This window comes from Paenirhizobium cremeum, from assembly GCF_047553425.1.
Classification (GTDB): domain Bacteria; phylum Pseudomonadota; class Alphaproteobacteria; order Rhizobiales; family Rhizobiaceae; genus Allorhizobium; species Allorhizobium cremeum.
The window spans coordinates 225,748-676,719 of sequence record NZ_CP180217.1; the positions used below are offsets into that span (position 1 = coordinate 225,748).

At 61.8% G+C, this 450,972-nt stretch carries 419 protein-coding genes, 2 tRNA genes and 1 riboswitch (2 of these 422 cut by a window edge); of the genes, 243 read left to right on the forward strand and 178 right to left on the reverse strand.

The window, feature by feature from the left end; all coding sequences use genetic code 11:
* The 7 genes from ACLBKR_RS01100 to ACLBKR_RS01130 form a co-directional block, all read left to right on the forward strand.
* On the forward strand, positions 1-103 hold the final stretch of the coding sequence (locus ACLBKR_RS01100) for an Asp/Glu racemase (RefSeq protein ID WP_113448277.1). Its footprint begins 599 nt before the window's first position; only the last 103 of its 702 coding nucleotides appear in the window; its start codon lies off the left edge, out of view; the stop codon is at positions 101-103.
* 10 nt (positions 104-113) lie between these two features.
* Positions 114-911, forward strand: a complete 798-nt coding sequence (locus tag ACLBKR_RS01105; protein ID WP_113448208.1) for an alpha/beta fold hydrolase — start codon at positions 114-116, stop codon at positions 909-911.
* 13 nt (positions 912-924) lie between these two features.
* Positions 925-1,956 (forward strand): leucyl aminopeptidase, encoded by a 1,032-nt coding sequence (locus tag ACLBKR_RS01110; RefSeq protein ID WP_112831248.1) that lies wholly within the window; start codon positions 925-927, stop codon positions 1,954-1,956.
* 30 nt (positions 1,957-1,986) lie between these two features.
* Positions 1,987-2,622: an isochorismatase family protein gene (locus ACLBKR_RS01115; RefSeq protein WP_113443864.1), complete on the forward strand. Its 636-nt coding sequence runs from the start codon at positions 1,987-1,989 to the stop codon at positions 2,620-2,622.
* A 123-nt stretch (positions 2,623-2,745) separates the two neighbouring features.
* Positions 2,746-2,928: a hypothetical protein gene (locus ACLBKR_RS01120; RefSeq protein WP_112831246.1), complete on the forward strand. Its 183-nt coding sequence runs from the start codon at positions 2,746-2,748 to the stop codon at positions 2,926-2,928.
* Positions 2,925-4,421: a sodium:solute symporter family protein gene (locus ACLBKR_RS01125; RefSeq protein WP_113438828.1), complete on the forward strand. Its 1,497-nt coding sequence runs from the start codon at positions 2,925-2,927 to the stop codon at positions 4,419-4,421. Before ACLBKR_RS01120 ends, ACLBKR_RS01125 begins: the two co-directional genes overlap by 4 nt.
* Before the next feature lie 211 nt (positions 4,422-4,632).
* Positions 4,633-4,953 carry a PAS domain-containing protein gene (locus ACLBKR_RS01130; RefSeq protein WP_414900319.1) on the forward strand — a complete coding sequence of 107 codons (321 nt, stop codon included), beginning with the start codon at positions 4,633-4,635 and terminating at the stop codon, positions 4,951-4,953.
* 193 nt (positions 4,954-5,146) lie between these two features.
* Here the strand turns inward: ACLBKR_RS01130 and ACLBKR_RS01135 are convergent, their stop codons facing one another.
* Positions 5,147-5,611 (reverse strand): Lrp/AsnC family transcriptional regulator, encoded by a 465-nt coding sequence (locus ACLBKR_RS01135; protein ID WP_112831243.1) that lies wholly within the window; start codon positions 5,609-5,611, stop codon positions 5,147-5,149.
* A gap of 159 nt (positions 5,612-5,770) precedes the next feature.
* Between ACLBKR_RS01135 and ACLBKR_RS01140 the strand changes: the two genes are divergently transcribed.
* Positions 5,771-6,784 carry a 1-aminocyclopropane-1-carboxylate deaminase gene (locus ACLBKR_RS01140; RefSeq protein ID WP_112831242.1) on the forward strand — a complete coding sequence of 338 codons (1,014 nt, stop codon included), beginning with the start codon at positions 5,771-5,773 and terminating at the stop codon, positions 6,782-6,784.
* A gap of 200 nt (positions 6,785-6,984) precedes the next feature.
* On the forward strand, positions 6,985-9,303 hold the full coding sequence (locus ACLBKR_RS01145) for a transketolase-like TK C-terminal-containing protein (RefSeq protein ID WP_414901691.1): 2,319 nt from the start codon (positions 6,985-6,987) through the stop codon (positions 9,301-9,303).
* A 38-nt stretch (positions 9,304-9,341) separates the two neighbouring features.
* Here ACLBKR_RS01145 and ACLBKR_RS01150 read toward each other — a convergent pair whose 3' ends face one another.
* Positions 9,342-10,034, reverse strand: coding sequence for a GntR family transcriptional regulator (locus ACLBKR_RS01150; RefSeq protein ID WP_244713061.1), 693 nt, complete (start codon positions 10,032-10,034; stop codon positions 9,342-9,344).
* A gap of 174 nt (positions 10,035-10,208) precedes the next feature.
* On the opposite strand from ACLBKR_RS01150, the gene ACLBKR_RS01155 reads away from it, so the two are divergent.
* The 11 genes from ACLBKR_RS01155 (at position 10,209) to ACLBKR_RS01205 (ending at position 24,382) form a co-directional block, all read left to right on the forward strand.
* The gene (locus tag ACLBKR_RS01155) at positions 10,209-11,726 is read left to right on the forward strand and encodes an ABC transporter substrate-binding protein (RefSeq protein WP_113448206.1); all 1,518 of its coding nucleotides are present in this window, start codon (positions 10,209-10,211) and stop codon (positions 11,724-11,726) included.
* A gap of 118 nt (positions 11,727-11,844) precedes the next feature.
* Complete coding sequence (locus ACLBKR_RS01160) at positions 11,845-12,762, forward strand: ABC transporter permease (protein ID WP_414900323.1); 918 nt, start codon at positions 11,845-11,847, stop codon at positions 12,760-12,762.
* A 1-nt stretch (position 12,763) separates the two neighbouring features.
* Complete coding sequence (locus ACLBKR_RS01165) at positions 12,764-13,666, forward strand: ABC transporter permease (protein ID WP_414900325.1); 903 nt, start codon at positions 12,764-12,766, stop codon at positions 13,664-13,666.
* Positions 13,666-15,321: an ABC transporter ATP-binding protein gene (locus ACLBKR_RS01170; protein ID WP_113438823.1), complete on the forward strand. Its 1,656-nt coding sequence runs from the start codon at positions 13,666-13,668 to the stop codon at positions 15,319-15,321. The genes ACLBKR_RS01165 and ACLBKR_RS01170 overlap by 1 nt, the downstream gene beginning before the upstream one ends.
* A gap of 7 nt (positions 15,322-15,328) precedes the next feature.
* Positions 15,329-16,711 (forward strand): M20 family metallopeptidase, encoded by a 1,383-nt coding sequence (locus tag ACLBKR_RS01175; RefSeq protein ID WP_113486108.1) that lies wholly within the window; start codon positions 15,329-15,331, stop codon positions 16,709-16,711.
* Positions 16,712-16,714: 3 nt separating this feature from the next.
* Entirely contained in the window at positions 16,715-17,536 is an 822-nt protein-coding gene (locus tag ACLBKR_RS01180; RefSeq protein WP_113457207.1) for a sulfite exporter TauE/SafE family protein, read from the forward strand.
* Positions 17,537-17,549: 13 nt separating this feature from the next.
* Complete coding sequence (locus tag ACLBKR_RS01185) at positions 17,550-19,046, forward strand: amidase family protein (protein WP_113486073.1); 1,497 nt, start codon at positions 17,550-17,552, stop codon at positions 19,044-19,046.
* 111 nt (positions 19,047-19,157) lie between these two features.
* Complete coding sequence (locus ACLBKR_RS01190) at positions 19,158-20,420, forward strand: hypothetical protein (protein WP_113448201.1); 1,263 nt, start codon at positions 19,158-19,160, stop codon at positions 20,418-20,420.
* Between the two features lie 64 nt (positions 20,421-20,484).
* Positions 20,485-21,537, forward strand: a complete 1,053-nt coding sequence (locus ACLBKR_RS01195) for an acyltransferase family protein (RefSeq protein WP_113448200.1) — start codon at positions 20,485-20,487, stop codon at positions 21,535-21,537.
* Positions 21,538-21,559: 22 nt separating this feature from the next.
* Positions 21,560-22,627, forward strand: a complete 1,068-nt coding sequence (locus tag ACLBKR_RS01200; protein ID WP_414900329.1) for a glycoside hydrolase family 5 protein — start codon at positions 21,560-21,562, stop codon at positions 22,625-22,627.
* Positions 22,628-22,780: 153 nt separating this feature from the next.
* Positions 22,781-24,382: a GumC family protein gene (locus tag ACLBKR_RS01205; protein ID WP_162757775.1), complete on the forward strand. Its 1,602-nt coding sequence runs from the start codon at positions 22,781-22,783 to the stop codon at positions 24,380-24,382.
* Positions 24,383-24,390: 8 nt separating this feature from the next.
* On the opposite strand, the gene ACLBKR_RS01210 is transcribed toward ACLBKR_RS01205, so the two are convergent.
* Positions 24,391-25,344, reverse strand: a complete 954-nt coding sequence (locus ACLBKR_RS01210; RefSeq protein ID WP_113448198.1) for a glycosyltransferase family 2 protein — start codon at positions 25,342-25,344, stop codon at positions 24,391-24,393.
* Between the two features lie 237 nt (positions 25,345-25,581).
* On the opposite strand from ACLBKR_RS01210, the gene ACLBKR_RS01215 reads away from it, so the two are divergent.
* Together ACLBKR_RS01215 and ACLBKR_RS01220 are read left to right on the forward strand one after the other, a co-directional pair.
* Positions 25,582-26,694, forward strand: coding sequence for a polysaccharide deacetylase family protein (locus ACLBKR_RS01215; RefSeq protein WP_113448197.1), 1,113 nt, complete (start codon positions 25,582-25,584; stop codon positions 26,692-26,694).
* A gap of 100 nt (positions 26,695-26,794) precedes the next feature.
* On the forward strand, positions 26,795-27,043 hold the full coding sequence (locus ACLBKR_RS01220; protein WP_113448196.1) for a hypothetical protein: 249 nt from the start codon (positions 26,795-26,797) through the stop codon (positions 27,041-27,043).
* 10 nt (positions 27,044-27,053) lie between these two features.
* Here ACLBKR_RS01220 and ACLBKR_RS01225 read toward each other — a convergent pair whose 3' ends face one another.
* Positions 27,054-27,335: a BON domain-containing protein gene (locus ACLBKR_RS01225; protein ID WP_113425349.1), complete on the reverse strand. Its 282-nt coding sequence runs from the start codon at positions 27,333-27,335 to the stop codon at positions 27,054-27,056.
* Positions 27,336-27,600: 265 nt separating this feature from the next.
* On the opposite strand from ACLBKR_RS01225, the gene ACLBKR_RS01230 reads away from it, so the two are divergent.
* Positions 27,601-29,292: a sensor histidine kinase gene (locus tag ACLBKR_RS01230; protein ID WP_113448195.1), complete on the forward strand. Its 1,692-nt coding sequence runs from the start codon at positions 27,601-27,603 to the stop codon at positions 29,290-29,292.
* On the opposite strand, the gene ACLBKR_RS01235 is transcribed toward ACLBKR_RS01230, so the two are convergent.
* From ACLBKR_RS01235 to ACLBKR_RS01270, 8 genes are all read right to left on the reverse strand, one after another.
* On the reverse strand, positions 29,287-29,577 hold the full coding sequence (locus ACLBKR_RS01235; protein WP_112831225.1) for a hypothetical protein: 291 nt from the start codon (positions 29,575-29,577) through the stop codon (positions 29,287-29,289). The genes ACLBKR_RS01230 and ACLBKR_RS01235 overlap by 6 nt on opposite strands.
* A 156-nt stretch (positions 29,578-29,733) precedes the next feature.
* Positions 29,734-30,438 carry an ABC transporter ATP-binding protein gene (locus tag ACLBKR_RS01240; protein ID WP_113340471.1) on the reverse strand — a complete coding sequence of 235 codons (705 nt, stop codon included), beginning with the start codon at positions 30,436-30,438 and terminating at the stop codon, positions 29,734-29,736.
* Positions 30,435-31,592: an ABC transporter permease gene (locus ACLBKR_RS01245; RefSeq protein ID WP_113448194.1), complete on the reverse strand. Its 1,158-nt coding sequence runs from the start codon at positions 31,590-31,592 to the stop codon at positions 30,435-30,437. The genes ACLBKR_RS01240 and ACLBKR_RS01245 overlap by 4 nt, the downstream gene beginning before the upstream one ends.
* Positions 31,589-32,698: an efflux RND transporter periplasmic adaptor subunit gene (locus ACLBKR_RS01250; RefSeq protein WP_162757774.1), complete on the reverse strand. Its 1,110-nt coding sequence runs from the start codon at positions 32,696-32,698 to the stop codon at positions 31,589-31,591. Before ACLBKR_RS01250 ends, ACLBKR_RS01245 begins: the two co-directional genes overlap by 4 nt.
* Positions 32,699-32,883: 185 nt before the next feature.
* On the reverse strand, positions 32,884-33,159 hold the full coding sequence (locus tag ACLBKR_RS01255; protein WP_113448192.1) for a cysteine rich repeat-containing protein: 276 nt from the start codon (positions 33,157-33,159) through the stop codon (positions 32,884-32,886).
* Positions 33,160-33,189: 30 nt separating this feature from the next.
* Complete coding sequence (locus ACLBKR_RS01260) at positions 33,190-33,690, reverse strand: SH3 domain-containing protein (RefSeq protein ID WP_112831220.1); 501 nt, start codon at positions 33,688-33,690, stop codon at positions 33,190-33,192.
* A gap of 1 nt (position 33,691) precedes the next feature.
* On the reverse strand, positions 33,692-34,588 hold the full coding sequence (locus ACLBKR_RS01265; protein WP_113448191.1) for a sterol desaturase family protein: 897 nt from the start codon (positions 34,586-34,588) through the stop codon (positions 33,692-33,694).
* A 95-nt stretch (positions 34,589-34,683) separates the two neighbouring features.
* Positions 34,684-34,992, reverse strand: a complete 309-nt coding sequence (locus ACLBKR_RS01270; protein WP_414900337.1) for a hypothetical protein — start codon at positions 34,990-34,992, stop codon at positions 34,684-34,686.
* Between the two features lie 213 nt (positions 34,993-35,205).
* On the opposite strand from ACLBKR_RS01270, the gene ACLBKR_RS01275 reads away from it, so the two are divergent.
* The 16 genes from ACLBKR_RS01275 to visR all read left to right on the forward strand — a co-directional run bounded on the left by ACLBKR_RS01275 (position 35,206) and on the right by visR (position 50,804).
* Positions 35,206-35,910: a response regulator gene (locus ACLBKR_RS01275; RefSeq protein WP_112831217.1), complete on the forward strand. Its 705-nt coding sequence runs from the start codon at positions 35,206-35,208 to the stop codon at positions 35,908-35,910.
* Positions 35,910-37,289, forward strand: coding sequence for a sensor histidine kinase (locus ACLBKR_RS01280; protein WP_414900339.1), 1,380 nt, complete (start codon positions 35,910-35,912; stop codon positions 37,287-37,289). Before ACLBKR_RS01275 ends, ACLBKR_RS01280 begins: the two co-directional genes overlap by 1 nt.
* A gap of 137 nt (positions 37,290-37,426) precedes the next feature.
* Positions 37,427-38,236 (forward strand): inositol monophosphatase family protein, encoded by an 810-nt coding sequence (locus tag ACLBKR_RS01285; protein WP_113448189.1) that lies wholly within the window; start codon positions 37,427-37,429, stop codon positions 38,234-38,236.
* 358 nt (positions 38,237-38,594) lie between these two features.
* Entirely contained in the window at positions 38,595-40,244 is a 1,650-nt protein-coding gene (locus ACLBKR_RS01290) for a globin-coupled sensor protein (RefSeq protein WP_414900342.1), read from the forward strand.
* Between the two features lie 136 nt (positions 40,245-40,380).
* Complete coding sequence (locus ACLBKR_RS01295; protein ID WP_112831214.1) at positions 40,381-40,677, forward strand: STAS domain-containing protein; 297 nt, start codon at positions 40,381-40,383, stop codon at positions 40,675-40,677.
* Positions 40,677-41,042: a chemotaxis response regulator CheY1 gene (gene cheY1, locus ACLBKR_RS01300; RefSeq protein WP_099056616.1), complete on the forward strand. Its 366-nt coding sequence runs from the start codon at positions 40,677-40,679 to the stop codon at positions 41,040-41,042. Before ACLBKR_RS01295 ends, cheY1 begins: the two co-directional genes overlap by 1 nt.
* 16 nt (positions 41,043-41,058) lie before the next feature.
* Entirely contained in the window at positions 41,059-43,356 is a 2,298-nt protein-coding gene (locus tag ACLBKR_RS01305) for a chemotaxis protein CheA (protein WP_414900345.1), read from the forward strand.
* 31 nt (positions 43,357-43,387) lie between these two features.
* Entirely contained in the window at positions 43,388-43,855 is a 468-nt protein-coding gene (locus ACLBKR_RS01310) for a chemotaxis protein CheW (protein ID WP_112831212.1), read from the forward strand.
* Positions 43,852-44,757: a protein-glutamate O-methyltransferase CheR gene (gene cheR, locus ACLBKR_RS01315; protein ID WP_112831211.1), complete on the forward strand. Its 906-nt coding sequence runs from the start codon at positions 43,852-43,854 to the stop codon at positions 44,755-44,757. Before ACLBKR_RS01310 ends, cheR begins: the two co-directional genes overlap by 4 nt.
* Complete coding sequence (cheB, locus tag ACLBKR_RS01320) at positions 44,757-45,806, forward strand: protein-glutamate O-methylesterase CheB (protein ID WP_113486086.1); 1,050 nt, start codon at positions 44,757-44,759, stop codon at positions 45,804-45,806. The genes cheR and cheB overlap by 1 nt, the downstream gene beginning before the upstream one ends.
* Positions 45,806-46,195: a response regulator gene (locus ACLBKR_RS01325; protein WP_099056621.1), complete on the forward strand. Its 390-nt coding sequence runs from the start codon at positions 45,806-45,808 to the stop codon at positions 46,193-46,195. Before cheB ends, ACLBKR_RS01325 begins: the two co-directional genes overlap by 1 nt.
* Positions 46,192-46,746, forward strand: coding sequence for a chemoreceptor glutamine deamidase CheD (cheD, locus tag ACLBKR_RS01330; protein WP_112831209.1), 555 nt, complete (start codon positions 46,192-46,194; stop codon positions 46,744-46,746). The genes ACLBKR_RS01325 and cheD overlap by 4 nt, the downstream gene beginning before the upstream one ends.
* 14 nt (positions 46,747-46,760) lie before the next feature.
* Positions 46,761-47,147 carry a chemotaxis protein CheT gene (cheT, locus tag ACLBKR_RS01335; protein WP_112831208.1) on the forward strand — a complete coding sequence of 129 codons (387 nt, stop codon included), beginning with the start codon at positions 46,761-46,763 and terminating at the stop codon, positions 47,145-47,147.
* A 154-nt stretch (positions 47,148-47,301) separates the two neighbouring features.
* On the forward strand, positions 47,302-48,987 hold the full coding sequence (fliF, locus tag ACLBKR_RS01340; RefSeq protein ID WP_162708365.1) for a flagellar basal-body MS-ring/collar protein FliF: 1,686 nt from the start codon (positions 47,302-47,304) through the stop codon (positions 48,985-48,987).
* A gap of 306 nt (positions 48,988-49,293) precedes the next feature.
* Entirely contained in the window at positions 49,294-50,040 is a 747-nt protein-coding gene (gene visN, locus ACLBKR_RS01345; RefSeq protein ID WP_113340480.1) for a transcriptional regulator VisN, read from the forward strand.
* Positions 50,041-50,054: 14 nt separating this feature from the next.
* Positions 50,055-50,804: a transcriptional regulator VisR gene (gene visR / locus ACLBKR_RS01350; RefSeq protein WP_113340481.1), complete on the forward strand. Its 750-nt coding sequence runs from the start codon at positions 50,055-50,057 to the stop codon at positions 50,802-50,804.
* 50 nt (positions 50,805-50,854) lie between these two features.
* On the opposite strand, the gene flhB is transcribed toward visR, so the two are convergent.
* The 8 genes from flhB to flgF form a co-directional block, all read right to left on the reverse strand.
* Positions 50,855-51,934 carry a flagellar biosynthesis protein FlhB gene (flhB, locus tag ACLBKR_RS01355; RefSeq protein WP_112831293.1) on the reverse strand — a complete coding sequence of 360 codons (1,080 nt, stop codon included), beginning with the start codon at positions 51,932-51,934 and terminating at the stop codon, positions 50,855-50,857.
* A gap of 141 nt (positions 51,935-52,075) precedes the next feature.
* Positions 52,076-53,113: a flagellar motor switch protein FliG gene (gene fliG / locus ACLBKR_RS01360; protein WP_112831204.1), complete on the reverse strand. Its 1,038-nt coding sequence runs from the start codon at positions 53,111-53,113 to the stop codon at positions 52,076-52,078.
* 29 nt (positions 53,114-53,142) lie between these two features.
* Positions 53,143-53,727: a flagellar motor switch protein FliN gene (gene fliN, locus ACLBKR_RS01365; protein ID WP_113340482.1), complete on the reverse strand. Its 585-nt coding sequence runs from the start codon at positions 53,725-53,727 to the stop codon at positions 53,143-53,145.
* A 65-nt stretch (positions 53,728-53,792) separates the two neighbouring features.
* Positions 53,793-54,746: a FliM/FliN family flagellar motor switch protein gene (locus tag ACLBKR_RS01370; protein ID WP_244713015.1), complete on the reverse strand. Its 954-nt coding sequence runs from the start codon at positions 54,744-54,746 to the stop codon at positions 53,793-53,795.
* Positions 54,743-55,615, reverse strand: coding sequence for a flagellar motor stator protein MotA (gene motA / locus ACLBKR_RS01375; protein WP_113340483.1), 873 nt, complete (start codon positions 55,613-55,615; stop codon positions 54,743-54,745). Before motA ends, ACLBKR_RS01370 begins: the two co-directional genes overlap by 4 nt.
* 211 nt (positions 55,616-55,826) lie before the next feature.
* Positions 55,827-56,393 carry a flagellar protein gene (locus tag ACLBKR_RS01380; RefSeq protein ID WP_112831201.1) on the reverse strand — a complete coding sequence of 189 codons (567 nt, stop codon included), beginning with the start codon at positions 56,391-56,393 and terminating at the stop codon, positions 55,827-55,829.
* A complete protein-coding gene (fliI, locus tag ACLBKR_RS01385; protein ID WP_162748354.1) occupies positions 56,393-57,793 on the reverse strand; it encodes a flagellar protein export ATPase FliI in 1,401 nt (466 codons plus the stop codon). Before fliI ends, ACLBKR_RS01380 begins: the two co-directional genes overlap by 1 nt.
* 18 nt (positions 57,794-57,811) lie before the next feature.
* Positions 57,812-58,546, reverse strand: a complete 735-nt coding sequence (flgF, locus tag ACLBKR_RS01390; protein WP_113340485.1) for a flagellar basal-body rod protein FlgF — start codon at positions 58,544-58,546, stop codon at positions 57,812-57,814.
* Positions 58,547-59,008: 462 nt separating this feature from the next.
* Here flgF and flgB point away from each other — a divergent pair, with 462 nt between their 5' ends.
* The 10 genes from flgB to fliP are packed head-to-tail and all read left to right on the forward strand — an operon-like array spanning position 59,009 to position 65,182.
* Entirely contained in the window at positions 59,009-59,404 is a 396-nt protein-coding gene (flgB, locus tag ACLBKR_RS01395) for a flagellar basal body rod protein FlgB (RefSeq protein WP_112831199.1), read from the forward strand.
* 1 nt (position 59,405) lies between these two features.
* Positions 59,406-59,819 carry a flagellar basal body rod protein FlgC gene (gene flgC, locus ACLBKR_RS01400; RefSeq protein ID WP_112831198.1) on the forward strand — a complete coding sequence of 138 codons (414 nt, stop codon included), beginning with the start codon at positions 59,406-59,408 and terminating at the stop codon, positions 59,817-59,819.
* 2 nt (positions 59,820-59,821) lie between these two features.
* The gene (locus ACLBKR_RS01405; protein ID WP_112831290.1) at positions 59,822-60,169 is read left to right on the forward strand and encodes a flagellar hook-basal body complex protein FliE; all 348 of its coding nucleotides are present in this window, start codon (positions 59,822-59,824) and stop codon (positions 60,167-60,169) included.
* 20 nt (positions 60,170-60,189) lie between these two features.
* On the forward strand, positions 60,190-60,978 hold the full coding sequence (flgG, locus tag ACLBKR_RS01410; RefSeq protein WP_112831197.1) for a flagellar basal-body rod protein FlgG: 789 nt from the start codon (positions 60,190-60,192) through the stop codon (positions 60,976-60,978).
* A 21-nt stretch (positions 60,979-60,999) separates the two neighbouring features.
* Entirely contained in the window at positions 61,000-61,485 is a 486-nt protein-coding gene (flgA, locus tag ACLBKR_RS01415) for a flagellar basal body P-ring formation chaperone FlgA (protein WP_112831196.1), read from the forward strand.
* 23 nt (positions 61,486-61,508) lie between these two features.
* Positions 61,509-62,603, forward strand: coding sequence for a flagellar basal body P-ring protein FlgI (locus ACLBKR_RS01420; RefSeq protein ID WP_244713102.1), 1,095 nt, complete (start codon positions 61,509-61,511; stop codon positions 62,601-62,603).
* Positions 62,600-63,148, forward strand: a complete 549-nt coding sequence (locus tag ACLBKR_RS01425) for a MotE family protein (protein ID WP_414901853.1) — start codon at positions 62,600-62,602, stop codon at positions 63,146-63,148. The genes ACLBKR_RS01420 and ACLBKR_RS01425 overlap by 4 nt, the downstream gene beginning before the upstream one ends.
* Complete coding sequence (gene flgH / locus ACLBKR_RS01430; RefSeq protein WP_112831193.1) at positions 63,145-63,870, forward strand: flagellar basal body L-ring protein FlgH; 726 nt, start codon at positions 63,145-63,147, stop codon at positions 63,868-63,870. Before ACLBKR_RS01425 ends, flgH begins: the two co-directional genes overlap by 4 nt.
* A 35-nt stretch (positions 63,871-63,905) precedes the next feature.
* The gene (locus ACLBKR_RS01435) at positions 63,906-64,439 is read left to right on the forward strand and encodes a flagellar basal body-associated FliL family protein (protein WP_112831192.1); all 534 of its coding nucleotides are present in this window, start codon (positions 63,906-63,908) and stop codon (positions 64,437-64,439) included.
* Positions 64,436-65,182 (forward strand): flagellar type III secretion system pore protein FliP, encoded by a 747-nt coding sequence (gene fliP / locus ACLBKR_RS01440; protein ID WP_112831191.1) that lies wholly within the window; start codon positions 64,436-64,438, stop codon positions 65,180-65,182. The genes ACLBKR_RS01435 and fliP overlap by 4 nt, the downstream gene beginning before the upstream one ends.
* Positions 65,183-65,609: 427 nt before the next feature.
* Here the strand turns inward: fliP and ACLBKR_RS01445 are convergent, their stop codons facing one another.
* A complete protein-coding gene (locus tag ACLBKR_RS01445; RefSeq protein ID WP_112831190.1) occupies positions 65,610-66,053 on the reverse strand; it encodes a hypothetical protein in 444 nt (147 codons plus the stop codon).
* 539 nt (positions 66,054-66,592) lie between these two features.
* On the reverse strand, positions 66,593-68,512 hold the full coding sequence (locus ACLBKR_RS01450) for a glycosyl transferase (protein ID WP_113438818.1): 1,920 nt from the start codon (positions 68,510-68,512) through the stop codon (positions 66,593-66,595).
* A gap of 389 nt (positions 68,513-68,901) precedes the next feature.
* On the opposite strand from ACLBKR_RS01450, the gene ACLBKR_RS01455 reads away from it, so the two are divergent.
* From ACLBKR_RS01455 to rem (ACLBKR_RS01500), 10 genes are all read left to right on the forward strand, one after another.
* Positions 68,902-69,780 carry a flagellin gene (locus ACLBKR_RS01455; protein ID WP_113437159.1) on the forward strand — a complete coding sequence of 293 codons (879 nt, stop codon included), beginning with the start codon at positions 68,902-68,904 and terminating at the stop codon, positions 69,778-69,780.
* Positions 69,781-70,300: 520 nt separating this feature from the next.
* Entirely contained in the window at positions 70,301-71,179 is an 879-nt protein-coding gene (locus ACLBKR_RS01460) for a flagellin (RefSeq protein ID WP_112831187.1), read from the forward strand.
* Positions 71,180-71,498: 319 nt separating this feature from the next.
* Positions 71,499-72,380: a flagellin gene (locus ACLBKR_RS01465; protein WP_112831186.1), complete on the forward strand. Its 882-nt coding sequence runs from the start codon at positions 71,499-71,501 to the stop codon at positions 72,378-72,380.
* A gap of 294 nt (positions 72,381-72,674) precedes the next feature.
* A complete protein-coding gene (locus tag ACLBKR_RS01470) occupies positions 72,675-73,643 on the forward strand; it encodes a flagellin (protein WP_113425363.1) in 969 nt (322 codons plus the stop codon).
* 199 nt (positions 73,644-73,842) lie between these two features.
* Positions 73,843-74,484 (forward strand): hypothetical protein, encoded by a 642-nt coding sequence (locus ACLBKR_RS01475; protein ID WP_113425364.1) that lies wholly within the window; start codon positions 73,843-73,845, stop codon positions 74,482-74,484.
* The gene (locus ACLBKR_RS01480; protein WP_113446801.1) at positions 74,477-75,766 is read left to right on the forward strand and encodes a MotB family protein; all 1,290 of its coding nucleotides are present in this window, start codon (positions 74,477-74,479) and stop codon (positions 75,764-75,766) included. Before ACLBKR_RS01475 ends, ACLBKR_RS01480 begins: the two co-directional genes overlap by 8 nt.
* Before the next feature lie 63 nt (positions 75,767-75,829).
* The gene (locus ACLBKR_RS01485; protein WP_414900359.1) at positions 75,830-77,116 is read left to right on the forward strand and encodes a chemotaxis protein; all 1,287 of its coding nucleotides are present in this window, start codon (positions 75,830-75,832) and stop codon (positions 77,114-77,116) included.
* Positions 77,113-78,612, forward strand: a complete 1,500-nt coding sequence (locus ACLBKR_RS01490; RefSeq protein ID WP_113446803.1) for a flagellar hook-length control protein FliK — start codon at positions 77,113-77,115, stop codon at positions 78,610-78,612. Before ACLBKR_RS01485 ends, ACLBKR_RS01490 begins: the two co-directional genes overlap by 4 nt.
* Positions 78,542-79,129 (forward strand): lytic transglycosylase domain-containing protein, encoded by a 588-nt coding sequence (locus ACLBKR_RS01495; protein WP_414900362.1) that lies wholly within the window; start codon positions 78,542-78,544, stop codon positions 79,127-79,129. The genes ACLBKR_RS01490 and ACLBKR_RS01495 overlap by 71 nt, the downstream gene beginning before the upstream one ends.
* Positions 79,130-79,400: 271 nt before the next feature.
* Complete coding sequence (gene rem / locus ACLBKR_RS01500) at positions 79,401-80,072, forward strand: transcriptional activator Rem (protein ID WP_112831947.1); 672 nt, start codon at positions 79,401-79,403, stop codon at positions 80,070-80,072.
* A 173-nt stretch (positions 80,073-80,245) separates the two neighbouring features.
* Here the strand turns inward: rem (ACLBKR_RS01500) and ACLBKR_RS01505 are convergent, their stop codons facing one another.
* Positions 80,246-82,405: a DUF1217 domain-containing protein gene (locus ACLBKR_RS01505; protein WP_113448906.1), complete on the reverse strand. Its 2,160-nt coding sequence runs from the start codon at positions 82,403-82,405 to the stop codon at positions 80,246-80,248.
* Between the two features lie 364 nt (positions 82,406-82,769).
* On the opposite strand from ACLBKR_RS01505, the gene flhA reads away from it, so the two are divergent.
* From flhA to ACLBKR_RS01545, 8 genes are all read left to right on the forward strand, one after another.
* Entirely contained in the window at positions 82,770-84,860 is a 2,091-nt protein-coding gene (gene flhA, locus ACLBKR_RS01510; protein ID WP_112830925.1) for a flagellar biosynthesis protein FlhA, read from the forward strand.
* Positions 84,857-85,609, forward strand: a complete 753-nt coding sequence (gene fliR, locus ACLBKR_RS01515; protein ID WP_112830924.1) for a flagellar biosynthetic protein FliR — start codon at positions 84,857-84,859, stop codon at positions 85,607-85,609. The genes flhA and fliR overlap by 4 nt, the downstream gene beginning before the upstream one ends.
* 9 nt (positions 85,610-85,618) lie before the next feature.
* Positions 85,619-86,029: a hypothetical protein gene (locus tag ACLBKR_RS01520; RefSeq protein ID WP_113426794.1), complete on the forward strand. Its 411-nt coding sequence runs from the start codon at positions 85,619-85,621 to the stop codon at positions 86,027-86,029.
* 188 nt (positions 86,030-86,217) lie between these two features.
* Positions 86,218-86,790 (forward strand): rod-binding protein, encoded by a 573-nt coding sequence (locus ACLBKR_RS01525; RefSeq protein ID WP_414900365.1) that lies wholly within the window; start codon positions 86,218-86,220, stop codon positions 86,788-86,790.
* Between the two features lie 27 nt (positions 86,791-86,817).
* Positions 86,818-87,186, forward strand: coding sequence for a hypothetical protein (locus tag ACLBKR_RS01530; RefSeq protein WP_112830921.1), 369 nt, complete (start codon positions 86,818-86,820; stop codon positions 87,184-87,186).
* Positions 87,183-87,716, forward strand: coding sequence for a hypothetical protein (locus tag ACLBKR_RS01535; RefSeq protein WP_112830920.1), 534 nt, complete (start codon positions 87,183-87,185; stop codon positions 87,714-87,716). Before ACLBKR_RS01530 ends, ACLBKR_RS01535 begins: the two co-directional genes overlap by 4 nt.
* Positions 87,717-87,883: 167 nt before the next feature.
* On the forward strand, positions 87,884-89,341 hold the full coding sequence (locus tag ACLBKR_RS01540; RefSeq protein ID WP_414900368.1) for a glycosyltransferase family 2 protein: 1,458 nt from the start codon (positions 87,884-87,886) through the stop codon (positions 89,339-89,341).
* A gap of 36 nt (positions 89,342-89,377) precedes the next feature.
* A complete protein-coding gene (locus ACLBKR_RS01545) occupies positions 89,378-91,195 on the forward strand; it encodes an FkbM family methyltransferase (protein WP_414900370.1) in 1,818 nt (605 codons plus the stop codon).
* Positions 91,196-91,328: 133 nt separating this feature from the next.
* On the opposite strand, the gene fliQ is transcribed toward ACLBKR_RS01545, so the two are convergent.
* The 8 genes from fliQ to rem (ACLBKR_RS01585) form a co-directional block, all read right to left on the reverse strand.
* Positions 91,329-91,595, reverse strand: a complete 267-nt coding sequence (gene fliQ, locus ACLBKR_RS01550) for a flagellar biosynthesis protein FliQ (RefSeq protein WP_112830917.1) — start codon at positions 91,593-91,595, stop codon at positions 91,329-91,331.
* A 93-nt stretch (positions 91,596-91,688) separates the two neighbouring features.
* Entirely contained in the window at positions 91,689-92,117 is a 429-nt protein-coding gene (flgD, locus tag ACLBKR_RS01555; protein WP_112830916.1) for a flagellar hook assembly protein FlgD, read from the reverse strand.
* Positions 92,111-92,557, reverse strand: a complete 447-nt coding sequence (gene flbT / locus ACLBKR_RS01560) for a flagellar biosynthesis repressor FlbT (protein ID WP_112830915.1) — start codon at positions 92,555-92,557, stop codon at positions 92,111-92,113. The genes flgD and flbT overlap by 7 nt, the downstream gene beginning before the upstream one ends.
* Positions 92,554-92,901 (reverse strand): flagellar biosynthesis regulator FlaF, encoded by a 348-nt coding sequence (gene flaF, locus ACLBKR_RS01565; RefSeq protein ID WP_112830914.1) that lies wholly within the window; start codon positions 92,899-92,901, stop codon positions 92,554-92,556. The genes flbT and flaF overlap by 4 nt, the downstream gene beginning before the upstream one ends.
* Positions 92,902-92,953: 52 nt before the next feature.
* Positions 92,954-93,982 (reverse strand): flagellar hook-associated family protein, encoded by a 1,029-nt coding sequence (locus tag ACLBKR_RS01570; protein WP_414900373.1) that lies wholly within the window; start codon positions 93,980-93,982, stop codon positions 92,954-92,956.
* Between the two features lie 2 nt (positions 93,983-93,984).
* A complete protein-coding gene (flgK, locus tag ACLBKR_RS01575; protein ID WP_113341135.1) occupies positions 93,985-95,427 on the reverse strand; it encodes a flagellar hook-associated protein FlgK in 1,443 nt (480 codons plus the stop codon).
* 19 nt (positions 95,428-95,446) lie between these two features.
* Positions 95,447-96,715 carry a flagellar hook protein FlgE gene (locus ACLBKR_RS01580; RefSeq protein ID WP_112830911.1) on the reverse strand — a complete coding sequence of 423 codons (1,269 nt, stop codon included), beginning with the start codon at positions 96,713-96,715 and terminating at the stop codon, positions 95,447-95,449.
* A 240-nt stretch (positions 96,716-96,955) separates the two neighbouring features.
* Positions 96,956-97,627, reverse strand: a complete 672-nt coding sequence (rem, locus tag ACLBKR_RS01585) for a transcriptional activator Rem (RefSeq protein ID WP_112831947.1) — start codon at positions 97,625-97,627, stop codon at positions 96,956-96,958.
* Between the two features lie 595 nt (positions 97,628-98,222).
* Between rem (ACLBKR_RS01585) and ACLBKR_RS01590 the strand changes: the two genes are divergently transcribed.
* The gene (locus ACLBKR_RS01590) at positions 98,223-99,044 is read left to right on the forward strand and encodes a WecB/TagA/CpsF family glycosyltransferase (protein WP_113425863.1); all 822 of its coding nucleotides are present in this window, start codon (positions 98,223-98,225) and stop codon (positions 99,042-99,044) included.
* A 135-nt stretch (positions 99,045-99,179) separates the two neighbouring features.
* Entirely contained in the window at positions 99,180-100,079 is a 900-nt protein-coding gene (gene folD, locus ACLBKR_RS01595; protein WP_112828421.1) for a bifunctional methylenetetrahydrofolate dehydrogenase/methenyltetrahydrofolate cyclohydrolase FolD, read from the forward strand.
* A gap of 54 nt (positions 100,080-100,133) precedes the next feature.
* On the opposite strand, the gene ACLBKR_RS01600 is transcribed toward folD, so the two are convergent.
* Positions 100,134-101,159 carry a substrate-binding domain-containing protein gene (locus ACLBKR_RS01600; RefSeq protein WP_113339680.1) on the reverse strand — a complete coding sequence of 342 codons (1,026 nt, stop codon included), beginning with the start codon at positions 101,157-101,159 and terminating at the stop codon, positions 100,134-100,136.
* A 296-nt stretch (positions 101,160-101,455) separates the two neighbouring features.
* Between ACLBKR_RS01600 and ACLBKR_RS01605 the strand changes: the two genes are divergently transcribed.
* The 8 genes from ACLBKR_RS01605 to ACLBKR_RS01640 all read left to right on the forward strand — a co-directional run bounded on the left by ACLBKR_RS01605 (position 101,456) and on the right by ACLBKR_RS01640 (position 110,824).
* Positions 101,456-102,814 (forward strand): ABC transporter substrate-binding protein, encoded by a 1,359-nt coding sequence (locus ACLBKR_RS01605; RefSeq protein ID WP_113425864.1) that lies wholly within the window; start codon positions 101,456-101,458, stop codon positions 102,812-102,814.
* Positions 102,815-102,888: 74 nt separating this feature from the next.
* Positions 102,889-103,899, forward strand: a complete 1,011-nt coding sequence (locus ACLBKR_RS01610; protein ID WP_162708200.1) for a carbohydrate ABC transporter permease — start codon at positions 102,889-102,891, stop codon at positions 103,897-103,899.
* Position 103,900: 1 nt separating this feature from the next.
* Entirely contained in the window at positions 103,901-105,049 is a 1,149-nt protein-coding gene (locus ACLBKR_RS01615) for a carbohydrate ABC transporter permease (protein ID WP_113425866.1), read from the forward strand.
* 49 nt (positions 105,050-105,098) lie between these two features.
* Positions 105,099-106,754, forward strand: a complete 1,656-nt coding sequence (locus ACLBKR_RS01620) for an alpha-glucosidase family protein (protein WP_113425867.1) — start codon at positions 105,099-105,101, stop codon at positions 106,752-106,754.
* Between the two features lie 15 nt (positions 106,755-106,769).
* Positions 106,770-107,858 carry a sn-glycerol-3-phosphate ABC transporter ATP-binding protein UgpC gene (locus ACLBKR_RS01625; RefSeq protein ID WP_113425868.1) on the forward strand — a complete coding sequence of 363 codons (1,089 nt, stop codon included), beginning with the start codon at positions 106,770-106,772 and terminating at the stop codon, positions 107,856-107,858.
* A 143-nt stretch (positions 107,859-108,001) separates the two neighbouring features.
* A complete protein-coding gene (locus tag ACLBKR_RS01630) occupies positions 108,002-108,394 on the forward strand; it encodes a hypothetical protein (protein ID WP_112828414.1) in 393 nt (130 codons plus the stop codon).
* Positions 108,395-108,541: 147 nt separating this feature from the next.
* On the forward strand, positions 108,542-109,243 hold the full coding sequence (locus ACLBKR_RS01635) for an SDR family oxidoreductase (protein WP_113425869.1): 702 nt from the start codon (positions 108,542-108,544) through the stop codon (positions 109,241-109,243).
* Between the two features lie 297 nt (positions 109,244-109,540).
* Positions 109,541-110,824 carry a DUF2778 domain-containing protein gene (locus ACLBKR_RS01640; RefSeq protein ID WP_414900381.1) on the forward strand — a complete coding sequence of 428 codons (1,284 nt, stop codon included), beginning with the start codon at positions 109,541-109,543 and terminating at the stop codon, positions 110,822-110,824.
* 69 nt (positions 110,825-110,893) lie between these two features.
* On the opposite strand, the gene ACLBKR_RS01645 is transcribed toward ACLBKR_RS01640, so the two are convergent.
* From ACLBKR_RS01645 to ACLBKR_RS01655, 3 genes are all read right to left on the reverse strand, one after another.
* Positions 110,894-111,397 carry a Holotricin-3 precursor gene (locus tag ACLBKR_RS01645; protein WP_162757796.1) on the reverse strand — a complete coding sequence of 168 codons (504 nt, stop codon included), beginning with the start codon at positions 111,395-111,397 and terminating at the stop codon, positions 110,894-110,896.
* A 595-nt stretch (positions 111,398-111,992) separates the two neighbouring features.
* Entirely contained in the window at positions 111,993-113,780 is a 1,788-nt protein-coding gene (locus ACLBKR_RS01650; protein ID WP_113447367.1) for a methyl-accepting chemotaxis protein, read from the reverse strand.
* 216 nt (positions 113,781-113,996) lie between these two features.
* Positions 113,997-114,998, reverse strand: coding sequence for an AraC family transcriptional regulator (locus ACLBKR_RS01655; RefSeq protein WP_113447371.1), 1,002 nt, complete (start codon positions 114,996-114,998; stop codon positions 113,997-113,999).
* A gap of 186 nt (positions 114,999-115,184) precedes the next feature.
* Here ACLBKR_RS01655 and ACLBKR_RS01660 point away from each other — a divergent pair, with 186 nt between their 5' ends.
* Together ACLBKR_RS01660 and ACLBKR_RS01665 are read left to right on the forward strand one after the other, a co-directional pair.
* Complete coding sequence (locus ACLBKR_RS01660; RefSeq protein WP_414900384.1) at positions 115,185-116,384, forward strand: MFS transporter; 1,200 nt, start codon at positions 115,185-115,187, stop codon at positions 116,382-116,384.
* Positions 116,385-116,530: 146 nt separating this feature from the next.
* Positions 116,531-116,926, forward strand: coding sequence for a DoxX family protein (locus tag ACLBKR_RS01665; protein ID WP_244713223.1), 396 nt, complete (start codon positions 116,531-116,533; stop codon positions 116,924-116,926).
* A 75-nt stretch (positions 116,927-117,001) separates the two neighbouring features.
* On the opposite strand, the gene ACLBKR_RS01670 is transcribed toward ACLBKR_RS01665, so the two are convergent.
* On the reverse strand, positions 117,002-117,481 hold the full coding sequence (locus tag ACLBKR_RS01670; protein WP_112828434.1) for an NUDIX hydrolase: 480 nt from the start codon (positions 117,479-117,481) through the stop codon (positions 117,002-117,004).
* Positions 117,482-117,659: 178 nt separating this feature from the next.
* Here ACLBKR_RS01670 and ACLBKR_RS01675 point away from each other — a divergent pair, with 178 nt between their 5' ends.
* Positions 117,660-118,304 (forward strand): DUF47 domain-containing protein, encoded by a 645-nt coding sequence (locus tag ACLBKR_RS01675; protein WP_113447365.1) that lies wholly within the window; start codon positions 117,660-117,662, stop codon positions 118,302-118,304.
* Positions 118,304-119,308: an inorganic phosphate transporter gene (locus ACLBKR_RS01680; RefSeq protein WP_113447364.1), complete on the forward strand. Its 1,005-nt coding sequence runs from the start codon at positions 118,304-118,306 to the stop codon at positions 119,306-119,308. The genes ACLBKR_RS01675 and ACLBKR_RS01680 overlap by 1 nt, the downstream gene beginning before the upstream one ends.
* Positions 119,309-119,443: 135 nt before the next feature.
* On the opposite strand, the gene edd is transcribed toward ACLBKR_RS01680, so the two are convergent.
* The 5 genes from edd to ACLBKR_RS01705 form a co-directional block, all read right to left on the reverse strand.
* A complete protein-coding gene (gene edd, locus ACLBKR_RS01685; protein WP_113447363.1) occupies positions 119,444-121,261 on the reverse strand; it encodes a phosphogluconate dehydratase in 1,818 nt (605 codons plus the stop codon).
* A gap of 123 nt (positions 121,262-121,384) precedes the next feature.
* Entirely contained in the window at positions 121,385-122,083 is a 699-nt protein-coding gene (gene pgl / locus ACLBKR_RS01690) for a 6-phosphogluconolactonase (RefSeq protein WP_414900388.1), read from the reverse strand.
* 10 nt (positions 122,084-122,093) lie between these two features.
* Complete coding sequence (gene zwf, locus ACLBKR_RS01695) at positions 122,094-123,566, reverse strand: glucose-6-phosphate dehydrogenase (RefSeq protein WP_112828403.1); 1,473 nt, start codon at positions 123,564-123,566, stop codon at positions 122,094-122,096.
* Between the two features lie 100 nt (positions 123,567-123,666).
* Complete coding sequence (locus ACLBKR_RS01700) at positions 123,667-124,953, reverse strand: NAD(P)/FAD-dependent oxidoreductase (RefSeq protein WP_414900390.1); 1,287 nt, start codon at positions 124,951-124,953, stop codon at positions 123,667-123,669.
* A gap of 18 nt (positions 124,954-124,971) precedes the next feature.
* On the reverse strand, positions 124,972-126,408 hold the full coding sequence (locus ACLBKR_RS01705) for a glutamine synthetase family protein (RefSeq protein ID WP_112828401.1): 1,437 nt from the start codon (positions 126,406-126,408) through the stop codon (positions 124,972-124,974).
* A 175-nt stretch (positions 126,409-126,583) separates the two neighbouring features.
* Between ACLBKR_RS01705 and ACLBKR_RS01710 the strand changes: the two genes are divergently transcribed.
* Positions 126,584-127,717, forward strand: coding sequence for an NAD(P)/FAD-dependent oxidoreductase (locus tag ACLBKR_RS01710; RefSeq protein ID WP_414901695.1), 1,134 nt, complete (start codon positions 126,584-126,586; stop codon positions 127,715-127,717).
* A 237-nt stretch (positions 127,718-127,954) separates the two neighbouring features.
* Entirely contained in the window at positions 127,955-128,101 is a 147-nt protein-coding gene (locus ACLBKR_RS01715) for a hypothetical protein (protein WP_162748311.1), read from the forward strand.
* Positions 128,102-128,105: 4 nt separating this feature from the next.
* On the opposite strand, the gene ACLBKR_RS01720 is transcribed toward ACLBKR_RS01715, so the two are convergent.
* Positions 128,106-128,399 carry a hypothetical protein gene (locus ACLBKR_RS01720; RefSeq protein WP_162757919.1) on the reverse strand — a complete coding sequence of 98 codons (294 nt, stop codon included), beginning with the start codon at positions 128,397-128,399 and terminating at the stop codon, positions 128,106-128,108.
* Positions 128,400-128,492: 93 nt separating this feature from the next.
* Here ACLBKR_RS01720 and ACLBKR_RS01725 point away from each other — a divergent pair, with 93 nt between their 5' ends.
* Positions 128,493-129,365, forward strand: coding sequence for a LysR family transcriptional regulator (locus ACLBKR_RS01725; RefSeq protein WP_113439294.1), 873 nt, complete (start codon positions 128,493-128,495; stop codon positions 129,363-129,365).
* Between the two features lie 192 nt (positions 129,366-129,557).
* Here ACLBKR_RS01725 and ACLBKR_RS01730 read toward each other — a convergent pair whose 3' ends face one another.
* The 4 genes from ACLBKR_RS01730 to aceA all read right to left on the reverse strand — a co-directional run bounded on the left by ACLBKR_RS01730 (position 129,558) and on the right by aceA (position 132,846).
* Positions 129,558-129,890, reverse strand: coding sequence for a hypothetical protein (locus tag ACLBKR_RS01730; RefSeq protein ID WP_113447361.1), 333 nt, complete (start codon positions 129,888-129,890; stop codon positions 129,558-129,560).
* Positions 129,891-129,904: 14 nt separating this feature from the next.
* A complete protein-coding gene (locus ACLBKR_RS01735) occupies positions 129,905-130,948 on the reverse strand; it encodes a hypothetical protein (RefSeq protein ID WP_113447360.1) in 1,044 nt (347 codons plus the stop codon).
* A gap of 218 nt (positions 130,949-131,166) precedes the next feature.
* Positions 131,167-131,412: a hypothetical protein gene (locus ACLBKR_RS01740; RefSeq protein ID WP_112828396.1), complete on the reverse strand. Its 246-nt coding sequence runs from the start codon at positions 131,410-131,412 to the stop codon at positions 131,167-131,169.
* 144 nt (positions 131,413-131,556) lie between these two features.
* The gene (gene aceA / locus ACLBKR_RS01745; RefSeq protein ID WP_112828395.1) at positions 131,557-132,846 is read right to left on the reverse strand and encodes an isocitrate lyase; all 1,290 of its coding nucleotides are present in this window, start codon (positions 132,844-132,846) and stop codon (positions 131,557-131,559) included.
* A 237-nt stretch (positions 132,847-133,083) separates the two neighbouring features.
* Here aceA and ACLBKR_RS01750 point away from each other — a divergent pair, with 237 nt between their 5' ends.
* The 5 genes from ACLBKR_RS01750 to ACLBKR_RS01770 all read left to right on the forward strand — a co-directional run bounded on the left by ACLBKR_RS01750 (position 133,084) and on the right by ACLBKR_RS01770 (position 138,720).
* The gene (locus ACLBKR_RS01750) at positions 133,084-134,505 is read left to right on the forward strand and encodes a helix-turn-helix domain-containing protein (RefSeq protein WP_112828394.1); all 1,422 of its coding nucleotides are present in this window, start codon (positions 133,084-133,086) and stop codon (positions 134,503-134,505) included.
* A 127-nt stretch (positions 134,506-134,632) separates the two neighbouring features.
* Positions 134,633-135,730, forward strand: coding sequence for a polyamine ABC transporter substrate-binding protein (locus tag ACLBKR_RS01755; RefSeq protein ID WP_113339702.1), 1,098 nt, complete (start codon positions 134,633-134,635; stop codon positions 135,728-135,730).
* 82 nt (positions 135,731-135,812) lie between these two features.
* A complete protein-coding gene (locus ACLBKR_RS01760) occupies positions 135,813-136,973 on the forward strand; it encodes an ABC transporter ATP-binding protein (protein ID WP_113339703.1) in 1,161 nt (386 codons plus the stop codon).
* A 10-nt stretch (positions 136,974-136,983) separates the two neighbouring features.
* Positions 136,984-137,895: an ABC transporter permease subunit gene (locus ACLBKR_RS01765; protein WP_113442098.1), complete on the forward strand. Its 912-nt coding sequence runs from the start codon at positions 136,984-136,986 to the stop codon at positions 137,893-137,895.
* Positions 137,896-137,904: 9 nt separating this feature from the next.
* Positions 137,905-138,720, forward strand: coding sequence for an ABC transporter permease (locus ACLBKR_RS01770; RefSeq protein ID WP_112828390.1), 816 nt, complete (start codon positions 137,905-137,907; stop codon positions 138,718-138,720).
* A gap of 2 nt (positions 138,721-138,722) precedes the next feature.
* On the opposite strand, the gene ACLBKR_RS01775 is transcribed toward ACLBKR_RS01770, so the two are convergent.
* A complete protein-coding gene (locus ACLBKR_RS01775; protein ID WP_113447359.1) occupies positions 138,723-140,642 on the reverse strand; it encodes an AsmA-like C-terminal region-containing protein in 1,920 nt (639 codons plus the stop codon).
* Between the two features lie 148 nt (positions 140,643-140,790).
* Here ACLBKR_RS01775 and ACLBKR_RS01780 point away from each other — a divergent pair, with 148 nt between their 5' ends.
* A complete protein-coding gene (locus tag ACLBKR_RS01780; protein ID WP_113339705.1) occupies positions 140,791-142,743 on the forward strand; it encodes an acetoacetate--CoA ligase in 1,953 nt (650 codons plus the stop codon).
* A 254-nt stretch (positions 142,744-142,997) separates the two neighbouring features.
* On the opposite strand, the gene ACLBKR_RS01785 is transcribed toward ACLBKR_RS01780, so the two are convergent.
* Positions 142,998-144,572 (reverse strand): ABC transporter permease, encoded by a 1,575-nt coding sequence (locus ACLBKR_RS01785; RefSeq protein WP_414901697.1) that lies wholly within the window; start codon positions 144,570-144,572, stop codon positions 142,998-143,000.
* 344 nt (positions 144,573-144,916) lie between these two features.
* Between ACLBKR_RS01785 and ACLBKR_RS01790 the strand changes: the two genes are divergently transcribed.
* The 3 genes from ACLBKR_RS01790 to ACLBKR_RS01800 all read left to right on the forward strand — a co-directional run bounded on the left by ACLBKR_RS01790 (position 144,917) and on the right by ACLBKR_RS01800 (position 148,907).
* On the forward strand, positions 144,917-145,888 hold the full coding sequence (locus ACLBKR_RS01790) for a helix-turn-helix domain-containing protein (RefSeq protein ID WP_113447357.1): 972 nt from the start codon (positions 144,917-144,919) through the stop codon (positions 145,886-145,888).
* Between the two features lie 274 nt (positions 145,889-146,162).
* Complete coding sequence (locus ACLBKR_RS01795; RefSeq protein ID WP_162757797.1) at positions 146,163-148,295, forward strand: autotransporter domain-containing protein; 2,133 nt, start codon at positions 146,163-146,165, stop codon at positions 148,293-148,295.
* Between the two features lie 180 nt (positions 148,296-148,475).
* On the forward strand, positions 148,476-148,907 hold the full coding sequence (locus tag ACLBKR_RS01800; protein WP_113339709.1) for a hypothetical protein: 432 nt from the start codon (positions 148,476-148,478) through the stop codon (positions 148,905-148,907).
* Positions 148,908-149,147: 240 nt separating this feature from the next.
* Here the strand turns inward: ACLBKR_RS01800 and ACLBKR_RS01805 are convergent, their stop codons facing one another.
* Complete coding sequence (locus ACLBKR_RS01805; RefSeq protein WP_113487683.1) at positions 149,148-152,876, reverse strand: ATP-binding protein; 3,729 nt, start codon at positions 152,874-152,876, stop codon at positions 149,148-149,150.
* Positions 152,877-153,115: 239 nt separating this feature from the next.
* Between ACLBKR_RS01805 and ACLBKR_RS01810 the strand changes: the two genes are divergently transcribed.
* The 4 genes from ACLBKR_RS01810 to ACLBKR_RS01825 all read left to right on the forward strand — a co-directional run bounded on the left by ACLBKR_RS01810 (position 153,116) and on the right by ACLBKR_RS01825 (position 157,634).
* Complete coding sequence (locus tag ACLBKR_RS01810) at positions 153,116-153,565, forward strand: phasin (RefSeq protein WP_112828382.1); 450 nt, start codon at positions 153,116-153,118, stop codon at positions 153,563-153,565.
* 136 nt (positions 153,566-153,701) lie between these two features.
* A tRNA-His gene (locus tag ACLBKR_RS01815) sits at positions 153,702-153,778 on the forward strand.
* A gap of 180 nt (positions 153,779-153,958) precedes the next feature.
* The gene (locus ACLBKR_RS01820) at positions 153,959-156,286 is read left to right on the forward strand and encodes a heavy metal translocating P-type ATPase (protein WP_414901699.1); all 2,328 of its coding nucleotides are present in this window, start codon (positions 153,959-153,961) and stop codon (positions 156,284-156,286) included.
* A gap of 352 nt (positions 156,287-156,638) precedes the next feature.
* The gene (locus ACLBKR_RS01825; protein ID WP_414901701.1) at positions 156,639-157,634 is read left to right on the forward strand and encodes a hypothetical protein; all 996 of its coding nucleotides are present in this window, start codon (positions 156,639-156,641) and stop codon (positions 157,632-157,634) included.
* A 15-nt stretch (positions 157,635-157,649) separates the two neighbouring features.
* On the opposite strand, the gene ACLBKR_RS01830 is transcribed toward ACLBKR_RS01825, so the two are convergent.
* Positions 157,650-158,579: a LysR family transcriptional regulator gene (locus tag ACLBKR_RS01830; protein ID WP_112828380.1), complete on the reverse strand. Its 930-nt coding sequence runs from the start codon at positions 158,577-158,579 to the stop codon at positions 157,650-157,652.
* Positions 158,580-158,685: 106 nt separating this feature from the next.
* Between ACLBKR_RS01830 and ACLBKR_RS01835 the strand changes: the two genes are divergently transcribed.
* Genes ACLBKR_RS01835 through ACLBKR_RS01845 form a run of 3 tightly spaced genes read left to right on the forward strand, consistent with a single transcriptional unit; the run spans position 158,686 to position 162,807 of the window.
* The gene (locus tag ACLBKR_RS01835; RefSeq protein WP_414900400.1) at positions 158,686-160,086 is read left to right on the forward strand and encodes a VOC family protein; all 1,401 of its coding nucleotides are present in this window, start codon (positions 158,686-158,688) and stop codon (positions 160,084-160,086) included.
* Positions 160,087-160,096: 10 nt separating this feature from the next.
* Entirely contained in the window at positions 160,097-161,518 is a 1,422-nt protein-coding gene (locus ACLBKR_RS01840) for an FAD-binding oxidoreductase (RefSeq protein WP_113447984.1), read from the forward strand.
* A gap of 56 nt (positions 161,519-161,574) precedes the next feature.
* Positions 161,575-162,807 carry a pyridoxal phosphate-dependent aminotransferase gene (locus ACLBKR_RS01845; RefSeq protein WP_113447983.1) on the forward strand — a complete coding sequence of 411 codons (1,233 nt, stop codon included), beginning with the start codon at positions 161,575-161,577 and terminating at the stop codon, positions 162,805-162,807.
* A 290-nt stretch (positions 162,808-163,097) separates the two neighbouring features.
* On the opposite strand, the gene ACLBKR_RS01850 is transcribed toward ACLBKR_RS01845, so the two are convergent.
* Positions 163,098-163,781 carry a HupE/UreJ family protein gene (locus tag ACLBKR_RS01850; RefSeq protein ID WP_113447981.1) on the reverse strand — a complete coding sequence of 228 codons (684 nt, stop codon included), beginning with the start codon at positions 163,779-163,781 and terminating at the stop codon, positions 163,098-163,100.
* 241 nt (positions 163,782-164,022) lie between these two features.
* On the opposite strand from ACLBKR_RS01850, the gene ACLBKR_RS01855 reads away from it, so the two are divergent.
* The 3 genes from ACLBKR_RS01855 (at position 164,023) to ACLBKR_RS01865 (ending at position 165,978) form a co-directional block, all read left to right on the forward strand.
* On the forward strand, positions 164,023-164,628 hold the full coding sequence (locus tag ACLBKR_RS01855; protein ID WP_244713274.1) for a HupE/UreJ family protein: 606 nt from the start codon (positions 164,023-164,025) through the stop codon (positions 164,626-164,628).
* Positions 164,629-164,716: 88 nt separating this feature from the next.
* Positions 164,717-165,379 (forward strand): hypothetical protein, encoded by a 663-nt coding sequence (locus ACLBKR_RS01860; RefSeq protein ID WP_162759161.1) that lies wholly within the window; start codon positions 164,717-164,719, stop codon positions 165,377-165,379.
* Positions 165,376-165,978: a DUF1007 family protein gene (locus tag ACLBKR_RS01865; RefSeq protein WP_162759162.1), complete on the forward strand. Its 603-nt coding sequence runs from the start codon at positions 165,376-165,378 to the stop codon at positions 165,976-165,978. The genes ACLBKR_RS01860 and ACLBKR_RS01865 overlap by 4 nt, the downstream gene beginning before the upstream one ends.
* Positions 165,979-165,980: 2 nt before the next feature.
* Here ACLBKR_RS01865 and ACLBKR_RS01870 read toward each other — a convergent pair whose 3' ends face one another.
* The gene (locus ACLBKR_RS01870) at positions 165,981-166,862 is read right to left on the reverse strand and encodes a LysR family transcriptional regulator (protein WP_113485865.1); all 882 of its coding nucleotides are present in this window, start codon (positions 166,860-166,862) and stop codon (positions 165,981-165,983) included.
* A 115-nt stretch (positions 166,863-166,977) separates the two neighbouring features.
* Here ACLBKR_RS01870 and ACLBKR_RS01875 point away from each other — a divergent pair, with 115 nt between their 5' ends.
* The 3 genes from ACLBKR_RS01875 (at position 166,978) to ACLBKR_RS01885 (ending at position 170,904) form a co-directional block, all read left to right on the forward strand.
* Positions 166,978-168,474, forward strand: coding sequence for a CoA-acylating methylmalonate-semialdehyde dehydrogenase (locus tag ACLBKR_RS01875; protein WP_112828373.1), 1,497 nt, complete (start codon positions 166,978-166,980; stop codon positions 168,472-168,474).
* 293 nt (positions 168,475-168,767) lie between these two features.
* Entirely contained in the window at positions 168,768-169,841 is a 1,074-nt protein-coding gene (locus tag ACLBKR_RS01880; protein WP_113485867.1) for a DUF898 family protein, read from the forward strand.
* A complete protein-coding gene (locus ACLBKR_RS01885; RefSeq protein WP_113485869.1) occupies positions 169,831-170,904 on the forward strand; it encodes a M48 family metallopeptidase in 1,074 nt (357 codons plus the stop codon). Before ACLBKR_RS01880 ends, ACLBKR_RS01885 begins: the two co-directional genes overlap by 11 nt.
* Before the next feature lie 50 nt (positions 170,905-170,954).
* Here ACLBKR_RS01885 and ACLBKR_RS01890 read toward each other — a convergent pair whose 3' ends face one another.
* Complete coding sequence (locus ACLBKR_RS01890) at positions 170,955-171,980, reverse strand: Fe(3+) ABC transporter substrate-binding protein (protein ID WP_414901703.1); 1,026 nt, start codon at positions 171,978-171,980, stop codon at positions 170,955-170,957.
* 203 nt (positions 171,981-172,183) lie between these two features.
* On the opposite strand from ACLBKR_RS01890, the gene rirA reads away from it, so the two are divergent.
* The 3 genes from rirA to ACLBKR_RS01905 all read left to right on the forward strand — a co-directional run bounded on the left by rirA (position 172,184) and on the right by ACLBKR_RS01905 (position 175,110).
* A complete protein-coding gene (gene rirA, locus ACLBKR_RS01895; RefSeq protein WP_112828369.1) occupies positions 172,184-172,660 on the forward strand; it encodes an iron-responsive transcriptional regulator RirA in 477 nt (158 codons plus the stop codon).
* Positions 172,661-172,892: 232 nt separating this feature from the next.
* On the forward strand, positions 172,893-174,491 hold the full coding sequence (locus tag ACLBKR_RS01900; protein WP_113447978.1) for a GMC family oxidoreductase N-terminal domain-containing protein: 1,599 nt from the start codon (positions 172,893-172,895) through the stop codon (positions 174,489-174,491).
* An 88-nt stretch (positions 174,492-174,579) separates the two neighbouring features.
* Positions 174,580-175,110, forward strand: coding sequence for a gluconokinase (locus ACLBKR_RS01905; RefSeq protein WP_414900406.1), 531 nt, complete (start codon positions 174,580-174,582; stop codon positions 175,108-175,110).
* A 112-nt stretch (positions 175,111-175,222) separates the two neighbouring features.
* Here ACLBKR_RS01905 and aguB read toward each other — a convergent pair whose 3' ends face one another.
* The 4 genes from aguB to ACLBKR_RS01925 all read right to left on the reverse strand — a co-directional run bounded on the left by aguB (position 175,223) and on the right by ACLBKR_RS01925 (position 180,342).
* Positions 175,223-176,095 carry an N-carbamoylputrescine amidase gene (gene aguB, locus ACLBKR_RS01910; protein WP_113447976.1) on the reverse strand — a complete coding sequence of 291 codons (873 nt, stop codon included), beginning with the start codon at positions 176,093-176,095 and terminating at the stop codon, positions 175,223-175,225.
* A gap of 11 nt (positions 176,096-176,106) precedes the next feature.
* Positions 176,107-177,414, reverse strand: coding sequence for an NAD(P)/FAD-dependent oxidoreductase (locus ACLBKR_RS01915; RefSeq protein WP_414900409.1), 1,308 nt, complete (start codon positions 177,412-177,414; stop codon positions 176,107-176,109).
* 3 nt (positions 177,415-177,417) lie between these two features.
* Positions 177,418-178,776 (reverse strand): glutamine synthetase family protein, encoded by a 1,359-nt coding sequence (locus tag ACLBKR_RS01920; protein WP_113339724.1) that lies wholly within the window; start codon positions 178,774-178,776, stop codon positions 177,418-177,420.
* A 312-nt stretch (positions 178,777-179,088) separates the two neighbouring features.
* On the reverse strand, positions 179,089-180,342 hold the full coding sequence (locus ACLBKR_RS01925) for an NAD(P)/FAD-dependent oxidoreductase (RefSeq protein WP_113485873.1): 1,254 nt from the start codon (positions 180,340-180,342) through the stop codon (positions 179,089-179,091).
* Positions 180,343-180,381: 39 nt separating this feature from the next.
* On the opposite strand from ACLBKR_RS01925, the gene ACLBKR_RS01930 reads away from it, so the two are divergent.
* Positions 180,382-180,648, forward strand: coding sequence for a hypothetical protein (locus tag ACLBKR_RS01930; RefSeq protein ID WP_162708192.1), 267 nt, complete (start codon positions 180,382-180,384; stop codon positions 180,646-180,648).
* A gap of 129 nt (positions 180,649-180,777) precedes the next feature.
* Complete coding sequence (locus tag ACLBKR_RS01935) at positions 180,778-181,140, forward strand: YbaN family protein (RefSeq protein WP_112828362.1); 363 nt, start codon at positions 180,778-180,780, stop codon at positions 181,138-181,140.
* 18 nt (positions 181,141-181,158) lie between these two features.
* Here the strand turns inward: ACLBKR_RS01935 and ACLBKR_RS01940 are convergent, their stop codons facing one another.
* The 7 genes from ACLBKR_RS01940 to ACLBKR_RS01970 all read right to left on the reverse strand — a co-directional run bounded on the left by ACLBKR_RS01940 (position 181,159) and on the right by ACLBKR_RS01970 (position 192,242).
* On the reverse strand, positions 181,159-182,748 hold the full coding sequence (locus ACLBKR_RS01940; RefSeq protein ID WP_112828361.1) for an MBL fold metallo-hydrolase: 1,590 nt from the start codon (positions 182,746-182,748) through the stop codon (positions 181,159-181,161).
* Positions 182,749-182,914: 166 nt separating this feature from the next.
* On the reverse strand, positions 182,915-184,540 hold the full coding sequence (locus ACLBKR_RS01945; protein WP_162708191.1) for a GNAT family N-acetyltransferase: 1,626 nt from the start codon (positions 184,538-184,540) through the stop codon (positions 182,915-182,917).
* A 26-nt stretch (positions 184,541-184,566) separates the two neighbouring features.
* Positions 184,567-185,058: a hypothetical protein gene (locus ACLBKR_RS01950; protein ID WP_112828360.1), complete on the reverse strand. Its 492-nt coding sequence runs from the start codon at positions 185,056-185,058 to the stop codon at positions 184,567-184,569.
* Between the two features lie 39 nt (positions 185,059-185,097).
* Positions 185,098-186,447 carry an HlyD family type I secretion periplasmic adaptor subunit gene (locus ACLBKR_RS01955; RefSeq protein ID WP_113425952.1) on the reverse strand — a complete coding sequence of 450 codons (1,350 nt, stop codon included), beginning with the start codon at positions 186,445-186,447 and terminating at the stop codon, positions 185,098-185,100.
* Between the two features lie 5 nt (positions 186,448-186,452).
* Entirely contained in the window at positions 186,453-189,041 is a 2,589-nt protein-coding gene (locus ACLBKR_RS01960; protein ID WP_414900414.1) for a type I secretion system permease/ATPase, read from the reverse strand.
* Positions 189,042-189,063: 22 nt separating this feature from the next.
* Entirely contained in the window at positions 189,064-191,112 is a 2,049-nt protein-coding gene (locus ACLBKR_RS01965) for a hypothetical protein (RefSeq protein ID WP_414900416.1), read from the reverse strand.
* A gap of 140 nt (positions 191,113-191,252) precedes the next feature.
* Positions 191,253-192,242 carry a fibrinogen-binding protein gene (locus ACLBKR_RS01970; protein WP_414900418.1) on the reverse strand — a complete coding sequence of 330 codons (990 nt, stop codon included), beginning with the start codon at positions 192,240-192,242 and terminating at the stop codon, positions 191,253-191,255.
* A 702-nt stretch (positions 192,243-192,944) separates the two neighbouring features.
* Between ACLBKR_RS01970 and ACLBKR_RS01975 the strand changes: the two genes are divergently transcribed.
* Positions 192,945-193,715, forward strand: coding sequence for a helix-turn-helix transcriptional regulator (locus ACLBKR_RS01975; RefSeq protein WP_113339729.1), 771 nt, complete (start codon positions 192,945-192,947; stop codon positions 193,713-193,715).
* Between the two features lie 14 nt (positions 193,716-193,729).
* Here ACLBKR_RS01975 and ACLBKR_RS01980 read toward each other — a convergent pair whose 3' ends face one another.
* Positions 193,730-193,921: a hypothetical protein gene (locus tag ACLBKR_RS01980; RefSeq protein ID WP_113457820.1), complete on the reverse strand. Its 192-nt coding sequence runs from the start codon at positions 193,919-193,921 to the stop codon at positions 193,730-193,732.
* A 568-nt stretch (positions 193,922-194,489) separates the two neighbouring features.
* Here ACLBKR_RS01980 and ACLBKR_RS01985 point away from each other — a divergent pair.
* The 6 genes from ACLBKR_RS01985 (at position 194,490) to ACLBKR_RS02010 (ending at position 200,447) form a co-directional block, all read left to right on the forward strand.
* A complete protein-coding gene (locus ACLBKR_RS01985; protein WP_244713322.1) occupies positions 194,490-195,482 on the forward strand; it encodes a UDP-glucuronic acid decarboxylase family protein in 993 nt (330 codons plus the stop codon).
* 1 nt (position 195,483) lies between these two features.
* Positions 195,484-196,467 (forward strand): UDP-glucose 4-epimerase GalE, encoded by a 984-nt coding sequence (gene galE, locus ACLBKR_RS01990; RefSeq protein WP_113485879.1) that lies wholly within the window; start codon positions 195,484-195,486, stop codon positions 196,465-196,467.
* On the forward strand, positions 196,464-198,341 hold the full coding sequence (locus tag ACLBKR_RS01995) for a glycosyltransferase family 2 protein (protein ID WP_113485881.1): 1,878 nt from the start codon (positions 196,464-196,466) through the stop codon (positions 198,339-198,341). Before galE ends, ACLBKR_RS01995 begins: the two co-directional genes overlap by 4 nt.
* A 46-nt stretch (positions 198,342-198,387) precedes the next feature.
* Positions 198,388-198,891, forward strand: coding sequence for a DUF995 domain-containing protein (locus tag ACLBKR_RS02000; RefSeq protein ID WP_112828353.1), 504 nt, complete (start codon positions 198,388-198,390; stop codon positions 198,889-198,891).
* A gap of 18 nt (positions 198,892-198,909) precedes the next feature.
* Positions 198,910-199,869: a glycoside hydrolase family 26 protein gene (locus tag ACLBKR_RS02005; RefSeq protein WP_414900422.1), complete on the forward strand. Its 960-nt coding sequence runs from the start codon at positions 198,910-198,912 to the stop codon at positions 199,867-199,869.
* A gap of 428 nt (positions 199,870-200,297) precedes the next feature.
* Complete coding sequence (locus ACLBKR_RS02010) at positions 200,298-200,447, forward strand: hypothetical protein (protein WP_162759034.1); 150 nt, start codon at positions 200,298-200,300, stop codon at positions 200,445-200,447.
* 118 nt (positions 200,448-200,565) lie between these two features.
* Here ACLBKR_RS02010 and ACLBKR_RS02015 read toward each other — a convergent pair whose 3' ends face one another.
* Together ACLBKR_RS02015 and ACLBKR_RS02020 are read right to left on the reverse strand one after the other, a co-directional pair.
* Positions 200,566-201,927 (reverse strand): hypothetical protein, encoded by a 1,362-nt coding sequence (locus ACLBKR_RS02015; RefSeq protein WP_414900424.1) that lies wholly within the window; start codon positions 201,925-201,927, stop codon positions 200,566-200,568.
* A gap of 45 nt (positions 201,928-201,972) precedes the next feature.
* Complete coding sequence (locus tag ACLBKR_RS02020; RefSeq protein WP_414900426.1) at positions 201,973-203,586, reverse strand: AAA family ATPase; 1,614 nt, start codon at positions 203,584-203,586, stop codon at positions 201,973-201,975.
* A 214-nt stretch (positions 203,587-203,800) separates the two neighbouring features.
* Here ACLBKR_RS02020 and ACLBKR_RS02025 point away from each other — a divergent pair, with 214 nt between their 5' ends.
* The 9 genes from ACLBKR_RS02025 (at position 203,801) to ACLBKR_RS02065 (ending at position 210,165) form a co-directional block, all read left to right on the forward strand.
* Positions 203,801-205,546 (forward strand): hypothetical protein, encoded by a 1,746-nt coding sequence (locus ACLBKR_RS02025; RefSeq protein ID WP_414900428.1) that lies wholly within the window; start codon positions 203,801-203,803, stop codon positions 205,544-205,546.
* 214 nt (positions 205,547-205,760) lie between these two features.
* Positions 205,761-206,006, forward strand: coding sequence for a hypothetical protein (locus ACLBKR_RS02030; RefSeq protein ID WP_414900430.1), 246 nt, complete (start codon positions 205,761-205,763; stop codon positions 206,004-206,006).
* On the forward strand, positions 206,006-207,295 hold the full coding sequence (locus ACLBKR_RS02035) for a hypothetical protein (protein WP_414900432.1): 1,290 nt from the start codon (positions 206,006-206,008) through the stop codon (positions 207,293-207,295). The genes ACLBKR_RS02030 and ACLBKR_RS02035 overlap by 1 nt, the downstream gene beginning before the upstream one ends.
* A gap of 102 nt (positions 207,296-207,397) precedes the next feature.
* Entirely contained in the window at positions 207,398-207,964 is a 567-nt protein-coding gene (locus ACLBKR_RS02040) for a helix-turn-helix domain-containing protein (protein ID WP_414900434.1), read from the forward strand.
* Between the two features lie 281 nt (positions 207,965-208,245).
* On the forward strand, positions 208,246-208,458 hold the full coding sequence (locus ACLBKR_RS02045) for a hypothetical protein (protein ID WP_414900436.1): 213 nt from the start codon (positions 208,246-208,248) through the stop codon (positions 208,456-208,458).
* Positions 208,451-209,053 (forward strand): hypothetical protein, encoded by a 603-nt coding sequence (locus tag ACLBKR_RS02050; protein WP_414900438.1) that lies wholly within the window; start codon positions 208,451-208,453, stop codon positions 209,051-209,053. The genes ACLBKR_RS02045 and ACLBKR_RS02050 overlap by 8 nt, the downstream gene beginning before the upstream one ends.
* Positions 209,050-209,319: a hypothetical protein gene (locus tag ACLBKR_RS02055; RefSeq protein ID WP_414900439.1), complete on the forward strand. Its 270-nt coding sequence runs from the start codon at positions 209,050-209,052 to the stop codon at positions 209,317-209,319. Before ACLBKR_RS02050 ends, ACLBKR_RS02055 begins: the two co-directional genes overlap by 4 nt.
* On the forward strand, positions 209,312-209,746 hold the full coding sequence (locus tag ACLBKR_RS02060) for a hypothetical protein (protein ID WP_414900441.1): 435 nt from the start codon (positions 209,312-209,314) through the stop codon (positions 209,744-209,746). The genes ACLBKR_RS02055 and ACLBKR_RS02060 overlap by 8 nt, the downstream gene beginning before the upstream one ends.
* Positions 209,743-210,165 (forward strand): Ig domain-containing protein, encoded by a 423-nt coding sequence (locus tag ACLBKR_RS02065; protein WP_414900443.1) that lies wholly within the window; start codon positions 209,743-209,745, stop codon positions 210,163-210,165. Before ACLBKR_RS02060 ends, ACLBKR_RS02065 begins: the two co-directional genes overlap by 4 nt.
* A gap of 91 nt (positions 210,166-210,256) precedes the next feature.
* On the opposite strand, the gene ACLBKR_RS02070 is transcribed toward ACLBKR_RS02065, so the two are convergent.
* From ACLBKR_RS02070 to ACLBKR_RS02145, 16 genes are all read right to left on the reverse strand, one after another.
* Positions 210,257-210,505 (reverse strand): hypothetical protein, encoded by a 249-nt coding sequence (locus ACLBKR_RS02070; protein ID WP_414900445.1) that lies wholly within the window; start codon positions 210,503-210,505, stop codon positions 210,257-210,259.
* A complete protein-coding gene (locus tag ACLBKR_RS02075; protein ID WP_414900447.1) occupies positions 210,502-210,744 on the reverse strand; it encodes a hypothetical protein in 243 nt (80 codons plus the stop codon). The genes ACLBKR_RS02070 and ACLBKR_RS02075 overlap by 4 nt, the downstream gene beginning before the upstream one ends.
* Positions 210,745-210,762: 18 nt before the next feature.
* Positions 210,763-211,002, reverse strand: coding sequence for a hypothetical protein (locus ACLBKR_RS02080; RefSeq protein WP_414900449.1), 240 nt, complete (start codon positions 211,000-211,002; stop codon positions 210,763-210,765).
* A 9-nt stretch (positions 211,003-211,011) separates the two neighbouring features.
* Positions 211,012-211,263, reverse strand: coding sequence for a hypothetical protein (locus ACLBKR_RS02085; protein WP_414900451.1), 252 nt, complete (start codon positions 211,261-211,263; stop codon positions 211,012-211,014).
* Positions 211,264-211,520: 257 nt separating this feature from the next.
* The gene (locus ACLBKR_RS02090; protein ID WP_414900453.1) at positions 211,521-211,757 is read right to left on the reverse strand and encodes a hypothetical protein; all 237 of its coding nucleotides are present in this window, start codon (positions 211,755-211,757) and stop codon (positions 211,521-211,523) included.
* A 538-nt stretch (positions 211,758-212,295) separates the two neighbouring features.
* Positions 212,296-214,032, reverse strand: a complete 1,737-nt coding sequence (locus ACLBKR_RS02095; RefSeq protein ID WP_414900455.1) for a DUF6538 domain-containing protein — start codon at positions 214,030-214,032, stop codon at positions 212,296-212,298.
* Between the two features lie 399 nt (positions 214,033-214,431).
* The gene (locus ACLBKR_RS02100; protein ID WP_414900457.1) at positions 214,432-214,575 is read right to left on the reverse strand and encodes a hypothetical protein; all 144 of its coding nucleotides are present in this window, start codon (positions 214,573-214,575) and stop codon (positions 214,432-214,434) included.
* 11 nt (positions 214,576-214,586) lie between these two features.
* Positions 214,587-215,246, reverse strand: coding sequence for a hypothetical protein (locus ACLBKR_RS02105; protein WP_414900459.1), 660 nt, complete (start codon positions 215,244-215,246; stop codon positions 214,587-214,589).
* A gap of 3 nt (positions 215,247-215,249) precedes the next feature.
* Positions 215,250-217,553, reverse strand: coding sequence for an AAA family ATPase (locus ACLBKR_RS02110; protein WP_414900461.1), 2,304 nt, complete (start codon positions 217,551-217,553; stop codon positions 215,250-215,252).
* Positions 217,554-217,865: 312 nt separating this feature from the next.
* Complete coding sequence (brxL, locus tag ACLBKR_RS02115) at positions 217,866-219,968, reverse strand: BREX system Lon protease-like protein BrxL (RefSeq protein WP_414900463.1); 2,103 nt, start codon at positions 219,966-219,968, stop codon at positions 217,866-217,868.
* Positions 219,969-219,978: 10 nt separating this feature from the next.
* On the reverse strand, positions 219,979-222,480 hold the full coding sequence (gene pglZ, locus ACLBKR_RS02120; RefSeq protein WP_414900465.1) for a BREX-1 system phosphatase PglZ type A: 2,502 nt from the start codon (positions 222,478-222,480) through the stop codon (positions 219,979-219,981).
* Positions 222,473-225,946, reverse strand: coding sequence for a BREX-1 system adenine-specific DNA-methyltransferase PglX (gene pglX / locus ACLBKR_RS02125; RefSeq protein ID WP_414900467.1), 3,474 nt, complete (start codon positions 225,944-225,946; stop codon positions 222,473-222,475). The genes pglZ and pglX overlap by 8 nt, the downstream gene beginning before the upstream one ends.
* Entirely contained in the window at positions 225,946-229,473 is a 3,528-nt protein-coding gene (brxC, locus tag ACLBKR_RS02130) for a BREX system P-loop protein BrxC (RefSeq protein ID WP_414900469.1), read from the reverse strand. The genes pglX and brxC overlap by 1 nt, the downstream gene beginning before the upstream one ends.
* A gap of 3 nt (positions 229,474-229,476) precedes the next feature.
* A complete protein-coding gene (locus tag ACLBKR_RS02135) occupies positions 229,477-230,079 on the reverse strand; it encodes a DUF1788 domain-containing protein (protein ID WP_414900471.1) in 603 nt (200 codons plus the stop codon).
* Entirely contained in the window at positions 230,076-230,714 is a 639-nt protein-coding gene (locus ACLBKR_RS02140) for a DUF1819 family protein (protein WP_414900473.1), read from the reverse strand. Before ACLBKR_RS02140 ends, ACLBKR_RS02135 begins: the two co-directional genes overlap by 4 nt.
* Before the next feature lie 45 nt (positions 230,715-230,759).
* Entirely contained in the window at positions 230,760-231,746 is a 987-nt protein-coding gene (locus tag ACLBKR_RS02145) for a restriction endonuclease (protein ID WP_414900475.1), read from the reverse strand.
* Between the two features lie 452 nt (positions 231,747-232,198).
* On the opposite strand from ACLBKR_RS02145, the gene ACLBKR_RS02150 reads away from it, so the two are divergent.
* The 6 genes from ACLBKR_RS02150 (at position 232,199) to ACLBKR_RS02175 (ending at position 238,972) form a co-directional block, all read left to right on the forward strand.
* Entirely contained in the window at positions 232,199-233,398 is a 1,200-nt protein-coding gene (locus ACLBKR_RS02150; protein WP_414900477.1) for a hypothetical protein, read from the forward strand.
* Between the two features lie 349 nt (positions 233,399-233,747).
* Positions 233,748-234,854 (forward strand): hypothetical protein, encoded by a 1,107-nt coding sequence (locus ACLBKR_RS02155; protein WP_414900479.1) that lies wholly within the window; start codon positions 233,748-233,750, stop codon positions 234,852-234,854.
* Positions 234,855-235,039: 185 nt separating this feature from the next.
* Positions 235,040-235,546, forward strand: coding sequence for a hypothetical protein (locus ACLBKR_RS02160; RefSeq protein ID WP_414900481.1), 507 nt, complete (start codon positions 235,040-235,042; stop codon positions 235,544-235,546).
* Positions 235,539-237,503: an ATP-binding protein gene (locus ACLBKR_RS02165; RefSeq protein WP_414900483.1), complete on the forward strand. Its 1,965-nt coding sequence runs from the start codon at positions 235,539-235,541 to the stop codon at positions 237,501-237,503. Before ACLBKR_RS02160 ends, ACLBKR_RS02165 begins: the two co-directional genes overlap by 8 nt.
* Positions 237,500-238,282, forward strand: a complete 783-nt coding sequence (locus ACLBKR_RS02170; protein ID WP_414900485.1) for an ATP-dependent Zn protease — start codon at positions 237,500-237,502, stop codon at positions 238,280-238,282. The genes ACLBKR_RS02165 and ACLBKR_RS02170 overlap by 4 nt, the downstream gene beginning before the upstream one ends.
* Before the next feature lie 375 nt (positions 238,283-238,657).
* A complete protein-coding gene (locus tag ACLBKR_RS02175; protein WP_414900487.1) occupies positions 238,658-238,972 on the forward strand; it encodes a hypothetical protein in 315 nt (104 codons plus the stop codon).
* A 211-nt stretch (positions 238,973-239,183) separates the two neighbouring features.
* Here ACLBKR_RS02175 and ACLBKR_RS02180 read toward each other — a convergent pair whose 3' ends face one another.
* Together ACLBKR_RS02180 and ACLBKR_RS02185 are read right to left on the reverse strand one after the other, a co-directional pair.
* Entirely contained in the window at positions 239,184-241,313 is a 2,130-nt protein-coding gene (locus ACLBKR_RS02180) for a DUF6538 domain-containing protein (RefSeq protein ID WP_414900489.1), read from the reverse strand.
* 123 nt (positions 241,314-241,436) lie between these two features.
* Positions 241,437-241,510: transfer RNA gene (locus ACLBKR_RS02185), tRNA-Gln, on the reverse strand.
* 265 nt (positions 241,511-241,775) lie between these two features.
* Here ACLBKR_RS02185 and ACLBKR_RS02190 point away from each other — a divergent pair.
* Genes ACLBKR_RS02190 through ACLBKR_RS02200 form a run of 3 tightly spaced genes read left to right on the forward strand, consistent with a single transcriptional unit; the run spans position 241,776 to position 244,508 of the window.
* The gene (locus ACLBKR_RS02190) at positions 241,776-243,368 is read left to right on the forward strand and encodes a Ppx/GppA phosphatase family protein (RefSeq protein ID WP_113447971.1); all 1,593 of its coding nucleotides are present in this window, start codon (positions 241,776-241,778) and stop codon (positions 243,366-243,368) included.
* Positions 243,369-243,372: 4 nt separating this feature from the next.
* Entirely contained in the window at positions 243,373-244,116 is a 744-nt protein-coding gene (locus ACLBKR_RS02195; protein WP_112828349.1) for an RlmE family RNA methyltransferase, read from the forward strand.
* Positions 244,117-244,124: 8 nt separating this feature from the next.
* The gene (locus ACLBKR_RS02200; protein WP_113339772.1) at positions 244,125-244,508 is read left to right on the forward strand and encodes a VOC family protein; all 384 of its coding nucleotides are present in this window, start codon (positions 244,125-244,127) and stop codon (positions 244,506-244,508) included.
* A gap of 14 nt (positions 244,509-244,522) precedes the next feature.
* Here ACLBKR_RS02200 and ACLBKR_RS02205 read toward each other — a convergent pair whose 3' ends face one another.
* Positions 244,523-245,932 carry a DHA2 family efflux MFS transporter permease subunit gene (locus ACLBKR_RS02205; RefSeq protein WP_113447970.1) on the reverse strand — a complete coding sequence of 470 codons (1,410 nt, stop codon included), beginning with the start codon at positions 245,930-245,932 and terminating at the stop codon, positions 244,523-244,525.
* A gap of 203 nt (positions 245,933-246,135) precedes the next feature.
* Between ACLBKR_RS02205 and ACLBKR_RS02210 the strand changes: the two genes are divergently transcribed.
* Positions 246,136-247,113 carry an MBL fold metallo-hydrolase gene (locus ACLBKR_RS02210; protein WP_113339773.1) on the forward strand — a complete coding sequence of 326 codons (978 nt, stop codon included), beginning with the start codon at positions 246,136-246,138 and terminating at the stop codon, positions 247,111-247,113.
* Positions 247,114-247,176: 63 nt separating this feature from the next.
* Here ACLBKR_RS02210 and ACLBKR_RS02215 read toward each other — a convergent pair whose 3' ends face one another.
* Positions 247,177-247,488, reverse strand: a complete 312-nt coding sequence (locus ACLBKR_RS02215) for a DUF1476 domain-containing protein (protein WP_112828348.1) — start codon at positions 247,486-247,488, stop codon at positions 247,177-247,179.
* A 297-nt stretch (positions 247,489-247,785) separates the two neighbouring features.
* Between ACLBKR_RS02215 and guaB the strand changes: the two genes are divergently transcribed.
* The 6 genes from guaB (at position 247,786) to ACLBKR_RS02245 (ending at position 254,094) form a co-directional block, all read left to right on the forward strand.
* Positions 247,786-249,276 (forward strand): IMP dehydrogenase, encoded by a 1,491-nt coding sequence (gene guaB / locus ACLBKR_RS02220; protein WP_112828347.1) that lies wholly within the window; start codon positions 247,786-247,788, stop codon positions 249,274-249,276.
* Between the two features lie 90 nt (positions 249,277-249,366).
* Positions 249,367-249,783 (forward strand): MAPEG family protein, encoded by a 417-nt coding sequence (locus ACLBKR_RS02225; protein WP_113339737.1) that lies wholly within the window; start codon positions 249,367-249,369, stop codon positions 249,781-249,783.
* A 110-nt stretch (positions 249,784-249,893) separates the two neighbouring features.
* Complete coding sequence (locus tag ACLBKR_RS02230) at positions 249,894-250,769, forward strand: dienelactone hydrolase family protein (protein ID WP_113447969.1); 876 nt, start codon at positions 249,894-249,896, stop codon at positions 250,767-250,769.
* A 198-nt stretch (positions 250,770-250,967) separates the two neighbouring features.
* Positions 250,968-251,993 (forward strand): alcohol dehydrogenase AdhP, encoded by a 1,026-nt coding sequence (gene adhP / locus ACLBKR_RS02235; RefSeq protein WP_113339739.1) that lies wholly within the window; start codon positions 250,968-250,970, stop codon positions 251,991-251,993.
* A gap of 120 nt (positions 251,994-252,113) precedes the next feature.
* Positions 252,114-253,235, forward strand: a complete 1,122-nt coding sequence (locus ACLBKR_RS02240) for a DUF3734 domain-containing protein (protein ID WP_414900494.1) — start codon at positions 252,114-252,116, stop codon at positions 253,233-253,235.
* A gap of 76 nt (positions 253,236-253,311) precedes the next feature.
* Positions 253,312-254,094 carry a 3-hydroxybutyrate dehydrogenase gene (locus tag ACLBKR_RS02245; RefSeq protein WP_414900496.1) on the forward strand — a complete coding sequence of 261 codons (783 nt, stop codon included), beginning with the start codon at positions 253,312-253,314 and terminating at the stop codon, positions 254,092-254,094.
* Here the strand turns inward: ACLBKR_RS02245 and ACLBKR_RS02250 are convergent.
* Entirely contained in the window at positions 254,059-255,033 is a 975-nt protein-coding gene (locus ACLBKR_RS02250) for a hydrogen peroxide-inducible genes activator (RefSeq protein ID WP_112828341.1), read from the reverse strand. The two genes, ACLBKR_RS02245 and ACLBKR_RS02250, sit on opposite strands and share 36 nt — an antisense overlap.
* A gap of 104 nt (positions 255,034-255,137) precedes the next feature.
* On the opposite strand from ACLBKR_RS02250, the gene katG reads away from it, so the two are divergent.
* The gene (katG, locus tag ACLBKR_RS02255) at positions 255,138-257,312 is read left to right on the forward strand and encodes a catalase/peroxidase HPI (protein ID WP_414900498.1); all 2,175 of its coding nucleotides are present in this window, start codon (positions 255,138-255,140) and stop codon (positions 257,310-257,312) included.
* Positions 257,313-257,593: 281 nt separating this feature from the next.
* Complete coding sequence (locus tag ACLBKR_RS02260) at positions 257,594-258,226, forward strand: TetR family transcriptional regulator (RefSeq protein ID WP_414900500.1); 633 nt, start codon at positions 257,594-257,596, stop codon at positions 258,224-258,226.
* A gap of 42 nt (positions 258,227-258,268) precedes the next feature.
* Here ACLBKR_RS02260 and ACLBKR_RS02265 read toward each other — a convergent pair whose 3' ends face one another.
* Positions 258,269-259,222 (reverse strand): LysR substrate-binding domain-containing protein, encoded by a 954-nt coding sequence (locus ACLBKR_RS02265; protein WP_112828338.1) that lies wholly within the window; start codon positions 259,220-259,222, stop codon positions 258,269-258,271.
* Between the two features lie 198 nt (positions 259,223-259,420).
* Between ACLBKR_RS02265 and ACLBKR_RS02270 the strand changes: the two genes are divergently transcribed.
* The 3 genes from ACLBKR_RS02270 to ACLBKR_RS02280 all read left to right on the forward strand — a co-directional run bounded on the left by ACLBKR_RS02270 (position 259,421) and on the right by ACLBKR_RS02280 (position 263,535).
* Positions 259,421-259,720 (forward strand): DUF1127 domain-containing protein, encoded by a 300-nt coding sequence (locus ACLBKR_RS02270; protein ID WP_112828337.1) that lies wholly within the window; start codon positions 259,421-259,423, stop codon positions 259,718-259,720.
* Between the two features lie 234 nt (positions 259,721-259,954).
* Positions 259,955-262,423: a methyl-accepting chemotaxis protein gene (locus ACLBKR_RS02275; RefSeq protein WP_113437365.1), complete on the forward strand. Its 2,469-nt coding sequence runs from the start codon at positions 259,955-259,957 to the stop codon at positions 262,421-262,423.
* Positions 262,424-262,674: 251 nt separating this feature from the next.
* Positions 262,675-263,535, forward strand: a complete 861-nt coding sequence (locus ACLBKR_RS02280) for a GNAT family N-acetyltransferase (RefSeq protein ID WP_113447966.1) — start codon at positions 262,675-262,677, stop codon at positions 263,533-263,535.
* A gap of 8 nt (positions 263,536-263,543) precedes the next feature.
* Here ACLBKR_RS02280 and ACLBKR_RS02285 read toward each other — a convergent pair whose 3' ends face one another.
* The 8 genes from ACLBKR_RS02285 to ACLBKR_RS02320 form a co-directional block, all read right to left on the reverse strand.
* Positions 263,544-264,455 carry a DUF937 domain-containing protein gene (locus ACLBKR_RS02285; RefSeq protein ID WP_113437367.1) on the reverse strand — a complete coding sequence of 304 codons (912 nt, stop codon included), beginning with the start codon at positions 264,453-264,455 and terminating at the stop codon, positions 263,544-263,546.
* Positions 264,456-264,620: 165 nt separating this feature from the next.
* Positions 264,621-265,994 (reverse strand): glutamate--cysteine ligase, encoded by a 1,374-nt coding sequence (locus tag ACLBKR_RS02290; RefSeq protein ID WP_113485885.1) that lies wholly within the window; start codon positions 265,992-265,994, stop codon positions 264,621-264,623.
* A gap of 159 nt (positions 265,995-266,153) precedes the next feature.
* On the reverse strand, positions 266,154-266,891 hold the full coding sequence (locus ACLBKR_RS02295) for a 16S rRNA (uracil(1498)-N(3))-methyltransferase (protein WP_113439286.1): 738 nt from the start codon (positions 266,889-266,891) through the stop codon (positions 266,154-266,156).
* A 15-nt stretch (positions 266,892-266,906) separates the two neighbouring features.
* Positions 266,907-268,412 carry an inorganic phosphate transporter gene (locus tag ACLBKR_RS02300; protein ID WP_113485887.1) on the reverse strand — a complete coding sequence of 502 codons (1,506 nt, stop codon included), beginning with the start codon at positions 268,410-268,412 and terminating at the stop codon, positions 266,907-266,909.
* A gap of 182 nt (positions 268,413-268,594) precedes the next feature.
* The gene (locus ACLBKR_RS02305; protein ID WP_162708201.1) at positions 268,595-269,062 is read right to left on the reverse strand and encodes an NUDIX hydrolase; all 468 of its coding nucleotides are present in this window, start codon (positions 269,060-269,062) and stop codon (positions 268,595-268,597) included.
* 195 nt (positions 269,063-269,257) lie between these two features.
* Positions 269,258-270,046 carry an HAD-IIB family hydrolase gene (locus ACLBKR_RS02310; protein WP_113485889.1) on the reverse strand — a complete coding sequence of 263 codons (789 nt, stop codon included), beginning with the start codon at positions 270,044-270,046 and terminating at the stop codon, positions 269,258-269,260.
* 1 nt (position 270,047) lies between these two features.
* On the reverse strand, positions 270,048-271,379 hold the full coding sequence (locus ACLBKR_RS02315; RefSeq protein WP_112828328.1) for a glycosyltransferase: 1,332 nt from the start codon (positions 271,377-271,379) through the stop codon (positions 270,048-270,050).
* A 145-nt stretch (positions 271,380-271,524) separates the two neighbouring features.
* Positions 271,525-272,796, reverse strand: a complete 1,272-nt coding sequence (locus ACLBKR_RS02320) for a DUF3422 family protein (RefSeq protein ID WP_112828327.1) — start codon at positions 272,794-272,796, stop codon at positions 271,525-271,527.
* 183 nt (positions 272,797-272,979) lie between these two features.
* On the opposite strand from ACLBKR_RS02320, the gene ACLBKR_RS02325 reads away from it, so the two are divergent.
* From ACLBKR_RS02325 to ACLBKR_RS02340, 4 genes are read left to right on the forward strand one after another with little or no spacing between them, the layout of a single operon-like run.
* Entirely contained in the window at positions 272,980-273,834 is an 855-nt protein-coding gene (locus tag ACLBKR_RS02325; RefSeq protein WP_113425908.1) for a FadR/GntR family transcriptional regulator, read from the forward strand.
* A complete protein-coding gene (locus ACLBKR_RS02330; RefSeq protein ID WP_113339754.1) occupies positions 273,831-274,610 on the forward strand; it encodes a (Fe-S)-binding protein in 780 nt (259 codons plus the stop codon). The genes ACLBKR_RS02325 and ACLBKR_RS02330 overlap by 4 nt, the downstream gene beginning before the upstream one ends.
* A 13-nt stretch (positions 274,611-274,623) precedes the next feature.
* Positions 274,624-276,054 (forward strand): LutB/LldF family L-lactate oxidation iron-sulfur protein, encoded by a 1,431-nt coding sequence (locus tag ACLBKR_RS02335; RefSeq protein ID WP_113447960.1) that lies wholly within the window; start codon positions 274,624-274,626, stop codon positions 276,052-276,054.
* 2 nt (positions 276,055-276,056) lie between these two features.
* Positions 276,057-276,740, forward strand: a complete 684-nt coding sequence (locus ACLBKR_RS02340) for a lactate utilization protein (protein WP_113447959.1) — start codon at positions 276,057-276,059, stop codon at positions 276,738-276,740.
* A 6-nt stretch (positions 276,741-276,746) separates the two neighbouring features.
* Here the strand turns inward: ACLBKR_RS02340 and ACLBKR_RS02345 are convergent, their stop codons facing one another.
* Complete coding sequence (locus ACLBKR_RS02345) at positions 276,747-277,643, reverse strand: LysR family transcriptional regulator (RefSeq protein WP_113447958.1); 897 nt, start codon at positions 277,641-277,643, stop codon at positions 276,747-276,749.
* 139 nt (positions 277,644-277,782) lie between these two features.
* Here ACLBKR_RS02345 and ACLBKR_RS02350 point away from each other — a divergent pair, with 139 nt between their 5' ends.
* The 5 genes from ACLBKR_RS02350 (at position 277,783) to ACLBKR_RS02370 (ending at position 282,926) form a co-directional block, all read left to right on the forward strand.
* Positions 277,783-279,216 (forward strand): FAD-linked oxidase C-terminal domain-containing protein, encoded by a 1,434-nt coding sequence (locus tag ACLBKR_RS02350; protein ID WP_112828321.1) that lies wholly within the window; start codon positions 277,783-277,785, stop codon positions 279,214-279,216.
* A gap of 151 nt (positions 279,217-279,367) precedes the next feature.
* Positions 279,368-280,576 (forward strand): glycolate oxidase subunit GlcE, encoded by a 1,209-nt coding sequence (gene glcE, locus ACLBKR_RS02355; RefSeq protein WP_113447957.1) that lies wholly within the window; start codon positions 279,368-279,370, stop codon positions 280,574-280,576.
* Positions 280,573-280,953 (forward strand): DUF4870 domain-containing protein, encoded by a 381-nt coding sequence (locus ACLBKR_RS02360; RefSeq protein ID WP_113437376.1) that lies wholly within the window; start codon positions 280,573-280,575, stop codon positions 280,951-280,953. The genes glcE and ACLBKR_RS02360 overlap by 4 nt, the downstream gene beginning before the upstream one ends.
* Before the next feature lie 63 nt (positions 280,954-281,016).
* Positions 281,017-282,315: a glycolate oxidase subunit GlcF gene (glcF, locus tag ACLBKR_RS02365; RefSeq protein ID WP_113447997.1), complete on the forward strand. Its 1,299-nt coding sequence runs from the start codon at positions 281,017-281,019 to the stop codon at positions 282,313-282,315.
* Between the two features lie 149 nt (positions 282,316-282,464).
* Complete coding sequence (locus ACLBKR_RS02370) at positions 282,465-282,926, forward strand: hypothetical protein (RefSeq protein WP_113339759.1); 462 nt, start codon at positions 282,465-282,467, stop codon at positions 282,924-282,926.
* Positions 282,927-282,961: 35 nt separating this feature from the next.
* Here ACLBKR_RS02370 and ACLBKR_RS02375 read toward each other — a convergent pair whose 3' ends face one another.
* From ACLBKR_RS02375 to ACLBKR_RS02385, 3 genes are all read right to left on the reverse strand, one after another.
* Complete coding sequence (locus ACLBKR_RS02375; protein WP_112828317.1) at positions 282,962-283,624, reverse strand: outer membrane protein; 663 nt, start codon at positions 283,622-283,624, stop codon at positions 282,962-282,964.
* A gap of 238 nt (positions 283,625-283,862) precedes the next feature.
* Positions 283,863-284,549: a L,D-transpeptidase gene (locus ACLBKR_RS02380; RefSeq protein WP_112828424.1), complete on the reverse strand. Its 687-nt coding sequence runs from the start codon at positions 284,547-284,549 to the stop codon at positions 283,863-283,865.
* 132 nt (positions 284,550-284,681) lie between these two features.
* On the reverse strand, positions 284,682-285,455 hold the full coding sequence (locus tag ACLBKR_RS02385) for a L,D-transpeptidase (RefSeq protein ID WP_113447956.1): 774 nt from the start codon (positions 285,453-285,455) through the stop codon (positions 284,682-284,684).
* Between the two features lie 203 nt (positions 285,456-285,658).
* Here ACLBKR_RS02385 and ACLBKR_RS02390 point away from each other — a divergent pair, with 203 nt between their 5' ends.
* A complete protein-coding gene (locus tag ACLBKR_RS02390; RefSeq protein ID WP_113339762.1) occupies positions 285,659-286,291 on the forward strand; it encodes a DNA-3-methyladenine glycosylase I in 633 nt (210 codons plus the stop codon).
* 45 nt (positions 286,292-286,336) lie between these two features.
* Here the strand turns inward: ACLBKR_RS02390 and ACLBKR_RS02395 are convergent, their stop codons facing one another.
* From ACLBKR_RS02395 to ACLBKR_RS02405, 3 genes are all read right to left on the reverse strand, one after another.
* Positions 286,337-287,005, reverse strand: a complete 669-nt coding sequence (locus ACLBKR_RS02395; RefSeq protein ID WP_113447955.1) for a DNA-3-methyladenine glycosylase I — start codon at positions 287,003-287,005, stop codon at positions 286,337-286,339.
* Positions 287,006-287,021: 16 nt separating this feature from the next.
* The gene (locus tag ACLBKR_RS02400; protein ID WP_112828313.1) at positions 287,022-287,726 is read right to left on the reverse strand and encodes an HAD family hydrolase; all 705 of its coding nucleotides are present in this window, start codon (positions 287,724-287,726) and stop codon (positions 287,022-287,024) included.
* Between the two features lie 139 nt (positions 287,727-287,865).
* Positions 287,866-288,873, reverse strand: a complete 1,008-nt coding sequence (locus ACLBKR_RS02405) for a YeiH family protein (protein ID WP_414900512.1) — start codon at positions 288,871-288,873, stop codon at positions 287,866-287,868.
* Positions 288,874-288,974: 101 nt separating this feature from the next.
* On the opposite strand from ACLBKR_RS02405, the gene ACLBKR_RS02410 reads away from it, so the two are divergent.
* Positions 288,975-289,865, forward strand: coding sequence for a LysR family transcriptional regulator (locus ACLBKR_RS02410; protein WP_113447954.1), 891 nt, complete (start codon positions 288,975-288,977; stop codon positions 289,863-289,865).
* A gap of 29 nt (positions 289,866-289,894) precedes the next feature.
* Here ACLBKR_RS02410 and ACLBKR_RS02415 read toward each other — a convergent pair whose 3' ends face one another.
* The 4 genes from ACLBKR_RS02415 to ACLBKR_RS02430 form a co-directional block, all read right to left on the reverse strand.
* Entirely contained in the window at positions 289,895-290,281 is a 387-nt protein-coding gene (locus tag ACLBKR_RS02415; RefSeq protein ID WP_113447953.1) for a DUF305 domain-containing protein, read from the reverse strand.
* 74 nt (positions 290,282-290,355) lie between these two features.
* Entirely contained in the window at positions 290,356-290,745 is a 390-nt protein-coding gene (locus ACLBKR_RS02420; protein ID WP_113447952.1) for a hypothetical protein, read from the reverse strand.
* An 82-nt stretch (positions 290,746-290,827) separates the two neighbouring features.
* Positions 290,828-291,580, reverse strand: coding sequence for a hypothetical protein (locus ACLBKR_RS02425; protein WP_113447951.1), 753 nt, complete (start codon positions 291,578-291,580; stop codon positions 290,828-290,830).
* 26 nt (positions 291,581-291,606) lie between these two features.
* A complete protein-coding gene (locus tag ACLBKR_RS02430; protein WP_113447950.1) occupies positions 291,607-292,050 on the reverse strand; it encodes an effector binding domain-containing protein in 444 nt (147 codons plus the stop codon).
* Between the two features lie 179 nt (positions 292,051-292,229).
* On the opposite strand from ACLBKR_RS02430, the gene hisS reads away from it, so the two are divergent.
* From hisS to ACLBKR_RS02450, 4 genes are all read left to right on the forward strand, one after another.
* A complete protein-coding gene (gene hisS / locus ACLBKR_RS02435) occupies positions 292,230-293,756 on the forward strand; it encodes a histidine--tRNA ligase (protein WP_113485895.1) in 1,527 nt (508 codons plus the stop codon).
* A gap of 243 nt (positions 293,757-293,999) precedes the next feature.
* A complete protein-coding gene (locus ACLBKR_RS02440) occupies positions 294,000-295,121 on the forward strand; it encodes an ATP phosphoribosyltransferase regulatory subunit (protein WP_113447948.1) in 1,122 nt (373 codons plus the stop codon).
* Positions 295,118-295,813, forward strand: coding sequence for an ATP phosphoribosyltransferase (gene hisG, locus ACLBKR_RS02445; RefSeq protein WP_113447947.1), 696 nt, complete (start codon positions 295,118-295,120; stop codon positions 295,811-295,813). Before ACLBKR_RS02440 ends, hisG begins: the two co-directional genes overlap by 4 nt.
* Before the next feature lie 7 nt (positions 295,814-295,820).
* Entirely contained in the window at positions 295,821-296,420 is a 600-nt protein-coding gene (locus ACLBKR_RS02450) for a class I SAM-dependent DNA methyltransferase (RefSeq protein WP_414900518.1), read from the forward strand.
* A 77-nt stretch (positions 296,421-296,497) separates the two neighbouring features.
* On the opposite strand, the gene ACLBKR_RS02455 is transcribed toward ACLBKR_RS02450, so the two are convergent.
* On the reverse strand, positions 296,498-296,941 hold the full coding sequence (locus ACLBKR_RS02455) for a DoxX family protein (RefSeq protein WP_112828302.1): 444 nt from the start codon (positions 296,939-296,941) through the stop codon (positions 296,498-296,500).
* A gap of 168 nt (positions 296,942-297,109) precedes the next feature.
* On the opposite strand from ACLBKR_RS02455, the gene ACLBKR_RS02460 reads away from it, so the two are divergent.
* Positions 297,110-297,817, forward strand: coding sequence for a glutathione binding-like protein (locus ACLBKR_RS02460; protein WP_113425924.1), 708 nt, complete (start codon positions 297,110-297,112; stop codon positions 297,815-297,817).
* 70 nt (positions 297,818-297,887) lie between these two features.
* Here the strand turns inward: ACLBKR_RS02460 and ACLBKR_RS02465 are convergent, their stop codons facing one another.
* The 3 genes from ACLBKR_RS02465 to groES form a co-directional block, all read right to left on the reverse strand.
* Positions 297,888-298,334: a hypothetical protein gene (locus ACLBKR_RS02465; protein WP_112828423.1), complete on the reverse strand. Its 447-nt coding sequence runs from the start codon at positions 298,332-298,334 to the stop codon at positions 297,888-297,890.
* A 1,024-nt stretch (positions 298,335-299,358) separates the two neighbouring features.
* Positions 299,359-300,996 (reverse strand): chaperonin GroEL, encoded by a 1,638-nt coding sequence (groL, locus tag ACLBKR_RS02470; protein WP_113425925.1) that lies wholly within the window; start codon positions 300,994-300,996, stop codon positions 299,359-299,361.
* A gap of 63 nt (positions 300,997-301,059) precedes the next feature.
* Positions 301,060-301,356 (reverse strand): co-chaperone GroES, encoded by a 297-nt coding sequence (gene groES / locus ACLBKR_RS02475; protein WP_112830927.1) that lies wholly within the window; start codon positions 301,354-301,356, stop codon positions 301,060-301,062.
* Positions 301,357-301,708: 352 nt separating this feature from the next.
* Between groES and ACLBKR_RS02480 the strand changes: the two genes are divergently transcribed.
* From ACLBKR_RS02480 to ACLBKR_RS02505, 6 genes are all read left to right on the forward strand, one after another.
* On the forward strand, positions 301,709-302,560 hold the full coding sequence (locus ACLBKR_RS02480; RefSeq protein ID WP_113339449.1) for a TIGR01459 family HAD-type hydrolase: 852 nt from the start codon (positions 301,709-301,711) through the stop codon (positions 302,558-302,560).
* Between the two features lie 14 nt (positions 302,561-302,574).
* Entirely contained in the window at positions 302,575-303,555 is a 981-nt protein-coding gene (locus ACLBKR_RS02485; protein ID WP_113437379.1) for a bifunctional riboflavin kinase/FAD synthetase, read from the forward strand.
* 299 nt (positions 303,556-303,854) lie between these two features.
* Positions 303,855-306,803, forward strand: a complete 2,949-nt coding sequence (gene ileS, locus ACLBKR_RS02490) for an isoleucine--tRNA ligase (protein ID WP_414900523.1) — start codon at positions 303,855-303,857, stop codon at positions 306,801-306,803.
* Positions 306,804-306,937: 134 nt separating this feature from the next.
* The gene (locus ACLBKR_RS02495) at positions 306,938-307,564 is read left to right on the forward strand and encodes a hypothetical protein (RefSeq protein ID WP_112830931.1); all 627 of its coding nucleotides are present in this window, start codon (positions 306,938-306,940) and stop codon (positions 307,562-307,564) included.
* A gap of 88 nt (positions 307,565-307,652) precedes the next feature.
* Positions 307,653-308,132 (forward strand): GNAT family N-acetyltransferase, encoded by a 480-nt coding sequence (locus tag ACLBKR_RS02500; protein ID WP_113447943.1) that lies wholly within the window; start codon positions 307,653-307,655, stop codon positions 308,130-308,132.
* Between the two features lie 113 nt (positions 308,133-308,245).
* Positions 308,246-309,091 (forward strand): GGDEF domain-containing protein, encoded by an 846-nt coding sequence (locus ACLBKR_RS02505; protein ID WP_414900525.1) that lies wholly within the window; start codon positions 308,246-308,248, stop codon positions 309,089-309,091.
* 97 nt (positions 309,092-309,188) lie between these two features.
* Here the strand turns inward: ACLBKR_RS02505 and ACLBKR_RS02510 are convergent, their stop codons facing one another.
* On the reverse strand, positions 309,189-309,647 hold the full coding sequence (locus tag ACLBKR_RS02510) for a nucleoside deaminase (protein WP_113447941.1): 459 nt from the start codon (positions 309,645-309,647) through the stop codon (positions 309,189-309,191).
* Between the two features lie 69 nt (positions 309,648-309,716).
* Between ACLBKR_RS02510 and ACLBKR_RS02515 the strand changes: the two genes are divergently transcribed.
* The 3 genes from ACLBKR_RS02515 to ACLBKR_RS02525 are packed head-to-tail and all read left to right on the forward strand — an operon-like array spanning position 309,717 to position 313,118.
* Positions 309,717-311,639, forward strand: coding sequence for a pseudouridine synthase (locus ACLBKR_RS02515; protein ID WP_113447940.1), 1,923 nt, complete (start codon positions 309,717-309,719; stop codon positions 311,637-311,639).
* 6 nt (positions 311,640-311,645) lie between these two features.
* The gene (gene rsmD / locus ACLBKR_RS02520; protein WP_112830936.1) at positions 311,646-312,206 is read left to right on the forward strand and encodes a 16S rRNA (guanine(966)-N(2))-methyltransferase RsmD; all 561 of its coding nucleotides are present in this window, start codon (positions 311,646-311,648) and stop codon (positions 312,204-312,206) included.
* A gap of 27 nt (positions 312,207-312,233) precedes the next feature.
* Positions 312,234-313,118 (forward strand): patatin-like phospholipase family protein, encoded by an 885-nt coding sequence (locus ACLBKR_RS02525; RefSeq protein WP_113447939.1) that lies wholly within the window; start codon positions 312,234-312,236, stop codon positions 313,116-313,118.
* Between the two features lie 3 nt (positions 313,119-313,121).
* Here the strand turns inward: ACLBKR_RS02525 and ACLBKR_RS02530 are convergent, their stop codons facing one another.
* Positions 313,122-314,951: a monovalent cation:proton antiporter-2 (CPA2) family protein gene (locus tag ACLBKR_RS02530; RefSeq protein ID WP_113339455.1), complete on the reverse strand. Its 1,830-nt coding sequence runs from the start codon at positions 314,949-314,951 to the stop codon at positions 313,122-313,124.
* Between the two features lie 107 nt (positions 314,952-315,058).
* Here ACLBKR_RS02530 and ACLBKR_RS02535 point away from each other — a divergent pair, with 107 nt between their 5' ends.
* The 6 genes from ACLBKR_RS02535 (at position 315,059) to lpxK (ending at position 320,943) form a co-directional block, all read left to right on the forward strand.
* Positions 315,059-316,405: a TldD/PmbA family protein gene (locus ACLBKR_RS02535; protein ID WP_113425955.1), complete on the forward strand. Its 1,347-nt coding sequence runs from the start codon at positions 315,059-315,061 to the stop codon at positions 316,403-316,405.
* Positions 316,406-316,437: 32 nt separating this feature from the next.
* Complete coding sequence (locus ACLBKR_RS02540; RefSeq protein ID WP_113425931.1) at positions 316,438-317,259, forward strand: 3'(2'),5'-bisphosphate nucleotidase CysQ; 822 nt, start codon at positions 316,438-316,440, stop codon at positions 317,257-317,259.
* Between the two features lie 62 nt (positions 317,260-317,321).
* Entirely contained in the window at positions 317,322-317,573 is a 252-nt protein-coding gene (locus ACLBKR_RS02545) for a DUF4170 domain-containing protein (RefSeq protein ID WP_112830940.1), read from the forward strand.
* 163 nt (positions 317,574-317,736) lie between these two features.
* Entirely contained in the window at positions 317,737-319,056 is a 1,320-nt protein-coding gene (gene waaA / locus ACLBKR_RS02550) for a lipid IV(A) 3-deoxy-D-manno-octulosonic acid transferase (RefSeq protein WP_112830976.1), read from the forward strand.
* A gap of 23 nt (positions 319,057-319,079) precedes the next feature.
* The gene (locus tag ACLBKR_RS02555) at positions 319,080-319,787 is read left to right on the forward strand and encodes an HAD family hydrolase (protein WP_414900531.1); all 708 of its coding nucleotides are present in this window, start codon (positions 319,080-319,082) and stop codon (positions 319,785-319,787) included.
* A 115-nt stretch (positions 319,788-319,902) separates the two neighbouring features.
* The gene (gene lpxK / locus ACLBKR_RS02560) at positions 319,903-320,943 is read left to right on the forward strand and encodes a tetraacyldisaccharide 4'-kinase (protein ID WP_113457922.1); all 1,041 of its coding nucleotides are present in this window, start codon (positions 319,903-319,905) and stop codon (positions 320,941-320,943) included.
* 13 nt (positions 320,944-320,956) lie between these two features.
* Here the strand turns inward: lpxK and ACLBKR_RS02565 are convergent, their stop codons facing one another.
* Both ACLBKR_RS02565 and mutL read right to left on the reverse strand, forming a co-directional pair.
* On the reverse strand, positions 320,957-321,187 hold the full coding sequence (locus ACLBKR_RS02565) for a DUF2093 domain-containing protein (RefSeq protein ID WP_112830943.1): 231 nt from the start codon (positions 321,185-321,187) through the stop codon (positions 320,957-320,959).
* A gap of 98 nt (positions 321,188-321,285) precedes the next feature.
* Complete coding sequence (gene mutL, locus ACLBKR_RS02570) at positions 321,286-323,121, reverse strand: DNA mismatch repair endonuclease MutL (protein WP_113485901.1); 1,836 nt, start codon at positions 323,119-323,121, stop codon at positions 321,286-321,288.
* A 467-nt stretch (positions 323,122-323,588) separates the two neighbouring features.
* Between mutL and ACLBKR_RS02575 the strand changes: the two genes are divergently transcribed.
* Together ACLBKR_RS02575 and ACLBKR_RS02580 are read left to right on the forward strand one after the other, a co-directional pair.
* Complete coding sequence (locus ACLBKR_RS02575) at positions 323,589-325,265, forward strand: response regulator (RefSeq protein WP_113485903.1); 1,677 nt, start codon at positions 323,589-323,591, stop codon at positions 325,263-325,265.
* 126 nt (positions 325,266-325,391) lie between these two features.
* Positions 325,392-326,753, forward strand: a complete 1,362-nt coding sequence (locus ACLBKR_RS02580; protein ID WP_113437386.1) for an EAL domain-containing protein — start codon at positions 325,392-325,394, stop codon at positions 326,751-326,753.
* 136 nt (positions 326,754-326,889) lie between these two features.
* Here ACLBKR_RS02580 and ACLBKR_RS02585 read toward each other — a convergent pair whose 3' ends face one another.
* Positions 326,890-327,813: a LysR substrate-binding domain-containing protein gene (locus ACLBKR_RS02585; protein WP_414900535.1), complete on the reverse strand. Its 924-nt coding sequence runs from the start codon at positions 327,811-327,813 to the stop codon at positions 326,890-326,892.
* A 90-nt stretch (positions 327,814-327,903) separates the two neighbouring features.
* Between ACLBKR_RS02585 and ACLBKR_RS02590 the strand changes: the two genes are divergently transcribed.
* Positions 327,904-329,457: a trimethylamine methyltransferase family protein gene (locus ACLBKR_RS02590; RefSeq protein WP_113447934.1), complete on the forward strand. Its 1,554-nt coding sequence runs from the start codon at positions 327,904-327,906 to the stop codon at positions 329,455-329,457.
* 11 nt (positions 329,458-329,468) lie between these two features.
* Here ACLBKR_RS02590 and ACLBKR_RS02595 read toward each other — a convergent pair whose 3' ends face one another.
* Entirely contained in the window at positions 329,469-331,199 is a 1,731-nt protein-coding gene (locus tag ACLBKR_RS02595) for a phospholipase D-like domain-containing protein (RefSeq protein ID WP_414900537.1), read from the reverse strand.
* Positions 331,200-331,430: 231 nt separating this feature from the next.
* Between ACLBKR_RS02595 and ACLBKR_RS02600 the strand changes: the two genes are divergently transcribed.
* Entirely contained in the window at positions 331,431-332,486 is a 1,056-nt protein-coding gene (locus ACLBKR_RS02600) for a serine hydrolase domain-containing protein (protein WP_113485909.1), read from the forward strand.
* Between the two features lie 78 nt (positions 332,487-332,564).
* On the opposite strand, the gene ACLBKR_RS02605 is transcribed toward ACLBKR_RS02600, so the two are convergent.
* Positions 332,565-333,089, reverse strand: a complete 525-nt coding sequence (locus ACLBKR_RS02605; RefSeq protein ID WP_113442156.1) for a PRC-barrel domain-containing protein — start codon at positions 333,087-333,089, stop codon at positions 332,565-332,567.
* Positions 333,090-333,282: 193 nt separating this feature from the next.
* Positions 333,283-334,170: an SMP-30/gluconolactonase/LRE family protein gene (locus ACLBKR_RS02610; RefSeq protein ID WP_112830952.1), complete on the reverse strand. Its 888-nt coding sequence runs from the start codon at positions 334,168-334,170 to the stop codon at positions 333,283-333,285.
* 410 nt (positions 334,171-334,580) lie between these two features.
* On the opposite strand from ACLBKR_RS02610, the gene ACLBKR_RS02615 reads away from it, so the two are divergent.
* The 3 genes from ACLBKR_RS02615 (at position 334,581) to apbC (ending at position 338,249) form a co-directional block, all read left to right on the forward strand.
* Positions 334,581-335,318: a helix-turn-helix transcriptional regulator gene (locus ACLBKR_RS02615; protein WP_112830953.1), complete on the forward strand. Its 738-nt coding sequence runs from the start codon at positions 334,581-334,583 to the stop codon at positions 335,316-335,318.
* 161 nt (positions 335,319-335,479) lie between these two features.
* Complete coding sequence (locus tag ACLBKR_RS02620) at positions 335,480-336,706, forward strand: CmpA/NrtA family ABC transporter substrate-binding protein (protein WP_113437391.1); 1,227 nt, start codon at positions 335,480-335,482, stop codon at positions 336,704-336,706.
* Positions 336,707-337,094: 388 nt separating this feature from the next.
* Entirely contained in the window at positions 337,095-338,249 is a 1,155-nt protein-coding gene (gene apbC, locus ACLBKR_RS02625) for an iron-sulfur cluster carrier protein ApbC (protein WP_113437392.1), read from the forward strand.
* A gap of 97 nt (positions 338,250-338,346) precedes the next feature.
* Here apbC and ACLBKR_RS02630 read toward each other — a convergent pair whose 3' ends face one another.
* Positions 338,347-338,817 carry an Hsp20/alpha crystallin family protein gene (locus tag ACLBKR_RS02630; RefSeq protein ID WP_162708350.1) on the reverse strand — a complete coding sequence of 157 codons (471 nt, stop codon included), beginning with the start codon at positions 338,815-338,817 and terminating at the stop codon, positions 338,347-338,349.
* Between the two features lie 236 nt (positions 338,818-339,053).
* On the opposite strand from ACLBKR_RS02630, the gene ACLBKR_RS02635 reads away from it, so the two are divergent.
* From ACLBKR_RS02635 to ACLBKR_RS02670, 8 genes are all read left to right on the forward strand, one after another.
* The gene (locus ACLBKR_RS02635) at positions 339,054-340,031 is read left to right on the forward strand and encodes a magnesium transporter CorA family protein (RefSeq protein WP_414900542.1); all 978 of its coding nucleotides are present in this window, start codon (positions 339,054-339,056) and stop codon (positions 340,029-340,031) included.
* A gap of 16 nt (positions 340,032-340,047) precedes the next feature.
* Positions 340,048-341,949: a potassium transporter Kup gene (locus tag ACLBKR_RS02640; RefSeq protein ID WP_112830957.1), complete on the forward strand. Its 1,902-nt coding sequence runs from the start codon at positions 340,048-340,050 to the stop codon at positions 341,947-341,949.
* 177 nt (positions 341,950-342,126) lie between these two features.
* A complete protein-coding gene (locus ACLBKR_RS02645; protein WP_414901706.1) occupies positions 342,127-343,275 on the forward strand; it encodes a cell wall hydrolase in 1,149 nt (382 codons plus the stop codon).
* Between the two features lie 289 nt (positions 343,276-343,564).
* Positions 343,565-343,927 (forward strand): AtpZ/AtpI family protein, encoded by a 363-nt coding sequence (locus ACLBKR_RS02650; protein ID WP_112830959.1) that lies wholly within the window; start codon positions 343,565-343,567, stop codon positions 343,925-343,927.
* Positions 343,928-343,992: 65 nt separating this feature from the next.
* Complete coding sequence (locus tag ACLBKR_RS02655; RefSeq protein ID WP_113447929.1) at positions 343,993-344,745, forward strand: F0F1 ATP synthase subunit A; 753 nt, start codon at positions 343,993-343,995, stop codon at positions 344,743-344,745.
* A 69-nt stretch (positions 344,746-344,814) separates the two neighbouring features.
* Positions 344,815-345,042: a F0F1 ATP synthase subunit C gene (locus ACLBKR_RS02660; protein WP_046796018.1), complete on the forward strand. Its 228-nt coding sequence runs from the start codon at positions 344,815-344,817 to the stop codon at positions 345,040-345,042.
* 81 nt (positions 345,043-345,123) lie between these two features.
* Positions 345,124-345,714, forward strand: coding sequence for a F0F1 ATP synthase subunit B (locus ACLBKR_RS02665; RefSeq protein WP_112830961.1), 591 nt, complete (start codon positions 345,124-345,126; stop codon positions 345,712-345,714).
* Between the two features lie 2 nt (positions 345,715-345,716).
* The gene (locus ACLBKR_RS02670) at positions 345,717-346,202 is read left to right on the forward strand and encodes a F0F1 ATP synthase subunit B (protein ID WP_112830978.1); all 486 of its coding nucleotides are present in this window, start codon (positions 345,717-345,719) and stop codon (positions 346,200-346,202) included.
* A gap of 147 nt (positions 346,203-346,349) precedes the next feature.
* Here the strand turns inward: ACLBKR_RS02670 and ACLBKR_RS02675 are convergent, their stop codons facing one another.
* Both ACLBKR_RS02675 and ACLBKR_RS02680 read right to left on the reverse strand, forming a co-directional pair.
* Positions 346,350-347,024: a ribonuclease HII gene (locus ACLBKR_RS02675; RefSeq protein WP_414901708.1), complete on the reverse strand. Its 675-nt coding sequence runs from the start codon at positions 347,022-347,024 to the stop codon at positions 346,350-346,352.
* A gap of 181 nt (positions 347,025-347,205) precedes the next feature.
* Positions 347,206-348,363 (reverse strand): PA0069 family radical SAM protein, encoded by a 1,158-nt coding sequence (locus ACLBKR_RS02680; RefSeq protein ID WP_113447928.1) that lies wholly within the window; start codon positions 348,361-348,363, stop codon positions 347,206-347,208.
* A gap of 131 nt (positions 348,364-348,494) precedes the next feature.
* On the opposite strand from ACLBKR_RS02680, the gene ACLBKR_RS02685 reads away from it, so the two are divergent.
* Entirely contained in the window at positions 348,495-349,016 is a 522-nt protein-coding gene (locus ACLBKR_RS02685; protein ID WP_113339472.1) for a glycosyl transferase, read from the forward strand.
* Positions 349,017-349,033: 17 nt separating this feature from the next.
* On the opposite strand, the gene moaB is transcribed toward ACLBKR_RS02685, so the two are convergent.
* The 4 genes from moaB to ACLBKR_RS02705 all read right to left on the reverse strand — a co-directional run bounded on the left by moaB (position 349,034) and on the right by ACLBKR_RS02705 (position 353,533).
* Complete coding sequence (gene moaB / locus ACLBKR_RS02690) at positions 349,034-349,579, reverse strand: molybdenum cofactor biosynthesis protein B (protein WP_112830965.1); 546 nt, start codon at positions 349,577-349,579, stop codon at positions 349,034-349,036.
* Between the two features lie 70 nt (positions 349,580-349,649).
* Entirely contained in the window at positions 349,650-350,555 is a 906-nt protein-coding gene (locus tag ACLBKR_RS02695; RefSeq protein ID WP_414900548.1) for a 4-(cytidine 5'-diphospho)-2-C-methyl-D-erythritol kinase, read from the reverse strand.
* A gap of 4 nt (positions 350,556-350,559) precedes the next feature.
* Positions 350,560-352,380, reverse strand: coding sequence for a tetratricopeptide repeat protein (locus ACLBKR_RS02700; RefSeq protein ID WP_112830967.1), 1,821 nt, complete (start codon positions 352,378-352,380; stop codon positions 350,560-350,562).
* Between the two features lie 136 nt (positions 352,381-352,516).
* Complete coding sequence (locus ACLBKR_RS02705; RefSeq protein WP_112830979.1) at positions 352,517-353,533, reverse strand: polyprenyl synthetase family protein; 1,017 nt, start codon at positions 353,531-353,533, stop codon at positions 352,517-352,519.
* Positions 353,534-353,640: 107 nt separating this feature from the next.
* On the opposite strand from ACLBKR_RS02705, the gene ACLBKR_RS02710 reads away from it, so the two are divergent.
* The 13 genes from ACLBKR_RS02710 (at position 353,641) to glyS (ending at position 365,333) form a co-directional block, all read left to right on the forward strand.
* Positions 353,641-353,871 (forward strand): DUF2007 domain-containing protein, encoded by a 231-nt coding sequence (locus tag ACLBKR_RS02710; RefSeq protein ID WP_113439513.1) that lies wholly within the window; start codon positions 353,641-353,643, stop codon positions 353,869-353,871.
* Positions 353,872-353,873: 2 nt separating this feature from the next.
* Positions 353,874-354,653, forward strand: a complete 780-nt coding sequence (locus ACLBKR_RS02715) for a methyltransferase (RefSeq protein ID WP_113447926.1) — start codon at positions 353,874-353,876, stop codon at positions 354,651-354,653.
* A 190-nt stretch (positions 354,654-354,843) separates the two neighbouring features.
* On the forward strand, positions 354,844-355,710 hold the full coding sequence (locus ACLBKR_RS02720; protein WP_113447925.1) for a S49 family peptidase: 867 nt from the start codon (positions 354,844-354,846) through the stop codon (positions 355,708-355,710).
* A 15-nt stretch (positions 355,711-355,725) separates the two neighbouring features.
* Positions 355,726-355,917, forward strand: a complete 192-nt coding sequence (locus ACLBKR_RS02725) for a hypothetical protein (RefSeq protein WP_112830970.1) — start codon at positions 355,726-355,728, stop codon at positions 355,915-355,917.
* 109 nt (positions 355,918-356,026) lie between these two features.
* Complete coding sequence (locus tag ACLBKR_RS02730) at positions 356,027-356,269, forward strand: AbrB/MazE/SpoVT family DNA-binding domain-containing protein (protein ID WP_113447924.1); 243 nt, start codon at positions 356,027-356,029, stop codon at positions 356,267-356,269.
* Entirely contained in the window at positions 356,269-356,604 is a 336-nt protein-coding gene (gene mazF / locus ACLBKR_RS02735) for an endoribonuclease MazF (RefSeq protein ID WP_113447923.1), read from the forward strand. Before ACLBKR_RS02730 ends, mazF begins: the two co-directional genes overlap by 1 nt.
* A gap of 122 nt (positions 356,605-356,726) precedes the next feature.
* Entirely contained in the window at positions 356,727-357,659 is a 933-nt protein-coding gene (locus ACLBKR_RS02740; protein WP_113339485.1) for a glycine--tRNA ligase subunit alpha, read from the forward strand.
* A gap of 216 nt (positions 357,660-357,875) precedes the next feature.
* The gene (locus ACLBKR_RS02745; protein WP_162757945.1) at positions 357,876-359,600 is read left to right on the forward strand and encodes a DUF2207 family protein; all 1,725 of its coding nucleotides are present in this window, start codon (positions 357,876-357,878) and stop codon (positions 359,598-359,600) included.
* A gap of 128 nt (positions 359,601-359,728) precedes the next feature.
* Entirely contained in the window at positions 359,729-360,280 is a 552-nt protein-coding gene (locus ACLBKR_RS02750; protein ID WP_112830974.1) for a LemA family protein, read from the forward strand.
* 21 nt (positions 360,281-360,301) lie between these two features.
* Entirely contained in the window at positions 360,302-362,233 is a 1,932-nt protein-coding gene (locus ACLBKR_RS02755; RefSeq protein ID WP_113339479.1) for a DUF2207 domain-containing protein, read from the forward strand.
* Positions 362,234-362,308: 75 nt separating this feature from the next.
* Positions 362,309-362,590 carry a type II toxin-antitoxin system RelE/ParE family toxin gene (locus ACLBKR_RS02760; RefSeq protein WP_112828979.1) on the forward strand — a complete coding sequence of 94 codons (282 nt, stop codon included), beginning with the start codon at positions 362,309-362,311 and terminating at the stop codon, positions 362,588-362,590.
* 19 nt (positions 362,591-362,609) lie between these two features.
* On the forward strand, positions 362,610-362,906 hold the full coding sequence (locus tag ACLBKR_RS02765) for a HigA family addiction module antitoxin (protein WP_112828980.1): 297 nt from the start codon (positions 362,610-362,612) through the stop codon (positions 362,904-362,906).
* Between the two features lie 117 nt (positions 362,907-363,023).
* On the forward strand, positions 363,024-365,333 hold the full coding sequence (gene glyS, locus ACLBKR_RS02770) for a glycine--tRNA ligase subunit beta (protein ID WP_113466816.1): 2,310 nt from the start codon (positions 363,024-363,026) through the stop codon (positions 365,331-365,333).
* 478 nt (positions 365,334-365,811) lie between these two features.
* Here the strand turns inward: glyS and ACLBKR_RS02775 are convergent, their stop codons facing one another.
* Positions 365,812-366,270 (reverse strand): SRPBCC family protein, encoded by a 459-nt coding sequence (locus ACLBKR_RS02775; protein WP_113439507.1) that lies wholly within the window; start codon positions 366,268-366,270, stop codon positions 365,812-365,814.
* 48 nt (positions 366,271-366,318) lie between these two features.
* Complete coding sequence (locus ACLBKR_RS02780) at positions 366,319-366,585, reverse strand: hypothetical protein (RefSeq protein WP_244714295.1); 267 nt, start codon at positions 366,583-366,585, stop codon at positions 366,319-366,321.
* A gap of 108 nt (positions 366,586-366,693) precedes the next feature.
* On the opposite strand from ACLBKR_RS02780, the gene ACLBKR_RS02785 reads away from it, so the two are divergent.
* Positions 366,694-367,182 carry a DUF523 domain-containing protein gene (locus tag ACLBKR_RS02785; RefSeq protein ID WP_113466817.1) on the forward strand — a complete coding sequence of 163 codons (489 nt, stop codon included), beginning with the start codon at positions 366,694-366,696 and terminating at the stop codon, positions 367,180-367,182.
* Between the two features lie 182 nt (positions 367,183-367,364).
* On the opposite strand, the gene ACLBKR_RS02790 is transcribed toward ACLBKR_RS02785, so the two are convergent.
* The 4 genes from ACLBKR_RS02790 to purD all read right to left on the reverse strand — a co-directional run bounded on the left by ACLBKR_RS02790 (position 367,365) and on the right by purD (position 373,567).
* Positions 367,365-369,200: a methyl-accepting chemotaxis protein gene (locus tag ACLBKR_RS02790; protein ID WP_112828984.1), complete on the reverse strand. Its 1,836-nt coding sequence runs from the start codon at positions 369,198-369,200 to the stop codon at positions 367,365-367,367.
* 251 nt (positions 369,201-369,451) lie between these two features.
* Positions 369,452-371,284, reverse strand: a complete 1,833-nt coding sequence (locus ACLBKR_RS02795; protein WP_113439505.1) for a methyl-accepting chemotaxis protein — start codon at positions 371,282-371,284, stop codon at positions 369,452-369,454.
* A 425-nt stretch (positions 371,285-371,709) separates the two neighbouring features.
* Positions 371,710-372,180: a plant virulence effector HPE1-like domain-containing protein gene (locus ACLBKR_RS02800; RefSeq protein ID WP_113486471.1), complete on the reverse strand. Its 471-nt coding sequence runs from the start codon at positions 372,178-372,180 to the stop codon at positions 371,710-371,712.
* A 115-nt stretch (positions 372,181-372,295) separates the two neighbouring features.
* Positions 372,296-373,567 (reverse strand): phosphoribosylamine--glycine ligase, encoded by a 1,272-nt coding sequence (gene purD, locus ACLBKR_RS02805; protein ID WP_113447917.1) that lies wholly within the window; start codon positions 373,565-373,567, stop codon positions 372,296-372,298.
* A 177-nt stretch (positions 373,568-373,744) separates the two neighbouring features.
* Here purD and ACLBKR_RS02810 point away from each other — a divergent pair, with 177 nt between their 5' ends.
* From ACLBKR_RS02810 to ACLBKR_RS02820, 3 genes are all read left to right on the forward strand, one after another.
* A complete protein-coding gene (locus ACLBKR_RS02810; RefSeq protein ID WP_113447916.1) occupies positions 373,745-376,060 on the forward strand; it encodes a Tex family protein in 2,316 nt (771 codons plus the stop codon).
* Between the two features lie 165 nt (positions 376,061-376,225).
* On the forward strand, positions 376,226-377,482 hold the full coding sequence (locus ACLBKR_RS02815) for an SAM-dependent methyltransferase (RefSeq protein WP_113443619.1): 1,257 nt from the start codon (positions 376,226-376,228) through the stop codon (positions 377,480-377,482).
* Between the two features lie 239 nt (positions 377,483-377,721).
* On the forward strand, positions 377,722-378,525 hold the full coding sequence (locus ACLBKR_RS02820) for a MipA/OmpV family protein (protein WP_113443620.1): 804 nt from the start codon (positions 377,722-377,724) through the stop codon (positions 378,523-378,525).
* An 11-nt stretch (positions 378,526-378,536) separates the two neighbouring features.
* Here the strand turns inward: ACLBKR_RS02820 and ACLBKR_RS02825 are convergent, their stop codons facing one another.
* The gene (locus ACLBKR_RS02825) at positions 378,537-379,286 is read right to left on the reverse strand and encodes a hypothetical protein (RefSeq protein ID WP_113443621.1); all 750 of its coding nucleotides are present in this window, start codon (positions 379,284-379,286) and stop codon (positions 378,537-378,539) included.
* Positions 379,287-379,463: 177 nt separating this feature from the next.
* Between ACLBKR_RS02825 and ubiA the strand changes: the two genes are divergently transcribed.
* The 3 genes from ubiA to dmeF all read left to right on the forward strand — a co-directional run bounded on the left by ubiA (position 379,464) and on the right by dmeF (position 381,833).
* Positions 379,464-380,417 carry a 4-hydroxybenzoate octaprenyltransferase gene (ubiA, locus tag ACLBKR_RS02830; RefSeq protein WP_113443633.1) on the forward strand — a complete coding sequence of 318 codons (954 nt, stop codon included), beginning with the start codon at positions 379,464-379,466 and terminating at the stop codon, positions 380,415-380,417.
* A gap of 94 nt (positions 380,418-380,511) precedes the next feature.
* Positions 380,512-380,790 (forward strand): metal/formaldehyde-sensitive transcriptional repressor, encoded by a 279-nt coding sequence (locus ACLBKR_RS02835; RefSeq protein WP_112828992.1) that lies wholly within the window; start codon positions 380,512-380,514, stop codon positions 380,788-380,790.
* A gap of 101 nt (positions 380,791-380,891) precedes the next feature.
* Complete coding sequence (gene dmeF, locus ACLBKR_RS02840) at positions 380,892-381,833, forward strand: CDF family Co(II)/Ni(II) efflux transporter DmeF (RefSeq protein WP_414901711.1); 942 nt, start codon at positions 380,892-380,894, stop codon at positions 381,831-381,833.
* Positions 381,834-381,909: 76 nt separating this feature from the next.
* On the opposite strand, the gene ACLBKR_RS02845 is transcribed toward dmeF, so the two are convergent.
* Complete coding sequence (locus ACLBKR_RS02845; protein WP_112829144.1) at positions 381,910-382,476, reverse strand: DUF6101 family protein; 567 nt, start codon at positions 382,474-382,476, stop codon at positions 381,910-381,912.
* Positions 382,477-382,871: 395 nt separating this feature from the next.
* Here ACLBKR_RS02845 and modA point away from each other — a divergent pair, with 395 nt between their 5' ends.
* The 3 genes from modA (at position 382,872) to modC (ending at position 385,498) form a co-directional block, all read left to right on the forward strand.
* On the forward strand, positions 382,872-383,672 hold the full coding sequence (modA, locus tag ACLBKR_RS02850) for a molybdate ABC transporter substrate-binding protein (RefSeq protein WP_113443623.1): 801 nt from the start codon (positions 382,872-382,874) through the stop codon (positions 383,670-383,672).
* A 78-nt stretch (positions 383,673-383,750) separates the two neighbouring features.
* Positions 383,751-384,413, forward strand: coding sequence for a molybdate ABC transporter permease subunit (gene modB, locus ACLBKR_RS02855; RefSeq protein WP_244712160.1), 663 nt, complete (start codon positions 383,751-383,753; stop codon positions 384,411-384,413).
* On the forward strand, positions 384,413-385,498 hold the full coding sequence (gene modC / locus ACLBKR_RS02860) for a molybdenum ABC transporter ATP-binding protein (protein ID WP_414900562.1): 1,086 nt from the start codon (positions 384,413-384,415) through the stop codon (positions 385,496-385,498). The genes modB and modC overlap by 1 nt, the downstream gene beginning before the upstream one ends.
* 246 nt (positions 385,499-385,744) lie before the next feature.
* Here the strand turns inward: modC and ACLBKR_RS02865 are convergent, their stop codons facing one another.
* Genes ACLBKR_RS02865 through ACLBKR_RS02875 form a run of 3 tightly spaced genes read right to left on the reverse strand, consistent with a single transcriptional unit; the run spans position 385,745 to position 388,557 of the window.
* The gene (locus tag ACLBKR_RS02865; protein WP_113340303.1) at positions 385,745-386,140 is read right to left on the reverse strand and encodes a LysR family transcriptional regulator; all 396 of its coding nucleotides are present in this window, start codon (positions 386,138-386,140) and stop codon (positions 385,745-385,747) included.
* A complete protein-coding gene (locus ACLBKR_RS02870; RefSeq protein WP_113439330.1) occupies positions 386,137-387,567 on the reverse strand; it encodes an FAD-binding oxidoreductase in 1,431 nt (476 codons plus the stop codon). Before ACLBKR_RS02870 ends, ACLBKR_RS02865 begins: the two co-directional genes overlap by 4 nt.
* 9 nt (positions 387,568-387,576) lie before the next feature.
* Entirely contained in the window at positions 387,577-388,557 is a 981-nt protein-coding gene (locus tag ACLBKR_RS02875; RefSeq protein WP_113439331.1) for an L-threonylcarbamoyladenylate synthase, read from the reverse strand.
* Between the two features lie 235 nt (positions 388,558-388,792).
* On the opposite strand from ACLBKR_RS02875, the gene ACLBKR_RS02880 reads away from it, so the two are divergent.
* The gene (locus ACLBKR_RS02880) at positions 388,793-389,866 is read left to right on the forward strand and encodes a GGDEF domain-containing protein (RefSeq protein ID WP_112829000.1); all 1,074 of its coding nucleotides are present in this window, start codon (positions 388,793-388,795) and stop codon (positions 389,864-389,866) included.
* Between the two features lie 94 nt (positions 389,867-389,960).
* On the opposite strand, the gene ACLBKR_RS02885 is transcribed toward ACLBKR_RS02880, so the two are convergent.
* On the reverse strand, positions 389,961-390,566 hold the full coding sequence (locus tag ACLBKR_RS02885) for a DUF6656 family protein (RefSeq protein WP_113439332.1): 606 nt from the start codon (positions 390,564-390,566) through the stop codon (positions 389,961-389,963).
* 308 nt (positions 390,567-390,874) lie between these two features.
* Positions 390,875-391,084: riboswitch (cobalamin riboswitch) on the forward strand.
* A 105-nt stretch (positions 391,085-391,189) separates the two neighbouring features.
* Between ACLBKR_RS02885 and ACLBKR_RS02890 the strand changes: the two genes are divergently transcribed.
* From ACLBKR_RS02890 to ACLBKR_RS02900, 3 genes are all read left to right on the forward strand, one after another.
* The gene (locus ACLBKR_RS02890; protein ID WP_113447908.1) at positions 391,190-392,434 is read left to right on the forward strand and encodes an aromatic ring-hydroxylating oxygenase subunit alpha; all 1,245 of its coding nucleotides are present in this window, start codon (positions 391,190-391,192) and stop codon (positions 392,432-392,434) included.
* A gap of 1 nt (position 392,435) precedes the next feature.
* The gene (locus ACLBKR_RS02895) at positions 392,436-393,518 is read left to right on the forward strand and encodes a 2Fe-2S iron-sulfur cluster-binding protein (protein WP_414900566.1); all 1,083 of its coding nucleotides are present in this window, start codon (positions 392,436-392,438) and stop codon (positions 393,516-393,518) included.
* A gap of 331 nt (positions 393,519-393,849) precedes the next feature.
* Positions 393,850-394,287, forward strand: coding sequence for a BA14K family protein (locus ACLBKR_RS02900; protein WP_414900568.1), 438 nt, complete (start codon positions 393,850-393,852; stop codon positions 394,285-394,287).
* Between the two features lie 54 nt (positions 394,288-394,341).
* Here ACLBKR_RS02900 and ACLBKR_RS02905 read toward each other — a convergent pair whose 3' ends face one another.
* The 3 genes from ACLBKR_RS02905 to ACLBKR_RS02915 form a co-directional block, all read right to left on the reverse strand.
* A complete protein-coding gene (locus tag ACLBKR_RS02905) occupies positions 394,342-395,340 on the reverse strand; it encodes a transporter (RefSeq protein WP_113439333.1) in 999 nt (332 codons plus the stop codon).
* A 71-nt stretch (positions 395,341-395,411) separates the two neighbouring features.
* On the reverse strand, positions 395,412-396,494 hold the full coding sequence (locus ACLBKR_RS02910) for a neurotransmitter-gated ion-channel ligand-binding protein (protein ID WP_414900570.1): 1,083 nt from the start codon (positions 396,492-396,494) through the stop codon (positions 395,412-395,414).
* Positions 396,491-397,624: a cache domain-containing protein gene (locus ACLBKR_RS02915; RefSeq protein WP_414900572.1), complete on the reverse strand. Its 1,134-nt coding sequence runs from the start codon at positions 397,622-397,624 to the stop codon at positions 396,491-396,493. The genes ACLBKR_RS02910 and ACLBKR_RS02915 overlap by 4 nt, the downstream gene beginning before the upstream one ends.
* Positions 397,625-397,880: 256 nt before the next feature.
* On the opposite strand from ACLBKR_RS02915, the gene ACLBKR_RS02920 reads away from it, so the two are divergent.
* The 3 genes from ACLBKR_RS02920 to ACLBKR_RS02930 all read left to right on the forward strand — a co-directional run bounded on the left by ACLBKR_RS02920 (position 397,881) and on the right by ACLBKR_RS02930 (position 401,024).
* The gene (locus tag ACLBKR_RS02920; RefSeq protein WP_414900574.1) at positions 397,881-399,659 is read left to right on the forward strand and encodes an acyl-CoA dehydrogenase; all 1,779 of its coding nucleotides are present in this window, start codon (positions 397,881-397,883) and stop codon (positions 399,657-399,659) included.
* A gap of 194 nt (positions 399,660-399,853) precedes the next feature.
* Positions 399,854-400,615 (forward strand): crotonase/enoyl-CoA hydratase family protein, encoded by a 762-nt coding sequence (locus tag ACLBKR_RS02925; protein WP_414900576.1) that lies wholly within the window; start codon positions 399,854-399,856, stop codon positions 400,613-400,615.
* A 112-nt stretch (positions 400,616-400,727) separates the two neighbouring features.
* Entirely contained in the window at positions 400,728-401,024 is a 297-nt protein-coding gene (locus ACLBKR_RS02930) for a hypothetical protein (RefSeq protein WP_113486481.1), read from the forward strand.
* Positions 401,025-401,041: 17 nt separating this feature from the next.
* On the opposite strand, the gene ACLBKR_RS02935 is transcribed toward ACLBKR_RS02930, so the two are convergent.
* Complete coding sequence (locus ACLBKR_RS02935) at positions 401,042-402,295, reverse strand: class I SAM-dependent RNA methyltransferase (protein WP_414900578.1); 1,254 nt, start codon at positions 402,293-402,295, stop codon at positions 401,042-401,044.
* The gene (locus ACLBKR_RS02940; protein WP_414900580.1) at positions 402,292-403,056 is read right to left on the reverse strand and encodes a TlyA family RNA methyltransferase; all 765 of its coding nucleotides are present in this window, start codon (positions 403,054-403,056) and stop codon (positions 402,292-402,294) included. The genes ACLBKR_RS02935 and ACLBKR_RS02940 overlap by 4 nt, the downstream gene beginning before the upstream one ends.
* A gap of 310 nt (positions 403,057-403,366) precedes the next feature.
* Here ACLBKR_RS02940 and ACLBKR_RS02945 point away from each other — a divergent pair, with 310 nt between their 5' ends.
* Both ACLBKR_RS02945 and ACLBKR_RS02950 read left to right on the forward strand, forming a co-directional pair.
* The gene (locus ACLBKR_RS02945; protein ID WP_113486483.1) at positions 403,367-404,365 is read left to right on the forward strand and encodes a DUF4424 domain-containing protein; all 999 of its coding nucleotides are present in this window, start codon (positions 403,367-403,369) and stop codon (positions 404,363-404,365) included.
* Positions 404,366-404,663: 298 nt separating this feature from the next.
* The gene (locus ACLBKR_RS02950) at positions 404,664-406,589 is read left to right on the forward strand and encodes a methyl-accepting chemotaxis protein (RefSeq protein ID WP_113437406.1); all 1,926 of its coding nucleotides are present in this window, start codon (positions 404,664-404,666) and stop codon (positions 406,587-406,589) included.
* A 79-nt stretch (positions 406,590-406,668) separates the two neighbouring features.
* On the opposite strand, the gene ACLBKR_RS02955 is transcribed toward ACLBKR_RS02950, so the two are convergent.
* The 3 genes from ACLBKR_RS02955 to ACLBKR_RS02965 form a co-directional block, all read right to left on the reverse strand.
* Positions 406,669-407,007, reverse strand: coding sequence for a hypothetical protein (locus ACLBKR_RS02955; RefSeq protein WP_112829014.1), 339 nt, complete (start codon positions 407,005-407,007; stop codon positions 406,669-406,671).
* Positions 407,008-407,132: 125 nt separating this feature from the next.
* The gene (locus ACLBKR_RS02960; RefSeq protein WP_113426190.1) at positions 407,133-407,414 is read right to left on the reverse strand and encodes an NIPSNAP family protein; all 282 of its coding nucleotides are present in this window, start codon (positions 407,412-407,414) and stop codon (positions 407,133-407,135) included.
* Between the two features lie 11 nt (positions 407,415-407,425).
* Complete coding sequence (locus ACLBKR_RS02965; RefSeq protein WP_414900584.1) at positions 407,426-407,728, reverse strand: monooxygenase; 303 nt, start codon at positions 407,726-407,728, stop codon at positions 407,426-407,428.
* 116 nt (positions 407,729-407,844) lie between these two features.
* Between ACLBKR_RS02965 and ACLBKR_RS02970 the strand changes: the two genes are divergently transcribed.
* Positions 407,845-408,762, forward strand: coding sequence for a LysR family transcriptional regulator (locus ACLBKR_RS02970; RefSeq protein WP_113466839.1), 918 nt, complete (start codon positions 407,845-407,847; stop codon positions 408,760-408,762).
* Positions 408,763-408,828: 66 nt separating this feature from the next.
* Here ACLBKR_RS02970 and ACLBKR_RS02975 read toward each other — a convergent pair whose 3' ends face one another.
* Positions 408,829-409,431, reverse strand: a complete 603-nt coding sequence (locus ACLBKR_RS02975; RefSeq protein ID WP_113426187.1) for a superoxide dismutase — start codon at positions 409,429-409,431, stop codon at positions 408,829-408,831.
* 197 nt (positions 409,432-409,628) lie between these two features.
* On the opposite strand from ACLBKR_RS02975, the gene ACLBKR_RS02980 reads away from it, so the two are divergent.
* Complete coding sequence (locus ACLBKR_RS02980; protein WP_113466840.1) at positions 409,629-409,958, forward strand: hypothetical protein; 330 nt, start codon at positions 409,629-409,631, stop codon at positions 409,956-409,958.
* 21 nt (positions 409,959-409,979) lie between these two features.
* On the opposite strand, the gene ACLBKR_RS02985 is transcribed toward ACLBKR_RS02980, so the two are convergent.
* From ACLBKR_RS02985 to ACLBKR_RS03015, 7 genes are all read right to left on the reverse strand, one after another.
* Complete coding sequence (locus ACLBKR_RS02985; RefSeq protein WP_113426185.1) at positions 409,980-410,321, reverse strand: YkgJ family cysteine cluster protein; 342 nt, start codon at positions 410,319-410,321, stop codon at positions 409,980-409,982.
* A 3-nt stretch (positions 410,322-410,324) separates the two neighbouring features.
* On the reverse strand, positions 410,325-411,503 hold the full coding sequence (locus tag ACLBKR_RS02990; RefSeq protein ID WP_162748342.1) for an MFS transporter: 1,179 nt from the start codon (positions 411,501-411,503) through the stop codon (positions 410,325-410,327).
* Between the two features lie 141 nt (positions 411,504-411,644).
* The gene (locus tag ACLBKR_RS02995; RefSeq protein WP_113466841.1) at positions 411,645-411,893 is read right to left on the reverse strand and encodes a hypothetical protein; all 249 of its coding nucleotides are present in this window, start codon (positions 411,891-411,893) and stop codon (positions 411,645-411,647) included.
* Between the two features lie 29 nt (positions 411,894-411,922).
* Positions 411,923-413,842: a 1-deoxy-D-xylulose-5-phosphate synthase gene (dxs, locus tag ACLBKR_RS03000; RefSeq protein ID WP_113439345.1), complete on the reverse strand. Its 1,920-nt coding sequence runs from the start codon at positions 413,840-413,842 to the stop codon at positions 411,923-411,925.
* Positions 413,843-413,959: 117 nt separating this feature from the next.
* Entirely contained in the window at positions 413,960-414,886 is a 927-nt protein-coding gene (locus ACLBKR_RS03005; RefSeq protein ID WP_112829024.1) for a pirin family protein, read from the reverse strand.
* A gap of 154 nt (positions 414,887-415,040) precedes the next feature.
* Positions 415,041-415,295, reverse strand: a complete 255-nt coding sequence (locus tag ACLBKR_RS03010) for an exodeoxyribonuclease VII small subunit (protein ID WP_112829025.1) — start codon at positions 415,293-415,295, stop codon at positions 415,041-415,043.
* Positions 415,296-415,297: 2 nt separating this feature from the next.
* A complete protein-coding gene (locus ACLBKR_RS03015; RefSeq protein WP_113426180.1) occupies positions 415,298-416,233 on the reverse strand; it encodes a histone deacetylase family protein in 936 nt (311 codons plus the stop codon).
* 133 nt (positions 416,234-416,366) lie between these two features.
* Between ACLBKR_RS03015 and ACLBKR_RS03020 the strand changes: the two genes are divergently transcribed.
* Both ACLBKR_RS03020 and ACLBKR_RS03025 read left to right on the forward strand, forming a co-directional pair.
* Positions 416,367-416,786 (forward strand): DUF4440 domain-containing protein, encoded by a 420-nt coding sequence (locus tag ACLBKR_RS03020; protein WP_414900590.1) that lies wholly within the window; start codon positions 416,367-416,369, stop codon positions 416,784-416,786.
* 173 nt (positions 416,787-416,959) lie between these two features.
* Positions 416,960-417,361: an acyl-CoA thioesterase gene (locus ACLBKR_RS03025; protein WP_113439349.1), complete on the forward strand. Its 402-nt coding sequence runs from the start codon at positions 416,960-416,962 to the stop codon at positions 417,359-417,361.
* Between the two features lie 213 nt (positions 417,362-417,574).
* Here ACLBKR_RS03025 and ACLBKR_RS03030 read toward each other — a convergent pair whose 3' ends face one another.
* Positions 417,575-419,158: a helicase HerA-like C-terminal domain-containing protein gene (locus ACLBKR_RS03030; protein ID WP_112829029.1), complete on the reverse strand. Its 1,584-nt coding sequence runs from the start codon at positions 419,156-419,158 to the stop codon at positions 417,575-417,577.
* 225 nt (positions 419,159-419,383) lie between these two features.
* Here ACLBKR_RS03030 and ACLBKR_RS03035 point away from each other — a divergent pair, with 225 nt between their 5' ends.
* Positions 419,384-419,773, forward strand: a complete 390-nt coding sequence (locus ACLBKR_RS03035; protein WP_112829030.1) for a hypothetical protein — start codon at positions 419,384-419,386, stop codon at positions 419,771-419,773.
* Between the two features lie 315 nt (positions 419,774-420,088).
* Here ACLBKR_RS03035 and secD read toward each other — a convergent pair whose 3' ends face one another.
* From secD to ACLBKR_RS03055, 4 genes are all read right to left on the reverse strand, one after another.
* Positions 420,089-422,605 carry a protein translocase subunit SecD gene (gene secD, locus ACLBKR_RS03040; protein ID WP_414900593.1) on the reverse strand — a complete coding sequence of 839 codons (2,517 nt, stop codon included), beginning with the start codon at positions 422,603-422,605 and terminating at the stop codon, positions 420,089-420,091.
* Between the two features lie 87 nt (positions 422,606-422,692).
* On the reverse strand, positions 422,693-423,181 hold the full coding sequence (locus ACLBKR_RS03045; protein WP_112829086.1) for a hypothetical protein: 489 nt from the start codon (positions 423,179-423,181) through the stop codon (positions 422,693-422,695).
* 27 nt (positions 423,182-423,208) lie between these two features.
* Positions 423,209-424,561: a GAF domain-containing protein gene (locus ACLBKR_RS03050; protein ID WP_113486497.1), complete on the reverse strand. Its 1,353-nt coding sequence runs from the start codon at positions 424,559-424,561 to the stop codon at positions 423,209-423,211.
* Positions 424,558-425,040 carry a hypothetical protein gene (locus tag ACLBKR_RS03055; RefSeq protein WP_414900596.1) on the reverse strand — a complete coding sequence of 161 codons (483 nt, stop codon included), beginning with the start codon at positions 425,038-425,040 and terminating at the stop codon, positions 424,558-424,560. The genes ACLBKR_RS03050 and ACLBKR_RS03055 overlap by 4 nt, the downstream gene beginning before the upstream one ends.
* 168 nt (positions 425,041-425,208) lie before the next feature.
* Between ACLBKR_RS03055 and ACLBKR_RS03060 the strand changes: the two genes are divergently transcribed.
* On the forward strand, positions 425,209-425,928 hold the full coding sequence (locus tag ACLBKR_RS03060; RefSeq protein WP_112829089.1) for a hemerythrin domain-containing protein: 720 nt from the start codon (positions 425,209-425,211) through the stop codon (positions 425,926-425,928).
* A gap of 49 nt (positions 425,929-425,977) precedes the next feature.
* Here ACLBKR_RS03060 and ACLBKR_RS03065 read toward each other — a convergent pair whose 3' ends face one another.
* A complete protein-coding gene (locus tag ACLBKR_RS03065) occupies positions 425,978-426,829 on the reverse strand; it encodes a LysR family transcriptional regulator (RefSeq protein WP_113437418.1) in 852 nt (283 codons plus the stop codon).
* A gap of 101 nt (positions 426,830-426,930) precedes the next feature.
* On the opposite strand from ACLBKR_RS03065, the gene ACLBKR_RS03070 reads away from it, so the two are divergent.
* Positions 426,931-427,233 (forward strand): antibiotic biosynthesis monooxygenase, encoded by a 303-nt coding sequence (locus ACLBKR_RS03070; RefSeq protein ID WP_113447893.1) that lies wholly within the window; start codon positions 426,931-426,933, stop codon positions 427,231-427,233.
* A complete protein-coding gene (locus ACLBKR_RS03075) occupies positions 427,230-427,556 on the forward strand; it encodes a DUF2798 domain-containing protein (RefSeq protein ID WP_113447892.1) in 327 nt (108 codons plus the stop codon). Before ACLBKR_RS03070 ends, ACLBKR_RS03075 begins: the two co-directional genes overlap by 4 nt.
* A 59-nt stretch (positions 427,557-427,615) precedes the next feature.
* Here ACLBKR_RS03075 and ACLBKR_RS03080 read toward each other — a convergent pair whose 3' ends face one another.
* The 6 genes from ACLBKR_RS03080 to ACLBKR_RS03105 form a co-directional block, all read right to left on the reverse strand.
* Positions 427,616-429,763: a HAMP domain-containing methyl-accepting chemotaxis protein gene (locus tag ACLBKR_RS03080; protein WP_113340331.1), complete on the reverse strand. Its 2,148-nt coding sequence runs from the start codon at positions 429,761-429,763 to the stop codon at positions 427,616-427,618.
* 20 nt (positions 429,764-429,783) lie between these two features.
* The gene (locus tag ACLBKR_RS03085; RefSeq protein WP_112829094.1) at positions 429,784-430,713 is read right to left on the reverse strand and encodes a substrate-binding domain-containing protein; all 930 of its coding nucleotides are present in this window, start codon (positions 430,711-430,713) and stop codon (positions 429,784-429,786) included.
* A gap of 228 nt (positions 430,714-430,941) precedes the next feature.
* Entirely contained in the window at positions 430,942-431,697 is a 756-nt protein-coding gene (locus tag ACLBKR_RS03090; protein ID WP_113457029.1) for an ABC transporter ATP-binding protein, read from the reverse strand.
* Positions 431,691-432,758: a FecCD family ABC transporter permease gene (locus ACLBKR_RS03095; RefSeq protein WP_112829096.1), complete on the reverse strand. Its 1,068-nt coding sequence runs from the start codon at positions 432,756-432,758 to the stop codon at positions 431,691-431,693. Before ACLBKR_RS03095 ends, ACLBKR_RS03090 begins: the two co-directional genes overlap by 7 nt.
* The gene (locus ACLBKR_RS03100; protein ID WP_414900601.1) at positions 432,758-433,891 is read right to left on the reverse strand and encodes an ABC transporter substrate-binding protein; all 1,134 of its coding nucleotides are present in this window, start codon (positions 433,889-433,891) and stop codon (positions 432,758-432,760) included. Before ACLBKR_RS03100 ends, ACLBKR_RS03095 begins: the two co-directional genes overlap by 1 nt.
* A gap of 59 nt (positions 433,892-433,950) precedes the next feature.
* A complete protein-coding gene (locus tag ACLBKR_RS03105) occupies positions 433,951-435,090 on the reverse strand; it encodes an ABC transporter substrate-binding protein (RefSeq protein WP_113340334.1) in 1,140 nt (379 codons plus the stop codon).
* Positions 435,091-435,207: 117 nt separating this feature from the next.
* On the opposite strand from ACLBKR_RS03105, the gene ACLBKR_RS03110 reads away from it, so the two are divergent.
* Positions 435,208-436,014 carry a class I SAM-dependent methyltransferase gene (locus ACLBKR_RS03110; protein WP_113437425.1) on the forward strand — a complete coding sequence of 269 codons (807 nt, stop codon included), beginning with the start codon at positions 435,208-435,210 and terminating at the stop codon, positions 436,012-436,014.
* A 45-nt stretch (positions 436,015-436,059) separates the two neighbouring features.
* Here the strand turns inward: ACLBKR_RS03110 and ACLBKR_RS03115 are convergent, their stop codons facing one another.
* From ACLBKR_RS03115 to ACLBKR_RS03125, 3 genes are all read right to left on the reverse strand, one after another.
* Positions 436,060-436,305: a DUF982 domain-containing protein gene (locus tag ACLBKR_RS03115; protein WP_113340336.1), complete on the reverse strand. Its 246-nt coding sequence runs from the start codon at positions 436,303-436,305 to the stop codon at positions 436,060-436,062.
* Positions 436,306-436,373: 68 nt separating this feature from the next.
* The gene (gene tam / locus ACLBKR_RS03120) at positions 436,374-437,144 is read right to left on the reverse strand and encodes a trans-aconitate 2-methyltransferase (RefSeq protein WP_113439437.1); all 771 of its coding nucleotides are present in this window, start codon (positions 437,142-437,144) and stop codon (positions 436,374-436,376) included.
* Between the two features lie 53 nt (positions 437,145-437,197).
* Entirely contained in the window at positions 437,198-437,851 is a 654-nt protein-coding gene (locus tag ACLBKR_RS03125) for a haloacid dehalogenase type II (protein WP_113439438.1), read from the reverse strand.
* A 266-nt stretch (positions 437,852-438,117) separates the two neighbouring features.
* Between ACLBKR_RS03125 and ACLBKR_RS03130 the strand changes: the two genes are divergently transcribed.
* Positions 438,118-439,005: a branched-chain amino acid aminotransferase gene (locus ACLBKR_RS03130; protein ID WP_112829103.1), complete on the forward strand. Its 888-nt coding sequence runs from the start codon at positions 438,118-438,120 to the stop codon at positions 439,003-439,005.
* Between the two features lie 31 nt (positions 439,006-439,036).
* Here ACLBKR_RS03130 and ACLBKR_RS03135 read toward each other — a convergent pair whose 3' ends face one another.
* The 5 genes from ACLBKR_RS03135 to cyoA are packed head-to-tail and all read right to left on the reverse strand — an operon-like array spanning position 439,037 to position 444,053.
* A complete protein-coding gene (locus tag ACLBKR_RS03135; protein ID WP_113447891.1) occupies positions 439,037-439,819 on the reverse strand; it encodes an SURF1 family protein in 783 nt (260 codons plus the stop codon).
* Between the two features lie 56 nt (positions 439,820-439,875).
* Entirely contained in the window at positions 439,876-440,346 is a 471-nt protein-coding gene (gene cyoD / locus ACLBKR_RS03140) for a cytochrome o ubiquinol oxidase subunit IV (RefSeq protein ID WP_113447890.1), read from the reverse strand.
* Positions 440,343-440,963, reverse strand: coding sequence for a cytochrome o ubiquinol oxidase subunit III (cyoC, locus tag ACLBKR_RS03145; RefSeq protein ID WP_113486506.1), 621 nt, complete (start codon positions 440,961-440,963; stop codon positions 440,343-440,345). Before cyoC ends, cyoD begins: the two co-directional genes overlap by 4 nt.
* Positions 440,960-442,945, reverse strand: coding sequence for a cytochrome o ubiquinol oxidase subunit I (gene cyoB / locus ACLBKR_RS03150; protein WP_113486508.1), 1,986 nt, complete (start codon positions 442,943-442,945; stop codon positions 440,960-440,962). The genes cyoC and cyoB overlap by 4 nt, the downstream gene beginning before the upstream one ends.
* The gene (gene cyoA, locus ACLBKR_RS03155; RefSeq protein WP_414900607.1) at positions 442,935-444,053 is read right to left on the reverse strand and encodes a ubiquinol oxidase subunit II; all 1,119 of its coding nucleotides are present in this window, start codon (positions 444,051-444,053) and stop codon (positions 442,935-442,937) included. Before cyoA ends, cyoB begins: the two co-directional genes overlap by 11 nt.
* A 480-nt stretch (positions 444,054-444,533) precedes the next feature.
* Here cyoA and ACLBKR_RS03160 point away from each other — a divergent pair, with 480 nt between their 5' ends.
* From ACLBKR_RS03160 to ACLBKR_RS03175, 4 genes are all read left to right on the forward strand, one after another.
* On the forward strand, positions 444,534-446,642 hold the full coding sequence (locus ACLBKR_RS03160) for a S9 family peptidase (RefSeq protein ID WP_112829150.1): 2,109 nt from the start codon (positions 444,534-444,536) through the stop codon (positions 446,640-446,642).
* Between the two features lie 169 nt (positions 446,643-446,811).
* Positions 446,812-447,309, forward strand: coding sequence for a hypothetical protein (locus ACLBKR_RS03165; RefSeq protein ID WP_162708244.1), 498 nt, complete (start codon positions 446,812-446,814; stop codon positions 447,307-447,309).
* A gap of 125 nt (positions 447,310-447,434) precedes the next feature.
* Positions 447,435-447,848, forward strand: coding sequence for a MerR family transcriptional regulator (locus ACLBKR_RS03170; protein WP_112829109.1), 414 nt, complete (start codon positions 447,435-447,437; stop codon positions 447,846-447,848).
* 10 nt (positions 447,849-447,858) lie between these two features.
* Positions 447,859-448,317, forward strand: coding sequence for a cupin domain-containing protein (locus ACLBKR_RS03175; RefSeq protein ID WP_112829110.1), 459 nt, complete (start codon positions 447,859-447,861; stop codon positions 448,315-448,317).
* A 10-nt stretch (positions 448,318-448,327) separates the two neighbouring features.
* On the opposite strand, the gene ACLBKR_RS03180 is transcribed toward ACLBKR_RS03175, so the two are convergent.
* Positions 448,328-449,251 carry an alpha/beta hydrolase family protein gene (locus ACLBKR_RS03180; RefSeq protein ID WP_112829111.1) on the reverse strand — a complete coding sequence of 308 codons (924 nt, stop codon included), beginning with the start codon at positions 449,249-449,251 and terminating at the stop codon, positions 448,328-448,330.
* A gap of 230 nt (positions 449,252-449,481) precedes the next feature.
* Between ACLBKR_RS03180 and ACLBKR_RS03185 the strand changes: the two genes are divergently transcribed.
* Together ACLBKR_RS03185 and ACLBKR_RS03190 are read left to right on the forward strand one after the other, a co-directional pair.
* The gene (locus tag ACLBKR_RS03185; RefSeq protein WP_244712028.1) at positions 449,482-450,051 is read left to right on the forward strand and encodes a GNAT family N-acetyltransferase; all 570 of its coding nucleotides are present in this window, start codon (positions 449,482-449,484) and stop codon (positions 450,049-450,051) included.
* A gap of 42 nt (positions 450,052-450,093) precedes the next feature.
* Positions 450,094-450,660, forward strand: a complete 567-nt coding sequence (locus tag ACLBKR_RS03190) for a DJ-1/PfpI family protein (protein ID WP_414900610.1) — start codon at positions 450,094-450,096, stop codon at positions 450,658-450,660.
* Here the strand turns inward: ACLBKR_RS03190 and ACLBKR_RS03195 are convergent.
* Positions 450,632-450,955 carry a hypothetical protein gene (locus ACLBKR_RS03195; RefSeq protein WP_113439446.1) on the reverse strand — a complete coding sequence of 108 codons (324 nt, stop codon included), beginning with the start codon at positions 450,953-450,955 and terminating at the stop codon, positions 450,632-450,634. The two genes, ACLBKR_RS03190 and ACLBKR_RS03195, sit on opposite strands and share 29 nt — an antisense overlap.
* A 6-nt stretch (positions 450,956-450,961) precedes the next feature.
* Positions 450,962-450,972: the 3' portion of a CbtA family protein gene (locus ACLBKR_RS03200; RefSeq protein WP_113457024.1), read on the reverse strand. The gene runs 736 nt beyond the window's last position; 11 of the gene's 747 nt are visible here — the last part of the coding sequence; its start codon lies beyond the right edge, outside the window; the stop codon is at positions 450,962-450,964.

Genomic DNA, 450,972 nt, shown 5'->3' on the forward strand with positions numbered 1-450,972 from the left:
CGTCGTGACCGCAGCGATCGCAACCACCTGGCAGATGCTGAAGGCGCTGAAGCTCGACACCCGCGTTCCAGGCGGCGGCACGCTGCTCTCTGGCGCCTATTGAGGAGACCCCCATGGTCCGTGGATACAATATCCAAGCTAACGGCATCCGCCATCACCTGTTGCATTTTGCCGGCGATGGTCCGGCCATGCTGCTGGTGCCGGGCATCACGTCGCCGGCAATCACCTGGGGTTTCGTCGCCGAACGGCTGGCGCGGTCCTATGACGTGCATGTGCTGGATGTACGTGGCCGTGGCCTGAGCCAGGCCGGCGACCTCGATTACTCGCTTGACGCCATGGCGGCGGATGTCATCGCTCTGGTCACGGCTGCGGGTCTTGGAGCACCGGTCGTCCTCGGCCACTCCATGGGTGCACGCACCGCTATCCGTGCCGCACGCATGGCGCCCGAAAGCTTCTCCGGGCTGATACTCGTCGATCCTCCGGTGTCGGGACCCGGGCGGCGGCCTTATCCCGCCGCGTGGGCCTGGTACGAAGATTCCATCCTCATGGCACAGAAAGGCTGTTCAGGTGCAGACATGCGCCGCTTCTGTCCGACCTGGACCGATGAGCAGAACGACTTGCGCGCAGAGTGGTTGCATACCTGCCAGATGGATGCGATCCGCACCGCCTTTGACGGTTTTCACGTCGACGACATCCATGCCGATATCGCCCAGGTTACGACGCCGGCGCGCCTCGTCGTCGCGGGTGGCGCGACGGTGATTGGCGTATCCGACATCGATGAAATCCGCCGACTGAAGCCAGACATCGAGGTGCGGATTGTCGAAAAAGCTGGCCACATGATCCCCTGGGACGACCTTGAGGGGTTCCTCTCCGCTACCCTCGATTTCCATCCCATCCGCCCGACGAACTGAAAGGCACCGAGCCATGGACCACGCGAGCTTTACCGAAATCTGCCTGCACCAGCTGAAGATGTCTGGTGTTCGCGAAGGCGAGAAACTGATTGTACTCACCCAGGGCAATGATCGCCTGGACTATGCCGACGCCTTCATGGCGGCGGGCCAGCGTCTCGGCGCCAGCATGTATCACATGCGTCTGCCTGCGCCGCTTCCGGTCGGCGGCTGGAACGTCGGCGTTACCGGTCTTGCTGCCATGCCGGACGCGGTCGAGGCCCTGAAGGCCTGCGACATGCTGATCGACTGCATATTCCTTCTCTTCTCGCCGGAGCAGATGGCGATCCAGGCGGCCGGAACCCGCATCCTGACCGCCGTCGAGCCGCCGGAACTGCTCGCGCGCATGTTGCCGACGAAGGAGATCCGGGAGAAGGTCGAGATTGCCGGCGAGATGCTCGCCAAGGCCAAGGTCATGCGCATCACCTCGCCGCATGGAACCGATGTCACCTACAAGCTCAACACCTATCCGACCGTGACCGAATATGCCTGCACGGACGAGCCGGGCCGATGGGACCATTGGCCCTCCGGCTTCGTCTTCACCGGCGGTGACGACGACGGCGTTGACGGCCAGATCGTCGTCGCGACCGGTGACATCCTCCTGCCGCAGAACATCTATGTCCGCGAACCGATCATCTACACTATCGAGAAGGGCTGGGTGACCGACATCCGCGGCGGCCTCGATGCGGAGCTGGTGAAGTCCTACATGGCGGCCTTCAACGATCCGCGCGGCATGGGCATGAGCCATGTCGGCTGGGGCATGAATCCGAACGCGAAGTGGCACAATCTGGTACCCGGTGCCTTCCCCGGCGGCATGGGCATGGAACCGCGCAGCTTCTACGGCAATGTCATGTTCTCCACCGGCCCGAACAACGAACTCGGTGGGCCAAACGACACCGCCTGCCATCTCGACATCCCAATGCGCGGCTGCTCGCTCTTCCTTGACGACGAGGCGGTGGTGATCGATGGCGACATCGTCGTGAAGGACATCCAGATGGCAAGGGCCTGACCGGCAGAGCCTTAAACGCGGGAGAAAACCATGTCGCAGCAAGAAACCTACCAGGCCGCAGGCTTCGGCCAGCCCGTCCCCCGCGGTCAACGGCCGGCCATTGTCGTGGTCGACTTCTCCTATGGCTTCACCGACACGATCTATCCGACGGCGGCCGACATGACGACGGCCATTGCCGCGACCCGTCGGCTGACGGATCTGGCCCGCGCAAAGGGCTATCCGGTTATCTACACCACGATTGCCTATCATCCTGGCGAGATTGCCCTGCTGCCATGGTTGCGCAAGGCAACGGGCATGGCTGCGCTTCTGGAAGGCAGCCGACTGGTGGAGATTGATGCGGCAACAGGCATTCAGCCGCAGGACCCGGTGATCACCAAGAAGGGCGCCTCCGCCTTCCATGGCACGGGACTTGCCGGCCTGCTGACTGGGGCGGGTGTGGATACGCTAGTCGTCACCGGCGCCACTACATCGGGCTGCGTGCGCGCCTCCGTGGTGGATGCGGTGCAGTGCGGCTTCAACGTGCTGGTTCCGGCGGATTGCTGCGCTGACCGTGCTCGCGCCCCGCATGATGCCAATCTCTATGACATGGACCAGAAATATGCCGATGTGACGGATGCGGCAGATATCGAGCGCTGGCTCACCGGTCTTCAACCTTCCGGGCGCTGAGCCTGTCACTGATGCTCTCCGGCGGACGGCCGGAGAACTCTGGGCTCCGCGCAACTCCCGTTCAAACCGCTGGATAAAAGGCGGACAGAAACAACCGATCAATCTCTAGAGGGAAGTCACAACATGTCGAAAGCTGCTCTATATCTGATAGGCGTGGTCGTCCTCGCCTGCTACGCCATACCCTATACGCTGCTCACCAACGTGGCGGAATGGTATGGCTCCTTTCTGTTCTGGTGTGCGGCAGGTGTGGCCGTTATCGTCCTCAACATTCTGGCGACCGCCAGCTTCGAGGAGGACGAGGCATGAGTGTTTCCCTTGTCGTCTGTGGACTGGTGATCTACGTCCTCGCCTCCTTCGCCGTGGCCTATATCTCGCGCTCGGGCGAGTCGGCCAGCATGTCCGAGTATTTCATCGGCGGGCGCTCCATGGGCGGCGTGCTGTCGGCCCTGAGCTATTCGGCCACGACCTATTCGGCCTTCATGATGATCGGCCTCGCCGGTCTCACCTTCAAGGGCGGCGTCGGCGCGCTCGGCTTCGAGATCGTCTATTTCGCCGGGGTGTCGCTGGTCGCCATCTTCGGCCCGCGCTTCTGGGCCGTGGGCAAGAAATATGGCTTCGTGACGCCGTATGAAATGCTGGGCACGCGCTATGGCAGCCGGTGGGTGGCCGTTGCTGCCGGTCTCGTCAGCCTCGTCTTCCTCATCCCCTATTCGGCCGTTCAGCTTTCGGGCGTGGGATACCTGTTGTCGGGCATGACCGGCGGCGGCATTCCCTTCCTGTGGGGTGTGGTCATTTCCACCGTGCTGGCCATCATCTTCTCCTATGTGGCCGGTATACGCTCGGTGGTGTGGACGGACAGCCTGCAGGCGCTGATGATGATCATTGCCTCGGTGCTGGTCTGCGGTCTGGTGCTGATAGAGTTGGGCGGCTTCTCCGGCCTCTTCAGTGCGATCAAGGCGACCAAGCCGGAGCTGCTGCAGGTGCCCGGACCCGGCATCTTCAGCTTCACCACCTTCCTCGGGCTGACAATTCCGTGGTTCTTCTTCGCCATCTCCAACCCGCAGGTGAGCCAGCGCCTCTACATGCCGGCCTCGCTGAAGGCGCTGCGCCGCATGCTGGTGATCTTCCTGTGCTTCGGTTTCGTCTACACGGTCGTGTCGGTGCTCTGGGGCTTCTCCGCCTTCGTCGCCTTCCCGCAACTGGAAAAGGGTGACCTTGCTACCTCCACCCTGCTGGCCTCGAACTTCGTGCCGCCTGTTCTGGGCGTGATGGTCATGGTTGGCATTCTGGCTGCTGCCGTTTCCACCATCGACTCGATCCTCCTTACCCTGTCGTCGGTCTTTGCCCGCGATGTGTGGAGTAACGTGACGGGTGGGGCGAGTGACGAGCGCCAACTCTTCATCGGCAAGCTTATCATCCCGGTCATCTCCATCGTCTCGCTGGTCTTTGCCGCGATGGAATTCTCGATGATCGCCATCCTGTCGGTGGCAGCCTCCGTTGGTCTGCTGGTCACGGTTCCGGCCATCATCGGTGCTTTCTTCTGGCGCCGTGGTACGGCAGCCGGTGCGCTGGTCTCTATCCTCGGCGGCGTTGCCTTCGTGGTGTGGATGTACCTGACCGGCAACAAGCTGTTCGGCCTCAACGCTGGCGTGCTGGCGCTGCCGGTCTCGGCGTTGTTATTCATCGCCGTCAGTCTCGTCACCAAGTCGAACATGAAGGCTGCCGACGAGTTCGTAGAGGTGTCTGTCTCCTACAAAAAGGGCAAGCTGCCCAATGCAATGCCTACTCCGGCAGAGTAACCGGTCAGAGTGAACACGTAGCGTGCCTGCGAAGATAAGGCGGCTCCGGGGTCCGGGGCCGCCATTCGTGGTTTCAGAAGCGGGCATAGCGCTCTCCCGGCGCCTGTCGCAAAGTCAGGCTTGGCTCGCAGTTTGTGTCTGAATGTATGTTCCGGCGTGCGGAATTGGCTCCGACGCATATTTGGAACACCCCGGTTGGCAAGGATTTTTGGTGCAACTTTCCATCGGACGGCGCAGTCATAGGTCCAGCCTATCAGCGCGGTCATCGACCGCTGGCCAGTTCGAAACCGATACCACCGAAGCTCATCGCGGAAATGCAGCATTTGAAGCAAAGCTGGCAGCGGTATCCCGGGTGCACGGCGCTATCGAATTTAAGCCGACCGGTGAGATCATCGACGCAAATGAAAACCTCCTCTCATTGCTGGGATACCGCCTCGACGAGATAAACGGCAAGCATCACCGGGTGCTCGTCGATAAAGAACCGGAACAGTCCGATGTATCGCGCGTTATGGCAAAGGCGGAGTTCCGGTGACGATATCGCGGAAGAATTTTCGGCGCTTCATTCTCCGTCTCCTTCTCCGGAGAACGAACTAACCTCAAACCACGGAAGTTCCAGGGCGGCTGGTCAGGGCGCGCGATAGCAGGCAACCTTGCTCTATTGCGGACGCCGCTATGTGACGATTGGTTCGGTTGGTGAGCGAAAACCGCGATGCTGGACGTACCTGTCAAAAGTTCAGGGGGGCATTGTCGACCACTTCCTTCATCACGAAGAAGGTACGGGTCTGGCGGACGCCTGGCAGGGCGATCAGCTGTGTGCCATGGATGCGGTTGAAGTCGGCCATGTCGCGGACGCGGATCTTCAGGAAGTAATCGAAATCGCCGGCGACCAGATTGCAGTCTAGCACGAAATTCAGCTTGGCGACCGCCTTTTCAAAGGTGCCGAAGCTTTCCGGTGTCGAACGATCCAGTACCACGCCGACCATCACCAACGCCCCGCGGTCGACCTTCTGTGGCTCGACCATGGCCCTGACTGACTTGATGTAACCCTCTTCGAAAAGCCGCTGGGTGCGGCGATGGCATGTCGCGGCGCTCACATCAACCAACTGGGCCAATTCGGCGTTGCTAAGCCGGCCGTTGTTCTGCAACAGCCGGAGCATTTTCAGGTCGATGCGGTCCAGTTCCGATGTCATGAATGAATCTTCCGAAAAATATGACCAGTATGAAAGATTTACCACCTTAATTGGATTTTTGAATGGCTTTCATGAAATATTGCGCTCAACTTAGAGAGCACCTTTCATTCGAGCGATGGTAGCGTTTCCTCTGTGTCGTAACAAGCAAAAGGGAACCCCATGCTGGAGAAATTCGAGCGTTATCCGCTCACATTCGGACAAACCCACATCGAGAAATTGGAAAGGCTCTCCGAGCATCTGGGTGGCAAGGTCGAGCTTTATGCCAAGCGCGAGGACTGCAATTCAGGCCTGGCCTTCGGGGGCAACAAGCTTCGCAAGCTCGAATATATCATTCCGGATGCGATCGCCTCCAATGCCGACACACTGGTGTCGATCGGCGGCGTGCAGTCCAACCATACCCGCATGATCGCTGCAGTCGCTGCTAAGATTGGCTTCAAGTGCCGGCTGGTCCAGGAAAGCTGGGTGCCGCACGAAGATGCCGTTTACGACCGGGTCGGTAATATTCTGCTGAGCCGGATCATGGGTGCGGATGTGCAGATGGTCGACGAGGGCTTCGATATCGGTATCCGCCAGAGCTGGGAGGAGGCCATCGAGGACGTCAAGGCCAAGGGCGGCAAGCCCTACGCTATCCCGGCCGGGGCTTCGGTGCACAAATACGGCGGTCTCGGCTATGTCGGCTTCGCCGAGGAAGTGCGTGCTCAGGAGGCCGAACTCGGCTTCAAGTTCGACTATATCGTCGTCTGCACCGTGACAGGCTCCACCCATGCCGGCATGACGGTCGGCTTTGCCAAGGATGGCCGCGAGCGCAATGTCATTGGGATTGATGCTTCCTTCACGCCGGCCCAGACCAAGGCTCAGGTATTGGAGATCGCCCGGCGCACCGCCGAACTGGTCGAGCTTGGCCGGGAGCTGACGTCGGACGACATCATCCTGATCGAGGATTACGCCTATCCGGTCTACGGCGTGCCGTCCGACGAGACCAAGGAAGCCATTCGGCTCTGCGCCCGTCTCGAAGGCATGATCACCGACCCAGTCTATGAGGGTAAGTCGATGCAGGGCATGATCGACCTGGTCAAGAAGGGTTACTTCCCGGAAGGTTCCAAGGTGCTTTATGCCCATCTCGGCGGTGCCCCGGCGATCAATGGCTATGCCTACACCTTCCGCAACGGCTGACGCCTTGCCAAACCATCCGGCGGGACGGTCGTCCCGCCGGATGTCTTAGAGATGGGAACGAGATCCGAGAAGAGCGGGGCGAAAAGCCGCCGGAGGATACTCATCAGGCGTGAACGCGTGACTGGGAGACGGTCGTGACAAGCACCGATATCGAAATTCTGAAATCCATCGAGAAGCAGCTGCTGTGGCTTGCCTGCTGGATGATCCACAATGCCAATCACCTGCGCGATAAGGGCGAGGTCAAGGTCGGCGGGCATCAGGCGTCTTCGGCCTCGATGGTCTCGATCCTGACGGCGCTCTATTGCCATGTGTTACGCCCGGAAGATCGCGTTGCGGTCAAGCCGCATGCCTCGCCGGTGTTTCATGCCATCCAATATCTGATGGGCAACCAGACGCGTGAGAAGCTCGAGAATTTCCGTGGCTTTGGCGGTGCGCAGTCCTATCCGAGCCGCACCAAGGATATCGACGATGTCGATTTCTCCACCGGTTCGGTCGGCTTGGGCGTCGCCGTCACTGCCTTTGCCTCGCTGGTGCAGGACTACATTGCAGCCAGACCCTGGGCACAGAAGCGGCCGCTCGGGCGGATGATTGCTCTGGTCGGCGATGCGGAACTGGATGAAGGCAATGTCTACGAGTGCTTGCAGGAAGGCTGGAAACATGACTTACGCAATACCTGGTGGGTCATCGACTACAATCGTCAGAGCCTTGACGGCGTGGTCCGCGAAGGTTTGTGGCAGCGTATCGAGGCCATTTTCAAGGCCTTCGGCTGGGATGTCGTCATCGTCAAATACGGCGCGCTGCAGAAGGTCGCGTTCGCCGAGCCGGGTGGAGCGCGCCTGAAGGACTGGATCGACGCCTGCCCCAACCAGCTCTATGCAGCATTGACCTTCCAGGGCGGGGCCGCCTGGAGGCGTCGGCTGCTGGACGAGATCGGCGACCAGGGCGACGTGGCAGCGCTGATCGAGCGTCGATCCGATGCCGAATTGGCTGAACTCATGAGCAATCTCGGCGGCCATTGCCTGGAGGCGCTGACCGACGTGTTCGACAGCATCGATCATGATCGGCCGACGGTTTTCCTCGCCTACACGATCAAGGGTTGGGGCACGCCGCTTGCCGGCCACAAGGACAACCATGCCGGTCTGATGACCGCAAGCCAAATGGCCGAGTTCCAGGCGGCAATGCAGGTCGCGCCCGGAACGGAATGGGACCCGTTCTCGACCATGGCCGACAGCCGAGATGCAAGGGCGTTCCTTGCTCGCGTGCCGTTCTTCGAGCCAGGGCCGCGACGCTTCAAGGCGGAACGCATTGCCACAGAGGGGCCAGTCTTGCTGGAGGACCGGGTTATGTCGACGCAGGCCGGTTTCGGCAAGATCCTCGATGCATTGGCCAAGACCGACACGGCGCTTGCCGACCGCATCGTGACCATCGCCCCCGATGTCACGGTTTCGACCAATCTCGGTCCCTGGGTCAACCGGCGAGGCCTGTTCGCGCGCGATGCGCGGGCCGATACGTTTCGCGACGAAAGGGTGCCGTCCGCGCAGAAATGGCATTTTTCGCCGGAAGGCCAGCATGTCGAGCTCGGTATTGCCGAAATGAACCTTTTCCTGCTGCTGGCCGCTGCCGGTCTCTCCCATTCGTTGTACGGCGAGCGACTGCTGCCGATCGGCACGGTTTATGATCCCTTCATCAGCCGCGGTCTCGATGCACTGAATTATGCCTGTTACCAGGATGCCCGTTTCATGATCGTCGGGACGCCGTCAGGCATCACGCTGGCGCCGGAGGGCGGCGCGCACCAGTCCATCGCCACACCGTTGATCGGCATCAGCCAGGATGGGTTGGCGAGCTTCGAGCCGGCATTCCTTGATGAACTCGCCATCATCATGGACTGGTCATTCGACTATATGCAGCGCGATGGCGATGGTCAGCCGGACGAGCGTACCTGGTTGCGCGACGAGACCGGTGGTTCCGTTTATCTGCGGCTTACAACGCGCCCGCTCGAGCAGCCCGCGCCGCGCCGCGATCCGCGATTCCGCCAAGGGGTGATTGATGGTGGCTACTGGCTGAAGCCGCCCGGTCCGAATGCCGATGTCGTATTGGTCTACCAAGGCTGCATTGCGCCGGAAGTGATTGCGGCGGCGGGCCTGCTCGGCGAGAGTCGACGGGATATCGGCGTGCTGGCGGTGACCTCCGCAGATCGCCTGAACGCCGGCTGGACAGCAGCCCAGCGGGCGCGGCGCCGCGGCGTCAGCCAGGCATCCGGTCATGTCGAGACCTTGCTTGCCGGCCTTCCGCCCCATTGCACCCTTGTCACCGTCACCGACGGACATCCCGCGGGACTTGCCTGGCTTGGTGCCGTCCACGGTCACCGGACGATCCCGCTCGGGGTCGAGCATTTCGGCCAGACCGGCACGGTGCAGGATCTCTATCGGCACTATGGCATCGACAAAGCGGGTATCGTCAGGACCGTGTCCGGGTTGACGCGAGGGGCTGCGGTTTCCGAGCTTCTGCTATTCCCATGAGGTTCGGCGACGGGGCTGCCCGCAGTCGGCGGCAGGTCTCACGAGGCTTGCCGGCCGGCGGCCTCGCGCTCTCCGCTTATCGATTGGCGGTATTCTTCGTAGATGCTGCCCTGCACGCGGATATGATCGCGCATAACGGCATCGGCGCGCGCCGCATCGCCCGCTTCAAGGGCCAACAGGATTTCGCGATGTTCCATCATCGATTGGGACAGGCGGTCGCCGAAGGAAAGCTGCGCCTGCCGGAAGGGCTTGAGGCGCCTGTGCAGGTTGCTGGCTTCTTCGGCCAGGAACCCGTTGCCGGACGCTTCGTAGATCATGGTGTGAAAGGTAGCGTTTTCAACATAGTAGCGCTTGTAGTCCTGCGCTTGAAGAGCGGCTTCGCAGGCAGACGCGGCTTTGCGCAGAAGCAGCAGTTGTGCCTTGGTGATGCGACCGGCTGCCAGCCGCGCGCACCAGGCTTCGACCTCAGCCATCACTTCGAACATCTCCACAAGACGGGTGAAGTCGGGTTGGCGCACAAAGGCGCCGCGATTGGGAATAAGCTCGACCAGTCCCGTCGCCGACAGAAGACGCAACGCCTCGCGCAAAGGTGTGCGCGATACGCCGAAATCCCGCGCAAGGCGCATCTCGTCGAGGCGCTCGCCATCCTTGAACTTTCCTTCGGCAATCATCGTCTCGATACGTTCATAGAGCACGTCGGCGGTCGGGGTTTTTGATGCAGGCAGGTTCATGGCGGTCCTCCACGAGCATTGTCGTGCGATCTGGGGAATTTGGCAAGTTGGCGTATGCAATTATCCAAAAATGAACGCAATAAGAAAATATTGTATACAAAACACAAAATTCGAGTACGATAAAGACAGTAAATGCAAAAGCCTATAAAATAGGCAAAAATAAAGGGAACGAGAATGAAACTGACAAAGACCACGGCTGCCGCCGTTCTTCTGCCCGCATTCCTGTTTGCGAGTACCGCCTGGGCCGGAAAAGCGGACGACACGGTTTCCATCGCCTTTGCGAAGGAACTCGAGCATGTCGATCCCTATTTCAACACGGCGCGCGAGGGCATCCTGCTTGGAAACGCCGCCTGGGATGGCCTTCTCTATCGCGACCCGGCGACCGGGGAGTATGTTGGCAACCTGGCGACCAGTTGGACCTGGGTGGATTCCACCACGCTTGAGTTCACGCTGCGCGAAGGGGTCAAATTCCACAACGGCGAAGCCTTTGATGCCGACGACGTCGTCTATACGCTGAATTTTGCCATCGATCCCAAGAACGGCGCAAAGAACAAGGTGGCCACGGGATGGATCAAGAAGGCTGAAAAAATCGACCAGTTCAAGGTACGCATTATCACCGATGGGCCATTCCCGGCCGCGCTCGAATATCTGGCCGGTCCGGTCATCATTCATCCCGATGAATATTACAAGGCCGTCGGCCCGGCTGGCGTTGCCACCAAGCCGATCGGCACGGGTCCCTACAAATTCGAGACCGTCGAACCCGGCAAGCATTTCGTGCTGAAGCGCAACGAGGAGTATTTCGCCGCTGCCAAGCCGAAAGCCAAGGTCGGCACCATCGACATCCGCACCATCCCGGACATCAACACGCAGATGGCCGAGCTTTTTAACGGCACGATCGATCTGGTCTGGCAGGTGCCCTCCGACCAGGCCGACAAGATGGCCGGCCGGGATGGCTTCCAGGTGATCAATGCCCCGACCATGCGCGTCGGCTATCTGTCGCTCGATGCGGCCGGTCGCTCGGGCGATAAGAACCCGATGACGAACGTCAAGGTCCGGCAGGCGATCTATCATGCGATCAACCGCGACGGTATCGTCGAGGCGCTGATGAAGGGCACGACTGAAGTGATAAACAGCGCCTGCTCGCCCAGTCAGTTCGGCTGCGACAAGGGCGTTGCGACCTATGCCTACGATCCGGCAAAGGCCAAGGCGCTGCTGGCCGAAGCCGGCTATCCCGACGGTTTCGATATAGAATTCTATGCCTATCGCGACCGGCCCCTGGCCGAGGCGATGATCGGCATGTTGGCCGAAATCGGCGTCAAGGCGAACCTCAACTACATGCAATACGCGGCACTGCGGGAAAAGCGCATCAAGGAAGGTGTGCCGATCTCCTTCTTGACCTGGGGATCCAACTCGATTGCCGACGTCTCTGCCATCACCAGCGAATTCTTCACCATGGGCGGTGAAGATGACGCTCGCGACAAGAGCCTGTCCGATCTGCTGGAAAAAGCGGATTCCTCCATCGACCCAGCCGAGCGAAAGACGTTCTATACCCAGGCTCTCTCGGTCATCGCCGACAAGGCCTATTGGGTGCCGCTGTGGAACTATTCCACCAATTACGTCATGAGCAGCGACATTTCCTTCACGCCAACCCCGGACGAACTGGTTCGGTTCTACGAAATCGGCTGGAAGTGACATCTGCATCCTCGGGCCGGGACGCCGCTTGCCCGCGGCCCGGCCTGGATTTGAGCTGCTTGTTCTAGAGGCATGCCGAGATCGCAACGCCGCGAGATCGCCTGCTTGAGGGTTTCAGATGTTGAAATTTGTCCTGACCAAGATCGGCATGGCGGCGCTGGTTGCGCTGACGGTGTCCTTCATCAGTTTCATTCTATTGTTCATGGCCGGCGATCCGGCGATCGCCATTGCCGGCGAGGGGGCTTCGGGAGAGGTCATCGCGGCAATCCAGAGCCAATACGGTTTCGACCGGCCGTTGCTTGTACAGTATGCCGACTGGCTGATGCGCGCGCTCTCCGGCGATTTCGGCATGAGTTACTATTTCAGGACCCCGGTCTCGGGCATGATCGCCGAACGGCTGCCGGTCACCATGACCATCGGGTTTCTCGGCATGAGTTTCGCACTGCTGCTCGCTGTTCCCATGGGTGTTCTGGCCGCCGCCTTTCCCAACACCATGATCGACCGGCTGGCGCTTGCCATCGCCGTCGTCGGGCAGGCGATCCCGAGCTTCTGGTTCGGCCTTATCCTGATCGTTGTGTTCTCGGTCAATCTCGGATGGGTCCCTGCCTCGGGAACGCGGCAATGGACCGGCTATATCCTGCCGATGATCGTGCTGGGCTACTATGCGACGCCGGCAATCATGCGGCTGACGCGGGCGGGCATGCTGGAAGTACTCTCCGCCGATTACATCCGCACGGCGAGAGCCAAGGGTATCAAGCCGCGGCGGGTTCTTTTCAAGCATGCCCTGCGCAATGCCATCATTCCGGTCGTCAGCCTGGCGGCGGTGCAGCTCGGCTTCATGTTCGGCGGTTCGGTCGTGGTGGAAACCATCTTCGCGCTGCATGGTGCCGGTTACCTTGCATGGGAATCGATCTCCCGCAACGATCTGCCGACAATGCAGGCGCTCATCCTGATCTTCGCGATGTTCTACATCGCCTTCACTTTCCTGGCCGATGTCTTGAACGCATGGCTCGATCCCCGCTTGAGGACTGCCTGACATGAGCAACACGTCCCTAACCGTCAGCCCCGGGCTTCCCGCGGTGTCACCAGCGCCATCCCGTCTGCTGGTTCGCAAGGCCCTGAAACATCGCGGTTTCATGGTTGGCTTCCTGCTCCTGCTGTTTGTTGGCGTTGTCGCGTTGTTCGCGCCGCTGATTGCCCCCTACGATCCGAACAAGCAGGACCTGCTGGCGCGGCTTGCCCCGCCGGTCTTTATGGGCGGCGACTGGAAACATCTGCTCGGCACCGATGCGCTGGGCCGGGACTACCTGTCGCGGCTGATCTATGGGGCTCGCGTCTCTCTGCTGATCGGCTTTACCGCGGCCCTCATCTCTGCCGTGATCGGTACGGTGCTCGGTGTTCTCGGCGGCTATTTCGGCGGAAAGGTCGACGCGGTGGTGATGTTCATCGTTTCGGTACGGCTAGCCTTGCCAGCGACGCTGGTGGCGCTGGCCGTGGTGGCGCTGTTCGGAGGATCGTTGACCGTTGTCGTGTCCGTGCTCGGACTGCTGCTCTGGGACCGTTTCGCGGTGGTGCTGCGCAGCGCCACCATGCAGGTGCGGCAGATGGACTATATCGCCGCCGCCGAAGTCCTAGGCGCCAGCCTGCCGCGTATCCTCTTCAAGGATGTTCTGCCGAATGTGATGAACCACCTGATCGTCATCGTCACGCTCGAAATGGCTCATGCCATCATCCTGGAGGCGGCACTGTCCTTTCTCGGGCTCGGCGTTCAGCCGCCAACACCGTCCTGGGGGCTGATGATCTCCGAAGGTAAGGAAATGCTGCTGTTTGAAAGCTGGCTGATCACCATTCCGGGCATCGCGCTGTTCATCCTGGTCTTTTCCATCAACATGCTGGGCGATGGCATTCGCGACGTGACCGCGCCGGAGGGCAGAAACTGATGACACACGCCGCCAACCCCGTTCTGTCGATCCGCAATCTGACCATAGACCTGCCGAAGGGCGGAGATCGCCAACATGCGGTCAGCAATCTGTCTCTCGACATCCACGAGAAGGAAATCCTCTGCATCGTCGGGGAATCCGGTTCCGGAAAGTCGATCACATCCTTCGCTGCCATGGGGCTCCTGCCGAAAATCCTGAAGCCGTCGGCGGGCGAAATCCTCTTTGAAGGCCGCGACGTGCTGAAGCTCTCCGAGGCCGAGCATGCCGCGCTGCGCGGCAGCCGTATGGGCATGATCTTCCAAGAGCCGATGAGCGCGCTCAACCCGTGCTACACCGTCGGCAACCAGATCGAGGAAGTCTTCGAGGCGCATGCGCAAATGTCCAAAGCCGAGCGCCGGGCCAGGACATTGGCACTGCTTAAGGAGGTGCGTCTTCCCGACCCCGAACGTCTATATCATGCCTATCCCCATCAATTGTCGGGTGGCCAGCGCCAGCGCATCGTCATCGCCATCGCGCTCGCCATGGGGCCGCGGCTGCTGATTGCGGACGAACCCACGACAGCGCTCGATGTGACGACGCAGGCGCAGATTCTCGACATGTTCAAGGAGCTGAAGGAAAGCCGCAAGGCCGGTATCCTGTTCGTCACCCATGATTTCGACGTGGTGGCGGAACTCGCCGATCGCGTCCTGGTCATGCAGAAGGGCGTGGTCGTCGAGCAGGGCACCGCCGAGCAGGTGCTCAACAGTCCAAGCCATCCTTATACGCGCATGCTGATCGATGCGGTGCCGAAGCGCCATGGGGTCAAGGGCAATCCCGATATGTCCCGGCCGATCGCACTTAGGGTCGCCGGTATTGAAAAGACCTATTCATCCGCCCGGACGATATTCAAGCCCGCTCGCAAGGTGCATGCGGTCAAGCCGACGGATTTTACCGTGCTGGAAGGCCAGACGCTGGGCATCGTCGGGGAATCCGGCTCCGGCAAGACGACGCTGGTGCGGTGCCTGATGGGACTGGTGGAGCCTGACGAAGGGTCCGTCTGGATCGGCAATTCGCGGCTGGAAACGACCACGGCCGCCGGACGCCGCGACTTCCGGAAACATATTCAGATCGTCTTTCAGGATCCTTATGGATCGCTCAATCCGCGCCGTAGGATTGGCGACCTGCTGGTCGAAGGGCCGGTCAATTTCGGCGTGCCGCGCAGCCAAGCCATGGAAAAGGCCAGGGCGCTTCTGAAGATCGTCCGACTGGAGGAGGATGCGCTCGATCGATATCCCGCGCAGTTTTCCGGCGGTCAGCGCCAGCGCATCTCGATTGCCCGCGCCCTGATGGTCGAGCCGAAAATCCTGATTGCCGATGAAGCCGTGTCGGCGCTCGACGTATCTGTGCAGAAGGACGTGCTGAAGCTGCTCGACGACATCCGCAAGGCCGTTGGCCTGACGGTGATTTTCATCACCCACGATCTGCGGGTGGCGGCCGAAATTTCCGACCATATCCTCGTCATGTCGAAGGGCGAGGTTGTGGAGTACGGCACGGTCGATGACGTTTTCGGCAATCCGCAACATTCCTATACGCGCCAACTGCTCGCCGCCATGCCAGGCCGCGGCTGGGAAGCGCCAGATATGGCAGCGCTTGGGCCTGCCGACGCAGCGAGGTAATTATTCCATGGACAGAGCACAGCTGATCGAAGCCGTCACCCACTATGTCGACGGCGGAGGGTTGGTCGCGGATCTGGCTACCCTCGTGGCGCGCCGCTCCGTCAGTCAGTCGGAAGGGCGGCGGGAGGATCTCTACGCCTATTTGCAGGAGGACATGCAGCCACTGTTGTCGGCGATGGGCTTTGCCGTCGAGATTTTCGACAATCCGCGCGAGGGCGGCGCGCCCCTGCTGATCGCCAGCCGCATCGAGGACGAAAGCCTGCCGACGGTTCTGGTCTACGGTCATGGCGATGTCTGCAATGGAGAAGCCCATCGCTGGCGGGAGGGTCTTGAGCCCTTCACCCTGGTAAGAGAAGGCGACAAGCTCTATGGCCGTGGCACCGCCGACAACAAGATCCAGCATCTGATCAATATCAAGGCTCTGGAACTGCTGATCCGTGAAAGGGGTAGGCTAGGTTTCAATGCCAGGATCATTCTCGAAATGGCCGAGGAGACCGGCTCCTTCGGGTTGCGCGAATTCTTTATCGCCAACCGGGAGCGGCTGGCGGCCGATGTGCTGATCGCCTCGGACGGTCCGCGTCTGGCGATCGACACGCCGACCATGTTCATGGGATCGCGTGGCGGCATGTCGATCGACCTGATGGTCAATCTGCGGGACGGCGATCACCATTCCGGCAATTTCGGCGGATTGCTGGCCGATCCCGCCATCATCCTGGCCCAGGCAATCTCGACGATCACCGATGCGCGTGGCCAGATCCTTGTCCCTGAATGGCGCCCGACCAGCCTGACGCCCGATATCCGCGCCACGCTCCGCGATCTGCCGCCGCGCCGTCACGACGCCGAATGGGGCGAGAGGGATCTGACGCCGAGCGAGCGCGTCTTCGGCTGGAATTCCTTTGCTGTTCTCGCCATGTCGTCCGGCAATATCGATGCGCCGCAGAACGCAATCGCAGGTTCGGCGCGGGCTACCTGCCAGTTGCGCTTCGTCGTCGGCACCGACATCAACGACATCATCCCCGCCCTGCGTCGTCATCTCGATTCCCATGGGTTTCCCATGGTCGAGATAAGCCCCGCTCGCGGCGAAGCCTTCCGGGCCACCCGCTTTTCGCCGGATCATCCGTGGGTACGTTTTGTCGAAAACTCGCTGACGCGGACGGCGGGAGGGCGGCCGCATGTATTGCCCAATTTGGCCGGTTCTCTCCCTAACGATGCCTTTACCGACATTCTCGGGCTGCCGACGATCTGGATTCCGCACTCCCATGCCGAATGCGGCCAGCACGGCCCCAACGAGCATGCGCTGGTGCCCATTGCCCGTGAAGGCATGCAGATCATGACGGCGCTGTTCCTCGATATCGCCGAGAATGCCAAAAGCTTGAAGCAGATTGCCTGATCGATGGATTTCGTCCTGCTTTTTGTGTTCCTGGCCGCAACGGGCGCCGTGTCCGGTCTGATCGCCGGCCTGCTCGGGATCGGCGGTGGTGTCGTCCTGGTGCCGGCGCTCTACTACGTCTTCGAGTTCCTCGGCTATGAGAGCGACCGCCTGATGCAGGTCTGCGTCGCCACCTCCGGCGGCACCATTATCTTCAATTCGGCACGTTCGGTTCTGATGCATCATCGACGCGGCGCGGTCGACTGGTCCGTTCTGAAGCACTGGGGACCAGCCATTTCTCTGGGTGCGCTGGCCGGTGTGGTCGGTGCCGCTTCGCTGCGCTCGGCCAGTCTCTCGGTGATCTTCGGGGTGATCGGCATGGGGCTCGGGTTCTACATGCTGATTAGCCGGCCGCACTGGAAACTGTCGGACACTTTACCGGGCCGGGCTCTGGCCAGCGTCTACGGTCTGGTCATCGGCTTCTTCTCGGCGATGATGGGCATCGGCGGCGGCTCCTTCGGCGTGCCGGCCATGACGCTCTATGGCATGCCGGTGCAGAAGGCGGTTGCTACGTCGTCGGGCTTCGGGCTGCTGATCTCCGTGCCGTCCTTTGTCGGATTTCTGATTGCCGGCTGGGGTCTTCCCGGTCTCCCGCCCTACACCATCGGCTTCGTCAACCTGCCGGCCCTGGTCGTTATCGTCGCCATCTCGATGACGACGGTTTCGCTTGGGGTTCGGCTGGCGCACTACCTGCCGGCCGCCGTACTCAAGCGAATTTTTGCCGTGTTCATCTCGCTGATGGCCCTCAACATGCTCATCAAGGGCCTCGGCGCTCTCTCGATGTAAAAAAGGTATCGTCATGAGCAAGACCCATCCCGCCGATCTCGATGCGATGGACGCACGCCGGCTGATCGGGCAGCGTCGCCTGTCGCCGGTCGAACTGGCCGAGGCCTGTATCGAGCGCGTCACACAGCTCAATCCTGCGATCAATGCCGTGGTGGCACAGGACTTCGACCGCGTCTTTGCCGAGGCACGTCACGCCGAGCAACGCGTGATGGGCCATGCGACGCTCGGTCCGCTGCATGGCCTGCCGTTCGGGGTCAAGGACATGATCGATGTCCAGGGACTGCCGACCACGTTCGGCTCGGAAATCTTTCGCGACAATATTGCCGTGAAGGACGACGCCATCGTTGCCGCGATGCGCCGGGCCGGCGGCATTCCCCTCGGCAAGACCAACAATCCGGACTGGAGCGCCGGCGGCAATACCCGCAATGCCGTCTATGGCGTCACGGCCAATCCTCACGACACGACAAAAAGTGCGGCCGGCTCGTCGGGCGGTTCGGCAGCCCTTCTGGCGGCGCGCATGGCACCTTTGGCCACGGGTTCGGATACGGGCGGCAGCCTGCGCAACCCGGCAGCCTTCTGCGGTGTCGTCGGTTTCCGCCCGTCGCCAGGTGTCGTTCCCGGCGATACCCGCGCCATGGCGCTGATGCATCTGTCGACCAGCGGGCCGATGGGGCGCAGCGTTGCCGATGTGGCGCTGATGCTATCGGTCATGGCTCGACCCGATCGGCTCGACCCCTATACGGTGGTCATCGACGGGCAGACGCCGTGGCAGGCCGATCGCTTTGGCCAAGGTCGACGCCCGGATCTGGCGGCCCTGCGGATCGCCGTGACCGAGGATTTCGGTTTCGCGCCGACATCCAGGGTGATCCGCGAGGCTTTTGGCCGGCTGATAGCGCGGCTTTCCGACCATCTCGGCAGGGTCGAGGAGGCCCATCCCGATTGCACCGACGCCGATGGCATATTTTCCGTTCTTCGCGGCGTCATGTTTCTCGGCTTGCACCACACGCTGCTGCAGACACACCCGGACAAGATCGGCCCGAATGTCCGCGCCAATGTCGAGGAAGGGCTAAGCTACGGCCCGCTCGATATCGCCGATGCGCTGGTGAAACAGGGCCGGTTCTATCGCGACTGGCAGAGGTTTTTCGAAGACCATGACTATGTGCTTTGCCCGGCCGTGACCATCAGCCCGCGCGACTGGCACGAGCTTTATCCGACCGAGATCGATGGCCAACCGACGAAAAACTACTATCACTGGCTTGCCATGGCCTATGCTTCGACACTGGCCGGCCATCCCTCGATCACCATACCCGTCGGCCGGGATGCGCTCGGCATGCCCTTCGGCCTGCAGATCGTCGGTCGCCGGCATGATGACGCCGGCGTCCTGCAGGTGGCCGCTGTGATCGAGGAAATCTTTGCGGGCGACGCGGTTTACGGGGTTCCCGTTGTCGATGTGGAAACGTTGAAGACGGCTCCAAAACTCGCAGACTGCGAGGGGTTCATGGGATTCTAAAACGCATCCTTTCAGCACCGCCGGGTGGCGCCGCCACCTGAGATGACTCCACGACGGCCACCAACCCAGCCTTTCCTTCCTAATTCTGCGCGAGTCGGCTAATTCTCGTGCATGGATCTCGGCGCGCTTCATAATTCGCAAGCATCGCTCCCGGCCGGTATTGTCCGGGCAGACGGGCGGCTGGTGCGTGTCGTGGTGCCGCTTGCGGTCATGTATAATGGCCTTCTTGCCCTTATCAACGCGCATGTCATGCCGCTTGGCTTTGCCCATGTGGCGCTGGTCGAGATCGGGCTTCTGTTCGTCTCGCTGATGTATCTGCTCTATCGCGGGCTTTCGCAGGAATCCCTGCCCATCGTCGCGCTGGTCGGCTTCTTTGCGATCGTGATGGCCTATACCTCGGCGGCGAACGGTATGCTGTTCGTCGATTTCTTCCGCAATGTGCTGATTATTGCAGTCTTCTGCCAGCTCGGCGCGACGACGGATGGCCGAACCATCGAATTCGTCTTCCGGATCTGCTGTATCTGCGTGCTTTCTGTGCTGCTGGTGGAGATCTTCTTCACCAGGGTCTACGAGGATCTTCTCTATCCGGCGCTCTATTTCACCAACACCCGCGGTCTCGAGCAGATTTCCTTCGGCGGCTCTAAGATCTTCCAGAACGCCATCAACATTCCCGGGCGGTTTTCCTTTGGCCTCAGCGACCACCGCACGGCCTCGCTCTTTCTCGAACAGGTGTCGCTGGCCAATTTCTCCGGCGTGCTGGATGTCTATCTGGTCAGCCGTTTCAGCCGGATCAAGAGGTTCGACCGTTACCTCATGCTGTCGACCGTCATCCTCATCCTGCTGACCAACGATTCCCGCAGCATGTTGGCCTTTTCCTTCATCTGCCTGGGCGGCTATTTCGTCTTCCCCAGGGTCGGCAATATGGTTCGCCCACTCATCATGCCGATCGTCATCTGCGCGGGCGCGCTGGTTTTCCTGATGCGGCCGGATGCCAGCGGCGACACCCTTGACGGCCGCATCGTTCTTACGATGAAAGGCTTCTTCAATCTCGATTTCGTCGAACTGCTGGCGCTGAACGTCCGCGAGATCGGCAATTTCGCCGACAGCGGCTACATCTATGTCATCAATGCCGGAACGGTCTTCGGCCTTCTCGCCTTCTGGCTCTTCGTCGCCTTCTATCCCGGCGGACAGACAGCCGACCAGAAACGCTGCGCCTTCGCGCTCGGAATCTTCATCTTCCTCAACATGATGATCGGCGGCACCGCGATCTTCTCGATCAAGGTCGGTGCCCTCATATGGCTTCTTGTCGGCCATATGAAATTCTGGGAGGGTGATGGGAAATTAACTTCGTTGCCGGATCATCAAGGACAATAGCTGTAGCATTGGGCTATAGCTCCCCTGACGTATTGCGTTTCCAGGCAACGAACAGACAGCTCCCATGTGTGTACAACTGCAATATATAAGAGCGATTGCGGCTCTTCTTGTCGTTTACTTTCACGCAATCCTGCAACTGCAGAAACTCAACCCGGATGCCTGGCTGAGCCCTTATCTGTTCGGCAAGAGCGGGGTTGACCTGTTCTTTGTCCTCAGCGGTTTCGTCATGTGGATCACCACCTGCGACAAGCCGCTCACCGTTGCCGACTTCTGGTGGAAGCGCATCCGCCGCATCGTGCCGCTCTATTGGGCGGTCACCATCCTCGCTGCCGCGGTCTCCCTCATCATCCCGCAGATGCTGAAATCCACCCAGTTCGACCTGCCGCATATCCTGGCGTCGCTGGCCTTCCTGCCCTGGATCAATCCGTCCGATCCGGATCATTACATGATCGCGCCGCTGATCGTTCCCGGCTGGACTTTGAACTACGAGATGTATTTCTACCTGCTGTTCGGCCTCTGTCTCATGGTGCCGGTGCGCCACCGGATCGCCGTCCTTGTGGGGCTGATCGGCAGCATCTTCCTGCTCTGCAATCTTGCTCCGGTAAACACCGCCACCCGGTTCTACGGAGATTCGGTCATCTTCGAATTCGTCGCAGGCGTCGTCCTGGGGCAGATATACCGGAGAGGCGTCTCCATCCAGGCGCCGGTCGTCGCGGCCATGGTTGCGGTCGGCTTCGCGGCGCTGATGTTCAACGATTATCTCGAACTCGATGTCCCGCGCGTGTTCACCATCGGTATTCCGGCGGTCGTCATTATCTTCTTCGCGACGGCGATCCGTATCCCGGACATGAGGGCCTGGCGATGGCTGCGGATCCTGGGCGACGCCTCCTATTCGATCTACCTGACCCACATCTTCACGCTGGCCGGCGCGCGCATGATCTATCCGCACGCAATCGCCGTTCTCCATAGCGACACGCTCTTTGTGGTGCTGATGATGGCGATTTCGACCCTTGCCGGCCTTGCCAGCTACTACGTCTTCGAGGTTCCCGTCGGCAAGATGCTGTCTTCGGTAAACCTGCCCCGGGATAGCCGGGCCGTGCCTGCCCAGAATGCGTGAGGTCGAGGCCGGGATGAAGCCGATGATGAAGCGCGGAGCAGGCCGGCGTTGCGTGGTTGCCGGTCTGCTGCTGGCGATTACCGGTGGGGCCGCCGAGGCCGGCAATGCCGATCTGTGCTTTCGCGGCGTGAACCTCTCGGGCGCGGAATATGGCGAAGCGGACGGCAAGGAAGGCATCAACTTCACCTATCCCTCTCAGACGACGGTGAACTATTTCGCCGACAAGGGCTTTGACGCCGTGCGCCTGCCATTCAAGTGGGAGCGTCTGCAGCGCTCTCTCGGTGCACCTCTCGATCCGGTGGAGCTCGAGCGGTTGAAAGAAAGTGTCGCCGGCCTTCGGGCGAAAGGGTTCACCGTCATCCTGGACCCGCATAATTTCGGCTATTATTCCGGCGGCAAGATCGGCTCGGCAGAGGTACCGGCGCGGGGGTTTGCGCAATTGTGGATACGGCTCGCTGCCGAGTTCGCCAACCAGGACGGCATTGTCTTCGGCCTGATGAACGAACCTTACGACATCGATCCGAAGGACTGGCTGGAAGCCGCCAATCAGGCGATTGCCGGCATAAGGGCGGTCAAGGCCCGCAATCTCATTCTCGTGCCGGGCACATATTGGAGCGGCGTCAGCAGCTGGGAAACCGATTTCGGCAAGGGCGCGAACGGAACCGTCATGCGCGGCGTTCGAGATCCGATCGACAATTACGGTTTTGAAGTTCACCAGTACATGGACGAGGATCTTTCGGGCACCCATGAGGCCTGCGTGAACGCCGACATCGCCGTCAATGCCATTGCAAGACTTTCCGATTGGTTGCGCGCAAACGGAAAGCGCGCATTCCTCGGAGAGTTCGGCGGGTCGCAGGAACCGGCCTGCCTTGCCGGCTTGAAGCGGATGACCGCCGAGATGGCGGATGATTCCGATGTCTGGCTCGGTTGGACCTATTGGGCGGGCGGCGATTGGTGGCCGGAGGAGGAAGGCAACAATATCAAGCCGACTGCAAAGGGTGATCGCAAACAGCTTTCCGCGCTTGTTCCCGCCCTTTCGCCGGTAGCTTCGAAACCCGGCTGGTGTGCGATCATTCCGCCCTCGGGATAAGATTAAATTAACCATAAAGTTTCATGATTTATCGAGAAACGGACGTCTCGTGGGGGCAGCCTGCAGGACGTGTTCCCGCGCGACTGAACGCAACCAGTTCGATGAAGAGTGTGACCTGAGAGTATGGCCGGCCCCAGAACCGAATATCGGCACATGATCGATCGTTCCGCGCATTCGGATGGCGGGGTGAATGTCAGCCTGCGCCGTTATCTGGCTACACCAGGAGAAAAGGCGCAGTCCGCTGAAACCAGGCCCGATACGCGCCGGAGCGCGGAAAGCAGCGGTCGGATTGCGAAGGAGCGCGCCGGTTTCCAGGCGCAGGATGACGCCGCTGCGCGCAAAGCGCCGAAGGCGCTTGCAAAGGCACATGGACCGCGAATGGCCGCCGGGTTCGTGGAGCCTGAGACCGCAGCCGAAACCGGTCCGCTCGTCGTCGACCTCCAATTTGTCCTTGCCGCAGCCTGGAAGCGGCGCAATGCCATTCTCGCCGGTGCGGTGGTCTGCGGCCTTGTCGGCGCCGCCATGACAACCCTGATTTCGAAGAACTACAGTGCTGCGGTCACCCTTTATTTCGATCCGCAGAAACTCGCCATCGAACTCGTGGACGGCGAGAAGTCGACGTCGCCGGAAGTGCTGAATGCCACCATCGACAGCCAGACGCGCATCATCACCTCCTCGACAGTGCTGGAAAATGTCGCGAAAAATCTGAAACTTGCGACGGATCCGGAATTCGTGGGCAGGCCCTCCGGAGATGCGGCGGCAGACATGAATACGGTCGTCGCCAACCTGCAGAAGCATGTTGAGGTCTCCCGTCAGGAAGGCACCTACATCTTCCAGATCAAGGTGAAGACCAATGCGCCCGGCAAATCGGCGGAAATCGCCAATGCCCTGGTCGCAGCTTATCTTAACGACACCCGGCTGAACGCCGAAAACAGCTATGGCAGCGTCAATGCCGGGCTTGTCAGCCGTCTGACGGATCTCCGGCAAGCCGTCATAGCTGCGGAGGCCGAGGTTCGGGACTATACATCGAAGAACGATCTCTATGCTGTCGGTGGCGATCTGATTGCGGACAAGCGTCTCCAGTCTCTCGACGATCTGCTGGTTTCGGCGCAGCATAAGAGCATCACCGCGAAGGCCCAGCTCGATACGGTATCGAAGCTCGATATCAACAACGTCCTGATCGGCGATACCGGAAGCGAAACCGGCAGTTCGAGGACGCTCGCAGACCTCAGGAACCAGTATGCGAGCCTCTCCGCCAATGTCAGCAGCCTGACGGAACGATTGGGGCCGCGGCATCCGCAATTGCAGGCGGCCAAGGCATCGCTCGAAGATGTTAAGCGGCAGATCCGTTCCGAACTGGAGCGCATGGTCGTCGCAGCGCGCAACGCTTATCAATCCGCCCAGAAGGAGGAGGCGGACCTCGTCAAGGAGATGAACGTCCAGAAAGCTTCCCAGGCCACCAATTCGAGTGCCCTCATCGAACTCAGCGAACTGGAACGAAAGGCGAAGGCGGCGCGTGACATCTACGAGGCGGTGCTGAAGCGCAGCGAGGAGACTTCCGCCCAAAAGAGCCTTTACGAAAGCAATGTGCGCATCGTCGCCCAGGCCGTCCCGCCGCAGGCGCCGGATGGCCCGAGCCGCAAGGCACTGCTCATTGCCGGCGTGTTCGGCGGCGGTGTTCTAGGCTTCGGGCTGGGTGTCATGGCGGCGGTGGCATACGCCCTCTATGTCCGGATCAGGCGCCGTTCGGTCTGATCGTCGCGTCAGCCTTTCGAGCGCAGGGCCTGCGGCAGCAGGTTCTGGCCGATCCGCTCGAAGATCCGCTTGCGGACGAGCGGCTCGTTGGCGAAGAGCTTGGCCATCTTGGCAAATTCCCGCTTGACCCTGGCCCTGTGAAAAGCAGCGATGGCCGCTTCGCGTTGCAGCACGGCGATGCGTTTGGCAAAGCCGCTGTTTTCTTCCGGCGAAAGCTCTTTCCTGATCCGTTGCCAGAGTTCCGCAAGCGCGTGGATCAGGGGTTCGGTATCGGCGGTGCTGCGCGAATAGGGGGAGGCTGCTCGGCTGACGAGACCGACGGGTGTGGCATAGACATAGAGTGCTTCGTCGATGAACATCGCCCGGCCGCCATGGGCCATGAATTCCAGGTTGAGGATCAGGTCCTCGCCGACGCGAACGTTTTCGCGGTAGCATAGGCCGTGGTCGACGAGGAACTGCCTGCGGATCAGCGGTTGCAGATATCCGAAATCATGGGTGTCGGGTGCGCTCGGCAGAACGAAGTCGATGAGATGCAGACGGCGATCCTCGATCTTTTCATAGATCGGACCGGTCTCGATGCCGGCGGCGACGTCGTAGCCCATGATGTTGTCGGCAATGAAATCGGCCTCGCCCGCATGGGCAAGCAGGCGTTCCAGACGGTTGGGTTTCCACCAGTCGTCGGAATCGAGCAATCCGATCCATGCGCCGCGCGCCGCCTTGAACCCGATATTGCGCGCTGCTGATGGGCCGCCGTTCTTCTCGCAACGGATCACCCGCACGCGCTCATCCTGACCGTAGGCTTCGCACACGAAGTCGGCCGTACCGTCGGATGAAGCGTCGTCGACCACCACGACCTCCACCGGCACGCCCTGTTGCCGGAGCGCGCTATCGATCGCCGTGCGGACGCAATCCCGCGTATTGTAGGTAGGAATGACGACGGAAACCGTCGGATGGTCGGTCATGGAGAGCGTTCCGCCTGATTCCTTTCTGCTCTGTCCCACTAATGCAGCCGTGTATATTTCGATTTTATGAATGATATGTTCGACTTCTTGCAAGGTCGCAACAAAGCTTCTCCACGAATGCCGCCGCTCGCAGTGCAGCAAAGGAAAAGTTCAGGCTTTCCTCACGAAATTTCAACATTGCTTCGGCTAGTGTCCTGACCTGTCGAATTCTTGCAGCTCTGTTCGAAGGCCGAGCGAATGTCCTATTTTGTCCGAAACCTGCGCCGCTTCGCCGGCGAGCTTCTGGAAGACCCCGCTCGTGTTCCGGCCAAGGTTTCCACGGCTTTGAAGGTGAAGTTGAAGTCCGGCCTCGAGGAAGCGCTCGGCGCCTCGGCAGTCGGAGACCGCCTGGCCGCGCGTTACCGCGGACGCGGCCTCGTGCTGATGTTTCATGAAATCCACGACGATGTCGAAGGCAATTTGCGCATGGGGTGCAGCCCGGAACAACTCCGGAGAGTTCTTGCGGCGTTGAAATCGGAAGGCCGGGATATCGTCACGCCGGACGAAGCTTTGGCGCGTCTTGCCGATCCGCAGGCGAAGGAATTCGCGGTCCTGACCTTTGACGATGGTTATCGCGACAATCGCATCCGGGCGCTGCCCATCCTGGAAGAATTCGGCGCGCCGATGACCATGTTCGTGCCCACCGGCATGGTGACGCGCGAGGTCTATGCCTGGTGGCTCGGGCTGCGCGCGCTTTTGCAGCGCCATGACGAGGTGGAGATAGAGCCGATGGCGCGCCGCTTTCGCCTCGCCGACGCCCCGTCCAGGAATGCGGCTCTGCGCCAGATCACGCTGTGGATCGGCACCGATCGCATCCGGGCGGAGGCCCTGAAGCCGACCTTCGATCGTCACGGGCTGTCGCTTCCCGAACTGGTCGCCGAAGTTGCCATGGATGAACGCGAGTTGAAGGACTTCGCCACCCATCCGCTTGTCACCATCGGCGGGCACACCACCTCACACACATTTCTTGCCGGCCTGGACGATGCTGCGGCCTATAAGGACATAGCCGACAACAAGGTCTATCTGGAAAGTCTTCTGGGGGGGGAGGTCCGCCATTTCGCCTATCCTTACGGAACGGAAGGCGCCTGTGGCGAACGGGAAGCCGCCTATGTCCTGGCTGCGGGGTTCGCGACCGGATTTACCACGCGTTCCGGCCAGCTTTTTCCCGCTCATCTTGCCACATCTTCTCTGCTGCCGCGCGAGGACGCGGGGTTCGCCTACATGACGCCGGCCCAGATGGGGAGCCGATTGAACGGCATGCGCCGGGCGCTGGTCACGCATTTTGCCGATCCGGTGGCGGGTTTGCGCTAGGCGCGCAATCTCCTTCGGGATGGCCCCGGCGATCGAAAAAAACCATCGAAAGGGGAACCTTTGGCTCTCTCCCGCGTTTGGGCGACCGGGAGGAAACCAAATGTCCGAAATATTCTGCGATATCGTTCCCCATCAGGCGGGATGGGTCTTCGTGAGCAAAGGTGCGCAATCCCCCGCTTATCCCTGCTATCACATGGCCGTCGAGGCAGCGCTTCAACAGGCGGCCGACGCGGCTTCGGGAAGCCGCGATTTCGTCCTGCGCCGACAGGATCTAAAGGGGCGGATGCACCGGATCGCCGATGAAAACGAGGCCGATCCGCGGCTGGAAGAAGTCGGTATTGCCCATTGAAGCCCGAGTCTCATCGCGTGATGCTCTCTGCAACATTTAAATCGACGTGAACCTTTTCTACGCCTGGGACAGCCATTGCTATTTCGACCGCGCGGTCCACTTCGGCCGGCCAGAGAACGTTGCCGCTGAGGGAGACCTGGCCGCCCTTTGCGGTCACGCTGACATCGCTTGCGTCAATGCCGTAGGCCGTGGCGAGCGCATTCGCGACAGCGCTTTCCAATCGCTCGTGATTCGGGTTCTCGCTTTCGATTTCCGGCTCTTGCTCGTGGAATTTCGGGGGTTTGAATACCATGTCTGCCTCCCTTTCGCCCTGTCGGCTCCGGCAAGCCTCCGGATGAATTTCGCGGTCTTTTCCGATGTTTGGTCAGGGCTTTTGCATTTTTCGAAAGGTCCAACGCCCGAGGCGGAGGCTTTGTTCCTGCCCCATATTTGTGGCGGTTGGCAGCACGGGGAACGTGCGTTATCACTGCATGGTTGGCGTCAGTGGCGGGAGGCGTTATGATGTGCGTTAAGCGGCGTGGTCTGTACCGCGGTTTCAGCATGGCTTTGCCGAAACGATGAACAGGCTTTCCAGGCTTTTTCCCACAGCTTCGCTGAGTGTTTATCTGGTTGCCATGGCCGTGTTGTCCACGGTGCCGCTGCTGGCATTTGTGGTTTTCCTGCTGACCGAACTGGAGCGCAACGAATACAACGCGCTGAAGCGCGAAGTCGCCCTCGATGCGCAGACCATCGCCGGCAATTTCGAGCGCAAGCTCGAGGACATGGCGACCACCCTTCGGCTGCTCTCAAGAGCGTCTGAACTGAAGGCGGGAGATCTGGCCGCATTTCATGCCCGCACTTCCGACAGCCTGGGCGTGGGATCGCTCTACGTCCTGCTCGTCAATGCCGATGGTGCTCAGAAGCTCAATACCCGGGTGCCCTACGGTACTCCGCTGGCCAAGACTTCGAATGTCGAGGCGGTCCGCTCGGCTATCGCCGCCGGTCACCCGCTGGTTTCCGGCATTTTCTTTGGCGCCACGGCCAAACAGTGGGTCTTCAACGTCACCATGCCGCTGCCGGCCGAGCTCTCGGCAATCGCCGATGTGATCGTTCTGACGCAGAATGCCGGCGATCTCGCCAGCATGACAGCGACGGACGGCCTGCCGAACGGCTGGTCCGCCGCCTTGCTGGATGCGGACGGCAAGGTGATCGTCTCCAGCGGGCCGGACAACATTCCTTCGGCACAGCCATTCCCGGAACCGATGTTGAGGCTGATGACCGGGAGCAATTCGAGCGCCGTCCTCAGGGAAGGCGAAGCAAGGACGATGCTGGGCTATGCGCGTGTCGGTGAATGGTCGTGGCGGGTGGCCGTCTGGGGCCCGGTTTCGGCGGCGCAGACTTCCATCGTCAGTACATGGCGCCAGCTCATCATGGGCAGCGTCGTACTCCTGGGGATCAGTCTCGGCATCGTGCTGATTGCCGGCCAGCAGCTTCGCCGCTCCATCCGCCAGATCGCCCGCATGGCGGAACGCATCGGTCATGGCGAGATTGTCTCGCCGGAGATCACCAAGGTGAAGGAGGCGAACCAGGTTTCGATCGCCCTCTCCAATGCTTCTTTCGATCGGGCGCAGGCCGAGGAGCGTGTTCACTTCATCCTGCAGGAACTGGTTCACCGGACGAAGAACATCCTCTCGCTTGTTCAGGCGATGATGCGCCAACTCGCCCGCAACACCGATAACGTCGAGGAATTCCAGAAGGCGGTAAGCAGCCGGCTGGCCGGCCTCGCCCAGTCGATCGAGGCGTTGGCGAAGCAGGAATGGGGCGGTATCCCCATCGCAACGGTCATCAAGCTGCAGCTGGCCACGGTAACGGGCGACAGCGCACGGATAGAATTGCGCGGCGAGGACTTCCTGGCCAACGCCAACGCGGTCCAGAATCTCGGTCTGGTCTTTCACGAGCTTGCCACCAACTCGGTAAAATATGGTGCACTCTCCGTCCCCGAAGGACATATCGTCGTTCAATGGGAACGATTTGCGGATGAAAACGAAGAGGTCGGCTTGCGGTTCCGATGGAGTGAAAGCGGCGGTCCGCCAGTCGTCCGCCCATCGCGTCGCGGTTTCGGCACGACGGTCATCGAGCGTCATGCGGCATCGGCCTTCGGCGGCAAGGTGACGATCGATTTCGATGAGAAGGGATTGCGGTGGACGCTGACGGCGCCGTTTGCTGCCTTTCAAAGCAAGCGCGGCCTGTCCGACCATTCGGGATCATGACGGGCCGCTCTGGGCCCTCATCCGCGCCAGCGCTGCGGCCCGTTCCCGGGCTGTGATAAGGATCTCGCGGATTTCCTCGCTCTTTTCCGCGCCTGACGCATAACCGGCCGATGGAGTGAGGCCGGGGTCCTCGGCGCCATCGCGCGTCAGCACCTCCTGCTCCAGTGAGCGGACCATTTCCGTCAGCGCCTCGGGCGCCATCATCGCTGCCGCCAATAGCGACACCAGAATTTCCCGGTGGGCGTTCAATCTGCCTTCGATTGCCTGATGTACCAGTTCTGCCATCGTTCCATCTCCATTCCCGTTGCCGCCCGCAATGAAGGCCGAAGGGCAACGGGCGGAGGCGCCAAAAGTTTCAAGTCGGAATCGGGCCGGTGACAAGAGTGCTCCTTTCCGGAGCAGGACTCCAGTCGGTCGGAAAGGGAGATCGGGTCGGAAGTTCTATCGCGCCGGTCGGCACTCCTCGCCGACGATCCGGCCGTCGGCAAGTTCCACTGTCCGGTCGAACAGGTCGAGCGAACGGGGATCATGGGTCACGACCGCCACGCCGGCGCCCCGTTCGTCTGCGATGCGGCGGAAAAGCGAGATCACCTGTCGCCCGCGCACGCTGTCGAGGGCAGCGGTCGGTTCGTCGGCAAGAAGCAGTGCCGGTTCGTTGGCGATTGCCCGGGCAATCGCCACACGCTGTTGCTCGCCGCCCGAAAGTCGGGACGGGAGGTTATCGACGCGGTGACCGAGATCGAGCGCGGCAAGCAGTCGGGTCGAATGAAGATGGGCTGCCCGTGCCGGAACGTCGTCGATTTCGAGCGCCAGCGCGACGTTCTCCACAGCCGACAGAAAGGGAATGAGATTGGCTTTCTGGAAGACAAAGCCGATGTTGCCGCGGCGAAAATTGCGCAACTGGTCGAGTTGTGCATCCGGATGCGAAACGAGTGCGCCGTTGATCCGAACCTCGCCCTGGCTCGGCGGCTCCAGAAGGCCGGCAATGAGCAGCAGCGTGCTCTTGCCGGAGCCGCTCGGGCCGAGAATGCCGACCACCTCGCCTGGCGCGATATCGAGTGACACGCCGTCCAGTGCCCTAACCTCCGTGTCGCCGCTCTGGTAGATGCGGGTCGCATTCCTGACGCTCAGGACCGGCGGTGTCACGAGAGCACCTCCTGCGCACGGACTTTCATGGCCCGGGAAATGCCGAAAAGGCCCGCCGAACCGCAGATCACCGCCACGGCGGCAAAGAGCAGCGCCAGATCGGCCGGGGCCATGACCACGGTCCGGGGAAAGGCGGGAAAGATCACATGCGCCATGCCAAGTCCGAAGGCGAAGCCGCCGATACCGATGGCGAAGGCCTGGTCGGCGATCATCGATACGATTACCCGGTTGCGGGCGCCGATCAGCTTCAGCATGGCGATCTGATGCAGTTTCTCGATCGTCAGCGTGTAGATAATCATCGAGATCACCAGCGCCATGACGACCAGCAGGACCGCGGTGAAGGCGAGGATCTGCACCCGAAGCCGCCAGAGCCGCTGGTTGAGCAGCAGGTCCCGCTGCTCCGCCCGGCTCAGCACATTGACGTCGCCCCAGCCGAGGATGGCCTTGCGCACGGCCTCGATGTCGGCGTTCGGCTGCAAGCTCGCCATCACGGCTGCGATCTTGCCGTCCTTGCGCAACGGGTCGTCGGCCGTTGTGACCGCTCCGGTATTCGCTGCACGGGAAAGCAGGATTTCCTCGCTCGTTCTTTCCGCCGCGATATCCATGGCGTCGGCGACGGTGACGAAAAGCAGGCCGTCGCCGCTCGCATCCACCATGCCGTGGGTCAGGCCGACGACGCGGTAATCGTCCCTGCCCAGCCGGACCGTCTGGCCCAGCAAGAGCCCGGTACTTTCGTCCGCCACGATTTCATAGTGAGCCGACGACAATGGCCGTCCCGCCGAGTAACGCAGCCAGTCGCCCTTGTCATCGGGGAAGTCCAGGCCGGTGACGGCTGCCCGAAGGGCTTTGCCGTTTGCGGAGAATTGCTGGCTGTATTGGACAAAGCGGCGGACGGAACCGATGCCCGCGACGCCGGCCACGCGGCGGTCCATGGTCGATGAGACGCTCGACGCTTCTGCGAACGGGCCGTCCCGCCCGCCCTGTACGATCCAGAGGTCTGCGCCGATCCCGTCGATCACCAGCAGGGCGTCGGCAACGATGCCCCGGTAAAGGCCGATCATGCCGATCGAGGCGGTGACCAGGAAGCCGACGCCGAAGATTGTCATCAGGAAGCGCAGCAGGTTGAAACGGATATCTTTGAGGGCGAGGTTCATGAAAAACCCTTCGGACTGATGCGCATGCCGCGATAGACCCCGTGAGGGGCGCTGATGACCTCGTCTCCGGCCGCGAGCCCGGAGAGAATTTCGATGCGGTCTTCCGAGGCGCCGCCGAGCGTCACGCGGGCGAATTTCGCCCTGCCGCTCTCGATGTGCCAGACGCCGGGAAAGCCCGCGTCCCAGACGATGGCGGACAGGGGCAGCGAGATGACGTCGGAAAGCACGCCGGTTGTCACCACCGCTGTCCCCCGCCGACCGATCGCCCAGGCATCCGGCAGGCTCTCCGGCTTGATGTCCACGGTGAATTCACGCGTTTCCTCGTCGACTTCGCGAGACAGGCGATAGACCGTCGCCGGCAGCGCCGGTTCCGTTCCGGTGGAAAAGCCGATCCGTGCCTTCTGGCCCGGCTTCACCAACTGGATGGCATTCTCGTCGAAACGAGCGGTGACCACGATAGTCCCGGGATCGACGAGTGTGACGATCGGCGCCCCCGGCGTAGTCATGTCGCCGGCATTTTGCTGGCGAACGGTGACGATGCCGTCGAACGGGGCGATGATCCGCGTTTCCGCAAGCTTGGCCTGGTTCAGGCGGACATTGGCCTCGGCTGCCCGCAAGTCCGCTTCCGCTTGGGCGATCACGGCATTGGCGCGTGTGACATCGGCCTGCGCCTGCCGGAAGGTGGCAAGGGCGCCGTCATAGCTCGCCTGCGTCGTCGTCCCCGCCCGGATCAGCGCTTCCTGGCGGTCGAACGATTTGCGGGCATTCTGCAGTGCTGTTTCCGACTGGCTGAGTTGCGACCGGGAAACCTCGATTGCGCGGCGCGCGGCATCGACCGAGGCCTCTGCCGAGGCAAGCTGGCTTTCCAGATCATCGGACGCGATATCGGCGATCAACTCGCCTTTGTGCACCATGTCGTTGCGATCGACATGGACGGCGACCAGCAGACCCTGGATGCGGCTGCTCACATTGACGCTGTCGAGGGCGGAAAACGTGCCGGGACCTTTCAGCGTCAGTTCGAGCGGTCCGGATGCCGCTGTCACGATCTCCATGGAATGCGTCACGCCATAGCGATAGGAGAGAAAGACACCGCCAAGCAGTATCATCGCCAGTCCGGCGAACAGCAGCCTCCGCCCCGGCCGGGAGGGCCGGGACGGAGGGCGGCGTGGGGTGAGCGAGGTCGGTGCTGGGGAGCCGGCTGGCGGCGCCTCTCCCCTTGTCGCGTGCTCGGGCCTTCCGGGCACGGGCTCAACCTCGCTTCGCCGCAGCTTTATGTCGGGAATGCTGGCCATTACTGCATGCTGACTTCGGTGAGGGCCGTTCGGCATGAGTCGCTGAGAGAGGTTTCATGCTCCTTCAGGCACATGGCGATCCTGCCGCCGCCATATTCGATACCCTTGCAGTATTGCTGGATGTCCGGCTTGCAGACGCGGGCGACCTTGTACGCCTTGGCGCGCATTTCAGGCGTCACCTGTGTCTGGGCCGACGCTCCGAAAGCCAGGAGGACGCCGCCGAGAAAAACGCCCGCGGAGGCGACTTGCAGAATGCGGTGGAAGGGAAGGGTCATGTCTTTTCCTTTCGTTGCTGCAAATGGTGGTTATGGATTGAAGATGATGCTGCCGGAGCGGGTGTTGCCGCGCGGTCCGGTGACGGATCGGTTTACCGAGCAGCCGTCCCAGCATGGGCCGCGTGGCCGAACGACGGGAGGGCGATAGTAGGCGGGTCCGCGGCGATACCAGGGATAGGCGTGATAATGCGTGTGCCAGTAGACCTCCGAATAGGTGATGACGGGGATGGCGACGCGAGGCGCTATGACCGGCGTCACGACCACTTTGGTTCCGCCATAGGTCACGGTGATGTAGCTGGCCGAGACCCAGCCGCGTGCGCCGGCATAGCCAATGTCACACCATGTGTAACCGGCAAGGCAGCCGAATGTCGCGACGGGGCTGCCTGCGGGTACAACGCGAACGACCGGATAGGCCGTGCCGGGACCTGCGCGCAGGTTGACGTTGGCGGTGGCAACCGACGCCGTTGCTGCATGGGCCGCGGCCGCCAGCGGGATGAAGGCAAGGGATAAGAAAAAAGCCTTGAGTTTCATGTCATTCTCCTGGTGACTGCATAGGAACGGAAGCGGACGATTTCGGTGGGACCGGCGACGGAGGCGCGGCGCGCACTGGGCCGAACAGGACCTTCAGCTTGCCGGCGATGGTCGGGGCTGCCAGCGCGTCCTCGATCAGCGAAAGCCATTCTGTGAAGGCGATGACCAGCGGATTGTGGGAGGTCTCGCGACCGCGCAGCCCGTAGTGCAGGATTTCATCCGGCCGTGCGGCGGCGAAGGTGCCGAACAGCCGATCGAAGACGATGAGCATTCCGCCGAAATTTTTGTCGAGGCAGGATTCGTTCGAGGCGTGATGCACACGATGATGGGCGGGCGTGTTCAGCATCCATTCCAGCGGTCCAAGTGTCGGTACCAGTTCGGTATGAATGAAGAACTGGTAGAACAGGTTGGCAGCCAGCATGCCGGCGATCGCCAACGGATGAAAGCCGACGAGCGCGAGCGGCAGGAAGAACAGGAAATTGCCCGAGATCGATCCCGTCCAGCCGATGCGAATGGAGGAGGTGAGGTTCATGCGCCGTGCGGAATGGTGGACGGCATGGGTCGCCCAGAGCCAGCGGATATGATGCGCGGCGCGATGCTGCCAGTAGTAGAGAAACTCGGTTCCGATGAAGAGCGCGGCAAAGCCAAGCGGCTTGCGGGCATCGATGTCGAAGAGACGGTACTGGTATAGCAGCGCAAAGGGAACGGCGACGAAACCCGCTTCCATCCCGCGGATCAGCCCATGGCCGATCGCCACGCCGAATGAAGCGGCGGTGTCGGCGGCATCGTGGCTGTCATGATGCGCCAGACGGCCGAGCAGGTATTCCATGAGCATGAAACTGCAGGCGAGCAGGGCGATCATGCCGCGCGGCGCCATGTCGGTCAGGGCGGAAAACATCTAAACGACCTCGGTCGGTGAAATGGAACCCGGCGGCAGGCGCAGGGGGCTGGAGAATAGACCCGCCGCCGGGCATCGCGGGCGTCAGTGAGGAGTCACCACGTCACCTGGCCGCTGCGATTGATGGTGCCGCCATACGGGCCTGTCGTGGTGCGTGAACCGGTGCAGGATTGGCTGGCGGGGTCACAGGCAACAGAGCCGCTGCGCGTGGCCGTATTGCCGTAGGGGCCGGTGCGCGTTACGGAACGGGAGCAGGAATTGTTGGCGCAGCTGCCGCTGGCGCTGAGCGAAGAGGTTCCGCGCCAGGTCGTGGTCGTGCGGTTACGGGTCCAGGCGTTGGCCTCTGAAACCGCAGCGATCGTCACTATTGCTGCCATCAGGGCGGTCGTGACTTGCTTCATCATGGGCTGTCCTCGTGTCGAGATGTGGTTTGCTTTCATCATTCTGTGATGACGATGCCGATCCTGAAGCCGTCGTGTATCCGCTGTATTGTCTCCGTGTTTCGAGTTGTTTCGCTTTGTCGCCGCTTTGTTGCAATTTGTATCGGCCGCCTCGAAGCGCTTGATTGCAAACGGTCTTCGCCTCATGTTTGGAGCGTTTTCCAGGGACATGACGACATGCAGACCATCCTTATCGTCGACGACGACACCGACATCCGCCGCCTGGTGGGAGACATTCTGCGCCGCGAAGGCTATGAGACCGAGCAGGCGGAAGATGCGAAGGAACTCGATCTCGTGATGCGCCGGACGCCGGTCGATCTCATCGTGCTCGATCTGATGCTTCCGGGGGAGGACGGGCTCAGCATCTGCCGTCGCATCCGGGCGCAGGAAAACACGCCGATCCTGATGCTGACCGCCAAGGGTGACGAGACCGACCGGGTGGTGGGGCTCGAGATCGGTGCTGACGACTATCTCGCCAAGCCCTTCGGCCCGCGTGAATTGGTGGCCCGGGTGCGTGCCCTTCTGCGCCGCGCAAGCCAGCAGCCGCGTGTCGCGCCATCCCGCCGCTTCGCCTTCGACCGCTTTCTCGTCGACCTCGATGCCCGTATTCTTGCAAACGACGACGGGGAAGTGGTGGCGCTGACCAGCAGCGAGTTCGATTTGCTCGCTTGTTTCGTGTCGCGACCGCGCCGCGTGCTGTCGCGTGACCAGATCCTCGACTGGACCCATGGCCGCACTGCCGATCCCTTCGACAGGACGGTGGACATCCTTGTATCGCGCCTGCGCAAGAAGCTGGAGGCCGTAAGCCCGGCATCGGGCCTCATCACCACCGTTCGCAACAACGGCTACCTGCTGACGGCGCAGGTCCGGCAGGTGCCGTGATGTTGCGCATCGGTCTTTCCGTCCGCCTCGTCGCCATTGCCGGAATAGCCCTGCTGCTGATGTGGCTGGCGCTTCTGTCGTCCTTCTACCTGTCCAATGGTTTGAAATCGGCAGCAAGTCTTCCTTCTGCCAGCCAGATCTCCGCCATTGCCCGCATGGTTCGGGGGGCCGGACCCGAAGAGTTGCCTCTCGTTCTGCAGGCATTGAATTCCGCCATACTGACCGTTCATGTCGAGCCGGATCTCGCGGGTTCGCAGGCGGGGCTTGAAGACGGCGTTTTGTCCGAACCTCGGTTTGCGCCCTACAGGCAGGCACTCGGCGAGGATCTTCTAGCCATAACGCGCCTGTCTCGAAGCGGCGAACGCTCGCCTTTACCGCGGTTTTTTGGCGGGCCGGGCAATCCGGTGGAGTTTGCCATCGCCCTGAAGGGGTCGGAAGTCCTTGTCATCCAGACGCGGACGCCTTTCCTTGTTGCTGTCTTCGGCCTGCCGGCAGGCCTGGGAGCCGGTCTGGTCGGAACCCTCGTTGCGTTGGCAGCCTTCGTCCTGCTTAATCACGAGCTGCGCCCCCTGCGTCGACTGGCTGCTGCCGTGGATCGCATCGATCCGGCATCCGAACCGGTGCCGATTCCGGATGTCCGCTTTGTTGCACCCGAGACCCGTTCGCTCATTCACGCCTTCGAGCGGTTGCAGACGCGCCTGCATGCGATGATCCGGGCACGCTTCGCGCTGATCGGCGGCGTGCAGCACGACGTGCGCAGTTTCGCTACCCGCCTGCGGCTGAGGGCGGAGCAAATACCCGACGATGCCGAGCGCGAACGGGCCATAGCCGATATCGCCGACATGATCGCGCTGCTCGACAATGCGCTTCTGGCCGGCCGCGCCGGAGCCGGCGGTCTTGATGAAGAACTGCTCGAATTCGCGTCGATCGTCGAGGCGGAAGTGCAGGATGGCGCCGGAACCGCGCCCCGCGGCAGCTTGCGAATTTCCCCTGCAGCTCGTGATGCACTCGTCCTCGGAGACAGGCTCGCCTTGCGCCGCATCGTGTCCAATCTCGTCGACAATGCCGTGAAATATGGGGGCCTCGCCCGTGTCTCCCTCGATGTCGATGGCGCCTTCGTTTCTCTGATCGTGGACGATAACGGTCCGGGCATTCCCGCTGCCGAACGGGAAGTTTTGTTTGAACCTTTCGTCCGGCTGGAACCATCCCGAGCCCGCAAGACGGGCGGAGCAGGGCTTGGCCTTGCCGTCGTGCGTACGCTTGTGGAAGCCCAGGGCGGGCAGATCGGCGTCGGCGAAGCCGAAGGCGGAGGGGCGCGCTTCACGGTTCGCCTGCCGCTCTTTAGTGCGGGGGATTCACGTTCGTTTTTCCGCAGTTAGGCGTGGCTTGACACGGCGGGCTGTCGTTTTCCCCGTTGGTTATCATTCAGTCGTCAAGAAGGCGTCCTATTCAGCCCGGGAAAGAAAGATGGTTCCAGGCGTTACGCCATGAAACCGCAACGAGAAGGCTGATCCCGATGCACACGACCGAAGACGATGCACGCTACGACTTTGCCCATGCCTTGACGCTGGAGGCGGGAGAACTGGCGCTCGCCCATTTCCGCAATCTGGAAGCGCTGCAGGTCGAGGAGAAGAAGAGCGGCCAGGACGTCGTCAGCATTGCCGACCGCGAGGTCGAGGACCTGATCCGCAGTCGTATAGCCGCCGCTTTTCCCGATGACGGATTTCTCGGCGAGGAAACCGGCCTGACCGACGGCAAAAGCGGCTATCGCTGGGTGGTCGACCCCATCGACGGTACGAGTTGTTTCCTGCATGGTTACCGGGAATGGTGCGTTTCCGTGGCGTTGATGAAAGGTGACGAGACCGTTGCCGGTTTCGTCTGCCAGCCGACGGTCGATGAGTTCTTTACCGCCCGAAAGGGAGCGGGCGCCTTCCTCAACGGCAAGCCGATCAAGGTCGATGCGAGGGCGACGATCGCCAACGCATTGCTTGGTCTCGGCGCGAATGTCCGCATCCCCGCCCGCTCCGTCAGCTGTTTTGTCGAAGTGTTGCTGGAGGCCGGTGGCATGTTTATCCGCAGCGGCTCGGGCGCATTGATGTTGACTCATGTCGCCTGCGGTCGCCTTGCCGGTTACTACGAACCGCATATCAATGCATGGGACTGCCTTGCCGCGCTTTGTCTGATCCGCGAGGCAGGCGGCTGGACGGCGGATTTCCCCGGATCGAACGACCTGATGGCAGGTGCGAAGGTGGTCGCTTCCGCTCCACAGATGCGCGGTGAACTGGAGGCCTTGATCGAGTTTGCCGCAAGTCGCGCATCCCTCTGAGATGACGTGCGGCACGTGCCAGGCGCTTCCAACGCCTTTTGCAGTGCAAAAAAGATTAGAAATGACGCTGCGTTAAGGGATTTATTAACCTTCGGGCAAGGAATTAACCATAAAGATTGAAGGACACGTCGGAGAGGGACTCCCGCCAGGGGCGTTTCCGTCGGGCATGACGCCATCCCGTCGTACCGGTTTCGGTCCGGTATGAAAAGCATTGAGACACGTCCGGGGTAAGCCTTCGCTGAAAGCGATACCGTCTGCCGCATCTTCCGATGCCGCTGTAACGCGTATCAGCACATTCGATGACAGACCCGGAAATGAACTGGCCGGCCCTTGCGGGCGGCCCGCAACGGGGATGGCAGTGGGGCAGGTTTCGCCGTCAGATCGGCCGGCAGGTACACAGGCAGGCAGCCTGCGCGACCGGCTGCGTTTTGCCGGCCTCGACGACAGTCTCTGCGATCTTCTCCGCCAGCACCGCCATGTGCTCGAACCCAGCCTCAAGATGGGGCTTCGCGATCTTTTCCAGCGTCTTCAGACCTTTCCTGATGCGGCTCGCAACTTCGCCAGCGAGCGGCAGTTCGAGCGGCTGCACGACCTGCTTGCCTCCCACTGGGAGGTACTCACCGACTCCCGCTTCGATGCCCTTTATGCCGAACGGGTCAAGGTGCTTTCCGATACCGAAAGCCGCATGGGTCTTGATCCGCGCTGGCATGTCGCCGGCCACGGCGTCGTGCTGGAGCATCTGCTCGGCGCGGTTATGCAGGATCTCGCCGGACGCAGCCTTTTACCCGCCGGCCGCAAGAAGGCCCGTGACATTGCAGATCTGGTCGGCGCCATCGTCCGCCTGGTGATGGTCGATGTCGAGATTGCCGTTTCGCTGCGCTTCAACGAACTGCGCGTCAGGCATCATCGGGAACTTGCCGCCCAGCGCGAGAAGGATCGTGCAGCCTTCGAGGAAGTCTTTGCACCCGTCATCGACGCCCTTGCCGAGCGGGACCTGACCGTTCGTATTCCCGAGGGTTTTCCGGAAGCCCAGGCGGGCCTCGCCGGCCGGATGAACGCCGCGCTCGACCAGTTGCAACAGGCCTTTCTGGTCTCCGAGGAAAAGGCGCGTCTGGCCGAGATGTCGGCGTCCGAATTCGCCTCGTCAGCCGAGGATTTTTCCGGCCGGGCCGGCAATCAGTCGGAAAGACTGGCGGATACCGCCCGTGTTCTGGATGCGCTGACGGCTGGTGTTCGCGAAAATGCCGATAAGACGAAGGCCGCGGAAGAGAGCGTCGCGCTTACCCGCAACTCGGTTGAGGCGAGCGGCAATGTTGCCGGTCAGGCGATTTCGGCCATGTCCGACATCGAGGCTTCGGCGGAACAGATCGGCCATATCATCGGCGCCATCGACGACATCGCGTTCCAGACCAATCTTCTCGCGCTCAATGCCGGGATCGAGGCTGCGCGCGCCGGTGACAGCGGACGTGGCTTTGCTGTCGTCGCACAGGAAGTTCGTGCTCTTGCTCAGCGCTCGGCGGATGCCGCGCGCGAGATCAAGACCCTTGTCGCCACCACCAAGGCCCAGGTCGAAGCCGGTGTCGACATGGTTGCGCGTACCCAGGAGGCGATCGGCGCCATCGTCAGCCAGGTTGGCGGCATCAGCGGCGTCGTATCGGATATCGCCCGCGAAACCGCGAGCCAAGCGACGGGTCTGGAGACGGTCGCCGGCGCCGTTTCCGCCCTTGGCACGGAAGCTGCCGAAAATGCCGAGCGCGCGCGCCGCTCCTGTGAGGGCACGGATCGGCTGCACACCGTCATCCTCGAACTCGGCCGCACGATCCGCGAATTCCATATCGAGCGACAGGGCAGGGCGCCGAAGGCCGCCCGCCCCGAGATCCAGATCGCCGGGTCGGCAACATCCGCCAAGACTGCGGAAACGCAGCGGCCGCTTGCCGCCGTTCCGGAGGAACTGACGTTCGACGACGGTTTTGATTTCCCGATCGGGATCGCAGGGCTTGGAGGTTGAGGGGATTGTTTACCACCTTCGGGTACACAGGAAATATCGGGCGGGCTATGCGACCTGCGGAGCGACGGAAGAACGCATCGTCGCGCGGCAGGCAATCCCATGATGTCCGGCGGCTCGTAAGACAAGGAAAGAACTGATGGCAAGCAAGAAAGGCGAACAGAAGAGTCTGAAACTGTCCGCGGTGCTGGATCTGAACGAAGCCTCCGGCCTTCGGGATAACCTGATGTCCCTGCGTGGCGGTGCGCTGGCGATCGATGCTTCGGGCGTCGAGCGTGTCGGTGCGCAGTGCGTGCAGATCCTCATGGCCGGTGCAAAGGCATGGGAGGCCGACAAGCAGCCCTTCTCGTTCGTGAAGGTCTCCGACGCCTTCACCAAGACACTTCAACTGATTGGCGTGAACATTGATCATCTGCTCGCTAAGGAGAGCCGGTAATGAAGAAAAAAGTACTCACCGTGGATGACTCCAGAACCATCCGAAACATGCTGCTGGTGACCCTCAACAATGCAGGCTTTGAAACCATCCAGGCAGAAGACGGCGTGGAAGGCCTCGAGGTTCTCGAGGAAGCCAATCCCGACGTGATCGTCACCGATATCAACATGCCGCGCCTCGATGGCTTCGGCTTTATCGAAGGCGTTCGCCGCAACGAGAAATACCGTGCCGTTCCGATTCTGGTTCTCACCACGGAAAGCGACGCGGAAAAGAAGAACCGCGCTCGTCAGGCGGGCGCGACCGGCTGGATCGTCAAGCCTTTCGATCCGACCAAACTGATCGATGCCATCGAGCGTGTAACCGCCTAAGCCGGGATTTTCTCCTATGGATATGAACGAAATCAAAGAGATCTTTTTCCAGGAATGCGAGGAGCAACTCGCGGAACTGGAATCCGGTCTTCTGAAAATGAATGACGGGGATCGCGACCCGGAGACGGTAAACGCCGTTTTCCGTGCCGTTCACTCGATCAAGGGCGGTGCGGGCGCATTCGGTCTGGACGACCTCGTGTCCTTCGCGCACGTCTTTGAAACGACTCTTGATTGCGTTCGTTCCAACAAGCTGGAGCCCGGCCCGGAAGTCATGAAGGTCATGCTCAAGTCGGCCGACGTCCTGGCCGACCTGGTCAGCGCCTCCCGCGACGGCGGCAGCGTCGATGCCGCCCGTTCGAGCGGCCTCGTCAAGGAACTGGAAGCCCTGGCGAACGGCGAAGTACCGGTCGCCTCCGCTCCGGCGGCTGCAGCCCCCAAGCCCGCGGCGAAAGCCGCCCCCAAGGCTGCTGCTGCGCCGGCCGCCCCCGCTGCCGCTCCCACGGACGACAGCGGCTTCCAGCCGATCCCCTTCACCTTCGACGGCTTCGGCGAAGAGGAAGAGCCCGCGATCGTGGCTTCCACCTTCGATGTCACCTTCAAGCCGCGTCGCGAACTCTATTCCAAGGGCAACGAAGCTGCACTGCTGCTGCGCGATCTCTCCCGCATCGGGGAGATGAGCATCCATTGCGCGATGGACGACTTGCCGTCCCTCGACGATATGGATCCGGAAGCCGCGTACTTCTCCTGGAAAATCCAGATCAAGACGGACAAGGGCGAGGAGGGCATCCGCCAGGTCTTCGAATTCGCCGAATGGGATTGCGATCTCGAGGTCAAGCTGCATGAGGCCGACACGGGCGCTGCCACCGGAGAAGAACTGCCGATGGTTCCGGTCCCGTTCGATCTCTCCATCCTCGACGATGCCGCCGAGGCGCGCGAGAGCGCGGAAGAACAACAGGCCGACGCCGGTGCCGTGGTCTCGGCTGCCGTCGAGGCGGCCGAAACGGCAAGCAACGTGATGAAGCTTGCCGCCGGCGGGGCCAAGGCCGAAAAGAAGGAAACGCCTGCTGCCGCTGCGGCCGCAGCCGCCGCGCAGAACGCCCAGAACAATGCCGCAGGACAGACGATCCGCGTCGACCTCGACCGCGTCGATCGCCTTATCAACCTTGTCGGCGAGCTCGTCATCAACCAGGCGATGCTGTCTCAGAGCGTTATTGAGAACGACAACAACGGCGCCTCCTCGATCAACATGGGCCTCGAAGAGCTGCAGCAGCTCACCCGCGAGATCCAGGACTCGGTCATGGCGATCCGCGCGCAGCCGGTGAAGCCCGTCTTCCAGCGCATGTCGCGTATCGTTCGCGAAGTCGCCGACATGGTCGGCAAGTCGATCCGCCTCGTTACCGAGGGTGAAAACACCGAAGTGGACAAGACGGTCATCGACAAGCTCGCCGAGCCGCTGACCCACATGATCCGCAACGCCGTCGACCATGGTATCGAAACGCCCGAAAAGCGTGTCGCCGCCGGCAAGAACCCCGAAGGTACGGTCAAGCTGACGGCCAAGCATCGTTCGGGCCGCATCGTCATCGAGCTGGTTGACGACGGTGCAGGCATCAACCGCGAACGCGTTCGCCAGAAGGCCATTGACAACGACCTGATCGCCGCCGATGCGAACCTGACCGACGAGGAAATCGACAACCTGATCTTCATGCCGGGCTTCTCCACGGCGGACAAGATCTCCGACATCTCCGGCCGCGGCGTGGGCATGGACGTGGTCAAGCGTTCGATCCAGGCGCTCGGTGGCCGCATCTCGATCAGCTCGAAGCCCGGCCACGGTTCGACCTTCACGATGAGTCTGCCGCTCACTCTCGCCGTCCTCGACGGCATGGTGGTGACCGTCGCCGGCCAGACGCTGGTGGTGCCGCTCACCGCAATCGTCGAGACGTTGCAGCCGGAAGCTCAAAACATCCATTCCTTCGGCGCCAACCAGCGGCTCATTTCGATCCGCAATTCGTTCTGCCCGCTCGTCGATGTCGGCCGCATCCTGAATTTCCGCGCAACCCAGGCCAATCCGATCGATGGCGTGGCTCTGCTGGTCGAATCCGAAGGCGGCGGCCAGCGGGCCCTCATGGTCGATGCGATCCAGGGGCAGCGCCAGGTGGTTATCAAGAGCCTCGAGGCAAACTACACCCACGTGCCGGGCATCGCGGCGGCGACCATCCTCGGTGACGGCCGTGTCGCGCTCATTCTCGACGTCGATGCGGTGGTGGCTGCCTCGCGCGGCCAGTCGCTGAAGCAGGAAATGTCGTTGGCGGTCTAAGGACGATTGAAGGGGGTATCGGGGTAGCGTCATGTCGTATGCGGCAAAGAACTTGATCCAGGGAAGCCGGGAGCTCATCGCCTTCCGCATCGGCGATCAGGAATTCTGCGTGAACATCATGTCGGTGCGTGAGATTCGCGGCTGGACGCCCGCGACGCCGCTACCCCATACCCCGTCCTATATCATGGGCGTGATTAACCTGCGTGGCGCGGTCCTGCCCATCATGGATCTGTCCAGCAGGCTTGGCATGAAGCCGGCCGAGCCGACGGCTCGCCATGTCATCATCGTTGCCCAGGTGCACTCGAAGATCGTCGGCCTGCTGGTCGATGCCGTTTCCGACATTCTGACCGTCACCGACGAGCAGATCCAGCCGACGCCGGAAGTCTCTTCCGACCTCGAAAAGCAGTATGCCCGTGGCATCCTGGCGATCGACAGGCGCATGATCTGTCTGGTCGAACTCGGTGCCCTCATCGTTGACACTGAAAGTGAGGCCGCATGACGGTTGCCGTCGGTTCTTCCGCCCGTCTCTCGGATGACGAGGTACTCGCAAGCGGCGAGTATCCGCTGACCCGGCGTGATCTGAACGAGATTGCCGCTATGATCTATTCGGATGCGGGGATTTCGCTCAACGATTCCAAGGCGTCGCTCGTCTATTCGCGGCTGTCGAAGCATATCCGCAATCTCGGCCTTTCCGGCTTCCGAGCCTACTGCAATCTCGTGGCATCGCCGGAAGGCGCCGCCGAGCGCCGCGAGATGCTGTCGCATCTGACGACGAACTTCACCCGGTTCTTCCGCGAGAACCACCACTTCGACCATCTGCGCACCGACGTGCTGCCGGATCTCGTCAACCGTGCCAGAGCTGGTGGCAGGGTTCGTATCTGGTCGGCGGCCTGTTCGGACGGGCAGGAGCCTTATTCGATCGCGCTGACCGTGCTGTCGCTGCTGCCCAATGCGGCGGATTACGATTTCAAGATCCTGGCGACCGACATCGACCCCAAGATCCTGGCGCTCGCCAAGGCCGGCTGTTACGACGAAACCGCATTGGAGACGGTCAGCCCGGCCATGCGCAAGCAGTGGTTCCGCGAGGTCGATATCAACGGTCGTCGCAAGTTCCAGATCGATGACCGGGTCAAGCGCCTGATTACCTTCAACGAGCTGAATCTCATGTCGCAGTGGCCGTTCAAGGGCCAGTTCGACGTCATCTTCTGCCGCAACGTGGTCATCTATTTCGACGAGCCGACCCAGATGCGCATCTGGTCGCGCTTCGCCGGTCTGCTGCCGGAAGGCGGCCATCTCTATATCGGTCATTCCGAGCGCGTGTCGGGCGAGGCGAAGAACAGCTTCGACAACATCGGTATCACCACCTATCGCTACACGGGCAAGGCAGGAGGGCGCAAATAATGGGCAATCCGGCAAGAGTCCTCGTCGTCGATGACAGCCCGACCATGCGTGGTCTGATTACCGCCGTACTGAATTCTGATCCGGAAGTGAGCGTCGTCGGTCAGGCTGGCGATGCCCTGGAGGCGCGCGCCGCCATCAAGCAGCTCAATCCCGATGTCGTTACTCTCGACATCGAGATGCCGAACATGAACGGCCTCGAATTCCTCGACAAGATCATGAAGCTGCGACCCATGCCGGTCATCATGGTCTCGACGATGACGCATCGCGGCGCGGAGGCGACCCTGGCCGCGCTTGAGATCGGTGCCTTCGATTGCGTCGGAAAGCCCGGACCGGGAGAGGCCCGTCCCTTCGGCGATCTGGCCGACAAGGTGAAGGCAGCCGCCCGTTCCGGACTGCGCTATGCCCGGGGAACGACGGCGCCGGCATCGGTCGCTGCAGCCCCCGCCACGGATTTCCGCGTCGGTCGCAAGATCGTTGCAATCGGTTCGTCGACCGGCGGGGTAGAGGCGCTGATTACGGTATTGCAGAAATTCCCGCGCAATTGCCCGCCGACGGTCATCACCCAGCACATGCCGCCGACGTTTACGAAAAGTTTCGCCGAGCGACTGAATCGTCTCTGCGCGCCTGTCGTGGAGGAGGCGACGGATGGGGCAAGGCTCGAAATCGGAAAGATCTATCTGGCGCCGGGGGGCGACCGCCATCTTCAGGTGGTCAACGCTTCGGCCCCTTGCTGCCGGCTGCTCGAGCGCCCGCCGGTCAATGGTCATCGCCCGTCGGTAGACGTGCTGTTTGATTCGGTTGCCGAGCTGGCGGGCCGAAATGCGGTTGGGGTTATCCTGACCGGGATGGGGCGCGACGGCGCTTCCGGTCTGCTGAAAATGCGCCACGCCGGTGCGCGCACGATCGGTCAGAACGAGAAGACCTGCGTGGTCTACGGGATGCCCCGCGTCGCCCATGAACTGGGCGCCGTCGAACAGCAATTGCCCCTTGGTTCCATTGGGGAGGAAATCCTCAAACTCACTGCCGCCCGAAAAGAAGGTATCGAATAATGTCTCTAGCCGAAAAGATAAAAGTACTGATCGTCGACGACCAGGTGACCAGTCGCCTGTTGCTCAGCGATGCCCTGACCCAGCTTGGTTTCAAGCAGATCACCGCAGCCGGTGATGGCGAGCAGGGCATGAAGATCATGGAGCAGCAGCCCCATCATCTCGTCATCTCCGACTTCAACATGCCGAAGATGGACGGCCTCAACTTCCTCCAGGCCGTACGCACCAACCCGACGACCAAGAAGGCGGCGTTCATCATCCTGACCGCCCAGGGCGACCGTGCACTCGTGCAGAAGGCCGCCCAGCTCGGCGCCAACAACGTACTCGCGAAGCCCTTCACCATCGAGAAGATGAAGGCCGCCATCGAAGCGGTATTCGGAGCATTGAAATGATCGAGGAGAATGCAGGCAAGCGCGTGCACATTATCCAGGGTGAGTTCAAGGTCATCAACGACCCGAATGTCGTCCTGTCGACCATTCTCGGGTCGTGCGTTGCTGCCTGCATGCGTGATCCCGTGGCCGGCGTGGGAGGAATGAATCATTTCCTGCTGCCGGGTTCTGCCACTCCTGGTGCCGGGGGCGGGGATGCGACGCGTTATGGCGTTCATCTCATGGAGCTCCTGATCAACGGTTTGCTGAAGCAGGGCGCGAGGCGCGATCGTCTCGAAGCCAAGATCTTCGGCGGCGCCAAGACCATCGCCACGTTTTCGAACGTGGGCGAGCAGAATGCTGCATTCGCAATGCAGTTCCTGAGGGACGAAGGCATCAAGGTGGTCGGCTCGTCGACGGGCGGAGAGCACGGCCGCAAACTGGAATACTGGCCGGTCAGCGGCCGGGCAAGACAGTATCCGCTCACGGGCGCAGAAACGCAGAAGACGGTGGCCCTCGAGCAGCGCCCTGTTCCTGTTTCGAAGCCGGTGGAAAGCTCAATCGAATTCTTTTAAGTACTGGAAACCGGATGCTACACGAAAACAAGACGGATGCTGCAACGGAAGAAGCTTTGCCCGAGATCCTCATGCGGGTGGTCTCGGAGCTTCACGACGTCGCCTATCTGATCGAACGTATCGAGCCGCAACTGCTGGAACTGGGCGGTGTGAAGGTTCTCGAGTCGCCCGATAGCCTGAAGGTGCTGCAGGGTATCGACTTGGCGGTACAGAAGACCCGCGGCCTCGCTGAATTCATCGACACCATCACCGGGACGATCCCGACGTCATGGATGGTGGACATGAGCACCGCGCTCAGCCTCGTCAAGCTTGCCGATATGCAGAAGGCGCTCGGCGCAGGTTTGCGCCATGGCCACTCCCAGCCGCTCAGCAAGGCTGCAGGAGATTTCGATTTCTTCTGAGGGCGGTTCGTCCTGAACCGTCTTTGCTCCGGCAGCATCGCTGAAAATCGGCCGGTATTTTCCCGAAACACGAAACGTTCGCACAAGTTTCGGTTTTTATTGTCGCACCAAGGCAAAAGCCCGCAAACCTTTCTTGTTGATGGTGCGAGACAGAATGAATCTGTTAAATCAATTACTTCAGACGTTCAAGAATCTGGCGTCGCTTGGACAGACCAAGCTTCTGGCCATGGCCGGCGTCGCCATCATATCTTTCGCACTCATCATTTCAGCCGCAATTTTCGTCAACAAGCCGGCATATGAGACCCTGTATGTCGGGCTCGAACCCACCGATCTCAACCAGATCAGCATAGCGCTTGCCGAATCAGGCATCGATTTCGAGACTGGCACCGACGGCAAGAGCGTCAAGGTACCCGCCGGAATGACCGGCAAGGCTCGCCTTTTGCTTGCCGAGCGCGGCCTTCCCAACAGCGCCAATGCCGGCTACGAACTGTTCGACAATGTCGGTTCGCTGGGTCTCACCTCCTTCATGCAGGAAGTGACCCGCGTGCGCGCGCTCGAAGGTGAAATTGGCCGGACCATCCAGCAGATCACCGGCATCGCCGCCGCCCGGGTCCATATCGTCCTTCCGGATGTCGGCAATTTCCGCCGTGGAGAGCAGAAGCCGACCGCCTCCGTCATGATTCGAGCGAGCAACGAAACCGGGCGTAAGGCGGCCTCGTCGATCCGGCATATGGTTGCCTCCGCTGTCCCCGGCCTCGATGTCGAGGACGTCACGATTCTGGATTCCACCGGCCAGCTTCTCGCCTCCGGCGACGATACCGGCGGGGCGGCAAACCGCTCGCTTGGAGTGGTGCAGTCCGTTCAGCAGGAAATCGAATCCAACATCGACAAGGCACTCGCGCCTTTCCTTGGAATGGACAACTTCCGCTCCAGCGTGACTGCCCAGCTCAACACCGATACCCAGCAGATCCAGGAAACCGTCTACGATCCCGAATCGCGCGTCGAGCGTTCGGTCCGCATCACCAAGGAAGCGCAGAAGTCGCAGTCGCGCCAGCAGGATAGCGCAGCGACAGTCGAGCAGAACGTGCCGCAGAGCGCTCCCGAGGGCGGCGCCGGCGGTCCCGAATCGTCCGACGAGGCGAACAAAAAGGAAGAGCAGACCAACTACGAGATCAACAGCAAGACCATCGCGACCGTCAAGAACAGCTATACGGTCGAGAAGCTCTCTGTTGCCGTGGTGGTCAACAAGGGTCGTATCGCCAAGATGGTCGGCGAGCCGGTCGATCAGGCGAAGATCGACGCCTATCTCGCCGAGATGCAGAAGATCGTGTCGTCCGCAGCCGGCCTCAATGCCGACCGGGGTGACGTCGTGACGCTGACGGCCATGGATTTCCTCGAGAACCAGCTGCTAGAAGAGTCGGCCTCCGGTCCCGGTGTCATGGAGATGCTGAGCCGTAATCTCGGTGGCATCATCAACTCGCTCGCCTTCGTCGCGGTAGCCTTCCTCATCGTCTGGATGGGCATCCGTCCAATGGTCCGCACGGCAAACGGTGGTGCAGCCGGTGTTGCCGGCGGCGCGGAACAGGCCGCCGGACTGGAGCTGCCGGACTTCTCGCCCGCAATCGGCGGGGCAGGGGCCGGCGCGCTCATGGATGGCTTCGGTGCCGACTTCGGCTTCGATTCGACAGACGATCTCCTCACGATGGAGGAAGATCCGAACGGCGGCTTCAACCGGCGTGTCAAGGAAGGCCCGGAACGGCGTCTGTCCCGCATGGTGGAGATCAGCGAGGAACGCGCCGCAAAGATCCTCCGCAAATGGGCTGTCGGCGAGGCTGCCTGATCGAAAACAGAAATCGCATGCAGGACGCGCCGGTTTTCGCCGGCGCGTTTTTTCATTCGTTTGTCCCCCATGGAGCCGCGGCTTCCACGGCTTCCTTCACAAGCCCGTGACGTTCTCCGGCAACGATGCCGTAAGTTGGGGACGTCTCCTTGCCAGGATGTGATCTTTGGCTCTTTATCTTTTAAAATGCCTATGATTCGTTAGCAGGAAAGGGGCGGAAGACACCGCTGTCGAGGCTGGAGCCTGACAACCCGTCAGGCGTTCCCAATCCACATCATCGAATCGTCCTTGCAAGGGGCCAGGAAAATGAACTTGGAGCAATCCAAAGAGGATGGCGGAGGCAAGGGGCGCACATCCCCCGCAACCGCGGCTCCGCGGGTATCCGTTTCGCGGGAGGCCTTGCTGCGCGATCTGGCCACGGTTTCCCAGACGGGGCACATGAGTGCGGGTCTTCACCTCCTGACCCGCTATGTCGGCGCCAGCCATTTTCTTCTCGCCCGTTACGACTTGGTTCAGGAGCATGGACTGGATTTCGTGGTTTCCTCGAACTGGCCTTTCGATCTGGTGCGCAGGCTGGAAAGCGAAATTGCCGCGACCTATTCCAGAACCACGGAGCTTGAAAAATGTCTCTCCGTCCTCCAGCCGAAATTCGGCCTTCTTCCGGATGATGCGGACGTGCCCGACGGCACCAGCCGGCAGTACTGTTCCCTGACCTTCAGTGTCGGCCGGACACGCTTTTCCCTTATGCTGCTCTTCGACGAGGACATCGTGTTGTCGCCCGAACGGCTGCGCGAGGTCGGGCTTCTGGCCGGCTATTGCGTCAGTCTCACCAATGGTGCCAGCCAGAAAGTGGACCGCGAGTTCGATTTGACGGAACGCGAAATCGAATGTCTTTTCTGGATTGCAGAAGGCAAGACATCGGACGAGATCGCCACTATTCTCGGTATCTCGCGCAACACGATCAACAACTACATCACAAGTGTCATGCGTAAGACCGCCACCAAGACACGTTCGGAGGCCATCGCCTACGCGGTGAGAAACAATCTCGTATGAAGGGAAAAGAGGGAATGGGCTATCCGCCTGGAACAATCGAAGGTGTGCGGGGCGATCCGCTCCCCACCGGTTCCCGTCATGCGATATCCCGCTCCGATATATTTCCGAAGCTCGTTTCCCTTCAGCGCTCCCTGCATGCCAAGGGTTTTACCGTCCTGAAGCTCGCCGGCGGCAGTATTCCGTCGAAGCGCAGGCTGGAACCGGAATATGAAAACTGGGGAGCAGCCCTGCCGGCCGGTAGCGACAGGCTGGTGGCGGCTTATGGCGAGGCCATGCTGGCGCATCTTGAAACCTCGCTGCTGCCGCTGACTTGGAGCGCGGAAGATCCGGGAAGCTTTGCGGAAGCCTCGGATTTCACCGCTTTCGTCCGTCAGTTGAAACCCCGCACGCTGCCTTATTCGGGGCTCGCTTTTCCCGTCAGGCTGGGCGCCGTCGGCAACGGTTTCGTGGTCTTCGCCACGACGGGCGGTATCGATATCCCGGGAGAGCTCATCATCGAGGCCCATGGCCGGTGCTGCCGGATCATGATGGACATCCTATCGATCGAGGAACGCCGCGCCATGCCGGCAGAAGCCTTGAGCGACAGGGAGATCGCCTGCCTGCAGCTCGCCGGCGATGGGCGTATCAGCGAAGAGATTGCGGAAAGGCTTGGCCTGTCGGTTCATACGGTGAACGCCTATCTCGGCTCGGCGACGATCAAGCTCGACTCGGTCAATCGCATCCAGGCGATAGCGAAGGCGATCCGGCTGGGATACATCACCTGACGCTTGAAAGAAGACGGTCGGGTCTGGCCGGCCCGCTGGCCGGGCGGGTGTCAGCGCGCGCGTCGTCTTGCCCGCGCGGCATAGACCCGGTGAACGAGTTCTGCCACTGCCTTGTAGAAGGCCGGCGGAATGACGTTGTCCACCGAAACCTGGGCGAACATCGCGCGGGCAAGCGGCGGGTCCTCGAAGATCGGAATGTTGTTCTGCTGGGCGATCTCGCGGATCTTCAGCGCCACCAGGTCCTGCCCCTTGGCCACGACCACGGGGGCGTCGCTCTCTTCGCGCACGTAGCGAAGCGCGACCGCATAGTGCGTCGGGTTGGTAATCACGAGGGTGGCACGCGGCACGTTGTTTATCATGCGGCGGCGTGCGCGATCGCGTGCGATCGAGCGCTGGCGCGCCTTGACGATCGGGTCGCCCTGGGATTGCTTGTGCTCGTCTTTGATATCCTGCTTGCTCATGCGCAGCTGGGTGTACCAGTGGTGGCGAGTCCAGAAGAAGTCCACGACCGCGAGGACGGCGGTGGCAAAGAGGATGACCAGCATGATCCGCTTCAGGATGGTCATGATCTTCACGAAGATGACCTGCGGATCGGAGAACATCGCATCGAGCGCACCGAAATAATCGGACCGCAGCACGAAAACCATCACGACGGATACGATGATGATCTTGAACAGCGACTTGCCGAATTCGATGAGCCCGGTGACGCTGAACATCCTCTCCCAGCCCTTGGTGATGGAGATCCGGCTCGCCTGAGGCCTGATGCGCTCCAGGACCAGTTGCGGCATGTGCTGGGCCACGTTCGAACCTATGCCAAGCAGGATGAACAGGACGGTGGCAGGCAGAAGAAGGGCGCTCGTCTCCCAGCCCAGATGGGTGAAAAGCGATACGACGTCGGTGGCGGTGGTGATCTTCCACTGGTCAGGCTGCTCGAAGAGATCGCGCAGGCTTTCGCCGAGCCGCGCGACGCCAGACGGAACGAAGAACACCAGATAGATATAGAAGGCGAGAGAAGAAGCGAAGATCGGGACCTCGCGTGACGAGGGCGTGTTGCCCTTCTCGATCGCATCCCTGAGTTTTTTCTCTGTCGGGTCTTCTGTTTTACTGTCTTTGTCCTGGTCGTCGGCCACGTCCGGTTCCTTGTTCGCCAGGCTGCGTTGCGTCGGCCGAACCACGAGGCGTGGCAGGACCGGCTGAAAAGTAGACGCCCGCCGATTGACATTCAATCGGCGGGCGCGACCGGTTCGGTGTTTTCAACAGCCCTGCGGGCATCAGGCGGCCTGAGTCTGGTCGCCTTCTTCCTTGAGCTGGATCTGGCCCGAATTGGCGAGACGGATCGCTTCCTGCGCGACCGCGCGGCGTGCGATCGCAACCTCGCGCGGATTGATGCCGACGGTGCCCGACTGCAGGTCCGATTCGATCATGCGGCGAGAACGCGGGCTGATCGAGGAGAGCACGCATTCGCGGATTTCGGCGGAGGCGCCGCGAAGCGCCATCGTGAGAATGTCGCCGGAGATATCGTTGAGCAGCATGACGCGGCTGCGCTGCGGCATCGCCAGCAGGTCTTCGAACAGGAAGATCTTCGGCCGGACCTTGTTGACTGCTTCCTTGCTGATCGATTCCAGCGAGTTGAGCAGGGTATCGACTTCCGGCTTCTCCAGTTCGTTCATCAGTTCGGCAACCTTCGCCGAACCCGCCGAATTGCGCTCCGCATCGATTTCGGAGATCAGGTCGTGAACCCGGTTCTCGATGATCTGGGCTGCCTTCGGGCTGACGTTCTTCAGGTTTACCGTGCGGTTCATGATGTCGGCCCGCCGGCTTTCCGGCAGCTTCAGGAGAACCTTGGCGCCGAAGGACGACGGCAGCATGGAAAGGATATAGGCGACCGTCTGCGGATGTTCGCGCATCAGGAACTTGGCGATGAAGTCCGGATCGGCGTCCTGCAGCCGGTCCCAGATCGAGGCCTCGTAGGCCTGGAAAGCGGTGCGGCGGCCAAGCAGCCCGTCGACTTCCTCCGGCGTCAGGCCTTCCTCGAGAATGCTCTCGATGGCCTTGGCGTTGTCCATGAGGCCCGCGCCTTCGGTGAACAGGTCCTCAAATTCGTTGACGAGTTCGGTCAGCTCATCCGGTGGGATGGTGCGAAGCGTCTGGGCCGAGGCGATGATCGTCTGCAACTCGGCCTGTGTGAAATACTTCAGCAGCTTTCCAGCGACGCCCTTTCCCATGGCGAGCAGCACCGCGGCGGCCTTGTCCGCCTGGGAGAGCGGCTTACCCGCCAAAGGGCCGCCGAAATCGTCAAAGTCCATCATGGTCTTTCCTCTCTGGCCCCGGGAGCGGGTCAGGACATCTTGGTGCTCATCACTTCGATCAGTTTGACGCCGAAACGCGTATCGTCGTTTTCAAGGACGGTGATCTCGCCGCGGGCGATACGGCGGCCGTTGACCATGATCTCGACCGGTTCCCCGATCTTCTTGTCCAGCGCGATGATGGCGCCTTCCTCAAGGTTCATCAAGCCGGAAACCTGCATGCGGCTCGAGCCGAGCACGATCTGGACATCGATCGGAATGTCCATGATGAGATCAAGATTGGCCGTCAGTGCGCTGCCGGGCTCCTGCATGGCGGGGGAGGAGGACCCGAAGGACGGGCTGCCGAGATCGCTGCCGCCGAAGCTCGAACCACCGAAATCGGAAACTCCGCCGCCGAAATCGGCGTCGAAGCCGGAAAGCGGATCGGACTTCGTCTCGCCCATGGAAAAGTCTGAACCGAGATCCGACCCGAAATCGCTGCCGATATCGGGCAGGGTGCCTTCCGCATCGCTCTTCAGCACACCGCGCAGATCGTCGACCGCCTGGTCGAAATCGGCGTCCGGCGTCGGCATCGCGAGCGCGTCGTCTTCGGTCAAAGGTGTCTTCTTGGTAGCCATGGATTCATTATTCCCGTTGAAACTTGCCTCAACCTGCCTTTTGAAAAAGGTCAGTTCTAAATGTCTTAACCCATCAAATGCCTGAGAATTTCGTCTTCGCTGCTGATGTTGTCCTTGACCCGGACCGTGTATTTTTCACCGGCGCGACCGAATTCACAGCGATACATTTCCTTGCCGTTGGCATTGACCTCGACCATGACATCGCCCTTGTCCTGGAAGGCGATGACGTCGCCGACGGCGAGCTTGGAAATGGTGCCGAGCGTAAGTGTCTGGAGGCGGATACGCGCCTCCAGCGTCACCTGTGAGCGACGGACCTGTTCGGCGAGCTGATCGGCCCATTCCTTGCGGTTGCGAGCGAGCTGCCCCTTGGATTTCGGCACCGTCACCACGGTTTTCAGCAGGGCCTTCTGCGGAACGACAAGGTAGAACTCGGAAGAGACCGGACCGAGATCGATGCCCATTTTGATAGTCACCGCGAATTGGTCGACGAGATCGTCCTCGGGCTTGGTGCGGTCTTCGGCATTGTGCGGCTTTTCGATGAGCGGCTCGAAACCTCCGGGTGCGTTAACGCCGGAGCGCAGCACGTTGGCGAACTTATCGAAGACCATCGAGGAAAGGTCGAGTTCGATGCGCGACAAAGGCCGGTGAATCGGCTCTTCGATGGTTTCGGGGAGCGCCCCGAGGAGGTTTTCCATCAACGTGATGATGAAGGAATTGCCGCAGCCCAGGACGAAACCGGGGCACCAGTTGCGCAGCGAGGCGTCGGCCAGCACAACATTATCGCCGAGATCGGCGATGAGGTCGTTCATCAGCCCCGATTCGTGGCCCTTGAAATAGACTTCGATCTCGAGGCCCGTTTCGCTGTGAAAGATGTCCGGCAGGAATTCGGTGTAGAGATGTCCGAAATCGGTGCAGAGCTTCTCCACCGTCTTCTTGTCCCCCAGCGCACCGGTGAGCCTCGAGAGCAGCGCATGGTCCATTGCCGGAACGGTCCTGGTCTTTGCCTCAGCCATCGTCATGCCGCCTTGTTCTCACCGCCGGGGTTCATCATCTCCTGCTCGACCGCGTCGATGGACGGCCGTTCGTAGGAGGAAATCGTCTTGCGGCCGTATTCGAGGGCCACCTGCGGAACGGAGCCGTTCATGTAGGCAAGCAGCGTCTGCTTGACGATGATGTAGAGGCGGTGCTGCTTGGTCCGCACGATCTTGATCTGGGCCGAGATCGGGTTGCAGATCGAGTAGGAGAGGATGATGCCGAGCATGGTGCCGACCAGTGCGGCGCCGATCAGGCCGCCCAGCACTTCCGGCGATTCGTTGATCTTGCCCATGGCCTTGATGACGCCGAGAACCGCCGCGACGATACCGATCGCCGGGAAGCTGTCGCCCATGGCGACGATCGAATGGTAGGGCTTCATCTTGTCGTGCAGAACGGTGTCGATTTCTTCGTCCATCAGCGCCTCGATCTCGTGAGACCGGGCATTGCCGATGATAATGAGACGGACGTAGTCGCAGATGAAGGCCGTCAGTTCCTTGTTCTTCAGCACCGACGGCGCGGCCTGGAAGATCGTCGATTCATCGGGGTTGTCGATATGGGCTTCGATTTCGTTGCGGGACTTCGTTCGAAGGTCACGCATGAGCGAATAGAGAACGCCGAGAACGTCGAGATAGTCGCGTTCCTTCGGAACGGCGTATTTGAATGCCTCGCCGGTCGCCTTGCCCGAGTCTTTGACGACCTTCATCGGGTTGGCCATGATGAAACCACCAAGACCGGCGCCGCCGATAATCATGAGTTCGAAAGGCTGCACGAGAACATCGACATGCCCGCCCATGGCCATGAATCCGCCGAGGACGCAGCCGAAGGTAATCACAAGTCCTATGATAATATTCATTTCGTGCCCGCATCTGAACGTTGCTTTTCAGTAGAACCGATAAGCGGCTTGCCTTGCGTGAGGCTGAACCTCGTTCGTTTCCAAGGGGAGCTTCGGAAGGTTCCGTCGATCATGCCTTGAAGGGCGGATCGATTTTGACCCGTTGAAACGAAGAAGGCAGGCGGGATGGGACCCGCCTGCCCTTGATTGCCGCCGAAGACCCATCGGTTCGTCATTCGCTGTAGACCGCGCCGGTGGAGGTGACGATCTCCCATTTCCCCTCACGTTGGCGAAAAGCCGCAAGCCGGGAATTGTCCGGCAGGATCGAGCCGATCTGCACGATGAATATGCCTGTCTTGTCTTCGATGAGAGCGCGGCCATTGGCCACGTGCAGGAGCCGGAGGTCGCTGCCGCCGGGAAAGGGCTGTGTTTCGCGGCTGTCCCCGTCTCCGGCACCTTCGGGGCCGAGCCTCGATACGGTCGCCGTGGTCAGGGGATCGACATTCACGCCGGCCGGCAGGTCGGATCTGTTTTCCGCGTTCAGGCGTTCTTCGCTGGGATCGCCAATTGCGACGCCACCCCGTCCTCGCCCCTGCGGCAGGTCACGAAGGGATTCCCAGCCGGCAACGCTGACCCCGAACTTGTCCTGATTGAAGAAAACATACCAGGGAAAGGCGGCTGCCGCGGCCGCAATCGCCATGATGCCGCCGGTAAGCCAGCGGTCGAATGCCGTGGTTCGGTTCTCCTCGGCCCCGGGTTCATGGGACACCGGGTGTTTGTTCTTGCCGATTTTCTTCATCAGGCGCCTCGCTTCGCGTTGGCGACGGCCGGATTGCCGCCGGAGAGCGATGCCCTCAATGCGTTGGCCAGTTCGGTATAGGCATCGATCACCGGGCGGTCGCCGGGCGATTGTTTGATGACCTCGTAGACGACCGGAACCTGTTTGACCGCCATGTCCAGGTCAGGATCGGTGCCGGGCCTGTAGCCGCCGATCAATCGCAGATCCTTTGTTTCCTCGTAGGAATGGATCAGCGACTTCAGTCGAGATACCAGCTTTTCCTGGTCGGATGTCCAGGCCTTGCGCGAAAGACGGGAGATCGACGACAGCGGATTGATCGGCGGATATCGCCCTTCGTCCGCGAGTGCGCGATCGAGCACGATGTGACCGTCGAGAATGCCGCGTGTCGAATCGGCGATCGGATCGTTGTGATTGTCGCCGTCGACGAGGATTGAAATGATCGCTGTGATCGTGCCGGAACCTTCGAGACCGGGCCCCGCGCGCTCGAGCAGCCGCGGCATTTCTGTGAAGACCGAAGCGGGATAACCGCGGGCCACCGGCGGCTCGCCGGCCGCGATCGCCACCTCGCGGATCGCGTGGGCGAATCGGGTGACGCTGTCGGCGATGAAGAGCACGTTATCGCCCTGGTCGCGGAAATGCTCAGCAATCGTCATGCCGACCAGCGGAGCCATCTTGCGCAGCATCGGGCTTTCGTCGCTGGTTGTCACGACCACGACCGATTTGGCCATGTTGTCGCCGAGCGTATCCTCGATGAATTCCCGCACCTCGCGCCCGCGTTCGCCGACGAGCGTAATCACCACCTTGTCGAAGGCGTCCGCCTTGGCGAGCATCGACAGGAGCGTCGACTTGCCGACGCCCGAGCCCGCAAAGATGCCGAGACGCTGCCCGAAGCACAGCGGCGTGAAGATGTCGATTGCCTTGACCCCGGTGCGGAAGGGTTTGTCGACGCGGCTGCGCGTCATCGACGGCGGAGGAAGGCTGGTAATGGACCGCTCGACCGAACCCTGCGCAAGCGGACCTTTGCCGTCGATCGGTCGGCAGAGCGAACTGATGGTTCTGCCGCACCAGCTTGCATCCGGAGCCAGGCGGAATTCGCCCTGGCGCAGCACCATGTCGCCGACACCGATCGGTTCGCCCGGCTCGATGGGGCAGACATAGATCAGGTCGGGCTCGACGCGCACGACCTCGCCCATATGGACGCCCGTCGCGCTCTGATGCGCCACGAACTCCCCGAGCCGGACATGTTGCGAAAGACCGCTGACGGTATAGTGGCCGGCCGCGATTGTGCGGACACGGCCTCCTCGGAAGATGCTGTTCTCGGGCCGGCTGTAGTGCCTCGCGATGTCCGCCAGGCCATCCAGCCGGGGCATGCTCACGGTCTTTGCGCCGGGCTGTTCCATTATCATGACCCTTGGCGGTTACTGGCTGCCGCCGAGGGTCTTGATGGCGGAGGTGAAGGTGTTTTCGCTGCTCGAAAGAAGCGACGAGATGCCCTCGAATGCGCGATTGACCTGGATGAGCTGGGTCATTTCCGAAAGCGCGTTGACGTTTGAGCTTTCCACGAAGCCCTGCATGACGCCGACCTCGCTCGAATCGGTCACGGGCTGGGGCGTGTCGGTCGCGATCACGCCGCTGTTCTCGAAGCGCAGGAAACCCTTGGTGAGATCGGCGCTGAAGACGCCGATGGAACCGACGATCCTGCCGTCTTGGGTGATGCGGCCGTCAAGGCCGACCGTCGGCGGGCCGCCATTGGCATTGAGCTGGATCGGTGCGCCGCCGGCGTCGAGAACCGGATAGCCCTGGGTCGAAACCAAGTCGCCGGTCTCGGTCATGGAAAACCGCCCGTCGCGCGTCAGCACCTGCCCGGCAGGCGTGTCGATTGCGAACCAGGCGTCGCCCTTCACCGCGAAATCCAGAGGATTGCCGGATTGCTGTACCTCGCCGGCGCGTGTCGACAGGTAGTCGTTGCCCTGCGAAACGAAGGCGATCTTGGCATTGATATCGTTGCCGGTTTTGGACAATACCTCGTCGAACTTTACCTCGGTGGCGCGGAAGCCGGCCGTGTTCATGTTCGCGATGTTGTCTGCGATCGTTGTCAGTCGGCGTTCGAGAGCGATCTGTGAGGAAATGCCAACGTAGATGCCCGACTGCATATTTCTCTCCTGATGACCTTGTATCCTGCGTCCGCCCGTTTGGGGGATAGTCTCCGTAATGTATTGCCGGAAACTAGAAGCCGTTGCTTGTGCGAACCTGTATGTTGCCGAGCGATCGACGGCGGTTGTGGCGGTTTCATTTCGGCGTAACGTCGAGAAGAATGCGAACGCTCTTTATATTCTATTGTCGGCATTCCTCGGTTGCCGGAGAAACCCGCCGGCCATCCGACGAAGGCGTGCGCGAAAGGTCGGCGCCGCAAAACCGAAATCGGGCTGAAAATCAATTAAATATTTGAAAATAAATTATTTTTTCTGATTGATTTCTCGTTTCGCCGAGCGCGGAGATCTTTTCGGACGCTTTCGGCGGCATGTGCCGCGAATGATCCCCAAGCGGGTTTTTCCGTAAGTCCCGCGCAAGATTGTCGCTCTACTCATGGCATGAGAGAAATACGGAGAATAGCCATGGAGCCGATTCAGTTGTTCGACTTGGCGTCCCGGCAGGCCGAATGGCTGTCTGTCAGACAGGAAGTGGTCGCCACGAACATCGCCAACGCCAACACGCCGAAGTTCCGCGCGAAGGATGTCACGCCGTTCGATGCCGAGTTGAAGTCGGCAGGCGGCGCCATGCCGATGGCCCGCACTCAGCCGGGCCACATGGAGGCGAGCATCATCGGCGGCGGCAGGGTCGAGGTCGACGAACCGGAAGTGAACAACGAGATCGGAACGCAAGAGTCCGGCAACACCGTCGCCCTGTCGGGAGAAGTCGCCAAGATGGGCGAGGTCAGGCGTCAGTTCGAGCTTAACACCCAGCTCGTGCGTGCCATGAACAACATGATGTTGACTGCGGTAGGTAAGTAAAATGGATCCCTTGTCAGCCTCCTTGAAGATCGCAGGCAGCGGCCTTGAGGCCCAGTCCACCCGTCTGCGCATCGTATCGGAAAATATCGCCAACTCCCGCACCACGGGAGATACGCCGGGAGCGGATGCTTACCGGCGCAAGATCATCACTTTTGATTCGGAGCTGGACCGTGCGAGCGGAACCACGCTCGTGCACGTGAAGAAGCTCGGCGTCGATCATTCCGATTTCGTCGAGGAATACGATCCGGATCATCCCGCCGCCGACGAACGCGGCATGGTGAAGCTTCCGAACGTCAACATGCTGATTGAGATGGCCGACCTGCGCGAAGCTAACCGCAGCTACGAGGCCAATCTGCAGACCATTCGTCAGACGCGAGATCTCATCTCGGCAACGATCGACCTATTGAAAGGCTAATGATGATTGATTCCGTTTCCAGCATCAATTCGCTGACAAAGAGTGCTGGCGCGCTCGGCGTGCAGACGACCGAGAACAGCATTCTCTCCCAGGCGGGAACCGTCGTCTCCGCCGCTGCGAGTGCGGCTCTCGGTCCGACCTTCGCAAGCGTGCTCGGTGGTGCTGTCACCGATGCGATCGACGCGGTGAAGGGCGGCGAAGCCGCGTCTTTCGCAGGCATCAAGGGTACGGCAAGCACGCGCGAAGTCGTCGACGCCGTCATGGAAGCCGACCGCACGCTCAAGACCGCGGTTGCCCTGCGCGACAAGGTGGTCTCTGCCTATCTCGAAATCACCAAGATGCAGATTTAACGGACTGAGGGATCGCGACCATGAGAGCACTTGCCATCGCTGCCACGGGTATGGATGCCCAGCAGACCAATCTCGAAGTCATCGCCAACAACATCGCAAACATCAACACCACCAGCTTCAAGCGCGGTCGTGCGGAGTTTACCGACCTGCTTTATCAGACGGAGCGCGCCCAGGGTGTCGCCAACCGGGCCAACCAGTCCGTGGTTCCGGAAGGCGCCAATATCGGTCTCGGCGTTCAGACGTCTGCTGTCCGCAAGCTCCATACCCAGGGTGAAATCTCCTCGACGGGCAACGATCTCGATGTCGCCATCGTCGGCAAGGGTTTCTTCATGGTGGAAGGTGGCGACGGTTCGACGCTTTACACCCGCGCCGGCGCCTTCAACAAGGATGCGAACGGCCGTCTTGTAACCATTGACGGTTATGGCGTCATGCCGAACATCACCATCCCCGAAGATGCGACCGAAATCACCATCAGTGAAGACGGCATCGTTTCGGTTCGGGTCGGTTCGGAAGAAAACATGACGGAACTCGGTCAGCTCCAGCTTTCCAATTTCGTCAACGAAGCCGGTCTGAAGCCGCTTGGCGACAATCTGTTCCAGCAGACCGAGGCATCCGGCGATGCGGTCGTCGGCGTCGCGCAGGACGTCGGCTTCGGTTACGTCAAGCAGGGTTACCTCGAAAGCTCGAACGTCGACGCCGTCAAGGAAATCACTGATCTGATTTCGGCGCAGCGCGCTTACGAAATGAACTCCAAGGTCATCACCACTGCGGACGAAATGGCGACCATCGTCAGCCAGAATCTGAAGTAGTCTTAACGAGGCAGGGCAAGCATGAAGTTTTCCCGGAACTATGCAGTGAACTTGGTGCGCGGTGGAGCGGTCTCCGCCCTGCTGCTCGCCGGCATGGTGCCGCAAGCGGCGCTTGCCCAGCCCCGATATGCTGTTGTTCCCACCGCGACGATCTTTCCCGGAGAGATTATCAGCGGCGGGCAGCTTTCCGAAGTCGAGGTGACCAATCCGAACATTGCCGGCGGCTACGCCACCGACGTTTCGGAGGTCATCGGCAAGGTCAGCAAGCGCACTCTCGTTCCGGGCCGCACCATTCCCGTGAGCAGCCTCCGCGATCCCTATGCCGTGCAGCGTGGCTCGACCCTGCGCATGACGGTAAAGATCGGCGGCATGGTGATCTCTGCCGCCGGCACGCCCCTGCAGGACGGCATGGTCGGCGACGTTGTTCGCATGAGGAACCTCGACACCGGGGTGATCGTGAGCGGCACGGTGCTCGCCGATGGAACAGTCGAGGTTATGCAGAAATGACCATTCACTCCCTTTCCGTGGCGATGGCAGCATTGGTTTTGGTGGTTGCGAGCGCTTTTGGCGCCGCAGCGGCGCCGAATGCCCGCGTCAAGGATATAGCGTCGCTCCAGGCCGGTCGGGACAACCAGTTGATCGGCTACGGTCTCGTGGTCGGTCTGCAAGGCACCGGCGATAGCCTGCGTTCGTCGCCGTTTACCGAGCAGTCCATGCGCGCGATGCTGCAGAACCTCGGGATTTCCACGCAGGGCGGCCAGTCCAGTGCCAAGAACACCGCTGCCGTCATGGTGACCGCAAACCTGCCTCCCTTCGCAAGCCCGGGCAGCCGGATGGATGTCACCGTAAGCTCGCTTGGCGACGCCACCTCCCTTCGGGGCGGCACACTGGTCATGACTTCGCTCACCGGCGCCGATGGCCAGATCTATGCCGTGGCGCAAGGGTCGGTCGTCGTCTCGGGCTTTACCGCCCAGGGCCAGGCCGCCCAGATCACCGAAGGCGTCACCACAGCCGGCCGTGTGCCGGGCGGTGCCATCATCGAGCGGGAACTGCCGTCGCAGTTCAAGGATTCGATCAATCTGGTGCTGCAACTTCGCAATCCGGACTTCTCGACGGCCATCCGCATCGCCGACGTCATCAATAATTACGCCTCCCGCAGCCATGGCCGGCGGATAGCCGAAGCGCGCGATGCGCAGGCCGTTGTCGTCCAAAAGCCGCCGGCCGCGGATCTGACGCGCCTGATGGCGGATATTGAAAATCTGGTCGTCGAGACGGACACGCCGGCGAAGGTCGTCATCAACGAGCGGACGGGCACCATCGTCATCGGCGCCGATGTGCGCATCTCCAAGGTTGCGGTCAGCTATGGAACCCTGACGGTGCAGGTTACGGAGACGCCGCAGGTGATCCAGCCGGAGCCCTTCTCGCGCGGGCAGACCGCCATTCAGGACCAGACCGACATTACTGCGGAAAAGACCGGCGGACCGGTTGCCATTCTCGACGGGCCGGATCTTCGCACCCTGGTCGCCGGGCTGAACAATATCGGCGTGAAGCCCGACGGCGTCATCGCCATTCTTCAGGGCATCAAGTCGAGTGGCGCCCTGCAAGCGGAGCTCGTGCTGCAATGACGAAAACGCGCGTTTCCTCTCTCAGGACTGGTCGGGGTGCGGGTCTGTCCCGTTCGGTTTTCGCCGCCCTCTGCCTGATCGGCATGCTGCCGGCCGCAAGCGCCCAGGAGGCGGTCCGCACGGATGCCCCGCCGACCACGGAAGACGAAATCCGGCAATACTGCACCAATATTGCCGATCCCGCGCGCGACCGTCGCTACCTCCTGCAGAAGGAGGAACTCGAAAAATTGCAGGCGGATATCGACCAGCGCATTTCCATCATGGAAGCGCGCAAGGCTGAGTATGAGGACTGGCTGAAACGCCGTAACGACTTCCTGAAGCAGGCCGAGGCAGGTCTCGTGGACATCTACAAGACCATGAAGCCGGATGCTGCGGCCCCGCAGCTTCAGGAAATGGATGCCGTGCTGGCCGCCGCGATCATCATGAAACTCCCCGCCCGCCAGTCGGGTCAGATCCTTAGCGAAATGGAATCGACGAAGGCCGCCATCGTGGCTTCCATCATGTCCAGTGCCGCGGATCCAAACACCTCGAAAGATCCGTCATGAATAAAGCGTTTCCCGCCCTCATGTTGACCGTCGCGCTTCTGTCCGGCTGCAAGAGCCTGACCGAGAACCAGACGCTCAAGGAAATCGGCAACGCACCTTCCATGAGCCCGATTGGCAGCGGCTTGCGTTATGGCCAGACGCCGCAGATGGCGATGTATCCGAAGCAGCCGCACAAGAATGCGAGCGGCTATTCGCTGTGGAGCGACAGCCAGGCCGCGCTGTTCAAGGATGCGCGCGCGCTGAATGTCGGCGACATCATGACCGTGAACATCCAGATCAACGACAAGGCGAGCTTCGACAACGAAACCGACCGGGAGCGCACCAACGAACGGACGACGAACTGGCAGGCAAGCGCCACGATCTTCGGCTGGAAGCCGGAGACGGATTCGACCATGGGCTTCGACACGACCAGCAAATCGGACGGCAAGGGTTCGATCAGCCGTTCCGAAAAGCTCACGCTTCTCGTTGCGGCCGTCGTGACCGGCGTCCTCGAAAACGGCAACCTGATTATCAGCGGTTCCCAGGAAGTTCGCGTCAACCACGAAATCCGCATTCTCAATGTCGCCGGTATCGTCAGGCCGCAGGATGTCGATTCCGACAACACGATTTCCTATGACAAGATCGCCGAGGCCCGTATCTCCTATGGCGGCCGTGGCCGCATAACCGAGGTGCAGCAGCCGCCGGTCGGCCAGCAGGTCGTAGACCTTTTCGCCCCGATCTGACAGTAACCAACCTCTCCTGAAGGACATATGGTGACATGGTTCTCTTGACCACCGATGCGGAACCAGCCGGCAAGAAGAAATCCACCCTGATCGTGACGATTGCCGGTGTCGCCGCGCTGTCCGTGGTCGGCCTCGGCGGCGGCTGGCTCGTCGGCACGACGCTTATCCCTGAACAGGCGCCCCCGGCGGGGCAGGCCGAAGCCGATGTCGGCGGAGGGCAGGAGGCGGCAGGCGGTCACGAGGCCGGCGGGGAGAAGGGGGAGATCCCCAATATCGCCGACAGCCAGCCGCAACTCGTACGGCTTGACCCGATCGTTACGAATCTCGCTTATCCCTCGGAAAACTGGATCAGGATCGAGCTTGCGCTTCTGTTCAACGGAGCTCCGGACGCTGCCCTGGCGGAGGAAATCCATCAGGACGTCCTGGCCTATCTGAGAACCGTATCTCTTCAGCAGGTACAGGGGCCGCGCGGCTTTCAATATCTTCGGGATGACGTATCGGAAATCGTTGACCAGCGTTCCCAGGGCCGGATATCAAAGGTTCTGTTCAGAACGTTCGTGATCGAATGATACGTCTATTAATCCTTCTCGCTGCGGCAGGCCTGTTCCCGGAACTGGCGAACGCCCAGCAGTTGCCGCAGCAGCTTCCGGATCTTCTCAACGTTCCGGTGGATGGGTCGGCTGCGGCCTGGATCATCCGGACCTTCGGGCTGCTCACGGTCCTCTCGATCGCGCCTGGCATCCTCATTATGGTGACGAGCTTTCCGCGCTTCATCATCGCCTTCTCGATCCTGCGGTCGGGCATGGGCCTTGCGACGACGCCCTCCAACATGATCCTGACGAGCATGGCGCTGTTCATGACATTCTATGTCATGGCGCCGACGTTCGAGCGGTCCTGGCAGGACGGCATCCAGCCCATGCTGCAGAACCAGATCACGGAAGCGGACGCCGTACAGAGGATCGCCGAACCGTTCCGCTCCTTCATGATGACCAACACGCGTCCGAAGGATCTCGCCCTCTTCGTGGACATCGCAAACGAACGGGGACAGCAGACCGTCACCGACGGCAGGGCCGATTATCGCGTGCTGATTCCGGCCTTCATGCTGTCGGAGATCCGGCGCGGCTTCGAGATCGGCTTTCTGATCGTCCTGCCCTTTCTCGTCATCGATATGGTGGTTGCCACCATCACCATGGCCATGGGCATGATGATGCTGCCTCCGACGTCCATCTCCTTGCCGTTCAAGATCCTGTTCTTCGTACTGATCGACGGCTGGAACCTGCTGGTCGGCTCTCTCGTCCGATCGTTCTCCTGAAAACGCAAGGGACGCTTCTGCAGGTCCCCGCGCTCGACCCATCGGTCGCCGCGCTCGGGTACTAAGGACTGTCGCGATCTTTTGGGTTCGCTCCGAACGCCTTATGCCCTTGTGCCGTCGCATGTCGTCGTCGCAAAACCGCTGCATGCTTTTCACGCGACAGGCTCCAGCGTTTGCGTGACGGTTAGATCGTCCACCCGACCTTGCAGTACGTCGCGGCAACCGCGTGGTTCGCTATGCTCCGTCCTGCCGGTTTTATCCCTCTTGGGATATGCCGGAGGGCGATGAAGCAGTGGGCCCATGGCGTTTTCCGAAGCAGCGTGGTGGCGCTTGCCCATCGGCTTTGCTCTCCCGCTCTGCCTTCATGAAATATGGCCCTGCCGGGTGTGCCGGCAGGGCCATCGTGTTCGGGTCTCGGGAAGGCTTTTCAGGCGGCTCCGGCGCCGGCTGAACGTGCCGCCATCAACCGGGCTTCGCCTAGGCTGCTTGCCAGGAACGCCGTGTTGACATCGGGATCGCTGGAGGCACTCTGGAAGTTGATGTAGTCGATCGAGATCGCGGCCTTGTCCCTTCCCAGCATGAGCCGGGCATAGATCGTCACGCCGCGGGGCATGATTTCCAGATCGAGGGTGACGGAGGGCAGGCTGTCCCAGTCGAGCGCATAGTCGCCGCCGGCGCCAAAGCGGATCGTGCCGGGATGGAAATAGAGCTCGGCCGCCGACTCAACGAGATCGGCGATGCTGCCATGATGTTCAAAACGCAGCATGGATATGAAGTCCGCCGCGTCGATGAGTCTCAACTCGGCTGCCAGCGGGCCAATCGCACGGGCGAGGATTTCTTCGCGCTCGATCGAGAAAGGGCATATCTTCATTTTATCTAATTTACCCGTCTTGTGGTTCGACTGGCGGTGAAATCTGGATAAGGAATTCCACCGCGGCCTTATAGGTTATTGAAAAATCAGGTTGTCTTTCGAGGCTTGTGCAGGGCTGAGACGATCGGCAATGCCGCCCAAGCCGTGCGGCTGCCGTATTCGGCCGTAACGGATGAGGAAGATCGATCGCTTTGTTTTGCCATGCCTTGGACGCTCGGATGTATACCCAGCAGATGCTGGTTGGGTCAGTAGGTCGACGCAGGTACGTCAGATGTCAGGAACGATTGGCGGGCGGAGTGTCCTGAGCGGACACCGGGCTGCTCTCGTTTCTCGACAAGCTGCTCCCATTTAGCGTGCCGGCTTTGGATGCGGGCCTCCATGCGGCGCGCATCATCGAATTGTCGTTGCAAATCGACAAGTCGGCTCCGTTGTCATTCCAGGGTGATGCCCGGGCCTGAATGAAGGCGCGGTTCGGCATGCCTTGTCAGCACAACGGATGTGGCTTCATGCCACGGACGCTATTCTTGAATATCTCGGTCTTACTTGACCATGAAGGCACCGTCGCGGGGAGGCAGGCACGGCACGTCCAGATGATCCGGTTCCAGGCCCTGCTTCGCCCTGTCGACCATCATCTGATAGGCCGTCTCCAGGTGCCGGCATAAACGTTCGGCATCGAAAAGCGGGCTGCTCAGCCGGTTATCTTCCAGCCGTTGACGATACGCCTTGAGCCGTTCCGGCTGCTCGGCGAGTTCTATGGCCTTGCGCATGTAATCGTCGTTGTCTTCCGCGATGAGCTCGGGCAGGCCGATCGCATGCAGAAGGCTTTCGCTCACCCGTGAGGCGAAGTTGGTGCCCTTGATGGTGAGCACCGGCAGACCTGCCCACAGCTGTTCGGAAGTCGTCGTGTGGCCGTTGACGGGGAAGGTGTCGAGGCCGACATCCGCGGCAGTGATACGGTTAAGGTGCAGCTCGAAATCCAGCTTCTGCATGAAGAAAATGCGCTTTGCGGCGATCCCGCAGGAGAGCAGCTTGCTGGTGATGTTCGTCTGGCTTTCCTTGTTGTTCCTGAGGATCCAGATGACGCTGTTCGGAACCTTCTTCAGGATCGTTGCCCACATTTCGATCATCGGCGGCGTGATCTTGCGGTTCGCGTTGAACGACGCGAAGACGAAGGCATCTTCCGGCAAGCCGACGTCCTTCTTGCTCGTCTGCTTGGCAAGCGGACGATTGACCGGGTCGTTGGGCTGGTAGGTTTCCGGCAGGCGGCAGAACTTTTCGTAGTAGTGCGGTTTGGAACTGTCGGGCAGGACGAACTTGTCGCCGATGGCGTAATCCAGGTCGACATTGACCGTCGATCCGGGAAAGCCGAGCCAGGCGACCTGGATGGGCGCCGCCGCCCTGTTGAAGAGAGCGGTGCGGTTGCCGACCGTATGTCCCTTGAGATCGACAAGAATATCGATGCCGCGTTTGCGGATTTCGGCAATCGCTTCCGCATCGTCCATGTCGCGGATCGTGACGACATCGCCCCAGAGGCTGCGGTCGGCCTCGTTCAGCTTCAGCATCTCGGGGTCGGTATGGCAGAACAGCGTGACCTCGAACCGGTCGCGATCATGCAGTTCCAGCACGCGCCGGATGAGCTTCATCGTGGCGTGCTTGTCGAAAAGGTCGGACGAAACGTAGCCGATGCGGATCTTGCTTGACCAGCTATGCGGCACCTGCCGGCGCAACTTGGTGATTTCCGGGCTGAAGAAGGGCGTATTGCTTCGCGCCAGCTGGTTCAGGTGTTCGTCGCCGGTCCAGTGCAGGTTGAAGAACGTACCGTCGTTCTGGATGAAGGAGGTGTCGCCTTCGGCAATCGCCGCGTCGATCAGCGGCTGGTGCCGTTCCACCGAATCGAACTTGCTGTGTTCGCGGCAGAAGGTGAGATACATCAGGCGGATCGACTGGTTGCGCGGCAGCCGGCTGAGCAGGACACGGGCCGTCTCGATATCGGATGGATCGAACACATCCCAGGTATTGAGGGAAATGCGCGCGCCGAGCTGCATGTGCTCCAGAACGTCGCTTTTGATCAGCAGGTCCTTGAAGACACGCGCCAGCCTGGCCTGTTGCCGCTCGAGGAGAAGGGAGCTGACGATATAAGCGAGGTCTGGCTGGCGTCGCACCCGGCTCAGGATGCTGTTGGCAAGCGCAAGCGCGCGGTCCTTTTCGCCGCAGGCGAAATACAGCTTGATCGCTTCGCTGATGTTCTCCTCGGCGTGCTGGCCGCCCTGTTCCGCGGCAAGCTTGTACGAGTTCGCGGCTTCCTGCTTGAGGCCGAGCTGCAGCAGTGTCTTGGCAAGCAGCGTATAAGTTCTTGCGTCTCTCTGAACGTCGAGGAGGCGATTGAGCGTTGACAGGGATGCCGTGTAGTGCCCGGTCCGATACTGCTTGGACGCTGCCGCATAGGTTATTTCGTTCAACGTTCGCTCCGTCGTAATGTCCGTCGCCGGTTCCGCTTGCGCTGGCGATGAACGCCTGGCCGCTACGGGACGCCTTTCGAGGCAACCTATTTGCCGAAGCTTGCTTGAAACCGGTGTCGATGCGCTGCGATTTCGCCCGGCGATGCAGGTTATTAACCCGCCCTGAACCTGCTTTTGCGGTCTGTTAACCAACGGGAAACTCTCGGCCCCGGCGAATCGCTGAAATTAAGAAGTTGGCAAGGGTTGGCTGCGAATTTCGCTCGTGTGACGGGTTTGGTGTCCTTGAGAGAAAAATGGAACCGAGTGGCATGATGTCGGTCCGTCACGGCCGGAAATTTCTCAACCCGGCATGTCCTCGTTGTTTGTTTTGAGTCTTAAGGGGACACTTCATGTCTAGCATCAACTTTAACAAGAACGCTACCGCCGCTCTCTCCACGCTGCGTGACATCAACAACAGCCTGTCCAAGACGCAGGACCGCGTCTCGACCGGTTACAAGGTTGGTTCCGCTTCTGACGGCGCAGCTTACTGGTCGATCGCGACCACCATGCGTTCCGACAACAAGGCTCTGAACGCTGCTTCGGACGCCCTCGGTGTTGGCGCCGCCAAGGTCGACACCGCTTACGCTGCCATGGACAGCGCCATCGACGTCGTCAACGAAATCAAGGCCAAGCTCGTAACCGCAAGCGAAAGCTCGGCCGACAAGGACCAGATCCAGCTCGAAATCGGCAAGCTGCAGGAACAGCTCTCCGCTATCGGTCAGGCCGCTTCCTTCAACGGCGAAAACTGGGTTGTTGCCGACAGCGCCGCTTCCAACACCACCGTTGTCGACGGCTTCGTCCGCAACAACGACGGCACGGTCAAGATCACGACGGCTGAATACACCGTTGCTTCCTACGCGATCTTCTCGACGATCTCGGGCGGCGTCGGCTCCGGCGGTCTGCTGGGCTCGGTCATGGCTATCTCGCTCACGAGCGCTTCGACCACCGGTGACGTCAACGCCTACCTCGACCAGGTCGAATCGGCTCTGGCCGAAATGACCAAGGGCGCTGCTGCTCTCGGTGCTCTGTCGACCCGTATCGACCTGCAGGACGACTTCGCTTCGAAGCTCTCTGACGCCATCGACTCGGGTGTTTCCCGCCTCGTCGACGCCGACATGGAAGAAGAATCTGCAAAGCTGTCTGCCCTGCAGACCCAGCAGCAGCTCGCCATCCAGTCGCTCTCGATCGCGAACTCCTCTTCGCAGAACATTCTGGCCCTGTTCCAGTAAGACTGGATAGCAGGAAAGAGAATTCGGGAACCGCGCCTTCGGGCGCGGTTTTCTTTTTTTGCGCCGGGGAGGCGAGGCCGGTTGCATGTCGCGCAAAGGGGCGCCGGTTTTGTAATCACGACATGCGATAAATCATCGACCGGAAACGCAGGGCGCGAGACTGGAAGAGCGCGATGCGCTTTGGCGGGGCGCTCCGGTTCGGGTGATCGGAATAATTTATTTTTTTGTCGCAGCGAAAGGCGGCATTCCGGCTTCCCCGAACAGGGCCGTGGCCTCTCTTGAAATCCAGGTTTTTCAGGCTTTGAGGATCTCTTCGTGGGAGTTGTAAACGCCTCCGGCAAATATCTCGCATTTTTCTTTTGCCATTTGGAAGTCGTTAACCTTAATCGTGTCTAATCAGGTCATCGAAACAGCGGGCCGACGTTAACTATAAAACACTCGGCAAGCATGAGGCTGACTGTTGTTTCCGGGTAAAACCCGAATGTCCCTTCCATATTTATTGCCAAAGGGGCGATCCTAGATGACCAGTATCCTGACCAATACTTCCGCTATGTCTGCACTTCAGACGTTGCGCACGATCAACAGCTCCCTTGCTGAGACGCAGGATCGCGTTTCCTCGGGTTATCGTGTTGGCGAAGCTTCCGACAACGTTGCCTATTGGTCGATCTCGACGACGATGAACTCCGACAACAAGGCTCTGAACGCAGCTTCGGACGCCCTCGGTGTTGGCGCCGCCAAGGTTGACACCGCTTACGCCGCGATGGAAAGCGCCATCGACGTCGTCAACGAAATCAAGGCCAAGCTGGTAACCGCAACGGAAACCTCGACCGACAAGGACCAGATCCAGCTCGAAATCGACAAGCTGCAGGACCAGCTTTCCTCGATCGCTCAGGCTGCTTCCTTCTCCGGCGAAAACTGGATGGTTGCCGATACCGCCGCTTCCAACACCACCGTTGTCGACGGTTTCGTCCGCAACAGCGATGGCACCGTCAAGGTCACGACCGCCGAATACACCGTTGCTTCCTACGCCCTGTTCTCGACGATCTCCAGCGGCGTCGGCTCCGGCGGTATCCTGGGCTCGGTCATGGGCATCGCACTCACCAGCGCTTCGACCGCCGGTGACATCAGCGGCTACCTCGACCAGGTTGAAACCGCTCTGGCATCGATGACGATCGCTGGCGCTGCCCTCGGTGCTCTGTCGACCCGTATCGACCTGCAGGACGACTTCGCCGCCAAGCTCTCGGACGCCATCGAATCGGGTGTTTCCCGCCTCGTCGACGCCGACATGGAAGAAGAATCTGCAAAACTGTCTGCCCTGCAGACCCAGCAGCAGCTCGCCATCCAGTCGCTTTCGATCGCGAACTCCTCTTCGCAGAACATTCTCACCCTCTTCCAGTAAGATTTATCTTACTCTCATCGGGAAGGCCGCGCTTACGCGCGGCCTTTTTTCGTTCGCGGAGTTTGCTAAATTATTCCATTTTTCCAATTGGTTAACAAAGAATGCTCGTTTCCGGTCGGCGTTAGCTTCCCGTTTATTTTTGTTAATTTTCTCGCACCTGCATTTACCTATTGTTAACCACGATGCTGTTTTCTAACCCCATCGAAACAGCGAGCCGGTCCGGAAAAGTGAATGGATCGGCAGGCATGAAGCTGAACGCCGTTGCCGGTCCACGCCGGAATGTCCCTTCCTCAATTCATTGCCAAAGGGGCGATCTCAGATGACCAGTATCCTGACCAACACTTCCGCCATGTCGGCTCTCCAGACGCTGCGCACGATCAACAGCTCCCTTGCTGAGACGCAGGATCGCGTTTCCTCGGGCTACCGTGTTGCCGAAGCTTCCGACAACGTTGCCTATTGGTCGATCTCGACGACGATGAACTCCGACAACAAGGCTCTGAACGCTGCTTCGGACGCCCTCGGTGTTGGCGCCGCCAAGGTTGACACCGCTTACGCCGCCATGGAAAGCGCCATCGACGTTGTCGATGAAATCAAGGCCAAGCTGGTAACCGCGACCGAAGCCTCGACTGACAAGGACCAGATCCAGCTCGAAATCGACAAGCTGCAGGAGCAGCTGACCGCAATCGCCCAGGCTGCTTCCTTCTCCGGCGAAAACTGGATGGTTGCCGACAGCACCGCCTCCAACACCGTCGTCGTCGACGGCTTCATCCGCAACAACGACGGCACCGTCAAGGTCACGACCGCCGAATACGCCGTGGGTTCCTATGCTCTCTTCGCGACGATCGCGACCGGCATCGGCTCCGGCGGTATCCTGGGCTCGGTCATGGCTATCTCGCTCACCAGCGCTTCGACAACCGGTGACATCAGTGCCTACCTCGACCAGGTCGAATCGGCATTGGCGGAAATGACGATCGCGGGCGCTGCTCTCGGTGCCATGATTACGCGCATCGAACTGCAGGACGACTTCGCCGCCAAGCTCTCGGACGCCATCGAATCGGGTGTTTCCCGCCTCGTCGACGCCGACATGGAAGAAGAATCTGCAAAACTGTCTGCCCTGCAGACCCAGCAGCAGCTCGCCATCCAGTCGCTCTCGATCGCAAATTCCTCTTCGCAGAACATTCTTACCCTCTTCCAGCAGTAAGATCTGGCAGAGTATCTACAAGAAACACCAGGGTCGCGCTGGAAACGGCGCGACCTTTCTTCGTATTTGTTGTTTCGAAATCCGTATTTCCTCGAAAAATTACTGCATGCCTATTTATTTTCATGGTCGACCAAGATTTTATCTTGTCACTGTTTCCATCTTTGGTTAACCATAATTAACTTCGAACCATTCAGCACGACGTGCCCGTTCTCGATTCGGGTGGCATGAAGCCGGAGCGTCGGTGCCGTTTTCTGCTCGGCATGTCCCCCTGTCGCAACATCGGGTTGGTGGAACATGTCCAACGTCATCATGACGAGCTACACGCAGAGTGCACTCCAGACGCTCCTTTTCGCCAGTGATTCTCTGGAAAAGACTCAGTCGAGAAGTGATTCCGGTCTGAAAATCGCCTCCGCTGCGGATAATGCCGGCTATTGGTCCGTCGCCACAGGCATGAGATCGGACAAGAGCATCGTCGGCAGTATTGCCGATGCGCTCAACTTGGGGGCGTCCAAGGTCGATACGACCTATGAAGCCGTCAACTCCGCCATCGATATCCTCGACCAGATCACCTCTTTGCTCGAGACGGCTTATGAAGAAGGCACCGATCGGACGACGCTCAACACGTCGCTGAAAGAATTGAAGGGAAACCTGCAGTCTGTCACGCAGGCGGCAACCTTCTCCGGCGACAACTGGCTCTTTAACTCCGATGCGACCATGATCGATAGTTACACGGTTCCCGCATCCTTCCAACGCTCGGTTTCCGGCTCGGTCGCCCTCAACTTCATCAGCATCGAGAGCAGCCAGTCGACGCTGATCGACACGCAGGATGCAGGCCGCGGTCTCCTGACCGGCGCCATTGACGCCGATACCCTGGACCCGAATAACTCCACGGGAACGCCGCGCAACTACTACTTGCTGGACGTCGGTTCTGCGACGCCGGCGACCGGTACCGAAATAAGCTTGTCCGACGCGACAACGACGGAAGAACTCGACGACATGATTTCTGTCGTCAGCTACATGAACGATCAGTTGAACCGGCTCGCCAGCTCGCTCGGTTCCATGTCCAACCGTATTGACCAGCAGGTGACCTACGCGGCCGCGCTTCAGGATACTTTCGATGAAAGCATCAGCCGCTTCGTGGATACGGATATGGAAGAGGAATCGGCCAAGCTTGCCGCTTTTAAGACCCAGCAGCAGGTGGCTTCGGAAGTCCTGTCGCTCATCAACAGTCACCAGCAGTCGCTTCAGGTTCTCTTCAGTTGATCGGTGATGGCTTGGTCCATCCTCGCACAAGTTTGGCGTCGTAATTCCTCTCAAGCATTGATGATCGCCCGATTCCGTTCGGGTGTTGTGCGTGAATACCGTTGATGAGGAACGTCGTGGCTGAAATCGCTTGCTTTTACAGATCGATGGGACGTCTCAGCCGGTCGGGCCGCGTTATTTGCCGCTGCGGAGCCTCCGCATGAGCGTCCTTCTGTCCCGCCTCAAGGATTTCAGCCCGGCGGCTCCGCCGCCGCCGACGGATTTTCTGTCCGCCGGTCAGGATGATTTCCCGCAGTCCGACCTTCTTGTCGCCCCGGCGGAGGAGCCCGTCGATATCGAGGCGGAAAGAAGAGAGGCCTTTGCCGAGGGGCATGACGCAGCCGAACGCGAACTGGGCGAAAAGCACCGGCAGGCGATCGAAGCCATGGATGCCAGCCGGCGCGAGGAGCTGGATAGTCTCGCACGCAAATATGAAGTCGAACTGGCCGGCTTGGTCGGCCGGACTTTTGAACAGATGACGGCTGCAGTCGCCGAAGCCGTGGAGACTGCGGTCGCCCGGGTGCTCGCGCCTCTGGTGGAGGAAAGGGTTGCAATCCTGACGGCCGCCTCCTTCGCGTCGAAGGTCGCAGAGGAAATCGGGCAGGGTACGGTCGCCAGGCTCATGGTTTCCGGCCCCGAACGTCTGCTCGAGACCGTAAGGGAACGGCTGCTGGCACTGGACGCGGCCGTGGACTTCCGGGAGACGCCGGAGGTCGATCTGTCGTTCCAGATGGGCGATTCCGCCCTCGTGACGCGGCTGGGCGCTGTAGTCGAAGCCATGGAAGGGCGCATGGATGAGTGAGGGCGAGAACCATCATCGCGGCAAGAACGAGATCATCATCGTCAAGCGCCACAAGGGCGATCACGATGGTGCACATGGTGGCGCCTGGAAGATCGCCTATGCCGACTTCATGACCGCCATGATGGCCTTCTTCCTTGTGATGTGGCTGGTCAACGCCGCGAACGAGGAAACCAAGGCCTCCATCTCCAGCTATTTCAATCCAATCAAGCTCACTGACGAGACGCCCAGCCAGAAGGGTGTCAAGGAGCCTGCCAAGGAAGCCGAGGGCGAGCAGACAGCCCAGAAATCCGAAACCGAAGCCGAGAAGCCGGAAGATGCGGCCGCGGCGGCGTCCGGCGATGACCTGACGGCTTCCTCCGGCGAGAACACGCGCTATTCCGAAGCCGATTTCTTCGAAAATCCCTATGCCGTTCTCGCCGAGATCGCGCAGGAGGTCGGCCAGCAGGCGAATGTCAGCGTCAAGGGCGAGGGCGGTGCCGCCAATTCCGGCCCCTCCACCGGCGCGTCCGGCGGCGAGGCCTATCGCGATCCCTTCGATCCGGACTTCTGGAGCAAGCAGGTCGCCGGTGGGCCGGCGGCCAACACCATGCCCGAGATCCAGGACAGCAAGCTGCCGGACACCCCGATCCAGCAGACCGAGCAGGCCATAGCCGCGCCCGGACAGGAAACGAAACCCGACGACGGCAAGGACGAAGCGCCTGCCGAGGTGGCCCTGGCATCCCCGGAAACCGCGCGAAAAAAGCCTGAGGAAGATGCGGCGGCGGAGAAGACCGAGCCTGCTCCCGCCGAGGATGCCGCCGAGCAGCTCCCGGCAACCCCGGAACAGAAGAAGGAAGCCGAACAGTTGCGCGATGAGATTTCCCGCTCGCTGGCCGGAGTGCCTGGCAAGCTTGCCGAAGGCGTTGTCGTGACGCCCTCGGAGGGCGGCACGCTTCTTACCATCTCGGAACAGTCCTCCGGTCCCATGTTCGATATCGGTTCGGCCGTGCCGCAGAAGGAACTGGTGCTGGCGATGGAAAAGATCGGCGCGATCCTCAAGGACCGACCGGGCTCCATCATCATACGCGGTCACACCGACATCAGGCCCTATCGCGGCAAGGGCGACAACTGGAGCCTCTCCATGGATCGCGCCCACGCGGCCTATTACATGCTGGTGCGCGGCGGCTTGCAGGAGGACCGCGTGAAGCAGATGTCCGGTTTTGCCGACCGGCGCCTGCAGACGCCTGACGATCCCATGAACGGCGCCAACCGGCGCATCGAGATACTGATCAGCGACGGTTAAGGCGCGGCGATGACACGAGCACCCCAAGGCAGCGCTTTTCGTTTTTTGATCTCGGCCGCGGTGATGGCCGCATGGCCTGGCGTCGCCTGGTCGGATAGCAACCTGTCTCCCTATAAGATGCTGCGTTCGCTGCAATTCATGCAGGACGCGGTGGTGCTCGGCGATCACTCGGCCGGCGACATGCAGCGCTTCATGCTGGAGACGATCGACGCCCGCCTGCGTTCGGCGGATGCCGAGACCTTCAGTGAGCCGCGCAACGCAGATGCGGCGCTCGTCTATGCGATGAGCGGCGGCAATCCCGCAACGCTCAGCTATCTCGTCGCCCGCGACGTCGACGGCAATTTCGATCCCCGCGTCGTCAACGTCCTGCAGAAGTATTTCGACGGACGCGGCATGCAGGTGGCGAAATCGATCGGCGAACTGGTGCCGGAATACCGTCGTACTGCGCTCGGCCCATATCTGGCGCTGATCGCCGGCAACATCACCTTTCCGAGCGATGCAAAGACGGCGCTCGGCTTCTTCGACGAGGCCCGTCTCGGTGCGCCGGGAACGATCATCGAGGAAGCGGCTCTTCGCCGCTCGATCGTCGCCAGCATGGGCGTGTCCGAGGTGGAGAAGGCGCTGTCCTATTCCCGTCGTTATGCCCGCAGGTTCGTCCACTCGCCCTATTCCAACCAGTTCGCCGATCTCTTCGTCGAACTGGTGGTCAAGCATTACGGCGTCGTCTCCGAACAGGATGTCGGTGATGTGCTGGAACCGATGGATACGGCCCGTCGGCAGGAAATCTATCTGCGGATCGCCCGCGCCGCGACCTTGCGTGGCAATCAGGAACTGGCGCGGCTCTCCGCGAGCGAGGCCCAGCGTCTGAGCGGATTGCTGGATGGCAGCGGGCAGCCGGTCTTGCCCGGTCTTTATGAGGGGGTGGCGAGCGTCTCTTCCTCCGACGTGGTGTCGGCCATCGACAAGCTCTCCGCCGTATCCGATGCGGCTCTCTCGGAGCGCGACAGAGCCTTGCGCAAGGCCGCCCGCGCCATCGCCGAGCAGATCTTGCAGCCGCCCGTCATAGACGATCCCATCAGAACGAACGACCCGCGTGCCGGAGCGACGGGCCAGGCGGTCCTGGCGCCTCCGGTGCCGGCCCTGCTTCCCTCTGAGGACGAGCAGCAGGCCGTCTCCGTCGAAGCGGCGCCTGAACCGGCGCAAGCCGAAAACGAGTCCGCCGTCCAGGCCGCATCCGGTGATGCCACCACAGGCGGGGCAGGGGAGCCCGTCCTCGATTTTGTCAAGCAAAGTCGAGGCAGGCTTGGAGAAATTGACGCGCTTCTTGAACAGGAAGGCAACATCAAATGATGAACGTCGTGAACACTGCCGCGAAAGCAACTGCGGATATGGCCACCCTCACCGGCGCGGGCGGGAAGACTGCCCAGGCGGCGGATGGCGACAAGTTCTCCGAGACCCTCAACGCCTTCGATGGCGAGAAACCGGCGGCTTACACGGCGGAAGAAGACGCAGGCAGCGTCACCCAGATGCCGCCGGACGGCGAAAACCTTGACGTTGCCGCGGATGCCGATGTCGAGATCGCGTCGCCTCGCATGCCTTCCCTGCCTCCGGAAAGCGATCTCGCTTCCCTCAGCGAACAGATGCTGGCCGGGCAGGGCGCGCAGCAGAACGGAACGGATGCCGCCGGCACAAAGACCGCCGATACCGGCGCCCGGAAAACCGGCGCAAGCTCGCAGCAATTGCTGGAAATCGCCGCCGCTCTGGCCATGTCGACGGCGGACGGGGCTGCCACCGACGGCAAGGCGCTCGCGGCGGCGCTGAAGAAATTGGCGGAAGGCTCGAAATCTGCCTCCGATCTTCCGGTGGAAGGCGAGGGCGAGCTTGCCGATGCGGCCGCGACCGATGGCACGACCGATACCGCGGCACTTGACGACATGCTGTCCTTGCTGTCGCTGACGGCAACCGGCGCGCCCGCGGAACAGGCCGCCGCCGTTTCGGAAACTGCCACGGCGCAGCAAGGCGCCCTTGAAGGCGTCGAGGCGCAGATAGCCGGCGCCAAGGGCCTTCCCGAGAATGCCGGACAGGCAGGCATTGCGGGCGAGGATGCGGAACTCGCCGAAGACGGGGCCGTCTTCCGGTTCCAGAAGAGCGACACGGCCACTGCCAGCGTCGACATGCATATTGCGCCGGCGGCGGATGGAAGTGTCGATGTGGACGTTTCTGCTGCTGTCAGCAAGGAGGCGCCGGTGGTGCAGGTGGTCGATTCCCGACGCTATCTCGGCCTCGCGCCGAATTCCAATGCCCTCGCCGTGGCCTCGACGATCGCCAGCGATCCCCAATGGGCCGGCGCCATGGACCCGGCCTCGAAGCTCGCCAACACAGCGCTCTACGCGGGCACCGGCAATGTGGTGCATACGCTGAAGATCCAGATGAATCCCGTGGAACTCGGACACGTCACCGCCACGATGCGGCTCGTCGGGGAAGAACTCAGCATTCACCTGACCGTGCAGAGCGGCAGCGCCTACCGCGAACTGACCAACGACAGCAGTTCCATCATGGATGCGCTGAAGGCGCAGGGGTTCAGCGTCGACCAGATTTCGGTCAGCATATCCTCGTCGTCCGACAGGTCCGGTGACAGCGCCACAGGCGGACGGCAGACCCCGGACATGGGACAGCAGTCCCAGCAGCAGGGCAACCGGCAGGGCGGCGGCGAGGCGCGCCAATCCGATCAGTTCGCAAGGACGCCTGCCGGCTCGTCGACGACAGGAGGCAGTGATGCAGGCATGGTCGAAGACACTGGCGCTACCGGTGTTGGCACTGCTCGCCCTGAGCACGTTTACCTCTGAGAAGGGGGAGGCTTCCGCCCGTGTCTGCGAGCGGCAGATCGAGAGCGCTGCGGCCCGTTACGGCATTCCGGAGGGTATTCTCTATTCGGTCGGCCTGACGGAAACCGGCCGCAAGGGTTCGCTCAGCCCCTATGCGCTCAATATCGAAGGCAAGGCCTATTTCCCCGCGTCGTTGCAGGAAGCCTACAACATGTTCGCCGACGCCCGCAGGCGCGGCGCCAAGCTGATCGATATCGGCTGCATGCAGATCAACTATCACTATCACAGCGAGGAATTCTCCTCGGTGGAGGAAATGTTCGATCCCGCAAGCAACGTCGCCTATGCGGCGCGCTTCCTCAGGAACCTGCAGGACCGGCACGAGACCTGGACGATGGCCGTAGCGCGCTATCATGCCGGTCCGAACAATGACCCGGCCCAGCAGAAATATGTCTGCCGCGTGATCGCCAATCTGGTTGCGACAGGCTACGGGAAGTGGACGCGGGGTGCTGCTGCGTTCTGCGGGAAAGCGCAACCCTGAGGGGAATCGCGTCGGCAACGCAAGGACGATCCGATAAATCGGGCAGGAATTTGGCAGCCGCCGGCGATCAATATCGCATTTGCCTCATTTAATGTTTTCCACCGGAAAATTGTGGGCATATTAACCATGCACCACTAAATCTAGTGCAAATCGGCCCCCAATGGTTAATCAATTGTTAATTAATCCCCGCAACTTTCCACCATTGTCTCGGATTCCACCGATTCGTACTCCTAACTCAATCGTGGCACTACACTGATTCGGAGGCGGACGAATGATCGTAGTAGTTGACGAGCGAGAGCTCGTGACCGAGGGATACACATCCCTCTTCGGAAGAGAAGGCATTCCATCAACCGGCTTCGACCCCGTCGAATTCGGCGAATGGGTCAATACCGCGGCGGATGCCGACATCGCGGCCATCGAGGCATTCCTCATCGGCCAGAGCAACGATACCCTCGCCCTGCCGAGGGCCATTCGCGATCGCTCCCGAGCCCCGGTCATTGCGGTCTCCGACCAGCCATCCCTCGAGACGACGCTCGCCCTCTTCGACAGCGGCGTCGACGACGTCGTGAGAAAGCCCGTCCATCCCCGCGAGATCCTCGCCCGGGCCGCCGCCATCCGGCGCCGCCTCACCGCCATCTCCTCCTTCACCGATATCGGACCGATCCGCGTCTTCTCCGACGGCCGCGATCCCGAAATCCAGGGCGAGGTCTTCCCGTTGCCCCGTCGCGAGCGGCGCATCCTCGAATACTTGATTGCAAACCGCGGCCGGCGCGTCTCGAAGTCCCAGATCTTCTCCGCCATCTACGGCATCTTCGACGAGGACGTCGAGGAAAACGTCGTCGAAAGCCACATCTCCAAACTGCGCAAAAAACTCCGCAAGAAACTCGGCTTCGACCCCGTCGATTCCAAACGCTTCCTCGGATACTGCATCGACTGGAAGTAAAGCCGCTTCCACCGCGGGCGGAGGAACCGCCCGCATCGCCACCGCCGCCTCCCTAAAACGGATCGCAGAATTAAAGAACCGTAGCGAGTGATCGCTGCGGTGTTTGTTTGTACTGACAGAGGCGATTTGCGCAGCCGTCCGTTCCGGCCGCAGGGCGGAGCCCGGCTCTTCCGTTACTTGGCCGAAAGCTGTGCGACGGCGAGCAGCGTATCGGCGCTGATCGAGTTCACCCCGGTCAGGATCGACAGGGCGGCGGAATCGGTGGTGCCGTTTTCCGTGTCGTAGAGCGCGGTGTAGCGCTTCACCAGTTTCTCGACATATTCGGGGTCCTGGAGCTGTTCGAGATCGATGAAGTTCTCGACGGTGCTTGCCTGCTTCTCGACGTCCTGGCTCGAGAAGTAGTCGGACATGCTGAAGGCGGTGTTGAAGAATTCCAGCAATGCGTCGTCGCCGAGAATGTCGTAGGCGCTGGTGATCGAAGGCGCCATGCGCTGGAAATAAAGGGCAAGACGGACGCCCTCGTTGGCGTCGCCCTGTTCCTCTTCCAGGGTCTGGCGGAGGTATTTGTTGACCGTCTCGAGCGTGCCGCCCCGCTGCTGGATCGTCCCCACCGGATCGCTCGACAGGTTGCCCTCGCTGTCGAAGTTGAACGAGGCGACGATTTCCGCGAACGTATTGTCGGAAAGCGTGTTCACGTAGCTCTTCGAATCCGTCAGGTCGGACTCGAACATCTGGCGCAGTTCTTCACTCGTCACGCTCTCCGGATCGATACCCTTCGCCTCGAGCACGAAGCTGGTGAGGCGCTCGTCCGCCAGGAACTGGTCCAGCGTGGTGATCGTTTCCATCTGCGTTTTGTAATATTCGATTTCCTCGTCGGCGGCTTCCTGGGCATCATCCAGCTCGGTGCCTTCCAGGAACCGCGTCTTCTGGTCGGTATAGGCCGAGGCATAGTCGTTGATGACGTTCTCGGACTGGACGAGGAGAGGTACCTCGATCTCGCCTTCGGAATTGAAGTTGAACGCCTTCACGAGATTGACGTAACGCTCGTCGTCGAGCGTGTTGACATAGCTGTCCTCGTCGTCGACGTCGCTGGCCAGGATCTTGCGAAGTTCCGACATGCTGACCTCGTCGGGGTCGATGCCGTAGGCACGCAGCGCGACATCCCAGATCTCGGTGACCTCGTCGTAGGTATCGTCGTTGTCCGTATTGTCGTCGCTCTCGTAATAGTCGCTGTTGGTCGTCAGGAAATCGTCGATATTGGTGACGGCAGCGATACGGGTCTCGAAATTGGACAAGGCGTCGTCGACTGCGGCCTGCTGGTCTTCCTGGAAGGCGGTCTTGTACTTGCTCGCCAGCGAGGTGATCTGATCGCTGCTCAGGGCGCTCTCGCCCGAGGTGACGGTTCCATCGGTCTCGAAGTTGAAATAGTCCAGAAGCTCGGTGTTGCCATATACCGAGGCGAAGCTCTCATTCGACATCAGGCTTGCGACGCTCGACGCCATGATTGTGTCGCGCAGGCCAAAAGCCGTCTTGACGTAGGACAGCAGCCGCTCGTCGGACACCAGTTCGGTGGCGGTCGTCACAGAGGCGGCATTCTTCTCCCAATAGGCCTGGTTCGCCTCATAGAGCAGGTCCGACGGATAGGTCGATGCATTGTAGATATAGTCGAGGCGGAGATCCTCGATCTGGTCGCTGGTCTGGGCCGAGCCGTTGACGCTGCCGTCCGTGTTGAAGTTGAAGGATGCCGCCAGTTCTCGCCAGGCGTCGCTGCTTGCCTGGTTGGCAACGCTGTTGGTGTCGGAAAGATCGCTGGTCAGGACCTGCTTCAGGTAACTCTTCGAGGTGTAGGTCGCATCCAGCCCGAAGGATTCCAGCACATAGCTGCGCAGCCGGTCGTTGCCGATCAGCTGGTCGACGCTGGTGATGCTGCCGATCTTGCTCTCGTAGTAGTCGATTTCAGTCTGGATCGCATCTTCTTCCGCCGCAAAGGAATCCTCATAGGCGGCAAGCAGGGTGTCCGTCTGCACGGAGGTCTGGGCCTTCGCCGTCTCGCCGGAGAAATTAAAGGCGGCGGCGAATTCCGCGTAGCGGGTGTCGGTCAGGCTGTTGGCGAAGCTCGAATCGTCCGTCAGGTCGCTTTCGAGGATCTTCTTCATGAACGCCTTGGCGTAGGTCATGTCCTCAAGACCATAGGCCTTCATTGCATAGGAGAAGAGCCTGTAGTCGTCGACGAATTCGTCGACGGTCGTGACCTTGCCGATGTTTTCTTCGTAGTAGGCGGTGTCGCGCGCGACGGTCGATTCGTTGGCCACCCGGTTCAACGAGGTATTCATATCCCTGTTGACAAGGAGATAGCTCGTATAGGTCGAAAGCGTGGTCGTCGACGTCACCGGGAGCCCTTCCGTGAAGAAACGGCCACATCATGGCCTGCCCAAGGCGCCCACATTGCGCGATTATCCATCTACCCGCTTACGCCATAAATGTTAACAAATAATTAACGCGCCGCCTCAGGCCTTAACGGTCCGGGCATTTCGAAACACCCCTCTGGAGGATTTTGGCCACTCTCGCGCAAGCTTCAATCTCTAGGCTCCCGGGTGGACTGGATTGCCTCGCGACCTGAAAACGCGCGTCGGTCGCCAGTTTCACATGAACGTGAAATCGAAGTCTTTGCTGATCTCATGACGAGACGGAGCAGGAATGGCCACTCCCCCTAGTGTTTTGACTATCCCGAAAGTTGCGCCGCGCGGCCGCGATATCGGCTTTGCCCTCGGTATCGTGGTCATCCTGTGCATCCTGTTCCTGCCAATCCCCCCGTTTCTGATCGACATGGGGCTTGCCTTCTCGATCGCCTTCTCGGTGCTGATCCTGATGGTGGCGCTGTGGATCCAGCGACCGCTTGATTTCTCGTCCTTCCCGACCATTCTTCTGATTTCCACGATGGTGCGGCTGTCGCTCAACATCGCGACGACGCGTGTGATCCTTTCCCATGGACATGAGGGACACGGGGCTGCGGGCGGCGTCATCGCCGGTTTCTCCAGCCTGGTGATGTCCGGCGACTTCGTCATCGGTCTGATCGTCTTCCTCATACTGATTACGGTGAACTTCATCGTCATCACCAAGGGCGCCACCCGTATCGCGGAAGTCGGCGCCCGCTTCACCCTCGATGCCATCCCCGGCAAGCAGATGTCGATCGATGCCGACCTTTCCGCCGGTATCATCGACGAAAAGGAGGCCCAGCGCCGGCGCAAGGAACTGGAGGAGGAAAGCTCCTTCTTCGGCGCCATGGACGGTGCATCGAAGTTCGTGCGCGGCGACGCCGTCGCCGGCCTGATTATCACCGCCATCAACGTCTTCGGCGGCATCATCATCGGTTACTTCCGCCACGGCATGGAAATCGGCCAGGCAGCGGATGTCTTCGTCAAGCTGTCCGTCGGCGACGGTATCGTTTCGCAGATTCCGGCCCTCATCGTCTCGCTGGCCGCCGGCCTTCTCGTTACCCGCGGCGGCACGCTCGGTTCCACCGACCAGGCCGTTATCGGACAGCTCAGCGGTTACCCGAAGGCCATGTCGGTCGCTGCCGTGCTGATGGCTGTGCTGGCTCTCATGCCCGGCCTTCCCTTCCTGCCGTTCATGTTCCTGAGCGGCGTTCTCGCTTTCGGCTCCTGGTTTATTCCGCGCCAGATCGAAGCCGAGAACAAGGCGCTTCGCGAACAGGAAGAGAAGAAGGCCGTCCACAATCAGGAGGCCGAGCGCGACACCGTCAAGAACGTGCTGCGCACGACGGAAATCGAACTGGCGCTCGGCAAGCACATCTCGCCGCGCCTGCTCGGCGCCCATCAGGAGCTTGCGTTCCGCGTCGGGAAGATGCGCAAGAAGTTTGCCGCGCAATACGGCTTCGTGGTTCCGGAAATCAAGGTCACCGACGATATCGCCATTCCGGACAAGTCCTACCAGATCCGCATCCACGGCACGACGGTCGCCGCCAATACGCTGCGCGTCGGTGAAGTCCTGGTGATTACCGGCAAGGGCCGTAAGCCGACCGTGCCGGGCGACGAGGTGCGTGATCCCGCTTTCGGCATGCCGGCGGTCTCAGTGCTGGAAAACTTCGTCGAGGACCTCAAGCGCGAGGGTTTCCACCCGATCGACAATATCTCGACGCTTCTTACCCATGTGAGCGAGGTCATCCGCAACAACCTGCCGATGCTGCTCTCCTTCAAGGACGTGAAGATGCTGATCGAGCGGCTCGATCCGGAATACAAGAAGCTTGCCGACGAGATCTGCTCTTCGCACATGTCCTATTCCGGCCTGCAGGCCATCCTGAAACTGCTGCTCGCCGAGCGCGTTTCGATCCGCAACCTGCATCTCATTCTGGAAGCGGTGGCCGAACTTGCGCCCCATCTGCGCAAGACCGAGCAAATCGTCGAGCACGTCCGCATCCGCATGGCGCAGCAGATCTGCGGCGATCTCTCCGACAACGGCATCCTGCGCGTCGTACGCCTGGGCACCAAATGGGACGTGATCTTCCAGCAGGCGATCAAGCGCGACGCCAAGGGCGATGTCATCGAATTCGACATTGATCCGCGCCATGTCGAGGAGTTCAGCGCCGAAGCCAGCAAGGTTATCCGTGAATTCATGGACGAAGGCCTGCCCTTCGTACTTGTCACGCTGCCGGAAACGCGCTCCTATGTGCGCATGATTACGGAACGCCTCTTCAGCACGCTGCCGGTACTCTCGCACGTGGAATTGGCCAAAGGCACAGAAATCAAGATTCTCGGCTCCATTTCATGATTTCAGATCCGCAGGGGACCATCATGGCGCTGTTTCTGGCGTTCTGCCGGATCGGTGGCTGCATGATGACCATGCCGGGCTTCTCATCGGCGCGCATGCCGATGCAAATCAGGTTGTTCCTCTCGCTGGCAATGTCGATCGGTCTGCTGCCGCTCTTCTGGGACATCCTCTATCCCCGGGCAACCGGGGATTCTGTTACCTACATCACGCTGATCTTCTCGGAGACGCTGACCGGGGTCATGTTCGGGCTGATCGCCCATCTCTATACACTCGGCATGCAGTTCACCGGCACGGTGGTCGGCATGATGATTTCCTTCAATGCCCAGCCGACCTCCGACCCGCTTGAGGACACGCCCGAAAACCAGCTCACGAGCATCATGACCTTCGGCGCCCTGCTGGTTCTCTTCGTCACGGATTTCCACCACATCATCATCAAGGCACTGGCGGACTCCTATGTCGCCCTGCCGGTGGGGCGGATGGTAGACCCCCAGCAGATGCTGATTAGCCTGACCGACACCATGAGCGCCACGCTGATGATTATGTTGCGGCTGGCAAGCCCCTTCCTGCTGTTCGGCCTGCTCTTCAACGTCGTGGTTGGTCTCATCAATAAGCTGGCGCCGCAGATCCCGCTCTATTTCATCTCCACGCCCTATGCGCTGTTCGGCGGCCTCCTGCTTCTCTATTTCGGCATCGCGGCGATGCTGGACCAGTTCGTGCAGGCCTTCGGGCCGCTCTTCAGCAGCCTCTAGGAGAGAGCGATGGTCGGCGACGAAAAATCGAAGAAGCTGAAGCGACTGGTGGCGGTGCAGCGCCATATAGAGAAGATGGCCGAGAACGAACTCTCCATGGTCATCCGCGAACGCAACGAGGTCGCGGAAGCAACGGTACGCACGGTCGGCGTCATGACCTCGCTCGATCCGCTGCATCGGCCGCTGTCGCGCCACTATCTCGAGCGATTTTCCCGGCTCACCAGCAGAGACAAGCAACTCGGCCACCTCCAGAGGGCCCAGGAAAGCCGCCTTGCCAAGGAACGGAAAAAGGGTGACCGGCTGGAGGAAAAGATGAAGGACGCGCGCGAGGCGGAACAGCGCGTGGCCGACGACAACGCCGTCTACGACCTCGTCGAACTGACCATCGCGCTGGCGCCTGCCGATCGCCAGGCACGTTAAGCAAAGCGTATAAGCGTTTTCAACGCTGCGACACTGCATTGAAACAAGGGCTTGAAGCGTGCGGAGCGAAGCTGAGAGATCGCGATTCGCATGAGAGGCAAGTCTTTCAAGGCAAGTGCTAAAACACACCAGCCTCCAGCAAGCTTTGGGTGACATGATCGCCGGACCTAACGCAGAAGGAAGACGACGTGGCAATATCTCCTCCCAGCGACCTTGTTCTCGATGTGGTCAAGGCGGCCGATCCCAGTGATCTGCTGGCGGCCAGGGAAAAACTGCGAGCGACCAGCGCCGCGAACGAGGCGGCGGTTCTGACCGCCAGCAATGCCGGCTTCGCATCGATGATCGGCACTGCCGGAAGCGCCGCGTCGAAAGCCGGTCTCGGCAATGCCCCCGTGCCGGACAGTGACGGCAAAGTGCCCGAGACCTACCACAAGTTCGAGGCCAGCATTCTGTCGACCTTCATTCAGGACATGATGCCCAAGGAGAGCGAGGAGATCTACGGCAAGGGCTCCGCCGGTGAATTCTGGAAGAGCATGATGGCCGAGCAGATCGCCAACGAGGTTTCGAAGCGCGGCGGCATCGGCATCGCCGAACAGGTCTACACTCAGTCGCTGCAGCGCGAGCGTGCCGAGGCTCCCAACGCCGTGACCGACCAGTCCGACCGTGACATGGCAATCAGCATGATTACGGACTTCCAGCGCAAGACGCTGCTCTCTTCCGAGACCGGGACGAGCGCATCCGCCGACAACAAGACAAGCTGAACACAGCACGCCAAGGGGTGAAATAAAATGGAAGTAGTCAACAGCGATTACCGTATCAAGACGGTGCTCGGCCGGCTCGAGGTCATCATTGACAACGAGAACCAGCGCATCGGTACGGATCCGGATTTCGATTTCAAGGTCTCGAACGCCCACAAAAGCCGCTGCCTCTACGAACTGACGATGCTGTTCCGCGACACCGATACACGGGAAATCGCGGCGGCCTATCTCGAACAGCTTCATAGCCTGAAGGCCAAGCTCGACCTGAATGCCCGCCGGGTGGAAGCCCATATGCGCGCCGTCCGCGCGGTGACCGAACTGCTGAAGAATGCGGCCCAGCAGGCCGATGACGACGGCACTTATTCGCAGGAACAATTCCTCGTTCGTGAGCGGAAATGATCAAGATCCTTCTCGTCGGCCTGTGGGTTTGCGCTCTGACACTCGGCGGTGTCTATGCGGCCGTATCGCTCGGCGGCAAGCCGGATGAAAATGCCGAAGCCAAGGTCGAAACGCCAACCGAATACGTGAGCGGCGAGACACTCAGCCTTCCTGTCGTCAGCGACGGCGAGGTCTCCGGCTATTTCCTGGCCCGCCTTTCGGTGATCGTCGACAGCGACAAGGCCAAGAAGATCCATGTGCCGGTCGCTCCCTACATCACCGATCAGTTGTTCGGACTTTTGGTGGGCGACAAGCTAATCGACCTTCCCAATACCGGCAGGCTCGATGTCGCCGGCTTCAAGACCAGGGTCAAGGACGGCATCAATGCACAGTTCGGCGAGGAAATCGTAACAGGCGTGATCGTCGAGCAACTCGATTATCTCTCGAAGGCCGATCTGAGGTCGGAAGATCCAAGCCGCAGATCCCACACCGTCAAGATCGTCGAGGGCGAGAAACCGCCCGAGGCAAAGTCCGAAGGCGCTTCGCATTGAAGGCTCGCTTCTGCCGCAGTTCCGGTATTTTTCGTGCGAAATCGAGACACTGCCCCACGCTGCGGGACCGATCCGGTCGATCCTCGCCCGGACCTTCCCGAGAGGCCCCTGCGTATCGTCAAACATCTGCTTAGAGAGCAGCCAACTTCGTTCGAGGCTTTATTCCCATGTCCGAAAATACGCAGTCAGGAAAAGCGCTGATCTACATGACGGCGAGGAACTGCGAGATGTATGCGGCCGCGTCTCTTGCCAGCCTGGCCCGTCAAACGCATGACAATCTTCATGTCCTCTACATCGACGACGCCTCGGAAGATGCGACGGGTGATATTGCGCGCCGGTATCTGAGGGAGCTTTTCCCCGGCAAACATTCCTACATCCGTAACGAGAGCCAGTTCGGCAAGGCCCGCAACGTCTGGGAACATCTCGTGCCCAGGGCGAAGGACGCCGAGTTCATCGCGGTACTCGACGGGGACGATCAGCTCGTCGACTTCGGCATTCTCGAACGCATGGCGCAAAGCTATGCCGCAGGCCGTGACGTCGTCTGGACCAACTACATCACCGATTCCGGAGCAGTGGGCGGCAACGGCCCGCTCAATCCCAACATTCCGCCGCGTCAGCAGGGCTGGAAGACAAGCCACTTCTTCACCTTTCGCGCGAGCCTGCTTGGAAATGTGCCGGAGCGCTATCTGAAGGACAGCACCGGAGCGTGGTTTCCCGCCGCCTGCGATATTGCGCTCGCCTTCCCGATCATCGACCAGACCCGCGAATACGAATTCATCCCGGTCAATGCCTACCGCTACACCGCGACGAACCCGTATTCCCACCATAATCTCGACCCGACCTCGCAGGGCCTCAACTCTGCCGTTCAGCAGCGTTGCGCGCAGGAGATCCTGCACAAGCCGCCGCTGCCGCTCGTCAAGGGCGGACGGGACGCTCAGGCCGCTGCGGGCAGCATCGAGACTTCCTCCGGAGCGCAACTGGCAAGGTTTGCCGAGCCATCGGCGGTCTGGGGCGAGAAGGCCGCCGACCTTCTGGTCGTGGCATGCCCCACTCTTCTCGATGCGCAGGCGGTCGTCGGAGGCAGTTCGCTGACGCCCATGCAGGTCTGGACACTGTGGCAGTTCATTTCCAGCGGCAGGTCGAATAGGATCCTACATGTCGGCGCCGCCAGTTCCGCCGTGTTCCTGGCCGCTCTGACCGCCGCAGCACAGGGCGTGACGCTGACCTGCCTCACCTCGTCGTCGGAGCAGGCGGAACGGCTGAGCGCAAAGCTGGCCGTCAGCGGCTTCTCCAGCGTTGCGGAGATCGTCGAGGCGACCTCCGCATCCGTGACCGTGGGCAGTGTGACGGCGCCCTTCGCCGATACCAAGGCACTGTCTTCGGAAGCGAAATTCGATCTCGTCATCGTCGATGTCCGCGAGGAAGAAGCCGAAGGAAACTGCGCGTCGGTTTCCTTGCCAGCCATCGCTCCCCTCCTCGAACCGGCGGGCTTCAGGCTTGGCGTTCTGACGAGGGAACGGGCTTCGGCGGAATTCGCCGTCGACGGATGGCGTCGCCTGAGTTCCGGCCTCAAATTCTGCCTGGATGGCATCGGCGGCACCGGCCTTGTGGTTGTCGGCGGCTAACAACGTCCAGTTCGCCCAGCGGGGGAAAGATTGCAAATGCCTAATACCGTAAGCGCCACATGCGAAATCGAGGTCAACGAGACGCGGATCGCATTTCATCTTCCGGATTCCGAAGATCACATCCAGAAGCATATCCTGCGCAGCCGGACGTTCTACGAACAGCGGATGCTCGAGGATATCGCTCCACTGATCCCTGATGGAGCGCTGGCCATCGACGCAGGCGCCAATATCGGGAACCATACGCTGTTTTTCAGCAAGGTGCTCGGCGCCAGCGTCCTGGCATTCGAGCCGAACCCGCAAGCCCTTGCCGTGCTTTCCGCCAATATCGAACTCAACGGGCTGAAGCAGAAGGTGGAACTCCATGCCGTCGCGCTTGGAGAGACCGCCGGAAGCGGCCGCATCGTCGATACCAACAGCAGCAATCTCGGCATGGCCCAGGTGACGCAAGACTCGGGCGGCGACATCGAAATCGTCAGTCTTGACGAGGTTGTCGGCGACCGTCTGGTCAGCCTCATCAAGATCGACGTCGAAGGCATGGAATGCGAAGTGCTGAAAGGGGCGACGGAAACCCTCAAGCGCTCGAAGCCGGCGCTGATTATCGAGGCGGCGACCGTCGGGGCCCTGCGGGAGATCGAAGCCATCCTGCGTCCCTTCGGCTATCGCAAGATCAAGGTTTACAATCACACGCCGACCTATCTGTTCAAGATGGTCGATCCCGTCGCCTATGCCGGCGAGCGCGCTCTGGACCTGATTGCGCCAGAGGCATTGGCCGCACTTCCGCCGACCACCGGCATCTATGCGGGCATGGCCACTGTTGCGGGAAACGAGATCGCGATGCGGGCAGCCGTCAATTCGCTTCTGCCGCAGATCGACAGGATGTTCCTCTATCTGAACGGCTTCAAGGAAGCGCCGGAATTCGTCCGCAGCCACCCGAAGATTACCTATTTCATCGATGAGGATGGCAAGCAGTATGGCGATGCTGGCAAGTTCTGGGGGCTGGAGCAGGTCAGCGATGCGCTTTACATAACCTGCGATGACGACATCATCTATCCCGACGATTTCGTCGAGCGAATGATTGCGGAACTAGCCTCTACTGGCGGGCGAAGCGTCGTTTCCGTTCACGGCTCGATCATCTTGCAGCCGGCGACAACCTATTATGCCGAAGGCAACCGGGCGGTATTCCATTTCCAGCAGGGTCTGCTGCGGCGGCGTCTGGTTCATGTGCCGGCGTCCGGCACGAGCATGTTCCATTCGAGCGTCATCACGATGAAACTGAGCGATTTCCGGCATCCCAACATGGCGGATATCTGGCTCTGCGAGTTCCTCCAGCGCAACCGGATTCCCGGATATGTCGTGCCGCGTCGGCAGAACTGGCTGGCCGCCATCGATGTCAAGCGTCCGACGATCTATGACCAGTCCCGGCAGTCCTCCGGTTCGGCCTATGACAGTTCAAGACGGCAGGACGAGGTCCTGTCCCGGCTCTATCCGCTGACCCTGTTGCACACGAAACAAAACCCATCGGCCGTCCTGCTCGACGCCGACAGGACGGTCGATATCCCGGCCCTGCTGTCGGGGCTTGCCCTGGACGATCGGGACCCGGTCATTTTCGTGGTCTGCGAGACCGTTACCGATGCGGTCCGCAGGACCATCATCGGGAAAGGTACCCGCAAGGAAATCCACCTTCTGTCGAGAACTGCGCCACTATCCGCTCTGTACCGCCAGTTGCTGACCGAGGCATCGCCATACATCAAGACGTGGAAGATCCATGCCGGCATGCGTCCGGAAAGGATTACCATACTGGACTGGCCCCAGTGGCTCGATGACCATTTTCCGGCAAGCCTCGAGACGGCCTGAACGAAGCACGGCCGGGCCAGGCCGGAAACGCCGGCCATAACCCGGACGGAAGTTTCACCGTATTGGAACAACGAAAGAGCCCCCGCCGATGGATGATGCATCGGCGGGGGCTCTTTTCATTGAACGCAGCGGATCAGAAGCCCGATTGCACGCGCGAGAAGACGAGGTTGGTGAAGAGCGAGATCTGGGCGCCGACAAAGGGCGCCGACAGCGCGATGGCGACCATGACCGCGATGATTTTCGGCACGAATGTCAGCGTCATTTCCTGAACCTGGGTCAGCGCCTGGATCAGCGCAATCGCCACGCCGACCACCATGGCGGCGAGAACCGCAGGACCGGACGCAACGAGGATCGTCCAGATCGCGTTGCGCAGGATGTCGAGAGCGTCAGCTTCGTTCATGGCGTACTTCTTTGGCTCATAAAGCAGAAAAGACCGGCAGTGCCGACCGCCGGTCTCCCAGAATTTTAAGAATAGCCGATTCTCGACCTCGGATTAAGAGGCCACCTCGCCGACGATGATGCCGTTTTCGATGGTGATCTCTTTTCCATCGGTGGTGGTTGCGACCATGCCGTCCGAGGTGACGGAAACATAGGCGACGATCCCGGTGGTCTCGCCGTCGGCGCTCTCGAGTGCCTTGCCCACGTAGGAGGCGGCATTGGCGAGATTGCTCTGGCCGATCATGGTTTCCAGGTTGCTGTTGGTTTTGATGCTCTGCTCGACCTGCGAGAAGGTCGCGAGCTGCGAGATCTGCTCGCTCGCATCCATCGGATCGGTCGGGTCCTGGTTCTGCATCTGCGCGATTAGAAGCTGCAGGAAGCTGTCGTAATCGAGCGAGGCGGAGGCCGCATCGTTTGCCGCCGTCGACGAGCTGGTCGACGTCGTGGAGGTGGTCGAGGTGGTGGAGCTGACTGCTGTCACCATGGTGCGATTTCCTTTCGGAGTTCCTTGACGACTGCGGGTGTGATTTCATTGTTGCTGAGGATGGCCTCCTCGGCGGGGTACAGCGAGCGGATGGCCTTCAGCGCATCGAAGGTACGGCCGGACGAGACCTGGGCATCGATGCGCTTCAGTTCCGCGCGAACCTCTTCATTGCGGAAGCAGGAGAGAAGCATGGTGATCGACTTGCGGAAGAGCGCAAGCGACTGTTCCTTCCCTTCCGGATTGATGAGGATCATCTGCGCGATGAAGTACAGCTGGCGCAGAGGCGTCGTCGTGTCTTCGGGCTGAAGGACATGGTTCTCCAGCAGGAAGGTGACGTCGTTGAGAAATTCAATGGATACCTTGCGATCAACCCGCAGGACGGCGCCGTTGACGAAGATCTTTTCGCCTGATTTCAAAGAGAGGCGTAGCGTGCTTTTCATTTCAATCCATCCCTGATGATGGTGGTCACGTCAATGATGGCCTGGTAATTCTGCGACTTGCGCTTGCGTATCTGCTCGCACTCTTTGAGAATCCAGATTGCTATCGAGATTAGGTTGGCTCTCAGTTCAACACTGAGTTCGTTTTCCGGCTGCTTCAGGTCTTCTATGAAACGCAACCATACACGGCGCGTGTAGTAGATTGCCTCGATCGCTTCCTTGCCATACCGCTCTGCTTCTTTCGCCGCTGTGAGATATTCGATCGACCGCGTTAAAACCTGGCGTTCCCTTTCTCTGGCGAGGGTGAGATCATCTTCCATGATCTCCGCATATGAAAACTGGAACATCTACTTTTCCTTCATGGCTTTACAATTCCGTCGCTCATCAACGTCGATGTACTCAGAGATAGTTTACAAGGCTGAGGTTCAGTATCTTGGAAGTTATGGTGTAGGAGGTCTCGATCTGCGTCAGCAGCGTCGTCAACCGCACCGATGCCTCCTCGGTATCCACGCCGATCAGACCCGTCAGCTGGGTGTCGATGATCGACTTCTGCTGTTCCATGTATGTGTTGGCCTTTTCCACGCGCTCCTGCGAGAGACCGAGCAGGGAGCGCTGGCTGTCCAGCCCGGTGATCGCCGAACCGGCATAATCGGTGGCCGCCGTATTCACGACGCTGAGGGCGCTGGCGTTCAGACCAGAATTCACAAGCTGTGACGATACCACCGCGGCGAGCACAAGGCTCTTGAAACCATCGGTATTGGCGCTTGTCGATGTCGATACGGTTTCCGATGTGCTAATACGCGTCGACATTGTGGTGTCAGATGCGTTAGTCCAGGACGACCAGTTGAACGCAGTTTCATAGTCCGACAGAAACTGCGCCATCTGCGTTTCGGTGACGTCGGCGTTCGATGCAATGCCGTTCGCCGTCTTGAAGGTGGCAAACGCCGTGTTGAAGTCGGCCGTGATATCGGTGATGAAGCTGTCGTCCAGCGTCTGCACGTCCGTGCTGATACCCGAGAACAGATATTCGCCGTTGACCGCGGAATTGGTGTAGCTGACGAAATTTTCGAGCGTTGCCATCGCGGTGTCGGCCGCGACCTGAAGGCTGCTCGAGTCCGAGTTGCCGCTGAGCGCGATGATGGAGTCCAGCAGGGACTGTGAGGAGCCCGACATGTTTTCCAGCGCCAGCTGCGAGGATTCCATGCGCTGCTCGGCAAGTGCGTTGGCATCGATGATCGACTGCAGCCGGCTGCTTTCCCGGGAATAGTCGACGCTCGTCGATGTCCGGGTGCCGAGTTCGAGGCCGACGTCGGCATAGGTGCCGGTCACCGATTCCACTTCGAGCTTGGAGACTTCCGCCATGGAGTTTGACGTTGTCAGCTGCATGGCCTTGCTGATGGCCAGCGAGGAGATATTGGTGGTCTTCATGGTTAGCTCGCGGCCTCCATAAGGCTTGCCAGCATCTCGTCGATCGTCGACAGCAGCTTGGAGGCCGCCTTGTAGGACTGTTCGATGTCGAGCAGCAGGATAAGTTCTTCGTCGAGGTTCACGCCGGTCGCGTTGGAATAGGCTTCCTCGGACCGGTTCAGCATCGCGGACGTGTTTTCGGCCGCGGTCGTCGCGTCGCTGCGATATTCCTGGACCCAGCCGATCGAGTCGCTGGTGAAATCGAGCAGTGTCGCGTTGGTGGAGATGTCGGCGTCGGCATCGAACGCCATCTGTGTTTCGAAACCGGCCACGTATTTGTAGAGCAGGTCGGAATAACCTGCGGCACCTTCGGTGTTCTGGTCGACGCCGGCGATGTCGCCGTCCCTCAACGTGTTCGGGTCCGCCTGGGCGGCGGAGGAAACGGTAATCAGGCCAGCAAGGCCCGGAATGATGTCGGCAGTCTCGAAATCGACCACCGAGGCATCGACGGTGGTGAAGAGGCCGGCAATCGCCGCGCCGCCGGCATCCGTCTCCGAGAAGAGCAGCATCGTGCCCCGGGCGATTTCGTCCAGCTGGTTCTGGTAGCCCGGATAGACCTCGTCGCGCAACTGCAGGAGCGCCTGGAGCGACCCCGCGGCGGAAGTGCTGCTGCCTTCGCCGGCCGGCAGTGCCACGCCGTCGATATAGACGGCATTGCCGACGGTATTGGCGTCGTAGGCCGGGGTGGCGTCGAAGGAAACCTCTCTCGGCACGGTCTCGAACAGCGTGACGCCCGTCGTGGTGTAGATGGCGATATCGTTGTTGTCGCGCACCGTGGTCGAGATGCCGATGATCTCGGAAATCTGCTTGAGCAGGCTCTCGCGGGTATCCAGCGCGTTATTGGCATCCCCGCCGGAGGCCGTGGCCGACTTGACGGCGTTGTTGGCCTTCTCGAAGTCGGAAAGAAGCTGGTTGAGCGTATTCACCGTGGTGGCGATATCGCCGTCCGTGTCGGTGCGAAGCTCCTGGACGGCCTGGGTCTGCTGGTTGAGCGAGGTTGCGACGTCATTGGCGGCCGCCACTGCGGCCGCGGCCAGGGTAGCGTCGCTCGGCGAGGCCGCGTAGGTCTGAAGGGCTTCGCGCAGAGCCGTGAGGGCTTCCGACGGCGTGGCGGAATATTCATCGCCGCCCATGACAGAATTGAGTGTTTCGAGACCGGCCAGCAGGCTTTGCTGGCCGGAGTCGTCGGAGATGGATTGCAGGACCTGCTTCAGCAGCGCCGCATCTTCCGTGCGTTCCACCTTCACGGTGGTGGCGCCGGTATAGGCGTTCGTGGTTGTCACCGCAGTGCGTCGATTGTAGTCGCTCGTCGTGGCGCTCGAAATGTTCCCCGATACGACCGAGGTTTGCGTCGATGTATTGCTGAAGATTGACTTGGTTGTATTCAACGCGGAAGCGAGTGACATTCACGATCTCCTGAAAGGATTACCGGGCCAGATTGATGAGAACATCCATCAGGTCGGAACCGGTCTGGAATACCTTGGAGTTTGCCGAGTAACTGCGCTGGGCCTCGATCATTTCGGTCAGTTCCGAAGCGAGGTCGACGTTTGATGTTTCGAGTGCGCCGGCGACGATTTCGCCGAAACCGGAAGAACCGGCAAAGCCGATGGTGACGACGCCGGAGGTGGCGCTGGTCCGGTAGACGTTGCCGGAATAAAGCGTCAGGTTGTCAGGGCTTTCCACGGTTGCGAGCGCGACCTGGTAGAGAGCCTTCGGGTCGCTCTTGGCGTAGGTTCCGTAAACCGTGCCGTCGGAATCGATCTCGATACCCGTCATGGCTTCTGCCGGGCTACCGTCGGCGCTACCGTCGGAAATGGCCGATTCTGCCGAGAGCTGGGTCATGCCGGAAAGGTCGAAGCTGATACCGTTGACATCGATCGAGAAGGTCGTGGTGCCATCGACCGTGGCAAGCTTGCCGAAGCCGTCGAAGACCAGTTCGGCGGTGGTGATCGCGGCCGAGGAATAAGGGAAGCTGCCGCTGCCGGAGGTGTTCGCATCGGCGGCGTTGTAGACCGCGACTTCCCAGGTGCCCGCGGCGGTCTTGGTATAGTAGAAATCGTAGGTGATCGAGGCGCCGACGGCATCGTAGGTGGTGACCGAGGTCTTCAGGATGCTGTCGGAATCGACGTCGACGCTGGCATTGTTGTCGCTCGCATAGGCGCCGGCGGCGACGATGTCGGCCGAGTAGTTGAGGTTGCCCGTCAGAGAGCCGCTGGTGGTGGCGACTGCGGTCAGACCCGTGTCGGAGATCGTGATCGGCGTGAGACCGTCATAGGAGTTGACGACCGTGGTCGGCGTGCCGCTGCTCGCCGAATAGCCCATCAGGATGTAGCCGGCATCGTTGACGAGATTGCCTTCGTCGTTGAGCGTGAAGGAGCCGGCGCGCGTCAGAAAGATATTGCCGGCCGTATCCTGCACGATGAAGAAACCTTCGCCCTGGATGGCAAGGTCGGTACCCGAGGTGGTGTATTCGAGCGCACCCTGTTCGGATACGGAATAGGAGACATTGGTTTCGACGCCGCCGGAATTGTAGTTGCCCGAGGTCGAGGGCAGAACGAGCGACGAGAAAGATGTCGAGGCTTTCTTGTATGCCGTGGTGCTGGAATTCGCGATGTTGTCGCCGACCGTGCCCAGTCGGTTCGCTTGCGCGTTCATGCCCGACACGGCGGTCTTCATGGTTCCAAAAAGGCTCATTTCGAATCCTCGTTTTAGTGGTTGCCTCACGTTAGGTATCGTTCCTTGCGTGAAGCTGTCTGAAATACAGGGTTGAAAAAGCTTGCTTCGGCCAGCCGCATCATGGCCGAACTTGACCTGCGATCCGGCTCTCGATCGAGACCCGGAACTCCGCAATGACTGAACTGTAACGCTGATGTTTTTCGGCCATGGCCGGCGGTGGCGATGCGGGCGGTTCCTCCGCCCGCGGTGGAAGCGGCTTTACTTCCAGTCGATGCAGTATCCGAGGAAGCGTTTGGAATCGACGGGGTCGAAACCGAGTTTCTTGCGGAGTTTTTTGCGCAGTTTGGAGATGTGGCTTTCGACGACGTTTTCCTCGACGTCCTCGTCGAAGATGCCGTAGATGGCGGAGAAGATCTGGGACTTCGAGACGCGCCGGCCGCGGTTTGCAATCAAATATTCGAGAATGCGCCGCTCGCGACGGGGCAGCGGGAAGACCTCGCCCTGGATTTCGGGATCGCGGCCGTCGGAGAAGACGCGGATCGGTCCGATATCGGTGAAGGAGGAGATGGCGGTGAGGCGGCGCCGGATGGCGGCGGCCCGGGCGAGGATCTCGCGGGGATGGACGGGCTTTCTCACGACGTCGTCGACGCCGCTGTCGAAGAGGGCGAGCGTCGTCTCGAGGGATGGCTGGTCGGAGACCGCAATGACCGGGGCTCGGGAGCGATCGCGAATGGCCCTCGGCAGGGCGAGGGTATCGTTGCTCTGGCCGATGAGGAATGCCTCGATGGCCGCGATGTCGGCATCCGCCGCGGTATTGACCCATTCGCCGAATTCGACGGGGTCGAAGCCGGTTGATGGAATGCCTTCTCTTCCGAAGAGGGATGTGTATCCCTCGGTCACGAGCTCTCGCTCGTCAACTACTACGATCATTCGTCCGCCTCCGAATCAGTGTAGTGCCACGATTGAGTTAGGAGTACGAATCGGTGGAATCCGAGACAATGGTGGAAAGTTGCGGGGATTAATTAACAATTGATTAACCATTGGGGGCCGATTTGCACTAGATTTAGTGGTGCATGGTTAATATGCCCACAATTTTCCGGTGGAAAACATTAAATGAGGCAAATGCGATATTGATCGCCGGCGGCTGCCAAATTCCTGCCCGATTTATCGGATCGTCCTTGCGTTGCCGACGCGATTCCCCTCAGGGTTGCGCTTTCCCGCAGAACGCAGCAGCACCCCGCGTCCACTTCCCGTAGCCTGTCATGCGGCGCCGGCCGGGGGCGGGCAGACATCGCGACCGGCTCCATGAAAGAAGGGTTAACGCGGCAGCCCGAATCTTAACGGTAAGTTTAAAGTGGCTTTCAGCCGTGCCTGCTAAGACTGCGCCATCGTTTCTCGTATTGCGTGGCGTCATGCGGTCATTCGTCCATATCCGATCCCTGCCGGGCTTGCTGGCGGTTCCGTTTGCCGGTGCAGCCTTGCCCGAGCCTGTGCTGCCCTGCGCCGCAGGATGCGGGAGGCCGGCATGAATCCGTCTCCGACCTTCGCTCTTCTAGCGCCCCGCCTGCCGATCTTCGGCTGCTCCGTTTACGACCTCAACTGGGACGGTGCCCTTTCTTTCGTCAACGAACTCGCGAACCTGCCGGTAGGTCAGGCCCATGTCACCTTCCTCAACGCCAACAATGCCAATATCATGCTGGCGGATAGGGAATTCCGCGAGGTTCTTGGCCGCTCGATCGTGCTGCCGGATGGTGTCGGCCTCGATATCGCCTCTCATCTGCTGAACGGCGAGAAGTTCGTGGCGAACCTGAACGGCACCGATTTCGTTCCGGCGCTTTTGACCTATATGGTGACCCCGCGGCGCATCGGCCTGATCGGCGGCTCGCCGGAGGTTCTCGCGGCGGCGACGGCGGGTTTCCAGCGGCACGCCCCCTGGCACAGGTTCATCCCGGTTTCCGACGGGTTCTTCGACAAGGGCGATTGCACCGAGATGCTTGCCGCTCTTGACGCCGCCGAACTCGACATCCTGCTCGTCGGCATGGGGACGCCGCTTCAGGAAAAGTGGGTGGACAGCAACATCCGGCCGGAGCATGCCCGTGTCGTCATGAGTGTCGGCGCGCTCTTCGATTTCGCGTCCGGTCGCGTGCCGCGCGCGCCGTCCTGGCTGCGCAGTATCCGCGCCGAATGGGCCTATCGCCTCTGGCTGGAGCCGGAACGCCTGTGGCGCCGTTATATTCTCGGCATTCCTGTCTTCCTCTACCATGTGCTGCGCCACAAACTGTCCGAACGCAAGGACCTGCCGGGCGGTTCCGGACGCCGCCATCCCGCCGGCGGCACCAAGGCATAGCAGCCTTGCCGCCGCTGCCTCTTGCAAATTGCCCAATTTTGACAGCATAGGGCGGAGACAGGCAAATCCGGCCCGCTTCCTTTGCCTTAGGGTCGGGCTCTGGATTGGCCAGGAAGCAAGCGAGAGGGTGCTATCGTGACGACGGTGATTGATGGCAAGCAGGCAGCCGCATCGGTTGTCGCAGCGGTAAAGGCTGCTGCCGAAAGACTCGAGACCGAGGCGGGCCGCAGGCCGGGCCTGGCCGTTGTGATCGTTGGAGACGATCCGGCGAGCCACGCCTATGTGAACTCCAAGAGCAAGATGGCCAAGCAGTGCGGCTTCAAGTCCGTGCAGCACACGCTTCCCGAGGCGACCAGCCAGGAAGAACTGATGGCGCTGGTCGCGGAACTCAACGCCGATCCCGACATCGACGGCATCCTCGTGCAGCTGCCGCTGCCGAAGCATCTGAATTCCGAGGCGGTCATCCAGTCGATCCTGCCGGAAAAGGACGTCGACGGCCTGCACGTCGTCAACGCCGGCAAGCTTGCGACGGGCGATCTGGATACGGGGCTTGTCTCTTGCACGCCCGCCGGTGCGATGATCCTTGTGCGGCAGATCCATGGGGCCGATCTTTCCGGCCTGAATGCGCTGGTGATCGGCCGCTCCAACCTGTTCGGCAAGCCGATGGCGCAGCTGTTGCTCAACGCCAATGCCACCGTCACGATCGCCCATTCCCGCAGCCGCGATCTCGCCGGCATTGCGCGCAGCGCCGATATCCTCGTCGCTGCCGTCGGCCGGGCGGAAATGGTAAAGGCGGACTGGGTGAAGCCCGGCGCAACCGTGATCGATGTCGGCATCAATCGCGTGCCGGCACCGGAAAAGGGCGAGGGCAGGAACAAGCTGGTCGGCGATGTCGATTTCGCCCAATGCGCACCGGTCGCCGCCGCGATTTCCCCGGTTCCGGGCGGCGTCGGTCCGATGACCATCGCCATGCTGATGGCCAATACGGTGATCGCAGCCTACCGCGCCGCCGGACGGCCCGCGCCGAAGTTCTGACATGGTCCAATGCCGGCGGGCCTGCATTTCGCGCAGGCTCCCGCAGCCTGAGCGCTATTGCGGCGCCGGGCCGGTCGAGGCGCGGATCACCAAGTCCGCGGTCCAGAGTTCGTGCTCGGGCGGCTGCTGTTCGATGCGGTTGATCGCTGCGATCAGTCGCTGGGCGATGCGGATGCCCGCTGCCCGGAGCGAGGACCGGGTCGTCGTTAGCGGCACGGTGAAGTTTTCCGGTTTCAGGAGCGGCAGCACGTCGTCATGGGCGATCAGCGAGATATCCTCGCCGAGTTTCAGGCCCGCTTTGTTGATCGCCCTGACAGCGCCGAGCGCAAGCACCGTGCTGGCGCAAAGCACCGCGGTAGGCCGTTCCGGCAGTTGCAGCAGTTCCGCCATGCCGCGATAGCCGAATTCGTCGGTCATGACCGAATGGCGGATGTGGGAAGGCGCAAGCGTCAGCCCCTTTTCCTGCAGCGCCGCGATCGTGCCGAGCTTGCGGCGCAGGGCAAAATCCAGATCTTCCGGACCGTTGAGAAGGGCGAAGCGGCGATGTCCAAGTTGCAGCAGGAGGCGGGCGGCATCCCGGAAAGCGCCTTCGTTGTCCACGTCGAGATAGGGATAGTCGGTCTCGAGGCCAAAGGAGCGGCCATGCACGATGAACGGTATCGCCAGCGATTTCGCCATGGCGATGCGCGGGTCCCTCTCACGCATATAGGCGAGATAATAGCCGTCGACGCTGCCGCTCGCCACCAGCCAGCGGATGGCCTGCTCCTCGTCGCGCGGATGGGACGGCATGATGACGAAGTGGAAATCGTGGCGCAGCGCCTCTTCCGCGAGGCCACTCTGGAATTCGCCGAAATGGACGTCGGAATAGTGCCCGGGAGCTGTCGGCATCACCAGCCCGATCGAGCCGGCCTTGCCGGTCGCGAGGCGCTGCGCGGCCCGGTTCGGCCGGTAGCCGGTTTCCTGCGCCGCCTTGAGCACGCGTTGCCGCGTTTCCTCGTTGACTTCCGGATAACCGTTGATCGCCCGGCTGATCGTCGTTTGCGACAGGCCGAGAAGCTCGGACAGTTGTTTCAGATTCACGGTATGCAGTCCCTCCCTGCCGCGCCTGCCCCCGTCCGGTGCTTTCCGCCGCCGGCCGCCCAAAGCGCTTTTATTTTCTAGCAGTCCCGTCCGGGTGCCGAAACAGGAAAATGTCGAATTCTGTCGCAATTGAACATTTTGCATGCGGCAAGTTGCGTCGATTTGCGGCAACTATCGAAATGTGCTTGACTCCACTTTGCCGTCAGTGGGATGACTTTACTGCCAAAGCGCTTTGAAAAGAGCCATGGAAGAAGAACGACGTTTGTTCGTCGGTTGTGTGGAGGGAGGTAATTCACATGAAGAAGACATTGTTGATGACCGTCGCCGCTGCCGCGCTCCTTGCAGGTGCTGCGGGCGCTGCGGATTTGAAGTTCAAGCCGGGCGAGGATGCGAAGTTCAACTGGGCGAGCCTCGAGGAATTCAAGAAGTCGCATGCCATGTCCGGCCAGTCGGTGACGATCTTCGGCCCCTGGCGTGGTGAGGACCAGGCTCTCTTCGAAAGCGTTCTGGCCTATTTCGAGGATGCCACCGGCATCGACGTGAAATACTCCTCCTCCGAAAATTACGAGCAGCAGATCGTCATCGACACCCAGGCGGGCAGCCCGCCGGATGTTGCCATCCTGCCGCAGCCGGGCCTTATCGCCGATCTCGCCGCCAAGGGCCATCTCGTGCCGCTCGGCGATGAGAACAAGGACTGGCTGCTGCAGAATTACGCTGCCGGCCAGTCCTGGGTGGACCTCTCCACCTACAAGGGCAAGGACGGCAAGGCCGCCATCTATGCCTTCCCCTACAAGATCGACGTGAAGTCGCTGGTCTGGTACGTGCCGGAAAACTTCGAGGATGCCGGTTACGAGGTTCCCAAGACCATGGAGGAACTGAAGGCGCTGACCGAGAAGATCGTCGCCGATGGCGGCACTCCCTGGTGCATCGGTCTCGGTTCCGGCGGCGCCACGGGCTGGCCGGCGACCGACTGGGTTGAGGATCTGATGCTGCGCACCCAGCCCGCCGATGTCTACGACAAGTGGGTATCGAACGAGATCAAGTTCAACGATCCGGCCGTCGTCGGCGCGATCGAGGAATTCGGCTGGTTCGCGAGAAACGACAAGTTCGTCGATGGCGGCGCGGCCGGTGTCGCCTCCACCGATTTCCGCGACAGCCCGAAAGGCCTCTTCGCCTCGCCGCCGAAGTGCTACCTGCATCACCAGGCCTCCTTCATTCCGTCCTTCTTCCCGGAAGGCACCGTTGTCGGGCAGGATGCGGATTTCTTCTACATGCCGCCCTATGACAGCAAGAGGGATCTCGGCAATCCGGTTCTCGGTGCCGGCACGCTCGCCATGATTACCAAGGACACACCGGCCGCCCGCGCCTTCATCGATTTCCTGAAGACGCCGATCGCCCATGAGGTCTGGATGGCCCAGTCGAGCTTCCTAACGCCTTACAAGGCGGCCAACAAGGAGGCTTATGCCAACGGTCCGATGAAGAAACAGGGCGATATTCTGCTCAGCGCCACCACCTTCCGCTTCGACGGTTCCGACCTGATGCCCGGCAAGATCGGTGCCGGCGCCTTCTGGACAGGCATGGTCGACTACACCGGCGGCAAGTCTGCGGCCGATGTCGCTGCCGATATCCAGAAGGCCTGGGACGGCCTGAAGTAACCGTCACAAGAGCCGTGCCGATGTCGCCGGTTACGGCGGCATCGGCAGCTTTGCCGCTGCCGGGAGGGGATGCCTTGCAACAGTTATTCTATGCGCTGCTGACCATCGTGATCGGGATTGCCGGTGCGATCGGTTATTTCTATGGCTCGAACCTGCTGCTCGACCTGATCCTGCCGCCGCGGCTTGCCGACACGGCGCGGGCGTCGCGCAATATCCGCCGCGCCAGCCTGATCCGCCCCTGGCTGTTCCTCGGGCCGGCCATCGTGTCGCTATCGATCTACCTGGTCTATCCGGTATTTTCATCGGTGGCCTATTCGCTGTTCGACCGCTCCGGCACCAGCTTTGTCGGCCTTGCCAACTATCGCTGGATGGTCAACGATGCCGAATTCCGCCAGTCGATCTTCAACAACATCCTGTGGCTGATCGTCGTCCCGGCGGCATCCACCCTGTTCGGCCTCATCATCGCGGCGCTCACCGACCGTATCTGGTGGGGCAATATCGCCAAATCGCTGATCTTCATGCCGATGGCGATCTCCTTCGTCGGCGCGTCCGTCATCTGGAAGTTCGTCTATGACTACCGTGATGCCGGTTCCGAGCAGATCGGCATCCTGAACGCCATCGTCGTGGCTTTGGGCGGCGAGCCGCAGATCTGGATCACGCTGCCCTTCTGGAACAACTTCTTCCTGATGGTCATCCTGATCTGGATTCAGACCGGCTTTGCCATGGTTCTCCTGTCGGCGGCGCTGCGCGGCATTCCGGAAGAAACCATCGAGGCGGCCGTGATCGACGGCGCCAATCCATGGCAGATCTTCCTCAAGATCAAGGTGCCGCAGATCTGGGGCACCATTGCCGTGGTGTGGACCACGATCACCATCCTCGTGCTGAAGGTCTTCGATATCGTGCTCGCCATGACCAATGGCCAATGGCAGACGCAGGTTCTCGCCAACCTGATGTTCGACTGGATGTTCCGCGGCGGCGGCGATTTCGGCCGCGGCGCTTCGATCGCCGTCGTCATCATGGTCATGGTGGTGCCGATCATGATCTGGAACATCCGCAACGCCCGCCGGGAAATGGAAGGACGCTGAGATGCATAAAGGCAGTGTTCGTTCGCCGCTGACGTGGGCCGTTCATCTTTCCGTTCTTTTCCTTGTCGTGCTCTGGACCCTGCCGACGGCCGGCCTGTTTATCTCCGCCATCCGCGACAAGGACCAGATCGTCGCCTCCGGCTGGTGGACGGCGCTTTCGACCTCCACCCAGAACGCTATTTATCGCGCGCCGGGGCCGGAGAAGCAGGTCGAGGAAAACGGAACCTTCGTCATATCAGGCAATGTCTTCGAAGGCGGCCAGGGAACGGTCAGCGCGTTCGGCAGCTCGAGCCAGGAGCCGGCGGCCTTCACGGCCGGTTCCGCCGCCGATCTGAAGGACGGCGTCCAACTGACGGTCGAGGAGAACGGCGATTTCCGCCTGGTCTCGCCGAAGGCTTTCGAGGGAAGCCGCGGCCAGCGCATCTTCTACACGGCCGCCATTCCGCCGCGCTTCACGCTTGAGAACTATCGCAACGTCCTGACGGCGGAAGGCATCGGGCAATCCTTCATCAACTCGCTGACGGTCGCCATACCCGCCACTATCATTCCGATCCTGGTCGCGGCCTTTGCGGCCTACGCCCTTGCCTGGATGCGGTTTCCCGGCAGGTCGCTCATCCTCGCCGTCATCGTCGGCCTGCTGGTCGTACCGCTGCAGATGTCGCTCATCCCGCTGCTGAAGATGTATAACGGGATCGGCTCGGCGTTCGGGGTGCCGTCCAAGACCTATCTCGGCATATGGCTCGCCCATATGGGTTTCGGCCTGCCGCTCGCCATCTATCTGCTGCGCAACTACATCGCCGGCCTGCCGCGGGAAATCATGGAATCGGCCCGCGTCGACGGCGCATCCGATTTCACCATCTTCACGAAGATCGTGTTGCCGCTCTCCTATCCGGCGCTCGCTTCCTTCGCCATTTTCCAGTTCCTCTGGACCTGGAACGATCTGCTGGTCGCCATGGTCTTCCTCGGAACCGGCAATGACGAACTGGTCCTGACCGGCCGGCTCGTCAATCTTCTCGGCTCGCGCGGCGGCAAGTGGGAAATCCTCACGGCCTCGGCCTTCATCACCATCATCGTGCCGCTGATCGTCTTTTTCGCGCTCCAGCGCTACCTCGTGCGCGGCCTGCTGGCGGGCTCGGTCAAGGGTGGCTGACGCGGCTGCTTTGAAATTCGAACACGTTGTTTTTGCATAAGGAAAGAGCATGACCGCTGAAATGCAATCGCCCCTTTCTCCCGACAAGGACTGGTGGCGCGGTGCCGTGATCTACCAGATCTATCCCCGTTCCTTTCAGGATTCCAACGATGACGGAATCGGCGACCTCAAGGGCATCACGGCCCGTCTGTCGCATGTTGCGGATCTCGGCGCCGACGCGATCTGGATCTCGCCCTTCTTCACCTCGCCGATGAAGGATTTCGGCTACGACGTCTCCAACTATGTCGATGTCGATCCGATGTTCGGAACGCTCGCCGATTTCGACGGCCTGATCGCGGAGGCCCATCGCCTGGGTATCCGCGTCATGATCGACCTCGTGATTTCCCACACGTCCGATCAGCATCCTTGGTTCGTCGAGAGCCGGTCGAGCAAGAACAATCCGCGTTCGGACTGGTACGTGTGGTCCGATGCCAAGCCGGACGGCACGCCGCCGAACAACTGGCTGTCGATCTTCGGCGGTTCCGCGTGGCAGTGGGACCCGACCCGCATGCAGTATTACATGCACAACTTCCTGACCTCCCAGCCGGACCTCAACATGCATAATCCCGAGGTTCAGGATGCCGTGCTGGATGCGGTGCGCTTCTGGTTGAAGCGCGGTGTCGATGGCTTCCGTCTCGACACCATCAACTTCTATTTCCATGACAAGCTGTTGCGCGACAACCCGGCGCTCGCGCCGGAACGCCGCAATGCGTCCACCGCGCCGGCAGTCAATCCCTATAATTTCCAGGAGCATCTCTACGACAAGAACCGCCCGGAAAACCTGGAGTTCCTGAAGCGCTTCCGCGCCGTGCTCGAGGAGTTTCCGGCAATTGCCGCCGTCGGTGAGGTCGGCGACAGCCAGCGCGGTCTGGAAATCGTCGGTGAATACACCTCCGGCAACGACAAGATGCAGATGTGCTACGCCTTCGAATTCCTGGCGCCCGATCCGCTGACGCCGGCGCGCGTCGCCGAGGTGCAGCAGGCCTTCGCCAAGGCGGCACCTGAAGGCTGGGCCTGCTGGGCCTTCTCCAATCACGATGTCGTGCGCCATGTCTCTCGCTGGGGGGCGGATGTCGTCGATCGCGACGCCTTCGCTAAGCAACTCGCCGCAATCCTTTTGACCCAGCGCGGCTCGGCCTGCATCTACGAGGGCGAGGAGCTGGGCCTCACCGAAGCCGATATCGCTTTCGAGGATCTTCAGGACCCCTACGGCATTCAGTTCTGGCCGGAATTCAAGGGGCGTGACGGCTGCCGCACGCCGATGGTCTGGGACAGCCATGCCGTCAAGGCGGGCTTTTCGACCTCCGAAAAGACCTGGCTCCCCATCCCGGTCGAACATGTAATCAAGGCCGTCGACACGCAGCAGGGCAGGGAGGATTCGGTGCTCGAGCAATACCGGCGGTTTCTTGCCTTCCGCCGGCAGCATCCGGCTTTCGCCAAGGGCGATATCGTCTTTTATCCGGAGGAGGGCGGTGTCCTCATCTACAGCCGCACGCTTGGCAACGAGACGCTGCTTTGTGTCTTCAACATGAGCGCCGCCCCTGCCTCGGCCGGACTTCCGGTCGGCGCATGGCAGCCTCTGGAGGGGCATGGCTTTACGAGCACGGTCAAGGACAACAGGATAGAACTTCCGGCCTGGGGCGCATATTTCGCCCGCCGGGCCTGATTGGGGAGGAAGACAATGACGGGCCTCGTTCTGAAGGACATCCGCAAGACCTACGGGCAGGTGAAGGTTCTGCACGGCATCGATCTGGAGATCGCGGAAGGCGAATTCGTCGTCTTCGTCGGTCCTTCCGGCTGTGGCAAGTCCACGCTGCTGCGCATGATTGCCGGGCTGGAGGATATCACCAGCGGTGAGATGATTATCGACGGACAGGTCGTCAACGACGTGCCGCCCTCCAGGCGCGGCATCGCCATGGTCTTCCAGTCCTATGCGCTTTATCCGCATATGACGGTTTACGACAACATGGCCTTCGGCATGCGGATCGCCGGTGAAAGCCGCGAGGAGATCGAGCGCCGCGTGAAGAATGCGGCCGAAATCCTGCAGCTGACGCCCTATCTGGACCGGTTGCCGAAGGCGCTTTCCGGCGGTCAGCGGCAGCGCGTGGCAATCGGCCGCGCGATCTGCCGCAATCCGAAGGTCTTCCTCTTCGACGAGCCCTTGTCGAACCTCGATGCGGCGCTGCGTGTTGCGACCCGCATCGAAATCGCCAAGCTCAACGAGTCGATGCCCGATACCACGATGATCTACGTCACCCACGATCAGGTCGAGGCGATGACGCTTGCCGACCGTATCGTCGTGCTTTCGGCTGGCCGCATCGAGCAGGTCGGCCCGCCGCTCGAGCTTTACGACCGTCCGGCCAATCTGTTCGTCGCCCGTTTCATCGGCTCCCCGGCGATGAACATCATGCCCGCGACGATCGCAAGCGGCGGCAGCCGGACGACGATAACCCTGCTCGACGGCACCTCGGTTTCCGTCGACATCGCCACGCCTGAGACCGATGCCGGCAAGAAGGCAAGTTTCGGCGTTCGGCCGGAGGATCTGTCGATCGTCACCGGTGACGACTATCTCTTCGAAGGCACTGTCTCCATCGTCGAGCAGCTGGGCGAGGTCACGCTGATCTATGCCGACGGCCCGGTCGAGGGCGAGCCGATTACCGTCAAGCTGCCGGGCACGGTGGCGATCTCCAAGGGTGACCGCCTACGTTTCGCGGCCGACCGCATGAAATTGCATTTGTTTAACGCGGACGGTCACACTTATCGAAAATGAGGCTGATGAAGGTAAGGTTCCGTTTGCCCTGCCGGCGACGGAACCCCTTCCAGGGCTAACTCCGGCCCTTTCTTAATACCTTCTGTTAAATTCCGGCTGCTAGATTTCCCTCAACAAGAACCGAAAATGCAGGCGGGACGGAAATGCGAGCCAATTACCTCAAGCGAGAAGAATCCTTCATGTATGACCGCGAAGCGCGGTTTCCGATGGAGGACACGATGAATGCCGCGCGCATCGAATACACTGAGAAGGGCGTGATGCACATGGCGGCCCGCCGATGTGACATCATCCGTATCTCGGTGTCGGGCGCGGTCATCAGCCTTCTGACCCAGTACAACCTTCCGCAGCAGTTCTATCTCGACATTCCCGATGCGCGCATCAGCAAGATCGGCTGCCTGCTGATGAAGGTCTTCGCAAACAATACCGCCGAGATCCGCTTCCTGCGCCTCCTGAGCCAGAAGGAACTCGACCGTATCTTCATCTTCTCCACCCATCCGGCGCATAAGGACAAGGTCCTCGACGTTCGCTCCTGGTAAGTCATCGCCGACATTCGTTCCATGCGGCCGGTAGGGCGAAAGCCTTGCCGGCCTTTCGCTTTGCTTGATCGCCCTTCGTCTTTTCTGACTCGACTTTCCGGGCGAATATCGAAATTCTCCCGCACGGACAGATGCAGGGAGATTACCATGTCTGACAAAGTCGCAATCATCACCGCCGGCGGAAGCGGCATGGGAGCCGCCGTCGCCAGAAGGCTCGCCGCCGACGGTTTCAAGGTCGCGATCCTGTCCTCCTCGGGCAAGGGCGAGGCCCTGGCTCAGGAACTCGGCGGTCTCGGTGTGACCGGTTCCAACCAGTCCAATGACGACCTGAAGCGCCTGGTCGATGCGACGCTTTCTCGCTGGGGCCGGATCGATGTGTTGGTCAACAGCGCCGGCCACGGTCCGCGCGCGCAGATTCTCGAGATTAGCGACGAGGACTGGCACAAGGGCATCGACACCTACTTGCTCAATGTCGTCCGCCCGACCCGACTGGTGACGCCGGTCATGCAGAAGCAGAAATCGGGCGTCATCATCAATATCTCGACGGCCTGGGCTTTCGAGCCGAGTGCGATGTTCCCGACCTCCGCCGTTGCCCGCGCCGGCCTTGCCGCCTTCACCAAGATCTTCGCCGACACCTATGCGGCCGACAATGTCCGCATGAACAACGTCCTGCCGGGCTGGATCGACAGCCTGCCGGGCACCGAAGAACGCCGCGAGAGCGTTCCGATGAAACGCTACGGCAAGACCGACGAGGTCGCCGCGACCGTCGCCTTCCTCGCCTCCGAGGGGGGCGGATATATCACCGGCCAGAACATCCGCGTTGACGGCGGTCTGACGCGCTCCTTCTGATAGGGTTCCGCTTTTCCCGACGATCGGAGCTGGAGGTGGCGGACGACCGCCATCTTCCTGCCCCATGCGGCATGCAACAACAAATCGCGTGCCGTAAACCTCTTGGTTACCAAGTTTCTTCATTGTTTAGCATGTCCGGCAGGGATCGGGACGGCCGCAGGAAAAGGCGACGGTCTTCCGTCCGGGATGTGTAGCGCTGCGCGAGCCATGACGACCGCCGGCGACGAGAGGCTTCTGGTAGCGAGTAAGAGTATGGCGTCCTCGAGCAAGTCAGTTTCGCGTGGCATTGCGTCCCGCATGAACGCTCCCCGTGCATCGAACCGTAAGTCGCCGGGCCCGAAGGCCTGGGCAACACCGACGACCATCGGCGTCGGTGTCGCGCTCGGACTCTGGGCCACAGTGGCAATCGCTACAGTTCAGATGTTTTCGTCCGGCACGTCCTCGACATCGGCCATTCGCGCTGAGAGCGCCCGGCTCTTGCCCGTTCCTGCGCCACGGGCCGACCGCAAGTCCGCCAGGCAGGCAGACGCCGAGGCGAACCGCATCAATTTTGCAGCGATGGAAGAAGCGCGCGCGAGGCTTGCCGCGGCAATCGAGGATAGCGACGAAGCCGGCATCCTCATGCTGCCGGCCTCGATGGCGCTTGCGCCGGTCGACAAGTCCGATCGCCTGGAACTCGTGGGCTTCAATTATCGGGACAATCCGCAGGCGCTGGATGGCCTGCGGCAGGAGCTTGCGACTGCAGTCGCTGCGCGCACGGCGCTCAAGCTTGCCGCCGCCTCCGAGGCCGAAAAGCGCAATGCCGCGCAGATGACCGACCCGGTGGTCACCGCCTCTGTCGCGCCGAATGCCGCGTCGGCGAGCGAAGCCGCCCTCGCTTATGCAGCCCCCATGCCGGCCAGGGACGTTGTTCCGCTGGGCGCCGACCCCCGCGAGGAACCTTTCGTCGAACTCCTGTCGGAACCGGCCGAAGCCGATCACGAGGAACTGCCCGATGGTGGCCCGATGCCGACGGCAAAGCCCGGCAGGCCGGCCGTGGCCCCGGCAAAGCCCGCGGTTCTCAGGGAAAAGCCGGCGACCGTCGAACTTGCCTACGCCAAGCCCAGCAATCCGCTCGTCATGGACGACGAGGAGGATCGTCCCTCGCTCTTTTCGCGTAAACCGAAGCTGCCGGGACGCGGCGTTGCCGTTTACGATATCTCGGCCGGTATCGTGCACATGCCGAACGGCGAGAAGCTCGAGGCCCATTCCGGCCGCGCCCATATGCGTGACGATCCCCGCTTCGTGCATATCAAGAACCGAGGCCCGACTCCGCCGAATGTCTACAGCCTGCGCATGCGCGAAGCCCGCTTTCACGGGATCGAGGCGATCCGTATGACCCCTGTCGGCGATGCAAAGATGTACGGTCGCGACGGCTTCCTGACCCACACCTACCTGCTGCGTACCCGCGGCGACTCGTCCGGCTGCGTGGTGTTCGAGGATTACAACCGCTTCCTCAAGGCCTTCAAGCGTGGCGATGTCAAGACGCTGATCGTCGTGCCTCGCATGGCCGAATTGCCGAAATATGTGGCGATGATGTGAGAATGGCGCAGGGTTTGCCTGCGCCGTCCGAAGTCGGAAACTTCTCCTGAGGGAAAGGGCTGTTCGCCGTCAGCCTGCGTCAAGCAGGGAGTTCAGCGCTTCGATTTGCTCGACGCTGAAAGTGCGACCGAAAGCGGTTTCGAGGTTGTCGACCGCGGTCTGAAGAGCCGCGTCCTGGGCTGCCGGATCGCTGAGTTCAAGGGCGGCGGCACGGGCCTGCTCATAGGCTGCGATTTTGCCGACAGCCGAGTTCGGTGCCGCGTTCAGCCGGGCGGTCGGCGATGCATGCGCGGCGTTGAGCGGTCCGAGATCGACCTCGGTGCCGGTCTTCGGAACCTTCGTCTTGTCGGCGCTTTTGGTGTTCTTGTCTGCGGCCTTGTCGGAGCGGTTGCTGTTGTCTTTGCCGCCCCCGTTGTTACCCCCGTTGCCACCGCCGTTTCCGCCTCCATTGCCGCCGCCATTGCCGTTGCCGGCGAAGGCCGGGGAGATCGTGCCGAGACTGCCGCCGACCGGTATCGACGCGACAATGGCAAGGGCCGCCGCACAAGCCGCAATTTTCGCGATATGGTTCATTCTGCTTTCCTTCTGGAACTGGTTCTGTTCTGTTGCATCCCAGCCGCCGACGGCTTCCCCTTTTAGGATATCCCGGCCCCGACCGACGAGCGGGCTGATCGTGCAGCGCCATTTCATGATTTCGAATATGAATGCAAGATTAATAAGGGATTTCTTTTATTGATTGCGCGTTGATTGAAGCGCCCCGGGAACGCCGCCTCCCCTGACCGGGGGAGGCGAATGGGTATTCCACCCCCGTTCGGTGGTTATGCCCGCGACTTCGGTCCCTCTGTTCCGGAGGCAGGATTTTCCGTCCATCGGGCTGCGATTTTCATCGCTGGACGCCCGGACCACGGTGCCCCGCCTCGCCGGACATGCACACCGGGTCCATCCGCGAGCGAACGGGGCGATTGCGGGCATGGAAGATCGGGATAGGGATTTTGTGGGAAAGCGTGGAAGATGGTGAAGAACTGGATGGCGTCTTGCCGTCTGCAAAAGGTAAGGTGGGAAGTGCGGCCTCGTCATCCCCTGCCGGGACCTTAATAACTTCCCCAACACGTTGTTGAGGAAGTTATAAGGGGGAACTCCGCGACGGGCAGCGAAGCGGTCGCCGGGGTCAGAACTCCTGCCAGTCGTCGGTCTTCAGGGCGGTGTTGCCTCGGGTCATGACAGCCGGGCGGGAGACGGAGCGAGGTTGTTCGGCCGGTGCCCGATCGGATCGCGACGACCAGCTCGCCGGGCCGGCGCCGGTTTGCGCAAACGTCGCCCCGAGTTCGAAGCGGGAGACGAGTTGGCGAAGGCTATCCGTTTCCCGGCTGAGCGCCGCGCTGGCGGCGGTGCTTTCCTCGACCATCGCAGCATTCTGCTGGGTCATCTGGTCCATCTGGTTGACGGCCGTGTTGACTTCGGAAAGGCCGGTCGCCTGCTCTCGGGAGGCGTTGGCGATCGCTTCCATATGCTGGTTGACCGTGAGGATATTGCCCTGAATGGTGCGGAGCGCCTCGCCCGTTTCGCTGACGAGCGTCACGCCGCTCTTAACCTCCTCGGAGGATTTGCTGATCAGGTCCTTGATTTCCTTGGCAGCCTGCGCCGAACGCTGGGCGAGTTCCCGCACCTCCTGCGCGACGACGGCGAAGCCCTTGCCGGCCTCGCCCGCTCTAGCCGCCTCGACGCCTGCATTGAGCGCCAGAAGGTTGGTCTGGAAGGCGATCTCGTCGATCACGCCGATAATGCTGGAAATCTGGTTGGACGACTGCTCGATGCGCGCCATGGCACTCATTGCATCGGCGACGACCGTGCCGGAATGGACGGCGCTGGAATTGGCGGTCGCTGCTGCGTGGCGCGCCTCTTCCGCCCGCGCGGATGCGTTCTTGACGTTGACCGTGATCTCGTCCAGTGCTGCGGCGGTCTCCTCGAGCGAGGCGGCCTGCTGTTCGGTACGTTTCGACAGATCCTGTGCGCTGCGGCTGATCTCGCGGCTGCCGGCATCGATCTGCCCGGTCGCCCGGGAAACTGAACCGAGCGCATCGGCAAGCTGCGTGACTGCATCGTTGAAATTGTTGCGCAGGCTTTCGAAATCAGCGCCGAAAGGCTGCTCGATCCGGAAGGCGAGATTGCCGGAGGCAAGCTTGTTGAGGCCGTCGCCGATCGTATTGACGGCATGGACGCGCTCGGTGACATCCGTCGCGAACTTCACGACCTTGGCGACATTGCCTTTCTCGTCGAAGATCGGATTGTAGGAAGCATTTATGACCACTTTCCTGCCGTTCTTGCCGAGGCGCAGGAATTCGTCCACCTGGAACTTTCCGCTTCTGAGCGCCGTCCAGAATTCCTGATATTGCGGGCTCGCGGCGTAATCGGGCGCGACAAACATGCTGTGATGCCGGCCCCTGATCTCGTCGATCGTATAGCCGAGGGCATTGAGGAAGTTGTCATTGGCCGTGAGCACCGTGCCGTCGGGGGAGAATTCGATGACCGCCTGGACGCGGCTGATGGCTTCGATCTGGTTCTGGAAATCCAGATTCTGCAGCCGTTCCCTGGCATTGGCCCATTCGACGACGAACCCCTCGTTTTTCGAACCGCGCTTCAGAGGCGTCACGATCAGGTCGAAGGCATGAATGCCGACCCGAATGGTCGCCTTGTGCGTTTTCTGAAGACCAGCCAGCATGTTGCGCTGGTGCGACGGGTTCTTGTGGAAGACGTCGATATTGCTGCCGATCAGTTTTGAGAATTCGAAGGCGGGCAATTCCTTCTTGAGATCGCTTTCCGCATCCTTGAGAAGGTTACGGACGGCGCCGTTCATATAGATGATGTTGAGCGCGTCGTCGGCGATCATGATATTCGCCGAGATCGCTTCCAGCGCTTCGATGCGGGCACGGGTGCCGCTATTGGTCATTCCGAACATGTCCTGCAAGTCCCCCAAGGATGCAATGTTACCGACGACAGGCCGCCGCGTTCACCAAGCAATGCGTCCGGTCAGCAATGCACAGCTGGATGAAACGGCACCGCCAGCCGTTCCTTCCCCCAACATCACGTAAGCGATACCTTAAATAAACAAGGTGTCTAATGTCTTAATGACCGAAATCAACAAATGCGCGCCAGCGGGGAAGGAACGTGCCGATCAGACGGCGCCGGCCGCGGCGGCAGAGGCGAAGCTTCGGGGCGGATGGCCCATGACGCGCTTGAAGGCACGGCTGAAGGCGGCCTGCGAACCGTAGCCGAGGCGCAGCGCCGCCGTCTCGATAGGCATGCGGTCCCTGGCGATCCACTGGGAGGCGAGCCGCATGCGCAACTCCGTCAGGTAGCGCACCGGCGTCATGCCCGTCACTTCCAGAAAGCGTTCCGCGAAGACGGAGCGCGAGGCGCCCATCCGTTCCGCCAGTTCGGCGACGGTCCAGTCATGGCCCGGCGCATTGTGAAGAGCAACCAGCACGCGCCCGAGCCGTGGGTCGCGCAAGGCCGCGATCCAGCCCGTGGCATCGCCGCAGCCGCATTCGACCCAGGCGCGCACGATGAAGGCCGCGACCACATCGGCAAGCCGCGCGAGAATGCCGGCAAAGCCGGCGCGTGCGGTCCTTGTCTCGCGTTCCATCGCCTCCAGCATAGGCAGGATTTCCGGATAGCGGTCCGACAGCGTGCCGACCAGCATGACTTCCGGCATCATCCCCACGAGCGGATGAAGGCCGCCAAGGTCGAATTCCATGCAACCGCTGAAGACGAGAATGCGCCCGTCGCTGCCGCAGGCTTCGTTATCGCAAGCCTTGATCGTGCTCACGCTGGCGCAGATCGGCTTTGACTCCAGCGCGCGAACGTCCTGGCATGCGATGTCGCATGACGAGACGAGTGCGTGGGGCCCGCCGCGCGGCAGGAGCACGGCGGAGCCGGTCTCCATCGTGTGAAGCAGGCCACCCGGCATGCGCAGGTAAACCGGACCGCGGGCGATGAAATGAAACTGGGCGCGGCCCTCCACCTCGCCGAACGCGAGGCCGAAGGGCGGGGTGGCTTCGATCCGCCGGTATTCGAGGCCAACCAACCGCATGCCCATGAGCAATTCGCTCACGAGATCCGGATCAGGGTAGGCGCCGGCCGATGCTGCCGGATTTTCAGACTTTCGATCAAACATTGCGGAGTTTGTGACATGGATCGTCCGGAGAGTCCAGCATAAATTCTGCGCTGCATCATTCACCTGGAGCATCGCCGGCCGAAACATCCGTCGTCCGGAAGCGCTCCATCCCTTTGTTCATGCCGTTTCCGGCAGGCAAAACCGTCAAGCATTACTGCCGGAAACGCCCAATCCAAGGACAAACCGATGAACCCTACATTCGAACAATCCGGCGCTGGAGGCGGTGCGGAAAAGCCGGCCTGGGCGGCGGTCGTTTCCATGGCGCTCGGCGTCTTTTCGCTGGTGACGGCGGAATTCCTGCCGGCAAGCCTTCTGACACCGATTGCGGCCGAACTGAACGTTACCGAGGGAGCGGCGGGGCAGGCGGTAACGGCGACGGCCGTGGTCGGCATGATCGCCAGCCTGCTCATCGCGCCGGTCGCCCGCGGCGTCGACCGGCGGCACCTGATGATGTTCTTCTCCCTCCTTCTGATCCTCTCCAATCTTCTGGTCGCCTTTGCCCCCGGGCTGACGCTGCTTTTGATCGGCCGGGTGCTGCTCGGGGCAGCGATCGGCGGCTTCTGGGCAATGGCAACGGCGGTGACCATGCGGCTGGTGCCGCCCGTGCTGGTGCCGCGGGCGCTGTCGATGATCTTCAGCGGCGTCTCCGCCGCGACCGTCGCCGCCGCACCGCTCGGCAGTTATCTCGGTGCGCTGGCCGGCTGGCGTGCGGTGTTCGTGCTCGCTGCGGGGCTGGGTCTCGTCGCCCTGGTCATGCAGTTCCTGTCGCTGCCGAAGCTCAGGCCGACGGGTGCTGCAAGCCTGCGTGTCTTCATTGACGTGCTGGCCCGTCCGGGCATCGCGCTCGGCATCGTTACGGCGACGCTGGTCTTTGCCGGACACTTCGCGTTCTTCACTTATCTGCGGCCATTCTTGGAAACGGATGGGGGCGGCATTGAGGTCGTGTCCTCCGTGCTGCTCGGCTTCGGGCTCGCCAATTTCCTCGGCACGCTCGCGGCCGGCCCGCTGATCGGCTACAGCCTGCGGCTCACCCTGACGCTGATGCCGCTCCTGATGGCGGGCATGGGCTTTGTGCTGGTTGCAGGCGACACGTCGTTTGCCGTCAACGCGATCATCGTTGCCCTCTGGGGTCTGGTCTTCGGCGGCGTGCCGGTGGCCTGGTCCACCTGGCTTGCGCGCAATGTTCCGGATGAGGCGGAAAGCGCCGGCGGCTTGCTGGTCGCGGCGATCCAGTTCTCCATTGCCATGGGGGCCGCGCTCGGTGGCATCATCTTCGATGCAAACGGTGTGGCCGGTGTCTTCATCGCCAGCAGTCTGGTGCTGGTGGTCGCGGCAATCGGCATTCTTCTCGGCGTAAAGCAGCGGCCCGTGCCAGCCGCCGCATGAAATTATCCACCGCCCGCGAAAGCTCACCGGAACGTGATTTCCGGTGGGCGAACGTGTGTTGAGCGACGCGGCGGATGGGATATCGGAAGGCTTGCCCATCCCGGAGTTTCTCCCCTCCGTCCATCAACATCAAGGAGCCTTCCCTCGTGAAGCAAAGACTAGACCAGGCCAGCCCCTATCTTCTCAGCCTGCTGCGCATCGTTTCCGCGCTCGTGCTGTTCAGCTACGGAACCCAGAAAATCCTGCATTTTCCCGTGGCCGAACGCGTGCCGCCGGTCTTGTCGCTGCCATGGATCGCCGGCCTTTTCGAACTGACGCTCGGCTTCCTGCTGCTGATCGGCTTCATGAGCCGGGCGGCGGCCTTCATTCTCTCCGGCCTGATGGCCTTCGCCTATTTCATCGCGCATTTTCCGCAGAGCGTCTTCCCCTCCCAGAACGGCGGCGTGGCGGCTATCCTGTTCTGCTTCATCTTTCTCTATCTGGTGGCGGCCGGTCCGGGGCCGGTCAGCATCGATGCCCGCCGCAATGGCGGCAGGGCCTGAACCGGCAGTCTCCGAAACGATGAAAGGCGCGGGCCCTGTCCGCGCCTTTTGCATGGGAGATCTTGGCGGATTGCCTCAGGCGGTATCCGGCGGGATCTTGCGCAGGCGGGTTTCGAGCTTGGCAAACAGGCCGCGCAATTCCGGCTCCTCGACATAGCTGCCGGCCTCGGCAAGACGCACCCACACGGCCTGCCGCTGGCCCTGTTCCTTGAAGGCCTCGGCGACGGAAACCGTCTCCAGCGTGAAGACCTCGACGATGCAGGGAAGGTTTTCGCCATTGTCCAGCCGCTTGACATAGCTATAGCGGCCGAGTGGCTTCTTGCCGACCTTGCCCCTGACGCCTGCTTCCTCGAAAGCCTCCTGGGCCGCCACTTCGCGGGGCGTCTTTCCCTTCATCGGACCGCCCTTCGGGATCACCCACCGTCCCGATCCCCGCGCGGTAATCAGCAAGACCTCGAACGCTCCCGTTTCGGGCGAGCGACGGAAGCAGATCGCCGCATACTGCTCGAGCCACTTCGCCGTAAAGAGCGGACCGCCTGTCTCGGCAAGCTTCATCAGGAAGGTCTTTTTCTTGGGCAACGGATCTCGAACGGTAAGCTGGAACGGGCGGCGATGGCGGCTTTATGACAGTCCACGATTATCTTGAATTTCCAGCTTTTGCAGCCTTCTTCTTTCATTTATGACACTTTTATGACAGTCCCTCCACGGGATATGACCGATTGGATACGAATGCATGATAAGCCTGTTCAAAAAGCTTCTTCCCCGTGAGGACGGATTCTTCATTCTTTTCGAGCGCCATACGCGCACGGTGGTAGGGGCGGCCAATGCGCTGAAGGATCTGCTCGCCGGCGAAGGTGACATCGAGGCTCACGGCCAGAAGATCATCGATCTCGAAGACGAGGCCGACGGTATTACCCGTGAGGTTCTGCAGGCCGTCCGCCGTAGTTTCATCACTCCCTTCGACCGGGGCGACATCAAGGATCTGATCCAGTCAATGGATGACGCGATCGATATGATGCAGAAGACGGTCAAAACCATCCGCCTCTATGAACAGTCGAGCTTTGAGCCGGGCATGCGCGAGATTGGAGTCATGATCGCCGAATGCGCCCGACTGATTTCCGAGGCCATTCCTCTGCTCAACAGGATCGGCGCCAATGCCCATCGCCTCAGCGAAATCGCCGAGGAGGTCATGCGCGTCGAGGGGCGTTCCGACGAGTTTTACGAGAAGGGCCTGAAGGAGTTGTTCAAGCGTTACGGCTCCAGCGATCCCATGGCCTACCTGATCGGAAGCGAGATCTATGGCGAGCTGGAGAAGGTGGTCGACCGCTTCGAGGACGTCGCCAACGAGATCAGCGGCATCGTGATCGAGAACGTCTGATGGACGCCACGCTTGCTTTGCCTCTGCTGATCGCTCTCGTCGGCGTGGCGCTCTTCTTCGATTTCCTGAACGGCCTGCACGATGCCGCCAATTCGATCGCCACGATCGTCTCGACGCGCGTGCTGAGCCCCCAGTTCGCCGTCGGCTGGGCCGCCTTCTTCAATTTCATCGCCTTCATGTTCTTCGGCCTGCATGTGGCGGAAACGCTCGGAACCGGGATCATCGATCCTGCGATCGTCAGCCCGCAGGTGATCTTTGCCGCCCTCGTCGGCGCGATCGTCTGGAACATCGTCACCTGGGTCTTCGGCATCCCGTCCAGTTCCTCGCACGCGCTGGTCGGTGGTCTCGTCGGTGCCGGGCTGGCCAAGAGCGGCAGCGCTGCGATCGTCTTTTACGGCCTCGGCAAGACCGTGGCCGCGATCTTCATGTCGCCGACAATCGGTTTCTTTCTGGCGCTGGTTCTGGTGCTGATCGTCTCGTGGATTTTCGTGCGCCAGACGCCCTTTGCCGTCGACCGGGCCTTCCGCGTCATGCAATTCGTCTCAGCCTCGCTTTATTCGCTGGGCCATGGCGGCAATGACGCCCAGAAGACCATGGGCATCATCGCCGTGCTCCTGTTTTCGCAGGGCTACCTCGGCGACACCTTCTATGTGCCCTTCTGGGTGGTGATTTCCTGCCAGACGGCCATGGCGCTCGGCACACTCTTCGGCGGCTGGCGCATCGTCCACACCATGGGGTCGAAGATCACTCGTCTCAATCCGATGCAGGGCTTCTGCGCGGAGACCGGCGGCGCGCTGACACTGTTCGGTGCGACATGGCTCGGCATTCCGGTTTCGACAACCCACACCATCACCGGTGCCATCGTCGGCGTGGGCGCCGCGCGCCGCGTTTCCGCAGTACGCTGGGGCATTGCCGGCAATATCGTGATCGCCTGGATCGTGACGCTTCCGGCTGCGGCGGTGATTGCGTGGCTGACCTATCTCGTCTGCGTGGCCTTCGGCTGACCCGATTTCGGTGCTGTCGCCTGGTGCGCCGCGATGGCGCCAGGCGGCGGCCAAGCGGTACCAGACGCGCAAAGCCTGGAAACGATGTCTCGTCTCCGGGCTCTAGCCAGGAATTTCAAAGGCAATGAGACGCGCTCAGTAGAGAACGCTGGCGCCCATATCGGCAGCGCCGGCAACGCGGCGGAGCGGTGCGAAAAGTTCGCGTCCGAGGCCGAATTCGTTGCCCGAGAGATCCGGAGTGGCGGGCGCACGCGCGGCAAACTCGGCAGCATCGACCAGCACTTCCAGCGTACCGGCAATGGCATCGAGCCGGATCATGTCGCCGTCCCTGATCTTCGCGATGGCGCCGCCATCGACGGCCTCCGGGGTGACATGGATCGCGGCCGGCACCTTGCCGGACGCGCCTGACATGCGGCCGTCGGTGACCAGCGCCACTTTATGGCCGCGGTCCTGCAGCACGCCGAGCGGCGGGGTGAGGCGATGCAGTTCCGGCATGCCGTTCGACTTCGGTCCCTGGAAGCGGACGACGGCAATGAAGTCGCGGTCGAGCTTGCCGGCCTTGAAGGCATCCTGCAGCTCCTGCTGGTCGTGGAAGACGATGGCCGGCGCCTCGACGACATGGCGTTCCGGCTTGACCGCCGAGATCTTGATGACCGCCTTGCCGAGATTGCCGGTCAGCATCTTCAGGCCGCCATTCGGCTGGAACGGGGCCTCGATGCGGGAGAGCACCTTCGGATCGGCGCTCTCCTCAGGCGCCGGCTGGCGAACCACGGTGCCGTCCTCGCCGAGCTGCGGATCGATGGTGTAGGCGGCAAGTCCCTGACCGAAGACGGTGCGCACGTCGTCATGCAGGTAGCCGGCCTTGAGGAGTTGCTTGATGAGGAAGCCCATGCCGCCGGCAGCGTGGAAATGGTTCACGTCGGCAAGACCGTTCGGATAGACGCGGGCGAGCAGGGGGATGATGTCCGAAAGGTCGGAAATATCCTGCCAGGTGAGCTGGATACCGGCCGCACGCGCCATGGCGACGAGGTGGAGCGTGTGGTTGGTCGAGCCGCCGGTGGCATGCAGGCCGACCACGCCGTTGACGATTGAGCGTTCGTCGATCATCTCGCCGGCCGGCGTGAACTCGTTGCCGAGTGCGGTGATCGCCAGTGCGCGCTTCGCAGCCTCGCGGGTCAGCGCGTCGCGCAGAGGCGTATTGGGATTGATGAAGGAGGCGCCGGGCATGTGAAAGCCCATGATCTCCATCAGCATCTGGTTGGAGTTCGCGGTGCCGTAGAAGGTGCAGGTGCCGGGACCGTGATAGGATTTCGATTCCGCTTCCAAAAGTTCGGCGCGGCCGACCTTGCCTTCTGCATAAAGCTGGCGGATGCGCGACTTCTCGTCGTTCGGAAGCCCCGATGTCATCGGTCCCGCGGGAATGAAGACGGAGGGGAGGTGGCCGAAGGTCAGCGCCGCGATCACAAGGCCGGGCACGATCTTGTCGCAGACGCCGAGGAAGACGGCGGCGTCGAACATGTTGTGCGAAAGCCCGATGCCGGCCGCCATGGCGATCACGTCGCGGGAGAAAAGCGAAAGCTCCATGCCCGGCTGGCCCTGGGTGACGCCGTCGCACATGGCGGGCACGCCGCCCGCGACCTGCGCCACGCCGCCAGCCTCGTGGGCCGCCTTGCGGATCAGGGCGGGATAGGTCTCGAACGGCTGGTGGGCCGAAAGCATGTCGTTATAGGCGGTGATGATACCGAGATTGGGAACCTGGTCGCCGGAAAGCGCGGCCTTGTCCCCGGGGGAACAGACGGCGAAGCCATGGGCGAGATTGCCGCAGGATAGAACCGAGCGATGCACCCCTTTGGAAATCTGGGCGCGCACGCGGTCGAGATAGGCCTCGCGGGTCGGCTTCGAACGCTCGACGATGCGGCGGGTAATGGCTTCGATACGGCTGTCGGCACTCATCGGACAATCCTCCTGTCGTGACGCGCGGCGCGCGCTCGGGCGCTTTCAGCCACGCAAGGCCCGGCTTTCCGGGTCAGATTGGTTAGTATCCGCTTACGGACGGCTTTTGGCTGTCCTGATGTCTCAGGGAGCCCAGTAGATATCGGGTTTCGTCGCTGACCGGCCAAGTACGGCACGGATCGGCATCTCGTTTTCGTCGCTGCCGGCAAGGGCCTTGTCCAGAACGGCCTTCTTTTCCGCCCCCTCGATATGAAGCGCGAGGAAACGGGCATCGTAAAGAGCGGAGAAGGAGAAGGTGAGGCGGGGTTCGCCGGCACCTTCGGCTTCCATGGTCATGACGCGGCGCGGCAGAGAAAGATCGAGTGCCTCGGCCAGATGGTCGCCGCCGGGAAAGAAGGATGCGGTGTGGCCGTCATTGCCCATGCCGAGGATCACGGCATCGAAGGGCGCGCCGAGCGATCTCGCCTCGCCGGTTGCAATGATGGCCGCCTCTTCAATGGAGGCGGCGTCGTGATAAAGCGGCAATACGCGCGCTGCCGCCGCCGGCCCCTTGAGCAGATGGGTGGAAAGCAGCAGATGGTTGGAACGCGAATTGTCGGCCGGCACGAAACGTTCGTCGACGAGGGTAATCGTCACCTTGTCCCATTCGACCGGCTTGCCGGACAGCACCTCGAAGAAAGCCTTCGGCGTGGAACCGCCGGATACGGCGATGGTTGCCGAGCCCTTGAGTTCGATTGCCGCTTCGAGCGCCTTGGTCACCCGGTTCGCCAGCGCTTCCGCGAGCGCCGGACGGGTCTCGAAGGCGTGCATGCGATGTGCCATCAGCCCGTTCCTAGTCATTTTCGTGCCACGTCCGGCCGTCGCGTTCGATGAGAGCGATCGCCTGGCTCGGCCCCCAGGTCCCGGCGGTATAGCCCTGGGTGCGCTGTCCGAGTTCTTCCCAGCCCTTGAGGATCGGATCGACCCATTTCCACGCCGCCTCGACCTCGTCGCGGCGCATGAAGAGTGTCTGGTTGGAGCGGATGACATCCATCAGCAGGCGCTCATAGGCATCGGCATTGCGCACGTCGAAGGCCTGCGCGAAGCTCATGTCGAGCGAGACATGGCGAAGCCGCATGCCGCCGGGGCCCGGGTCCTTAATCATCAGCCATTGCTTGACGCCTTCATCGGGCTGCAGGCGGATGACCAGCTTGTTGGCCTCGATACGGCCCGCTGCCTCGTCGAAAATCGAGTGCGGGATGGGCTTGAACGCGATGACGATTTCGGAAACGCGGCTCGCCAGGCGCTTGCCGGTGCGCAGGTAGAAGGGGACGCCCGCCCAGCGCCAGTTGTTGATCTCCGCCTTGATGGCGACGAAGGTCTCTGTGTCGGAGGCCGCTTCCAGCTCTTCCGTATAGCCCTTGACCGGGCCGCCCGCGGAAGCGCCGGCCTTGTACTGTCCGCGCACGGTGAATTTCTCGACATTCGCCGAGGTGATCGGCTTCAGCGAACGCAGGACCTTGAGTTTTTCGTCGCGAACGGCTTCCGCGTCCATCGAGTGGGGCGCTTCCATCGCCACAAGGCAGAGAAGCTGCAAGATATGGTTCTGCACCATGTCACGCAGCGCGCCGGCCTTGTCGTAATAGGTGACGCGACCCTCGAGGCCGACGGATTCTGCGACCGTGATCTGCACGTGGTCGATATGGGCGGAGTTCCACAACGGCTCGTAGAGCGCGTTGGCAAAACGCAGCGCCATAAGGTTCTGCACCGTTTCCTTGCCGAGATAGTGGTCGATGCGGAAGATCTGCTCTTCCTTGAAAACCTTGCCGATGGTGTCGTTCAGCGCTTCTGCCGAGGCGAGATCGCGGCCGATCGGCTTTTCGACGACGATGCGGGTGGATTTGGTGATGAGCTTGAAATCACGGATCTTGTCGGCGATGTCGCCGAAGATCGCGGGAGAAACTGCCAGATAAAAGGCGCGAACCAGGTCTTTGCCGCTGTCGAGCAGCGCCTTCAGCTTGTCCCAGCCGTCGTTCGACTTGGCGTCGACGGAAACATAGAAGATGCGGGCGCTGAATTTTGCCACCTCGGCATCGTCGAATTCATCGGGCCGAAGATGCTCCTTCAGGGCGTCCACCGCGAACTTGCGGTATTCCTCGTCGGTCATCGGCGTGCGCGACGCGCCGATGATGCGGGTCGGCTCGGTCAACTGGCCGGCGAGCTGCCGGTGATAGAGCGCCGGCAGGAGCTTGCGCTCGGCAAGGTCGCCGGTGCCGCCGAAGACGACATAGTCAAAGGGTTCCACGGGAATGATCTGACTGCTCATGCGGGCTTCTCTTTCTCGGCACTGTCGGTTTCGTTTCTAATCTAATCGATTTAAAAAAGCCAGTGGTCCCGAGCCTGAAAAGCACGCAAGTGCGAAAAAATCAGAATCTATCCCGCAGTGCATACCATGTGAGCGCAAGGAACAGCAGCGGACTGCGGAACTTCGCGCCACCGGGGAAGGGCGGGATCTTCAGGTCCTTCAAAAGATCGAGTTCGCCGGTCTTTCCTGTGATCGAATCTGCATAAAGCTTGCCACAGTAATTTGACAGCATGACGCCGTGGCCGGAATAGCCGCCGATCGACATCACGCCTGGCATCACCTCTCGCGCAAACGGCTTGCGGGGCAGGGTGATGCCAACGGAGCCGCCCCAGGCATGGGTGATCTCGATGTCGCGAAGTCCCGGATAGATCTCGGCGATCTGCCGCCTGATGTGGGATGAGATGTCGCCCGGGGTGTCCGACGTATAGGCCTCCCGCCCGCCGAACAGCAGGCGCCCGTCGCGCGTCTTGCGCCAGTAGCGCACCACGAAACGGGAATCGGCGATCGCTTCCGAGCCCGGAATGACGTCCGGGAACTTGTCGAGCGGCACGGTCGCGCCGATGAAGGAGCGGATCGGCATGACGTGTGCGGCGGTCACCGGCTCGAGGTTCTCGATATAGGCATTGGTGGCGATCAGCACCCGCTCGGCGGTGATCGCGCCGGACGGGGTTTCGATCAGCGTCTTGCCGGCGGATTGCCGGATCGACGTTGCCCTGGTCATCTCGAAGATCTCGGCGCCGGCTTGTTTCGCCGCTTGGGCGAGCCCGACCAGCAGTTTCAGCGGATGGATATGGCCGGTGCCCGTATCCCGGGTGCCGCAGAAAAAGCGCTTGGAGCCGACGCGCTCCGCCGTCTCCTTGCCGTCCATGAAGCTTATGTGCGGATAGCCGTAACGGGTAACGGTCGTCTCCACGGATTGGCGATACTCACGCTCGTAGCCCGCCTTGTGGGAGACGTAGAGCTGGCCCGGCAGGAACTCCATGTCGATGCGGTGTTCGGCGGCAAAGTCGAGCACGTATTTCTTGGCGTTTTCGGCAAGGTCGAACAGCGCCTTGGAGCGTTCGAAGCCGAGTTCCTCCTCGAGTTCGTCGGGCGACGAGCGCTGGCCGGTGCCGAACTGGCCGCCATTGCGGCCGGACGCGCCGTCACCGATGCGGCAGCCTTCGATCACGACGACGGAGACGCCGGACGTCGCAAGGTTATAGGCGGCCTGCAGGCCGGTGAAGCCGCCGCCGATAATGGCGACGGAGGTCTGTCTGGAACCGTCGAGCGCCGGATAGTCCGGCCGCTCGGCCACGGTTTCCTGATACCAGGAGATGCCCGGCGCGATGGGGCTTTGCCATGACATGGGAAAACTCCTACGGGATCAGACGTTCAGCAGCAGGAATTCGCGTTCCCACGGACTGATGACCTGCATGAAGGTCTCGAACTCTCCCCTTTTCACGCCGGCATAAAGGCCGATGAACTCCTCGCTCAGCACTTCGGCCAGAGCGGGTTCGGACTCGAGCAGCGACACGGCTTCGAGCAGCCCACGCGGCAGCTCGACCGAGCCCTCGTTCGCCGTCCCCTCGGAGGCGGCCGTCGGTTCGACCTGCTTGACGATGCCGAGATAACCGCAGGCAAGCGAAGCCGCGAGCGCGAGATACGGATTGGCATCCGAACTCGGCAGGCGGTTCTCCACGCGTCGGGCGGCGGCATCCGAAACCGGCACGCGGAAGGCCGTAGTGCGATTGTCATAACCCCAGGCATTGTTCACCGGCGCTGACATGTCCGGCGTCAGGCGCCGGTAGGAATTCACGTAAGGCGCCATCATTACCAGCGTCTTCGGCACGAAGGCCTGCATGCCGCCGATGAAATGGAAAAATTCCTTCGAGGCAGAGCCGTCGGGATTGGAAAAGATGTTCTTGCCCGTCTCGACGTCCACCAGCGACTGGTGGATGTGCATGGCCGATCCCGGCTGGCCCTGCATCGGCTTGGCCATGAAGGTGGCGTATATGCCGTGCTTCAGCGCCGCCTCGCGGATCGTGCGCTTGAACAGGAACACCTGGTCGGCAAGCTCGATCGGATTGCCGTGGCGCAGGTTGATTTCGAGCTGAGCCGGGCCTTCCTCGTGGATCAGGGTGTCGATCTCGAGGCCCTGCTTTTCCGAGAAATGGTAGATGTCGTCGATCAGCTCGTCGAATTCGTTGATGCCGGCGATCGAATAGCCCTGACCGCCGAGGATGGAACGGCCGGAGCGACCTTTCGGCGGATGCAGCGGATAGTCCGGGTCGTCGTTCATGGCAACGAGGTAGAACTCGATTTCCGGCGCCACGACCGGCCGCCATCCCTTGTCCTCATAGAGCTTGAGCACGTTCTTCAAAACGTTGCGTGGCGTGTAGGACGTCTGCTCGCCATCGGAGCCGACGACATCGCAGATCACCTGTGCGGTCGGGTCCGTCTCCCACGGCACCACGGAAAGCGTCGAAAGGTCGGGCATGAGCTTCAGGTCGCTGTCGCGCGGCTCGTAGCGGAAGTTGCCGGTCTCCTCCGGATACTCGCCCGAAATCGTATGGCGGTAGAGCGCGGAAGGCAGTGCCAGAGAGGTGTTGGAGGTGAATTTCGAGGTCGGCATCATCTTGCCGCGTGGAACGCCGGCGAGATCGGGCGTGATGCACTCGATGTCCTCGATGCCGCGGGCACGCAGCCAGGCGGTCGCTTCCTTCCATGTCTTCACCCCACGCTTGGACCCGGGATCCGGAGGTATGCTCACCTTTTTGGACGCTGCGCCTTGGGGTCTGAGCATATTTTTCTTCGGAGGCATGTCTCACCGGTTGGGGTTGTTGATGGCGTCATCATACGCGGACTTCTCGAATTGGCGAGGGGGGAAGATCATTGACTTTGGAGATGCGATCGAAAAGACAGATCTTCTTTGACGCAGGGGCCGGAAATTGGCGCGTATATTTGATGTTGCTGTGATAGGCGCCGGTGCGGCCGGCATGATGTGCGCTCTGACGGCTGGACAGCGCGGCCGTTCGGTCGTGGTGCTCGATCATGCGAAGGCGCCGGGGGAAAAGATCCGCATTTCCGGCGGCGGTCGCTGCAATTTCACCAATATCCATACCGGGCCGAAGAATTTTCTCTCCGCCAACCCGCATTTCGCCAAATCGGCGCTCGCCCGTTTCACGCCCTCCGATTTTGTTGCCATGGTCGAGAAGCACGGGATCGCCTGGCATGAGAAGACGCTCGGACAGCTTTTCTGCGACGACAGCGCCAAGGATATTATCCGCATGCTGCTCGATGAGATGCGTGCCGGCGGCGTCGAACTGCGGCTCGGGACGGAAATCGTCGGGATCGAAAAAGGCGTGGACACTTTCCGTGTCGCTACGAATGAGGGCCCCGTCGAGGCGCGGGCGCTGGTGATCGCAACCGGCGGCAAGTCCATTCCGAAAATGGGCGCGACCGGCTTTGCCTATCGCGTCGCCGGGGATTTCGGCCTGGCGGTCACCGAGACACGGCCCGGCCTCGTTCCGCTGACGCTGGAACCCAATCTGCTGGCGGAGTTGTCGGTGCTTTCCGGTGTTGCGGTGGACGCGGAGGCGCGCCACGGCAAGACGGCGTTTCGAGAGGCGCTGCTTTTCACCCACCGGGGGCTTTCAGGCCCCGCCATCCTGCAGATATCGAGCTATTGGCGGGAAGGCGACGAAATCACCCTGTCGCTGGAGCCGGATCTCGATTTTTCCGCCCTGCTGAAGGCTGCAAAGAAGGAAAACGGCCGGCAGGCCGTGCAGACAGTGCTGGCGCAGCATCTGCCGAAGAGGCTTGCGCAATACGTCGCCGAGCGTCACCGCATCGAACGGTCGCTTGCGGACCTTTCCGACAAGGTTCTGGATACCATCGGTTCCTTCCTCGGGAGATGGCCGATCAAGCCCGCCGGCTCGGAAGGATACCGGACGGCGGAAGTCACCCTCGGCGGCATCGATACGGCCGGCCTCGATTCCCGCTCGATGATGGCGAAATCCGTGCCCGGACTCTACTTCATCGGCGAATGTGTCGACGTCACCGGTTGGCTGGGCGGTTATAATTTCCAGTGGGCCTGGGCCTCCGGCCGCGCTGCCGGCGAAAGCATGTGACAGAATTGTCGCAATTGCAGCATTTTGCATGCGCAGCAACAAAATTTCCGCATTCATGGTGTTCTGCGCAAGCTTAATGCCATAATTTAGTTCTTGTTAACGTGGCTAGATCATTCTCGACCTATGCCGGCATTCCGCAGTGCAAGATGCCACTCGGAATGGGACATGAGGTCGGACCGGATTGCCGCGCAGAAACGGCATTGATTTCCCTGAACGGCAGTCTCCAGGATAGAGCCGATGAACAACAGACAAGATCGCAAGCCCCGTGCCATCGCCATTGCCAGAACGCGCGACGCCGAACTGGCGCGTCTTCGCAACATGGCCATCATCTGCTTCGGCGCGGCTGCGGCCATTGCCGCACTCGCTATCGGCCTCGCCGGCTGAAGCGTCAACATTGACGGCATGGTGTCCGCTCGCGGCCCGCGAGCGACTGCCGGCCGGACGCCGCGATCCTGCGGATGTCTCCTTTCGACGAACGGCTCTCCACCGCTGAGCGCTTCGCAACCGTCGTTCGCGCCATCAATTGCCTGAACCCTGCTCCCACCCGCCGACGCCACCGCGACAGCCGGCCACCGAACGGTCCGGTATGGGTCTCGTAAAAGGCCTGTTCGGCTTCGGCTGTTCTCGCCGGCGGCTGCGTCGGGCCGGTCAATGCAATAAGTGTCGCCAGAGCGCTAAGCATGACGGATCTCCTTTAAGGTCCACAATCCGTCTTTCGATTTATACGTCCAATTCCGATGGATAAACGCCAGAAGCCGTGCGATATCTTTCACTCATGAAAAACATCGCCTGGGACGCCTATCAGCTTTTTATAGAAGTCGCCCGCCGGGGAGGGCTGACGGGGGCGTCTTCCGCGAGCGGCCTAAGCCCGGCGACGATCGGTCGGCGTATGATCGAACTGGAGCGGCGGCTCGGTCGCGAACTCTTCCTGCGCAGTCAGACGGGTTATCGCCTGACCGATGACGGCCGCGAGCTCCTTTCCCATCTCGGAGAAATGGAGGCGGCGATCCGCCGGGTCGAGACCTGGCGGCAGGGAGCGGCAGCGCGCGCGCTGGTGCGCATTGCAGCCGGCACTTGGGTTGCCCGTCTCATTAGCGAGAATTTTTCGGCGATCTGCACCCGGCGCGACGATTTCCGCATCGATCTCTTCATCGCCGAACAGCGTGCAAGTCTCGCCCACCGGGAGGCCGATATCGGTATCAGGGCCTTCGAACCGGAGGAGCAGAACCTTGCGAAGGTGTTCCTGGGCGAGGTCGCCTACGCCGCCTACAGGGCGCGCAACTATGGCGACGGCGAAAATCGCTGGCTGGCGGTCGATCCGGAAAATGCCATTTCATCCTATCTTCGCTGGCCGCATGAAAACCGGCCGGAAAGCATCGTCGTCACCGTCAACCGGCCGAGTTCGCTGCGCGATCTGGCCATCGCCGGCGCCGGCATTGCCGTGCTCCCCTGCATCGCCGGCGACCTGGAACCAAGGCTCGAACGGGCCGGCGGCGAAATCGGAGCCTTGCGCCATCGCCAGTGGATCGTGATGAACAATGACGACCGGCATCGCCCGGAAATCCGCACCGTTGTCGATCGCATGACGCGGCTGATGCGGGCACATGCCGATCTCTTCGCCGGCAGGCGCCCGAGCCGCGAAGGATAATCAGGCCAGGAGTAGCCGGGAACAATCGGTCCACGGAGGTTTCGCCGCCGCGAGCCGGCGGGACCGCCCATCCGGTCGTGCAGGGTGTCGATGATACAGAGCGCTCCTTCGGTATCGGCGGCGGAGACCTTGATGCCGAACCGGCCGTTGAGAAAATGCGTCGGCGTGCCGAAGAATCGGCGGACCTGCCCTCTAAACGCGTTCGAAGGAGAGTGTGATGCTCGTTTCCACGCCAGCCGTTACGATGCCGATGCTGCCTTCGGCGCTGATGGCGAGGCCGACTTCCACGCTCTTCAACTGCATCGAGCCAACAGATGATTTTTCGATCTTGCCGATGACTTCCTGTAATTGCGCGATGGTTTCGGCGAGTTTCTTGTCAAGCTGCCCCGTGTCCTTCGGCACGTAACCTACAAGGCGCGAAACTGCTTCCCTTAGTCCATGCTGCTCACCGCCCTTGTCTGCTTCGCGTGTTCTCTCGGGAACGGCCGCCGCGGCCGCAGGCACGATGATGGTCAGGTTGGTCATGTCGTTCTCCCGTTTTAGAGATAAGGATCGACTTCGAGATATTTGACGGCCTGATAGAGATCCTGGCAGAGGCCGTTCCTGCCGCCATTGCCGTCGTCTATGCCGCCCATGTAGATACCCACCCCCGCACCGGTATGATTGTGGGTGGCGAGCGCGCCGCTGTCGCCGCCCTGGGCCTGCGCATCGAGCACGAGCCGCTGGCCCATCATCGAACCCCAGTAGCCGGGCAGCGGATGGTGCGAGAGAACCGACCGATTTCCTGGGTTTGTAAGGCGTCCGTCAAGCGTGACGGCATCGCCGGGAGCGACAACGTGCGTCGGGTTTGGAAACGGACCGAGCAGGGAGAGCGAACTCAGGCCGGCCGGCCAGTCCGTGGAATCGATTTCGATCACCGCCGCGTCTACCGCGCAGTGGCCATCGTCGGCGAGATATCCTTGGTTCGGTGTGTTGTGGTCCGTGGAAGGATCAAGGTCGATCGGGGTGCCAAGCGACAAGTGCTCGACGACGTGGCGGGCGGTCAGAATGCCCCGGTCGAAGGGAGGGTTCTTCATCGCCGGTTTGACCCAGCATGCGCTGCTTCCGACCGTACTCGGATTGCCCGGATGGGGTGGGATGCCGTGCTGTTCTAACCTCGTATAGGTGACGATTACCGGAAATTGCCGCCTTGCGAAGCGAATGGACGTTTCAAGCGGTTTCTGGCTGGCCTTTCCCGCCGGTGCCGTTGCCAAAATCGATACCCCGAACGCGAATTTGCCGCTCTTGGAGACAGGCCATTCGATCTCCTCGGCCAATCCGTCTTTGAGGGAAATGAAGCCATAGCTGATGCTGAAGGTTCTGGCAGGCATCGCTGCGGGCGTGATCGCCGGCGGGCTTGTCTGCTCTATACCCGGAATCATACCTTCCGTCAGCAACTGAAGATTGGCGGCGGTGGCGAACAACCTGTTGCGCGGCCAGGCGAGATCCGCTTGTCGGGTGATTTCGGCAATCTGAGTGTTGCCGTCGTCGGCGGACGGGAGCAGTTCGGCGATCTCGTTAATGTCCTGCTGCGTCAGTTCCATTTCGAGCCCCCTCTGAAATGACAGGAAAACTAACACGCTATAAGGGCATTTGACAGATTGGCGACTTTACATTGCGCGCCATTTCGTATTGCGATCGCGTGGATCGGGTCCGACCATCGGCCAAAGGCAAAGTCCCGCGCAACGATCGGCCTGCTCCCCCCGAAGCGTGGCGATCATTGCGCGGGAACCGATCCGGGCAGGGCTCCGGATGGATTGCGTCAGGCAGCGCTTCTGCTCTGGGTGACGATGACCGGGATCAGAAGATCGCCCCAGTTGCCGTCGCCGCCGTGGTGGCGGGCGGAGCGGACGAGTTCGACCGAGACACCCGCATCGACGGCCTTCATGACCGACTGGTTGAGGCGGTGCAGGTCGTTGGCGACCATGCGGATCATTGCCTGCTGGTCGGCGGTCATTGCGGATGCCTGTTCTTCGGCGCGTTCCTTAACTCGAGTCTGCGGGGTCATGGTATTTCTCCTCTCTATTCGGGGTTCTTGAAGTTTTGATCTGCTGTCTGTGCGCGTTGGCTGTTGCCTCCCATCCCCCTGCCGGGACCTTCTCCCTGCTCGCGGGGAGAAGGTGGTGGTTGTGCCGGATGAGTGGCGAGCCCCTTACTCGGCGGCCGGCTTGAACTGCTCGGTCTCGGTCGATTCCTTCATCGCCGTCGTCGAGGACTGGCCGGAGGTGATGGCGAGCGATACCGCATCGAAGTAGCCGGTGCCGACTTCGCGCTGGTGCTTGGTCGCGGTGTAGCCGTTGACCTCCGCGGCGAATTCCGCCTCCTGCAGCTCCGAATAGGCAGCCATCTGGCGTTCCTTGTAGCCACGGGCAAGCTCGAACATGCCGAAGTTCAGCTGGTGGAAGCCGGCGAGCGTGATGAACTGAAACTTGTAGCCCATCGCACCCAGCTCCTTCTGGAACTTGGCGATCGTCGCGTCGTCGAGGTTCTTCTTCCAGTTGAACGACGGCGAGCAGTTGTAGGCGAGCTTCTTGCCCGGATGCGCCTTCTGCACGGCTTCCGCGAACTTGCGGGCCTGTTCGAGGTCCGGCTTGCCGGTTTCCATCCAGATCAGGTCGCAGTAGGGAGCGTATGCGATGGCGCGGGCAATGCAGGGCTCGATGCCGTTCTTGACCTGATAGAAGCCTTCCGCCGTGCGGCCTGCGTCATAGTCGACGAAGGGCTGGTCGCGCTCGTCGATGTCGGAGGTGAGCAGCTTTGCGGCTTCGGCATCGGTGCGGGCGACGATCAGCGTCGGAACGCCCATGATGTCGGCGGCGAGACGCGCAGCGGTCAGGTTACGGATGTGAGCAGCGGTCGGGATCAGGACCTTGCCGCCGAGATGGCCGCACTTCTTCTCGGACGCGAGTTGGTCTTCGAAGTGAACGCCGGCAGCACCCGCCTCAATGAAGGCCTTCATGATCTCGAAGGCGTTGAGCGGACCGCCGAAGCCGGCTTCCGCATCGGCGACGATCGGAGCGAACCAGGTGTCGACCGAAAGGCCCTTGCCTTCCTGGGTCTCGATCTGGTCTGCGCGCTGAAGCGTTCGGTTGATGCGGCGTGCAAGCTCAGGCGCAGCGTTCGCCGGGTAGAGCGACTGGTCCGGATACATGGCGGACGCGGTGTTGGCATCCGCAGCGACCTGCCAGCCGGAGAGGTAGATCGCCTTCAAGCCGGCGCGGACCATCTGCATCGCCTGATTGCCCGAGAGAGCGCCAAGCGCATTGATGAAGGGCTCTTCGTTAATCAGCTTCCAGAGGCGGTTCGCACCCATTTCGGCAAGCGAGTACTTGATCTCTACGGAGCCGCGCAGGCGCTGGACGTCTGCCGCGCTATACGGACGGTCGATGCCGTCAAAGCGACCTTTCGGTGCAGTCGGAACGAGATTGTAAAAATCAGTCATAAGGCACTCCCTCTTGCTTTGCTGTATGGGCTGTTCGAATTTCCGATATCGATCAGCTCGCCTTCGATGTGACTGGATTTACAGCGCGCTGCACAAAATTTCCAGAATAAACGGAAAAACAATGAGATAAATGAGGTTAGGCTGTCTTGTGTTTGACAATTCGACGATGTAAATTTGTAAAAAATGTAAAGTTGGCGAAGTCCGATAATCTGTCTAGCTTTGTAAAAGGGGTGTAAAATGGCGGAAAACAAGATCTTTGCCGGTCCGCGCGTGCGCCGCATCCGCAACGGCCTCGGCCTGACCCAGACCGCGATGGCGGAAGCGCTCGACATCTCGCCGTCCTATCTCAACCTGATCGAACGCAACCAGCGCCCGCTCACCGTCCAGCTGCTGCTGAAGCTTGCGGCCGTCTACAAGGTCGATCTCGACGAGTTGCAGGGCGAGGCGGGCGGCACGGCCGGTCAGTTGCGCGAGGTCTTTGCCGATCCGCTGCTCTCGGGCGAGGTGCCGGGCGACCAGGAACTGATCGAAGTGGCGGAAGCCGCTCCCAATGCTGCCGCCGGCATCGTCAAGCTCTACCGCGCCTATCGCGAGCAGGCGGCAAGGCTGACGGACCTGGCCGAGCTTCTGGCAAGGGAAGGGCATGAGACCTCGATTTCCGGCACCCGCCTGCCGGTGGACGAGGTGCGGGAAAAACTGGAGAGGCGGGCGAATTTCCATGCCCGCATCGAGGATGCGGCGGAGGCGTTCCATGCCTCGCTCTCTCTTTCACCCGGCGACGATCTCGGCGTCGCGCTGAAGGCCTGGCTCCGCAGCCGGCACGGCATCGTGGTGCGCACCCTGCCGATCCATGCCATGCCGAACCTGCGACGGCGCTATGACCGCCATTCCATGCGGCTTTTCCTGTCAGAGCGTCTGTCGCCCTTCGACCAGTTGCGGGAGGTGGCGATGGAGACAAGCCTGCTGGCGCTGGGCGAGGAGATCGCTGCAGAACTGGAGGCGCTTGCCTTCTCGACCGGGGAGGCGAAACGGCTCGGCCGCTTCGAACTCGCGCGTTACGCCGCCCATGCCGTGACCATGCCTTACGGTGCCTTTCTCGCGGCGGCGCAGAGGGCGCGCTACGACATCGATATCCTGCGCTCGCGCTTCAGCGTCTCATACGAGCAGGCGGCGAACCGGTTGACCATGCTGCAGCGTCCAGGTGCTGCCGGCGTTCCCTTCTTCATGCTGGAGGTGGATACGGCCGGCCACCGCTTCCGCAAGGCCGGCGCTCAGGGTTATCCGCAGGCGAAGTTCGGCGGCGGCTGTCCCAAGCTCAATATACACGCCGCCTTCGCCCAGCCGGGGCAGGTTCTCGTCGATGCCGTCGAAATGCCCGACGGCACCGGTTTCCTGACGATTTCTCGCACACTCGAAGGACCGCAGGCCGGTTTTTCCGAGCGCGTCAGGCGCACCGCGCTGCTGATCGGCTGCGACATCGCCCACCGGGAAGAGGTGGTCTACGGCCAGGCGATCGCGACGGCGCCGCCGGTCGCTGTGGGAACGGCCTGCAGGTTGTGCGAGAGGCAGGGATGTCTTGCCCGCGCCGAGCCTCCGGTCACCCGTCCGCTCGGCCTGGACGAGATGGTGACGGGCCTTTCGGCCTTCGATTTCCAGTGATCGCCGGAGATATTGCGCCGCGCATAATTTAACTTGTCGCCCGACCAATTCCTTCTTAGTCTGTCAAAAAAAACAAAGGGAATGGTGAAGGGCGTTCTGCCCGCCCGATTCAGGAACAGGAGAAAAAATGAAAGCCGATTTCATCCGCTGGGCCTCCGTGGCCGTGGCAGCTATTGTTTTTGCCGGTGGGGCAAATGCCGAGGATCGCGTCGTCCACGTCTACAACTGGTCCGACTACATCGATGAATCGATCCTCGAGGACTTCACCAAGGAAACCGGCATCAAGGTCGTCTACGACGTCTTCGATTCCAATGAAATTCTCGAAACCAAGCTGCTTGCCGGCGGCTCTGGTTATGATGTCGTGGTTCCGACCGGTCCCTTCCTCGCCCGCCAGATCCAGGCAGGCGTGTTCCAGAAACTCGACAAGTCGAAGCTGCCGAACCTTTCCAACATGTGGCCTGCCGTCATGGAGCGGCTGGCGAAGTACGATCCCGGCAACGAATATGCCGTCAACTACATGTGGGGCACCACCGGCATCGGCTATAATATCGACAAGGTGAAAGCCGCCCTCGGCGACGTCAAGATCGACAGCCTGGACGTGCTGTTCAAGCCGGAGAACGCCGAGAAGCTCAAGTCCTGCGGCATCAACATCCTCGACGCTTCCGACGAGACCTTCGCGATCGCGATGAACTATCTCGGCAAGAACCCGGACAGCAAGGAGACGGCCGATCTGGAAGCCGGCGGCGACGTCTACATGAAGATCCGGCCGTCCGTGAAGACCTTCAATTCCTCCTCCTACATCGACGATCTCGCCAATGGCGACATCTGCATCACCATCGGCTGGTCGGGCGACGTGCTGCAGGCCAAGGCGCGTGCCGAGGAAGCCAACAACGGCGTGAAGATCGACTACGTGATCCCGAAGGAAGGCACCTATATGTGGTTCGACAACCTGGCGATCCCGGCGGACGCCAAGAATGTCGAGGAAGCCCACGAGTTCATCAACTACCTGATGAAGCCGGAAGTCATCGCCAAGGCTTCAAACTACGTTCAGTACGCCAACGGCAACCTCGCCTCGCAGCAGTTCCTGGACGAGTCCGTGTTCAAGAACCCGTCGGTTTATCCGGACGAGGAGACGACCAAGAAACTCTTCACGATCTCGCCCTACGGGCCCAAGGAGCAGCGCGTGCTGAACCGGGTCTGGACGCAGATCAAGACCGGCAGCTAATCCGGAAAAACCTTGCCGGGCGGGATTTCCCGCCCGGCTTTGTTTCAGCCCTACTTTCACGTCTTCAACATTGGGTCACGCGATGGCGAAATCTCTTGGACCGGTCAAACGCAAATTTTCCCCTTGGAACGACCCGCAGGCAAAGCCGTTCATCCGGTTCGAGAATGTCACCAAGCGCTTCGGCGATTTCACCGCCGTCAGCAACCTGACGCTCGACATCTACGAGCGGGAATTCTTCTCGCTGCTCGGCCCCTCGGGCTGTGGCAAGACCACGCTGATGCGCATGCTCGCGGGCTTCGAGGAGCCGACCGAAGGCCACATCCTCCTTCAGGGCAGGGACATTTCCGGCACGCCGCCCTACAAGCGTCCGACCAACATGATGTTTCAGTCCTACGCGCTCTTCCCGCACATGACGGTGGAAAAGAACATCGCCTTCGGTCTCGAGCAGGACAACATGGCCAGGGGCGAGATCGAGGCGCGCGTTCAGGAGATGCTGAAGCTCGTCAAGCTCGAACAGTTCGCCAAGCGCAAGCCGAGCCAGCTTTCCGGCGGCCAGCGTCAGCGCGTGGCGCTCGCCCGCTCGCTCGCCAAGCGGCCGAAGGTGCTGCTGCTCGATGAGCCGCTCGGCGCCCTCGACAAGAAGCTGCGCGAGGAAACCCAGTTCGAACTGATGGACATCCAGCAGACGCTCGGGCTGACCTTCCTGATCGTCACCCATGACCAGGAAGAGGCGATGACCGTCTCCGACCGCATCGCGGTAATGGATAAGGGCGTCATCATGCAGGTGGCGACGCCGGCGGAAATCTACGAGGCGCCGAACAGCCGCTACGTGGCCGATTTCATCGGTGACATCAATATCGTCGAGGGCAAGCTCGTCTCGGTGGAAAAGCGCGGCGAACTCGATTTTGCCCGCGTCGCCTGCGAAGGCGGCATCAACGTCAATGTCGAACAGCATTCCTGCCAGGCGGAGCCTGGCGCATCCGTCGCCTTCGCGATCCGGCCGGAAAAGGTACGTATCTCGATGGACGCGCCTGCCGATAATTCGGCCAACGCCCTGCAGGGCGAGGTCTGGGATATCGGCTATCTCGGGGACTTCTCGGTTTTCATCGTCAAGCTCGCCGACGGATCGACCTTCCGCGCCGCTCAGGCCAATGTTTCGCGCCTCGTGGACCGCCCGATCACGGTGGACGACAAGGTCTGGCTGACCTGGCCCGCCGAGGCCGGTCTCGTGCTGACCCGTTGAGGAGGCGCCGATGAGCGACGCGACCGCAGCTCAGACAACGAGTTCATCGCCCGCCCGCTGGCTGGTGGTCCTCGTGCCCTATGCCTGGATGGCACTGTTCTTCCTGGCGCCCTTTCTCATCATCATGAAGATATCGCTGTCGGACACGGCGATCGCCATGCCGCCCTATACGCCGCTCTTCCAGGGGTTTTCGGCGATCGGCGATTTCTTCTCCCAGCTCGATTTTGAAAACTATCTCTTCCTGACCGAAGACCCGCTCTATTACAGCGCCTATCTGTCGTCGCTCAGGATCGCCTTCATCTCCACCGTGCTGCTGCTGCTGATCGGCTATCCCATGGCGCTCGCTATGGCGCGCGCCCCGCTGGCAATCCGTCCGACACTGCTCATGCTGGTCATCCTGCCGTTCTGGACATCGTTCCTGATCCGCGTTTACGCCTGGATCGGCATTCTGAAACCGGAAGGCCTGCTGACGCTCCTGCTCCAGACGGTCGGCATCCTTGGGCCGGACCAGCAGGTCCAGATCTTCCGCACCGAAACCGCTATCTTCATCGGCATCGTCTATTCCTATCTGCCCTTCATGGTGCTGCCGCTCTATTCGGCGCTGGAGAAGCTCGACGGAACATTGCTGGAGGCGGCAAGCGACCTCGGTTGCCCACCATGGAAAGCCTTCTGGCGCATCACCCTACCGCTTTCCATTCCGGGCGTGATCGCAGGCGCAATGATCTGCTTCATTCCGATTACCGGCGAATTCGTCATCCCCGATCTTCTCGGCGGTCCAAACACGCTGATGATCGGTAAGACGTTGTGGACGGAGTTCTTCGGCAATCGCGACTGGCCGCTCGCCTCCGCCGTGGCGGTGGTGCTGCTGATCTTGCTGGTGATACCGATCATGATCTTCCAGAACCAGCAAGAGAAGGCGTGAGGTGGAACGATGAAGCCTGGTAAGCTCGATTCGACCGTCCTGACGCTGGGATTTGCGTTTCTCTATCTGCCGATCCTGATCCTGGTGGTCTATTCCTTCAACGATTCGAAGCTGGTGACCGTCTGGGGCGGGTTTTCGCTCAAGTGGTACTCCTCGCTCTGGTCGAACCAGGGGCTGCTCGATGCCGCCTGGGTGACTTTGCGCGTCGGCATCATGAGCGCGACGTTCGGCACGGTGCTCGGCACGCTCGCGGCATTGACGCTCGTGCGCTTCGGCCGGTTTCCGGGACGCATGCTGTTTTCCGGCATGGTCTATGCCCCGCTCGTCATGCCGGAGGTCATCACCGGCCTGTCGCTGCTGCTGCTCTTCGTTGCGATGAATATCGACCGCAGCCTGATGACGGTGACGATCGCCCACACGACCTTCACCATGTGCTATGTCGCAATCGTCGTGCAGTCTCGCCTGCTGACCTTCGACATGAGCCTTGAGGAAGCGGCGCTGGATCTTGGCTGCCCGCCGGTCAAGACCTTTTTCAAGATCACCCTGCCGCTCATCATGCCGGCCGTCGTTTCGGGCTGGATGCTGGCCTTCACCCTGTCGCTTGATGACCTGGTTATTGCGAGCTTCACCACAGGCCCGGGCGCGACGACTCTCCCGATCAAGATCTACAGTCAGGTGCGCCTCGGCGTGACGCCGGAAATCAACGCGGTCTGCTCGATCCTGATCGGTCTGGTGACGACGGGCGTCATCTTCGCCTCGATCATGACCAAACGGCAGGAACTGCAGCGTCAGCGCGACGAGCATGTGGCGGCCCGGACGGCCTGAAATCACGGTGCGGGCGTTACGGTCCCCGGAAGGGGCGGAAGCGCCTCCGCCGGCATCTGGACGGGCGAGATGACGGGGTCCGGCCAGGAACCGCCGACGAAGAAGCGGATGCGCGGAAGCTCGCTGCGGCGGGCGGGATCGGAGGCGACAAGGTCGCCGGAAACGGCGAGCGCCTTGTCCTGATAGGGAACTATGCCGGAAAGGATGAGCGTTTCGTTCGGTCCGATCAGGCGGGCCTTGTCGATCTCCGCCGAACCGCCGCCGAAGGTTGCCACGAATTCCAGCCGGTTATAGGGCAGGCCGGCTTCGCCGCCGGCTGCGCTAAGCTGGTAATAGGCCTTGGTCGCGGCGAGTTCCCGGAATTTCTGGCTGTCGATCGCCTGTAGCACGCCGTTTTCCGTGGTGAAGGAAAGCTTGCCGGAAATCTCGGAAAGATCGGTCGCCCACAGGGGGTCTTCGGTTTTCAGCGCAAGATCGACCGAACCGCGCCCGCGCGGCAGCGGTCCCTTTATCTGCATCCGGTCGATGACCGCGCCGAAATCGGCGTTGCGGACCGCAAGTGTCAGACTGCCCCCTCCGGAAAAATCGCCCTCGGCCCCGGCATAGCTTGCCGTGATATCGCCGCCTTCGAAAGCGGCGTCGGCAATGTCGAACCTGGCCGTCTTTCCCGTCAGCAAAATGCTGGCTGCGACGTCGCCGAGATCGAAGGGCGGCAGCGCGGCCTGGCTTGCCGAAAGCGTGAGGTCGAAGTCGAGCCATTGCGTTAGACGCGGCTGGCGGGCTTCGTCGCGCGGCTGCTCGTACGGCAGGTCCAGCGAAAACGAACTGAGGAGGTCGGCGATGTTCAACCGGTCGAAAGCGAGCGTGCCGCTGAGCAGCGGCTTTCCGTTCTTCGGACGGGAAAGCCCCAGAATGCCGCTGCCGCGGATGTCGTCGAGAACGAATTCCAGCCCGTCGAACCGCAATTCGTTTTCGACCCTTGAGAGCCGCGCGCGGAGCGAAGCCACCTTAAGCTTGTCGAGGCCGGCGATCCTGACCCCGGCCCAGTCGAGAAGGGCGGGGACATCCTTGAGATTGAGGTTCAGGTCGCCGGAACCGAGATCTGCGCGTCCCATGCCCGCGACGCCCTCGAAGGCCGACGAGAATGCCGCGCCATCGAGAGAAAACGCCATCGCCGCCGTCTTGCCGCCGAAGAGGAGCAGGGGCTGGGGCGATGAGAAATCCAGTTTGAACTGCCGTCCGGCAAATGTCAGCGACGCCTCCGCCTCAAGTGTTCCGGAAAGACGCGGCCACGAGATATCCGCCGCGATGCCCTCCAGGGCGTAGTCACGCCCGGAAGCCGCATCCGTAAGGCGGACGCTGCCGTTTTCGACGGTGATCGACCCTACCGGCGCATCGAGATCGCCGCTCAGCGCCTGCCCGCCGCCCGCCTGCGACGCGACCTGCCGGACCGCAGCGGATAAAAGCCCCTCGCTCGCCCAGTCGAGCCGGCCATCCTTGTCGCGATCGACGAAGACTTCGGGCTTGAGGAAATGGAAGGACTTGAAGCGGGGGCGGCCCTGGATCGCGGAATAGAGCCCGAAGGATGCCGATAGTTTTTCGACCCTGCCAAGCACCTTCCGGCCGCTCTCCGTCTGCTTGCTGATCGTAACCGCATTCAGGGTGACGCGCGGCTCTGGCCAGAAGACGATTTCCGGCGTTCCCTCGATCGAAACCCGGTGACCGGTCCACTGCGCGACCGCCCGCTCCATGGCGGAGCGCACCAGACCGCTGGAAATGAGGTAGGGTGCGGCTGCCCTTGAGATCAGGAAGACGAGGAGAGCGGCGCTGAGCAGCGCCAGCGAGATCCGCAACGCACGCCGGACCGGCGACCGGCGCGGGGCGGCCTTTTTCGGTTCGATGGTCTGCGGCGCTTCGGGCATGGGACTGTCGGGGCTCGGTCCGGTTGTCTCGCGTATCGCCGATGCGGGATATAGGAATTGCCGCGCCGTTGCAAATGCGAGCCGTGTTCCAGCACTTTATATTGCGTTGCAAACTGTTATACAGACGGGGTCTTTCGAGGAGGAACGCATGCAAGAAGACAAGCCGCTCTGGGTGCCATCCGACGCCTTCATCAAGCAGACCCCGATGCACCGCTTCACACAATGGTGTGGCGAACGCATCGGTCGCGAATTTACCGACCACGATGATTTCCATGCCTGGTCGATCGAGGATCGAGCCGGCTTCTGGTCGGCCGTATGGGATTATTGCGGTGTGAAGGGCAACAAGGGGGATGTCGTTCTGGAAAACGGCGACGTCATGCTGGAGGCCCGCTTCTTTCCGCAGGCGCAACTGAATTTCGCCGAGAACCTGCTTGCAGGGGCCGGCGAGGGCGATGCCATCGTCTTCCGCGGCGAGGACAAGGCCGAGGACCGATGGTCCTGGGACCGTCTGCTCAGCGCGGTTTCTCGTCTGCAGCAGGCCTTTCAGGCGCGTGGCATCGGCGAGGGCGACCGCATCGCGGCGATGATGCCGAACATGCCGGAAACGGTTGCGTTGATGCTGGCGGCTGCCTCGCTCGGCGCGATCTGGTCATCCTGTTCACCGGATTTCGGCGAGCAGGGCGTTCTCGACCGCTTCGGACAGATCGAGTCCAAGCTCTTCATCGCGGTCGATGGCTACTGGTACAACGGCAAGAAGCAGGATGTCGCCGAGAAGGTGAAGGCGGTATCGGCAAAACTCGGATCGCCTCTGGTGGTCGTCACTTATGCCGGTGATGCCGAGGCGCTTGCGGCGGCGGTTCCCGGCGCCGTCACGCTCGCCGATCTGGTCGCGCCCTATGAGGCGAAGGCCATTGAGTTCGCACCCTTGCCCTTCTCGCATCCGCTCTACATCCTGTTTTCTTCCGGAACGACAGGTGTGCCGAAATGCATCGTCCATTCGGCGGGCGGCACGCTGCTGCAGCATCTCAAGGAACAGCGCTTCCACTGCGGATTGCAGGAGGGCGAGAAGCTTTTCTATTTCACCACCTGCGGCTGGATGATGTGGAACTGGCTGGTCTCGGGCCTCGCATCCGGCGCCACGCTCTGCCTTTACGACGGCTCGCCCTTCCATCCGGACGGCAATATTCTGTTCGACTATGCGGAAGCGGAAAGGTTCGCGATCTTCGGCACGTCGGCCAAATTCATCGATGCGGTCCGCAAGGGTGGGCTGACACCGAAGACGACGCATGATCTTTCCAGCCTGCGCCTCATCACCTCGACCGGATCGCCCCTGTCGCCGGAAGGTTTTTCCTTCGTCTACGAGGGCATCAAGGAAGACGTGCACCTTGCCTCGATTTCCGGCGGCACGGATATCGTCTCCTGCTTCGTGCTCGGCAATCCAGTGAAACCCGTCTGGCGCGGCGAAATCCAAGGTCCGGGCCTCGGCCTGGCCGTTGACGTCTGGGATGACGAAGGTCGGCCGGTGCGCGGTGAAAAGGGCGAACTGGTCTGCACTAAGGCCTTTCCGTCGATGCCGGTCATGTTCTGGAACGACCCGGAGGGCGCAAAATATCGCGCCGCCTATTTCGAGCGGTTCGACAACGTCTGGTGCCACGGCGATTTCGCGGAATGGACCGCTCACGGCGGTCTGGTCATTCATGGCCGCTCCGACGCGACGCTCAATCCGGGCGGCGTACGCATCGGCACGGCGGAGATCTACAATCAGGTCGAGCAGATGGATGAAGTGCTCGAAGCGCTCTGCATCGGGCAGGAATGGGACGATGACGTGCGCGTGGTGCTGTTCGTCCGGCTTGCGGCGGGCCGCCGTCTCGACGAGGATCTGGTGAAGGCGATCAAGACGCGCATCCGCACCGGGGCATCGCCTCGCCATGTGCCGGCCAAGGTGATCGAGGTTGCCGACATCCCGCGCACCAAATCGGGCAAGATCGTCGAACTTGCAGTGCGCGAGGTGGTGCATGGCCGACCCGTCAAGAACAAGGAAGCACTGGCCAATCCGGAGGCGCTGGAGCTGTTTGCCGATCTCGCCGATCTGCGATCTTAGGTTGCGGTTTCCCTCAAGTCCGGTGCCGGCTCCCCATTTCCGGGGGGACGGTCCGGACCCGGCGGTAACGACTTGTTAACAGGCCTTTGTCATAGCTAGGGCAACTTGGGTGCACACGATGAGCGTGTGTTTGCGAACCTTTCGGTTCCGATAAAACATGATGTTGTGATCGACTCGACTCCAGTTGAACAGCATAACTTCAGGGCGGTCGAGACCGCCCTTTTTTCTTGTCCGGATGGGCTGGGGATTGCCCTTCAGCGGCTCTTGTCGAGTGAGCGCGACACCATGATGACCGGAATGAGCCCGGCGAGAATGATGATGATCGCGGCGACCGAGGCGTCCTGCACCTTGGAGCGGGATGCGTCTTCATAGACGAGGGTTGCGAGCGTATTGAAGTTAAAGGGACGCAGCAGGATGGTTGCGGACAGCTCCTTCAGGGTTTCGATGAAGACGAGCAGCGCCGCCGTCAGGACCGCCGGACGCATATTGGGCAGCAGCACCTCGCGAAAGGTCTGGAAGCCGTTCCGCCCGAGCGTGCGGGAAGCCATGTCGAGATGCGGCGAAAGCTTGTGGAAGCCGGCATCGATGGTGCCTTCCGCCATCGTCAGGAAGCGGACGGTCGCCGCATAGACGATGGCGAAGCCGGTGCCGGAAAGCAGAAGCCCGGTCGAGACCCCGAGATATGTGCGCATCGCGCCGTCGAGGAGATTGTCAAGCGATGCCAATGGCATGAGAACACCAATGCCGAGCACGGTGCCGGGAACGCCGTAACCGAGAGAGGCTACGCGGCTTGCCACTGAAATCGCCGGCGAGCGATGCGAACGGGCCGCATAGGCGAGCACGAAGGCGAGGACGACGGTCGCGACAGCAGCCGAGGACGAGATCATCGCCGAATGGCCGAGCGCTTTCAGCAGGCGCGGTTCCGCGAAGTTTTCCAGGCGCCGCAGGGCGAAGCCCGCGAGTACGGCGAAAGGAATGGCAAAGCCCACCAGCACGGGCAGAAGGCAGAAGAGCGTCGCTCCCCATTTGCGGAAACCCCGCAGATGAAGCCGGACGGCGTCCGTGACGATGGCCGTCGTCTTGTGGCTGGAAAAGCGCTGCTGCCGGCGCGCCCATCGCTCGAGCGCCAGGAGGCCGACCACGAAGACCAGCATGATGCAGGCGATCTGTGCTGCCCCCGACAGGCTGCCGCGGTTGAGCCAGGTATCGTAGATCGAGAAGGTCAACGTATTGACGCCCAGATATTCGACCGCGCCGATGTCGTTCAGCGTTTCCATCATCACCAGCGTCAGGCCGACCATGATCGCGGGGCGGGCCATCGGGATCTGCACCTTGGCGAAGACCCGGAAGGGGCCGGCGCCCAGCGTGCGGGCGACATCGGCCGCCGCGCGCCCCTGCATCATGAACATCGAGCGGCACGAGAGATACACGTAAGGATAGAGAACGGCTGACATTACCAGAACGGCGCCGCCGAGCGAGCGGATATCGGGAAAACTGTAGTCCCGGACGGAATGGAACCCGAATAGCGCCCGGTAGGTGCTCTGCACCGGACCGGTAAAATCGAGGAATTCGCCGAAGGCATAGGCCGCGAGATAGGAAGGCATGGCGAGCGGCAGCACAAGGGCGGAGGAGAGGACGCGGCGCAATGGGAATTCGCAGGTTGCCACCAGCCATGCGCTGACGATGCCCACAATCGCGGTCGCGGCGCCTGTCGCTGCAAGCAGCCAGAGGGTGCGCAGGCCTGCCCGCGGCACGACGTTCGTCAACATGTGCTCCCAGTTGCCGCCATCGCCGGTAAACCCGATCACGAAAATGGCCGCGACAGGCATGGCGACCAGGGCTGACACGATGATGGCGGCCAACGCTATGGCGCCGGGCCTTCGCTGCACGAGAGAGTGTTTCGCAAGAGGCGCTGCGGGCGCATCCGTGGGCAAGTCGGGCGTCTCCGGTCGGGTTCGATTTCTCGGACGGGCATGGATTCCAAGGTCCCTTTGCCCCATGATCTAGCGGAAACCGGCGCGGAAGGGAACGGGTCGACAAGGCGGATTGCCGGGTTATGGTGCAAGGCCGTTGTCGCAAAAATGCATCCGCAAGGTTGACAGTCTGCCATCCTTCATAAAGTATATATGCATCATGCATATTGTTGTTTTTGAATTGCAGCGGGAATATTCGAATGGATGAAATGGCGTGGATAGCCGAGACCGCGGCCTCGAGGGACGCGCGGAATTTCGATTCCGAGGGGCGTATAGCATTCGATGACGGGCCGTTTTCCGGCTTCATCGAGCGCCTGCCCGTGCGCCCCGGTATCGCGCTCTACCGTGTCGAGGGCGTATCTTCCCACGCCTGGCAACTGAGGGCGCAGGGCGATGCTCCGGCCGGCAACCTCGTTTTCGGCGCCATGCTGGATGGTGCGGGCGCGATCGAGGCCAAGGGCAATCCGCGGCAGAGCTGGAAGGGGGCGGGACGCTCCTTCGTGCTCAGCCTTGCCGAGCGGGAGATCGTCTATCATCTGGAGGCCGGCAAGCAGTGGCGCGCCGTCACGCTGATGCTGGAGCCGGACGCGCTCGAGAATCTGGCGGCCCGCAACGGTCTGCCGCCGCTGATCCGCGACGCCCTGCAGGATGGCCAGTTGCCCATCCTGCACATGTTCGAGATCAACCGCGCCGTGATGCGCGCCGCCCACGACCTGCTGCAGCCGCCCTATCGCGGCAACATGGCGACGCTCTGGCGCGAGAGCAAGGCGCTCGAACTGCTGACGCATCAGTTCGACCGGTTGGGCGAAAGCGCTGTTGTCCAGCCCTCCATCACGCCGCGCGATCTTGCCCGCGTGCGCGAGGCGTATCACCTGCTGATGGCGGACCTGCGCACACCGCCGAGCCTTGATGAGCTTGCCGCGTTGGTGCGGCTTGCGCCCCGCAGGCTCAACCAGGGCTTCCGCCATGTCTACGGCATGACGGTTTTCGAGGCGCTTCTGGACGCCCGCATGAAGACGGCGCACAGGATGATCTGTGAAAGGCGGGATATTCCCTTGAAGCATCTCGCCTGGATGGTTGGCTATAACCAGTTGTCGAATTTCATCAGCGCCTATCGCCGCCGTTTTGGAGTGCCGCCCGGCCAGCACCGCCGCGAAAGTGAAGCGGACTGAGATCTGAAATACAACTGAAGCAACGGGACCATGCCGCCCCAGCATTGCTGGCGCGGCATGGTCCTTTTTTGCGTTTTTACCGTCTGGACAAAAAAGTTATGCGGCTCTGCAAATGCTTATGCATGGCTGTTCTCCGCGTTGATAGCTCGGACGACCTGCGGCCAATAGGTCCGAAACCTTGAAGTAACTATCGCAGGTGTTCGGAGACGGAAGCATGGGGCAAAAGCGGACAAGTTATAAGATACGGCGGCTGGCACGCAGTAGGAAGATCTGGATGGCCGGGTTGTTGGGATCGACGGCGCTCGTGATGCCGACGCCAGCTCATTCCGAAGGATTCTTCCAAAATATCCGCGAATTGCCCTCTGCTATCACCTGGCACAGCGCGGTGGCTGTCAGCGGCAATGGCAGATATGTCGTTGGCGAAGGCTATACTGCGGATTCCGGTTACCGGTCGTTTCTCTACGATGCGACGACAGGAACTCTGCAGGATATCGGCCAGATCATCGAAAATCACCAGACGCTCGGCTACGACGTATCGGACAATGGCGCCGTTGTCGGCTCATTTCTGGATGCCGATGCCAATGATTTTGCTTTCCGGTGGACGTCGGGCGGCGGGTTCGAGAAGCTCGGCACTTTCGCGGGCATCGATGCCGGCGGGATTTCGTCTGCGAGCGGCGTATCGAGAGACGGCAAGCGCATCGTCGGCTGGGCGAGCTCGACGGAAATCCACTCCGACGTCAGGGCCTTTGTATGGGTCGAGGGTGCGACGACCGGGCTGGATGCCAACCCGCAGATGTTCAAGCTGGGCGGCCGGGCGCCCGATGCCCTGACGCTGGGCGACGATATCAGCGGCAACGGCATGTTCGCCGTCGGATGGGGCGAGGGCCCGGGAGGGGCGACCTTTCACGCCATCCGATGGAATCTCGCAAACCTCATTGCGGACGGCACGGCCAGTGCCGAAGACCTGGGCGTTCTCGGCGGCAGTTATTCGCGGGCAACCGGTGTCAGCGACAACGGGGTGGTCGTCGGATGGTCCACGCTCTCCACCCCCTATGGTGTCCATGCCTTTCGTTGGACAGAGAATGGCACGGGCGGGCCAGGGAGCAATCCGCAGATGGAGGATCTCGGCACGCTGGGCGGTACCTCCAGTGAGGCGCTGGCTGTCAACAAGGACGGCAGCATCATCGTCGGCACGTCGGATGACGATGAAACCTATCTGGAGCACGCCTTCCGCTGGACCCGCGAGACGGGCATGATCTACGTCAGCGACTGGCTGTTGCAGGCCGGCGTGGATGTCGGCGGCCATATTCTGTCGGAAGCAACCGGTGTTTCTGACAATGGCTCGGTCATCGTCGGCATGATGAGGGACGATGACAACCCCACAGGCGAAAGCCCCTTCATCGCCCGTGTGCCTGTGCCGGAACCCGATCCGGGCCCCGGCGGCGAACCGGGTCCGCCGCCGCCGCCCGGCGTGATGAACGTCAACGAATACAACAGGACGCTCTACGATGCGGGTTATGCCGGCTGGGCCGGCCGGATGGTGGCCAATGTGCCGATGAACGGCGCCCATCACCGTCCGCTTATGAACTACCCGACGCAGCAAGGCGGTGTCTGCGGCTGGACCAACGGCGACATCGCCCATTACGACGACGGGCGGGACACCGGAGTTTCGCTGGCGGAAGCCGGCCTTTGCGGCGATCTGCTCGACGGCACCATGCGGATCGGTCTTGGCGGTGGCGTGCTGCGCTCACAGCAAGATCTCTTGAACAACGGCGACGCTGAACTCAACGGGCAGTATGCCATCGGTGAAATGAACTGGCGCCCGGATGGCATGCCGGTGCTATTCTCCCTGACGGGCCTTTACGGCGGCTGGGACGCCGATATCAAGCGCGGCTATTCCAACGGCGCCGCCATGGCCTATTCGGACGGCGACACCGACATGCGCAGCGGTGTGCTGCGTCTGCGTGCCGATTGGCAGGATGCCTTCAGCTTGGCTTCAATCGGCTTTTCGCCATATCTCGCCTACACCTGGGGCCGCACGACGGTGGATGGCTATACCGAAACCGGCGGGCCTTTCCCCAGCGCCTTCGACAAGCAGGTCGTTACCACCAATGAAATACGCCTCGGCCTGGCCTCCCGCACGGAACTGACCTCAGCGGTTACCCTTCGCGGTTCGATGGAACTCGTGCATGCGACAGGAGATGCTCCACGGGCGCAGGGTCAGGTCGTCGGACTCTACGGTTTCGATTTCGGCGGCGGCTCATTCGCAGAGACCTGGGTGCGAGCAGGCGCGGACATCGACCTGAAGGTAACCGAAAACGCCGTGATTTCGCTGTCGGGCCACGCGGCGACGGAAGGTCTGGATGCGCAGATTTCGGGGGCTGCCCGCTTCCAGGTCCTGTTCTGATTCCCCACCCGGGTGGGCCGGGAGTGCTTCCCTTGGCGCTTCCGGTCCGAGGCCCGCGGTTCAGTTTCTGCAGAATCCTGTCTCATCAAGGAGGAAAGACATGCCTGCATTCATTCTTGCCATGCTGCTGCGATGCCTCGAATTTCGTAGCACGCGCCGGTCGCGCATCCGGAGGCGATCTTGAGAAGGCGCGCCGTCGTTCTTCTGCTTGCCTGCGTCGCGGGCTGCAGTCAGACGCAATCTGCCGGCGGCGATCCGGCAGCGATCGAGCCAGCGACCCTCAATCGGCCCGCCGCCAAACAGGCCAAGCCCAAGCCGTCGGAGATGCCGTCCGCTTCAAGACAGATGGCGCAAACCGCCAATCCCCCAACGGGGCGTGAGGCCGATTGCGAGGCTGCCCTGAAGCGAGAGATGAATTCGGCGATGGCGGGCAACATGCTTGGTATGGCCGGTGGATTCGTTGGTTTCGGTGGGCGCGGAGGTGCCATCGCTTCCCAGGTCGCATCCACGGCGGGCGGCATGATCGCCCAGCAGCAACAGGCGAAAGCGCGGCAAGCGCTTGAGCGGGATTGCTACGGATCTTCCGTGGCGGCCGATCCGGAAACGTGGTGACCCGGCAAGCCGGAACATATTGCAACAGGTTCAAGCCGTCTGCGGCGGCAGTGGGTATCAGATAGCGGCGTAACCCACGTTCATTGCCGCGCAATGACGGCGAAGGTGGAGTGGCGGGCACGGGCTTCCTCCCGGCCCCGGCGGAGCCCGCCGCTCCACATCCATTTCAGCGGAAAACCGGAAATTGCGTCATGGCGCTTCCCCGAAACCCAGGTCGCTGGACATCGGGAAGCGGTGTTCTCAGCCAGCGAGGACGCGCGGCGACGGGAAGCTGATCTCGACCAGCGTACCCTCGTTCGGCGCCGAGGATATCGAGAAGTTCGCGCGGTTGGCGTCGACCATGGCCTTGGTGAGCGGCAGGCCGAGGCCGGTGCCGTCGCCGCGATTGCGCGCGCCGGCGGAAACCTGGCGGAAAGGCTTCATGGCCTGTTCCAACTCCGACCGGGTCATGCCTATGCCGGTATCGCGGATCCGCAGCACCACACTGCCGTTCGCCTCGTAGGCCGTCGATACGATGATCTGGCCGCCGGACGGGGTGAAGCGGATGGCATTCGCCAGGATGTTGAGAACGATCTGCTTGATCGAGCGCAGGTCGGCGACAACGTTCGGCACCGATTGCGAAAGCGCCGTGCGGATGATGACCCGCTGGCTGTTGGCCTGGGGCTGGACGATCGCCACCGCCGCCGAAACCGTCTCGTTGAGACCGACGGCGGTGAAGTCGAGATCCATCTCGCCAGCCTCGATCTTGGAGATGTCGAGAAGGTCGTTGACGATGTCGAGCACATGCCGGCCGGAACGGACGATGTCGTTGGCATATTCGTTGTAGCGCGGATGGCCGACCGGGCCGAAATGCTCGTTGGCCATCATGTCGGCGAAACCGATGATCGCGTTGAGGGGCGTGCGGATCTCATGGCTGACGCGCGCCAGGAAGTCGGTCTTGTGGGCGCTCGCTGTCTCGGCGGCGCGCTTGGCGCTGCGCAGGTCTTCTTCCGTCCGTTTCCACTGGGTGATGTCGCGGATTACAGCGCAATAGCCGTTGGAACTCGTGAGACGACCGATGGTCATGAAGAGCGGCAGGAAGCCGCCGGACGCCTCGCGGCCGATCACTTCGCGGCCGTCATTCAGCACGCTTGCAACCCCATGGCCTGAGAGACCGCCGAGATAGTCGAGGATGGACTTCTGGCTCTCATGGGCAAAGAGCATGACGAAGGGCTTTCCGCGGGTCTCCTCCTCGTCATAATTGAAGAGGGCGCTTGCCGCCCGGTTCATCGAGCGGATATCGCCATCCGCGCCGAGGATCACCACGCCGTCGGTCGCGGTTTCGAGGATAGAGCGGAGTTCGTCGACTTCGACCTGCAGGTGGGCGAGATGTTCGGCCACCGCCTGCTGGCCTTGCGGCTGCTCGGCGGCCATCGGTTCAACCGGTTCCCGGCCTCCACTTTCCGCCGCCGACGGCACCAGCGCCAGCATCAGCGCGCTGGCATCGTCGAATTTCACCGATTGCAGCCGTGCCGTCACCGGAACCAGCCGGTCGTCGGCGCGGACCACGACCACCTGTCCGGCCTCGTCGCCTGCCTGTTCGAGATCCTGTCGCTGGATCAGCGCATCGAGACCGCCGGTCGCATTCAACTCGTCGAGTGAAGCATAGCCGGTTAGGTTCAGGAATTCCGGATTGGCGTGAATGAGCCGGTCGCCGACATGGACAAGCAGCGCGACCGGCATCAGGTCGATGATGTCACCCGTCAGGCTGTTGTCGCGCTTCAACCGTACGACGGACGCTTCCTTCGCCGGCTGCGGCACTTCGATGGAGGGTTCGTCCCTGGATTCGGGCAACGATGTCAGGGGCTCGGAGACAGACGAAACGGCTTCGGCGGACTTTGCGGTCGGCGTTTCCGTGCTCGCCGCTTCGGTCTCTGCCGTGGCGGCGGCAGGGGCGCCATCCCGGCGGAGCCTGAGGCCGAGCGGATCGAGCTTGCGGGCGATTTCCTCGAAGGCAGCCTGTTCTCCGGCCGTGAGCCCGTCGCGCTCCCGGCTGCGGCGCTCCTCAAGCTGCACCACCTTGTCCGAATGGCGCCGGTTGGGCGTTTCCGAAATCTGCAGCGCCGGCGGTTCGTGCGCGGGCGTCTCAAGAACCGGAGCCGGCTGCTCGGGTTCAGGAGGCAACGTCTCGCCGGCGGGCTCTTCCGGTACCGCAAACAGGTCTGCGGTCTCGTATGCCGGCTCTTCGGTGACATCGGCCAGGGTGTCCTCGATCACGGAGACCTCAGGCTCTTCCGCAAGCGTGGCCGTTTCGTTCGCGGCCGGGACGATGTCGGCCGGCACGGTGTCGTCGCTCTGTCCGGCGGTTTCTCCGGTCGCAGGCACAACAGGGCTCTCCATGCCGTCTTCGGCTTCCGGCAGATCCCTCTCGGCGCTCTCGACGAAGGTCAGCCCTGTGCGGTTGGGGTCCTCGACGGCGTCAGCGAAGCGCACGATGCCGAAACCGCGGAAACCGTCGAAATCGCGGCTGCGCGTATAGGTCGGAAGCGCGGCCAGATCGACCGGCACCATCAGGGTCGTGCCCTGGATCGGCCAGTGGATCGTTTTGCCGGACCAGGTGTCGCGCTTCTTCAGAAGTTCGGCGATCTTGCCGTCCGGGTCGAGATTGAAGAGGGCGGCGAGATCGGCAAAGGCGACGCCGTTGATATCGGCTGCCCGCGGACCGACCGCCTGGGCAAATTCGTCCGAGACGTCGCAGAAGCGTCCCTCGGCGTCGATCTTCCAGACGAAACGCACCGCCCGCCGGGAAGGCGAGAAGATGAAGCCGCGATCCACAGGCGTTTCTACCGGCTCGTTGGTTGCGGCTTCCGCGGGTGCCGTAGCCTGCGCGCGCGAAGTGGAAGCAGCGGACGCGGCGGCCGGCTCCGGTTCATCCACCTCGGGCGTTACGGTATCCTCGGGCCGGGCAGTCTCCACGACGGATGCATAAACCTCCCGCTCAGCATGGACGGGCTGGCCGTTGTCGTCCTCTGCCGGTTGCATAGCCTCCACCTCGAAATCCTCGGAGGAGTCGATGGTTTCTTCCGCCAGTTCCTCGGCGCTTTCCTCGATTTCCTCGATGTCGCCGAGGGCCTCGACAACGTCGGCGAACGCACCGGCGGAGGGCTGGATCTCGGTGGACTGCGGGATCTCGCCGGCAGCGGGCTTGGCCTCGGTCACCACCTCCGTCACGGCCTCGCTGAGAGGCTGAGGTGCTTCCTGCGTTACGGCAACGATCTCCGCTTCGGCCTCATCGTCCTCGAAATCGTCGGTCGGGTCCATGGTGCCGAGGATGGTCTCGACCACGAAAAGCAGATGAAGCGCCGGATCGTCGGAGAGCTTGCCGATCGCCGCCGGCAGATAGCCGCGTCCGGTCGGGGTCGGCCGCTTGACGAGGTGGTGGGGGTCGGCGCCAACAAGGTTGACCAGCATGCGAGCCGTATGCGGCGTGACACCGAGTTCGGCGAAATGCGCGGATGCCGCGACCACCGCTCCCTCGCCGTCGAGCACGGCCATGTGGGTATCCGGATCGTCGAAGCCGGCGAGCATGTCGGTGGCGCGCTCGGCTGCCGTTGAAGTCTTTCCGGCAAGCGGGACGGCCAGCAGTACGACCGGCTCGCCTCTGCGCAGTTCCAGCATTTCGACAGAGGCCGAAACAGGGACGCGCTGGAAGCCGGAGGCGACACGCACCAGCAGCGGGCGGCTGTCGCCGACTTTCGAAAGCTGCCGGGCGACGGCTTCAAGCTGCCGGAAGGTCACGTCATTGCGGGCGGGACCATCCTCGATGAAGTCATAGATCGAGGCATTGCCGAAGAAGCGCGCGCCGGCGCCGTTCGCCCACAGCACCTTGTCGAGCGCTGGCGCAAACACCACCAGGGCTTCCCCCCGGGCGAAGCGGGCTCGGATGCTCTCGTGGACTGCGACGTCGATGAACGGATACTGGGCGGGCATCGTGAGACCTGTCTTAGCAATTGCCGGCATGCACTGCAAATTAACAGATTTTTAATACCTAGGCAGGGCCTTTCGGTCCAGCGAACGCCACCGCTTTCGGCCAATACGGTTAACGGCACGCGGTGAAATTGTATATTGCGTCGCACAAACATATTGCAGTGCACAATATGACGTGTTATATAAGGATTATGGAATGAATTCGAGCCCGTAAACGGGCCTCAAAACAGAGGATCACTCAAATGGCTGCTACTACTCCCAAGGACGTCTTTTCCTTCTCCGCCTTCGACCCTTCCAAGTTCTCGGAAAGCTTCCGCGACTTCGCTGAAAAGGGCGCCACCCAGTCGAAGGAAGCCTTCGCCAAGATGAAGGCTGCCGCTGAGGAAGCGTCGAAGACCGTCGAGACCACTGTGCAGTCGGCCCAGGCCGGCACCGTCGAACTCGGCCTCAAGGCCATTGACGCGCTCCGCACCAATGCCGACATGTCGCTTTCCCATATGGAAGCGCTGCTGGGCGTGAAGTCGGTCGCCGAACTCGTCGAACTGCAGACCTCCTTCATCCGCAAGCAGGCCGAAGTCACGGTCGAGCAGGCCAAGGCCATGCAGGAAGCCGCAAAGAAGGTTGCCGAAACCGTCGCCAAGCCGGGCAAGGAAGCCGTCGAGAAGGTCGTATCCACCTTCAAGGCCGCCTGAGGCTCCGGAATTTTCCCATCGGAAACCCAAGGGGTCGGGTCATGCCCGACCCCTTTTGCTTTTGCTGCAGAAAGGGCTTGAAAAAAAAGCCGAGTACCCGTATGTGACCCCTCACGACGCTTCGCGCGTCAGATGTGCGGTTGTAGCTCAGTTGGTTAGAGCGCAGGTTTGTGGCACCTGAGGTCGTAGGTTCGATTCCCACCAACCGTACCATTTCTTTCCCCCATCGTCATATCCCTGCGACCCGATGCCGGCGCTTGTCCGGTTTGCTTTCTGTCGGCGCCCGCCCGCTGCATGCTGCCCCGTTTTTTCCATGAAATATCTCACAAACGCCTCTTGCACCTCTAGTGACTAGAGGTCCTACAACGTGCCTCACAGGAATGAGGTACGATGATGAGCAATGCAAAGCAGACCCGCTTCAAGATAGAAGGCATGGATTGCGCTTCCTGCGCTTCCAAGATCGATACGGCCGTGCGCCGAATGCCGGGTGTCTCCGATGTCTCCGTCTCCGTGACGCGAGCGACGATGACGGTCAGCCACGACGCGACCAGCGACATCGAGGCCATCGGCCGGAAGGTGAAGGGGCTGGGTTATCCTGCAACGCCAATCCCTGCGACCGAGGAAAAAACCGTCGTGCACGATCACGGCCCTTCCTGCTCGCATGACCATGGCCACACCCACACCCATGACGATGACCATGACCATGCCAGTTGCGGCCACGATCATGGCCATCATCATGACCACGATCATGAGGGACACGACCATGAAAAAACCGGCGGCGATCATGAGCGCAGGGGCAACGCTTCCCCGGCCACGAGCGGCATTGAGGGCCTGCACGGACACGACCACGGCCCTTCGGATGGTCCGTGGTGGCGCAGTGGCAAGGGCCGACTGACGATCTTCGCCGGGCTTGCGTTGGTTGCCGCCTATGCAGCCGGCCTGATTTTCCCTGAAGTCGAGGCCTATGCCTTCATCCTGGCGATGCTGGTGGGTCTGCTGCCGATTGCTCGCCGCGCCGTAATGGCGGCGCTTGCCGGAACGCCTTTCTCTATCGAGATGCTGATGACCGTCGCTGCCGTCGGCGCGTTGATTATCAATGCGACCGAGGAGGCGGCGGCTGTCGTTTTCCTCTTCCTCGTCGGCGAACTGCTGGAAGGCGTTGCCGCCGGCAGGGCGCGCGCCAGCATCAATGCGTTGACCGAACTCGTGCCGAAGACCGCGTTGCTGGAGGAAAACGGCAAGACCCGTGAAGTCCCCGCCGAATCGCTCGGCGTCGGCTCGGTCATCCTCGTTCGCCCCGGCGACCGCATTTCCGCCGACGGCCTTATCCTCTCGGGCGAAAGCCCGATCGACGAAGCTCCGGTGACCGGCGAGAGCGTGCCCGTGCGCAAGGGTGTCGATGACAGCGTCTTTGCCGGCACCGTCAATGGCGATGCGGCGCTGAGGGTCCGCGTGACCGCGGCGGCCGCCGACAACACCATCGCCCGTGTGGTCAGGCTGGTCGAGGAAGCCCAGGAATCGAAGGCCCCGACCGAGCGTTTCATCGACCGCTTCTCGCGTTACTATACCCCGGGTGTCGTGGTGGTCGCGGCTTTGGTCGCCATCCTGCCGCCGCTTTTTGCCGGTGCCGATTGGAATGAATGGATCTACAAGGGCCTCGCCATCCTGTTGATCGGCTGCCCCTGTGCGCTGGTGATTTCCACGCCCGCCGCGATTGCCGCATCGCTTTCCGCCGGCGCCCGTCGCGGCCTGTTGATGAAGGGTGGCGCGGTTCTGGAAGGTCTAGGCCGGCTGACGGCCGTGGCCCTGGACAAGACCGGCACGCTTACCGAGGGCAAGCCGAAGGTGACCGACGTCGTGGCTATCGGCAGGTCCGCCGCTGAAGTGATCCGACTGGCCGCCGCTCTCGAAATCGGGTCGAGCCATCCTCTCGCGCTTGCCGTGCTGGAAAGGGCGACAGCCGATGATGTCGACATTCCTCCGGCCTCCGATGCCAGGGCCCATGGCGGCAAGGGGGTTTCCGCCACGGTCGATGGCGTGGAAATCTTCTTCGGTTCGCCGAAGGCGGCAGCCGAAATGGTGACCATTCCGGATGAGCAGTTGCAGGCGATCTCGACCCTTAACGACGAAGGCAAGACCGTCTCGGCGCTTGTCAACGGCGGCGAGCTCATCGGCCTCGTCGCCATGCGCGACGAACCGCGGGCGGATGCGGTCGAGGGGCTGAAGGCGCTGGCCGACGCCGGCGTCAAGACGATCATGCTGACCGGCGACAATCGGCGCACAGCGAATGCCATCGGCGCCGAGCTCGGCATCGACGTCCGCGCCGAACTGATGCCCGAGGACAAACAGCGCATCGTCGGCGAGCTGCAGAAGGAAGGCTTCGTGGTCGGCAAGGTCGGAGACGGCATCAACGATGCCCCGGCGCTTGCGGCGGCCAATGTCGGTATCGCCATGGGCGGCGGCACCGATGTCGCGCTTGAGACCGCGGATGCGGCGATCCTGCACGGCCGTGTCGGCGATGTCGCGAAGATGGTGGCGCTGTCGAAGCGGACGATGAAGAATATCGTCCAGAACATCGCCATTTCGCTCGGTCTGAAGGCGGTCTTCCTGGTGACGACGATCCTCGGTATAACGGGTTTGTGGCCGGCGATCCTGGCCGATACGGGAGCAACCGTGCTGGTGACGATGAACGCCCTGCGTCTGCTGCGTCCGATCCGCTGACGACGGAAACGCATCGGGGCCGATCTGACGGATATGTGATCGGCTCCGGCCATGCTTGCAGAAACAGGCACTTGCGCATGCTGCGGCGGCAGGTTTTAGATCCTGTCCACGCATGTCGGGCGGGACGGCGTCGCTGGTTAACGGGCAATTAATCCAACTGTACGACCCTTGTCCGGAGTGACATCCGTATCGCGGTCGTCCGGTATTCGATCGGTCCGATGCTGCAAACGGCTTTCATTGGATAGTGATGATGTTATCGACTGCTTCATTCCATTTCCCCGTCGCGGCCCTCAAAAGGGTGGCGGTGAGGTCGGCCGTGGCCGCCACGGTCGCAGTCCTGCTGTCCGGCTGCATGGCGGACGGTCTCGACGATCTGTCGAAATCCGCGCCCCAGCTTTCGAGCAAGACGATTGCCGAAATGAAGAAGAAGAAGATGTCGCCGACGAGCCCCGTTCTGGTACGCATCTTCAAGCAGGAAAGCGAGTTGGAAGTCTGGAAGGTCGATGCCAGCGGCCAGTATGCCTTGTTCAAGACCTATCCGATGTGCCGTTGGTCGGGGAAACTCGGGCCGAAGATGACGAGCGGCGACCGTCAGGCGCCGGAGGGTTTCTACCATGTCTCCGCCGGCATGCTGAACCCGAATTCCCAGTATTACGCGTCCTTCAACCTCGGCTATCCCAACAGGCTTGAATCGGCGCTCGGCTATACCGGGGATGCCCTGATGGTGCATGGGGCCTGTTCCTCTGCCGGCTGCTATGCGATGACCGACCAGGGTGTCGGCGAGATCTATGCCATCGTACAGAAGGCGCTGGCCGGCGGGCAGGAGCGTTTCCAGGTGCAGGCCTATCCCTTCCGCATGACGGCGGAGAATATGGCGCTGCACAGGGATGATCCCAGCATGCCGTTCTGGCGCACGCTGAAGGAAGGCTATGACAGCTTCGAATTTACCCGGCGGCAGCCCAAGGTTTCCGCCTGTGGCCGGCGCTATGTCTTCAATACGGAATTCGAAGGCGGCGAACCGAGCGATCCGCTGGCCGCCTGTCCGCCGGCAATCTCGACTGCCGATCCGGGGCTGATGGCCAGGCTTGAAGTGGAGAACAAAAAGGTCGAGATCGCCATGACTTCGGCGAAATCGTCAGCCGTCTTCGCCTATGTGGACGGCGGCATGCATCCGAGCTTCCGCGCACTTCTCAAGAAGAACGGTGCGAACAAGATGGCGGCCAGCATTTCGAGCATCAAGTATCCGGTGAGCCGTCCGGATGCGGCGCTTGCCGATCCCTATGCCGGTCCCTCGATGTGGAAGCCTGCGGCAAAACCGGAAGAAGCGAGCGCTACGCCCGACCGCTGACCGCCTTGGCCCGGTTCAGGTCGGGCCGTCGCCCGGCGAGCCCCTTTCGATGTTATTGACCTGTTCAAGCATCCAGTTGCAGAAGTCGAGGCTTGCCGGCTTCTTCATCCGTCCCTCCGGCAATACGAGGAAATAGGCGTTGTCTGTCTTCATCGGGCGGTCGATGACGATCCTGAGACGTCCGTCGGCGAGTTCCTGCTCGATCAGGTAGCGGGGCACGAGCGCATAGCCGAGGCCGGCGGCCGCGGCCTCGATAATCATGGCGAACTGGTCGAAGCGATTGCCGCGATAGGGGCTTTCCAGTTCGATGTCATTGGCGAGCGACCATTCCGCCCAGAGTTTCGGCCGGGTGGCGAGATGAAGCAGCGGCCGGTGGCGCAGGTGCTTGAGATCGTCGTCCCCGATCCCGTCGAGCATGGCGGGGCTGGCCACCGGAACGATCCACTCGCTGCACAGGAAGTGGCAGGTGGCCCGCGCCCAGACCGGCTGGCCGTAGTGGATGGCGATATCGAAGTCCTCTTCCTCGAAGTCGAAGGGGGAGGACCGAGATTCGATGTTCAGGCTCTTGCCGGGATAGCGCCTTGCGAAATCCGAGAGCCGCGGAATGAGCCAGCGGCTGCCGAAGGTCGGGAGTGTGGCGATGGAAAGCTGATGCTCCGATTGCGCCGACGCCATGGCTCTCAGCATCATTTCCTCGGTCTGCTGCAGGATCTTGCGCACCTGCGGCAGCAGGCGCTGGCCGTCGCTGGAAAGTACCACCCGCTGGCGCACCCGGTCGAACAGCAGGAGCCCGAGCTGTGTTTCGAGATCCTTGACCTGCCGGCTCACCGCGCTTTGGGTCAGGTTCAACTCATTGGCGGCCTGGGTTACGCTGCCATGGCGGGCAACGCATTCGAAGGCCTGCAGCGTGGTGGCGTCGGGGATGGTGCGGCGGCTCAGAGTCATTCGGTTTTCGCATCAAGTCATTGACATTCGTCAGCATCATTTGGAATTCCGTGAGGGTATAAGCCATTTTACGAATGATCCAGCCGTATTTCGTGGAGCCGCCCAGATGACCCAGTCCGCTTTCGTTTCGAGCGATGACATCCGCTCGATGTTTTCCGCCGCCATGTCCGCCATGTACCGCAACGAGGTCCCGGCCTATGGCACGCTGATGGAACTGGTGGCCAAGGTCAATGACGAGACGCTCGCCGCCGATCGGAAGCTGAAGGAGCGTCTGGAAGAGACCGATAGCCTCGACCGCATTTCCGAGGAGCGGCACGGTGCGATCCGTCTCGGCACGCCGGCGGAGCTTGCCATGATGCGCCGGGTCTTTGCCGTCATGGGCATGTATCCGGTCGGCTATTACGACCTGTCGACGGCAGGCGTTCCTGTCCATTCGACCGCGTTTCGCCCGGTCGGTGATGCGAGCCTCAAGAAGAACCCCTTCCGCGTCTTCACCTCGCTCCTGCGGCTCGACCTGATCGCCGACGAAAAGCTTCGCGTCGAGGCTGAGGCAACGCTTGCCACGCGGCAGATCTTCACGCGCGGCGCCATCGAGCTGACGGAAAAGGCGGAGAAGCAGGGCGGCCTCGACCGTACTGACGCAGAGCGGTTCGTCTCGGAAGCGCTCGAAACCTTCCGCTGGCACGACAAGGCGCGCGTCAGTGCCGAAATGTATGACCGCCTTCACGCCGCCCATCGCCTGATTGCCGACGTGGTGTCCTTCAAGGGGCCGCACATCAACCACCTGACGCCGCGCACGCTGGATATCGATCTCGTGCAGGCCCGTATGCCGGACTACGGCATCGCGCCGAAGGCTGTCGTCGAGGGGCCGCCAACCCGAAAATGCGCGATCTTGCTGCGCCAGACCTCGTTCAAGGCTCTCAACGAGCCGGTTCTGTTCGAAGGCGAGGCCGGCGAGTGGAAGGAAGGCTCGCACACCGCCCGCTTCGGCGAGATCGAACAGCGCGGCATTGCGCTCACCCCGAAGGGCCGTGCGCTCTACGACGACCTGTTGAACGCCTCCCGCAAGATTGTTCGCCCGGCCGCCGACGGTTCGAATGCCGCCGAATACGAAAAGGCGCTCGCCGAAGCCTTTGTGCCGTTCCCCGATACCTGGGAAGCGATCCGCGCCGAAGGGCTCGGTTACTTTGCCTATTCGCTGACGGAAAAGGGCCGCAAGGCCAAGGCGGACGCCTCCGCCACCCTCGACAGCCTGATTGCGGATGGCCTCGTGCAGTTCGACCCGATTGTCTACGAAGACTTCCTGCCGGTCAGCGCTGCGGGTATCTTCCAGTCCAACCTCGGTGACGACGCGACCCAGGATTTCGTGGCGAGCCCGAACCAGCAGCGTTTCGAAACCGATCTCGGCGCCAAGGTGCTGAACGAGTTCGACCATTACGCGGGCATCGAGCAGGCGTCGATCGACTATTGCCGTCGCGCTCTCTCGGCCCTGCAGGCAGCGGAGTAAAAGCAAGACGATGATCGACCGGGAGCATGTTTCGGCGCTTGAGAAGATCCTTGGCGAGAAAGGTGTCGTCAGCGATCCCGCCGCCATGCTGGCCTACCAGACCGGCGCGCGGTACGACGAGGGCGTCGCCGCCCTGGTGCTTCGACCGGCAAGCACGGAAGAGGTCTCTGCGGTCGTTGCCTATTGCGTGAAAAACGGCATCGCGCTGATCCCGCAATCCGGCAATACCGGCCTCGTCTCGGGGTCGACGCCGGATAGTTCGGGCACGCAGGCTGTTCTGAGCCTCGACCGGATGGTGCAGCGCTTCGATCTCGATCTCGACAATCGCTCGCTGACCCTCGATGCCGGCTTCCGGCTTTCCGACGTCAACCAGCGGCTTGAGCAGCATGGGTTGTTCTTCCCGATCGATCTCGGAGCCGACCCGCGCATCGGCGGAATGTTGTCGACCAATACGGGCGGCTCCCGCTTCCTGAAATACGGCGATGTCAGGCGCAACACGCTCGGCGTGAAGGTCGTGCTGGCCGACGGGGCAGGCACTATTCTCGACCTCAACTGCGACCTGCGCAAGAACAATACCGGCGTGGACTGGAAACAGGTCTTTATCGGCACATCAGGCGCTTTCGGCATCATCACCGAATGTGTGCTGAACCTCGAAGCGCTGCCAAGGCAGGTCGCGACCGCCTATCTCGTGCCGGCAAGCGGCGTGCAGGTCATGCCGTTGCTGCGGGCGATGGAGCAGCGGCTCGGCGCCTATCTCTCAGCCTTCGAAGGCATGTCGAAAAACGCGGTCGCCGCCGCCCTCGATCATGTGCCGTCACTGCGCAATCCGTTCCAGGGCGGTGTCATTCCCGACTATGTGATCCTCTGCGAGATATCCCGCACCTGGGAGCCGCGCGAGGGCGAGCAGTCGCTGGACGCCGTTCTCGAAACGGTTCTCGCCGAAATCTGGGAAAGCGACGATGCGCCGCTCGCCGACGCCTTTGTCGGCCCGGCGCATGAGATGTGGGCGCTTCGCCATGCGCTGTCAGAGGGCGTCAAGCATTCCGGCAAGCTGATCGCTTTCGACCTCTCCTTCCGCCGCGGCGACATCATGGCCTTCTGCGACCGCATAAAGGCCGAGATGCCCTCCGCCTTCCCGGAGGTGACGATCTGCGATTTCGGCCATATCGGCGACGGCGGCGTGCACTTCAATCTCGTCGTGCCGAAGGACGGTTCTGCCGCGACCGACAAGGAATTCGAGACGCGGCTGCGTGACTGGGTCTTCACCATCGCAGTCGGCGATTTCGCCGGTAGCTTCAGCGCCGAACACGCAATCGGCCGCAAGAACCAGAGCTACTACGATCTCTACACGGACGCAAAGATCAAGGACATGGCGGCAGGGCTGAAAGCCCTGACATCGCCGGGCAGCCTCGGCACGGTCCGTTTCGGTTAGCTCACAGGATCAATGAATGCCCGCAAGGGCGGCTATCAGGTAACGAGGACTGTGCAATGAGCATCAACACCAGGGTCGAGGAGGCTGCATTCCAGCCGGCTTCGCGTATTTCGTCCATCGGCGTTTCGGAAATCCTGAAGATCGGCGCCAAGGCTCAAAGCCTGAAGCGCGAAGGTAGGCCGGTCATCATCCTCGGAGCCGGCGAGCCGGATTTCGATACGCCCGACCATATCAAGGAAGCCGCTTGGAAGGCCATGCAGGCCGGCCAGACCAAGTACACCGCTCTCGACGGCACGCCGGAACTGAAGGCGGCGATCCGCGACAAGTTCAGCCGTGAGAACGGCATCGACTACGCGCTGGACGAGATCACGGTCGCGACCGGCGCCAAGCAGATCCTCTTCAACGCGCTGATGGCGACGCTCAACCCGGGTGACGAGGTTGTCATCCCGACACCCTACTGGACATCCTATTCCGATATCGTGCAAATCGCCGAGGGCAAGCCGGTTCTGATCGCCTGCGATGCTACGGCCGGCTTTCGTCTTAAGGCCGAACAGTTGGAAGCGGCGATCACGCCGAAGACCCGCTGGCTGATCCTGAATTCGCCGTCGAACCCGTCGGGCGCGGCCTATCGCGAGGAGGATTACCGGCCGCTGCTCGATGTCCTGTTGCGCCATCCGCATGTCTGGCTGCTGGTCGACGACATGTACGAACACATCGTCTACGACGATTTCCGCTTCGTCACCCCGGCCGCCATCGAAACGCGTCTGAAGAACCGCATCCTCACCGTCAACGGCGTGTCCAAGGCCTATGCCATGACCGGTTGGCGCATCGGTTATGCCGGCGGCCCGCGCGATCTCATCAAGGCGATGGCCGTGGTGCAGAGCCAGGCGACGTCCTGCCCGTCCTCGGTCAGCCAGGCGGCAAGCGTTGCGGCGCTGAACGGCCCGCAGGATTTTCTTGCCGAGCGCAAGGCGAGCTTCCAGCGTCGCCGCAACCTCGTGGTCGCCGGCCTGAACGCCGTCGAAGGGCTGGATTGCCGGGTGCCGGAAGGCGCCTTCTACACCTTCTCCGGCTGCGCCGGCGTTCTCGGCAAGACCACGCCGGGCGGCAAGCTGATTTCGACCGACGCCGATTTCTGCGCCTATCTGCTGGAAGACGCCAATGTCGCGGTGGTGCCGGGTTCTGCCTTCGGTCTCTCGCCCTTCTTCCGTATTTCCTATGCGAGCGCGGAAAGCGAACTTGTCGAGGCGCTGAAGCGTATTGCGGAGGCGTGCGCAAGATTGCGCTAACGCCGAACAAGGGCCTGCCGTTGCGGCAGGCCTTAGGGCGCCGACGAAGTGAAGCTACCGGTTCCGGTGGGCGTAAGTCATCCTTCCGTCATGCCTGTGCTTGTCACAGGCATCCAGCGACCCGACGTCGGTCGGGTCAAAAGACCTTTCAGCCCAACGACTTGGGCTGGCTGGATTCCTGTGACGAGCACAGGAGTGACGAGATGGAAAATTCCGTGCTTCTGTTATCGACAATGCAGGCAGGGATATTGCCGGCAGTCTGAAAGTCCGTTTGCGTGGGATTTCATCGCCTACTTGAACAGAAAATAAACCCCGCAGACGGCGATGACGCCGCCGAGGGCGCGCACCAGATTGCCCCTCCAGATGCCTTTCAGGCCATAGCCGACGCCGATGCCGAGGATGTGGATGACGCCGGTCGATACCACGAAACCGACGGTAAACGCTGCGGGATCGGCGGCCCGGAGCGTCGCCTGACCGTGCGGGTAGCCGTGAAAGATGGCGAACAGGGCGACGATCACCAGCGCTGCCCATTCGGGCGCGCGCCAGCCGGCGGCGATGACGCCACCGAGCACCATCAGCGAGACGGCGATGGCGATCCTGATCGCTTCGTCCGGCAAAAGGCCGAACATGCCGGCAATACCGCCGACGCACATGATGAGCGGAAAGGTGGCGGGCAGCGTCCACACCGAGCGACCGCCCATCTGTGCGCCCCACAGGCCGACCGCCAGCATGGCGAGGAAGTGATCGAAACCCGCAAGTGGATGACCGAAGCCGCTGCCGAAGCCGCCCATGGGGCCGCCGAGATCATGGGCGGTGGCGGGGGAGGAAAAGGCGGCCGCGGCAAGCAGCACCAGAACGACAGCCGACGCAGCCCGGATTCGCGTGAGGAAGGGAACGAGTGCCGACTCTGCCGGCGGCACGACAGGCAACCGGATGGCAGGCACGCGGCGGGATGACAGGAAAGAACGGATCATCAGATTGCTCCGGAGGCGTCATGCGGATCGTTATGGACGGATCGATCCGCCATGCTTGCGACACAGACCCATCTACAATCTTCGGCGATTCGGATATAGTCCGACCGGTCAGGCGCTGCCAGTAAGGACGGAACCTTGCCTTCGCGACAAGACGGCGCGATTGTGAGCCCATGTCCGTTTTGCCACCTTTGCGGGCGACCTTATTGCCTCATACCGGTTTTCGATTTTGGAGATTTTGACCATGCTGTTTCCGAAGATGCCGCGAGCCCTCGCCGTTCCGGCCCTTCTCGGGTTTGCCGCTTCGCTCGTGCTTCCGGCCGTCGCCGAAGCGCATATCCTGCAGGGGGAGACGGGTGGTTTCCTTCATGGTTTCGAGCATCCGCTTTCCGGTGCCGATCACCTGCTTGCCATGTTCTGCGTCGGTCTCTGGGGTGCGCAGATGGGCGGGCGGTCCGTCTGGAGCCTGCCGATCGCTTTTCCGCTCATCATGGTCATTGGCGGCATGCTGGGCATCGCCGGTGTGCCGCTGCCGGCGGTGGAAAGCGGCATCGCCCTTTCGATCATCGTTTTAGGTGCCGCGATTGCCTTCGTCTGGCGTCCGCCGGAATGGCTGGCCGTGTTGGTGATCGGCGTCTTCGCCATTTTCCACGGCTATGCCCACGGCGCCGAACTGCCGACGGCCACAGATCCGGCGGATTATGCCATCGGCTTCGTGGTCGCGACCGGCCTTATCCACCTGTTCGGCATTTCCGTCGGTCTTGCCTTCCAGCGTTTCAGGGGCGGGGAGCTTTCCCGTGCCCTCGGTGGACTGATCGGCCTCGGCGGCGTCTATTTCCTCGTCGCCTGAAACAGTGCGCATCGCGTCGTCATCCGGTGTTTCTTCCCTCCCGCTCTGGCCGGCCCTTGTGTTGGCCGTCGGGGGAGGGAGTGTCATCTTGTTATCCTTCCTTCTGAAGTCGCCGGGTGATTATGCCGACTGGCCGCTTGCCTCCGTCTTTACCGCCGAGCGCCTGCTGCCGCTTCTGGGTCTCGGCATCCTGATCGGACAGCTGCCGCGCAAGGTGTTGGCTTCGGCAATCGTGCTCCTCCTTGCCGGCGTGGCTCTCGGTTTCGTCTTCCGAGAGAAATTCTATGAACTGATGGCGCCGGTGCCGGGGGCCGCGGCCAACATGTTTCTTGCCGGCCCCATAGCCTGCCTGCTGATCGGCCTGCCTCTGGTTCTTTCGCGTAGCATCCGGCCATGGCTGGCCCTGCCTCTTTTGGTTCCGACCGGCGCTGTGCTGGCGATTGCCGGACTGCTTGGCGACGTAACCCTGCATGCCCGAAGCTATCTGCCTTTGGCATTGGCGACGGAGATCTGGATCGTTACCGGCATGGCGCTTCTCGCCGCCGCCTTGCATCAAGCCTGGGCGATGATCGGGGGGCGGATCTTCGCAAGCTGGCTGATCGCTATCGGCTTTCTCTATGGCGGCGCGCATCTGGCCAACAGGCAGGACGGTCTGGAGCCTCCCCCGTTCCCCGATTTCGCCGTGACGGGGGATTTCGCCGGTTTCGAACCGGTACTCGAACAGCTCGACCGCGGGAGAGGGGGAAGATGACCCCATCGTCCCGCGCACTTTCACTTGCCGCCGGTTGCTTGATGCTGCTGGGATCAGCGCTTCCCGCGTCTGCACATCCCGACATCGCCGTCACCACGCGGGTCCTGTTCGATATCCGGGAAGGCCGGCTGATTGCAGTTGCCGAGAGCCTTGCCTTTGACGAGAAGTACAGTGCTCGGCTGTTCGCCCGTTTCGACCATGACGGCGACGGCATGTTCGATGGCGGCGAGGCCGACGAGATGCGGCAGGCTTTGACGGAGGATCTTGGCGCGACCCATTTTCTGACGGAGCTGGCTTTCGGGGGCGAGCTGCTGGAGATGGGGGAGCCTGACGCCTTCCATGCGTCGGTTGCGACCGGCAGCGTGTCCGTCACCTTCGGCTTCCGGCTGGAAGCGCCTGTGGCAATGAAAGCAGGGCAAAGCCTGACGCTGATACAGCGGGATCGGGATTATACCGTCGCCTTCCGGCTGGCCGAGGACAGGCCGGTGCTGATCCGGGGCGGCGAGGGGCACTGCGCCTATTCTGTCGTCGAAAGACCGGATCTGGCCTATTTCGGCGGGCTGGTCGTGCCGCAGGCGATCACCCTGACCTGCCGGTAATCTCAAACGAAGATCTGCCGGTTCTCGTCGATGAGTTCCTGCAGGAAGGAGACGACGGTGCGCACGCGCACCAGTTCGCGGGCGCTTTCGTGATAGGTGGTCCAGTAGGCGCGGCGGATGACGATTTCGGGCAACACGCGCACGAGTTCGTCGTGCTGCCGCGCGATGTAATCATGCAGGATGCCGATGCCGAAGCCGGCGCGCACGGCCTCTGTCTGGCCGATCGCCGACGAAATCTCGAAGCTGGAATCCCAGCCACGCATCACTTCGCCGGAATAGGCAAGCGAGGCCGAGTAGACGAGATCGTCCACATGACCGATCAGCCGGTGTTCCCGCAGGACCTCGACGGCTTCGGGCATGCCGGCTTCCGCAAGGTAGCTCCGCGAGGCGTACAGCCCGAGCGTGTAGTCTGTGAGTTTCGAGGAGATGAGCCGTCCCTGTTCCGGCCGCTCGATGGTGATGGCGATATCGGCCTCGCGCTGGGAAAGCGAGAAGGCGCGCGGCACCGGCACGAGCTGGATCTTGAGCGCCGGATAACGCCGGGTCAGCGCGCCGAGACGGGAGGCGAGGAAGGCGACGCCGAAACCGTCCGGAGCGCCGATGCGCACCGTGCCGGCGACCGCGCTGTCGACGCGGCCGATATCCGATTGCGCCGCCAGCATCTCCGTTTCCATGCGCTCTGCGGCGCGGCTGAAGACCTCGCCCTCAGGCGTCAGTTCGCAGCCATTGGTGCGGCGGATGAGCAGGCGGGTCTGCAGGGACTCCTCGAGCGCCGTGATCCGGCGCGACAGAGTCGCATGGTTGACCCCGAGCCGTCGTGACGCCGCAAGGATCTGTCCGGAGCGGGCCACGGCAAGGAACATGCGCACATCGTCCCAGTTCATTTCCTGTCCCTTATGTCGAAAAATGCACAACGGTTCTGTAATCCAGATCATTGCCTTGCGCAAATCGAAGTGGGAAGCTGCGCCATCACAAAAAGACCCCTGAGGAGGTTCATCCATGCGTGAGATCGGTCATTTCATCGGCGGCAAGCACGTCGCCGGCACCAGCGGACGCACATCGCCCGTCTACAACCCGGCAACCGGAGAGATCCAGGCGCAGGTCGCGCTTGCGACCGACGCCGAGCTTGACGCCGCCGTGCAGAACGCCAAGGCTGCGCAGCCCGCCTGGGCCGCAACCAACCCGCAGCGCCGCGCCCGCGTGTTCATGAAGTTCGTTGAACTCCTGAACAAGAACATGAACGAACTGGCCGAAATGCTCTCGAAGGAGCATGGCAAGACGGTCGAGGATTCCAAGGGCGACATCATCCGCGGGCTTGAGGTCTGCGAATTCGTCATCGGCATCCCGCACCTCTCCAAGAGCGAATTCACCGAAGGCGCCGGCCCGAACATCGACATGTACTCGATCCGCCAGGCGGTCGGTATCGGCGCGGGCATCACCCCGTTCAACTTCCCGGCAATGATCCCGATGTGGATGTTCGCTCCCGCAATCGCCTGCGGCAATGCCTTCATCCTCAAGCCCTCCGAGCGTGATCCCTCCGTTCCAATCCGCCTTGCCGAACTGATGATCGAAGCCGGTCTTCCCGCCGGCATCCTGAACGTCGTCAACGGCGACAAGGGCGCGGTCGATGCGATCCTGACCCACCCGGAAATCAGCGCAGTCTCCTTCGTCGGCTCGACCCCGATTGCCCGCTACGTCTACGGCACCGCTGCCATGAACGGCAAGCGTGCCCAGTGCTTCGGCGGCGCCAAGAACCACATGATTATCATGCCGGATGCCGACCTGGATCAGGCTGCCAACGCCCTGATGGGCGCCGGTTACGGCTCCGCGGGCGAACGCTGCATGGCGATCTCGGTTGCCGTTCCAGTCGGCGAGGAAACCGCCAACCGCCTGATCGAAAAGCTGACGCCGATGGTGGAAGCGCTGCGCATCGGTCCCTATACCGATGACAAGGCCGACATGGGTCCGGTCGTCACCAAGGAAGCTCAGGCCCGCATCAAGTCGCTGATCGACAGCGGTGTCGCCCAGGGCGCCAAGCTCGTCGTCGACGGCCGCGATTTCAAGCTGCAAGGCTATGAGGACGGCTATTTCGTCGGCGGCTGCCTGTTCGACAACGTTACCCCGGACATGGACATCTACAAGACGGAAATCTTCGGGCCGGTTCTCTCGGTCGTTCGCGCCAGGAACTACGAGGATGCGCTTTCCCTGCCGATGAAGCACGAATACGGCAACGGCGTTGCGATCTACACCCGCGACGGCGATGCCGCCCGCGACTTTGCGTCCCGCATCAACATCGGCATGGTCGGCGTCAACGTTCCGATCCCGGTTCCGCTCGCCTACCACTCCTTCGGTGGCTGGAAGTCCTCTTCCTTCGGCGATCTCAACCAGCACGGCACGGACTCGATCAAGTTCTGGACCCGTACCAAGACCGTCACCAGCCGCTGGCCTTCGGGCATCAAGGACGGTGCCGAATTCGTCATGCCGACGATGAAGTGATGCCCTCGGGGGATTCCTGCTTGCGCGTCCGTGCGGCACCGCGTTTACTGCGGTCGCGCGGGCGGGCATCAAGGGCTATGCCGAATTCGTCATGCAGACCATGAAGCGATGCGTTTGACCTTTCCACCGGGGAGAGGGGTGCAATGGCTTTGAAGAACTTTGAAAACGGGTCTCGTAGGAGGCCCGTTTTTCGTTCCGCGCAACTTGCGACATGACCGTGGTCGTGGCAGGTCTATCTGTAGATGCGGTTGGGGACCGAATCTGCAGAATTGGCACGGGCAAGTGGGGCGAAAATGACAGCAGCACAGTTCATTCCGGCATCCGCCGTGACGCGCGGGGAGTTTCGCGGGCGAGCCGGTGAGTATTTCGGCATATGGCTCGTCAACATCCTGCTGACAATCGTCACCATCGGGATCTATTCGGCCTGGGCGAAGGTGCGGCGCAACCGCTACTTCTACGGCAATACCTTCGTCGACGGTCATTCCTTCGATTATCACGCGCGGGGCATGCAGATCTTCATCGGCCGCGTGATCGTGGTCGGCTACCTGATCGTCTACAACATCGTCCTGACATTCATGCCGCTGGCCGGCGCGGTGCTGGCGGTCGGCATGCTGCTCCTGCTGCCGTGGATCGTGGCGCGCAGCCTGCGCTTCAACGCCCGCGTCACCAGCTATCGCAACATCCGCTTCGATTTCGTCGGCACCACCTGGGGCGCCTTCGTCGCGCTTATCCTCGGTGGTCTCGTTGCGGTGGTGTCGCTCGGCATTCTGGCGCCCTTCGCCAGCCGCTGGCTCTACCGCTACATCTTCAACAACCTGCGCTACGGCGACCGCGCCTTTGCGAGCGATCCCGGAATCGGCAAGCTCTATGGCGTCTGGTGGATCTCGGCGCTGATCGGGGCTCTGGGGCTGATGATGTCGGTCCTTGTGGGATACGGGCTGTTTTCGGCGCTGGAAGCCTCGGGTATCGATCCGGAGACCACCGAGGGCAGTTTTCAGATCATCGGCGCGCTCTACATGACCCTCATACCCCTGCTGGCGATCTACGCGATTGCCGCGATCATCTATCGTGTCGGCGTGCGCAACGTCGTGATCCGGGCCACGGTTTTCGATGGCCGCCACAGGCTTTATGCCGACCTTTCTCCGTTCCGCTATCTCTGGATCGTGGCGTCGAACCTCATCGTCTCGGTATTCTCCCTTGGCCTGATGCGACCCTGGGCGGCCATCCGCGAGCGGCGCTATACTGTCGAACATTCCGGCATTGCCTTCGACGGCGATATCGGTGAAGTGATCGCCTCCATCGAGGCGACGGGTTCCGCGGTAACGGCCGAGTATATTGACATGGAAGGTTTCGACTTTGGCTTCTGAGGCGACAGGCGGCGACGCCCGGGTTATCGCCCGGGGACACTGGCATCCGCCGCGCTCCAGCAAGGCGCTGGCTGCGACGCTTCTTGTGAGCGGCACCACCCTTCTGGTGCGTCTCGACGGGGAGGCGGGCGATCCCGCCGCATTCAACGATGCCCGCCGGGTGACGATCTCCGATCGGGTCGGCAACATCCCCCGCCGCATCGGTTTCGTCGACGGATCGACATTCGAGACCGCTGATAACGACGCAATCGATGGCTGGCTGCGAAAAACCCGCTCCCGCCACCATGGCTTTGTGCATGAGTTGGAGAGATTTCATCCCCGGTTGATTGCCGTTGTCCTCGGAATCTTCCTTCTGGGCGGCCTCATCTACCGTTTCGCTCTGCCGGCGCTGGTTGAGGTCGCCGTTGCCGTCACGCCGCCCGTGGTTCCGAAAATGATGTCATCTGGAACACTGGCTTCCCTCGACCAGACGGTCTTTTCGAAGAGCGGGCTGCCGGAAGAACGGCAAAGGGAGCTGACTGAGAAGTTCGAAGCACTTGCTGCCTATTCGGCCCGTGGCAAGGACGGCTACGATCTCAATTTCCGCAAGGGCGGCCTGATCGGTCCGAACGCCTTCGCTCTGCCGGATGGCACGCTGGTGATCACCGACGAGCTTATCGACCTTGCGGCCGGCGACAGCGAGATGATCCTCGGCGTGCTCGCCCATGAGATCGGCCATGTGGAAAAGACCCATTCGCTGCGCCAGCTCTATCGGGCGGCCGGCATGGCCGGGCTGGTCATGCTGATCGCCGGCGATATCGGCTCCGCCGGTGAGGATATCCTGACCAACGGCGCAGCACTGATCTCGTTGTCCTACTCGCGCTCTGCCGAAAGCGAGGCGGATCACGTTTCGGTCGAACTGATGGCCAAGGCGGGCCACGATCCGGCGGCAATCGCCCGCTTCTTCGAACTGATCGAAAAGAAACTCGGCGACAGCGGCGAAACCTCCATCCTCTCGACCCATCCCGGCACGCCAGAGCGCCGCCGCCAGATCGACGAATGGGCGAAGGAAATCCGCAAATGAAAAAGGGCGGCCTCAAGCCGCCCCTGTCATTGTGAGGGACTGGACCGTCTTTACTGGGTCGGACCGTCGTTGAAGCCGACCTTGTCGACCAGCTCGGAAGCGAGCTTGCGATTGGCGGCAATGTCAACGAGCGGCAGCGTATCGGGCTTGATCGGGCCGAAGGAGGCAACTACGTCGGAGACCTTGGCGCCCGGCAGAACCGGATATTCGAACACCTGATCCGCATAGATTTCCTGGGCCTTGCCGGAGGAAAGGAATTCCATCAGCTTGACGGCGTTGTCCTTGTTGGGGGCGTTCTTGGCCAGTGCCATGCCGGAGATGTTGACATGAGTGCCCCGGTCGGCAGCGTTCGGGAATAGCACCTTGATGGCGGCGGCCCATTCCTTCTCCTCCGGGTCCTTGTCGTTGGTCAGCATCAGGCCGACATAATAGGTATTGCCGAGCGCGATGTCGCATTCGCCGGACATGATCGACTTGGCCTGGCTGCGGTCATTGCCGTCAGGCTTGCGGACGAGGTTGTTCTTCACGCCGGTCAGCCATTTTTCCGTAAATTCGGCGCCATGATGGGCGATCATCGAGGCGAACAGGCCGATATTGTAGGAATGCTGGCCGTCACGCACGCAGATCCGACCTTTCCACTTGGGGTCGGCGAGTTCCTCATAGGTGATCGCCGTTTCCGGCACCCGCTCCTTGGAGGCATAGACGACACGGCCGCGGGTGGTCAGTCCGAACCACTCGCCGGCAGGATCGCGATATTGGGCCGGAATGTCCTTGTTGATGGTTTCGTTCTGGAGCGGCTGGGTGACGCCGCCGTCCTTGGCCTCGATCAGACGGCCGATGTCGACGGTCAGGATGACGTCGGCAGGAGAATTGGCGCCCTCGGCGGCGATGCGCTCGACCAGGCCCTTGTCGAGAAAGAGCACGTTGGTCGCGATGCCGGTTTCCTTGGTGAATTCGTCGAGCAGAGGCTGGATCAGCTCCGGCTGGCGATAGGAGTAGACGTTCACCTCGCCATCGGCAAAAGCGGCGCCTGCCATCATACCGAAAGACACAGTGGCGAGAAGCGCGGCGCGCATTGTTTTTGCCGAGAGCATGGAAACCTCCTCTGGTGCATCCCATATTAGATATTAGTTGAGCGTTCTAATCATGAATTGCGGAAGCCTGTCAATGCGGCTAGGTTTCGGTCACCGGTACGTGAACGCTGAACTTGAGTATTTTGGAATTGTTCAAAACTACAAAAGACGCTATATAAGGCGTCAAACGAGTCAGGGAGTCAGGCATGCGTTTGACAAAGCAGACAAATTATGCGGTGCGCATGCTCATGTATTGCGCGGCCAACAAGGAACATTTGAGCCGGATTCCGGAAATCGCCAAGGCTTACGGCGTGTCCGAGCTGTTCCTGTTCAAGATTCTTCAGCCCCTCAACAAGGCGGGTCTGGTGGAAACCGTGCGTGGCCGTAACGGCGGCGTTCGTCTTGGCCGTCCGGCGGACAAGATCAGCCTGTTCGATGTGGTGAAGGTCACGGAAGACAGTTTCGCCATGGCGGAATGCTTCGAGGATGACGGTGATGTCGATTGCCCGTTGATCGACAGCTGCGGTTTGAACTCCGCGCTGCGCAAGGCGCTCGGTGCCTTCTTCGAAGTGCTCAGCCAATACAGCATCGACGATCTCGTCAAGGCTCGCCCGCAGATCAATTTCCTGCTTGGAATCAACGATTTCGAGCCGAAAGCCACGATCTCGGCCCCCGCAGCCTGAGAAGGCCCGTCAGTTTTGGCCCCTTGGAACCCCGCTGTGGCAGAGCGCCGGCGGGGTTTTCATTTGGCGCTTTCGCGATCTTCAGCGTTCCCCTGTCACAGAAAGATAGCCGCTCCGGGCTGATGCCCCTTGAGTGTCCGCTGCCTTCAAAGTACATTTACGTAAACGGAAGATAAACAGTCTTCCGCAGGCGTTCGGCCGAACGCAGGTGGCTTTGGGAGGGGCGCCTTCAATGTATGATTATGTCATCGCCGGCGGCGGGTCGGCGGGCTCCGTTCTGGCGTCACGGCTGAGTGAGGACCCGGATGTGAAGGTCTGTCTGATCGAGGCGGGAGGACTTGGGCGCGATCTCTTGCTGCGCGTTCCCTCAGGGGCGGCCGCCATCGTCCCCGGACGCATAAAAGGCCCGAACTGGTGCTTCGTCACCGAACCGCAACCGGGCCTGAACGGCAGGTGCGGCTTTCAGCCGCGGGGCAGGGGGCTCGGCGGATCGAGCCTCATCAACGCCATGCTCTATGTCCGCGGCCATGCCTCGGATTACGACGATTGGGCTGCGGCTGGATGCGACGGGTGGTCCTTCTCTGACGTGCTGCCCTATTTCACCCAATCGGAAAACAATATCCGCGGCGAAAATACGCTGCACGGCGCCAGCGGCCCCCTGCAGGTGAGCGATCCCGACTGGTCGCGGCCGATCAACCACGCGTTCATCGAGGCCGGCGAGTTACGCGGTTTCCGAAAGAACGACGACTTCAACGGAGCCGATCAGGAGGGGGTGGGCCTCTATCAGGCGACCCAGTTCTGGCAGGGACCGAAAAAGGGCGAGCGCTGTTCCGCCTCCGCCGCCTATCTGCACGATCATCTGGAGCGGGCAAACCTCACCGTCATCACCGGTGCCCGTGCGACACGCATTCTGATCGAGAACGGCAGGGCGACGGGAATCGTCTATCGGCAGGAACGCCGGGAAGAGACGGTCCACGCCGCGCGTGAGGTGATCGTTTCAGGCGGGGCGCTGCAGTCGCCGCAACTTTTGATGCTGTCGGGTATCGGTCCGGCCGATGAATTGCGGCGCCTCGGCATCGCCGTGGTGGCGGACCGTCCGGAGGTCGGCGCCAACCTGCAGGACCATCTGGACTACACGCTCGTCTACCGCTCCGACGACCCCGATATGATCGGCATCGGCCTGACCGGCATGCGCGACATGATGCGGGCATCAGGCGAGTGGCGGCGGCAGGGAACGGGTCTGCTGCGCTCGACCTTTGCGGAATCGGGCGCCTTCCTGAAGACCGACCCGGCGCTCGATCGCCCCGATATCCAACTGCATTTCGTCGTTGCCATGGTCGATGACCACGCACGGCGGCTGCATTTCGGATATGGCTATTCCTGCCATGTCTGCCTGCTGCGGCCCCATTCGCGCGGCCATGTCGGCCTGACGAGCGCCGATCCTCTCGCGCCACCTCTGATCGATCCGGCCTATCTCTCGGATGGGCGGGACATGGCCGGCATGATCGCCGGAGCGAGGGTGATGCGCGAGGTCATGGAGGCGGCTCCCCTGGATCGTTACCGCCGCAGCGAGCTTTACCCCGTCGGCAACTCGGACGGTGAGCTTGCCTCGGCGATCCGCGCCCGGGCCGATACCATCTATCATCCCGTCGGCACCTGCCGGATGGGGGCCGATGAGGCATCCGTCGTCGATCCGCAATTGCGGGTCCGGGGCGTCGAGGGTCTGCGAGTGGTGGACGCTTCCGTCATGCCGACCCTGATCGGCGGCAATACCAACGCGCCAGTCATCATGATGGCGGAGAAGATCGCGGCCTCCATTCGGGCGGCCTGAGGTTTCGCGGTTTTGGTCGGAGGCTTGGATTTCCCCTCCGGCGCGTCTAGTTTCCCCGCCGGTATTCATGTCGCAGGGAGGGGCCGGCTTGGCTGAGACGAAACTGAAAGTGCCGCTGGCGGTCATCGTCATGGGGGTCAGCGGCTGCGGCAAGTCGTCGGTCGGCGCCTTGCTAGCCGAACGGCTGGGCCTTGCCTTCATTGAGGGCGACGGTCTGCATCCCGCCGAAAACGTCGAGAAGATGGCGCAGGGAATTCCGCTGACGGACGAGGATCGCTGGCCTTGGCTGGAGACGATCGGGAGGCTGATGGCCGAGGCGCTCGATCGCGGCGAGGGGATCGTCGTCTCGTGTTCGGCGCTCAAAAAGATTTACCGCGACCGACTGCGGCAGGCGACATCCGGCAGGCTTTCTTTCGTTTATCTGGAGGGAGCGCCGGAACTGCTGCTGTCCCGCATGGGCGCGCGCACTGGCCATTTCATGCCTGTTTCGCTGCTGGAGAGCCAGCTGCGGACGCTCGAAGTCCCGACGGGTGAAGCGGGCGTGGTGACGGTCGATATAGATCGGAGCGTGGAGAACATTGTCGAAAATGCCATCCGAGGGCTGGCGCGGGAGACGTGAAAGCCTCCCTCCGCCTGCTGTTTTCCCTCCGTGTTTGCCGGCAGACAGCGGGCATGAACGGGAAGGGGCGCGCCCTCAAAGGCAGGAGACGCCTTGGCCTTATGTTGAAGGATCAGGCGCGACCGTCCATCGTCAGCAGCGGTTCGTAGAGTTCCGGCCGGCGGTCGCGGAAGAGGCCCCAGGCGGTGCGCTGCTTCGCAATGCCATCGAGATCGAAGGTGGCGGTGAGCACTGCCTCGCTTCTCCGGTCGGCCTCGGCGATCTTGGCGCCGGTCTGGTCGGCGATGAAGGACGAGCCGTAGAAGGTAAGCTCGGTGCCCTTGCGGCCCGGCTCTGTCCCGATCCGGTTGGAGGCGATGACCGGCACGACGTTTGCGGCGGCATGGCCCTGCATCACGCGCTGCCAGTGGTCGGCGCTGTCTATCGTGGGGTCCTGCGGTTCCGAGCCGATTGCGGTCGGATAGAACAAGAGTTCGGCGCCCTGAAGGGCCATGGCGCGGGCGGCCTCCGGAAACCACTGGTCCCAGCAGATGCCGACGCCGATCTTCGCGTGACGCGTCTGCCAGACACGGAAACCGGTATCGCCGGGCGAGAAATAGTATTTCTCCGTATAACCCGGACCATCGGGAATATGGCTCTTGCGGTAGAGGCCGAGCACCGCCCCGTCCGCATCGACGATGGCGACGCTGTTGAAATAGGTCTGTCCGGCCTTTTCGAAGAAGCTGACGGGCAGAACCACGTTCAGTTCAGCGGCAAGCTTCGCAAAATGCACAATCAGCGGATTGCCCTCGAAGGGTTTCGCCATGTCGAAGAATTCGGCGATCTGGTCCTGGCAGAAATAGGGAGCTTCGAACAGCTCCTGGATCAGGACGATCTGCGCGCCATCGGCCGCAGCCTTGCGGATCAGCTTCTCGGCCCGCTCGATATTGCCCTTGAGATCCCAGTTGCAGGCCATTTGGGTTGCCGCGACGGTAACGCTTGTCATGCCGGTCTCCTTTAGACGCCGAGCTTGTCGCGCAGGCCGTACCACCATGCGCCGAGAACGGTGAGCGGCACACGGAAGGTCTTGCCGCCGGGGAAGGGGAAGGCCGGCAGCGAGGCCCAGACGTCGAAACGCTCCGCGTGGCCGGCGACGGCCTCGCCGAGGATCTTGCCCAGCAGATGTGTGGTCGTCACGCCATGGCCGCTGTCGCCATGCGAGAAGTAGACGTTGTCGGCGAGCCTGCCCATATGAGGAATACGTGTGAGCGTCAGCGCGAAATTGCCGCTCCAGGCGAATTCGATCTTAGCATTGGCGAGCTGCGGGAAGGTCTTCAGCATGTTGGGCCGGATGACGCCGGTAAGGTTTGCCGGGTCCTGACCGCCATAGCCGATGCCGCCGCCATAGAGCAGCCGGTTGTCGGCGGTGCGGCGATAGTAATCAAGCACATAGTTGGCATCCTCGACACAGTAGTTGGCCGGCAGCAGTTCCTCGATCAGCTTCGGGTCGAGCTGTTCGGTCGCCATCACCTGCGAGGATACGGGCATCATCTTGTCGGTGATCTTCGGCAGCATGGCGCCGAGATAGGCATTGCCGCAGACGAGGACGTACTTCGCCTTGACGGAACCCTCGGCCGTGCGGACGACCGGATTGGCACCCATGTCGACGCCGGTGACGCGGGATTTCTCGAAGACGTGTCCACCCAGGCTCTCGAAGGCCGCAGCCTCGCCGAGCACGAGGTTGAGCGGGTGGATATGGCCACCGAAGCGGTCGATCATGCCGCCGACGTAACGGTCGGATTTCACGTATTTGCCGACGTCGGCCTTTGAGACCATCTCAAGGCCGGTATGGCCGTGCTTTTCCCAATTGGTCTTCACATGCGCCATCTCGCGCACCTGCTTGTCGGTGAAGGCGGCGAAGAAACCGCCATCGACGAGATCGCACTGGATGCCGTATTTCGCCACGCGTTCGCGAATGATGTTGCCGCCCTCGAGCGACATGGCACCGAGTTTCGCCGCCTTGTCCGGCCCGTAGCGCCTGGCGATCACCTCGAGGTCCCGGCTGTAGCCGTTGACGATCTGGCCGCCGTTGCGACCGGAGGCGCCGAAGCCGATGCGCTCGCCCTCGACGACGATTACCTTGAAGCCATTTTCCGCAAGCTGCAGCGCCGCCGAGATGCCGGTAAAGCCGGCGCCGATGACGCAGGCATCGGCGGTGTGTTCGCCCTTCAGGCTTTCGCGCACGCGCTTGTCGTTGGCGCTATGGGCATACCAGGAAGGGGCGTGGCCGGGATTGGTGGCGGAAGTTTGGTTCATGCTGGTCATGGGTCACACCGTGCGGATGTAGGCGTCATATTCGACATCGGTGACGCGCAGGGAGAATTCGGAGATTTCCTGCTGTTTGCAGGCTGTATAAAGGCTGCGATACTTCTGGCCGAGCGCCGCATAGGCAAAGCTGGACTTGGCGAAGCGCTGCACGGCGAGATCCCAGTTGGTCGGCAGGGGCTCGTGATTGATCGCGTGGTCGTCGCCGCTGATCGCGCCGCCCGGTGCGGTCTTTTCCTTCATGCCGGCAAGCGCCGCCGAAAGGATCATCGCCAGCACCAGATAGGGATTGGTGTCGGCGCCGGCGACGCGCTGCTCGATGCGGGTCGCGGGCTTTGAAGCCGTGATGACGCGCACAGCGGCGGATCGGTTGTCGAAGCCCCAGGAGGCGTAGGTCGGCGCATGCTCGGAGGGGCGCAGCCGGCGATAGGAGTTCTGGTGGGGTGCAAACACCGCCATGCTCTCGCCCATGTTCTCCAGAAGGCCGCCGACCGAATGCATCAGCGCGTCGGAAGGGCCGTCCTCGCCGACATAGATGTTGTGACCATGCTCGTCGAGGACCGAGAAATGGACATGCATGCCACTGCCGGCCTGCATGCCGTAAGGCTTGGCCATAAAGGTGGCGTCGAGATCGTTGACGCGGGCCACGCCCTTGACGATGCGTTTCAGGAGCACCGCATAATCGGCGGCGGCGAGCGCATCCGGCACATGGTTGAGATTGATTTCGTACTGGCCGGGGCCGTTTTCCCGCAGCGTCGTATCGGCCGGCACCCCTTGCGCGCGGGCGGCGGCCGAGATGCCGTAGAAGACTTCCTCGAAATCCTGCAATTCGGAGATTGACAGAACCTGCGTCTGGCCGGTGTGCCAGCGACCGTCGCGGGTATTCGGCGGCCGGACCGGATCGAGCGCCGAGCGGACGGGGTCGATCAGGTAGAATTCGAGTTCGGTCGCCACCACGGGGGTGAGCTTCAGCTTGGCGTAACGCTCCAGCACATTGGCGAGAACCTGCCGGGGGTCGGCGAAGAAGCCGGTGCCATCGGGGTTCTTCATCTGCAGGAGAACCTGCGCCGTCGGGCGCGACAGCCAGGTGACACGCGACAGCGTGCCGGGCACGGGAAAGCAGATGCCATCCGGATCGCCCGTGCCTTCCGCGAGGCCGGCGGAGTTGACGTCACGGCCCCAGACGTCGAGCGCATAGACCGAGCGCGGGATCGCCATGCCCTTGGTCAGCACGTCGAGTGCCCGCTCGCGCGGGATCCACTTTCCGCGAGGAACGCCGTTGACATCGATCACGAAGGCTTCCAGCACTTCGATATCGGGATTTTCTGCAAAAAAGGCTCGTGCGTAGCTGTCAATGTCCATGGGCCACCGGAAAATGAGAAACACTTCTGAGATCTGTCGGCATGCAAAACGCACGCGCGGTTGAAGATGCAGCGCTAACTGTGAGCGGTCTTCGCGTTATAGATCAAGAAACGTGCCATTCTCGTGCCGGTATTTCAGTGCCCCTCGACCGGTGGCGTTGGTGTCGCCTGTTTATTATCCGGTCCGCTGCTGTGATGCAGTTTTTGGTCAATTGACCGAAAATACCCTAGCATCGAAAAAGAGAGATTGCCAGCCCGTCCCGGCGATTTCGGCGGCACTTTTGTGCGCCGCCGAAGAATTGTGCATGTTTTGTCAGGGATTGAAGCGTTCGGGCCGCCATGCACTGATATCGATGAACGGTTTCTCGCCGGTCATCGCTTCGGCGATCAGACGGCCGGTTACCGGGCCGAGCGTCAGGCCGTGATGGGCGTGGCCGAAGGCGAACCAGAGGCCGTCATGGCGAGGCGCCTTGCCGATGATCGGCATCATGTCGGGCGTGCAGGGGCGTGCGCCCATCCAGGGTTCCGGATCGAGCGGTTCGGCGAGCGGGAAGATCGAGCGGGCGATCTTTTCTGCGCGGTCGATCTGCACCGGCGATTTCGGTGCATCGCGGAAGGCGAATTCGGCACCTGTGGTCAGGCGGATGCCCTTGTTCATCGGGGCGAGAAAATAGCCGCGCTCGTTGTCCATCGTCCAGTTGTTGAGCTTCGCCTTGCCGGCCGGGGCGTAATGCATGTGATAGCCGCGCTTGACGCCGACAAGGAAGTTGTAGCCGAGCTTCTGCGTCACGTCTTCGGACCATGGGCCGAGCGCCAGTACGACCTCGCCACCTTCAACCGGACCGTCGTCGGTCTTCACCTGCCAGCCCTTGGCTCCGGACTTGCGTGTGAGCGTCGTGGCGTCGCCCTTGACGAAGCGGCCGCCGAGGCTTTCGAAATATTTGAGATAGGCCATGGTCAGGCCGTGCGGGTCGAGCACCGACCATGGATCGGCCCACTTCAGCGCACCGGCGAAATCGCCTCTGAGGAAGGGTTCCTCCTTGGCCAGGTCCGCGTTAGAGAGTTCCACGAACTTGACGCCGTATTCTCGGCCCAGCCGTCCGGCTTCTGCGTATTCCGCATCCCGCTTGGCGCCGGTGCGGAAGATTTCCATCCAGCCGTCCTTGCGGATCAGGTGTTGCGCCCCGGCGGCTTCGATAAGATCGTTATGCTCGGTGATCGAGTTTTCGATGAGCGGCGCATAGGCACGGGCAATGGCGTCGTGCCGCACCTTGTTCGAATGCCACCAGTAGCGCGAGAGAAACGGCACCAGCTTCGGCATGGCGCGCATGTGATAATGCGCATCGATGCGATTGTTGAGGCCGTACCGCATGAGAAGGGTAAGGTCCTGCGGAAAGCCGTAGGGAACGACGCCTTCGCGCTGGATCAGACCGGCATTGCCGAAGGAGGTTTCCTCGCCGGCGCCACGCCGATCCACCAGAACCACCGACCTTCCGCGACGCGCCAGATGGATAGCGGTGGAAACGCCGACAATGCCGGCGCCGAGCACGATGGTATCTGCAGACATGTTACCTGAATTCCATTTCGATGACGATGAAACGGGAAGATGCTACCCGCTTTGGTGCGGCGCAAACGAAAAATTGCCACATTTCGTGAAATCGACCTTACCGTTGCAAATGGGGAACGTGGGGAACCGAGAGAAAAAGCGACTGCGATGCCGCGGCGCCGGCAGAAGCGGATTGACGGCAAAAACGCTGCCGTCGAGGCTTTGGGTTTCATGACGGGGCCGCCGGGGCTCGACTGGCAGGTGGGCGAATATCACGCATGGCTTTCCCGCGAAAGCATGGTAGCCAAGAGCCCCCGCACCTCTTAGCCGGAGAGTCGCAGCGCCAGTCCGATGAGGATGTGTCCCGGGTTCCAGGCGAGGTGACCGGCGGGTGTGCATGGCCGTTTCGACGAGTGAACAGTAGTTGCATTGAAACCTAGGACGGGAGTTCCGCCGATGCGGATCGTGATGTTGGCAATCGCATGGCTGATGGTGGCGATCGGTATTGTGGGCGTTTTCCTGCCCGTCCTGCCGACCACGCCCTTCATGATCCTCGCCGCAGGGCTTTTCGCCCGGTCATCGCCGCGTTTCGAGCGCTGGCTGCTCGAACATCCGAAATACGGCAAGCCGCTGACCGACTGGCGGCGCGAGGGCGCGATCTCGCGCAACGCCAAGATCGCCTCCGTTTCGCTGATGACGGCAAGCTACGCCATCGTCTGGTTCGCCGGCCCGCCGCAACTCTGGCTGAAACTGCTGGTCGGCGTCATTCTCGTCGCCTGCGCCGTCTTCGTCCTGTCCCGCCCGTCGCCCTCGCTCTGAGTGGCGATTCCTCTTCCGCTATTCGCTCAGCGCCCGGCGAAGCCGCCGGAGAATGACGCCGCGCGCCTTGTCGTCGGCCGCCTGCTTGAGTTCGTCCTGAAGATCGAGCACCAGCGATTGCAGATCGTTGTGCCAGTCCTTGTGGCCGGGTCGGGCGGGATCGATGCGCGGAGCCCTGATTTCGGAAATGTCGGCCGGTCCTCCTGCTGTCAGTTCGAAAGCGCTGTCGAGGCGCGGAATGAAGATCCGCTCCGGCGCAAGGAAGGCTGAAAGCCGTTCTCCCAGCCCGGCAAGCGCCATCTCTTCGCCATGCACGAGGAAAACGCCTGACGTGATCGGCAGCCGCTCCTTCACCCAGGCAGCAAGTTCCGGCCCGTCGGCGTGGCCGCTATAGATATCGAGGCGGCGGATGCGGGCGCGAACGGTGATTTCATCGCCCTGGATGCGCACCGTCTGCGCGCCCTCTTCGAGAATGCGGCCGAGAGTGCCGGCTGCCTGATAGCCGACCAGCAGGACGGTCGCCTCCTCGCGCCAGAGCCAGTTCTTCAGCCGGTGCCTGATGCGTCCGGCATCACACATGCCGCTGGCGGCGATCACGATATGGAAGCCGTGCATGTGATCGATGGCCTTGGATTGCTCGACCGTCTCGGTGAAGCGCACATTGCGCGCCTCCATGGCCTCGGCCAGCATCCGTCCGTTTTCCAGTTCGCGGGAATGGCGGCGGAAGATTTCGCTCGCCCGGGTGGCGAGCGGCGAATCGATAACGATCGGGCAGGTGGCGATTGCGCCCGTTTTCATCAGGTAGACGAGGTCGGCCAGCAGTTCCTGCGTACGTTCGACCGCAAAGGACGGGATCAGAAGCGCCCCGTTGATATTGGTCGCCGCCTTCACCTCGGCCTTTAGCGCCGCCCGCCGCGTCTGATCGGAGACATTGTCGCGGTCGGTGTCGCCATAGGTGCTTTCGCAGATGACATAGTCGAAACCCTCAGGCGCTTCAGGATCGAATTGCAGAAGCTTGTGGCTCGGACCGATATCGCCGGAAAAGAGCACCCGCAGTCGCTTGAAAGGTGTGTCGATCTCCATTTCGATGGATGCCGAGCCGAGCAGATGGCCGGCATTCCAGAAGCGGAAGCGTATCCCCTCGGCGGCCTGTTGCCAGCGTTCGAGTTCGACGGTGCGCATCAGCGTGACGGCGCGGGCGGCATCTTCCGCCGTATAGATCGGCTCGACGGTATCGCGGCCGCGACGCTGGTTGCGGCGATTGAGTTGTTCGACCTCGCTCTCCTGGATATGGGCGGAATCCGGCAGCATCACAGAGCAGAGATCGATCGTGCCGCGGGTGGCGAAGATCGGCCCGTCATATCCGACCTTCGTAAGCTTGGGCAGCAATCCCGAATGGTCGATATGCGCGTGGGTCAGGATCACCGCGTCGAGGGAGGAGGGCTCGAACGGAAAGGCGCGATAATTCAGCTCTTTCTCGCTCTTCGAACCCTGGAACATGCCGCAATCGACGAGCACGCGCGCACCGTCGTTTTCGACGAGAAAGCAGGAGCCGGTCACCGTGCCGGCGGCGCCATGGAAGCGGAGGACAGGGGAGGAAGGCTTCATATCGCGGCTCCGTGGATGGCCGGCTTTCAGCGCATCGCTGTCGCATTCCGGCCGGCCGCCGGTTGCTGCGATGGTAACCCGTGGGGCACCACATCAGTCATCCCGATATCGTCCGGCAGCGTCAAGCCTGCAGAGGCCGACCGCGATCTACGGTCGCATCGTCCGTTCAGTTCAGACGTGCGGGCATGTCTTCTCCGAAGCGCGCCAGGTCCGGATAGAAGGCCGGGTCCGGACGCGGCTCCATGGCGAAGGAAAGGCGCAGCAGCGCCGCACGGGCCTTCCCTGCAAAGACCTGCTGAGCATCGTCGCCGGGCCGGGTGCGGGCCGCCTCCGCCAGGACCGAGGCGGCTTCCGGCAGGCGTTTGTCCGCAAGAAGGGCGATCCCCCACTTGTAGCGGCCTTCCACATGCTGCGGTGCGCGCTCGCAAAGCGTGCGCAGCGTCTCTGCCGCCAGTCCGTAGCGCCGTGTGGCAAGATGCAATTCCCCGAGCCTGAGGAGGACCGGCACGGGATCGCGAAGCCGGGGGATCAGCGCCCGATAGGAGGTCTCCGCCGCGCTGAACTCGCCGCGTTCGAACAAAAGGTTGGCGAGGCCGAATTCGGCGCCCCGATGGTCTGGCATGGCGTCGAGGATCTGGCGGAAGGCCGTTTCCGCCTCCGCTTTCCTGCCGGAACGGTAAAAGTCGAGCCCACGCTCGTAAACGAAACGGACGCTGCGCGGATTGATGAGGCCGCCGGTATTCAGCCCGTTGCGCGTTCGAAACAGCGTGCAGGAAATACGCCTCTCCGTCACACCGAACATGTATTTGTAGGGCTCGTTGCCGCGCAGGAAGTCATAGGTGCGGAAACCCTCGGCGATTGCCTTGCGGATACAATAGCCATGGAGCACGAGGCCGGGAGAGGGAGTGGTCCAGCTTTCGTCGCGGCCGGTGATGTAGAACAGCACCGCCTTCTTCTGACGGTCGACGATGTTGGCGAGCGCACCGAGTGGCCGCTCGCCGTACCACAGAACCGGCACGTCGAGATTGCCGTCGGAAAAACAGTCCGTCAGCATCTCGCGCGACGACCGGATCAGTTTCTCGGTCTTGTCCTCTCCCTTGAACGGCGTCCACCGTGTCCGCCAGAAATCGAAGAGGATATCGAGGTCGCGTTCGACGGTTTCAGGCGTCGCCATGGTGATGCGATATTCGCCGCTGTTTTCGACCTTTCGCAGGAAGCGCCGGAGCTTCTGCCGGGTCTGGCTGCTCATGTGCTGCTCCAGGTAGCTGTCCCAGCTATCGGGCAGGTGGATGACGGGGCAGATGGTGTTGTCGATCCGCTGTTCGTTGCGCGGTACGTTGTTGCGGAACATCACGTCCGGTCCCTGCAGCGCAACGATCATCGCCTCGCGGCGTCCGGGCGGGCCGCTGAAATAATCGAGCTTGATCTGCATCCATCTTTCGTGCCTGAGGCCGGCGGCAAAGCCGGCGACCGCCTGCTTCTCATATTCCGGCCGGGTGATGAAACCGGTGTAGTCGGCAGCGAAATTGCCGGCCATGATGATCTCGTCGAAGAAGACGCCGTCCGCATTCGCCCTCGTCTGAAGGCGCAGCGGAAAGAAGGCGACATAGGGGGAACCCGGCGCGGCCTCCCGCAGCGCCAGGATGAACCAGCGCCGGCGTCGGGAGAGATAACGGTTCAGCCATGTCCAGGAGAGAAAATGCTGGGCATCCGGATCGGCCATGAACACCGCTTCCCAGTTTTCGCGGATGGCTGCGAAAGCCTCCGGTGTGTCGATGACGTCTATCCGCACCGTATTCCCCTCCTGAATTCCGGAAATCAGATCGAGCCTGCCAGATGCGGGCTTGCATGGATGAAAGCCCACAGAGCCTTGCTGATGTCGGTAATTTCGGCGATCGAGTTTTCGAGTTGCCGGATTTCCCTGTCGTCCATCTGCTCGACCTTGCCGTAGCGGATCTCGCTGTCGGTCTCGACCAGCCGCATGAGTTGGGTGCTGGAGATGTCGCCGCTTTCGTCGAACGAATAGATGCTGTGGTTGTACTTGTTGCGGACCTTGGCTTCCTTCTTGAGCCGCGCCATGGCGAGGAGCACGGCCTCCCGGTCGGCCTTCGAAGTGGAGCGGCGCTTGGCGAGCCGTTCCACCAGATCGATGCGCGCCCGGGTGGTGTTGAGCGTCAGGAAGACGATGATCGCCGCCTCCTTGTCGACCCCCAGAAGATGCGCGATGACATAGATCAGCAGGCTTTCGGTATTGGTCCAGACATAGTTCAGCCGGCCGACCCGCAACAAAACATCCGGCATGTTTCCCATGGTTTGGACCTCCAGGTCATTCGTAAGCGGCGGCTTTCCTCATTGTTCCTTGAATGCGCGTGACATGCTGTCGCTGATCGGTTTCGAGAGGTATTCGAAGAAGGTCCGCTCCGATGTCTGGATCAGCACGTCGGCCGGCATGCCCGGCACGGGATGGAAGCCATGGACCAGCGACAGCTGTTCGTCCGGCACCTCCACCCGCACGATGTAGACGTCCTTCTGGGCGCCGAGCGTGCCCTCCTCGATCGAGTCCGCCGAGACGTAGAATACCTTGCCCGTCAGCACCGGCGTGGTGCGGCGGTTGAGCGCCGAAAGCCTGATCGCTGCGGTCTGGCCCTCGCGCAGCTGATCGATCGAGGTACGCAATACCTGCGCCTCGATGATCAAGGGAACCCCGGCTGGCAGGATTTCCATGATCGGTTTGCCGGTGGTGATGACGCCGCCGGCGGTATGGTAATAGGAGCGCACGACGGTGCCGCTGACCGGCGAGCGGATGACCGTTCGCTCCAGCACCTCGGCTGCCTCGGTCATCTGTTCACGCACACTGTCGAGATCGGATTCCGCCGTTTCCAGGGCGTCGAGCGCCGCCTGCTTGTTGGAATTGACGGCGATGACGGCTTCCTGCTGGTATTTGGCGATCTGCGCCTGGTTCTCGTTCAGCTCGCCCTCAAGCCTTGCGAGATCGCCGAGCGCGTCGGCGATTGCCCGCTCCATGGCGAGGAGATCCATCTTGCGCAGATAGCCGACCTTGACGAGTTTGGCCTTGGAATCGCGCTCCTCCGTCAAGAGCGAAATCTGTCTTTCGAAGGATTCCTTCTGGCCCTGATAGCCCTTGTAGCGGAATTCCAGCGACTTGATGTTCTTTTCGATGAGGTTGAGCTGTTCCTCCAGCTTGACCTGCTTGCTGTGAAATATGACGTTCTGGCTCTGGATGATCGCGTTGACGTCCGGATCGCTTGCTTCCTTCATGACGATGTCGGGGATTTGGAGCTGCTTGGCGCCCTGGGCTTCGGCTTTGAGCCGCGCCACCACGGCCTCCAGCCGCAGCCGCCGCAGGGTAAGCGCCCTTTCGTTGGCCAGCGCCGCGGTCGGATCGAGAGTGACCAGAATGTCCCCCTCCTTGACCATGTCGCCTTCGCTGACACGCATTTCCCTGATGATCCCGCCCTCGAGATGCTGCACGATCTTGTTGCTGCCGGTCGCCACGAAGCTGCCCTGCGCGATGATCGCGGAAGCAAGTGGCGCTGTCGCCGCCCAGAAGCCGAAGCCGCCGAACGTGCTGAAGAGAACCGCAAGCCCGATCATGCTGTGCCGCCGGATTGAGCGCGGAACCTCGCTATACCATTCTACGGGTCCCTGGTCGGTTTTCGCTGAAACGCTGCGTGTCATGATCGTCACCTGTTGTCGATGCGCGGCGCATCGCGCTCGCCGCCGGCACTCTTGCTCAGGGCCTTGAGCACTTCGACGCGCTCGCCGAACATCGCGACCGAACCGTCCTTGAGCACGAGGATCTTGTCGACCACCTGCAGTAGAGCAGGGCGCTGGGTGATCGTGACCGTGGTGATGCCCTGCTTCTTCGCATGAATGAGCGCGCGGGCGAGCGCTGCCTCGCCCTGGGTATCGAGATTGGAGTTGGGCTCGTCGAGCACCACGAATTTCGGATCGCCGAAAAAGGCGCGGGCAAGGGCGATGCGCTGTTTCTGCCCGCCTGAAAGCGGCGCCCCGTCTGCGGCGACGACGGTTTCGTAGCCCTGCGGGAAACCGGCGATCAGTTCGTGGACGTCCGCCAGCATGGCCGCCTCGAAGATCTGGCGGTCGTCGACGTCGTCGCGCATGCGGCTGATATTCGCCTTGATGGTGCCGGGGAAAAGCTGCACGTCCTGCGGAAGGTAGCCGATGCTTTCGCCGAACTGCCGCTGGTCCCAGTTCCGGAGGTCCATCAGGTCGAGGCGCACATTGCCCGAAGTCGGCAGAATGGAGCCGACCAGCATCTTGCCGAGCGTCGTCTTGCCGGAGCCGGAATTGCCGATGATCGCAAGCGATTCCCCCTTGCGGAGAGAGAAGGAGATGCCGTTGAGGATGACCTTCTTCTGCGGCGGCGGCACGAAGAGGATCCGCTCGACATCGAGCCTTCCCTCGGGATTGGGCAGTCGAAGCCGGGGAAAGTTCAGCGGAGAATTCACCAGCAACTGCTTGATGCGGCCGTAAGCAGAGGCCGATTTGTTGAACTGGTTCCATCCCTCGATCGCGCCTTCGATCGGAGCAAGAGCCCGGCCGGAGATGATCGAGGCCGCGATCACCATCCCGCCGGTCAAATGCCCCGAAAGCGACAGATGGGCCCCCCAGCCAAGCAGGGCAATCTGCGTCATCATGCGGCAGGCCTTGGAGACGCCGGCGAACATGATGTTCCTGTCCTGTGCCGCGACATGCGACTTCAGCGAGCCGGCGGTCTCCTGCCCCCACATCCGGACTGCCTCGGGGATCATGGCGAGCGCATTGATGATCTGCGAATTGCGGGACATGGATTCGAGGTGGAAGTTCGCCCGGCTGGCAAAACCGTTGGCCTCCGCGAAATATCGCGCCGTAAAACGCTGGTTCAGGAAGGCGATGAAGAACAGCACCGCGCAGCAGCCGAGAATGATGAGGCCGAGATGCGGATGTACCAGATAAACCACCAGCACGAAGAGCGGCATCAGGGGCGCGTCGAGGAAGGCGATCAGCGTCCCCGAGGTCAGGAAACTGCGCAGTTGCTGCAGGTCCTGCAGGATCTGGTAGTCCTTGCCGGACCCGTGCAGCGAGGCCCTGGCGGCTGCGCTGAGGATGGGGGCGCCAAGCTGCACCTCCAGTTCGACGGCCGTGCGCATGAGGATGAAGCGGCGGATGGCGTCGAGGAAAGCCTGCAGCAGGACGGCGCCGACGACAGCGACGGTCAGCATGATGAGCGTGTCCATCGAGCGGCTGGTGAGCACCCGGTCGGAAATCTGGAACAGGTAGAGCGGGATGGCGAGAAGCAGCACGTTGATGGCAACGGTGAACACCATCACGATCAGCATGTTGCGCCGGACGGCTGCGATGCCCTTGGCGAGACTTGCGGCGAAATTCACCGGACCGCTGCGTTTATGGAAGCCGGCGTGACCGCCGCTGCCGCCGCCGCCATTGCCGCCGCCGTCCGGTTCCTTGCCGTTGCCGCCTCCGCCGCCGGAGGGACGCCGTTCGTTTTCCCGGACAGGGCCGCGGTTATTTTCGATCGTCTTGCCGAACGGCTTGTCCGGCAAGGGCTTGCCGTCGATTTCCCGGACCGGCTGCTCGCGTCGGGCCACCGTTTCGGCTGTGGTCGGCACGACCTTTGCGGCCGTTGACGAGACGGCCGCCCCGCTTTTGTTCTCATTATTTTGAGCAGGGGCGGCCGCCCGTCCGGCGGACCTGTCTGGTGCCGCAGCCGCGGTGTCCGGCGGCACCGTTCGAGCAGTTGCCTGCGGCCCCCTGGAGGCGGGACCGTCCGGTTTCGCGACTGCGGCCTCTGTGGCGGCAGTCTGCCGCATGGAGGGCTGGAAGGCGGCGTCATCGAGACGCTTCAGGTTCTCGATAACATCTTTGATCGTCGGGATGGCCGCCGCCGGCTGCTGGGGCGGCGTCCGTGCCGGAGGAACTGCGACCCGCATGTCGCCGGTTCCGATCCGATCGACGGCAGCGGGAGGCGGGCCGGCAGGCCGTGCCGGGCTGTCCGGCTGCGGCCGGACGAAGGCCTTCGGCATTTCGCTCGCCGTTCTTTCGACAACCGGTTGGGGCGGTTCCAGCCTCTCCGCAAGTTGCGTGGTCGAGACCGTCAGTTTCTTCAGGTTATCGATCACGTCATCGATCGCCGAGATGCATGCATCCGTCAGGCCCGCATCCTCCTTGCCGGCCGGTAAGGCCGGTTGCGCGTCCTTGCCAAGCTCGATCGCCTCGCTTTTCGACAGTTCCTCTTTCGATACGTGGTTCATTGCGTCCCCCAGGGATTGGCGTTCAGGCGATTACGGTCTGCATCACGTCCGCCGGACTTGCGCCCGGCCCGCAAAGATCGCCGCCTGAATTGAAGATTGCGTCATCCGTGTCGGGGGTCACGGGATCGTCATCGAGAAAGGCGAGGATTTCGTTGGCGAGCTGGTTGTTCAACGGCTGCGGCTGCGTCGTGTCGTTTTCCACCAGCCCTCCCTGAATGAGAATGGCATCGGAATAGGTCTGCCCCGCCACATAGGTCGTTCCGCCGAAGCTGTCGTAGTCGATGACCTGAGCGATATTCGCCACCGTGTTGCTGCCGGTATCGATGATGACCGATGCGTTCTCGTTGTTGGCGAGCAACTCGGAAGCCACCTGCGTGACGCTGTCGGCGTCACCGAGAATGCTGACCTGCTTTATGTAGGTCACGTCGTAGAGATTGCCGGTGATGTAGAGCACGTTCAGCCATTCGTATCCGGCGAAATTGGTGTCGCCGGCCAGAGTCTCCGGCATGTCCGGATCGCCAGCTTCGATCGCCTGCTGCGATTGCTGCATGTGGTCCGGCATCGTCTCGAAACGGTCATTGGCCCCGACATTCTGGATCGAAGCCTGGTTCCAGAGAAGGTTGTTTCCGGTCTGCGTCTCGACGCCATCGGGAAGCGTGCCGTCGCCCCCGATCCTGTCGTTGTCGTAGAGGATTGCGAGCTGGCTGATGATGTTCATGTCCAGCACATTGCCGCCGACGATGACGAGATCGTATTGCTGGCTTATCCCGAGATAGGCGGTAAGGTTGAAGACCGCATTGCCGCCCACCAGCACCGAGGTCTCGCAGCCGGTCGTCGTGACCACCATCTGGTCGTTGTCGGTGACGAAATTGTATTGCTCGATCCACTGCACGAAACAGACATCGCCTTCGATGACGCTCACGCGCCAGTCCGAGGGATAGACGGGGTCTTCGCCCTGGCCGTCGTCCGCCTGATTTTCGCTCGTTTCTCCGAAGGTCGTACGGTCGAAGACGCCGATATTCATCGCGACCGTCGGTGCCTGCTCGCCCGCGCCGTCCTCGCCTTTCCCGCATCCCGTCGGGATATAGTCGTTGTTGTCGTTGTCGGAATAGACATAGGCCTGCGTGATGACATCGACCTGATGGTAATTGCCCATGACGCTCATCACAGGCGTAATCACACCCGTCGTGGTCACGCTCGCGACGTTGGCGACGACATTGGCGCCGGCGGCGACGGTCAGAACGTTTTCCGGACCGGCCTGTTCGAGCGGCGTCTCGCTCGGCTCCGGCTCCTCCGGCTGGTCCGCGATGCCGCGGTCGGGCATGTGATCGTCCAGTGCCGGAGCCTCGTCCGTCAGGACGCCGTTGACGTAGGTGCCCTGAATATCGTTGCCCGCGATCACGAAATCGACTTCCGCATCCTCGGTCAACGAGGTGGTGTCGTTGGCGAGCAGGCCCTCGTTGAATTCGTGGACTTCCTGCGCCATCTGCTGCAGGTTTTCATAGGTGTCGGTACGGTCGAAATCCGCAAATGGCGTGAAGACGTCCGCTGCGTTTGCGAATTCGGCCAGCCGTTCGGTGACGTAGCCGGTGTCCAGGCGTTCGTGCTCCTGGCCGGTCATGTTCAGATAGTCATCGTCGAAAAGCAGGTTGACCTGGGAAATGTGGGATATCGCGGACCCGGGGCCCGGATAGACCGCGAGACGTTCTTCCGGCATCTCCATCGGGATGGTCGGGTCGGCCTGGTCTATGCGCGGCAGCCTGTAACCTCCCGACAGGCCGTCATCCAGGTCGCGCAGAAGCTGTTGCGGATCGGGATCGAACGGCGCCCGGCCCCCGACATCGAACAGGCGATAATCGCCATCCCTGTAGGTGACGTCGGGATCGAACCCTCTCAGCACGAGTTGCGATGCGAAGTCCGGATCGAGGGCCTCGAGTTCCGGCGGCGGCGGCGGGTCCTCGCCATGAACTTTGCCTTCGGTGTAGCCGATGCGCAGCCGCGCCTCGTCTATCACGCTGTCGAAATGCCCGATGAAATGGGCGATGATGTCGGAAATCCTGTCCGCCTGCATGGCCGCCTCCCTTTACTCACGCCCTCCAGCATGCGTCCGTGCGTTTCGGCGCATCTCTTGCATCCGCTGGTGAGCCTCAAGCCGTTGAGACTGCACCGGCCACGACCGGTGCAGTCCTTTCCTGTCTTGGGGGAGAGCAGTTAAGCGCCGGACGAATCCTCGCCGATGTCGGTGACGTTCGAATTGCCGCCGATGACGCTGCTGTCGATGGTGTTGGACAGCATGTTGGCGCCCTGGACGAATTCGAAGTGGAAGCCCGAATTGGCGAGGATCGCGGAGGCATCGGCCGTGCTGGCGCCGCTGACGTCGTCGCTGGCCCTGAGGTCCCAGCCCTTGGCGTCGAGTTCCATGCCCTCGCTGCTGTCGGCGGTGCCGCCGGTTGCCGAGAGGAAGTTCTGGGCTCCGCCATTCTGCATGCTGACTTCCCAGGCGGTATCCTGGTCGGCGAGGTGGCTCGCCTGGACCGCACTGAAGCCGCTGTCGTTGCCGACGCCATTCAGGGAATTGTTCAGGATGTTGTCGACGTTGAGCGAGAACGAGAAGTCGTCGCCGATATCGAAGGTCAGGTCGCCACCGGCGATGCCGAGATTGCCGAAGTCGTGGACGTTGTCGAGCTGGCCGAAATCGTCATCGGACGAATTGAAGCTGTCGCTCGTGGTGATGTTGAAGCTGTCCGTCGTCGTCTTGATGTCGGTCTCGGTTTCCGTGACCGTCTTGATGTCGGTGTCGATATCCGTTTCGGTGTTGGAGTAGGACTTGCTGTCATAGCTCCAGTCGTAGTCGGAGGAATTGTAGCTGTCCGTCACGGTTTTGGTGTCGTTGTCCGTGATGGTCTTGATGTCGGTTTCGGTTTCGGTGTTCGAATAGGACTTGCTGTCGTAGCTCCAGTCATATTCGTTGTCGCGATTGTTGCCGTTGTCGGCCGCGACATCCACGTCGATCTTGGAATCGACGTCTACATCGACGCTGTTGTCGGTATTGTCACGGTTGTCGCCGTTGGCGACGCCGCCGACATAGCCGGTCGACCCCTCATCGACCTCGGTTGAGTTGATCGCGCTGTTGGCAAAGCCGTCAGCCAGAGCGCCGACATTGGTCTCCTCGGAGCCCTTCGGATCATAGTCGTGGGACATTTCCATTCCTCCAAAAAAAATGGAGCAGCACTCGAAAATCCCTCTCATCTCAAATGGGATCTGTTTCGCGCTTGCTCCGTATTGTTGTGTGCAGTGGGTATACGAACTACGTTTTATCCACCGTGGCTAAGTCGTTTTCGGGATGTATCTATCCTGAAGACGTATTCTCCCCGTCCCGAAATGCGAATACATTTCGAAATCGTTCCTGTTTTGAGTTTTGTTTATTGATCGGAAGAGAGAAATTGCAGGAATTCTTACAAAGTACCCGTGAATGCCGTCGATTTTTCCTCCCGACGATCAAAATCAACAGGAAAACGGGCGGCGTTCATAGCCACGAAATGGGATTAGTCACAAATGCCGGATGCTCCCGAAGACCCCGTTGATGGCCGGCGTTGGCGTCAGGCGTTTTCGGAGGGCTTTGGAAATCCGTTAAAATTTCACTAAAAAGCAGGGGGTAATACTGAAGGGCGTCATGGACGCAAAACCTGTGGAGAAGGCCCGAATGTGCCCAAAAAAGTCGCGTTTTGCCCGCGTTTGTGGTTTTTTTGACGCGGAATAACCCAAAATGGTCATTTCCAATCCCTGTTTTTCGCACTAACATAATTAACTAATAGTTAAAAGACGAAGGGGTGTTGGGGGCCAACAGCGGCTCTCCCGAGGTTCTACATGTAGCGCGTAAGTTAACGCCAAGGGGAGGCATGTATGTTTATGACAGAGTCACATATAAGTGATACCGCACGTCATATGCCGGGGGTAATGCAAGAAAATACAATACTGATGATAGCGAAGCAGGACTTGCTCGCAGAATGCCTCGCAGAGGTTCTTTCTAGAAAATTCCCAAATCATAACATTATTGTTCGGCAAGGTATCCAGGATATAAAGGATTATGAAGGCGACGGGGCAAATTTGATCTTGCTCTATCGTTTGTCCACCGTAGATATACAGGAAGTTCTTCAGCGCCTGCAGCCGAGCAAGGGTGACACATCGGTGGGCATCGTCGTCGAGGCCGTCGGCCAGCTCGACCCATATTTTCGCACTCTGGCGGAAGCCCGAACAATTGATGGGATTTTGCCGCTCAACTTGCGGCTGGATGTCTTTCTCGCCGCTGTAGACCTTCTTGCAAAGGGTGGCGAGCATTTTCCATCCGCACTTCTGCAGCGGCTGAGCAGCGACGCTCCCCTGGTGGAGGCCTCCTTCGAAAGCGGTCTCGTCAAGGCAGCGAGATCCAACACGCTTACCTTGCCGAACGGCGACATGGCGGCGCTCACGACGCGCGAGGTGCAGATCCTCGATCTGATCTGCGAGGGGACGCAAAACAAGATCATCGCCGATCGTCTCAACCTTTCGGAAAATACCGTGAAGGTTCATATCCGCAATATTTATAAGAAGATGCACGTGCGCAACCGTACGGAGGCGGCGTCCCGGTTCTTCAACAATGATCGGGGTGGCGGTTCAAGCAGGCGTCAGAACTGATCCTGCCGGTCGTCTCAGCGCAGGAAGCAGCGTGACTTCTGGCCGAAGCCACTCGGGGAGCAGATATAAGGCGCGGAACCGAGATAGGCGGTTCTGGTTGCTCGGGCCGGTTGCGTGTTGATGACGTCATCGGCAACGGTCTTCCGTCCGCTGCGGATATCGCCGTAGCCATAGGCCGTCGCGTCCGAGGCCGTCCTGCGGACCATGGCCTGTTGTTTCCTGGGCGTGGATTGGCTTGTCGCCATTTCTTCATCTGAGACGGAGCACGACGCGAGCGATGCTGCGCCGAGCGCAACTGCGGCCAACGCGCTTAATCTGAGCATCGCGCCCAGCCCTTTGCTGGCTGCCCTTGTGTGGTATCGCACGAGATCTCTCCGCCGCCGGTTGCTCTCCGACACAATCTGACTGATTCGAGCGCATTTTGACAGAGGTGTATTAGCGATTTCTGTTGATGCGGCAGGTGCTGCGCGTAGGGAAGGGGGCCTGCCATCAAATGATTAATGAATTGTAACTACAAAGTATTACTCATAATCAAATCGGAATTTACCAAAAAAAATCATTGACCTAAATAGAAATCGAGAGCGTACTTATATTTACGCAAGCTTAATTTAAAAGTCTTCTCCAAAAGAAAGATGTTCTGTTTTGATACAGATGTAATAAGACTTGCGGTGTATGGTTTTCGTAGTGTCGCGTTCGGGGTCTTTATTCATGGCTCCGAGGCAGGGGGTATGTGTAATGCGTAAACTCTTCTCTGATGGTTCTCCGGCGCTTGACATGGCGTCCGGACCTTTTCCCCGAACAGTTCTCGTCAATGGCGGTGCCGGGTTCCTCGGATCGCACCTGTGCGAGCGGCTGCTCCAGGCGGGCCACAGCGTCGTCTGTTGCGACGATTTTTCGACGGGGCGGCGGGAAAACATCCGTCATCTCCTGTCGAATCCGCGTTTCCGCGTGATGGAGCACGATGTCCGCGAGCCCTACGATGTCGCGGCTTCCCTGATCTTCAACTTCGCCTCGCCGGCCTCTCCGCCGGACTATCAGCGCGATCCCGTTGGCACTTTGCTGACGGGCGTGCTCGGTGCGCTGAATGCACTGGATCTCGCGCGCCGCAATCGGGCGACGGTGGTGCAGTCCTCGACATCCGAGGTCTATGGCGATCCGCTCCAACACCCGCAGCAGGAAAGCTATTGCGGCAACGTCAACCCGATCGGGCCGCGGGGATGTTATGACGAGGGCAAACGTTGCGCCGAAACGCTGTTCTTCGACTATCACCGCAAGTACGGCGTCGATATCAAGGTCGGCCGCATCTTCAATACCTATGGCCCGCGCATGCGCCTGGATGACGGGCGCGTTGTCTCGAACTTCATCGTTCAGGCGTTGCAGAACCAGGACATGACGATTTACGGCGACGGTCGCCAGACCCGCTCGCTCTGCTACGTCGACGACCTGATCGAGGCTTTCATGCGCTTCTCCGGCGCCGGAAGCGATTGCATCGGGCCTATCAATCTCGGCAACCCGGTCGAGATCCCGGTTCTCCAGCTCGCCGAGCTGATCCGCGATCTGACCAATTCCCGGTCGCGCATCGTGCATCTTGCCGCTGCTGTCGACGATCCGAAGCAGCGCCGCCCCGATATTTCACGGGCTGCGGAAGAACTCGGCTGGCGGCCGCGTGTGTCGTTGAGGGACGGACTGGAAAAGACCATCCGTTACTTCGATGCCGTGATCGGCCAAGCTGCAACGGAAGGACGCGAACCCGCGGAGGCATTGTGAGATGTCCCGCACCGTTCTCGTTACCGGAGGCGCCGGCTTCATCGGCAGCCATATCTGCAAGGCGCTTTCCCATTCGGGCTTCATCCCGGTGGCCTATGACAACCTTTCCACCGGACATGCGGATGCGGTCCGGTGGGGACCGCTGATCGAGGCCGATATCGCGGATGGCGGTGCCCTGCGGGCGGCCTTCGACCGCTTCGCGCCGGATTGCGTGATCCACTGCGCTGCCAATGCCTATGTCGGGGAATCCGTCGCCAATCCGCAAAAATACTACCGTAACAATGTGGTGGCGGGCCTCAGCCTGCTCGATGCCTGCCTTTCGGCAGGCATCGGCAGGATCGTCTTTTCCAGCAGCTGTGCGACCTACGGCATTCCCGAGCAACTGCCGATCCGCGAAGACAGCATGCAGGTGCCGGTTAATCCCTATGGGCGCACCAAGCTGATGTTCGAGATGGCTCTTGAGGATTACGCCGAAGCCTATGGGCTGAACTTCGTCGCGTTGCGCTATTTCAACGCCGCGGGCGCCGATCCGGACGGAGAACTCGCCGAACGCCATGAGCCGGAGACGCATCTTATCCCGCGGGCCCTGCTGGCGGCCGCCGGACGGCTCGACCGGCTGGAGATATTCGGCCAGGACTATCCGACCGACGACGGCACCTGCATTCGTGACTATATCCACGTCAGCGATCTGGCCGATGCCCATGTGGCGGCGCTCCGGCATCTCGCGAACGGCGGCAGGACGCTGCGGCTGAACCTCGGTTCGGGCCAGGGCACCTCGATCGATGAAGTCCTGCAGGCGATCGGCCGCGTCACCGGCCGGCGCGTTCCCGTCACGTTCAAGCCACGGCGGCCCGGCGATCCGCCGGCATTGTTCGCGGATACCGCGAGCGCCCGTATCGCGCTCGGCTTCGTGCCGCGCCTTTCGGATATCGATACGATCATCCGAACCGCCAGCCCCACCTTCGGCCTGGAGGTGGTTCGATGAGCGCGATCCCGAACATCGGCATGGCCGCCGACAGGCAGGATATCGGGGGCGAGGCGATGGAGCCGATTTTCTGCGGGAAAGCACGGCTTGCCTACCTTTTCGGCATGCTCTGCTGGTTCGGAGCGCTCGCCAATTTCTGGATCTGGTGGCTCGATCCGGCCCATGTCATCGGCTGGCTGTCATTTGTCCTCATCACGCTTGTCATGGCCTGGATATCGCTCGTCCCGGCCTATTTCATCCTGATCTTCTTCAATGCCAGGCGCATGCGGCGCTCCGTGCCTCTGCCGAACGGTCGTGTTGCCATGGTCGTCACCAAGGCTCCGTCCGAGCCGTTCGAGGTCGTTTGCAGGACGCTGTCCGCCATGCTGTCGCAACGCGGTCTCGATTTCGACGTCTGGCTGGCTGACGAGGACCCCGACGAAGAGACCAGGCGCTGGTGCGCCGAGCGCGGGATCTTTATCTCCACCCGCAAGGGCATTGCCGAATACCACCGTACCGAATGGCCGCGCCGGACGCGCTGCAAGGAAGGCAATCTCGCCTATTTCTACGATCGTTACGGCTATGACCGCTATGATTTCGTCGCACAATTCGATGCCGATCATGTGCCCGATCCGGATTATCTGCAGGAGGTGATCCGTCCCTTCTCGGACCCGTCGGTCGGTTACGTGTCCGCGCCGAGCATCTGCGATGCCAATGCCAAATCGAGCTGGGCGGCACGCGGACGGCTCTATGCCGAGGCGAGCCTGCATGGCGCCTTGCAGGCCGGCTACAACAATGGCTGGGCGCCGCTCTGCATCGGGTCGCATTATGCGGTTCGCACCAGGGCATTGCGCGAGATCGGCGGTCTCGGCCCCGAGCTTGCCGAGGACCATTCGACCACGCTGATGATGAATGCCGGCGGCTGGCGCGGCGTGCATGCGCTCGACGCGATCGCCCATGGAGACGGACCGGAAACCTTCGCCGATCTCTGCGTGCAGGAGTTTCAATGGTCGCGCAGCCTCACGACGATCCTGCTCCAGTATTCCGCGCCGCTGGTCAGCCAACTGCCGCCGCGGCTGAAGTTCCAGTTCATCTTCTCGCAGCTCTGGTATCCGCTCTTCTCCGGCTTCATGGCGCTGATGTTTGCCATGCCGCTGGTGGCTCTTGTGACGGGCAAGGTCTTCGTCAATGTCAGCTATCCGGATTTTCTTCTTCATTTTGCACCCGTGTCCCTGGTGCTGATCGGCCTTGCCATCTTCTGGAGGCGAAGCGGCACCTATCGCCCCCATGATGCCAAGCTGTTCGGCTGGGAAGGTATCGTTTTCATCCTGTTGCGCTGGCCGTGGTCGCTTGCCGGAACATTGCTCGCCATTCGCGACTGCATCACCCGCAGCTTCGTCGATTTCCGCATCACGCCCAAGGGCAAGCAGGACGTGCGGCTTCTGCCGGTTCGCATCCTTGCGCCTTACGCCGTGCTGGCCGGCTTTTCGGCGGCCGCCATGGCGTTTGCGCCGGCAGATGGCGCCGCGCGAGGTTTCTACATCTTCGTCTGCATCAATGCCGCGGTCTATGCGATGGCCGCCGCCCTGATCGTCATGCGTCATGCGGCCGAAAACGGCTTGCGTGCGGTCTCCCGCTCCGGCGGCGTGGGTTTTGCGATGGTCGGTTGCGTACTGGCGGTCGGTGTCAGCGGCGCCGAACTCCGTCGAAACGGCCTCGGCTCGCTGGAGGCGCTGGCTCACGGCCAGAATGTTCTGACCGTCACCAAGACCCAGTTCACGGTCGCCGGCGCCGGTTTCGGCGGCAAGACGAAGACGGTGAAATTCCATCTGCGCTGGAACGGCCTGGGGGCCGCTCCGCCGGAAACCATCGGTGAAATTGAACCCAAGGCGTAGCGCTGGGCCGGACTGTCCACGCGCATCTGTAGAAAGGGAGGGTACAATGAAGAAAAAACTGAGGAACGGTGGCATCGCATGCCTGGCGCTCACCCTGTTCTTGCCGGTCGCCGCTTTCGCCGCCAGCGGCGTATCGCAGAAGAAGGTGGAACCGCTGAGCGCGGCCGAACTGACGGCGATCTACAGCGGCAAGACCTGGGTCTGGGGCACGGGCGGCGGCCGGTTCAATACCAAGGGACACCGCTTCGTCGCCTATACCAACGAGAAGGGCAAGCCTTCCCTGGGTGAGGGCAGGTGGGCCGTCGACAACAACGGCAAGCTCTGCATCTTCGCCAAATGGACCGCAAGCGACGGCGCCGGCCGGGCGGCCACCTGTTTCGGCCACGCCAAGGTTGGCGACAAGGTCTACCAGCGCCGCCATCCGTTCGGTCACTGGTATGTATTCCGGCACGCGCCGCAACAAACCGGAGACGAGTTCCGCAGGCTGATTGCCGCCGACACGATCAGCAGCCGCGCGCTCGATCTCAAGAAGAACCTGGCGGCAAACTGAAAAGGAAGGAGGACTGCGATGAAAAAGATCAAGAGAAGAACGCTTCTGACAACGGCGGTTACGTCGCTGGTCGTCGTCGGTTCCTATCCCCTGACACGGGCGCAGGGCCTGGGAGGTCTCGTCAATACGACCGCCCAGACGATCCGCGACAAGCGGCCGATTGTCCACGAAGGGGGCATCAGGTTCGGAGCCTACGATCCGCACGGGGATTTTTCGAGCCAGAAGAACGCATCGACCGAAGGCCTCTTCCTGCCGTGGGAAGACGTCGATCTCGACTCGCTGAAGCTTGCCGATACCTATGCGCTGGAGCGAAACCGCAACCTGCTCATCACCATCGAGCCCTGGTCATGGGACGTGGGCTGGCGGCTCACCTCGGATCAGTTGCGGCAAAAGGTGATGCGCGGCGACTACGACGTCAACATGCGGACCATCTCCGCGCTGATCGGCCAGATGAAGAGCCCGGTCATCGTGCGCTGGGCTCAGGAAATGGAAGATACTTCGGGGCGCTTTTCATGGGCCGGGTGGGCGCCGCAGGATTACATCACCGCTTACCGGCGGATGATGGACATCCTGCGGCAGGAGGCCCCGAAGGCGGAACGCATGTGGTCGCCGAAGGGATTGCCGAACCTCACGGCCTACTATCCCGGCGACGGCTATGTCGACCAGGTGGGCCTCTCGGTCTTCGGTCTCGAGGGATATGACGAACGCGCCTATGGCGCGCCGCGCAATTTCCCCGAGAGCCTGAAGCAGGGCTACGATCTGGTCGAGGGCTACGGCAAGCCGGTCTGGGTCGCGGAATTCGGCTACGAGGGCAGCGACGGCTATATCACCCCCTGGATGCAGGAGGCGACGCTGAAACGGGACGAATTCCCCAGCCTCGTCGAGGTCGTCTACTTCAACGACCGCGACGTGCACGCATGGCCCTTCAACCTCGGCCGCCCCGACTGGCGGGTGGTCCGGGGCGAGGCGACCAACTGACCGGAAAGATCTTCTGCTTGCTGTCGGGGGGAGACGGGGCAGTGCGCAAGGCCGGAGCAACCCGAGCGGTTGTTCCGGCCTTTCCGCGCTCGGCGCATCAACGTCCTGAGGCAAACCGTTCACCAGCGACCGTATCGCCAAAAGCCGGTCGCATAACCTTTGCGGCCACATCAAGCCTGCCGACCGGTGGCTCTAAACTCTGGAAAACACCTGGAGCATCAGGCAGTCAGTGGCGCTGTGATCTGACGCACAGCGTCGCGCTTAAACTCCCCACTGAAATTCAGTTTGCTCATGATGCTCCTCTTGCCTCAAGATCAGGAAGAAGGCGTTTACAAATCTTGGAGGATATTCATTAGATGCGAACAGTGAAGGCTCAGTGAAAGCCGGCTGCCCGGTCGGCATTGCCCGAAGGCGCTTGGGACGCGGGCATGCCAATAGAAGATATTGCCGCGGCGGGTGAGATTCTCGACGTCGTGGCGGACCGCGAAGAGATTGTTGCACTTCTGGGCATCAGGTCGCCAATGATGCCAAAACGATATCCGGCACGACTGGAAAATCAAGGAATTAAGGGCATTTAGGGAGAATTGGCTGGGGAACCTGGAGCCGGACGGACGATCCTAAAACCCGTTTACTTTCAATTGATTACTCAATGTCGCGTCAACAATGTGGGGGTAGTTTGTGGGGGTGTCAACAATTCTATGAACGCATCTGCAACGGATCGTCTGAAGATGTGTTCGCCGCAGCCCAATCGATGCACATAATCAGGCAAAGGCGCGCAAGTTGCTCGGCCAGTGAACGAGTTGATGTCCAGTCGTGGCCAATCTTCATGTTAGTGCCGTGGACGGTTCTGCTCCTCCCTTCGCTGTAAATTTCATCGACCGCCTGCTTCATGGTGGGGCCGTCAACCCAGAGTGCTTTATCGTCTGTGATACCAACCCGTGCTGTGATGACCTCTCTAATGCCTCGGGCCTTTCCCCCGGATGCCAGCGCGTCCAGCGAAGATGAGAATTTCACGATCGCCATCAAGGCGACGGTCTCGCGACAACCTTCGTGGAACCACAGCAGAGCCTGAACCAACGTGTTCATGACGCGAGGCCGAGACACGTCTCCGGAAGGGCTGACTACGTACTCAAGCGCTTCGCCGATCGCCTGAAAATGATCTCGGCGTTCCTGAAGCTTCTGCTCCCATTCCCCAGACTTCAATCGCGGACCGTGAGGCATATGGCTCCAACTGGAGCCGGAGAGAACCGCCTTTCCCGGAACAAAGGATATAGTCTTCTGCCTACGGGGGCTCCGGTCGTAAAGCAGGTTCATCCCATGCAGAGCCTTTGAAGGGGTCTGCCACAGAAGGGCGATTCCCGTGATCGCCAGTCGAGCTGCCGTCAGCGCCTTGTCGCGTCCGGCCTCTGATCCCAATCCTACGGTTCGGATGCTCGATGCAAATGTTGACTCTGCGAAGGCCTGAAGAACATCGGCTTCGTCCATGCTGTCCTTAGAAGGTCGCCTCTTCCCGAGACGCTTTCCAGCCCAGGAATCCCTTACGCGACGCTGCGTCGTAGCGGAGATGTCGCCCTCTTCGGCTTTCCGGTGAAGCCAGGTTTCTCTGTCTTCGAACTTCACAGGCCCGATAGAGAATGGTTTCACGTCAGAATTGCCGAATAGCGTACAGCCGAAGACGTACTCCCGGGTGGCGTGGTGATCGACGTCCCTTTTGAGCGTTTCCTTCACCTTCGCAAGCACCTGATCAGCGTTCGCAGAAATATCATCGTCAAGGTCTATCTGAGCGAGAGCCGGTCCGAAGCTTTTACGCACCATGGCTCGCCATTCGGCTCTGGTAAACCTCGGCTGAAGCGAGGGATCGAGTGAGAGAAGTTCGTCAGCGACCTTGGCAATGTTTTCATCGATCTTGCCTGAGACGAACAAACCTTGCCCATTCCCTGCATCAATCATGCGCGGGAAAGGAAAAGCATCATCCCCGTCGCGCAATCGGCGAGGGTGTTCCTGAAGTTCGGTGAGCTCAGCAATTATTTTCTGAACGCGCGCCTGTACCGATTTCACTAGGCAGGCTCCTCCTCCTCGCTTCCATTGGCAACAGCAGATCGACTACGCGGCGTCGATGTCGGCTTTGAGGGTGCTAAACAGAGCCTGAAGCGCAGCGAGCGCCTCGGCATTATCCATCAAGAGCTTCCTGACCGCGTTCTCGTACTGCGTTCTTCCTTGGAACCCTAGGCGGACTGCGATCTCACGAAGAGCCGATGTTTCGCGCACCGGATATCTCGCGATGATGGTACCGAGATCACCGTCATCGCATGCTTGCGTCAGTCGCGCGACTTCCTCCGCGACAATTGTCGGCACGTCAATCGCGATGTCGATCGGTTTTGCCTGAGCAATGTCAGAACGTTTCGGCAGTCTGCTCATTAAGGTCTGCCGAATGGAAGCCTCGATCACCCGCTCAGAGAGGCGTTGAATATGTGGCCGTACTGCGTCTATGGCTGCCGCTTTTGCGGTTGCTAGCAGCTCACCAGCATCTGCGCCGGTCATTTCGTGCTGCCGGGCCGCAAGACGTTCCTGAACTTGAACATGGTAGTAGATGGATTCGACGGCATAGACTGGTACCGCGTAAACGCCTTTCGCCTTCAGTTCAGCAATCACAGCTTCGGACCGACGGTCATTGTCCACAATGCCAAACGCCCGCAACCAATGAAGATCATGCGCGTCGCGGATGCTCGATACGGCGTGTTCAACATCCCGACAGCTCGACTTCGGGATTACCGATACGTGAGGGAAAAGCAGGCTATAGAGTGGCTTATCAAGGCTGCTTTCGGTCCCCTCAACGAAAAGCAGCTTGCGGCGGCTGCCCAGTACATCCTGTTTCAACTGGTCATCAATGCCATCACTTGCTTCCAGCAGATCAGCATCCCAGTTCAACACATTCGAGTTCTGATACGTACAACCTCGGATCAGAAGTGTTCTCGCTTCCGGATTGTCCAAGGGCAACATCACATCGTGCGTGGAGATGACGAACGCGCAATCTGCCCGCTTTGAGAAGAGGAGCGTGAGCAGGGGCGATATGATGGAACGGTGAAGGTGGCGCTCGGGTTCATCGATGAACAGAATGGATTCGGGCTTGCACGTGAGGACGCTTGCAGCGATGAGAAGGGCGTTCCGCTCCCCGTCTGACAACTCGGCTATACTGTACTTCACGCCACCGTTTCGCGATGCCATCACTTGCTCAGATTCCTGAATGGATATCTCCACTGGGATGTTTGAAAGTCTGAGCAGTTCGTTGATAACCTTTATAGGAGCATCTTTTTTGGACAACTCCAGCGCAAGCTCCGTGTCCTTATCGTCGACGGCATCGGCAATTGATCGTGCCCGAATGTTTTGTGCGTCCACCAGATCGTATATGGCCACACTAGCCCGTGCGGCCGAATAGTCATCCTTCCACCTTGACTGAGGGTGCACATCAGCGTTGAGCATGTTGGTTTCGGTGCTCTTTTTGCTATGCGCGGACAGGGTGATGGCGTTTGACTCGAACCAAGTCTGTCGATGAGCGGAAATCCTGCGACCCATTGCCCGATGATTAGAATAGAAGCGCTGCAGCAGGCTGGATTTTCCGGTACCGTTCGCGCCGAGGATGTAGAGAACTTGGCCGAGATCGATAGTAAAGTTTAAAGGCTGCCCGGAGGTCGAGGGCACGGAAAGTTCAAACGGCATCTTGATCACATTCCCGAATCATAATGCCACGACTTTAGGATGCTTTTCGGATATTTGCACGCCTAAGCATTCCGATGGCTTGACCTCCGCGCGCCGACGATCGAGCATAGAAAAACCGCCATCACAGGGCTCGCAACCCTCCGGCGGTTTTCACAAGGTGTTCCATAATGCTGAACGACATTGTTGAGATTGTAAAGCCGCCGTTGACGACGGCTTGAGCCCGGGGCTCGGATATTTCCCATCCGAAGCCGAGCCGAACCATATCTTTCCAAACCAAATTGTTGACAACGCCCCGCGTGGCATAGGCCAACAGGTCGCCGCGCAGATTGAAGCGTTGGAAATGTCCACCGCCGCGCCCGCACGGCGGACGCACAACGACGTGCTGCGGTCGAACACTGGCTGGTTCACGGACGCTGTTTCATGGGCGAAGAGACGAGTGGCTTCCCAGACGCTGGAACAGCAAACCGCGCATCTCGCAGGGGCACTCGGTCGTGCCGGGATTAGCGTCACCCGGGAGGGCGACGTGACGCTCATCAGCGGGGTCACAGGGATCATCGAGCAACAGCCGGTATATCGAGCCGTTCGTATCCTGCCGACCGTCGCAGGACGCGACCGCCGCCCTATCCTGAACGATGCCAAGTTCTGGATGGGCAACCATCCGAACCGGAAATATTTCCGGTTCGCCGTCATGACGTGCCCGGAGCCCGTTCCGGTCGGGGGCGACTTGCGGGGCGCAATCCAGGGCTTGTCACGCCGCATCACAAGATGGGCATCGGCGGTCGGTGAATTCGGTGTCCATGTCCTCTATCGTGGGATTGAATTCACGAGGGACACGGCGGCGGAACGCGGGATGGAGGACCGGTATGATCCGGACACGATCCTGTACCATGTTCACGCGAACGTCGTGTACTGGCCAACGCGGAAGATGAAGGACGAGGAGTTTCAGAGGTTCCTCAAGTTCACACGCGAATCCGTTGGCGCTTGGTGGCGCGATAACGGCAAGGTCGAGCGGCTGGAAGAGGTTATCAAGTACTGCTGCAAGCCCGCCGACACCCTCGCGGCAGGCGATGATGAGTTGGTGTGGCTCTATCACGCCACGTCGAAGCTCAAGCTTTGCCAACCATTGGGCCTGTTTAAGGAGTGGCGAGCGGAGCTTGAAAAGGCGGGCGAGAAGACCGTCTGCGTCAACGTCGGTAGAGGTCAAGGCAAGCTGCTGCGCGTCAAGAAGATGCACCGAAACCAGACCGACGACAAACAGGCTGATGGCGAGGCCACGGAAGGCGAGGAAGGCACTTCCGACGATGTGCCCGAAGAGAAGCCGAAGCGCGAGGACCGCCCCGAGGATTCGGCTCCAGCCACGAACATTGTGCTTGGAATGACGCTGCCGCAGTGGCGGCATAGTCCATGGGCGGAACCGCTCATCATTGTGCAGCACTATGATCCGCTGAAGCTCTCCGACGAAGCCGGCGGCGATATCCGGGAATGGCAGCGGCAGGCGCGGGAGTGGTGGGACGAGTCCTTCGCACCGGAACCGGAAGAGGCACTGCGTGTAGCCCGCATGGCGATGGATGCGGCCATGTCGTCGGACGATATCAGGGAGGCTGCGGAAGCAGCTCCCTATATCGTACACACATGTAGCTCAACTGTCCGAACAGGACAGGCAGAGCACATAGAAGCCGACTATGACGACCTCGAAGACGACGAACGAGACATCCCTGACGGCCTTGCGGAGGTCGTGGCGATGTTCCCGGGAGGTCGCCGGGTCGACTACATCCCGTTCGAGTCGCCGGAACGTGAAAAGCGCGAGGCCGAACTGCGGGAAAGTCTCGCCCGGAAAGAGGCTTGGTGGGCGGAATGCCGTGTATCTGCCGCAGCCTGTGAGGTGGAGCGCGCCCGGCAGGCTGCGCGCTGGGCGGAATGGTGTGCGCGCAGTGCCGCCACTTGCCGCGCAGCGGCGTGACGACGGCAACAGTCGTCACCATGGCAACACTCCGGGTTGCCTCGTCGTCCTTCTGGACGGCGACAAGGCCCCCGCCAGGCGCCTCGCGGAAGTCCGGCGGAAGCCCCCTCGGAGAGCCGACGACTTGAGAGAATCGAAAGTCATTAGTCGGTCACTAAAGACTTGTTCCCGGCTCCGCCGGCGCTGACCATTTTCTCGAACAGGGAGGGTTGTCATGGCCTACGGTGATGTTGTTCCGGATTGCTTCGTTTTCTACCGGACTTGGCCGCCGCATTTTGTCGCTTACGAACAGGTCAAGCATGCGACTGTGGAGCATGTCGGGCGCAATCGTGTTCTCGTCCATCATCCACGCTCGGGGAACGCCGTTCGCAAATCCCTGACGGCGAAGCGGATCGAGATTGTTGCGCGGGATGGTCGCGATCTCGTCGCAGAATGGCGCGAAACGCCGGGGCGCGATTGATGAGCTTCCAGTTCATCCACATGACGGCGTACAGCCGCAAGGGCGATGGAAAGGGTCGTTCCGCGAGCTACGTGTTCAATGAAGCTCGACGCGATCCGGCGGCATCCGTCCATGTCGCGAATCCTGCCCCACCTGTCGTCGTGTTCGGTGTCGGCGTGGATGAAGTGGAGCGGCTACACGATGCCGCCGCCGATGCCGCGACGATGACTCCTAAGGACGGCAAACCGAGGAGGATTCAGAAGTCCCAGCACACGCTCATGACGGTCGTGGCGAGCCATCCGCTAAGTATGGAAGAGGTTCGCGGTGATCCGGACAAGCGGCGTGAGGCCGAGGAATGGGAGAAGCGGACGGTGGCATGGCTTCGTTCGGAATACGGCGACCAGCTTGTATCCGTGGTTCGGCACGAAGACGAATCCTACTATCATCTGCATGCCTACGTCTTGCCTGCCGACCCGGCCATGCGCGCGGCCGCACTGCATCCAGGGCAGGTGGCGAAGGCTGCCATCATGGCAGCCGGTCCTGCCAAAGGCGAAGACGTGAAGGCCGTGAACAAGCGCGGCGATCAGGCCTATAGGGCCGCGATGCGGGCATGGCAGGACTCATACCACGAGACCGTCGCTATTCCGTGTGGCCTGACGCGTCTAGGCCCACAACGTCGTCGCCTGACGCGCGCGGAATGGCAGGCGGAGCAGACGCAGGCCAAAGCCCTGAAGACGACGATCGAGCGCGCAAGAGAGGTCAAACGCAAGGGCGAGACCTTCGTTGCGACAACGAAGGAAGATGCCGCCAAGATCGCGGCGGAGGCGGCTGCGGCCAAGGCGGAAGCGGATCGCCAGCTTGTCGCCGCCAAGGTTGCCATGGAAGCTGCCATGGCGGCACAGGACAGGGCCGTTGCTGAACAGCGCAAAGCCCTGTCGATGATGGCCCGCGTTCGGCAGGAGGCCGCTCGTGTCCGGGAGGCGACGGCAAGGCTCCAGCGGCTGCCGGGCGCGCTGCGCAGCCTTTTCGACGGCTTCAAGCAATCGAAGGTCGCCGCCCGCATCCGCGCGGCCGTCGAGTCCGAAATGGAAGCTCTTCGACGTGCCGCAGCCGATGCCGCCGACCGGGCCAGCGCCGCCGATGCGGGACACAAGGAGGCGGAGGCGCGGGCGAAGAACTTGCGGGAGAACCTTGCAGAGACCGGGCGCGAACTGGCGACGGCCAGACGTGAGCTTGCCGCGCTCCGTCCACCGGAGCCGGAGGTGGAACGAGCACCGGGCATTTCGACGCCCGCATTGCGAAGGCGGTGATGTGCCGATTTCGGTGCTCCATCACATCTTTTACGATGAGTGTTTACAACACCTCAATGAGCTGGTAATATTTACATCGATTGGTATAAGGAACTCAATGTGATGAATGGTAATCAGCTTCGTGCGAAAATTTCCGGTTGGAATCTTTCTCAGACGGAATTCGCCCAGTGGCTCCAGGTTTCGCCTGGTGCGGTCACCCAATGGCTTGCAGAAACGCGGGCTATTCCAGGTCCGGTGATTGCTTTCATCAAGCTCTTTGAAAGCCTGCCGTCGTCTCTGCAAACCCTCCAACTATCTCAAGTGAAAGGACATTCAGATATGGAAGGCATGTACGTAATTGAATTCTCGGGTTCGGCTGGCGTTGGCGGCGCGACCCTCACCTTCAAGGATGGCAAGGTCTACGGCTTTGATCTCGGCGGCGGCATCTACGATGGCCACTACCGCGCAGGAGCGCAGCCGGGTACGACCGAAGTCGAAGTCGTCGTGAAGATGCCTGCGGGTAGCCCTTCCGTCATCCGCGGCATCGTCCAGCCCTTCGACTGGACTGTGATCGCGAAGGCAACCCTTCCGAACAACGTCACGAGTGCTCATGTTCAGGTCCAGACCAACATGGGCGAAACGCTCGCGGCGAAGTTCACGCGCATGCGTGGGCTGCCGCTCGCGGCCTAACGCTCGCCTCTGCAACGGCTGCACATCGACAGGCGGCGACCGTCGGGCTTCTGGCGGCGCTGCCCCTTTCTATTCCGGAAACCTCCGAAAATCCCGATTTGCCTAAAATTCGTGCGTCAGAGAAGGCCGCACGGTGCGTTCGGCGCGTCCGGACGTATTCGGACACGTCCGGTTTCGACGTCGAATCCTGCTCCCGGTAGTCGCGGCGCCCGCTCCGCGTTTGCGCCGGTCCTCGCCGCCCCGCATCCTGAAAGGGTGCACAAGGCAACGGAGGACCAGGCATGTCGGAAGTCAACGAGCGTATCGAGTACGTCTATCAGTCCGCGCTCTGGCTCGCCGAAGGCGTGCTGATCGATGCCTGCGAGAGCTGCTGGCCAGCGGAGCAGATTGCACAGGCTGCGCGGGAGTGGCATCGCATGCGGGAACTTCTGGCGATGTCCAAACGGTGGCGGGAAAAAGTCCGCCCGGGTGATGTCGAGGCCGCCGATGAATGACAAAAAGCGCCGTCGCCGGACATGTCTGGATGAGATGCGCCGCGCTCTGGCCGAACGCCAGCGGCAACGCCGGGGTGGCGATCCGGCGGGCAAGGTCTTGCTCCAACTGGTCACGCTGCTGTCGGGAGCGCTCGCGATGATCCCACCGATACCGATGCCGGCTTTCTCGTTTCCCTCCCGTCCGGTCCGGCAGCCCTCCTCGTCGATCGACGAGGACAGGGGACCGACCGCCTACGCCATGGAGCGCGGGATCGACCCCGCATGCTACGAGACCACAGGCCCAAGGCCGAAACCGCGTGCATCCTGGACGCGTTTGGTGCGAGACCTGAAGCGTCCCCGCGCCGCTGAAAAAGCGCGCGCAGAAATCGAATCCAGAGTGCCGCCGGCGGCGCTCGACTGGCTGCGCGAGGCGATCGATACCGGGGAATACTGGCAGCTCTACAAGATCGGGCGGCAAGGCTCGACGGATGCCGAAATCGCCGTCGCCGCGCTGGACGCATCCGACGCTTGGAAGGCCGAACGGCAGCACGCTGCGGCCCCGGTGACGGAGACTCCTGATGACAATCCGGAAGGCACGAAAGGACCGAGATCATGACCGACGAAATCACCAGTCCAACCCTCGCCGGCTTTCTCGATCGGGTCGGGTTGACCGCAGCCGCGCGTGAGCGGGTGATCGCCATCGATCGGGCGCTTGCCAGCGAACTTGAAAGCGACCACCCGGACACGGATGGCTGCGCGTCCCTCGTCTTGGAAGCGGCAGACCTCATCGCATATGGCGGGCCGCTCAGCTTCGACTGGTCCGGTTGGGGCGACGACGATCCAGCCGAGTACCCGGAAGAGGACGAGAGAGACAATGTATAATCTGGTCATCGGCGTGATCGCGGGCATCATCCTCGGCGTGCTATCGGTCGCCGGGGTCTGGTATGGTGGCGCGGTCTACGAGCGAGCGCGGCTCCGATCCGAGCTTGTCGCCGTTGTTGGACAGCAGCAGCAGATAGCGGCGGCGCTCGATCTCTACCAAACGGACGGCGGTCGCGTATCGTCTCTCGGCGATGATGGGGTCGCCCTCACTGGGCTCCTGGAATCCGGCCTTCTGAATGCACCCCCTCCAGGAACGTGGCGCATCCGGCGCGGCGGAGAGCAAGTCTGGAATCCATTGCGCATCCAGACTCCGGAGGCCTGTGCCTCGATCAACGGCTTCGCCGGCTTTCCGGAGGTCTGCCCGCCATGCGACAGCGAGACGCTGAAGACCTACCCGGCGTGTGAACTCCCGGAGGGCGAAGTATGAAGAAGACTGTCGCCGTCATCGCTGCGTTCGCGGCTCTCTGGCACGCCGATGCGTCGGCCGGGACGTACGTGCTGCGATCGTCGACGACGGGCGTGATCGTCGCTCCGGCTGTGGTGCCCCCAGAGGAGCCGATGAACCCGCAGCCGCCTGAGACCCCGGCGGGCTTCACGTTGTCCATAGGAGGGATGAAATCTGTAGCTGTCGGCGGCGCGCTCGATCTGCGTCCGGTCGTGTCCGGGGCATCCGGCTCGCTGTCGTATTCATTTTCCGGCAGGCTGCCGCTTGGGGCGACTTTCGACGTCGCGTCCGGCCGGATCGCCGGGAGGGCGCTGGTGGCGGGAAGCTATGAAGTCTGGGTCTCCGCGACGGATTCGAGCGGCGCGGAGGTAACAGCGGAGATTGTGATCGTCATTGCCTGAAATGCGAAATCGGGGCCGATCAGCCCCGATGTCCACTTTCTAATGCGTTTAAACGGCCCGTACAGCGCTTCTGGTGCTCCGGGTGGTGTCTTTACCCATCCGATTTCGGGATGTTGCCTGAGCTCATCTGGCGCTCTGTTTCCTGAATGGTTTCCCACACGCCCTGCAGGTCGGACCGGATCGTCATCAATCGCCGATCAAGGTTCTTGCCTCCCGGCCATCCCGCGACGCCCAGTCTTTCGAACCCTCGGGCAGCGTCGCGCAGCTCGTCCATGAGACGGTTATAGCGATAGTAGCTCAACGGGAACTGTTCTGTCGGGATGTTCGTGATGTCGGTCATGCTTTTCTCCATCGGCTGATCCGGTCGCTGTATTCGCGCCGGAGGTCATGGACCAGCGCAACGTTGCCCGAGTCGAGATAGTCCCAAGCATCGCGCTCCGACAACGTGGTGATGCCTTCCAGTGTGCCAAGCACAAGCCCCATCGCACACCGGACGGATGTCGCGCCGGGAATTTCTTCCGGCTTCTTGTCGCCGTCGAGAACGGCTTTGATCCGTTCGCGGACCTGATCTTCGAACATTGTCTTTCCTTCCTATCGTCAGTCTCTGGCTGCAATGAAGAGTTGGTATCCGGTGGCAGTCTCTTCGGCCTGCACGCTGTCGAGACAATCACCACATCGCCGCTCGACGAACTCTTCGAGTCCATCGAGTGTTGCGGGGCCGTGCTCTTCTTCGTGCCAGTCTCTAAGAGCCCTGACGATGATGCGAGGCACAATGCATGATCGGCATCGCTGGTCCACCGTGACGAGAACACTCTGTTGCTGTTCGGCTGTGGGCATGTCGCGTCCTCACTTCCGCGTGAATGGCGAGACGCTGAAGCTCACAACGTCCTTCGCGTCACGCATGAAGATCGAAACGTCATCCAGTCCCAGGATCAGACACCTGGCCTTCCGGTGAAGCGGCGTGTCGTACCCCAACCCGCTGACAAGAATATCCATCTCATCGACGTATTTGTCGTATGCCTCGCTGAACTTTTCGAACGTGGCGATGATCTTGCGGGCGGCGGCGCTCTCGGTGGTCTGCTGCTCTCGTTCCGTCATGTGGTTCTCCTGTAACCGTGTTGATGACGGCGACAGAAAATTCACACATTTAAAGAGGAGTCAATGCATTTATCTATCTGAAAACATTGAAGGATTCGACGCTGAATCCTTGCCGTAAACGGCCCCGCAAGGACTCGAAGACGCACAAGTAAGGACTCGATGACATCGAGTCCTTGGCAACGGATTTTGAATCCTTGTTCGGCAGGTAAGAGGCCGTTAACCACGTCACACGGTTTTGTGGTGTCAACATTGTGCTGTCACGCCGCGAGGTGATCCAGAGCGCGGACACCGAGGCGCTGCACGTCGCGAGCCAGTGCTTGGCCGGAACCGGGAACACGGGTGCGGCGGATGAGCTTCTGGGTGCCAGACTTCCGCTCACGGATGGAGATCGTGGCGACGTACCACAGGACTGCCCCTGTGGTATCCGTGTGCATCGTCTCGACGACGACGACATCGATAGCCAGCCCCTTGATGGTGGTTGTCTTCGTCTCCATCGAAAATCTCCTAACTTGTTGACAATGTTAGATTTATAGCAGATTTCGGGAGTCGAGCCCAGGCTTCCGGAAATCATTTCCGGGTCTAGTGATCGGATGGCGATCGAGGGGTTAACGGGGGCTAGGCAGGGGTTGACGTTCGACCGGGCGGCATAGGCTCTTGTCCCGCCTTGGCCAGAATGGGCATGGCGGTGCCCGTAGGGCATGAAGAGCCGCCCGGTTGGATGTCACCGAGCGAAAAGGTTCCGCGACTAATCGGGAAGCCCAGTCGCCGTAGGCGATCGGATCGAGACACGGGGCTCGATCCGAAGGGGTGGAGATTCGTCGTGGAAGAGAGCGAGGCTACCCCTCCGGATTAGGTGAACAATGAGCATATCGGAGCCGTCAGCATAGCGCCGCTGGAAGCGGGACGGCGGGAATTCGCGCATGCTTCGTCGGTTCCCGAGGCAGCCGCAGGAAGTCCAGCACAGCGCCGCCGTTCCGGCGGGGACTGGGATCGACTGCCTCCGTCGAGGCATCCAATGTGAAGGCGCGGGGGCTATCTCTGCCGTCGCCGGATGACCCGCCCGTTCTCATCGAGAAGGGGCGGTGTCAGCTTCCTCTTCTTCACGGTGATCTTCGAAGAGGGCGGAGGGGAATTGGTCGCCGCCGTTCTGAGGAACGCGATGTCAAGAGGTGGCTCGAACGCCTCGACCACCTCCCTGAGCTTGGCGATGCTGACGCTCTTGGTATAGGTTCGCCCCTCACTGCCTCCGCCCTCGTGACCCATGACCGCATCAATGTGGGAGTCCTTGAGGTCAGTGGATTCAAGGACAGTTCGGAATGTGTGCCGGAAGGAATGGAAGGTGGTTTTTTCGCCGACGCCCAAGCCAATCTTGAGCTTCGAAAAGATGCGACTGAATCCGGAACTGATGCTCTTGCCGAGCGGAAGTTCGGGAGAGAATAGGTGTTCAGCACCTCTGGCACGCTGCTGCTCCACGAAATCCATGAAGCCGTGCCGGATCAGCCATTTATGGACGGGAATGATGCGTGTCCCTGACTCCGTCTTGGGGTCCCATCCCTCGCGAGGAGCGATGTTGAAGCACGGTATGCCATCCTTTGTGATGATATCGATTCCAGGACGCAGACGGCATATCTCCTCCAATCTCATGCCGGAATGGAGAGAGAGGAGAGGTAGCCAGTGCAAGGCGCTGGAATCCGGCGCGTGACGGTACTCGCGGGATGTGAAGAGGCGCTGCAGGTCTTCGCGAGACCAGTCGTCTCGGGCAGTCTTCCTGGACTTGGTTCCGGGAAACGAATGTCCTGAAAAAGGTTGGGCGCTGACTGGAACATGCTTCTTGAAGACAAGCCATTTCCAGATCGACCTCATGCCGCTGAAGTGTCGCTTGGCGGTCTTCATCGTGACTAGCGGCAAGCTTTTGTTGGCACGGGCGCGGGCAAGCTCCTTTTTGGGAGACTCTATGGCTCCTTTCCCGTGAGTGGCAGGCAGTTGGAGATAGAGTTCCCTGAACTCGGCAGCCTTTTCGAAGTCGATCCGTCCCACTGGTAGGTCACCCATCAGGCCGATGAACAGTTCCACACTCTGCCGATATTGATCCGCGTCCTTGAGAGGCTTGTTGTGGTTGTATCCGGCAACGATGTCCTTCTGCCACGCGGAGATGAACGTGGAGAGCTTCGTCATGTTTGCGGCTGGTTCTGGCGGCGCTGCTGCGGCTACGGCCTGCACCGTGGCCGTTGCCACGGCTTCTTGTCCGAAGACGGCCTGCATGCGGCGATCGACATATTCGCGTAGTTGATCCTGAAGCGCTGCCGCCGTTCTTCGAAGACGTTCCCCGCTCCGAACGTCGAGATAGTCCGAGTGCTCCAGCGCGGCATGTGCCTCCATGCCTAGGTTTTGGGAGTAAGAGACGCCTTCGTCAGCGGCCATGTTGAGAAGCCTTTCCGGCAGGGATTCATGGTACGCCCGAAGCCCGCCGGGTGACATCTCGTCCACCACCTTGAGGCGTTGCCTCCATGGCGGTGTGTCCAGCCATATGCGAACGGCAACACGAATATCGTCATCTGTCAGAGGGAATTCATCGCCTTCCTCTTCTATCATCTGGAACAGCCTCTCCGTGGCAATGAATAGGTGCGCGGCTCGCGCCCGCGCTACCTTTCGCACAGTCGTCTTTAAGGACCGGTATATCTCGGTCTGACCGAGGCGAGCTTGAAGAGGGGCGGGCACACGCCGCCGGAAGAAGAAGGAATCGGCTTCGCGCCGGAGGAAGTTCGACATCGCCAAAAGCGCCCTTGTGGGGGTGCAGTGTGGGGGTATTCCCGGCACTGGCGACATTGAGCTAAGTTATTGAATTATAACATGGAAAGTGGCTGGGGAACCTGGATTCTCACATGATTTCAATGGCTTATTAAAATAGCCTTTGAATTCCCTATATTTTCCTGCCGCGAGCGACCGTGGATGCCGCCCTTGTGCCCTGGCTTTGGGCATCAGTCAATACGGGTGTGAAGCGGAAACAATTTCCGCTTTCGGGCTAAGTTCATCTTCCTGCGGTCGCCGCGCGGATGGCCGCTTCGCGCCTCCATCCCAGCCGTTCGAGCGATACTCGCCACATCCTGAAAGCCGACATTGCTTATGACATTCCTCAGAGATTAGGGCGACCAATTACGCACGCTTAAGTTAGCGGTAACCAGCCCGACCGCCAGGGATCATGTTGAGCCGCCTATCATCATCCCAATGGCCGCGCACCAGCGCTTCCTCCGCTTCATACAGCGCTTCCACGTCGGTGGTGACGGCCATCACCTTGTGATGGATGTAGGTCACCCGCTTAGCCTCTAGTTCCTCCCGCAGCCTGCGATGGAACAACAGGTTGCTGCCCTTGCGCATCGCGCGTCGTGCTCCGCCCAGCGGGTCTTCCAGCTCCGCGTCGTGATGCCGACGTAGAAGTAGCCATCGACGGGGTAGGAGTTGCCCTCTCCGAAGATATGCTGGTAGAGGACGAACGACTTCTTCGGCCAACCAAGCGGAGCGATGAGGAGGTTAGCAGGTGCCGAGAACAAGATGCTCGGTTCCGACACGTGCGCCGATGGCAGATTAATGTCGAACCTGCGCGCCGCGGCCATGAGCGCCAGGTCGGTCACCAGGTCGAGCCGGATCACGGGCGACAGTATGAGCTCCTCCGCTTGTCGAGGATTACCGGACCTATAATCACGCGCGCCGATCGAAACGTGCCGGTGTCCCGCACGCATGCGCTGTTGCGGCGCGACGAACTTCAAGCCATTGCGCATCATGACCATGTGGAAATCTGGGATGGCGTCGCCAGCTTTGATCCGGATCTCGCCACCTGGCTCTCGCGCGCTGTTAAGCCAGAACTTGCCATACTCCGTCTCGCACCAGTCACGCAGATGCCGTTGGACCTCTCCGCGCAGCTTATGCATCGGTGATGGGGTAAGATGCTCCCACCACGCTCTATCGATCGAAGCCGGTGGAGCCATCGCCTATCCAGCCGTTGGCTGCTCGGGATGCTGGGACTCGGCAGACGCAACGAGATAAGCGGTGACTGCGTCCGCTTGCGCCGCAGCCACTCTGACATCTTCCGCTTCGTCCTCGCTAATACGCATCATCATCCGATAGTGCGCGCCGTGCCCCGTGAGCTCGAACACCTCTCTGAAGACACGCAGATAGCCTTGCACTGCATTGTCATCGACGGCGACGTATATATCATCGTGTGAGCTGTGCGATCCGTCATTGATCCACGAGAACAGCGAGGCGCAAATCTGGGCATCGCGTCCTTCAAAAAGTGCGACGATTTCGTCCTGCTTCAGCCCGCCAAGCACGGTCAGATAGTTCTCGACGATCCGGCGCATCGTATTCTGAATGGTAAGGTTCGGTCGGTCCGGGTTGCGCACCTCATCCCACAGCAGTTCGTATGAAGTCTTGACCGGGTTGTAATCGTAACGGGTTAGCGACGACACATTCTCGCGTTTCCGAACGATCCAGAAAGTCTCGAACGGCCGCGCACGGTCACGGCGCTCTCGGTCAAAACTGACCTCTTTGTGAAAGTAGATGTTGTGAGTGAGCACGAACACCTGCCGTACGTTGCCTGCATTCTGGCGAACATCAGAGATAACCTTGCGGATCAGAGCACTGACCACGAAGAGGACGTCGGCGTCGAGACTCGAGACGGGATCGTCGAATACCACAACCTTCTCGACGGCGGTACCGGTGTTCGTAATGCTGCCAGCTAGCTGGTGATAGAAGTAGAGGAAGGTGATGAAAGAGCGCTCCCCTTCGCTCAAGGAGTGAGCTGCATCGCTCCCGTCCAGTCGAACGAGGCGATACATGTCGTCGCGCTCACCCGCCACCTCAAGGCGGAAGTTGGAAAAGCCATACTGGCTGAGAATTCGATTGATGGAATCAACTGTCGGGCGAACGCTGGTGATCGTCTCCTCGATCGCGGAAAGTTGGCGTCTTAGGTCCGCTCGCCGCGTGCGATTGTCATCCATGCTGCGGCGCATACCGTCGATCGCTCGGTTAAGCTTGCTGGCCGTAGTCTGGTAGGTTTCGAGATCCGTGCGTCGTTCCTCAACGACAAACCTCCATATCTGCGTGGTCAGCGCCGACTTCGCTTTGGCGAGGTTGCGAATGGTGGCGTTATACTGCTCGGTCTCTTCATTCGCCGCTGCGATCTGAGCGGCGACTGCAGCAGTCAGCTCGACCGTAGCGTCGAGTTCTACCAAAGCACTCGGCTCCTTACGTTTCGCCGCAATACGTTCAATGTTGAGTTCGAAAGCAGTCTTCAACGCCGAGAAGCGTTCGCCGAGGACCGCCGCATCCACAAACCGATGTGACGTCGCAACGAGGTCGTCAATGCGGGCGACGACGGCATTGACGGCCTCCTCATACGCCGCCGCGAGAAGGTTGATTGAGGCGAGATCAGCCTCATATTGCTCGTCGAAGAACGCGTTGAGATCATCAAGCAGTCCGGTGGGCGCTTGCTGCTGACAGAATGGGCATGGGCCATCGGCATTGGTCAGATATCCAACGCCCTGCTTGACCCAATCGCTGTTGCCAAGGCGGCCTATGAGAGCGGCCACGACCACGTCGTCGCGGCCCACAATGCTTCGGGCGAGGATCGGGGAAGCCTCCAGACCCGCGAAGCGGTCGAAGGAAATCGGAGCGATCGCGATCTCCGGCGTCGCGGCATCCTGAAAGACGGTCGCCGCCTCTGCCGTCAGGGCGTCCAGGGTCTTCAACTCCGAAGTGTTGCCCTCTGCCTCGGCCAGCAGCTTCGTGCAGAAGTCGCTCTTCTTGCCACGGAAGCCGGTGAAGGCGCTCATGAACGTGTCCTTGTGGTCGACCTGCGACTTCCAGCATGCCTCGATCAGTGCTGCGCGCGCCGCCGCGAGTTCGGCCTCGCGGCCGCCGGCCCCGTCCACACCGACGAGATTCCGGCGCAGGTTGACCAGATCGTTATCAAGTCTAGCGATCTCGCCCGTAAGGCGCTCGATCTCCGCCACCGCCCGCGTCGAATCCTGGCCGAGCGTAAAGATACCCTGCATCTGGTCGCCGAAGCTGGCATCGGCGAAATCTCGGTTGAAGACCAGCGCCTCAAGCTGGCGTCCATCGCGCCAACTCACGTTATAACCCGCGTTGATCGACGGGTTGCGGATCGCGCGCGAGATCGTCGTTTTGCCGCAGCCGTTGTGGCCGAACAGGTAGTTGACCTTCTTCAGGTCCGTCAGCCGCTCGCCGCCCGCTGGATACGTCGCCACGCCGGCGATCTCGATTTCAGTAATCAAGCGATTTCCCCCAATGCCACTCGAAAAGCAACCCTAACTAGCAAAAGTTATTGGAAATGCATCTTACAGACAAGTGTGCGCCTGTTAATATCGCCCGCGTTCGCCGGTTACCCCAAGTAGGATAGTGGAGGCGAGACTGCGCCCGCTGGTGCAGCAATCTCATAGGTACTCCCGCTGGTCGCGGGCTCTCCAACGGAGCAGAACAGATTGGAGCCGATGCATCATGTCGCGCTGCATATTTCCGCTTTATCACCCCGTTCCTTCGGAACCGGACCTACAGCTTCCGGCCCCAAATTCGTCAGAATAACTGATCTAACCCTTTTCCGCGGCAACTCGCACATACGTCACATAGAACCCTTTTATCACCCGGTGCTCCTGCAGGCGATCTCCCAAGGAGAAGCCCTCGGTTTTGATCGGTGGCTGGAATATGTCCAACCCTCGATCCAGCACAATCTTCCAACCGGTATCCGTGACGATATCACGAGCATGAGCAGTTCCGGATGTATCGAAAGCCCAGCTAAACTCGATCCCGGAGCCTGTGCATGCCGCAGTTATCGAATCCAACAGCTCTCGTTGGCGCGATACGTTACCTTCGTCTGGTCCCGTGACCAGATGGACCTTCATCTGATCTTCGGGTCTCTTGCGACGGATCAGCATCTCAACAAATTCCATCATGTTGCGGATCTGATAGAAGAGTCGAATATAGGGATCGGTTACGACGACCAGAGAAGCGCCGTCCAGATGAGGACCGAATAGCTTTTCGTAGCTTACGCCCTTGCGGTTTTCAGCATAGACGAAGTGACCCTCCGCTAGCGCAACGGTATCTGAAGCGGCTGCTTTTCCCGTTAAAACAGCGGGTGCCCCTGCCACTTTCGTCGGATCCATTGGCGATATGACCAGTAAATCCAGTGGCGCATCTTCGCGATCGTCGCCCACTGCGCCGCCCTTGATATGGTAGAACTGCGGATACTCTTCTTCCTCCACCGTGGTCACGTTTCGCTTCACACCGTCAGCACCTATGTAGTGGAAGTCCACCTCTGGATAGGTGCTGTCGATGCGTGCGAGCTGATCCTTCACACGTTTGCGGCTTTCCATGGCGAGACGTAGCAATTCCTCGACCTCAGCCTCTGTCTGACTGCCATCCGGAAAGATCAGTTTGAGGAGGCCCGACATGGTCTTGGAGATCGCTGTGCGGTCACGCTCCGATATCTTTTCGCTGACTTTGAAGTACTGGTGCACGCGGTTGGAGAAATCCTCGGACCGCAGATGGCGCAGGATTTCCGCAAGGTAGTCCACGATGAAGCCGTAGCCCTTCGTGAACATCTCACCGCGAATGACGTCAATTTCCCACCCTGGCAGATAGGCATGCAGGCGGTCGATAAAGGCCGAATCGTGGAACTGGGTCGGCAGTGCCTCGAACAGGTCGCTGTTCTTCAGCATATAGGGCACGTTGTGGTCCGTATTGCCGACAAAGGAGAAGCTGGCCTCTGCGCCCATGGGGTTCACCCCGCGGGAAAAGGTCTTGTTGGCCATATAGTTCTTCATGATGTCGACCAGCGCCTTGTTGGCGGTCTTTTCGCGTCCGGCAAACTCGTCAAACGCCACCACATCCCAGTAGCCGACGAGGCCTATGCGGCCGTTCGAATTGTTCACGAAGAGCTTGGGGATGGTAATCTCACCGCCTGAGATCAACTGACCGTGCGGGGAGAATTCGGAGTAGACGTGTGACTTGCCGGTCCCCTTGGGCCCCAGTTCGATGAGGTTATAGTTCCGCTCCACGAAGGGGATGAGGCGTAGCAATTGCAGGAGCTTGCTGCGCCGCCCGAAGACTTCCGGGCGAAAGCCGATGCTCTGCATCAGAAGATCGATCCATTCATCGGTGGTAAAGGCCTGACGAACGTCCCGATACTGCTCGTAATCCACCTTGGCGATCTGGATCGGCTTGATGGATTCCAGGATCCACGGCGAAGTCCGCGCCTCATCAGAAAACTCATACTGCACGTCGGCGATGCACCAGACGCCCGTGACCAGCAGTTTGGGATGCGCTTTCACGGTTGTGCTGTCGACAGAGACTTTCTTGATGCCGAGGTTCTCGAACACCGCTTCATAGCTGTCGGTCTTTTCGTTGAGCGACACGCTGATCTGGTCGATGACCTTGTAGCGGCCGCGCTCGCGGATGGTGGACTGGATCAAGCCCGCTTCACTGCGGTGGACATAGTGCTTGCGCAGAATGTCCTTCACCGTCTCGATGCCCGTCTGGATCGATGCTTCATCGTCTGTGGCGCAATATTGGCCCAGCAGATATTCGAGCACGTAGGTGGGCACGATCGCATTGCCCTTCACCGCTTTCACAAGGTCCTTGCGGACGACGAAACCAGCGAAGTGTTCGTTGATCTTGCTGTCGAGATCGCTCATGGGGTGGTCCTCAGAAATCAAAATCGGTGGTTATGCCGCGGCGCAACTGGAAGCGATGCGTGGCATAGTCCTGATAGCGGCTTGTCTTGCCCACGCGCTCTCGCAGTTTCAGGATGACGTCCTGATTGTTGAAACGGTCGGCCTCCCGTGACAGCAGGAATTTGCGCGGCATTTCCCGCTCGCGCGGATTGTCGGAGCTGAAGTCGAAGACCAGGGTGTATTCGTCGGAAATCAGCGTTCCATCCGTGGCATAGATGCCCGCCAAAACCTCGCGCGGTCGCATCTTCTCCGACACCGGCTGCGACTGATAAAGCGTGACAGCCGTTTGCCCGGAAGAGATCAGGCTGCGGCCCGATACGAGGATCTGCACCTCGACCTGACCAACATCCGCCTCCCTCTGTTTACCCACCCGGATGACGGGAATGACGATCTCCTGCAGACTGGCACCGCCGTGGACGAAACGGCTGCCGGCACCTTTTACCCGCATGCGGTTGATGGAATTGGGGATCAGAACATCCAAATCCCCGGAAAGCCCGAGATTTGCAGCCGTGAAATGCTTCATTCCATCGGTTGCCGCAAGACCCCGACCAATCACGAAGCGGCGGTTGCGGAACAGGATCTCGTCACCCTTTGGGTCGGCGATCGCGAAATCGCTCTCATCCAGGGCGCGATGCTGATAAAGGAAGCCGTGGTCGGCGGTGATGAGGATATTCGAGAAGTTGGCGGACGTCAGTTTGCGCACCAGCTTGGTCAAATCCTCGATGGCGTCCTCGGCTGCTTCCGGGAGAAGATGCTCCGTCTGCATCTTGTCGCTAATCGCGTCGATGCGGTTGTGGTAGATGTAGATGATGTGGTTGTCGCGGAAAAGCGCCTTTCCGTCATCGACGCGCATGTTCATCACGTCTTCGAATTTCAGCGCCTTTGCCGTGTCGCCACTGCGACCGGCAGCCAGCAGCTTTTCACGAGCAGCCAGACCTCGGGTATTTTCACCACCGGAGAGAATGTCGCCACTGCCATCCTCAGCCATGGTCAGCCCGTTGTGCGGCAGGAGTGCGGCCATGCCGAGCTGAGTGTAGCTTGGCAGCGAACTGATCATCGGCTTCAGATCGGCATCGAACCGGTCCAGCGCCCGGATCCGGCGCAGGCATTCCTCGGCGACCTCGAAGCGTAGTGCATCGGAAATAATCACCGCAACCTTCTGATCTTTGCGGCGATACTCCGCCGCCTGTTCGCGATAGAAATCGGCCTGCGAGGGGTAGCCGGGAATTTTCCAGTCGCTCAACCGCGCGATCTGGTCCTGCCACGCATCGTTGACGGCCAGAACATAGCTGTTGGTGTAGCGGTTCTCGACGGACTCGTAGAGATCGGCCAGCAGTTGTGCCTGACCGCTCTTTTGCATGTGGTAGATGAATTTGCGGTAGAGCTGGTCAAGCCGGTACCAGGTGCTGACATAGCGCTGCACACCCTCGGCCACGCTGGTCATGCCGAGATGCGCCTCGGCCAGCGCCTGCTGAAACTCGGTGGCGAAACCGATGCCCTGATAGATGTCCTCGTATTTCGGATACCAATGGCTCTGCCGTCGTTCTCGCACCCACGTCATCACCTCCGGCGCGCCAACGCTTTGCGCGGAAAGCGCCTGGACGATCTGGCGGATGATCTCGCGGTCGATCTCTTCGAAATGGTCAATGGAAACGAAGGTGCGAAAATCGCGCTTCTTCAGGTCGGCGGGAATCTCCAAGAGATTCTGATAGCGGGCAGAAAGCGTCTCAAACGCATCCGCCCAGTGACGGTTGTTCTTCCAGCGGCGGAAAACGAGCAGAGCCTCGGCATTCAATGCCCCATCCTCGCCCAGCACACGAGCATAGGCGGACTGGAAGAGGGAGATGGCAAAGTCCTCGAAATCCGGCTCATTCGGTTTGTAGCCATAGGCCTGACCAACATGGGTCCAGAAGAATTCCGTCAGACCGGACCGGTCGATCAGCCGCAGACCTTCCCCCTTGCCAGTGGCAAGATCGCCTAGCAGCGCTTCGATCACCGTATCTAGGCCACCCTCGGCGCCCACGCAGACGGTCAGCATTTTCAGTCGCATTTGGATCTGGGTGTCGGATGTGTGCAGCAGTTTTTTCAGCGCGTCGATGCGGGGTTTGGCAGTAAAGAAGCCGGAATGGGCGCGCACCGTATCGATGAACTGCAGTGGCACGCCCAGTTCCGCCACCCAAAGCGCGGCCTGATCGGCCTTGAACACGGTGGTGGCCAATTGCACATCCAGAAGCCAGTTGTCAGCCATTGGCGGCTCAGGTCCGTCCTTGTACAACAGGAAACGGCCATCGGGCTCCTGATGAAGGATGCGGTATTTCAGGCCGAATTCGTTGTTGGCAATCTCCAGCTTGGTAACGCCCGCAAGATCGAGCGTGTCGAACGTCTCGCGCATATCGCGGTCGGTATCGTACCAGAAAACGATCCGGTGCTCTTCGAACAGACGCCGCAGGCTGGCCGCGATGCGATCACTCATCCGCCGCCTCCAGCCCCTTAATGGGCTTCAAAGCCGCGCCGAACAGCGGGTAGTTGCGCTTCACACCGTCATCCAGATCGATCTCACGCCTCTGCTGGGCCAGGGGGAAGATGACATCGCGCTCCCACTCCACCAACTCGGTAATCTGCCTGGCGATGGCGCTCGCATCCTTCAGCGCCCTGGTCTTCTGCGCTTGGCTGGCTGAAGGGTCCTCCTCAAGTTTGTCCAGCCGGGCCCGCTCGGCCTCCAGTTTGCGGATGAACTCACGCAGATAATCGTTCAGAAGCACCGACACCGAGTCGGGCCGGTAGCGATGCATGTAGATCAGCGCCTGGAAGGTGCCCTTAGGCGAAGAGAACATCCAGTAGATCGGCCGCTTCTTGTAGCGCTTCAGATGGTCCTCATAAAAGGTCCGGGTGAAGTATTTGCGGATGTCGCCGATCTGGGCCTCGATGAAGGCAAGGTTCTCGCGAAAACGCTCTTCGCCGAAGGTCACGCGCAGGAACTTGCGGAACCGGTCGACAATGTCATCGGCAAACCAGTCGCCATCCAGCACGGGGATCACATTGTCCGCATCGGGCACAAAGCTCGGCTCTGCCACGCCCTTCTCTTCGAGCGCGGCAAGATAATCGGCAAGCGTCTCACCCTGATTGGCAAGGATCAGCCCCGGTGTATCGAGGCTATAGCGACCGAACATGCAGCCGACGGCATAGGAGAGAAACTCGGCCATGGTATCGGCATTCAACCGCGCTTCCCGCTCCTCCACCGTGCCCTTCACACCATAGCGATAGGCCGGGTTGCAGGTCAGCGTGATCTCCTCGATCGGCACCTCCGGTGTCAGCTCGTCTTGAAGTCCATAGGCGTCGATGAAGATGCGGTTGTTCTCTTCCTCCAGCCGCTGCATTTCATCTGTCATATCCTGCCAGTGGGCGCGAAGGCGGGCATAGGTGGTTTCGAGCATATCGTCCCGGTAATCGGGCGAGAGCAAGGCGAGTGAACGAAACTCACGAGCTCGCTCATTTTGTGACCAATCCGCTTCAGAGATCGCAATGATGCGCTCTGTCGGCGCGTGAGCTGCAACTAGCGCTTCAGAGATGACTGGGAGGCTTAGCACATCATTTGTCTGAACGTTAATGGTCGGGCTCAGTCGCTCCAAGATGGCCATACTTACTGTCGAATTCAAAAATCCTATTGTGCCAAACTTTAGCGCATCCTCGACTCCGTCTCTAAGAAACACAGATGGACCGCCAGTTTCTGCAATCATCCCTGACTGGAACCATCGGAACGTTGGACCCTTCGAACTTACTTTAGTCCACGTAATTCCATCTCTCTGCCATAAATATTCCGGGGATATTCTAGCGACATGATCTCTGCGATAATGATCTCGGGAGGTCGGGTGCCAATTAACTGACACGTCTGTGTTACCAAAGTACTTTCTACTTTCTCCTCCCTTTATACAAGTGCGATAGCAATCGCCGTCGTCACGTTGGTTTTTTGAAAGCTCCCAGTTGAATCGCAGAAACTGCTCGTTATCTCCGGTCTTGGTCAAGCCGTCGCTGAAGAAGAAAGTAGAGATATACTCGTGGCGATTGTAGGCGCTGATGATGCCGCGGCTCAAAGCGTAAGCCAGCGGCCTCCCAGGAATACCAGAGAAATCTTCCAAAGAAGCCTGAAAACGCTGGGCAGGTCGTTCCCATTCTCCTAGAAAAAAGCTGGATTTGTCCACAGTCGCAGGGACATCACTGAGGTCTATATAGCAGCCTGAAGATCCTGAGATGCCAGTTTTCAGGATGAAAGCCGTTCCTCGATTGTATACATGGCCCTCGGGGAAACAGTTCCAACCCACATGAAGCATCCCATTCACGGAAGCTTTTGCTGATAGCCAGTCCCTAAAATCTTCGAAGGATGAGATGAACATCCAACTATCGAGAGTAACGAAAGCCATCAATGTCGGCTGTCTTGATAGAAGAGTCGCGCGAATGATGAACGAAGTCATCAAGTCATTCTTGCCCTCTGGAAACGTGCCTACAACGTAACTACTAAGCGCCTCGTTGAGGCCCTTAGCACCTGCGTAAGGCGGATTAGCCACCACCACATGATATTTCGGCGACAGCGCCTCGGCCATGCGCAGCACGGCAACGACACGCGCCTGCATTTCTTTCAAAAGCAGGTCCGAACTGAAATCCCGCGCCTCCACCAGCCGCAGCATTTCTGCCGGGTCGCGCATTTTCGGCACGATCAGCGAGCCTAAATTCTTGGCCTGTTCGAACTGGGTGAGCGTTTCGCGGAGCGCATCGGTATACAGATCCTTGCCCACCACGGCTGCCACATCTGTCAGCTCGGCTGAGGTGAAACTGACGTTTTGCAGCACGACGATATCCGGCTTTACCTCCATGCGCAGGAAGCGGCGGCGGCCGAGTTTTGCCGCTGCCTTCATGGAAAGCGCAAAGGCTGCCAGAGCGCCTGCGCGGTCGTCGATCTCGATGCCGGTGAGGTTGTGCTTGAGGATCAGCGCCGGGATATCCGTCGGGTCATAGCCTTCCTCCTCATAGATCGCATGAAGCAGATCGAAGGCATAGGTCAGCATATGGCCGGAGCCGCAGGCGGGATCGCAGATCTTGATCTCTTCCGGCTTGCCGATCTTCAGGAAGTCGGTTTCTGGCTCTTCCGGCGCAATGTAATAGTCCATCTGCGCGGCAAGTTTCGAGGCCGGGCGATTGAGCAGCCACAGCCGCCCGAGCGAATTTTCCACGAGATAGCGGACAATCCAGTGCGGGGTGAAAAGCTGGGTTGCGGCGGGAATGTTTTCCGCCGTGATCTTGATGTTCTTCTTCAGCCCGGCAAAGACCTGATCCTTCTTTTCAGAGATGTAGAACTGATAAAGCCAGCCGATGATTTCGACATCCGCGCAGGCATCCTCCGCCATTGCCTCGCGCAGCTTTGCGAGGATGGATGTGGGCGACAGCAGGTCTTCCGGCATCAACAGTTCGGTGTAATCGCCTACCTTTTCAAACAGGAAGGGCATGGCCCCATGCCAGGCATTGCAGGCATGGACCAGAAGCAGGCGGTAGGCTTCCGCCTGCGGATCGTTGGAGGGGCTGCGGCCTTCCAGCAAAGCCGAAATGGTGGCCGGTGCCTTTTCCGGCAGATTGCCCGCCAGCGCTTCCGCCAGAATTTCCGGCCGCGTTGCCCCTTCTGCGGGGGAAACCACACGTGGATTGGTGTAGCCGTTCACGTCCATGAAGCGTAGCGCCGTGAAGCGGTTGAACCAGGTGTACGCTACCTGTTCGATCACCTGCCGTTCGCTTGTCTCCCGGATCGCGCCTTCCAGTGCCTTTACCGCCACTGGCTGTTCGCGCCTTGCTGCCGAGGCGGGGTCCAGCACCACCGCCAGCTTTGCGCTCACCTGATCGATCAGCAGGTTGCGCGCGCTCTGCGCGAATTTCTTCAAGCCATTGGTATCCATCAGACGATCACTTTCTTGCCTGCGGCAATCTCGGCCAGCAGGGTCTTGCGGAGTTCATTGACGTATTGCTCCACATCGGCCTCTTCCGCGAGGTAGAGGCGCGGATAGGCCACCTTGATTTGTGAAGCGTTGATATAGGCCGGCGGCTTGATCGGCCGCAGCGGCGGCTCGCCAAGCCCCGGCGTTTCGGGTTTGGAAGGCGCAGCAGGCGGGGGCGCCATCCGGGCAATTTCCGCCAGGATCTGCTGCATCAGGCTGGTGCGCGCGCCATTGGCACGATCCCGCAGGATCGGGATCATGTGGACCGCATCGATACCTGCCTTGTGGCTCTCGATGCTGTACCGGATCTTCTCCTGATGCTCGGCATCGAGCGCCTGAAACTCTGGCGTCCAGACAATCTTCTCGGCGCATTCATCCACCGCCGCGACCACAGCCTTGCGTTCCTTCAGGACCTCCAGCTCCACCTTGTCCTTCAGCGCGTAAAGCTCTGCCTTCAGCGATTGAATGACATTGCCCTTGTAGCAATGGGGATCGGAGAGCGCCGCTTCCAGCTTTTCGCCGGCGTTGACATCGACATAGCCGATATTGGCCTGTTGCGACTGCAGGAACTTCCGGACGTCATCATAGATCTCGCGCTGCGCGCCCGCCATGAAGCTGCGGATCTTGTCGAGAATGTCCTCCTTCGCGTTCAGCAGTGCATCTTCCTGCTTCAACGGTTCGGTGATGTACCAGACGGGTGGCTTGCCGGCCATCTCCGCGATCAGGTCCCGCATTGGTTCCAGGGCCGCGAGGAAGGGGTAGTTTTGCTTCCTTGCCAACAGCAGGTTCAGCTCGTCCGCAAGTTTGCGTGCGCTCTCGGCCCACTCGCCACCAAGTGTGCGAGCGTCGGACCCATCTGCGGGTTGGCCGAACAGTTCGCGATAAAGATCCTTTGCCGCGCGGATCTGGGGGGCGGAAAATTCCAGTTGCGGCGTCAGCAGGATATTCGCCAGCACATGGCTGTTATTCAGCGCACGCGCCAGGCTGGCGCCCTCCAGCAACGAGCCATCGGAGCGGGCCTCGCATTTGCCCTTGGCCACAAGGCTGGCAGTGAGACAAAGCGTAGCGACCGTCGGCCAACCATAAGGCTTGGAGCCGAACCGTTCCGTCAGAGACTTGACCGACACCTTCACGCCGTTGCGTGACTGAGCCTGAATGTGATTGAGGACTTCCTGCTCCTCTTCTTTTAAGCCGGTATCACCCAGGAGATCGTTGGTCAGACTTGCCGCCTTGGCGATGTCGGACTCTTGATAGGTCACCCCACGCAGCATTGGCAAATTGACATAGACCTTATCGACGAGGGATTGGAACGCCTTGACGATCCGCTCCTGAGGCTCGTCGCCGCCGATATCCAACTCGTCACCCCGCACGAAAAGCCGGGCATCGGCCATCAGCTTGCGAAGCCGGACTTCCAGATCCTTTGCACGACGAGAGTTTTGCTCGCCTTTTTCCAGAATGATGCGGTCACGGCCCGGCTGTGGCGAGCCAGTGCGCGACTGTCGGATGTATTTGTCGGTCTGGCGGTAGAGACGCAGATCTCTCATGAACCGCACATCCGGCTGCAGAACAACCGCCAGTTCTTCCCGCCCGAGATTGCGCATGCGAACCGTTTCCGGTGCAGACACATCATCACTCTCAGGGCTGATGATGTTGATGGACAGCTCATATTCGCGGCCTAGGAGATGGTCGTCGAGCTTGCGGCTGAAGGCATATTCATAGCCCGTCGTCAGATGCTTGATCTTTCGGTGACGCAGAATGGTGTCGAACGCGAGTTCTTCAAGCGCCTTGGTGATCTCCGCCGGATCGACATCAAGCGCCTTGATTTCTGCCTCGACGTCCTTCTCCTCATTGGTGAGGAACTCGTAGACATCGCCGTTGCGCTGAATGTAGGTCTCCCGCTCCAGACGAGCCAGAGCCTCTTCGATCTTCCGGCGCTGTTCGGCCTGATCCGCATCGAATTCCGACAGCAGCAGGATGCTGATGTTGCGAATGGTCGCCCTGAATCCCTTGACGTACTTCACCAGGAATAGTGCCTTCAGCACTCGCAAAGCGAAGGCATCATCAAGATTTTTTGTGGCGATCTGGATGGACTGCTGGACAGAGGACTTCAGCACCGACTGGATGCCATCAAACATCCGGTCGAAGGTTGCGAGGCTGCCAACCTCGATATCTTTCAGGGCTTTGGCGACCTCCTGAAACACGCCCAGCATGGACCGTTCGCCGACGGAGCTGTGCTTGCCTTCGAAAGCGTTGTGTTCTGAGAGCGAGGTAATCGCCATCTGAAAGAGCGTGTACTGGTAAGGTGGGAATGGATAGCTGGCGATGAAATGGTTTCGATCGCGGTAGTTCTTCAGCGGGATGGAACCATCGGCAAAATCGAACAGGGTTCGCAGATTACCGGCTTCCTTGTCGTGAAGGTTTCCGAGCGTGATCTCCGCCTCTTTTGTTTTCGAAAGCAGGCGCTTCTGGATAACCTCTGCCACATCGGCGGAGTTCAGAGGCATGCGGGTTGAAAAACGGGCCTGGATCTTCGAGAAATCGTTCTCCTGCCGCGCCGTCATGTCTCCCACGACGTCGGTCAGAGCCTGCTGCGCCGTCACGATAATCCACGCCTGGCCTTTGCATTTGGTATTCAGGCTTTCAGCAATCGTCTGAAGGTTGGTCATCAGCTTGACGTTGTCGGCGATGTATTGCCCGACCTCATCGACAAAGAAGTTCAACCGGAACTTGGGTGCCTGTCTGTCGATCCAGGCTTTTACCGTGTTGGCGAAGTCTTCGATCGAAACCCGCGTATCCTTGCGGTACTGGGTCAGGATGTCTTTCGCATCTGCTGCGTCCGTCCCGGTGGCGCGGGCGAATGCTGTGGCAATGTTGCGTGCTTCCAGCAGAGCTTCTTCTCTGCCCCGTGTTTCCCAGGGCTTGCCTGACAGTTCAAGAAATGCCGCCTTGAAGGCATCCAGTTGCCCGCGCTCATCCAGTTGCCGTTCGAACTGCGCAATGTGCGGCTGCTTGCCGTAATAGCCGCACATTTCATCGAACACCTTCTGGAATACGGCTAGCAGCGCATCGACATCCGTTTTCGAAATAACATCGGCCTTCTGATCGATGTTGAAGAGGATCGATTTGGATGGAATTGACACGGCCTTGCGCAACGCGCCGCCCAGCATGGGATTATCTTTTACCTCTTCCTTCTGCTCGAAGATATCGAATGCTTTGATGCCATCGATTTCACGGTTCTCCAGCAGCAGTGCGAGCATCTTGAGAAGGTGTGACTTACCAGAGCCGAAGAAGCCCGAAATCCAGACGCCGTTGGCGGTGGCGTAGTTGTTGTAGGCCTCAAGGAACTGTTCGAGTCGCTGCTCTATTTCCCCCGTGATGACATATTCGTCCAGCTCGACCCTCAGGCTAGCCTCGTCATCCGCCTTGATGACACCATCGATCGAGCGAGTAATGTCATTCTGAAAAATTTCGCGCATCGTGATCGTCATGGATCAGACCTCGTAATTCAAGATATTGTAAGCTCTGTAGTACTTGTCATCGTGCAGGCAGCCGAAGAGGTCGAGGGACGCCCCTGTCGCAAGCGCGTGGGTGTAGCTTCCAGGAAAGAACAAAACGGTGGGCTTGTCCTTCGCCGTGCTTTGAAGATTGTTCAGGACGTTGTGCGACCGTATAAAGGGATATACTTCACCGACGCCTGACAGAAAAATAACGTCGTGCGGTGTGGATGAGATGGCTTCGCCGATCTTCGGAATCAGATTCGCCTGAGGGTCCAGAACCGACTGAAGCAATTCCCGCAGTTCGCTCTTATCCGTCTCCGGCTCGATTTCGAGAACCTGCTCAAGGATGCCGCGCTCTTCCAGAATCTGAAGGGACAAATCGTAGAGGCTTAAGTCCAGGACTGCCACACCTGCGTTGGAAATCCGAGTGATGAGATCACGCCTGTCTTCGTTTGCCGACAGCCCTTCCTTTGCATCATAGGGATAAATGAAGAACGGGACCTCGTTTCCAAGGCCTTGCTTCGTCAGGAACCGCTGGCTCGTGATGACCTTGAACAGGTGCGCGGAGCGCTCCTTTCGCGTTGATGGCTGGTTCATGCGATGCCTCTGTCGTCTTTGAGACCCGGAAAGATATGGAGATCCAAAGGGTTTCGGTCTGAAATTATTCCATGCAGCCGCGGTGAGATGTAGGTCGCGAGGATCGTGTTCTCGGGTGAGATGATCCCTGCTTCACGCATGATCCGGAAAAGTACCTGGCGCAGCTTGGCTCTTGTAGTCGGGCTGATCTTCGCCAGCCCCTCATTCCACTCAGCTTTTGCGGCGAAGAATGCATCGAAGGCCTGGAGTGGCAACGCAATTTGAAGAGACAAGAAGCGTTCTCGCACAACTTCAATCGCAAATTCTCGCACGAAGCGGTACTCCCGGCAGACCGCCAACCACAGCAAGGACTGCTGATCTATACGGTCTCCCACCTCAGCAAAATGGCGAACCTCCGCCTCGGATAGCTTTGAAAGCCTACTTATGATCTCCCGAAGAGTTCGGCGCCGGGAAGCTGCTTTAGGTAACGAGGTGATTCCTCGGGCGAAGGCGAGTTCCCGCGTTCTGTCCCAATCTGCTGCCACATCATTAAGGTGAACGAGTTCAATGCTCTCGTTCAGGAACAAGCCTCCTACTACGAATGACATTTTGTAGGAATGATTGTCTTCGCTAGCCACGCGCAATTGCTCCAGCATGCCATAATCTCTCTGTGGCCCTGATATCATCACGGGGCTTTTCACTTAAGACCATGCTGGAATGAAAATACACTTCAGGGGAATGAGCTGCTGGGTTTCGAGATCGAGCTTATCGTACTGCTCAAGAAGGCTTTTCACCAGATCATCGAGATCCATTTGGGCAGTCGGGATGCGGGCGCGTTCGGCCTCATAGCGGGCCTCACGGGTAAAACCGCCGGTGCTGACGTAAAGCCCTTTGTCGAGGTCATGACGCCCGGCAATGAAGTTGCGAAGATCCGGCGCGCCCATGGAGCCTTTGCGATGCTTGACCTCCACAACAATGCGGGGTGCCTCAAAGCCGAAACCATCGGGCGAGGCGACGATGTCCTTACCTTGATCGGGACCAGCGTCCGAGACGCGCGTCTTGTAGCCGAGGGAGCGGAGCAGACCCGCAACGAGATCCTGCATTTCCGACCAGCTCAAGGCATTCACTTTGTCCTTGATGAACTCATGGGCCCGGCTGGCCATGGATTCGAAAAGATCCTCCTCGGCAGCCTCGGCCACTGGGGCAGACAGTTCGGCGGGTGTCGTGATGTTGCCGGATAAAGCTTTCTTAAGCTCTGCCGCGACATCGTTGGATAGTCGAAAGAGGGTCGATATGGAGCCGAGGCTGTTGCGGCTTTCGACAGAGAGCAGATCACGACTGACTTCCCCATCCCATCGCACCGAACGGACCTGTGTGTCTTCCGGGTCTATCGAGGTATCGTGGCGATAGGCGCTGGAAATCTCACCCACCAGATAGACCCGGCGCGACGGATCGTAGGTCACGACCATATCGCCGATGCTAATCTCATTGACGAAGCGATGAAGCTGCCCGGCTGCCATGGCCTGGCCCTGCGGCTTGGCGCCAGCGTAGACCTTTGCCAGCGCTTCGCCGATGGCTTTGCGGCTCTTGGCGTCAGACAGGTCGCCCAGCGCCGGCCAACCAATGGCAACGACCGACTTTTCCTTGAACGCATCGAACAAGCGGCCGTTGCGTTCGGCGCGAACCATCCACGATTTTGTCATATGCATCCCCCTGTCGCAGGATACATTCATCACGCATCGCAAAATTGCAAGATTGATCCGGGTAGCCCGCCACGGGTGCCGAGGTGACGTCGTCGATCCGGAAGTTATTTCCGCGCGAGTGCGTCTTCAACGAGATCGGATGGCGTTGTCGTCGAGGGATAGATCTCGTCCCCAGTGCGGCCGTGAGAGGCCGGAAATCGCCCCGGATGACACACGCATTAAGTGCGGATTTTACTTGCCTCAATGAAAAGCAAGATTCCGGCGCACAGGAGGAAAACCGGTCGATTCGGAAGTATCTATAGTATATTTTAAAGCATATCTCTTGGTTAGCAATTATTGCAAAACTCCCGGTTGGTTGAATTGCTTGATCGGCGTGCAATAATATTCTCTGTAAGGTCGTTGAGTCTTGCGATCTCAAGCAAATAAGGAGATAGAATATGGGTATCATCAGCAAATCGGCCGCATCGGCCCACCGCGCCCGCCCCTTTTATGAGGAGCACGAAATCAGCGATGAGCTGAAGAGCGTGCTCGAGGAGGAGGCCAAGCACCTTGTCGGCGCGCGGCGCCGATCGACGGAGGATGCATTCGAAGAGGGGGAGCGTTTCGATAGGATCGCCACGCTTCTGCCCGAAGGGACCTTGGAGAAATGGGCGGTCGAATGTTGCGGCTACACCGCGCGGCACGTACGCACCAAGCGTGCGGTCCACCGCAACCTTCAGCCCTATAAAGAGATCCTGGTTGCGCTTGCCGTGGGTCCGACCGTGCTTGGAAAGATGAGTGCGGCCACGCCCGAGCAGGTCGAACAGATCATCGGCTTTGCCAGCATGCATGATCGGCTGCGCGTTCAGGACGTCACGGCGATCATGTCCGGGTCGAAGCAGGACCGTGAGGAGAAGCCCGAAATTGATGCCTACGATGTCGGTGGGCCTGCTGGGCTGAAGGCGATCATCGCCATCAAGGTGCGGGACGGCATGAAGTCATTCCTGGGACATGTCGAAGAGATCCGCACCCACGTGCTGGAGGCCTTGCCGAAACACAACATCGTCAAGAAGGATCTCGCCGCCAAAACCCACCTCACGGCACGCCTCGCGCACCGCGAGCTGCAAAGCCTCATCCAGTTCGTTACGCCGCATCCGAACGACAAGCATGACACAACGGTGACGGTACTGCCTGAAAAATCCGGTTGGGAAAAGGTCAGCCGGTTGCTCTACAAGATGGGCAGCGAGACCTCCTGGCCCGATAAGGCCGAGCTTCGGACCTGGCTGGAAACCGAGGTCGTGCCGCTGCTGAACTGGGCGGCGCCCGAGAAAGGCGAGGCGACCAGGCCGGAGGTCAAGGCTGATGTTGCAAAGGGCGTGGTCGCTTCTGCCAAGGTTGTCGCGGACACTTCGGCCCCGGCTAAAACCTCGGCCTCGCCTAAGGCAAAGGCATTGAGCAGGCCGTCGTTGGAGGAGAACCTGGCGATGCTCACGGATGGATTTACCGCTATCATGACCGGCGACTTGAAGGTGCCTGCATCTGACGATGACGCCATCCCTTCGGTGGCCGAGGCGCTTGCCAAGCCTGAGAAGCGCTTTCAGCGCCCCGCGTTCATCGACAAGATCAAACCGACTTCGCCATCGACGACCGCGGCGTGAAGCGGCAACTAAAACTGGAGGGCCGGATGTCCGGCCTTTCCATCAACATCGAGAGGGCCGCTTATCGGCCTTTTCTCATTGGTGGTTTCGGTCGGACACGATGATCGCTGAGGCGGTTGCCTCGCACTTGTCGCAGGCGTTCAGTCGGCCTCGGTTTGGAGATCACCGTGAGCCCGGCGTTAACCTTGTACCGGCTTCGTTCTCTTTTTTGGTCGAGGGGTCCTTGAGCCCGAGCGCCGGTCCTGCCAGGTTGCGGCTGTTCCGGATGGCCGGAACAAGCGGCCCAAGCCGATGCTTGCGACATCGACAAGGGCCTGACCCTCAAGCCTTCGCGAAAAGGAATCGGGCTATGACCACGTTTACCTCTACGATCCCCAATGGGGAAGTTCTCCGTTCGATCATCAACACTGCCGCAGCTTCCGGACCCCGCCCGCGCCCGTTCGGCCTTGGCCGCAATGCGCCTCCGACTGCTGTTCGCGAACCGGCGGTGCTGCGCCGCCATCCGCATCTCGTTCGCTTCGCCGATGTCGAAGCCGATCTCGATCTGCTGATCGATCGAGCCATCAACGCCATCATGGACGGCGAACCGGCCGAGGACGAGATCCTCGGTCACTACGTCAACATCGCTTCGCTCGTCCGGGCGGTGTCCTTCCGGGAAGGCAAGCTGCTGGAGCAGGCGGTCGAGCGTCTGGCGAAAGCGAACCCCAGCATCATCGTCCTGACCCAGTCCCTGAAGCTGCCGCTGGTCAAGGCGGCCATGGAAGCGGTGGCCGGGAATGATTGGTCAAGCCTCGATGGCGTGAAGCTCGATTGCGAGGCGCCGGCCAAGGGCAGCTACACACCCGACCTCATCATCGTGAACCGAGCCCGGCACACGGCCTATATCCTCGACTTGAAGCGGTCGTTGGCGTCCTATGGCGACACAAGCCGGCTCGAAGAGTTGAAGCTGAAGATGATGGCGTCGGCCATGGTCCTGCCGGATTGGCTCTACAAGAACCAGAAGCGGCTGATGGTCGATGCGGTCGAGGTGGCGATCGTCGACGGCGCCAGCCGTCCGAGTGACCACGCTACCGGCATCTGGGCGCTCTCCGAACTCGACGACCTGCTGGAGATCGATGGTGTGGCCGACTGCATGGCCGAATTGCGCCTGCGCTTCAGCATCCGCGTGCAGCAGCTTCTCGAAACCGAGGCGCGCAAGGCGCTTGGTTTGGACAAGATGCCCGTGATGCATCCGGCAGTGATGACAACGGCTGTGACTGCGGTGCTCCATCCGCGGATCAACCTCAATGGACCGAGCCGGACTTATGAGGAAGATCTGGCTGCCCGGTCTTGCGACGATGACGATCTGCGCGATCGCATTGATGATGACGGCTTCAGGGACGCCGATGAAACCGAGGATGATGAACCGGTCCCCATGTTTGTTCGGGTTGGCTTTGCCCGGCGCCCTCGGCACTGATCGAGCACGTCATCCGACTGCCATTGATGCCTGCTGCCTGATGGCCTGACCGCCGCGCCCTGACGCTTGCCGTCAGGCACCGGATGTCGACCGCCATGTGTGACCATCAGGCCTCGAGGCTGCGGCTTTCCCTTTCCATCTCCCAATGACGCTGGACCCGAGCGTGGTTCGGCGAAGGAGTTTCCATGTCTTCCGACATCACCCCGGATGTGCCGCCGCGCATCCGCTGCGAGGCGACCAAATCGCCCTCGACGTCACTGAACACTACCTGCCATCATTCGCATGGCACCGTCCTCCGCTATCCCGGACCTGCTCGTCATGATCCGCTCGCTGACGATCCGGCCTTCCTGATCGGACTGACCCTTGGTCATGTCAGGCAGGGCGATGGTCTGACCGGCACCGTGCCGGACACGGTTATCAGCCGACTGCAGGCGCAGGCCGAGCGTGGCAATCCCGCCTGCCGCCTGATGCTCGACTGGCTCGCGCACCGCAACCGCGATCTCGTGGCTCCGCTTCAGTCGGATGCGGGCGACCGGAGTCCAGCCGAGCCCCGTCCACTTCGTCGCCGGATCCGCGAGCGTCGCCGGGCTGGGCCGGGGAGCTTGAAGAAACGCACGGCGGTGAAGGCGGGATCATCCGGTCCCAAAACGGCAATTATTGCCGCGATGACGGAGGGCCAGACCGATGAATAAACTCGCCCGTCTTCTGCTGCGCCGTCTCGACCGTGTCGCCCGCCGGGACGCCCAGCGCAATGCCCATGCCAATGGGCTTCTGTCTGCGAAGATCGTCGAAGTCGATGGTCATATTCTCCGCCGCTATAGTCCCGCATTCGGTACCGATCGCATGCGCGGTGATCGGGATCGTGACGTCGCCTGGATCCGCCGCACCTTCGCGGCCTATCTGTTGCCGCCACCCCAACCGTCCGACATTGTGGTGACTGAGGGTAAGGCGTCGACAGCGTTGCTGCCGTCTTTAAACCGACCCGATCAGGCGACAGCCGAAGATCATGGCGCAGCAATCAATCACCAGCGCCGTGCCTATGCCGTCGGTCTTGTTGGCCGGGCGGGCAGGTCACCGCTGGTCAGTAACGTCGTGGCGGCTCTGGTGCTGGCCCGCGCGATCGAGAACACGCGCATGCCGCTTGCCAGGATCGTCCAGACGATTGCCATGGCGGCGCCAGTTGTCTGCCTGCACGCACCCGTGGCGGGCTTCGAACGCGCCATGCGGCGGTTGATTGAATTGCCGGGCTTTCTCCCCGGGGCTGTCCCGAACGGCATCGACGGTGACTATGTCTATGACGATGGCAGCTTCGCCGCCGCCGAAGGCACGGGGCGTGCGTACATCCAGTTCATCGGCGAGTCGGCTCATCGCCTGACAGGCGCCACGCTGCAGCGGCGACTGGTCAATGCGCTGACGCGAGATTATCCGGTTGTGGCGATCTCGGAGACGGCACAGCACATCCCATCCGAAATCAGCATCGCCGCCGATGTCGCCCTGGTCGGCGGGTTCCTCGACTACCCCTTCATCAGCATGATGTTCGAAGCCGTATATGGTGACGTCGGTCTGGCGACGCTCACCCGATGGACCAATGCCTATGATGCGCATTATCTGACCATCGACGACGTGGTGCTGGCGTTCCGGCCGGGTCGCGGCGCGTCCGAGGTGATCGACGTGCTGGCTTCACTGACCGAGCGCAATCGTGTTGCCGCTCGCGATGGTGATGATGACGACGACGAACCAGTATCCAAGGCGACCGACAAATCTTCGAAGTCGAAACAGGATGGCGCAGCGGCGGAGAAATCCTCCTCCGGGAAAGACAGTGGCGGCGGATGGAAACGTGACAAGCCGTCGGGGGCCGAGATCATCCAGCCGGAGCCCTGGGGGCCGGGAGAGGACGATCGCCCATCGCTGGTGGTCGAGACGCTCTCCGGATACGGCAAGGCCAAGACCTGGGCACTGGATCTCAAGGCTGATCTCGCCGATCACAGGGCGGGTTCTCTCGCCTGGTCGGACTTGAGCACCAAACTATTGCTGCACGGTCCACCCGGAACCGGCAAGACGAGTTTTGCGCGGGCGCTGTGCAACAGCCTGCAGGTGCCGCTGGTCGTCACATCGGTCTCCACCTGGCTGCAGGGCGGCCATCTCAACGATGTCATCGCCAAGATGGCTAAGACATTCGCCGAGGCCCGCGCGATCGCCCCGTCCATTCTGTTCATCGACGAGATCGATGGCATCGGCAAGCGGCAGCCGGCAGAGCGTGAATATGCGGACTATTGGAATACGGTGGTCAACAAGTCGCTGGAGTTGCTCGATGGGGCCGTGAAGAGCGAAGGGCTGATCATCGTCGGCGCCACCAATCGGCCGGACCAGATTGATGATGCGATAAAACGCTCCGGGCGGCTGGAGACGCATATCGAAATCCCCATGCCTGATACCGCAACCCTTGCTGAGATCTTCATGCATCATCTCGGTGACGATCTGGCGGTGCTGGTTGGCGATGCTGGAAAGCTGAACGGCGAGACTCACGACGAGTTGGAGGCGGACGCCAAGGGAACGCATGTGGAAGGCCCGCCGCCGCCAGAAAATGATGCTGACACTGCCAGCGATGCACACGGCTCAGGTGACACCCGGAAAGGAACGACGACATGACAACGACATCGAAGCATATCGAACCGGCCACACCTGAGGCGGCCGCTTTGGTGCTAAAGCGGCTGGCAATCCGGGCGATGGGCCTGACTGGCGCCGACATCGAGCGGATCGTTCGGCAGGCGCGCCTGAAAGCCCGACGGGAAAAGCGGTCGATCCGATATGAAGATCTCGAGGAAGGCATCCGGATGGATCGGCCGCAGGTGCCTTATGATCTGCGCTGGCGCTTCGCCATTCATGAAGCCGGACATGCGGTCGTCCATCATGCGCTGCGGCTCGGCCCGATCCACGGCCTGAACATCGATACATCCGGAGGCGGTGGCTACAGCCAGCTCGGATTCACCGCGTCCGGCAGCGATACGCTCGGCTATCGCGAGGACATGCTTGCGATGCTGATGGCCGGACGGGCTGCGGAACAGATCGTCGTCGGTGCGGTCTCCTCGGGCTCCGGCGGCACTGAGGACAGCGATCTCGCGCGAGCAACCAGGCTGGCACTTGCCATGGAGCGTTCCCTTGGCTTCGGCGCCGTCCAGCCGCTGCTTTATCGCGAAGACCATGACCCGACCGCTGTGCTCGACAGCAATCTGGATCTCGCGGCCCGCATTCATGCACGATTGGAAAAGGCTCTGGCGCGGGCAGTCGATGTTCTGAGCAAGAACAGGGACAGGCTCGATGCCCTCATCAAGGCCCTGTTCGACGCCCAGGCCTTGGATGGAGGTGCCGTGACGCAGCTTCTAAGGCAGGAGGATCGGAAGCACGGTAATCGGACGGCTGGAAACTGACAGCATAACATCCGGACAAATCGACGCCCGGCGCCAAGGCAATGATGCCACCTGATCTGCCTCGGGTTGGCCTGAATTGCAGACGACTTGTCTCAGGTCGCCCGCAATCTGAGACAAATTGCGCTCATTTGATTCCGTGGTCTGGATTTTTGATTCAAAGGTCGAGGAGGCTGATTCAGCAACGGCGTTTGCCTCGGGTTAACCGGTGTCGATGCGACATGACGTGCCCGCACGTTGAGACAAATTGCGCTCTTTTGATTCAATGTTCCAGGCCACCGATTCTCAACTCTGGAATTCCGATTCCGCCAAACGGCGCTTGCGCCGGTAGGCCGGTCCTTCGACCATAAAGGAGGCTAAGGAGCAGGAGGGCGGGCAATGAACTTGAAAGTGGCAAGGCAGCGGCAGAAGGCGCTTCGTGATGCCAATAGGAAAGCACGGCGGCCCGATCGGGACGACGTCGCGAGGGTGGCGCTGTTCTGGCTCATCCGGCGCGCGGTCGAAAAGGGCCAGGAGGCCGAGCTTGAAACGTTCCAGGGCGTGATCGTCTCCATGCTGACTGAGCAGGGCTTCGATGAGCGCGAATGCGATGCCGTCTTCGATGACCTCGTCGCCAAATACCGGTCCGGTGGTCTTCCCTTCCGCAGGAAGCTCCATCTGCTCTTTCCGGACCGAAACGAACGGGAGACGTGAGCCGTCACTCTATCGGCCATGCGACGTCCTCCGCCGTCGTCTTCCCACGGTCTCGCGCCAAACGGCGTTTGCTCATTGGATACCTGCTCCCCCCATTACTTCTTAAAACGCCGTTTGATTCTGAATCGATTTTCCAGAGCGCGATAACGCACCCGTCGTGTTGCTGCGCCATGAAGCGAGGCAAGGTGCGGAAATTATTTCCGCCTCGGTTTCATCCCTTCTTGCCTGCACGTGCCCATGGCGGTGGTTGCCTGTTTTCGACCCAAGGGAGGAGCTGCAATGGTTTTCGCTCGATGCCCGCCGTGATGACAGGATAGTGCTTCAAGGCCTCGCGCATCAGCGGGAGGCCTGCCGGATTGGTGTAGCGCGTGTTCGTTTCGCTACCCTCGCTTAGCCGTCCGGAAATGTCATCGATCACCTCCGTCGAGACGCCCGCCTGCTTCAGCGTATCAGCCATGCCATGCCGAAGCGCGTGAATGGCACGCGACCACATGTTCTTGCCAAGCGCAGCCTGCATCACAGGGACGAAGGTATCGTAGAACCTATTGCCGGGATCGTTGTCCGTTTTGTCCGAAAAGAGATCCGGAAAGAGCTGCACATACCCCAGCTTCTTGATCGCTTGGACATATTCGATGAATCCAAGTCGGACCAGTTCATCCGGCAAGGGCAGGAGCCGCCGAGATTGAGTCGTCTTCAACCGGCGTGTGTCATTGGTTTGGAGAATGATGACATAGCCCTCTTCGTCCTTTGCAATGTCGTCGACATGAAGCCCGGCAAACTCTTTACGTCTGGGACCAAGATAGGTGAGGAGGATCGGCAAAAAATAGAGCGAATCGTGAAAGACCTGCGTGCCAGGCTTTCGCCGTCGTCCCCGCATGTGATCCTGCGAGCCCGCATATACCGGGCTGGAAAAAATCGGAGCGATGTCCTGAGGTTTCGGCTTGTATTGCTGCTGGCGAACATCGCCAGCCTTGGGCTTTCGTGGACGAAGACCTTCGAAGGTCCATCCCTCGATTTCGAATCCATGGCCTTTCAGATGTTTCAGGAAATGGCTAAGGTTTCCGAAGTGCTTGCGGATCGTCGCGGCGGCAAGGCCGACCTTCGGCTTTGTTCCGGATGCTTCCGCCGCTCGGCGCATCTCGTTACCTTTGGCGCGTAGTTCCGGCGCCGACATCACGCGCATCCGGCTGCTGCGGCCCCAGTCGGTGGGAATGTCATTGAAGTGCTGGCGCAACAGGCCGATGTGATATTGCTCGATCTGCCCGGAATGCTCGACACCATGTTCAACAAGCACGGACTGAAACATGCGCACAAGGGCCTTGGCGTCACGGGCAGTCTCAGCCGTCCACTCGTTGCCCATGTTGGCGATAAGCTTGTCACACTCCTGTTCGAAGTCCGAAACCGCGACCACCCGCTGCCCGGCTTCTGAAGCCTTCGACCCCGCCTGTTTCCTCGTGGCTGAGGGTTGGATCAGGTCGAGGTAGGCGATTTCCGGATCGTCCGGCGCGGCAGTAAGAGCTGATGCGGATGGTCGTTCAACAACCGAAGGCGGCGGTAAAGGATAAGAGTCTGGGGTCGGAGGTTCGGCTTCCGTGACCTCGGCATTTGGCGTCACGGCTCTTCCGTCGCCCGTGAATTCGCTCCGACTTTTGTCCACCAGTTCGTGGCGCTCTTCGATATCGAGAAGAGCCGCGGCGCGACCCTCGAAGATCTTGGACATGGCGCGCTGACGATTAGCGACGGTGTCGTCAATTTCGAATTGGTAGATCAGCCGTCGGATGCCGTCTTCAAAACCGGGGCTGCGCGCCACGGTCAGTTCGCCGCGATAGTTTGCCCTGATGGCATCGACATGCGATGCCGGCACGCCATTGTTCAAAAGATAGGTCAGGCCCGCGCAGTCATTCTCCAGAGACAGATCCACGCGCGTTCCGAACTTTGCCAGGAGCTGGTAGGCCCATCCTGCTTCGAGATCGAGTTCCATCTCCTCGATATTGCCGCCACGCCCATTGCGCCTTGCCAGCGTGTTGATGTCGTCGAGCCGTTCGAGTTCCTTGTCACGCTCATGCTCGAACAGTTTTTGGAGCTGTAGCTTGGACATCGTTTCCTTCGAGTTCAACTTCAATTCGGCCAGTCGCGTGTTGAGCTTCCGGCCGATGATCTGAGCCTTCTTATGGTCTGAACAGTGAAGGCTGAGTGAAAGGCGGCTGCCGGGACGGCAGTGGATAAAGGCGGCCGGGACGCGTGGCCGCCAATAGAAGATGTTTCCGCGGCGGATCAGATTCTCGACCTCGTGGCGCACGGCCATGGCAAATGCCCTGTCTTTGCCCCGAGGTTCGTCCATCGCGTAAATCTCGCGTGGGCATCACCTCTGGGCACCAGTTTTGGGCATCAGGTCGCCAATGATGCCCAAAACGGTATCCGGCACGACGGGAAAATCAAGGAATTAAGGGCTTTTAGGGAGAATTGGCTGGGGAACCTGGATTCGAACCAAGATCGACGGAGTCAGAGTCCGCTGTTCTACCATTGAACTATTCCCCAACGGAGCGAAGCGCCTTGGGCGGTCCGTCGGTGAGCGGGCTTATAACCAAAAAGATCGGCGCTTGCAAATACCCGTTTTGAAAAAAACTTCGTAAAAAATGATGCCGGTGGCGATGGCGTGGGCAGGGTCTGGCAGGCGGCGGCAAAAACAGTTTGGCGAATGGGCCGCTCGCTGATATCATTTTGCCAACGGAAATCGAGAATGCGCCAGCAGCATGACTTCGGATGACGACGAAGCCTTTGCGCGGTGCAATGGACAAGATCAGTGACAGACCCCGATCGCGGCCAGAGGCCGCCAAGCGAGGGGGCGTCGACGGGTAAACGCAAAGGCGGGGCATCCCGCCGGCGCGGCAAGGCCAAAAGGAGCGCAGCGCCGCAGGCGGGCGCGACCGTTCAGGCTTTGGAGCATGCCGCAAATCAGGCGGCTGCAGCAACGCGACGTTCCGATATCGACGTGGCCGATGGCCCTGTCCGCAAGCGCAAAAGGCGGCGACGCAACCGCTCGGGCCATGCCAAGGGTTCCGAGACTGCTGTTGTGGCATTGCCGGAGCAGGCTTCTCCCGAAAAAACCGCGACCGAGGCTGCGCCCGCCGTCGACGGCCGCGCGGGCAAGAAACGCCGTCGCAACCGTAACCGGCGCGGCCCGCAGGTGAGGCCGCTTGCCCCGGCGGGAACGCCGCCGCAGGCCGAGTCCGCCCGCCAGCCGGCGCCGGATGCCGTCTCTCCCCAGCCGCATCATCATCCTCGCCCGCATCATGCCCACGAGCATCATCATCATGCGGGCCGTCGCCATCCGCCGCAGGCTGCAGAACGGGGACGAGGTCAAGGCGGTCACGAGCAATGGTCGGACGAACTCTACGCGGCGCTCGATCTCGGCACCAACAACTGCCGCCTGCTGATCGCCCAGCCGACGCGGCCGGGCCAGTTCCGCGTGGTCGATGCGTTCTCGCGAATCGTCCGTCTCGGCGAGGGACTGGCGGCCAATGGCCGGCTTTCCGCGGAGGCCATGGATCGCGCCGTCGAGGCATTGCGCATCTGTGCCGGCAAGCTCGCCGGCCGTGAGATCAAGCGCATGCGGCTGATTGCGACCGAGGCCTGCCGCGCGGCCGAAAACGGCGAGGAATTCCTTGCCCGCGTCACGGTCGAGACCGGGCTCAGCCTCGAAATCATCAACCGCGAGACGGAGGCGCGTCTGGCGGTATCCGGCTGCTCTTCGCTCGTCGGCCGCGAAGCCCGGTCCGTCGTCCTCTTCGACATCGGCGGCGGTTCCTCGGAAATCGCGGTCATCCGCATCGGCGAGAATCGTTCGAGCCGGCTTGCCAATCATATCACCCACTGGACCTCGCTGCCGGTCGGCGTGGTCACCCTGTCCGAACGCCACGGCGGAAGGGATGTGACGCCCACCGTCTTCGAGGCGATGACCCGTGAGGTGCAGGCGATGCTGGACCGGTTCGACTGCCCGCAGCCATTCGGATCGGAGGCGGGAGAGGACGGTTTCCACCTGATCGGCACTTCCGGAACGGTGACGACGCTCGCTGGCGTCCATCTCGATCTTCCCCGTTACGACCGCCGCAAGGTGGATGGCCTGTGGCTTTCCGACGCCGAGGTTTCGGCCATGCAGGCAAAGCTCCTGTCGTGGGATTATGCCGGCCGCGCCGCCAATCCGTGCATCGGTCCGGACCGCGCCGATCTGGTGCTGGCCGGCTGCGCCATCCTCGAGGCGATCCGCCGCCGTTGGCCGGCAAGCCGTATGCGCGTCGCCGACCGCGGGTTGAGGGAAGGATTGCTGACCGACATGATGGCCGATGACGGGGTGTGGCGGCGTGGCCGCCCGCGCCGGCCCCACAGGGAGCGCTGATGCAATGACGAAACCACCCGTGAGCGGCAACCGCACCGGCCGTAAGCTTGGCCAGAAGGTCAAGAAGGGCAAGCTCAAGGCTTCCTCCCGCCGCTGGCTCGAACGCCACATCAACGACCCCTATGTGCAGCGGGCAAAGCTCGAGGGTTACCGCGCGCGCGCGGCCTTCAAGCTTCTGGAGATCGACGAGAAATACCAGATCCTGAAGGGCGCGAAGCGGATCATCGACCTTGGCGCGGCGCCGGGAAGCTGGTCGCAGATCGCGGCCAACGTCACGGGGTCGACCGACGAGGACATTCGTGTCGCCGCGATCGATTTCCTGGAAATGGCGCCGCTGCCCGGCGTCAGGGTTCTTCAGCTCGACTTCCTCGACCCTGAGGCGCCGGCAAAGCTGATCGAGGCCGTCGGCGGCACGCCGGATCTGGTCATTTCCGATATGGCGGCGCCGACCACCGGGCATCAGAAGACGGATCACCTGCGCACCATGCATCTTTGCGAGGTTGCAGCGCATTTTGCCGTCGAGGTTCTCGCGGAAGGCGGCCATTTCCTGGCAAAGACCTTCCAGGGCGGCACGGAGAAGGAACTGCTCACCATGCTGAAGCAGAACTTCCGTCAGGTCGTTCATGTGAAGCCGGGCTCGTCGCGTGCCGAATCGGTGGAAATGTTCCTGCTGGCCAAGGGCTTCAAGGGTCGCCGTGCTGCCGAGCCGCAGGATGCGGGAGACGAGACGGCTGAAGCTGACGAATGAGCCATCGCATGCTGCTCTATGTGACGATCGGAACCAACGATCTTGCCCGCGCCATTCCCTTCTACGATGCCGCACTCGCACCGCTCGGCCTGAAGCGGCAGCGGACGGAGGAGGTGGAGGCCGGTTACGGGGCGGATGACGACGTGCGCTGCCGTCTCTGGGTGACAAAGCCTTTCGACGGAGAGCCGGCCACGCGTGGCAACGGCTCGATGGTCGCGCTGGAAGCGGAGAGCCGTGCGGCGGTCGATGCCTTTCACGCCGCGGCCCTCGCGAATGGCGGCACGGACGATGGCCCGCCGGGCCTTCGGCCCTTTCACGCAAATTTCTATGCAGCCTATGTGCGCGATCCCGACGGCAACAAGCTGTCCGCCGTCTGCGAACGGCCGCAATAGGCTGTCCTCAACCCTTATTTGACGGGTATGTCCTCGCCCACGTCTGCCGGCCGGCGATGGCCGGAAACGGCGGCGCCTGCGTCGCGCGCCAGGCCGATGAAGGGGATGACCGCCAGCAGCGAAAGTGCGGCGACGATGGTGAAGGCCAGATGGAAATCCGCGAGCGATAGTTCCCGGCCGTGAAGCGCGATATTGGCCTCCAGGATCGCCGCGGCGACGGCGACGCCCAGCGCAAGGCTGACCTGCTGCATCACCGAGCTCATTGACGTCGCCTGACTGGCCTGCTCGTCCTCGATATCGGCATAACCCAGCGAATTGACGCCGGTGAAGAAGAACGAGCGGCAGAAACCGGCGACGAGCAGGAAGCCCATGATGACGATGTGAGGCGTGGCCGGGGTGAAGAAGGCATTGGCCGCCGTCATCGCCGCGCCGCCCAGCGCAGCAACGATCAGCACGGTGCGAAAGCCCGCTGCGGCGAAGACGCGGCGCGCCATGAACTTGGTGGTGATCGCTCCGATCGCCCCGATGAAGGTGATGAGGCCGGACTGGAAAGGCGTCATGCCGAAGCCGAGCTGCAGCATAAGCGGCATCAGGAAGGGGATGGCTCCGGTCGCGATGCGGAAGATGGAGCCGCCGGTGATCGAGGCGCGGAAGGCCCTGTTGCGGAAGAGTTCGAGATCGAGGAGCGGAGTGCTGTGTTGCCTTGCATGGCGCACATAAAGGGTGCCGCTGATGAGCCCGATCGCAACTGCGCCGAAGCCGACCTGCAGCGGCAGCGCCGGCAGGCTGATAACTGACAGACCGAACACCACGCCAGAGGTGGCGAACGCCATGTAGAAAAACCCCTTGATGTCGATCGCAGGGGTCGATGTAGGCGGCACTTCGGGAAGGTAGATCGTGGAGAGCCACACGCCCAGAACGCCGATCGGCACGTTGATGAGAAAGATCCACTGCCAGCTGAAATAGGTGGTGATGAAACCGCCGATCGGCGGCCCGGTCAGGGGGCCGACAAGGGCGGGAATGGTCAGGAGCGCCATGGCGGAAACGAGTTCGCTGCGCTTGGTCGTGCGAAGCAGCACGAGACGCCCGACCGGCGTCATCATCGCGCCGCCCATACCCTGCAGGAAGCGGGCGCCGACGAAGGTGAGAAGCGACTGCGACATTGCGCAGAGGATGGAGCCGGCAATGAAGACGAGAATGGCCGCACGGAAGATCTTCTTCGCGCCGTAGCGGTCCGCCATCCATCCGCTGACGGGAATGAAGATCGCCAGCGCCACCATATAGGAGGTGAGCGCCAGCTTCAGCGTGATCGGGCCGACGCCGAGGTCGGTCGCAATCGCCGGCAGAGCCGTGGAGATCACCGTCGAATCCATCTGCTCCATGAACAGCGCAACGGCGAGAATGAGAGGGGTGATGCGGTTCATCAGGCGGGAATCCTGCACGGCTGGGAGATGGCCAGGCGATGCCCTTTTAACCGCAGTGGCGGCATCTGCCAATGGCATCGCGGCTCGACGGATCACGTCTGCGTGAAGGTGCTTCTCCCGGCAACGACATGGCCTATCTTGCCCGCCATGGCCGCCGTTGGGCGGTCGCCAACCGGTTGGAAGAGGAGAAGGCTATGACGGCAATGAATAGGCGCATGCTGCTTGGGAGTGCGGGTTTTGCCGCGCTGGCTGCCCCCATGGTCATGACCCGCGCGGCGCTCGCGCAGCAGGCCGATACGTCCATGGATATCAACCACGCCATGCCGCCGGAAACCCATCGTTTCAAGATGGGCGGTTTCGAACTTGTCGTCGTCAAGGACGGATCGCGGCCTTCGGCCAATCCCGGCGAAACCTTCGGCACAGACCAGCCGGTCGAGGCGGTCGGCGAACTGCTCGCCGACAACTTCCTGCCGACCGACCAGTTCGTCAACAGCTTCTCGCCCGTGCTGGTCAATACCGGCTCGGATATCATCCTGTTCGACACGGGCTTCGGGGAGGGCGCCCGCGCCCAGGGCGGCGGCCGCCTGATCGAGGGGTTGACGGCCGCAGGTTACAAGCGCGAGGACGTTTCCATCGTCGTGCTCACCCATATGCACGGCGACCATATCGGCGGTCTGATGGAAAGCGGCAAGCCGGCCTTCCCGAATGCGCGTTATGTTGCAGGGCGCGCGGAATACGATTTCTGGGTCGATCCGGGTCGGGCGGGAACCCCGGCGGAGAACGGGCACAAGGGCGTACTCGCCAATGTGAAGCCCCTGGCGGAGAAGATGACGTTCGTGGAAAGCGGAGCTTCTGTTGTTTCCGGCGTTACCGCCGAGGCCGCCTTCGGCCACACGCCGGGTCACATGATCTACCGGCTGGAATCGGAAGGTCGCCAGCTCATTCTGGCGGCCGACACCGCGAACCATTTCGTGCTGTCGCTCCAGCGTCCCGACTGGGAGGTGAAATTCGACATGGACAAGGCCGCGGCCGCCGCAACCCGCAAGCGTGTCTTCGACATGGCGGCGGCGGATCGTCTGCCGTTCCTGGGCTACCACATGCCTTTCCCGGCGGTCGGTTATGTCGAAAAGCTCGACATGGGTTACCGGTTCGTGCCGAAATCCTATCAGTTCGACATCTGAGCAGCGGCGACCGGCGCGCCGGTCGGCCGATCCGGCCGGCGTCTGGACAGATCTTGAGGAGCTTCAGCCCTTGTCGTGAAGCTCTTCCGCGGCCTGATGGAGCATTTCGAGCATCCGGCTCTGGATCTCGGTATCCTTCACCTCGACGCCTGCTGCCTCGAAGTCGCGGCGCAGGCGTTCCAGCAGGCGGTGCGGCTCGTTGACCTGGGTCAGAGCCAGTTCGCGAGCATAGGCTTCGCCATCCGGACGGCCCATGGCCTCAGCAGCCCACTTGCCGATCATGACGTTACGGCGGGCCTCCGCCTTGAACAGCATTTCCTGCTGGTGTGCATATTGGTCTTCGAATGCGCGTGCGCGTTGCTGCAGGTTGTTCATCGTGCTTACCCCTTTCCCCAGGCCCGTTCTTGAGCCTGTCCGGATAGTACGAGCGGACCTTTCAAGGTCGGTTTGGAAAATCGGTAAAATCTTTTGCAATGCACAAAATTACTCCTTCGCTACCGCCTTTGCGGTTTTGCAGGCATGCAATGCGCGCCCGGCCGAGGTTTTGCTATTCCCTTCCTGTCATGAACGTGTTACCAGCCCTCGCCAACTTCCAAGCATTTCATGCAGGAGCGTCCGGGGGAGAAACCCCTTTCCCGGAGGATTCTGCCTATTCAACCGAAGGAATTGGCAATGGCACGCATCGTAACCTCTGCAACCGGAGCGGAAGCGCTCACCTTCGACGATGTTCTCCTGCAGCCCGGACACTCCGAGGTCATGCCGGGGCAGACCAACATCGCAACCCGGATCGCGAAGGACATCGACCTTTCGCTGCCGATCCTTTCCTCCGCCATGGATACGGTCACCGAAAGCCGTCTCGCCATCGCCATGGCCCAGGCCGGCGGTCTCGGCGTCATCCACCGGAACCTGACACCGGTCGAGCAGGCCGAGGAAGTCCGGCAGGTCAAGAAGTTTGAAAGCGGCATGGTCGTCAATCCCGTGACGATCGGCCCCGACGCGACGCTCGCCGAGGCGCTGGCCTTGATGAAGGCTCACGGCATCTCCGGTATCCCGGTGGTGGAGAACGGTGGCCGTCCCGGCCGCCTCGTCGGCATCCTGACCAACCGTGACGTCCGCTTCGCCTCGGATCATTCCCAGAAGATCCATGAACTGATGACGAAGGAAAACCTCGTCACGGTGAGGGAGAATGTCCACCAGCAGGAAGCAAAGCGCCTTCTGCATGCCCACCGCATCGAAAAGCTGCTGGTGGTCGACAATGACGGCCGCTGCATCGGCCTCATCACCGTCAAGGATATCGAGAAGTCGCAGCTCAACCCGAATGCCGCCAAGGATATCCACGGCCGCCTGCGCGTCGCCGCCGCAATCTCGACCGGTGACGACGGCCGCGAACGTGCCGAGCGGCTGATCGAGGCCGGTGTCGACGTCATCGTCGTCGATACCGCGCATGGCCATTCGCAGAAGGTTCTGGACGCCGTGTCGGTCGTCAAGAAGATGTCGAATTCGGTCCGCATCATCGCCGGCAACGTGGCGACCGGCGAGGGCACCCGCGCGCTCATCGATGCCGGCGCCGATTGCATCAAGGTCGGCATCGGCCCGGGCTCGATCTGCACCACGCGCGTCGTCGCCGGCGTCGGCGTGCCGCAGCTCGCCGCCGTCATGGCCTCGGTCGAGGAAGCCGACAAGTACGGTATTCCGGTGATCGCCGATGGCGGTATCAAGTTCTCGGGCGACCTGGCGAAGGCGATTGCCGCCGGCGCATCGGCCGTCATGGTCGGCTCGCTGCTTGCTGGCACGGATGAAAGCCCGGGCGAGGTCTATCTCTACCAGGGGCGTTCCTTCAAGGCATACCGTGGCATGGGTTCTGTCGGCGCCATGGCGCGCGGCTCCGCCGATCGCTATTTCCAGGCCGAGGTGCGCGATACGCTGAAACTCGTTCCCGAGGGCATCGAGGGTCAGGTTCCCTACAAGGGTCCGGTATCGGCCGTGCTGCACCAGCTCGCAGGCGGTCTCAAGGCTGCGATGGGCTATGTCGGCGGTCACGACATCAAGGACTTCCAGCAGAAGGCGACCTTCGTGCGCATTTCCGGTGCGGGCCTGCGCGAAAGCCATCCGCATGGTGTGACTATCACCCGCGAAAGCCCCAACTATCCGGGCGCCGCCTGATCGCTTCTGCCAGATGGGCGGCCGGCCTTTTCCGGCCGCCCTTTTCTATTGAATGTTTTTTGTATTTTGCCGCGGACGGAGATGTCTTCGATGACAGGCTTCCAGATTTTCTGGCCCATTCTCGCCCAGGTCTTTCTTGTTTACGCTCTCTATGGATTGTTGCGCCTGCGCCGCCGGCGGCTTTTGCGCGAAGGCCGCATCGATGAGGAGACGATGCGCTGGGGCCGCAACGATCCGCCGGAAAGCCTGTCCGTAAGGAATTGCATCGCCAACCAGTTCGAGCTGCCGGTGCTTTTTTATCTCTGCTGCGTTCTTCTTTTCATCGCCGAGGCGGACAATCTGGCGTCCGTCGTGCTCTCCTGGATCTTCGTCGCCACGCGCTACGCCCATGCAGCCGTACATGTCACCAGCAATCGTATGGCGTTGCGTTTCCCGTTGTTCATGGCCGGTTTTCTTTCTCTCGGCGCAATGTGGGTCTGGCTCGCTGTCTGGATGGCGACCTCCTGAAAAGTGAACGGCGCTCACGCGCATGTGTCTTAGTCCGCTGCCAGAGGCTCCTATCATCGGTCGGGGCCGAAAGGCCGTATGGGCAATGAGACGAGGGAGGAGAAGATCCCATGAGCACTCCGAAAATTACCCAGGCGATGATCGCCGCCTATGACGAATACACCCATCTGACGCTCGACCGTCGCCGTTTCATGGAAAAGCTGACAATGCTTGCCGGCTCGGGTGCTGCGGCAGCGGCGATTGCGCCGATGCTAGCCGCCAGCAAGGCGAGCGCCGCCGTCATCGAGGAAAACGACGCTCGTCTCGACACTCAGGAGATCGCCTATCCCGGCGGTTCCGGCGAGATGAAGGGTTATCTGGCGGTGCCGAAGGACGCGGCAGGCAAGCTGCCTGCCGTCATCGTCATTCACGAAAACCGTGGCCTCAATCCACATATCCGTGACGTTACGCGCCGCATGGCGCTCGAAGGTTTCGTGGCGCTTGCCCCCGATTTCCTTTCGCCGCAGGGCGGTACGCCGGAAAACGAGGACCAGGCGCGCGAGATGTTTTCCAAACTCGACATGGCGGCCACCGTCGCAAATGGCGAAGCGACGCGCGCTTTTCTTGCCGGATATGAGAAGGCCAACGGTAAGGTGGGGGCAATCGGCTTCTGCTGGGGTGGCGGTCTCGTCAACCGATTGGCGGTCGCCTCGCCGGAACTCGGAGCAGGCGTCGCCTATTACGGCGCGCAGCCGCCGGCAGAGGACGTGCCGAAGATAAAGGCTCCCCTGCTCTTGCATTATGCCGGGCTGGACGAGCGTATCAATGCCGGCATCGACGCCTACAAGGCGGCGCTCGAGAAGGATGGCAAGACCTTTGAGCTGCATGTCTATGACGGGGTCAACCACGCCTTCAACAACGATACGTCGGCAGCCCGTTACGACAAGGCCGCAGCCGATCTCGCTTGGTCGCGCACTGTGGCGTTCCTCAAGAAATACCTCGCCTGAGGGTTGCGGTGCAGCATGTTTTGCCGCTCTCGGCTGTCGCAAATGTGCGACGCCGGCTTTGCGAATTTGGCCTTCGGCTTGATGCGAATCAAGAAATGCCTGGCAGCATTGGGCTAGCTTGCCCTCGACTTCGCGTGATCGTCACGGTCCGCGGGGTAGGGTGAGTTCAATCCAAAGTCATCTACCAGGGAGATAGACATGGCATCTGTGATGAAGGCCGCCGTGGTGCGGGAGTTCGGCAAGCCTCTGGTCATTGAGGAGATGGCCATTCCGGAGCCCGGTCCGGGGCAGATCCTCGTGAAATACGAAGCGACCGGCGTTTGCCACACCGATCTGCATGCCGCCAACGGCGACTGGCCGGTCAAGCCGAACCCGCCGTTCATTCCGGGCCATGAAGGCGTCGGCTACGTCGCCAAGCTGGGTGCCGGCGTGACCCGCATCAAGGAAGGCGACCGCATCGGCGTTCCGTGGCTTCATACCGCCTGCGGCTGCTGCACGCCCTGCCGTACCGGCTGGGAAACCCTTTGCGGCAGCCAGCAGAATACTGGCTATTCCGTCAACGGCACGTTTGCCCAGTACGGCCTCGCCGACCCGGATTTCGTCGGCCGCCTGCCGGATAATCTGGAATTTGGCCCGGCCGCTCCCGTCCTTTGCGCCGGTGTCACCGTCTACAAGGGCCTGAAGGAAACCGAAGTTCGCCCTGGCGAATGGGTGGTCATCTCCGGCATTGGCGGTCTCGGCCATATGGCCGTCCAATATGCCAAGGCGATGGGCATGCACGTCGTTGCCGCCGATATCTTCGATGACAAGCTGAAGCTCGCCAAAGATCTCGGCGCTGACGTCACGGTCAACGGCCGCGATGCCGACGCCATCGCGCAGGTGCAGAAGGTGACCGGCGGCGTGCACGGTGCGCTCGTCACCGCCGTCTCCCCCAAGGCGATGGAACAGGCCTATGGCTTCCTGCGCTCCAAGGGAACCATGGCGCTCGTCGGTCTGCCGCCGGGCTTTATCTCTCTGCCGGTTTTCGACACGGTGCTGAAGCGCATCACGGTCCGCGGCTCGATCGTCGGCACCCGTCAGGACCTCGAGGAATCCCTGGTCTTCGCCGGCGAAGGCAAGGTGAAGTCGCACTTCTCCTGGGACAAGATCGAAAACATCAACGACATCTTCCACCGCATGGAAGAGGGCAAGATCGACGGCCGCATCGTTCTCGATCTCAACTGAGTCACTGCGCGTACACCGAAACGTGAATGCAAGGGGCGGCTTGGGCCGCTCCTTGCTCTGGCGAGCCGTTCAGAACTTCCTATTTTATGGTGCAGTGCAATAATACAGTTGCAGGGCACCATGACGAATTCCAAGTGCGAACAGGTCTTTGTTTTTCAAGGTGGCGGTGCGCTGGGCGCCTACCAGGCGGGCGCCTACGAGGCGCTACACGAACATGACATCGACCCCGATTGGGTTGCCGGTATTTCGATCGGTGCCGTGAACGCCGCGCTGATCGCCGGAGCTCCAAAGGAACGCCGCGTTGAAAATCTCCGGACGTTCTGGGACAAGGTTTCGTCGAACCTGACCTTCGGGCTCGGCCATGACGGTGCCGATCTTCGCCGTATCTCCAACGAGATTTCGGTGATGGCCGGGGCGCTCACCGGCATACCCGGTTTCTTTTCGCCGCGCCTCTATACGCCATACCAGATCCTTTACAATCGCGACGCGGCCATCAGCTTCTACGACACGGAGCCCCTGCTCAAGACACTGGAGGAACTGGTCGACTTCGACCTTCTGAACAGTGGTCGGACCCGTATTAGTCTCGGCGCGGTCGAGGTCGTGTCAGGCAATTTCGCCTATTTCGACAATCGTCGCTACAGGCTGGATGCTCGACATGTTGCCGCTTCGGGCGCTTTGCCGCCGGGATTCGCACCGGTGGAGATCGATGGCCGTTACTATTGGGATGGCGGTCTCGTCTCCAACACGCCGCTGCAATATGTCCTCTCCATCAATGGCTCCGAGCGCAACATGGAGATCTTCCAAATCGACCTCTTCAGCGCCCGCGGGACCATGCCCAGGGATCACTTCGAGGCGGAGAGCCGTATCAAGGAGATCCGCTATTCCAGCCGGACGCGCCTGAATACCGACGACTTCGCCCGCAAGCAGGTCGTTCGCCGCGCCGCCAAGCGGCTTCTTGAAAAACTGCCGCCGGAATTTGCCGATGACGAGGATGCCAGACTTCTGAAGTCTATCGGCGTCGAATACGACGTGACGATCGTGCACCTCATCCACCGGCGGGCGGCCTCTGCCACGCACGCCATGGATGCCGAGTTTTCCCGGGCTTCGATCACCGAGCACTGGGCGGCAGGCTATGACGACGTCATGCACACACTCAATCACGATAAGTGGAAAAACCGCGGCCGCCCGCGCGACGGAATTCAGATTTTCGACCTTGCCCACGAGCGGCACGGAAAGAGCTGATACCACGCCTCGCCGTCCGGTATCGGCGCCCCGCAAGGACGCACGGCCTCGAGACCTGGCAATAAGGAGAACGACCATGAAGCTCAAGGGTAAAGTCTGCATCATCACCGGCTCGGCCAGCGGCATCGGCCATGCCATCGTCAAACGCTATGTGGAAGAGGGCGCGAAGGTCGTCATCGCCGATCTGAAGGAAGACCAGGCTCAGGCGGCGGCCGAGGCCCTAACATCGATCGGCCCGGGCGAAGCATTCGGCATCGCCATGGACGTCACGGACGAGGCGGCGGTCAATGCCGGCGTTGCGAAGACAGTTGCGAAGTGGGGACGGGTCGATGTCCTGGTGTCGAATGCCGGCATCCAGATCGTTCACAGAATTGAGGATTTCCCCTTCGCCGATTGGAAGAAGATGCTGTCGATCCATCTCGACGGAGCTTTCCTGACCACGAAAGCCTGCATCCCGCACATGAAGAGCCAGGGAGGTGGCGCCATCGTCTACATGGGGTCAGTGCATTCGCACGAGGCCTCGCCGCTGAAATCGGCCTATGTCACCGCCAAGCACGGATTGCTCGGGCTGGCGCGGGTGGTGGCCAAGGAAGGCGGTTCGTCCGGCATACGAGCCAACGTCATCTGCCCCGGTTTCGTGCGGACGCCGCTGGTCGACAAGCAGATCCCGGAACAGGCGAAGGAACTCGGCATTTCCGAGGACGACGTGATCCGGAAGGTGATGCTCGGCGAAACCGTGGATGGCGAATTCACCACGGTCGAGGACGTCGCCGAGGTCGCGCTGATGTTTGCCGGTTTCGAGACCAATGCGCTGACGGGGCAGTCACTCGTCGTCAGCCATGGCTGGTTCATGAACTGAGCCTGACGGGAGGCCGTCGGGCTCCTCGTGACCACGCCCACTCGCGCGGAGCTTGCCGCGGCTCGCAACGATGGCCGCGGCGAGTGCCTCCATATCTTGCCGGCGCGGGCTCGAGCGTCTCCAGACGAGGCCGATCTCGCGCGACGGGGCCGGGTCGGCGAAGGGAACGATGCGGATCGCGGTGCGCGCCGTTTCCGTATCGACGGCCATTTCCGGAATGAGCGTCATACCCATGTCGTGCGACACCATCTGCAGCAGGGTGGTCATCGATGTTGCGCCGAAGTTGACCAGGCTGCGCTTGTTTGCGGCCTTGCACACGGCAAGCGCCTGATCGCGCAGGCAGTGGCCTTCCTCCAGCAGCAGAAGCCGCTCCGGATTGACCTGCGTTTCCGTAAGGGGCGAGAGAAGCACGTCGCTCTCGTTATCGGCCATGGCCATGTAGAATCGGTCGGTGAAGAGCGGCTTGCCGACGACATTGTCGACCTCGATCGGCAGCGCCGCGATGATGGCGTCGAGCCGGCCCTCGGCGAGGTCTGCAACGAGCCGGTCGGTGACGGCTTCCTTCAGTTCCAGTTCGATGCGCGGATGCTCTCGCCTGAGGAATGGCACCAACTGTGGCACGAGATAGGGCGCGACCGTCGGGATGATGCCGAGCCGCAGCAATCCGTCGAGCGTGCCGGAACCGTATCGTGCGGCCTCTTCCAGCCTGTCGACGCTTGAAAGGATGGAACGCACGTGGGCGAGAATCTCCAGCCCCTTCTCCGTCAGCAGCGTATTGGCGCGGGTGCGCTCGATCAGCCTTACGCCGAGATGCTTTTCCATTTCCATGATTTGTGCCGATAGCGCCGGCTGGCTGACATGCACCATTTCGGCCGCCCGGCCGAAATGCAGGGTTGTGGCTAGGGCATCGAAATAGCGCATCTGTCGTATCGTCAGCATGATAGGAATATCCTATTGAAAATTCCAGAAAAGACAATTGGAGATTATCAATGTTTTCGCCGAATGTGGCCCCACAAGACGTTCACAGAAAACAGGAGGCCAGAATGAACGAGCATGTCAAACCCGCCGGCAAATGTCCGGTGATGCATGGCGGCAATACCGCCATGGGCAAATCCGTCATGGATTGGTGGCCGAACGCGCTAAACCTCGACATCCTGCATCAGCACGATACCAAGACCAATCCGCTCGGCCCGAGCTTCAACTATCGCGAGGAGCTGAAGAAGCTTGACGTCGAGGCGCTAAAGGCCGACCTTCGCGCGCTGATGCTGGACAGCCAGGAGTGGTGGCCGGCCGACTGGGGCTCCTATGTCGGCATGATGGCCCGCGTCACTTGGCACGCCGCCGGCTCCTACCGCATCACCGACGGTCGTGGCGGCGCCAACACTGGCAACCAGCGCTTCGCGCCGCTCAATTCTTGGCCGGACAATGTCAACACCGACAAGGGCCGCCGTCTGCTGTGGCCGATCAAGAAGAAATACGGCAACAAGATCTCCTGGGCAGACCTGATCGCGCTCGCCGGCACGATCGCTTATGACGTTGCCGGTCTGAAGACCTTCGGCTTCGCTTTCGGCCGCGAAGACATCTGGCACCCGGAAAAAGACACTTATTGGGGTGACGAAAAGGAATGGTTGGCACCGAGCGACGGCCGCTATGGCGATGTGACCAAGCCGGAAACATTGGCCAACCCGCTGGCCGCCGTGCAGATGGGCCTCATCTACGTCAATCCGGAAGGCGTCAACGGCAAGTCCGATCCGCTGGCGACCGCCGCGCAGATGCGCGAAACCTTCGCCCGCATGGGCATGAACGACGAGGAAACCGTGGCGCTCACCGCCGGCGGTCACACGATCGGCAAGTCCCATGGCAATGGTAGCGCCGCCAATCTGAGCCCCGATCCGGAAACTGCAGGACCGGAATTCCAGGGTCTCGGCTGGATGAACACCAAGGGCCGCGGCATCGGCCGCGATACCGTCGTCTCCGGCATCGAGGGCGCCTGGACCGCGGAGCCAACCAGGTGGGACAACGGCTACTTCGAGATGCTGTTCAAGCATGAATGGACGCTGACGCACAGCCCAGCCGGGGCCTCCCAGTGGGCGCCGATCACCATTGCCGAGGAGGACAAGCCGGTCGATGTCGAGGATCCCTCGATCCGCGTGATGCCGATGATGACCGATGCGGACATGGCGTTGAAGGTCGACCCGATCTATCGCGAGATTTCGCTGAGGTTCAAGGACGACTTCGCCGCTTTCTCGGATGCCTTCGCCCGCGCCTGGTTCAAGCTGACACATCGCGACGTCGGTCCGAAGTCACGCTATTTCGGCCCGGATGTCCCGGCCGAAGACCTGATCTGGCAAGACCCGATCCCGGCCGGCCGCACGGATTACGACGTCGTCGCGGTCAAGGCGAAGATCATCAACAGCGGCCTCACCGTCGGTGAGATGGTTGCCACCGCTTGGGACAGTGCCCGTACCTTCCGTGGTTCCGATAAACGCGGCGGCGCAAACGGTGCTCGCATTCGCCTCGCCCCGCAGAAGGGTTGGGAAGGCAACGAGCCCGAGCGTCTGGCAAAGGTGCTGGCGGTTCTTGAAGACATTGCAGCAGAGACCGGCGCGAGCATCGCCGACGTGATCGTGCTTGCCGGCAATGTCGGTGTCGAACTCTCGGCAAAGGCCGCCGGGTTCGATATCGAGGTCCCCTTCTCGCCGGGCCGTGGCGATGCCACGGCCGAGCAAACCGATGTGGACAGCTTCGCCGTGCTTGAGCCGCTCGCCGACGGTTTCCGTAACTGGCAGAAGCAGGACTATGTTGTCAGCCCAGAAGAAATGTTGCTCGATCGCGCCCAGTTGATGGGGCTCACTGCTCCGGAACTCACGGTTCTGATCGGCGGTCTGCGGGTGATCGGCGCCAATTATCGTGACTCGAAGCAAGGCGTGTTCACCGACCGCGTCGGCGCGCTCACCACCGACTTCTTCACGACGCTGACGGACATGGCCTATTCCTGGGTCCCGACCGGCAGCAACTCTTATGACATCCGCGACCGCAAGACCGGCGTGACCAAGTACACGGCCTCCCGCGTGGACCTCGTGCTCGGTTCGAACTCCATCCTGCGCGCCTATGCGGAAGTCTACGCCCAGGACGACAATAAGGAGAAGTTCGTGCGCGACTTCGTGGCGGCATGGACCAAGGTGATGAACGCGGATCGCTTCGATCTCGTCGGATAGCCACGGCTGTTCGAAAGGTGGCCGGCTTCTCCTGGGATGCCGGCCCCGCTGAAGGGCCTGTGGTCCGCGATATTCGGGACCGTTGCAGTGAATTTGCGACGGTCCCGGCTTGTTTTTCGGGCATGGTTAAAATGCCTTCTTTTCTTTTAGGGGAAAGCCGATACAACCGCCCTAGAGCATTCTTCGCCGTAAGGCTGAATTCAATTCAGGGCGATGCTCAGATGGTCCGGGAACAGTGCAGGCTGGACCGCACTGGCCGGAGGCGGGCCGGGACGAGGTAAATGACTTCAAGGAAGATCAGCAGCCGGCTTCAGCTACGCAAGAAGCCGCAGCAGGAGCGCAGCATTCAGCGTCTGGATGCGATCATGGAAGCGGCGGTGGATCTCATCGCCGAACACGGTGTCGCCAACCTCAAGATGACCGACATCGCCGCGCGCGCGGGTGTGCCGATCGGCTCCCTCTACCAGTTCTTTCCGGAGAAGGCTGCGATCATCAGGGCTTTCCACGACCGTCACACGACGATCGTGCAGAAGCGGACCTCCGAGGCATTTCCCGACGTGAGGTCGGTCGATCAGGCCATTGAAATGCTGTCGCAGCTCCTCGACGAATTCTATCGGATCTACCGTGCGGACAGGACCTATCTGCCCGTCTGGATGGCCGGCATGACCGACCGCGATTTCCAGGAGCTCAACATTGCCCATCTCGAGCGGCTGACCGAAATCATCTTCGGAGCCCTCAAGCATCTTGTCGCCCCGGAGCATCACGCGGTTTTCCGCAGGCGCCTTCACATGCAGCTTTACCTTAGCGGCGCGCTGGTACGCTTCGCGATGGTGCGCGATGAGGCAAGCGCCGAGGAATACATGGCCGAATGGAAATCCATGGGCGCCCGCACCCTTTTCGAGTTCGCGGCTTAGGGCCTGTCGCGCAAGGGAGCCGCCTGTTTTGCCGGTCCGGCCTCACCAGCCGGGGATCATGTGGCCGGCGCGCAGTCGCGGATAATAGCGCTGATAGGTTTTCACCTCGCCGTCCAGATCGTCTTCCACCGCATTCGGCGTGATGTTGTCGAGGCAGGCGGTGATGTGGTCGGTAATCGCATTCATCAGCGAGTTCGAAACGCCGGGCCGTTTCATGATGCCGATCTGGACCGGCGGCAGCGGCGGAAAGCCGTCCGCCTGCGTGAGCACCTTCATCCCGGTCCTGAGCGCGGATTCCGGCAGGATGGAAACGGCCATGCCGGCCAGCACTGCGGAAGCAACCACGGTCGATGACCAACTGGTGAACAGGATCTGGTATTCGCGTCCGTCGGCATCGAGCGCGGAACAGGCGAGTTGGCGCCACTGACAGTCGCGCCGTCCCACGGCAAGCGGCACCGGTGCATCGTCCTTCAGCGGATGGTTCGCCGAGGCGACCCAGCAAAGCGGCTCCGTCCGAACCACGTCGGATTGGCGCAGCAACGGGTTGTGGGTGACCAGCGCAATATCGAGTTCGCCCTTCGCCATCTTTTCCGAGAGGTCCGCCGAGGGTTCGCAGACGATGTAGAGTTCGACATTGGGATGGGTCTTGGCGAAACGGCCGATGATCTCGGGCATGTAGCGGTCGGCATAGTCGTCAGGCGTGCCGATACGAAGCGTTCCCTCCAGCCGGTTGTCGTCGAAGGCTGCGATCGCCTCGCTGTTCAGCCGGATGATCCGCCGGGCATAGTTCAAAAGCTTGTCGCCCTCCGCTGTCAGCCGGTTGCCGCGCCCGTCCTTGATGAAGAGCTGTTTGCCGATCCGCTCCTCCAGCCGTCGCATCTGCATCGAGACCGCCGATTGCGTCTTGAAGACCCGGCCCGCTGCCTTGGTGAAGCTGCCGGTGTCCACGATGGCTATGAAGGTTTGAAGCTGGTCGATATCGAGAGGTGCTGACATGGGGAAAATCCATCAGATCGTTTGATGATAACTATTAAAAACATTCGTTGGACTGATCAATAGCCTTTCGACATGCTCATCCTGCAAATCACTGCTTGTCGGAGACGGTTCTGAAGCCGCTCCAATGGTTCGGGTTGACCTCTGCCGCCGCTGCGGCCGGGGACGCCTTTTCTCGTGCCGAACGAAAGGAAGACTGTCATGCGCACGACCGACCGGATGATCGAACTCGATATTGCCGCCCCGCGGCCGACGCTGGCCCGACGTCTGGCGGGTGTGGTCGTGACGATCGAGACAGTCTGGCGTGCCATCCGCAATCGCCGCGCTGCGAACTGCCTTGCCGATCTTGACGATTTCCAGTTGAGGGATATCGGGCTTTCCCGATCCGAGCTCAACGAAATCCTCAGCATTTCCGGCATTGCGGACGATCCTTCGCAGCAGCTGGCGCGGACCGCGCGCAATCGTGCACGCCGCGCCCTGCAAGGTCTGCCTGTCGATTGAAGCCATGCCTGACCGGACGCAGATGCGGCCGGTCCCAACATCCCCGCAGGGTGATAGCCAATAAACCCTGCTTACTTGCCCGGCGACGGAGGCTCCGCGCCGGGCTTTTTTTTGTGTGGATTGTGCCGGCACTTGCCGAAGTTTTAGGCGGCGGTAACGGCTTGCTAACGTTGATATGGCACCGATAGTCGGATTGATTTCGGTCTATGCCGCCTTGTTTACGGAGCCTTTCAGATGCGCATTTCCCGCAAGCTGCCCGTTGCTGCCGCTCTTTTCACCCTGGTAAGCCTGTCGGCCTCCATGGTCATCAATCTTTATCTCGAACACCGTTCGCTCACGGATCAGGTTTACCAGAAACTGGAAGCGACCGCCGACGGTCGGCGCAACGAGGCGCGGGGATATCTGGAAAGCGTCCGGCTCGATCTCTCGGCCACATCGACCAGCTTTACCACGCAGCAGTCGCTCTTCGCCTTCAGCGGCGGTCTGAACTTCCTGGGAGACGATCCGACGAAGGAATTGCAGACGCGCTACATCGATGGCAACCCCAATCCGGAAGGCGAGAAGTACAAACTCGATACCGCGAAAAAGGATGCCTACGACCGCGCTCACAAGCAGTATCACCCGGCTTTCCTGAAACATCTCCAGGATCTCGGCTATCATGATCTCTACGTCATCAATCCTGCCGGCTCCATCGTCTATACCGTGATGAAGCAAAGGGATTTCGGCACCAACCTGCTGACCGGCCCCTACAAGGATAGCGGTCTTGCCGCCGTCTTCCAGAAGGCGATCAAGGCGAAGGGCGACGAGGTCGCCATGTCGGGCTTTGAAGCTTACGCCCCTTCAAAGGGCAGCGCAGCCGCGTTCATGGCCACCCCGATCATGCAGAACGGTCGTGCAATCGGCGTACTTGCCTACCAGCTCCCGAACGCCCGCTTCAATACAATGTATGCGAACAAGAAGGGCCTCGGCGAAACGGGCGAGACGATCCTCGTCAGCACCCGAGGCGAGGTCATCAATGACAGCGTCCACACGGCGGGCAATGACGCTCTGGCAATCGTCGTCGATTCCCCGCTGGTCAAGGCTGCCGTCGAAGGGCAGGAAATGACCGGCAAGATCGAGGGTTATCGTGAGATGACCAGCTATGCCGCGGCCTCTCCGCTGGAATTCGCGGGCACGCATTGGGCTGTGATCGCGCTGATCGGCGAGGATGAAATTGCCGCCAACCTGCGCATGACCACGCTGGTTTCGGTCGCCTTCGGCGCGCTGCTGATCCTGATCGGCTCGGTCGTTGCGATCCTCTATTCGCGCACGCTCACCCGCCCGATCTCCTCCCTGGTGAAGTCCATGGAGGATCTCGCTGGCGGCAACACCGATATCGAACTTCAGGGCGAGGACCGCCAGGATGAGATCGGCGACATGGTGCGCTCGGTTGCCGTCTTCCGCCGCGCCGAAATCGAGAAGCGCGAGCTGGAAAACGATGCCGAGCGCCGCCGCACGGCGGGCGAGGAGGAACGCCGCGCCCGCGACGCCGAAAAGGCAGCCCAGCAGGCCGAACTGACGGAAGCGATCGACGTGCTCGGCGCGGCCCTTCAGAGACTTGCGAGCGGTGACCTGACGGCGGTGATCGACAGGCCGCTTTCGAGTAATCTCGACCGCCTGCGCGTCGACTTCAACGCCTCGCTGCAACGCCTGTCTCACACGGTTTCCGCCGTGCATTCCAACGTCAACGAGATCAACCGCAAGAGCGGCAAGGTCGGCTCCTCCACGGCGGACCTTTCCAAGCGAACCGAGCAGCAGGCCGCGGCGCTCGAACAGACCTCGGCCTCCATCCGCCAGATCATGGAGGCCATCCGCCAGTCCTCCGACCGAGCCGAAAACGCCTCAGAGCTTGCAAGCCAGGCGCGCGCCAATTCCGACCGGTCGAGCCAGATCGTCAGCGGCGCGGTGAACGCCATGGAGCGCATCGAGAATGCATCGAGCGAGATTTCCAAGATCATCAACGTGATCGATGAGATTGCCTTCCAGACCAACCTTCTGGCGCTCAACGCCGGTGTCGAGGCCGCCCGCGCAGGCGAAGCCGGCAAGGGCTTTGCCGTCGTCGCCCAGGAAGTGCGCGAACTCGCCCAGCGCTCCGCCAACGCCGCCAAGGACATCAAGGCGCTCATCACCAAGTCGGGCGAGGAGGTGTCGAGTGGCGTCGGGCTCGTTCGCGATGCCGGCAACGTGTTGTCCGACATTGCCGGTCAGGTGGTCGAGATCGGCGATCATATCCATTCGATCGCGAGCGCGGCCCGCGAACAGTCGACGACGCTCAAGGAAATCAACTCCGCCGTCGGCCGCATGGAGGACGTCACCCAGCAGAACGCCCGCGCCGCCGAGCAGACCAATGCCGAGATGACGGCACTTTCGCGCGATACGGAAATGCTGATGGGCCTGGTCGGTCAGTTCACCGTCGAAAAGGGCGTCATGCCGTCGGAGCAGCGTTTCGCGGACGTGCGGGAAACCCGCTTCGCCCGCACGGAGACGGCAGCGCCCGCGCCGGTCGCTCAGAAGCCAGCGGCCAAGCTGCGCCTCGCCTCGGCAAACACGCCGGCCCGTTCGGTGGCCTCGCCCGCGCGAGCGCTTCTGGACAAGCTCTCCTCCGGCGTGGGCAAGGCGCTTTCCTCGCCCAAGGGCAAGGATGACAGCTGGGAAGAGTTTTGAGCCCTTTATGGCGGGATGCGGGACTTTGGTCTCGCCTCTCGGCGCCGATATGGAGTCTCATGCCGGATATCGTGAGCAGCGGCCGCGAGGATGGGGTCGCTGCGGCCCTCTGACGGAAACACCGTGCCGGACCGGAACGGGAAGATCGGTCGGTTCCAAAGCCCGCGAATGATGTTTTGGGCTTGCGCTCTCGACTCTACAATTTAGCATCGCGCGGATAAAGAAACCATGATCCGTGAGTAGCAGCCGTCATGACCGTGCCGTTGGTAAATCTGGAAAGCTACGATCTCCTGCAGATGGAGATGAAGGCCGAGCATCTCGATGGGCTGCATGCCCTTTCGGCCAGCATCGGATGGCCGCACAGGAAGTCCGACTGGGGCGTGAACCTGGCTGCCGGCAACGGTATCGTGGCTGTCGACGAAAGTGGCCGCGTTCACGGCTCTGCCATGTACTTCACCCTGGGCGGCGATGTATCGGCTGTCGGCATGGTCATTGCCCACCCGCGCCTGAAGCTTGAGGGTCTGGCGACTTGCCTGATGGCCAATATCGTCGAGCGTACCGAAGATCGCCCCGCCTTCCTCAATGCATGCAACGATTCCGTTCCGTTCTATCGGTCGCTCGGCGCACTCGTCACCGGCCCGGTGTTTCAGCATCAGGGTATCGTTGGTCCGATATCGGCTTCGAAAACCCGAACCCGTCCCGCCGAGGCGACGAATTTGCCGCAGATTTTTGATTGTGACGCCGATGCCCATGGGGTGGACCGCAGCGCCCTGCTGCTTGAACTCTGGCGTGTGTCTGAGACAATGGTCATCGAACGGAGGGGCCGGATTCGTGGCTTTGCCATGCGGCGCCAATTCGGCCGCGGCCATCTGATCGGCCCGATCATCGCGGAAAAGGAAGTTGATGCTGTCGCGCTGGTCGAAGCCTTTCTGACAGGTCTTCCGGGCAGTTTTGTGCGTGTGGATACCCGTGTGGAGTACGGCCTCTTCCGTCAGTATCTGGAAAAGAGCGGCCTTCTGCCCGTCATGAACGTGGTCACTATGACGCTTGGCCGCTTGCCGTCGCGTGGCTCCAATGCGGTTTTCGGTCTTTCCAGCCATTCGACAGGCTAGAAACGGTCTTAGCCCTTGGGAGCTTCCGGGGAAGCCTCGGGCGTCGGCGTCTTGGAAGCAGCGAGATAGCTGTCGAAGATCTGTTCCATGCTCTTCTGATAGCTTTTCTGCACCTCAAGCCCGCTGTCGAACATGACGTTTATCATCTCGTTGAGGTTGGCGGTCGCCTGCGATGTCGGCTGCGGCTCCTCCTGCGGCTTGGCCGTTCCGGCCTGCGGCTTGGCTGCCGGCGCCTCGCCACCGCCCTGCATGCCGGCTATCATGTCCTGAAAAGCCTTGGCGAAGGGATTGTCGAAGAAGGGGTTGGCGGCGGTCGGTGCTGGCTGGGGCTTCGGCGCGGCCGCGCCCATCATCTCCTGGAAGGCGCGGGTGAAGGGATTGTCGAAGAGGTTCGGTTGCGGCTTGGGCTGCGCCTTGGGCTGGAATCCCGTGCTTTCCAGCCATTGCTGGATCATCGCCCCCATCGGGGTTCCCGCAAAGATGTTGGTGTCCGTCAACTGTCCGGTGGTCTGCTTGAACAGGCCGCCCATGATTGTGTCGGCCATCGCCGGCATCATCTGCTTCAGGATATCCTGGCCGATGCCCGTGAACTGCGCGGCCTGCGCGGCGATAGCCCGCGAAACCTCTTTGGAGCCGAAGAGCTTTTCCAGCACCTGATTGCCGTCGTCGATGCCCTGCGGCGTAAACGCTTTGCTCATGTCCTCGAAATACTTGGCATAATTGCCGGAGGCCATGGCGCCGAACAGCGCGGAAAAGTCATAAGGGTTGGTGACGTTCCGCTTGAAGCCCGAGGAAAACGCCGGCATCAGGGCCGCAACCGCTTTCGCCGCCTGCTCCTGCGCCAGATTGAACTGCTTGGCCATGGCTTCCATCGCCATGCCGTTCTGCGCCTGCAGCATCATCTCGAAAAGTGGCAACATCGGCGTCGTTCCCCCGTGCTTTCAACGCATTGCAGCCACTATAGCGGGAAAATGACAGTCGAAAACCGGTTTTTGCCGAAGCTGCAACGGGGCCACAGCTATTTTCGCCGTGAAGGCCGCCATTTGCATGCGTCATGTCTCCGCCGGGGAGGGGCGGCGAAAGGATCAGTACTGGAATTCCTCGAATACGCGATCGATCTCGCCGTTCCAGCGTCCGTGATAGAGCGAAAGCAGATCCTCCGCGAGTGTCGTCTTCTTGGCCATAACCTCCTCGAGCGAGTTGAGGAAGATGCTTTCGTCCTGGCCTTCGCCGTTCAGCCGCGCCCGGGCTTTCAGGCCCTGGCTCGAAAGGCCGACCACGTCGCGCGCCACGTCGAAAAGGCTGCGGCCGGCAATCTCCGCCTTCAGCCCCTGAACCGGGACGGCATCGCGCAGCGCGTTCACCGCCGCGAAATCCCATTCGCGCGTCAATTCATCGGCGGCGTCGAGCGCGCCTTCGTCATAAAGCAGGCCGACCCAGAAGGCCGGCAGCGCACAGATGCGGCGCCACGGGCCGCCATCGGCGCCACGCATTTCGAGGAAGCGCTTCAGCCGCACATCGGGGAACAGCGTCGACAGATGGTTCGTCCAGTCCCCGAGTGTCGGTTCCCATTCGGTCAGTTCGCCTTTCAGCGCGCCGGCCATGAACCGGCGGAAGGTGATGTGGGTGCAATCATGGTAGCGTCCATCGCGAACCACAAAATACATGGGCACGTCGAGCGCCCATTCCACATAGTCGCCGAAACCGAAATCGTCGGAGAGCGAGAAGGGCAGGATGCCGGCGCGGGCGTTGTCGGTGTCGCGCCAGATTTCACCGCGCCAGGAAAGCAGTCCGTTCGGCTTGCCCTCGGTGAAGGGGGAGGAGGCAAACAGCGCAGTCGCCAGCGGCTGCAGCCTCATGCCGACGCGCATCTTGCGGCGCATGTCGGCTTCCGAGGAGAAGTCGAGGTTCACCTGGATGGTGCAGGTGCGATACATCATGTCGAGGCCGTGGCTGCCGACCTTGGGCATGTAGCGCGTCATGATCTCGTAGCGCGACTTCGGCATGCGCGGCGTCTCTGCAAGGGTCCACTTCGGACTGCCGCCGATGCCGAGAAAACGGATGCCCATCGGCTCGGCGATTTCGCGCAGGGTCGCAAGATGCCGGTTCGATTCGACGCAGGTTTCATGGATCGTCTCGAGCGGTGCGCCGGACAGTTCGAACTGGCCGCCGGGCTCGATGGAGATCGCACCCATGCCGGTGGGCTCGCCGAGGCCGATGATGTTCTCGCCGTCCATGATCGGTTCCCAGCCGAGCTTTTGCTGCATGCCCTTCAGCAATGCGGAAATGCTGGCCTCGCCGAAATAGGGGACGGGCGCGTTATCCGCCCGGAAGAAGACGAATTTCTCGTGTTCCGTCCCGATCCGGAACGCTTCCTTCGGCTTGTTGCCGGAGGCAAGGTATTCGGCCATTTCCTCAACCGAGGTGAGGGGGGTATGGTCGGTGGTATCACGAGCCATCGAGTAAACCTTATCGGGTCTTGCCGGCACGCGCACCGGTCCATTGGGCAATGGTGATTGGACTGGATTTCAGGACGGCGCAAGAAAAAATCTCTCAACGGCTGCTCAAAAAAATAGATCCGCGATACCGTCTGCGCCTCGTACTTGCGTTTCGTCATGTTATCGCCAGTCGCCGATCGCGGCCTGCACCACGGCAAGCGCTGCGACGGCCGCCGTGTCGGCTCTGAGGATACGGGGCCCGAGCGGAATGGCGGTCACGAAGGGCAGGCCGCGAAGCAACGCGCGTTCCTCCTCCGAGAAACCGCCTTCCGGGCCGACCAGCACCGCGAGCTGCCTTTCCTCGATGCCGGCAAGTCCCGGCAGGGGGTTCTGAGTGGAACTGTCTTCGTCGCAATAGATGATCCGGCGTTCCGCCGGCCAGCGTTCGAGCAGGTCCTTCAGCCGCTGCGGCTCGGCAACTCTCGGAATAGCGAGGATACCGCATTGCTCGGCGGCCTCGACGGCATTGGCCTGAAGCCGTTCGAGACTGGTGATCTTGCCCTGTACGTGCTGGGTCATCACCGGCTGCAGCCGGCCTGCCCCCATCTCCACCGCCTTCTGCACCAGATAGTCCATGCGGCCGACCTTGAGCGGCGCAAAGAGGAAATGCAGATCGCATTCCTCGGGTTGCGGACGGGTCTGCTCGACGGGAAGAAGAACGATCTTCTTTCGCGATGGAAAGGTAAGCTTCGTCTTCCATTCTCCATCGCGACCGTTGAATACGAGGATCTCGGCATCCTCGGTCAGCCGCAGGACATTGGCGAGGTAGTTGAACTGGTCGGATGTCGCCTCGAAGCCGCGATCGGGCCTGATATCGCTTTCGACGAACAGTCGCTGCATCCGGTAATTCGCGCGCATATCTCGTTCCGTTGCTTACAGAAAGAGCTGGAACATAACCCAGTAGATGAATGCCGCAAGTAGCGCCGAGACCGGAAGCGTTATGCTCCATGCCGCGATGATGCTGAGCAGGTGCGATCGGCGCACGAGCAGGCGGCGGCGTGTCTCGTCCGGGTCGCGTTCGCGCGTATCCTCGATCTCCCAGTGGCTCGCCTTCATCCGCATGTATTCGACGCGCCGTCGTGAATGCCTGGTGTACCATTCGCGGAAGAAACCCACGCCGAAGACGGCGCCGACCGCGATGTGCGTCGAGCTTACCGGAAGGCCGAACCAGGAGGCGAGGATGACCGTGATCGCCGCCGACAACGATACGCAGTAAGCCCGCATCGGATTGAGCTTGGTGATCTGCTCGCCAACAAGGCGGATGAGGCGCGGGCCATAGAGAAGGAGGCCCATCGAGATGCCGAAGGCGCCGATGGCCGTCACCCAGGACGGCGCCGCGATGGCGGCGGCGATTTCCTGCGCCCGCGTTGCGTGCACAATGGCGACCACCGGACCGATCGCATTGGCCACGTCGTTGGCCCCATGGGCGAAGGAGAGCAGCGCCGCGGAGAAGACGAGCGGCAGGCGGAAGAGCTTGCGCAGCGACTGGTTGCGGTTTTCCAGTCCCTCCGATTGGAAGCGGATCAGCGGAATGCTGCCGATCCAGGCGACAAGGCCGCAGGTAAGGCCGAGCAACAATGCCTCGGTGCTTTCCACGTCGAAGACCTGACCGATGCCCTTGATCGTGAGATAGGTGGCGAAGGCGCCCGTCATGATCCCGATCAGCACCGGCACCCAGCGTCGGGCGGCAGCGATCTTGTCCTCGCGATAGGTGATGAATTCCTCGATGAAGTAAAGGATCAGCGCGGCGATTGCACCCCCGAGCAGCGGCGACAGCATCCAGCTCGCCGTGATGCCGACCAGCGAACCCCAGTCGACGGCGGAAAATCCGCCGGCCGCGACACCGGCGCCCATGACGGCTCCGACGATCGAGTGGGTGGTGGAGACCGGCGCATTCGCCCAGGTGGCGATGTTGATCCACAGAGCCGCGGCAAGGAGCGCGGACATCATGGCGAAGGAGAAGGCTTGCGGCACCTCGATGCTGTCGGGCGCGAGGATGCCTTCCGAGATGGTCGAGATGACGTTGCCGCCCGCGATCATGGCGCCGGCAATCTCGCAGACCGCGGCAAGCGCCAGCGCGCCGGCAAGCGGAATGGCCCGCGAACCCACGGCCGCGCCGACATTGTTGGTGACGTCGTTCGCACCGATGTTCATCGCCATGTAGGCGCCGATGGCGGAGGCCGCGATCACCAGGGCGGAGCCCGGCTGGCCGGTGACATAGGCGCCGGAAAGGAGGGTGGCGACCACAAGGAAGAGCAGGCCGATGCCGAGGGGAACGATCCGTCGCGACACCTGTTGCGTCGCCTGCTCGACATAGGTGACCTTGTCGAGATCCTTGTCGAGCGTCGGCTTGACGAGCGTTGGCGGTGCCTTGGCCATCGGTCGATGTCGTTCCTTTCTGGCGGCAGGCCGTCCGTGTGAATATGGGCGAAAGCCCCGTCCTGCAGCCTGCTTCTTCGTTCCCCGTGAAAGAGCCTTTTGTCGTGCGCGCAAGGCGTCTTTTCACCGTTGCTATTAGCAAAGGCCGGCCAATTCAATATGACAGTTTTGTGACAGTCTGACTACTCGCCGGCCTGGGAGACCGTGGGCGCGGCGGCGCCTGAAAATTGCTGGGCGAATTTGTGGAACAGCACCTTCAGTTCCGGTTCCCGAACCCGCGCGGCCGCCTCTTCGCAGTTCACCCACTCGCTGCGCCGCATGCCCTTTTCCGGGAAATCCTTGAGGACGTTCTTGACCTCGAGCGTGTGCACCTGGACCCGGCAAAGGATCTTCAGCCCGCCGTCCATACCCTTGTGGTAGTCGTAATGACCGATGGGTTCCTCGGAAACCTTGCCCTTTACGCCGGCTTCCTCATAGGCTTCGCGCTCTGCGACCGCATAGCTTTTCTTGCCCGCCATGGGCCAGCCCTTCGGGATGACCCACCGTCCGGTATCGCGGCTTGTCAGAAGCAACACCTCGGGTTCCGCCTGTTTCTTGCGCAGGCGGTAGCAGATTGCTGCATATTGCTGTCTCGGCGGACGCCGCAGCATGAGCTGCACCTCTTTGGCTATACGACTGACAATGGTCAATGGACCGGACACCTCGATTCTCTGCCGTTCTCTTGCATTCTGTTGTCGCTGAAAATGTCACCTTTTTGACAGAAAGGAGAATCATTGCGACAAAACTCACCCTAATAGGTGGGGAAGGGAACATGCGCGTCAAGCGCTACTAGGGGCAAGTCCCGGCTAAGTTTGGGCCGAGGTGCCGCGATGGTCGGTTTTCGCATCGACCCCGCCGACGCGCCAGTGCATGAGCCCCTCAATCACGCCGTCGGCGGCCGGTTTTCGGGCGTGGAAAATGGCGGCATTTCGGTGGCTGGCGAGGGACTTCAGCTCGGCCAAGCCGTTTGCCGGAATGATACCGCGCACGCCTTCCATCAGGAACATGCTACGGTCGTTATCGGTGTCCCCGGCGACAACCACCTCGTCCGGGGCGACACCAAGCCTTCGGCAGAGCCAGCCGAGCGCTGCGCCCTTGTCGGCATTGGCCGGCAGGATGTCGAGATCGCGGCTGCTCGAATAAACGATCTGCACCGCCAGTCCCGCCTTGCTCAGCCGCCGCCTGATATCGTCGAGCTCCTGTTCGCCGGCGTCATGGAGGTACCAGCTCGATTTGAACCGGTGCTGGTAGCGGTCCGGCTGGCGGCGTATGCCGGGATGGTCGGCAACCAGCCTCTCGATCTTTAGGGCGTCATAGCCGTAGGCGGCCAGCGCCTCGGCATAGGCGTGGCCGATATCCGGCAGCCCATTTGCGGCAAGCATCGTGCCGACACCTCCGATCGCGACATCCGCCCTGGGCAGTTCCTCCTCCTCGACGAAAGCGAGGAGATCGTCGATCAGCCGCCCGCTATTGTAGACCAATAGCGGCCGCCGGTCGGCGCCAAGTCCCGCCCAAAAGCGGGCGAAGCGTCGTGAGGCCTCGCGGTCGCCGGCGAGCGTGCCGTCCAGGTCGGCGGAGAACAGGCGGACACGCATGTCAGTCGCCGTCGTTCCAAGGCTCGGCCCAGTCGGCCTCGTCGAGAGCCTGCGCCACCGGGCGCCCCTCCACCAGCGCCACGAGTTGCTGGGCAATGCCGGTCCAGGTGAAAAGACTGCGCGCCTTGTGGGCGCCCATGCGCGAAAGCCGACCGTAAAGCCGCGGATGCTTGAACGGCTTCATCATGGTGATGCCGAGATCCTCGCGGTCGAAGGGGTCGGCGAACAGCGCGTGGCGGCCATAGCTTACCGCCCGGAACAGCCCACCATGGATGGTGACGACGGTCGGCGTGCCGCTCGCCATGGCCTCGACGGCGGTCATGCCAAAAGGCTCGTAACGGCTCGACAGCACGAAGAGATCGGCTGCGCGATAGTAGTCGGGCAGATCCTCGTCGGGAATGAAACTGGAGAATTCGACGCGATCCGAAAGGCCGAGCGCCGCAACCTGATCCTTGAGTTTCTGAAGGATGGCGGTTTCCTGCGGGTCCATGTTCTCGCCGCCGAGCGCCAGCCGCAGCCGTGCCTCGGGCACGCGCTCCGCCAGCACCGAAAAGCCGTCGATCAGCAGGTCGTAACCCTTGTTGGTTGCAAGACGCCCGAGCGCGAGAACGGTCTTGCCGGAAAAGCCGAGCCGGTTGCGGATCATCTGGCGCGAGGATTCGGACACGGGGTAGAAACGGTTGTCATCGTAACCCGGCGGGATCATGTGCACACGGTTGCGGCCGAGCCCGTAATCCTCGATCAGCATGTCGAGCTGGATCGGCGTCGTTGCGATCACCAACTGACAGCTTCGGTAGACGATCAGCTCGTGCTGGATGCGTTCCTTGAAATTGAACTCCAGCTCGAATTTGTCTGCGCGTTCCGGATAGTCGGTCTCCATCTGCCGCTTTTTCCAGAGGCCGAGCGAATGGGGTGTGTGGATATGCGGAATATTGAGCGCTTCGGAGAGCCGCTGACCGGCCACCCCTGCATCCCAGTAATGGCTGTTAATGAAGAGGTAGGAAAGCCCCTCCCGGCGGATATACCGCAGCGCCTTCTCGTTCCATTCGTTGAGATGGCGGTGGAGATATTCCTTGGGGATGAAATCGCGTCCGCCGCAGGGGATGCGGATCACCCGGACGTCGTCGTCGACGACGTCGATTTCCGGCTGGTCCTCGAAACGGCGGGTATAGATATCCACCTTGTGGCCGAGCTGCGCCAGCTTCTTCGCCAGTTCCAGCACATAGACGACCTGTCCGCCGGTATCGGCGGCGCCAAGCGGCGGGTGGGCGGCGACATAGCCATGGGTTGAGACCAGCGCAATGCGCGGCGTCTCGTGAACATCCAGCACCATATGAAACCCCTAGTGAGCAATTACGTTTCGCAAGAACGGGAAACGAACGCTTAAAACGGGGGAATGTTCCACCGGGTGAGAAAAAATCTCCGCCGAGGCTCTCCGTTCATTCTTCCTGTGGCCGGGAGCCTGGCGGAAGAAGGACCTAATGCCCCTCCAAATGGCTTTTGCGGATGCGCCGCACCACCCACCAGACGCCGAGCACGGCGAAAGGCACGGAAATGCCGGTGACGACGGCGGGATCGACCGGAAGAAGATCGTGATCGATTGCCTTTGCCGCATAGCCGACGAGACCGACGATGTAATAGGAGATTGCCGCCACCGACAGGCCTTCGACGGTCTGCTGCAGGCGAAGCTGCATTTCGGCGCGCCGGTTCATGGTGTTTAAAAGGTCGGAGTTCTGCCGCTCCAGCTCCACGTCGATCCAGCTTCTGACAAGACCCGTCGCCCGCGACAGTTTCCGCGAGAGGTTCGCCTGCCGTTCCTCGACCGACTGGCAGGTGCGCATGGCGGGCGCAAGCCGCCGCTCCAGGAAGGAACCGAGCGTCTCGTAACCGGGCACCGGCGTTTCATCGAGCGTCTTGATGCGCTCGCCCACGATGCCGTCATAGGCGCGGCTGGCGCCGAACCGATAGAGGCTGAGCGCCGCATTGGCTTCGAGTTCGGCTGCCAGCCGGGTGATATCGGCAAGGATGCTGTCCGCTTCGGCGCGCGCCCGCACCTTCATCTGCTGGGTGACGGCGGTGAGACCGTCCTCGATGCGCCGGATATCGGGCGAAAGCGTCTGCGCCAGCGGCAGGCCAAGCATGGCAAGCGTCCTGTATGTCTCGATGTCGAGCAGGCGCTGGACGAGCGCGCCACGCCCCGCTTCCGTCAGGCTCCGATCGATCAGGAGGATGCGGGTCAGCCCGTCGCCGTCCTGGCGGAAGTCTGTCAGTACGGAAGCCTGTCCGTTCTTCAGGTGGCTGTAACAGAGGCTGGCCGGGTCGAAGGTGGTCATCGCCTCATCCGTTTCCGGGCTTTCCGGCCGGATTTCCAGCCGGATGCCGGACATCAGAAGCCCCGGTGCCGTAAAACCGTCGCCGAACGGATGAAAGGGAACTTCCCCGCCGAATTTCTCCGGCAGCGGCCCGTCCCAGAACCATGTGGAGAATTCTGTGTGGCGCTCCCAGCGCAGCGTTCCCTGTCCCCAGGGCATGGCGTGATGGCGGGCGTTCTTGTCGGGCGGGGCGATCCCGCGGGCCCGCGAAACCTCCGTCAGGACACTGTGATGCACGCCTGAACCCCCATCCATCATGAAGGCAAGCTGGAAGATGACGCGCGAGGACTTGACCAGCGCATAGGGCCGCGCATGGATTTCCCCAAGCGCCAATGCCCGCTCCGGCGCTGCCGGAAATGCAAAAATCCCCTTGGACATCCAACGTCTCCCCGTGTCCTTTGCTCGACCTCCTTAGCAAATGTCAGGCGGTGATGTCAGCAGTCGGTTTGCCGCACTGCAGCATGATCGCGCGGGAATGTATGTTGGCGCGCGTCAAAAGTGGACAAATAATTTGACCAATTCGTCTTCCGCTTGCTAGATAGCCCATCCGAGGAGGATGTCGTGAGCGAGAGGGACGAGGGGCTTTTTGCCCAGATCAGCCATAGCCGGACGGCTGGGGAAGTGGTTCAGCAAATCGAAAGCCTGATCCTCGACGGGGTCTTGCGCGATGGCGACCGGCTGCCCGGAGAGCGCGACATGGCGCAGGCTTTCGACGTGTCCCGACCGATCCTGCGCGAGGCGCTGAAGGAACTGGAGGCGCGCGGCCTTGTCGTCAGCCATCACGGCGGCGGCACCTATATTGCCGATATCATCGGCCAGGTATTCTCGAAGCCGATCACAGAACTGATCTCCCGGCATGCGCGGGCAACGCGCGATTATCTCGAATATCGCCGCGAACTCGAAGGGTTGACGGCGGAGCTTGCCGCACGGCGCGCCACCGATACCGACCGGGCGCTTCTGTCGCGTATCGTCGACGACATGAAGCGGGCGCATGAAAGCGGCAATGCGGAAGACGAGCTTGCCGCCGATGTCGAGTTCCACAATGCCGTCGGCGAAGCCGCGCACAACATCATCCTCCTGCACACCATGCGCGCATGCTACCGCCTGCTTTCCGAAGGCATCTTCTTCAATCGCAAGGCGGTCTTTGCGCTGTCCAATGCCCGCGAACGCCTGCTCGAACAGCATCTCGCGGTCCATGACGCCATCCTTGCCGGCCGGCCGGACGAGGCCAAGACGGCAGCTCAGTCGCACATAGACTTCGTCATGCAGGCGGTCGACGAAGCCAGCCGCGCCGATGAATGGGGACGGGTCGCGAAACTTCGCCTGATCCGGCGTGACGGCAATCCCGCCCAGGGCCGCGCGTCCCGAAGCAACGCGCAACTCAAGACAAACGACAAGCCGGAGGCTTCATCATGATCCCCGAAACCCCGTCGGTGAGGCCGCGCGTCGGCCTCTTCGCCACCTGTCTGGTCGATCTCTTCCGCCCGAGTGTCGGATTTTCCGCCGCCAAGCTGATCGAGGATGCGGGCTGCGAGGTGCATGTGCCGATGGCGCAGACCTGTTGCGGCCAGCCGGCCTATAATTCCGGTGACCGGAAGGACGCCCGGGATCTGGCGATCCAGGTGATCGAACTGTTCGAAGGCTATGACTATGTGGTCGTCCCCTCGGGTTCCTGCGGTGCCATGCTGAAGCATCACTATCCCGAGATCTTCAAGGGCGATGTGAAATGGGAAGAGCGCTGTCGGCGCTTCTCGGACAAGGTGTTCGAACTCGTTTCATTTCTGACCGACATCCGCGGCATGACCGCTGTCGAGGCCCGTCTTTCCGGCAGCGTCACCTATCATGACAGCTGTTCGGGCCTGCGCGAACTCGGCGTGCAGAAGCAGCCGCGCAAGCTGCTTGCGTCTGTCGAGGGGCTGGAACTGAAGGAAATGGCCGGCAGCGATGTCTGCTGCGGCTTCGGCGGCACTTTCTGCGTCAAATATTCCGATATCTCCGGCACCATCGTTGGCAAGAAGACGGCGACCATCGAGGCGACCGGCGCCGACATGCTGCTTGCCGGCGACATGGGCTGTCTGATGAACATGGCCGGCAAGTTGAAGCGCGAAGGCTCGAAGGTGGAGGTTCGCCATGTCGCGGAGGTGCTGGCGGGCATGACGGATACGGCGCCGATCGCCGGCACAGGCAAGTAGGGGGAGGGAGCCCATGCAGTTCACTGCGCCGCAGTTCAAGGAAAACGCCGCCCGCGCGCTTCACGACCCGCAGCTCCAGAAGGCGCTGAAGAATGTCGAGCAGGGCTTCATCGCCAAGCGCGCCGCGGCAGCGGCAGCACTTCCCGAGTTCGACCGGCTGCGCGACCGTGCCCGCGAGATCAAGAACCACACGCTTGCCCATCTCGATCTTTATCTCGAAGCCTATGAGCGCAAGGTGATCGCGGCGGGCGGGCACGTCCATTGGGCCGAGAGCGCCGAGGACGCGCGCCGCATCGTCATGGACATCTGCCGCAGGGTGAAGGCGAAGACCGTCACCAAGGGCAAGTCTATGATTACCGAGGAAATCAACCTCAACGAATATCTCGAAGCGCAGGGCGTTGAGCCGGTCGAGACCGATCTCGGGGAATACATCATCCAGCTTCGCGGCGAACACCCGAGCCACATCATCGCGCCGGCGGTTCACCTGAACAAGGAGCAGGTGGAAGAGGATTTCCGCCGGGTTCACACCCATCTCGACGCAAAGCGCGACCTGACCGCGCCGGAAACGCTGCTCGCGGAAGCCCGCGAAGTGCTGCGCAGGCGCTACTTTCAGGCCGATGTCGGCATTACCGGCGCGAATTTCCTGATCGCCGAAACGGGCTCCTCGGTCATCGTCACCAATGAGGGCAATGGCGATCTCACCCAGACGCTCGGCAAGGTGCATGTGGTCGTCGCCTCGATCGAAAAGATCGTGCCGACGCTGGAGGACTGTTCGCAGATCCTTCGCCTGCTCGCCCGTTCTGCCACCGGCCAGGACATGTCGGTCTACACGACCTTTTCCACCGGCCCGAAGCGGGCGGACGACCCGGACGGTCCCGACGAATATCACGTGGTGCTGCTCGACAATGGCCGCACCTCGATGCTCGGCACCGATTTCGAGGAGATGCTGCGCTGCATCCGCTGCGGCGCCTGCATGAACCACTGCCCGGTCTATCACGCCGTTGGCGGACATGCCTATGGCTCGGTCTATCCCGGTCCGATGGGGGCGGTGCTGACGCCATCCCTTTTCGGGGTCGACAAATCGGGCCACCTTCCGAACGCCTCGACCTTCTGCGGGCGCTGCGAAAGCGTCTGCCCCATGCGCATTCCGCTGCCGAAGATGATGCGTCACTGGCGCGAGCGCGAGTTCGAACGCCATCTTGCGCCGGCCGCAAGCCGCTATGGTCTATCGGTCTGGGCCTTCTTCGCGAGAAGGCCGAAGCTCTACCGGATGGCGGCGTCGCTCGGCGCAAGCATCCTCTCCGCGCTCGGCGGCAGCAAACACCGCATCGCGGCGCTGCCGCTCGCCGGTGGCTGGACGAAATACCGCGACATGCCGGCGCCGGAAGGCGGCACATTCATGCGGCAATGGGCAGCCCGGCAGGCGGGCAAACGGAGAGCATGAGCATGAACGGCAAGGAAGCCATCCTTCACAAGATCCGCTCCTCCCTGAAGGTGCCGTCGAACGATGCCGTTCGCGAGGCAAGCGTTGCCGCGCGTCTGGCCGATCACCCGGTCGGCATCATCCCGGCGCGCGGCCAGTTGCCGCCGGAAGAACGGCTCGCTCTTTTCGTATCCATGGCAGAGAAATACAGCGCGACCACTGAAAGGATCGAGACGCTCGACGCGCTCCCGGCCGCCGTCAGCGACTATCTGAAGCGCCGCAACCTGCCGGCCGCAATCCGCCTCGGCGCAGATCCCCGTCTGGCTGTGGCGCCCTGGTCGAGCGAGGCGACGCTCGAAATCCGTCATGGCGCGTCCGACGGGCATGATCTTGCCGCCGTCACCCATGCCTTCGGTGCGATTGCCGAAACCGGCACGCTGGCCCTGCTTTCAGGACCCGACAATCCTGTTACGCTGACCTTCCTGCCGGAGCATCACATCGTCGTGCTGCGGGCCGACGAGGTTTCCGGAGACATGGAAAGCGTCTGGGCGCGGTTCCGTGCTGTTCGCGGCGGCGACATGTCCCGCACGGTGAACTTCGTCACAGGACCATCGCGTTCGGCAGACATCGAACAGACCCTGCTACTCGGCGCGCACGGTCCTCGCGCACTGCATATCGTCATCGTTGGGCCTGCCGGTGTGAACTGAAAGGCTCTACCGCTCCCAATACGGAATGGGACCATAGAGTTCGGCGAGATAGTCGATGAACAGGCGCACCTTGGCCGGCAGGAACTGCCGGCTGGGGTAGACGGCCGAGAGCGCAACATTATGCGAGCCCTCATAGGCCGGCAGGACTTGCACGAGCCGGCCGCTTTTCAGCTCCTCTCCGATATCCCAGGTGGAGCGCAACGCGATGCCGAGGCCGGCGATCACCGCCTCGCGGATCACCTCGCTGGAATTGGTAATCAGCATGCCCTCCGGCCGGATGTTGAGCGTGCCCTGCGGCCCCTCGAGCCGCCAGAGGTCATGGTTGTGGGCAGGCAGGCAGCGATGCCGTTTCAGGTCGTCGATGGTCTGCGGCATGCCGTGTGCGGCGATGTAATCAGGCGAGGCGCACAGCAGCCGCCGGACCGGAGCGAGCCGTCTGGCCACCAGTGTCGAGTCGGTCAGTTCCGCGATGCGGATCGCCAGGTCGAAGCCGCCGCCGACGATGTCGGTGAATTCGTCGGACAGTACCAGATGGATGGCGAGATCCGGATGGTCATCCATGAAGGCCTTCAGATGCGGCGCTATATGCATGCGGCCGAAGGAGGTGGGCGCCGAGATCTTCAGCGTGCCCGAGACCTCCGAGGAGCGGCCGGAGGCATAGGTCTCCGCCTCCTCGATGCCGGCGAGGACGGCGAGGATGCGCTGGTGAAAGCCCTGTCCCGCCTCCGTCAGCGAGATCTGCCGGGTCGTGCGCTGCAGGAGCCGGGTCCCGAGCCGGTCTTCGAGCCGCTTGATGCGCTTCGACACGACGGCAGGCGACAGACCCAGATCGCGCGCCGCCATCGACATGCTGCCGGTCGCGATAACCCGGGCAAAGACTTCGAGATCGCCGAGATTCGTCATGAGTCTTCCGTATTGTTTCCATTTTTGTCATAAGTGCATAGCATTTGCGCGACTTTGGTTGAAGTGGTAAAGAAACAATACCAGTTGAAGAGGCGGCTGGGCGGATGTATCTCTGAAACGTCCGCGCTTGGGGGGAGACATGACCGAGGCGATTGCATTTCTGCAGCCGAATGCCGCCATTCTCGCGCGGCGCAAGGAGATCGTTGCCGATCTCGCCGAACTCGTACCCGCCGAGCGGCTGGTGCATGAGCCGGTCGAACTCGTTCCCTTCGAAACCGATGGCTTCCTCGCCTATCGCCGCCGGCCTCTCGCGGTGGTGTTGCCCGAGACGACGGCGCAGGTCGCAGCCGTGATGAAATACTGTCATCGCTACGGCATTCCGGTCGTGCCGCGCGGCGCCGGAACCTCGCTTTCGGGAGGGGCCATTCCGCAGGAGGATGCGGTCGTGCTGGGCCTTTCGGCGATGACGCGCATTCTGGATGTCGACTATGCCAATCGATGCGCCACCGTTCAGGCAGGCGTCACCAACCTTTCCATTTCCGATGCCGTCGGCGCTGACGGCTTCTTCTATGCGCCTGATCCGAGCTCGCAGCTTGCCTGCACGATCGGCGGCAATATCGGCATGAATTCCGGCGGCGCCCACTGTCTGAAATACGGCGTCACCACCAACAACCTGCTCGGCGTGAAGATGGTGCTGGTCGACGGCACGGTGGTCGAACTCGGCGGCAAGGCGCTGGATGCGGCAGGTTACGATCTGCTCGGCCTCGTCTGCGGTTCGGAAGGCCAGCTTGGCATTGTCACTGAGGCGACGGTGCGGCTGCTCGCCAAGCCGGAAGGCGCGCGGCCCGTTCTGTTTGGCTTCGACAGCGCGGAAGCAGCCGGTTCCTGCGTCGCCGATGTCATCGGCGCCGGCATCGTTCCGGTCGCCATCGAATTCATGGACAAGCCGGCGATCGAGATCTGCGAGGCCTTTGCCCATGCCGGCTATCCGCTCGATGTCGAGGCGCTGCTGATCGTCGAGGTGGAGGGTTCCGAAGCGGAGATGGACGCCATGCTGGCCGATATCTGCGATATCGCCCGCAAGCATGGGGTGAAGACCGTGCGTGAAAGCCAGTCGGCGACCGAGGCGGCCCTGATCTGGAAGGGCCGCAAATCCGCCTTCGGCGCGACCGGCCGCATCGCCGATTACATCTGCATGGATGGTACGGTGCCGCTCAGCCAGCTTGCCGATGTACTCAGGAAGACCTCCGAGATCACCGATCGTTATGGTCTTCGCGTCGCCAATGTCTTCCATGCCGGCGACGGCAACATGCATCCGCTGATCCTCTACAATATCAACGATCCCGAAGACGCGGCCCGCGCCGAGGCGGCGGGCATGGAGATCCTGAAACTTTGCGTCGATGCCGGCGGCTGTCTTACCGGCGAGCATGGGGTGGGCATCGAGAAGCGCGACCTCATGCGCCATCAATACGCTGAAGCCGATCTCGCCCAGCAGATGGCTGTGCGCGCCGCTTTCGACCCGGCCTGGATACTCAACCCCTCCAAGGTCTTTCCGCTGGAGGGCCGGGGGTGAATTTGGCCGACGCGCATTCTTCGATCAGACGACAAGGGGGATTTGCCCCTCACCTTGACCCTCTTCCCGCAAGCAGGGCGAGGGAACTGAAGCCATTTGCGCGGATGAGGGGCAGCCGGGGCATGCCGATGACCTCTGCGGGAGCGATTGCATGCTGATCCCTCAAACGGAGATCGAGGCTGCGGCGATGATCCGCGCTCATGCCGAAAAGGCCGTGCCGCTTGCCATATCCGGCGGTGGAACGCGGGCAGGTTTTGGCAATGCCGTTTCGGGAGCGGCCGAACTGCGCTCGACCGGGCTTGCCGGGATCGTCACATACAATCCGGCGGAAATGGTGCTGACGGCGCGCGCCGGAACGCCGCTTGCCTATATCGAATCGGCGATATCCGTGCATGGCCAGTCGCTCGCCTTCGAGCCGACGGATCATCGGGGCATGATGGGAACCCTCGGGCAGCCGACCATCGGCGGTGTCTTTGCCAGCAATGCCTCCGGTCCCCGCCGCTTCACCGCGGGTGCTGCGCGCGATCATCTGCTCGGCGTCCGTTTCGTCAATGGCCATGGGGAAGTCGTGAAGGCCGGCGGCCGCGTGATGAAAAACGTCACCGGCCTCGATCTGGTCAAGCTGATGGCTGGTTCCTTTGGCACGCTCGGCCTGCTGACGGAGGTCACCTTCAAGGTGCTGCCGCAGCCGAAGACGGCGGTGACTATCGTAATTTCGGGGCTGGATGACGAACAGGCGGTAAAATCGATGGCCGAGGCCATGGCCCTGCCGGTCGAGGTCAGCGGCGCCGCCCATCTGCCGGAGACAGTCAGAAGCCATTTCATCGGCGGTGCGCTGAAGGACGGCCCGGCCACGGTGCTCAGGCTGGAGGGTATCGAGGCCTCGGTTTCCGTGAGGGCGGAAAAGCTTGCGGCGATCATGTCAGGCCACGGTCCGGTATCGCGGCTCGATCCGGAACAGACGGCTTGGCTCTGGCGCGAAATCCGCGACGTGCATCCCTATGCGGATGGGACCGAGCGTCCCCTCTGGCGCGTTTCAGTCGCGCCTTCCGAGGGCTGGAAGCTGGTTGCAGCACTCCGGCTGGAAGCCGGCATCGATGCCTATTACGACTGGCAGGGTGGTCTTGTATGGATGCGCATGGAGGCTGATCCCGAGGCGGATCTATTGCGCCGCCACGTCAAGGCCGCCGGTGGGGGGCATGCGACGCTGATGCGAGCCCGTCCATTCGTCCGCGCTGGCATTTCCGCCTTCGAGCCGCAATCGCCGGCGGTTGCCTTGCTTTCGCAGCGGGTGCGGGAGAAATTCGACCCGCGCGGTATCTTCAATCCCGGCCGCATGGCAAAAGGAGAGACGAAATGACGGACCCGATTTCCCCGCCGCCCGGCGCGTCCCGGCCGGAAAACTGGCTGGAACCCGGAAAGCTCAATGTCCAGCTTGTCTACGCGCTTTATCTTCTCGGCTTCGTCATCGGCATCAGCACCATCATCGGCGTGATCTTCGCCTATCTCAACCGCGGCAAGGCGGGCGGCTGGGTCGATACCCACTACACCTGGGCCATCCGCACCTTCTGGATCGGCCTGCTCTACGGTGTGATTTCGGTGCTGCTGACAGTCGCCGTCGTCGGCGTCCTGCTTGGCATTGCCACGGTCGTCTGGGTCGTCGTCCGCTGCGTCATCGGCCTTCAGAAGGCCTCTGCCGGCCAGCCCATCGACAAGCCGCAGAGCTGGTTGATCTGACGCTCGAGAAAAAAGGAAATGCGGGGCAAGGCGAGCAAGTCGCCGCCCGCCGGGAGGCAGGACGTGCAAACCAACTTCACCGCGGAACAACTCGCCGATCCGCATATCGCCGAAGCGGAAAGCATTCTGCGCAAATGCGTGCATTGCGGCTTCTGCACGGCCACCTGTCCCACCTATGTGACGCTCGGCAACGAGCTGGACAGCCCTCGCGGCCGCATCTACCTCATCAAGGACATGCTGGAAAACGGCCGGCCGGCCGACAAGGATCTGGTGACCCATATCGACCGCTGTCTTTCCTGCCTCGCCTGCACGACGACCTGTCCCTCCGGCGTCGACTACATGCATCTGGTTGATCATGCCCGCATTCACATCGAAAAGACCTATCGGCGTCCGCTCATCAACCGGTTGACGCGGGCCGTGCTGGCGATGACCCTGCCTTATCCGGCTCGCTTTCGCGCGGCTCTTCGGCTTGCGCGGCTGGGGAGACCTCTTGCCGGTTTTCTGAAAGGGCTTCCTGCGCTCAGGCCTCTCGGCGCCATGCTGGATCTCGCCCCGGTCTCTGTTCCTCCGGTATCGGATATCGTTCGCCCCGCCGTTCACCGCGCCGCCGGAGAAGGCCGGGGCCGTGTCGCGATCCTGACCGGCTGCGCCCAGGGCGTGCTTGATCCCGGCATCAACGCCGCCACCGTCCGGCTTCTCACCCGCCTCGGCATCGAGGTCGTCGTGCCGGAGGGAGAGGGCTGTTGCGGTGCGCTCGTCCACCATATGGGACGGGAAGAGCAGGCCCTTGCCAGCGCAAGACGCAATATCGACGCCTGGGTCCACGAGATCGACCGCGGCGGGCTGGACGCCATCGTCATCACCGCTTCGGGCTGCGGCACCACCATCAAGGATTACGGCCATATGCTGCGGCTGGACCCGGCCTATGCGGAAAAGGCCGCCCGTGTCTCGGCTTTGGCGAAGGATGTCACCGAATATCTCACGTCCCTTGATCTTCCGGTGCAGGAACGGAAGAACCTGACGGTCGCCTATCATTCTGCCTGTTCCCTTCAGCACGGGCAGAAGGTCACCATGGCGCCGAAGACGCTTCTGAAAAACGCCGGCTTCACGGTGCGCGATCCGGCGGAAGGGCATCTCTGCTGCGGCTCCGCGGGCACCTACAACATCATGCAGCCGGAAATCTCGGCAAAGCTCAAGGCCCGCAAGGTCAAGAACATCGAGGCAACGAAGCCCGACGTGATCGCGGCTGGCAATATCGGCTGCCTCACGCAGATCGCCTCGGGAACCTCGATACCGATCGTCCATACGGTCGAACTTCTGGACTGGGCCTATGGCGGAGCGAAACCTGCAAGGCTTGCCTGACCCGCGATAATCTCAGTCTCGGTCGCGCCTGCGAAAGAAAAGACATGGGTCGGGCCTTGGTCAGGCTGCTTCCGTTCATGCTTTTTAAGGTGGTGCTGTTGCAGATTCTCTTCATCGAGGTTCGCCTGGCGACCGGGAGGAGAGATTGAATGCGCACACTATCCGCTGCTCTTGCCATTTTGCTGCTTGCGATGTCCTCTCCGGTCCATGCGGCCGGGCGTCTTTATTGCGCAGCCGACGACAAGGTCGTGAAGCTGTCGATCGAAAGCGACGTGAGCACGGCTGACGACCGCAAACTGTTGAATTTTCGTGGCGTGGCGGGCATCCGTGACGAAAAGGTGCCGGCCGCCTTCCGTCACCTTCGGTTCGACGCCTCCATGCTGAGCCAGCAGTGGACGAACAATCGGGAACTGCGCCTGAAAATATTGTCCGGTATACAGGACCGGAAACTCGTCGGTGACGTCGAACTGACGATACTCACGACCTCCTCCGCCGAACCGGGACGTTTCCAGGGCAATTACGACCTGCGGATCGAAACCGCGCGGAACAAGAAAGCCCCGCGCGAAACTGTCCTGTCGCACGGGGCCTCGATCGTCTGCGAAACGCGCTGAAAGCTTAAGGCCCCGCAAGGCGAGGCCTGGTCAGCTTAGAAGTGGAAGCTGATGCCGGCGTTGATCGCGTTGGTCATGATGTCGGTCTTCAGCGAAGCGCCGCTGTCGATATCGACGTCGACCCACGAATAGTTGCCCTTGTATTCGACGAAGGCGGACCAGCGGTCGGTGAACTGGTAGGCTACGCCGGCCTGGGCCTGGATCGTCGGGCCGCCGATCTGATAGTTGAAGGTCTCGCCGGTAGCGCGCGTGACTTCAACATGCGGAATGTTGATACCGGCGCCGGCGCCGACATAGGGTACGAACTTGGTGCCTTCGATCGGGAAGCGATAGAGCGCGTTCAGCGTCAGAAGGTTCAGACCGTCGGTGAACTCGAAATGGCTCCAGCCGGCTTCGTCGCGCGTGCCGGTGTCGCTGTAGACCTTGGCATGGCTGTAGTCGATGGAAACGCCGAGGTTCGGCTGGCCGAGTTCTTCCAGCCACCAAGTGCCGCGAACGCCATAATAGGGAGGCATGGAGAAGGACTTGCCTTCCCAGCCTGCGGTGAAGTCAGGCTGGTCGGAGACTTCGACGTCGCTGTGGGGCGCGGACTGGGCGCCGCCATAAACGGAGATCGCCATTTCGGCATGGGCCAGCGACGCGGAAAGAACGACGGCGGCGGCCGATGCGCTGAGCAGGAAACGAAGTTTGATGTTCATGATTGGCGACCTGAAGAATCTAGTTATGACTGACAAGTTTTATAGGGGAATTTCAGCGGCAAGTCTGTTTCCATTTTGCATCACTGTCCCGTGAAAGCCGCGGCCGACGCTTGGTAAATTACCTTTTGTCAAGACACGGGAGGCGTCCCTCGGGCGGCACGGCCGGAATTGGCCGTGCGTATCGGAGGAAGGCGCTTGAGGAAGACCCGGCGCCCGCCTCGATTCGGCATCGCCGGCTTCAGCCGCCGAGAATCGTGCGCAGAATGTCGATGCCGCGGTCTTCGAAGCTCACATCGCCCTGCCTGTTGCCGGGGCCGACGACGATGACCTTCGTGCCGATGTCGGCGCGGTTGTAAAGGTGCTCGACATCCTTGTTCATCATGCGAATGCAGCCGGACGACATGTTGAGGCCGATGGTCCAGGGCTGGTTGGTGCCGTGGATACGGAAGATCGTGTCGCGACCGCCCTTGAAGAGATACATCGCGCGGGCGCCGAGCGGATTGTCGATGCCGCCTTCCTGGACGACCGGCAGAATATGGCCCTTCTTGGCCTCGCGCGCGCGCATCTCTGCCGGCGGACGCCAGCTCGGCCATTCTTCCTTGCGGCCGATCTTGACCACGCCCGACCAGCCGAAGCCTTCGCGGCCCACGCCCACGCCATAGCGGGTCGCGCGGTTGTTGCCTTCGACGTAGTAGAGGAACTTGTTGTTGGTATCGATGATGATCGTACCGGGCTTCTCGTCGGTCACGAGACGGACGACGCGCCGCTTGAATTTTTCGGCCACCTGTTTCGGCTGAGCTGCCGCCAGCGTCACGTCGCTGGTCGTTGTCGGACGATTGCCGTTGAAGGCCTGCGCCTCGATCGGAGCCAGCGCACTCGTCGCCATGATCGCCGCCGCCGCAAGCACATTCAAGTATTTCTGCATGATGAGATCCCCCAAATCACGGAGACGGGAGCCTATCCGACTCCCGTTCCAATGCAAGCCTTTCAGCATTCTCGCATAAGAAATTAAGGGAAACCAAGGCCGTTGGCCGGGTGATTCATCGTGCGCTGTGACTTACATCACAATAACCTTCGTGCCCACACCGACCCGTTCGTAGAGATCGACGACGTCTTCGTTGCGCATGCGGATGCAGCCGGAGGACACGCCGTTGCCGATCGTCCAGGGCGCGTTGGTGCCGTGGATGCGGTAGAGCGTGGAGCCGAGATACATGGCGCGGGCGCCGAGCGGGTTCTCCGGTCCGCCATCCATGCGGGCGGGCAGGTAGTGACCTTTGGCGGCTTCGCGCGCGATCATTTCCTTGGGCGGCGTCCAGTCCGGCCATTCCTTCTTGGCGGTGATCTTGTGGGTGCCTGCCCATTCGAAGCCGGGCTTGCCGACGCCGACGCCATAGCGCTTGGCCTGGCCGTTGCCAGTGACGAGATAGAGGAAACGGTTGTTGGTATCGATGACGATGGTGCCCGGCTTGTGCGGCGTGTCGTAGGCGACCATCTGCGGCAGGAACACCGGATCGATCTGTGTCTTCGTCGGCTGGTTCGGACGCATGGCAGCCGGCTGCACCATCTGAGGCTGGGCAGCGGGAGACATCGGCATGCGGCGCTGAACGACAGGACGCTGCTGCTGGTAGGCTCTGACCTGCTGGCGCTGCTGCACGGGGCGCGGCGCGTAGACGACCGGGCGGGCGGCGCCGCCGAGCTGCATGACCCACGGGGCCGAAAGGTCGGGGCTGACGATCACCGGCGGACGGGTCTGGTACCGGTCATCGGCCAGGGAGGGCGTTGCGGCAATCAGGCCGGCACAGGCGGCCAGGAATATCGACTTCTTCAACATCGGGCGACTCGCTACATTTTCCGAAAACAGGGCCTGACGGCCTCGTTAAAGCGATCGTGCCAGCGGCTTCGCCACAATTGGTAAATACGCGTTCATTAAAAGGCCGCCTGTGCCGTAAACCTTTCGTCAGGGTTAGCAGCCGGTTTGGAAAAATAGTGAACAAATGGTAAACGTTTGTCCGATTCGATCGGAAAACGGAAAAGATGGAAAAGACGGGACTGATTACGGGCGAAGACGGGCTGACGCGCTGTTTCTGGCATGGCGGCCTTGACGACTACCGGCGCTACCATGACGAGGAATGGGGCAGGCCGGTCACCGACGATTTTCGCCTGTTCGAGAAGATCTGCCTGGAGGGCTTCCAGTCCGGCCTCTCCTGGCTCACCATCCTCAGAAAGCGGGAGAATTTCCGCGCCGGCTTTGCCGGTTTCGATTTCCACAAGGTGGCACTCTTCGATGACCGCGACATCGCTCGGCTGCTTGCCGATGCAGGCATCATCCGCCATCGCGGCAAGATCGTTTCCACCATCAACAATGCCCGCCACGCCGTCGACCTCAAGGCGGAGTTCGGCAGCCTCGCCCGCTATTTCTGGAGCTTCGAACCCGGCGCCGAGGAGCGCCCCGTCAGCATGGACTACGAGACGCTTCGCGCCAATCCGACCTCGCCGACCTCGGTGCGCCTGTCGAAGGATCTGAAAAAACGCGGCTGGACCTTCGTCGGCCCGACCACCGTCTATGCCTTCATGCAGGCCATGGGCATGGTGAATGATCACATCGAAGGCTGCTGCTGCCGGCCCGAGGTGGAGCGTTTGCGGGCGCAGTTCGTTCGTCCTGTTTGAAGCTGTTTAAGGCCGCTCGAAAGCAGGGCGAAAAGCCACCGCCAGTCAGTCGATGCTGATCCCGAGCACGCGGCTGATCTCGGTAAGCGAGCGTCCGGATTCGGCACGCCATGTGTTGAAGGCGGCCTGCACGGCGGCCTTTTCCTTCGCCGAGGAAGGCGCCTTGTCGACGATACCTTCCGCGATCAGGCGGTTTGTCACGCTCTGGGAGAGGATGAAGCTGTCGACGCCGGCAAACCTCAGGAAGTACTGGCCGGTATTGCCGCCGAGTCGCGATCCGCGTTTCTTCAGGACGTCGGCAAGGCCGATATAGTTGTCCGTCGGCCAATCGGCGAAGAAGCGGCCGGCGCTTCCGTGCTCCTTCGCCAGATCGGAAAGGAAAACGGCGTTTTCCTGCACCGAGCGGATCTTCGGCCCATGCCGCACGATCCGGCTGTCTGAGACCAGCCTCTCGAAATCCTCGTCATGCAGCATGGCGCAGCGCGCGATGTCGAAGCCGTCGAAGGCGGCCTCGAAACCGGGCCACATGGCCTCCACGACCTTCCAGTTGAAGCCCGACTGGAAGATGCATTTGGTCATCAGCGACAGGAAGCGGTCGTCGGGCGTTGCAGCGATCTCGTCGCGCGTCTTCGGATATTGCAGGGTGGCCTTCACCGCCGCATCTCCTCCCTTGCGCCCGGCCGCAATCGTCCAGATCTCGTCGAAGCTGTGCATTCCTGTCTCCGCTTTATCAACCGATGTCCGTGATGAGTTTCGGCAGTTCGCCGAGATGGGCGATTTCCCGGAAGCGCGGCGCCTGCTCCGGTTTGTCCACCTGTTCGAGCACCCATGTCAGTTCGTGGGGGACGAAAACGCCCCATGCGCCGGCGGCAATGGCCGGCACCACGTCCGACTTCAGCGAATTGCCGATCATCATCGCCCGTTCCGGCCCATCCGTGGTCTTGCCGAAAATGCGGCGGTAGGTGGTCGCCGTCTTGTCGGAGACGATCTCGACCGCGTCGAAATAATCGCCGAGGCCGGACTGGGCAAGCTTGCGCTCCTGATCGAAAAGATCGCCCTTCGTAATCAGCACGAGATAGTATTCGCCCGCCAGCGCTTCCAGCACGTCGCGGGCATGCGGCATGGTCTCCACCGGATGGCTGAGCAGGTTGCGCCCGATGGAAAGGATCTCGCTGATGACCTTTCCGGGCGCCCGTCCCTCGGTGATTTCGAGCGCCGTCTCGATCATCGACAGCGTGAAACCCTTGATGCCGAAACCGTATTGGGCAAGGTTGCGCCTTTCTGCCTCCAGTAGCCGCTCGGAGACCTGCTCGCCTTCGGCGAAATCGGCGAGCAAGTCCCGGAAATGCTCTTCCGTCAGTCGGTAATATTGTTCGTTCTGCCAGAGCGTGTCGTCGGCATCGAAGCCAATGACGGCGAGGGAGCGCGTGTTCATTCGGATGTCTCTTCCTGCAATTGGCGGCCAGAATAGAGCAATTCCAGCAAAAGTGGGAACCGGTTTTGCGTCCGGAATTGCGCGTAGACAATGCTCCTGTGCCGTCTTCGGTTTCGGGCCACGCCGCGGCGAGGCGCAATCACATGATGCCGAGCGCCGCGATCATCGTCAGGCTGATCCCGCAAAGCGCCAGCAGCGAGGCGAAGGCCGCCAGCACCACCCGGCCGCCGGATTTCCGGAGGCTCCGCACATCGACCGAAAGTCCGAGCCCTGCCATGGCGACCGTCGTGCAGAGGGTTGAGAGATCGGAAAGACGGGGAAGAAGCCGGTCCGGAAGGGCTCCCGCAGACCTCAGCATCACCATGACGGCGAAGCCGACGATGAACCATGGCAGCATGTGGCGGAGCGATATGCGCTGCCCGGACGCGCCACGCACCAGCCCGACGACGAAGAGAAGCGGCCCGAGCATCAGCACCCGGATAAGCTTGACCAGCGTTCCCGTCTGCAGGCTGACGGCGCCGATCGGGGCGGTGGCTGCCAGCACCTGCGGCACGGCATAGACGGTCAGGCCGGCGAAAACGCCATACTGCACGGCGCTGAGCTTGAGCGCGATGGAAAGGAGCGGCATGAGCAACACGGCGACGACGCCGAGCACCGCGGTAAAGGCAATGGACGCGGCGACATCCTCCGGCTCGGCGCCCACCACCGGAGCGGAAGCCGCGATTGCCGAATTGCCGCAGATCGAATTGCCGAAGGCGACGAGAAAGGCGAGTTTTGGCGAAAGGCCGAAGAGCCGTCCGATGGTGAAGCTGACGGCGATCGACAAAAGCACGACCGATGCAATGGCGGCGACCAGCATTGGCCCGGCTGCGCCTATCGCCCCGATGCTGATGGAGGCGCCGAGCAGCACGATTGCGCATTCCAGAATGAAATGGGCGGAAAACGTAATGCCGGTATCGAAGGAGGCTGGCAGCCTGATGCCGGATCGCAGCGCGATACCCAGTAGGATGGCGAAAACGAGGCTTTCAAGCGGACGCGCGCCGATGAGCGCGATTTCCATGCGCTCCAGCGCAAGGCCGGATGCGGCAACGGCAAGACAGAGGGAGAGACCCGGAAGGATGGCGGATGGAGTTGGAAACCGTTTCATTGCGGACACCTGTGGTTGACAGGTGAAGTATCGGCCGCGGAAACGTCGACTTCCATCGCATAATATGGCATGGTTCATTCGATAAAAACGAACGTAATGCAATGACCTTCGAACAGCTTTCCATCTTTGTCGCCGTTGCCGAACGCGAACACCTGACACGCGCTGCCGAAGCCATCGGTCTCACGCCGTCCGCTGTCAGCGCCGCCGTCCGCAATCTGGAGGCCTATTATCGCGTGGCCCTCTTCAACCGGGTCGGGCGGCGCATCGAACTGACCATGGAAGGCCGCCTGTTTCTCGACGAGGCGCGCGCCACGCTCGCCCGCGCCCGCTCCGCCGAGCTGATGCTTTCGGAACTCGGAGGCCTGTCGCGCGGCCGGCTCGCGGTTCAGGCCAGCCAGACGGTGGCGAGCTATTGGCTGCCGCCCCTGCTGATGCGGTTTCATGCGGAATATCCGGGCATCGAGCTGGAATTCACCATCGGCAACACCCGTTCGGTGGCCCAGGCGGTAAATGCCGGCACGGCTGATATCGGCTTCGTCGAGGGATCGGTCGATGATCCCGCGCTGTCCGTGACCCGGGTTGCGGACGATGCGCTGCTGGTCGTGACGGCGCCGGGTCATTCCTTCGCGGATGGGCGGCCGCTTGCCGCGCTTCAACTGGTCGAAGAAACAGGCTGGGTCCGGCGCGAACCGGGATCGGGCACGCGCTCGGTCTTCGAGAACACCCTGCGCGGCCTCGGCGTCGATCCGGAGCGGCTGCGCAGCGTTCTGGTCCTGCCGTCCAACGAAGCCGTGCTGTCAGCCGTCGCGGCGGGGCCCTGCGCGGGCGTCGTCTCCGGCGTTGCGGCGGCCGGCCGGCTGGCGCGCGGCGAACTCGTGGCCGCGAATTTCTCGCTGCCGGTCAGGCAGTTTTCCATCCTGCGGCACAAGGAACGCCGCCCCAGCCGGGCGGCGTCCATGCTGGAAAGGATGAGCCTCGAGCAGGCGCGCTAGTCCGGGCCCCCTTTGTCACTGCACGAGCGTCAATTGCCGTGCTTCGCCAGCCATTCCTTCATCATGGCGATCTCGGCTTCCTGAGCCTTGATGATCTCCTCGGCGAGCTTGCGGATTTCCGGGTCCTTGCCGTATTGCAGCTCGATCTTCGCCATGTCGATTGCGCCCTGGTGATGCGGGATCATGCCGCGAACGAAATCGACATCGGTGTCGCCGGTGTATTCGATCGCCATGTCGGTATGCATCTTTGCATTCGCCTCCGCAAAGGCCTTGCTGGAAGGCGACTGGTCGCCCGCCGGCTGGTTCGTCATCATGCCGCCGCTCATGTTCATGTGGTCATGGGACATGGTGTCCTGGGCGTAAGAGGCGCTTGCGAGAAGAACGGCGGATGCCGTGAGGAATGCCTTGAAAAGCATAGGGGTTTTCCTTGTCGTTCGGACGGAATTCTGTTTCGGCCTTTGGCCGCTTTCGGTTCGAGAAAGAAACGGATTCAGCCGCGGGGAGGGGGCGTGAGCGGCATCGATGGCTCCGAACGGAAAGCCTTGACAAGGGAAGGAGCTTCGGCGGAACGCGCCGGCGAACCGGCGTCGGCCATGAAGAGGTTGGCGGGCAGCGTCAGGCAGGCGGAACAGTGGGAAGAACGGTCGGTCTTGCCCGGATGCGGACAATCGGCGTCAGCGCTTGCCGCCTCGGCATGGGTGGCCTTGCCTGCGCCGTGCTTCATGTCTCCATGCAGGACATGGGCGGGCTCGTCTGCCTGTATGGCCGTTGCCGCAGCCTCCTGAATCGGCGCAGCAACGGGCATCGCCATGCCGGTGAAGGGCATGGCGCCATAAGCCAGCGCGGCAAGCAGCAGAAAGGCGCGAAGCAGCAACGTCATGGAAACGAAGTTAGGGGCGATTTCGTCGAAAGCAAGGCCGTTGTCGGGAGCGGTCAGCCTTCGGTCGAAAGAACATCCATCCTCAGGCGATGACCTTGTGCACGATGCGGTAATTCCCGCTTTCCTCGCCCTCGGGCACCACCGGCCATTCCCATTCCGCGCGGTGCGCGGGCACGTCGACGCCATGCAGCAGGTCGAAGGTCTCGTGCTGTTTACTGGCCCGGTCGATCACCGCATAGGAAATGTCGGTGACGAGAAGGCTCTTGCAGGTCAGGCCGGCGAGACCGTCGAGATGGGCCCGGATCAGCCGGGGCAGCGTGTCCTCCGGCATTGATCCCGGCCGCTCCAGTTCCAGCCGCTTCGTCGCGCCGGTGCCGATCTGCGACAGGAGATTGGCCGAGACGACGAAATCGAGGAACGGCACCTGCCTGAGAAAGGCGAGTGGTTCGGGTTCCTGTCCCGCCTTGAGCGTGTCGTAGCCGGAAAGATCGCGCTCGATTAGCCGCACATTCTTCAGGCCCTTGAGCGTCAGCCACCCGCGAACGCTCGCAAGATGCACGAGATCGACCAGCACCACGGTATCGAATGCGCGCGAAAGTTCGATGATCGGCACGTCGCGCAGCAGGCCGGAGCCGAGCACGACGGCGGTGCGCCGCTGGTTGAGCGAACCGATGGCCTCGATGATGGCCGCCTTGCTGTTTTCCTCATGCTCCCGCCAGGCCGAGGCACAGCGTCCCGCCCGCGACCACAGATTGACCGAATAGCGGATCGCCTTGCGATGGGCCGGCGTGGTCAGCAGCCAAGTGGCGCCATAGTTCAGGGCTTCGAAGATCATCGCCGGGTGGTCTCCATGGCCTCGCCTCAGCCGAGCAGAAGCGGCTGCTGTTCCAGCGCGACATGGAGTTCGTGGCGGGTATCGGTGAGGCCGGGCGTGTAGCCGAAGTCGATCTTCAGATCGCCCGTCTTCAGCCCGGCTGCCGCCGCATGGCCGTAGAGGCGCCGGAAACCCGAGGCGATGTCCGATAGCGGTCCTTCATGGTTGAGGCGCAGATAGCGCCCTGCGGGCAGAACGAGCTTCGTCATGCCGTCGGGTATCTCGGTCGATCCTGCCGCAAGAAATCCCACCAATTCCCGGAAACGGCCCGCCGCCGGTTCGCTCGATACCTCGAGAAACGACGTCGCGCCGGTATCGGCAGCGAATAGCCTTTGCCATAGCTCGGGCATGAGAACGGCCAGGTCCTGCCAGTCCGCCTCGATCTCGTAGCCGATGCAGACGAGTTCCGGCAATTCCACGATTTCGATCATCGGCTCTCCTTGCATCCTTCGGCATGCTTCATTCGCTGCCGAACTAGCCGCAGAAGGGCAAAGAACGCAAGCGCGACAAGCAGGAAGACCGTAGGCAGGCGATCAATATACTTGCCGCCCAAACCTTGATCCTCTAAGACACCGGCAACCTGAAAACACAAGAAATCCCGGTTCCCACCATGAGCGACAAGTCCAAGAAACCGCAGAAACTCAAAGCCCGCCTGCCGCGCGGTTTTGTGGATCGCGAGGCCGCCGATATCCGCGCCGTCAACGAGATGACCGCGAAGATCCGCGAAGTCTATGAACGCTATGGTTTCGATCCGGTGGAAACCCCGCTTTTCGAATATACCGACGCGCTCGGCAAGTTCCTGCCGGATGCCGACCGGCCGAACGAAGGCGTCTTCTCGCTGCAGGACGACGACGAACAGTGGATGTCGCTGCGCTACGACCTGACCGCGCCTTTGGCCCGCCATGTCGCGGAAAATTTCAACGAGATCCAGCTTCCCTACCGGACCTACCGCGCCGGCTACGTGTTCCGCAACGAAAAGCCCGGCCCGGGCCGCTTCCGCCAGTTCATGCAGTTCGACGCCGACTCGGTCGGTGCGCCGGGCGTTCAGGCCGATGCCGAAATGTGCATGATGATGGCCGATACGCTCGAGGCCCTCGGCATCAAGCGTGGCGACTACGTAATCCGCGTCAACAACCGCAAGGTTCTCGACGGTGTTATGGAAGCGATCGGCGTCGGCGGTGACGAAAACGCCGCCCGCCGCCTGTCGGTTCTGCGCGCTATAGACAAGCTGGACAAGTTCGGCACCGAAGGTGTGAAGCTCCTGCTCGGCGAAGGCCGCAAGGATGAATCCGGCGACTTCACCAAGGGCGCGGGGCTCAATGCCGAGCAGATCCGCAAGGTGCTGTTCTTCGTCGGCATCACCGATTACGCCGAGAGCGCCGTGCATCTGGCCGAACTCGTCGCGGGCACCGAAGAGGGCACCGAGGGCGTCGACGAACTCAACACCATCCGCAGCCTCGTTCTGGGCGCGGGCTATGGTCCGGATCGCATCAAGATCGACCCCTCCGTCGTCCGCGGCCTCGAATACTACACTGGCCCCGTTTACGAAGCCGAGCTCACCTTCGACGTCACCAATGAAAAGGGCGAAAAGGTCGTGTTCGGCTCGGTCGGCGGCGGCGGGCGTTATGATGGCCTAGTCTCGCGTTTCATGGGCCAGCCGGTGCCGGCTACCGGCTTTTCGATCGGCGTCTCGCGCCTGATGACGGCTTTGAAGAACCTCGGCAAGCTCGGTCAGGACGATGTGATCGCGCCGGTTCTGGTCACCGTCATGGACGGCGACGTCGAAAGCATGGGCCGCTACCAGAAGTTCACCCAGCAACTGCGCGCCGCCGGCATCCGCGCCGAGATGTATCAGGGCAACTGGAAGAAGTTCGGCAACCAGCTGAAATACGCCGACCGCCGCGGCTGCCCCATCGCCATCATCCAGGGCGGCGACGAGCGCGCCGAGGGCGTCGTGCAGATCAAGGACCTGATCGAGGGCAAGCGCCTCTCGGGCGAGATCGCCGACAACGCCGAATGGCGCGAGGCCCGCGTCGCCCAGGTCGTGGTACCGGAAGGCGAACTGGTCGCGAAGGTACTCGAAATCCTCGCAGCCCAGGCGGAAGACCGTCGTCGGGCAAAGCAGGCCGATGTCTGAGTTTGTGGACTTTCCCCTCCCCAACCCTCCCCACAAGGGGGAGGGGGCAGGTCGGTGTTTGCCGTCCCCGATGCGTACCGTTTTGTCAGTCTGCAGTTCTCTGCATCAAAAAACGGGGCAAGCTTTATCGGGCGCTCGCATTGCCATTGGCATGAGCGCGCGCGGCGAATCCTCTCCCCCCTTGTGGGGGAGATGGCCGGCAGGCCAGAGGGGGTATGCCGTCTCCGCGGAAAGAGCTTATCCATGCCCCTGATCAACATGCCGGATTTCGCCGGCACCATTCTTGAGGAATTTTCGGCGCGCTCCACCGTCCGGGTCGATACGCCCGTGATCCAGCCGGCCGAGCCTTTCCTTGACATGGCGGGCGAAGATCTGCGCCGCCGCATCTTCATGACGGAGAACGAGCGCGGCGAGAGCCTGTGCCTGCGCCCCGAATTCACCATTCCGGTCTGCCTGCGCCACATCGAGACCGCGACCGGTACGCCGAAGCGTTATGCCTATCTCGGCGAGGTCTTCCGCCAGCGCCGCGACGGAGCCAACGAATTTTATCAGGCCGGCATCGAGGATCTCGGCGATACCGGTGTCGCGGCGGCCGACGCCCGCGCCATCGGCGATGCCTACGCCATTCTCGCGCGCCTGCTGCCCGGCCGGACGCTTGCCGTGACGCTGGGAGACCAGGCTGTATTCGAAGCCGTGGTCAAGGCGCTCGGCCTCCCGGCGGGCTGGCAGAAGCGCCTCATTCAGGCTTTCGGCAATGCCGATCAGATCGAGCAGTTGTTGAAGCGGCTCGGCAGTCCCAACCCCGTCGAAGGCCTGAACCCGATGGTGGCGGACCTGCTCGCTTCCGGTGACGATGCGGCACTGGTCGCCCATATCGATGAGACCATGCAGGCGACCGGCTATTCCACCAATGCCAGCCGCTCGCCGGTGGAAATCGCAAGGCGGCTCAAGGAAAAGCAGGAACTGGCGCAAACGCGGCTCGATGGCGCGGCTCTCATTCTGCTGCGGGAGTTCCTGTCCCTGGAACTGCCGCTGCCGGATGCGACTTCGGCACTCGCGGGCTTTGCCGATGCGGCCGGCCTGAAGCTCGGCGCCGCCGTCTCCCGCTTCGACGAGCGGGTTGCGGCCCTTGCCAATGCCGGGCTCGATCTTGCCCGCATCACCTATCGCGCGGCCTTCGGTCGTCCTCTCGATTATTACACCGGCCTCGTTTTCGAAGTCGCGGTGAAGGACAATCCGGCTGTGCTTGCCGGCGGTGGCCGCTTCGACCGCCTCCTGACCCTGCTCGGTGCCGAAAGCCGCATTCCGGCGGTCGGCTTTTCGCTCTGGCTCGACCGGATCGAGGCGGAAGGAAAACGTTCATGACGATTACCATCGGATTGCCCTCCAAGGGCCGGATGAAGGAGGATGCCTCCGCCGTCCTCGAACGCGCCGGGCTGAAGATCGTCGCCGTCGGCAACGATCGCTCCTATCGCGGGCGGATCGAAGGTATCGACGACATCGAGATCGCCTTCCTGTCTGCCTCCGAGATTGCCCGTGAGATCGGCGCGGGAACCGTCGATTTTGGCGTTACCGGCGAGGATCTGATCCGGGAAGGGCTGGCGGAGGCCGACAAGCGCGTCGAAATCTCCGCCCGTCTCGGCTTCGGCCACGCCGACGTCGTCGTCGCCGTGCCGGAAATCTGGCTGGATGTCGACACCATGGCCGACCTCGGCGATGTCGCCGCCGATTTCCGCAGCCGTCATGGCCGGCGTCTGGCGATCGCCACGAAATACTGGCGCCTCACCCAGCAGTTCTTCTCCGGAAGCCACGGCATCCAGCTCTACCGCATCGTCGAAAGCCTTGGCGCCACGGAAGGCGCCCCGGCTGCCGGGCAGGCGGATATCATCGTCGACATCACCTCGACCGGATCGACGCTGCGCGCCAACCACCTGAAGATCCTTTCAGACGGCGTGATCCTGCGTTCGGAGGCCTGCCTCGTGCGTGCGCGCAAGCCGGAACACGAGGGCAATGCCCGGGTGGCCGAGATCGTCGCGGCCGTCCAGGCCGCCCTGTGAAACGCTGATGAGCGAGGCGGACCGGATCGTCGGCCTCTACGAGCGTCACGCGCATGCCTTTGACCGCCTGCGTTCGAAACATCTGTTCGAACACGCTTGGATCGACCGTTTCGCCGGGAAACTGGCGCAAGGCTCCAGCGTGCTGGACCTCGGCTGCGGTTCCGGTGATCCCATCGCAGCCGCGCTGCTGGCGCGGGGAATGAAGGTGACCGGCATCGACGCCTCGCCGACGCTGATTGATCTCTGCCGCGAGCGGCTGCCAGCGGGCGATTGGCAGGTGGCCGATATGCGTGAACTCTCGCTTGGCCGAACCTTCGACGGCATTCTGGCCTGGCACAGCTTCTTTCACCTGACGCCCGATGCACAGCGCGCCATGTTTCCGCGCTTCGCTGCCCATGCTGTTGAAGGGACCGTGCTGATGTTCACATCGGGACCGTCGGAGGGGATGGCGATGGGAGACCTGGAAGGCGAACCGCTTTATCACGCGAGCCTTTCTCCGGAGGAATACCGTTGTCTCCTTGCGGAAAACGGCTTCGAAGTGCTCGCCCATACGGTGGAAGATCCCGAATGCGGAGGCGCCACCGTCTGGCTTGCCCGCGGGATCTGATTTCATTGTTTGGTCGGAAAACAAAGGCCCGGCGGAACGGTCCGCCGGGCTCTCTGTTGCTTGGGAGCAGGGAACTGTCAGGCCGTAGCGAGAACGCCGCGGCGTGCGTCGAGCGAGTATGCGCCCGGGCCGTAGGTGGCGAGCAGGATGTAGGCGCCGGCGAGCGTGAAATTCTTCATCAGCATGATGCCGTTCAGCGCGTTGATCCAGCCGAGAGCACCTTCCGGCCAGCCTTCGATGGCGACGGTGCCGCTGTGGAAGACGAGACCGGTGAACACGCAGAAGAGGGCGAGCGCCCAGCCGACGATCCGGGTCTGGAAGCCGACGAGGACGGCGAGGCCGGTGACCAGTTCGAACAGCCCTGCGAGATAGGCAAGCGCGGTGGCGGCCGGCAGGCCGGCGCCGGTAATCATGCCGGCGGTGCCGCTCGGGTCGGTCAGCTTGCCGAAGCCGGCATAGATGAACATGAAGGAAAGAAGGATGCGGGCGATCAGGATGATCGCGTTGTTGCTATTGGACATCGGAAGCTCCTATGTATCGTGAGGCCGGGCTCCGCAGACCGGCAAGGCGTTAAAACTTTCCCGCTTTTAATGCCCTTTTTCGATTGTCCCGCATAGTTGGACGATGCTTGACTAATCGTTCGATAATTGAGAACGATGCCTCGCTCGTCGCCCCCAAAGGAGAAAACGATGGCTGATCTCTCCAGCTTTCCCATCACCAAGAAATGGCCTGCCAAGGACCCCTCCGTTATCCAGCTTTACTCTCTGCCGACACCGAATGGCGTGAAGGTTTCGATCGCGCTGGAGGAACTCGGTCTGCCCTACGAAGCGCATCTCGTTTCGTTTTCCACCAACGAGCAGAAGTCCCCGGAATTCGTTTCCCTGAACCCCAACGGACGCATTCCGGCAATCCTCGATCCGAACGGGCCGGACGGCAGGCCCATCGGCGTCTTCGAATCGGGCGCGATCCTGATCTATCTGGCGGAAAAGACCGGCAGGCTGCTGCCGAAGGAAGGCGCGGGCCGCTATGCGGCGCTGCAATGGCTGATGTTCCAGATGGGCGGCGTCGGCCCGATGTTCGGCCAGTTCGGCCATTTCTATAAATATGCCGCCGACAAGGTCGCCAACAACCCCTACCCGACCGAGCGCTACCGAGACGAGGCTCGCCGTCTGCTCGGCGTCATGGAAGGTGAGCTTGCGACCCGTCCGTGGCTGGCGGGCGACGAGTACACCATAGCCGACATCGCTACCTTCCCGTGGGTGCGCGGCCTGAAGGTCGGCTACGAGGCTGCCGATGCCATCGGGCTCGACAATTATCCCAAGGTCATGGATTGGATGACGCGGGCCGAAAGCCGCCCCGCCAGCCAGAAGGGCCTTAACATTCCGCCGCGCCCCTGAGACGCGGTCTCCGGAAAAACGGAAGCGGCCGGGTCGGCCGCTTCTTCGGCTTGGTGCCCGATAAAAACGATCAGCCGTAGCTGCGCAGATGCGCGCCCGGCGCCAGCTTGAATCGCGGAAACACGAACAGCCCGAGCATGTTGCCCGCGCTCGGTTCTTCCAACCCCGCCGACTCGCCGATGCAGAATACCGGTTGCCGATGGCCGTCCGCATGTACGATCGTCGTCGAGTAACAAAAGCGCGAGGACGAGGTAGCCGCCTGCTCGAACAGTTCGAGGATATGGGCGCGATCATGCGCCTCGTAGCAGCGCATCATGCTGAGTAAACCGCATTCGGGCCCATCGAGGCCGTGCAGCAAGGTTGCGCGCGCGCCAAGCTTGATGACGCCGTTCGACAGATCGCCTTCCCATGCTTCCGACACGGTGAACTGGGACAAGACTAGAGTGTCGTTCTCCTCGGCCTCGGCAAAGGCGTGAGAATAGGACTGGGCAGAATTGGCTCTGGCGATCTTAAACAAGGCGGTCCCCAAGTCGAAAGCCGATGGAAGCGTAAATGCTCTCGGGTTAGTCTCAATATTGTCTGTGATGCCGGAAAGCCGGCGTATTGCTCATGCTTTTCTGTATTTATCCCGCGCAGAGCCAGCCCTCAGAAGGCGGATCCCCGCTCGAGACTATATCAAGTATTATCTGTTACTTATATTTTACGGAAATACAAGTACATGCTTCGCGCATAGGTTACATCCTGCGTCCCCATACAAGGACAATGCTCAGCCGAAATTGTTACCGCTGGTAGTACGCAGTCCCGCTGAGCTCGTGGACGCACCAATTGACTCGCGAAGGGTTATTAATTTTTCGTTTTCTTCGCAATGGATTTTTTTGAACGGCGCGCGAAATCTTGTAGTTGAATAAAGACGAAAATAAACCTGCTGCATACCCCTATCGAATTAGGGAATATTGGACTCGATATCATGTTTTTTCGGGTCTGGAAACGGCCTGATGTCATACTTCGCCGTGGTTTTGGCCAGATGACCCGATTTTTTATGCATTATTGTCGCTTTTCTGTGCCGTCTTGAAACAGTCATTTTCCGCAACAGCCGGCCGAAAAAAGAAAATCTAAGATTTAATTAGAATATTCGTATAAATAAATAAACGAAGAACGGTAGGTGACGTGTGGTTGCATGAGGGGCCTGGTTGTCGCGAGGCAAACGGAAAGACGGCGGGTGTCGAGCTCCTTGCACCTGTCGTGACCGGGAGCCTGGCGCAAACGAAAAGGGCGGCCCGAAGACCGCCCTTCCGAATACTGAACCGGATGATTGAGATGCAGGACCCGGAGGTCTTACATCATGTCCATGCCGCCCGTTCAGCGCGCTTGTCGCGCTGAACCACTTCAAGTGCATGGGCGAAGCTTTATGGCCATTCCTGCGATAGGCCGACGCCTATCACATCATGTCCATGCCGCCCGTTCAGCGCGCTTGTCGCGCTGAACCACTTCAAGTGCATGGGCGAAGCTTTATGGTCATTCCTGCGATAGGCTGACGCCTATCACATCATGTCCATGCCGCCCATGCCGCCCATGCCGCCCGGCATTGCCGGAGCGTCCTTCTTCGGCAGTTCGGCAATCATGGCTTCGGTGGTAATCAGCAGGCCGGCAACCGAAGCTGCGTCCTGGAGAGCGGTGCGGACGACCTTGACCGGGTCGACGATACCCATGGCGATCATGTCGCCATATTCGCCGGTCTGGGCGTTGTAACCGAAGTTGTCGGCATCCTTTTCGAGGATCTTGCCGACCACGATGGAGGCTTCGTCACCGGCGTTCTCGGCGATCTGGCGGCACGGTGCCTGGAGCGCGCGACGAACGATGTTGATGCCGGCTTCCTGGTCGTCATTGACGCCCTTAACCGTGATCTTGACCGACGAGCGCAGCAGAGCCACGCCGCCGCCCGGGACGATACCTTCCTGAACGGCTGCGCGGGTTGCGTTCAGCGCGTCGTCGATACGGTCCTTCTTTTCCTTCACTTCGATTTCAGTCGCACCGCCGACGCGGATGACGGCAACGCCGCCAGCGAGCTTGGCAAGACGTTCCTGCAGCTTTTCGCGGTCGTAGTCGGAAGTGGTTTCCTCGATCTGGGCCTTGATCTGGGCAACGCGGCCTTCGATGTCGGACTTCTGGCCGGCGCCGTCGACGATCGTGGTGTTTTCCTTCGAGATCGAAACCTTCTTGGCGCGGCCAAGCATGTCGAGGGTGACGGTTTCGAGCTTGATGCCGAGGTCTTCGGAGATGACGGTGCCGCCGGTCAGGATGGCGATGTCTTCCAGCATGGCCTTGCGGCGGTCGCCGAAGCCCGGAGCCTTGACGGCAGCGATCTTGAGGCCGCCACGCAGCTTGTTGACGACGAGCGTTGCAAGGGCTTCGCCTTCGACGTCTTCAGCGATGATGAGGAGCGGCTTGCCGGTCTGAACGACGGCTTCGAGAACCGGCAGCATGGCCTGGAGGTTCGAAAGCTTCTTCTCGTGCAGGAGGATGAAGGCGTCTTCGAGGTCAGCCACCATCTTTTCCGGGTTGGTCACGAAGTAGGGCGAGAGATAGCCGCGGTCGAACTGCATGCCTTCGACGACTTCGAGTTCGGTTTCGGCGGTCTTGGCTTCTTCAACGGTGATGACGCCTTCGTTGCCGACCTTCTGCATGGCTTCGGCAATATCGAGACCGATCTGCTTTTCGCCGTTTGCCGAGATCGTGCCGACCTGTGCGACTTCTTCCGAGGTGTTGATCTTCTTGGCCTTGGCGAGCAGGTCCTTGACGACTTCCGTAACGGCGAGGTCGATACCGCGCTTCAGGTCCATCGGGTTCATGCCGGCGGCAACGGCCTTGGCGCCTTCGCGAACGATGGACTGGGCAAGAACGGTTGCAGTGGTGGTGCCGTCACCGGCGATGTCGTTGGTCTTCGAAGCGACTTCGCGGACCATCTGCGCGCCCATGTTCTCGAACTTGTCTTCCAGTTCGATTTCCTTGGCGACGGAAACACCGTCCTTGGTGATGCGCGGAGCGCCGAACGACTTGTCGATCACAACGTTGCGGCCCTTCGGGCCGAGGGTGACCTTCACTGCGTCAGCGAGGATGTCGACGCCGCGCAGCATCTTTTCGCGCGCGGTACGGCCGAATTTTACTTCTTTAGCTGCCATTTTTCAAACTCCCGGGTTTGAACCCATTGGTGAATTGCGGATTAGGAATGAGCAATCGGCCGATCAGCCGATGATGCCCATGATGTCGGCTTCCTTCATGATGAGGAGGTCGACGCCGTCGAGCTTGACTTCGGTGCCGGACCACTTGCCGAACAGGACGCGGTCGCCGACCTTGACGTCGAGAGCGACAACCTTGCCGTGGTCGTCACGGGCGCCCGGGCCCACAGCGACAACTTCGCCTTCAGCCGGCTTTTCCTTGGCTGTGTCGGGAATGATGATGCCGCCCTTGGTCTTTTCTTCAGATTCGACGCGCTTGACGACAACGCGATCGTGCAGGGGGCGGAAAGATGTGCTTGCCATTGTCTAATCCCTCGATCAAATGACATTGACGGATCGCGGTGGATCCGTACGGAAACTGTTAGCACTCCCGATTGGAGAGTGCTAGCGGCGATGAGATAAGGGCGGCCTCGAGATGAGTCAAGCGCGGCCTGCCGAAAATATTCCACCCCTCAACGTTAACAGCGCTCCGTGACAGAATGTGTGACAGGCGCCCCGCCACGGTTTCGGGCCCCGCGGCGAGGATGGTGCAAGGCGTGGCCGGCCCCGGATAACTTGCCGTCGGCTATTTCATCGCCAAACCGCAAAGCCCCTTGCCTTGCTCGCGATCCTTTGCAATGTCACCGCTGACATGATTTGAAACCGGGAATTCACGATGGCCGAGCGCATCTCCACCTTGAGCGACGTCAGCGAGCGTTATGACGTCATCCTCTGCGATGTCTGGGGCGTGCTGCATAACGGCGTCGATGCCTTTCCGTCCGCCTCCGAAGCGCTGACTGCGGCGCGGAAGGCCGGAACAACCGTGGTGCTGATTACCAATTCGCCGCGCCCGTCTCCTGATGTCATCAGCCAGTTGAGGATGATCGGTGTCGCCGATACCGCCTATGACGGTATCGTCAGCTCGGGCGATGTGACCCGCACGCTGATCGCAGCCGGCCCGAAGAAGATTTTCTTCCTCGGACCCGATCGCGACCTTCCGCTGCTGGATGGCCTCGGTGTCGAGGTCGTTTCCGCAGATGAGGCGGGTGCGATCGTCTGCACCGGTTTTTTCGATGACGAGAGCGAAACGCCGGAGGACTACCACGACACGCTGGTGGCCTTTCAGAAGCGCGGCGTGCCGCTGATCTGCGCCAATCCCGACCTGATCGTCGAGCGCGGTTCGCGCATGATCCCCTGCGCTGGTGCGGTTGCTGCCTATTACGAGCAGCTGGGCGGCGAAACCCGTGTTGCCGGAAAGCCGTATCGCCCGATCTACGATGCCGCGATGGCCGCTGCCGGAAAGAAGAGGGGGAGCGAGACCGTGAAGGACCGCGTGCTGGCCATCGGCGACGGTATGCCGACCGATGTTCGCGGCGCTCTCGATGCCGGTCTCGACCTTCTTTATATCTCGGGCGGCATCCACGCCGCCGAATATACGGTCAACGGCAAGCCCGATGAGGCGATCCTGAATGCCTATCTGAAGCGCGAGAACGCCGATCCGAAATACTGGATGCAGAGGCTCGACTGAGCCGGGACGCCGTCATGACCGTCTTTCATCGCAACGAAAAGAAGAATCCGCTCCCCGAAAGCCTGAAGGGCGGCGTCATCGCCATCGGCAATTTCGACGGCGTTCATCGCGGCCATCAGACGGTGCTCAACCGGGCGCTGGAACTGTCGAGGGATCGTGGCGTTCCGGCGCTGGTTCTGACCTTCGAACCCCATCCTCGCTCGGTCTTCCGGCCGGACCAGCCGGTCTTCCGCCTGACGCCGGCCCCGCTCAGGGCAAGCCTGCTGGAAGCGATGGGCTTTCATTCGGTCATCGAATATCCCTTCGACCGCGCGTTCTCCAACCGCTCGGCGGAGGAATTCGTCCGCTCCATCCTGGTCGAATGGCTCGGCGCAACGGAGGTTGTGACGGGTTTCGATTTTCATTTCGGCAAGGGCAGGGAAGGCGGTCCGGCCTTCATGATGGAAGCCGGCAAGCGCCACGGTTTCGGCGTGACGCTGGTCGATGCCTTCCGCGACGAAGGCGCGGAGGTCGTATCCTCAAGCCGCATCCGCAGCCTGCTGCGGGAGGGAAATGTCGCCGAGGCGGCCGGATTGCTGGGATACCGCTTCACGGTCGAGGCGGAGGTCATCAAGGGCCAGCAGCTCGGCCGCACGCTCGGCTTCCCGACCGCCAACATGGCGCTGGCGCCTGAGGCCGGCCTGAAGCCCGGTATCTACGCGGTGCGGCTGCGCCGTCCGGACGGTTCCCTGCATGACGGCGTCGCGAGCTTCGGCTATCGGCCTACCGTAACGGACAACGGCGCGGCCCTGCTCGAAACCTTCGTGTTCGACTTCTCCGGCAGCCTCTACGGCGAGCACTGTCGCGTCTCCTTCTTCGGCCATCTGCGCGACGAGTTGAAGTTTTCCGGTCTGGAGCCCCTGGTCGAGCAGATCCGCAAGGACGAGGAGGAGGCGAGGGCGCTTCTCGCCGGCGTGGCGCCAATCAGCCCGCTGGATGCAAAGATCGCGTTTTGAACCGGCGTTGCCGGCCTGCATGGGTACGAGCTTTGCCGGCCACGGCGCAGAGCACGGCTTTCCTCAGTCACAAACTTACAGCGCGCCTCTTCCTTTTCACGGCAAAACCGCTTAAAGAACCGCCACCATGACCAGGGTTCGGCTGACCAAGTCCCTTCGAATTATTGGCCCGGCCTTTCGCGCTCTTTGAGGGAGCCGAAGGGTCCGGGTTTTTGGCGCTTCCCTCGCGAGCGCTTCCGCCACCTTGAATTCCAAGAGATTATTCGCGACCCGTTCCGGGCGCCTTCGATGGCAAGATCATGACCGATACCGCTGAAAAAGTTGACTATTCCTCCACCCTCTATCTGCCCCAGACCGATTTCCCGATGCGCGCCGGCTTGCCGCAGAAGGAGCCGGAAATGGTCAAGCGCTGGCAGGAGATGGGTCTCTACAAGAAGCTTCGCGCCTCCGCCGCCGGCCGCGAAAAATTCGTACTGCATGACGGCCCGCCCTATGCCAACGGCAACATCCACATCGGCCACGCGCTGAACAAGATCCTGAAGGACGTCATCACCCGCTCCTTCCAGATGCGCGGCTTCGACGCCAACTACGTTCCGGGCTGGGACTGCCACGGCCTTCCGATCGAATGGAAGATCGAGGAAAAGTATCGCGAGAAGGGCAAGAACAAGGACGAGGTTCCGGTCAATGAGTTCCGCAAGGAATGCCGCGACTTCGCCAGCCAGTGGATCAAGGTGCAGGCGGACGAGTTCAAGCGCCTCGGCATCGAGGGCGACTTCGATAACCCCTACACCACCATGAATTTCCATGCCGAAGCCCGCATCGCCGGCGAACTCCTGAAGATCGCCAAGAGCGGCCAGCTCTACCGCGGCTCCAAGCCGGTCATGTGGTCTGTAGTCGAGCGCACGGCGTTGGCGGAAGCCGAAGTCGAATATGCCGACGTCGAAAGCGACACGATCTGGGTGAAGTTCCCGGTGAAGAGCCATACCTTCCATAGAGACGCGAGCGGCAATGATGATGGTGTCATTGCGCTAAATGCGGTCGAAGGTGATATTCCTTCCGAGCATCAGATCTATGTGGTCATCTGGACGACGACTCCGTGGACCATTCCCGGTAATCGCGCCATTTCATTCTCGTCGCGCTTCCCTTATGGTCTTTATGAGGTAGAGAGCGCTGTAAACGACTTTGGTCCGCAGCCGGGTGAGAAGCTCATTTTTGCTACCCGCCTTGCTGATGAAGCTGCTGCAAAAGCCAAGGTAACACTGAAGTTCCTCACCGGCGTGGAACCGTCGCAGCTTGAGGGAATTGAGTGCGCCCACCCGCTCGCTTCCCTCGGTTACGATTTCCCGGTTCCGCTCCTCGATGGCGATCACGTCACCGACGACGCGGGCACCGGTTTCGTGCACACCGCGCCGAGCCATGGCCGCGAGGACTTTGACGCCTGGATGCATCACGCCCGCGATCTCGAAGCGCGCGGTATCTCGTCAAAAATCCCGTTCCCGGTCGACGATGCCGGCTTCTACACCGCCGATGCCCCCGGCTTCGAGGGCGCCCGCGTCATGGATGACAACGGCAAGAAGGGCGATGCCAATGAGCGCGTCATCAAGGCGCTGATCGCCGCCGACAAGCTCTTTGCTCGTGGCCGCCTGAAGCACTCCTATCCGCATTCCTGGCGTTCCAAGAAGCCGGTCATCTTCCGCAACACGCCGCAGTGGTTCGTCTACATGGACAAGGACCTCGGCGATGCGACGACGCTGCGCACCCGCGCGCTGAAAGCGATCGACGAGACCCGCTTCGTGCCGGCTGCCGGTCAGAACCGCCTGCGCGCCATGATCGAGACGCGCCCGGACTGGGTTCTGTCCCGTCAGCGCGCCTGGGGCGTGCCGATTGCCGTTTTCGTCGATGAAAACGGCGAGGTGCTGCAGGACGATGCCGTCAACGCCCGCATTCTCGAAGCCTTCGAGGCCGAAGGCGCCGATGCGTGGTTCGCCGAAGGCGCCCGCGAGCGCTTCCTCGGCACCCGTGCCAACGAAGGCTGGACGCAGGTCCGCGACATTCTCGACGTGTGGTTCGACTCGGGTTCCACCCATTCCTTCGTGCTAGAAGACCGCCCCGACCTGAAATGGCCGGCCGATGTCTATCTCGAAGGCTCCGACCAGCATCGCGGCTGGTTCCATTCGTCGCTGCTCGAAAGCTGCGCCACCCGTGGCCGCGCGCCCTATAACGCCGTCGTCACCCATGGCTTCACCATGGACGAGCAGGGCCGCAAGATGTCGAAGTCTCTCGGCAACACCGTGGTCCCGCAGGATGTCATGAAGGAATCCGGCGCGGATATCCTGCGCCTCTGGGTCATGACCACCGACTACTGGGAAGACCAGCGCCTCGGCAAGACCATCATCCAGACCAATATCGACGCTTACCGCAAGCTGCGCAACACGGTCCGCTGGATGCTCGGCACGCTGGCCCACGACACCGGCGAGGAAATCGCCCTTGCCGACATGCCGGAACTGGAGCGGTTGATGCTGCACCGTCTGGCGGAACTCGACAAGGTCGTGCGCGAAGGCTACGACGCCTTCGATTTCAAGAGGATCACCCGCGCGCTGATCGACTTCTCCAACGTCGAGCTTTCGGCCTTCTATTTCGATGTCCGCAAGGATGCGCTCTACTGCGATGCGCCGTCGAGCCTGAAGCGCCGCTCGGCGCTCGCCGTGATCCGCAAGCTGTTCGATTGCCTTGTCACCTGGCTCGCGCCCATGCTGCCCTTCACCATGGAAGAGGCATGGCTGTCGCGTAATCCGGCGGCCGTCTCGGTGCATCTGGAACAGTTCCCGGCCGTTCCGGCCGAATGGCTGAACCCGGCTCTCGATGAAAAGTGGGAAAAGATCCGCAAGGTCCGCACGGTCGTCACCGGCGCTCTCGAAATCGAGCGTCGCGAAAAGCGCATCGGCTCCTCGCTGGAAGCAACCCCCGTCGTCCATGTCGGCGATGCCGACCTGTTCAAGGCGCTGGAAGGCCAGGATTTCGCTGAAATCTGCATCACCTCGGCGATCTCCGTTGTGGCCGACGAGGGTCCGGCGGATGCCTTCCGTCTGGGCGACGTCGCCAGGGTTTCGGTTGAGCCGAAGCTTGCCGAGGGACGTAAATGCGCCCGCTCGTGGAAGATCACGCCCGATGTCGGTTCCGATCCGGACTATCCGGATGTTTCCGCCCGCGACGCGGCCGCGCTGCGCGAACTGGCTGCGCGCCATTAACGAAATGTTACCGGATGATTTGCGCTTTCGCCCGTCATCCGGTAAATGTGCCTGAAAATGGCCGAAATTTTCCATCACGCGGGGTGATAGGATATCGGCACAAGCATCATCAGCGGCGAGGCTCGAAGGCATTCATGAAATCGGCAGATCTGTTCAGAGTTGGTGTCGGAATGGCCGGCCTCCTGCTCGCATGTTCCGCATTGACCGGTTGCGTCGGCAGCCCGACCTACGGCACCGACAAGACGGCGATGGAACAGCTTGTCGATGACGTCGGTTCGGCGGTTTCGATCGGTTCCAACCCCACCAAGAATGCGGGCACGAAGTACAATCCCCGTCCGGCGCTGGTGATGCCGCCGCAGAGCGCCAAGAACACGCTGGTCGCTCCGCAGCAGTCGCTCGCCAGCAAGGCGAACCCGGAATGGCTGGAAACGCCGGAAGAGGCGCGCGCCCGTCTGGTCGCCGAAGCCGACGCCAACGCCAACAATCCGCGCTATCGTTCGCCGCTGCTCGCCGGCTATGGCACCGCCGGCACGATGACCGAAACCCAGAAGTGGGAAGCGTTCCGCGAAGCCCGCAAGCAGCAGAAGGGCGCCTATCTCGATCAGCGCCGCTACCTGTCCGATCCGCCGACGGAATACCGCCAGGCCGACGAGGCTGCGCTGAACGATCTCGGCGAACCGGAATCCAAGAAGGAAAAGCGCCGCAAGAAGGAAGCGAAGGCCGCGAGCCAGAGCTCGTCCTGGTGGATGCCGTTCCAATAATCCTGGGTCAGGATAGACAGTTTCATTCCTTGGGGCAGGCCGGAAACGACCTGCCCTTTCCACGTCTTGCCGTTGAGGGATTTGCCCGATGAACTTCACCATTCGCGATGCCGGTCCCGATGACGCGGGCGTCATCCTGCGTTTCATCACCGAGCTTGCCGTCTATGAAAACGCCGGCCATGAGGTGGAGGCGACCGAGGAAAGTCTGAGGGAATCGCTGTTCGGGCCGGATTCGGTCACGGGGGCGGCGATCATCGAGGCGGACGGCCAGCCGATCGGTTCTGCCATCTGGTTCTTCAATTATTCCACCTGGCAGGCCAGGAATGGCCTCTATCTCGAAGACCTCTACATCACGCCGGACTATCGCCGTTTCGGTGCCGGCAGGATGCTGCTGCGTCATCTGGCGAGGATCGCCGTCGAAAAGGGATGCGGCCGTTTTGAATGGAGCGTTCTCGACTGGAACGAGCCGGCGATCCGCGCCTATGACGCGATCGGCGCGGAGCCCCAGACGGAATGGATCCGCTACCGCCTCGCCGGCGACAAGCTCAAGGAGTTCGCGGCCGGCTGATCCTGCCGCTGCAGCATGCTTCCCGTGCGCCAGTCGTGGCGTGTGGTGTTTTTTGCGATAACAGCATCACGTAACGTTAACCTGCGCCTCGCATAAGGTGAGGCATGTTTCGGGTGAGCAGGAAAACGACGATCAAGGCGGCAATTGCGACCGGTGCCTCCGTTGTGGTCTCGGTCTCCATCTGCCTTCTGCTCGTGCCCCTTCTGGGTGGCCAGCCCGATGGCCCGGGTTTCTGGATGAGCGTTTTCTGCCCTCTGGTGATTGCCGGGCCGGCAAGCGCCTGGCAATTTCATCAGAGCGAGGTCATCGGCAATCAGCGGGACGAGATCGCCCGCATGCATGTCGAACTGGAAGACATGCATGCCGAACTCAGGCATATCCACGAGGACCTTCGTGCGAGAGCCCGTCGCGACCCCCTGACCGGTGGCCTCAACCGGGGTGCCCTTTTCGCCGAGCTTGCCGAAATCGCGCCGTCCCATGAGGGCCCGGCGGCCCTTTTGGTCGCGGACGCGGATCACTTCAAGCGGATCAACGATAGCTTCGGCCATCTCGTGGGCGACGAGGCCTTGCGCCGCATTGCGGATGCGATTGCCGCAAGCCTCGATGAAAAGGACATGTGGGGGCGGATCGGCGGCGAGGAATTTCTGATGTTTCTGCCGGCCACGACGCGCACACGGGCAGTCGCCATCGCCGACGGTATCCGCCACGCGGTGGTGACCGCCGATTTTCTGGCCGGTGGTGAGCCGGTTCCCCTCAGCGTCAGCATCGGCGTTGCAAGCCTGCGCGACCGTTTCGAGCCCGCCGATATTTTCAGGCAGGCCGACGAGCATCTTTATCGCGCCAAGTCCGGCTGGCGGAACCGCGTAGTCTTCGATGGTCAGGAACTGGAGCGTTTCCAGCAGGAGTGGGAACCGGTTCTACGTCCACAATTGCATGAAAACAAAGGGATAGAGCACTGAAAGCGACCGGGTTTTTCGCCGGAAACGCCTGAGATCGGCTGTCGGCGCGAAGTCTCTCGACCCGGCGGAGTCGCAGCTGTGAACCGAAGGCGCGGTGTCAATCGCACTCTCGCCTTTCCCGGAAGAACTCGCGCAGGATCTCCGCCGATTCCGCCTCCCCGATGCCGGAATAGACTTCTGGAACATGATGGCAGGTCGGTTGCCGGTAAAACCGCACGCCGTTGTCGACGCCGCCCCCTTTCGGGTCCTCGGCGCCGTAATAGAGACGGCGGATGCGCGCAAAGGAGATCGCCGCGGCGCACATCGTACAGGGTTCCAGCGTGACATAGAGATCGGCGCCGGACAGCCGCTCGTCGCCGATTGCTTCCGCCGCGCGCCGGATGGCGAGGATTTCGGCATGGGCCGTGACATCGCGAAGGCCGCGCGTCTCGTTGCCCGCGCGCGCGACGATCACGCCGTCATGAACGAGGACGGCGCCGATCGGCACCTCGCCGCGGCCTGCGGCGGCCCGTGCTTCCAGAAGGGCTGCCTCCATGAAGCCGTTTGTCTTCGTCATCGCGCAACTTTCCTCTTAACCAAGACCGCGTGACCTGATACGACAGCCCAAACGACAGGCAAACAGCAAATGACAATCAAAGACAAGTCCAAGCGACCGGCGGGCAAGCCCTCCGATCGCAGCGGTAAACCGCTCACTCGCAAATCGGCAGGTGCCGACAGGAAGCCGGAACCGAAGGCAGCAAAGGGCGCGGCCCAGCCTTCCGCCGACGAGGCGATGAAGCCGGAACGCATCTCCAAACTGCTCGCCCGCGCCGGCGTGGCCTCGCGCCGCGATGTCGAGCGCATGATTATGGAAGGCCGCGTGAGCCTGAACGGCAAGGTGCTCGACACCCCGGTCGTCAACGCCACGCTTTCCGACAGGATCGAGGTCGATGGCGAGGCAATCCGCGGCATCGAACGCACGCGGCTCTGGCTCTATCACAAGCCGGCCGGACTGGTGACCACCAATTCCGACCCCGAAGGGCGTCCGACGGTGTTCGACAACCTGCCGGAAGACCTGCCGCGCGTGATGTCCATCGGTCGTCTCGACATCAATACCGAGGGCCTGCTGCTTCTGACCAATGATGGCGGCCTGGCGCGGGTGCTCGAACTGCCGACCACCGGCTGGCTGCGCCGCTACCGCGTACGTGCCCATGGCGAGATCGATCAGGCGGCGCTCGACAAGCTCAAGGAAGGCATCGCCGTCGACGGCGTGCTCTATGGTTCGATCGACGCGACGCTCGACCGCACCCAGGGCCACAATCAGTGGATCACCATGGGCCTGCGCGAAGGCAAGAACCGCGAGATCAAGAACGTGCTCGGCGCGCTCGGTCTCGACGTGAACCGCCTGATCCGCATCTCCTACGGTCCCTTCCAGCTTGGTGACCTGCCGGAAGGCAAGGTCGTCGAGGTTCGCGGCCGCATGCTGCGCGATCAGCTCGGGCCGCGACTGATCGAGGACGCCAAGGCGAATTTCGACGCGCCGGTCTATGAACACGGTTCTTCGGAAGAAGACGAGGCGCCCGCCCGGCAGAAGGCGCAGAAGTCCGATTGGGCCCGCGAGGAAAGCCCGCGCGGTGAGGGACGTCGTGAGGACCGTCGCGAGCGGGCGCTCGATCGCCTGGATACCCGCCGCGACGAAGCGCGCGGCAAGCCCCAGGGCAGGCGCGATGGCGGCAAGCGCGGTTTCGGCGACCGCCCGGAACGTGACGAGGGCCGTGGAGCCGAACGGCCCAAGCGGCCTCCGGCGGCCAAGTCGCGCACGACCAATGTCTGGATGGCGCCCGGTGCCCGTCCGGTTGCCGAGAAGAAGGCCGTGGAAGGCGCAGGCGCCGAAAGGCAGCCGCATACCCGCCGCGAAGGCGCGCCCGCCAGCAAGCGCTACGGACGCGACAAGGACGGCAAGCCGACCAAGGCGCTGACCCGTTTCGACCCGGACCGGAAGGGCAGTTCGGATTTCGCCCGCCGCGAGGCCGGCCCGCGTGTGCAGATCAGCCGCGCCCGTGATGAAGAGGGCGAATGGATTCGCGCCGAGGGGCCGGATCGTTCGTCGAAGGACCGTGGCGAGGGCTTTGGAGCCAAGCGCGGCGGAGACCGTCCGGCGAGAGGTGAACGTTCCGAGCGTCCGGCCCGTGCCGACGCCCGTGCCTATGGCGACCGTCCCCGTTTTGACAGGCCGCGCGAAGATCGCCCCCGTGACGATCGGCCCCGTGACGATCGCCCGAGAGGCGAAAGGCCTTTCGGCGACAAGCCGCGCAGCGCCGACAGCCGACCCGCCGGCGACCGCCCGTTCGGCGGCAAGCCGAAGGGCGCAAAGCCCTTTGGCGCCAAGGCAGGAGCGAGAAGCGCCGACAGGGCTGCTGGCCCCGGAGGCTTCTCAGGCAAGCCGCGCGGCGATCGCCCTGGCGGCAAGGGACCCGGCGGGAAAAGTCCCGGCGGCAAGAGTTTTGGCGGCAGACCCTCCGGGGGCAAGCCTTCCGGCGGGCGCGGTCCCGCCAGGGGCAAGAGGTAACGGGCGGTGCGGGTCGTCGGCGGTGAGTTCCGCGGCCGTTCCCTGGCCGCTCCGAAGACCAATGCCATCCGGCCGACCATCGACCGGACGCGCGAGAGCCTGTTCAACATTCTCTCCCATGCCCATCCGGGTTCCCTTGACGGCACCCGCGTGCTCGACCTTTTCGCCGGCACCGGTGCGGTCGGCATTGAGGCGCTGTCGCGCGGCTGTCGCGCGGCGCTCTTTGTCGAAAACAGCGTCGAGGGCCGCAGCCTGCTGTGGGAGAATATCGATGCGCTCGGTCTGCATGGCCGCGCCAAGATCCTCCGCCGGGATGCCACGCAGCTCGGTCCGGCGTCGAACATCGAGCCGTTCGATCTTCTCTTTGCCGACCCGCCCTATGGCCAGGGGCTTGGCGAAAAGGCCTTCGAGGCGGCCCACAGGGGCGGCTGGCTGGCGCCGGATGCTTTGGCCATTCTGGAAGAGCGTGCCGACGTTACTGTTTCTGTCGGTCCGGCGTTCGTCTTTCTGGAGGAACGCACCTTCGGCGACACGAAAATGTACTTCTTCTCGTATAGGCCGTCCTGATCTTCGGTTCGACGAAAGCTGCTCCCCATGAACGACACAGGCGCCCTGACCATCTCCACGATTGACGGGAGGTCCGGCGCAATGCCGACGGTCGGGCTGGCGCTCGGGGCGGGCGGAGCGCGAGGTTTCGCCCATATTCCAGTGATCGAGGCGCTGGATGAACTCGGTGTGAGGCCTGCCGCCATCGCCGGTTCCTCCATGGGCGCCATCATCGGGGCGGGCATGGCTTCCGGCATGACGGGGGCGGAGATCCGCGAATACGTGCTGGAAACCATCGGCAAGCGCTCGATCGTCGCCAACCGTCTGTGGAGCCTCGGCCCGGCGACCATGCGCGATGCGCTCGGCGGTTTCCGGCTCGGCCAGTTCAACTTGCACCGCATTCTGGAAGCTTTTCTGCCGGATGCCATTCCCGCTGATTTTGCCGATCTCGGCATTCCCCTGAAGATCGTCGCGACCGATTATTACGGCCAGCATGAGGTCGTCTGCGAAGAGGGAAGCCTCTTCGATGCGATCGCAGCGTCTTCTGCCCTTCCGGCCCTCTTCATGCCGGTTCACCTTGGCGGTCGGGTGATGATCGACGGAGGCATCTTCAATCCCGTGCCCTATGACCATCTGAACGGGGTGGCCGACATCGTCATCGGGGTCGATGTGGTCGGCGGACCGGAGGGCGAGGCGAGCCAGTCGCCGAACCGGATCGACAGCCTGTTCGGCGCCTCGCAACTGATGATGCAGTCCAACATCGCCCTCAAGCTGAAGCTCGGTTCGCCGGATATCTTCCTGCGCCCCAACGTCAATGCCTTCCGGGTTCTCGATTTCCTCAAGGCCCGCCAGGTTATCGAGTCGACGGAAGGCGTGAAGGACGTGCTGAAGCGCGAGTTGAACGCGCGGATCGAGGATTTCTTGCGCCGCTGATGCTCAGTCGGTGCTGGGAGCAGGGCTCTGCGCCGAGGGAAGGCCGCTTTCGGCGGCAAAGTCATCTGCGGCGACCCGCTTCGGCTTGACCAGCGGTTCCGGGCGAACCGGGCGGTTGAGCAGCATGTGCCGTCCGGCCTGGATGCCTTCCGCGGCCTGCAGTTTCAGCCGCTCCTCGTCGCGGCGGCGGATGTCCTCGCCGATCTGGTAGGCTTCGTCCTCGCTGGCGCCCAAAGCCTCGATGGCGCGGCGACCGAAGAGAAGGCCGGATTCCAGCGTTTCCCGAAGCTCGTATTCCACGTCGCGGGCGCGCAGCGACAGGCTATGGATACGGTCATAGGAGCGCACGAAGAGGCGAGCCTCGGGATATTCCGAGCGGATGAGATCGACGATCTTGTCGGTCACTTCCTTCTTCTGGGTGCAGACGGCGATAATCTTGGCCTTCTCGATGCCGGCTGCCCGCAGCACGTCGAGCCGCGTTCCGTCGCCGAAATAGATGCGGAACCCGAAGGACGCCGCCTGCCGGATACGGTCGGCCGAATCGTCGATGATCGTCACGTCCCGGCCGCTTGCCAGCAGGATCTGCGCGGAGATCTGGCCGAAGCGCGAAAAGCCGATCATCAGCACGTCGGCGCCGGCGCCCTCGAAATCCTCCTCCAGCTCTTCCCGCGTTTCGCCGCCCACCAGCCGACGGGCGAGAAGAGTTGCAAGCGGGGTGAGCGCCATGGACAGGGTGACGATGGAAATGAGCAGGGAGGATTTCGCCCCGTCGAGCAGGCCGGATGCGGCGGCCGTGGTGAACAGCACGAAGCCGAATTCACCGCCCTGCGGCAAAAGCAGCGCGATGCGCACCGCGTCGTCGCGGTCCGAACCGGCGGTGCGGCACAGGAGGTAAAGGACGGCGGCCTTCAGAACCATAAGCATCGGGACGGCGATGGCGATCAGGGCAAGGTTCTCGACGATGACGCCAAGCTCCATCGACAATCCGACCGCCATGAAGAACAGCGCGAGCAGAATACCGCGAAACGGCTCGATATCCGCTTCCAGCTCGTGCCGATAGGAGGATTCCGCGAGCATCACCCCGGACAGGAATGCGCCCATGGCCATGGAGAGGCCGCTCGCCTGCATCAGGAGGGCCGATCCCATGACGACGAAAAGTGCGGCGGCGATCATCACTTCCCGTGCGCCGGTGCGGGCGATGATCTGGAAAAGCGGCGTCAGCAGGTAGCGGCCGGCCATAATCATCGCGATGACCGCGACGAGAGCGAAGGCGAGATCGGCCAGCGCCGCCTGGCCGCTTTCGCTCTGGTTGCTGCCGAGAATGGAGACCATGGCGAGCAGTGGCACGATCGCCAGATCCTGGAACAGGAGGACGGAAAAGGCCCTCTGGCCGTAGCGGCTGTTCATGTCGCCCTGGTCGTTCAGGATCTGAAGCGCGAATGCGGTTGAGGACAATGCGAGCCCGAAGCCAGCAACCAGCGCGCCGCGCCATTCGGCAAGGCCGGTATAGACGGCGGCGGCGGCCAGCACGAGGCCGGTCAGCAGAACCTGCGCGGTGCCGAGCCCGAAGATGTCGTGGCGCATGTGCCAGAGCCGGGAGGGTTTCAGTTCAAGGCCGATGACGAACAGCAGGAACACGACGCCGAGTTCGGCGACGCCGAGAACCTGTTCGGAATCCGTGATGAGATGCAGTGTCGGTCCGATGACGACGCCGGCCGCCAGATAGCCGAGCACAGTGCCGAGGCCGAGCTTGCGGAACAGCGGTGCGGCAACCACCGCGCCGCCCAGAAGCAGCAAGGTTTCCGAGAAAAGCGCCTGCGGTGCGGTCGACAATGCGGCGATCTCCTCTCGTCTGTCGTGCCGTGATCGGGAATCGCTGTTCCGACCCTTGATGCATACGGTAATGCACAATAAATGGAGCGGGAATGAAAGGCCAAATCATGTCCAGCCAAATTGATTCCGCCAGCCTTCTCTCACGTGCAGAGCAACTTGTCGACCTCGCCTTGAAGGCGGGTGCGGACAGTGCCGATGCCGTGGTGGTGCGCTCCCGTTCGAAGTCAGTGAGCGTGCGTCTCGGCAAGGTCGAGCAGACGGATTCCTCCGAAAGCGATGACTTTTCCCTGCGCGTCTTCATCGGCCGGCAGGTGGCAAGCGTTTCCGCCAATCCGGGCTTCGATCTGAAGCAGTTGGCAGAGCGCGCCGTCGCCATGGCGAGGGTGTCGCCGGAAGATCCCTTTGCCGGCCTCGCCGACAGGGCGGACATTGCCGAAAGCTATCCCGACCTCGACCTCTTCGATCCGACCGAGGTTTCGAGCGAGGCCCTGACGGATGCGGCGCTTGCCGCGGAAACGGCAGCCCTTGCGGTCGACGGCGTCAGCAATTCGGTCGGCGCCAGCGCTTCGGCCGGCATGGGCGGTCTTGTGCTTGTCACGTCGCACGGTTTTTCCGGCAGCTACGCCGCGTCGCGCTTTTCCCGCTCGGTCGGCGTGATCGCCGGCGAAGGCACGCGCATGGAGCGTGACCACGATTATGACAGCCGTCTTTTCTTCGCCGATCTCGACAGCGCCGAGGACATCGGCCGCCGGGCCGGCGAGCGCACCGTCAAGCGGCTCAATCCGCGCCAGGTCCCGACGGGCAAGGATGTGACCGTGGTCTTCGATCCGCGCGTGGCGCGCGGCTTCGTCGGCCATATCGCGGGTGCCATCAATGGCGCGGCCGTTGCCCGCAAGACCTCGTTCCTGCGCGACAGGATGGGCGAGCAGGTGCTGAAGGCAGGGCTCAACGTCACCGACGATCCGCTGAAGGTGCGCGGCTCGTCGTCCCGCCCCTTCGACGGCGAGGGCGTGAGCGGCAAGGCGCTCACCATGATCGAGGACGGCGTGCTGAAGCACTGGTTCCTCTCCTCGTCGGCAGCCCGCGAGCTAGGTCTTCATACCAACGGTCGCGGGGTGAGGGGTGGCACATCCGTTTCGCCGTCTTCCACCAATCTCGCGCTCGAGCCGGGCGACATCTCGCCAGAGGATCTGATCCGCGATATCGGCACGGGTTTCTACGTGACCGAGCTGATCGGGCAGGGCGTCGACATGATTACCGGTGAGTACAGCCGTGGCGCAACCGGTTTCTGGATCGAGAATGGCGAGCTCGCCTTCCCGGTTTCCGAGGTTACCATCGCCTCGAACCTCAAGGACATGTTCATGCGCGTCACCGCCGCAAACGACATCGACCGTAAGTTCGGTGTGGCGGCGCCGACCATCGCCATTGAAGGCATGACGCTTGCGGGACGCTGAGAGGCAGAGGCCAAGTGGCGAAAGAAAAAGAGATGACCGCCGACAAAGGGGCCCGCAAGGGTTTCGACTGGCAGGACGATCTGGATCTGATTTCGGCGGCGGCGCGGGAAGCGGGCGAGATCGCGCTCGGTTATTTCGGCCAGTCGCCCGAGGTCTGGTGGAAGAATGAAGGCCAGTCGCCGGTGAGCGCCGCCGACTATGCCGCCAACAAATGCCTGGAGGAGCGGCTGCGCGCCGCGCGCCCCGGTTACGGCTGGTTGTCGGAGGAAACCGACGACGACCCGGCGCGCCTCTCCTGCCGGACCCTGTTTGTCGTCGATCCGATCGACGGCACGCGCGCCTTCATCGCCGGACGCAAGACATGGTGCGTCAGCGTCGCGGTGGTGCATGACGGACGCCCCGTCGCCGGCGTGCTCGTCGCGCCCGCACTGGAGGAAACCTTTGCATCGGTGGAGGGCTCGGTTTCCACGAAGAACGGCCGGCCGATCGAGGTGGCGCCGGCCCGTCCCGGCGGGAAGCTGCGGGTAGCGACGCCCCAGGATATCGTTGCCGGCTTCGATGCCGGGATGCAGGCCCGCATCGAGCGCGTAGAACACATTCCCTCGCTTGCCTATCGTCTGGCGTTGGTCGCCGACGGCCGGATCGACGCGACGCTGGTCAAGCGCAATTCCCACGACTGGGATCTCGCCGCTGCCGACCTCATTCTCCGCAACGCCGGCGGCAGGCTCACCGACCTCAGGGGCGAGGCGCTTCTTTACAACCGTCCGGAGGTCAGCCACGGAGAGCTTTGCGCCGCCACTCTTTTCGAGCTTTCTACCCTGTTGAACCACTTGTCACCAGCGCCTCGCAGTTGACCTTTCCGGCAAAATCGATCACAGGAAAGAGGGAGGCGAATTTGAATGGAAAGAGACCGGAAATGACGGAATCCAACGATAAGAAACAGCTTCTCCACCTCGTCTTCGGCGGTGAATTGGCGAACCTCGAAGAGGTTCAGTTTCGTGATTTGAACGAGCTTGATATCGTTGGCATTTTCCCGGATTATGCATCCGCTCTCGTTGCCTGGAAGTCCAAGGCTCAGCAGACGGTCGACAACGCGCACATGCGTTACTTCATCGTCCACATGCACCGGTTGCTCACCCCCGGTGAGACGGCCGCTGCCAAGGGCTGACGCGGGATTTCCACAGGCGATTGCTGGCTTGTCTCGGCTTTTGGTAATCACCAATGTCACGTTTTTAACTCAGTTATCTCGCATTCCGTAGTTTTTGCACCGCCGGCTCCTGAAAGGGCTACATGGCATCGATGACGAACATGAACGGTTTCGGCCCATGGCGATGAGTGACGGATTGGCATCCCTTGCCATCGCCTCCTACGGCTGGGCGGGCATCGCGGCTTATCCGCTGACGGGACCGCTGCTAGCCCTGCGCGCCGCCAAGGGCAAGGAGGACCGCGCCCGTCGCCTCGAACGTTTCGGTTATCCCGCTGCCGATCGCCCGCAGGGGCCGCTGGTCTGGCTGCATGCCGCAAGCGTCGGTGAAACGCTCGCGGTGGTGCCGCTGATGCGGGAGCTGCGCCGGCGCGACATCAACGTCTTGCTGACCACGGGTACCGTGACCTCCGCCGAGATCGCCCGCTTCCGCCTCAAGGACGAGGTCCTGCACCAATATGTTCCCCTCGACGTGAAGCCGGCGGTGCGCCGTTTCCTCGATTACTGGCGTCCTGACGTGGCGCTTTCGGTCGAGTCGGAAATCTGGCCGACCACGCTGATGGAACTGCACAAGCGGCATATCCCGCAGATCCTCGTCAATGCCCGCATTTCAGACCGTTCCTTCGAGCGCTGGCAGCGGCATCAGTCGATCGCGGAAGCCCTGCTCGGCAAGCTTTCGCTGGTCATCGCACAGTCCGACGTCGATGCCGAGCGCTACCGCGATCTCGGCGCCTGGCCGGTCATCGTATCGGGCAACATCAAGGTGGATAGCGATGCGCCGCCCTGTGACCCGGTCGTGCTGGACCGCTACAAGCAGCAGATCGGCAATCGCAAGAGCTGGGCTGCGATTTCGACATTCGAGGGCGAGGAAAAGATCGCCACCATGGTGCATCGGGCGCTGAGGGCCCATACGGGCCTGCTGTCGGTCGTGGTGCCGCGCCATCCGGAACGTTCCGATGAAATCGAGGCGATGATGGTGGAGCGCGGCATGAAGGTCGCGCGCCGCACCCGCAACGACCCGATCACGCCTGATACCGATATCCTGCTCGGCGATACCATCGGAGAGATGGGGCTTTACCTCCGGCTTGCCGAGATCGCTTTCGTCGGCCGCTCCTTGACGGCGGAAGGCGGGCAGAACCCGCTGGAACCTGCGATGCTCGGCTGCGCCGTGCTGTCCGGTCCGCAGGTTGGCAATTTCCGCGAGAGCTACCAGCGCCTCGTGCGCAACGGCAATGCCCGCATCGTCCGCGATGCGGAGATGCTGGCCAAGGCGGTCCATTTCCTGATGACCAATGATCTTGCCCGTCACAAGATGATCGATGCCGGCATGGAGAGCATGCAGGAGATGCGCGGCGCGCTGACCGCGACGATGAAGGGGCTTGAGCCCTATATCAACCCCCTGACCGTGCAGGCGCGGCTTGAACCGCGCATCGTAAGCCAGGGCTGACGGTCGGCCGATTGAGGGGACATATGACGGAAGCAAACGGCATCGCGGGAATCCTGTTCGACAAGGACGGCACCCTCTTGGATTTCGACGCGAGCTGGGCTCCGGTCAACCGCACGGTGGCGCTTCTGGCCGCCGGCGGAGATGCCGAACTCGCCGATCGCCTGCTCTGGGCCTGCGGTATGGACCCGGCGACCGGACATCTCGTTCCAGACAGCCTGCTTGCCGCCGGCAACACGCGAGAAATCGCCGAGGGCCTTGCTGCTGCCGGATCGCCTTATGCCGCCGAGGCGCTGGTGCCGCAGATCGATGCGCTTTTTGCCGGCGCCGCCGAACAGTCGGTTCCCGTTGCCGAACTCGCCCCCCTGTTCGCCAAGCTGCATGACCGCGGCCTGAAACTCGGCATCGCCTCCAGTGACAATGAAAAGTCGATCCGGGTCACCATCGACCGGTTCGGCATCGGTCCCTATATCGATTTCGTGGCCGGTTATGACAGCGGCCATGGCTGCAAGCCGGAACCGGGCATGGTGCTTGGGTTTTGCGCTGCGACGGGACTTGAGCCCTCTCAGGTCGCGGTGGTCGGCGACAACAATCACGACCTTCACATGGGCCGAAACGCCGGAGCGGGGCTGAAGGTCGCCGTTCTCACCGGTACGGGTTCGCGCCAGTCCCTTCAGGAGGCCTGCGACGTTCTTCTGAACGATATCACCGAACTCGAAGCCGTGCTCGGCTGAAGGCCGGGCGAGTCTCCGTTTCATGCCGCGACTTGACGAAACCCCTTCTGCCGCGTTTTCTTGGCCGCGCAGATGGCCGTGGGGACGGTCGGGGAGACAAAGGGGAAAGCTGGCGATGGTATCGGACGCCCCGCCGTTCTGGTGGACGAAAGCCGACTGGCGGGCCTGGAGCCTTTTGCCCTTCTCTTTCCTTTATGGGCGGGTGGCAGGCTGGCGCATGGGCAGGAAGCGCCGCCACGCGCCGCCGGTGCCGGTCGTCTGCGTCGGCAATTTCACGGTCGGCGGCGCTGGCAAGACGCCGACGGCGCTGACGCTCGCGCGCGCGGCCAAGGCCAAGGGATTGAAGCCCGGTTTTCTAAGCCGCGGCTATGGCGGCTCGCTCGATGTCACGACGGTCGTCGATGTGCACCACCATCGAGCGACCGATGTCGGCGACGAACCGCTGTTGCTGGCTCAGGAAGCGCTGACCGTCATTTCCCGCCGCCGCGTCGCGGGTGCCGAGCGCCTGGTCAAGGAAGGCGCCGACATTATCATTATGGATGACGGTTTCCAGAGCGCCCGCCTGACGGTCGACTTCGCCCTGGTAGTCATCGATACGATGCGGGGCATCGGCAATGGCCACCTCGTGCCGGGCGGACCGGTGCGTGCTCCCATCGCCATCCAGATGCGCCATCTCGACGCGATTTTGAAGGTCGGCAACGGCAATGCCGCGGACCGGCTTGTGCGCCAGGCGGCGCGCGCGGGCAAGGCGGTCATGGTCGCCGCCCTGAAGCCGAAGGACGATGCGGGTCTCGCCGGCAAGCGCGTGCTGGCATTCGCCGGCATCGCTGATCCCATGAAATTCCAGCGTACGCTGGAGGGGCTGGGTGCCGTCGTCGCCGAGTTGCGTCCTTTTCCAGATCATCATCACCTGACGGATGACGAGGTCGATGCCCTGCTGGCCGATGCGGACAAGCAGGGGCTGCTGCTGGCGACGACTGCCAAGGATATCGTCCGGCTCTCGGGTGGCCACGGACGTTCTGACGAACTCGCTTCCCGATGCCATGTGGTCGAGGTGGAGATGGCCTTCGACGATCCGCAGGCCCCGGCCTATGTGCTCGACCGTGCGATCGAGGCCTGTCGGGCGCGCAGGCTGAAGGAAAAGAGCAAGGCTTGAAGAAGAAGCGCGCTCAGCGCTTCTGGTTCGGCAGCGCGCCGGCGCGCTTTTCCGCTTCCAGCGAAGCGGCGGCGTCGACATACGGCTCCTGCCGGGCGACGCTCCAGTATTTCAGTTCGTCGATCAGAATAGGCTTGCCGGTGATCGCGCAGACCACATAGGAGCCCGGCGACAGGATCTGGAAGTCGGCATCGAGATAGCGGATCTTCGCCTCGCGGTTGCCGTTGCCTTCGAAACGGTTCATGGGTGGTCTCCTGCGCCTTTCACGAAACTGCAATAACGCGCCCTCCCGGCAATTTCCAGAACAATTAAAAGGACGCTTGCTGCGGATCGGCAATCGGCTCAGCTACGGCCGAAAAGCCGCTCTATATCGGAAAGCTTGAGTTCGACATAGGTGGGCCGTCCGTGATTGCACTGGCCGGAACCGGGGGTAGCCTCCATCTGCCGGAGCAGCGCGTTCATTTCCTCCACCCGCAACTGTCTGCCGGACCGCACGGAGCCGTGGCAGGCCATGGTGGCCGCGACATGCTCCAGCTTTGCGGCAAGTCCCTGCGCTGTGTCCCATTCGGCAATCTCGTCGGCGAGATCGCGCACCATGCCGGCGACATCCATTTCGCCGAGCATGGCAGGCGTTTCACGCACGGCGACCGCGCCGGGACCGAAGCGCTCGATGGCAAGCCCGAGCTGTTCGAGGGCGACGGCGTGAGCCATCAGCCGGTTGCAGTCTTCTTCCGGCAGGTCGACGATCTCGGGAATGAGAAGGCCCTGCGAGGGAAGCCGCCTTCCGGTCAGCGCCTTGCGCATCTGCTCGAACACCAGCCGCTCATGGGCCGCATGCTGATCGACGATCACCAGCCCGTCCTCCGTCTGCGCGACGATATAGTTGGCATGCACCTGTGCCCGTGCCGCCCCGAGCGGATAGGTCGCCGCCGGCGTTTCCGCGCGGATATCGGGAGCCGTCGCAGCCGTTGCGGGTGTCTCTGCCCGGGCGGTCGGCAGGGTCATGGCGGCGAACGCCGGCTGCTGCGTCTCGCTGAATCCGGAAGCCGAAGCGGCGGCCGGACCGAACGGGCGGCTGGGGGAATTCGCGAAACTCCATCCGCCATGGGAAGAAGAGGCGGCGGAAGCGGCGGGACTGAAGCCCGGCCGGAAGGCGCGCAGCATGCCGCCGCCGCCCGTCGTCGAGGCGCGGTCGCCTTCTCGTCTCATGGCATCGCGGATCGCTCCGACGATCAGCCCCCGCACCAGCCCCGGATCGCGGAAGCGGACATCGGATTTCGCCGGATGCACGTTGACATCGACGAGTGCCGGGTCGAGTTCCAGGGACAGGACCGCCACTGGATAACGGCCCTGCGGAATGGTTTCCGCATAAGCGCCGCGAATGGCCGAAAGGATCTGCTTGTCATGCACCGGCCGGCCGTTGACGAAGGCATATTGATGGGCCGAGTTGCCGCGGTTGAAGGTCGGGATGCCGGCGAAGCCGCCAAGCCGGACATCCTCGCGCTCGGCATCGAGCTCGATGGCATTGTCGCGAAAGTCGCTGCCGAGCACCTGAGCGATGCGGGCGAGGCGATCGTCGCCGGTGGCGGGAAATTCGAGCGTTGTGCGGTCCGTGCCCGACAGTACGAAGCGGATCTGCGGAAAGGCGATCGCCATCCGCTTGACAATCTCGGTGATCGCGCCTGCCTCGGCCTTTTCCGTCTTCAGGAATTTGAGGCGGGCGGGCGTGGCGAAGAAGAGGTCGCGCACCTCGACCGTTGTGCCCGGATTGGCCGGCGCCGGCCTGACGGGCGAGACCTTGCCGCCGACCACGGCGACTTCCGCGCCTTCCGAACCGCCTTGCAGGCGACTGGTAATGGTCAGTTTTGCGACAGAGCCGATGGATGGCAGCGCCTCGCCCCGGAAACCGAGCGAGTGGATATCGAACAGCGAATCCCGAAGCTTCGAGGTGCAGTGCCGGCGGATCGAAAGCTCGAGATCCTCGGCACTCATGCCGCAGCCGTTGTCGATCACGCGCAGCAGGCTTTTACCGCCGCCGGCCGTGGCGATTTCGATGCGGGTCGCACCGGCGTCGATGGCGTTTTCGATCAGTTCCTTCGCCGCGCTGGCCGGTCTTTCGATGACCTCGCCGGCGGCGATCTGGTTGATGAGGGTTTCGGAAAGCTGCTTGATGACCATCGGTCCATTTTCCGGGATTCGCGCCGGCGAGGAAAGAGCCAACTGCATTCTACCGCTCGAAAGTGGTGCATTGCGCGCCATGCCATTAATCCCGCCTTAAGGGACTGCCGATAGCATGATTATGGCTTGAAATGTTTCGTATTGGCATCGTCGGTGCGCCGGCGGAGGAGGAGATGGTGGCCGGACCATCTCCGGACCATATCCTCCTTTTGCCGTCTCAGGCGCTTCCCTGGCATGTCTTCCCATATGCGACAGCTGCAGGATTGCTTGAATTCGGAAACGATTGAACGAGAAATTTGTGGAGCAGGACAAAGGTGTTACAGCGCCCCTCGGTGCATCCGTCAGGGCTTGAGGTGTTGTCTGGACGATAACGATCGAGCGCCGGGAGGGGTTCGGTTCTTTGAGGCGATAGTGTGAAAGAGTTTGCACCGGGCCCGGGCGATGAAACGCCGGGCAAAAACGCAGGGATGGGTGGCGAAGCTATGCAGGCTGCGACGTTGCAGTCCTCCATGCTCGATGCCGTGTCCGAAGCGATAGGTGCCGCGCTGATCGTCTACGATCGCAACGACCAGCTTGTTTATGTGAACCGCCTCGTCGGCAACTATCTGCCCGTGTCCCTCCAGGTCGCCCGTCCCGGAACCCGGTTGAGGGATTTCCTCGGCGCTGTCTATGATGGCGGCGGGCGCGACCGCATGTCCGCCGGCGAAGGCGGTGCAGCGAGCCGCGAGGAATGGATCGCCGAACAGATCGCCGTTCACTGGCGGGAGCGTTTCGATAGCCAGCGCCGCGACGCCAACAATCGCTGGGTGCGTTTTTCCAAGCGCCGGCTGCCCTCCGGTTACGGCATCTGCATCATCAGCGACATCACCGAGCAGAAAAAGCGCGAGGAACAGTGGCGCGCCGATGTCGAGCGTGTCCAGCTGACTGAGGAAATCCTCGACAACCTGCCGCATCCGGTCTTCGTACAGGATCGCAACCTGAACGTCGTGGCCGTCAACAAGTCGTTCTGCAGCCGGATCGGTGCCCGCGCCGAGAGTGTTCTGGGCGGTGCGCTTGACGGGATCTGCGGCGGAGATCTCGCTGAAAAGCTCCGCCGTGCCACCCGCCATGTCCTGGAGACGGGGGCGCCGGCCGCCATCCTGACGGAGCTTCCCTCCGACCCCGCAGGCGAACGCATCGTCGTGCGAAGCCAGCGTGTCGGAAAGCCCGGTCGCTACTTCATCGTCACCAGTTTCGAGGCGGCTTCCGTGCAGTTGTCGGTCGAGCCGGCAGATGGCTCCTCCGTGGACAAGGCGATCGTCACCGCCGGGGCCTCCTATCCGGTGCTGCCTGAAAACGAGTGTCTTCGCGTCGAGGCGGAGGTTGCGAAGCTTGCCGGCCACAAGGCGCTCGTCGTCACAATGGACCGGGATTTCGAGGCGAAGAGCCTGAAGACGCTGGAGCGCCTCGGCATCGACGTCTGCTGCGTACGCAATCCGGTGGAGGAGGATGCATTTCTCACGGTCGCACGCTCCGTTGGCGTAAAGATCGATCTGATGATCGTCGACACGCAGATGGACATGAAGTGTCTTGAGCTTGCGGTCGCAGAAGGCATAGCCACCGTAACGCTGGACGGCTTCCAGCTCGACACGGAACTGGCTTTCCTCGTCCTGAACAAGCTCGCGGCCAAGGATGAGGCGCGGGCCGTTGCCACGGACGACTGGGAAATCACCACCACGGAAGACAGACCGCCTGTCTTGCCGGCGCCGGCCCGGTCGCTTGTCCTCGTGGCGGAGGACAACGAAATCAACCAGATCGTCTTCTCGCAGATCCTCGAAGGGCTCGGCCATGCCTATCGCATCGCCCGCGACGGAGCGGAAGTCGTGCGTCTCTGGCAGGAACTGAAGCCCGCCATCGTTCTGATGGACATCACCCTGCCGGTCATCAACGGTTTTGACGCCTGCCGACGCATTCGTGAGCTGGCGGCAGGGCCTGACGACATGACGCCGGTCATCGGCGTGCTGGTGCAGGCCTTCGACCGTGACCGGGAAGAATGCTTTGCCGCCGGCATGAACGACGTGATCCTCAAGCCCCTGAGCCCGGACGCCGTCGATGCCGTGCTGGCGCAGCATGTTCCCGATCTCCGGGTCGTCGCGGCGGGGTGAAAAAACCCTGTCAATCCCCTAAATAATGGACCATAACCTGTAGGCAACCTCCCGGAATTGCTAGAATTTTCTTAATGTTTGGCGCTCATCCTCGGTATGTGAAAGGAACCTCCTCAGGAACAGCCGATGGCGTCAGCCGAAACAGCCATGCCCCAGCTAGGCCAGAACGAGCTTCAGGCCATGGCCTATACGGACCAGTTGACCGGGCTTGGCAATCGCTATCGCCTGCGCGACAAGGTTCGGCTTCTGGCCTCCGAGCGTTCTGCCGATCCGGCGCCGTTTACGGTCGGCATCGTCAATCTGGACGGTTTCAAACCCATCAACGATCTCTTCGGCTCCGTCGCCGGCGATGAAATCCTTTGCCAGGTCGCCCACCGGCTGAAGGCCTGCGTGCCTGACGGCGCGACCGTCACCCGTCATGACGGCGATGAGTTCGCCATCATCCTGCCGCTGATCTTCGAGCGCGTCAGTGCCGAGCGCACCGGCCAGATGATTAAGGACGTGCTCTCTGCGCCCTACGATCTCGGCGACCGCAATGTCCGTCTCTCCGCCTCTCTCGGCTTTGCCGTCTATCCCTTTGCCGGCGCCGATTTCGAGGAACTGATGAAGAGTGCCGAGACGGCGCTTTATCGCTCGAAGCGCCGGGGTCGCGGCCAGATCACCGTCTACTCACGGGAAATCGCCCAGGAGATGAAGCGCGCCACGCAGCTTGAGCAGGCGCTGCGCAATGCCATCATCGCCGATACCGTCGACGTGCATTTCCAGCCGATCGTCCGTCTCACAGACAACCGTGTCGTTGGTTTCGAGGCGCTGGCCCGTTGGAACGATGCCGATCTGGGCTTTGTATCTCCGGCCGTCTTCGTACCGCTTGCGGAAGAACGCGGCTTCATCGACACGCTGTCCGAAACCCTGTTGCGCAAGGCGGCAGAGGCAACGCTGGCCTGGCCGCGCGAACTCTTCCTCTCGTTCAATCTCTCCTCGGCGCAATTGATGGACCCGAGGACCACGCTGAACACGCTGTCCATCCTCAACAGCGTCGGTTTCGATCCGCGCCGGCTGGAACTGGAAATCACGGAAACGGCCGTCATGGGCTGCGCGGACACTGCGCGCCGCATCTTCGGCGAATTGCGTGACTTCGGCATCAAGATCTCTCTCGACGACTTCGGCACGGGTCAGTCGAGCCTCGGACGCCTGCGCGACTTCACCTTCGACAAGGTCAAGATCGACCGTGCCTTCGTCTCCGCCATAACCACGGACCGCACCTCGGAACACATCATCAAGGCGATCGTCACCATGTGCGAAGGCCTCGATCTCGAAGTGGTTGCGGAAGGCATCGAGACGGTGGCGGAAGCGGACAAGCTGCGTGCGCTCGGTTGCGGCATGGGGCAGGGCTATTATTTCGGCAAACCGGCCGATGCGGCGGCGACGCTGCGTTATCTCGGCGAGCATCATCACGAATTCGCCCTCGTCGATCGGCCCAATTCCTGAAACGTTTCCGTGAGGACGGCCCAGTCAAGCGGAGGTGACGATCCCCGGACGACGCCTCGGGTTTGCAGGCGATATGCGCACGGAATACGGGACCGGCGGCTCGGCATGCGCCGCGGTCGATGCCCAGCCGCTCCGATCACCCGCCTTGCCGGGCGGCTTCCCCCTCCGCCAGCAGCCAGTCCCGCACTCTGGCCGCCGAGGCATTGAGCTCCCGCGCGCGTGGCCACACCACGTAGAAGGCCTGCCCCGTCACCAGCGCGTGCCGGCCGACCTGCACGAGTTGGCCCGAGCGCGCCTGCGCCTCGATCAGGTGGTTCCAGCCGAGCGCGATGCCTTCCCCGGCCAGCACCGCCTGGATCACCAGCACGTAATCGTTAATCGCCAGCCGCCGTCCTTTGGGGGCATAGTCGATGCCGGCGCTTGCAAACCATTCCGGCCAGTTGCACGCTTGCCGCACCGGCTCCTCCAGCCAGATCAGCCGGTGGCGGGTCAGGTCTTCGGGGCTCTCTGCCGGACCGTTCTGCTCGATGAAGGCGGGGCTTGCAACCGCGCTTACCACCTCCGGCGCGAGCAGCGCCGCATGATAGCGCGGCCATTCCTTCGGATCGCCGCCGCGTACGCCAAGCGGAATGGTTTCCTCCTCCAGGTCCAGGTCGCGCACGCTGGTCTGGATACGCAGGTCGATGTCGGGCAGATCCTCCCTCAGTCGGGCCAGTCGCGGCAGCATCCACATCGAAGCGAAGGCCGTGGAGGCGGCGAGTGTTACGTTGACCTCGCGGCTTTTCGCGCGAATGTCCTCGGCGGCGCGCTCGATCCGCGAAAGGCCGGCAACGACATCGGCATGAAAGCGCTCGCCGGCCTCGGTCAGCCGGGCGGAGCGATGCATGCGCTGGAACAGGGCGACGCCCAGTTGTTCCTCGAGCGCACGCACCGCATAGGAGACGGCGGCCTGGGACATGCCGAGTTCCTCCGCGGCCCGGGTGAAATTCTCATGCCGGCCCGCAGCCTCGAAGACCACGAGGCTGTTTGCGGAGGGGAGCAGGCGGCGAAACTGACTCATAAGCTGAACTTATCGCAAGTCGAAAATATTTCCAGCGTCACAATGCCTTTGATCCCGGCTAGCCTTCATTCAAACAGGAGGAAAGCAGTCATGACGGGCGAGACGCTGGAACTGGATCGCAAGGAGCGCCGCACCCGTGGCAACAGGCCGGCGCGACGGGAGAGCGGCGCTGGCCTTTCTTTGAAAGTCCCGTTCATCCGCCGTAACATTCCGACCTACGACATTCTCTCGGAGGAAAACCTCCTTCGCATCGAACAGACCGCAGATCGCATTCTTGCCGAGGTCGGCATCGAGTTCCGCGACGATGCGGCCGCGCTCGATCACTGGAAGCGGGCGGGGGCGAAGATCGACGGCGTTCGCGTCCGGTTCGAACCGGGCATGCTGCGGGAGATTGTCTCCACGGCGCCGGCAAGCTTCGTCCAGCATGCGCGCAATCCGGCAAACAACGTCGAGATCGGCGGCAACAGCGTCGTCTTCTCACCGGCCTATGGCTCGCCCTTCGTCATGGATCTCGACAATGGCCGTCGTTACGGAACCATCGAGGATTTCCGCAACCTCATCAAGCTCGGCCAGTCCAGCCCCTGGCTGCATCATTCCGGCGGCACCATCTGCGAGCCCGTCGACCTGCCGGTCAACAAGCGGCACCTCGAGATGGTCTACAGCCATATCAAATATTCCGATCGGGCCTTCATGGGCTCGGTGACGGCCGAGGAGCGGGCGGAAGAATCGATCGAGATGGCGCGCATCCTGTTCGGTGCCGGTTTCGTCGAGGAGAACTGCGTCATCCTCGGCAATGTCAACGTCAACTCGCCGCTCGTCTGGGACGGCACCATGACGAAGGCGCTGAGGGCCTATGCTCGCGCCAACCAGGCCGCCGTCATCGTGCCCTTCATCCTCGGCGGAGCCATGGGGCCGGTCACCAATGCCGGCGCCATCGCCCAGTCCTATGCCGAAACGCTGGCGGGTTGCGCGCTCACCCAGTTGGAGCGCAAGGGGGCGCCGGTGATTTTCGGCAACTTCCTGTCTTCCATGTCGCTGCGGTCCGGCTCGCCCACCTTCGGCACGCCGGAACCGGCGATTGGCTCCATGGTGATCGGCCAGCTTGCCCGCCGGCTGAAACTGCCGCTGCGCTGTGCGGGGAATTTCTCCAATTCCAAGCTGCCGGACGCGCAGGCCATGCAGGAGGGCGTCATGTCCATGCTGTCGGCCGTCCATTGCGGCGCCAACTTCATCCTGCATTCGGCCGGCTTCGTCGATGGCCTGCTGTCCATGTCCTATGAGAAGTTCGTCATGGACACGGATTTCTGCGGCGCGCTGCATGCTTATCTCGCCGGCGTCGTGGTCGATGACAACACGCTCGCAATGGATGCCTTTCTGGAGGTGGGACCCGGCAGCCATTTTCTCGGCTCGGCCCATACCATGCGCAACTATCAGACGGCGTTCTGGGATTCGGCCGTCTCGGACAACGAGCCCTTTGAAAAATGGGCGGAGGCCGGATCGACCGACATGGCGACCCGCGCCAACCGGCAGTGGAAGAAGACGCTCGCCGAATATCAGGCGCCACCTCTGGACCCCGCCGTGGACGAGGCGCTGCGCGATTATGTCGAGCGGACGATGCGTGCGCGGCCGGATGCGTGGTACTGAGCCGCGACGGATCAGGTCGGGCTGACGCCGAACAGTTCGCGCCGGCGCTGATGATAGGTGCCGGCCTTGAAATGACTGTCCGTCCACGCGCCATCGGGGTCTAGATAGACGGCTTCCTCCGCCTGATCCTCGCCCGGATTGCGGGAGGCCACGGCATTGGCCACCGTGCGGAAGTAGAAATGGTTGAACAGCCGGAAGAATTCCGTTGCGTAGATATCGCCCACGCGCCGGTCGCCGCGGATCAGCAGCATGTTTTCGTCGTTGGACGACAAGGATGCGGGTGAAAAATTGGCGGAGCCGGAATAGACTTGCGGGTCGTCCGACAGGGGATCGATCGCCATGATCTTGGTGTGGACATAGAAGATGTGGCCCTGCTTGCGGTAGTGTTCCTCGTCCGCGAACCACTTGTCCAGTTGCCAGCCATCCAGCTTGCGGCCGATCGTATCGCGACCGAGCGCCTTGCCGAGCGCGATGCGCGTGTCCCTGTCGCGCTTGAGCATCGCCTGAGTTTCGTCGTTGGCATTTTCCTTTTCCATCAGCAGGAAACGCAGATAGTCCCGGTCATTGTCGAAATGTTCGGCGAGCTTCCTCGTTACGCCAAAAGCCGCCGTCAGCATGACGGTGCGCTGCGCCTCGTCCATGCGCGCGCCGTACCAGTCGAGCATGCGCGCGGACGACCGCGGCGAAAACAGAACGGAGATGCCGTTCGCCGGCAACTCGCCGGAAGGCTCGGCATTGTGTTTTTTCGTCCATGCCTTCAGTTCTTTCCGGTCGGGGTCGGTGGCGACCTGCTGCCAATAGGCATTGTAGGCCGATGCCACAGTGTCATCCCGCACCAGATGGCCGACATTCGTCTGGCCGAGAAAGCCGGACGACGTGATATTGGTTGAGCCTGTCCAGACTTGCTGCGGCTTGCCGTCCTTCAGGAGCACCATGAATTTGTTGTGCGGAATGGAGATATGCCGGGTCCGCTTATGAAAGGTCAGGCGCGGCACGTTGTCGTATTTGACGACTTCCTTGACGTTCGCCTTGCTGGTGCTGGTTTCCTCGAAGCTGCCGTCGCTCTTGATATGCCCCGCCTCATAGATGACCTGAACCTTCGCGCCGGCGCCGGCGGCGATCTTCAGGGCCTCCAGTATCGGCTTGTAGGTGAGTTCGTAGAAGCAGCAGCGCAATTCATAGCCCGCGCCATTGGCCTGGGCGATGAAGCCGAGCGCTGCCTCCAGCAGCCCGCGCGACAGCCAGCGCACCTCCCGGTCTTCCGGATCGTCGGGGTTGGTCGGGCCCTTGTTGCCGAACTGGTCGGCAAAGGCCTGGCTGACGATGGCGCCCCGGTTGAAGAATACCGAATGCGTTTCATCCGTGTCGGATTCCGTGCGGATGGAAACGGGAAGATCGGTGCCGGCGACGAGGGCCGCAGGATTCATGTCCGCCGGAAAATAGAGCGGTCGGACGACGTAATCATATTGCCGTCCCGGTTCCGCCGAATAGTGTCCCCACAGGAAGGACTGAACGGGGTGATCGAGGGTGGAGCGCCGTTCGCCGGGCTGTGGGTTCGGCACCAGCGCCTTGAAGAATTTGAAGCCGCGCAACCAATCGATCCGGTTCTGCCGGGCAACGCCGATGGCAAAGCCGGCAAGGTTGCGCCGCGCCGCGTCCGTGGCGTTCATCGCCAGCAGCACGGCATGGTTGCCCGATATCGCATGAACGGAAAAACCGCCTGCCTTTGCAAAGCTTCGCATCGCTATCCCCCCGGTTGTTTCGGCAAATCTATCACGTCCAATATGTAAGTCATGTGAAATGCAACCATTTCGTGTTTCGGGTTCGCGAGGGCGGCCTGGGTCCTGGGGGCCGAAGCCTGTCGGCGATGTCGATCGGAACTGCAGTTTTCAGGCGACGATCCGGGAGATGCTGCGTTAGTGTGGTCACCTCCGAGCGCTGGAAATCGCGCCGGGAGCCTGGAGAGGACGGATATGGAAGGCGGATCTCGCATATTTGAACAGTCGGCAGGGACACGTTCCGGCGACAAACCCGATTCAGTCGCCCGTCTTGAGGCGTGCCTTTCGCGCGAGCCGGCAGCGATGGCGCTTGCGGTTCATGAGGGCGGTATGGTGTGGGGGATCGCATCCCCGGCCGCTGCCCGGCTCTCCCTCGATGCGGCATCTCCGATGCGCAGCGCCAGCAACACCAAGACCTTCGTCGCGGCCACCATCCTGAGGATGTGGGAGGAGGGTGAACTCGGTCTTGATGATCCCCTAGGGACGCTGGCAAGCCCGGCGATTGCCGATATCCTCCGCCGGGGCGGTTACGATCTCGACCGGATCACCGTCCGGCATCTGCTCAACCATTCCGCCGGCCTCTACGATCACGCCGATGACAGTTTCCTCGATCTGGTGTTGGAGGCGCCAGGGCGGCGCTGGACCCGGGAGGAACAGGTACGCCTCTGCATGACCCGCGGCGGACCGGAAAACCCTCCGGGAACGCGGTTCCGCTACTCCGATACTGGCTATATCCTTCTCGGCGATATCATTGAGACACGGCTTGGCCGGTCGCTGGCGTCGGCGGTGCGTGAGCGCATCGGCTTCGATCGTCTCGGCCTGTCAGCGACATGGTGGGAAGCCATCGAACCGGCACCGCCCGGAATATCGCTCGAAGGGCGGCAGTTCTTCCGCAAGAGGGACGTCTTCCATTTCGATCCGACAATGGATCTTTACGGCGGCGGTGGGCTTGTCATGTCGGCTGCGGATCTCGCACGCGCCATGGCGGCGATCTTCGAAGGGCGCGTCTTCCGGCAGGAGGCGACGCTTGCGGAAATGCTGAAGCCTGCGCCCCACGAAGGCGGAGCGGATTACAGGTTGGGCATTTTCGTCTGCGGCCAGGGCGAAAGCCGGTTCTTCTGGCACATCGGTTTCTGGGGCTCGGCCGCCTATTACCGGCCGGCACGGGGATTGTCCGTGGCAGGTTATGCCTCGCGACGGGAGGATCGTTCTCGCCTCATGCAGATCATCGAGACCGAGATGATGCGGTGAACACCAGCGGAGAGCGCAACGAAAAAGGCGGCGCACCTGGCGCCGCCCATCGGATGTTCGCACTTCCCCCGTTCCGGGTCACTGATCGACCGTCGACGAGGTGGTGGTGCGGTCGAGGCTCTTGAATTCCGGCGCGGCCTTCAGGCTTTCCGCCGTTTCGGTCGTCGTCAGGCGAACCTCGTTCTTTGCGGTATCGTGGGTCACCGTCAGCTTGTTGAAAGGAATGGCGACATCCTTTTCACCGATACCCAGGAAGCCGCCGACACCGACCACTGCGGCCACGATGCCGCCCTTGTCCTCGAGAATCAGGTCGTTGATGTCACCGATCGATTCATTGCCCGAGGTGTAGACGGACTGTCCGATGAAGTCGTTGGCGCTGATCTGCGTCGTGCTCTGCTGCGTCAGATAGGAACCCGTGGCTGCAGCGGTCGAATCCGTCGGGGCCATGGTGTTGGTCGAGGGAGCGCTTCCCGTCGCATCCGGTGCCGGGGCTGTCGGGGTTGCCGGTGCCGGGGTGGTTGCATCCTGGGCATAAGCAAGCGGTGCTACCGCAGTGGTGCCGAGCAGCAGTGCTGCAGCAAGGGTGTTGAGGGTCTTCTTCATGATGGACCTACCTTTCCTCTCAGATGGTCTTGGCGACTGGCGCGACCGTGCCGGAGGCGGAACGATCGCGTCGGTTCGAGAGGAAAATGTCCGAGGCCCGCAATCGTTCCCCTTGGAAAATCAAGTAAATTTTCCAGAAAGCAGGGAACAATCGTCAACTTGCCGGGTTAGGGCCCTCCTTTGAAGGGGCGTCTCAGAGACGGAAGCGCGGCGCGTGCTGTCCCTTCACGGGAATGCCGAGTTCGAAGGTTGCGCCACACAAGGCGTCCGAGGTGCGTCCGGCCTCGTCGAGACCTTCCCAACAGGACGTCACCATCAGCCGGTCCGCATCCGGGCCGAAAAAGGCGGGGCAGGTGACCCGCTTGGCCGGCATTTCGTAACGGGCGATATGACGGCCCTCGGCGTCGTAGCGGTCGATTGCGCCGCCATCCCAGCGGGCGTTCCAGATCGTCCCCTCGGCATCGACGACCGAACCGTCGAACACGCCTTCCCGATCCGTTCCGTCGATCAAAACGCGCGCTTCTCCGACCGGCAGGCCGGTATCGGGATCGAGATCGACGCGCATCAGTTTGTTGACCTTCGAATCGACGAAATAGCCGATCTTCCCGTCCGGCGAAAAGCAGATCGAATTCGGAATGCTGATCTTGTCGAAGATCCGCGTCACCTTGCGTCCGGCGACATGATAGATGGCGCCGGCCCCGTCTGCCGCATCCTTGCCCATGGTTCCGATCCAGAGCGCACCCGAGGGATGCACGCGCCCGTCGTTGGAGCGGTTGCCCGGACGGTCGGGCTCGAGTTCGACGAATGGGGTGAGCGCGCCGCTTGCCCTGTCGCGCAGGAAGAGCCCCGAATCGCTGGCGATGAGCTGGCGCTCGTCATCGACGATTGCAAGAACGCTGCCCATGAAGGGGAGCTCGTGGCGGGTCGCGGTATTGGTGTCAAGCTCCAGGGACCAGAGCGCCTTGCCGAGAATGTCGAACCACCAGATCGTGTGGGTCTGCTTGTCGTAGACAGGTCCTTCTCCAAGCTCCAGTCGGTGATCGACCAGAACATTTCCTGCGAACGAATGATGTGACGGCACGCGATTTTCTCCCTGATTCCAGATGGCCTGACGGCAATTTGGAAACCTTCGCCTTCATGGACAGGGGTTTACGGTAAAATAAAGTTGGCTTCTGGACTAGTCCGGGTTTCTGCGTCTAATGTCCCTGACAATGGGCAATGCGGATTCGTCTGCACATTGATACGCACGTCCTCCTTCGGAATTTGCTTTATTTCGAATGGGAAATCTACAACGTGTAAGATGCATTTCATAAGAGCCGCAGTCAGAGGTAACATGACGGGGCTTCAGGGGTGACTTATTTCATTTCCGGCTTGCTGGTTCCTCCGGCTGTTTTGCGCTCGTCGTTCCTCTCCGTTCGAGAGAGGCTGGTCGTCTAAGGAGAGAGACTTGTTGTTTTCTGGTCCCTGGAGTCATGCGAAGAAACATTTGCCATGACCGAGATTGAAACCGACGCTGCCGAACGTACCGCCGCCTACGTTGCCGAAATCGGCAGCTTCAAGACCCAGTTCGACGTTTTTCGTTTCATGAAGAGGCTGACGGAATCCTATGGCGCCCGGGCGTTCATGGTTCTCAACATGCCGTCGCCGACGTCTCTCGATCTTTCCAGCAATTCCATCATTACCAACTGGCCGGCAGACCTGCTCACCGAATACGACCAGGCGCCCCTTTTGGCCACCAGCCCGGTGCTCGTGCGGCTGCGCACTTCCACCACGCCCTTCACCTACGACATCGAGCATGTAGCCAAGCAGCGCGATCCCCGCACCATGGAAATCTCCCGCACGCTTTTCAGCCGCTTCCGGATGGAGCGGGGAGCCTATTTCCCCGTGCATGACGCAGCCGGCATGCGCGGTGCCGTTTCCTTCTGTGGCGACCGGCCGGTATTCTCCACGGCGGAGATGATCGAACTGACGTTTCTCTCCGTTCATATCTACAATCGCCTGGCCGAGATCCGCGATCTCGACAACCGCGCGACCGACATGCTCACCGAGCGTGAGATCGACTGCCTGAACTGGACCGCCGCCGGCAAGACCAGTGTCGAGATCGCCGAGATCCTCGGGCTCTCCGAGCATACGATCAATCATTATCTCAATCGGGCGACCAAGAAGCTCGATACGGTCAACCGCACCCAGGCCGTGGCCAAGGCCCTTAGGCTCGGCCTCATCAAGTAACGCTCGTTCCGCCCGCTTCCCGTTGCATCCAATTTGCTTTTCGGCAAGAAATGCGGGCATGGACGTTGATCGAGATACAAATCCCGCCCCCGTGATATCGAGGGTCCGCCCGCAGAGAACGCGCCCTGGTGGCGCAGTCGGTGAGCCGGAGGGCAGCGACCATGCCTGACCGGCCCGAAATCGTCCTCGGCTTTCTTCCTTTGCTGGACAGCGCAGTCCTGATCGCCGCGCTGGAAAAAGGCTTTGCCGGTGACGAAGGGGTGAGGCTTTCGTTGGTGCGGGAAACATCCTGGGAAAAGATCCGCGAAGGGGTCGGCGCCGGCCGCTTTCACGGTGCCCATATGCCGGCGCCGATGCCGATTGCCTGCAATCTTGCGCTGGTGCCGATGGAGGTGCCTCTGGTCGCGCCGATGGCCCTCGGGCTCGGCGGCAATGCGATTGCGGTTTCCGTGCCGCTCCACCGCCGGCTGACGGAAGCCGGCATGCCGCCGGATCTCGATCCGCGCCGGGCAGGCGAAGCCTTGAGGGCGGTGATCAATGAAGGCAGGCATCGGAACGGGCGTCGCCTGCGGCTTGCGGTCGCCCATCGTCTGTCCTGCTGTCACTACGAACTGAAATACTGGCTGGCCGCCTGCGGCATCGATCCTGCCCGGGACGTAGAGATCGTCGCCTTGCCCGCCGGATTGATCGGCGAGGCCCTCGAGCAGGGCAGTCTCGACGGATGCTGCCTCGCCGAGCCCTGGAACAGCCGCATCGTCGCACGCGATCAGGGGCGGATTGTTACCGTAAAGTCGGCGCTCTGGGCCTCCAGTCCCGGCAAGGTGCTCGGCATGTCGCAGCGGTGGAGCGAGGACAATCGGCTGGCGCTGGAGGCGCTGGTGCGCGCCCTTTACCGCGCCGCTCAATGGTGTTCGAGCGCGGCCAACATAGAGGAACTCGCCGGAATTCTCGCTGCGCGGCAATATCTGGCGCTGGACGGCGAATTGCTGCTTCCCGGCCTCACCGGTCTGTTGGCGATTGCGCCGGGCGAGGTGGTGGAGGTCGGCGACCTGCTGCTTTTCGAAGGCCGTGCCGCGACCTTCCCCTGGCAGAGCCACGCGCTGTGGTTCTACAGCCAGATGGTCCGATGGGGTGACTGTCGCCACACGGACCTCAACGCCGCCGTTGCCCGTGACAGCTATCGCCCGGATATCTACAGGAATGCGCTTAAACCCGTCTTCGCGCCGTTGCCCGGCGCCAATCTGAAGGTGGAGGGAGCGCTGGCCGCCCCGCAATATGTCGGCGTCTCGAAAGGCAGACTGATGCTCGGGCCGGATGGCTTCTTCGATGGCAGGATCTTCGATCCGGACCGGATCGAAGCCTATCTGGCGCAACAGACCGTGGAATGACTGCTGCATTTTTGTGCCATGCATCACGCCGGCGCACATTCGGCAGGCATATTCCAACGGGGTCGCATTTTCGGCCATGCCTGTCGTTCTTGTGTTATCTACATGAAATTTATGTGAAATTTACCGTGCATAAAAACTGGCACGGTTTCTGCATTGCAATAGGCAAGTCCAGAGGGGACGCTGCAAGGCACCCACAAAAGGTGCTGCAAGGACAAGCCGCTGTCGTAGATGTCATGGTCAGGCATCCTTCGACGGCGGCTTTTCCGTTTCGAGCGATAACCGGGGCGCATCTGCCGCATCCTCTTTTGCGTATGCCGCGCCGTTTGCCGGTTGGCGAAGGTCGCGTGGTCGACTATCTACGCTTTATGAGAATTCGAAAGAGGATGGCATGACCGCACTCACCAGAGACCAGGTTCTGGAAACCCTGAAGACCGTTCGCGGCCCGGATCTCGAACGCAACATCGTCGAACTCGGCATGGTGTCGGATGTCTTCATTTCCGATGGCAAGGTCTATTTTTCCATCACCGTTCCGGCTGAGCGCGCCCGCGAACTGGAGCCCTTGCGCCAGGCGGCCGAGCGTGCCGTCAAGTCCATGCCGGGCGTGAAGGGGGCTCTCGTCAGCCTTACGGCGGAAAAGAAGCCGGGCGCCCCGTCGGCGGCGCCCGCGCCCGCCCGACCCCATGCCCATGGCCATCCCCATGCTCATGGCCCGGCGGCCGGCGCGCCGCAGCGGCCGGCCAAACAGAACATCCCCGGCATATCGGCGATCATTGCGGTCGCTTCCGGCAAGGGCGGCGTCGGCAAGTCGACGACGGCCGTCAATCTGGCCTTGGCTATGAAGGCCAACGGTCTGAAGGTCGGCATTCTCGACGCCGACGTCTATGGCCCGTCCATGCCGCGGCTTCTCGGCATCGCCGGACGCCCGCAGCAGATCGAGAACCGCATCATCGTGCCGATGGAAAACTACGGCATCAAGGCGATGTCGATGGGCTTCCTGGTCGATGAGGGAACCGCGATGATCTGGCGCGGTCCTATGGTCCAGTCGGCGCTGATGCAAATGCTGCGTGAAGTCGCCTGGGGCGATCTGGACGTGCTGGTGGTCGACATGCCGCCCGGCACGGGCGATGCCCAGCTGACCATGGCCCAGCAGGTGCCGCTTTCCGGCGCGGTCGTTGTCTCGACGCCGCAGGATCTGGCGCTCATCGATGCCCGCAAGGGCCTCAACATGTTCAGGAAGGTCGAGGTGCCGGTCCTCGGCATCGTCGAGAACATGAGCTATTTCATCGCGCCCGACACCGGCGCGCGCTACGACATTTTCGGCCATGGCGGCGCGAAGGCCGAGGCTGAAAAGATCGGCGTGCCCTTCCTGGGCGAGGTTCCCCTGACGATCGCCATACGGGAGACCTCGGATGCCGGCACGCCGGTAGTGGTCTCCGACCCCGAAGGCCCCCAGGCCAGGGTTTACCGGGAGATCGCCGAAAAGGTCTGGCAGGGCGTGCAGTCGGCCTCCGGCCGCGCGGCTCCGTCCATCGTCTTCGAATAATCGGGAACACGAAACCGGCTGCCCCGCCGGCAGCCGGTTTCCGTAATTCGTCCGCCGCCCCAGGCGGACAGGGGCGGCGGGTTAGCGCGACCTCTTCTTATTTTTCGATCGCGATCTTGCGCTCCACGGGAGCCGTTCCCGGCTTCTTGGGAAGCGTTACGGTCAGCACACCGTTCTCGAATTTGGCCGAGACGGCAGCCTCGTCGACTGTTGCCGGCAGGCGCATCGAACGCTGAAAACTGCCATAGCGCCGCTCGACGACATGGTAGTTGTCCTTGTCGTCCTTTTTTTCCATCTTCTTCTCGCCCTTCAGGGTGAGAACTCCGTTCTGGATGGAAAGATCGACGTCCTGCTCGCTGATCCCCGGCAGTTCCGCCGTCAGCGTGATTGCGTTGTCGTTTTCGGCGATATCGATCGACGGGGCGATGAATTTCTCGCCTTCGGCGCCGCTCAGCAGGCTTCGCTTGCCGAAGAAGCTCTCAAGGGCCTGGTCCATCTCCTTGCGCAAATCCGCGAAGGGGCTGTCGGACCAGAGGCTTGGAAGAAAATTCGACGATCTCTCGTTCATCATGTCCTCCATTGGAAATACCCAGCCGCCACGGTCGCAATGGTATGTGAAGATGATGGCAGCGCTTTGATGCAGGTCAATTTGCGACACGGCTTCTTGACCTTTTTCGGCTGATGACAGGGCCGGAGGTCGCACATAGAGTGGGTTCGTTAATTCCGCTTGCATTTTTTCCGGAAGCGGTGTTTGTCTCGCCGGCCAAAACGGGGACTTTGGGGCGCTATGAGAGTGTCTGCAACTTGATCAGAGCCTATCACGTGGATGGAAGGGCCGAGGTCATCCAGGCCGACGATGCGCGCCATGCGCTCGACGCGGATGTCTTGTGGCTCGATCTGATCCATCCGGATCTTGCCGAGGAAGCATTGGCCGAGCGTCTGCTCGGCGTTCCGCTGCCGACCCGCGAAGACCTGAAGGACATCGAACCGTCGAGCCGGCTTTACGTCGAGGACGGCGGCATTTACATGACCGCCTCGCTGGTGTGGAAGGCGGAAGCCGTCCTTGCCGAACTGACCGATGTCGCCTTCATTCTGGCCGGCAACCGGCTGGTCACCATTCGTTATGCGGAGCCGAGGGCTTTCGCGCTTTTCAGTTCCGCCCTGCTGCGCATGCCGGGAAAATACCGGACGGGTGCGGAACTCATGGCGCGATTGCTGGAAACGATCGTCGACCGCACGGCCGAAGTGCTTGAAATCGGCGTTGCCCGGCTTGACGAGCTTTCAACGACCGTATTCGTCGATCGCAAGGTCGCCAAGCGCCGCCCGCCGCGTTTTCTGGAAGACAAGCTGCTGGATATCGCCAGCCATCACCGCCTGGTCAGCAAGGCGCGCGACAGTCTGGTCTCTCTTTCCAGGCTGGTCGCCTTCCTCCGGTCCCTGCCCAAGGTCCGCGAGGACAAGGAGGCGGAGGAACTGTGCGGCATCGTCGCCCACGACATCCAGTCGCTGTCCGAGCACGCGGCTTTCGTCTCGAACAACATCACCTTCCTGCTCGATGCTTCCCTTGGCCTCATCAACGTCGAGCAGAACGCCATCATCAAGATCTTCTCGATTGCGTCCGTGGTTTTCCTGCCACCGACGCTCGTCGCCTCCATCTACGGGATGAACTTCCAATTCATGCCCGAACTGACATGGACCTACGGCTACGCCCTCGCTTTGCTGGCAATGCTGTTGTCCGCCATCATCCCCTTCTTGTTCTTCCGCTGGAAAGGCTGGCTCTGACGAGCCTGGTTGCCCTATGACCCAGGAAAACTGCGAAAATCCGCACCAGAGCAAAAGCTGGCGAAGTCTGTTCACGCTGGCGCTCGGCTCGGTCGGCGTCGTCTATGGCGATATCGGGACGAGTCCCCTTTACGCCTTCCGCGAGGCTTTGAAGCCGATCGGCCATGACGGCATCACGCGCGTCGAGATCATCGGCCTGATTTCGCTCATCATCTGGTCGCTGACGATCATCGTCACGATCAAATACGTGCTCTTCCTGCTGCGCGCCGACAACGAAGGCGAGGGCGGCACGTTGTCGCTGCTTGCCCTTCTGTCCAAGAATGCCGGCGGGCATGGCGCCGTCCTGATGGTTCTCGGACTGGTCGGCGCCGCGCTCTTCCTCGGCGATTCGATGATTACGCCCGCCTTGTCGGTGCTGTCGGCGGTCGAGGGCCTGAAGCTCGTGGCTCCCGACCTTGCGAACTACATCGTGCCGATTTCGGTCGGAATCCTCATCGGCTTGTTCGCGGTGCAATCCCATGGCACGGGAGCCGTCGCCAATTTCTTCGGCCCGATCACGGCGCTCTGGTTCCTCGTCATGGCAGCAGGCGGTGTTCTGCACATTGCCGACGATTTCTCCATCCTCACCTCCTTCAATCCGTGGTACGCGATCGATTTCATGCTCCGCGAGAAATTCCTCGGCGTCGTGGTGCTGGGTGCCGTCTTTCTGACGGTGACGGGGGCGGAAGCACTTTACGCGGATCTCGGGCATTTCGGCCGCCGCCCGATCCAGTGGGCATGGTTCGTGCTGATCTTTCCGGCGCTGGTGCTGAATTATCTCGGCCAGGGTGCACTCGTCATGAAGCACCCGGAGACCATTTCGGACCCCTTCTACCTGATGTTCCCGGAATGGGCGCTGCTTCCGGTCGTCATTCTGGCGACGGCTGCGACGATTATCGCCAGCCAGGCGGTCATCACCGGCGCCTTCTCCCTCGTGCGCCAGGCGATCCATCTCGGCTTCCTGCCGCGCATGCAGATCATGTTCACCTCGGAGACCCATACCGGCCAGATCTATCTGCCGTCGGTCAATGCGCTGCTGCTCTTCGGTGTCCTGGCCCTGGTCCTGCTGTTCGGAAGCTCCGAGGCGCTCGCCACCGCGTATGGCATCTCGGTCACCGGCGCGATGGTGGTGACCACCGTCATGGCGTTCGAGTTCGTCCGCACCCGCTGGAAATGGTCGCCGGCGCTGGCGACTGTCTCGCTGCTGCCGCTGCTCGCGCTGGAGCTCGTCTTCCTCGGCGCCAATATGCTGAAGATCCACGATGGCGGCTATGTGCCCGTGCTGTTTGCCGGCGGCTTCACGGTCGTCATGTGGACCTGGCGCAGGGGTACCTCGATCCTGTTCGCCAAGACGCGCCATGCAGACGTGCCGCTCCAGCCCTTTATCGTCTCCATCGAGAAGAAGAGCGAACATGCACCCGTTGCCGTTCCCGGCACAGCGATCTTCCTGACCAGCGATCCGGAAACCGCACCGGCCGCGCTGCTGCATAACCTCAAGCACAACCATGTTCTGCACGAGCGCAACATCATCCTGACCATCAGGACGGTGAACCGGCCGCGCGCCACACCCGCCGAACGCTTCGTGGTGGAAAACCTGTCGGAGCGCTTCAGCCGCGTCGAGATCCGCTTCGGCTTCATGGAAACCCAGAACGTCTCCAAGGCGCTCGCCAGCCTGCGCCGCGGCGGTCTGAAGTTCGACATCATGTCGACCTCCTTCTATCTCGGGCGACGCAAGCTGGTGCCCGACGCCAAGTCCGGCATGCCCTACTGGCAGGACCGCCTCTACATTTCGCTTGCCAATGCGGCAGCCGACCCCTCGGACTATTTCCGGCTGCCGGCCAATCGCGTGGTGGAGCTCGGTTCTCACGTCATCATCTGAGGCATCCTTGCCAATCACGAAAATGTCAGGCCGCCGGTCGTTTCCGGCGGCCTTTTTCGTGCCGGAACGGGCGACCGCGCCGGCGTCCGTTAACCATGCATCAAGGTTAATGCGAGATGTTTTTCTAATGTAGCCGTGGTCACGTGTGGAGTACCGGTTTTGCGTTCGAAAAGCCGTCTGTTGAAGCTGTCCCGTTCCCGTTTCGATAAATGGGCCTCGCCTGTCGTCTTCGGTCTGGTTTCCTGGCTTGCCTTCCCGTCCATCGCAGCGCAGGGCGATCTTGCCGGCCTGATCTCCGGCCAGGACAGGGGCTCTGCCAATTGGCGCATGGTGCTGACTGCGTCGCCTGCCGGCTCGCTGCATCAGGCCCAACTGGCCTTCGCCGAAACGGGTTCGTCGGCCCTGTCCGAAGAGAGCGGCATGCTGTTGCCCGATGGCCGGAAGATCGCCTTCGACGGCGGCAAGAAGGTCGCTGACCCGCGACCCGACGAGGAGCGGGTGACGCGCGCGCTGAAAAAGGGCCGCGTCGTCGCAATCGAACCGATGTTGCCGCCGAGGGCTTTCACTGCCGGCTCCGTCCTGAAACGCACCAGTTCGCTGCTCGATCCCCGCAAGCGACCGTCGGAAGAGACGGCCTTCGTCAAGCCGAAGGGCAAGCCGGTCGAGCTCGCCAGCTTCTATTTCAAGAAGAAAGAGCCGAAATACGATCCTGGCGTGCCGAGCATGCTGGCTGGCCTCGTGACCAATCGCCACGCCGACGTGCTGGCGACCGCCTATGCGCCTTCCGATCCCGATTATGCCCGGGTCTCGCCCTTCGACGCGATCCTGAAGGACCGGCAGGAGGGACGTTTCGTGCCCCAGATCGGACCGGATGACCACGCCTGGGCCGCAAGCGTTCTGCCGCCTTCCGTGTTTTCCGCCCGCGAACAGCAATGCCTCGCCTCCGGCATTTATTTCGAGGCGCGCGGAGAATCGGTGAAGGGACAGGCGGCCGTCGCCCAGGTGATTCTGAACCGCGTGCGCAATCCGGCCTATCCGGACACCATCTGCGGCGTGGTTTATCAGAACGAGGACTGGCGCAATCGATGCCAGTTTTCCTTCGCCTGCGACAACATCAAGGACCGGGTGAACTCCCAGTACCACTGGAAGGTGGCCCGCGAAGTGGCGCTGGCGGTCACGGCCGGCAAGATCTGGCTGAAGGAAGTCGGTTCGGCGACCCATTATCACGCTCTTTATGTAAGGCCGGCCTGGGCCCGCACCATGAAGAAGGTCGGCCGCATCGGCCTGCACGTCTTCTACCGCACCTATGGCGGCGGCTGGAGCTGATCCTCGCGGAGCCGGGCGTCATTTCGGCCCGCCCGCCCGCCGATTCCGCGGCCAAGTGACCCGGTTTGACCGCCGTCATGCAGCCCAAATCGGTACTTGCGACTTAAGTCTATGATTTTCCCCGGTTAATTTGTGGTGAAACTTGGGCCCTCAATGCCTTGACTATGGGGGCTCTCAAAATTATGGTGCGCCCGACTTCAGAACGGGCCGGAAGGGCATTTTCCTGCCGTTTCTTGTGTTCCTGGCGGGCCAAGCGGCTGCCTGACTCGGAGAACGGACGGAGGAAGCCATGACGGATGACGATCGGGAAGGTCTGGAAGAGCGTCGCAGGCGCCTTGCCGCCGAACTGGCGAAGCGGGGAGCCGAGGCGAGGGGTGACGAAGCCGCGGAGCAGAGTGCCGAGCAAAGCCGCAAGGGTTATGCTCAGGCCATGAAGCTTTCGAGCGAATTCATTTCCGCCATCGTCGTCGGTGCCATTCTGGGCTATCTCTTCGACCGTTTTGTCGGCACGGCGCCGTGGGGCATGATTATCTTGCTGCTGCTCGGTTTCTGTGCCGGTGTGTTGAACGTGCTTCGTTCGGCGGGTGTCGTTTCGACGCCCCATCCGGCGGATCGCGGTGGGCAGACGAAGAATGGGCGTAACGACGGCTGAGGCCGGCTGGAGCGCAAGTCAGGCAGATCCCCGCCCATGCGGGCTAAAGCGAAAGAGACCATAAGGTGTCAAACGATCCGACTCATCAGTTCCTGATCCAGAAGATTGTGCCGATCGAACTCGGCGGAATTGATTTTTCGTTCACCAATGCGTCGCTCTTCATGGTCGCGACCGTCGCCTGTGCTTCGGGTTTCCTTTATTTCTCGACCTCGAACCGTGGCCTGATCCCGGGCCGTGCGCAGTCGGTCGCTGAAATGTCCTATGAGTTCATCGCCTCGATGCTGCGCGAAGGCGCCGGCAGCCACGGCATGAAGTTCTTCCCCATGGTCTTCTCGCTGTTCATGTTCGTGCTGACCGCGAACCTGCTCGGCATGATGCCCTACTTCTTTACAGTGACCTCGCAGATCATCGTCACCTTCGCGCTGGCTCTGTTCGTCATCGGTACGGTCCTCGTTTACGGTTTCTACAAGCACGGCCTGCATTTCCTGCAGATCTTCGTGCCGAGCGGGGTTCCCGGTTTGCTTCTGCCGCTGGTCGTCATGATCGAAATCATCTCGTTCCTGTCGCGTCCGATCTCGCTCTCCGTCCGTCTCTTCGCCAACATGCTGGCCGGACACATCACGCTGAAAGTTTTCGCGGGCTTCGTCGCCTCGCTGGGCGCGCTGGGCGCGGTCGGCATCGGTGGCGCGATCCTGCCTCTCATCATGACCGTCGCCCTGACCGGTCTCGAGTTCCTCGTCGCCTTCCTGCAGGCTTACGTCTTCGCGGTACTGACTTGCATGTACCTCAACGACGCAATTCACCCCGGCGGGCACTAAGGATAACCGACATTGGCGTCATCCGGCGTCAGTAATTTGCCGCAACAACCATCTCGAAGGAGTTCATTCATGGAAGCGGAAGCAGCAAAGTTCATCGGCGCAGGTTTGGCTTGCTTTGGCATGGCCGGCACGGCTCTGGGCCTCGGCAACATCTTCGGCAACTACCTGTCCGGCGCTCTGCGCAATCCGTCTGCCGCTGACAGCCAGTTCGGCCGTCTGGTATTCGGCTTCGCCGTTACGGAAGCTCTGGGCATCTTCTCGCTGCTCATCGCTCTCCTCCTCCTGTTCGCCGTCTGATAACGGCCGGAGTTTGGGATCACGGCGCGCCGTCCGGCGTCCGTGATCCTTGAGCATTTGAGAGTACACCTGGAGGTGAGCATGTTTGTGACCCCCGCCTATGCCGAGGAAGTACCGGCAGAGGGCCAGACCCACACGGAGACCGGCGTTCCCGGCGAAGCGGGTCATGGTGGCGGCGTATTCCCGCCATTCGACCAGACGACCTATCCGTCGCAGCTTCTGTGGCTGGTGATTACGTTCGGCCTTTTCTACGTGCTCATGCAGAAGGTCATCGTGCCGCGCGTTGGTGGCATTCTGGAAAATCGTCACGATCGCATCGCGCAGGATCTCGACGAAGCCTCGCGGCTGAAGTCCGAGGCCGATGCGGCGATCGAAACCTATGAGCGCGAACTCAGCGCCGCAAAGGCGAAGGCCGGCCAGATCGCCAGCTCCGCCCGCGACGCCGCCAAGGCAAAGGCCGATGCGGATCGCGCCGCCGTCGAGGCTGAACTCGCTGGCAAGCTTGCCGCAGCCGAAACCCGCATCGCGGACATCAAGGCCAAGGCATTTGCCGAGGTCGATACGATTGCCGTGGATACCGTGGGAGCCATCGTCGAGCAGCTCATCGGTGCCAAGGCAACCGCGGCCGACATCAAGGCTGCCGTCAGCGCTGCAGCCAAGCAGGGGGCATGACCATGCATTTCGATGCTACTTTCTTCGCCTTCGTCGGCCTTCTCCTCTTCTTCGCCCTGATCGTCTATCTGAAGGTTCCGGGCATGGTCGCAAAGTCTCTCGACGAGCGCGCCGACAAGATCCGCAACGAGCTTGCCGAAGCGAAGCGCCTGCGTGAAGAGGCCCAGCACGTGCTGGCCGAGTACCAGCGCAAGCGCAAGGAAGCCGAAGCCGAGGCTGCGGCCATCGTCGCCGCTGCCGAGCGCGAAGCCGCTGCCCTGACCGCAGAAGCCAAGGTGAAGACCGAGGAGTTCGTTGCCCGCCGCAACGCGCTTTCCGAACAGAAGATCAAGCAGGCTGAGACGGACGCCGTCAATGCCGTTCGTGCAGCCGCCGTGGATCTCGCCGTCGCAGCCGCCGAAACCGTGCTTGCCAAGAAGGCCGATGCGAGCGTTCAGGACAACCTGTTCAAGGGGGCTCTGGGCGAAGTGAAGGCGCGCCTGAACTAAGTTCAGCTTTCAGGGTTAGATGTTTGAAACCGGGGCCGCCGCAAGGTGGCCCCGGTTTTCGTTTGAGCCAGCGTCCCGATATCGTCCGATGGAGTTCCGGAAAAACGGCGTTCGTCAGTTTGCCTTTCGGTCACCGTAACGTGGCTGTCAGCCCGCCTCCGTCTCCTCGGTTCCGTCCGGTCTGAACGGCCTGAAGCTCATTCTGTGCAGGGGGCAAGGGCCGTGAATGGCGATTGCCGCCCGATGCCGGGCCGTTCCATAGCCCGCATGTCCGGCGAAGCCGTAATGCGGATAAACGAGGCCTGCCCGTGCCATCATGCGGTCACGGGTCACCTTGGCGAGAATGGAGGCGGCGGCGATCGAGACGGAGCGGGCATCGCCCTTGACCACCGCCTTGCCGCTGCAGGTGAGGCCACCGGGTACGTCCCGTCCGTCGGCTAGAACGTGCTGCGGCGGCAGAGCGAGGCCCGCAACTGCCCGGCGCATGGCATCGAGGCTTGCCTTGCGGATGTCCCGTTCGTCGATATGGCGAGGCGACGAAGAGGCGATCGACACGGTGGCGCATTCGAGGATGATCTCGAACAGTGCCTCGCGCTGGGCGACTGTCAGTTTCTTGGAATCGTTGAGGCCCGAAGGAATGTTGCCGGGGTCGAGAATGACGGCTGCGGCCACCACCGGACCTGCGAGGGGCCCCCTGCCTGCCTCGTCCGTACCGGCCACGGGCGATAGTCCCTGTTTAATCGCCATCGCCTCGATCGAAAAATCCGGACCGAGGGAAAGCGCTTCGAAAAGGGTCGGAGAATCGGGCGGCGTGCGTTTCATGCGGCAGAAATCGCACGCCCACCCGATCTCCTGCAAGTCCCCGGCATCGATGTCCGTCAGGGGATACGGACCATCGTGGCGGTTGCCGGGAGACCTGTCATCCGGTGCGAGGCGGCGGATAGCACCGGAAGTCATGCATCCGGCCGGAAACCGGCCGGAGAAATCGAAGCCCTCGGCCCTTTCAGAGCAGCGACAGCTGAACGCCGCTTCCATCCGGCGGGGTGAAAAGGTCGTCGCGCAGATGCATGCTGCGGCGGATCATGCCGAGCCGTTTGGTGGCCATTTCGAAGCGGCGGCTGATCTGCCAGGCATAGGGACCGGCGCCCTTCATCCGCTTGCCGAACTCGGCGTCGTAATCCTTGCCGCCGCGCATTGAGCGCACCAGCGACATCACGTGGCGATAGCGGTCCGGATAATTCTGCAGCAGCCAGTCACGGAAGAGCGGGCTCACCTCATAGGGCAGCCGCAGCAAGACATAGCCGGCTTCGGTGGCGCCCGCGGCCCTGGCCGAATCCAGCACCCGCTCGATCTCGTGATCGTTAAGTGCCGGAATGACAGGGGCAACCAGCACGCCCGTCGGCACGCCGGCTTGCGAAAGCCCGCGGATCGCTTCCAGCCTGCGGCTCGGCGTCGAGGCGCGGGGTTCCATGCTGCGCGCCAGCTTGCGGTCGAGCGTCGTCACGGAAATCGCCACCTTGGCAAGCCCGCGCTCGGCCATCGAGGACAAGATATCGAGATCCCTGAGGATCAGCGCCGACTTGGTGACGATCGCCACGGGATGGTTCGCCTTGTCCAGCACTTCTAGGATCTGCCGCATGATGCGCCATTCCCGCTCGATCGGCTGGTAGGGATCGGTATTGGTGCCGATCGCAAGGGTCCGCGGCTTGTAGCCGGGTTTGGCGAGCTCCCGCTCAAGAAGCCTTGGAGCATCGGGCTTGGCAAACAGCTTGGCCTCGAAATCGAGTCCGGCCGACAGCCCCATGTAGCTATGGGTCGGCCGCGCGAAGCAATAGATACAGCCGTGCTCGCAGCCCCGATAGGGATTGATCGAACGGTCGAAGGGAATGTCCGGCGACTCGTTGCGGGTAATCACCGTGCGCGGCTTTTCCACCTGCACCTCGGTCCGGAACGGCGGCATCTCCTCGAGCGTCGCCCAGCCATCGTCGAAGGCGACGCGCTCCTGGTTCTCGAAGCGGCCGGAAGGGTTCATCCCGGCGCCCCGCCCGCGGCGGCGGTCGATCTCGATCCTGAGCCCCGAGGCCGAAATCATCGCATCGGCAATATCCGCCGTATTGGCAGGCTGGAAAGCAGCCTGCCCCACAAGAGACAGCTCGTTCATGTTTGCTCCTCGCGACTGCTTGCAGCGCGCCGTTGATGATTAAATTCCTAGCGTCAAAATGAGAACATTGCAAGAACAAAATTGAAAAATGGTCTGTGGCAATTGCTTGTGCGATGCGGTAAATCTAGCCGATGCTGACAGTGATTATGGAATGCCGCGATCAGGAACCCGAGCTGGCGCAAACGCTCGGCGTGCTGGTGGCGGGTGCGGTCGAGGGCCTTGTGAGCGACGTGGTGGTGCTGGACCACGGTTCGCGTGACGGCACGTCGCGGATCGCCGATGCCGCCGGTTGCCGCTTCTATGTCCAGTGGGACATCAAGGATGTCCTGCGCGCCGCCCGCGGCGAATGGCTGCTTCTGGTCGAGCCGGGCGCGCGGCCTGCGCATGGCTGGATCGACGAGATCGCGGAATATATCGGGCTCTACAAGGTTCCGGCGCGCTTTTCCCCTTCGCGTTATCACCGGCGTCCGTTCTATCAGCGCATCGGCCGGCGGCTGCCGCCCCTGGAAAACGGTCTGCTGATGCCGAAGCGCCATGCCATCGCCGTGGCCAAGTCCGGCATGGAACTGGATCAGCTTGCCCTTGGCCACAAGCCGCGGCAACTGGCAAGCGAGATCATTCCGTCCTGGGTGGCGCGCCAGACGCGGGCCTGACTCGTCGTAAAGTGCCTCTAGCTTCCGCGCTTCAGATGCTCGTCGAGCCGGGGCATGATTTCCACGAAGTTACATGGCATGTGCCGGTAGTCGAGCTGGGCCTTGAGGATGCCGTCCCAGGCGTCCTTGCAGGCGCCCGGCGATCCCGGCAGCACGAAGATGAAGGTGGCGTTGGCAACGCCGCCCGTCGCCCGGGACTGGATGGTGGAGGTGCCGATCTTCTCGTAGGAAATGCGGTGGAAAACGGCGGAAAAGCCGTCCATCTTCTTTTCGAACAGCGGCTCCAGCGCCTCCGGCGTCACGTCCCGGCCGGTAAAGCCCGTGCCGCCGGTGGTGATGACGACGTCGATCTCGGAGGAGAGCGTCCAGGCATGGACCTGGCTGTAGATGCGCTCCCGGTCGTCGGTCACGATCGCCCGGTCGATCAGAAGGTGGCCGGCCTCGAGAATACGCGCCGCCAGCGTGTCGCCCGACTTGTCGTCGGCCGGCGTACGGCTGTCGGAAACGGTCAAGACCGCAATGCCGACCGGAATGAAGGGGCGCGTCTCGTCTATACGGCTCACAATGGTTCTCCCGAAACTTGACGGCACGACCGGGAACTTGGCATCCCGAATGAAGATGAATACCCCGGCATCAGGCCGTGCGCGTCGCCTGAAAATACCAGTCGGGGCGCTTCCGCGAAAGCCGGGTTGCGGCCGCTTCGGCTGCGGCATGATCGACATATAGCCCGAAACATGTCGCACCCGAGCCGGACATCCGGATGAGAAGAGCCCCGCTTTCCGAAAGCATCTGCGATATCTCGGCGATCTCGGGCAGGCTTGCGCGGGCAGAAGGTTCCAGATCGTTGCGGGCCGAAGCGAGCAAGGCAATCCATTCGGTGGTATCGGAGCCGGTCGGCGTCGCGCCGATGGGCGAATTGTTCTTCTCCTGAAGGCGCCGGAAGATTTCCGGCGTCGAGACGCCCTTCATCGGATTGGCGAGCACCATGGAAAGGGCGGGCATGGCGGGCAGCGCGACAATGTCCTCGCCGATGCCGCGGGCGCGAAGGGGACGGCTGGAAAGACACATCGGCACGTCGGCGCCGAGCCGGAGTGCGAGGGCAAAAAGCGCGTCTTCAGGAAGGGAGGCGCCCCAGAAACGAAGGAGACCGCGCAACGTCGCCGCAGCGTCCGCCGAGCCGCCGCCGATGCCTGACGCGACCGGCAGGTTCTTCTCGAGCCGGATCGCGACCGGCGGCATGGAGACGCCTTCCCCTGCGAGCGCGGCGCGGAGCAGGTCCCGCGCCTTAAGGACGAGATTGCCGTCCTGGCCGGTCGCCTCCGGCGAAAGCAACGGGCCGAATCGGCCGCCCAGCGTAAAACTGTCCCGATCCGCCGGAAGGAAGCTCAGCCGGTCGAAGGCATCCGTGGCGAATGTGACGATGCTGTCGAGCAGATGATAGCCGTCCGCGCGCTGCCCGGTCACGTGCAGCGCGAGATTGATCTTGGCGGATGCCGTCTCGACGACCTCCGCCTCATCCGTCTGACTGCCTGTGATCACGGTGTCAGGATTTCTTCTCGGGAGTGGGCTCCGGCGGCTTTTCGACCGGTGGCGTGGCCGCCTTGGCCGCATCGGCTTCGATCGGCGGCAAGCCCTTGTCGATCTTCGCCTGGATCTTCGGGATTTCGGCTTCCTCGGGCTTGGAGGCCAGCGCCCGCTTCCACTGATAGGTGGCCTCGAGCTGACGGCCGACCCGCCAGTAGGCGTCGCCGAGGTGATCGTTGATCGTGGCGTCGCCGGCCTTCAGCTCGACGGCGCGCTCCAGTTCGGTCACCGCTTCGTCGAAGCGGTTGAGGCGGAAATAGGCCCAGCCGAGCGAATCGACGATGTAGCCGTCATCCGGGCGAAGCTCGACCGCCTTGCGGATCATGTCGAGGCCTTCGTCCAGGTTGCGGTTCATGTCGACCCAGGAATAGCCGAGATAGTTGAGGACCTGCGGTTGGTCCGGATTGAGTTCGAGCGCCTTGCGGAAGTTCGGCTCCGCCTGATCCCACTTCTTCAGCCGTTCATAGGCGATGCCGCGCTGGAAGAAGATCGACCAGTGACCCTTCTGCGGTGCGTTGCCGATGATCTTGACCGCCTCGTCGTAGTTTTCCGCCATCGCCGCATAGTCCTTGGCGTCGGACAATACGCTGCCATAGGCAAGATAGCTGCGGATATCGGACGGATCGGAGGCAATCAGCGATTTCAGGTGCTTTCGCGCTTCCTCGACCTTGCCGGTCTCTGCGAGCGTCAGCCCCAGTTGCAGTTCGGAGATGCGGCGCATCGGCGAGGAGGCCGGCACCTGGCTATAGAAACGGATTGCCCGTTCCGGCTGCTTGGCGCTTTCGGAGATACCGCCGAGCAGGATCAGCGTGTCGGCGCTGTTCTTGTCCAGAGCATGCGCAAGCTGCAGATAGAGCATGACGGTGTCTTCCGCGCCGTCCCTATTGAGCGCGCCGCCGATGGAGAAGAGCACGCCTGCCGCACCTTCGCTCGCCGTCTTGACAAGCATCTCGGGCTTTTCGCCCTTCGAGATGCGGTCGCGCAGCGCCTTGAACGGCGCGTAATTCGTAATCATCTCGTCGCCGGCGGAAATGGCGTCGAGCGCCTTCTGCTTGTTGCCGGCCTGGGCTTCGAGGGCGGCAAGCGACATGACCGCGCGCATGAAGGTGTCGGGCGCCGTCGCGCCGCCGGCCCGGTCCGTCACGGTTTCGTTGAAGTGGCGCCGCGCCGCATCGACATCGCCGATCACGCTGGCGATCGCGCCCGCATTGTAATTCTGGAAGATGCCGTACCAGTTCGGGCCCTTCAGGCCTTCCACCATTGCAAGCGCTTCCTTGCCCTTGCCTTCGCCGACCTTGGCCCAGGCGGTCAGCAACTGGTTCATCAGCCGGTCGAGATCGTTCGGTCCGGTATAGGTCAGGATCTTCTGTGCATCGGCGTAATTGCCGTCGCGGATATCCCGCAGAGCCCGCGCAACCGACGTCACCCGATCCACAGCCGCGTCATGCTTCAGTTCTTCGGCAAGCGCCACGCCTTCATCGTAATCGCCGTTCATGAACAGCGCGATCATCAGCCGTTCCTGGATGTCCAGTTCGGCGGGCGAGAAGGTGAGGGCCTTCTTGTAGAAGGCGATGGCGTTGGCATAATCGCGGTCGGCATCGGCCGTCCTGGCGGCGAGGAACGCGCCGGCAAAGGTATCCACGCTGCCGATATCGAACGTCTCGGTCTGAGCCTTATCCTCGGCGAAGGCCGTGGTGGCGGCCATGCCCGCCTGCATGATCGAGACCAGGAGCGAAAGCGCCGTGCCGGTAAGAAGACGGAGGGCAAAGCTTTGCCGCATGAATGAGCCTTTCAAGAATCGATAAGGAGGCGAGCAGGATGGCGTCTGCCCCATGATCCGCCATGTTTCGCCCAACAGCATGGCTTTTTTGAAGCAGCCCCGCAAGGCGATGTCACGGCTTCGATCCCGCGCGAGGTCAGTTCACACGGGCGATGCAGAAGTCGATGACATCCAGCAGTGCGGACTTGTAGGCTGTATCGGGCAGGGGCGCCAGCGCATCGCGTGCAATCGTGCCGTAATGCAGGGCGCGGGCGATCGTATCGTTAAGCGCGCCGTATTTGGTAATCAGGCCGAGCGCCTTTTCGAGCCGCGCGTCGTCATTTTGCCCGCCTTCGATGGATTCGCGCCAGAATTCCCGTTCGGCCTGCGTGCCGCGGCGGTAGGACAAAATGACCGGCAGGGTGATCTTGCCCTCGCGGAAATCGTCGCCGACATTCTTGCCGAGATCGGCTGCCTTGCCGCCGTAATCCAGGGCGTCGTCGACCAACTGGAAGGCAAGGCCGAGATTCATGCCATAGGACTTGAGCGCATTGCGGCCGGCCCTGTCGGCCCCGGCGATGATCGGGCCGACTTCCGCCGCGGCGGCAAAGAGCGCTGCGGTCTTGGCGCGGATGACCGAGAGGTAGTCATCCTCGGTGGTTTCCATGTTCTTGGCGACGGAAAGCTGAAGCACCTCGCCCTCGGCGATCACCGAGGCCGCCGAGGACAGGACGTCGAGCGCGTCGAGCGAGCCCACTTCCACCATCATGCGAAAGGCCTGGCCGAGCAGGAAGTCGCCGACGAGAACGCTTGCCTGGTTGCCCCAGATCATCCGGGCCGTGGACTTGCCCCGGCGAAGATCGCTTTCGTCCACCACGTCGTCGTGCAGCAGGGTGGCGGTATGCATGAACTCGACGCTGGTCGCGAGCTTCACGTCGCCGTCGCCCTGATAGTCGAACAGGGCGGCGGATGCGAGCGTCAGCATGGGGCGCAGCCGCTTGCCGCCGGACGAAATCAGATGGTTCGCGACTTCCGGAATCATCTGCACGTCGGAACCGGCCTTCGACAGGATCAACTGGTTGACCCGTTCCATGCCTGGTTTCGTCAGGTCCACCAGAGGCTTGATGGAAGCCTGTTTGTTTTTGTTTTCCTCAAGCGGTATGACTACGCCCAACGTACCGGACTCCTGTTCAATTCTCGCGGCGACAATAAAAAGCGGCGGCATGAACGGCAAGTCCCGAATTGGTCGGTGACGCCGATTTGAAAGGGGTTTCCAGCAAAATGCACGAGCTTATCCGCAGCAACGACGCCGTTCTCCTCTCCTTTGCCGAAAGTCTGCTCAAGGACGCGGGCATTTCCTGCATGATCGCCGATCAGGCCATGAGCATTCTGGAGGGGTCGCTCGGCATGCTGCCGCGCCGTCTGCTCGTCGCCGACGAACGGGCGGAGGAAGCGCGGACGCTGCTGGTGGATGCAGGCCTTGCCAACGAATTGCGGGACGAGGACCGATAATCGTGCCGAGCGTGGCCGCCGATACCGTCGATGCCTTCCATCGGGGGCGCTTTCATCTGGTGCAACCGAAGGGCAGGGGCCACCGTGCCGGCATGGACGCCATGCTGCTGGCCTCCCTGGTCGACGCGCAAAAACCGTTCCGCCTCGCCGATCTCGGCGCCGGTGCAGGCGCCGCAGGCCTGGCGGTCGCCGCACGGCTCGACGATGCCGAGGTGACGCTGGTCGAGCGTTCGCCGGATATGGTTGCCTATGCCAGAAAGAGCCTGGACCTGCCCGAAAATGCCGCGCTCCGCCGGCGGGTTCGGGTCATCGAGGCCGATGTTACGCTGACCGGACGGGCGCGCGTCGCGGCGGGTCTTTCCGATGACAGTTTCGACCATGTCATCATGAACCCGCCCTTCAACGATGCCGGAGACCGCAAGACGCCGGATATCCTGAAGGCGGAAGCGCATGCGATGACGGAAGGCCTGTTCGAAAGCTGGATCAGGACGGCGGGCGCGATCATGGTGCCGGGAGGGCAGTTGTCGCTGATCGCCCGCCCGCAATCGGTCGCCGAGATCATTGCCGCCTGCGGCCGGCGCTTCGGCGGACTGGAGATCACCCCCGTCTATCCGCGGGCCGGAGAAAATGCGGTGCGCATCCTCGTCACCGCCATCAAGGGTTCGCGCGCGCGGCTGAACTTCCGCTCGCCGCTTCTCATGCATGATGACCCCGAAAGCCACAGGTTTTCCGCCTTCGTCGACGATCTGAACAACGGCCGCGCCGCCTATCCGCGGGGCTGAGGAAGTCGGCCCGGATTTCGTGCCGTTTCGAAGAAGTGTCCCCAACTTTGACCGCCTTCTCCACCTCTTTCCCCTGCGGATTTGACGGCTGGTGCTTTCGACGATAAGCGACCGGACGGACAGGCATTGCGCCTGCCGCCAATCTTCCTACATGTGTCGAAGCACGTAACAGGACAGTGAGCGATTTTTGATGGCCGGATGGTTGAAGCGCCTTTTGCCGAAGAGGTTTCGGAACGATAGCGTGGTAATTCCCGTGGTGCGTCTGCACGGCGCGATCATGAGCGGGGGCGGCAAGTTCAAGCCGCATCTCAATCTTGCGAGCGTCGCTCCCATGCTGGAAAAGGCCTTCTCGAAGAAGGACAGCCCCGCTGTCGCCTTGTCGCTCAATTCGCCCGGCGGTTCGCCGGTGCAGTCGCGATTGATCTTTGATCGCATCCGCGCGCTGGCCGAGGAAAAGCACAAGCGCGTCCTCGTTTTCGTCGAGGATGTCGCGGCGTCCGGCGGCTACATGATCGCGCTGGCAGGCGATGAGATCATCGCGGATTCGACCTCCATTGTCGGTTCCATCGGCGTCGTTTCCGGCGGCTTCGGTTTCCCGGAACTCCTGAAGAAGATCGGTGTCGAAAGGCGTGTTTACACCGCCGGCGAGAACAAGGTGATCCTCGATCCCTTCAAGCCGGAAAAGGAAAGCGATATCGAATACCTGAAGGCGCTGCAGATCGAGATCCACCAGGTCTTCATCGACATGGTGAAAGACCGCCGCGGCAGCGTGCTGTCCGATGATCCCTCGCTCTTCTCCGGCCTCTTCTGGACCGGAAGGCGCGGACTCGAACTCGGCCTCGTCGACAGCCTGGGCGACATGCGCAGCGAGATCAAGAAGCGCTATGGCAAGGATGCCAAGCTCGAACTCGTCTCCGGCGCCCGCGATTTCTTCGGCCGGCGTGTGCCGGGTGTTTCCGTCGCGACCGACGGCATGGGCGAGATCGCCGCAGCCGCCGTCTCCGGTCTTGCCGAAACGCTGGAAGAGAGAGCATTGTGGAGCCGTTACGGGCTCTGACGTCGCGGGAGGAACATGTCGCGGATCATCTTTTTCATCGTTCTTGCCGGCGGGATCTACTGGTTCTACCGTCGTTTCGTGAGCGATGCCGAAAAGCTTTCGGCAAAGTCGAAGCGTGTGCACAAGGAACGCCGCAACGCTGCCCATGGCACGCTGGTCAAGGATGAAAAGACCGGCGAATACCGTGTCCGACACGAGGACGAATAGAAGGCTGGCTTGCCCTGTCTCTAAGTTGATGGTATGTGTATCGACAATGTTGATACATTGCCTCTTCAGTGGTAGGGTAAGTGCCGTCAGCCGATGAGGGTTTCCGAAAATGCGCGTCACGGTCAGGAAGTGGGGAAATAGTGCTTCGGTGCGTATTCCGGCTGCGGTTCTGGATGCGGCGAACTTGAAGCTCAACGCCGAAGTTGATGTCCGTGAGGAAAACGGAAGGATCGTGATTGAGCCCTTGAGGGTGACTTCCTGCGATCTGAACGAACTTCTGTGCGGTATTTCCGAACACAACCTGCATTCCGAGGAGGATTTCGGCGCTCCTGTCGGCAAGGAAATGCTCTGATGGGGCCTTCCTACGTGCCTGAAGCAGGGGACGTTGTCTGGCTGCATTTCGACCCGCAGGCTGGTCATGAACAAGCCGGACATCGGCCGGCCGTGGTCATTAGCCCTAAGGCTTATAACGGTAAGACTGGTTTGATGCTGTGTTGTCCGATGACGACGCGGGTCAAGGGTTACCCCTTTGAAGTGGTGCTTTCAGGCGCGAGACCAGGCGTTGCACTATCCGACCAGATCAAGAGCCTCGATTGGCGTGCCCGAAAGGCTGAATACAAAGGGCAGGTCCAGCTAGCCGAGCTAGCCGAGATCAGGGCGAAGGCGACGGCACTGATCGGGCATTGATATAAGACGTCCTGCGGTCAAAATCCTTGACCCCTTCGCCCCGTCGTGGCACCAGACGGGCCACCTTTGCAAGACAAGCTCCGGACGAAATTCCCATGACCGAGACCACCATCGCCCCGCATATGGACCCCAAGCGCTCGTTTCAGGCCCTGATCCTGACCTTGCACAACTACTGGGCCGACAAGGGTTGCGCGGTTCTCCAGCCCTACGACATGGAAGTCGGCGCCGGTACCTTCCATCCGGCGACGACGCTGCGCGCGCTCGGTCCCAAGCCGTGGAAGGCGGCTTATGTCCAGCCCTCGCGCCGTCCTTCCGACGGCCGCTACGGTGAAAACCCCAACCGCCTGCAGCACTATTACCAGTATCAGGTCATCCTGAAGCCGAACCCGTCGAACCTGCAGGAACTCTACCTCGGCTCGCTCGCGGCCATCGGCCTCGATCCGCTGCTGCACGATATCCGCTTCGTCGAGGATGACTGGGAAAGCCCGACGCTCGGCGCCTGGGGCCTCGGCTGGGAATGCTGGTGCGATGGCATGGAAGTCAGCCAGTTCACCTATTTCCAGCAGGTCTGCGGCATCGAATGCTCGCCGGTCGCTGGCGAACTGACCTACGGTCTCGAACGCCTAGCCATGTACGTACAGGGCGTCGACAACGTCTACGACCTGAACTTCAACGGCCGCGAAGGCGACGAAAAGATTTCCTATGGCGAGGTCTTCCTGCAGGCCGAGCAGGAATATTCCCGTCATAACTTCGAATATGCCAACACCGAAATGCTGCACCGCCACTTCATCGATGCCGAGAAGGAATGCCAGGCGCTACTGGCCGCCGGTGCGCCGGGTGACAATGCCAACCAGATGCTGCACAAATGCGTTTTTCCGGCCTATGACCAGTGCATCAAGGCGTCGCACGTCTTCAACCTGCTGGATGCTCGCGGCGTGATCTCGGTCACCGAACGCCAGAGCTACATCCTGCGCGTCCGCACGCTCGCCAAGGCCTGCGGCGAGGCCTTCCTGCTCACGGATGCAGGCGGCGCAAATTTCGGCAAGGCTGCCTGACACAGGCAGAGGCGGCAGGCGAATTTCGCTCGCGCGGCCGGATCTACACTTATTTCAAGTTGCAACGGCCGGGAAGACATTGTCTTCTCGGCCGTCATACTTTCAAGCATAGATTCGGTATCTTCTTTGAAACACGCCCCTTTTCCCGAGCCTTCCCCGTTCGTTACTCTGCCGGGTAAGTGGAGACGTCTTTTCGCATGGCTTCTCCTCATCGCCTTGCTGCCGCTTCTGACCGCCTGCAATGATTTCGACGAGGAGTTCTCCGTGCGCTCCGCCGAGAGCACCGTTACCGTGTCCCGCGACGGTTTCGCGCGCGTGTCGGAGACATTTATCGTCAGGGCGCTGGTTCCGCAGAATTACGGCGGTGTCTATGTCGACATACCCCAGCGTTTCGTCGACGGGGAGGGGGGCGCCCATTGGAGAGACTTCCTGTTGTTGGCCGCGCGCCGCGAGGGGCGTGACGAACACTACTCCCTCGAAAATGGAGTCCGGGGCCGCTCGATCTATATCGGCGAGAGACATTGCAAGCGTTGCAGTCCGGACCTGCCGGTCGGGATGAACGAGATCGGGATCGAGTACCGGCTCGGCAGGTTGGTGCGCGAGGAGGCGGGGCGTCAGATCCTTGCTCTGCCTGCTTATCTGGGAAGCATCCACGACCTTCGCGCGGAGAAAAAGGTCAAGTTGACCGTGCCGGCGGGCGGAAAACTCCTTTCGAGCGGTAGTGCCGATCTGGGCTACGAAGTCAGGAGCATGGGGCCGAACGAATTTCTGATTTCCTTCAATACGCGAAACGCTGATCGCACGCCGCTTGACTTGGAGATCGAATATCCGTTGGGAACCTTTGCCGCAGCAACGGCCGCCGATGCTGTATATTGGTGGGCAACCGACAAGGTGCTTGTTTTCTTCAGTCTAGCTGGGCCGTTGATTGCATTGTCGTATCTGCTTGTCATCGTGTTGGCCTATTACCAGTCGACGCGAATGCCGCCTTCGAAACTCGATACGGGAGTTTTTGAAAAGGTATCGCCTACCGTTGCTGCCTTCATCGCCTACGACTGGCAACAGCGGGCAAGCATGCCTGCATTTCGGGCTTGCGTCTGCAAGCTGGCGATTGAGGGCAATTTCCGCATTTCCGGGCTTGATTATGATCTCAGGGCGGTAGGCGATCCGATGCCGGAGGACGAGAGAAAGCTCGGCTCGCGACTGCTGCCCGGCTCCGTTTCTTCGACAGGTATAGTACGAAACCGTATTCTCAAGGCACCAAGCCACGGGGGCTTCCGTCGCGTTTTCGACGTCTTTGATGGGGTGGGGCCGGAACTGCTCAATGCGGCTGATCGCGAGTACAGACAGTACGACAGTCAGAGAGCCGCCAACTCCATCTACACAATGCTTTGCATCGTGGCCTCGGGCGCTGTCACCGCTTATTTCGCAGGCCTTTTGACCGTTACATTCGCAGGCTGCATGTTGTTGGTCCTGCCACTTGTTGCCCTCACCAAGATATTGCGCCCATCGAGTTTACCTGGTCCAACAAGCGAGAGGGAACGCCTCAAGCAGAACTTAAGCTTGGCGATTGGCGTGCCTATCGGGACAGTTTGGGCGTTGATCTACGTTGCCGGCTATCCGCTTGGAGCTGATGAACGACCATATGCGATAGCAATCGGTTTGCATGTCATCGGTTTGGTCGTGGTCTCCCTGCTTCGGCGTGTGCCCTCTTCCAAGCAGAGGCAATTGCGCGACAACGTCTTCCTCCTGCGCCGCTATATTCTGGGCGAAATCTCGGGTCCCGCGATGTCGGTCGAAACTTATGCACGCTATCTCCCCTTTGCTATTGCGCTGGATGCCGAGAGCGCGTGGATCGCGTCGTTCGGCAGGTGGCGCAAGGAGATCGGCATGGAGGTTTACGAGCCCGACTGGCTGATCAGGCCTGCCGCGCAGGAAGCCTAGGTCTTCTCGACACACGCTGGCATGCCGCCGACACTTCCGTCCCATTCTTGGCGCGACCGTTCGATGCATCATGACTTTGACGGTGCAACCGGTTAACCTGCGCCCGTCAAAGCTGGGAGCCCCATTTCATGTTCACGATCCTCGTTATTCTTGCCGCCGTCGCCCTTTACGTTGTCTATGTCTATAACGGCCTCGTCAAATCCCGGCAGATGACAGAGGAGGCATGGTCGGGTATCGACGTGCAGCTGAAGCGGCGCGCGGATCTGATCCCGAACCTGATCGAGACGGTGAAGGGCTATGCCGCCCATGAAAAGGGCACGCTCGAAGAGGTGGTCGAACTGCGCAACAGGGCGCAGGCGGTGCCCTCGGGCGATGTCGCCGGTCGTGCCCAGGCGGAAGGCCTGCTCGGTCAGGCGCTTGGCCGGGTGATCGCGCTTGCCGAAGCCTATCCCGATCTCAAGGCCAACCAGAACTTCCTCGAACTGCAGAAGTCGCTGGAGACCATCGAGGGCGAGATACAGATGTCGCGCCGCTATTATAACGGCGCCGCCCGCGATCTGAACGTCAAGGTCGACAGCTTCCCGTCCAACCTCGTCGCCCGCAATTTCGGCTTCGGCAAAGCGGGTTATTTCGAGATTGCCAACGAGGCCGACCGCGCCGTGCCGACAGTGAAGTTCTGAAGCCGCTTCGGAGCCTCGGTAATGTCCGTTCGCCTGCTCGCCGCCTTCGGCTTCGCCTGCCTGCTCGCGCTCTCGCCCGGCCTTGCCGCGGCAGCGGAATTCATCCGCAGCTACGATGCGCAAATCGTCGTTTCCGCGGATGCCGGCCTCGAGGTCACGGAAACCATCACGGTCCGAGCCGAGGGCAATGAGATCCGCCGCGGCATCTTCCGCGATTTTCCGCTTTACGCCGAGGACGCGAAGGGACGCCGCACCAAGGTCGATTTCGAACTCCTGTCGGTGGAACGGGATGGCGAGACGGAAGCCTGGCACACCGAAAACATCTCAGGCGGCATCCGCATCTATGCCGGTTCCGCCGACACCTTTCTCGCTCCCGGCGACTACACCTATCGCATCGCCTACCGCACCGCCCGACAGATCCGTTATTTCGACGATCACGACGAACTCTACTGGAACGTGACCGGCAATGGCTGGCGGTTTCCCATCAATGAAGCGTCGGCCACCGTCGTTTTGCCGGAAGGCGTGAAGCCGACCGAAACGGCCTACTACACGGGGTATCTGGGCGCGACGGATCGCAACGCGCGAATGTTGCGAACGGGCGAGGGCGTCTATTTCGAGACCACCGCCCGGCTTCTGCCCGAGCAGGGATTGACCATCGTCGTCGGCCTGCCGAAAGGCGCGGTCGCCGCGCCGTCCGGCGAGCAGAACCTCTGGTGGCTGCTGCGCGACAATCTCGCCAATATCATCGGCTTCGGCGGGCTCTCCCTCGTCTTCGTTTATTACCTGCGCTCATGGCTGGCGGTGGGGCGTGATCCGGCCGGCGGCGTCATCGTGCCGCGCTGGGATGCGCCGGATGGCATTTCCCCGGCGCTCGTCAATTACATCGACAACAAGGGCTTTTCCGGCGCGGGTTGGACGGCGTTATCCGCTTCCGCCCTCGATCTGGCGGTGAAAGGCTATGTCGTCCTCGACGATCTCGAGAAATCCATCGTCATCCGCCGGACGGACAAGCCGCTGGAGGGCAAGCTTCCGACAGGGCAGGCAACCTTGCTCGCGGAAGTGGGCGAACCAGGTTCGGAACTGGTGATCGACAAGGCTAATGGCCGGCGCGTGCAGTCGGTCGGACAGAAGTTCCGCTCGGCCATCGAGAAGGAACATCGCGGCAAGTACTACCGTGCAAACTCGGGCTATATCTTCGGCGGCGTGGTGCTGAGCGGCGCGGTCTTCGTCGCACTGCTGATGTTCGGCGATCTGAGTGAAGAGACCATCGGCATGATGTTCGTGCCGATTTTCTTCGCGGTCTTTCTCGGCGGCTTTGCGGTCAGGCTTGGCAAGGGGTTGCGCCGGGGCGCCTCGCTTCCCGTCCGCATATTCTCGATTATCGGGCTGGCGGCGATCTCCGCCGTGGCGTTCGCCGTCTTCTCCAGCTTCCTGCTGGCGATCTTCGTGGAACTGGAGGACAGCCACCAGATCGGCGTGCTCGCAGCCATTGGCGGCGTGGTGCTCGTCAATGCGCTCTTCTTCTTCCTGATGAGCGCACCGACGCCGCTCGGCCGCAAGCTGATGGACGGCATCGAGGGCCTGCGCATCTACATGACGCTCGCCGAAAAGGACCGGATGAACATGCAGGGCGCGCCGAAGATGTCGCCGCAGCATTTCGAAACGCTGTTGCCCTATGCGGTGGCGCTCGGCGTGGAAAAGCCGTGGACGCGCACCTTCGAGACATGGCTCGCGACGGCAGAGGCGGGGGCTGCCGCCTATCAGCCGGCCTGGTATCATGGCGCAAGCCCCGGCGATTTCGGTGGCCGCATCGGTGGTTTCTCCTCATCCATGGCCTCGACCATCGCCTCAACCCTTCCCGATCCACCGAAAAGCTCGTCGTCGGGTCTTTCCTCAGGCGGGGGAGGTTTTTCCGGCGGCGGTGGTGGTGGCGGCGGCGGCGGCGGGTGGTAGGCTACTGAGCCGATACCAATCGCGTTGAGTTTTGTATCGCGACATGATACATTCTGAACGGGTTGGGAGAGCGTCTTGATAAGGTCTTATGCTTCTGCATTGACTGAGGCGGTCGCGTCGGGAAAAGCGCCGAAAGGATTTCCGGCCGATCTTCTGCGCCGTGCCATCGTGAAGCTGACCCTGATCGATAACGCTTTCGCTCTGAACGATCTTGCCAGTCCTCCGGGAAACAGGCTGGAAGCCTTGAAAGGCGACCGACGGGGGCAGCATTCCATTCGCATCAACGATCAGTGGCGCATCTGTTTTGTCTGGGTGAACGGAGGTGCCGAGAATGTCGAGATCGTCGACTATCATTGAAACAACGGAAGGACGGGACATGGTCGCAGAATTGCCCCCGGTGCATCCGGGAGAGATTTTAAGGGATGAATTCCTCCTGCCTCTGGGCATGAGTGCTGGCGCCTTGGCGAGGAAACTCAATGTGCCGCGCACGAGGATCGAACGGCTGGTTGCCGAACAGACGGCCTTGACGCCCGATACCGCCCTGCGGTTGGCGCGCTTTTTCAATACAACGCCGCAATTCTGGATGAACCTTCAGACGAGCCATGATCTCAAGGTGGCGGCGATGACAAAGGCGCAGGAGATCGCGGCCATTCCGGTGATGAGTGCAGCGTAGCCGATAAGCTTTATTGCTTGAACCGATCGCGCATTTTGCCGCGATTGCATGGATGACTTTTTGCGCCGGGCTTGCTAAGTCCGCCGCAGCCTAAGCAACAAAGATAAAGTCAGTCCCATGCCCGATCTTCTGCTCGAACTCCGCTCCGAGGAAATCCCGGCCCGTATGCAGCGCAAGGCTGCCGGCGACCTCAGGAAACTCGTCACCGATGCATTGGTCGAAGCGGGCCTGAGTTACGAGGGCGCGCGCGAATACTGGACGCCGCGCCGGTTGACGCTGGACATTCGCGGCCTGACCGCTCGTTCCGCCGATATCCGTGAAGAGAAGAAGGGCCCGAGCGTCAACGCGCCCCAGCCCGCCATCGATGGCTTCCTGCGCGGCGCGGGCCTTACCTCCATCGATCAGGCAACCGTCAAGACCGATCCGAAAAAGGGCGATTTCTACGTCGCCTATCTCGAAAAGCCCGGCCGCGCGGCGGAAGAAATCATCGCCGAGGTCATGCCCGGCATCATCCGCACCTTCCCCTGGCCGAAATCCATGCGGTCCGGTTCGGCCTCCATGCCGAAGGGTTCGGTCTATGGCGGGATCGAGGGCAAGGGCACGGAAGCGTTGCGCTGGGTGCGTCCGCTGCAGTCCATCGTCTGCACCTTCGGCTCCGATCACGACGAAACCGTCGTCATTCCCTTCGAGATCGACGGCATCACCGCCGGTAACGTCACCTATGGTCACCGCTTCCACGCGCCGGCCGCCATCACGGTTCGCCGTTTCGACGATTACGTCGCGAGCCTCGAAAAGGCGAAGGTCATTCTCGATGCCGAGCGCCGCAAGCAGATTATCGCGCAGGACGCCGCCAATCTCGCCTTCGCCAACGGCCTCGATCTGGTCGAGGACGAAGGCCTGCTGGAAGAGGTGTCCGGCCTCGTCGAATATCCGCATGTGCTGCTCGGCACCTTCGAGGCGGACTACCTGACGATCCCGGCCGAAATCATCCGGTTGACCATCAAGACCAACCAGAAGTGCTTCGTCACCCGCCCGCATGGCGAGACCGAGGGCCTCTCCAACCATTTCGTTCTCGTCTCCAACATCGAGGCGAAGGATGGCGGCAAGGAGATCATGCATGGTAACGGCAAGGTCGTGCGCGCCCGCCTTTCGGATGCGTTGCATTTCTGGAAGCGCGACCAGGGCGACCTGCCGGATCTGGAAACGCTGAAGGCTTCCGCCGAAAAGTTCGGTCTCGACCTTAAGAAGCCGCTCGACCAGCGCATGGCCAAGCTCGACGCTCTGAACGTCACCTTCCATGCCAAGCTCGGCACGCAGGGCGAGCGCGTTTCCCGTATCCGGGCGCTGGCAAAGGAACTTGCCCCGATCGTCGGCGCCGATGCGGCACTGGTCGACCGCGCGGTCGTGCTGGCCAAGGCCGACCTTCGCACCGAAGCCGTCGGCGAATTCCCGGAACTGCAGGGCGTCATGGGCCGCAAATACGCTCTGCTGCAGGGCGAGAACGGCTCCGTCGCAACCGCCATCGAGGATCACTACAAGCCGCAAGGCCCGTCCGACCGCGTGCCGGACGATAAGGTCGCGATCACGGTGGCCCTTGCCGACAAGCTTGATACGCTCGTAGGTTTCTGGGCCATCGACGAAAAGCCGACCGGCTCGAAGGACCCTTATGCGCTGCGCCGTGCGGCGCTCGGCGTGGTGCGCGTGATCCTCGAGAAGGGCATCCGTCTTCCGCTCCTTGAATTGGCGGCATCGGCGTTCTTGGCTCCCATATCACTGCCGGAGAACTTCGGCGGAGGGTATGTGGGGAAGACCTTCCTGGAGCTTTGCGTGGCGAACTCCGGTGGTGGTTACGGGTTTAGTGAGGCCGAACGTCCAGCATTTATGAAGAGTGAAGCGCGACGTTACACCGCCGACCTCCTGTCCTTCTTCCATGACCGCCTGAAGGTCTACCTGCGCGATCAGGGCGCGCGCCATGACATCATCGATTCCGTGCTGACGCCGGAGGCCGACGATCTGTTGATGGTGGCCCGCCGTGCCGAGGCGCTGACCGCCTTCATCACCTCCGAGGACGGCAAGAACCTTTTGGCCGGCACCAAGCGTGCGACCCAGCTTCTGGCCGCCGAAGAGAAGAAGGGCACCGTGGTTGCCGATGCCGTGTCGGATGCGCTCCTGAAGCTCGACGCCGAACGGGCGCTTTTCGCCGCCATCAAGGTGGCGAGCGCGGAAGCGGCCGATGCCGTCGCGAGTGAGGATTTCCGCTCCGCCATGCAGGCCCTGTCGAAGCTCCGCGCGCCCGTCGACACGTTCTTCGACGACGTGCTGGTCAATGACGAGGATGCGGCCATCCGGGCAAACCGCCTGGCGCTGCTGAAGGCCATCCGCGAGGCAACGGCTACGGTCGCGGACTTCTCGAAGATCACGGGGTGATCCGGAGCAATTCCAGCAAAAGTGGGAACCGGTTTTGCGTCCGGAATTGCGTGGAAGGAAACCGGCAATTCCAGCAAAAGTGGGAACCGGTTTTGCGTCCGGAATTGCGTGGAAGGAAACCGGCAATTCCGGCAAAAGTAGGAACCGGTTTTGCGTCCGGAATTGCGTGGTTAAAAAGGCATGGAGCGTTGAAGGCAGCTCCGTTTTCGCTGGACATGCGCCGGTGAAAGGCTGCCTGTCGAGAGGCTTAGACCGCGACAAAGACGGAAAATCTCTCCGCCGTCATGCCGGACTTGTTCCGGCATGACGGCGGCGCGATGTCCGTCGCGCGCAAGGCTCTTTGCGATCAAGGCCTTGATCGCGCTGGTTCCCGGCTCAAGGCCGGGAAGACGGCAGTGGGCGAAGCGCCGTCGGATCGCAAGATACAGTCCGTGAAGAGTTTGTCTGCAGTCCGAGCCCCCGCAAGCGGGGGCTTCTCTCAGGTGGGGTCGGCAACTGCCGGCAGGGCCGAGATACGTTTCTCCCACGTCTCGATCATCGTCCGAAAGGCTGCGCCGCCCATCTGCCGAACGAGATCGTTGCCCTTGTCGTCAAGTCCGACCTGCCGGTATCGGACGGTCACTTCGCTGCCGTCGCCGGCAGGTGCGCATTCGACATCGACGATGGCCGCCCGCACACCGGGCGTCAGGCGATTGTAGCGGACTGTGCCGCGCGCAATATCATGGTGGACCACGGTCCACCATGTGACGGCGCCGTCGTGGGCGGTGGAGAACACCGTTCCCTCGAGGCTGTCGCCTGCGGGGCGGTGGTAGTAGATCGGGTTCCAGTCTTCCACCCACAAACGCTCTCCCTCCGGCGTGAAGAAGCCGAAGCAGCGCGAAGGCGGCATGGGAAGACGGATCGTGTGTTGCTGGTCGTCGTGTTGCGGTGTGAACATATCCTGTCCTTTGCTGGAGCTATATGGGACACAGGACTGATCGTGGCGCTATTCTCCCTTGCGGTCGGAGAGCAGGTGGCTGTCTTCGGACGTCAGGTCGAGGTCATAGATCGCCTTCAGGCGGGTTATCACCTCGATCGTATCGTCCGAGAACGGTTTCTTGCCCTCGAAGGCGTGCAGCACGATCCCCTCGACCAGATCGCCGAGTGTCAGATCCTTGTGTTCAGCGAGCGCCTTGAGAACTTTGACCAGGCGCTTTTCCAGCCGGATACCGGTCTGGATGCGCTCCACCTGCGTCTTCGCAATCATGGGCATGATAGGCTCATTTTCATCTAGGTACATTGGTACATAAGTACCAATTGTCGTGCGAGTCAAGACGGTTTGCTATGGTGTTTGTGTGTCGCTCGGCGTAATGGAAGTCGCATGTCTTCGGCCATCCTCATCAGCGCGTGCCTGCTCGGTCGCCCGGTCCGCTACGACGGCAAGGGCAAGCCGTTGTCGCATCCCGCCATTGAGCGGTGGTCGGCAGAAGGTCGGCTCGTCGGCTTCTGTCCAGAGCAGGCCGGCGGCCTGCCGACCCCGCGCCCGCCCGCCGAGATCGAGAACGGGCTTACCGGCGAAGATGTGCTGGACGGCAAGGCCCGCGTCGTCGAGGCGACGGGCGGCGATGTGACGGCGGAATTCATCGCCGGTGCCGAACGGGCGCTCGCCTTCGCAAGAGACAATGGCTGCGCCTTCGCGCTGCTGATCGACGGCAGCCCCTCCTGCGGATCGGGCCTGATCTACGACGGCTCGTTCGCCGGTCGCAAGCATGCGGGCAATGGCGTGACCGCAGCGCTTTTCCGCCGGTCAGGGATAGACGTGTTTTCCCATCACGAAATCGATGCGCTGGCTGAGCGTCTTCGCAAATAGCAGGTAAAGCGGTCTGCCGGTCAGAAGGGGTAAGCCGCAAGCTCGGAGCTGTCATTGCGTACATGCCCAATCATCACGGGAGACGCTCCAGACGCATCTATTCCTGAAGCAAATAAAAAGCCGCCGGACATACATCGTCCGACGGCTCCCTCACGCCCCCGCGTTCAAGGGGTAAAGACGGCTCAGCTTGCCATGCGCATGCGGTTCGCCATGTCGGAGAGGTTGCTCTCCTGCGAGCCGGAGACCCTGAAGCTGCGGATCAGTTCGAGCAGGTCGCCCGTATCGTTGGCCAGCACCTCGGCCGAAGCCGTGGTTTCCTCCGCCATGGCGGCGTTCTGCTGCGTGGCGGTATCGAGCTGGTTCATCGAAGCGGAGATCGAGCGCAGCGTCGTGTCCTGTTCCTGTGCGCTGTAGGAGATCTTCGACACGATGTCGTTGGCGCTTTCGATCTGACCGGAAATGCGCTTCAGCGCTTCGCCCGCTTCGCCGACCAGTTGCACGCCCTGTTCGACCTGGGCCGAGGAGCGGGCGATCTGGTCCTTGATTTCCTTGGCCGCTGCAGCCGACCGCTGGGCGAGTTCGCGCACTTCCTGGGCGACGACCGCAAAGCCCTTGCCGCTTTCGCCGGCACGGGCCGCCTCGACGCCGGCATTGAGCGCCAGAAGGTTGGTCTGGAAGGCGATCTCGTCGATCACGCCGATGATCTTGGAGATTTCGTTCGAGGACTGCTCGATGCCGCTCATGGCGGAAATCGCCTGGGCGACAACGGCATCGCTCTGTCGGGCTTCGGAGGAGACCGCGTTGACGCGGCTTGCGGCCTCACGCGCGCCTTCCGCCGTCTGGCGAACGGCAACCGTCAGCTCATCGAGAGCAGCCGAGGTTTCCTCGAGGTTTGCCGCCTGCCGTTCGGTGCGCTGGGCAAGTTCGCCGGATGCGCGGCGGATCTCTTCCTTGCTGATGGCGATGTCGTTGCCCTTGAGGTTGACGCGGGCCATCGCCTCTTCGAGACGGGAAAGCGCTTCGTTGAAGTTGTCGCGGAGCGTTGCGTATTTCGGACCGAGATCGGCGCAACGCACGGTCAGGTCGCCATGGGCCAGCTGTTCCAGCGACGCGCCGATGGTGGCGACGACCTCTGCCTGCTGCGCGGCGTCGGCCTGCTGCATGTCGATGTTCCGCTGGCGCTCGGCGCTGATCGCCGCATCCTGCTGGGCCTGGCGTTCGGCCATGGCGTGGCGCTCGCGGATCTTCTCCTGCAGGGAGAGGGTGGCCTTGGCCATCATGCCGACTTCATTGCTCATGTCGGCATGCGGAATGGCGATCGTAGTATTCTCGTCGGCGACTGCTTCCAGCGCCTTGTGGATCGCGCCGAGCGGCCGGGAGATGCCGCGAATGACGTAATAAGACGCGCCGAGACCGACAACGAAGACGACGAGACCGACAGAGATCGCCTTGAAGATCGAGGCATTGACCTCGGCTTTCAGGTCGTCCGTATAAAGACCGGTGACCACCACGATCTTCCAGGGCTCGAAGGCCTTGCCGTATGCTGCCTTGGGAAAGCTGTAATCGTCCACCGGGTGGCCGGGCTTCGGACCGATGAACTCGACATAGCCGCCACCGTTCTGGCCGAGCCGGACCAGTTCGTCACGATAGGCATAGCCAGTTGGGTCGCCCTTGCCCTTGTTGCTCTGGCCGACAGATTTGGATGTCGGATGGAACACCAGAACCACGTCATAGTCATAGCCGAAGAAGTAGCCGTCGGGATCGAATTTCAGCTGGTTCAGAGCGGCAAATGCCTGGGTTTTGGCATCTTCCAGCTTGAGCTCTCCTGCCTTGACCCGATCGTCATAGGTCTTCATCAGGGAGATGGCCGTTTCGACCTGCGTCCTCAGAAGTTCGTAGCGTTGATGGTAGATCGCTTGGGAGGAGGCGCGCACCTGGAAGAAGGTGGCGACGGCAAATGCAGCCATCAAACCCCCGACAATCAGGATCAGCTGCATCGATATTTTCAGGTTTTTCATTTCGCCCCACAGACAAAGGATTGTCGGTCGGCGGTACCTCAGCTTGAGCCTACGCGACCGTGCAACCGAAATGGTTTCGGCGCTTCCTGCGCGCATAACGGTGCTGCATCGCACTTCAGCAAGGATTGTTACACGACAATATTAAATAAACTTCTAAATATATCGCATCGCATCAATTTTTGATGCCAGCGACATAGCAAAAGGCCGCCGGGATTACCCAGGCGGCCTGAGTTCTTCTGTCGGATAACGCTTCAGCCGGCCATGCGCATCTTCTGGGCCATGCCGCCGAGGCCGGACGATGAGCTGCCGGAAACCCGGAAGCCTCGGATGAGGTTCAGCAGTTCCTCGGTATCGTTGGCCAGCGCCTCGGCCGAAGCCGTGGTCTCCTCGGCCATCGCTGCATTGTGCTGGGTCGCCGCGTCGAGCTGGTTCATCGACGAGGAAATCGAGCGCAGCGTGGTATCCTGTTCCGATGCGGAATGGGCGATCTTGCTGACGATGTCGCTCGCCGCCTTGATCTGTCCGGAAATGCGCTTCAGCGCTTCGCCGGCCTCTCCGACCAGTTGCACGCCGTTCTGCACCTGATCGGACGACCGCGAGATCTGTTCCTTGATTTCCTTGGCGGCCGCAGCCGACCGCTGGGCGAGTTCGCGCACTTCCTGGGCGACGACCGCGAAGCCCTTGCCGCTTTCGCCGGCACGCGCCGCCTCTACGCCGGCATTGAGCGCCAGAAGGTTGGTCTGGAAGGCGATCTCGTCGATCACGCCGATGATCTTCGAAATCTCCGAGGAGGAGTGTTCGATGCCGCTCATGGCAGAAATCGCCTGGGCGACGACCGCGTCCGAGCGGGACGCTTCGGTCGAGACCGCATTGACGCGCTTTGCCGCTTCCTGGGCGCCCTCGGCAGTCTGGCGAACCGCGACCGTCAGCTCGTCGAGTGCGGCCGAGGTTTCCTCGAGGTTTGCCGCCTGCCGTTCGGTGCGCTGGGAAAGCTCGTTGGAGGCGCGCCGGATCTCCTCCTTGGAGCCCCCGATGTCCACGCCCTTGGCGTTGACCTTGGCCATGGCTGCCTCGAGATGCGAGAGCGCCTCGTTGAAATTGTCCCGCAGGCCGGAATATTTCACGCCGAGATCGCCGCAGCGGACGGTGAGATCCCCCTGCGCAAGCTGTTCCAGCGCCTGGCCGATGGTCGAGACGACACGGGCCTGCTGCTCGGCTTCGGAACGCTGCATGTCGGCATTCTGCTGGCGTTCGCTGTCGAGCTGCATCTGCTGCTCTTCCTGGCGGGCGGAAAGCGCATGCCGCTCGCGCACCTTTTCCTGCAGTTCCTCGGTGGCCTTGGCCATCATGCCGACTTCATTGCCCATGTCGGTGTGCGGAATGGCGATATCGACATTCTCGTTGGCGACTTCCTCCAGCGCGTTGTGGATCGCCTTCAGCGGCAGCGTGATGCCGCGGATGACGAACCATGCAGCCGCAAGGCCGATCACTGCGACGCTGCCGCCGATCGTCAGGGCCTTCCAGATCATCGCATTGATCTTGACCTGGAGGTCGTCGATATAGACGCCCGTTCCGATCACGATCTTCCACGGTTCGAAGGCGCGGCTGTAGGCGGCCTTCAGGTGAACCTCGCCGCTGGTGTCTCCCGGCTTCTCCCAGTAATATTCGGTAACGCCGCCGCCCTTGCGGGCTTTGTCGATCATTTCTTCCCGGAAGAGGTTGCCCATCTTGTCGGGCTGGCCGGCCTGCCTCAGACCAACCTGCTTCTGCACGGGGTGAAAGACCATGGTCACGTCATAGTCGAGACCGAAAAGATAGCCGTTCGGCTCGTACTTGATCGCGGTCAGCGTTCTGAAAGCCTGGGCCTTGGCCTCGTCCTGGGTCATCTCGCCGGCTTTGGCGCGGTCTTCATAAGCCTGCAAGATAGCAAGCCCGGATTCGACCTGCGTGCGCAGCATGTCGGTGCGCTCGGCATAGATTGCGTCCGCTGCCGAACTGATCTGGAAATAGGTCGCGATACCGAATGCAATCATCAGGGCGCCGATCAACCCAAGCAACTGGCGGGAAATCTTCAGATTTTTCATAGGTCCTCACTCAATGAAAAGGGTCCGGCGGCGTCCTGCCAATCTCGCGAGGTTCCTCTGCACTCGCCAGTGCACATGCATCATGCGGCTTCCGGGTTATGGAGCGAAGATGCGGGGAGGTGTGTAAAATTTGAATTATATCGGGCCGGCAACAAATAAACCCCAAAAAATAGGAGGGTTTTAGTCGCGGGCGATACTATTGTGCAGTATAGTCTAACTATCGGGATTTAATGAATAAATTCGACTTTTCTCATATGCCTTGCGGCGCCTGCCTTGGCAGGTCGTCACCGACGGATTTAGGGCCGGTTTCCTGTTCCGAAGCAGCAAAACGCCCCGGTTGGGCCGGGGCGCTTGCGCCGCATTGACGCGGCAGGCCCGATCAGCCCGGATCGTGAGGCTGGGTGGGGCAGGGAAGGCCTGCGGCTTCAGTTCAGCCGCAACTGGAAATTCGTCAGGTCGAGGGGCCGGGAGGCGCCCTGGCCGGTTATATCGGCCGGAATGGCGTTGCCATCGGCCTTGACCGGCAGGGCGGCGGTCGTGGCCTGGGTGTCGATGCCGTCGCTCTGCGGCGCTGCCGCGGCGATCCTGGAGCCGTCGGTCGTCCAGCCCTCGGCCGTGCTCATGAAAACCACCGGCGAGCCACCCATCCAGGATTCGACCCGCTTCAGTTTCTTTTCGCCGTTGATTTCGACGATCTCGGCCGCCTGCTCACCGGGTGCGACCTGCGGCACGACATAGGTTTTCTTTTCCTGCCGGAGCGGGACCGGGCAGTCGGCGCACGAGATGACGACGATGCTGTCGCCCTTCACCGCATCGGCGCCGACCACCTCGATCGAGGACGCGAAGGCCGGTGCGGCGGCAAGAGCCACGATGGACGTCAGAACGAGATTGCGCATGGCGAGTTCCCCGGATGTCTTTCAAGGGGAAAATAGCCACCTTTCGTTGCTATCCGGTCAGATGCATCGCTACAATTTTACCGATGTGTCGTTTTTTGACGGCACTGCGGGCCTGTCAGCCCTTTTCCCGACCGATGGCGCGCCAGCCGATATCCCGGCGGCAGAAGCCGTTCTCCCAGGAGACCTGGTCGACAAGGCCGTAGGCGCGGTCCTTGGCCGCAGCGACGCTCGCACCGAGCGCGGTGACGTTCAGAACGCGCCCGCCGGTGGCGACGAGCCTTCCGTCCTTCAGCGCCGTGCCGGCATGGAAAACCTTGGCATCACCATCGGCTTCGGGCAGGGTGCCGATCGGCGTGTTCTTCTCGTAGGAGCCGGGATAGCCCCTGGAAGCCATGACGACGGTGAGCGCCGCCTCGTCCCGCCACTCGGCGGAAACCTCGTGCAGCCGGCCCGTGGCCGCGGCGTGAAGCAGCGGCAGGAGATCGCTCTTCAGCCGCATCATCAGCACCTGGCATTCCGGATCGCCGAAGCGGACATTGTATTCAATGAGCTCGGGGCCCTTTGCGGTCATCATCAGGCCGGCGAAGAACACGCCGGAGAACGGCATGCCCATGTCCGCCATACCGCGCATGGTCGGCTCGATGATCTCGCGCATGGTGCGCTCCACCAGTTCCGGCGTCATCACCGGAGCGGGCGAATAGGCGCCCATGCCGCCGGTGTTCGGGCCGGTATCGCCGTCGCCGACACGCTTGTGATCCTGTGCGGTTGCGAGCGGCAGAAGCGTCTTGCCGTCGCAGAGGCAGAAGAAGCTCGCCTCCTCGCCGTCGAGGAAGGCTTCAACCACGACTTCCGCGCCGGCTTCGCCGAACGCACCCTCGAAGCAGTCATCCACCGCCGCCAGCGCTTCCTCGACGGTCATGGCGACCGTCACGCCCTTGCCGGCGGCCAGTCCGTCGGCCTTGATGACGATGGGCGCGCCCTGCGCGCGGATATAGGCCTTGGCCTTTGGAGCGTTGTTGAAACGCTGATAGGCGCCGGTCGGGATGTCGTAACGGGCGCACAGATCCTTGGTGAAACCCTTGGAGCCCTCGAGCTGGGCCGCGGCGGCGGAGGGGCCGAAGACGGCGAAGCCTTCGGCGCGCAGCTTGTCTGAAAGGCCCGCGACCAGCGGCGCTTCCGGCCCGACGACGACGAAGTCGATCTCGTGGCCGCGGCAGAAGGCGAGGATCTCTTCCTGGTCGTCCGCGGAAATCGGCACGAGGGTGGCGTGCTCTCCGATACCCGGATTGCCGGGCAGAGCATAGAATGCCTCCATCAGCGGCGATTGCGCCAGTTTCCAGGCGAGCGCATGCTCGCGTCCGCCAGACCCGATCAACAGAACTTTCATCGCCTGCCCTCCGAATGCCATGATCCCGGCGGTTAAGGGCAGGGGACCGAAAGGTCAAGGCGAAAAGCGTCATTTGGGATACCGGTGCTTTCCTGTGGAACCCCGGGCGCCCGCGTTGCCTTCATCGCCGCTGCCGCTATGGTCGCGGCTCGCAAATTTGGAGAAGACCGGATCACCATGGCCGACGACATCAAATCCATCGCCGCGATCATCGCTTCCGAGATCAAGGCCCGCCCCGATCAGGTGGCATCCGCCGTGCAGTTGCTGGACGAAGGTGCGACCGTGCCCTTCATCGCCCGCTACCGCAAGGAAGTGACGGGCGGCCTCGACGATACGCAGTTGCGCGATCTCTCGGAACGGCTCACCTATCTGCGCGAGCTTGCCGCGCGCCGCAAGGCAATCGTCGAATCGATCACCTCCCAGGGCAAGATGACCGACGAACTGATGGTGAAGATCTTCCAAGTCGCCACCAAGGCGGAGCTCGAGGACATCTATCTCCCCTACAAGCCGAGGCGCCGCACCCGCGCGGAGATTGCCCGCGAGAGGGGCCTGCAGCCGCTTGCCGATGCCATATGGGCCAACCGCGCCGCCGATCCCGCAACGCTGGCCGAGGCCTATATCACCGCCGACGTTGCGGATGTGAAGGCGGCACTCGAAGGTGCGCGCGACATCGTCGCCGAGGCGATCTCGGAAAATGCCGACCTGATCGGCCGGTTGCGCAACGACATGAAGGAGCGCGCCGTCCTCTATTCGAAGGTGGTCGAAGGCAAGGAGAATGCCGGCGAGAAATTCGCCGACTACTTCGATCATTCCGAACGCTGGGCAACCGTGCCTGGCCATCGCGCGCTCGCCATGCTGCGCGGCTGGAACGAGGAAATGCTGACGCTTTCGATCGAGGTCGACAAGGACGATCCGTCGCCGGTCAAGCCGGCCCAGCGCACTATCGCCGCAGCCTATGAGATCCGTCAGGCCGGTCCCGCCGACCAGTGGCTGATGGAGGTCGCCGGCTGGACATGGCGGGTGAAACTCTCCGTTTCGCTGTCGCTCGATCTGATGCGCGAACTGCGCGAGCGCGCCGAGGAAGAGGCGATCCATGTGTTCGCCCGCAACCTCAAGGACCTGCTGCTGGCCGCCCCCGCCGGCTCGCGCGCCACCATGGGTCTCGATCCGGGCATCCGTACCGGCGTCAAGGTCGCCGTCGTTGACGGCACCGGCAAGCTGCTGGAAACGACGACCGTCTATCCCTTCCCGCCGAAGAACGATGTGCGTGGTGCGCAGGCGGAACTCGCCAGCCTCATCCGCAAGCACAAGGTGGAATTGATCGCCATCGGCAACGGCACCGGCAGCCGCGAGACCGAAAAACTGGTGGCCGACATGCTGTCGCAGTTTCCGTCGACCGCCGCGAAGCCGACGAAAGTCATCGTTTCGGAAGCCGGCGCTTCCGTTTATTCGGCGTCGGAATCGGCCGCCCGCGAATTCCCGGGGCTCGACGTATCGCTGCGCGGCGCCGTTTCCATTGCCCGCCGCCTGCAGGACCCGCTGGCCGAACTGGTGAAGATCGAGCCGAAGTCGATCGGCGTCGGCCAGTACCAGCACGACGTCGATCAGGGCAAACTCGGCCGCTCGCTCGATGCGGTCGTGGAAGATGCGGTGAACGCCGTCGGCGTGGACCTCAATACGGCCTCGGTGCCGCTGCTTGCCCGCGTGTCCGGTCTCGGCGGCTCGATTGCCGAAGCCATCGTCGCTTATCGCGATCAGGCCGGCGCTTTCGAAAGCCGCAAGGAGCTGCTGAAGGTGCCGCGTCTCGGCGCCCGCACATTCGAGCAATGCGCCGGCTTCCTGCGCATCCCGAATGGCATCGAGCCGCTCGATGCATCCTCCGTGCATCCGGAAGCCTATGGCGTGGCGAAGAAGATCGTGGCCGCCTGCGGCCGGGACCTGCGCAGCCTGATGGGCGATAGCGCCCTGCTGAAGAGCCTCGATCCGAGGAAGTTCATCGACGAGCAGTTCGGCCTGCCGACGGTCAAGGACATCATCGCCGAACTGGACAAGCCGGGCCGCGACCCGCGCCCGAGCTTCAAGACGGCGACCTTTGCCGAGGGCGTCGACGAGATCACCGATCTCAAGCCCGGCATGCTGCTGGAAGGCACCGTCACCAATGTCGCAGCCTTCGGCGCTTTCGTCGATATCGGCGTCCACCAGGACGGGCTGGTGCATGTTTCCCAGCTCGCCGACCGTTTCGTCAAGGACCCCCATGAGGTGGTCAAGGCGGGCGACGTCGTGAAGGTTCGCGTGGTCGAGGTGGACGTGAAGCGCAAGCGCATCGCCCTCACCATGCGCAAGGACGGCGGGGAGGCTCCCCCGCCTTCAACCCGTGACAATCGTGGTCAGGGCAACATGCGCAACGCCGGGGCCAAGCCGGGCGGCAAGGCGGAAACGCCTGCCATCGGCGGGCTTGGCGCAGCGCTTGCGGAGGCCATGCGCCGGAAATAACACGGCAAAATTCCGCGGAAATATGAATGCCGAAGGCCTGGTTCACAGGCCTTCGGTCCCCTATGCCTCAAAAAATATGAAGCTTCGATAACAATCGCGCGCTTGCCTCGCCCCGCGGACGCGATAGATTTTGGACGTTTGTATAATGGCATAATGGGGGCATGAATGACCTCAAGGCTTGAGGACTTACTGACAAGGATCATCCGAAAAGGAAATTTCCGCGTAACCTTCGCGGATGGCCGGACGAAGACCATCGGAGACGGCAGCGGCCAACCGGTAGCCCTGCGCTTCACCGACGAAAAGGCGGAAAACGAGCTGGTCGCCGATCCCCAGCTCAAGCTCGGTGAAATCTACATGGACGGCCGGATGATCGTCGAGGAAGGCGACATATACGAACTTCTGGCTCTGGTGAAATCGAATACACTTGCCGAGGATCTGAGCTTCGGCATGGTCTGGCGCGGGCTTATGCGCTTCTGCCTGACCCGGATCTGCGGTCTTTTCCCGGTCAACCACAACCGCCGCAACGTCGCGCATCACTACGATCTCTCGGCCAAGCTCTTCGACCTCTTCCTCGATCAGGACTGGCAGTATTCCTGCGCCTATTTCCATCCCGAAGGCATTTCCCTCGACGAGGCGCAGATCGCCAAGAAGCGGCACATTGCCGCCAAGCTGCTGCTGGAACCGAAGCAGCGGGTGCTGGAAATCGGTTCGGGCTGGGGCGGCATGGCCATGTATCTCGCCGAGATGGCGGGTGTGGAGGTCAACGGCATCACGCTTTCGACTGAACAATTGCGCGTTTCGCGCGGCCGGGCCGAAAAGCGCGGTCTTTCCGACCGGGTTCGTTTCGACCTTCAGGACTATCGTACGATGCGGTCCGCGCCCTTCGACCGCATCGTCTCGGTCGGCATGTTCGAACATGTCGGTCGTCACAACTACCGCCACTTCTTCTCCAAGGTTGCGGAGCTTCTGAAGGAAGACGGCGTGATGGTGCTGCATTCCATCGGCCAGCCCTATCCGTCGCTTTTCAACAACCCCTTCTTCGAAAAGTACATCTTTCCTGGAGGTTACATCCCGTCCGTCGCGGAGGTCCTGCCTGCGGTGGAGAAGTCAGGCCTGCTCGTCCGCGATATCGAGATCCTGCCGCATCACTATGCGCACACGTTGCGCCACTGGCGCCAACGCTTTCTTGCCCGCAAGGCCGAGGTGGTGTCGCTTTATGACGAACGTTTCTTCCGCATGTGGGAGTTTTATCTCGCCGGTTCCGAAATGGCCTTCAGCCACGAGAACTTCTTCATCTTCCAGATGCAGCTCACCAGGAGCCAGTTCGTCGTGCCCGACAACCGCAACTATATCGCCGAGGCGGAGGAAAGGCTGAAGGTGATGGAAGGGGCAAGGGCGCCGCTGGAAAAGGTCGAGTTCTAGGACCGCCGGCGGCCGTATCGCGGACGGAAATGCGCCCGCCGGATTGTTTCTTTGGCAGTTTCATCCCTAGCGTCATGCCGCACGATGTTATCATGAAGGTTGCAATAAGAGCTCTATCGGCATTTCGATCTGGGCAAGACCCCTCGTGGTTAATGCTCCGGTAATGCATTCGTGCGAATTTGATGCATCCTCTCTGCCTGTCAGCAGAATTTCAGTATTGCGTTTTCTAGGATCGACCCATGCGAAAGCTGTCGCTTGCCCTCGTTTCCGTGAGCTTTTTCAGCATTTTTGCCACCGAAGGTCATGCAGGTGAACATTTCTGGTCTGGTGACTGGTATCTGACGCTTGGCGGTGCCGGTATTTCCGGCCCGAAGTTCGAAGGCGCCGACAGCCGGAAACTGTCGTTCTCGCCGATCATTTCGCTTGGCCGCCAGGGAAGCGGTTCGCGCTTCTCCTCGCGCAATGACAGCGCTTCCTTTGCCATTGTCGACACGGACATGTTCCGTGCCGGTGTTGCCGGCAAGATCGTTCCGGGGCGCGACTCCGACGACTACAGGGACCTGGAGGGGCTCTCCGACGTCAAGTGGGGTGCCGAACTCGGCGGCTTCGTCGACGTCTATCCGACCGATTTCGTTCGCCTCCGTGGCGAACTGCGCCAGGGCATCCGCAGCCATGACGGCCTCGTCGCCGATCTTTCGGCCGACGTCTTCACCGACATCGCCCCCGATATCCAGATTTCCGGCGGTCCGCGCGCCCGCTATGCCACCAGCGGCTATTCCAAGGCCTATTTCGGCGTGAATGCCGAAGAATCGGCCGCGTCGGGCCTTGGCCAGTACGATCCCGATGGCGGCTGGCAGTCGGTCGGCGTCGGCACCGCGGTGACCTGGAGGGCGACGGAACAACTCTCGACCAGCGCCTTCGCGGAATATTCGCGGCTGGTCGGCCCCGCCGGCGACAGCACGCTCGTCGACGAACGGGGCTCGAAGAACCAGTTCATGTTCGGCGTTTCCGCCAGCTACAAGTTCGGCTTCAGCCTCGACTGAACGGCAGGCGCCTATAGCTTGTCCGGGTTGATCGACACGACGACATAGGAATATTCCGTGGTACCGTCGCGGCGTCCTTCGCCGCCAAACCCTCCGCCATTGCCGATCACCTTGGTCTTGCCGTCGCTGGACGTGATCGTGCCGCCGACACTCAAGCCAGCCGATCCGCCGAGATACTGGTTGGTGACATCGGTCAGCTTGTCGGCGCGCCAGGCATTGAGAACGAGAATGACATTGCTGCCCGCGGCCTTCCGTTCGGCAATAACTGCGCGGCATTCGCCGCCGATCTTCTCCATGACGAGCTTGGCGCCGGCTTCCGTCAAGGTCAGTTCCCGCACGTTTTCCATCGTGTAGATACGCGAGCCTTTGGCACTGGCGTCGGCGGAGATCACGCCCAGTTTGGCAAGCTTGTCGATGGAAAGGCCCGCGCTTGACGTCCTGCTGGCATTCTCCGTCTTCTTGTCGACCCGAACCTTGTCCTCGACGACGACTTGGGCTTCGAGATCCTTCAGTGCGCCGGTCTTCAGGAAGTCGTCGTAGCACAAGGCATTGTAGACGGTGCCATCGGCGGTCATGAACTTCGGCCTCTTTCCCTTGCCGGAGAAGTAGAGGTGACCGACCTCGATTCCGCTCGTGGGCGCCACGGTCGCATAGCCGGGGGGGTGTATGCTCTCCAGCGTCGGCGGCGAGGGAGGTTTGGTGACTGCGGTGCAGCCGGCGAGTGTCACGGATGTCGCGATGAAGAGCATATGATTGCGCATCGATTCCCCCAAAGATTGCACATTCAACAAATACAATCATCGATGATCGGTTCAGGCAATGTAAAATCCCTCAAAAGATGTGAATATCGATAAATACACCTTTTGGGAGTATTTGATTGCGGGCCCGTGGCTCCGATCGTGCTTGACCCGGCTCCGGCGCCGCCTTTAGATGGCGCCATGCAACAGACAGGTGATTTTGCGGGCCGCGTCGCCGACGCGCCTTCCGACAATTGGGTTTACCGGACCTTGCCGCGCGGCCTCTGGCCTTATGCGCAGCTCGCGCGCTGGGACCGGCCGATCGGCTGGCAGCTCCTGATGTGGCCGTGCTTCTGGTCGTCGGCCATGGCCGCCAATGCGCTGGCCGCGGAAGGGCGCCTGTCCTTTTCGCTTTTCCTTTTCCATCTCGTCCTGTTCTTCCTCGGTTCGGTTGCCATGCGTGGCGCCGGCTGCACCTATAACGACCTCGTCGACCACGACATCGACATGCAGGTCGCGCGCACCCGTTCCAGGCCTTTGCCGTCCGGCCGGGTCAGCCGCAACGAGGCGAAGCTCTTCATGGTGGCGCAGGCACTGGTGGGGCTTGTCGTCCTCCTTTGCTTCAACGGCTTTTCCATTCTGCTGGGCATCTTGTCGCTGGCGGTCGTCGCGATCTATCCCTTTGCCAAGCGCTTTACCGACTGGCCGCAATTCTTCCTCGGTCTCGCCTTTTCCTGGGGCGGGCTGATGGGATGGGCCGGGTTGCAGGGCTCGCTGTCGCTCTCCGCCGTGCTGCTTTACTTTGCGGCGGTGGCCTGGACGATCGGTTACGACACGATCTACGCACATCAGGACAAGGAGGACGACGCACTCGTCGGCGTCCGTTCCACCGCGCGGCTGTTCGGCGATGATACGCGCTACTGGCTGATCGCCCTTTATGGCGTCACCTTCCTGCTGTTGCTGGCTGCCTTCGTTGCCGCCGGCATGGGCTTATTTGCCTATCTCGGTTTGCTGGTCGCGCTGGGAATGCTGGCCTGGCAGATCGTTGTCATCGATATCGACAATGCGGACCAGTGCCTTGCCCTGTTCAAGTCAAACAACCGTGTTGGTGTGATCCTGTTTGCCGGCCTGCTGCTGGCCATTCCCTTCGCCTGATTTTCCCGATCTCATGAAGGCCTGATCGATCGCCCGGCAATGCCGGGCGATATGCTTTTGCCTTTCGCTGAAAAATAGGGTACCCCCCTATAGTATGAGTCATACTATAAAGCATCAAGCAAAGCTGCTTGCCCGCGTCAGACGGATGAAGGGGCAGATGGAAGCCATTGAAACCGCGCTGCTGGCGGAAGCGCCCTGCGGCGATATTCTCAACATGGTCGCTTCGGTCCGTGGCGCGATGACCGGCCTGACGGCGGAACTGATCGAGGATCACATTCGCGAACACGTGGTCAATCCCGACCGCGAGGAGGACCCCGAGCGCGCCAAGGGGGCCGCCGAACTGATCGATGTCATCAGGAGCTATCTGAAATGACGCACGGCCACGACGATCACCATCACGATCATTCACATCCCAATCCGCATGCCGATGCCCATGCGGAAGGTCAGCCCCGCCTCGCCGCCCGGCATCATCATATGTTCCTCGGTGCCGATCACCAGCGCAACGCGCGCAAGACATGGGCCGTCATTGCCATTACCTCGGCGATGATGGTGGGGGAGATCGCGGCCGGGACCCTCTTCGGGTCCATGGCCTTGCTGGCGGACGGCTGGCACATGGCGACCCATGCCGGCGCCATCCTCATTTCGGCGCTCGCCTACCGCTATGCGCTGCAGAATGTCGGCAATGCGCGCTTCACCTTCGGCACCGGCAAGTTCGGCGATCTCGCGGCCTTTTCGAGCGCTATCGTACTGGCCATGGTGGCGCTTCTGATCGGCTGGGAAAGCCTGATGCGCTTCCGTAATCCGGTGTCCATCGATTTCAACGAGGCTATCGCGGTCGCCATCCTCGGCCTGGTGGTCAATCTCGTCTGCGCCTGGCTGCTCTGGGACGATCATGACCATAACGGTGCCGGCCAGGGTCATCATCATGGCCACCATCACGATCACGCCGGCAGCCACGCCCATGCGGGCAGCCATGCGCATGGTAGCGGAGATACCAATCTGCGCGCCGCCTATGTCCATGTGATCGCCGATGCGCTGACCTCGGTTCTGGCCATTGCCGGCCTTTTCGCCGGCAGTTTCTACGGCTGGCTCTGGCTCGATCCGGTCATCGGCCTTGTCGGCACGGTGATTATCGGCCGCTGGGCCTATGGCCTCATGCGCGAGGCGGGCGGCGTCCTCCTCGATTATGTTCCGCGTAGCGAAGGTCTGCCGGATGAGATCCGCGCGATCATCGAGCCGGAAGGGGCGGAGATCGCCGATCTGCATGTCTGGCAGCTTGGTCCGGGCCATCACGGCGCCATCGTCTCGCTGACGGCCGCCGAGCCGCGCGCGCCGTCCTATTATCGCGAAAAACTCGCCCGCATTCCCGATCTGTCCCACGTCACCGTCGAGGTCGAGCTGGCCGAGGCGGCCTGAGCTTGTACCGTTCTGAAACGATGAAAGGGTCCGGACGGCGTCCGGACCCTTTCGATTGTAACTTGTCCCTGAAGGATCAGCTGCGGGCGATGATTTCCTTGCCGGAAATTTTCATCGTGACGCCGAGCTTGCCGGTGGTGCGGCGAACGAGAAAACGCGGCCGGCGGTCGGCGAAATAGGAATGGCGGCGGCGCGGCTGGGTTTCGCGGGCGCGAACCTCGCCGAGATGATCCTCGAGCGGCCGGGCAATGCCGTCAGCCTCGACCATCAGCATGGGGATGCGGAAGGCATCCGACCAGTTGCGCCAGTCGGCGGCGATATCGCAGAGATCATGGGCGACCAGAAGCGGAATGCAGAGTTCCGGATCGTCGTGGTGCAGTTCGAGTGTCACGGTAACCTCCCCGTCGCCATGGTCGATCGCGCGGGCCGCGACCCCCTTGAAGGCGCGGGCCGGCAGCGCGAACGAGAGCGGCAATCCGCTGGCTGGCAGGATCTTTCGCAGAACGGCGCCCCGTTCGTCAATCGTAATGGTGACATCGCCGGACGTTCCGCGCAATGCGTAGGTGACCTGTTGCGGAAAACGGGAAGGATCCAGCCGCAATGTCGCTCCTGCCCATGCGGGCTTCATAACCGTGTTCGTCATCTTCATGCTACCCTTGTTTTACCCGAGAGCGCTTCATGCGTTTCTCTGATCGGGACTTTTTCGTCCTCTGTAGCCTGACCATACCGGTGCCCTGTTCCGGACAGCTTAAAAATTGCGGTTAAAAAAACTTTGCCACGTCAAATGGTTAGCATTTTCGGACGAGGCAGGGTTTCGGAAACGTGAATAACGGGCTGCATGTGTCGGCCAATGGGACGGATGCTCGCGCCGGCCTGCCGGCCGCAAAAGCCTCGCCGCCGGCGCCGGTTCTTATGTCTGCGGACGATCCGGCGCGGCGCATATTTGCGGTTCTTCCGTCGATCCCTCCCTTGTCGCCGCATTGCTTTTTCGCTATCGATATATCCATTGAGATATATCGATAGATCGAGAGGCCTTTCATGCACGTTTCCTTCAGTTCCTTCCGCAATCTTGCCCGGGCAGCGGTCGTTGCCGCCGCCGTCCTCGCCCAGCCGGTATCCGCCGCTTTCGCCGCGGAGCCGGTCACCGTTTTCGCCGCCGCCAGCCTGAAGGAAGTGCTGGGTGATATCTCCGCCGCCTGGAAAGCCGAAACAGGCAAGGAAACGAGCGTGTCGCTGGCGGCAAGTTCTGCGCTTGCCAAGCAGATCCAGGAAGGTGCGCCGGCCGACATCTTCTTCTCCGCCGACCTGAAATGGATGGACTACCTCGACAAGGCCGGCCTGATCGCCGCCGACACGCGCATCAACCTGCTCGGCAACCGCATCGTCCTCGTCGCCCCGAAGGACTCGACCGTGGCCACGACGATTGCCGAAGGCTTCCCGCTGAAGGATCTTCTCGCCGGTGGCAAGCTCGCCATGGGCAACACGGAATCGGTGCCGGCCGGGCTCTATGGCAAGGCTGCGCTGGAAAAGCTCGGCGTGTGGGATAGCGTCAAGAGCGACGTCGCCCAGGCGGACAGCGTGCGCGCGGCTCTTCTCCTCGTCTCCCGCGCCGAAGCGCCGCTCGGTATCGTCTATGAAACGGATGCCAAGGTGGAAAAGGAAGTGAAGGTCGTGGACCGTTTTCCCGAATCGAGCCACCCTGCGATCATCTATCCGGCCGCCCTGCTGAAGGACACCCAGAATGCCGACGCCAAAGCCTTCCTCGAATATCTCCAGGGAGCCAAGGCGCGGGAAATCTTCACGGCAGCCGGCTTCACGGTGCTTGCCAAGACCAACTGATATCCGGCCACGTCCTGACATGTTCCTGACCGAGAGGCGGTCCGCTGCGTGACGCTGACCGCCGAAGAAACCACAGCCATGCTGCTCAGCCTGAAGGTCGCGGGAACCGCCGTGGCCTTCTCGCTGCCGTTCGGCGTCTTGATCGCATGGCTGCTGTCCCGCCGGGAATTTTACGGCAAGACGCTGCTGAACGGCCTGGTGCATCTGCCGCTCATCATGCCGCCGGTCGTCACGGGCTACCTGCTGCTGATTACCTTCGGCCGGCGCGGCGCGGTCGGCGCCTTTCTCGACCAGTGGTTCGGGCTTGTCTTCTCCTTCCGCTGGACCGGTGCGGCGCTGGCGGCGGGTGTCATGGGCTTCCCTCTTCTGGTGCGCTCCATCCGGCTGTCGCTGGATGCGGTCGACCGCAAGCTGGAGGCGGCCGCCTCGACGCTCGGCGCGTCGCCCGCATGGGTATTCGTAACCGTGACGCTGCCTTTGATCCTGCCGGGCATCGCGGCGGGAACGGTGCTCGCCTTCGCCAAGGCGATGGGCGAATTCGGCGCGACCATCACCTTCGTCTCCAATATTCCCGGCGAAACCCAGACGCTGGCCTCGGCCATCTATACCTATACCCAGGTGCCGGGCGGCGATCTCCAGGCCATGCGCCTGACCCTCATCTCGATTGCCGTTTCGCTGGTGGCGCTGGTGGCGTCCGAAATCCTGTCGCGCCGGTTGGCGATGCGGATGGGGAGCGCCTGATGCTGACCATCGACATCGTGCATCATCAGGGAAGTTTCGATCTCGTCGCCGATCTTTCGGTCGGGCAGGGGCTGACCGTCTTCTTCGGCCCGTCCGGTTCCGGCAAGACCACGCTCATCAATCTCGTCGCCGGACTGGTGCGGCCGATGAAAGGCCGCATCGTTTTCAACGGCGATGTCTGGAGCGACGGCGAGACCGGCCGTTTCGTGCCGCCGCACCGCCGGCGCATCGGTTATGTCTTCCAGGAAGGCCGGCTTTTTCCGCATCTGACCGTGCGCCAGAACATGCTCTACGGAACCCGCTTTGCCCCGGCTGCCGAACGCCGCGAAAGCCTGGACCGCGTGGCGGATCTGCTGGGTATCTCCGGATTGCTCGCGCGCCGCCCTTCCGGCCTTTCCGGCGGCGAAAAGCAGCGTGTGGCGCTTGGCCGTGCCCTGATGTCGAACCCGCGTCTTCTCCTGATGGACGAGCCGCTGTCGGCGCTCGATGTCGAGCTGAAGGCCGCGATCCTTCCCGATATCGAGCGCATCCGCGACGAGGTCGGCATCCCGATCCTTTATGTCAGCCATTCTCTCGAGGAGGTCGCCCGTCTGGCGACCCGCGTGGTGGCACTTTCCCATGGCCGGGCCACCGCGATCGGTGCGCCGGATGAGGTTCTTGACGTGCTTGCGCCCGGGGCAGGTGTCCAGCCGGGTAATTTCCTGCATGCCACCGTCACGGGCCAGAGCGTGGAGGACGGCATAACTCTTGCGGAAAGCCGGGCCGGACCGCTTTTCCTCAGGAAGACCGACGTAGCGGTGGGAACCCATATCCGCGTCTTCGTGCCGGTCAGCGAGATCGTCGTTGCGACCGGCCTTCCGGAAGGCATTTCCACGCTCAACAGGCTCTCCGGTGTCGTCACCGGCCTGCGCGAGGAGGGAAGCTCGGTCATGGTCTCCGTCGATTGCGGCGGCGAAGCGATGATCTGCGAGGTCACGCGACGCTCGGCGGCCGCCCTCGGCCTTTTCGTCGGTTCGTCGGTGCATCTGCTGTTCAAGACCGTGTCGCTCGCCTCCGAAGCCATTTTCCGGCAGTCGGCGCGGTAGGATAGATTAAAGCGAGGGGACTTGCTGGAGCTGCCACGGCGGTGTTCCGGGTGCCCCCTCTGGCCTGCCGGCCATCTCCCCCACAAGGGGGGAGAGCGCAGAGCGGCTGCCCACTGTGCCTACCCATCTTGTCGGAGAGGGAACTGGCGGGTTCCCCTATCCGGTCTCCCCCCTTGTGGGGGAGATGGCCGGCAGGCCAGAGGGGGTAATCACAAGCTCGTAGCTTGTCGTTCAGTTCCCAAAGGATCAATCCTGGTGCGCATCCTTCGCAGCACCGCCCGCGGGCTGGAAATCGGGCTCCATCCTTTCCTCGAGCCACGAAAGATCGTCGGTAAGAAGCTTGCGGCTTTCCGCCTCCATCTTCCGGCAACGCTCGAGCAGGCTTTCCCCGAACGGCGTCAATCCTGCGCCGCCGCCACTTTTCCCCCCGTGGCGGGTGAAGATCGACGGCTCCTTGAACATGCGGTTGATTTCGTCGGCGAGCAGCCAAGCCCGGCGGTAGGACATGCCCATGGTCGCGCCCGCCGCCCGGATCGAGCCGTGTTCGGCGATGCCGGCAAGCAGCGATATCTTGCCGGGACCGAGGCGGACGCCGTTCGGCAGGTCGAGCCTCAGTGTCAGCCTGATCTTGTCTCCGTTCATTCCGTCGTGACCACCTTGCCCGGGTTCATGATGCCGGCCGGATCGAAGGCCCGCTTGATGCGTCTCATCAGCTCCGTCTCGATTGCGGGGCGGATTGCCGCCAGTTCGTCACGCTTCAATTGGCCGACACCATGTTCCGCCGAGATCGAGCCGCCATGGGCGTGCACCACGGCATGCACGATGGCATTCATCTCCCGCCAGCGGGCAATGAACTCTGCCTTGTCGGCGCCGACCGGCTGGCTGATGTTGTAATGGATGTTTCCGTCGCCAAGATGGCCGAAGGAGACGATGCGGGCGTCCGGCATGCGGGCGAGCACGGCGGCATCCGCATCCGCAAGGAAGCGCGGCACGCTCGAAACGGGCACCGAGACGTCGTGCTTGATGGAGCCGCCTTCGGGCTTCTGCGCCTCCGACATGCTTTCCCTCAAGTGCCAGAAGGCGTTCTGCTGGGCGAGCGACGCGGCGACGGCCGCATCCTTGACCAGCCCGGTGTCATGGGTCTCCTCCAGCAGGCTGGCGATCATCCTTTCCGCAGTTTCGGCGGAATCCGATGTCGAGATGTCGATCAGCGCATACCACGGGTGGGCCGAGGGCAGGGGATCGCGAACGCCGGCAATATGCTTCGTGGTGAAGTCGATACCGATGCGCGGCATGATCTCGAAACCGGTCAGCGCGCTGCCGCAGAGTGTCGAGGCGCGTTCGAAAAGCGTAAGCGCGTCTTCCGGCGAGGTGAGTCCGACGAAGGCCACCTGCCGGCCGCGGGGCCGTGGAAAGAGCTTCAGCACCGCGCCGGTGATGATGCCGAGCGTGCCTTCCGCGCCGATGAAGAGGTCGCGCAGGTCGTAGCCGCTGTTGTCCTTCTTCAGCCGTCTCAGCCCGTCCCAGATCTCGCCGGTCGGCAACACCACTTCCAGCCCGAGGCAGAGCTGGCGGATGTTGCCATAGGCGAGCACGGCGGTGCCGCCCGCATTGGTCGAGAGATTGCCGCCGATGCGGCAGGAGCCTTCCGAGCCGAGCGACAGCGGAAACAGGCGGTCGTGCGCCTCCGCCGCCTTCTGGATATCGGCGAGGATCGCGCCGCCATCGGCCACGATAACCTCGCCGGCGGTGTCGATTTCGCGGATGCGGTTCATGCGTTCCAGCGACAGCACGACGTCGGCAGAACCGTCGCGCGGCACCTGTCCGCCCACATGGCCGGTGCGTCCGCCGGCCGGCACGATGGGTGTGCCTGTCCGGCTGGCGAGAGCCATGATGGCGGAAACCTCCTGCGTCGAGCCGGGCTTCAGCACCAGCGGCGAGGAGCCGTGATAGAGCCCGCGGCTTTCGACGAGATAGGGGGCGATATCGGCGGGCGCGGTCAGCGCGTTTGCCTCTCCGACAATCGTCACGAAGGACTGCAAGGTTTCGGACAGGGGGCTGCCGTTCACATCGTTCTCCTATGCGCTGCGGGGGGCTGCAGCGCGTTTCAGTCGGTCGTTGATCGCTTCGCCCAGTCCCTGCATCGGGATCGGTGTGATGGCAATGCCGGAGGGCTGGGCCTCGTCGGCCTGTTTGATATAGCCGAAGAGGTTTGCCGCAGCTTCGGCAAGATCGCCGCGCGGGCTGAGGTTCAGCACGATCGCAGCGTCTTTCTCGCCGGACACCGGCGTGTCGCCGAAGCGGATCAGTGCCTCGCCCGGCGAGACGGATCGCGCGTCGAGGCGGACGTGGGCGTTCGGCGCGTAATGGGAGGCGAGCATTCCCGGCGCCTCGATGGCCGCCGTGCCGGCGGGTTTCGGCCGTTCGACGGCAAGACCGGTTGCCTCTTCGATCGCCTCAGCGGCGATCCCGCCCGGCCTCAGCAGCCGTATGCGGCCGTCCTCCACCTTGACGATGGTGGATTCCACGCCGACAGGGCAGGGGCCGCCATCCACGATGAGTTCGATCCTGCCGCCGAGATCGGCCTCCACATGCTCCGCCGTGGTCGGGCTGATCTTGCCGGAGGAATTGGCGCTGGGGGCGGCGAGCGGCTTGCCGAAGGCGCGGATCAGGTCGCCGGCAAAGCCCTTCGGCACTCTTATGCCGACGGTGTCGAGCCCGGCGGTTGCCAGCGGATGGATCGCGCTTCCGGCTTTCAGCGGAACGACCAGCGTCAGCGGCCCCGGCCAGAAGCGGTTCGCCAGCGCGCGCGAGAGCGGATCGAAGGTCGCATAACGTTCCGCCATCGCCAGATCCGCCATGTGGCAGATCAGCGGGTTGAAGCGCGGCCGCCCTTTCGTTTCGTAAATGCCGGTGATCGCTGCCGGATCGGTGGCGTCGGCCGCAAGCCCGTAGACGGTCTCGGTCGGCAGCGCCACGGGCTTGGCCTGCGAAAGAATATCGATCGCCGCGCCGATTGCGCCTTGCCTGTCTCTGTCGATCGGGATCAGCCGAGCCATTTTTCCACGCCTTCCTGCCATGTGTCACGCCGTCCATAGCGCGTCTTGCCGGGCGGGATCAAATGCTGATTTCACAAGGGCTGTCAGGGGTTTTCCACAGATTGCGACATGCATTCGGGATCGCGGTCGACCGATATCTAAAACTTTATCCACCGATGTAACCGAAAGAAAGAAATGTTGCGCCTATAGTCCCGTTCGTTCGATCCTCACGCCTCTTCCCGTCGGAAAAAGAACCATGCAGCCAGTCAAGAATCCCGCCTCAAGCATTGCTCTTCGCGTTGCCACCGCCATGCATCAGATGGGAATTGACGGACTGCCGAGAAATTACGAACTGGTCTACGAGGCCTATGCGGGCAGCAATCCGGAACTGGTGCGCGATTTCATCGCGCTCGGCAAGGTGAAGACGCAGGAAGCCCTCGATGCGCTCGGCCGCAAATACCTGCCCCACCACCATGAGGACGGCCTTCTTGCCCGGCAGAACGGCCAGGTTCGCGCCGAGATGAGCAATTTCATCAATCTGCTGAACGAGGAGAAGGTCTCGCTCAGCGATTACGGCCGCCTCATCGGCGATGCTTCCAAGGTCATCCAGACGGTCGGGGAGGTGGATCACGCGGAACTCGGCCAGTCGATCAAGGCGCTGAAGGTCGCGACCGAAAAACGCGCCCACCAGAACAGCAATGTCGTTCGCGCCGTCGTCGACAAGACAGTGGCGCTGGCCGACATGCAACGGGAAGCCGAGGATGCCGAGGCCGCCAAGTTCGTCGATCCGCTGACCGGGCTTTCGAGCCGCCGCGCCTTCAACAAGGCCGTTGCCAAGGTTTACGCCAATCCGGAAATGCCGGTGCTGTGCGGCATCGCCATCGGCGAGATCGACGATTTCGCCCGCCTTTCCGAACAGATGGGGCCGGCCGTCGCCGACCGCTTCTTGAAGCAGGTGGCGAAGGTCATGAAGGCCGTGGCCGGCGACGGCGATCTCGCCTGCCGCTTCGATGCCGGCCGTTTCGGCATGCTGCTCTATACGTCCGATCAGGAAGAGGTGAGCCGCATCGTCGATCTCGTCCGTTCCAAGCTGAAGGCGACGGCGGTCGTCAATTCCGGCAATGGCCGCGCGCTCGGCCAGGTTCTGATGTCCTTCGGCATCTGCCTGTCGGCACAGGCGCCGAACGCCTTCGATTTTACCAGCTTCGCCGAAAAGGCGCTTGCCTCCTCCCGCGCCGCGGGCGGCAATACGGTCACCATCTACGGTTCGAGCGACTATGTGCCGAAGGACTGGCTGATCTACAAGAAGGCCCCGGTCGGGGGCTTCTGAGAGCGGCGGCTTCCGTCGCCGCCATACCATCATCCTTTCAGGAACGGCGAAACGGCCAGGAAAATGCGATTGGCTTCCGCTCGGGCGAGGGGACTCAGAGCCTTGCGATGATCTTGCGAAGGTCCGCGTCGCGAGCGCCGAGCATCAGCACGTTCTTCAGCGCTTCCTTCGGATCGTGGGTGCGAAACAGCAGGCCGTTCTCGCGGATCGAGCGGTCGATTGCCATGGATTTGGTCGACTGGTCCGGCTGGATCGCCACGGCGAAATACATGCGGGAATAATTCGTCCGGATCTGCTCGAAGAACTGCTCGCCTTCGCCCATCTCGGCAAAGAAGTTTGCGATGTAGAAAGCCCACTTCACGTCGGCGTATTTGGCGAAATTCGTCCGCGCCGCCGTGACGTGACAATAGCCGAGATGCGGGCTGTTCTCGAGCGTTTTGTGGAAGATCAGCTTCGGGAACTGGATCGAGCGGTGAAAGCCGTTGATCCGGCTGTGGGTGGCCTCGCCGGCGGCCTCGAGCCGGCGACCGGTGCGTTCGGCCACTTCCTCATAGGTCAGATACCGCTTTTCCTCCGGCAGCCAGTCTTCCCGTCGGCGCAGGATGCGGCCGGTGCGCAGAAACTCCGTATGCACCGCGCGTGAGGTCACTGGCGGCTTCGGGCCGGTCTTCGGGGCGGCGTAGTATCTCAGCTTCTGCATGGGCGTGGCTCGATCAGGAGGGGCGACCGGGATGATTCTAGAACGGGAGTGATTAACGACAATTTGTCGCAATTCTCCCTTTCGACGGTTTCGCGAGGCTTGCCATGCCGATAATGAGCCTGATGTCGCGGATCTCTCTTGTCATTTTGCGCCATCGTTTGCCCGGTTTTTCGGCAGTGGTTTTTATAATGCTATGAAAACATGCGATTTTCCCGGATGTATTCTTGAGGGTCGTCAATTGCGGGCATGTCGCAAACACTTGATGCGGTGTCGTTTCGCAATGCAGCGGGGCCTACGCAATTGTGATTAGATAATTTCAAGCTCAAGGTGCCGCCCGGCTAGGGAGGGCGGGAAATTGGGAAGCCGGTCGAAATCCGGCGCTGCCCCCGCAACGGTGGTGGAGAACAAGCGAAGGGCAAAAAGCCACTGGGAAAGTCTTCCTGGGAAGGCGCCCCACGCGGTCCGGCTTGCCGGACGTCTCCAGAGCCCGGAAACCAGCCTTGAGAGAAGTGATTGAAGGTCGCGGCGGGCGGCCCGAGACAGGTCCGGTCGGCTTCTTCCCGAAAGCCGCTCCCGTGCGTGTGCTCGTCCCTCGCCATTGCTGTTACGAAACGAGGACGACGATGGATTTGCAGAGCACGGTATTGCGCCAATTGAAGAACCGCCGCGAGGGCTTCAGCCTCGAGCAGCCATTCTATATCGACCAGGATTACTTCAAGCTCGACATGGAGACCATCTGGTATCGCGACTGGCTGTTCATCGGCCATGACTGCGAAATCCCGAAGGCCGGCAATTACTTCACCGTCCAGATCGGCGACTACCCGGTCGTTGTCGTGCGCGGCAAGGACGGCGTGATCCGCGCCTTCCACAACACTTGCCGCCATCGCGGGCACCGCGTCTGCACCAAGGAAAGCGGAGCTTCCGCCAAGCTCGTCTGTCCCTACCACCAGTGGACCTACGACCTCGACGGTTCGCTGGTCTTCGCCCGCCAGATGGGCGAGGATTTCGACAAGGCGCAGTTCGGTATGAAGCACGTCGCCTGCGAAAGCGTCGCCGGCTACATCTTCGTCTGCCTTTCCGAGGAGCCGTCCGATTTCGCCCCCGTCCGCGCGACGATCGAACCCTATATGAAGCCTCATCGCCTGTGGGAGGCCAAGGTCGCCCACAAGAACACGATCATCGAGAAGGGCAACTGGAAGCTCGTCTGGGAAAACAACCGCGAGTGCTACCACTGCGCCGGCAACCATCCGGAACTCTGCCGCACCTATCCGGAAGCGCCGACCGCGACCGGCGTCCAGGGTGCCAAGGACGATCCTTTCATCGCTGAGCACTGGGCCCGCTGCGAGGCCGCCGGCCTGCCGAGCGAGTTCACCATGGACCCGTCCGGCCAGTTCCGTGTCGCCCGCATGCCGCTGATCCAGGATGCCGAAAGCTACACCATGGACGGCAAGCGAGCCGTCAAGCGGCCGCTGTCGGACGACGTTCCGATTTCCCATATCGGCACCATGCTGCTGTTCCACTATCCGACCACCTGGAACCACCTGCTGGGCGATCACGCGATCTCCTTCCGTGTGCTGCCGATCTCGGCCGAGGAAACCGCCGTCACCACCACCTGGCTCGTCCACAAGGATGCGGTCGAAGGCGTCGACTACAAAATCGAGGACCTGACCCACGTCTGGAACATGACCAACGATCAGGACCGCGCCATCGTGGAAGAGAACGCCTTCGGCATCCGTTCTCCGGCCTATGAGCCGGGTCCGTATTCCGCCGACCACGAGGGCGGCGTCATGCAGTTCGTCGAATGGTATGCGAACTTCATGATAAACCGTCTGCAGGGCGACAAGGCTCGCCTGTCCGCGGTCGCCTGAGATGACAGTTGCCGTGACCTATCGCCATGTCGACGAGATGCGCCCCTGGTCGGACAGGGAGCATCGCCTTGAATGCGTGGCCGTGACGCCTGAAGCGCCAGACGTGATGACCTTCACGTTCCGGCCGGACCGGTCCGGTCACTGGTTCCGCTATCTGCCCGGCCAGTTCGTAACGCTGGAAATCCCGGTCGGCCCGGAGCCGGTAATGCGGACCTACACGCTGTCGTCGAGCCCTTCGCGGCCTTACACGGTCGCCGTGACCGTGAAGGCCCAGAAGGATTCGATCGGCACCCGCTGGATGTTCGACAATCTGAAGCCCGGAATGAAGCTGAAGGCGATCGGTCCGCTCGGCGATTTTTCCTATGCGAAGCATCCAGGCAGGAAATACCTCTTCGTCTCCGCCGGGTCCGGCATCACGCCGATGATGTCGATGACCCGCGACATGGGCGACCGTGCGCCGGACAGCGACATCGTGTTCCTCAACTGTGCCCGCTCGCCGGACGACATCATCTTCCGCTGGGAACTGGAGGCCAAGGCGCGCGAGATGCCGCACCTGACGCTCGGCTTCATCGTCGAGCAGATCACCCGCGGCCAGCTCTGGTCCGGTCTCAAGGGGCGCATCGACAAGGCGAAGATCGCGCTTCTCGCCCCCGACTTCCTCGAGCGCACCGTGTTCTGCTGCGGTCCGGAGCCGTTCATGGCGACGGTTCGCGAAGCCTTGTCGGGCGCGGGCTTCGACATGAAGAACTATTACGAGGAAGCCTTCCAGCCGGTCGCGCCGGAACCGCCGGTCGTGGTTGCCGATCATTCCGACGGGGCCGCCCCGACCAAGGTGTCCTTCGCAATGTCGGGCAAGGAAGGTCTCTGCGAACCGGGTCATACCGTTCTGCAGGCCGCGCGGGCGGCGGGCGTGCGCATCGGTGCGGCTTGCGAATCCGGCCTCTGCGGTACCTGCAAGGTGATGAAGCTCGCCGGCGAGGTCGAGATGAACCACAATGGCGGCATTCTCGATGACGAGATCGAAGAGGGTTACATCCTCGCCTGCTGCTCGCGTCCGAAGGGCGACATCGAAATCGAGGCTTGAGACGGCCGGCTTGCCGAACCGGACAGGTATCCGTGAGGGCGGTGGAGCGATCTGCCGCCCTTTTCCGTCAAGGTCGTTTAGGGCGGGTAATGGAACAATTCTGAGTAATTTGCGTTGTCCGGTGTCTGAAGCGAAGTTCGGGGCTGGGCTTCATCATGTTTTTCTACTGACAGTGACAGGCCGCAAGTTCCCTACAGCTTTCTGATGTTAATAGTGGGTTCAGGATGCGCCGGCTAGCTTGCCTTCATGTCTTGGCGATACCGTGATCTGGTCACCCGTCGTTCAAGGCTCGCCTTGTGCATTCTGTCACAGCAGGGAATGGAGAACTGACATGACAAACATGATGAAGCGCTGGGTGGCGATCGCCCTCGCCTCGGTTGTTTCGCTGACGAGCTTCGTGCCGACGCAGGCGATGCCGATCACGCCGCCGATCAAGACTCAGTCCGATGTCACGGTTGTTGACCATTACTACGGTCACTATCGCCGTCCGCCGCCGCGTTATTACCACGGCCATCGCGGCTATCGCGACTACCGTCCGGGCTACCGCCGCCACAATGATGGATGGTGGTATCCGCTTGCCGCCTTCGGCGCCGGTGTCGTCATCGGCGGGGCGATAGCTGCGCCGCCCGCCGCGCCGCGGCGTGCAACGGGCATCAACCCGCGGCACTATGAATGGTGCTATGCCCGGTATCGTTCCTACGATTCCTACAGCAACACCTTCCAGCCGAACTACGGCCCGCGCCGCCAATGCCTGTCGCCTTATTATTGAGGTCGGACATTTCGTTCGAACCTTCGATGCCCGGCCTCGGCCGGGCATTTTGTTTCAGAGGATGCCGGCCCGCCTGAGGATCAGCCATGCGGCGAGGATCGAGGCGACGATGAAACCGACGGCCCAGAGCGTGCCGCCGATCCCCTCGGCAAATGGCAGAGAGGACGTGTTCATCCCGAAAAAGCCTGTCACCAGCGATGGCGGCAGCAGAAAGGCCGTCATCAGCGACAGGATGTAGAGATGGCGGTTCGTTTCCGAGGAAAGTTTGGAATCGATTTCCTCGTGCAGCAACCGCGCCCTTTCCTGCAGCGCGTAAACATCGTTGTCTGCCGCCTCCAGCCGGTTTACCAGCCGTTCCGCCACATCCTCGAAGCCGGACGGCAGTTCATCGTCGTCGGTCGCCGCGGCCCGGCGCATCAGCGCCAGCACGGTGCGCAGATGCCTGTGCAGCCTGACCACGACGCGCCGGACCGGGGCAAGCCGCCGGCGCTCGTCGCGCAATTCGCTGTCATAGACGAAATCCTCGATGGCGTTCAGTTCGTCCGTCAGTTCCAGCACCATGGAAATGATGCCCCGCTGGAACTCCACCACCAGGGCCTCGAACACCTGGATGGGCTGGCGGAACTTCGCGGCGTTCTTCTCGATTGCGGCCCTCACCGGATCGATCGACCGGATCGGCTGTAGTCGTGTGGTGATGATGAAGGCGTCGGAAAGGGCAAAATGCAGCCAGCCGATATCGCGGGTCGTTGAGTCGAACTCCCGCTGGAAATCGACCAGCGTGCCGTAGAATGCCTGCTCGTCGACAGTCAGCGCTGCATGGGTCTCATGGGTGGTCAGCGCCGCGCGCGCCTGTTCCGTCAGACCGGGGAAGTTTTCGAGAAAGGCGGTGCAGCGGGCGTCCGCGAGATTGAGGTGCAGCCACACGAAGCAGCCCTCGCCGACATCGATGGCGTGCGGGTCGGTTTCGGGTGAAAAGCGCTCCGCCCGGCCGGATGCGGCATCGATGACATAGCCCCAGACCAGGCCGGGAATTTTCGTGGCGAGAGGATGCATCGGTCTGCTCCGGAAACGGCCCGCCAGCGCTTCTATGCCCGCTTTGTGACAGTTCGATTACAGTCTTTCTGTCACAGAAGCGATCGCAGCACGGAGCAGATGCAGACCAGCAGGAAGCTGAGCGGGATGGAGAAGCGGATGTTGGCCCTGATGGTGGCTTCCAGATGCGGATATCGCCGGCGGCCGGGAAAATTGGCGTCGGTCAGCAGCATGGAAACGAGGAGCACCGCCACGAGATAGAAGTAACCGAGCGACACCATGAAGGCGACAGGCGAATTCATCGAGATCGCGCCGGGGAAGCTCGATTCGTAGGTGAAACCGAGGGCGGCAAGTGCCAGAAGCGCCGAATAGGTCATCGGCGCCTCGTCGCCCCGCAACCGCGCCGGCGCCCACAGCAGGAAGAGCGACACCGACAGCACGGCGGCGAATGGAACGAAGATCGGCAAGACGTAGTGTTCCCATCTGCGCTCGATCTGCGTCGATGCCTTGATCCGCACGAAGGGCTTGGCGTTCCAGCCATAGAAGCGCTCCATCACGAATTGCAGCGACTGGGCCGTCCAGCTATTGGCCGAAAGCTCGGATGCGACCGAGGCCAGTTCCCGGTCTATGTCGTTCATCACGAAGATCACCTCGTCGGCCGAGTGCCGCGGCGTGACGAGCGAAAGCGTCAGCGTCTGCCGGTCGAACGGAAAGGTCGTCATGTCGACCTCGACCCGGAAATCGGCGTCGATCCGCCGGATGCGGGTCACGGTGCCGTCCGCCCGCATCGTCAGGGCGAGCGAGCCGGACCTGGGTTCGCCGATGCGGTTTTCGATCTCGGTTGCCGGCGTCCAGATGGCGGCGAGCTTGGCCTCGGCCTCTGCGCCCACATAATCGAAGCGGGCAAAGCCGGTCGCCTTGGGATCGAAGGCCTGGGTCGGGTCCTTCCAGCGTTCGGTGGTCTCGATCGTCATCGAGGCCTCGCCCGAGGTCTCGTTGAACTTGGAGATGTCGAGCACCCGCATCGAAAAATGGACGGCAAGCGGCAGGTGTATGCCTTGCGGCAGTTGCGGCGTTTCTTGCGCCGTCTCCGGTCCCGCCATTGCCGCTCCCGCCAAGGCAAGCCAGAACCAGGCGGCCGCAACGAGGAGGAGGCGCGGAAGGGGCGGCCTCACGCCACACCCCCGTCATGGGACTTGATCTCTCCTTCGGCCTTGCCCGCCGCAAGGTTGTCGATGGCGGCCTTCAGGCGCTGAAGATCACCTTGCCCGCTGCCGTCGGGGGCTGGACCGCTTCCGTTACCGGAGGCAACCGCCTCCGCATGGTCGGCGAGGTCGCCGAGCGGGCGAATCAGCATGGCGCGCAATGCGACGGTCAGGATCGAATAGGCGAGAATGCCGCCGACGGCGGCAACGATCGCCGCCAGGGCGATCGCCCGCCGGAAGCCGCTCTCGATGCCGGAAAAATCGCGAACGATGAAGATCGTCCCGATCATCCGGCCGGAATAATCGAGCAATGGCTGCGCAAAGGTTCCGTATCGACGTCCGTCGAGTTCCACCATGGCCGCAACCGGTTCGCGGGAAAGCCCGATGGCGCGATGGTCGTAGAGCTTCTGGAAAAGAGCGGTGTCCGTCGCCGATTCGATGGCAAGCCCGGCGCCGTCGGACTTCACCGCGCTGTCTTTCGGAGCGATGCCGGTCATGGCGGGGCTGAGGAAGAGAGCGTAGTCGGCCCCCGATGCAGACTTCGCAATCTCCAGCAGCGTCTTCAGGTCGACGCCGACTTCCACGGTCCCGACCAGCGTCTCGCCGTCGAGCATTGGCGCTACGGCGCGCAGGCTGAGGCCGGCAAGGCCGACCTCCAATCCCTTCTGCAGGATGCGGCTGCGGTTGGCCGCAAGGATCATCGGGCGGATGGCGGAGAGATCCTGTCCGAAGTTCTTCGGGTCCTGCACGCGCAGGAAGCTCTTGATGTCGGCTGTGTGGAAATGCAGCATGTTGACGCCGGCTTCGTTCGCCAGCGCGTCGTAGGACGGCTTCAGGAGCGCGGTCAGTCCCTCCCTGTCGCCTTTCGTCATCAGGTCGAGGACCAGCGGGTCCCTGGCGATGCGATCGGCATGGGTTGCCGACAGGCTCGCGGATTGCGCCATAGAGGAAGTGAGCAGCAGGGCGGTCGCCTGCATTTCGTCGCTCTTGGCGGTTTCCAGTTGCTGGCGGGTGCCGTCGACGACGAGATAGCCGCCAAGCCCGAGAATGGTGGCGAGCAGGATCGTCGTCACGAGTGCGAGAGATCGGTCGAGCGTCATGAAGGTCCGTCTGGGATAGCTGTTATGCCAATGAGGTACGGCAATCCGGGTGGCGCTGTATCGCCCAAGTTTGGGCCCATCGTCGTTGCGGCGGCCTCGTTTTCGGCATTGGCGGTTACCGGTCCCCGAAGCGGGAGCGCAGCAAAAAGATTTGACGTTTACGTAAAAATAAATTAGCCAAAAGACCAGTTGCGGGATCCTTTCCGGGAGTGGAGAAAAGGTCCCATGGCCAACGGCGAAGCAGGAGGACGCTTGCATGTACAAGGCACCGGTAGAGGAAATCGCTTTCACGCTGAAGCACGTGGCGGGCATGGCCGACGCCCTGGAGGAAGGGCAGTTCGGCGACCTCAGCGATGATCTCGTCGATGCCATCCTCGATGAAGCCGGACGCTTCGCCAGCGACGAGGTCGCGCCGCTTGCCGAAATCGGCGACAGGCAGGGTGCGCGCCTCGTGGACGGCAAGGTCGAGGTGCCGGACGGCTGGGCGGATCTTTACCGTCACTGGGCGGAGGGCGGCTGGAATTCGCTCGTCGCTTCGCCGACCTATGGGGGGCAGGGGCTGCCGCACATGCTGAACGTCGCGGCCCTCGAAATGTGGAATTCCGGCTCCATGGCCTTTGCGCTCGGTCCGACGCTGACCATGGGCGCTGTCGAGGCCCTGACCGCCCACGGCAGTTCGGAACTCAAGGAAAAATACCTGCACAAGATGGTCTCGGGCGAATGGACCGGCACCATGAACCTGACCGAACCCCATGCCGGGTCGGACCTCGGCGTGATGAAGACCCGCGCCGAACGCCGCGACGATGGCACCTACCGCATTTTCGGCCAGAAGATCTTCATCACCTGGGGCGAACACGAAATTACCGGCAACATCATTCATCTGGTTCTCGCCCGCCTGCCGGATGCGCCGGCCGGAACGCGCGGCATCTCGCTCTTCCTCGTGCCGAAATTCCTCGTCAACGACGACGGTTCGCTGGGCGCGCGCAACGATCTCCATTGCCATTCGCTGGAACACAAGCTCGGCATCCACGGCTCGCCCACCTGCACGATGATTTATGGCGACGGAAAGTTCGGCGATGAGCCGGGTGCGATCGGCTATCTGGTCAGCGAGGAGAACAAGGGCCTCGCCTGCATGTTCACCATGATGAACAATGCCCGCCTCGCCGTCGGCATGCAGGGCGTGGCGATCTGCGAAGCGGCCACCCAGAAGGCGGTGGCCTATGCGAAGGAGCGGACGCAGGGCAAGGCGCCCGGCTGGAGCGGTTCTGCGATGAGCCCGATCGTCGAGCATCCCGACGTCGCCCGCATGCTGTTGACGATGAAGGCGTTGACGCAAGGGGCGCGCGCCATCTGCTACACCTGCGCCCACGCAACCGACATGGCGCACCACTCCAATGGCGGCAAGGCGGCCCATTGGCAGGAACGCGCGGCCCTGCTCACCCCGATTGCCAAATCCTTCGCCACCGATGCCGGCGTCGATGTCGCGTCCCTCGGCATCCAGGTGCATGGCGGCATGGGCTTCATCGAGGAAACGGGCGCGGCCCGCTATCTGCGCGACGCCCGCATCGCGCCGATCTACGAGGGCACCAACGGCATTCAGGCGGTTGACCTCGTCACCCGCAAGCTGCCGCTGTCGAACGGCGATCATGTCAGGGGCTTCATCACGGAACTCAGGGATATCGTGTCCTCCGTTCGCGGCCTGAACCGCGATGGCTTCGGCGCCACCGCCGACCGCCTGGAAGCGAGCCTTGCCGATCTCGATGAGGCGACCGAATGGCTGCTCGCCCGGCTTGCCGAGGGCAACACCGTCGCAGCCCTTGCAGGCGCCACCCCTTACCAGCGCCTGTTCGGCCTGGCGCTGACCGGCGCCTATCTCGCCAAGGGTGCTCTCGCCGATGCCGACGCCGGCGGTTTCGAACGTATGGCGCTCTGCCGCTTCGCTGCCGAAAACCTGATTGCCGAAACGGCGGCGCTAAAGGATCGCGTCATCAACGGCGAGGCGAGCCTGACGGCGGCGCGTGCGCTGCTCGGTTAAGAACCGTTCGAAGGAACGCGGGTGAGGCATTCTGCCCTCGTCCCGACCCTTTCCCGCAAGCCGGAGAGCGGGCCGGAAAGTCACGGCCGCAACTCCTTCCCCGCCTGGGGAGAGAAGGTGCCGGCAGGCTGGTGAGGGGCATTTTGGATTTGGTGCCTTCAACGAGGCCACAAAAGAAACCGAGGAAAAACCTGATGACCGACCATATTCTGATCGAACGTCCCGAGGCCTGTCCCGGCGTTCTGGTGATCCGCTTAAACCGGCCGGAAAAGAAGAATGCCATCACCAAGGCGATGTACCAGAAGATGACGGCAGGTCTTCTCGAGGGCGAGACCGATCCGGCGATCCGCGCCTTCGCGCTGCTCGGAACCGAAGGCTGCTTTTCCGCCGGCAACGATATGGCCGATTTCCTCGCCTATGCCATCTCCGGAACCGTCGATCAGCCGGCGGCCTTCGAGGTGCTGAAGGCGATCTGGAGCGTGTCGAAACCCATCGTCTCCGGCGTCGACGGTCTCGCAATCGGCATCGGCACGACCATCCACATGCATTGCGATATGACGATCGCCTCTGACCGCAGCCTGTTCAGGACGCCCTTCGTCGATCTCGCTCTCGTGCCGGAAGCAGGCTCAAGCCTGCTTGCACCGCGCATGATGGGCCATCAGCGGGCTTTTGCCCTGCTTGCTGCAGGTGAAGCTTTCTCCGCCACCGAGGCGAAGGATGCGGGCCTGATCTGGAAGATCGTCGCTCCCGAGGCTGTCGAGGCCGAGACCCTGAAGCTTGCCGCTTCGCTCGCCGCCAGGCCGCCGGAGGCCATGCGCATCACCCGCGACCTTTTGCGCGGCGACCGCGGCGAACTGCTTGCCCGCATGGAAGAGGAACTCACCCATTTCATCGAACGCCTGAAGAGCGCCGAGGCCATGGCCTCCTTCGAGACCTTCATGAAGGGGCGCGGATAACGCCAGACGGATAACGCGCCGACATGGGTGGCGAGACCATAATCTCGCCTCTTGGTGTTTCTTTAATCACTGTCGGTCTCTTATCGCCGGAGGAAAACGGAGGAGCCGAAGGGTGAAGATATCAGCAGCAGGCCTCGCCCTCGCATGGATCGTGACTGCCGCCGCCGCGCTTCAACCGCTGACGGCAGCCGTGGCTTTCGCCCAGAGCGGCGGCACTATCGTCAACAGCCAGTCCAATCGCCAGAGGCCGCAGCCCGGCATGCGGCCGCAGCGCTATTACTGCGTGATCGATCCGCCGGCGAGCGCGAAATCCGACGGACAATACACCTGTCCGGCCCAGCCGGGCCGCGTCGGCGGCCGCTGCCGCTGCGCCAATGTCACCGGCTCGGGAACGCTTTATACCTACTGAAGCGCCGGAGCCGGAAGCTACGGCCTGCTGAGGGTTGCCACCACTTCGACATGCGGAGACCAGAGGAACTGGTCGATCGGCGTGATCGCGTCGATGCGGTAACCGCCGGCCGTCAGCAGCGAGAGGTCGCGGGCGAGCGACAGCGGATTGCAGCTCACCGCCACGATCTTCCTGACGGCGGACCGCGCCAGTTCCTTGCATTGGGCTTCGGCACCGGCGCGCGGCGGATCGAACACCACGGCGTCGAAGGTCTTGAGTTCCGATGTCATCAGCGGCCGGCGGAAGAGGTCGCGTTTTTCGATCTTGACCGGCTTCAGCCCCTGGGTGTTGCGCGCCGCGTGATCCAGTGCCTTCAGCGCCTTCTCCTCGCTCTCGGCGGCATGCACCTGCGCGGTGCGGGCGAGCCGGAGCGCAAACGTGCCGATGCCGGCGAAGAGATCGGCGACGCGCTTGGCCTTGCCGACATGCTGAAGCGTCAGCCGCGCCATGGCTTCCTCGGCGGCGACGGTCGCCTGCGTGAAAGCGCCGGGTGGCGGAAAGACCATGACGCCCGAGAAATCGAGAACCGGCTTCTGCGGCTCGATTACCACTTCGCCATTGAACGAGACGCGGGCGATACCGCGCATCGCAAGCACGGTTTCCGTGACGGTGCGGCGTTCTTTGTCTGCAAGCACCTTTACGCCGTCCAGCGCGATGTCGAGGCCGGAAAGCGTCTCGATCACCGTCATCCGGAAGGGATCGGCGTTGGTCGTCGCGGCCCAGCCGATTTTCTTCAATGCGTCCAGCCTCGACAGGATGCCCGCCGAGGCGATGGGACATTCCGTGATGGCGACGATGTGATGGCTTTCTGCCTGGTTGAAGCCGATCAGCAGTTCCTTCTCGGTCCGCCGCGCCGCGAAGACGACGCGCCGGCGCTGGCCGGGCTCGGCCTCGATGATCTCGCCGACCGGTGTTTCGATGCCCTTCGCGTTCAGTGCTGAAATCACCAGCGAGCGCTTGAAGGCGTTATAGGCGGGTTTCGCCATGTGTTGCAGCGAGCAGCCGCCGCAACTGCCGCCCGCCCCGTCGGGGCCGAAGTGCCGGCAGGCCGGCGTGATCCGATCGGGGGAGGTCTCGGCATAGGAGATGATCGTGCCCTGGTTCTTGACGCGCGCGACGGCGAGCTTTTCGCCGGGCAGCGAGAAGGGAACGTAGACCGGCCCTCCGGCGCCGTGGGCGATGCCGTCGCCCTGGGCGCCCAGGCTGTCGATGGTAAGGGTTTCCGTGCTCATTCCTCGTCCTCCGGCTTCCGGCCCGCCAGCAGGAATTCCACATTGCCGTCGCCGCCGGCGATTGGCGAGGGGATGAGGCCGAGGCTCTCCCAGCCCATGTCTTCGGTGAGCCAGCGTTCCAGTTCGGCGGCAACCTGCGGCGCGGTTTCGGGTTCCTTCAGCAGGCCTGCCTTGCTGATCGCATCGCGGCCCGCCTCGAATTGCGGCTTGACGAGCAGCAGGCAGCGGCTGCTCGGTTCGGCCAGATCGAGCGCGGGTGCGAGCGCCAGCTTCAGCGAGATGAAAGAGACGTCCGAGACGATGAAGTCGATGGCGCGGTCGCCGATGTCTTCGGCTTCGAGATAGCGGGCGTTCAGCCCTTCGATATTGGTGACGCGCTCGTCGCTTGCGAGGCGGGGATGGAACTGCCCGTGGCCGACGTCGATGGACGTGACGTGTGCCGCTCCCCGCTTCAGCAGAACCTCCGTGAAGCCGCCCGTGGAGGCGCCGACATCGAGACAATCGCAGCCGGCCGGATCTAGCTTGAAATGGTCGAGGCCGGCGACAAGCTTCAGCGCCGCGCGCGAAACGTAATCCTGTGCCGGATCGTCGATGGTGAAGGTGTGGTCGGCGGAGAAGACGAGGCTCGGCTTGGTAACGACCTTGCCGTCGACCTTGACGGTGCCGCGCTGGATCGCGTCGCGCGCCCGCGAGCGGCTGGCGAAGAGGTCGAGGGCGACCAGAAGCTGGTCGAGGCGCTGGGGTTCGGGCTGTGATGACATTGCCTGTCAATGGCTGCACGGACGCCCGAGCGCAAGTGCTTTGTTGGAATTCGTCCCTCCGATCCGCTCTGCCGCCGTCAGGAAGGCGAATGAAGAACGCGGATCGGTCCGCTCCCAGCCTTGCGGAACGGTCCTCGTCATTGGTGACGACATGATGCCATCCCGAACGCATGATCGCCCGCTTCGGGCAGATGATGGAGGCGAGACGTATTTTCAGGCGTCTCCTGTGATCCTACCCGATTGACGTTCCGGGCGTTGCCCCGCTAACTCCTCGCGGAGCATAATGCGGCCTTAGCGAGGGAGAGGGACGATGAAACCGGTTCTGTTGGCGGCGGTGGCCGTCATGTCGGCCATGCCGGCGCTTGCCAATGACACCATGGCCGAACTCAGGACCGGCGGTCTCGTCTACGTCCAGACGAGCGAGGTCGAGATGGTCTCGGAGGAGCTTTTCATCTCGCCGGACCGGGTCGACGTCGACTACGTGTTCCACAACGGAACCGATAGGGATATCGTCTCCTATATCGCCTTTCCCATGCCGGATATCGTCGCCGAGCCGGACGTCAACATTGCCATCTCCGATCTGGAGAAGGACAATTTCCTCGGTTTTTCCGTCACGCAGGACGGAGTGCCGATCACGCCCGAACTGCAGCAGAGGGTCTATGCCACCGGCATCGACATGACCGATGAGTTGAAGGCGCAGGGCGTGCCGCTTCTCCCCTTCAGCGAGGCCACCGCCGCGGCTCTCGAAAAGCTTCCGGAAGACGTGCTGGCCGACTGGCTGGCGCGCGGCCTCGTCTATGACGATGCCTACGACGCCGGCAACGGCTGGGAGCATCATCCGGCACCGCTCTGGACCCTGAAATCCGCCTATTGGTGGAAAACGACCTTTCCCGCCGGAAAGGAGGTGACGGTGCACCATTCCTACAAGCCGAGCGTCGGCGGCACGGTAGCCATGACCTTCATCGAGGACGGCCAGCCGAGCGACTATGCCTACGAGACCTACAAGACCCGCTATTGCCTCGACGACGACTTCATGCGCACGGCCGCGAAACTCGAAAAGGCGGCCAAGGACGGCAAGGGTCCCTCCTACACGGAGAACTGGATCTCCTACGTGCTGAAAACCGGTGCCAACTGGGGCGGCTCGATCGGGAGCTTCAAACTGACGATCGACAAGGGCAAGCCTACGAACTTCGTGAGCTTCTGCGGAGAGGGCGTGAAAAAGACCGGCCCCACGACCTTCGAAATGAAGGCCGAGGATTTCTTTCCCGAGCGCGACCTCGACATCCTGCTGCTCGTCGCGGGGGAGTAATGCTCGGGGGCCGATTATTGCGGTGACTGAGCCGCCCGCGTGATCGCTGTAAAATTTGTCTATGGTCTATAACGAAAAAATAAGGGCAACCTGCCTATCTTCGACCGATTGCCTGAAAGCCGCAGTTTCTGGCGCGCCATGATGGACTGCGCCGCGGCCTCGTCGGGAATATCCATGGCTCGCTCGCTGGCGGATCATCGGTATTCCCGATTGAAAGCGCAATCATGCCCGATGCGGCGGCAGCGCTCAGTTCATTGCAACTGTTCTCGCTGATCGCCAGGCGAAAGAGACTGATTGCATGTCCCTGAAGAACCTTTCACTCAACAAGAAGCTGATCCTTACCTTTCTCGGCATCATGGCCAGCTGCTTCATCGCGACGGCCATCGTTTTCGTCGAAGCCTATCGCGCCAAGCTCGCGGCGCAGGAGCAGGGGGAATCCGAACACATCCTCGCGCTGTCCGACATGGCGCTCGAATCCATGCTGGAACAGGCCGTCAACCTGCGCGGCTATCTGCTGTTTCGCAGCGAAGACACCTATAACGGCGTCCTCGCCCATCGCGAGAAGATGCTGACCTACATCGCGGAAGCGAAGCAGGCGGCCGCCGATATGCCTTCGATTGTCGCCTCGCTGGACGCGATGAAGTCCGCGGCCGACATCTTCCACAAAGAGCTTTCCGAGCCGCAGCTTGCCGCCGCCAAGGATAAGGCCAAGCCGGTTTCCGAGATCGTCGAGATCGGCAAAAGCACGTCCATGGGACAGCTCGACGCCTTCCGTGCGGAAGCCGCGAAGATCAAGGCCCTGGTCGGCGAACTTTCCGCCAGCAACCACAAGGCCATGGAAAGCGCCCATTTCAATCTCGAACTCGCATTGATCGTCGGTGGCGGCATCGCGGGCTTCGTCGCCGTCTTCCTCATCTGGCAGCTTTCACGCGCCATCGTCCTGCCGATCGTCGGCATGACGGCCGCCATGACCCGCCTTGCCAACGGCGAGCACGACATCGATGTTCCGGCTCTCGACCGAGGCGATGAAGTGGGCAGCATGGCCAAGGCCGTCGTCGTTTTCAAGGATGCCGCCGTCGAGAAGCTGCGCCTGTCGGGCGAGACCGAGGCGATGCGGCTTCGGGCGGAAGAGGAGCGCCGCCAGGCCGAGGCCGAAAAGGCCCGCGAGGCCGGGGAGATTTCCTTCGCCATGGACCAGCTCGCCACGGGCCTTTCCGCGCTGGCGGACGGCAACGTCGCCTATCGCATCGATACGGCCTTCGCCGCCCGCCTCGATGCCCTGCGGCTGAATTTCAATGCCTCGCTTGAAAAGCTTCAGGCAGCGCTTCGCTCCGTCGGCAACAACGCCGCGGCGATCAATGCCGGCGCCGCCGAAATCCGCGCCTCGGCCGACGACCTTGCCAAGCGCACCGAACAGCAGGCGGCTTCCGTCGAGGAAACCGCGGCGGCGCTCGAACAGGTCACGACGACGGTCAAGGATACGGCAAGGCGCGCCGAGGATGTCGGCGCCCTGGTTGCCCGTACCCGCGCCGGCGCGGAGCGCTCGGGCGAGGTGGTCGGCAATGCCGTCGCAGCCATGACCGAGATCGAGAAATCGTCCGGCGAGATCGGCAAGATCATCAGCGTGATCGAGGATATCGCCTTCCAGACCAACCTTCTGGCGCTCAACGCCGGCGTCGAGGCCGCCCGTGCCGGCGAAGCCGGCAAGGGCTTTGCGGTCGTCGCCCAGGAAGTCCGCGAGCTTGCGCAGCGCTCCGCCAATGCCGCAAAGGAAATCAAGGCGCTGATTTCCACCTCCACCGCTCAGGTCGGCAACGGCGTGGCGCTGGTCGATGAAACCGGTGCCGAACTGAAAAAGATCGTCCATGCGGTGCTGGAAATCAGCGATCATGTGGCGGCTATCGTGACCGCCAGCCGCGAACAGTCGACTGGCCTCCAGGAGATCAACACCGCCGTCAACTCGATGGACCAGGGCACCCAGCAGAATGCCGCCATGGTCGAGCAGCAGACGGCGGCCAGCCATTCGCTGGCGACGGAAGCCGCCTCGCTCAACGCCTTGCTGGCCCAGTTCCAGCTCGGCAACGAGCGCCAGGCTTCGGCACCGCGTGCGGCCGGCCGCGATGCGCAGCCGGCGGCCTCGCCGGCCAGAGCGCTCGCTGGCCGCATTTCCAGTGCTTTCGGCGGAGGAGCCGCGGCGGCCAAACAGGAATGGTCGGAGTTCTGACCCTTCTGCGGAGTGACAAGGAAAAGCCCGGCGCGATGCCGGGCTTTTTTATGCGCGCTGCGCGGATCTGCGGGGAGCCTTAGCGCCAGTTCCAGTGGCTGTTGTTGCGCGAAGGCTGGCTGGCATTCGCCAGGAAATAGCCGACGAGGCCCCCGATCACGCCAACGGCGAGCAGGGCGGTCGATGTCGCGGCCGGATGTTCGCGCACGACAGAGGCCATGGTTCCTGCCTCGTCACGGGCATAGGTCGCCACGTCCTGTGCCTTGCGGGACGCGCCGTTGAGCGCGCTGGCCGTACGGCCGCGCACCTCGCCGGAAACCCGTTCGCCTTCCTCGGCCAGCAGATCCTTGAAATGCATGACCTGGGCCTGCAGGCTGCGCAGTTCGTTCATGATGTCGCCGTTATGGGTCGAAGCCATGGTCGATGTCCTTTCTGTCTCGTTGAAACCCTTCGACGGGACAAACGCAGGGAAGACGGGAAGGTTCCGGTCTCGACGCACCGGCCGGGCGAGCGTTGAGGGTTAAAACGTCCCTCCGCAATGGGTCAGGCCGGAAATTCCGCGACACGGCCGAGCGCCGTAAACACTGGTGGAGCAAGCGTGCCGCCGGAAGCCATGGTGTCGGGAACCGCGGGATCCGCTCGGAAGGCGGCGAAGGCGGCTTCGCTCGGCCAGTCGATCAGCACGAGGACGCGACCGGGCTCTGCGGCGAATATGCTGGCCGCCCTACTGCCGTGCTTGCTCCGTATCTCGGCGCCGGCGGTCGCGAAGACGGCGACGAACCGGGCGAGATCCTCGATACGGACGTCTGCAAGGGTGGTGTACATGGCAACTTTCCTCAGAGCGGCGCGCGGGTGATCGCCGACAACTCGGCATTGACGCTGAACGAGCGGGAGACGATGCCTGTGACGCCGAAGCTCTCCAGCCGTGCTTTATGCCTGGCCGCATAGCGCGCGGCGTTGGTCTCGTCGGCAAACAGGTAGATGCCGCCGGCGCGGTGCTCGACCTCGTTTTCGGTCCAGATCTTCCATATCAGTCCGTTTTCGGCAGCGATGTCCTCAGCCAGCCCTGAAAGAGCTTCCGTCATCCGTGCGCCCCAGGGGCCATCGAAGGGAAAATCGAATTGCAGCAACGTCGTCATTCCGGCGATCCTCGGCAAGATTGGTGGAGTGGCGCGATTGTATTGGCGGGCGCGCTGCGGCAGAAGCGCGCATCGGGTAAATTGACCCGTCACTGCGGGTAAACGATGGAGGGGGTATGGACACGCTGGAAAGCATGCAGGTCTTCGTGCGGGTGGTGGAACTTGGCAGCTTCGCGGCGGCGGCCAGAAACCTCGATCTCTCGCCCGCTATGGTCAGCAAGCATATCGGCCATCTGGAAAGGCGCACGGGAGCAAGGCTGCTTAACCGCACCACGCGACAGGTGCGTGCCACCGAGGTTGGCGCCACCTATTTCGACCAGTGCACCACCATCCTACGCAATATCGATGCCGCCGAGGCCGAGGCGGGTGCCGCCACGCGCTCGCCGCGCGGCACGCTCAGGATCACGGCGCCGACGGAATTCGGCAATCTGCATCTGCCGGCGATCATGGCGGCCTTCCTCGAGCGCCATCCCGAGATCGATCTCGTCCTCGATCTCACCAACCGTAGCGTCGATATCGTTCAGGAGGGGTATGATCTGGCGATCCGTGTCGCGCGACATCTGGACACCAGCCTCGTCGGCCGGCGCATCGCCGTCTCCCGTTTCCATGTCGTCGCAAGTCCGGGCTATCTCGCAAGGGCAGGGCACCCGCAAAGGCCGGCGGAACTGGCCTGCCGACCCTGCGTCACCTTCGCCGTTCCGCAACCCTGGACCACATGGACCTTTGCTCATGGCGGGGTGTCCGAACAGGTGAAAATCACCCCGCGCATGCTCTCAACCAGCGCCGAGGCGCTGCTTCAGGCCACTTGCGCCGGCGTCGGCATCGGGCTCCTGCCAACCTTCGTCTGCGGCAAGGCGCTGTCGCGCGGCGAACTGGTTTCCCTCTTTCCGGATTGCGAATGCGGCATGCTCGGCGTCTACATCCTGTTTCCCCACCGCAATCTGCTGCCGGCGCGCGTGCGCATCTTCATCGACTTTCTGGTGGAGAGCCTGGGAGGTGGGGCCGACGAGGACCCATGGGATTTCACGTCCTGAATGAAAAAACACCCGGCACGTCGCGGTACCGGGTGTCTTTCAATGCCGATGAAACGGCGGCGAGGATTACTTCGCGGCGGCTTCGTAGAGTTCGAGAACGTAGTCCCAGTTGATAAGGCTGTCGACGAAGGCTTCGAGATACTTCGGACGGGCATTGCGGTAGTCGATGTAGTAGGAGTGTTCCCACACGTCGACGCCGAGGATCGGGGTAGCGCCGTGAACCAGCGGGTTCTCGCCGTTCGGGGTCTTGGAAATGGCGAGCTTGCCGTCCTTGACGGAAACCCAGGCCCAGCCGGAGCCGAACTGCGTGGTGCCGGCGGCAATGAAATCGGCCTTGAACTTGTCGTAGCCGCCGAGATCGCTGTCAATGGCGGCCTGCAGCTTGCCCGGAAGCTTGTTGCCGCCGCCGTCCTTCTTCATCCACTTCCAGAAATGGACGTGGTTGTAGTGCTGGGCGGCGTTGTTGAAGAGGCCCTGGTTGGTGCCGAACGACTTCTTGACGACTTCCTCGAGCGACAGATCGGCGAGGCCGGCTTCGGCAGCCAGCTTGTTGCCGTTGTCGACATAGGCCTTGTGATGCTTGTCGTGGTGATATTCCAGCGTCTCTGCCGACATGAACGGCGCAAGCGAATCGTAGGCGTAGGGAAGTTCGGGCAATTCGAAAGCCATGGTAAAATCTCCTTTTGGCAACAGATTGCGAATTCGGCGGGTGACGGGAACATAGGAGCGGAACCTCCGGGAGGCAACCTGCCAACGGTCAAAATTGTTCCATTCCGGAGAAAGAATTCACTCCCGCAGGGCCACTTCACGCAGCGTTCATTCCAGACCGGTAAAAACAGCCGAAACAGACCCTTGAGGAGCTTTCGATGCGTCGTTTCCTGCCTGCCGCGCTGGCGTTTTTTACCCTTGCCGTTCCCGCTTTCGCCTCGTCCGACGGCGCGTGGGAAGAGTTCGCCGCCGACGTGAAGGAGAAATGCCTTGCCGCCGCGAAACCGGTGATCGAAAAGGCCGCGATCGCCGTCGATCCCTTCGGCTCCGAACGCTTCGGTCTCGCCATTCTCAGCGGCACGGCCAGGGGTGCGGCCGCCAGCGTCAGCTATGTCTGCGTCTACGACAAGCGGGCGAAGACCGTCGAACTTGGCAGCGAGCTGACGGCGGATACGGTCGCCGTGACCATTCCCGAGGAGGCGAACTGAGCCGTCCGCGGGCTCGGGCAGTCAGCTGAAGTAGCGTTCCGGGTCCGGCAGGCCCGCAAGGCTGAAGCCGAATTCGGCGCGCGCGATCTTGCATTCCTCGTCGCCCGGCATGCAGGTACGGCAGACATGCGGGCGCGCGGCATAGACCGAACAGCCGACATGCTTGCCGATCTCGCCGGTGAGCGCCGCGCAGCGGCCGTTCTCGAACTTCATGCCGCTTTCGTCCTTGGCGATCAGCGCTTCGGGAATGGCGGCGATTTCCTCGTCGCTTTCCAGCGAGAAGCGCGGCCACTCCGCCGAATAGGCGCAGCAGGCGCCGCAGGACTGGCAGTCGAAGATTTCCGGAGGCGATGTTTCCAGCATCGCTTAGCCCCGATTGCGGGCAGGCCGCCCGGCGAGGCCGAATGCGAAGATGCCGGCGAAGATCAGCATGGCGACGCCGGTCGAGATCGGTCCCGCGTCGAGGAAGAGCCCGTCCATGACAAGGCCGGTTGCCCCCGAACCGACGGCGCTGCCGATGGCGTAGGCAAGGCCGTAGGCGGCGGCGCCGGAGACCAGAAGTCCGCCCCGGAAACGGTCGCCGAGCAGCGTGAGCGCGCAGGTATAGAGCGAGAAGCTTGCCGCTCCGAGCGCCGAGACCGTAACCAGCAGCGCGATCTCCGACGTCAGGAAGGGCAATAAAAGGAAGCTCGCGCCGCAGGCGACGGCCGAACCGACGGCGATGATCGGCCGTGAAATGCGGTCGAGCAACCAGCCGACCAGCGGCTGTGCCAGGGCCGTCGGAAGTGCCACCATGGTGACGACGAAGGCGGCGAAATTCTCCGAATAGCCGCGCTCGACGAAATAAAGCGGGATCGTCGAGATAGCCGCGATGTCGGAAAATCCGAAGGCGACGACCATCAGCGCCAGAACCGGCGCAAGCCGCATGAACTGGATCAGTCCGCCCGCCGTCGAACGTTCCGGCAGGGTCCGGGCAAAACGGCCGAGCATGACCGAGGCAAAGGCGACGAAGGCGACATAGACGGCGATCAGCGCAAAGGCGAAGCCGTCCTCCGTTCCGACGAAGGGAATGGCGAGCGGCCCGGCGGCAAAGCCGGCGCACATGCTCGCGCCATAGATTCCGGAAACGCGCCCCCGCAGGCGGTCCGGGCAGGCGGTGTTCAGCCAGGCCTCGCTGATGGTGAAGATGATGCTGGTTGAAACCCCGAGCAGGAAGCGGGCGACGAACCACACCCAGACGGCATCGAACATCGCAAAGGTGGTGAGCGACATGGACGCGCCGATGAGGCCGGCGACGATCAGCCGGTCGCCCCTGAGGATCGCCGTCAGGCGCCCGATCAGAAGGGTCGCGGTGGCAAGCCCCGCCGCGAAGACGGAGGCGTTGAGCCCGGCAAGGCTCGACGAGACGCCGCGGCCTTCCAGCACCAGCGCGATCAGCGGATAGGTCAGCCCCTGTCCGACGGAAAATGCGGTGACGCCCAGAATGACGACCGCAATCGCCGCCCAGTCGGGCGCGAAGTCTTCGGCAATGGCGGACATCTGCATCACGGCCTCCCTTGGGCGCGGCATGTTTCTATAGTTTCTTGTTGGATTGGGCTCCGGTCTACCGGGGCGCGGGGCGGAAGTCCAGCGGGAGCACCACCGCCCCGATTTCAGGACGACGGAGCTGCTGCGATTCTGCCGCCGTTACTCCCCGCTCTTGCGGGTGCAGGCATAGTCTTTCCGGATGCAGGCGATGGACGGCGTCGAGCAAACGGGCTGACCGTCAGTGACCTTGCAGATGCTGCATTGGTCGGTGAACTCGTCGCAATCGGGTTCCGCCTTGAGGAAGGCTTCCATGTTGCGCTGAACCTGTGCCGCGTCCTCGGCGGCAGCAGGGCCGATGACGAAGGCCGAGACCAGCGCCAAAATTCCGGCGACGATAGAAGAACGCATGCTGGCCTCCTTCTGTTCGCCGAAAATGTTTACCCGGCCGCGTTGACGCCGATGCCGCTCTGGCCGAGCGCTGCAAAGACGGTCTTCAGGATGCCGGTGCTGTCGAGGCCGGCCTTGGCATACATGGTCTCGGGTTTCGCCTGATCCATCCAGACGTCCGGCAGCACCATCGGCCTCACCTTGAGGCCGCTGTCGAGCAGGCCCTCGGTCGCGAGATAATGCAGAACCTGCGCGCCGAAGCCGCCGACAGCGCCTTCCTCGACCGTGACGAGCACGGCGTGATGGCGGGCAAGCTGGCGGATCAGGTCGTGGTCGAGCGGCTTGGCGAAGCGGGCATCGGCGACAGTGGTGGAAAGGCCCGCGGCCTCGAGGTCTTCCGCCGCCAACAGACAGTCGGCGAGACGGGTGCCGAAGGAAAGAAGCGCCACCTTGCTGCCCTGCCGGATCACGCGGCCCTTGCCGATTTCAAGGATTTCGCCACGCTCGGGAAGCTGCACGCCCACACCTTCGCCACGCGGATAGCGGAAGGAGATCGGGCCGGCGTCATAAGCAGCGGCGGTTCGCACCATGTGCTTCAGTTCCGCCTCGTCGGCCGCCGCCATCACCACGAAGCCGGGCAGGCTGGCGAGGAAACCGGTGTCGAATGAACCGGCATGGGTCGGACCGTCGGCGCCGACGAAGCCGGCGCGGTCGATCGGAAAGCGGACCGGCAGGCCCTGGATCGCGACGTCATGGACCACCTGGTCGTAGCCGCGCTGCAGGAAGGTGGAATAGAGCGCGCAGAAGGGCTTGTAGCCTTCCGCCGCAAGCCCGGCGGCAAAGGTGACGGCATGCTGCTCGGCGATACCGACGTCGAACGTCCGCTTGGGGAAGACGTCCTGCAGCTTGTCGAGGCCGGTGCCGGAGGGCATGGCGGCGGTGATGCCGACGATCTTCTCGTCGAGACGGGCTTCCTGCACCAGCGTCTCGCCGAAGACCGAGGTATAGCTCGGCGCGTTCGGTTTTGCCTTCGCCTGGGCGCCGGTGATGACATCGAACTTGTTGACGCCGTGATACTTGTCGGCGGCGGCCTCCGCCGGCGCGTAGCCCTTGCCCTTCTGGGTCACGACATGGATCAGCACCGGACCCCTGCCGTTGTCGCGCACATTGCGCAGCACGGGCAGGAGATGGTCGAAGGAATGCCCGTCGATCGGGCCGATATGGTAGAAGCCCATTTCCTCGAACATGGTTCCGCCGGTCACGTAGCCGCGGGCATGCTCGACGGCGCGGGTGATGGCGCGGTCGATGTTCTTGCCGAGATAGGCGGTGAGTTTCTTGCCGAATTCGCGGAAGCCCATATAGGTGCGGCCGGAGGCGAGCCGCGCCAGATAGGCGCTCATCGCCCCGGTCGGCGGTGCGATCGACATGTCGTTGTCGTTGAGGATGACGATCAGCCGCGCATCGAGCGCGCCGGCATTGTTCAACGCCTCATAGGCCATGCCGGCCGACATTGCCCCGTCGCCGATGACGGCGATCACCTTGCGGTCGGTGCCGGCAAGATCGGAGGCGACCGCCATGCCGAGGCCGGCCGAAATCGATGTCGAGGAATGGGCCGCGCCGAACGGATCGTATTCGCTCTCGGCCCGCTTGGTGAAGCCGGAAAGCCCGCCTTCCTGGCGCAGCGTCCGGATGCGGTCGCGCCGTCCCGTGAGGATCTTGTGCGGATAGCATTGATGGCCGACGTCGAAGATCAGCCGATCGTCAGGCGTCTCGAACACCTTGTGGATGGCGATGGTAAGTTCCACCACGCCGAGACCGGCACCCAGATGGCCGCCCGTCTTCGATACGGCGTCGATCATTTCCTTGCGGACTTCGGCGGCGAGCTGCGGCAGGTCGCGGTCGTCGAGACCTCTCAGATCGGCGGGAAGCTTGACCTTGTCCAGCAAGGGCGTCTCGGGAAGGGGTGTCACTGGCGCGTAACTCTTGAGCTTGTCTTCACTTTCGGCATGCCATCCGGCTTTACAGGATTTGGCCGGCCGGCAAAAGCGCGATGCCTCACAAACGAGGCGGAAGGACTTATATAACCGTCAAAAGCCCTCGGGCAAAGGAATAAACTCTTGCTCGTCGCCGGGCACGATGTCGAAGCGTCCGCTTCTCCATTCCTCCTTCGCCTGTTCGATCCGCTCCTTGGAGGAGGAGACGAAGTTCCACCAGATATGGCGCTTCGAGCCCAGTGCAGCCCCGCCGAACAGCATCAGGTGACAGCCGGCGGCACCGGCGCGAAGCGTGATCGCATCGCCCGGACGGAAGACCAGCAACTGATCGGCGGCGAAGACGTCGCCGGCGATCTCGACCTCGCCGGAAAGCACATAGGCCGCCCGTTCCTCATGGCTCGCATCGAAGGGGAAGCTGCCGCCGGGAACGAGTGTCAGGTCGACGTAAAGCGTGTCGGAATAGGATTTGACCGGCGATGTCAGTCCGCCGAGGCTGCCGATCACCACCCGTCCGCTCGCACCGGCAGCGTCGAAGGTCGGCATGGCGCTCTTCTCGGTGTGGGCGAAGGCGGGATCGATCTCCTCCTGGTCGTCGGGGAGCGCAAGCCACGTCTGAAGTCCGGAAATCGACAGCGGATTGCCGCGCAGCTTTTCCGGCGTGCGTTCGGAGTGCACGATGCCGCGCCCGGCCGTCATCAGGTTGATGTCTCCGGGTTGGATCACCAGTTCCGTCCCAAGGCTGTCGCGATGCTTGATCTCGCCATCGAAGAGATAGGTGACGGTGGAAAGCCCGATATGCGGATGCGGACGCACGTCCATCGCTTCGCCGGCCTTGAGAAGGGCGGGGCCCATCCGGTCGAAGAAAATGAACGGGCCGACCAGTCGGCGACGCGCCGAAGGCAGCGCCCGCTTCACCGAGAAGCCGCCGAGATCGCTGGTGCGCGGAATAATCAGGTGCTCGATGGCGTCGCAGGCGAAGGCATCGCCGGGAACGGGGTCATTTCCGGGAAAGAACGACATCGGTTTTGGCCTCCACGTTTGCTCTCCTCGGTAATCTAGGGGCGAATTCCGGCAAAAGACAGGGCGGGTTAAAAGAGGTATCCGACACGTCGCTCTTCAGCCATGCTGACGATCCGACTGGATATTCGGTCGGCCTGCGCCTTTGGCCTGGATGTTATTCCCGGTCGAGCGGTTCTGTGCCTTGCGCCTTGCCGGCCCGGTCGAGGCGGATTTTCTCGATCCGGTTTTCCGCAGCGTTCAGCAGCGCCTCGCAATGTTTCTTCAGGAGTTCGCCGCGCTCGTAGATCGCAATCGACTCGTCCAGCGCCACGTCGCCGCGTTCGAGCCGCGCCACGATGCTTTCCAGTTCGGCAACCGCCTTCTCGAAGGAATAGCCGGAGATGTCGGCGGGAACGGCGCTTTCGGTCATACTCAACCCTTCATCAGTCTCATGATATGCAGGCCCGCCGATTCGGCGAGGCCTTCGAGATCATAGCCGCCTTCGAGAACGCTGACGACCCGGTTATGGGCAAAACGGTCGGCGACTTCCATCAGGCGCCCGGTCGCCCAGTCGAAATCCTCGCCCACGAGGTTGATCTGCGCCAGCGGATCGCGGTGATGAGCGTCGAAGCCGGCGGAAATCAGGATCAGGTCGGGCGAGAAATCGTGCAGCGCCGGCAGGACGCGGCTCTTGAACGCCTCGCGGAAATGCTCCGAGCCCACATTGGGCGAAAGCGGCGCATTGACCACATTGTTCTTGATGCCTGTTTCGTCCTTCTTTCCCGTACCGGGATAGAGCGGCATCTGGTGGGTGGAACAGAAGAGAACCGAGGGATCGTCCCAGAAGATGTCCTGCGTGCCGTTGCCGTGATGCACATCCCAGTCAACGATGGCGACCCGCTCCACGCCATGCTTCTGTTGCGCATGGCGGGCGGCGATCGCCACCGTATTGAACAGACAGAAGCCCATGGCCTTCGCCTTCTCGGCATGGTGGCCCGGCGGGCGCGAGGCGACGAAAGCGTTGTCGTGATCGCCGCCCATCACATCGTCGACGGCGGCCATCGCCCCGCCGATGGCCGTCAGCGCTGCCTTCAAGCTCTGCGGCGAGGCGTAGGTGTCGCTTTCGATGCGGTTGATGCGGTCCTCCTCTTCGGGGATCTGCCGCATGATCGAGAACAGATAGTCCTCCGGATGGGCAAGCGTCACCGCGTCCTCGTTGGCGACGGGCGCTTCCTTCCGGTCGAGCCCGGAGAAGGCGGGATGCTCGAGCGCGATGTTCAGAGAACGCAGCCTGTCCGCCCGCTCGGGATGTCCGGGCGGTGTGTGATGTTCGAGGAAAACGGCATGCTCGTAGAGGCGTGTGGTCATCGCGAAAGGTCCTTCGGCTTGCGCGGAAGATAGTGCAGCGCACCGTCATGATCCACCGCCAACGAGGTTTTCCCGGCATTATGAAGCAAGCGCCATGAGGCGGGGACACCGGTTGCATGGTGCGGCAAGGCGGATGAGCGGATATATTGATGCGGTATGTTCAACGGAGTTGCCTGCATTGACCCGCCTTCCCGACCTTGGAGACATTCGATCGCTCGAAGAAGCCCTGCATCGCCCGGAGATAAGGCGTAGCAGGGAGGCAGTCGAAGACCTGCTGGCAGAAGGCTTTATGGAGTTCGGAGCATCGGGAAGAGTCTATGAACGAGCGACGACCATCGACCTGCTGGCGGAGGAGAGCGATGACGATCAAGGCGATCTCAAGGCGACGAATTACGCTCTCAAGCCCATTTCGAATGATGCTGTCCTTCTGACCTATGAAACGGAGCGCTCATATCGGGATGGCTCCAGGCGACGTGTGCTGCGAAGTTCCATATGGAAGCACAACGGGCTGAAATGGCAGATGCTTTTTCATCAGGGTACGATCAGGGCCTGAACCGCGCCCGGTTAGCGAGGCTCGGGTCTTCAGCGGAATCCTGTCGCGTCTGCTCCGTCAGTTGCGGCTTTCCCCGCGTCGCCTGAGAGTGCCTGTCGGGCGCTACCCTTGTTATGATGGGCCGAATGGTCTTAAATGGCTTAAATGGGTTGGGAAACAGGGACTTGGATGTAATGGACGATATCGAGCGGGTGGAGGTTTCCGGGTTTCGCGTGCCCTTCCGCGACATCGACATGTATGGCCGAATGCACAATGCCGCCTATATCGTCCATGCGGAGGAGGCCCTTGCCCATTTCTGGCGCTACCGGCCGCCGCTGGAGGGCGAGCCGCATTTCGTCGCAAGCAAGATCGAGTGCCGTTTCCACGATCCGCTGCGGCTCGATGACGAGGTGCGCCTGACGGTCCATATCGACAAGATCGGCGGCAAGTCCGTTGGCTTCAATGTGACCATGGAAGCGGGAAACCGTCTGGCCGCCGAGATCGAAATGCTCTGGACCGCGACCGACCCCGATACGGGCGAACCGGTGCCGTTGCCGGAAGATATCCGCGACTGGCTCTACGGCTACCTGCCGTGAAGCGAAGACGGCCGGCTACGGTCTTTGTTGAACGCCGGCCCATCCTTCTCCGTCATGCCGGACTTGTTCCGGCATCCAGCAGCGCGATGTCCATCGCGCGTAAGACTCTTTTGCGATCAAGGACTTGATCGCGCTGGTTCCCGGCTCAAGGCGGGAAGACGGCAGTGTATGCGATGCCGCCGGATCACAAGAATCAGACCAGCAGAGGGTTCGTCAGCGACGCAGGCTGCCGAGGATGCCGCGCACCAGCGCACGGCCGACCGAGGTAGCGACCGAGCGGGCGGCGCTTTTCATGGCGGCTTCGATCACCGTTTCACGCTGATAGCCGGAGGACCGGCGGGTGGTGCCGTTCCTCGAGGTCGAGCGCGGCGCCTCGTCCTCGCCGTCATTGCCGAAGCCGGGCAGCGTCCAGCGGCCGGCGGCGCTGTCGTCGCCGGCTCCCTGGCTCGCCTGTTCCTCCGCCGCGCGCTTGGCGGCTTCTGCCTCCGCGGCCTTGCGGGCGCGCTCCGTCAGGATCTCATAGGCGGATTCCCGGTCGAGATCCTTGTCGTAGAGGCCGGCGACCGGGCTGACATTGATGACGGCCTGCCGCTCGCTGTCTGAAAGCGGCCCGACCCGGCCCGACGGCGGGCGCACCAGCGTGCGTTCGACCATGGAGGGGATGCCCTTGTCCTGCAGCGTCGAGACCAGCGCCTCGCCGGTGCCGAGCGTGGTGATTGCGGTCGCGCAATCGAAGGCCGGGTTGGGGCGGAAGGTATCGGCGGCGGTCTTCACCGCCTTCTGCTCGCGCGGGGTATAGGCGCGCAGCGCATGCTGCACGCGGTTGCCAAGCTGGGCGAGAATGGTTTCCGGCACGTCGAGCGGGTTCTGCGTGACGAAATAGACGCCGACGCCCTTGGAGCGGATCAGGCGCACGACCTGTTCGACCCGCTCGATCAGCACCTTCGGCGCATCGTTGAACAGGAGATGGGCCTCGTCGAAGAAGAAGACGAGCTTCGGCTTGTCCGGATCGCCCACCTCCGGCAATTCCTCGAACAGTTCCGAAAGCAGCCACAAAAGGAAGGTGGCGTAGAGGCGGGGGTTCATCATCAGCTTGTCGGCGGCCAGCACCGAGATTGCGCCGCGCCCGTCATTGGTCGTGCGCATGATGTCGGAGATCTTCAGCGCCGGCTCGCCGAAGAAGTGTTCGGCGCCCTGTTGTTCCAGCACCAGCAACCCGCGTTGCAGAGAGCCGACGGAGGACTTGGAGATCAGGCCGAACTGGGTGGAAAGTTCGGTCGCATGCTCTCCCATATAGTTGAGCAGCGCCTGCAGGTCCTTGAGGTCCATCAGCGGCAGACCGCCCTGGTCGGCGATCTTGAAGGCGATGTTGAGCACGCCTTCCTGCGCTTCAGATGCATCCATCAGGCGCGACAGCAAAAGCGGCCCCATCTCGGCGATGGTGGAGCGCACGCGATGGCCCTTCTCGCCATAGAGATCCCAGAAGATGACCGGGAATTCCTGGAAGGCGAAATCGTTGAAGCCGATCAGTTCGGCACGCTTCGTCACCCAGTCCTTGGCCTCGCCCATTGCCGCGATGCCGGAAAGATCGCCCTTGATATCGGCGCAGAACACCGGCACGCCGGCATTGGAAAAGCTCTCCGCCAGCACCTGTAGCGTCACCGTCTTGCCGGTGCCGGTGGCGCCGGTGACGATGCCGTGGCGGTTGCCGAATTTCAGCTCCAGATATTCAGGCTTGTTGAGGCTGTCGTCCGGATTGCGGCTTGTGCCGATATAGAGCTTTCCGTTTTCGAGCATGCCCGTTCTTCCCCGTTTCCGTGCGCCTGTCGGAGCAACGCCGGCATGCGACAACTTTCATCGATTCATCACCTTGCTCTTATAAGGATAGTGTGAAACATCGACAACAGCGCGTGGAACACAACCGGGCGAGGGAAAACTGCGACAGGTCGCTGTCCAGCGCTTGAGTTCGAGGAACAGTTCAATTACGTTGACGTTAACGTCAAATTTTGCAGGAGGCAGACCATGAACGAACTCGTTACCCGCATCGCCGAAAAGATCGGCATTGAACCCGAGACGGCCGAAAAGGCTGTCGGCATGATGCTGGGCTTCCTGCAGCGGGAAGCCGCTGATGGCCCCGTCGCCAAGATGATCGAAGCCATTCCCGGTGCCATGGACCTCGTCGCCAAGTATAACGGCGAAGGCGAGGGCAAGGGCCTGCTCGGCGGCCTGATGAGCGCCATCGGCGGCGGCGGCATTATGGGGCTTGGCCAGCAGCTCATGGCCCAGGGACTCGGCATGGGCGAGATCACCTCGCTTGCCAAGGAAACCATCGTGGTCGCCCGCGAATATGCTGGCGACGAAGTGGTCGACGAAGTCGTCGCTTCCGTTCCGGGTCTCAGCCAGTTCGTCTGAGCCGAACGGCCTTCATCGAATGAAAAAAGCCGCCGGGTGAAAGCCCGGCGGCTCTTTTTTTACAGAGCCTGGTGTCGAGCAGCGAGGTCTCCATCTCCGTCATGCCGGACTTGTTCCGGCATTGAGTGGCGCGATGTCCGTCGCGCAAAAGACTCTTTTGCGATCAAGGACTTGATCGCGCCGGATTCCGGCTCGAGGCGGGAACGACGATAGTGGAGGCAGCAGAGTCAGAGCACGAGATGTACAGCAAGGGCTGTCGGCAGTCGGAAGCTTCCGGTCGAAAGGCCGGCGACGTTGCCCGTCGCCGGTTTTGCGTCAGCCCTGTTCCACCTGCGGCTCGCCGGCCGCAGCCTGGGTCTTCTGCCTGCGGGTGCGCCAGTCGCCCAGGAAGAGCAGGATGGGCGCCGCGATGAAGACCGAGGACGAGGCGGCGATGAAGATGCCGAAGATCATCGGAACGGCGAAGCTTTCGACCGCGCTGCCGCCCCAGATCGCCATGGGCAGCATGGCGAGGAAGGCGGTGGCCGAGGTGTAGAGGCTTCGGGCCAGCGTTTCGTTGATCGACAGGTTTATCAGGTCGCGGAAGGGCATGGACTTGTAGAGGCGCATGTTCTCGCGCATGCGGTCGTAGACCACGACCTTGTCGTTGACCGAATAGCCGACCAGCGTCAGCAGTGCCGCGATTGCGGTCAGGTTGAAGTCCAGCCCCGTCAGCGCGAAGAAGCCGATCGTCTTCGTCACGTCGAGGACGAGCGTCGCGATGGCGCCGACGGCAAACGGCCAGTCGAAGCGGACCCAGATGTAGGCGAGCATCGCAAGACTGGCGAGCACGACCGAGAGGATACCGGCGGTTGCCAGTTCGCCGCTGACCTTCGGGCCGACGACTTCCGTGCGCTCGATCTTGGCGCCGGGATTGATCTCGGCGATCTTGGCGCGAACCTTCTCGACGGCTTCGGTCTGGGCCGTTTCCGGGCCGTGCTGTCGTTCGAGACGCAGCAGCATGTGGTTGCGGTCGCCGAATTCCTGAAGCGCGACTTCCCCGAGGCCGAGGCTCTCGATACCGGAACGATAGATGCCGAGATCGGCCGGCTCCTGCGTCGATACTTCGATCTGGATGCCGCCCTTGAAGTCGACGCCGTAGTTTAGGCCCGGCGAGATGAAGAGCGCGATGGAGGTGATCGACAGCACGGCGGAAATGCCGATGCCGACGAGGCGGGCCTTCATGAAGTCGATCCGCGTGCCGTCCTTGATGAGCTTGACCGGCAGCAGCGGACGAATGTTGATCGTCTTCATCTTGTAACGGTTGGCAATCGCCACCATGGCGACACGGACGACGGAGACCGCCGTGAACATCGAGATCGCGATGCCGAGGCCCATGGTCACGGCGAAGCCGCGAACCGGGCCGGAGCCGAACCAGAACAGGAGAACGGTTGCGATGAGCGCGGTGACGTTGCTGTCGATGATGGTCGAATAGGCCTTGTCGAAGCCGAGGTCGATGGCGGCAAAGGCGCCTCTGCCCTTGCGGCATTCTTCCCGGATGCGCTCGTTGATGAGAACGTTGGCGTCCACGGCTAGACCGATGCCGAGCACGATGCCGGCGATGCCGGGAAGCGTCAGCGTCGCGCCGAAGAACGTCAGGCCGGCGAATGTCAGGATGACGTTGAGGGTCAGTGCGATGACTGCCAGCAGACCCCAACTGCCGTAAAGCGCGATGATGAAGCCGACGACCAGCGCAAAGCCCACGAGGCCGGACATGATACCCATCTCGATGGCGTCGCTGCCGAGGTCGGCGCCGACGGTGCGCTCCTCGATGACGGTCAGCTTGGCCGGCAGCGCGCCGGCGCGCAGGAGGGCGGCGAGCGTCGTTGCGTCGGAAACCGTGAAGGCGCCGGAGATCTGCCCCGAACCGCCGGTGATCGGCTCGCGGATGACGGGGGCGGAGAGCACCTTGTCGTCGAGCACGATGGCGAATGGCTTGCCGACGTTTTCGCGGGTGATCTGGGCGAACCGGGTGGCGCCCGCCTGGTCGAAGCGGAAGCTGACGACCGGCTGGTTGTTCTGCTGGTCGAAGGCGACGCGCGCATCCGTCAGGCGGTCGCCCGAGAGCAGGACGCGCTCCTGGACGGGATAGGTCTGGCCGTGTTCGTCCTCGAGCATGCGCACCCCGCGCTCACCCTGGTTGCCCAAGAGGTGGAAGCTTATCTTGGCGGTCGAGCCGAGCAGCGCGCGCAGATTGGTCGGGTCCTGCTCGCCCGGAAGCTGGACGAGAACCCGGTCGCCGCCGACGCGCTGGATGGTCGGTTCCGCGACGCCGACCTGATCGACACGCTGGCGGATGATTTCAAGGCTCTGGTCGACGGCGCTCGACATGCGGTGGGCGATGCCGTTGTCCGATGGCTTGACGGTAATGCCGTTGTCGACGGAATCGGCGATGTCGAGGTCGAGGCCGGTGCGCACGCCGACCGTCACCTGGTTGCCGAGCTTTGCCAGCTCCTGCTTGGCCACGTCGCGCTTCGATGGATCGGCAAGCGTGACGAGAATGGCATTGCCCTGGCGCTGGATGGAGCGTGTATCGATCTTGGCATCGCGCAGATTGACCCTGGCCTCCTGCGTCAGGTTCTGCAGCCACTCGTTTTCAAGCGACGGACGGTCGACTTCCAGAACCAGGTGCGACCCGCCGCGAAGATCGAGCCCGAGCGAAACCTTCTCGTGCGGCAGCCAGCTTGGCCAGCCGGCAAGCGTCTTCTCGGAGAGAATATTGGGAAGCGCGACAAGCACTCCGATGAGGATGATGAGCGCGTAGCTCACCACCTTCCATGGTGAATTTCTCAATTTTATGCATCCATTTGTGCGACCCGTCGGACAGACATGGCTGTCCGGCCGCGTTGACGATGTGCCGATATGATGTCGGGTGAGGGATCAGGCGGCGAGCAGCGGAGGCGCGCGCGGATCGAAGGCGCCGGGCGGCGCGATATGATCGGGGCTTCGATCCCGTTCGACGATTTGCAAAGCCCATGCCGGCAAGGGCAGTTCGATGCCGGGAACATCTGGCGACGCATCGGGGCCATCGGATGTCCGCGCTTTGCTGCCCTGCCGCTGATCTGCGGTAAGGACGCTTCGGGCGGGCTCCCGCTTCCCAGCGAGCGCGGGCTTGGCGGCGGCCATCGCGTCCATGGATTGGGCCCGTATGGAACCCGTTTCCTGCCACGGGCCCGAGCCCGACACCGCGAACAGGGCGGCAAAAAGCATGCACATCAACCCCGACATGGCGGCAGCCATGGCGCTGAGATGCGATTTTGCCTGTTCTGTCGATGCGGTTCTTATGGCTCGATATCCTCGTGTCATCGATAACATGACACAAAAACGCGCCGAAGGCCATTCGACGACGCCGATCTCTCCGTTCTCCATGCGTCGTGTCGGAGAGAGATGGCGGGTCTATTCCTCCACGACCACCAGTTCCGGCACGCCTTCGATCTCGAAACGGATGTGGCCGCGTTCGGCGCGGCCGAGCCGGATCGGCCCGCCTTTTTCCTCGAGCCGCCGGCGAAGCAGGATGAGACGGGTCTCCAGATTGTCCTTGTAGTCAGGGAGCTGCAGGCTCCGGTCGCGGCGGATTTCGCGGTTGAGGAAATCCTGCCGGCCGTTCTTCGCATATTCCTCGATGAAATGCCTCAGCAGCCGGCCGGGCACGCCACGGATGAGGTAGTCGTTGTCGATGAAGATCGACCCGTCGCGGGGATAGAAGCGGATGCGCAACGGCCCGGCGGCCGGATGGATGGTATCGGCGGGCACCGGTTTCTCCGCCTCTGCCTCGCTCTCCGGGCGCTCGCGGTCCTGCGAGGCCAGCGTCATCGAGAGGGCAAGGTGCCCGGCGAGGATGCAAAGCGCCTCTTCGTCGCGATGGCGGAAGGCGAAGGACTGCTCGGCCTCCACGAACAGCACGCCGGCGAGCCGTCCCTGCGCCACCATCGGCACGGCGAGCTGGCTGAGCGGCGAGGCAAGCGCCGGAAGCGGCAGCGGGTCCGCCCCGGTGATTCCGCTTGCCGAGCCGACAGCGTTGACGTAGCGCCGGCTGCGGCGAAAATCGCTGATGCGCACCGGCCGGCATGTCGCTGCCGCCATGCCGATGACGCCGGCACCGAACGCGACTTCCGAACCGAAGCCGAAGCGGTCATAGCCACGGCTGGCAATGGTCGAAAGCAGCCTCCGTTCGTCGTCCGGCACCAGCACCATGGAATGCTGGAAGCCGAACATCGTCTCCAGCCCCTCCAGCGCCTTGTCCAGCAGATGCTCGGTATCCGTTTCCGCCGCAAGCTGCACGGCGAGCCGGCGGGTGAGATCCAGATGGTCGCGCCGATCCTCCGCCTCCGGTGAGGGCTCCTCCAGAGGATGGGCCGGGGGCACGAGCCGACAGTCCTCCACCCGGTAGATGTCGACCGCCCTAAGCTTCATGATCCCGCCCATGCCCTGTTCGACGCTCATCACCTCGAGATGCGCGCTGACGGTTTCGAAGACCGGGCCTTCCGTCATCGAGGTCTCGTAGACGAGGTCGAGGATGTATTGCAGGCCGAGATGCCCGTCGACCACCATGACGGTGGCGAGGCCGTTCACCGCTACGTTCTCCGCCGTCTTGGAGAAGAACTGGTTGGAAAGCGCCACATGGTGGTCGTCGATATAATAGACATGGGACAGGTAGGAGGCATTCGGCATGCCGTCGCGGTCGGTGGTCGCGATGACGGAGGGTATCACGCCCTCGAAGGCATCCCGGATGGTGCTGAGCCGGATCATGACGCTCCGTTTCCGGTTTCGCCGAGCCGGCGTCCCGCCTCCGGTCCGGGTGTCTGGACGAACAGGTCGCGCGGAAAGAAGGTGATGCGCACGAGGTTGCGGTCGCTGAGCGTGCTGGAAAGCTGCAGCCGGCTTACCCCGAGCGCGCCCATTTCGGCGAGCATGTCGGCGACATACCGGCTGCCGCGGGCCTGGTCGATGCTGTCGGCTTCGCGCACCTCGATGATCGGTCCCTTGATCTGGTAGGCCTTGTAGTTGTCCGGCTTGACGAAGGTGGCCGAGATCGGAGTCTCAGGCACGGCATGCGCCACGGCGTCAGGCCACTGGCTGGCCGAGACCAGCAGGGAAATCCGTCCATTGCCGGAATCGAAGCGTGCGCCCGTCGCCCGTCCGATCATTGGGCGGTGCGTGTCGTTGCGCGTGGCGATGAGGATCATCACCCGCCCCTCGATGAAACTTGCGACCCCCGCCTCGATCACCGATTTCCCCCTGTTTGAGCGCGATCTTATGAAGATAGGAAAATTTTAGCAACGCATGGCCGGCGTTAGGAAGCATTTAGGAAGCGGGTCGAGGCGGGGTGTCCTAAGAGCCTGTCCATCGCGCCGGCGGGCTGTTCCGTCCGGGCTGAAGACAAGGAGGAAAATCCCATGACCCATCACGTTTCCCATAGCGTCTCGATGACAGCCATTCCCGATCTCTCCGGCCGTTACGATCTCTACGGCGCCATTCACAAGGGCCTGCGCAAGGCCGGCTGTGACATGCTCAACCGCATCGGCACCGCCGATTTCGAAAATCCCGAGGAGACCGAAACCGTGCTCGGCAATCTGCGCAGTTTCATCGTCTTCGCCGCCTCCCACGTAATGCACGAGGACGAGCACATTCATGGTGTGCTGCGGGCGCGCGGCGCCTCGACCGCAACGCTCGAAGACCAGCACGACGATCATCGCACCGCCTTCGCCACGCTCGAAAAGCTGGCAAGCGACATCGAGAAGGCGTGGCCGATGCACAAGCAGGCCGCCGGCCGCAAACTCTATCTCGCCTTCGCCGCCTATCTCGCCGAGGACCTTGCCCACATGCACGAGGAAGAAACGGTGACGGCCCCGGAACTCTGGAGGATTTGCACCGATGAGGAACTGGCGACGATCGAAATGCACATCATCGCCTCCATGTCGCCGGAAAAGAACATGGCCTTCCTGCGCCTGATGATCCCGGCCATGAACCCGGCGGAACGGGCCGCGATGCTGTCCGCCATGCAGCAGAACACGCCGCCGGAAATGTTCAGCGCCATCGTTGAATTCGCCGTTCGCCCGAGCCTTTCGGAAAAGGCGTTCAGCGACCTTTCCGAGCGGATCGCGCTTGCCGCCTGATGCGGCTGGCCGGGGGCGGCGACGGTCGCCGGGATTGCCCGTTCCGGCCTCACCGTTCCGGCCGCAGGCATTCCGCCAGGAAGCCGACGGCTGCGGCAATCGTGTCGCTGTCGCGCAGGTCGTGGTGGTAGGTGATGTAGATATCCCGCATGATATGCTCCCCTTCGTCGCCGGCGACCTTGAGGCCGTAGGTCGCCGCGACGAAATCGGGCAGGGCGGCGATGCCGACGCCCGCTGCGGCGGCTGCGCATTGCACGCCAAGATCGTTGGTCCTGAGCACGGTCTCGCGGCCGGCCGCCATCCGTTTCAGCCAGACCTGCTGCGGCGTTTCATCGAGCAAATCGTCGAACAGGATGAAGCCATACTGCTCGGGTCTCCGTGTCGCCAGATAGGCCGGAGAGGCGAGGAGCAGGTAGCGCACGCTGCCGGCTTTGCGGATGATAAGGCTCGGATCGGTGGGCCGGCTGAGCCGGACCGCGATATCGGCCTCGCGCCGGGTCAGCGAAACGTTGCGCACGTCCGCCACCAGTCGAAGCCTGATACGTGGCCTCGCTTCGTAGAAGGCGGCGATCTTTGGCGTTAGGAGGAAGGAGGTCAGCACCGGCGGCGCGCTCACCGAAATCTCCACCGGCGCCTCGCCCTCGGTTTCGAGGATATCGCGCTCCAGCGCGAAGACCTCTCCTTCCATTCGCCTCGCTCTTTCCGCCACCAGCCGGCCTTTCTCCGTCAGCAGGTAGCGGCGGGGCCGCCGGTCGAAGAGCCGGATACCGGCCTTCTCCTCCAGCGCCTGCACCCGGCGGGCGACGGTGGCATGATCGACCCTGAGGCGGCGGGCAGCCGCCGAAAGCGAGCCCTCGTCGGCAAGCGCCACGAAAAAGCGGAGATCGTCCCAATCCAGCATTGTGCAAATCCGCCCATTTGATGTGCCTCATTGGGGAATAGCGCCCAATACGGCTCTCGGGCAATAGCAAAGGCCTGAACCGCTGGAAAAGGAGCTTACCCATGACCGATAATCGGGAAACCCGCCGCCTGAGGCGCGTCGTTCGGCTGACGATGGAGCCTGGCAGGCAGGAGGAACTGCACGCCGCTCTTCTCGACTTGCGCAAGGAGACGCTTGAAGAACCGGCTTGCGCGGAATTCGATTTCTATCGCTCGCTGGCGGACGAAGCGGCCTTCCTGCTGGTCGAGGATTTCGCCGATAGTGCCGCTCTCGAGGAACATCTGGCAAAGCCCTACACGCAGGCCTTCTTCAAGCGTGGCTTCCTGAAGTCCGCGGAACCGATTTCGCGGGAGTGGCTGGCATGAGCGGCGGCACACCTGCCGCGCTTGCGGCCGAAAAGCCCGCGCGTGCTCGACGGCGGAAACTGCCGGCCCGCAGCCGGCACATCGTCACGCCGATGATCCTGTCTTTCCTGATGTCGGGCATCGTGGCCTCGATCGCCACGATCCGCGCCACGGGACTGACGGCGGATCTCGGCACCGTCATCCCGCAGGCATGGGCCATATCCTATGTCGTGGCCTTTCCCACCGCGCTGGTGGTCATGCCCGTCGTCCGCTGGATCGTCGACCTGATTGTCGAGGCGCCGGGCGGAGAGCGCAATCGCTCTCAAGGAATGCATGCCCCATGAAAAAAAAGGCCGCCGGACGAAATCCGGCGACCTTGTTTTTCGTTTGAAAGCGTGGGCCGTTACGAGGCCATCGCATAGCTCTGGCGGTGCCCGGTAACCTGTCCCGGCGCATGGGTCCGGAACCGTGCGATCATCTGGGCAAGGTTATCGGTTTCCTGGCTGAGGCTCTGGGCGGCGGCCGTGGTTTCCTCCACCATCGCCGCGTTCTGCTGGGTGACCTTGTCCATCTGGTCGGCGGCGGAGGAGACTTCGCGCAGGCTGAGGGCCTGTTCGCGGGCGCTGGTGGCGATTTCTCCGATCGTGGCGCTCATGGCCACCACCTGTTCGACGATCTCCTGCAGCGAGGAGCCGGACTCGCTGACCAACTGCACGCCGGCCTCGACCTGCGCCGAGGACGTCGAGATGAGCTCCTTGATTTCTTTGGCCGCATTGGCGGAGCGCTGGGCAAGCTCGCGCACCTCCTGTGCGACGACGGCGAAACCCTTGCCGGCTTCCCCGGCGCGGGCGGCTTCCACCCCGGCATTGAGCGCCAGCAGGTTGGTCTGGAAGGCGATTTCGTCGATCACGCCGATGATGCTGCCGATCCTGGCCGACGATCCCTGGATCTCGGTCATCGCGGCGATGGCGCGGGCAACGATCTCGCCACCCTTCTCGGCATTCGAGCGGGCGGTCGCGACGGTGCTCTGAGCGCGGCCGGCGCCTTCAGCCGTGCCGTTGACGCCGCGGGTGACATCGCCGAGTGCCGCAACGGTTTCCTCCAGCGAGGCTGCCTGCTGTTCCGTGCGGCGGGCGAGGTCGTTCGAGGCAGACGAGATTTCGCCGAGCCCCGAGCGGATCGTGCTGACGGCGTGCACGACGGAGCGCAGCGCTTCCTCAAGGCTCGCGACGGAGCTGTTGAAGTGATCGCGGATCGTTTCGTAACGCTGGTCGACCGCACCGATCCGGACCGTCAGGTCGCCCTTGGTAAGGGCGTCCAGTCCGACCGAGATCTGGCTGAAGGCGTGAGCCATGGCATCGGCATCGGCAATGCGCTCGGCTTCCTGGCGCAGCCGTTCCTCTTCCGCGGCGAGGCGGGTGCGCTCGGCATTCGCTTCCGCGATCAGCTTGGCGCGGCCGGTTTCCTGGAAGACCTGCAGCGAGCGGGCCATCGCGCCGAGTTCGTGTCGGTGTTCGGTCCCTTCGATCGTAATCGACTCGTCGCCACGGGCGAGGCGCTCCATCGCCTGGGCGATGTTGCGGACCGCCGAGGAGATCAGCCGGCCGATGGTATATGCAAGCACAAGGCCGATGACGATCAGAAGGCCGGAAATCGCCAGTGTTGCCGTCGTGGTCGACTTGACGGTGCTTTCGACGGAACCGTCCAGCGTCTGCTGTTCGCCGGTGATCCGGGCCTGCAGGTTCTGGAAGCCCGTGGCGATCTGAGGCGCCAATACATTGAGTTGCTTCTCGCGGATGTCGTTGCTGGCGAGCAGCACGTTCTTCACGTCGCCAAGCCGGGCGGTATAATTCTGCATCAGCCGTTCGGCGCCGGAAAGGCGTTTCTGCTGGATCTCGTTGCCGACCGCCTTCTGGGCGGCGGTGTTGAGCTGAACGGCTTCGGCAAGCGCTGCCTGTGCGGTGTCATAGGCCTTGAGGTCGTTGGCGTGGACGAAGCGCTCGGAATAATAAAGGCTGCGGTTCAGCGCCTCCAGGGTGTCGCCCGTCATGTGCAGGGTGGAGAGGTCGCCCTGGCGCCAGGCGCTGCGCATCACATCGTTGAGCGCGATCGACGTCCACGGACCGAATTCCGTTACCTTGGCGATAAGCGCCTCGCGTTTGTTCTGCAGCGCGACGATCTCGCCGAAGGCCTTGCTGTAGTCGTCCATGTTCTTTCGGATCGCCGCCATGCCCTGCTGCAATTCGGCGTTGCCGGCCAGCCGCGGATCGTCGGTGGAGAAAGCCTTTACGCCGGCCTGGAAGCGTTCCACGACCTCTGCACTCGGTGTCGTGCGGAAGGCTTCCGCCGCCATCTGGATCTCGTGCAACTGGTTCGAGTAGTCGGAGATCGCGAGGCTCTGGCCGGCCGTGGAACGATAGGATTGGAATATGGAGGCCAGGCCGCTCATGCCGTTCAGGGCAGTCAGCGACAGGAAGCTCATAAGCAGGATCAGCGGCAGGAAGCCGGCGGTGATCTGGGTGCGGATGCCGAGTTTTTTCCAGAAATTCATCGTCGTTGTCCTTGGCTTTCTCACTGGCTCTTGGGCAGGTAGGTGGCGACGTTGGCGGGCGTCACGAGCTCGAAGGGCACGTAGTTCGTCTTCTCGACCTTCTCACCCTTGATAAGCTTCAGGGCTGCCTCGATGGCGCCCTTGCCCTGGCCAGCCGCGTTCTGGAGGATGGTGACGTCGAGATCGCCGGCCACCATGGCGGCAAGCGCGTCGTCGGTGGCATCGACCCCGGCCACCACGACCGTGTCCATCGACATTCCGGCATTCTTCATGGCGCGGATGGCCCCGAGCGCCATTTCGTCATTGTTGGCGATCACGGCATCGAACTTGACGCCGCCTTTCAGCCATTCCTGCATCAGGCTGTCGGCCTGGTCGCGCGACCAGTTCGCCGATTGCCGTTCGACGATCTGGATGCCCTTGCAGGCCTCCGTCGACAACACGTCGGACACGTCCTCGGTGCGCTTACGGGCGGCCGCGTGGAAAAGCTCGCCCATCATCACCACGGCCTTGCCCTTGCCATTCAGCAACCGGCAGACCTCCCTGGTCTCGAGCGTGCCGGAATCCTTTTCGTCGGAGGCGACGACGGCCTGTTTCTCCGGCAGTTCGGCAAGGTTCGAGGGCTCGTTGTTGACGTAGATCAGCGGAATGCCGGCGTCGCTGGCGATCTTCGACATTTGCGGTCCGAGATCGCCGTCCGCCGGGGCCACGATGATCGCGTCGACCTTGTCCGCTACGAATTTCCGCAGTTGTTCCAGCTGTTTGGCGGTGTCGCCTTCGGCGTTTTCCGAAACGATCTTCAGCCCGGGGATCGTCTTCCCATGGGCGAGAATGCCGTTCAGCAATACCGTCTTGAATTTATCGAGGCCTGACATCGAGACGCCGATCGTCTGCGCGCTGGCGGTGCCGGCGGTCAGGAGGAGCGTCAGGGCCAGCAGAGAGGTCTTGTGCATCGAAATCACCGAATCTCCGGTTGTGGATGCAAAAGAGCATGTTCGTTGATGGTTAATTAGATGTATATTTATGGAACATGGCGTAACTTTATTCCGCCGTTATGGAATTATAATTCCATCTATGGAATCGGGCGCACGGTGGTCGCCCCGTTCCGGTGCCGCCGCCCGGAAACCTGGAGCGCCCGTGCGTCCGAACGGACGCACCAAGGACGCTCTTGCTTGTCAAACCTAGGACAATGCCGAATCGACGATCACCAGCGGCCGGCCCTGCGTGCAATTCTCGATGCGGGCATCGACGCGGTAGACGGAACGCAGAAGCTCGGCCGTGATGACCTCGGTCGTCGGACCGCTCGCCACCAGCTGGCCATCGGCCACCACCATGGCATGATCGCAGTAACGCATGGCGTGGTTGAGGTCGTGCAGTGCGATCAGCACGGCGATGCCGCTCTGACGGGCAAGGTCGCGCATATATTGCAGCACCTCGATCTGGCGGAAGAGATCGAGCGCCGAGGTCGGCTCGTCCATCAGCAGGATATCCGGCTTGCGCACCAGCGCCTGGGCGATGGCGACGAGCTGGCGCTGGCCGCCCGACAGCGCGCCGAGATCGCGGAAGGCGAGGTCGTTGATGCGAAGCGAGGCGAGGATACGGTCGATATCCACCAGTTCGTCGTCCGCCACCTTCCAGCCGGACCCCTGCTTGGCGGCCAGCAGCACGGATTCGTAGACGGTCAGAACAGCGTTGGCGCCGGTATCCTGCGGCATGTAACAGATCGGCCGGGAGAGTGCACTCTCGCCGCTCAGATGCACCACGCCTTCGCCTTTCAGCAGGCCCGCGATGCGCTTGAACAGCGTCGACTTGCCGGCGGCGTTGGGACCGATCACGGCCGTCAGTCCGCCGCCTTCGATACTGCCGGTGGAGATATCCTCGAAGATCCGGTTCTTGCCGTAGCGGGCGCCGAGGCTTTCGAGTCTGAGGGCTACCATGCGCGCCTCCGGTTGGTGAAGATCAGCGAGAAGAAGAACGGAACGCCCACGAGCGCAGTGATGACGCCGATCGGCAGGATGGCGCCGGGGATCAGCATCTTCGAGACGACCGAGGTGACGGAAAGCAGCAGCGCGCCGCAGATCACCGAACCCGGCAGGAAGAAGCGCTGGTCCTCGCCGACCACCATGCGGGCGATATGCGGACCGACGAGGCCGATGAAGCCGATGGTGCCGACGAAGGAGACCGGAATGGCTGCCAGCAGGCTGACGAGCATCATCGTTTCCAGCCGGAGCCGCTTGACGTTGACGCCGAAGGAGGCTGCCTTGTCGTCGCCGAGGCGCAGCGCCGTCAGCGCCCAGGCATTGCGGGCGAAAAGCGGCACGCAGAAAACCAGCACGGCGCCCGTCACCGCAACCTTGCCCCATGTCGCCTTGGTGAGCGAACCCATGGTCCAGAACACGACGGCGGCGAGCGCCTGTTCGGAGGCGAGATATTCGAGCAGCGAGAGCAGCGCGTTGAAGGTGAAGACCAGCGCGATGCCGAGCAGCACGATGGTTTCCACGGTGACGCCGCGCAGCGTCGAGACGCCGTAGATGAAGAGCGACGCAGCCATCGCCATCACAAAGGCATTGATCGGGATCATGAACTGCACTGCGGTCGGGAAGATCGCGACGCCCGCCACGAGCCCGAGGGCTGCGCCGAAACCGGCGGCGGCGGAAATGCCGAGCGTGAACGGGCTCGCCAGCGGATTGGCGAGGATCGTCTGCATCTGCGCGCCCGCAAGCGAAAGACAGGCGCCGACGGTGACCGCCATCAGCGCCACCGGCATGCGGATATCCCAGATCACCACCCGCAATTGGTCGCCCGCGGAGGACGGCCATAAAATGGTGGAGACGACCTCGCTCAGCGTATAGCGGGCAGGACCGAGCGCCATGTCGGCGGCGACGCTCACGAGAAGTGCGGCGACCATGAGCCCGAGGATCGTCAGACGCCGGGCGGAAATCGCCCGGTACTGGCTGCGCCCCGCGGCGCTTTGCAGTGTTTCGGTGGCAACGGCCATCAGTTGGTTCCCTTATCGAGCGAGACGAAATAGCCGGGCTTGTAGGCGATCGGTAGGAACTTCTCGTGGAATTCACGGAACGTCGCTTCCGGGTCCAGATCGGCGAAGAGGTCCGGATGGAACCACTTGGCGAACTGCTGGATCGGCGCGAATTCGTAAGGGGCTCCGTAGAACTGGTGCCAGACGGCGTGCACCTCGCCGTCGGTCACCGCCTTGAGCCCGGAAAAGCCGCTGCGCTGCATCAGCGCCTGCAGTTTCTCTCGTGCGGCCTGCGGGTCGGCGCCGCGGCCGACATGGACGAAGCGATTGGTCTTGGATTCGGCCGCCCAGTTGGAACCGGTGGCGATGTATTGGTCCGGATTCTGGACGATCAGTTGTTCGATGCTGATATCGCCGAAGGTCGTCTTGATGACGTCCGCGGCAATGTTGTGGCCGCCGGCGCGTTCGACCATCTCGCCGAAATTGGCCGGGCCGAAGCTCCGGCAGCAGCCGTTCTCGGCGTCGTTGCCGGGAGCGCGCTCGATGAAGACCTTGGGACGTACGAGATTGGGCTGGCTCGCGATGCGGTCCGTGACGCGGGCGATCTGTTCCCGGCGAAACGCGATGAATTCCCGCGCCTTTTCCTCGCTGCCGAAGATCTCGCCGAGAAGCTCGATCGACTTTTCGCTGTTCTTCGCCGGGTCCACGCGGAAGTCGACATAGACGACCTTGATGCCGGCGGCGGCAGCCTTTTCTTCCAGTCCGCCTTCCAGCGCGCCTTTGCGCGACTCGATGTTGAGCGTCAGCACGTCGGGCGCAAGGGCGATGGCAGCTTCCAGGCTGAATGTACCGTTCGGCACGTAGCCGAAGCGGGGCAGGGTCGCAAGGGCGGGAAAGCGCTCCACATAGGCCGCGTAGCTGTCGGCGTCCTTGGTCAGGAAGTCGTCGCGCCAGCCGACGATGCGGTCGAGCATGTGCTCGCCGGTCAGCGCGGCGATGACATGGATCTGCCGGGCCTCTCCGACGAGAACGCGCTTCGCCGGCAGGTCGAGTTCGATCGTCCTGCCGGCGACGTCGGTGATGGTCTCTGCAAGGGCAGGGCTGCCCAGAAATGGAAGAAGGGCGATTATCGTCCGGGTGTATCTGGCAATCATTCGTATCGTCCTTGGGGAAGCGGCCGGCAGATGGTTTCCGCCGGCCTTTCCGTTCTGGCTTAGAGGCCGGCCTTCAGCGAGGCGAAGTAACCGGTGTGATAGGCGACCGGCAGGAAGCGTTCGTGCAGTTCCTTGAACGTGGCTTCCGGATCGAGATCGGCAAACAGGTCGGGATGCAGCCACTTCGCGATCTGCTGCACGGCGACGAACTGGTAGGGGCTGTTGTAGAACTGGTGCCAGATGGCGTGGACATTGCCCTCGGTAACCGCCTTGATGCCGGTGAAGGCCGGGCGCTTCATCAGGGCTGCGAGTTTTTCCTCGGCCTTGGCCTTGTCTGCGCCCGGGCCGACGCCCACCCAGGCGCCGCCCGGAACGTAGAGTTCCCAGTTGGAGCCCGTGACGATCACCTGATCCGGGTTGGACGCGATGATCTGCTCCGGATTGACCGCACCGAAGGTGCCGGGGATGATGTCCTTGGCCATATTGATGCCGCCGGCGAGTTCGACCATCTTGCCGAAGTTCTCGTTGCCGAAGGACATGCAGCAATCTTCGGAATAACCGCCGGCGCGTTCCATGAACACCACCGGCTTCTTCAGGTCGCCGGCCTTGGCGAGCGTATCGGTGACACGGGCGAGTTGCTCGTCGTGGAACTTCACGAATTCCTCGGCGCGCGCTTCCTTGCCGAACAGCTTGCCGATGATGCGCATGGATTCATCGGTGTGCTGCATCGGCTTTTCGCGGAAGTCGATATAGACCAGCGGAATGCCGACCTTGGCGAGCTTTTCGATATAGCCGCTTTCCTCGGTCGCGGACTTCGCCTCCGTGTTCATGATGATGACGTCCGGCTTCAGCGCGACTGCCTGCTCGATGTCGAACGTGCCGTCCTTCATCCCGCCGAAGGTCGGGATCTTCGCCATTTCCGGGAATTTCTGGAGATAGATGTTGTAGCCGTCGAGGTCGGCCTTCTGGAAGTCGTCGCGCCAGCCGACGACGCGCTTGAACGGTGCATCCGTGTCGAGAGCGCCGGTGAAATAGATCTGGCGGCCTTCGCCGAGGATGACCCGCTCCACGGGAACGTTGACTTCGACTTCACGACCCGTGATGTCCTTGATCTTGATTGTCTCACCCGCTTCGGCGATACCCGAAAAAAGCGCAAGCGAAATCGTGGCGGCGGCGGCCACCCTGTTCAAATGGAGCACGTCGTCCTCTCCTGTGCAGTGGAATTCCAAGCGATCTATTATTTTATGACTTTCATAGTCAACTAATATCTTTTAGAAAGTTTCCAATGTCACTCATATTTCATGGGAAATACCGAAATGCAGACCGCTGCAGCCCTTTCGAACCACGATCTTCGCGACGAAATCAAAGCCTACTGGTCGCTGCGGGCAGAGACCTTCGACAGCCAGCCCGGCCATGAGATTTTCTCGGAAGAGGAGCGTGCCGCCTGGCATTCGCTGCTGCGCAGACATCTGGGCGATGGCGAGGGCAGGCAGGCGCTCGATCTCGCCTGCGGCACGGCCGTCGTCTCCCATCTTCTCGATGACCTTGGCTTCAGGGTGACGGGCATGGACTGGGCGGAACCGATGCTCGAAAGGGCGCGCGCCAAGGCGAAAACCCGTGGACGGCAGATCCGTTTCCTGATGGGGGATGCGGAAAATACCATGGAGGCCGATGCGTCCTACGACGTCGTCACCAACCGGCATCTGGTCTGGACGCTGGTCGATCCGCTCGCCGCCTTCCGCGAATGGCATCGGGTGCTGAAGCCGGGTGGGAAGCTGCTGGTGGTCGACGGCGATTTCGTCAATCCCGGTCTGGTCGCGAAGCTTGCCAAGCGCCTGGCCGTCATGGTTTCCCGCTTCACAGGAGAAAGCAGCAAGCCGCAGAACGGGCCGGCGACCGGGGCGATGACCGAGACCCACCAGAGCATCCTCTCCCGCGTCTATTTCTCGCAAGGCGCGCGCGCCGAAGCGGTGGCCGACCTGCTGCGGCAGGCCGGTTTCTCGACCGTCACGATCGACACCGACATGCGGGCGATCCACCGCACGCAGAAGAAGAATTTCAGTTTCCTGAAGGGCCTCGAACGCGCCACTCAGCACCGCTACGCCATCTGCGCGGTGAAGTGAGGGGGCTGGCGTGCTGACAGCGTTCGAAACGAACGCCGGCGCAATTTACTTCTTGATGGCGATCCCGGCTTCCACGGCGGCGGCGATGAAGGCCTGGCGGGCATCCTCATCGGTCTTCTTGCCGGCTTGAACGGCGGCGCAGACCAGAAGGGCGCGGTCGAGCGCCGGACCTTCCTCGGTCGGCCAGTCCTCGATCATCGCCCAGGAGGCGGCTTCCGTGGTGTCGATCGTGACGTCGCTGCCGTCCTCGCCGAGAGCGAGAATGACGGGATTTTTCCAAGGCTTGTTCATCGGGCATGCTTTCGAAATGGGATGGGCGACCGGTCGCTCTTCGGGCGTCGAAGCGCTTCTTACACAAGTTACGCCTTTACCGCCACGACGAAGAAGCGCGGAAATTTCAGGAGCACCCGGCCATCGGCCATGGGCGGATAGGCCTGCCTGATGCGGCCGGTATAGTCGGCGAGGAAGGCGGCCTCGTTTTCGGCCCCTGCCGTAGCGAGATAGGGGCGAAGCCCGGTGCCCTTCACCCATTCGACGATCGCCTCGGCATTGGCCATGGGGTGATAGTAGATTGTGTGCCAGACATCGACGCGGGCAGCTTTCGGCGACAGGCGTTCCATGTAGCTGGCAGGCGAGGGCAGCAGCGCGCGCCGCAGGCACCCTCCGGCGAAGGAGCCCTTCCATGGCCCGGCAGCGCCCGTTTCCTCCATCAGGAGATGGGTCGGCTGCTCGAGATTGTCGGGCATCTGCACGGCGAGCACGCCGCCGGGCGCCAGATGATCCATAAGGCGCGCGAGCAGCGACAGGTGGTCCGGCAGCCATTGGAAGACGGCATTGGCATAAAGGAGGTCGGCGGGCTGCGGCGGCGTCCAGCTGGCAAGGTCTGCCTGGAGGAAAGGCGTACCGGGCAGCCGCTTGCGCGCCTTGGCCAGCATGTCGTCGTCGCTGTCCAGCCCGGTGACGGCAGCCTTGCCGAACCGTTCGATCAGAAGCTCGGTCGAATTGCCGGGGCCGCAACCGAGGTCGTACACCCGGCCGGCCTCGCCAGGCGGCACCTGTGCAAGGAGATCGCGGGCGGGGCGGGTGCGTTCATCCTCGAACTTCAGATATTGCTCGGCCGACCATGCCATGGCGTGCTCCCTGAAACGTCATTACAGACCTCTGGCAGATCCTCGCGATGATCTCATGACGGCAGGCTTTCCAGCGATGGCAGGATGAGATCCGGTCCATGATCGGCATATTCGTCCGGCAGCCCTGCGCGGTTGATCCAGACCGTGCGGAAACCGAACTTCTTCGCGCCGGCGATGTCCCAGCGGTTGGACGACTGGAAGGAGACGGCATGGGGATAGAGCCGGTAGCCGGTCGTCACCATGTCATAGACCTGCGGCGCCGTCTTGTAGGCGCGGATCGCATCGACCGAGAAGACGTCGTCGATTACCGTGTCCAGCGCGGCGTTCTTCACCGCCGCCGCCAGCATGTCGGGCGAGCCGTTGGAAAGGATCGCGATCTTCGCGCCCTGGCTCTTGAGGCTTCTCAGCACGGCCGGCACTTCCGGATAGCAGTCGAGTTTCCAGTAGGCCGAAAGCAGGTCGGCGCGCAGCGACCGGTCGACCTCGGGCATCCGGGCGAAGGTGTAGTCCAGCGCTTCTTCCGTGAGTTTCCAGAAATCGCGATAGCTGCCCATCAGCGTGCGCACCCAGGAATATTCGAGCTGCTTGGCCCGCCACATTTCGGAAAAGCGCTGATGCTCGGGGCCGGCCCGCTCGGCATGGCGGCGCACGGCGGCGTGCACGTCGAACAGGGTGCCATAGGCGTCGAAGACGAAGGCTGCGGTCATTTTTCCCCACTTGGCGTTCCCACCGCCGGATCGGATGGATGGCATGCGCCGGATTATGCCACGCCGCGGCGGCAGCGCGAAAGCGCGCAAACGATCACTATTTTTGATCGACTTATTTGACAAGCTGTTGATTCAACGAAAAGATCTTGCGCGGAAAAAAGCCTTGGCCACGGATTGTTGCCATTTGGGTTGCGGGGGGAGTTTGTCCTTGACCTTGAGGCTTCGGGCGCCCTTGATGGCTGCAACGACAAGAACAGGAGTCCGCCATGGCCGTCGATACTTCCGCCCGCACCACCACCTGGACCTATGTTGATGGAGACTGGATCGCCGGCAATCCGCCGCTGATCGGGCCGGTGTCGCATGCCATGTGGCTCGGATCGACGGTGTTCGATGGCGCCCGCTGGTTCGACGGCATCGCGCCGGATCTCGACCAGCACTGCCAGCGCGTCAACCGTTCCGCTGTCGCCATGGGCATGAAGGCGACGATGCCGGCCGAGGATATCGAGAAGCTCGCCTGGGAGGGCATCGGCAAGTTCGACGGCAAGACGGCGATCTACATCAAGCCGATGTACTGGGCCGAGCATGGCGCGCCTTTCTCGGTCGTTGCCGCCGATCCGGAATCGACCCGTTTCGCCCTTTGCCTGTTCGAGGCGCCGATGAACACGGCGAAGCCGTCGTCGCTGACGCTCTCCTCCTTCCGTCGTCCGACGCCGGAATGCGCCATGACGGGCGCCAAGACCGGCAGCCTCTATCCGAATTCCGGCCGTATGCTGCACGAGGCCCATAGCCGCGGCTTCGACAATGCGCTGGTGCGCGACATGAACGGCAATGTCGCCGAAACGGCCTCCTCCAACGTCTTCATGGTCAGGGACGGCGTGGTCATGACCCCGGTTGCCAACGGCACCTTCCTTGCCGGCATCACGCGCGCCCGCGTCATCGGCCTCCTGCGGCAGGCCGGTTTCGACGTGCGCGAGATGACGCTCTCGGTCGAGGATTTCATGAATGCCGATGAGGTCTTCACCACCGGCAACTATTCGAAGGTCATTCCGGTCATCCGCCTCGACGACCGCCGGTTCCAGGAAGGTCCGGTCGCCCGCAAGGCGCTCGATCTTTACATGGATTGGGCGCGCTCGACCCACGGCACCGACGGCTGAAACACCCTATGCCGGCGGCGGGAGTGGCGGTTCACTCCCACTCTTCGTCGTCGGCTTCGTATTCCGCCGGCCTGGCACGGCTTCTGCCGAAGACACCTTCGAACCGCAGGAAGATGCCGTACATGAAGAGCGTCATGGCGGCCATGGCGAACCATGTGATTGCGTAGGAGAGATGGGTGTTGCGGAAACGGACCACGGTCATGCCGCCGCGCGGCCAGGCCTTCGGGTCCGACCCAGCGCTCTCGTCGACGAAATAGGGAGCTGCCGGAGCAAGCCCGAGCGCCTGCGTGATCGAGCCGATGTCGCGGCGATACCACTTGCGTTCCGCCGGGTTGTTGGCGCGTGAAAACAGCCAGCCGCGATCTTCGGACATCCTGAGCAGGCCTTCGACGGTGACCGCCCCCTGGGGCGGCGTGCGCTTGGCGGGGTCCTTCAGTTCCTCCGGCACGAAACCGCGATTGACCATGACCACCGTGCCGTCGTCGCGCTTGAGCGGCGTCAGCACCCAGTAGCCGGGGCCGAGAATGGTCGGTGTGTAGATCTGCACCTCGTCCTCGTTGAGGAAGGTGCCGGTCAGCGTGACGCGCCGGTATTCGTCCGCCTCCTGCGTGATCGAGCCCCAGCTGTCCGGTCCGGGCGCTGGCGTGGCGGGCGCCGCGACGCGGGCGTCGACCCTGTGGATGATATCCATTTTCCAGAATAGGCGCTCTATCTGCCAGGCGCCGAGCGAGACGAAGCCGACCGTCAGCAGGCCGGCGATCGCCGAGACGATCAGGAAGCGTGGGCGAGTGATGAGCGAGCGGCGATCGGCCATGGCAAAAGCGGTCCTGGGAAACGAAACGGGCGCCCGTCAGGCGCCCGCAGGTCTCGTCAATGCGTCTGATGCTCGGCGCCGGGCTCCGGCGCGATGCCGGAGGCCTCGCCGTCGCTCATCAGCTGCTGCATCGCATCGTCGCCCATGGGCATCATGTTGGCGTTCATATTGTGCATGACCCAGAGCGAACCCGCCAGCACGATCATCAGGATGATAACGGTCAGCATGGTGGACGACATCGTCCAGCCTTCTTCCTGACTGTTGTTGAGGTGCAGGAAGTAGACGAGGTGAACGACGATCTGCGCCGCGCCGAGGCCCATGATGATGGCGATCAGCGCCGTCCTGCTCATCTCGACTTCGGCCATGACCAGGCCGAAGGGAATGATGGTCAGGATCGCGGCCAGCGCGAAACCGATCATCAGGGTCGAGAGGCTGCCATGGCCGCCATGGCCGCCGTGGCCGCCGTGGCTGCCGTGATCGCCGTGGGCGTGGTCCGCATGAGCGGTGTTGTGGCCGTGTGTGCTCATTGAACGATCCCCACGAGATAGACGAAGGAGAAGACCCCGATCCAGATCAGGTCGAGGAAGTGCCAGAACATGCTGAGCGTCGTGAGACGCCGGCGGTTGGCTTCGATCAGACCGCGCTGGCCGACCTGGATCATCAGCGTGACGAGCCAGATGAGGCCGCCCGTGACGTGAACGCCGTGGGTGCCGACCAGCGTGAAATAGGCCGACAGGAAGCCCGAACGCTGCGGGCCGGCGCCGATCTCGATCAGGTGATGGAATTCGTAGAGTTCCATCGCGATGAAGCCGACGCCGAGCACACCGGTCACGGCGAGCCAGCCGAGCACGCCCGACTTGTTCGCCTTGTCCATCTGCAGCATGGCAAGGCCGAAGGTGATCGACGACAAAAGCAGCAGCACGGTTTCGGCCAGAACGAAGCCCGGCTCGAACAGGTCGGCCGGAGCCGGGCCGCCCGCAAAGGAGCGGCCGAGCACGGCATAGGTGGCGAACAGGCATCCGAAGATGATGCAGTCGCTCATCAGGTAGATCCAGAAGCCGATCGAGGTCGGGCTGCTGTGATGGCTGTGCTCGTCCTCGTCGACGACGGTGACGGGAGAATTGATCTTGACGGCTATGTTCATGCCAGCGCCTCCTTGTGCAGGCTCTCGTGCTTGGCGATCTCATCGACCGGGATGTAGTAGTCGCGATCGTAGTTGAAGGTATGCGCGATGCCGGTGACGATTGCCGCGAGGAAGGCGAGAGCCGCCAGCCACCAGATGTACCAGACCAGAGCGAAGCCCAGCACCAGCGAGAAGAACGACAGGATGATGCCCATCGAGGTTCCCTTCGGCATGTGGATCGGTCGGTAGATGTTGGACCAGCGGAAGCCTTCCTTCTTCATGCTCCACCAGGCGTCGACGCCATGGACGCGGATCGTCTGCGGGAAGTTGTAGTCGGCCGGCGGCGAGGTGGTCGCCCATTCCAGGGTGCGGCCGTTCCACGGATCGGGACCGCAGCGCAGGGCTTCGCGGTTCTTGATGGAGACGGCCATGCCGATGAAGTTGCAGGCGATACCGAGGGCGATCAGCACCGCGCCGAAGGCGGCGACGATGAAGTAGATCTGCCAGCCGGTGTCCATATAGGCGGAGACGCGGCGGGTGACGCCCATCAGGCCGAGCGCATAGAGCGGCATGAAGGCGAAGTAGAAGCCGACGAACCAGAACCAGAAGGAACGCTTGCCCCATTTCTCGTCCAGCTTGAAGCCGAACGCCTTCGGCCACCAGTAGGTGATCGCGGCGAAGACCCCGAAGACCACGCCGCCGATGATGACGTTGTGGAAGTGGGCGATCAGGAACAGCGAGTTGTGCAGCTGGAAATCGACCGGCGGAACGGCGAGCAGGACGCCCGTCATGCCGCCGATGGTGAAGGTGACGAGGAAGCCGACCGTCCACAGCATCGGCACTTCCATCCGCACCCGGCCCTTGTACATGGTGAAGAGCCAGTTGAAGATCTTGGCGCCCGTCGGGATCGAGATAATCATCGTCGCGATGCCGAAGAATGTGTTGACGTTCGCGCCCGAGCCCATCGTGAAGAAGTGATGGAGCCAGACGATGAAGGACAGCACCATGATGCAGGTCGTCGCATAGACCATCGAGCGGTAGCCGAACAGCGGCTTGCCCGAGAAGGTGGCGACGATTTCCGAGAACACGCCGAACATCGGCAGGATCAGGATATACACTTCCGGGTGGCCCCAGATCCAGATGAGGTTGACGTACATCATCGGATTGCCGCCAAGGTCATTGGTGAAGAAGTGCGTGCCGATATAGCGGTCGAGCGTCAGCATGGCGAGCGTGGCGGTCAGGACCGGGAAGGCGGCGACGATCAGCACGTTGGCGCAGAGCGTCGTCCAGGTGAAGACCGGCATGCGCATCATGGTCATGCCCGGCGTGCGCATCTTCAGGATGGTGGCGATCAGGTTGATGCCCGATAGCGTCGTTCCGACGCCGGCGATCTGCAGGGACCACAGGTAATAGTCCATGCCCACCCCGGTCGAATAGGCCGCACCCGACAGCGGCGGATAGGCGAGCCAGCCGACGCGGGCGAATTCGCCGACGAACAGCGAGATGTTGATGAGGATCGCGCCGGCGGCCGTCATCCAGAACGAGAAGTTGTTCAGGAAGGGGAAGGCCACGTCACGCGCGCCGATCTGCAGCGGCATGATGTAGTTCATCAGGCCGGTAATCATCGCCATCGCCATGAAGAAGATCATGATGACGCCGTGGGCGGTGAACACCTGGTCGTAGTGGTGCGCGGGCAGGAAGCCCTCGGCCCCGCCGGCGGCCATGGCCTGCTGGGCGCGCATCATCAATGCGTCTGCGAAGCCGCGGACGAACATGATGAAGGCCATCACGATATACATGATGCCGATCTTCTTGTGGTCGACGGAGGTGAACCACTCGTTCCAGAGATAGCCCCACTTGCCGAAATAGGTGATGGCGCCGAGGAGCGCGATGCCGCCGAGCACGACGGCACAGAAAGTGCCGATCAGGATCGGCTCGTGGATCGGGAAGGCGTTGAGGTCAAGCCGTCCGAAGATCAGGTGCTGAAGGTTTTCAGAGAGCATTCGCTGCTCCTTTCTCGGGGGCAAGCGTCATGGCGGCGGCCGCGGCGCTGATCTGGGTCTCGGAAGTGCAGAGCTGGTTGATCGCGTTCGCCTTGGCGATCGTCTCTGCGTCCGGCGTTTCGCTTTGCGAGGTAATCAGCTCGCCATGGCCGTCCTGGGCGCGGTGCCTGTCGTATTCGTAGAGGTTCTTGTTGCCGACCCCTTCGAGGCCGCCGCCGCCCTGCTTGTCCTGCATCATCATCTGGTGCATGCAGACCTTGCCGGGTTCGACGCAGAGACCGACGATGCGCTGGAACAGGTCGGGCATCACGCCGGCGTAATAGGCGACCGGAACCGAAAACGACGGCTTGTCGAGGGCGATATAGGCGTCCTGGTCAAGCTCGGTGCCGTTGCTGCGCACCTTGGCGACCCAGGCGTCGAAATCGCCGTCGGTCATGGCCAGCGTCTGGAATTCCATCTGCGAATAGCCGGGGCCGGAATAATTGGCCGAGCGGCCGTAGAACGTGCCGGGCTTGTCGGCGATCATGTGCAGCTTCGTTTCCATGGCCGGCATGGCGTAGACCATGCCTGCCAGAGCGGGCACGGAGAAGGCGTTCATCATCGAGGAGGCCGAAAGCTTCAGATTGACCGGACGGCCGGCGGGAATGGCGAGCTCATTGACGGTCGCGACCCCCTGTTCGGGATAGATGAACAGCCACTTCCAGTCGAGCGCGACGGCCTCGACCTCGATCGGCTTGCCGAAGCTTGCCTCGAGCGGCCGGTAGGGGTCGAGCTTGTGGGTGTAGATGTAGGTGAGCGTGCCGAGTGCGGCGATAATCAGGACGGGAACGCCCCAGATGAACACCTCGAAGGTCGTCGAGTGGTTGAACTCGGGATCGTAGTCGGTGTTGTCGGCCCGGTTGGCGCGGTAGCGCCAGGGGAAGTAGACGCCCATAATCATCACCGGAACGATGATGATGAGCATCAGCAGCGTCGAATAGATCAGCAGGTCGCGCTGTTGTTCCGCGACCCAGCCGGACGGGTCGAGCAGCACGTAGTCGCAACCCGAAAGCAGCGGGGCGGCTGCGAGCAGGGGCGCGATGCGCAAGGTCTTCTTGAAAATGTTCATATCGGTCTTCATGGCGAGCAAGAGCGCTCCCGCCTCGCCTAAGCGACGCAGGTCCGCGGTTGTTGCTTGAGACGGCCGGCGGCTAGGGCTTCTGACCGCGCGACCGTCCGTTATGAAGAAAGAGCTTGGGAGGATCTTCTTCGGTGGCCTACCTGCTCCCATTTTTGAAAAAGGTTAAGTGGCTCCCCTGTGACAAATCGTCACAAATGAGACCGTTACGTGCAAAACCAATGGCGTTCGCCTGGCGATTCTGTCGTAAAAGTGAAGAGAAATAGACACTTATCAATTTTCGAGGTGGGTGCGGTCATGGTGTCGCAGCATGCGCATTGATCCGGATCAATCGACGGAAAAAGCGCTCCGGCGCCACGTGCCTGTCCCGTTCCAGACCGGGTAGCCGCCCTCGGATTCCGGCTTGATCGTGGGCTTCGCCCTCTCTATCTCTCAGACACCGTCATGTTTTCCGAGAAGGAAGGTCTTCCCTTGTCCGTCTTCAACAATCTGCCCGTTGCCCCGAGTGCCGCCAAGAAGCCCGTGACCGATATCCGGCACGGGATTGTCCGCACCGACGATTATGCCTGGATGCGGGCCGACAACTGGCAGGCGATGTTCAAGGACCCGAGCCTCCTCGACCCGGAACTGCGCCGGCATCTGGAGGCAGAGAACGCCTATATGGAAGCGGCGATGGCCGATACGAAAGATCTCCAGAAGGCGCTGTTTGCCGAGATGAAGGGCCGCATCAAGGAGGACGATTCTTCGATCCCGATGAAGGACGGCCCTTATGCCTATGGCACCGCCTTCGTCACCGGCGGCGAGCAGCCGCGCTACTTCCGCATTCCGCGCGACGCCGACCACAAGGACGAAGCGATCCGGAAGCTTTTGCTCGACGGCGACAAGGAAGCCGCCGGCAAGGACTATTTCCGTCTCGCCGGCATCGATCATTCGAGCGACCATGCCTTCGGCATCTGGGGTTATGACGACAAGGGTTCCGAATATTTCACCCTGCGCGTGCGCAATCTCGAAACCGGCGAGGATCTGGCCGATGTGATTGAGAACACCGGCGGCGGCGGCGCATGGGCGCCCGACGGCAAGAGTTTCTTTTATACGCTGCAGGACGAGAACCATCGTCCGTCCAAGGTCTTCCACCATATCGTCGGCCAGCCGCAATCGGCCGACCGGCTTGTCTATGAGGAAGAGGACCCCGGTTTCTTCATGAGCGTCGGCGGTTCGCTGCTCGACGACTTCATCTATATCGACATTCACGATCACGAGACCTCCGAATACTATATTCTCTCGACTAAGGACCTGACGGCGGAGCCCAGGCTGGTGGCCAAGCGGGTGGAGGGCGTCGAATACTCGATGACCGAGGGCGGCGACGTCTTCTATATCCTGACCAATGACGGCGGCGCCAAGGACTTCAAGATCATGGAGGCGCCGGTGGAGGCCCCCGGCAAGGAGAACTGGAAAGAGGTCGTGCCGCATGAGCCGGGCCGGCTGATCCTCTCCCATATGGCCTTTGCCCGCCATCTCGTCTGGCTGGAGCGCCGCGATGGCCTGCCGGTCATCATGATCCGCGACCGCAAGTCCGGCGAGGCACACGCCATCGCCTTCGCCGAGGAGGCCTATTCGCTCGGCCTGCAGGGGGCTGCCGAATACGACACCGACGTCATCCGCTTCTCCTATTCCTCGATGACGACGCCGTCGCAGCTCTTCGACTACAACATGGCGACGCGCGAGCGCGTGCTCCTGAAGACCCAGGAAGTGCCATCCGGCCACGATCCGGATGATTACGTCACTCGCCGTGTCTTCGCAGAAGCCCATGACGGCGAGAAGGTGCCGGTCACGCTTCTCTACCGCAAGGATACGAAGCTCGACGGCTCCGCCCCCTGCCTGCTCTATGGTTACGGCGCCTATGGCATCACCATTCCCGCCGGCTTCAACACCAATTGCCTGTCGCTCGCCGATCGCGGCTTCGTCTATGCCATCGCCCATATCCGCGGCGGCAAGGACAAGGGCTTCTCCTGGTACGAAGACGGCAAGATGGAAAAGAAGGTCAACACCTTCAAGGACTTCATCTCCGCCGCCGATTATCTGGTGAAGGAAGGCTTCACCTCCTATGACCGGATCATTGCGGAAGGCGGGTCCGCCGGCGGCATGCTGATGGGCGCGGTCGCCAACATGGCACCGGAAAAGTTCGCCGGCATCATCGCCGCCGTTCCCTTCGTCGATGTCCTGAACACCATGCTCGACGACACGCTGCCGCTCACCCCGCCGGAATGGCCGGAATGGGGCAATCCGATCGAGTCGGAAGAGGAATATCGCTGGATCGCCGCCTATTCGCCCTATGACAATGTCGGCGAGAAGCCCTATCCGCCGATCCTCGCGCTTTCCGGCCTTACCGATCCGCGCGTCACCTACTGGGAACCGACCAAATGGGTGGCGAGACTGCGCGAGAAGACGACGGGCGAAGCTCCGATCCTCCTGAAGACCAACATGGCCGCCGGCCACGGCGGCAAGTCCGGCCGCTTCCAGCGTCTGGAGGAAGTCGCCTTCGAATACGCCTTCGCTATCAAGGTTGCGGGTAAGATGTAACGCCGAGGCCACCATGAGAGGAGGTCAGGGCATGACCGTCCATGTCGCCCTGTCGACGGCCGCCAATGTCGTCGGCGGGAGCGGCAAGGCTTCCCGGCAACTGGCGCATGCCCCCGAAGGCGGCTGAAAGAGCGGTTCGACACTATTCGACAAGGAGACTCCGTCCGGCATGACGAAGGTCGTGCCGACGCGGAGCCTTGCCGTTTGCAGGGAGAGCCCGATTCGCGATGCCGTTCGTGTTTTCGCGCCCAAGGCAAGGGCTGTTATCGTCTTTGCAATGTGGGACGCAAGCTTCGCGCAAGCTTCAATGGTTAATGATTGGTTAACTTCTGAAACGAGAGCGTCCGCCATGCGAATCGATAGCGGTCTGAACAGCTACTATTACCAGAACCGGTACGTGCCGATCTCCGCCGAGGGCGAAGACAGCGCTAACGAGCAGGCGCCGGTAACGACGAGCCGTCTCAGCGGTTCGGGCACATTCAGCAGTTCTCTTCTGTCCAATTCCCTGGCCAGCACCCTCTGGGTCGTCGATGGCGGCCGCAAGCCGGTGCCTTCGATGACGCAGCGCACCTCGTCGGCCTCCTCCTCCGATGACCGCACCGCGGCCCAGAAGGTGGAGGATGTTTATCGGGAATACGACGTGACCTTCGACGAGTACGACGCCTGAGTTATACGGCCTCGCCGATCCCTTTGAAGGCGCCGAAAGGCGCCTTTGTCGTTTCCGCTTCCTTGATTTCCGCGAGCGTGCCTCCTAATCTCTATAGAGACTAGAGATTTCTGGGGATGCGAAAGATGTTCTCGATTGGAGATTTGTCCCGCCGCACCGGGGTCAAGGTGCCGACGATCCGCTACTACGAGCAGATGGGCCTGATCGCGGCGGCCGACCGCACGGGAGGCAACCAGCGGCGGTACGAGCGGCCGGATCTCGAGCGTCTCACCTTTATCCGCCACGCCCGCGATCTCGGTTTCCCGATCGATGCGATCCGGGAACTTCTGGCCTTGAGCCGCCATCCCGACGAACCCTGTGAGCGCGCCGACGATATTGCCCGCGAGCAGCTGATCGAGGTGCGCGAAAAGATCGCCCGCCTCAGGAAGCTGGAGGACGAACTGGAGCGTATTGCCTCCCATTGCGGGGCCCACAGCGTCGGCGACTGCTATGTCATCCGCGCGCTCTCCGACCACGGTCTTTGCAACCACGAACATTGAGGAACAGGCCATGCCCGTAATCAGGCAGGAGGATGCGCCGCTTGACCAGGATGACGGCAAGGGGCCGAACGGCGAACTCGGCCCCTACAGCGCGAGGCTGCTCAGCGATGCCGGCGGACTGACCCAGTTCGGCGCCTTCATCGAGACGCTTCCGCCCGGCTCCCGCTCGTCGCGCAAGCACTGGCATGAGCGCGAGGACGAATTCGTCTTCGTTCTTTCCGGAACCGTGACCCTGCACGAGGGGGACGTGATCGCCGAAATGCAGCCCGGCGACAGTGCGACCTTCAAGGCAGGCGTTGCCGCCGGTCATTGTCTGGAAAATCGCTCGGACGGCCCGGTCAGCTATCTCGTGGTCGGGACGCGCTCGCCCGACGAGGTGGTGCATTATTCAGATGAGGATCTGAAACTCACCAAGATCGGCTTCGTCAAGCATTGGACCGATCGGGCGGGCAATCCGATCGTCCGGTAATTCCTCCGGATCAGGCCGATACCGAGCGGAAAAAGCCGATCGAGCGGGATATGGCGTGCGGCAGGGCGGTGGTGTGATCGCCCTCGATCCGGCTAGCCTGGATCGGAAGTCCGGCCGCCTTCGCCCGCTTTTCCATCAGTCTGGCGCCCTGGTTGAGATGCGGCTCCTTGGTGCCGTGCATCAGGTAGGTGGGACATTTGAGGCTCTGCGCATAGCAGAGCGCGGTGCGGACCTCGAACTCGTGGATATCGCTGTCGTCGAAGCGGATATCCTCCGGATAACGCCGGAAGAAACGGAAGGCATTGGGATTGCCGGAAATCGGCACGGCGGCGCGGAACCGGTTCGATGCCATGGCCGACAGCATGGCGAGCGTGCCGCCGATGCTGTGGCCGGCAAGGAACAGTCGCTCTCCGTCCACACCCGGCAGGCCGGCGAGATGCTCGCCCGCCGCCAGAACGTCGCTCACCTCGTTGTAGAAACCGGAAAAGGCGCCGGCCTGCCCGTTTTCGCCCCGGACCGTCGGCATCATCACCACATAGCCCGAGTCGATATAGGGCCTCATCAGCGTCCAGTGACCGGCGCCCATGGCATTGCCGCCATGCAGGAAAAGAACCGCCGGACGGAGCTTGTGCGAGGGCTGGTGTTTCGAAACCCACGCCGCAAGCTGCAGGTTGCCGTTGCGGCCGGATCTGTAGAAGATCCGCTCGGCATTGGCGGGTGGATCGAGCGGTTCGTATTTGTCCGGCGCCGGCCCCCTGGTCAAAAGATGGGTATGGAAGGTCTGGCGCTCCCGCGCGTAGTCGCGGCCGATCAGCGGCGGGTTGACCGGCGTGTCCATGGCGCCGGCGATTTCGGGCAGCAGCATCGCGCCGAGAAGGCCGCCGAGAACGGCCCGGCGCGAGACCGGTTTTTCGAAGCTTCTGTCAGACGTCATGACCGCGATCCGGAAGATCCAAGCCCAATCATTCTCGCGCGCTTTTCGGCAAAGGCAAGGCACGATGTCGTTATGCGCCCGCAGGAATCCTCTGTCATGGGCCCGCAGGTTTCGCCCGTTGACAATCGATTGAAATGGGTGCATTCCATGCGTCCATGATCGACGCACGCGCACTCATCTCCTGCACGTATTTTTGGGCCTACCGGTAACCGGCGGCCCGACAGATCATCTTGTCAACAGGCCGCCGTCAGGCGGCCTTGTTGTTTTCAGCAGCTTCCCCTGATGGCGGTAACCGAAAAAGGGAAGCGAACATGACTGAAGATACCGATATCACCCTCCCACGGCCCCCGGTCGTCATCATCCGCGCGGCGAAACGTCAGGACCTGCCGGCGCTCAATGAAATGATCGCGGCACTCGCCGCCCATCATGGCGACGCCTCGGCCATGACGCCGGAAAAGCTGGAGCGCGATCTCTTCGGCCCCATGCCCTGGATTTCCGCCCTTGTCGCCGATAGCGGCGAAGGCCTGATCGGCTACGCCATCCTCGTGCCGCTCTACAAGGCCCAGGAAGCCAAGCGCGGCATGGACCTGCATCACCTCTATGTCCGTGACGGCCAGCGCGGCAACGGCATCGGCCAGCATCTGGTCGCGCGTGCGAAGGAGATGGCGCGCCAGTCCGGCTGCGACTACCTTTCCGTCAGCGCCGCCACCGGCAATTTCGCGGCCCATCGCTTCTACGAGCACATGGATTTCGTTCCGCGTCCGGTGACGGGCATGCGCTACATGCAGGCCTTGTCCTGAGCATCGTTCTTAAAACAGAGACGTTTTCCGGAGGAAAACCGAATGCCCCGCATCATTGTTGCCTTGCAGAATGACTTCGCCGATTGGGAACCCGCGCTCCTGATGGCCGCCGCGCGCTACTATCTCGACTGCGAGGTGCTCACAGCCTCGCCGGATGGCAGGCCGGTGACCTCAATGGGTGGTCTGAAGGTGACGCCCGACATGAGCTTTGCCGAAATCGATCCGGCCGGTTCCGATGCGCTCATCATTCCCGGCGGCTATGCCTGGGAGAAGGGGAAGGCCTTCGATTTTTCCGAACTGGCGAAGGGCTTCCATGCGAAGGGCAGGGTTGTCGGCGGTATTTGCGCGGCTGCAAGCGCGCTCGCTGCGACCGGCGTTCTGGACGAGGTTGCCCATACCGGCAATTCGCTTGCCTCGCATAGCAGATATCCCGGCTATCGCGGCGCCGGGCGGTATATCGACCGGCCGCAGGCCGTCTCCGACGGCGGTATCGTGACGGCGCCCGGCAATTCTCCGGTGACCTTTACCGCGGAAGTGCTGAAGGCGCTCGGGCTCTGGGTGCCTGAGGCCGAGAGCGAAATCACGGCATTTTCCGCTGAACATCGCTGACGTCGGGAATATCCGAGACCGCCTCCAGCGCACGGCGAATGTCGCGGCTGGTGAGGCTGAAGGTGTTGCCTGCGGGTTTCCCGCGTTTCAGCTTGCGGTCGGCGGCCAGGAGAAAGGCCGGATGATGCCGGCCGAACCAGTCCATGCAGTCCCGAGGCAAGGGTGAGGTCTTCCCGGTCAGGCTGCGGAAGGCGAGACGGTGCACGAAACCGCGGCAGGCAGAGCCTTCATGCAGAAAGACCAGCGCATCGATATCGATGCGCCAGTCGAATTCGGGGCAGGGACCGCCTGCCATATCGGGTCAGGCTTCGA

Coding starts and splice junctions, on each gene's coding strand:
- ACLBKR_RS01590 (WP_113425863.1), top strand. CDS start 98,223: ATGAATCCGTCTCCGACCTTCGCTCTTCTAGCGCCCCGCCTGCCGATC.
- zwf (WP_112828403.1), bottom strand. CDS start 123,566: ATGAGCAGTCAGATCATTCCCGTGGAACCCTTTGACTATGTCGTCTTC.
- brxC (WP_414900469.1), bottom strand. CDS start 229,473: ATGACGATCACGATGCGCGAAATTTTTCAGAATGACATTACTCGCTCG.
- ACLBKR_RS03020 (WP_414900590.1), top strand. CDS start 416,367: ATGAGCGGATATATTGATGCGGTATGTTCAACGGAGTTGCCTGCATTG.
- ACLBKR_RS02040 (WP_414900434.1), top strand. CDS start 207,398: ATGAATGGTAATCAGCTTCGTGCGAAAATTTCCGGTTGGAATCTTTCT.
- ACLBKR_RS03015 (WP_113426180.1), bottom strand. CDS start 416,233: ATGACCACACGCCTCTACGAGCATGCCGTTTTCCTCGAACATCACACA.
- ACLBKR_RS02400 (WP_112828313.1), bottom strand. CDS start 287,726: ATGAACACGCGCTCCCTCGCCGTCATTGGCTTCGATGCCGACGACACG.
- ACLBKR_RS02175 (WP_414900487.1), top strand. CDS start 238,658: ATGAACTTGAAAGTGGCAAGGCAGCGGCAGAAGGCGCTTCGTGATGCC.
- ACLBKR_RS02720 (WP_113447925.1), top strand. CDS start 354,844: ATGGCCGGATGGTTGAAGCGCCTTTTGCCGAAGAGGTTTCGGAACGAT.
- ACLBKR_RS02700 (WP_112830967.1), bottom strand. CDS start 352,380: ATGCGGCAAAGCTTTGCCCTCCGTCTTCTTACCGGCACGGCGCTTTCG.
- ACLBKR_RS01810 (WP_112828382.1), top strand. CDS start 153,116: ATGGCTGCTACTACTCCCAAGGACGTCTTTTCCTTCTCCGCCTTCGAC.
- ACLBKR_RS01850 (WP_113447981.1), bottom strand. CDS start 163,781: ATGATCCGTTCTTTCCTGTCATCCCGCCGCGTGCCTGCCATCCGGTTG.
- ACLBKR_RS02440 (WP_113447948.1), top strand. CDS start 294,000: ATGCCCCTGATCAACATGCCGGATTTCGCCGGCACCATTCTTGAGGAA.
- ACLBKR_RS01825 (WP_414901701.1), top strand. CDS start 156,639: ATGGCGGACGGTCTCGACGATCTGTCGAAATCCGCGCCCCAGCTTTCG.
- ACLBKR_RS01880 (WP_113485867.1), top strand. CDS start 168,768: ATGACAGCAGCACAGTTCATTCCGGCATCCGCCGTGACGCGCGGGGAG.
- ACLBKR_RS01660 (WP_414900384.1), top strand. CDS start 115,185: ATGAACCCTACATTCGAACAATCCGGCGCTGGAGGCGGTGCGGAAAAG.
- ACLBKR_RS03095 (WP_112829096.1), bottom strand. CDS start 432,758: ATGGCCGTTGCCACCGAAACACTGCAAAGCGCCGCGGGGCGCAGCCAG.
- ACLBKR_RS02360 (WP_113437376.1), top strand. CDS start 280,573: ATGACGGACCCGATTTCCCCGCCGCCCGGCGCGTCCCGGCCGGAAAAC.
- ACLBKR_RS01420 (WP_244713102.1), top strand. CDS start 61,509: ATGGCAGCATTGGTTTTGGTGGTTGCGAGCGCTTTTGGCGCCGCAGCG.
- ACLBKR_RS02030 (WP_414900430.1), top strand. CDS start 205,761: ATGGCCTACGGTGATGTTGTTCCGGATTGCTTCGTTTTCTACCGGACT.
- ACLBKR_RS01965 (WP_414900416.1), bottom strand. CDS start 191,112: ATGCAGGCGGACAGGATTTCCGACATCATCGCCCATTTCATCGGGCAT.
- ACLBKR_RS02580 (WP_113437386.1), top strand. CDS start 325,392: ATGGCGTCAGCCGAAACAGCCATGCCCCAGCTAGGCCAGAACGAGCTT.
- ACLBKR_RS01700 (WP_414900390.1), bottom strand. CDS start 124,953: ATGTCATGGCAAAGCCCCATCGCGCCGGGCATCTCCTGGTATCAGGAA.
- ACLBKR_RS01925 (WP_113485873.1), bottom strand. CDS start 180,342: ATGTCTGCAGATACCATCGTGCTCGGCGCCGGCATTGTCGGCGTTTCC.
- ACLBKR_RS02835 (WP_112828992.1), top strand. CDS start 380,512: ATGAGTCATACTATAAAGCATCAAGCAAAGCTGCTTGCCCGCGTCAGA.
- ACLBKR_RS02350 (WP_112828321.1), top strand. CDS start 277,783: ATGACCGAGGCGATTGCATTTCTGCAGCCGAATGCCGCCATTCTCGCG.
- ACLBKR_RS01235 (WP_112831225.1), bottom strand. CDS start 29,577: ATGGCAGAACTGGTACATCAGGCAATCGAAGGCAGATTGAACGCCCAC.
- ACLBKR_RS02675 (WP_414901708.1), bottom strand. CDS start 347,024: ATGAAACGCACGCCGCCCGATTCTCCGACCCTTTTCGAAGCGCTTTCC.
- ACLBKR_RS02215 (WP_112828348.1), bottom strand. CDS start 247,488: ATGAACAACCTGCAGCAACGCGCACGCGCATTCGAAGACCAATATGCA.
- ACLBKR_RS02615 (WP_112830953.1), top strand. CDS start 334,581: ATGACCGAGATTGAAACCGACGCTGCCGAACGTACCGCCGCCTACGTT.
- ACLBKR_RS01175 (WP_113486108.1), top strand. CDS start 15,329: ATGGACAGAGCACAGCTGATCGAAGCCGTCACCCACTATGTCGACGGC.
- ACLBKR_RS01580 (WP_112830911.1), bottom strand. CDS start 96,715: ATGAGCCTTTTTGGAACCATGAAGACCGCCGTGTCGGGCATGAACGCG.
- ACLBKR_RS02875 (WP_113439331.1), bottom strand. CDS start 388,557: ATGGCTCGGCTGATCCCGATCGACAGAGACAGGCAAGGCGCAATCGGC.
- ACLBKR_RS02275 (WP_113437365.1), top strand. CDS start 259,955: ATGCGCATTTCCCGCAAGCTGCCCGTTGCTGCCGCTCTTTTCACCCTG.
- ACLBKR_RS01465 (WP_112831186.1), top strand. CDS start 71,499: ATGACCAGTATCCTGACCAACACTTCCGCCATGTCGGCTCTCCAGACG.
- ACLBKR_RS02460 (WP_113425924.1), top strand. CDS start 297,110: ATGGCTGATCTCTCCAGCTTTCCCATCACCAAGAAATGGCCTGCCAAG.
- ACLBKR_RS01135 (WP_112831243.1), bottom strand. CDS start 5,611: ATGACATCGGAACTGGACCGCATCGACCTGAAAATGCTCCGGCTGTTG.
- ACLBKR_RS02195 (WP_112828349.1), top strand. CDS start 243,373: ATGACGAAACCACCCGTGAGCGGCAACCGCACCGGCCGTAAGCTTGGC.
- ACLBKR_RS02585 (WP_414900535.1), bottom strand. CDS start 327,813: ATGAGTCAGTTTCGCCGCCTGCTCCCCTCCGCAAACAGCCTCGTGGTC.
- ACLBKR_RS01370 (WP_244713015.1), bottom strand. CDS start 54,746: ATGACGATGGCTGAGGCAAAGACCAGGACCGTTCCGGCAATGGACCAT.
- ACLBKR_RS02685 (WP_113339472.1), top strand. CDS start 348,495: ATGCTGACAGTGATTATGGAATGCCGCGATCAGGAACCCGAGCTGGCG.
- ACLBKR_RS01180 (WP_113457207.1), top strand. CDS start 16,715: ATGGATTTCGTCCTGCTTTTTGTGTTCCTGGCCGCAACGGGCGCCGTG.
- ACLBKR_RS02780 (WP_244714295.1), bottom strand. CDS start 366,585: ATGCCCATGATTGCGAAGACGCAGGTGGAGCGCATCCAGACCGGTATC.
- ACLBKR_RS02980 (WP_113466840.1), top strand. CDS start 409,629: ATGCGTCGTTTCCTGCCTGCCGCGCTGGCGTTTTTTACCCTTGCCGTT.
- ACLBKR_RS02785 (WP_113466817.1), top strand. CDS start 366,694: ATGTCTTCGGCCATCCTCATCAGCGCGTGCCTGCTCGGTCGCCCGGTC.
- fliR (WP_112830924.1), top strand. CDS start 84,857: ATGATTTCAGATCCGCAGGGGACCATCATGGCGCTGTTTCTGGCGTTC.
- ACLBKR_RS02765 (WP_112828980.1), top strand. CDS start 362,610: ATGGTCGCAGAATTGCCCCCGGTGCATCCGGGAGAGATTTTAAGGGAT.
- cheB (WP_113486086.1), top strand. CDS start 44,757: ATGGGCAATCCGGCAAGAGTCCTCGTCGTCGATGACAGCCCGACCATG.
- ACLBKR_RS01185 (WP_113486073.1), top strand. CDS start 17,550: ATGAGCAAGACCCATCCCGCCGATCTCGATGCGATGGACGCACGCCGG.
- ACLBKR_RS01215 (WP_113448197.1), top strand. CDS start 25,582: ATGTCCTATTTTGTCCGAAACCTGCGCCGCTTCGCCGGCGAGCTTCTG.
- ACLBKR_RS02085 (WP_414900451.1), bottom strand. CDS start 211,263: ATGACGGAACGAGAGCAGCAGACCACCGAGAGCGCCGCCGCCCGCAAG.
- ACLBKR_RS01190 (WP_113448201.1), top strand. CDS start 19,158: ATGGATCTCGGCGCGCTTCATAATTCGCAAGCATCGCTCCCGGCCGGT.
- ACLBKR_RS01485 (WP_414900359.1), top strand. CDS start 75,830: ATGGCCGCATGGCCTGGCGTCGCCTGGTCGGATAGCAACCTGTCTCCC.
- flgH (WP_112831193.1), top strand. CDS start 63,145: ATGAATAAAGCGTTTCCCGCCCTCATGTTGACCGTCGCGCTTCTGTCC.
- ACLBKR_RS01705 (WP_112828401.1), bottom strand. CDS start 126,408: ATGCCTCCGAAGAAAAATATGCTCAGACCCCAAGGCGCAGCGTCCAAA.
- groES (WP_112830927.1), bottom strand. CDS start 301,356: ATGGCAAGCACATCTTTCCGCCCCCTGCACGATCGCGTTGTCGTCAAG.
- ACLBKR_RS01195 (WP_113448200.1), top strand. CDS start 20,485: ATGTGTGTACAACTGCAATATATAAGAGCGATTGCGGCTCTTCTTGTC.
- ACLBKR_RS02020 (WP_414900426.1), bottom strand. CDS start 203,586: ATGCCGTTTGAACTTTCCGTGCCCTCGACCTCCGGGCAGCCTTTAAAC.
- flgF (WP_113340485.1), bottom strand. CDS start 58,546: ATGCAGTCGGGCATCTACGTTGGCATTTCCTCACAGATCGCTCTCGAA.
- ACLBKR_RS02430 (WP_113447950.1), bottom strand. CDS start 292,050: ATGATCGAAATCGTGGAATTGCCGGAACTCGTCTGCATCGGCTACGAG.
- ACLBKR_RS01770 (WP_112828390.1), top strand. CDS start 137,905: ATGAAGCCTGGTAAGCTCGATTCGACCGTCCTGACGCTGGGATTTGCG.
- ACLBKR_RS02815 (WP_113443619.1), top strand. CDS start 376,226: ATGACCTCAAGGCTTGAGGACTTACTGACAAGGATCATCCGAAAAGGA.
- ACLBKR_RS03045 (WP_112829086.1), bottom strand. CDS start 423,181: ATGGAGAACGGAGAGATCGGCGTCGTCGAATGGCCTTCGGCGCGTTTT.
- ACLBKR_RS03195 (WP_113439446.1), bottom strand. CDS start 450,955: ATGGCAGGCGGTCCCTGCCCCGAATTCGACTGGCGCATCGATATCGAT.
- flgB (WP_112831199.1), top strand. CDS start 59,009: ATGGAGCCGATTCAGTTGTTCGACTTGGCGTCCCGGCAGGCCGAATGG.
- ACLBKR_RS02045 (WP_414900436.1), top strand. CDS start 208,246: ATGTCGGAAGTCAACGAGCGTATCGAGTACGTCTATCAGTCCGCGCTC.
- ACLBKR_RS02380 (WP_112828424.1), bottom strand. CDS start 284,549: ATGCAGAAATACTTGAATGTGCTTGCGGCGGCGGCGATCATGGCGACG.
- ACLBKR_RS02410 (WP_113447954.1), top strand. CDS start 288,975: ATGACCTTCGAACAGCTTTCCATCTTTGTCGCCGTTGCCGAACGCGAA.
- ACLBKR_RS02450 (WP_414900518.1), top strand. CDS start 295,821: ATGAGCGAGGCGGACCGGATCGTCGGCCTCTACGAGCGTCACGCGCAT.
- ACLBKR_RS02510 (WP_113447941.1), bottom strand. CDS start 309,647: ATGACGAAGACAAACGGCTTCATGGAGGCAGCCCTTCTGGAAGCACGG.
- ACLBKR_RS02565 (WP_112830943.1), bottom strand. CDS start 321,187: ATGAACCGTTTCGAAGGCAACGGCAACCGCGAGGCGAAGATCCGCTAT.
- ACLBKR_RS01460 (WP_112831187.1), top strand. CDS start 70,301: ATGACCAGTATCCTGACCAATACTTCCGCTATGTCTGCACTTCAGACG.
- ACLBKR_RS02525 (WP_113447939.1), top strand. CDS start 312,234: ATGAACGACACAGGCGCCCTGACCATCTCCACGATTGACGGGAGGTCC.
- fliP (WP_112831191.1), top strand. CDS start 64,436: ATGATACGTCTATTAATCCTTCTCGCTGCGGCAGGCCTGTTCCCGGAA.
- ACLBKR_RS02405 (WP_414900512.1), bottom strand. CDS start 288,873: ATGAAACGGTTTCCAACTCCATCCGCCATCCTTCCGGGTCTCTCCCTC.
- ACLBKR_RS02865 (WP_113340303.1), bottom strand. CDS start 386,140: ATGAACGGAGACAAGATCAGGCTGACACTGAGGCTCGACCTGCCGAAC.
- ACLBKR_RS01230 (WP_113448195.1), top strand. CDS start 27,601: ATGAACAGGCTTTCCAGGCTTTTTCCCACAGCTTCGCTGAGTGTTTAT.
- ACLBKR_RS02135 (WP_414900471.1), bottom strand. CDS start 230,079: ATGAACCAGCCATCAACGCGAAAGGAGCGCTCCGCGCACCTGTTCAAG.
- ACLBKR_RS02575 (WP_113485903.1), top strand. CDS start 323,589: ATGGGTGGCGAAGCTATGCAGGCTGCGACGTTGCAGTCCTCCATGCTC.
- pglX (WP_414900467.1), bottom strand. CDS start 225,946: ATGGATACCAATGGCTTGAAGAAATTCGCGCAGAGCGCGCGCAACCTG.
- fliN (WP_113340482.1), bottom strand. CDS start 53,727: ATGGCTACCAAGAAGACACCTTTGACCGAAGACGACGCGCTCGCGATG.
- ACLBKR_RS03065 (WP_113437418.1), bottom strand. CDS start 426,829: ATGCTGGATTGGGACGATCTCCGCTTTTTCGTGGCGCTTGCCGACGAG.
- ACLBKR_RS03165 (WP_162708244.1), top strand. CDS start 446,812: ATGACGAAGGTCGTGCCGACGCGGAGCCTTGCCGTTTGCAGGGAGAGC.
- ACLBKR_RS02200 (WP_113339772.1), top strand. CDS start 244,125: ATGCTGCTCTATGTGACGATCGGAACCAACGATCTTGCCCGCGCCATT.
- ACLBKR_RS01160 (WP_414900323.1), top strand. CDS start 11,845: ATGTTGAAATTTGTCCTGACCAAGATCGGCATGGCGGCGCTGGTTGCG.
- ACLBKR_RS01760 (WP_113339703.1), top strand. CDS start 135,813: ATGGCGAAATCTCTTGGACCGGTCAAACGCAAATTTTCCCCTTGGAAC.
- ACLBKR_RS02265 (WP_112828338.1), bottom strand. CDS start 259,222: ATGTCAGCACCTCTCGATATCGACCAGCTTCAAACCTTCATAGCCATC.
- ACLBKR_RS02295 (WP_113439286.1), bottom strand. CDS start 266,891: ATGCGCGCGAATTACCGGATGCAGCGACTGTTCGTCGAAAGCGATATC.
- ACLBKR_RS01715 (WP_162748311.1), top strand. CDS start 127,955: ATGAACAACAGACAAGATCGCAAGCCCCGTGCCATCGCCATTGCCAGA.
- ACLBKR_RS01670 (WP_112828434.1), bottom strand. CDS start 117,481: ATGAAGCTTGCCGAGACAGGCGGTCCGCTCTTTACGGCGAAGTGGCTC.
- cyoC (WP_113486506.1), bottom strand. CDS start 440,963: ATGAACATAGCCGTCAAGATCAATTCTCCCGTCACCGTCGTCGACGAG.
- ACLBKR_RS02340 (WP_113447959.1), top strand. CDS start 276,057: ATGAACGGCAAGGAAGCCATCCTTCACAAGATCCGCTCCTCCCTGAAG.
- ACLBKR_RS01710 (WP_414901695.1), top strand. CDS start 126,584: ATGATGTGCGCTCTGACGGCTGGACAGCGCGGCCGTTCGGTCGTGGTG.
- ACLBKR_RS02260 (WP_414900500.1), top strand. CDS start 257,594: ATGACTTCAAGGAAGATCAGCAGCCGGCTTCAGCTACGCAAGAAGCCG.
- ACLBKR_RS01490 (WP_113446803.1), top strand. CDS start 77,113: ATGATGAACGTCGTGAACACTGCCGCGAAAGCAACTGCGGATATGGCC.
- ACLBKR_RS01380 (WP_112831201.1), bottom strand. CDS start 56,393: ATGAAGAAAATCGGCAAGAACAAACACCCGGTGTCCCATGAACCCGGG.
- ACLBKR_RS02225 (WP_113339737.1), top strand. CDS start 249,367: ATGACAGGCTTCCAGATTTTCTGGCCCATTCTCGCCCAGGTCTTTCTT.
- glyS (WP_113466816.1), top strand. CDS start 363,024: ATGCCCGATCTTCTGCTCGAACTCCGCTCCGAGGAAATCCCGGCCCGT.
- ACLBKR_RS03050 (WP_113486497.1), bottom strand. CDS start 424,561: ATGATCCGGCTCAGCACCATCCGGGATGCCTTCGAGGGCGTGATACCC.
- ACLBKR_RS01445 (WP_112831190.1), bottom strand. CDS start 66,053: ATGAAGATATGCCCTTTCTCGATCGAGCGCGAAGAAATCCTCGCCCGT.
- ACLBKR_RS01570 (WP_414900373.1), bottom strand. CDS start 93,982: ATGAAGACCACCAATATCTCCTCGCTGGCCATCAGCAAGGCCATGCAG.
- ACLBKR_RS01635 (WP_113425869.1), top strand. CDS start 108,542: ATGTCTGACAAAGTCGCAATCATCACCGCCGGCGGAAGCGGCATGGGA.
- ACLBKR_RS02205 (WP_113447970.1), bottom strand. CDS start 245,932: ATGAACCGCATCACCCCTCTCATTCTCGCCGTTGCGCTGTTCATGGAG.
- ACLBKR_RS01200 (WP_414900329.1), top strand. CDS start 21,560: ATGATGAAGCGCGGAGCAGGCCGGCGTTGCGTGGTTGCCGGTCTGCTG.
- ACLBKR_RS02230 (WP_113447969.1), top strand. CDS start 249,894: ATGAGCACTCCGAAAATTACCCAGGCGATGATCGCCGCCTATGACGAA.
- ACLBKR_RS02660 (WP_046796018.1), top strand. CDS start 344,815: ATGGAAGCGGAAGCAGCAAAGTTCATCGGCGCAGGTTTGGCTTGCTTT.
- ubiA (WP_113443633.1), top strand. CDS start 379,464: ATGCAACAGACAGGTGATTTTGCGGGCCGCGTCGCCGACGCGCCTTCC.
- ACLBKR_RS03190 (WP_414900610.1), top strand. CDS start 450,094: ATGCCCCGCATCATTGTTGCCTTGCAGAATGACTTCGCCGATTGGGAA.
- pgl (WP_414900388.1), bottom strand. CDS start 122,083: ATGGCACATCGCATGCACGCCTTCGAGACCCGTCCGGCGCTCGCGGAA.
- ACLBKR_RS02385 (WP_113447956.1), bottom strand. CDS start 285,455: ATGTTGAAGAAGTCGATATTCCTGGCCGCCTGTGCCGGCCTGATTGCC.
- ACLBKR_RS01740 (WP_112828396.1), bottom strand. CDS start 131,412: ATGACCCCGCAGACTCGAGTTAAGGAACGCGCCGAAGAACAGGCATCC.
- ACLBKR_RS01270 (WP_414900337.1), bottom strand. CDS start 34,992: ATGATGAAGCAAGTCACGACCGCCCTGATGGCAGCAATAGTGACGATC.
- ACLBKR_RS01970 (WP_414900418.1), bottom strand. CDS start 192,242: ATGTCCCACGACTATGATCCGAAGGGCTCCGAGGAGACCAATGTCGGC.
- ACLBKR_RS01645 (WP_162757796.1), bottom strand. CDS start 111,397: ATGAACCATATCGCGAAAATTGCGGCTTGTGCGGCGGCCCTTGCCATT.
- ACLBKR_RS01470 (WP_113425363.1), top strand. CDS start 72,675: ATGTCCAACGTCATCATGACGAGCTACACGCAGAGTGCACTCCAGACG.
- ACLBKR_RS02070 (WP_414900445.1), bottom strand. CDS start 210,505: ATGACCGACATCACGAACATCCCGACAGAACAGTTCCCGTTGAGCTAC.
- fliF (WP_162708365.1), top strand. CDS start 47,302: ATGAATCTGTTAAATCAATTACTTCAGACGTTCAAGAATCTGGCGTCG.
- ACLBKR_RS02500 (WP_113447943.1), top strand. CDS start 307,653: ATGAACTTCACCATTCGCGATGCCGGTCCCGATGACGCGGGCGTCATC.
- ACLBKR_RS03170 (WP_112829109.1), top strand. CDS start 447,435: ATGTTCTCGATTGGAGATTTGTCCCGCCGCACCGGGGTCAAGGTGCCG.
- cheT (WP_112831208.1), top strand. CDS start 46,761: ATGCTACACGAAAACAAGACGGATGCTGCAACGGAAGAAGCTTTGCCC.
- ACLBKR_RS03035 (WP_112829030.1), top strand. CDS start 419,384: ATGAACGAACTCGTTACCCGCATCGCCGAAAAGATCGGCATTGAACCC.
- ACLBKR_RS01530 (WP_112830921.1), top strand. CDS start 86,818: ATGGAAGTAGTCAACAGCGATTACCGTATCAAGACGGTGCTCGGCCGG.
- galE (WP_113485879.1), top strand. CDS start 195,484: ATGTCCCGCACCGTTCTCGTTACCGGAGGCGCCGGCTTCATCGGCAGC.
- ACLBKR_RS02375 (WP_112828317.1), bottom strand. CDS start 283,624: ATGAACATCAAACTTCGTTTCCTGCTCAGCGCATCGGCCGCCGCCGTC.
- ACLBKR_RS01105 (WP_113448208.1), top strand. CDS start 114: ATGGTCCGTGGATACAATATCCAAGCTAACGGCATCCGCCATCACCTG.
- ACLBKR_RS02650 (WP_112830959.1), top strand. CDS start 343,565: ATGACGGATGACGATCGGGAAGGTCTGGAAGAGCGTCGCAGGCGCCTT.
- ACLBKR_RS01625 (WP_113425868.1), top strand. CDS start 106,770: ATGACGGGCCTCGTTCTGAAGGACATCCGCAAGACCTACGGGCAGGTG.
- flgD (WP_112830916.1), bottom strand. CDS start 92,117: ATGGTGACAGCAGTCAGCTCCACCACCTCGACCACCTCCACGACGTCG.
- cyoB (WP_113486508.1), bottom strand. CDS start 442,945: ATGCTCTCTGAAAACCTTCAGCACCTGATCTTCGGACGGCTTGACCTC.
- ACLBKR_RS01655 (WP_113447371.1), bottom strand. CDS start 114,998: ATGTTTGATCGAAAGTCTGAAAATCCGGCAGCATCGGCCGGCGCCTAC.
- ACLBKR_RS01980 (WP_113457820.1), bottom strand. CDS start 193,921: ATGGTCCGCAGGACGGCCTCGGACGCGACGGCCTATGGCTACGGCGAT.
- ACLBKR_RS01520 (WP_113426794.1), top strand. CDS start 85,619: ATGGTCGGCGACGAAAAATCGAAGAAGCTGAAGCGACTGGTGGCGGTG.
- ACLBKR_RS02880 (WP_112829000.1), top strand. CDS start 388,793: ATGCAGCCAGTCAAGAATCCCGCCTCAAGCATTGCTCTTCGCGTTGCC.
- ACLBKR_RS01615 (WP_113425866.1), top strand. CDS start 103,901: ATGCATAAAGGCAGTGTTCGTTCGCCGCTGACGTGGGCCGTTCATCTT.
- ACLBKR_RS02755 (WP_113339479.1), top strand. CDS start 360,302: ATGTCCGTTCGCCTGCTCGCCGCCTTCGGCTTCGCCTGCCTGCTCGCG.
- ACLBKR_RS01675 (WP_113447365.1), top strand. CDS start 117,660: ATGATAAGCCTGTTCAAAAAGCTTCTTCCCCGTGAGGACGGATTCTTC.
- ACLBKR_RS01325 (WP_099056621.1), top strand. CDS start 45,806: ATGTCTCTAGCCGAAAAGATAAAAGTACTGATCGTCGACGACCAGGTG.
- ACLBKR_RS01920 (WP_113339724.1), bottom strand. CDS start 178,776: ATGGACATTGACAGCTACGCACGAGCCTTTTTTGCAGAAAATCCCGAT.
- ACLBKR_RS01785 (WP_414901697.1), bottom strand. CDS start 144,572: ATGCCTGTCGCGGCCATTTTCGTGATCGGGTTTACCGGCGATGGCGGC.
- ACLBKR_RS02075 (WP_414900447.1), bottom strand. CDS start 210,744: ATGTTCGAAGATCAGGTCCGCGAACGGATCAAAGCCGTTCTCGACGGC.
- ACLBKR_RS03090 (WP_113457029.1), bottom strand. CDS start 431,697: ATGGTAGCCCTCAGACTCGAAAGCCTCGGCGCCCGCTACGGCAAGAAC.
- ACLBKR_RS01140 (WP_112831242.1), top strand. CDS start 5,771: ATGCTGGAGAAATTCGAGCGTTATCCGCTCACATTCGGACAAACCCAC.
- ACLBKR_RS02090 (WP_414900453.1), bottom strand. CDS start 211,757: ATGGAGACGAAGACAACCACCATCAAGGGGCTGGCTATCGATGTCGTC.
- ACLBKR_RS01170 (WP_113438823.1), top strand. CDS start 13,666: ATGACACACGCCGCCAACCCCGTTCTGTCGATCCGCAATCTGACCATA.
- ACLBKR_RS01115 (WP_113443864.1), top strand. CDS start 1,987: ATGTCGCAGCAAGAAACCTACCAGGCCGCAGGCTTCGGCCAGCCCGTC.
- ACLBKR_RS01650 (WP_113447367.1), bottom strand. CDS start 113,780: ATGTTCGGAATGACCAATAGCGGCACCCGTGCCCGCATCGAAGCGCTG.
- ACLBKR_RS01750 (WP_112828394.1), top strand. CDS start 133,084: ATGGCGGAAAACAAGATCTTTGCCGGTCCGCGCGTGCGCCGCATCCGC.
- ACLBKR_RS02935 (WP_414900578.1), bottom strand. CDS start 402,295: ATGAGCACGGAAACCCTTACCATCGACAGCCTGGGCGCCCAGGGCGAC.
- flgA (WP_112831196.1), top strand. CDS start 61,000: ATGAAGTTTTCCCGGAACTATGCAGTGAACTTGGTGCGCGGTGGAGCG.
- ACLBKR_RS01540 (WP_414900368.1), top strand. CDS start 87,884: ATGTCCGAAAATACGCAGTCAGGAAAAGCGCTGATCTACATGACGGCG.
- ACLBKR_RS02390 (WP_113339762.1), top strand. CDS start 285,659: ATGGAAAAGACGGGACTGATTACGGGCGAAGACGGGCTGACGCGCTGT.
- modA (WP_113443623.1), top strand. CDS start 382,872: ATGCACGTTTCCTTCAGTTCCTTCCGCAATCTTGCCCGGGCAGCGGTC.
- edd (WP_113447363.1), bottom strand. CDS start 121,261: ATGAGTGCCGACAGCCGTATCGAAGCCATTACCCGCCGCATCGTCGAG.
- ACLBKR_RS01780 (WP_113339705.1), top strand. CDS start 140,791: ATGCAAGAAGACAAGCCGCTCTGGGTGCCATCCGACGCCTTCATCAAG.
- ACLBKR_RS02345 (WP_113447958.1), bottom strand. CDS start 277,643: ATGACGAATCTCGGCGATCTCGAAGTCTTTGCCCGGGTTATCGCGACC.
- ACLBKR_RS01225 (WP_113425349.1), bottom strand. CDS start 27,335: ATGGTATTCAAACCCCCGAAATTCCACGAGCAAGAGCCGGAAATCGAA.
- ACLBKR_RS01735 (WP_113447360.1), bottom strand. CDS start 130,948: ATGGAACTGACGCAGCAGGACATTAACGAGATCGCCGAACTGCTCCCG.
- ACLBKR_RS02395 (WP_113447955.1), bottom strand. CDS start 287,005: ATGCACAGCTTCGACGAGATCTGGACGATTGCGGCCGGGCGCAAGGGA.
- ACLBKR_RS01835 (WP_414900400.1), top strand. CDS start 158,686: ATGACCCAGTCCGCTTTCGTTTCGAGCGATGACATCCGCTCGATGTTT.
- ACLBKR_RS01125 (WP_113438828.1), top strand. CDS start 2,925: ATGAGTGTTTCCCTTGTCGTCTGTGGACTGGTGATCTACGTCCTCGCC.
- ACLBKR_RS01245 (WP_113448194.1), bottom strand. CDS start 31,592: ATGAACCTCGCCCTCAAAGATATCCGTTTCAACCTGCTGCGCTTCCTG.
- ACLBKR_RS01405 (WP_112831290.1), top strand. CDS start 59,822: ATGATTGATTCCGTTTCCAGCATCAATTCGCTGACAAAGAGTGCTGGC.
- ACLBKR_RS02370 (WP_113339759.1), top strand. CDS start 282,465: ATGCGCACACTATCCGCTGCTCTTGCCATTTTGCTGCTTGCGATGTCC.
- tam (WP_113439437.1), bottom strand. CDS start 437,144: ATGGCATGGTCGGCCGAGCAATATCTGAAGTTCGAGGATGAACGCACC.
- ACLBKR_RS02775 (WP_113439507.1), bottom strand. CDS start 366,270: ATGTTCACACCGCAACACGACGACCAGCAACACACGATCCGTCTTCCC.
- ACLBKR_RS03115 (WP_113340336.1), bottom strand. CDS start 436,305: ATGAACAAGCCTTGGAAAAATCCCGTCATTCTCGCTCTCGGCGAGGAC.
- ACLBKR_RS02310 (WP_113485889.1), bottom strand. CDS start 270,046: ATGCGTGTCCGCCTGTTCTCCGCCGACCTGGACGGCACGCTCGCCGGC.
- ACLBKR_RS02290 (WP_113485885.1), bottom strand. CDS start 265,994: ATGGCTCGTGATACCACCGACCATACCCCCCTCACCTCGGTTGAGGAA.
- cheY1 (WP_099056616.1), top strand. CDS start 40,677: ATGAAGAAAAAAGTACTCACCGTGGATGACTCCAGAACCATCCGAAAC.
- ACLBKR_RS01840 (WP_113447984.1), top strand. CDS start 160,097: ATGATCGACCGGGAGCATGTTTCGGCGCTTGAGAAGATCCTTGGCGAG.
- ACLBKR_RS02960 (WP_113426190.1), bottom strand. CDS start 407,414: ATGTACACCACCCTTGCAGACGTCCGTATCGAGGATCTCGCCCGGTTC.
- ACLBKR_RS03025 (WP_113439349.1), top strand. CDS start 416,960: ATGGACGATATCGAGCGGGTGGAGGTTTCCGGGTTTCGCGTGCCCTTC.
- aguB (WP_113447976.1), bottom strand. CDS start 176,095: ATGACAAGCGTTACCGTCGCGGCAACCCAAATGGCCTGCAACTGGGAT.
- ACLBKR_RS02305 (WP_162708201.1), bottom strand. CDS start 269,062: ATGCTGCGGCGTCCGCCGAGACAGCAATATGCAGCAATCTGCTACCGC.
- ACLBKR_RS01955 (WP_113425952.1), bottom strand. CDS start 186,447: ATGACACGCAGCGTTTCAGCGAAAACCGACCAGGGACCCGTAGAATGG.
- cheR (WP_112831211.1), top strand. CDS start 43,852: ATGACGGTTGCCGTCGGTTCTTCCGCCCGTCTCTCGGATGACGAGGTA.
- ACLBKR_RS03130 (WP_112829103.1), top strand. CDS start 438,118: ATGGCCGTCGATACTTCCGCCCGCACCACCACCTGGACCTATGTTGAT.
- purD (WP_113447917.1), bottom strand. CDS start 373,567: ATGAAAGTTCTGTTGATCGGGTCTGGCGGACGCGAGCATGCGCTCGCC.
- ACLBKR_RS01820 (WP_414901699.1), top strand. CDS start 153,959: ATGAGCAATGCAAAGCAGACCCGCTTCAAGATAGAAGGCATGGATTGC.
- ACLBKR_RS02415 (WP_113447953.1), bottom strand. CDS start 290,281: ATGCTTTTCAAGGCATTCCTCACGGCATCCGCCGTTCTTCTCGCAAGC.
- ACLBKR_RS02670 (WP_112830978.1), top strand. CDS start 345,717: ATGCATTTCGATGCTACTTTCTTCGCCTTCGTCGGCCTTCTCCTCTTC.
- ACLBKR_RS02710 (WP_113439513.1), top strand. CDS start 353,641: ATGCACGAGCTTATCCGCAGCAACGACGCCGTTCTCCTCTCCTTTGCC.
- ACLBKR_RS01950 (WP_112828360.1), bottom strand. CDS start 185,058: ATGGGAAACATGCCGGATGTTTTGTTGCGGGTCGGCCGGCTGAACTAT.
- ACLBKR_RS02005 (WP_414900422.1), top strand. CDS start 198,910: ATGAAAAAGATCAAGAGAAGAACGCTTCTGACAACGGCGGTTACGTCG.
- ACLBKR_RS01975 (WP_113339729.1), top strand. CDS start 192,945: ATGTTTATGACAGAGTCACATATAAGTGATACCGCACGTCATATGCCG.
- ACLBKR_RS01165 (WP_414900325.1), top strand. CDS start 12,764: ATGAGCAACACGTCCCTAACCGTCAGCCCCGGGCTTCCCGCGGTGTCA.
- cyoD (WP_113447890.1), bottom strand. CDS start 440,346: ATGAGCACACACGGCCACAACACCGCTCATGCGGACCACGCCCACGGC.
- guaB (WP_112828347.1), top strand. CDS start 247,786: ATGGCACGCATCGTAACCTCTGCAACCGGAGCGGAAGCGCTCACCTTC.
- ACLBKR_RS02630 (WP_162708350.1), bottom strand. CDS start 338,817: ATGAACGAGAGATCGTCGAATTTTCTTCCAAGCCTCTGGTCCGACAGC.
- ACLBKR_RS01285 (WP_113448189.1), top strand. CDS start 37,427: ATGCACACGACCGAAGACGATGCACGCTACGACTTTGCCCATGCCTTG.
- ACLBKR_RS02335 (WP_113447960.1), top strand. CDS start 274,624: ATGCAGTTCACTGCGCCGCAGTTCAAGGAAAACGCCGCCCGCGCGCTT.
- dmeF (WP_414901711.1), top strand. CDS start 380,892: ATGTTCCTCGGTGCCGATCACCAGCGCAACGCGCGCAAGACATGGGCC.
- ACLBKR_RS02590 (WP_113447934.1), top strand. CDS start 327,904: ATGACGGGCGAGACGCTGGAACTGGATCGCAAGGAGCGCCGCACCCGT.
- ACLBKR_RS02540 (WP_113425931.1), top strand. CDS start 316,438: ATGACCGCCGACAAAGGGGCCCGCAAGGGTTTCGACTGGCAGGACGAT.
- flhA (WP_112830925.1), top strand. CDS start 82,770: ATGGCCACTCCCCCTAGTGTTTTGACTATCCCGAAAGTTGCGCCGCGC.
- ACLBKR_RS01545 (WP_414900370.1), top strand. CDS start 89,378: ATGCCTAATACCGTAAGCGCCACATGCGAAATCGAGGTCAACGAGACG.
- ACLBKR_RS03100 (WP_414900601.1), bottom strand. CDS start 433,891: ATGATTGCCAGATACACCCGGACGATAATCGCCCTTCTTCCATTTCTG.
- ACLBKR_RS01220 (WP_113448196.1), top strand. CDS start 26,795: ATGTCCGAAATATTCTGCGATATCGTTCCCCATCAGGCGGGATGGGTC.
- ACLBKR_RS02210 (WP_113339773.1), top strand. CDS start 246,136: ATGAATAGGCGCATGCTGCTTGGGAGTGCGGGTTTTGCCGCGCTGGCT.
- ACLBKR_RS01960 (WP_414900414.1), bottom strand. CDS start 189,041: ATGAACCACGTATCGAAAGAGGAACTGTCGAAAAGCGAGGCGATCGAG.
- ACLBKR_RS01930 (WP_162708192.1), top strand. CDS start 180,382: ATGCTACCCGCTTTGGTGCGGCGCAAACGAAAAATTGCCACATTTCGT.
- visR (WP_113340481.1), top strand. CDS start 50,055: ATGGGCTATCCGCCTGGAACAATCGAAGGTGTGCGGGGCGATCCGCTC.
- waaA (WP_112830976.1), top strand. CDS start 317,737: ATGAGTGACGGATTGGCATCCCTTGCCATCGCCTCCTACGGCTGGGCG.
- ACLBKR_RS01250 (WP_162757774.1), bottom strand. CDS start 32,698: ATGATACTGCTTGGCGGTGTCTTTCTCTCCTATCGCTATGGCGTGACG.
- ACLBKR_RS01795 (WP_162757797.1), top strand. CDS start 146,163: ATGGCCGGGTTGTTGGGATCGACGGCGCTCGTGATGCCGACGCCAGCT.
- katG (WP_414900498.1), top strand. CDS start 255,138: ATGAACGAGCATGTCAAACCCGCCGGCAAATGTCCGGTGATGCATGGC.
- ACLBKR_RS01900 (WP_113447978.1), top strand. CDS start 172,893: ATGTATGATTATGTCATCGCCGGCGGCGGGTCGGCGGGCTCCGTTCTG.
- ACLBKR_RS02990 (WP_162748342.1), bottom strand. CDS start 411,503: ATGCAGATGTCCGCCATTGCCGAAGACTTCGCGCCCGACTGGGCGGCG.
- ileS (WP_414900523.1), top strand. CDS start 303,855: ATGACCGATACCGCTGAAAAAGTTGACTATTCCTCCACCCTCTATCTG.
- ACLBKR_RS02160 (WP_414900481.1), top strand. CDS start 235,040: ATGTCTTCCGACATCACCCCGGATGTGCCGCCGCGCATCCGCTGCGAG.
- ACLBKR_RS02480 (WP_113339449.1), top strand. CDS start 301,709: ATGGCCGAGCGCATCTCCACCTTGAGCGACGTCAGCGAGCGTTATGAC.
- ACLBKR_RS01145 (WP_414901691.1), top strand. CDS start 6,985: ATGATCCACAATGCCAATCACCTGCGCGATAAGGGCGAGGTCAAGGTC.
- rem (WP_112831947.1), top strand. CDS start 79,401: ATGATCGTAGTAGTTGACGAGCGAGAGCTCGTGACCGAGGGATACACA.
- ACLBKR_RS02740 (WP_113339485.1), top strand. CDS start 356,727: ATGGACCCCAAGCGCTCGTTTCAGGCCCTGATCCTGACCTTGCACAAC.
- ACLBKR_RS01475 (WP_113425364.1), top strand. CDS start 73,843: ATGAGCGTCCTTCTGTCCCGCCTCAAGGATTTCAGCCCGGCGGCTCCG.
- ACLBKR_RS02595 (WP_414900537.1), bottom strand. CDS start 331,199: ATGCGAAGCTTTGCAAAGGCAGGCGGTTTTTCCGTTCATGCGATATCG.
- ACLBKR_RS01940 (WP_112828361.1), bottom strand. CDS start 182,748: ATGAAGCCTTCCTCCCCTGTCCTCCGCTTCCATGGCGCCGCCGGCACG.
- ACLBKR_RS03075 (WP_113447892.1), top strand. CDS start 427,230: ATGAGCGGCGGCACACCTGCCGCGCTTGCGGCCGAAAAGCCCGCGCGT.
- ACLBKR_RS02315 (WP_112828328.1), bottom strand. CDS start 271,379: ATGGTGCTGGATGTTCACGAGACGCCGCGCATTGCGCTGGTCTCAACC.
- cheD (WP_112831209.1), top strand. CDS start 46,192: ATGATCGAGGAGAATGCAGGCAAGCGCGTGCACATTATCCAGGGTGAG.
- fliI (WP_162748354.1), bottom strand. CDS start 57,793: ATGGAACAGCCCGGCGCAAAGACCGTGAGCATGCCCCGGCTGGATGGC.
- ACLBKR_RS02035 (WP_414900432.1), top strand. CDS start 206,006: ATGAGCTTCCAGTTCATCCACATGACGGCGTACAGCCGCAAGGGCGAT.
- hisG (WP_113447947.1), top strand. CDS start 295,118: ATGACGATTACCATCGGATTGCCCTCCAAGGGCCGGATGAAGGAGGAT.
- ACLBKR_RS02245 (WP_414900496.1), top strand. CDS start 253,312: ATGAAGCTCAAGGGTAAAGTCTGCATCATCACCGGCTCGGCCAGCGGC.
- adhP (WP_113339739.1), top strand. CDS start 250,968: ATGGCATCTGTGATGAAGGCCGCCGTGGTGCGGGAGTTCGGCAAGCCT.
- modB (WP_244712160.1), top strand. CDS start 383,751: ATGCTGCTCAGCCTGAAGGTCGCGGGAACCGCCGTGGCCTTCTCGCTG.
- ACLBKR_RS02825 (WP_113443621.1), bottom strand. CDS start 379,286: ATGCGCAATCATATGCTCTTCATCGCGACATCCGTGACACTCGCCGGC.
- ACLBKR_RS03180 (WP_112829111.1), bottom strand. CDS start 449,251: ATGACGTCTGACAGAAGCTTCGAAAAACCGGTCTCGCGCCGGGCCGTT.
- ACLBKR_RS02970 (WP_113466839.1), top strand. CDS start 407,845: ATGGACACGCTGGAAAGCATGCAGGTCTTCGTGCGGGTGGTGGAACTT.
- ACLBKR_RS01265 (WP_113448191.1), bottom strand. CDS start 34,588: ATGTTTTCCGCCCTGACCGACATGGCGCCGCGCGGCATGATCGCCCTG.
- ACLBKR_RS01775 (WP_113447359.1), bottom strand. CDS start 140,642: ATGCCCGAAGCGCCGCAGACCATCGAACCGAAAAAGGCCGCCCCGCGC.
- ACLBKR_RS02895 (WP_414900566.1), top strand. CDS start 392,436: ATGACAGTTGCCGTGACCTATCGCCATGTCGACGAGATGCGCCCCTGG.
- hisS (WP_113485895.1), top strand. CDS start 292,230: ATGAGCGACAAGTCCAAGAAACCGCAGAAACTCAAAGCCCGCCTGCCG.
- mutL (WP_113485901.1), bottom strand. CDS start 323,121: ATGGTCATCAAGCAGCTTTCCGAAACCCTCATCAACCAGATCGCCGCC.
- pglZ (WP_414900465.1), bottom strand. CDS start 222,480: ATGAGTGATCGCATCGCGGCCAGCCTGCGGCGTCTGTTCGAAGAGCAC.
- ACLBKR_RS01535 (WP_112830920.1), top strand. CDS start 87,183: ATGATCAAGATCCTTCTCGTCGGCCTGTGGGTTTGCGCTCTGACACTC.
- ACLBKR_RS01280 (WP_414900339.1), top strand. CDS start 35,910: ATGTTGCGCATCGGTCTTTCCGTCCGCCTCGTCGCCATTGCCGGAATA.
- ACLBKR_RS02330 (WP_113339754.1), top strand. CDS start 273,831: ATGATCCCCGAAACCCCGTCGGTGAGGCCGCGCGTCGGCCTCTTCGCC.
- ACLBKR_RS02600 (WP_113485909.1), top strand. CDS start 331,431: ATGGAAGGCGGATCTCGCATATTTGAACAGTCGGCAGGGACACGTTCC.
- ACLBKR_RS01605 (WP_113425864.1), top strand. CDS start 101,456: ATGAAGAAGACATTGTTGATGACCGTCGCCGCTGCCGCGCTCCTTGCA.
- flgG (WP_112831197.1), top strand. CDS start 60,190: ATGAGAGCACTTGCCATCGCTGCCACGGGTATGGATGCCCAGCAGACC.
- ACLBKR_RS02150 (WP_414900477.1), top strand. CDS start 232,199: ATGGGTATCATCAGCAAATCGGCCGCATCGGCCCACCGCGCCCGCCCC.
- ACLBKR_RS02060 (WP_414900441.1), top strand. CDS start 209,312: ATGTATAATCTGGTCATCGGCGTGATCGCGGGCATCATCCTCGGCGTG.
- ACLBKR_RS02055 (WP_414900439.1), top strand. CDS start 209,050: ATGACCGACGAAATCACCAGTCCAACCCTCGCCGGCTTTCTCGATCGG.
- ACLBKR_RS02965 (WP_414900584.1), bottom strand. CDS start 407,728: ATGACGACGTTGCTGCAATTCGATTTTCCCTTCGATGGCCCCTGGGGC.
- ACLBKR_RS01730 (WP_113447361.1), bottom strand. CDS start 129,890: ATGACCAACCTGACCATCATCGTGCCTGCGGCCGCGGCGGCCGTTCCC.
- ACLBKR_RS02010 (WP_162759034.1), top strand. CDS start 200,298: ATGCCAATAGAAGATATTGCCGCGGCGGGTGAGATTCTCGACGTCGTG.
- ACLBKR_RS01310 (WP_112831212.1), top strand. CDS start 43,388: ATGTCGTATGCGGCAAAGAACTTGATCCAGGGAAGCCGGGAGCTCATC.
- ACLBKR_RS02095 (WP_414900455.1), bottom strand. CDS start 214,032: ATGTCGAACTTCCTCCGGCGCGAAGCCGATTCCTTCTTCTTCCGGCGG.
- ACLBKR_RS02725 (WP_112830970.1), top strand. CDS start 355,726: ATGTCGCGGATCATCTTTTTCATCGTTCTTGCCGGCGGGATCTACTGG.
- rem (WP_112831947.1), bottom strand. CDS start 97,627: ATGATCGTAGTAGTTGACGAGCGAGAGCTCGTGACCGAGGGATACACA.
- ACLBKR_RS01295 (WP_112831214.1), top strand. CDS start 40,381: ATGGCAAGCAAGAAAGGCGAACAGAAGAGTCTGAAACTGTCCGCGGTG.
- ACLBKR_RS01890 (WP_414901703.1), bottom strand. CDS start 171,980: ATGCGCGCCGCGCTTCTCGCCACTGTGTCTTTCGGTATGATGGCAGGC.
- ACLBKR_RS02795 (WP_113439505.1), bottom strand. CDS start 371,284: ATGAAAAATCTGAAGATTTCCCGCCAGTTGCTTGGGTTGATCGGCGCC.
- ACLBKR_RS02425 (WP_113447951.1), bottom strand. CDS start 291,580: ATGATCTTCGAAGCCCTGAACTATGGCGCCACTTGGCTGCTGACCACG.
- glcE (WP_113447957.1), top strand. CDS start 279,368: ATGCTGATCCCTCAAACGGAGATCGAGGCTGCGGCGATGATCCGCGCT.
- ACLBKR_RS02750 (WP_112830974.1), top strand. CDS start 359,729: ATGTTCACGATCCTCGTTATTCTTGCCGCCGTCGCCCTTTACGTTGTC.
- apbC (WP_113437392.1), top strand. CDS start 337,095: ATGACCGCACTCACCAGAGACCAGGTTCTGGAAACCCTGAAGACCGTT.
- ACLBKR_RS01630 (WP_112828414.1), top strand. CDS start 108,002: ATGCGAGCCAATTACCTCAAGCGAGAAGAATCCTTCATGTATGACCGC.
- ACLBKR_RS01455 (WP_113437159.1), top strand. CDS start 68,902: ATGTCTAGCATCAACTTTAACAAGAACGCTACCGCCGCTCTCTCCACG.
- ACLBKR_RS01725 (WP_113439294.1), top strand. CDS start 128,493: ATGAAAAACATCGCCTGGGACGCCTATCAGCTTTTTATAGAAGTCGCC.
- ACLBKR_RS02065 (WP_414900443.1), top strand. CDS start 209,743: ATGAAGAAGACTGTCGCCGTCATCGCTGCGTTCGCGGCTCTCTGGCAC.
- ACLBKR_RS02145 (WP_414900475.1), bottom strand. CDS start 231,746: ATGGTTCGCGCCGAACGCAACGGCCGCTTGTTCGATGCGTTCAAGGAA.
- ACLBKR_RS02485 (WP_113437379.1), top strand. CDS start 302,575: ATGACCGTCTTTCATCGCAACGAAAAGAAGAATCCGCTCCCCGAAAGC.
- ACLBKR_RS01720 (WP_162757919.1), bottom strand. CDS start 128,399: ATGCTTAGCGCTCTGGCGACACTTATTGCATTGACCGGCCCGACGCAG.
- ACLBKR_RS02900 (WP_414900568.1), top strand. CDS start 393,850: ATGACAAACATGATGAAGCGCTGGGTGGCGATCGCCCTCGCCTCGGTT.
- ACLBKR_RS03070 (WP_113447893.1), top strand. CDS start 426,931: ATGACCGATAATCGGGAAACCCGCCGCCTGAGGCGCGTCGTTCGGCTG.
- ACLBKR_RS02640 (WP_112830957.1), top strand. CDS start 340,048: ATGACCCAGGAAAACTGCGAAAATCCGCACCAGAGCAAAAGCTGGCGA.
- ACLBKR_RS01790 (WP_113447357.1), top strand. CDS start 144,917: ATGGATGAAATGGCGTGGATAGCCGAGACCGCGGCCTCGAGGGACGCG.
- ACLBKR_RS03005 (WP_112829024.1), bottom strand. CDS start 414,886: ATGTCGTTCTTTCCCGGAAATGACCCCGTTCCCGGCGATGCCTTCGCC.
- flgK (WP_113341135.1), bottom strand. CDS start 95,427: ATGTCACTCGCTTCCGCGTTGAATACAACCAAGTCAATCTTCAGCAAT.
- ACLBKR_RS01870 (WP_113485865.1), bottom strand. CDS start 166,862: ATGAACTGGGACGATGTGCGCATGTTCCTTGCCGTGGCCCGCTCCGGA.
- aceA (WP_112828395.1), bottom strand. CDS start 132,846: ATGACTGATTTTTACAATCTCGTTCCGACTGCACCGAAAGGTCGCTTT.
- ACLBKR_RS02790 (WP_112828984.1), bottom strand. CDS start 369,200: ATGAAAAACCTGAAAATATCGATGCAGCTGATCCTGATTGTCGGGGGT.
- ACLBKR_RS02140 (WP_414900473.1), bottom strand. CDS start 230,714: ATGCTGGAGCAATTGCGCGTGGCTAGCGAAGACAATCATTCCTACAAA.
- ACLBKR_RS02605 (WP_113442156.1), bottom strand. CDS start 333,089: ATGAAGAAGACCCTCAACACCCTTGCTGCAGCACTGCTGCTCGGCACC.
- ACLBKR_RS02950 (WP_113437406.1), top strand. CDS start 404,664: ATGTCCCTGAAGAACCTTTCACTCAACAAGAAGCTGATCCTTACCTTT.
- cyoA (WP_414900607.1), bottom strand. CDS start 444,053: ATGAACATTTTCAAGAAGACCTTGCGCATCGCGCCCCTGCTCGCAGCC.
- ACLBKR_RS01805 (WP_113487683.1), bottom strand. CDS start 152,876: ATGCCCGCCCAGTATCCGTTCATCGACGTCGCAGTCCACGAGAGCATC.
- ACLBKR_RS01210 (WP_113448198.1), bottom strand. CDS start 25,344: ATGACCGACCATCCGACGGTTTCCGTCGTCATTCCTACCTACAATACG.
- ACLBKR_RS02730 (WP_113447924.1), top strand. CDS start 356,027: ATGCGCGTCACGGTCAGGAAGTGGGGAAATAGTGCTTCGGTGCGTATT.
- ACLBKR_RS02455 (WP_112828302.1), bottom strand. CDS start 296,941: ATGTCCAATAGCAACAACGCGATCATCCTGATCGCCCGCATCCTTCTT.
- ACLBKR_RS03085 (WP_112829094.1), bottom strand. CDS start 430,713: ATGCACAAGACCTCTCTGCTGGCCCTGACGCTCCTCCTGACCGCCGGC.
- ACLBKR_RS02300 (WP_113485887.1), bottom strand. CDS start 268,412: ATGGCCAAGGCACCGCCAACGCTCGTCAAGCCGACGCTCGACAAGGAT.
- ACLBKR_RS02000 (WP_112828353.1), top strand. CDS start 198,388: ATGAAGAAAAAACTGAGGAACGGTGGCATCGCATGCCTGGCGCTCACC.
- ACLBKR_RS03010 (WP_112829025.1), bottom strand. CDS start 415,295: ATGACCGAAAGCGCCGTTCCCGCCGACATCTCCGGCTATTCCTTCGAG.
- ACLBKR_RS01205 (WP_162757775.1), top strand. CDS start 22,781: ATGATCGATCGTTCCGCGCATTCGGATGGCGGGGTGAATGTCAGCCTG.
- ACLBKR_RS02925 (WP_414900576.1), top strand. CDS start 399,854: ATGACCGACCATATTCTGATCGAACGTCCCGAGGCCTGTCCCGGCGTT.
- ACLBKR_RS02940 (WP_414900580.1), bottom strand. CDS start 403,056: ATGTCATCACAGCCCGAACCCCAGCGCCTCGACCAGCTTCTGGTCGCC.
- fliG (WP_112831204.1), bottom strand. CDS start 53,113: ATGATGGACTTTGACGATTTCGGCGGCCCTTTGGCGGGTAAGCCGCTC.
- ACLBKR_RS01995 (WP_113485881.1), top strand. CDS start 196,464: ATGAGCGCGATCCCGAACATCGGCATGGCCGCCGACAGGCAGGATATC.
- ACLBKR_RS02800 (WP_113486471.1), bottom strand. CDS start 372,180: ATGCGCAATCTCGTTCTGACGTCCATCGTGGCTCTTGCCGCCGCACCG.
- ACLBKR_RS01255 (WP_113448192.1), bottom strand. CDS start 33,159: ATGACCCTTCCCTTCCACCGCATTCTGCAAGTCGCCTCCGCGGGCGTT.
- ACLBKR_RS01855 (WP_244713274.1), top strand. CDS start 164,023: ATGCTGTTTCCGAAGATGCCGCGAGCCCTCGCCGTTCCGGCCCTTCTC.
- ACLBKR_RS02270 (WP_112828337.1), top strand. CDS start 259,421: ATGCGCACGACCGACCGGATGATCGAACTCGATATTGCCGCCCCGCGG.
- ACLBKR_RS01150 (WP_244713061.1), bottom strand. CDS start 10,034: ATGAACCTGCCTGCATCAAAAACCCCGACCGCCGACGTGCTCTATGAA.
- ACLBKR_RS03110 (WP_113437425.1), top strand. CDS start 435,208: ATGCAGACCGCTGCAGCCCTTTCGAACCACGATCTTCGCGACGAAATC.
- ACLBKR_RS01640 (WP_414900381.1), top strand. CDS start 109,541: ATGAACGCTCCCCGTGCATCGAACCGTAAGTCGCCGGGCCCGAAGGCC.
- ACLBKR_RS02155 (WP_414900479.1), top strand. CDS start 233,748: ATGACCACGTTTACCTCTACGATCCCCAATGGGGAAGTTCTCCGTTCG.
- ACLBKR_RS02985 (WP_113426185.1), bottom strand. CDS start 410,321: ATGCTGGAAACATCGCCTCCGGAAATCTTCGACTGCCAGTCCTGCGGC.
- ACLBKR_RS02080 (WP_414900449.1), bottom strand. CDS start 211,002: ATGCCCACAGCCGAACAGCAACAGAGTGTTCTCGTCACGGTGGACCAG.
- ACLBKR_RS01915 (WP_414900409.1), bottom strand. CDS start 177,414: ATGACCAGCATGAACCAAACTTCCGCCACCAATCCCGGCCACGCCCCT.
- ACLBKR_RS01480 (WP_113446801.1), top strand. CDS start 74,477: ATGAGTGAGGGCGAGAACCATCATCGCGGCAAGAACGAGATCATCATC.
- ACLBKR_RS01845 (WP_113447983.1), top strand. CDS start 161,575: ATGAGCATCAACACCAGGGTCGAGGAGGCTGCATTCCAGCCGGCTTCG.
- ACLBKR_RS01305 (WP_414900345.1), top strand. CDS start 41,059: ATGGATATGAACGAAATCAAAGAGATCTTTTTCCAGGAATGCGAGGAG.
- ACLBKR_RS01275 (WP_112831217.1), top strand. CDS start 35,206: ATGCAGACCATCCTTATCGTCGACGACGACACCGACATCCGCCGCCTG.
- visN (WP_113340480.1), top strand. CDS start 49,294: ATGAACTTGGAGCAATCCAAAGAGGATGGCGGAGGCAAGGGGCGCACA.
- ACLBKR_RS01120 (WP_112831246.1), top strand. CDS start 2,746: ATGTCGAAAGCTGCTCTATATCTGATAGGCGTGGTCGTCCTCGCCTGC.
- ACLBKR_RS02170 (WP_414900485.1), top strand. CDS start 237,500: ATGACAACGACATCGAAGCATATCGAACCGGCCACACCTGAGGCGGCC.
- modC (WP_414900562.1), top strand. CDS start 384,413: ATGCTGACCATCGACATCGTGCATCATCAGGGAAGTTTCGATCTCGTC.
- ACLBKR_RS02105 (WP_414900459.1), bottom strand. CDS start 215,246: ATGGCTCCACCGGCTTCGATCGATAGAGCGTGGTGGGAGCATCTTACC.
- ACLBKR_RS01935 (WP_112828362.1), top strand. CDS start 180,778: ATGCGGATCGTGATGTTGGCAATCGCATGGCTGATGGTGGCGATCGGT.
- ACLBKR_RS02905 (WP_113439333.1), bottom strand. CDS start 395,340: ATGCATCCTCTCGCCACGAAAATTCCCGGCCTGGTCTGGGGCTATGTC.
- ACLBKR_RS02285 (WP_113437367.1), bottom strand. CDS start 264,455: ATGTTGCCACTTTTCGAGATGATGCTGCAGGCGCAGAACGGCATGGCG.
- ACLBKR_RS01875 (WP_112828373.1), top strand. CDS start 166,978: ATGCGTGAGATCGGTCATTTCATCGGCGGCAAGCACGTCGCCGGCACC.
- ACLBKR_RS02165 (WP_414900483.1), top strand. CDS start 235,539: ATGAATAAACTCGCCCGTCTTCTGCTGCGCCGTCTCGACCGTGTCGCC.
- ACLBKR_RS01505 (WP_113448906.1), bottom strand. CDS start 82,405: ATGAATACCTCGTTGAACCGGGTGGCCAACGAATCGACCGTCGCGCGC.
- ACLBKR_RS01765 (WP_113442098.1), top strand. CDS start 136,984: ATGAGCGACGCGACCGCAGCTCAGACAACGAGTTCATCGCCCGCCCGC.
- ACLBKR_RS01155 (WP_113448206.1), top strand. CDS start 10,209: ATGAAACTGACAAAGACCACGGCTGCCGCCGTTCTTCTGCCCGCATTC.
- fliQ (WP_112830917.1), bottom strand. CDS start 91,595: ATGAACGAAGCTGACGCTCTCGACATCCTGCGCAACGCGATCTGGACG.
- flgC (WP_112831198.1), top strand. CDS start 59,406: ATGGATCCCTTGTCAGCCTCCTTGAAGATCGCAGGCAGCGGCCTTGAG.
- ACLBKR_RS03080 (WP_113340331.1), bottom strand. CDS start 429,763: ATGAATTTCTGGAAAAAACTCGGCATCCGCACCCAGATCACCGCCGGC.
- ACLBKR_RS02180 (WP_414900489.1), bottom strand. CDS start 241,313: ATGGACGAACCTCGGGGCAAAGACAGGGCATTTGCCATGGCCGTGCGC.
- ACLBKR_RS01425 (WP_414901853.1), top strand. CDS start 62,600: ATGACGAAAACGCGCGTTTCCTCTCTCAGGACTGGTCGGGGTGCGGGT.
- ACLBKR_RS01620 (WP_113425867.1), top strand. CDS start 105,099: ATGACCGCTGAAATGCAATCGCCCCTTTCTCCCGACAAGGACTGGTGG.
- ACLBKR_RS02495 (WP_112830931.1), top strand. CDS start 306,938: ATGAAATCGGCAGATCTGTTCAGAGTTGGTGTCGGAATGGCCGGCCTC.
- ACLBKR_RS02915 (WP_414900572.1), bottom strand. CDS start 397,624: ATGACGCTCGACCGATCTCTCGCACTCGTGACGACGATCCTGCTCGCC.
- ACLBKR_RS01435 (WP_112831192.1), top strand. CDS start 63,906: ATGGTTCTCTTGACCACCGATGCGGAACCAGCCGGCAAGAAGAAATCC.
- mazF (WP_113447923.1), top strand. CDS start 356,269: ATGGGGCCTTCCTACGTGCCTGAAGCAGGGGACGTTGTCTGGCTGCAT.
- ACLBKR_RS02885 (WP_113439332.1), bottom strand. CDS start 390,566: ATGCAGAAGCTGAGATACTACGCCGCCCCGAAGACCGGCCCGAAGCCG.
- ACLBKR_RS02280 (WP_113447966.1), top strand. CDS start 262,675: ATGACCGTGCCGTTGGTAAATCTGGAAAGCTACGATCTCCTGCAGATG.
- ACLBKR_RS01680 (WP_113447364.1), top strand. CDS start 118,304: ATGGACGCCACGCTTGCTTTGCCTCTGCTGATCGCTCTCGTCGGCGTG.
- ACLBKR_RS02955 (WP_112829014.1), bottom strand. CDS start 407,007: ATGGCTTCGACCCATAACGGCGACATCATGAACGAACTGCGCAGCCTG.
- ACLBKR_RS02620 (WP_113437391.1), top strand. CDS start 335,480: ATGCCTGACCGGCCCGAAATCGTCCTCGGCTTTCTTCCTTTGCTGGAC.
- ACLBKR_RS02810 (WP_113447916.1), top strand. CDS start 373,745: ATGGCCGACGACATCAAATCCATCGCCGCGATCATCGCTTCCGAGATC.
- ACLBKR_RS01865 (WP_162759162.1), top strand. CDS start 165,376: ATGACCCCATCGTCCCGCGCACTTTCACTTGCCGCCGGTTGCTTGATG.
- motA (WP_113340483.1), bottom strand. CDS start 55,615: ATGAATATTATCATAGGACTTGTGATTACCTTCGGCTGCGTCCTCGGC.
- groL (WP_113425925.1), bottom strand. CDS start 300,996: ATGGCAGCTAAAGAAGTAAAATTCGGCCGTACCGCGCGCGAAAAGATG.
- lpxK (WP_113457922.1), top strand. CDS start 319,903: ATGGTATCGGACGCCCCGCCGTTCTGGTGGACGAAAGCCGACTGGCGG.
- ACLBKR_RS02845 (WP_112829144.1), bottom strand. CDS start 382,476: ATGACGAACACGGTTATGAAGCCCGCATGGGCAGGAGCGACATTGCGG.
- ACLBKR_RS02240 (WP_414900494.1), top strand. CDS start 252,114: ATGACGAATTCCAAGTGCGAACAGGTCTTTGTTTTTCAAGGTGGCGGT.
- ACLBKR_RS02975 (WP_113426187.1), bottom strand. CDS start 409,431: ATGGCTTTCGAATTGCCCGAACTTCCCTACGCCTACGATTCGCTTGCG.
- ACLBKR_RS02420 (WP_113447952.1), bottom strand. CDS start 290,745: ATGACGTTGCTGCTTCGCGCCTTTCTGCTGCTTGCCGCGCTGGCTTAT.
- ACLBKR_RS01260 (WP_112831220.1), bottom strand. CDS start 33,690: ATGAAACTCAAGGCTTTTTTCTTATCCCTTGCCTTCATCCCGCTGGCG.
- flbT (WP_112830915.1), bottom strand. CDS start 92,557: ATGAAAAGCACGCTACGCCTCTCTTTGAAATCAGGCGAAAAGATCTTC.
- ACLBKR_RS02680 (WP_113447928.1), bottom strand. CDS start 348,363: ATGAACGAGCTGTCTCTTGTGGGGCAGGCTGCTTTCCAGCCTGCCAAT.
- ACLBKR_RS02250 (WP_112828341.1), bottom strand. CDS start 255,033: ATGCTGACGATACGACAGATGCGCTATTTCGATGCCCTAGCCACAACC.
- brxL (WP_414900463.1), bottom strand. CDS start 219,968: ATGAGCGATCTCGACAGCAAGATCAACGAACACTTCGCTGGTTTCGTC.
- ACLBKR_RS03030 (WP_112829029.1), bottom strand. CDS start 419,158: ATGCTCGAAAACGGAAAGCTCTATATCGGCACAAGCCGCAATCCGGAC.
- ACLBKR_RS01110 (WP_112831248.1), top strand. CDS start 925: ATGGACCACGCGAGCTTTACCGAAATCTGCCTGCACCAGCTGAAGATG.
- ACLBKR_RS01830 (WP_112828380.1), bottom strand. CDS start 158,579: ATGACTCTGAGCCGCCGCACCATCCCCGACGCCACCACGCTGCAGGCC.
- ACLBKR_RS02535 (WP_113425955.1), top strand. CDS start 315,059: ATGTCCAGCCAAATTGATTCCGCCAGCCTTCTCTCACGTGCAGAGCAA.
- ACLBKR_RS02920 (WP_414900574.1), top strand. CDS start 397,881: ATGTACAAGGCACCGGTAGAGGAAATCGCTTTCACGCTGAAGCACGTG.
- ACLBKR_RS02995 (WP_113466841.1), bottom strand. CDS start 411,893: ATGCGTTCTTCTATCGTCGCCGGAATTTTGGCGCTGGTCTCGGCCTTC.
- ACLBKR_RS02890 (WP_113447908.1), top strand. CDS start 391,190: ATGGATTTGCAGAGCACGGTATTGCGCCAATTGAAGAACCGCCGCGAG.
- flaF (WP_112830914.1), bottom strand. CDS start 92,901: ATGTTCCAGTTTTCATATGCGGAGATCATGGAAGATGATCTCACCCTC.
- ACLBKR_RS02665 (WP_112830961.1), top strand. CDS start 345,124: ATGTTTGTGACCCCCGCCTATGCCGAGGAAGTACCGGCAGAGGGCCAG.
- rirA (WP_112828369.1), top strand. CDS start 172,184: ATGCGTTTGACAAAGCAGACAAATTATGCGGTGCGCATGCTCATGTAT.
- ACLBKR_RS03175 (WP_112829110.1), top strand. CDS start 447,859: ATGCCCGTAATCAGGCAGGAGGATGCGCCGCTTGACCAGGATGACGGC.
- ACLBKR_RS02050 (WP_414900438.1), top strand. CDS start 208,451: ATGAATGACAAAAAGCGCCGTCGCCGGACATGTCTGGATGAGATGCGC.
- ACLBKR_RS03135 (WP_113447891.1), bottom strand. CDS start 439,819: ATGGCCGATCGCCGCTCGCTCATCACTCGCCCACGCTTCCTGATCGTC.
- ACLBKR_RS02820 (WP_113443620.1), top strand. CDS start 377,722: ATGCGAAAGCTGTCGCTTGCCCTCGTTTCCGTGAGCTTTTTCAGCATT.
- ACLBKR_RS01755 (WP_113339702.1), top strand. CDS start 134,633: ATGAAAGCCGATTTCATCCGCTGGGCCTCCGTGGCCGTGGCAGCTATT.
- ACLBKR_RS02945 (WP_113486483.1), top strand. CDS start 403,367: ATGAAACCGGTTCTGTTGGCGGCGGTGGCCGTCATGTCGGCCATGCCG.
- ACLBKR_RS02320 (WP_112828327.1), bottom strand. CDS start 272,796: ATGTCCAAGGGGATTTTTGCATTTCCGGCAGCGCCGGAGCGGGCATTG.
- ACLBKR_RS03125 (WP_113439438.1), bottom strand. CDS start 437,851: ATGACCGCAGCCTTCGTCTTCGACGCCTATGGCACCCTGTTCGACGTG.
- ACLBKR_RS02555 (WP_414900531.1), top strand. CDS start 319,080: ATGACGGAAGCAAACGGCATCGCGGGAATCCTGTTCGACAAGGACGGC.
- ACLBKR_RS02545 (WP_112830940.1), top strand. CDS start 317,322: ATGACGGAATCCAACGATAAGAAACAGCTTCTCCACCTCGTCTTCGGC.
- ACLBKR_RS01495 (WP_414900362.1), top strand. CDS start 78,542: ATGCAGGCATGGTCGAAGACACTGGCGCTACCGGTGTTGGCACTGCTC.
- ACLBKR_RS01985 (WP_244713322.1), top strand. CDS start 194,490: ATGGCGTCCGGACCTTTTCCCCGAACAGTTCTCGTCAATGGCGGTGCC.
- ACLBKR_RS03060 (WP_112829089.1), top strand. CDS start 425,209: ATGACCCATCACGTTTCCCATAGCGTCTCGATGACAGCCATTCCCGAT.
- ACLBKR_RS02515 (WP_113447940.1), top strand. CDS start 309,717: ATGACAATCAAAGACAAGTCCAAGCGACCGGCGGGCAAGCCCTCCGAT.